General features: G+C 70.7%; 339 protein-coding genes, 2 tRNA genes, 2 pseudogenes and 2 riboswitches (1 of these 345 only partly in view). Of the genes and pseudogenes, 157 read left to right on the top strand and 186 right to left on the bottom strand.

Annotated elements, in window-relative coordinates; all coding sequences use genetic code 11:
• The 7 genes from thrC to ABC304_RS16135 all read right to left on the bottom strand — a co-directional run.
• A protein-coding gene (thrC, locus tag ABC304_RS16105; protein WP_412932267.1) for a threonine synthase crosses the window boundary here: on the bottom strand, nt 1-421 show its start. The gene continues 674 nt to the left of window position 1, outside the view; the window shows 421 of its 1,095 coding nt (coding positions 1-421); it begins with the start codon at nt 419-421; its stop codon lies off the left edge, out of view.
• Between the two features lies 1 nt (nt 422).
• Nucleotides 423-1,748: a homoserine dehydrogenase gene (locus ABC304_RS16110; protein WP_412932269.1), complete on the bottom strand. Its 1,326-nt coding sequence runs from the start codon at nt 1,746-1,748 to the stop codon at nt 423-425.
• Nucleotides 1,745-3,184, bottom strand: coding sequence for a diaminopimelate decarboxylase (lysA, locus tag ABC304_RS16115; protein WP_412932271.1), 1,440 nt, complete (start codon nt 3,182-3,184; stop codon nt 1,745-1,747). The genes ABC304_RS16110 and lysA overlap by 4 nt, the downstream gene beginning before the upstream one ends.
• 144 nt (nt 3,185-3,328) lie before the next feature.
• Nucleotides 3,329-4,159 carry an LmeA family phospholipid-binding protein gene (locus tag ABC304_RS16120; RefSeq protein ID WP_412932274.1) on the bottom strand — a complete coding sequence of 277 codons (831 nt, stop codon included), beginning with the start codon at nt 4,157-4,159 and terminating at the stop codon, nt 3,329-3,331.
• Nucleotides 4,160-4,201: 42 nt separating this feature from the next.
• On the bottom strand, nt 4,202-5,869 hold the full coding sequence (gene argS / locus ABC304_RS16125) for an arginine--tRNA ligase (RefSeq protein ID WP_412932276.1): 1,668 nt from the start codon (nt 5,867-5,869) through the stop codon (nt 4,202-4,204).
• A 64-nt stretch (nt 5,870-5,933) separates the two neighbouring features.
• Nucleotides 5,934-6,776 carry a transglutaminase-like domain-containing protein gene (locus tag ABC304_RS16130; RefSeq protein WP_412932278.1) on the bottom strand — a complete coding sequence of 281 codons (843 nt, stop codon included), beginning with the start codon at nt 6,774-6,776 and terminating at the stop codon, nt 5,934-5,936.
• A 101-nt stretch (nt 6,777-6,877) separates the two neighbouring features.
• Nucleotides 6,878-7,957: a DNA polymerase IV gene (locus tag ABC304_RS16135; protein ID WP_412932279.1), complete on the bottom strand. Its 1,080-nt coding sequence runs from the start codon at nt 7,955-7,957 to the stop codon at nt 6,878-6,880.
• Between the two features lie 205 nt (nt 7,958-8,162).
• Here ABC304_RS16135 and ABC304_RS16140 point away from each other — a divergent pair, with 205 nt between their 5' ends.
• Nucleotides 8,163-8,375: a hypothetical protein gene (locus ABC304_RS16140; protein ID WP_412932282.1), complete on the top strand. Its 213-nt coding sequence runs from the start codon at nt 8,163-8,165 to the stop codon at nt 8,373-8,375.
• Between the two features lie 29 nt (nt 8,376-8,404).
• On the opposite strand, the gene ABC304_RS16145 is transcribed toward ABC304_RS16140, so the two are convergent.
• On the bottom strand, nt 8,405-8,539 hold the full coding sequence (locus tag ABC304_RS16145) for a hypothetical protein (RefSeq protein ID WP_412932285.1): 135 nt from the start codon (nt 8,537-8,539) through the stop codon (nt 8,405-8,407).
• Nucleotides 8,540-8,767: 228 nt separating this feature from the next.
• Here ABC304_RS16145 and ABC304_RS16150 point away from each other — a divergent pair, with 228 nt between their 5' ends.
• The 8 genes from ABC304_RS16150 to ABC304_RS16185 all read left to right on the top strand — a co-directional run bounded on the left by ABC304_RS16150 (nt 8,768) and on the right by ABC304_RS16185 (nt 18,105).
• Nucleotides 8,768-9,223, top strand: a complete 456-nt coding sequence (locus ABC304_RS16150; RefSeq protein ID WP_412932287.1) for an SRPBCC family protein — start codon at nt 8,768-8,770, stop codon at nt 9,221-9,223.
• 211 nt (nt 9,224-9,434) lie between these two features.
• The gene (gene phoA, locus ABC304_RS16155; protein WP_412932290.1) at nt 9,435-11,333 is read left to right on the top strand and encodes an alkaline phosphatase; all 1,899 of its coding nucleotides are present in this window, start codon (nt 9,435-9,437) and stop codon (nt 11,331-11,333) included.
• 86 nt (nt 11,334-11,419) lie between these two features.
• The gene (locus ABC304_RS16160) at nt 11,420-12,121 is read left to right on the top strand and encodes a phosphotransferase family protein (protein WP_412932292.1); all 702 of its coding nucleotides are present in this window, start codon (nt 11,420-11,422) and stop codon (nt 12,119-12,121) included.
• A 175-nt stretch (nt 12,122-12,296) separates the two neighbouring features.
• Nucleotides 12,297-13,304: a carbohydrate ABC transporter permease gene (locus ABC304_RS16165; protein ID WP_412932295.1), complete on the top strand. Its 1,008-nt coding sequence runs from the start codon at nt 12,297-12,299 to the stop codon at nt 13,302-13,304.
• Between the two features lie 47 nt (nt 13,305-13,351).
• Nucleotides 13,352-14,248, top strand: a complete 897-nt coding sequence (locus tag ABC304_RS16170; protein ID WP_412932980.1) for a carbohydrate ABC transporter permease — start codon at nt 13,352-13,354, stop codon at nt 14,246-14,248.
• A 70-nt stretch (nt 14,249-14,318) separates the two neighbouring features.
• Nucleotides 14,319-15,683: an ABC transporter substrate-binding protein gene (locus tag ABC304_RS16175; RefSeq protein WP_412932298.1), complete on the top strand. Its 1,365-nt coding sequence runs from the start codon at nt 14,319-14,321 to the stop codon at nt 15,681-15,683.
• A gap of 68 nt (nt 15,684-15,751) precedes the next feature.
• The gene (locus tag ABC304_RS16180) at nt 15,752-17,488 is read left to right on the top strand and encodes an AMP-binding protein (RefSeq protein ID WP_412932300.1); all 1,737 of its coding nucleotides are present in this window, start codon (nt 15,752-15,754) and stop codon (nt 17,486-17,488) included.
• A 110-nt stretch (nt 17,489-17,598) separates the two neighbouring features.
• The gene (locus tag ABC304_RS16185; RefSeq protein ID WP_412932303.1) at nt 17,599-18,105 is read left to right on the top strand and encodes a hypothetical protein; all 507 of its coding nucleotides are present in this window, start codon (nt 17,599-17,601) and stop codon (nt 18,103-18,105) included.
• Here the strand turns inward: ABC304_RS16185 and ABC304_RS16190 are convergent.
• A complete protein-coding gene (locus ABC304_RS16190; protein ID WP_412932306.1) occupies nt 18,096-18,611 on the bottom strand; it encodes a CGNR zinc finger domain-containing protein in 516 nt (171 codons plus the stop codon). The two genes, ABC304_RS16185 and ABC304_RS16190, sit on opposite strands and share 10 nt — an antisense overlap.
• A gap of 25 nt (nt 18,612-18,636) precedes the next feature.
• Between ABC304_RS16190 and ABC304_RS16195 the strand changes: the two genes are divergently transcribed.
• Nucleotides 18,637-18,846 carry a hypothetical protein gene (locus ABC304_RS16195; protein ID WP_412932308.1) on the top strand — a complete coding sequence of 70 codons (210 nt, stop codon included), beginning with the start codon at nt 18,637-18,639 and terminating at the stop codon, nt 18,844-18,846.
• Here ABC304_RS16195 and ABC304_RS16200 read toward each other — a convergent pair.
• The 4 genes from ABC304_RS16200 to ABC304_RS16215 all read right to left on the bottom strand — a co-directional run bounded on the left by ABC304_RS16200 (nt 18,812) and on the right by ABC304_RS16215 (nt 22,748).
• Nucleotides 18,812-19,204: a VOC family protein gene (locus tag ABC304_RS16200; RefSeq protein ID WP_412932310.1), complete on the bottom strand. Its 393-nt coding sequence runs from the start codon at nt 19,202-19,204 to the stop codon at nt 18,812-18,814. The two genes, ABC304_RS16195 and ABC304_RS16200, sit on opposite strands and share 35 nt — an antisense overlap.
• A gap of 10 nt (nt 19,205-19,214) precedes the next feature.
• Entirely contained in the window at nt 19,215-20,870 is a 1,656-nt protein-coding gene (locus tag ABC304_RS16205; protein WP_412932312.1) for an endo-1,4-beta-xylanase, read from the bottom strand.
• A 133-nt stretch (nt 20,871-21,003) separates the two neighbouring features.
• The gene (locus ABC304_RS16210) at nt 21,004-22,176 is read right to left on the bottom strand and encodes a GDSL-type esterase/lipase family protein (protein WP_412932982.1); all 1,173 of its coding nucleotides are present in this window, start codon (nt 22,174-22,176) and stop codon (nt 21,004-21,006) included.
• A complete protein-coding gene (locus tag ABC304_RS16215; protein ID WP_412932314.1) occupies nt 22,176-22,748 on the bottom strand; it encodes a TetR/AcrR family transcriptional regulator in 573 nt (190 codons plus the stop codon). Before ABC304_RS16215 ends, ABC304_RS16210 begins: the two co-directional genes overlap by 1 nt.
• Nucleotides 22,749-22,862: 114 nt before the next feature.
• Between ABC304_RS16215 and ABC304_RS16220 the strand changes: the two genes are divergently transcribed.
• The 3 genes from ABC304_RS16220 to ABC304_RS16230 all read left to right on the top strand — a co-directional run bounded on the left by ABC304_RS16220 (nt 22,863) and on the right by ABC304_RS16230 (nt 25,112).
• Nucleotides 22,863-23,666, top strand: a complete 804-nt coding sequence (locus tag ABC304_RS16220; protein WP_412932317.1) for an MOSC domain-containing protein — start codon at nt 22,863-22,865, stop codon at nt 23,664-23,666.
• A 67-nt stretch (nt 23,667-23,733) separates the two neighbouring features.
• Nucleotides 23,734-24,219 (top strand): bleomycin resistance protein, encoded by a 486-nt coding sequence (locus ABC304_RS16225; RefSeq protein ID WP_412932319.1) that lies wholly within the window; start codon nt 23,734-23,736, stop codon nt 24,217-24,219.
• Nucleotides 24,220-24,338: 119 nt separating this feature from the next.
• The gene (locus ABC304_RS16230) at nt 24,339-25,112 is read left to right on the top strand and encodes a dienelactone hydrolase family protein (RefSeq protein ID WP_412932321.1); all 774 of its coding nucleotides are present in this window, start codon (nt 24,339-24,341) and stop codon (nt 25,110-25,112) included.
• A 7-nt stretch (nt 25,113-25,119) separates the two neighbouring features.
• Here ABC304_RS16230 and ABC304_RS16235 read toward each other — a convergent pair whose 3' ends face one another.
• From ABC304_RS16235 to ABC304_RS16260, 6 genes are all read right to left on the bottom strand, one after another.
• Nucleotides 25,120-25,701 carry a dienelactone hydrolase family protein gene (locus ABC304_RS16235; protein WP_412932324.1) on the bottom strand — a complete coding sequence of 194 codons (582 nt, stop codon included), beginning with the start codon at nt 25,699-25,701 and terminating at the stop codon, nt 25,120-25,122.
• Between the two features lie 89 nt (nt 25,702-25,790).
• Complete coding sequence (locus ABC304_RS16240) at nt 25,791-26,510, bottom strand: helix-turn-helix transcriptional regulator (protein WP_412932327.1); 720 nt, start codon at nt 26,508-26,510, stop codon at nt 25,791-25,793.
• A gap of 33 nt (nt 26,511-26,543) precedes the next feature.
• Nucleotides 26,544-26,945: a nuclear transport factor 2 family protein gene (locus tag ABC304_RS16245; RefSeq protein ID WP_412932329.1), complete on the bottom strand. Its 402-nt coding sequence runs from the start codon at nt 26,943-26,945 to the stop codon at nt 26,544-26,546.
• On the bottom strand, nt 26,942-27,616 hold the full coding sequence (locus ABC304_RS16250; RefSeq protein ID WP_412932332.1) for a hypothetical protein: 675 nt from the start codon (nt 27,614-27,616) through the stop codon (nt 26,942-26,944). Before ABC304_RS16250 ends, ABC304_RS16245 begins: the two co-directional genes overlap by 4 nt.
• 2 nt (nt 27,617-27,618) lie before the next feature.
• A complete protein-coding gene (locus tag ABC304_RS16255; RefSeq protein WP_412932334.1) occupies nt 27,619-27,969 on the bottom strand; it encodes a hypothetical protein in 351 nt (116 codons plus the stop codon).
• A gap of 121 nt (nt 27,970-28,090) precedes the next feature.
• Nucleotides 28,091-28,672: a dienelactone hydrolase family protein gene (locus ABC304_RS16260; protein WP_412932337.1), complete on the bottom strand. Its 582-nt coding sequence runs from the start codon at nt 28,670-28,672 to the stop codon at nt 28,091-28,093.
• Nucleotides 28,673-28,763: 91 nt separating this feature from the next.
• Between ABC304_RS16260 and ABC304_RS16265 the strand changes: the two genes are divergently transcribed.
• Together ABC304_RS16265 and ABC304_RS16270 are read left to right on the top strand one after the other, a co-directional pair.
• Nucleotides 28,764-29,942 (top strand): MFS transporter, encoded by a 1,179-nt coding sequence (locus tag ABC304_RS16265; RefSeq protein WP_412932340.1) that lies wholly within the window; start codon nt 28,764-28,766, stop codon nt 29,940-29,942.
• Between the two features lie 9 nt (nt 29,943-29,951).
• A complete protein-coding gene (locus ABC304_RS16270; RefSeq protein ID WP_412932343.1) occupies nt 29,952-30,743 on the top strand; it encodes an aspartyl protease family protein in 792 nt (263 codons plus the stop codon).
• A gap of 72 nt (nt 30,744-30,815) precedes the next feature.
• On the opposite strand, the gene ABC304_RS16275 is transcribed toward ABC304_RS16270, so the two are convergent.
• The 3 genes from ABC304_RS16275 to ABC304_RS16285 form a co-directional block, all read right to left on the bottom strand.
• A complete protein-coding gene (locus ABC304_RS16275) occupies nt 30,816-31,661 on the bottom strand; it encodes a hypothetical protein (RefSeq protein WP_412932346.1) in 846 nt (281 codons plus the stop codon).
• 218 nt (nt 31,662-31,879) lie between these two features.
• Entirely contained in the window at nt 31,880-32,662 is a 783-nt protein-coding gene (locus ABC304_RS16280; RefSeq protein WP_412932349.1) for a class I SAM-dependent methyltransferase, read from the bottom strand.
• A gap of 145 nt (nt 32,663-32,807) precedes the next feature.
• A complete protein-coding gene (locus tag ABC304_RS16285; RefSeq protein WP_412932352.1) occupies nt 32,808-33,656 on the bottom strand; it encodes a helix-turn-helix transcriptional regulator in 849 nt (282 codons plus the stop codon).
• A 160-nt stretch (nt 33,657-33,816) separates the two neighbouring features.
• On the opposite strand from ABC304_RS16285, the gene ABC304_RS16290 reads away from it, so the two are divergent.
• From ABC304_RS16290 to ABC304_RS16300, 3 genes are all read left to right on the top strand, one after another.
• Nucleotides 33,817-34,752, top strand: coding sequence for an SDR family oxidoreductase (locus ABC304_RS16290; RefSeq protein ID WP_412932355.1), 936 nt, complete (start codon nt 33,817-33,819; stop codon nt 34,750-34,752).
• Between the two features lie 73 nt (nt 34,753-34,825).
• The gene (locus ABC304_RS16295) at nt 34,826-35,350 is read left to right on the top strand and encodes a DUF1990 domain-containing protein (protein WP_412932357.1); all 525 of its coding nucleotides are present in this window, start codon (nt 34,826-34,828) and stop codon (nt 35,348-35,350) included.
• Between the two features lie 74 nt (nt 35,351-35,424).
• The gene (locus ABC304_RS16300; RefSeq protein ID WP_412932359.1) at nt 35,425-36,207 is read left to right on the top strand and encodes an alpha/beta fold hydrolase; all 783 of its coding nucleotides are present in this window, start codon (nt 35,425-35,427) and stop codon (nt 36,205-36,207) included.
• Nucleotides 36,208-36,251: 44 nt separating this feature from the next.
• Here the strand turns inward: ABC304_RS16300 and ABC304_RS16305 are convergent, their stop codons facing one another.
• Nucleotides 36,252-36,596 carry a DUF4190 domain-containing protein gene (locus tag ABC304_RS16305; RefSeq protein ID WP_412932361.1) on the bottom strand — a complete coding sequence of 115 codons (345 nt, stop codon included), beginning with the start codon at nt 36,594-36,596 and terminating at the stop codon, nt 36,252-36,254.
• Between the two features lie 210 nt (nt 36,597-36,806).
• On the opposite strand from ABC304_RS16305, the gene ABC304_RS16310 reads away from it, so the two are divergent.
• Nucleotides 36,807-36,974: a hypothetical protein gene (locus tag ABC304_RS16310; RefSeq protein WP_412932363.1), complete on the top strand. Its 168-nt coding sequence runs from the start codon at nt 36,807-36,809 to the stop codon at nt 36,972-36,974.
• A gap of 15 nt (nt 36,975-36,989) precedes the next feature.
• Nucleotides 36,990-37,454 carry a GNAT family N-acetyltransferase gene (locus tag ABC304_RS16315; RefSeq protein ID WP_412932365.1) on the top strand — a complete coding sequence of 155 codons (465 nt, stop codon included), beginning with the start codon at nt 36,990-36,992 and terminating at the stop codon, nt 37,452-37,454.
• Between the two features lie 48 nt (nt 37,455-37,502).
• On the opposite strand, the gene ABC304_RS16320 is transcribed toward ABC304_RS16315, so the two are convergent.
• From ABC304_RS16320 to ABC304_RS16335, 4 genes are all read right to left on the bottom strand, one after another.
• On the bottom strand, nt 37,503-38,807 hold the full coding sequence (locus ABC304_RS16320) for an MFS transporter (RefSeq protein WP_412932366.1): 1,305 nt from the start codon (nt 38,805-38,807) through the stop codon (nt 37,503-37,505).
• A 112-nt stretch (nt 38,808-38,919) separates the two neighbouring features.
• Nucleotides 38,920-40,053: an NAD(P)/FAD-dependent oxidoreductase gene (locus tag ABC304_RS16325; RefSeq protein WP_412932367.1), complete on the bottom strand. Its 1,134-nt coding sequence runs from the start codon at nt 40,051-40,053 to the stop codon at nt 38,920-38,922.
• Between the two features lie 183 nt (nt 40,054-40,236).
• The gene (locus ABC304_RS16330) at nt 40,237-40,518 is read right to left on the bottom strand and encodes a winged helix-turn-helix transcriptional regulator (protein ID WP_412932369.1); all 282 of its coding nucleotides are present in this window, start codon (nt 40,516-40,518) and stop codon (nt 40,237-40,239) included.
• The gene (locus ABC304_RS16335) at nt 40,515-40,919 is read right to left on the bottom strand and encodes a VOC family protein (protein WP_412932371.1); all 405 of its coding nucleotides are present in this window, start codon (nt 40,917-40,919) and stop codon (nt 40,515-40,517) included. Before ABC304_RS16335 ends, ABC304_RS16330 begins: the two co-directional genes overlap by 4 nt.
• Nucleotides 40,920-41,184: 265 nt before the next feature.
• Here ABC304_RS16335 and ABC304_RS16340 point away from each other — a divergent pair, with 265 nt between their 5' ends.
• Genes ABC304_RS16340 through ABC304_RS16360 form a run of 5 tightly spaced genes read left to right on the top strand, consistent with a single transcriptional unit; the run spans nt 41,185 to nt 46,265 of the window.
• Nucleotides 41,185-42,099 carry a phosphodiester glycosidase family protein gene (locus ABC304_RS16340; RefSeq protein ID WP_412932372.1) on the top strand — a complete coding sequence of 305 codons (915 nt, stop codon included), beginning with the start codon at nt 41,185-41,187 and terminating at the stop codon, nt 42,097-42,099.
• Between the two features lie 5 nt (nt 42,100-42,104).
• Nucleotides 42,105-43,256, top strand: a complete 1,152-nt coding sequence (locus tag ABC304_RS16345) for a GtrA family protein (RefSeq protein ID WP_412932374.1) — start codon at nt 42,105-42,107, stop codon at nt 43,254-43,256.
• Nucleotides 43,253-43,855: a DUF4956 domain-containing protein gene (locus ABC304_RS16350; RefSeq protein WP_412932376.1), complete on the top strand. Its 603-nt coding sequence runs from the start codon at nt 43,253-43,255 to the stop codon at nt 43,853-43,855. Before ABC304_RS16345 ends, ABC304_RS16350 begins: the two co-directional genes overlap by 4 nt.
• On the top strand, nt 43,852-44,688 hold the full coding sequence (locus tag ABC304_RS16355) for a polyphosphate polymerase domain-containing protein (RefSeq protein WP_412932378.1): 837 nt from the start codon (nt 43,852-43,854) through the stop codon (nt 44,686-44,688). The genes ABC304_RS16350 and ABC304_RS16355 overlap by 4 nt, the downstream gene beginning before the upstream one ends.
• Nucleotides 44,670-46,265 carry a carbohydrate-binding domain-containing protein gene (locus tag ABC304_RS16360; protein ID WP_412932380.1) on the top strand — a complete coding sequence of 532 codons (1,596 nt, stop codon included), beginning with the start codon at nt 44,670-44,672 and terminating at the stop codon, nt 46,263-46,265. The genes ABC304_RS16355 and ABC304_RS16360 overlap by 19 nt, the downstream gene beginning before the upstream one ends.
• Nucleotides 46,266-46,436: 171 nt before the next feature.
• On the opposite strand, the gene ABC304_RS16365 is transcribed toward ABC304_RS16360, so the two are convergent.
• Both ABC304_RS16365 and ABC304_RS16370 read right to left on the bottom strand, forming a co-directional pair.
• Entirely contained in the window at nt 46,437-47,936 is a 1,500-nt protein-coding gene (locus ABC304_RS16365; protein ID WP_412932382.1) for a sensor histidine kinase, read from the bottom strand.
• Complete coding sequence (locus tag ABC304_RS16370) at nt 47,933-48,667, bottom strand: response regulator transcription factor (protein ID WP_412932384.1); 735 nt, start codon at nt 48,665-48,667, stop codon at nt 47,933-47,935. Before ABC304_RS16370 ends, ABC304_RS16365 begins: the two co-directional genes overlap by 4 nt.
• Nucleotides 48,668-48,874: 207 nt before the next feature.
• Here ABC304_RS16370 and ABC304_RS16375 point away from each other — a divergent pair, with 207 nt between their 5' ends.
• Both ABC304_RS16375 and ABC304_RS16380 read left to right on the top strand, forming a co-directional pair.
• Nucleotides 48,875-49,312 (top strand): VOC family protein, encoded by a 438-nt coding sequence (locus tag ABC304_RS16375; protein ID WP_412932386.1) that lies wholly within the window; start codon nt 48,875-48,877, stop codon nt 49,310-49,312.
• Between the two features lie 162 nt (nt 49,313-49,474).
• Entirely contained in the window at nt 49,475-49,843 is a 369-nt protein-coding gene (locus tag ABC304_RS16380) for a RidA family protein (protein ID WP_412932984.1), read from the top strand.
• Between the two features lie 4 nt (nt 49,844-49,847).
• On the opposite strand, the gene ABC304_RS16385 is transcribed toward ABC304_RS16380, so the two are convergent.
• The 6 genes from ABC304_RS16385 to ABC304_RS16410 form a co-directional block, all read right to left on the bottom strand.
• Nucleotides 49,848-50,198: a VOC family protein gene (locus tag ABC304_RS16385; RefSeq protein ID WP_412932388.1), complete on the bottom strand. Its 351-nt coding sequence runs from the start codon at nt 50,196-50,198 to the stop codon at nt 49,848-49,850.
• A 73-nt stretch (nt 50,199-50,271) separates the two neighbouring features.
• Nucleotides 50,272-50,347 (bottom strand) — tRNA-Arg (locus tag ABC304_RS16390).
• 66 nt (nt 50,348-50,413) lie between these two features.
• Nucleotides 50,414-51,715 (bottom strand): hypothetical protein, encoded by a 1,302-nt coding sequence (locus ABC304_RS16395; RefSeq protein WP_412932390.1) that lies wholly within the window; start codon nt 51,713-51,715, stop codon nt 50,414-50,416.
• Nucleotides 51,716-51,842: 127 nt separating this feature from the next.
• The gene (locus tag ABC304_RS16400) at nt 51,843-52,730 is read right to left on the bottom strand and encodes a CPBP family glutamic-type intramembrane protease (RefSeq protein ID WP_412932391.1); all 888 of its coding nucleotides are present in this window, start codon (nt 52,728-52,730) and stop codon (nt 51,843-51,845) included.
• Nucleotides 52,731-52,752: 22 nt separating this feature from the next.
• A complete protein-coding gene (trmB, locus tag ABC304_RS16405; RefSeq protein WP_412932985.1) occupies nt 52,753-53,418 on the bottom strand; it encodes a tRNA (guanosine(46)-N7)-methyltransferase TrmB in 666 nt (221 codons plus the stop codon).
• A 149-nt stretch (nt 53,419-53,567) separates the two neighbouring features.
• Nucleotides 53,568-54,401 carry a DUF3097 domain-containing protein gene (locus tag ABC304_RS16410; protein WP_412932393.1) on the bottom strand — a complete coding sequence of 278 codons (834 nt, stop codon included), beginning with the start codon at nt 54,399-54,401 and terminating at the stop codon, nt 53,568-53,570.
• 183 nt (nt 54,402-54,584) lie between these two features.
• On the opposite strand from ABC304_RS16410, the gene ABC304_RS16415 reads away from it, so the two are divergent.
• From ABC304_RS16415 to ABC304_RS16430, 4 genes are all read left to right on the top strand, one after another.
• Nucleotides 54,585-56,636 (top strand): TPM domain-containing protein, encoded by a 2,052-nt coding sequence (locus ABC304_RS16415; protein WP_412932395.1) that lies wholly within the window; start codon nt 54,585-54,587, stop codon nt 56,634-56,636.
• 84 nt (nt 56,637-56,720) lie between these two features.
• On the top strand, nt 56,721-57,464 hold the full coding sequence (locus tag ABC304_RS16420) for a PspA/IM30 family protein (protein ID WP_412932397.1): 744 nt from the start codon (nt 56,721-56,723) through the stop codon (nt 57,462-57,464).
• 207 nt (nt 57,465-57,671) lie between these two features.
• A complete protein-coding gene (locus ABC304_RS16425) occupies nt 57,672-58,487 on the top strand; it encodes an arginase family protein (RefSeq protein ID WP_412932399.1) in 816 nt (271 codons plus the stop codon).
• Nucleotides 58,484-58,939, top strand: coding sequence for a Fe-S oxidoreductase (locus tag ABC304_RS16430; RefSeq protein WP_412932401.1), 456 nt, complete (start codon nt 58,484-58,486; stop codon nt 58,937-58,939). Before ABC304_RS16425 ends, ABC304_RS16430 begins: the two co-directional genes overlap by 4 nt.
• A gap of 99 nt (nt 58,940-59,038) precedes the next feature.
• Here the strand turns inward: ABC304_RS16430 and ABC304_RS16435 are convergent, their stop codons facing one another.
• From ABC304_RS16435 to ABC304_RS16445, 3 genes are all read right to left on the bottom strand, one after another.
• Nucleotides 59,039-59,500 carry an SIP domain-containing protein gene (locus ABC304_RS16435; RefSeq protein ID WP_412932403.1) on the bottom strand — a complete coding sequence of 154 codons (462 nt, stop codon included), beginning with the start codon at nt 59,498-59,500 and terminating at the stop codon, nt 59,039-59,041.
• A 70-nt stretch (nt 59,501-59,570) separates the two neighbouring features.
• Nucleotides 59,571-60,290 (bottom strand): tyrosine-protein phosphatase, encoded by a 720-nt coding sequence (locus tag ABC304_RS16440; RefSeq protein ID WP_412932405.1) that lies wholly within the window; start codon nt 60,288-60,290, stop codon nt 59,571-59,573.
• On the bottom strand, nt 60,290-60,766 hold the full coding sequence (locus ABC304_RS16445; RefSeq protein ID WP_412932407.1) for a carboxymuconolactone decarboxylase family protein: 477 nt from the start codon (nt 60,764-60,766) through the stop codon (nt 60,290-60,292). The genes ABC304_RS16440 and ABC304_RS16445 overlap by 1 nt, the downstream gene beginning before the upstream one ends.
• 263 nt (nt 60,767-61,029) lie before the next feature.
• On the opposite strand from ABC304_RS16445, the gene ABC304_RS16450 reads away from it, so the two are divergent.
• The 8 genes from ABC304_RS16450 (at nt 61,030) to ABC304_RS16485 (ending at nt 68,543) form a co-directional block, all read left to right on the top strand.
• Complete coding sequence (locus tag ABC304_RS16450) at nt 61,030-61,998, top strand: alpha/beta fold hydrolase (protein ID WP_412932409.1); 969 nt, start codon at nt 61,030-61,032, stop codon at nt 61,996-61,998.
• Nucleotides 61,999-62,136: 138 nt separating this feature from the next.
• Complete coding sequence (locus ABC304_RS16455) at nt 62,137-63,648, top strand: ABC transporter substrate-binding protein (RefSeq protein ID WP_412932411.1); 1,512 nt, start codon at nt 62,137-62,139, stop codon at nt 63,646-63,648.
• A 9-nt stretch (nt 63,649-63,657) separates the two neighbouring features.
• The gene (locus tag ABC304_RS16460) at nt 63,658-64,605 is read left to right on the top strand and encodes an ABC transporter permease (RefSeq protein ID WP_412932413.1); all 948 of its coding nucleotides are present in this window, start codon (nt 63,658-63,660) and stop codon (nt 64,603-64,605) included.
• Nucleotides 64,605-65,498 carry an ABC transporter permease gene (locus ABC304_RS16465; RefSeq protein WP_412932415.1) on the top strand — a complete coding sequence of 298 codons (894 nt, stop codon included), beginning with the start codon at nt 64,605-64,607 and terminating at the stop codon, nt 65,496-65,498. Before ABC304_RS16460 ends, ABC304_RS16465 begins: the two co-directional genes overlap by 1 nt.
• Nucleotides 65,495-66,283 carry an ABC transporter ATP-binding protein gene (locus ABC304_RS16470; RefSeq protein WP_412932417.1) on the top strand — a complete coding sequence of 263 codons (789 nt, stop codon included), beginning with the start codon at nt 65,495-65,497 and terminating at the stop codon, nt 66,281-66,283. Before ABC304_RS16465 ends, ABC304_RS16470 begins: the two co-directional genes overlap by 4 nt.
• Nucleotides 66,280-67,092, top strand: coding sequence for an ABC transporter ATP-binding protein (locus tag ABC304_RS16475; protein WP_412932419.1), 813 nt, complete (start codon nt 66,280-66,282; stop codon nt 67,090-67,092). The genes ABC304_RS16470 and ABC304_RS16475 overlap by 4 nt, the downstream gene beginning before the upstream one ends.
• Nucleotides 67,093-67,165: 73 nt before the next feature.
• On the top strand, nt 67,166-68,239 hold the full coding sequence (locus ABC304_RS16480; protein WP_412932421.1) for a M4 family metallopeptidase: 1,074 nt from the start codon (nt 67,166-67,168) through the stop codon (nt 68,237-68,239).
• The gene (locus ABC304_RS16485) at nt 68,220-68,543 is read left to right on the top strand and encodes a protealysin inhibitor emfourin (protein WP_412932423.1); all 324 of its coding nucleotides are present in this window, start codon (nt 68,220-68,222) and stop codon (nt 68,541-68,543) included. The genes ABC304_RS16480 and ABC304_RS16485 overlap by 20 nt, the downstream gene beginning before the upstream one ends.
• A gap of 63 nt (nt 68,544-68,606) precedes the next feature.
• Here the strand turns inward: ABC304_RS16485 and ABC304_RS16490 are convergent, their stop codons facing one another.
• From ABC304_RS16490 to ABC304_RS16500, 3 genes are read right to left on the bottom strand one after another with little or no spacing between them, the layout of a single operon-like run.
• Nucleotides 68,607-69,248: a GNAT family N-acetyltransferase gene (locus ABC304_RS16490; RefSeq protein WP_412932425.1), complete on the bottom strand. Its 642-nt coding sequence runs from the start codon at nt 69,246-69,248 to the stop codon at nt 68,607-68,609.
• Nucleotides 69,249-69,257: 9 nt separating this feature from the next.
• Nucleotides 69,258-69,971, bottom strand: a complete 714-nt coding sequence (locus tag ABC304_RS16495) for a uracil-DNA glycosylase (RefSeq protein ID WP_412932427.1) — start codon at nt 69,969-69,971, stop codon at nt 69,258-69,260.
• A 4-nt stretch (nt 69,972-69,975) separates the two neighbouring features.
• Nucleotides 69,976-70,467, bottom strand: coding sequence for a phosphoribosyltransferase (locus tag ABC304_RS16500; protein WP_412932429.1), 492 nt, complete (start codon nt 70,465-70,467; stop codon nt 69,976-69,978).
• Nucleotides 70,468-70,524: 57 nt separating this feature from the next.
• On the opposite strand from ABC304_RS16500, the gene ABC304_RS16505 reads away from it, so the two are divergent.
• Nucleotides 70,525-72,030 (top strand): MFS transporter, encoded by a 1,506-nt coding sequence (locus ABC304_RS16505; protein WP_412932431.1) that lies wholly within the window; start codon nt 70,525-70,527, stop codon nt 72,028-72,030.
• A gap of 28 nt (nt 72,031-72,058) precedes the next feature.
• On the opposite strand, the gene ABC304_RS16510 is transcribed toward ABC304_RS16505, so the two are convergent.
• Genes ABC304_RS16510 through ABC304_RS16520 form a run of 3 tightly spaced genes read right to left on the bottom strand, consistent with a single transcriptional unit; the run spans nt 72,059 to nt 73,973 of the window.
• The gene (locus ABC304_RS16510) at nt 72,059-72,310 is read right to left on the bottom strand and encodes a hypothetical protein (RefSeq protein WP_412932433.1); all 252 of its coding nucleotides are present in this window, start codon (nt 72,308-72,310) and stop codon (nt 72,059-72,061) included.
• Nucleotides 72,307-73,179 (bottom strand): hypothetical protein, encoded by an 873-nt coding sequence (locus ABC304_RS16515; RefSeq protein ID WP_412932435.1) that lies wholly within the window; start codon nt 73,177-73,179, stop codon nt 72,307-72,309. The genes ABC304_RS16510 and ABC304_RS16515 overlap by 4 nt, the downstream gene beginning before the upstream one ends.
• A gap of 8 nt (nt 73,180-73,187) precedes the next feature.
• Complete coding sequence (locus ABC304_RS16520; RefSeq protein WP_412932437.1) at nt 73,188-73,973, bottom strand: SDR family oxidoreductase; 786 nt, start codon at nt 73,971-73,973, stop codon at nt 73,188-73,190.
• Between the two features lie 140 nt (nt 73,974-74,113).
• Between ABC304_RS16520 and ABC304_RS16525 the strand changes: the two genes are divergently transcribed.
• Nucleotides 74,114-75,436, top strand: a complete 1,323-nt coding sequence (locus tag ABC304_RS16525) for a bifunctional o-acetylhomoserine/o-acetylserine sulfhydrylase (protein ID WP_412932439.1) — start codon at nt 74,114-74,116, stop codon at nt 75,434-75,436.
• Nucleotides 75,437-75,503: 67 nt separating this feature from the next.
• Here the strand turns inward: ABC304_RS16525 and ABC304_RS16530 are convergent, their stop codons facing one another.
• Nucleotides 75,504-76,202, bottom strand: a complete 699-nt coding sequence (locus ABC304_RS16530; protein WP_412932441.1) for an SDR family NAD(P)-dependent oxidoreductase — start codon at nt 76,200-76,202, stop codon at nt 75,504-75,506.
• A 90-nt stretch (nt 76,203-76,292) separates the two neighbouring features.
• Between ABC304_RS16530 and ABC304_RS16535 the strand changes: the two genes are divergently transcribed.
• Nucleotides 76,293-77,324: a DUF2332 domain-containing protein gene (locus ABC304_RS16535; protein ID WP_412932443.1), complete on the top strand. Its 1,032-nt coding sequence runs from the start codon at nt 76,293-76,295 to the stop codon at nt 77,322-77,324.
• Between the two features lie 41 nt (nt 77,325-77,365).
• The gene (gene metX, locus ABC304_RS16540) at nt 77,366-78,571 is read left to right on the top strand and encodes a homoserine O-acetyltransferase MetX (protein WP_412932445.1); all 1,206 of its coding nucleotides are present in this window, start codon (nt 77,366-77,368) and stop codon (nt 78,569-78,571) included.
• Here metX and ABC304_RS16545 read toward each other — a convergent pair.
• From ABC304_RS16545 to ABC304_RS16565, 5 genes are all read right to left on the bottom strand, one after another.
• On the bottom strand, nt 78,519-79,190 hold the full coding sequence (locus ABC304_RS16545) for a sigma-70 family RNA polymerase sigma factor (protein ID WP_412932446.1): 672 nt from the start codon (nt 79,188-79,190) through the stop codon (nt 78,519-78,521). The genes metX and ABC304_RS16545 overlap by 53 nt on opposite strands.
• Before the next feature lie 87 nt (nt 79,191-79,277).
• The gene (locus ABC304_RS16550) at nt 79,278-79,718 is read right to left on the bottom strand and encodes an arsenate reductase ArsC (protein WP_412932447.1); all 441 of its coding nucleotides are present in this window, start codon (nt 79,716-79,718) and stop codon (nt 79,278-79,280) included.
• Nucleotides 79,715-80,299, bottom strand: coding sequence for a GrpB family protein (locus tag ABC304_RS16555; RefSeq protein WP_412932449.1), 585 nt, complete (start codon nt 80,297-80,299; stop codon nt 79,715-79,717). The genes ABC304_RS16550 and ABC304_RS16555 overlap by 4 nt, the downstream gene beginning before the upstream one ends.
• Before the next feature lie 57 nt (nt 80,300-80,356).
• A complete protein-coding gene (locus ABC304_RS16560; RefSeq protein WP_412932451.1) occupies nt 80,357-80,497 on the bottom strand; it encodes a hypothetical protein in 141 nt (46 codons plus the stop codon).
• 82 nt (nt 80,498-80,579) lie between these two features.
• A complete protein-coding gene (locus ABC304_RS16565; protein ID WP_412932452.1) occupies nt 80,580-80,897 on the bottom strand; it encodes a histone-like nucleoid-structuring protein Lsr2 in 318 nt (105 codons plus the stop codon).
• A 57-nt stretch (nt 80,898-80,954) separates the two neighbouring features.
• Here ABC304_RS16565 and ABC304_RS16570 point away from each other — a divergent pair, with 57 nt between their 5' ends.
• The 3 genes from ABC304_RS16570 to ABC304_RS16580 are packed head-to-tail and all read left to right on the top strand — an operon-like array spanning nt 80,955 to nt 83,147.
• On the top strand, nt 80,955-81,776 hold the full coding sequence (locus ABC304_RS16570) for a sulfite exporter TauE/SafE family protein (RefSeq protein WP_412932454.1): 822 nt from the start codon (nt 80,955-80,957) through the stop codon (nt 81,774-81,776).
• Between the two features lie 38 nt (nt 81,777-81,814).
• Nucleotides 81,815-82,393 carry a GNAT family N-acetyltransferase gene (locus ABC304_RS16575; RefSeq protein ID WP_412932456.1) on the top strand — a complete coding sequence of 193 codons (579 nt, stop codon included), beginning with the start codon at nt 81,815-81,817 and terminating at the stop codon, nt 82,391-82,393.
• Nucleotides 82,394-82,397: 4 nt separating this feature from the next.
• On the top strand, nt 82,398-83,147 hold the full coding sequence (locus tag ABC304_RS16580; RefSeq protein ID WP_412932458.1) for a DUF429 domain-containing protein: 750 nt from the start codon (nt 82,398-82,400) through the stop codon (nt 83,145-83,147).
• Nucleotides 83,148-83,165: 18 nt separating this feature from the next.
• On the opposite strand, the gene ABC304_RS16585 is transcribed toward ABC304_RS16580, so the two are convergent.
• The 4 genes from ABC304_RS16585 to ABC304_RS16600 form a co-directional block, all read right to left on the bottom strand.
• Nucleotides 83,166-83,894, bottom strand: a complete 729-nt coding sequence (locus ABC304_RS16585; RefSeq protein WP_412932459.1) for an NUDIX hydrolase — start codon at nt 83,892-83,894, stop codon at nt 83,166-83,168.
• A 29-nt stretch (nt 83,895-83,923) separates the two neighbouring features.
• Nucleotides 83,924-84,250 (bottom strand): thiamine-binding protein, encoded by a 327-nt coding sequence (locus ABC304_RS16590; RefSeq protein WP_412932460.1) that lies wholly within the window; start codon nt 84,248-84,250, stop codon nt 83,924-83,926.
• A 19-nt stretch (nt 84,251-84,269) separates the two neighbouring features.
• Nucleotides 84,270-85,592, bottom strand: coding sequence for a glycosyltransferase 87 family protein (locus ABC304_RS16595; RefSeq protein ID WP_412932461.1), 1,323 nt, complete (start codon nt 85,590-85,592; stop codon nt 84,270-84,272).
• A 113-nt stretch (nt 85,593-85,705) separates the two neighbouring features.
• Nucleotides 85,706-86,557 carry an ADP-dependent NAD(P)H-hydrate dehydratase gene (locus ABC304_RS16600; RefSeq protein WP_412932463.1) on the bottom strand — a complete coding sequence of 284 codons (852 nt, stop codon included), beginning with the start codon at nt 86,555-86,557 and terminating at the stop codon, nt 85,706-85,708.
• A gap of 51 nt (nt 86,558-86,608) precedes the next feature.
• On the opposite strand from ABC304_RS16600, the gene ABC304_RS16605 reads away from it, so the two are divergent.
• Nucleotides 86,609-87,673 carry an NADH:flavin oxidoreductase/NADH oxidase gene (locus ABC304_RS16605; RefSeq protein WP_412932464.1) on the top strand — a complete coding sequence of 355 codons (1,065 nt, stop codon included), beginning with the start codon at nt 86,609-86,611 and terminating at the stop codon, nt 87,671-87,673.
• 177 nt (nt 87,674-87,850) lie between these two features.
• On the opposite strand, the gene ABC304_RS16610 is transcribed toward ABC304_RS16605, so the two are convergent.
• A complete protein-coding gene (locus ABC304_RS16610) occupies nt 87,851-88,906 on the bottom strand; it encodes a hemolysin family protein (protein ID WP_412932466.1) in 1,056 nt (351 codons plus the stop codon).
• Nucleotides 88,903-90,243 (bottom strand): hemolysin family protein, encoded by a 1,341-nt coding sequence (locus tag ABC304_RS16615; protein WP_412932987.1) that lies wholly within the window; start codon nt 90,241-90,243, stop codon nt 88,903-88,905. Before ABC304_RS16615 ends, ABC304_RS16610 begins: the two co-directional genes overlap by 4 nt.
• A gap of 148 nt (nt 90,244-90,391) precedes the next feature.
• On the opposite strand from ABC304_RS16615, the gene ABC304_RS16620 reads away from it, so the two are divergent.
• Complete coding sequence (locus tag ABC304_RS16620) at nt 90,392-91,483, top strand: glycoside hydrolase family 76 protein (RefSeq protein ID WP_412932467.1); 1,092 nt, start codon at nt 90,392-90,394, stop codon at nt 91,481-91,483.
• Between the two features lie 12 nt (nt 91,484-91,495).
• Here ABC304_RS16620 and guaB1 read toward each other — a convergent pair whose 3' ends face one another.
• On the bottom strand, nt 91,496-92,953 hold the full coding sequence (guaB1, locus tag ABC304_RS16625) for a GMP reductase (RefSeq protein WP_412932468.1): 1,458 nt from the start codon (nt 92,951-92,953) through the stop codon (nt 91,496-91,498).
• Between the two features lie 156 nt (nt 92,954-93,109).
• Here guaB1 and ABC304_RS16630 point away from each other — a divergent pair, with 156 nt between their 5' ends.
• Entirely contained in the window at nt 93,110-96,880 is a 3,771-nt protein-coding gene (locus ABC304_RS16630) for a multifunctional oxoglutarate decarboxylase/oxoglutarate dehydrogenase thiamine pyrophosphate-binding subunit/dihydrolipoyllysine-residue succinyltransferase subunit (protein WP_412932989.1), read from the top strand.
• An 87-nt stretch (nt 96,881-96,967) separates the two neighbouring features.
• On the opposite strand, the gene ABC304_RS16635 is transcribed toward ABC304_RS16630, so the two are convergent.
• Complete coding sequence (locus ABC304_RS16635) at nt 96,968-98,272, bottom strand: GNAT family N-acetyltransferase (RefSeq protein ID WP_412932470.1); 1,305 nt, start codon at nt 98,270-98,272, stop codon at nt 96,968-96,970.
• 132 nt (nt 98,273-98,404) lie between these two features.
• On the opposite strand from ABC304_RS16635, the gene ABC304_RS16640 reads away from it, so the two are divergent.
• Complete coding sequence (locus ABC304_RS16640) at nt 98,405-99,310, top strand: YegS/Rv2252/BmrU family lipid kinase (protein WP_412932472.1); 906 nt, start codon at nt 98,405-98,407, stop codon at nt 99,308-99,310.
• 32 nt (nt 99,311-99,342) lie between these two features.
• Here the strand turns inward: ABC304_RS16640 and ABC304_RS16645 are convergent, their stop codons facing one another.
• The 4 genes from ABC304_RS16645 to ABC304_RS16660 form a co-directional block, all read right to left on the bottom strand.
• Nucleotides 99,343-100,632: an alpha/beta hydrolase gene (locus tag ABC304_RS16645; protein ID WP_412932474.1), complete on the bottom strand. Its 1,290-nt coding sequence runs from the start codon at nt 100,630-100,632 to the stop codon at nt 99,343-99,345.
• The gene (locus ABC304_RS16650) at nt 100,629-103,184 is read right to left on the bottom strand and encodes a bifunctional lysylphosphatidylglycerol flippase/synthetase MprF (RefSeq protein ID WP_412932475.1); all 2,556 of its coding nucleotides are present in this window, start codon (nt 103,182-103,184) and stop codon (nt 100,629-100,631) included. The genes ABC304_RS16645 and ABC304_RS16650 overlap by 4 nt, the downstream gene beginning before the upstream one ends.
• 105 nt (nt 103,185-103,289) lie before the next feature.
• On the bottom strand, nt 103,290-103,532 hold the full coding sequence (locus ABC304_RS16655; protein WP_412932477.1) for a zf-HC2 domain-containing protein: 243 nt from the start codon (nt 103,530-103,532) through the stop codon (nt 103,290-103,292).
• Nucleotides 103,529-104,143, bottom strand: coding sequence for a sigma-70 family RNA polymerase sigma factor (locus tag ABC304_RS16660; protein ID WP_412932478.1), 615 nt, complete (start codon nt 104,141-104,143; stop codon nt 103,529-103,531). Before ABC304_RS16660 ends, ABC304_RS16655 begins: the two co-directional genes overlap by 4 nt.
• Nucleotides 104,144-104,254: 111 nt before the next feature.
• On the opposite strand from ABC304_RS16660, the gene aroA reads away from it, so the two are divergent.
• Genes aroA through bcp form a run of 3 tightly spaced genes read left to right on the top strand, consistent with a single transcriptional unit; the run spans nt 104,255 to nt 107,220 of the window.
• Nucleotides 104,255-105,661, top strand: a complete 1,407-nt coding sequence (gene aroA, locus ABC304_RS16665; RefSeq protein ID WP_412932480.1) for a 3-phosphoshikimate 1-carboxyvinyltransferase — start codon at nt 104,255-104,257, stop codon at nt 105,659-105,661.
• Nucleotides 105,658-106,740 carry a ribosome small subunit-dependent GTPase A gene (gene rsgA / locus ABC304_RS16670; RefSeq protein ID WP_412932481.1) on the top strand — a complete coding sequence of 361 codons (1,083 nt, stop codon included), beginning with the start codon at nt 105,658-105,660 and terminating at the stop codon, nt 106,738-106,740. The genes aroA and rsgA overlap by 4 nt, the downstream gene beginning before the upstream one ends.
• A gap of 9 nt (nt 106,741-106,749) precedes the next feature.
• Nucleotides 106,750-107,220, top strand: coding sequence for a thioredoxin-dependent thiol peroxidase (gene bcp, locus ABC304_RS16675; RefSeq protein ID WP_412932483.1), 471 nt, complete (start codon nt 106,750-106,752; stop codon nt 107,218-107,220).
• A gap of 55 nt (nt 107,221-107,275) precedes the next feature.
• Here the strand turns inward: bcp and ABC304_RS16680 are convergent, their stop codons facing one another.
• Nucleotides 107,276-107,656 carry a histidine kinase gene (locus tag ABC304_RS16680; RefSeq protein ID WP_412932484.1) on the bottom strand — a complete coding sequence of 127 codons (381 nt, stop codon included), beginning with the start codon at nt 107,654-107,656 and terminating at the stop codon, nt 107,276-107,278.
• 243 nt (nt 107,657-107,899) lie between these two features.
• Between ABC304_RS16680 and ABC304_RS16685 the strand changes: the two genes are divergently transcribed.
• Nucleotides 107,900-108,148, top strand: coding sequence for a WhiB family transcriptional regulator (locus ABC304_RS16685; protein ID WP_127094923.1), 249 nt, complete (start codon nt 107,900-107,902; stop codon nt 108,146-108,148).
• A gap of 81 nt (nt 108,149-108,229) precedes the next feature.
• Here the strand turns inward: ABC304_RS16685 and ABC304_RS16690 are convergent, their stop codons facing one another.
• Genes ABC304_RS16690 through ABC304_RS16700 form a run of 3 tightly spaced genes read right to left on the bottom strand, consistent with a single transcriptional unit; the run spans nt 108,230 to nt 111,691 of the window.
• Nucleotides 108,230-109,720: a sensor histidine kinase gene (locus tag ABC304_RS16690; RefSeq protein ID WP_412932486.1), complete on the bottom strand. Its 1,491-nt coding sequence runs from the start codon at nt 109,718-109,720 to the stop codon at nt 108,230-108,232.
• A 37-nt stretch (nt 109,721-109,757) separates the two neighbouring features.
• Nucleotides 109,758-111,065: a CpaE/TadZ family protein gene (locus tag ABC304_RS16695; protein ID WP_412932488.1), complete on the bottom strand. Its 1,308-nt coding sequence runs from the start codon at nt 111,063-111,065 to the stop codon at nt 109,758-109,760.
• Nucleotides 111,062-111,691 carry an SAF domain-containing protein gene (locus ABC304_RS16700; protein WP_412932490.1) on the bottom strand — a complete coding sequence of 210 codons (630 nt, stop codon included), beginning with the start codon at nt 111,689-111,691 and terminating at the stop codon, nt 111,062-111,064. Before ABC304_RS16700 ends, ABC304_RS16695 begins: the two co-directional genes overlap by 4 nt.
• Before the next feature lie 98 nt (nt 111,692-111,789).
• On the opposite strand from ABC304_RS16700, the gene ABC304_RS16705 reads away from it, so the two are divergent.
• On the top strand, nt 111,790-112,071 hold the full coding sequence (locus ABC304_RS16705; protein WP_412932492.1) for a helix-turn-helix domain-containing protein: 282 nt from the start codon (nt 111,790-111,792) through the stop codon (nt 112,069-112,071).
• A 323-nt stretch (nt 112,072-112,394) separates the two neighbouring features.
• On the opposite strand, the gene ABC304_RS16710 is transcribed toward ABC304_RS16705, so the two are convergent.
• Nucleotides 112,395-113,000 carry a hypothetical protein gene (locus ABC304_RS16710; protein ID WP_412932494.1) on the bottom strand — a complete coding sequence of 202 codons (606 nt, stop codon included), beginning with the start codon at nt 112,998-113,000 and terminating at the stop codon, nt 112,395-112,397.
• Nucleotides 113,001-113,164: 164 nt separating this feature from the next.
• On the opposite strand from ABC304_RS16710, the gene ABC304_RS16715 reads away from it, so the two are divergent.
• Nucleotides 113,165-113,605, top strand: coding sequence for an Rv3235 family protein (locus ABC304_RS16715; RefSeq protein WP_127094918.1), 441 nt, complete (start codon nt 113,165-113,167; stop codon nt 113,603-113,605).
• 75 nt (nt 113,606-113,680) lie between these two features.
• On the opposite strand, the gene ABC304_RS16720 is transcribed toward ABC304_RS16715, so the two are convergent.
• On the bottom strand, nt 113,681-114,907 hold the full coding sequence (locus ABC304_RS16720; protein WP_412932497.1) for a pyridoxal phosphate-dependent aminotransferase: 1,227 nt from the start codon (nt 114,905-114,907) through the stop codon (nt 113,681-113,683).
• Between the two features lie 81 nt (nt 114,908-114,988).
• A complete protein-coding gene (secA, locus tag ABC304_RS16725; RefSeq protein WP_412932499.1) occupies nt 114,989-117,802 on the bottom strand; it encodes a preprotein translocase subunit SecA in 2,814 nt (937 codons plus the stop codon).
• Between the two features lie 244 nt (nt 117,803-118,046).
• On the opposite strand from secA, the gene ABC304_RS16730 reads away from it, so the two are divergent.
• The 3 genes from ABC304_RS16730 to ABC304_RS16740 all read left to right on the top strand — a co-directional run bounded on the left by ABC304_RS16730 (nt 118,047) and on the right by ABC304_RS16740 (nt 121,966).
• Nucleotides 118,047-118,637 (top strand): PadR family transcriptional regulator, encoded by a 591-nt coding sequence (locus tag ABC304_RS16730; protein WP_412932501.1) that lies wholly within the window; start codon nt 118,047-118,049, stop codon nt 118,635-118,637.
• Nucleotides 118,638-118,691: 54 nt separating this feature from the next.
• Nucleotides 118,692-120,488 (top strand): DEAD/DEAH box helicase, encoded by a 1,797-nt coding sequence (locus tag ABC304_RS16735; protein WP_412932503.1) that lies wholly within the window; start codon nt 118,692-118,694, stop codon nt 120,486-120,488.
• Between the two features lie 152 nt (nt 120,489-120,640).
• Nucleotides 120,641-121,966: a hypothetical protein gene (locus ABC304_RS16740; protein ID WP_412932505.1), complete on the top strand. Its 1,326-nt coding sequence runs from the start codon at nt 120,641-120,643 to the stop codon at nt 121,964-121,966.
• 57 nt (nt 121,967-122,023) lie between these two features.
• Here ABC304_RS16740 and hpf read toward each other — a convergent pair whose 3' ends face one another.
• The 5 genes from hpf to mtrA form a co-directional block, all read right to left on the bottom strand.
• On the bottom strand, nt 122,024-122,689 hold the full coding sequence (hpf, locus tag ABC304_RS16745) for a ribosome hibernation-promoting factor, HPF/YfiA family (RefSeq protein ID WP_412932506.1): 666 nt from the start codon (nt 122,687-122,689) through the stop codon (nt 122,024-122,026).
• A 92-nt stretch (nt 122,690-122,781) separates the two neighbouring features.
• A complete protein-coding gene (locus tag ABC304_RS16750) occupies nt 122,782-123,441 on the bottom strand; it encodes a ComF family protein (protein WP_412932508.1) in 660 nt (219 codons plus the stop codon).
• 97 nt (nt 123,442-123,538) lie between these two features.
• Nucleotides 123,539-125,191: an LpqB family beta-propeller domain-containing protein gene (locus ABC304_RS16755; RefSeq protein ID WP_412932510.1), complete on the bottom strand. Its 1,653-nt coding sequence runs from the start codon at nt 125,189-125,191 to the stop codon at nt 123,539-123,541.
• Nucleotides 125,192-125,205: 14 nt separating this feature from the next.
• Nucleotides 125,206-126,915: an MtrAB system histidine kinase MtrB gene (gene mtrB / locus ABC304_RS16760; protein ID WP_412932512.1), complete on the bottom strand. Its 1,710-nt coding sequence runs from the start codon at nt 126,913-126,915 to the stop codon at nt 125,206-125,208.
• 5 nt (nt 126,916-126,920) lie between these two features.
• Nucleotides 126,921-127,601, bottom strand: coding sequence for an MtrAB system response regulator MtrA (gene mtrA / locus ABC304_RS16765; protein WP_127094908.1), 681 nt, complete (start codon nt 127,599-127,601; stop codon nt 126,921-126,923).
• A gap of 163 nt (nt 127,602-127,764) precedes the next feature.
• On the opposite strand from mtrA, the gene ABC304_RS16770 reads away from it, so the two are divergent.
• The 6 genes from ABC304_RS16770 (at nt 127,765) to ABC304_RS16795 (ending at nt 134,189) form a co-directional block, all read left to right on the top strand.
• Complete coding sequence (locus tag ABC304_RS16770) at nt 127,765-129,135, top strand: hypothetical protein (RefSeq protein ID WP_412932514.1); 1,371 nt, start codon at nt 127,765-127,767, stop codon at nt 129,133-129,135.
• On the top strand, nt 129,132-129,815 hold the full coding sequence (locus ABC304_RS16775) for a DUF4129 domain-containing protein (protein WP_412932516.1): 684 nt from the start codon (nt 129,132-129,134) through the stop codon (nt 129,813-129,815). The genes ABC304_RS16770 and ABC304_RS16775 overlap by 4 nt, the downstream gene beginning before the upstream one ends.
• Nucleotides 129,812-130,966: a DUF4350 domain-containing protein gene (locus ABC304_RS16780; RefSeq protein WP_412932518.1), complete on the top strand. Its 1,155-nt coding sequence runs from the start codon at nt 129,812-129,814 to the stop codon at nt 130,964-130,966. The genes ABC304_RS16775 and ABC304_RS16780 overlap by 4 nt, the downstream gene beginning before the upstream one ends.
• Nucleotides 130,963-131,934 carry an AAA family ATPase gene (locus ABC304_RS16785; RefSeq protein WP_412932520.1) on the top strand — a complete coding sequence of 324 codons (972 nt, stop codon included), beginning with the start codon at nt 130,963-130,965 and terminating at the stop codon, nt 131,932-131,934. Before ABC304_RS16780 ends, ABC304_RS16785 begins: the two co-directional genes overlap by 4 nt.
• A 6-nt stretch (nt 131,935-131,940) precedes the next feature.
• Nucleotides 131,941-133,248, top strand: coding sequence for a DUF58 domain-containing protein (locus ABC304_RS16790; protein ID WP_412932522.1), 1,308 nt, complete (start codon nt 131,941-131,943; stop codon nt 133,246-133,248).
• Nucleotides 133,249-133,400: 152 nt separating this feature from the next.
• A complete protein-coding gene (locus ABC304_RS16795) occupies nt 133,401-134,189 on the top strand; it encodes an MIP family channel protein (RefSeq protein WP_412932524.1) in 789 nt (262 codons plus the stop codon).
• A 64-nt stretch (nt 134,190-134,253) separates the two neighbouring features.
• Here the strand turns inward: ABC304_RS16795 and katG are convergent, their stop codons facing one another.
• From katG to ABC304_RS16810, 3 genes are all read right to left on the bottom strand, one after another.
• Nucleotides 134,254-136,566 carry a catalase/peroxidase HPI gene (gene katG / locus ABC304_RS16800; RefSeq protein WP_412932525.1) on the bottom strand — a complete coding sequence of 771 codons (2,313 nt, stop codon included), beginning with the start codon at nt 136,564-136,566 and terminating at the stop codon, nt 134,254-134,256.
• Between the two features lie 31 nt (nt 136,567-136,597).
• Entirely contained in the window at nt 136,598-137,098 is a 501-nt protein-coding gene (locus ABC304_RS16805; protein WP_412932527.1) for a Fur family transcriptional regulator, read from the bottom strand.
• Between the two features lie 94 nt (nt 137,099-137,192).
• A complete protein-coding gene (locus ABC304_RS16810) occupies nt 137,193-138,188 on the bottom strand; it encodes a stage II sporulation protein M (RefSeq protein ID WP_412932529.1) in 996 nt (331 codons plus the stop codon).
• A 16-nt stretch (nt 138,189-138,204) separates the two neighbouring features.
• Here ABC304_RS16810 and ABC304_RS16815 point away from each other — a divergent pair, with 16 nt between their 5' ends.
• Complete coding sequence (locus tag ABC304_RS16815; RefSeq protein ID WP_412932531.1) at nt 138,205-139,065, top strand: RDD family protein; 861 nt, start codon at nt 138,205-138,207, stop codon at nt 139,063-139,065.
• 10 nt (nt 139,066-139,075) lie between these two features.
• Here the strand turns inward: ABC304_RS16815 and ahcY are convergent, their stop codons facing one another.
• Nucleotides 139,076-140,560, bottom strand: a complete 1,485-nt coding sequence (gene ahcY, locus ABC304_RS16820; RefSeq protein WP_412932532.1) for an adenosylhomocysteinase — start codon at nt 140,558-140,560, stop codon at nt 139,076-139,078.
• A 94-nt stretch (nt 140,561-140,654) separates the two neighbouring features.
• Nucleotides 140,655-140,858 carry a DUF3499 family protein gene (locus tag ABC304_RS16825; protein WP_127094896.1) on the bottom strand — a complete coding sequence of 68 codons (204 nt, stop codon included), beginning with the start codon at nt 140,856-140,858 and terminating at the stop codon, nt 140,655-140,657.
• Between the two features lie 344 nt (nt 140,859-141,202).
• Here ABC304_RS16825 and ABC304_RS16830 point away from each other — a divergent pair, with 344 nt between their 5' ends.
• Nucleotides 141,203-141,646, top strand: a complete 444-nt coding sequence (locus ABC304_RS16830; protein ID WP_412932534.1) for a metallopeptidase family protein — start codon at nt 141,203-141,205, stop codon at nt 141,644-141,646.
• A 16-nt stretch (nt 141,647-141,662) separates the two neighbouring features.
• Here the strand turns inward: ABC304_RS16830 and ABC304_RS16835 are convergent, their stop codons facing one another.
• The 4 genes from ABC304_RS16835 to manA all read right to left on the bottom strand — a co-directional run bounded on the left by ABC304_RS16835 (nt 141,663) and on the right by manA (nt 147,679).
• A complete protein-coding gene (locus tag ABC304_RS16835; RefSeq protein ID WP_412932536.1) occupies nt 141,663-143,075 on the bottom strand; it encodes a DUF5719 family protein in 1,413 nt (470 codons plus the stop codon).
• On the bottom strand, nt 143,072-145,942 hold the full coding sequence (locus ABC304_RS16840) for a glycosyltransferase (protein ID WP_412932537.1): 2,871 nt from the start codon (nt 145,940-145,942) through the stop codon (nt 143,072-143,074). Before ABC304_RS16840 ends, ABC304_RS16835 begins: the two co-directional genes overlap by 4 nt.
• Nucleotides 145,943-146,045: 103 nt before the next feature.
• A complete protein-coding gene (locus tag ABC304_RS16845; protein ID WP_127094892.1) occupies nt 146,046-146,363 on the bottom strand; it encodes a WhiB family transcriptional regulator in 318 nt (105 codons plus the stop codon).
• 143 nt (nt 146,364-146,506) lie between these two features.
• On the bottom strand, nt 146,507-147,679 hold the full coding sequence (gene manA, locus ABC304_RS16850; RefSeq protein WP_412932538.1) for a mannose-6-phosphate isomerase, class I: 1,173 nt from the start codon (nt 147,677-147,679) through the stop codon (nt 146,507-146,509).
• A gap of 42 nt (nt 147,680-147,721) precedes the next feature.
• Here manA and ABC304_RS16855 point away from each other — a divergent pair, with 42 nt between their 5' ends.
• The 4 genes from ABC304_RS16855 to ABC304_RS16870 all read left to right on the top strand — a co-directional run bounded on the left by ABC304_RS16855 (nt 147,722) and on the right by ABC304_RS16870 (nt 152,267).
• Nucleotides 147,722-149,131 (top strand): O-antigen ligase family protein, encoded by a 1,410-nt coding sequence (locus tag ABC304_RS16855; RefSeq protein WP_412932540.1) that lies wholly within the window; start codon nt 147,722-147,724, stop codon nt 149,129-149,131.
• Nucleotides 149,132-149,171: 40 nt separating this feature from the next.
• Entirely contained in the window at nt 149,172-150,158 is a 987-nt protein-coding gene (locus ABC304_RS16860; RefSeq protein WP_412932541.1) for a glycosyltransferase, read from the top strand.
• 100 nt (nt 150,159-150,258) lie between these two features.
• Nucleotides 150,259-151,884 (top strand): cell wall-binding repeat-containing protein, encoded by a 1,626-nt coding sequence (locus ABC304_RS16865; protein ID WP_412932543.1) that lies wholly within the window; start codon nt 150,259-150,261, stop codon nt 151,882-151,884.
• On the top strand, nt 151,767-152,267 hold the full coding sequence (locus ABC304_RS16870) for a cell wall-binding repeat-containing protein (protein WP_412932545.1): 501 nt from the start codon (nt 151,767-151,769) through the stop codon (nt 152,265-152,267). The genes ABC304_RS16865 and ABC304_RS16870 overlap by 118 nt, the downstream gene beginning before the upstream one ends.
• Nucleotides 152,268-152,315: 48 nt before the next feature.
• On the opposite strand, the gene ABC304_RS16875 is transcribed toward ABC304_RS16870, so the two are convergent.
• The 7 genes from ABC304_RS16875 to rfbA form a co-directional block, all read right to left on the bottom strand.
• A complete protein-coding gene (locus ABC304_RS16875; RefSeq protein ID WP_412932547.1) occupies nt 152,316-154,340 on the bottom strand; it encodes an acyltransferase family protein in 2,025 nt (674 codons plus the stop codon).
• A gap of 43 nt (nt 154,341-154,383) precedes the next feature.
• On the bottom strand, nt 154,384-155,091 hold the full coding sequence (locus tag ABC304_RS16880; protein ID WP_412932549.1) for an SGNH/GDSL hydrolase family protein: 708 nt from the start codon (nt 155,089-155,091) through the stop codon (nt 154,384-154,386).
• Nucleotides 155,088-156,224, bottom strand: a complete 1,137-nt coding sequence (glf, locus tag ABC304_RS16885) for a UDP-galactopyranose mutase (protein ID WP_412932551.1) — start codon at nt 156,222-156,224, stop codon at nt 155,088-155,090. Before glf ends, ABC304_RS16880 begins: the two co-directional genes overlap by 4 nt.
• A gap of 54 nt (nt 156,225-156,278) precedes the next feature.
• Nucleotides 156,279-158,402 (bottom strand): acyltransferase family protein, encoded by a 2,124-nt coding sequence (locus tag ABC304_RS16890; protein ID WP_412932552.1) that lies wholly within the window; start codon nt 158,400-158,402, stop codon nt 156,279-156,281.
• Between the two features lie 203 nt (nt 158,403-158,605).
• Nucleotides 158,606-160,015: a sugar nucleotide-binding protein gene (locus ABC304_RS16895; RefSeq protein WP_412932554.1), complete on the bottom strand. Its 1,410-nt coding sequence runs from the start codon at nt 160,013-160,015 to the stop codon at nt 158,606-158,608.
• Nucleotides 160,015-161,013: a dTDP-glucose 4,6-dehydratase gene (rfbB, locus tag ABC304_RS16900; protein ID WP_412932556.1), complete on the bottom strand. Its 999-nt coding sequence runs from the start codon at nt 161,011-161,013 to the stop codon at nt 160,015-160,017. Before rfbB ends, ABC304_RS16895 begins: the two co-directional genes overlap by 1 nt.
• Nucleotides 161,013-161,882 (bottom strand): glucose-1-phosphate thymidylyltransferase RfbA, encoded by an 870-nt coding sequence (rfbA, locus tag ABC304_RS16905; RefSeq protein ID WP_412932558.1) that lies wholly within the window; start codon nt 161,880-161,882, stop codon nt 161,013-161,015. Before rfbA ends, rfbB begins: the two co-directional genes overlap by 1 nt.
• A 134-nt stretch (nt 161,883-162,016) precedes the next feature.
• On the opposite strand from rfbA, the gene ABC304_RS16910 reads away from it, so the two are divergent.
• From ABC304_RS16910 to ABC304_RS16925, 4 genes are read left to right on the top strand one after another with little or no spacing between them, the layout of a single operon-like run.
• Entirely contained in the window at nt 162,017-164,737 is a 2,721-nt protein-coding gene (locus tag ABC304_RS16910) for an LGFP repeat-containing protein (protein WP_412932560.1), read from the top strand.
• A 40-nt stretch (nt 164,738-164,777) separates the two neighbouring features.
• Entirely contained in the window at nt 164,778-165,509 is a 732-nt protein-coding gene (locus ABC304_RS16915) for a glycosyltransferase family 2 protein (RefSeq protein WP_412932562.1), read from the top strand.
• Nucleotides 165,506-165,937, top strand: coding sequence for a DUF2304 domain-containing protein (locus ABC304_RS16920; RefSeq protein ID WP_412932564.1), 432 nt, complete (start codon nt 165,506-165,508; stop codon nt 165,935-165,937). Before ABC304_RS16915 ends, ABC304_RS16920 begins: the two co-directional genes overlap by 4 nt.
• Nucleotides 165,930-167,174: a polysaccharide biosynthesis protein gene (locus tag ABC304_RS16925; RefSeq protein ID WP_412932566.1), complete on the top strand. Its 1,245-nt coding sequence runs from the start codon at nt 165,930-165,932 to the stop codon at nt 167,172-167,174. Before ABC304_RS16920 ends, ABC304_RS16925 begins: the two co-directional genes overlap by 8 nt.
• Here ABC304_RS16925 and ABC304_RS16930 read toward each other — a convergent pair.
• Genes ABC304_RS16930 through ABC304_RS16950 form a run of 5 tightly spaced genes read right to left on the bottom strand, consistent with a single transcriptional unit; the run spans nt 167,164 to nt 173,416 of the window.
• Complete coding sequence (locus ABC304_RS16930; RefSeq protein WP_412932568.1) at nt 167,164-168,264, bottom strand: glycosyltransferase family 4 protein; 1,101 nt, start codon at nt 168,262-168,264, stop codon at nt 167,164-167,166. The two genes, ABC304_RS16925 and ABC304_RS16930, sit on opposite strands and share 11 nt — an antisense overlap.
• Before the next feature lie 16 nt (nt 168,265-168,280).
• Nucleotides 168,281-169,381, bottom strand: a complete 1,101-nt coding sequence (locus ABC304_RS16935; RefSeq protein ID WP_412932570.1) for an acyltransferase family protein — start codon at nt 169,379-169,381, stop codon at nt 168,281-168,283.
• The gene (locus ABC304_RS16940) at nt 169,378-170,514 is read right to left on the bottom strand and encodes an NAD-dependent epimerase/dehydratase family protein (protein WP_412932571.1); all 1,137 of its coding nucleotides are present in this window, start codon (nt 170,512-170,514) and stop codon (nt 169,378-169,380) included. The genes ABC304_RS16935 and ABC304_RS16940 overlap by 4 nt, the downstream gene beginning before the upstream one ends.
• Nucleotides 170,515-170,552: 38 nt before the next feature.
• Nucleotides 170,553-171,446: a glycosyltransferase gene (locus ABC304_RS16945; protein WP_412932573.1), complete on the bottom strand. Its 894-nt coding sequence runs from the start codon at nt 171,444-171,446 to the stop codon at nt 170,553-170,555.
• Complete coding sequence (locus ABC304_RS16950) at nt 171,443-173,416, bottom strand: DUF6541 family protein (protein ID WP_412932575.1); 1,974 nt, start codon at nt 173,414-173,416, stop codon at nt 171,443-171,445. The genes ABC304_RS16945 and ABC304_RS16950 overlap by 4 nt, the downstream gene beginning before the upstream one ends.
• A gap of 214 nt (nt 173,417-173,630) precedes the next feature.
• Here ABC304_RS16950 and ABC304_RS16955 point away from each other — a divergent pair, with 214 nt between their 5' ends.
• From ABC304_RS16955 to ABC304_RS16980, 6 genes are all read left to right on the top strand, one after another.
• Nucleotides 173,631-174,497: a glycosyltransferase gene (locus ABC304_RS16955; RefSeq protein ID WP_412932576.1), complete on the top strand. Its 867-nt coding sequence runs from the start codon at nt 173,631-173,633 to the stop codon at nt 174,495-174,497.
• 49 nt (nt 174,498-174,546) lie between these two features.
• Entirely contained in the window at nt 174,547-175,458 is a 912-nt protein-coding gene (locus tag ABC304_RS16960) for a glycosyltransferase (protein WP_412932578.1), read from the top strand.
• 87 nt (nt 175,459-175,545) lie between these two features.
• The gene (locus ABC304_RS16965; protein ID WP_412932580.1) at nt 175,546-176,412 is read left to right on the top strand and encodes an ABC transporter permease; all 867 of its coding nucleotides are present in this window, start codon (nt 175,546-175,548) and stop codon (nt 176,410-176,412) included.
• On the top strand, nt 176,396-177,142 hold the full coding sequence (locus ABC304_RS16970) for an ABC transporter ATP-binding protein (protein WP_412932582.1): 747 nt from the start codon (nt 176,396-176,398) through the stop codon (nt 177,140-177,142). Before ABC304_RS16965 ends, ABC304_RS16970 begins: the two co-directional genes overlap by 17 nt.
• Entirely contained in the window at nt 177,135-178,214 is a 1,080-nt protein-coding gene (locus ABC304_RS16975; RefSeq protein WP_412932584.1) for a glycosyltransferase family 2 protein, read from the top strand. Before ABC304_RS16970 ends, ABC304_RS16975 begins: the two co-directional genes overlap by 8 nt.
• On the top strand, nt 178,201-179,184 hold the full coding sequence (locus tag ABC304_RS16980; protein ID WP_412932585.1) for a hypothetical protein: 984 nt from the start codon (nt 178,201-178,203) through the stop codon (nt 179,182-179,184). Before ABC304_RS16975 ends, ABC304_RS16980 begins: the two co-directional genes overlap by 14 nt.
• Nucleotides 179,185-179,218: 34 nt before the next feature.
• Here ABC304_RS16980 and ABC304_RS16985 read toward each other — a convergent pair whose 3' ends face one another.
• The 7 genes from ABC304_RS16985 to ABC304_RS17015 form a co-directional block, all read right to left on the bottom strand.
• Complete coding sequence (locus ABC304_RS16985) at nt 179,219-181,168, bottom strand: cell wall-binding repeat-containing protein (protein WP_412932587.1); 1,950 nt, start codon at nt 181,166-181,168, stop codon at nt 179,219-179,221.
• Between the two features lie 133 nt (nt 181,169-181,301).
• A complete protein-coding gene (locus ABC304_RS16990) occupies nt 181,302-182,426 on the bottom strand; it encodes a glycosyltransferase (RefSeq protein WP_412932589.1) in 1,125 nt (374 codons plus the stop codon).
• A 3-nt stretch (nt 182,427-182,429) separates the two neighbouring features.
• Nucleotides 182,430-183,914, bottom strand: coding sequence for an LCP family protein (locus ABC304_RS16995; protein ID WP_412932591.1), 1,485 nt, complete (start codon nt 183,912-183,914; stop codon nt 182,430-182,432).
• Nucleotides 183,911-184,378 (bottom strand): 5-(carboxyamino)imidazole ribonucleotide mutase, encoded by a 468-nt coding sequence (gene purE, locus ABC304_RS17000; protein WP_412932991.1) that lies wholly within the window; start codon nt 184,376-184,378, stop codon nt 183,911-183,913. The genes ABC304_RS16995 and purE overlap by 4 nt, the downstream gene beginning before the upstream one ends.
• A gap of 156 nt (nt 184,379-184,534) precedes the next feature.
• A complete protein-coding gene (locus tag ABC304_RS17005; protein WP_412932593.1) occupies nt 184,535-185,671 on the bottom strand; it encodes a 5-(carboxyamino)imidazole ribonucleotide synthase in 1,137 nt (378 codons plus the stop codon).
• 100 nt (nt 185,672-185,771) lie between these two features.
• Complete coding sequence (locus ABC304_RS17010; RefSeq protein ID WP_412932595.1) at nt 185,772-186,332, bottom strand: PH domain-containing protein; 561 nt, start codon at nt 186,330-186,332, stop codon at nt 185,772-185,774.
• A gap of 91 nt (nt 186,333-186,423) precedes the next feature.
• The gene (locus tag ABC304_RS17015) at nt 186,424-187,218 is read right to left on the bottom strand and encodes a biotin--[acetyl-CoA-carboxylase] ligase (protein ID WP_412932597.1); all 795 of its coding nucleotides are present in this window, start codon (nt 187,216-187,218) and stop codon (nt 186,424-186,426) included.
• Between the two features lie 123 nt (nt 187,219-187,341).
• Here ABC304_RS17015 and ABC304_RS17020 point away from each other — a divergent pair, with 123 nt between their 5' ends.
• Together ABC304_RS17020 and ABC304_RS17025 are read left to right on the top strand one after the other, a co-directional pair.
• Nucleotides 187,342-188,931 carry an acyl-CoA carboxylase subunit beta gene (locus ABC304_RS17020; RefSeq protein ID WP_412932598.1) on the top strand — a complete coding sequence of 530 codons (1,590 nt, stop codon included), beginning with the start codon at nt 187,342-187,344 and terminating at the stop codon, nt 188,929-188,931.
• Complete coding sequence (locus ABC304_RS17025) at nt 188,928-189,182, top strand: acyl-CoA carboxylase subunit epsilon (RefSeq protein ID WP_412932599.1); 255 nt, start codon at nt 188,928-188,930, stop codon at nt 189,180-189,182. Before ABC304_RS17020 ends, ABC304_RS17025 begins: the two co-directional genes overlap by 4 nt.
• 365 nt (nt 189,183-189,547) lie before the next feature.
• Here ABC304_RS17025 and ABC304_RS17030 read toward each other — a convergent pair whose 3' ends face one another.
• From ABC304_RS17030 to ABC304_RS17050, 5 genes are all read right to left on the bottom strand, one after another.
• Complete coding sequence (locus ABC304_RS17030; protein ID WP_412932601.1) at nt 189,548-189,751, bottom strand: hypothetical protein; 204 nt, start codon at nt 189,749-189,751, stop codon at nt 189,548-189,550.
• Between the two features lie 97 nt (nt 189,752-189,848).
• On the bottom strand, nt 189,849-190,898 hold the full coding sequence (locus tag ABC304_RS17035; RefSeq protein WP_412932603.1) for a hypothetical protein: 1,050 nt from the start codon (nt 190,896-190,898) through the stop codon (nt 189,849-189,851).
• Nucleotides 190,895-192,148 (bottom strand): sensor histidine kinase, encoded by a 1,254-nt coding sequence (locus ABC304_RS17040; protein WP_412932605.1) that lies wholly within the window; start codon nt 192,146-192,148, stop codon nt 190,895-190,897. The genes ABC304_RS17035 and ABC304_RS17040 overlap by 4 nt, the downstream gene beginning before the upstream one ends.
• Complete coding sequence (locus ABC304_RS17045) at nt 192,138-192,794, bottom strand: response regulator (RefSeq protein WP_412932607.1); 657 nt, start codon at nt 192,792-192,794, stop codon at nt 192,138-192,140. The genes ABC304_RS17040 and ABC304_RS17045 overlap by 11 nt, the downstream gene beginning before the upstream one ends.
• Nucleotides 192,791-194,137 (bottom strand): class I SAM-dependent RNA methyltransferase, encoded by a 1,347-nt coding sequence (locus ABC304_RS17050; RefSeq protein ID WP_412932609.1) that lies wholly within the window; start codon nt 194,135-194,137, stop codon nt 192,791-192,793. The genes ABC304_RS17045 and ABC304_RS17050 overlap by 4 nt, the downstream gene beginning before the upstream one ends.
• 62 nt (nt 194,138-194,199) lie before the next feature.
• Between ABC304_RS17050 and ABC304_RS17055 the strand changes: the two genes are divergently transcribed.
• Together ABC304_RS17055 and ABC304_RS17060 are read left to right on the top strand one after the other, a co-directional pair.
• Nucleotides 194,200-194,844, top strand: a complete 645-nt coding sequence (locus tag ABC304_RS17055) for a Maf family protein (RefSeq protein WP_412932611.1) — start codon at nt 194,200-194,202, stop codon at nt 194,842-194,844.
• 98 nt (nt 194,845-194,942) lie between these two features.
• Complete coding sequence (locus tag ABC304_RS17060; RefSeq protein ID WP_412932613.1) at nt 194,943-196,709, top strand: acetyl/propionyl/methylcrotonyl-CoA carboxylase subunit alpha; 1,767 nt, start codon at nt 194,943-194,945, stop codon at nt 196,707-196,709.
• Between the two features lie 78 nt (nt 196,710-196,787).
• On the opposite strand, the gene ABC304_RS17065 is transcribed toward ABC304_RS17060, so the two are convergent.
• A complete protein-coding gene (locus ABC304_RS17065) occupies nt 196,788-198,239 on the bottom strand; it encodes an NAD(P)H-quinone dehydrogenase (protein ID WP_412932615.1) in 1,452 nt (483 codons plus the stop codon).
• A 134-nt stretch (nt 198,240-198,373) separates the two neighbouring features.
• Here ABC304_RS17065 and ABC304_RS17070 point away from each other — a divergent pair, with 134 nt between their 5' ends.
• From ABC304_RS17070 to ABC304_RS17080, 3 genes are all read left to right on the top strand, one after another.
• A complete protein-coding gene (locus ABC304_RS17070; RefSeq protein WP_412932617.1) occupies nt 198,374-199,204 on the top strand; it encodes a purine-nucleoside phosphorylase in 831 nt (276 codons plus the stop codon).
• Between the two features lie 62 nt (nt 199,205-199,266).
• On the top strand, nt 199,267-200,940 hold the full coding sequence (locus ABC304_RS17075; RefSeq protein ID WP_412932993.1) for a phospho-sugar mutase: 1,674 nt from the start codon (nt 199,267-199,269) through the stop codon (nt 200,938-200,940).
• A 55-nt stretch (nt 200,941-200,995) separates the two neighbouring features.
• Nucleotides 200,996-201,580 (top strand): GNAT family N-acetyltransferase, encoded by a 585-nt coding sequence (locus ABC304_RS17080; RefSeq protein ID WP_412932618.1) that lies wholly within the window; start codon nt 200,996-200,998, stop codon nt 201,578-201,580.
• Between the two features lie 9 nt (nt 201,581-201,589).
• Here ABC304_RS17080 and ABC304_RS17085 read toward each other — a convergent pair whose 3' ends face one another.
• Nucleotides 201,590-203,536 carry a BglG family transcription antiterminator gene (locus ABC304_RS17085; RefSeq protein WP_412932620.1) on the bottom strand — a complete coding sequence of 649 codons (1,947 nt, stop codon included), beginning with the start codon at nt 203,534-203,536 and terminating at the stop codon, nt 201,590-201,592.
• Between the two features lie 133 nt (nt 203,537-203,669).
• Here ABC304_RS17085 and ABC304_RS17090 point away from each other — a divergent pair, with 133 nt between their 5' ends.
• The 7 genes from ABC304_RS17090 (at nt 203,670) to ABC304_RS17120 (ending at nt 210,168) form a co-directional block, all read left to right on the top strand.
• Nucleotides 203,670-203,996: a PTS sugar transporter subunit IIB gene (locus tag ABC304_RS17090; protein WP_412932622.1), complete on the top strand. Its 327-nt coding sequence runs from the start codon at nt 203,670-203,672 to the stop codon at nt 203,994-203,996.
• Nucleotides 203,997-204,025: 29 nt separating this feature from the next.
• Nucleotides 204,026-204,301 carry an HPr family phosphocarrier protein gene (locus tag ABC304_RS17095; RefSeq protein WP_412932624.1) on the top strand — a complete coding sequence of 92 codons (276 nt, stop codon included), beginning with the start codon at nt 204,026-204,028 and terminating at the stop codon, nt 204,299-204,301.
• 25 nt (nt 204,302-204,326) lie between these two features.
• Nucleotides 204,327-206,033 carry a phosphoenolpyruvate--protein phosphotransferase gene (gene ptsP, locus ABC304_RS17100; RefSeq protein WP_412932626.1) on the top strand — a complete coding sequence of 569 codons (1,707 nt, stop codon included), beginning with the start codon at nt 204,327-204,329 and terminating at the stop codon, nt 206,031-206,033.
• Complete coding sequence (locus ABC304_RS17105) at nt 206,030-207,700, top strand: PTS mannitol transporter subunit IIBC (protein ID WP_412932628.1); 1,671 nt, start codon at nt 206,030-206,032, stop codon at nt 207,698-207,700. The genes ptsP and ABC304_RS17105 overlap by 4 nt, the downstream gene beginning before the upstream one ends.
• Before the next feature lie 103 nt (nt 207,701-207,803).
• Nucleotides 207,804-208,241, top strand: coding sequence for a PTS mannitol transporter subunit IIA (locus ABC304_RS17110; RefSeq protein WP_412932630.1), 438 nt, complete (start codon nt 207,804-207,806; stop codon nt 208,239-208,241).
• A complete protein-coding gene (locus tag ABC304_RS17115) occupies nt 208,241-209,392 on the top strand; it encodes a mannitol-1-phosphate 5-dehydrogenase (protein ID WP_412932632.1) in 1,152 nt (383 codons plus the stop codon). The genes ABC304_RS17110 and ABC304_RS17115 overlap by 1 nt, the downstream gene beginning before the upstream one ends.
• A 44-nt stretch (nt 209,393-209,436) precedes the next feature.
• Nucleotides 209,437-210,168 carry an alpha/beta hydrolase gene (locus ABC304_RS17120; RefSeq protein WP_412932634.1) on the top strand — a complete coding sequence of 244 codons (732 nt, stop codon included), beginning with the start codon at nt 209,437-209,439 and terminating at the stop codon, nt 210,166-210,168.
• 192 nt (nt 210,169-210,360) lie between these two features.
• On the opposite strand, the gene ABC304_RS17125 is transcribed toward ABC304_RS17120, so the two are convergent.
• The 9 genes from ABC304_RS17125 to ABC304_RS17165 form a co-directional block, all read right to left on the bottom strand.
• Complete coding sequence (locus tag ABC304_RS17125) at nt 210,361-210,648, bottom strand: GIY-YIG nuclease family protein (RefSeq protein WP_412932636.1); 288 nt, start codon at nt 210,646-210,648, stop codon at nt 210,361-210,363.
• A 423-nt stretch (nt 210,649-211,071) separates the two neighbouring features.
• Complete coding sequence (locus ABC304_RS17130) at nt 211,072-212,187, bottom strand: adenosine deaminase (protein WP_412932637.1); 1,116 nt, start codon at nt 212,185-212,187, stop codon at nt 211,072-211,074.
• A 31-nt stretch (nt 212,188-212,218) separates the two neighbouring features.
• A complete protein-coding gene (locus tag ABC304_RS17135) occupies nt 212,219-213,550 on the bottom strand; it encodes a thymidine phosphorylase (RefSeq protein WP_412932639.1) in 1,332 nt (443 codons plus the stop codon).
• Nucleotides 213,547-213,948, bottom strand: a complete 402-nt coding sequence (locus ABC304_RS17140) for a cytidine deaminase (RefSeq protein ID WP_127094841.1) — start codon at nt 213,946-213,948, stop codon at nt 213,547-213,549. Before ABC304_RS17140 ends, ABC304_RS17135 begins: the two co-directional genes overlap by 4 nt.
• Nucleotides 213,949-213,950: 2 nt before the next feature.
• Nucleotides 213,951-215,231, bottom strand: coding sequence for an ABC transporter permease (locus tag ABC304_RS17145; RefSeq protein WP_412932995.1), 1,281 nt, complete (start codon nt 215,229-215,231; stop codon nt 213,951-213,953).
• Nucleotides 215,231-216,526, bottom strand: a complete 1,296-nt coding sequence (locus ABC304_RS17150) for an ABC transporter permease (protein ID WP_412932641.1) — start codon at nt 216,524-216,526, stop codon at nt 215,231-215,233. The genes ABC304_RS17145 and ABC304_RS17150 overlap by 1 nt, the downstream gene beginning before the upstream one ends.
• Complete coding sequence (locus tag ABC304_RS17155; protein WP_412932643.1) at nt 216,523-218,040, bottom strand: ABC transporter ATP-binding protein; 1,518 nt, start codon at nt 218,038-218,040, stop codon at nt 216,523-216,525. The genes ABC304_RS17150 and ABC304_RS17155 overlap by 4 nt, the downstream gene beginning before the upstream one ends.
• A gap of 92 nt (nt 218,041-218,132) precedes the next feature.
• Complete coding sequence (locus ABC304_RS17160; RefSeq protein WP_412932645.1) at nt 218,133-219,239, bottom strand: BMP family lipoprotein; 1,107 nt, start codon at nt 219,237-219,239, stop codon at nt 218,133-218,135.
• Nucleotides 219,240-219,392: 153 nt separating this feature from the next.
• The gene (locus ABC304_RS17165; RefSeq protein WP_412932647.1) at nt 219,393-220,508 is read right to left on the bottom strand and encodes a mannose-1-phosphate guanylyltransferase; all 1,116 of its coding nucleotides are present in this window, start codon (nt 220,506-220,508) and stop codon (nt 219,393-219,395) included.
• Nucleotides 220,509-220,703: 195 nt separating this feature from the next.
• Here ABC304_RS17165 and sdhC point away from each other — a divergent pair, with 195 nt between their 5' ends.
• The 11 genes from sdhC to ABC304_RS17220 all read left to right on the top strand — a co-directional run bounded on the left by sdhC (nt 220,704) and on the right by ABC304_RS17220 (nt 232,331).
• Nucleotides 220,704-221,126 carry a succinate dehydrogenase, cytochrome b556 subunit gene (gene sdhC, locus ABC304_RS17170; RefSeq protein WP_412932648.1) on the top strand — a complete coding sequence of 141 codons (423 nt, stop codon included), beginning with the start codon at nt 220,704-220,706 and terminating at the stop codon, nt 221,124-221,126.
• Entirely contained in the window at nt 221,126-221,569 is a 444-nt protein-coding gene (locus ABC304_RS17175; protein ID WP_412932650.1) for a succinate dehydrogenase hydrophobic membrane anchor subunit, read from the top strand. The genes sdhC and ABC304_RS17175 overlap by 1 nt, the downstream gene beginning before the upstream one ends.
• A gap of 43 nt (nt 221,570-221,612) precedes the next feature.
• On the top strand, nt 221,613-223,418 hold the full coding sequence (gene sdhA, locus ABC304_RS17180) for a succinate dehydrogenase flavoprotein subunit (protein ID WP_412932652.1): 1,806 nt from the start codon (nt 221,613-221,615) through the stop codon (nt 223,416-223,418).
• The gene (locus tag ABC304_RS17185) at nt 223,418-224,185 is read left to right on the top strand and encodes a succinate dehydrogenase iron-sulfur subunit (protein WP_412932653.1); all 768 of its coding nucleotides are present in this window, start codon (nt 223,418-223,420) and stop codon (nt 224,183-224,185) included. The genes sdhA and ABC304_RS17185 overlap by 1 nt, the downstream gene beginning before the upstream one ends.
• A 109-nt stretch (nt 224,186-224,294) precedes the next feature.
• Nucleotides 224,295-225,470, top strand: coding sequence for a YihY/virulence factor BrkB family protein (locus ABC304_RS17190; protein ID WP_412932655.1), 1,176 nt, complete (start codon nt 224,295-224,297; stop codon nt 225,468-225,470).
• A gap of 108 nt (nt 225,471-225,578) precedes the next feature.
• Entirely contained in the window at nt 225,579-226,445 is an 867-nt protein-coding gene (locus ABC304_RS17195) for an exodeoxyribonuclease III (protein WP_412932657.1), read from the top strand.
• 81 nt (nt 226,446-226,526) lie between these two features.
• On the top strand, nt 226,527-228,422 hold the full coding sequence (locus ABC304_RS17200; RefSeq protein WP_412932659.1) for an NHL repeat-containing protein: 1,896 nt from the start codon (nt 226,527-226,529) through the stop codon (nt 228,420-228,422).
• 38 nt (nt 228,423-228,460) lie between these two features.
• Complete coding sequence (gene trpS, locus ABC304_RS17205) at nt 228,461-229,465, top strand: tryptophan--tRNA ligase (RefSeq protein ID WP_412932660.1); 1,005 nt, start codon at nt 228,461-228,463, stop codon at nt 229,463-229,465.
• 83 nt (nt 229,466-229,548) lie between these two features.
• The gene (locus ABC304_RS17210) at nt 229,549-229,977 is read left to right on the top strand and encodes a hypothetical protein (protein WP_412932662.1); all 429 of its coding nucleotides are present in this window, start codon (nt 229,549-229,551) and stop codon (nt 229,975-229,977) included.
• A gap of 827 nt (nt 229,978-230,804) precedes the next feature.
• Nucleotides 230,805-231,368 (top strand): GNAT family N-acetyltransferase, encoded by a 564-nt coding sequence (locus ABC304_RS17215; RefSeq protein WP_412932663.1) that lies wholly within the window; start codon nt 230,805-230,807, stop codon nt 231,366-231,368.
• A gap of 75 nt (nt 231,369-231,443) precedes the next feature.
• Nucleotides 231,444-232,331: an Fpg/Nei family DNA glycosylase gene (locus ABC304_RS17220; protein ID WP_412932665.1), complete on the top strand. Its 888-nt coding sequence runs from the start codon at nt 231,444-231,446 to the stop codon at nt 232,329-232,331.
• 295 nt (nt 232,332-232,626) lie between these two features.
• On the opposite strand, the gene ABC304_RS17225 is transcribed toward ABC304_RS17220, so the two are convergent.
• The gene (locus ABC304_RS17225) at nt 232,627-233,454 is read right to left on the bottom strand and encodes an alpha/beta fold hydrolase (RefSeq protein ID WP_412932667.1); all 828 of its coding nucleotides are present in this window, start codon (nt 233,452-233,454) and stop codon (nt 232,627-232,629) included.
• 103 nt (nt 233,455-233,557) lie between these two features.
• Here ABC304_RS17225 and ABC304_RS17230 point away from each other — a divergent pair, with 103 nt between their 5' ends.
• The 11 genes from ABC304_RS17230 to ABC304_RS17280 all read left to right on the top strand — a co-directional run bounded on the left by ABC304_RS17230 (nt 233,558) and on the right by ABC304_RS17280 (nt 244,071).
• The gene (locus tag ABC304_RS17230) at nt 233,558-234,136 is read left to right on the top strand and encodes a TetR/AcrR family transcriptional regulator (protein WP_412932669.1); all 579 of its coding nucleotides are present in this window, start codon (nt 233,558-233,560) and stop codon (nt 234,134-234,136) included.
• Between the two features lie 37 nt (nt 234,137-234,173).
• A riboswitch (FMN riboswitch) is annotated at nt 234,174-234,335 on the top strand.
• A 61-nt stretch (nt 234,336-234,396) separates the two neighbouring features.
• A complete protein-coding gene (gene ribD / locus ABC304_RS17235) occupies nt 234,397-235,431 on the top strand; it encodes a bifunctional diaminohydroxyphosphoribosylaminopyrimidine deaminase/5-amino-6-(5-phosphoribosylamino)uracil reductase RibD (RefSeq protein ID WP_412932671.1) in 1,035 nt (344 codons plus the stop codon).
• A complete protein-coding gene (locus ABC304_RS17240; protein WP_412932672.1) occupies nt 235,431-236,075 on the top strand; it encodes a riboflavin synthase in 645 nt (214 codons plus the stop codon). The genes ribD and ABC304_RS17240 overlap by 1 nt, the downstream gene beginning before the upstream one ends.
• On the top strand, nt 236,072-237,349 hold the full coding sequence (gene ribA / locus ABC304_RS17245; protein ID WP_412932674.1) for a GTP cyclohydrolase II: 1,278 nt from the start codon (nt 236,072-236,074) through the stop codon (nt 237,347-237,349). The genes ABC304_RS17240 and ribA overlap by 4 nt, the downstream gene beginning before the upstream one ends.
• Complete coding sequence (gene ribH, locus ABC304_RS17250) at nt 237,346-237,819, top strand: 6,7-dimethyl-8-ribityllumazine synthase (RefSeq protein WP_412932675.1); 474 nt, start codon at nt 237,346-237,348, stop codon at nt 237,817-237,819. Before ribA ends, ribH begins: the two co-directional genes overlap by 4 nt.
• 40 nt (nt 237,820-237,859) lie before the next feature.
• A complete protein-coding gene (locus tag ABC304_RS17255) occupies nt 237,860-238,210 on the top strand; it encodes a Fe-S protein (protein WP_412932677.1) in 351 nt (116 codons plus the stop codon).
• 55 nt (nt 238,211-238,265) lie between these two features.
• Nucleotides 238,266-239,738, top strand: coding sequence for an MFS transporter (locus ABC304_RS17260; protein ID WP_412932679.1), 1,473 nt, complete (start codon nt 238,266-238,268; stop codon nt 239,736-239,738).
• Between the two features lie 147 nt (nt 239,739-239,885).
• Nucleotides 239,886-240,392: a DUF2231 domain-containing protein gene (locus ABC304_RS17265; RefSeq protein ID WP_412932681.1), complete on the top strand. Its 507-nt coding sequence runs from the start codon at nt 239,886-239,888 to the stop codon at nt 240,390-240,392.
• 34 nt (nt 240,393-240,426) lie between these two features.
• The gene (locus tag ABC304_RS17270; protein WP_412932682.1) at nt 240,427-240,939 is read left to right on the top strand and encodes a DUF2231 domain-containing protein; all 513 of its coding nucleotides are present in this window, start codon (nt 240,427-240,429) and stop codon (nt 240,937-240,939) included.
• A gap of 132 nt (nt 240,940-241,071) precedes the next feature.
• Nucleotides 241,072-242,058, top strand: coding sequence for an NADP-dependent oxidoreductase (locus tag ABC304_RS17275; protein ID WP_412932684.1), 987 nt, complete (start codon nt 241,072-241,074; stop codon nt 242,056-242,058).
• 93 nt (nt 242,059-242,151) lie between these two features.
• Nucleotides 242,152-244,071: an ABC transporter ATP-binding protein gene (locus ABC304_RS17280; protein WP_412932685.1), complete on the top strand. Its 1,920-nt coding sequence runs from the start codon at nt 242,152-242,154 to the stop codon at nt 244,069-244,071.
• A 119-nt stretch (nt 244,072-244,190) separates the two neighbouring features.
• Here ABC304_RS17280 and ABC304_RS17285 read toward each other — a convergent pair whose 3' ends face one another.
• On the bottom strand, nt 244,191-246,077 hold the full coding sequence (locus ABC304_RS17285; RefSeq protein WP_412932686.1) for a phosphoenolpyruvate carboxykinase (GTP): 1,887 nt from the start codon (nt 246,075-246,077) through the stop codon (nt 244,191-244,193).
• 120 nt (nt 246,078-246,197) lie between these two features.
• Here ABC304_RS17285 and ABC304_RS17290 point away from each other — a divergent pair, with 120 nt between their 5' ends.
• Nucleotides 246,198-247,640, top strand: coding sequence for a helix-turn-helix domain-containing protein (locus ABC304_RS17290; protein ID WP_412932687.1), 1,443 nt, complete (start codon nt 246,198-246,200; stop codon nt 247,638-247,640).
• Between the two features lie 19 nt (nt 247,641-247,659).
• Here ABC304_RS17290 and ABC304_RS17295 read toward each other — a convergent pair whose 3' ends face one another.
• The 6 genes from ABC304_RS17295 to ABC304_RS17320 all read right to left on the bottom strand — a co-directional run bounded on the left by ABC304_RS17295 (nt 247,660) and on the right by ABC304_RS17320 (nt 254,407).
• Complete coding sequence (locus ABC304_RS17295; protein WP_412932688.1) at nt 247,660-248,640, bottom strand: DUF4436 family protein; 981 nt, start codon at nt 248,638-248,640, stop codon at nt 247,660-247,662.
• A 22-nt stretch (nt 248,641-248,662) separates the two neighbouring features.
• A complete protein-coding gene (locus tag ABC304_RS17300) occupies nt 248,663-249,736 on the bottom strand; it encodes a winged helix DNA-binding domain-containing protein (protein WP_412932689.1) in 1,074 nt (357 codons plus the stop codon).
• 35 nt (nt 249,737-249,771) lie between these two features.
• Nucleotides 249,772-250,611 (bottom strand): carbohydrate ABC transporter permease, encoded by an 840-nt coding sequence (locus ABC304_RS17305; protein WP_412932690.1) that lies wholly within the window; start codon nt 250,609-250,611, stop codon nt 249,772-249,774.
• Nucleotides 250,608-251,498, bottom strand: a complete 891-nt coding sequence (locus ABC304_RS17310; protein WP_412932692.1) for a carbohydrate ABC transporter permease — start codon at nt 251,496-251,498, stop codon at nt 250,608-250,610. The genes ABC304_RS17305 and ABC304_RS17310 overlap by 4 nt, the downstream gene beginning before the upstream one ends.
• A gap of 1 nt (nt 251,499) precedes the next feature.
• On the bottom strand, nt 251,500-252,795 hold the full coding sequence (locus ABC304_RS17315; protein ID WP_412932694.1) for an ABC transporter substrate-binding protein: 1,296 nt from the start codon (nt 252,793-252,795) through the stop codon (nt 251,500-251,502).
• 139 nt (nt 252,796-252,934) lie between these two features.
• Nucleotides 252,935-254,407, bottom strand: coding sequence for an NAD-dependent succinate-semialdehyde dehydrogenase (locus ABC304_RS17320; protein WP_412932696.1), 1,473 nt, complete (start codon nt 254,405-254,407; stop codon nt 252,935-252,937).
• 437 nt (nt 254,408-254,844) lie between these two features.
• On the opposite strand from ABC304_RS17320, the gene ABC304_RS17325 reads away from it, so the two are divergent.
• On the top strand, nt 254,845-256,497 hold the full coding sequence (locus ABC304_RS17325) for a thiamine pyrophosphate-binding protein (protein WP_412932698.1): 1,653 nt from the start codon (nt 254,845-254,847) through the stop codon (nt 256,495-256,497).
• Here ABC304_RS17325 and ABC304_RS17330 read toward each other — a convergent pair.
• The 3 genes from ABC304_RS17330 to ABC304_RS17340 all read right to left on the bottom strand — a co-directional run bounded on the left by ABC304_RS17330 (nt 256,478) and on the right by ABC304_RS17340 (nt 260,324).
• Nucleotides 256,478-256,837: a hypothetical protein gene (locus ABC304_RS17330; protein ID WP_412932700.1), complete on the bottom strand. Its 360-nt coding sequence runs from the start codon at nt 256,835-256,837 to the stop codon at nt 256,478-256,480. The two genes, ABC304_RS17325 and ABC304_RS17330, sit on opposite strands and share 20 nt — an antisense overlap.
• 119 nt (nt 256,838-256,956) lie before the next feature.
• Nucleotides 256,957-258,852 carry an FAD-dependent monooxygenase gene (locus ABC304_RS17335; RefSeq protein WP_412932701.1) on the bottom strand — a complete coding sequence of 632 codons (1,896 nt, stop codon included), beginning with the start codon at nt 258,850-258,852 and terminating at the stop codon, nt 256,957-256,959.
• Between the two features lie 92 nt (nt 258,853-258,944).
• Nucleotides 258,945-260,324, bottom strand: a complete 1,380-nt coding sequence (locus ABC304_RS17340; protein WP_412932702.1) for an MFS transporter — start codon at nt 260,322-260,324, stop codon at nt 258,945-258,947.
• Nucleotides 260,325-260,432: 108 nt separating this feature from the next.
• Here ABC304_RS17340 and ABC304_RS17345 point away from each other — a divergent pair, with 108 nt between their 5' ends.
• The 10 genes from ABC304_RS17345 to ABC304_RS17390 all read left to right on the top strand — a co-directional run bounded on the left by ABC304_RS17345 (nt 260,433) and on the right by ABC304_RS17390 (nt 270,496).
• Nucleotides 260,433-261,959 carry a fumarylacetoacetate hydrolase family protein gene (locus ABC304_RS17345; protein ID WP_412932704.1) on the top strand — a complete coding sequence of 509 codons (1,527 nt, stop codon included), beginning with the start codon at nt 260,433-260,435 and terminating at the stop codon, nt 261,957-261,959.
• A gap of 5 nt (nt 261,960-261,964) precedes the next feature.
• Nucleotides 261,965-262,660 (top strand): GntR family transcriptional regulator, encoded by a 696-nt coding sequence (locus ABC304_RS17350; protein WP_412932997.1) that lies wholly within the window; start codon nt 261,965-261,967, stop codon nt 262,658-262,660.
• A gap of 65 nt (nt 262,661-262,725) precedes the next feature.
• A complete protein-coding gene (gene hpaE, locus ABC304_RS17355) occupies nt 262,726-264,240 on the top strand; it encodes a 5-carboxymethyl-2-hydroxymuconate semialdehyde dehydrogenase (protein WP_412932705.1) in 1,515 nt (504 codons plus the stop codon).
• A gap of 1 nt (nt 264,241) precedes the next feature.
• Nucleotides 264,242-265,375: a 3,4-dihydroxyphenylacetate 2,3-dioxygenase gene (gene hpaD, locus ABC304_RS17360; protein ID WP_412932707.1), complete on the top strand. Its 1,134-nt coding sequence runs from the start codon at nt 264,242-264,244 to the stop codon at nt 265,373-265,375.
• A 115-nt stretch (nt 265,376-265,490) separates the two neighbouring features.
• Nucleotides 265,491-266,276, top strand: coding sequence for a 2-keto-4-pentenoate hydratase (locus tag ABC304_RS17365; RefSeq protein WP_412932709.1), 786 nt, complete (start codon nt 265,491-265,493; stop codon nt 266,274-266,276).
• The gene (locus ABC304_RS17370; RefSeq protein ID WP_412932711.1) at nt 266,261-267,061 is read left to right on the top strand and encodes an HpcH/HpaI aldolase family protein; all 801 of its coding nucleotides are present in this window, start codon (nt 266,261-266,263) and stop codon (nt 267,059-267,061) included. Before ABC304_RS17365 ends, ABC304_RS17370 begins: the two co-directional genes overlap by 16 nt.
• A gap of 61 nt (nt 267,062-267,122) precedes the next feature.
• On the top strand, nt 267,123-267,917 hold the full coding sequence (locus ABC304_RS17375; RefSeq protein WP_412932713.1) for a transglutaminase-like domain-containing protein: 795 nt from the start codon (nt 267,123-267,125) through the stop codon (nt 267,915-267,917).
• A 127-nt stretch (nt 267,918-268,044) separates the two neighbouring features.
• Nucleotides 268,045-268,899, top strand: a complete 855-nt coding sequence (locus ABC304_RS17380) for an ABC transporter substrate-binding protein (protein WP_412932715.1) — start codon at nt 268,045-268,047, stop codon at nt 268,897-268,899.
• A gap of 20 nt (nt 268,900-268,919) precedes the next feature.
• Nucleotides 268,920-269,765: an amino acid ABC transporter permease gene (locus tag ABC304_RS17385; RefSeq protein ID WP_412932716.1), complete on the top strand. Its 846-nt coding sequence runs from the start codon at nt 268,920-268,922 to the stop codon at nt 269,763-269,765.
• Nucleotides 269,762-270,496, top strand: coding sequence for an amino acid ABC transporter ATP-binding protein (locus tag ABC304_RS17390; RefSeq protein WP_412932718.1), 735 nt, complete (start codon nt 269,762-269,764; stop codon nt 270,494-270,496). Before ABC304_RS17385 ends, ABC304_RS17390 begins: the two co-directional genes overlap by 4 nt.
• A 297-nt stretch (nt 270,497-270,793) precedes the next feature.
• On the opposite strand, the gene ABC304_RS17395 is transcribed toward ABC304_RS17390, so the two are convergent.
• On the bottom strand, nt 270,794-271,681 hold the full coding sequence (locus ABC304_RS17395) for a bifunctional methylenetetrahydrofolate dehydrogenase/methenyltetrahydrofolate cyclohydrolase (RefSeq protein WP_412932719.1): 888 nt from the start codon (nt 271,679-271,681) through the stop codon (nt 270,794-270,796).
• A gap of 199 nt (nt 271,682-271,880) precedes the next feature.
• The gene (gene glyA / locus ABC304_RS17400; protein WP_412932720.1) at nt 271,881-273,155 is read right to left on the bottom strand and encodes a serine hydroxymethyltransferase; all 1,275 of its coding nucleotides are present in this window, start codon (nt 273,153-273,155) and stop codon (nt 271,881-271,883) included.
• A gap of 37 nt (nt 273,156-273,192) precedes the next feature.
• Nucleotides 273,193-273,277: riboswitch (ZMP/ZTP riboswitch) on the bottom strand.
• A 77-nt stretch (nt 273,278-273,354) separates the two neighbouring features.
• On the opposite strand from glyA, the gene ABC304_RS17405 reads away from it, so the two are divergent.
• The 5 genes from ABC304_RS17405 (at nt 273,355) to ABC304_RS17425 (ending at nt 278,246) form a co-directional block, all read left to right on the top strand.
• Nucleotides 273,355-274,887, top strand: coding sequence for a family 20 glycosylhydrolase (locus ABC304_RS17405; protein WP_412932721.1), 1,533 nt, complete (start codon nt 273,355-273,357; stop codon nt 274,885-274,887).
• The gene (locus tag ABC304_RS17410; RefSeq protein ID WP_412932722.1) at nt 274,884-276,032 is read left to right on the top strand and encodes an N-acetylglucosamine-6-phosphate deacetylase; all 1,149 of its coding nucleotides are present in this window, start codon (nt 274,884-274,886) and stop codon (nt 276,030-276,032) included. Before ABC304_RS17405 ends, ABC304_RS17410 begins: the two co-directional genes overlap by 4 nt.
• 62 nt (nt 276,033-276,094) lie before the next feature.
• A complete protein-coding gene (locus ABC304_RS17415; protein WP_315266398.1) occupies nt 276,095-276,490 on the top strand; it encodes a YrdB family protein in 396 nt (131 codons plus the stop codon).
• Complete coding sequence (locus tag ABC304_RS17420) at nt 276,487-277,851, top strand: FAD-binding oxidoreductase (protein WP_412932723.1); 1,365 nt, start codon at nt 276,487-276,489, stop codon at nt 277,849-277,851. Before ABC304_RS17415 ends, ABC304_RS17420 begins: the two co-directional genes overlap by 4 nt.
• Nucleotides 277,848-278,246, top strand: a complete 399-nt coding sequence (locus ABC304_RS17425) for an NUDIX hydrolase (protein ID WP_412932725.1) — start codon at nt 277,848-277,850, stop codon at nt 278,244-278,246. The genes ABC304_RS17420 and ABC304_RS17425 overlap by 4 nt, the downstream gene beginning before the upstream one ends.
• Nucleotides 278,247-278,535: 289 nt before the next feature.
• Here ABC304_RS17425 and ABC304_RS17430 read toward each other — a convergent pair whose 3' ends face one another.
• From ABC304_RS17430 to ABC304_RS17460, 7 genes are all read right to left on the bottom strand, one after another.
• Nucleotides 278,536-278,931 carry a PPOX class F420-dependent oxidoreductase gene (locus tag ABC304_RS17430; RefSeq protein ID WP_412932726.1) on the bottom strand — a complete coding sequence of 132 codons (396 nt, stop codon included), beginning with the start codon at nt 278,929-278,931 and terminating at the stop codon, nt 278,536-278,538.
• 30 nt (nt 278,932-278,961) lie between these two features.
• Nucleotides 278,962-279,741: a glucosamine-6-phosphate deaminase gene (locus ABC304_RS17435; protein WP_412932727.1), complete on the bottom strand. Its 780-nt coding sequence runs from the start codon at nt 279,739-279,741 to the stop codon at nt 278,962-278,964.
• Nucleotides 279,734-280,660 (bottom strand): ROK family protein, encoded by a 927-nt coding sequence (locus ABC304_RS17440; RefSeq protein WP_412932729.1) that lies wholly within the window; start codon nt 280,658-280,660, stop codon nt 279,734-279,736. The genes ABC304_RS17435 and ABC304_RS17440 overlap by 8 nt, the downstream gene beginning before the upstream one ends.
• A gap of 43 nt (nt 280,661-280,703) precedes the next feature.
• A complete protein-coding gene (locus ABC304_RS17445) occupies nt 280,704-281,669 on the bottom strand; it encodes a carbohydrate ABC transporter permease (protein WP_412932731.1) in 966 nt (321 codons plus the stop codon).
• The gene (locus tag ABC304_RS17450; RefSeq protein ID WP_412932732.1) at nt 281,666-282,637 is read right to left on the bottom strand and encodes a carbohydrate ABC transporter permease; all 972 of its coding nucleotides are present in this window, start codon (nt 282,635-282,637) and stop codon (nt 281,666-281,668) included. The genes ABC304_RS17445 and ABC304_RS17450 overlap by 4 nt, the downstream gene beginning before the upstream one ends.
• A gap of 75 nt (nt 282,638-282,712) precedes the next feature.
• Nucleotides 282,713-283,978 (bottom strand): extracellular solute-binding protein, encoded by a 1,266-nt coding sequence (locus ABC304_RS17455; protein WP_412932734.1) that lies wholly within the window; start codon nt 283,976-283,978, stop codon nt 282,713-282,715.
• A gap of 76 nt (nt 283,979-284,054) precedes the next feature.
• Nucleotides 284,055-285,140, bottom strand: a complete 1,086-nt coding sequence (locus ABC304_RS17460) for an ROK family transcriptional regulator (protein WP_412932999.1) — start codon at nt 285,138-285,140, stop codon at nt 284,055-284,057.
• A 238-nt stretch (nt 285,141-285,378) separates the two neighbouring features.
• On the opposite strand from ABC304_RS17460, the gene ABC304_RS17465 reads away from it, so the two are divergent.
• From ABC304_RS17465 to ABC304_RS17475, 3 genes are all read left to right on the top strand, one after another.
• Nucleotides 285,379-285,876, top strand: a complete 498-nt coding sequence (locus ABC304_RS17465) for a hypothetical protein (protein ID WP_412932736.1) — start codon at nt 285,379-285,381, stop codon at nt 285,874-285,876.
• Nucleotides 285,877-285,999: 123 nt separating this feature from the next.
• Complete coding sequence (locus ABC304_RS17470; RefSeq protein ID WP_412932737.1) at nt 286,000-287,481, top strand: L,D-transpeptidase family protein; 1,482 nt, start codon at nt 286,000-286,002, stop codon at nt 287,479-287,481.
• Between the two features lie 28 nt (nt 287,482-287,509).
• Entirely contained in the window at nt 287,510-288,466 is a 957-nt protein-coding gene (locus ABC304_RS17475) for a BadF/BadG/BcrA/BcrD ATPase family protein (protein WP_412932739.1), read from the top strand.
• Between the two features lie 59 nt (nt 288,467-288,525).
• Here ABC304_RS17475 and ABC304_RS17480 read toward each other — a convergent pair whose 3' ends face one another.
• Entirely contained in the window at nt 288,526-290,745 is a 2,220-nt protein-coding gene (locus ABC304_RS17480; protein WP_412932741.1) for an NADP-dependent isocitrate dehydrogenase, read from the bottom strand.
• Nucleotides 290,746-290,889: 144 nt separating this feature from the next.
• Here ABC304_RS17480 and ABC304_RS17485 point away from each other — a divergent pair, with 144 nt between their 5' ends.
• Nucleotides 290,890-291,345, top strand: a complete 456-nt coding sequence (locus tag ABC304_RS17485; protein WP_412932742.1) for a GNAT family N-acetyltransferase — start codon at nt 290,890-290,892, stop codon at nt 291,343-291,345.
• A gap of 58 nt (nt 291,346-291,403) precedes the next feature.
• Here the strand turns inward: ABC304_RS17485 and ABC304_RS17490 are convergent, their stop codons facing one another.
• The 4 genes from ABC304_RS17490 to ABC304_RS17505 form a co-directional block, all read right to left on the bottom strand.
• Nucleotides 291,404-293,221 (bottom strand): ABC transporter ATP-binding protein, encoded by a 1,818-nt coding sequence (locus ABC304_RS17490; protein ID WP_412932744.1) that lies wholly within the window; start codon nt 293,219-293,221, stop codon nt 291,404-291,406.
• Nucleotides 293,218-295,038, bottom strand: coding sequence for an ABC transporter ATP-binding protein (locus ABC304_RS17495; protein WP_412932746.1), 1,821 nt, complete (start codon nt 295,036-295,038; stop codon nt 293,218-293,220). Before ABC304_RS17495 ends, ABC304_RS17490 begins: the two co-directional genes overlap by 4 nt.
• A 292-nt stretch (nt 295,039-295,330) precedes the next feature.
• Nucleotides 295,331-295,846: a methylated-DNA--[protein]-cysteine S-methyltransferase gene (locus ABC304_RS17500; RefSeq protein ID WP_412932748.1), complete on the bottom strand. Its 516-nt coding sequence runs from the start codon at nt 295,844-295,846 to the stop codon at nt 295,331-295,333.
• Nucleotides 295,843-297,333 carry a DNA-3-methyladenine glycosylase 2 family protein gene (locus ABC304_RS17505; RefSeq protein WP_412933001.1) on the bottom strand — a complete coding sequence of 497 codons (1,491 nt, stop codon included), beginning with the start codon at nt 297,331-297,333 and terminating at the stop codon, nt 295,843-295,845. The genes ABC304_RS17500 and ABC304_RS17505 overlap by 4 nt, the downstream gene beginning before the upstream one ends.
• A gap of 161 nt (nt 297,334-297,494) precedes the next feature.
• On the opposite strand from ABC304_RS17505, the gene ABC304_RS17510 reads away from it, so the two are divergent.
• The 5 genes from ABC304_RS17510 (at nt 297,495) to mmsB (ending at nt 304,454) form a co-directional block, all read left to right on the top strand.
• Nucleotides 297,495-298,919: a dihydrolipoyl dehydrogenase family protein gene (locus tag ABC304_RS17510; RefSeq protein ID WP_412932749.1), complete on the top strand. Its 1,425-nt coding sequence runs from the start codon at nt 297,495-297,497 to the stop codon at nt 298,917-298,919.
• 189 nt (nt 298,920-299,108) lie between these two features.
• A complete protein-coding gene (locus ABC304_RS17515) occupies nt 299,109-300,143 on the top strand; it encodes a LacI family DNA-binding transcriptional regulator (protein WP_412932750.1) in 1,035 nt (344 codons plus the stop codon).
• 331 nt (nt 300,144-300,474) lie between these two features.
• Nucleotides 300,475-301,572 (top strand): multiple monosaccharide ABC transporter substrate-binding protein, encoded by a 1,098-nt coding sequence (chvE, locus tag ABC304_RS17520; RefSeq protein WP_412933003.1) that lies wholly within the window; start codon nt 300,475-300,477, stop codon nt 301,570-301,572.
• 103 nt (nt 301,573-301,675) lie between these two features.
• The gene (gene mmsA, locus ABC304_RS17525) at nt 301,676-303,202 is read left to right on the top strand and encodes a multiple monosaccharide ABC transporter ATP-binding protein (protein ID WP_412933005.1); all 1,527 of its coding nucleotides are present in this window, start codon (nt 301,676-301,678) and stop codon (nt 303,200-303,202) included.
• Entirely contained in the window at nt 303,189-304,454 is a 1,266-nt protein-coding gene (gene mmsB, locus ABC304_RS17530; protein WP_412932751.1) for a multiple monosaccharide ABC transporter permease, read from the top strand. Before mmsA ends, mmsB begins: the two co-directional genes overlap by 14 nt.
• Before the next feature lie 180 nt (nt 304,455-304,634).
• Here the strand turns inward: mmsB and purH are convergent, their stop codons facing one another.
• Genes purH through ABC304_RS17545 form a run of 3 tightly spaced genes read right to left on the bottom strand, consistent with a single transcriptional unit; the run spans nt 304,635 to nt 308,662 of the window.
• The gene (gene purH, locus ABC304_RS17535) at nt 304,635-306,242 is read right to left on the bottom strand and encodes a bifunctional phosphoribosylaminoimidazolecarboxamide formyltransferase/IMP cyclohydrolase (protein ID WP_412932752.1); all 1,608 of its coding nucleotides are present in this window, start codon (nt 306,240-306,242) and stop codon (nt 304,635-304,637) included.
• A 28-nt stretch (nt 306,243-306,270) separates the two neighbouring features.
• The gene (gene purN / locus ABC304_RS17540; RefSeq protein ID WP_412932754.1) at nt 306,271-306,870 is read right to left on the bottom strand and encodes a phosphoribosylglycinamide formyltransferase; all 600 of its coding nucleotides are present in this window, start codon (nt 306,868-306,870) and stop codon (nt 306,271-306,273) included.
• 4 nt (nt 306,871-306,874) lie between these two features.
• The gene (locus ABC304_RS17545; RefSeq protein ID WP_412932756.1) at nt 306,875-308,662 is read right to left on the bottom strand and encodes a cell division protein PerM; all 1,788 of its coding nucleotides are present in this window, start codon (nt 308,660-308,662) and stop codon (nt 306,875-306,877) included.
• A 136-nt stretch (nt 308,663-308,798) separates the two neighbouring features.
• Between ABC304_RS17545 and ABC304_RS17550 the strand changes: the two genes are divergently transcribed.
• Nucleotides 308,799-310,259: an NCS2 family permease gene (locus ABC304_RS17550; protein WP_412932757.1), complete on the top strand. Its 1,461-nt coding sequence runs from the start codon at nt 308,799-308,801 to the stop codon at nt 310,257-310,259.
• A gap of 6 nt (nt 310,260-310,265) precedes the next feature.
• On the opposite strand, the gene ABC304_RS17555 is transcribed toward ABC304_RS17550, so the two are convergent.
• From ABC304_RS17555 to ABC304_RS17575, 5 genes are all read right to left on the bottom strand, one after another.
• Complete coding sequence (locus ABC304_RS17555) at nt 310,266-310,706, bottom strand: nitroreductase family deazaflavin-dependent oxidoreductase (RefSeq protein WP_412932758.1); 441 nt, start codon at nt 310,704-310,706, stop codon at nt 310,266-310,268.
• 165 nt (nt 310,707-310,871) lie between these two features.
• Nucleotides 310,872-311,774, bottom strand: a complete 903-nt coding sequence (gene sucD, locus ABC304_RS17560; protein WP_127094770.1) for a succinate--CoA ligase subunit alpha — start codon at nt 311,772-311,774, stop codon at nt 310,872-310,874.
• A 31-nt stretch (nt 311,775-311,805) separates the two neighbouring features.
• A complete protein-coding gene (gene sucC, locus ABC304_RS17565) occupies nt 311,806-312,969 on the bottom strand; it encodes an ADP-forming succinate--CoA ligase subunit beta (protein WP_412932759.1) in 1,164 nt (387 codons plus the stop codon).
• A 134-nt stretch (nt 312,970-313,103) separates the two neighbouring features.
• Nucleotides 313,104-313,706, bottom strand: coding sequence for a response regulator (locus tag ABC304_RS17570; RefSeq protein WP_412932761.1), 603 nt, complete (start codon nt 313,704-313,706; stop codon nt 313,104-313,106).
• Nucleotides 313,703-314,920 carry a sensor histidine kinase gene (locus tag ABC304_RS17575; protein WP_412932763.1) on the bottom strand — a complete coding sequence of 406 codons (1,218 nt, stop codon included), beginning with the start codon at nt 314,918-314,920 and terminating at the stop codon, nt 313,703-313,705. Before ABC304_RS17575 ends, ABC304_RS17570 begins: the two co-directional genes overlap by 4 nt.
• Nucleotides 314,921-315,054: 134 nt before the next feature.
• Here ABC304_RS17575 and ABC304_RS17580 point away from each other — a divergent pair, with 134 nt between their 5' ends.
• Nucleotides 315,055-315,555, top strand: coding sequence for a small multidrug efflux protein (locus ABC304_RS17580; RefSeq protein ID WP_412932765.1), 501 nt, complete (start codon nt 315,055-315,057; stop codon nt 315,553-315,555).
• An 87-nt stretch (nt 315,556-315,642) separates the two neighbouring features.
• On the opposite strand, the gene ABC304_RS17585 is transcribed toward ABC304_RS17580, so the two are convergent.
• On the bottom strand, nt 315,643-317,145 hold the full coding sequence (locus ABC304_RS17585; protein WP_412932767.1) for an FAD-dependent oxidoreductase: 1,503 nt from the start codon (nt 317,143-317,145) through the stop codon (nt 315,643-315,645).
• A 92-nt stretch (nt 317,146-317,237) separates the two neighbouring features.
• On the opposite strand from ABC304_RS17585, the gene ABC304_RS17590 reads away from it, so the two are divergent.
• The 4 genes from ABC304_RS17590 to ABC304_RS17605 all read left to right on the top strand — a co-directional run bounded on the left by ABC304_RS17590 (nt 317,238) and on the right by ABC304_RS17605 (nt 321,631).
• Entirely contained in the window at nt 317,238-317,900 is a 663-nt protein-coding gene (locus ABC304_RS17590) for a TetR family transcriptional regulator (protein WP_412932769.1), read from the top strand.
• Nucleotides 317,901-318,049: 149 nt separating this feature from the next.
• A complete protein-coding gene (locus tag ABC304_RS17595) occupies nt 318,050-319,282 on the top strand; it encodes an acyl-CoA dehydrogenase family protein (RefSeq protein ID WP_412932770.1) in 1,233 nt (410 codons plus the stop codon).
• A 114-nt stretch (nt 319,283-319,396) separates the two neighbouring features.
• Nucleotides 319,397-320,557 carry an AI-2E family transporter gene (locus ABC304_RS17600; protein ID WP_412932771.1) on the top strand — a complete coding sequence of 387 codons (1,161 nt, stop codon included), beginning with the start codon at nt 319,397-319,399 and terminating at the stop codon, nt 320,555-320,557.
• Nucleotides 320,558-320,584: 27 nt separating this feature from the next.
• Entirely contained in the window at nt 320,585-321,631 is a 1,047-nt protein-coding gene (locus ABC304_RS17605) for an ATP-dependent DNA ligase (RefSeq protein ID WP_412932772.1), read from the top strand.
• Nucleotides 321,632-321,668: 37 nt separating this feature from the next.
• Here ABC304_RS17605 and ligD read toward each other — a convergent pair.
• Together ligD and ABC304_RS17615 are read right to left on the bottom strand one after the other, a co-directional pair.
• Nucleotides 321,669-322,688 (bottom strand): annotated as a pseudogene (gene ligD, locus ABC304_RS17610) (non-homologous end-joining DNA ligase); the annotation flags it as partial.
• Nucleotides 322,689-322,698: 10 nt separating this feature from the next.
• Nucleotides 322,699-322,962 (bottom strand): hypothetical protein, encoded by a 264-nt coding sequence (locus tag ABC304_RS17615; protein WP_412932773.1) that lies wholly within the window; start codon nt 322,960-322,962, stop codon nt 322,699-322,701.
• Here ABC304_RS17615 and ABC304_RS17620 point away from each other — a divergent pair.
• Nucleotides 322,961-323,191 (top strand): hypothetical protein, encoded by a 231-nt coding sequence (locus tag ABC304_RS17620; protein ID WP_412932775.1) that lies wholly within the window; start codon nt 322,961-322,963, stop codon nt 323,189-323,191. The genes ABC304_RS17615 and ABC304_RS17620 overlap by 2 nt on opposite strands.
• A gap of 15 nt (nt 323,192-323,206) precedes the next feature.
• On the opposite strand, the gene ABC304_RS17625 is transcribed toward ABC304_RS17620, so the two are convergent.
• The 3 genes from ABC304_RS17625 to ABC304_RS17635 all read right to left on the bottom strand — a co-directional run bounded on the left by ABC304_RS17625 (nt 323,207) and on the right by ABC304_RS17635 (nt 327,722).
• Complete coding sequence (locus ABC304_RS17625) at nt 323,207-324,409, bottom strand: SseB family protein (RefSeq protein ID WP_412932776.1); 1,203 nt, start codon at nt 324,407-324,409, stop codon at nt 323,207-323,209.
• A gap of 48 nt (nt 324,410-324,457) precedes the next feature.
• A complete protein-coding gene (locus ABC304_RS17630) occupies nt 324,458-326,917 on the bottom strand; it encodes an ATP-dependent helicase (protein ID WP_412932778.1) in 2,460 nt (819 codons plus the stop codon).
• A gap of 91 nt (nt 326,918-327,008) precedes the next feature.
• The gene (locus tag ABC304_RS17635; RefSeq protein WP_412932780.1) at nt 327,009-327,722 is read right to left on the bottom strand and encodes a hypothetical protein; all 714 of its coding nucleotides are present in this window, start codon (nt 327,720-327,722) and stop codon (nt 327,009-327,011) included.
• 191 nt (nt 327,723-327,913) lie between these two features.
• On the opposite strand from ABC304_RS17635, the gene ABC304_RS17640 reads away from it, so the two are divergent.
• Nucleotides 327,914-327,989, top strand: a tRNA-Met gene (locus tag ABC304_RS17640).
• A 166-nt stretch (nt 327,990-328,155) separates the two neighbouring features.
• Here the strand turns inward: ABC304_RS17640 and ABC304_RS17645 are convergent.
• The 22 genes and pseudogenes from ABC304_RS17645 to ABC304_RS17750 form a co-directional block, all read right to left on the bottom strand.
• Complete coding sequence (locus tag ABC304_RS17645) at nt 328,156-329,307, bottom strand: tyrosine-type recombinase/integrase (RefSeq protein ID WP_412932782.1); 1,152 nt, start codon at nt 329,305-329,307, stop codon at nt 328,156-328,158.
• Between the two features lie 583 nt (nt 329,308-329,890).
• On the bottom strand, nt 329,891-330,286 hold the full coding sequence (locus tag ABC304_RS17650) for a DUF4307 domain-containing protein (RefSeq protein ID WP_412932784.1): 396 nt from the start codon (nt 330,284-330,286) through the stop codon (nt 329,891-329,893).
• Nucleotides 330,287-330,332: 46 nt separating this feature from the next.
• The gene (locus tag ABC304_RS17655; RefSeq protein ID WP_412932785.1) at nt 330,333-332,327 is read right to left on the bottom strand and encodes a bifunctional copper resistance protein CopD/cytochrome c oxidase assembly protein; all 1,995 of its coding nucleotides are present in this window, start codon (nt 332,325-332,327) and stop codon (nt 330,333-330,335) included.
• Nucleotides 332,328-332,472: 145 nt separating this feature from the next.
• A complete protein-coding gene (locus tag ABC304_RS17660; RefSeq protein ID WP_412932787.1) occupies nt 332,473-333,084 on the bottom strand; it encodes a DUF305 domain-containing protein in 612 nt (203 codons plus the stop codon).
• 68 nt (nt 333,085-333,152) lie between these two features.
• Nucleotides 333,153-333,845, bottom strand: a complete 693-nt coding sequence (locus ABC304_RS17665; protein ID WP_412932789.1) for a thioredoxin-like domain-containing protein — start codon at nt 333,843-333,845, stop codon at nt 333,153-333,155.
• Between the two features lie 46 nt (nt 333,846-333,891).
• Complete coding sequence (gene ccsB / locus ABC304_RS17670) at nt 333,892-334,908, bottom strand: c-type cytochrome biogenesis protein CcsB (RefSeq protein ID WP_412932791.1); 1,017 nt, start codon at nt 334,906-334,908, stop codon at nt 333,892-333,894.
• A 67-nt stretch (nt 334,909-334,975) separates the two neighbouring features.
• Complete coding sequence (locus ABC304_RS17675) at nt 334,976-335,854, bottom strand: M23 family metallopeptidase (protein ID WP_412932793.1); 879 nt, start codon at nt 335,852-335,854, stop codon at nt 334,976-334,978.
• Nucleotides 335,855-335,875: 21 nt separating this feature from the next.
• Entirely contained in the window at nt 335,876-337,084 is a 1,209-nt protein-coding gene (locus ABC304_RS17680) for a peptidoglycan DD-metalloendopeptidase family protein (RefSeq protein WP_412932795.1), read from the bottom strand.
• A 194-nt stretch (nt 337,085-337,278) separates the two neighbouring features.
• The gene (gene lnt, locus ABC304_RS17685) at nt 337,279-338,817 is read right to left on the bottom strand and encodes an apolipoprotein N-acyltransferase (protein WP_412933007.1); all 1,539 of its coding nucleotides are present in this window, start codon (nt 338,815-338,817) and stop codon (nt 337,279-337,281) included.
• A gap of 81 nt (nt 338,818-338,898) precedes the next feature.
• Nucleotides 338,899-339,837 (bottom strand): cytochrome c oxidase assembly protein, encoded by a 939-nt coding sequence (locus tag ABC304_RS17690; protein ID WP_412932796.1) that lies wholly within the window; start codon nt 339,835-339,837, stop codon nt 338,899-338,901.
• Between the two features lie 21 nt (nt 339,838-339,858).
• Complete coding sequence (locus ABC304_RS17695) at nt 339,859-340,140, bottom strand: TFIIB-type zinc ribbon-containing protein (RefSeq protein WP_412932798.1); 282 nt, start codon at nt 340,138-340,140, stop codon at nt 339,859-339,861.
• Nucleotides 340,137-341,843: a cytochrome c biogenesis protein ResB gene (gene resB / locus ABC304_RS17700; protein ID WP_412932800.1), complete on the bottom strand. Its 1,707-nt coding sequence runs from the start codon at nt 341,841-341,843 to the stop codon at nt 340,137-340,139. Before resB ends, ABC304_RS17695 begins: the two co-directional genes overlap by 4 nt.
• The gene (locus ABC304_RS17705) at nt 341,824-342,558 is read right to left on the bottom strand and encodes a cytochrome c biogenesis CcdA family protein (RefSeq protein WP_459564424.1); all 735 of its coding nucleotides are present in this window, start codon (nt 342,556-342,558) and stop codon (nt 341,824-341,826) included. Before ABC304_RS17705 ends, resB begins: the two co-directional genes overlap by 20 nt.
• A gap of 29 nt (nt 342,559-342,587) precedes the next feature.
• Nucleotides 342,588-343,196, bottom strand: coding sequence for a TlpA family protein disulfide reductase (locus tag ABC304_RS17710; protein WP_412932802.1), 609 nt, complete (start codon nt 343,194-343,196; stop codon nt 342,588-342,590).
• Complete coding sequence (locus ABC304_RS17715; protein ID WP_412932804.1) at nt 343,193-343,528, bottom strand: DUF6804 family protein; 336 nt, start codon at nt 343,526-343,528, stop codon at nt 343,193-343,195. Before ABC304_RS17715 ends, ABC304_RS17710 begins: the two co-directional genes overlap by 4 nt.
• Nucleotides 343,525-344,061: a signal peptidase II gene (locus ABC304_RS17720; protein ID WP_412932805.1), complete on the bottom strand. Its 537-nt coding sequence runs from the start codon at nt 344,059-344,061 to the stop codon at nt 343,525-343,527. The genes ABC304_RS17715 and ABC304_RS17720 overlap by 4 nt, the downstream gene beginning before the upstream one ends.
• On the bottom strand, nt 344,051-344,728 hold the full coding sequence (locus tag ABC304_RS17725) for a copper resistance CopC family protein (RefSeq protein ID WP_412932807.1): 678 nt from the start codon (nt 344,726-344,728) through the stop codon (nt 344,051-344,053). Before ABC304_RS17725 ends, ABC304_RS17720 begins: the two co-directional genes overlap by 11 nt.
• Nucleotides 344,721-345,632, bottom strand: coding sequence for a cation diffusion facilitator family transporter (locus tag ABC304_RS17730; protein ID WP_412932809.1), 912 nt, complete (start codon nt 345,630-345,632; stop codon nt 344,721-344,723). The genes ABC304_RS17725 and ABC304_RS17730 overlap by 8 nt, the downstream gene beginning before the upstream one ends.
• A 13-nt stretch (nt 345,633-345,645) precedes the next feature.
• Nucleotides 345,646-346,665 (bottom strand): NAD(P)-binding domain-containing protein, encoded by a 1,020-nt coding sequence (locus ABC304_RS17735; RefSeq protein ID WP_412933009.1) that lies wholly within the window; start codon nt 346,663-346,665, stop codon nt 345,646-345,648.
• Entirely contained in the window at nt 346,665-347,327 is a 663-nt protein-coding gene (locus ABC304_RS17740) for a DsbA family protein (RefSeq protein WP_412932810.1), read from the bottom strand. Before ABC304_RS17740 ends, ABC304_RS17735 begins: the two co-directional genes overlap by 1 nt.
• Nucleotides 347,328-347,427: 100 nt before the next feature.
• Nucleotides 347,428-347,865: a hypothetical protein gene (locus ABC304_RS17745; RefSeq protein WP_412932811.1), complete on the bottom strand. Its 438-nt coding sequence runs from the start codon at nt 347,863-347,865 to the stop codon at nt 347,428-347,430.
• Nucleotides 347,866-347,882: 17 nt separating this feature from the next.
• Nucleotides 347,883-348,584 (bottom strand): annotated as a pseudogene (locus ABC304_RS17750) (HAD-IC family P-type ATPase); the annotation flags it as partial.
• A 358-nt stretch (nt 348,585-348,942) separates the two neighbouring features.
• On the opposite strand from ABC304_RS17750, the gene ABC304_RS17755 reads away from it, so the two are divergent.
• Nucleotides 348,943-349,272, top strand: a complete 330-nt coding sequence (locus tag ABC304_RS17755; RefSeq protein ID WP_026095586.1) for a hypothetical protein — start codon at nt 348,943-348,945, stop codon at nt 349,270-349,272.
• Here the strand turns inward: ABC304_RS17755 and ABC304_RS17760 are convergent.
• Nucleotides 349,253-350,099 (bottom strand): IS5 family transposase gene (locus tag ABC304_RS17760; protein ID WP_233449959.1). Its coding sequence is split into 2 segments (ribosomal slippage): nt 349,253-349,792 and nt 349,794-350,099, totalling 846 coding nucleotides; the frame shifts between segments, so codons are not numbered across the junction. The genes ABC304_RS17755 and ABC304_RS17760 overlap by 20 nt on opposite strands.
• Before the next feature lie 317 nt (nt 350,100-350,416).
• A complete protein-coding gene (locus ABC304_RS17765; RefSeq protein ID WP_412932812.1) occupies nt 350,417-350,833 on the bottom strand; it encodes a MerR family transcriptional regulator in 417 nt (138 codons plus the stop codon).
• 97 nt (nt 350,834-350,930) lie between these two features.
• On the opposite strand from ABC304_RS17765, the gene ABC304_RS17770 reads away from it, so the two are divergent.
• Nucleotides 350,931-351,932: an arsenic resistance protein gene (locus ABC304_RS17770; RefSeq protein WP_412932813.1), complete on the top strand. Its 1,002-nt coding sequence runs from the start codon at nt 350,931-350,933 to the stop codon at nt 351,930-351,932.
• A 1,035-nt stretch (nt 351,933-352,967) separates the two neighbouring features.
• Here the strand turns inward: ABC304_RS17770 and ABC304_RS17775 are convergent.
• The 5 genes from ABC304_RS17775 to ABC304_RS17795 all read right to left on the bottom strand — a co-directional run bounded on the left by ABC304_RS17775 (nt 352,968) and on the right by ABC304_RS17795 (nt 359,166).
• Nucleotides 352,968-353,492 (bottom strand): signal peptidase II, encoded by a 525-nt coding sequence (locus ABC304_RS17775; protein ID WP_412932815.1) that lies wholly within the window; start codon nt 353,490-353,492, stop codon nt 352,968-352,970.
• A complete protein-coding gene (locus tag ABC304_RS17780; RefSeq protein ID WP_412932817.1) occupies nt 353,489-354,100 on the bottom strand; it encodes a cadmium resistance transporter in 612 nt (203 codons plus the stop codon). The genes ABC304_RS17775 and ABC304_RS17780 overlap by 4 nt, the downstream gene beginning before the upstream one ends.
• A complete protein-coding gene (locus ABC304_RS17785) occupies nt 354,100-356,022 on the bottom strand; it encodes a heavy metal translocating P-type ATPase (protein WP_412932819.1) in 1,923 nt (640 codons plus the stop codon). Before ABC304_RS17785 ends, ABC304_RS17780 begins: the two co-directional genes overlap by 1 nt.
• A complete protein-coding gene (gene cmtR, locus ABC304_RS17790) occupies nt 356,019-356,378 on the bottom strand; it encodes a Cd(II)/Pb(II)-sensing metalloregulatory transcriptional regulator CmtR (RefSeq protein ID WP_412932821.1) in 360 nt (119 codons plus the stop codon). Before cmtR ends, ABC304_RS17785 begins: the two co-directional genes overlap by 4 nt.
• Nucleotides 356,379-356,622: 244 nt before the next feature.
• Complete coding sequence (locus tag ABC304_RS17795) at nt 356,623-359,166, bottom strand: AAA family ATPase (protein WP_412932822.1); 2,544 nt, start codon at nt 359,164-359,166, stop codon at nt 356,623-356,625.
• Between the two features lie 682 nt (nt 359,167-359,848).
• On the opposite strand from ABC304_RS17795, the gene ABC304_RS17800 reads away from it, so the two are divergent.
• From ABC304_RS17800 to ABC304_RS17815, 4 genes are all read left to right on the top strand, one after another.
• Nucleotides 359,849-360,847, top strand: coding sequence for a hypothetical protein (locus tag ABC304_RS17800; RefSeq protein ID WP_412932824.1), 999 nt, complete (start codon nt 359,849-359,851; stop codon nt 360,845-360,847).
• The gene (locus ABC304_RS17805; protein ID WP_412932825.1) at nt 360,844-361,482 is read left to right on the top strand and encodes an ABC-three component system middle component 2; all 639 of its coding nucleotides are present in this window, start codon (nt 360,844-360,846) and stop codon (nt 361,480-361,482) included. The genes ABC304_RS17800 and ABC304_RS17805 overlap by 4 nt, the downstream gene beginning before the upstream one ends.
• Nucleotides 361,469-362,881, top strand: coding sequence for a hypothetical protein (locus ABC304_RS17810; protein ID WP_412932826.1), 1,413 nt, complete (start codon nt 361,469-361,471; stop codon nt 362,879-362,881). The genes ABC304_RS17805 and ABC304_RS17810 overlap by 14 nt, the downstream gene beginning before the upstream one ends.
• A gap of 58 nt (nt 362,882-362,939) precedes the next feature.
• Nucleotides 362,940-364,186 (top strand): IS3 family transposase gene (locus tag ABC304_RS17815; protein WP_143003672.1). Its coding sequence is split into 2 segments (ribosomal slippage): nt 362,940-363,252 and nt 363,252-364,186, totalling 1,248 coding nucleotides; the frame shifts between segments, so codons are not numbered across the junction.
• Nucleotides 364,187-364,223 lie beyond the last annotated feature (37 nt).

Raw genomic sequence — 364,223 nt, forward strand, 5'->3', positions numbered from 1 at the left:
TCTCGAGGCAGTCGTCGAAGTTGCCGCGGATCTGGATGAGGCGGCCGTTGTGCGCGACGGCCTGGCTGAGCTTGCCCATGGCGATCTTGCCCTCGGGCACGAGCACCGCGGCGGTGATGCCGGCGTGCGCGGCGTAGGCGGCTGCCGACGCCGAGGTGTTGCCGGTGGAGGCGCAGATCACGGCCTTCGCACCGTGCTCGACCGCGCGGGACAGCGCGACGGTCATGCCGCGGTCCTTGAACGACCCGGTCGGGTTCATGCCCTCGAATTTCACCCACACGTCGGCGCCCGTGCGCTGCGACAGCGCGGGGGCGGGCAGGAGCGGCGTGCCGCCCTCGCCGAGCGTCACCACCGTCGAGTCGTCGGTGACGCCGAGCCGGTCGGCGTACTCGCGGAGGACTCCGCGCCAGAGGTGTGCCATGTCAGTCTCCTTCTACTCGCAGGACGGACGCGACGCGCTCGACGACGCCGCTGGCGGCCAGCCGCGCAACGGTCTCGCTGAGGTCCTGCTCCCGGGCCTTGTGGGTTCCGATGACGAGCCGGGCGACGCCCGGTCCGTCTGCGGACTCGCTGATGACGGTCTGCTCGACCGTGGCGATGGACACGCGTCCCTCGCTGAGGGTGCCCGCGACGGTCGCCAGCACGCCGGGCTGGTCGTCGACCTCGAGCGTGATCTGGTAGCGCGTGGTGACGCGGCCGATCGGCACGACGGGCAGGTTCGCACGCGTCGACTCCCCCACGCCCACACCGCCGGCGATGTGGCGGCGGGCGGCGGAGACGACGTCGCCCAGAACCGCGGACGCGGTCTGCACGCCGCCGGCGCCGGCGCCGTAGAACATGAGCGAACCGGCGGCCTCGGCCTGCACGAAGACCGCGTTGTTGGCGCCGTGGACGCTCGCGAGCGGGTGGGAGCGCGGCACGAGCGCGGGGTAGACGCGCACGGAGATCGACTCGCCCTCCTCGCCCTCGTCCTCGGCGGCGAGGCGCTCGCACACGGCGAGGAGCTTGATCGCGTAGCCGGCGTGCCGGGCGGCGTCGATCATCGCCTTGTCCAGGCCCATGATGCCCTCGCGGTGCACCGCCGACAGGGGGACGGTCGTGTGGAACGCGAGGCTCGCGAGGATGGCGGCCTTCTGCGCGGCGTCGTAGCCGTCGACGTCGGCCGACGGGTCGGCCTCGGCGTAGCCGAGCGCCTGCGCCTCGGAGAGCACGTCGACGAGGTCGGCGCCCTCGGTGTCCATGCGGTCGAGGATGTAGTTCGTCGTGCCGTTGACGATGCCCATGATCCGCTGCACGCGGTCACCCGCGAGCGAGTCGCGCAGCGGCCGGATGATCGGGATCGCGCCGGCGGCGGCGGCCTCGTAGTAGACCTGCGCTCCGACCTGGTCGGCCGCCTCGAAGATCTCCGAGCCGTAGGTGGCCAGGAGCGCCTTGTTGGCGGTCACCACGTCGGCACCGGAGTTGATCGCCTGCATCAGGTACGTGCGGGCGGGCTCGATGCCGCCCATCAGCTCGATGACGATGTCGGCGCCGAGGATGAGCTCTTCGGCATCCGTCGTGAACAGGTCGCGCGGGAGGTCGGCGTCCCGGGGAGCGTCGAGGTCGCGCACGGCGATGCCGACGAGCTCGAGCGATGCGCCCGCCCGGTCGGCGAGCTCGTCGCCGTGCTTCAGCAGCAGCGCGGCGACCTGCGAACCCACGGCGCCGGCACCCAGCAGCGCCACCCGCAGTCGGCGATAGTCGCTCACGTGTCGTTCCGCTCGTTCATGTGGTTCTCCTCCGTGCTCGACGGGTCCACGCCGGCATCGCGCGCCAGCAGGTCGTCGATCGTCTCCCCGCGCACGATCACGCGGGCGCGCCCCTGCCCGACCGCCACGACGGGCGGTCTCGGGACGAAGTTGTAGTTGCTCGACAGGGCCGCGCAGTACGCGCCGGTCGCGGGGACGGCCAGCAGATCGCCGGGCGCCACATCGGCGGGCAGGTACTCCGCGTCGACGACGATGTCGCCCGACTCGCAGTGCAGTCCGACGACCCGGGACAGTGCCGGCGGAGCGGTGCTGACGCGGGAGGCGACGCGCGCCGAGTACTGCGCGCCGTAGAGGGCGGGCCGGGCGTTGTCGCTCATGCCGCCGTCGACGCTCACGTAGAGCCGCTCGAGGTCGTCGGACACGCGGACGGTTTTGATCGTGCCGACCTCGTAGAGCGTGACGCCGGCCTGCCCGACGATGGAGCGCCCCGGCTCGAAGGCGAGATCCGGAACCGGGATGCCGCGGCTCGCGCATTCGCGGGCGACGGCGTCGACGATCCCCGCCGCGAGCTTCTCGATGGGCGTCGGGTCGTCGGTGGAGGTATAGGCGATGCCGAAGCCGCCGCCGAGGTTGAGGACGGGCACCTCACCGCCCTCGAGCAGGTCCGCGTGCACCGCGACGAGCCGCGACGCGGACTCCTCGAAGCCCGCGGTGCCGAAGATCTGAGACCCGATGTGGCAGTGCAGCCCCACGAACGCTAGGCCGGGCGTCTCGCGGATACGGGCGACGACGGACGCTGCATCCGTCAGCGGGAAGCCGAACTTCTGGTCTTCGTGGGCCGTCGCCAGGAAGTCGTGCGTCTCGGCGTGCACGCCGCTGTTGACCCGCACGAGCACCGGCTGCTCCCGGCCGAGTCGCCGTGCGACGGCGGCGAGGCGATCGAGCTCGATCCAGCTGTCGAGGACGATCGAGCCCACGCCCACCTCGACGGCGCGCTCGAGATCGCGGACGGACTTGTTGTTGCCGTGATAGCCCAGTCGTGCGGGATCGGCGCCGGCGGCGAGCGCCACCGCCAGTTCGCCGCCGCTGCAGACGTCGACCGCGAGGCCCTCGTCCATCACCCAGCGCACCACGTCGGTCGACAGGAACGCCTTGCCCGCGTAGTAGATGCGCGCCCGCGACCCGTGCGCCGCGGTCGCGTCGGCGAACGCGGCCAGGGTGCGACGCGCGTGCGCGCGCACCTCGTCCTCGTCCAGCACGTACAGCGGCGTCCCGAAGCGCTCCACCAGCTGGTCGGCGGCGATCCCGGCGAGCGTGAGGATGCCGCGCTCGTCCCGTTCGGCGGATGACGGCCAGACGTTCGCCGTGAGGGCGTTGACGTCGTCCGGGCGGACGAGCCGTGCGGGCGCCGGGTGCGGGGAGGTCGGGGCGGACACGGGTGAGCCAATCGGTGGTGTCGGAAGCACGGGCGCCCGGATCACGGGCGGTGCGCCACGGCCGGTCGGATCACGCGCCGGGCACCCGTGAAGTCTAGGGCAACCGCGCCCGCGGACCCGGCAGACGGCCCGCCCGCCTCGGGCTCAGGCGCAGGTGCCGTTCGCCTGGAGCGCAGGGTCGGTGACGATCGCGCCGTCGATGTCGAGGTCGGCGATCACCCGATCGCCCGAGACCCGGATGCCGGTGAGCGTGACCCCCGCCGGGACGTACTGGCGGATGCACACGTCGTAGTCGCGCACGACGACGCCGGCGAGGTCTCCGAAGCGCTCGGTGAGGTCGCTCGCCGTCAGCTGCGCACCCGCCACCTCGAGCGAGACCGGGGACAGGGTGATGTCGCCGTCGGCGACTCCCGGCGTCAGCGAGATGCCGATTGGTATCGCCGCGCCGAACAGGTTCAGCTCGGTCGACGCGGTCACGTTCGGCTCGACGAGACCGACGGTCGCCGCCGGGAAGTCGGGGATCTGCTCGAGCAGCGCCTGCAGCTCAGGCGTGTCGAGCTGGATGGTCGCCGAGGCGCTGCGGGCCGCAGCATCCCCTCGCACGGGCACGCCCTGCGCGTGGACGACGACGTCGCCGGACAGCGCGCCGAAGGCGACGTCATCGGAGGCCACGGTCACATCGTCGAGCGTGCCCGAGATCAGCTGCGGCAGCACGGCGCCCGCGATGTCGACGTCGATCTGCTGGTCGGCGGGAAGCGAGAGCTGGGTGATCGCGCCCTGGCGGATCGTCTTGGTGACGATGTCGCGCGCGATCCACTCACCCACGAACCAGGCGCCGACCGCGAGCGCGGCCACGAGCAGCAGTCCGACGAGCCACGGCCAGGCGCGGCGGCGCGGTCGGGGCGCGCCCGACGAGGACAGCACCCACTGCGCGCGCGGATCCGGGAGAGGCTGCGTCTGCTGCGCGTCACTCATCAGGTCTCGATCCGTTCGCTCAGCACAGCCGTCCCCGGAGTGTCACATGCGCTCGGGCGCGCTCACGCCGAGCAGGTCGAGTCCGTTTCGCAGCACCTGTCCGGTGGCGTCGTTCAGCCAGAGGCGCGTGCGGTGCACGGCCTCGACGGGAGCGTCTCCGAGCGGGATCACGCGGCAGCTGTCGTACCAGCGGTGATACAGACCGGCGAGCTCCTCGAGGTAGCGCGCGACGCGGTGCGGCTCGCGCACCTCCGCGGCGAAGGCCACGATGCGCGGGAACTCCTGCAGCGCGCCGAGCAGCGCCGACTCCGTCTCATGGGTCAGCAGCTCGGGCGCGAACTCCGAGCGGTCGACCCCGGATGCCGCGGCGTTGCGTCCCACGTTGTGGGTGCGGGCGTGCGCGTACTGCACGTAGAAGACCGGGTTGTCGTTCGTGCGCTTGCGCAGGAGCTCGGGATCGAGCGTGAGGGGCGAGTCGGCGGGGTACCGGCCCAGCGAGTACCGCAGCGCGTCGGTGCCGAGCCACTCCCGCAGGTCGTCCATCTCGATGATGTTGCCGGCACGCTTGCTCAGCCGCGCGCCGTTGACCGACACCAGCTGCCCGATGAGCACCTCGATGTCGGCGTCGGGGTCGTCGCCCGCGGCGCCCGCGAGCGCCTTCAGCCGGTGCACGTAGCCGTGGTGATCGGCTCCGAGCAGATAGATCTTGTGCGCGAAGCCGCGGTCGCCCTTGTTCAGGTAGTACGCGGCGTCGGCGGCGAAGTAGGTGTACTCCCCGTTGGAGCGGCGGATGACCCGATCCTTGTCGTCGCCGAAGTCGGTGGTGCGCACCCACACCGCGCCCTCGTCCTCGAACACGTGCCCCTGAGCGACGAGACGGTCGACGGCCTCGTCGACGAGGCTCGGTCCGCCGTTGTCGCCCTTCGCGTGCAGCACCCGCTCGGAGAACCACACGTCGAAGTCGACGTTGAAGGCGGCGAGGGATGCCTGGAGCTCGCCGAGCTGCAGGGCGTATGCCGCGTCGCGCGCCGCCGCGACCTGCTCCTCATCGGGGAGGTCGAGGAGGTCGGGACGCTCGACGAGCACCCGCCGGCCGAGCTCGTCGATGTAGCCGCCGGCGTAGCCGCCCTCGGGGGTGGGCTCGCCCTTGGCCGCGGCGAGCACCGAGCGTCCGAAGCGCTCCATCTGCACGCCGGCGTCGTTGATGTAGAACTCGCGCGCGACGGTGGCGCCGCTGGCCTGGAGCAGGCGGCCGATCGAGTCGCCGAGAGCGGCCCAGCGGGTGTGGCCGATGTGGAGCGGGCCGGTGGGGTTCGCCGAGACGAACTCGAGGTTGATCGTGTTGCCGCGCTGCGACTCGTTGGATCCGAACGCCGCGCCCGCCTCGACGATGGTCTTCGCGAGCGCGCCGGCGGCCGCGGCATCCAGTGTGATGTTGATGAAGCCGGGTCCGGCGACGTCGACGGAGGCGATGCCGTCGACCTGCGCGAGGCCGGCCGCGATCTCGGCGGCGAACTCGCGCGGGTTGGCGCCCACGTTCTTGGCGAGCTTCAGCGCGGCATTGGACGCCCAGTCTCCGTGGTCACGGTTCTTCGGGCGGTCCAGGACCAGGTCGGCGGCGGTGAGCCCGGCGCTGGAACCCTGGCGTCGAGCCTCGGCCAGCGGCGTCACGACGGCGAGCAGGGCGGCGGAGAGGGCTTCGGGGTCCATAACCGGTCCAGTCTAGTTCGGCCGCCTCCGGCTCCCCTGAACGGGCGCCAGGGCCACCGGCAGGTCAGGCGATCTGCACCAGCGACGTGAAGTCGTCGGCGACGGTCTCGTCGGCCTCGGCTTCGGAGTCGCGCGCGGGGTCGTCGGCGTCGTCGGGCACGGTCCACGCGTCGACGCGCATGTGCGGCATCGCGACGTGACCACCGTGATAGCTGAGGAAGGCGCAGTCGGCGGCATCCCGTCCCGTGGCGATGCGCACGAGGCTCCGGCGGTCGGCCAGGCGGGTCGCATCGAGCACGTACCAGGCGCCGTCGTGGTACGCCTCGGCGACGGCGTGGAAGTCCATCGGACGCAGGCCCGGCGCGTAGCACGCGGCGTAACGGGCGGGCATGTCCATGGCCCGCAGCAGGGCGATCACGACGTGCGCGTAGTCGCGGCAGACGCCTTGCCCGGTCATGAGGGTGGTCACCGCGCTGTCGGTGCCCATGCTGAGCCCCGGCGTGTAGGTGACGCTCGCGGACACGAAGTCCGAGACCGCGGCGATGAGCTCGTGACCGCCGAGGCCGCGGAACTGCCGGCGGGCCTGCGAGAACACCTCGTCGGACTGGCAGTAGCGGCTGGGACGCAGATAGGTGATGGCTTCGAGATCGCTCGTGCGGATGCTGGCAGCAGGCCCGTCGACCACCGCCTCGTAGCGCACCTCGAGGCGGCCGGCCTCCCCGGTGAGGCGGTGGAGGCGGCTGCCGGACTGGTCGACGATCTCGGTCGGGGTGTACTCGCGATCGCCCTGCGTGAAGGTCAGGATCTCGCGCGACAGCGGCACGGGCTGGGCCGTCGCGATCGAGAAGATGAGGTCGACCGACGCGCCCAGCTCGAGGTCCAGTTCAGCGGTCACGACGCGTTGCACCGGAGTATCCTCGCACGCCGCGAGCCGCCCCCGGACCGCGATCCCGGCACCGTGCCGCGACGCGCCCCGGGCCCCTCACTCCGCCGGTCGTCGCAGGGATGTCACCAGCCTCCGCGGGTGGGCGTGTGACCCTCCCGCGCGTCCTCCGGCATGGTCATCTCGGCACGCACGCCGAGCAGCCGCACGGGCCGCTCCGGCTCCATCCGATCGACGAGTTCGCGCACGCGCGCGGCCACCTCCGCTCGATCGGAGGTGACCGGGATCTTCTTCGTGAAGACCTTCGTGGTGAAGGGCGCGTAGCGCACCTTCAGCGTCAGTCCGACGACGGGCCGCCCCTCGGCGGTCACGTCCGCCCACACGGCGTCGAAGAGGTCATCGACGGCGGCGAGGACCTCGGCGCGCTCGGCGAGGTCGACCGGGTAGGTCGTCTCGCGCGAATGCCCCCGGGCGACCCAGGGCGTGTCGTCGACGACCGCCGTGCCTCCGCCCTGGCCGAGCAGGCGGTACCACGGCCCCATCTTCGGGCCGAACTCGGCCACCAGAGCGGCGTCGTCGGCCTCCGCCAATTGCGCCACCGTCTCCACGCCGAGACCCGCGAGCCGCGCCGACACCTTCTTGCCGACGCCCCACAGATCGATCGTCGGCCGCGCGCCCATGACGCCGAGCCACGTGTCGGCCGTGAGCCGGAACACGCCGGCCGGCTTCCCGAAGCCGGTGGCGACCTTCGCCCGCACGAGCGTGTCGCCGATGCCGACCGAGCAGTGCAGACGCGTGCGCTCGAACACCTCGGCCTGCAGCGCCCGGGCCGACGCCTCGGGGTCGGCAACGGTCAGCCCCACGAACGCCTCGTCCCAGCCCAGCACCTGCACGACCGCTCCGGGGTGCGCGCGCAGCGTCGCCATCACCTCGTCGGAGGCCGCCTCGTAGGCCTCGCGGTCGACGGGGAGGATGACGGCGTCCGGCACCTTCCGGGCGGCGAGCCGCAGCGGCATCCCCGATCCGACGCCGAACGCGCGCGCCTCGTAGGACGCCGTGGACACCACGGCACGCTCCCCGGGCTCTCCTCGTCCGCCCACGATCAGGGGCCGGCCGGCGAGCTCGGGTCGCCGCTGCACCTCGACGGCGGCGATGAACTGGTCGAGGTCGACATGCAGCACCCACGGGCGCGTCGCGTCGCTCATGGGGTCAGTCTGCCCGCAGCCTCCGACGCCCTCCACCCCCGCTCGGTCACGCGACACGCCGTCAGCGCGCTCCATCCCGCGACACACCTCGCGACGGACCGCGCGCCGCGGCACGTCGCAACCGGTCCCCGGCGGCGCGGTGCGGCATCCTGAGTCCGACGGGACGTCTCGAGACGATGCCCGTCGTCAGGGGGAAGGGGATCCGATGGGTGAGCGCAGGCGATCGAATCGCAGCAGCGGACGGGTTGCGCGCCACGGGTACGCCCTCGTGACGATCACGGCGCGCGATGCCAACGGGTTCGTCCACCAGTACGACGAGGTCGAGACGTCGGTCGGCGCCCTGCACGAGGCCGTGGCGATCATGCAACTGAAGTCGACGGCCATGGAGGCCTCGCACGAGGAGCTGCGTCAGGCCTGACCGACGGCTCTGACGGCGGCGCTCTGAGGTCAGGCCGACGCGCGCGCCCGACCGGCGTCGAACGCCGGGACCCAGGTCGAACGCCGTCGCGGCTGACGACGCACCAGCTGCGCGCACGCATCCAGCAGTGACCGGATCGCCGCCGCCGTGATGTCGTCCCGCATGTCGTCTCCTGCTGCTCCTGTGCCGCAGTGTGCGGCCGCGGCTTCATTCAACCCGAGGCGACGCGCGCCGATCGGCCCTTGACGATCGCGGGAACGTATGCATGCGCATACGAAGTTCGCCCCGTGTCCGAGGCGGCGAATGACAGCACACCGCCGCGCCTCTGGCAAGGCCCGGTCATCGAGGCGTCGCGCGTTGTTGAGTGGAACTCACCGATCCAAGGAGAAGCCATGACGCAGATCATCGAGACCATCGACGTCGACGTGCCGGTCACGACGGCGTACAACCAGTGGACCCAGTTCGAGTCCTTTCCGCACTTCCTCGACGAGGTCGAGTCGATCACCCAGACGAGCGACACGCAGACCCACTGGGTCGTGAAGATTGCCGGTCAGGTGCGCGAGTTCGACGCCGAGATCACCGAGCAGCACCCCGACGAGCGCGTCGCCTGGAACTCCACCGGCGGCGACACCGACCACGCGGGCGTCGTCACGTTCCACAAGCTCAGCGACACCACCAGCCGCGTGACCGTTCAGCTCGACTGGAAGCCCGAGGGCTTCCTCGAGACGCTCGGGTCGGTCGTCGGCGTCGGCCAGCACGCCGTCAAGAAGGACCTCGAGAACTTCAAGGAGTTCATCGAGAAGAAGGGCACGGCGACCGGCGCCTGGCGCGGAGACGTCGAGGCCTGATCCTCCTCACGAAGCGCCCGGCACCTCGCGTGCCGGGCGCTTCGTCGTTGCCGGTGGTCGTGAGGACGATCGGATGCCGCGGCCACCGGATGGCCACCGTCGCGTCACCTCCCAGTCACCCTTTCGGCGCGCTGCCGTCGACCTGATGCCTGTTACCTGGGGAAGCCCTCTGCAGCCGTCCCCACGGCTTCCCCCAGCGACAGGACTCCCCATGAACAACCGGACCATGCGGCGCGTGCGCGCCGCCCTGGCCCTCACCGCCACCTCGGCCGCGCTCGTCGGCCTTGTCGGCCTCGCCGCCCTCCCGGCGTCGGCGGCCAGCCCCGACGACGCGACCGAGCACGGCGGCGCCGCCCGCCACGACGCCGACATGACCCGGATGCTGAGCGACTCGATCAAGGGCGGCCCCGCCAAGAACGTCATCCTCCTCATCGGCGACGGCATGGGCGACTCCGAGATCACCGTCGCGCGCAACTACGCCGAGGGCGCCGGCGGCACCTTCGCGGGAATCGACGCCCTCCCGATCACCGGCTCGTACGTGCACTGGGCCGTCGATGCGGCGGGGAAGCCCAACTACGCGTCGGAGTCGGCATCCACGGCCTCCGCCTGGTCGACGGGCACGAAGACGATCAACGGGCGCCTCAGCGTCGACTACTCGGGCGAGCTGGGCGTGCCGCAGGCCACGCTGCTCGAGATCGCGAAGGCGAACGGTCTCAAGACCGGCAACGTCTCGACGGCCGAGATCCAGGACGCCACGCCCGGCGCCGAGGTCGCCCACATCTCCAAGCGCGGCTGCTTCGGACCCGTCGACACCACGGCGAACTGCCCGGCCGAGTCGGTCGAGGCCGGCGGCCTCGGCTCGATCAGCGAGCAGCTCCTCAACGTGCGCCCCGATGTGACCCTCGGCGGCGGCGCCGAGACCTTCGGGGAGACCGCCGTCGCCGGCCCGTGGGCCGGCAGGACGCTCTTCGAGCAGGCGGACGCGCGCGGCTACCAGCTCGTCGATGACGCGGCAGGACTAGCGGCCGTCACCACGGCCGACGCCGACCAGCCGGTGCTCGGCCTGTTCGCACCGAACAACTTCCCGACCCGCTGGGTCGGACCCGAGGCGACCGATCTCACCAACGGCGGCGACCTTCCGGCTCCCGTCGCGTGCACCGAGAACCCGGAGCGGCTCGACACCGGCGTCTCCCTGGCCGCGCTGACCGACAAGGCGATCGACCTGCTCGACAACGAGAAGGGCTTCTTCCTCCAGGTCGAGGGCGCGAGCATCGACAAGCAGGACCACGCGGCCAACGCCTGTGGTCAGATCGGCGAGACGGTCGACCTCGACGAGGCCGTCCAGGTCGCGCTCGACTTCGCCAAGACCGACGGCGACACGCTCGTCGTCGTCACGGCCGATCACGCGCACACGAGCCAGATCGTCGGCTCCGCCATCCCCGGACTGAACACCCACCTGCTCACCGCCGAAGGCCAGCCGATGATCGTCGCCTACGGCACGTCGGCCGCGGGTGGCTCGCAGCAGCACACGGGCGCCCAGGTGCGCATCGCCGGCTACGGACCGGGCGCGGCGAACGTCGCCGGCCTCAGCGACCAGACCGACCTGTTCTTCACCTCGGCGAACACGCTGGGCCTGAACCAGGACCTCGCCTCCCTCAGCGCGGCCGCCACCCTCGCCGCGCCGGCCGAGGTGCTGCCCGGTGCGACCTACACGGTCACCGCGTCCGGGCTGAACGCCGACTGGCAGGTGCGGGGAGCCGATGACCTCGGACAGCAGGACGTGCTGCGGGGCACCGCCTCGTTCCAGGTCACCGCTCCCGCCGAGCCGGGTACGCAGACCGTCACGCTGACCGGTGTGCAGACCGGTGTGGTGCTCACCGCCGACGTCACCGTCTCGGCCGCGGCGCCGGTCGACCCGGCGCCCACCGCGAGCGCCACTCCGCCGGCAGCCGCCGCGGGCACCGGCTCGGGCAGCAGCACCGGCAGCCTGGCCACCACCGGCACGTCCGTGCCGTTCGCACTGGGCGGCATCGCTCTGGCCCTCGTGGCCGGCGGCGCCTACCTGGTGATCCGTCGCCACCGTCGCGGCCCCGCCCTGTCGCACAATTGAATCCCCGGAAGGCGGTGCGTGCCGGTGACGGCGCGCACCGCCTTCCGCGTGCCCGCGGGTGCCGGGCGTGAGAGAGGATGGCGCCTGTGCAGCAGGGAGCCGTGGGCGCGGTACGCGCGGTCGACATCGACGGGGTCGCGCTCGTCGAGAAGCGCCTGAGCGACCCCGTCCGCCACCATACGGAGGTCCGCGCGCTCCGGGCGGCCGCCGCCCGCGGACTCCCCGTTCCACGCATCGTGTCGGAGTCGCCGGGCATCATCCTCATGACGCGGATGCCGGGCGAGCGCCTCGACGCGTCGACCGCCGACCTGCGCAACGAGCGCCTGGCGGCCTCGATGCCGCTGCTGCGGCTCCTGCACACCTCTTCCCCTCCCGCCGGTCTCGCACCCGCGCCGGATGACGAACTCCTCGTGGCGCGCTACCGCGACGCCGGCGGACCGCCCCTGCCGCTGGAGATCCTCGCCCCGCAGGCTCCCGCGTTCTGCCACGGCGACTGGACGGACGGCAACGCGCTCGCGATCGGTGCAACGATCACCGCCGTGCTCGACTGGGAGGCCGCGCACGTCGGCGATCCGCTGCGAGAGCTCGCGCGCGCGGCCTGGGGTGCCTCGCGGAAGGACCCGCGCTCCTTCGACATCATGGTCGACGCCTACGGCGCCGACCGCGCCGACGTGCGCGCCTGGACGCCCATCGTCGCTGCGGAGCTCTGGCTCTGGTTCGCCGAGGCCGGTCCGCCCGAGTACCACGCGGCGCTCACACGACAGCTCGAGTTCGGACGAGTCGACTGAGGCGGTTACACCTTCGCCCGGAGAGAAGCAAGGGTCTCGGAGAAGCAGGAGAAGTGGACTGACACTCGCGACAAGAGGTGTCCCCAGAAGTGCAGAGCCGCACGGCCGGGGCCCGCCGCGACCGAAAGGGCGACCACATGTACGGCAGCCACTCCCCTCGCCGGATGCCGGGACGATGAGCGCCACGCTCCGGCCCTCCCCGACCACCGTCGAGGAGGGCGAGGCCTCCGCACGCGCGCTTCTCCCCGGCGGACGCCGCGGCAGGTTCCGCCGCCCGCGTGTGAAGCAGCACTACAACAAGCGCGAAGCCCTCGCCGGCTACCTGTTCATCTCACCCTGGATCATCGGCTTCCTCGTCTTCACCGCCGGGGCGATGATCTACAGCCTCTACATCTCGTTCAGCAGCTACAACCTCGCCACGAACCGCGCGCGCCCCGTCGGGCTGGCGAACTACGCCGAGCTGTTCCAGGACCCGCGCGTGGGGGTCTCCCTCGCGAACACGCTGTTCTACGCCGTGATGGCCGTGCCGCTCGAGATCGCGTTCGCCCTCGCTCTGGCCCTGCTGCTCAACCGCGTCGGCCGCGGCGCGGGCGTCTTCCGCACGCTGTTCTACCTGCCGAAGATGACCCCGGCCGTCGCGACGGCGGCGATCTTCTTCCTCCTGCTCAACGGCAACACGGGGGCCATCAACCAGTTCCTGCGCCTCTTCGGCATCGCCGGGCCGCAGTGGCTCGTCGACCCCGCGTGGGTGAAGCCGAGCATCGTGATCATGGCGCTGTGGACCGTCAGCGGAACGATGGTCATCTTCCTGGCGGCGCTGAAGAGCGTGCCGACAGAGCTCTACGAGGTCGCCTCGCTCGACGGCGCCGGCGCCGTGCGGAAGTTCTTCTCGATCACCCTGCCGATGATCTCGGGGGCGATGTTCTTCAACGTCATCGTGCTGACCATCGCCGCGTTCCAGGTCTTCGACCAGGCCTACCTGCTCTTCTGGCGGGATCAGAGCAACGCCTCGCCCGAAGCATCCCTCTTCTATGCCATCTACCTCTTCCAGCAGGCCTTCCGCGAGTTCAACTTCGGCTTCGCGGCGGCGATGGCCTGGCTGCTGTTCGTCATCATCATGGCGATCACGGTCATCCAGGTGCGGTTCGGCAATCGGTTCGTCTACTACGAGGGAGACCGCTGATGGCTCTGACACGTGAGACGCCGGGTGTCAGCGAGCCGATGCCCGAGATGGCGCTGGCTGCATCGCCCGCGCCGACGCGAGCGCGCAGGCGACCCCGCGCGCCGCAGACGTTCATCGGCCGCTTCGTGCTCACCGTGATCCTGCTCGGGTTCTCGCTGCTGTTCCTTTATCCCTTCGCGTGGCTGCTCGCGGCGAGCTTCAAGCCCCGGGGCGAGGTGTTCGACAACTCGCTGATCCCCCGCACCTTCACCCCCGAGAACTACGTCGAGGTCTGGAATCAGCTGCCGCTGCTGTCGTGGATGTTCAACAGCGTGGCCATCGCGCTGCTGGCCGCCATCGCGGTGTCGATCTCGAGCTCGATCGTCGCGTTCGGCTTCGCGTACTTCCGCTTCCCCGGGCGCAAGCTCCTGTTCGGCCTCGTCCTGGCCACGATGATGCTCCCCGGCGCGGTGACCATGGTGCCGATCTACCTGATCTGGAAGGAGACGGGGATGCTGGGCACCTGGGTGCCGCTGTGGGGCATGAACCTCTTCGGATCGGCGTTCTACATCTTCCTTCAGCGCCAGTTCTTCCTCGGTCTCCCGCGCGAGCTCTTCGAGGCCGCCCGGATCGACGGCGCGAACTACTGGACGATGTTCTGGCGGATCGCGATGCCGCTGTCCATCCCGTCGTTCATCATCGTGTTCCTCTTCGAGTTCCAGGCGAGCTGGAACAACCTTCAGGCGTCCCTGATCTACCTGAACGCCGGTTCGGTCGACGGCTTCACGGCGCCGCTCGGCATCGCCTACGCCATGACCAAGTACAGCCCGACCGCGGGCGGTCAGGGCGACTACCAGTACGTGATGGTCGCATCGCTGATCATCACGGTCCCCATGCTCATCCTGTTCGCCTTCGGCCAGCGCTACTTCATCGAAGGAGTCGCGACCCAGGGGCGGAAGGGATGACCCGGCGCCCGTCCCGGCGCCGCGCCCGCGGAGCACGACTCCTGCGGGCACGACACGAGAGGAACAGCACATGAACAAGCGAGTGACCGGGGTGGTGCTGATCGCAGCATCCGCCGTCGTCCTTTCCGGATGCGCGGGAGGCGGAGGAAGCGACGTCGCAGCCGACGTCGACTTCGCCGCCGAGCCCAGCGGCACCGTCTCCGCCTGGGGATTTGAGAACGCGGACGACGTGGGCACGGCCCGCCTCGACTACGCCGCCGCGCAGCTGTCCGGCGTGCAGGTCGACCTCGACGCCACCGCCTTCGACGCGCAGAAGTTCACCACGCGACTGGCCAGCGGCGACGTGCCCGACGTCGTGCAGATGGACCGCCGCTACGTCACCCAGTACGCCGCGCAGGACCTCATCATGCCGTTGGATGCCTGCTTCACCGCGCACGACGTCACCCCCGACGATCACTGGTACCCGTCGGTCGTCGACGACGTGCGCTACAAGGACGCCGTCTGGGCGGTGCCGCAGTTCTACCAGCCGCCGGCCATCCTGCTGAACAAGACCGTGATGGCCGAGGCCGGGGTCACCAGCGACGAGATCGACACCTCGCAGCCCGACAAGCTCCTGGGCGCCATCGCGAAGATGTACCAGGCCTCCGGCGGCGTCCCGACGCGGCTCGGCTTCGACCCGGTCGCGACCGGTCAGGCGAGCCTGTGGGTGCTCGGACTCGGCGGACAGCTCAGCGACGCCGACGGCGCGCCCACGCTCGACGCCCCGGGGAACGCGGCAGGCATCGATCTGCTGAAGCAGATCACCGATGCCCAGGGCGGCTTCGCCTCGGTGAAGAGCTTCACCGATTCGTTCGACACGTTCGGCGACAACAACCAGTTCGTCGCCAACCAGGTCGGCGCGCAGGTGAACGCCCAGTGGTACCCGAACGTGCTGTCGCCGTACGTCGGCCAGATCGACATCGAGGCGGTGCCCTTCAAGGACGCCGACGGCAAGCCGTTCTCGGTCGCCGGCGGCTCGGCGTTCGTGATCCCGGTCGGCGCGGAGAACCCGGCCGCGGCCTGCGCGTGGATGGTGGACGTCACCAGCGACGACGCGTGGGCGGCAGCCGGCGAGGCGCGAGGCGCCACGCGCGCAGAGGACGGCGGGATCAACACGGGGCTGTTCACCGGCTCCCCGTCCGCCGACCAGGCGATCCGGGAGAAGTGGGTCACCGACTCCGGTGACGCCGGCTTCGACCAGGTCATCTCGACGTACTACGACGTCGTGGACTACGGAACGACGTTCGGCTCCTCCCCCGCCGGACAGGCGATCCAGAGCGAGCTGAACAACGCCGTGACCGCGGCGCTACTCGGAGACAAGACGACCGAGCAGGCGCTGGCCGACGCGCAGAGCGCCGCGATGCGCGCCTACGAGAACGCCACCGCGGGCGGCTGAGGGGCAAGATGAGAGGGCCGGGCGGATGCTGCCGCCCGGCCCGCAGCATCCGTCCCCCAGGAGAGCACGTGACCGCGCACGCATCATCCGAACCGACGCAGGCCACCGAGGCCTTCCTCCGGACCCGCGACCAGGTACTCGGCTTCGGCGGTGACGTCGACCGGGCCGTCCGGGAATTCCGCTGGCCGCAGTTCGACGGGGCGTTCAACTGGGCCTCGGACTGGTTCGACGCGATGGCCGACGGCAACGAGCGACCGGCGCTCGTCATCGTCGAGGACGACGGCCGCGTCGCGCGGTACTCCTTCGACGACATGTTCCGGCGGTCCCACCAGGTCGCCGCGTGGCTCGCGCAGCAGGGCGTCGGACGCGGCGACGCGGTGCTGCTCATGCTCGGCAACCAGGTGGAGCTGTGGGAGTCGATGCTCGCCGTCATGCGACTGGGGGCCGTGCTGATGCCGACGGCGACCGCGATCGGCCCGTCCGACCTCGTCGACCGCGTGGAGCGCGCCTCGGTGCGCCACGTCATCTGCAACCCCGAGGATGCCGCGAAGTTCGCCGACGTGCCGGGCGACTACACGCGGATCAGCGTCGGCGACGTCGACGGCTGGCTGCAATTCGCGGACGCCTACGACGGCCCCGACGACGTACGTCTCCCCCACCCGGGCACCGCTCCGCATGACCGGCTGCTGCTCTACTTCACGTCGGGCACGACGTCGCGCCCGAAGCTGGTCGAGCACTCACAGGTGTCGTACCCGGTTGGGCACTTCAGCACGCTCTATCTGCTCGGCATCCGTCCGGGCGACGTGCACCTCAACATCTCCTCCCCCGGCTGGGCGAAGCACGCGTGGTCGTGCTTCTTCGCGCCGTGGATGGCAGAGGCGACAATCCTCATCTACAACTACGGGCGATTCGACGCCGCGGCGCTCATCGAGAAGATCCGCGAGCACCGCGTCACGACGTTCTGCGCGCCGCCCACCGTCTGGCGGATGCTCATCAACGCCGACCTCTCCGGCGGCGGCGGCGACCTGCGCGAGGTGATCGGAGCGGGCGAGCCGCTCAACCCGGAGGTCATCGAGCAGGTTCGCTCGCACTGGGGCCTCGACATCCGCGACGGCTACGGCCAGACCGAGACCACCGCGCAGATCGGCAACCCACCCGGCATGCCTCTCAAGGTCGGATCAATGGGCCGACCGCTCCCCGGCGTGCCCGTGGTGCTCGTCGACCCGGTCAGCGGCGAGCGCATCGAGGGTGCGGGCGAGGGTGAGATCTGCCTCGACCTGTCGCAGCATCCGGTCAATCTCATGCCGGGCTACCTCGACGATGCGGAACGCAACGCGCAGGCCATGGCCGGTGGTTTCTACCACACCGGTGACGTGGCGACCCGGGACGCGGACGGCTACATCACCTTCATCGGCCGGACCGACGACGTGTTCAAGTCGTCCGACCACAAGATCAGCCCGTTCGAACTGGAGTCGGCCCTCATCGAGCACCCCGGCGTGGTGGAGGCCGCCGTCGTCGCCGCCCCCGACGCGGTGCGCCTCAACGTGCCGAAGGCGTACGTCACGCTCGCCTCGGGTTGGCAGCCGGATGCGGCGACGGCCGAGGACATCCTCCGCCATGCCCGCCGGCACCTCGGCGCGCACCAGCGTGTGCGCCGCATCGAATTCGCCGAGCTCCCCAAGACGATCTCGGGCAAGATCCGCCGCGTCGAGCTGCGTCAGCGCGAGGAGGAGCTCGCCGAGACACCGCGCGACCAGCGCGGTGAGTGGCGCGACAGCGACTTCCCGGAGCTGACCGGGCGCTGATCGAGTGGGCGCGCCCGACGCCGACTCCCGTCACGCGCCTTTCGCTCTGCAAAGGGAATGGGCGTAGCGTTGCTTGACCCTACGAGTGTGGGCGGATGAAGGGCTCCCCTATGTCAGGCAGCAAGGCACGCGCGTCGAAGAAGACCTCCAAGAAGCAGAAGTCGTCGAAAAAACACGAGAAGGATGCGGAGAAGGCTCTCGCCGCCGCGGGTGATGCGGTGGCGACCGCGCGGAAAGCCGTCAAGAAGTCCCGAGGGAAGCTTCGGAAGCGAGCCGCGAAGCTGACACGGCGAGCGGAGCAGCTGGCGAAGAAGCATGCGGCCGCACAGCGGAAGGCAGAGGAGGCCGAGGAAGCTCTGTCCACCGTCATCGCATCGCCCACGGGAGAGACCTCTGACACCACCTCTTCGGCACCCGACGCGGTCACCGAAAACGGTGCCGGCGCCCCTGCGCCCGATCACGAGGTGGACGACCTCACGCCACCCCTTCCCACACCCGAGCCGGCGCCCGCGACGTTGATCGAGCTGCGGCGCCAGGCGAAGGAGAAGAAGATCCCCAAGTACTACCGGCTGGCGAAGGCGGATCTGATCGCCGCGCTGGACGCCGCTCAGACCTGAGCGCGGTGGCGCCGCACGGCGGCGCGGTTGGCGCAGCGCACCGAGCAGTAACGCTGACGGCCGTTGCGCGTGACATCCACGACGACCGCGCGGCACGGCTCGGCCGCGCACCGTCCGAGCCGATGCATCCCGCGCGTCACCAGGTGCAGCGACGTCCCGACCGAGATGACCGCCGCGAGCACGCGAGGCAACGCGTCATCGCTGTCGCGGTAGTGCAGGTGCCACCCCTCGCCGTCGTGGTTCGTCAGGCGCGGATACGCGGCCGCGGCGGCCATCTGCGTGTTGAGCAATCCGGCCCTGGCGTCGGGGTCGGGCTCGTCGACGATGCGCAGCCAGTCGTCGATGACGGCGCGGGTGCGGGTGTGATCGTCAGACGCCACCGGGAACCGCATCGTCATGCCCTTCTCGATCGTGCGCTCCTCGATTCCCGCGCGATCGCTCGGCCAGTCGTTTGCGAGCGAGGCGGCGAGCAGCACGGCGTACTCCCCGTAAGGGTTGAGATGCATAAGGGCATTACATCACGCTGGGTGCATGACCGCCCCCAGCACCCTCTCGTCGCCCGTCGCAGCATCCCTCCACGAACACGCGTGGGTCACCGAGTCGACGCACGCGACGAGCGCAGGCCGCGTCCGCTACGTGCGCTGCATCGCGTGCCCGGCGCGGCGCATCGACCTCGACCCGGTCGCCTCTTCCCCTCCTGCGGCGATCACGCAGATCGTGGGTGAGGCTGGACGACGGTGACGGCATTGCCGTCGGGGTCTTCGAAGGTGCCGACCGTCACGGAGCTCACGTCGACCGCGTCGATGGGGAAATCCTGCGTGGCGAAGGTCATGCCCATGCGCTCCAGCGACTGAGCGAAGGCGGCGATGTCCTCGACGTTGATCGTCACCAATCCGCCGCCGGCGCGTGCGGCGTCCTCGCGGAGCTGCAGCGTGCCGTGCTCCGGCACGCGGTCGCGCGTCAGGTAGTAGTCGGCGATGGCGGGCGCGGGACGCGCATCGGGTTCCCGTCCGAGCACCCGCCCGTACCAGTCGATCGCGTCCGCCAGCCGGCGAACGGGGAGGCCTGCGAACACCGTGAGAGCCGAAATCTCCGCCATGACCCGCAATCTAGCGCGCCGGGTCCCTTCGCGCCTCCCCTTCACCGCTCGCGCGGAGGACCCTCTGCAGCGCGTCATAGGCGGGCGTCGGCCTTCCGTCGTCGAAAAGGAGGTCGTGACCCTGCTGGGGGGCGCCGTCGCCGTCGATAGACCAGTCGTACCTGTCGTCGACGCCCCATGTCGTGTACGACACGCAGACCGGTGACCGCAGACAGGTCTCGAGGACCGCGGCGTACTGCTCCGCCTGCACGTCCTGACCCTCGGCGTCGGGGACGTCGTTCTCGGAGATGCGAGCGATGAGACCGGCGTCCTCGACGTGGCGGAACGTCGCCGCGAGGTCTTCGACGGAGATCGCATCCGTGTCGAGGTCGTAGACGTGGGCCTGCAGGCCGACGCCGTCGATGTGACCGCCCCGTTCATTCGTGTCGAGGGCGAGCTCCAGCAGTGCGTCCTGACGGGGGCCCGGCACGTCGGCACCGTTCTCGTTGATGAACTGCCTGATGCTCGGGTCGGCTGCGTGCACAGCCCGGGAGACGGCCACCGGGTATTCCGCTCCGAAGACGCGGTACCAGATGTTCTCCTGCAGGCTCGTCCCCTGATCCACGTCGAAAGGTTCGTTCACGACGTCGAGCGACGTCAGCCGCCCGGCGAAGTGGGTGACGACGGTGGTGATGTAGTCGAGCAGGATGTCGGCGCTGCCCCGGCGCTCCTCCACCGTGCCGGCCGGGAGTTCCCGCATCCACGCAGGCATCGCCTCGCTGAACGCGATGGTGTGACCGTGCACGGCGATCCCCTTGCTGCGCGCGAGGTCGACGATGGCGTCGGCCTCCTGGAAGGTGTACTCACCGCGCCGCGGCGACAGTGCCTGCGGCTTCATCGCGTTCTCGATGGTGAGCGCACCGAAGTCACCCACGACGTGGCCGGCGTAGTCCGGATCCGATGCGAGCGGCCCGAGGGCGACGGCGGCGCCGATCAGGAAGCCGGGGCGAGACCGTTCCGCGAGAGTCTGCAGACCATTCGGGCGCGGTTCGGCGTCGACCACGACCGGACCGGCGGCGGACAGCGCGTCGCCGTCCAGGCCGGCGGCGGTGAGCGAACGGACGGCGAAAGAGCCTTCTTCGCTCGACAGACCCAGCCAGATCTCGCCCGAGCGGAAGACGTCGCCGAGCGGCAGAGAGGACAGCGTCTCATCACCGACGGCCACGTCGATCCGGCCCGCGATGCGGCTCAGGGAGAACTCCGTCTCCGCGTCGGGAACCGTCACGTGCTCGACCTCGGCCGGCTGCGGATCCGTCGCGTCCTCAGAGGGCGAGCCGTCGAAGACGTCGATGCGGAGATCATCGCCACGGAGCGTGAGCCGCACTCCCGCAGGCTCGATGCGGAACTCGTCAGCGATCACCGGCGGGGTGTCGTAGACAGCGATCGCGGCGTCGCCCTCCACGTCCGACAGCGACGCCCGCAGGAGGAAATCCCCTGCCGTCGTCAGATGCGTCCCCGCGAGGTTGACGGGCGGATCGGGCTGACCTCCCCCGCCGTCCTGCTCGACGATGCTGAGACCGGTCGCCGCCACCCGCAGACGATCACCGTCCTGCGCGACCCCGGCCGCGTGGCTCCAGTCCTGCTCCAACAGGTCGATGACGGCAGCCTGCTGACGTGAAGGGCTCACGGCCGTACAGCCCGTGAAGAGGAGCAGGAAGCCCACGGTCGCCGAGCTCGCGACCCGCCGCGAAGCAGAGGAAGACGACGCCATCAGCACCCGTCGATCACGCGCACGCGGACGTGGACGAAGACGGGCGGGCTCATGAAGAGGAGTATGCAGCAGCGAAGGGCGGAACTCCGCCGCCGACGCGGAGCAGCGTGTCCGCGAAGCGGCGCCCGATGAGCTGGTGGGCCTCTCCGTCGGGATGCAGTCCGTCCTTCGGCGGCAGCCTGGATGCGTCGTCGGAGCCGAACAGGTGGAGTCCGTTCAGGTAGTGCAGGTGAGGGTCTGCGGACCGTCGCTCGACGACCGACGCCAGCTCCCGGCGGATGACCTGGAGAGTCAGGGCGCCGGCCGCGACGTCTCCTGGGTCACCGGTCGCGATGAATCCCACCTGATCGGTGCCGATCGTCGCCGGATCGAATGCGCCCGGTCCGGGTGTCGTCTCGTGGATTCCGGTGAAGACCGGCGAGACGAGCACGAGCGGTGTGTGCGGATGGCCGTCGCGGATCGTGTCGAGGAACCCGTGGACGGCGGGCACGAACGCTCGCAGCCGCATGGCGTCGGCGTTCACGACGTTGATGCCCAGGGCCACGCTGATGATGTCCGCGGGACTGTCCCTGATGACCCGGGCCATGAAGGGCTCCGCCATCGCGCTTCCGCCGAAGCCGAGATTGCGCAGGTCGACGCGCGCGAACCGGGCGGCGACGGCGGGCCAGGTGTCACTGGGCGCGGCGGCATTCGATCCCTGACTGATGGAGGAGCCGTGGTGCATCCAGACGGGCAGTGCCTCGTGCACGGGGACGAGCGGGGCGTCGGATCGGAGGGCGACGAGGTCGACCGTCTCGTTGTGCGGCAGCCAGATCTCGATGCGCTTGTCGGGCGCCGGGAGCCCTGTGAAGACGCTCACGTGCGAGGTGCCGGGGACGAATCCCGTGGTGCCGTCGCTGAGATCGACGGTGACCGCGTCACCGCCGCAGAGCGTGTCGCGCGCCTGGAACTCGCCGTCGACGAAGAGGTCGACGCAGCCGCGGGCGCGGTCAGCGCCCCGATACACGACCCGCGTGGGATGGACCGTCAGCTCGATCCGCTGTGCTGTGGAGCGGAACGACAACCGGATGCCGGACGGCTGCGATTCCACCATCAACAGCTGGGGATCCGGGAACTGCTCGCGCACCCAGGAGGGAAGGCGGTGCGGACGGAGTCCGTGTGCCGCCGGTTCGAGGATCGCCCCGCCGCGGAACAGCGCCGGTTCGATGGGGGTGCTGATCATCACGCTGCGGCTCCCCACGACGCGAACGCACCGTCGAGCATGTCGATGGTGCGTCGCCACGACTCGTCGACGTCGTGATCGCGATGGTCGAAGGCCCCCGTCCGCTCCAGACCGATGAACCCCCCGATGGCCGCACCGGCCACCCGCACGGCGTGCACGGCATCCTCATCGGCGAGTCGGTAGCCCCGGAGGACGGCAAGGGCGAGCGTCGCGACCCTCGACGACTCCTCGGACTGCGGCACGCCCGTCTCCGCGCGGCGCTGCAGCGACTCCCAGCAGCCGGGACGCTCGCGCGCGTAACGGCGCTGCGCCTCCCCCATCGCGAAGAGCGCGTCGGCGCGCGATCGTCCGGCGATCGCCGCTCCGATCGTGTCAGCCAGTTCGGTCATGGCGAGCTTCTGCACCCCCGCGAGGATCGCCTGGCGATCGCGCACGTGTCCGTACAGGCTGGCGCTGCGCACGCCGAGCTTCTCGGCCAGCGCGGACACGGCGATCGCGTCGAAGCCGTCGCGATCGGCGAGCTGTGCAGCGGCCTCGATCACGATGGCGGGAGTCAGGGTTCGACGGGTCATGTCGACATCCTAATACAGTTAGGTTTTCGGCTACTTCTGTTAGTTTCACTGTCTGCCGTGTGCGACGTCTCCCGCATTTCGCCGCGCCGTGGGCGGGCGGGTAGCGTGGCACGGATGCAGGTGACCCGGCTCCGCATCTACCCGATCAAGTCGTTCGCCGGCGCTGACGTCCGCTCGGCGCGCGTAGAGCCGTGGGGGCTCGAGGGCGACCGCCGCTGGGCTGTCGTCGATCCGTCCGGCGAACCCGTGACCGCGCGCGAAGCCAACGGTCTGCTCGCACTCACGGCAGAGGTCCTGGCCGACGGCGGGCTTCTGCTGGGCGACGGGCGGTCCGATCCTCTCCGGGTGGATCTGCCGACGGATGCCGCGCCCGTCCCGGTCGGCCACTCGCGTCAGGGCACCGCACTGCCGGCAGGCGACGAGGCCGCCGAGTGGCTCACCGCCCGACTCGGGCGCGACGTGCGTCTGGTGTGGCAGCCCGACCCCGCTGCACGCACCGTCAACCCGGCGCACGGCGGGCTGCCCGGCGACCATGTCTCGCTCGCCGACGTCGGCCCGCTCCTGCTCACCAGCGAGGCATCCCTCGCACAGCTGGACCGGTGGACCGAGGACGACAGCGCGCCCCTTGACATGGTGCGGTTCCGCCCGAACGTCGTCGTCGACGGCGGGAAGCCGTTCGCCGAGGACGACTGGTCGTCCGTCCGCCTCGGCGGCACCTCGTTCCGCGTCGCCGGCAGGTGCGACCGCTGCGTCATGACGACCATCGATCCCGTATCGCTCGCGCGCGGCAAGGAGCCGATCCGAACCCTCGCAAAGCACCGCAAGAAGGACGGCAAGACCTACTTCGGGGTCTGGCTCGTGCCTGTGCTCGACGACAGGCCCGACGTCGTCGCCGTCGGCGACGACGTCACCGTCTGAGCCCGGCCCGCGGCATCCGTCGCCCCTGTCGTCCGTGTGGACGATCAGTCGGTGCGACGATGTCGGGGTGACCGACCCCGTGGAACCCGCCCTCGTGCCCGAGCTGCTCGTCGCCGACCTCGATCGGAGCCTCGAGTTCTGGTGCGGGCCGTGCGGGTTCACGATCCGCTACTCACGGATGGACGAACGGTTCGCCTACGTCACGCGCGGATCGGCGCACCTCATGCTCGAACAGGCGGGCGTCGGCCGGAACTGGGTCACCGGGTCCCTCGATCGCCCCCTGGGCCGGGGAGTGAACCTGCAGATCACGGTCGCCGACAGCGAAAGCCTGTCCGCGGCGTTCGCGGATGCCGGCGTCGACCTGTTCATGCCGCTGGAGACGACCTGGTACCGGGTCGGTGGTGAGGAGGCCGGCGTCCGGCAGTTCCTCGTGCAGGATCCTGACGGGTACCTCATCCGATTCCAGTCCTCAGCCGGGCGGCGGCGGATCGAGGAGACCAGCTCGGTAGGGGTGCAGGCCGTTCCCGCCGACGCGGACGGCATTCGCTCCTGATCCGGAACTCATTGCGACCGCTCGGCGCCGTCCGCCGCTGCGGGCACCACGATGGAGGAGGCCACGACCACGGGCGCTCCGCACGGGTGCCCGACCTGATCGCCGTATGGGAGCACCTCGTGAACACCTACACCCCACCTCTCACCGAGATCCTCGAGCGGGAATCGCTTCCGGCGGGCGGCATCGTCTCCGGCGACGTCGACTACGAGGCTGACGGCGTGCTCTACCGCGGCTACACCGCACGGCCGGCCGGTGACGGCAGGCATCCGGGCGTTCTCGTGGTGCACGACTGGCTCGGCGTGACGGACTACGTCCGCATGCGCTGCGACATGCTCGCACGTCTCGGCTACAGCGCCTTCGCCGCAGACATCTACGGCGCTGACATCCGTCCCGCACCGGAGGAGGCCCCCGCCGTGGCCGGCGGCTTCTACCAGGACCGCGCACGGTGGCGGAAGCGGCTCGGTGACGCCTTCGAAAGGCTGCTGGCAGAGCCCTCCGTCGACCCGAGCCGCACCGCTGCGATCGGCTACTGCTTCGGCGGATCAGCTGTGCTGGAGCTCGCGCGCACCGGCGCCCAGGTGGGCGCGGTGGTCAGCTTCCACGGCGGCCTGCTGACCGGGCCCGCCGGGGAGGCGGCTCAGATCGCTGCGAAGGTGCTGGTGCTGCACGGAGCCGCTGATCCGGTCGCGCCGGACGACGCGATGCTCGCCTTCGTGGACGACCTCCGAACCTCACCCGCCGTGGATTGGGAGCTCATCGTGTACGCCGGTGCCATGCACGCCTTCACCCTCCCCGACGCGAACGACCCCGACCACGGAGCGCAGTTCCACGCCGTCGCCGAGCGCCGCAGCTGGACCGCGATGAAGAACTTCCTGGTCGAGACCTTCGGGTGAACCGACGTCAGGTGTTCGCCGCGATGAAGCGTTCGACGTGCGCCCACAGCTGATCTGAGGCGCGACCGTCGAATTCGTCGGTCATGGATGGGTCGGTGAAGAGATGGCCGAACCCTGGGTACTGGTGATACTCGGCGGCCGCTCCCGCGACGTTGACCGACGCCATCACCGAATCGACGGAGCCCGGAGTCTTGAACGGATCGCCTGCTGTGTAATGCAGCTGGACCGGTACGCCGGTCGGCCACCGTTCCGCCCCGATCCTCCCCAGAGGGAGCGCGCCGGAGCAGAGGATCGCGCAGCTGAGCAACCGCTGCGTCGCGACGTAGGTTGCCATGCCTCCCCCATTGGAGAAGCCCATCGCGACGAATCCGTCATCCAGCGCCCCGACGCCGTCGAGCGCGCGCCGCATCAGCTCGGGGAAGCCGATCTCGGCGGCGAAGGCGCCGGCGGCCTCGTAGTCGTCGAACGACCGCCCGTCGTATTGATCGACGACCGTCACGACGTGGCCCGACTGTCGCAGGCGATCAGCAGCGTCGGTCATGCCCGGGCGCACTCCGAGGACCGAGTGGAACAGAGCGATCCGTGACATGTGTCTCCCTCAGCTCGTGCCTTCTGCCCATCTTCGATCCGATCGGATGCTGCGGCCAGCCTCCCGACCGAGAGCACGGCGGCCGGCGCTCATCCCAGGCGCCTCGTCTGCCACCTCGAGAGGTCGTCGTCCCAGACCGTGGAGTCGCGAGGCGGAGGCACCTCATCGAGGATCTCGAAGGCGGTGATCCTCTCGATCCGGAAGCCGCGCATCGCGTTGGGCAGCCGGCACAAGCCCGCGAGCACCCACGCGTCGCCGGCGCGCAGGAGCCCCATCGTCTCGACGTCTCGGACCGTGCTCGTGCGGGTCGCGGAATCCACGTCCGTCTCCTCGCTCAGGTAGGTCAGGCGCACGACGCGCCGGGCGGCGATGGCGTCGGAGAGCAGGGCGAGGGGCACCGCCGACGTGCCCGTCTCCGCGACGGCGTCGATCACGCGGATCATCCGAAGCGACTGCATCACGGCGTCGCGGTGTTCGTCGGGCATGACGGCGGCGATCTTGGCGGCGGCTCGCAGCGCGGCGGAGTGATACGGCGATGACTCGAGGAGTCCCAGCCCGGCGAGCACGGCGAGCGACTCGGACGCGGACAGATTCAACGGCGGAAGCGAGTATTCGCGGAGGATCGAATAGCCGCCCGACGCGCCGTGATCGGCGTAGATCGGAACGCCGGAGAGCTGCAGCGATGCCACATCGCGCTCGATGGTGCGCGCCGACACCTCGAAATGGTGGGCGAGCCGAGCGGCGGACCAGGGAGTCCGGGCTCCTCGGAGCAGATCGACCAGGGCGTACTGCCGCTCGGCTCGTTTCACTCGTCGATCTCCACCGTGTCGTGCGCCTGACCGTCAGCCGCGCATGCTCCGCTGACCGCCGGCCGACCACACGCGGGAGACGCGACCGCTGTCGTCGAAGTCGAACACGTCCACACCTCCCACGTGCACCTCTCCCGCCGTCATGTCCCAGATCAGCCGACCGTGCCGCCCGTCGACAGCGTCGGCGAGGCTCACGAACTCCGCATCGGGATGCTGCCCGTGCCACCACTCCAGGTAGCGGGCGAAGTCCTCGCTCGTCCTGATGTCATCGGCGGGTGTCGAGCCGTCGGGCTCGGTCACCGCGAATCGGATACGGAAGTCGTCCGAGCAGATGCGGCGTGCCAAATCACTGTCGCCGTTCCACATGACGAGCCACTGGTCGAGCGAGGAGCGGGCGTCGGTGTCAGGGGTCGCGGGTGCGAGGGAATCACTCATGAGTCCACTCTTCCGGCCGCCCGCGACAACGGTATGTCGGTGTTCTTCTTGAGAAGCGCGGAGAACAGCAGGCCGACGCCGGCCGCAGCGGTCGCTGCCGCTCCGATCGATTCCGTCCACGGCGTGGTGTCGTACGACTGGTAGCCGGCGACGACGGGCGCGATGACGAAGGCCGCGACGACGTAGCCCGGCCATGTCAGTCCGAGAAGCAGGATGAAGGCGACGGCGGTCGCCGACGATCGTCGCCCCACGGCGGCGGCGAGCACCACGAGGCCGGCCACAGCCAGCGTGCCGAGACCGACGGCGACGGCGGGGTTGAACAGCGCGGACGGCACGCCGAGGATGCCGGACAGGAGAGCGTGCCCGCCCACGTACAGGAACCATCCGATCACCGGAACAGCCGCCAGAGAGCCGATCGGGCAACGCCGGCCGCCGGCGAAGACCACGAATCCGACACCGCACGCCAGGAGGAGGTAGGCGACGCCGGCCAACTCGGCCGCAGCCCCGACCGGCACCCAGGGATCGGCGGGGAACACGTAGTCGAAGAGATGATCTTCGATGGAACGTTCACCCTCCGCGGGAGCAGCCGACGTCCACCGTTGGACAGCGGCGATCTGCTGCAGGACGGCCGAGCCCAAGACGAGTAGGGGCGCGATGATCGTGCGGAGCACCCTCACACCGATCCGGTGCCCCACACAGGGGCTAGGAAACCGGCCGCGACGATGAGGACCGTCGTCACGACGAGGGCGATGCCGCCGCCGAGCGAGCGACCGCGGACGACGATCTGAATGACGACCAGGCAGAGAAGGACGACCGCCGTGGCACCCGCACAGAGGACGAGCGACCAGCCGAGGAGCCAGGCGAGGGTCGCAACACCCTCGTTCGCGTCGAGGGCGACCGGGTCTCCCGCGCGGTCGATCCAGAGTGAGCGATGCAGGAGGAGGCAGGCGACCCCGGCGGCTGCGAGTGCTGCGGCGGTGACACCGACCGCGGTCGAGCCGTTCCCGGATTTCACGTTGTCCACAGCGGCACCATAAGGGAGCCGGCTCCGCCGTGTCAGCAACCTGCGTGCGACGGACAGGCACCCGACTGTTGACGTTCACTCTCCGGTGCCTGCCCAGCCTCCAGCCGCCGGCAGTGCTGGATCAGGCTCCCACCCGCTCGAGGAAGGCCGTCACCCGCGCGATCACCGTCTCGGTCGCCTCGGCGTCGTAGCCGGGCAGCGAGCTGTCGGAGAAGAGGTGTCCGTCGCCCGGGTAGAGGTAGAGCTCGGACCCGGGCACGGTCGCGACGATCTCGCGCGCCGAATCGACGTCGCCGTCGCCGATGAAGAACTCGTCGGCGTCCATCCCGTGGATCTGCGCGGGAACGCTCGACGGCCACGGCCCGAACCCGTCGTCGCCGACCGGCGCGCATCCCTCCAGCAGCACCACTCCGCGAGCGCCGGCGCGCGTCTGAGCGAGGCGCTGCGCGGGCATCGCGCCGAGGGAGAAGCCGCCGTAGACGATGTCGGACGGGAGAGCGGCGGCCGCAGCATCCGCTCGCTCGTCGGTGTCGATGCCGCTCTCGCGGCGGTACGCGAAACCCTCGTCGATCGTCGCGAAGGTGCGCCCGTCGAACAGATCGGGGGTGATCACCTCGTGGCCCGTCGCACGCAGGCGGTCGGCGAAGGCATGGATGCCGGGGGTCAGCCCGAGCACGTGATGGAAGAGCAGGACGGTGGTCATGGCGTTCCCTTCGACGGACGACGGATGATCCATCAATCTAGGACGCGCCACCGACACGGGGCGTCGACGAGGCAGCCGTACGCTGGGTTCTGTGACGACTCGGCTCCGCGGCCTGAGCCCCCTCTACCTCGCGGGGTTCACGACAGCCTTCGGCGCCCACGGGGTGGCCGCAGCCGTCGGCACCGAAACCGACGACCTCGGCCTTTCGTTCGCGGCGCTGGGCCTGATCCTCGCCGTCTACGACATCGCCGAAGTGGTGCTCAAACCCCTCTTCGGGGCGCTGAGCGACCGCATCGGCGTCAAGCCGGTCATCGTCGGGGGTCTTCTCGCCTTCGCCGTCGCTTCGCTGCTGGGGGTGTTCGCGAGCTCGTTCGTGCTGCTCGCCATCGCGCGCCTGGGCCAGGGGGCGGCCGCCGCCGCTTTCTCGCCGGCCTCCTCGTCGGCGGTCGCCCGCATGGTCGGACCCTCGCTCGCCGGACGCTACTTCGGCAGATACGGGTCGTGGAAGAGCCTCGGGTACGGCGGTGGTCCCCTCATCGGCGCCGTCCTGATCATGTGGGCCGGCCTTCCCGCGCTCTTCCTCGCGCTCGCCGTGCTGGCCGTCGGCGCGGCCATCTGGGTGCAGGTCGCCATGCCCGCCATGCCGGTGCTGCCGAAGCAGCGGGTCACTCTGATCGAGCTCGTCCGTCAATCGACGGCTCCCGTGTTCCTCGGCCCCGTCCTCCTCCTCGCCGTCGCCACCGCGACGCTCGGCATCGCCGTGGGGTTCCTGCCGCTGATCGCCACGCGGCTGGGTCTCGATCCGATCATCGCGATGGGAGTCGTCAGCGCGCTCGCGATCGTCTCGGCGCTGGTGCAGCCCCGTTTCGGGCGCGTCCACGACGACGCCCCCACGCGTGTCGTGCCCGTCATGCTCGTCGCCGCTGCTCTCCTCGTCGCCGCGCTGGCACTCGTCGCGTTCCTCCCCGCGACGCCGACGATCGTCATCGCGGCCGTCGCCATCGGCCTCGGTGTCGGTGCGATCACACCGCTCGGCTTCGCGCGCCTCGCATCGACGACACCGGCGGAGCGCATGGGACGCACGATGGGCAGCGCCGAGCTCGGCCGAGAAGTCGGTGACGCCGGAGGACCGATCCTCGTCGGCCTCGTCGCCGCCGCCGCCACGCTGCCGGTTGCGCTCGCGGCGTCCGCGATCGTCGTCGCCGTGACGGCGGCATCGGGCGCGGGGATGATGTCCACGACCGCGGAACACGCACGCCCACCGGCCTAGGGTGACCACGTGACCATCGCCGTGGATCTCGACCTCGACCCGGACCCGGACGTTCCCGAGGCGCTCGTCGTCTCGCTCGTCGCGGAGATCGACGGTGTTCGGCAACGACTCATCGTCGACACGGGCGGAGCGCACAGCGCCCTCGCCGAGGGAGATCTGAGCCGGATGCTGGTGCCCGCGGCATCCGGCTCCGATCCCGGTCGCGGGGTCTTCGGACGGGGTGATCGCGGCGACCGAGTGGAAGCGGTCGAGATGATGATCGGCGGCGTGCGGGTCGCCCGGCCGCAGTTCGATGTCGAACGTCTTCCCGCGGCGCCGTCGCTGCTCGGCCTCGACGTGCTCGGCTCTCACCGCCTCGACTTCCTGTTCTCCGAGTCGATCCTCGAGTTCGGCGGGGAGGGCCGCGTGGACGAGCGGAGAAAGCTGGTCCGGTCGTCGCGGCGGCATCCGTACGTGCAGGTCCACTGGGGTGGCGTGGTGGCCGACGCGATCTGGGACTCCGGCGCGAGCATCAGCATCATCGACCGCGGTTTCGTCCGCCGCCACCGCGGACTGTTCCGCACGGAGGGCTCCTCGCACGGAATCGACGCCGGCGGGTCCGAGTCGGCGGTGGACATGGTGCGGATGGACGCCGTGACGATCGGCGGGAGGACGTTCAGCCCGACGATCGCCGGGGTCGCCGACATCGCCGGGATCGAACGGCCCGGCGACCCGCCGTTCGATCTGATCCTCGGCATGCCGGTGCTCCGGCAGGCCGACTGGGCGCTGCACATCGCCGAAGGCTGGTGGGGCTACCGGTGAGTCGCCTTCTGCGACCCCGGACGGATCAGGCCCGGTCGTCGATCACCGCGCGGCCAGCAGCGACACCCCGCGTCAGCCGGCGATGGTGTGCTGCTCGAAACCGAGCTGGGCGGTCCAGTCCCTGATCGTCTGCCGCTGGCTCTCATCGCAGGTGTAGCCGTAGCCGACGCTGATCTCCCAGTACTCGTACTCGTTGATCGGCACGTTGTGGTCGAGCGACCAGCCGGGGAGCACGGTGAGCGCGTAGCAGTCGGCCATGGTCTCCCAGTCGCCCCCGAAGGCGACCTCTGCCGCGGCCGTCGCGTCGGGATTGAGGAACTGCAGCACGTGCGCGAACTCGTGGTACGCCACGCCCGTGCGGATCCAATCGGTCATCGCCTCGTCGGACGCGCTGGCCGCATCGATATGGACGACATAGGGGTCGGACCCGTTCACGCACGCGAGGACGTCGCCCTCGCACGACACGGAGACGTCGTCGATGGATGTCGCCACCCAGCCACCGCCGAGCTGATCCAGCGTCGCCTCCCACGCCGATCCGCTCGCGTTATCCGCTGCCTGCGCGCGAGCCGCCTCCTGCATGTCCGCGAGCTCCGCCGTCGCGCCTTCGACGTCCGAGATGATCCGGTCCATCGCCGCTATGTCCCGACGCTGAGACCACGCGCGCGCGGCGAGCAGATCGTAGTCCGACCAGGGAACGAGCTGCGCGAACGGGAGGCCGGCAAGCGGCGCGATCGTGCTCTGGAGCCCGGCCATGGCGGCGCCGAACTCCTCCTTCTTGTCGAGCTGCTCCTGCTGCTCTTCGATCTGATCGTCCTGCTCGTCGATCCGGTCGTTCCGGTCGTCGATCTGCTGGCGCGCCTCGGTCAGCTGCAGGAAGAGCCAGGTCCCGGCGGCGGTCGCACCGAGGAGGAGGACCACCAGGACGGCCAGGACGATGAGCAGACCGCGCCGACGATCGCGGTTCGGTACGGGCGGAGCGGTGTCGTCCGGTGGTGACGGCGCGTCAGTAACGAGAGGCCCCGGATTCCCCGTAGAAGAAACATCGGACTCAGGCGCGTCGGCGGGGCCCGGAAACGAGGTCACGGCCGAAGTCAATGGTCAACCCGCTGACCGTCCGGACGCCAGAGCGGGGAAGATCACGCGCCTACGGCTCGGGTGAGCGAACGACGTCCCCGCGCGGCCCACGCCGAACCGGTCACCTCGAACGGCGCCGCCGGCATCGCGGCGCGCACCGCCGACTCCAGCTCAGCACGACCGTCGTCGTCGAGCGCGTCGATGTATGAGCCCACCGGTCCGGCCCCGCGGAGGTACGGCGTCCACCAGTCCTCGAACGTCGGATGCACCACCCGCACGGTGAGCACGGTCTCGACGACGTCGTCGAGACCCGCAGCGACGAGGAACCCGCTCAGCTGGCCTTCGCTCGTTCCGGGAAGCGCGGCCTCCCTGGGCGCGGACGGATCGAGACGGCTCAGCACATCCCAGAACCGGCTCAGCGGGCTCATGCCTCCCGCGTGGTCCCAGACACATGCGGCGACCACGCCACCCGGTCGCGTGACCCGAGCCATCTCGCGGAGATCTCGCACGGGGTCGGTCATGAAGTGGACGACGAGCTGAGCGAGCGTCGCATCGAACTCGTCGTCCGCGAACGGGAGGGCGCCCGCCGACGCCACCTCGATGCGCGTCGCCGGGAAGCGCTCCCGCGCGGAGGCCGCGTAGGACTCCGATGGGTCGACTCCCGCGACGGACTGTGCGCCGACGCGGGCGATCAGCTCGGCGGTCAGTGCCCCGGGACCGCAGCCCACGTCGAGAACCCGTTGCCCCTCCCGCACACCGGCGAAGTCCGCGAAAGGCGCACTCAATCCCGTCGAATAGCGCCCCATGAAGCGGTCGTAGTCGACCGCGGCACCGTCGAAGCCCATGCGGACACGGTATGACCGCGCTGCGCCCAGTGGAAGAGGTTCCGTCGCCCGAAGGACCGCCGATGCCGTGCTCCCGCAGAGATGACCGCGCTCCAGAGGCAGCAGGAGGTCGGGTGCACGTGCCGTGGAACCGACCGCCTCGACGCTATTCGCTCAAGTGCTGGCTCCCGATCACCCCGAGCAGCCGCAGCTTCTCATGGCTCTCCGAGCCCGGCGTGGCCGTGTAGACGAGCAGATGGTGCGACTGGTCGGGGTCGACGAGGGTCTGGCAGGAGAGCTCGAGTCTTCCGAGTTCCGGATGCTGGAACCTCTTGTATGCGGCAGGACGGAGCCCCACCTCGTGCGCGGACCACAGATCGCGGAACTCTGCGCTGCTGGATGTGAGGAGCTCGACGTAGTGGGCGGCGCGGGATCCCGGTCCGCGTCGGGCCGCGATCTCGCGGAGGCCCGAGACCCACAGCCGACCGAGGAAGGCGTGATCCTCCGGCGCATAGAGACTCCGGCTGGCAGGGACCGTGAACCAGCGGTAGCCGATGCTGCGCTCGGGACCGGAGAGGTGCGCCGTGTCGCCCGTGAGCGCGACGCCGAGCGGCGTCTGCACGAGCGTCTCGCCGAGCTCGGTGACGACCTCCGCGGGAGTGTCCTCGAGCCGGTCCAGTATGCGCCGCAGGCCCGGCGAGACATGGTCGCTCAAGCCTCCGCGCGCCGGCGGCTGATGTCCGGCGAGGAGGAGGAGGTGGTCGCGCTCGTCGAGGCTGAGGTGCAGGCCCTGCGCGATGGCGGCCAGCATCTGCTCCGACGGCTGCGGGCTGTTCCCGCGCTCGATCCGCGCGTAGTAGTCCGTCGACATGCTCGACAGCGCCGCCACCTCCTCGCGGCGGAGTCCGGTCGTACGACGGCGCGCCGTGCGCGGAAGGCCGACGTCCTCGGGCTGGAGCGCCTCACGGCGGCCCCGGAGGAACTCGGCGAGACCCGCGGCATCCATCTGACGCATTCGTCCTCCTGGTGTCGTGACCCATTCTCCCGGTCGACTGCGAACGCAGCCAGGACCCGCCGATCCACGGCTCCACGCGCCGTGGATGCGCACGGGCGCGTGCCGGAGGCTGTGTGCACGGGGACGGACCGTCCGCATCCCCGACCGTCAGGAGGCACCCATGCCCCGCCGCATCGACATCCCCGTTCCCGACCTCTCCGGCCGCCGCGCCCTCATCACCGGCGGCAGCGACGGCATCGGCCTGGTGCTCGCCACCCGGCTGGCCGGCGCCGGCGCCGAGGTCCTCCTGCCGGTGCGCGACCGCGCGAAGGGTGAGGCGGCCGTCGCGCGCATCCGCGAGCGACACCCCGCCGCCCGGGTGATCCTTCACGACCTCGACCTCGCGGACCTGTCGTCCGTGGCGGCGCTCGCGGCTCAGCTGACCGCCGACGGCGCTCCCCTGCACATGCTCGTCGCGAATGCCGGAGTGATGACGCCTCCCGCCCGGCGCGTCACCGCCGACGGCTTCGAGCTGCAGTTCGGCACCAACCACCTCGGTCACTTCGCGCTGATCGGCCGCCTCCTGCCGTTGCTGCGAGCAGGATCCGCGCGCGTCGTCTCGCAGGTGAGCATCGCGGCGGATCAGGGTGCCGTCAACTGGGACGACCTCAAGTGGGAGCGCCGCTACAACGCGATGCGCGCGTACAGCTCGTCGAAGATCGCGCTCGGCCTCTTCGGACTCGAGCTCGACCGGCGAAGCATCGCGGGCGGCTGGGGCATCGCGAGCGACCTCGCGCACCCCGGTGTCGCTCCGACCAGCCTCCTCGCCGCGCGCACGGCGACCGGTCGGTCACGCGACGGCTTCGACGTGCGGCTGATCCGGCTCCTCTCCCGGCTCGGCATCCTCGTCGGAACGATCGAGACCGCCTCCCTTCCGGCGCTTCTCGCCGCGACCTCCGACGCTCCCGGCGGACGGCTCTACGGACCGAGCGGACCCGGCCGTCTCGGCGGCCCGCCCGCCGTGCAGCAGCCGAACGCGAGGATCAGCGACCCCGAGGACGCCGCGCGGATGTGGGCGGTCTCTGAGGACCTGACGGGGGTCCGCTTCCCCGCATGACGACCCGGCGCCCCATGTCCGCGTCTCCCGGCGCCTCCGCCGGGCACGCGGGCGTCAGGCGTACGGTGGACGGATGCCGGAGCTCACGTACCCGGAGGTGGGCGCCACGGCCGGCGCCCTGCCCGATGGTTACCGGCATGTGCGCATCCGTCGGACCATCGGCCGCGGCCGGGACGCCTTCGAGCGGGCGGGCGACGACCTTTTGCGCGGTGAAGCGCAGAAGCGGGCCGGAGTCGACATCTCGCTCTCGCAGGTCCCGCTGCGCGTCGGCACGACCGTGAGGATGCGGCTCCCTCTCGGATTCCTCGCCTTCTCCGCGCCGTGCCGCGTGGTCTGGGCTGAGCGCACGGCGGAGCGCGCGGGTTTCGCGTACGGCACCCTCCCGCGTCATCCTCTGCGCGGTGAGGAGAGGTTCGAGCTGCGCCTTCTGCCCACCGGCGACGTCTGCTTCTCCATCACGGCCTTCTCCGCCCCCGGACGGTGGTTCACGCGGCTCGGCGCTCCCCTGGTCCGAGTGGTGCAGACCAGGATGATCCGCCGATACCTCGACGCGCTCGTCGAGCACTCGCCCGAGGAGCGCTCGCGCGACGAGCGCTGATCCGCCCATCACCCGAGGTCGCCGCGTTGTCAATCCTCCGGGGTGCCCGGGATCGACTGACCTAGCGTTGCCGGATGACGCTGAACCATATCCGACGCGGGAGTGGCAGCCCGCTGCTGCTGGTCCATGGCCTGGGCGCAGGCTGGCGATCCTGGACGCCGATCCTGGATCGATTGGCCGAGCACCGTGAGGTCATCGCGGTCGACCTGCCGGGGTTCGCGGAGACACCGCCCCTCACTGGCGAGGTCTCGATCGCCACCCTGACCGACGCGGTCGCGGACTTCATCCGCGAGCAGGGGCTGGACGGGATCTCGACCGCCGGTCAGTCGATGGGCGGGCGGATCGTGCTGGAGCTCGCGCGACGGGGCATCGGCGGAGACGCGGTTGCCCTGGACCCGGGCGGGTTCTGGAGCCGCCGCGAACTCGCCGTCTTCGCGGCCACGCTGCGGCCGTCGATCGTTCTGGTCCGGGCGCTGCGAGGCGCGCTGCCGGCCCTGCTCGGCAATCCGGTCGGCAGGACTCTGCTGCTGGCTCAGCTGTCGGCACGGCCCTGGGCGCTGTCTCGCGAGATCGTCCTGCCGGACGTGCGCGGACTGGCCGATTCCCCGGCGACGGGCGCAGCCATGGACGCCCTCACGAAGGGCCCGGCGCAGCAGGGCGCTCTCGCCGGCTCCGTGCCCGGTCGGGTCACGATCGGGTGGGGGCGGCGGGACCTGGTCACCGTGCCCAGACAGGCCGCGCGCGCCTCCGAGCTGTTCCCCGATGCCGAACTGCACTGGTTCGAGCGCTGCGGTCACTTCCCGCAGTGGGACGCGCCGCAGGAGGTGATCCGACTCATCCTCGAGAACACCGACTGAGATCAACGCACGACGACGACCGGCGAAACCGGTCGATCGCCTTTTCAGCGCATCGAATCCCTGCAGGTGACGTCCTGACCCCAGACCGTCACTGTGCCGGTGAAGCCGTTGTCTGAACAGGCCTGCAGCACGCTCTGTGCGGCCAGGGTGGTCAGCGCGACGATCACGACGACCGCGACGATCATCAGCACGACGGAGACGATGATGGCCGCGACGGCGAAGCCGTTCTTCTCACCTGCTCTGCGACTCTGCACGAGAGCGACGATGCCGAGGACCAGCGCGATCGGTTGGACGAAGAATGACAGGACGAAAGCGACGATGCCCAGCGTCCTGCCCGGACGTGGAGCCGCCGTCGGAGGTGACGCGGCCTCGCTCATGGGAGGGGTCATGCCTGTCATCGGAGCTCCATTCCTTCCGGTATGTCTCGCCGGCTGCTCCGAGCGTACGAAGACCGAGGAGCGCAGGCACTGGGCCTGGGTCGCCTGCGAGGAGGGGACAGCCCCCGGATTCATCGGATGCCGCACACGTCCCGTCGCCACGACCGAAGCCGCGTCGAGACCGCGAGAGGTGATCGGGACAGTGGGCGGAAGAATGACCCCATGACGTCAGCCGAGAAGCCGTCGGCGCCCGGCCCCGCCGCATCGATCGACACGGCATACCGATCGAAGTACGGTGTCGGCGCAGCATCCATGGTCACTGGAGAATCGCGGGCGTCCACCCTCCGCCTCGCGAGACTCGACACCGCCACGTCGTCGGATGAGGACTGAACGAGAATCGATCGCGTGCCCCTCACCCTGCTCACGCCCGCCGAAGTCGGATCGCTCCGCGACTTCCTCGCCGAAGCGGATCTGACGCTCGCCGGACTCGACGCCCCGAACGTCCGTCTCTGGGTCGAGCGCGACGCCGACGGAACCATCACCGGCAGCACGGGCTACGAGCTGAGCCACGACGGCCGGCACGCCCTCATCCGGTCGGTCGCCGTGAGCCCCGGTCGACGCCACGGCGGTGCCGGCACGCGACTGGCGACACACGCACTGGCCCGGGCAGCGGCCGACGGCGCCCATCACGCCTGGCTGTTCTCGCGTCGTTCCGGGCCGTTCTGGCAGAGCCTCGGCTTCTCGCCGGCGGATCGCGGTGACCTCGTGAGGGTGCTCGCGGATGCTCACCAGGTGCGACTCTTCCAGGAGACCGGCCAGCTGGATCGGGAGGTCGCGTGGTCACGACCTCTCGCCCGATCGTCCGGCTGATCGCCCGGCACGGTCACCCGTCACCCAGCGCTCCACGGGCGGAGCATTTCAACTGGGGGTGTTATCGACAGTGTGAAAGTCGCCATGTCGCGCGCCGCGGAGCGGCGAGAGGGCGATGACGAGAGCTGCGATGGCGAAGACCGCCGCCGCGATGCCGATGGTGACCCGGTAGCCCAGGAGGGTCGCGAGCAGGCCGGCCAGCAGGGCTCCGAAGAAGAAGACGACCCGGTTGGCGGTGCGGATGGTCGCATTCATTCGGCCCTGCATGGCGTCGGGTGCCACGGCCTGGCGGTATCCCATCTCGTTGGCATCCTCGATCCCCTGCGACATCGCGTAGAGGAACTGCGCGGCAGCGAGGACGGGCACGAGGAGCGCCAGTGAGGTGGCGGCGGTGAGAGGGAGCAGGGCGAGCGCCAGCCAGGGCGCGACGGTGACGACCCGCCCGAGGAGGATCGCTCGCCCTGCTCCGATCCGTGAGCCGACGCGGGTCGCGAGGAGGGCACCTAAGAAACCGCCGATGCCGCCGACAGCGAGGATGAGGCCGAAGGCCCACTCCGGGACATCCAGCTCCCGTAGGACGAAGACGCCGAACAACGTCGCCACGATGCTGTTCGCGAGGAACCAGAGGTGGACCGAGAGGGCCAGAGGACGCAGCATCCGATGCCGGTAGGTGTACCGCATCCCGTCAGCGATCTCGTGGCCGATGTGACGTCCGGGCGCGCGCGCATCCGCCCGCACTTCACGCACCCGGATGCGGGACTGGAGAAGAGCCGCCCCCGTGAGGATCACCGCCTCGAAGACGAAGAGCAGCGGCGCGCCGACGAGGTTGACCAGCGCGCCGCCGACTGCGGGTCCGACGGTGCCCGCTACCGTCGCGCTCTGACCGAGACGTGCGTTCGCCGCGACGAGCGACTGCCGTGGAACGAGGTGGGGCAGGAACGGCTGAGCGGCCGAGTCGGCGAAGAGGGTGAGGACGCCGAGGGTTAGGACGACGGCTGCGAGGGACCAGAAGTTCAGCGCGTTCGTGAGGAGGAGCACGGGGATGGAGGCGAGCGCGAGGGCGCGACCGATGCTCGTGATGACGAGGGTGGGCTGGCGTCGCCACCGGTCCATCAGGGCGCCGATGATGAGTCCGAGGAAGAGGTAGGGCACGACGCCCAGGGCGCTGAGGATGCTGATCTGCACGGGCGTCGCATCGATGACGGTGACGATCAGCACCTGGAATGCCACGCCCCCGACGGCGCTGCCGAAGGCGCGCATCGTCGTCGCACTCCAGAAGAGCGCGAAGGCGGGAACGCGGAGCACCTCTCCCGGCCGACTGGCGCCGGAGGCTCCTCCCGCCCCCTCACTCACCTTCGCCAGCCTCAGCGGCGCGGTGTGGCTGCTGCGGCTGTCGCTCGCCTGCTGCCGCGGATGACACGGCCGCGTCCTGCCGGGACGACCCCTCTTCTCGAACGATGTCCTTTCACCGCCCCATGGCGGTGGGATGGCGCTCGGCGAAGCCGATTCCTGAGAAACGCTCCATGCCCCACAAGCGGCTGCGCTCGGGGCGCTCCCGTTCCTCCACCAGGTCCGCGAGATGCTCTCCGATGAGCGCGGCGTACTTGAAGCCCTCCCCCGAGTCGCCGCAGGCGACTGTGACGCGATCGTCGACTCGGTCGATCACGAATTCTCCGTCCGGCGAGTCCGTCCAGCAGCACACCGCAGCATCGAGTGTGCGCAACTCGACTTCGGGGAAGAGAGCTGCGGCTGCACGCTCGATGTGTGCGGTCCGGGAGGGATCGACGGACCGGTCCGGGTCGTCGCCGTCCGTTTCGCGCAGCGGCGCATCCCACCCCAGCTTGTAGCCGCCGGCCGGGTCCGGCATCGCGTAGAGGCCGGCGCGATCGCCGATCGGGCCGTCGAAGAGGCACGGAGCGGCATCCAACGCGCCGCCGTGGTCGAAACGCACCGTCTGCTCGAGGTAGGTCCGGAGTGGCAGGTCGACGCCCAGGCCGGCGAGGATCGCGCGCGAGCCCGGCCCGGCGGCGATCACGACGTGATCGGCGACCAGGGTGCCCTTGTCGGTCTGCACGCTTGCGCGGCCACCCTCTGTGGACACGCCGAGCAGCGTCGTCCGCATCTTCAGCTTCACGCCCCGCTGCTCGAGGGCTGCCACTGTCCGCTGCAGGAGCACTCCGGCCAGCACGACGCCGGCGTCTCCGACGAGGAGGGCGTCACGCGTGTCGGGCGCCAGGTGCGGGAACGACTGCGCCACGTGACGCGCAGCGATGCGGTGGAAGGGGACACGCAGGTCGCGCATCACGGCCGCCGTCGCATCCAGCGAGCCTCCGTCGCGCCACATCAACGTGTTGCGGGTGTAGAGGGCGGCCCCCACCAGCTCGCCGAGCCGGTCCATCGCCTCGACGGCAGCACGCATCACGGGCATGCGTCGCGGCGAGGGATCCGCCAGCCGCCACAGACGGCTGGCGCCTCGCGAGGATGACGTCGGCCCACCGGGCACGTCGCGGTCGATCAGCGTCACGTCGTGTCCGCGGATGGAGAGGTGAAGTGCGGCAGGAAGTCCCCATGCGCCCGCCCCGATGACGATGACCTTCATCGGAGGCGGACACCACCGCGCCTGGTCTGCCCCTCGCGGGTCGCGGCAGTCTTGGTGTGGCCTCGGTGTGCGGAGGTGTGGGTCGTCGTGCTCATGAATCTCTCATCATGCCGTGAGAACGCGGGATGACGAAGACAACCATGCGGCACTCGACGGCCGCTCGCGCGCTATCGCGGCGCCTCGTCATCCGATCGCGGCTCCCCAGCGGGCGAGTGCGTCGATGGCCGCGTGCAGCTCCCGCCCCCGGTCGGTCAGCGCGTAAGCGCGGGTGTTGTGCCGCAGCGGAAGTCTCGTCAGGACGCCCGCCGCTTCCAGTTCCCGCAGACGGGTGGCGAGCATGTTGGTCGGCACCCCGAGGTCGCGCTGGAGGTCACCGTAACGCTGCGCCCCCTCCATCAGCCGATCGATGATGAGGAGCGCCCATCGAGGCCCGACGACGGCGAGTGCCGCGGAGAGGTCGCTCACGTGACGGCGTCGGAGTCCGGCTTCATCCAGAACGGCGAGTAGTGGTAGCCGTCGAGATCGTCGAACTGGCGCTGATACATGAACGGGTAGTCGTCCGTGCCGCCCACGCGCCCACCCGCCGCGGCAGCCCGTTCGACCAGAGCATCGACCGCTTCCCTGCTGCTGAGGTCGAACGAGACCGTGACCTTGGACGGCGTCTCCGGTCCGCCGATGAGATCCTCCGTGCCGCCGACGCTTGCGTACATCTCCCGGCTGCCGAGCATGACGTACTGCTCGGGTGCGATCGCGAAGCACGACACGTTGTGGTCGGACATCTCGGTGTTCAGCGTCCACCCGAGGGCGGTGTAGAAGGCGGTGGCGCGTTCGACGTCTGCGACCGGACAGGTGATGAAAAGGCTCATGTGCAGACACTTGCAAAATAGAAGTGCCGCGTCAAGAGGGCAGGGAGAGCGCATGCGATGAGTGCGGCTCTTCCGAAAACCACAGGGACGGTCAACGTCCGGTGAAGGGCGCGTCCGTATCCCTGGAGGCATGGACACCCCGCCTCCCCCGCATCGCGCATCTCAGAATGACGACGAAACGCCTGCCGCACCGATCCGAACGACCGGCGTGCGGCGCACGAGACGACGGCGCATTCGGAACGCCACAATCGCCGGAGGGCTCGCCGTGCTCCTGGCCGCGGGGGGAACGGCCGCCTGGGCCGCGGACCGCTTCCTCATCGAGCACGTGGAGATCTCCGACGTCTCGGCCTACGAGGCGGAGCACTCCCCCACCGCGACGGACGCGGGCACCACCGCCACGGCGTCCGCGTCAGCCGACGCGGTCGCGGCTGTCGTCACCGACTCCTCGTACTCCGACGGCGACACCACGATCACCGTGACGCAGGTCACCGCGGGGTCGGGCGACGACACCGTGACGTATTACGTCGCCGACGTCGTGGTCTCCGAAGCCACCCAGCTGCGGTCCGCATTCGCGAAGGACCAGTTCGGCGAGAACATCACCGAGACCACGAGCACCATCGCGGCGCAGAACGACGCGGTCTTCGCCGTCAACGGCGACTACTACGGCTTCCGCACGACGGGCATCGAAATCCGCAACGGCGTCGTCTACCGCGACGAAGGCGTCCGGGAGGGGCTCGCGTTCTACACCGACGGGCACGTCGAGGTCTACGACGAGACCGCGACCACCGCGGACGAGCTCGTCGCCGCAGGCGTCTGGAACACCATCTCCTTCGGCCCGGCCATCGTCGAGGACGGCGCGGTCGTCGACGGCATCGAGGATGTCGAGGTCGACACCAACGTCGGCAACCACTCCATCCAGGGCCAGCAGCCGCGGACGGCTGTGGGCGTCATCGGCGAGAATCACTACGTGTTCGTCGTCGTCGACGGACGCTCCGAGGGGTACAGCAAGGGCGTCACCCTGACGGGTCTCGCCGAGATCATGACCGGGCTCGGTGCGACCACCGCGTACAACCTCGACGGCGGCGGCTCGTCCACCATGTACCTCAACGGGGTCGTGGTGAACCAGCCGTCCAACGGCGGCGAGCGCGGTACGAGTGACATCCTCTACGTGGCCGGCTGACAGCGGTGATCGTCCTCATCCCCGCCTACGAACCGGGCGAGCACCTCGTCCCCCTCGTCCGCGACCTCCTCGACCAGGACCCCGATGCGGAGGTGCTGATCGTGGACGACGGCAGCGGCTCGGCCTTCGCCGAGCGCTTCGCGGCCGCGCAGCGCGCCGGTGCCCGTCTGCTCGCGCACCCCGTGAACCGCGGCAAGGGCGCGGCCCTCAAGACCGGGCTCCGCGACGTCGAAGAGCGGCGACCCGGCGACGACGTCGTCACCGCCGATGCCGACGGGCAGCACACCGCCCGCGACATCCTCCGGGTGGCCGACGCGCTCCGGGTGGATTCCGCGCGAGGTGCCTCGGAGCTGGTGCTCGGCGCGCGCGGCTTCCGCGGTGAGGTCCCGTTTCGCAGCCGCATCGGCAATGCGATCTCGCGCGCGCTCTTCCGGGTGGCGGCCGGCTGGGGCGCCTCCGACACGCAGACCGGACTCCGCGGCATCCCCGTCGGCATGCTGCCCTGGCTGCGGGAAGTGCCCGGGGACCGCTTCGAGTACGAGATCGAGATGCTGCTGCGTCTCGGGAAGGCGGGATTCACCGCCCGCGAGATCCCGATCGAGACCGTCTATCTCGCGCAGAACGCGTCCAGCCACTTTCGACCCCTCATGGATTCGCTGCGCGTCACACTCCCGCTCCTGCTGTTCGCCGCGTCGTCCCTGCTCGCCTTCCTCGTCGACACGGTCGCGCTGCTGGTGCTCCAGGCGCTGACGGGCTCGCTGGTCGCCTCCATCGTCGGCGCTCGGCTCGTCAGCGCGAGCGTCAACTTCGCCGTCAATCGACGGGTCGTCTTCCGCAGCCCCCGCACCGCCCGCACATTCACGCAGGCGCTGCGATACACCGGCCTGGCTGCGCTCCTCCTCGCATCGAACGTCGTGTGGATGCAGGCCCTCACCGGGGCAGGCCTTCCCCTGCTCGTCGCGAAAGCGGCCACCGAGGCCGTGCTGTTCGTCACGAGCTACCAGGTGCAGCGGCGCTTCGTCTTCGGCAGAGGTGCGGCCGCACGGCGATCGGCCGACGTCTCCGGCCGCTTGGCTCCGTCACAGGAACGGTTTAGCAGTGCGCCAGACGGTCCGGCTCAGATGGACATCACGCCCCGCTTCGAGAGGACCTCATGAACACCACGCTCCTGCTCATCACCGCCGACTTCGTCGCCGCCGGCATCCTGAGCTTCGCCCTCTACTACCGCCGTCACCGCCGCCGCGACCTCGTCGTCGCCTTCCTCGGAGTGAACATCGGCGTCCTGGCAGTCACGACCGTGCTCGGCTCGTCGGAGGTCGCCGTCGGGCTCGGCCTCGGGCTGTTCGGGGTGCTGTCCATCATCCGGCTGCGCTCCTCGGAGGTCTCGCAGCGCGAGGTCGCCTACTACTTCTCGGCGCTCGCGCTCGGTCTCGTTTCCGGCCTCCCGACGGCGCAGCCGTGGATCCCCCTCTCGCTCATGGCGCTCGTCCTGGCCGTCATGTGGGCCGCGGACCATCCCGCGCTGCTGAGCCGCTCCCGGCACCAGAGCGTGCACGTGGACCGGGCGATCGCCGACGAGGACGACCTTCGCGCCGAACTGGAGCGTCGTCTCGGCGCGACCGTGACCTCGCTCACCGTGCAGCACCTCGACCTCGTCGACGACACGACCCTCGTCGACGTCCGCTACCGACTGCCACGCATCGCAGCCGCCACGGCCGTCTCGCACGAGACCCTCGTCGAGGAGCGCGCACGATGACCACGACATTCGACCTCGGCCGCTTCGAGGGAATCGATCTCGAGCGGCTCATCGCCGACGCCGCGCTGCAGACCCGCGTCGACCGCAAGTACGTGCTGTCACAGGATGCCGCGGCTCGCGTCGTCGCATCGCTGGACGCGCGCACGCTGATCCTCGACACCGGCGGCACGCGCTCGTTCCGGTATGAGTCCGTCTACTTCGACACCCCCGACCTCCTGAGCTTCCACATGGCGGCGCAGCCGCGACGACGGCGTTTCAAGCTCCGCACCCGCACCTACGTGGACTCGCAGACCGCGTTCCTCGAACTCAAGACGCGCGGCGCACGCAGCACGACGGTCAAGGACCGCGTGGAGTACGCGCCGTCCGCTCGCCGCCGGCTCACCGACACGGCGCGCGATTACGCCGCCGAAGGTCTGGATGCCATCGGCGTCGGCGGTCGGCGCGCCGACGATCTCGGAGTGCGGCTGACGACCCGGTACCGCCGCGCGACGTTCGTCTCGGCCGACCGCGCGGCCCGCGCCACCCTCGACGTCGACCTGGAATGGGACGACGTCGCCGGCCCGGTGCTGACGACGCCGCACCTCGTCATCCTCGAGACCAAGTCGCCCGCGGCCGCATCCGACGTCGACCGGGTGCTGTGGCGGGCCGGTCATCGGCCGGTGAGCATCAGCAAGTACGCCACCGGCATGGCCGCGCTGCATCCCCACCTTCCCCGCAACAAGTGGTCGCGGCTGCTGCGCGGACCCTTCGCCGGCGCCCTTCTCCATTCCCCTCCCACCGCCCGCCCATCCATGATCCGAACAGAGGAGACATCATGCGCAGACGCCGCCTGATCCTGTCCGCCATCCCCCTCGGCATCGCCGCGCTCGTCCTCGCGGGCTGCGCGACGACGACCGTGCAGCCGGCCTCGACCGCGGCATCCGACGTCGCCGCGGTGACGGAGACCACCGTCGTGCAGACGGCGGACGCGACCGCCGACGCCCTGATCGACGCGAACGAGAACGCCACCGTCGTCCGCGACGACGAGTGGTCCGCGGCCGACGCCGCAGACATCTCCCTGAGCGGCTCCACCGCGACGACGACCTCTGCGGGGGTGTCCGTCGACGGCGCGACGGTGACCATCACCGCCGCCGGCGTCTACCGCCTCTCCGGCACGCTCGACGGCTCCGTCGTCGTCTCCGCCCCCGACGACGCGCACGTCGTCCTCATCCTCGACGACGCGTCGATCTCGAACGCCGACGGCCCGGCGATCGAGGTCGTGACCGCCGACGACGTCGCCGTCTCCCTCGCCGACGGGACGACGAACACCCTGTCGGATGCCGCGGCCTACGCCGACGACGCGGACGCGAACGCCGCGCTCTACAGCTCCGCCGACCTGACCATCACCGGCACGGGCTCCCTCGTGGTCGACGGCAACGGCGACGACGGCATCACGAGCACCGACGACCTCGCGATCCTGTCCGGCACGATCAGCGTCACCGCCGCCGACGACCCCCTTCGCGGAAAGGATTCCGTGACCATCGAGGGTGGGACGCTCTCGCTCACGGCCGGCGGAGACGCTCTCAAGAGCGACAACGCGGAAGAGGCCGCGCGCGGCTACGTGCTCATCGAAGGAGGCACGATCGATGCGACGGCCACCGACGACGGAGTGGACGCGCTCACCGACGTCATCGTCACGGGAGGCGACCTGAGCGTCGCCGCCGAGGGCGACGGCCTCCACGGCGACGTCGCACTCGCGATCGCCGGCGGCAGCGTCACGGTGTCGCAGTCGTACGAGGCGCTCGAGGCCGCGGCCATCACCCTCTCGGGCGGCGACATCGACATCACGGCGTCCGACGACGGCGTGAACGCATCGGGCGGGTCGGGATCGACCGCAGGCGGCGGCATGCAGGACACCGGCGAGACGCTCACGATCTCCGGCGGCACCATCGTGGTTGACGCCGGCGGAGACGGGCTGGACTCGAACGGCTCCATGACCATCTCCGGCGGCACCGTCACCGTGTTCGGTCCGACGAGCGACGGCAACGGCGCGCTCGACACGAACGGCGCCTTCGTCGTGACCGGCGGCACCCTGCTCGCCGTCGGCAGCGCTGGGATGGCGGAATCGCCCGGCGACGGGTCGACGCAGTCCTGGATCTCCGCCGGCGCGTCGGGGAGTGCCGGCGACACGGTCGAGCTCACGGATGCCGACGGCACCGTCGTGGCGACCTTCACCGCCCAAAAGACGTTCCAGTCCGTGGTCTTCTCCTCGGCCGACCTGCAGGCCGGCGCGACCTACACCGTCCTGGTGAACGGCACCTCGGCGGCGACGGTGACCGAGGGCACCGCGACCGCCGGCGTCATGGGTGGTGGAGGCGGCATGGGCGGCGGCCCCGGATCCGGCGGCCCCGGAGGCGACCAGCGCCCCTGACGAGACGATCGGAACGAAGAGGTGGGCCTCCGCGACACGCGGGGGCCCACCTCTTCTGTCGCCGCAACCTGACGAATGGGAGCGCCCGCGCGGAGCGGCGCATCGGCGCGCCCGGGCGAGACCTCCGCGCGCGACATTCGTCGGCAGGCGCGCCCGCGACGACAGAGGCGGCTAAGGCCGAAGGAGCGGCAGGCGCACGGTGAAGACGGTGGAGCCGGGTTCGCTCCGCACGGAGATGACGCCGTCGTGCGCGGAGACGATGGCCTCCGCGATGGAGAGCCCCAGGCCGGTGCTGCCCGCGTCCCTGTTGCGCGAGTGGTCCCCGCGCGCGAAGCGCTCGAACAGCCGGTTCCGCACGGCCGCGTCGATGCCGGGCCCGTCGTCCGACACCTCGAGCACGGCATCCGCGTCGTCCGTCTTCACGGAAGTGATCACCTTCGTGCCCGCCGGGGTGTGGGTCCGCGCATTGCGCAGCAGATTCGCGATGACCTGGCGGATGCGATTCTCGTCGCCCAGCACCTCGATCGCGTCCTCGCCGATCTCCAGACGCCAGTCGTGACCCGACTCGGTGGCGTGGGCGTCGCTCACGGCGTCGATGGCCAGCATCGCAAGGCTCACCGGCTCGCGGCGAAGAGGCTGTCCGGCATCCAGCCTCGCAAGAAGGAGCAGGTCATCGACGAGCGAGCTCATCCGCTCCGATTCCGCCGCGATCCGGTCGAACGACCTCTGCTGCGTCGGGGTCATGGGGGCCGCCTCACCCATCGACAGCTGGGCGTAGCCGCGGATCGACGCCAGGGGCGTGCGCAGCTCGTGGCTCGCGTCGGCGATGAAGCGCCGCAGCTGCTGCTCGCTGTGCTGCCGTGCGGTCAACGCAGCCTCGATGTGCCCGAGGAGGGTGTTGAGCGAGCTTCCGACCCGCCCGACCTCTGTATGGGGGTCGGTGTCCTGGTCGGCCACTCGCTCCCGGATCTCGACATCGCCCTGGGCGAGCGGCTGCTCGGCGACGTGCTCCGCGACGGCGGCCACGCGCTCGAGCGGCCGCAGGTTGCGGCGGATGACGAGCGACAGAACGACGACGACGATGATGAGCGTCAGCGCGCTCACGCTTAGGAGGATCCAGGAGAGCGCATCCGTGGTGGCGGTGACGTCATCGAGCGAGTTGCCCGCGATCACCGTCGCACCGCCGGCGGATTCCGATGCGACCCGGAACGCGCCCAGGTCTCCTCCCAGATCGATGGTGGTGGGCGTTCGCGGAGCCGGATCGGCCGCAGCCAGCGTCTGGACCTGCGCATCGGAGAGCGCGACCTTCGTTCCGTCGGAAGCGATGTACGCCGAGGCGATGACGGCCCCGTCGGCGTCGAGGATCACCTGGAGCGACCCGACGCGCTGGCCGGGCCCGGTGCCGTCGGACCCTCCGCTCGCGTCTGGGCCGTCGCTCGCGCCTGAGCCGTCCGCGTCACCGGACGGTCCGCGCCGGTCGTACAGATCGCCCGCCCCACCGGGCCCGGAGATGAAGTTCAGCGATTCGAGCACCTGCGCGTCCAGACGCTCGTACACGAACGATCGCAGCGCGAGGCTCGTCGCGAACCCGGAGGCGATGAGGCCCGCTGCGAGCAGGGCGGCGACGCTGACGACGAGCGTCCGGCGCAGCGTCCACCTCCTGCGGGTCATCGCGCGGGTTTGATCGTGTAGCCCACGCCTCGGACGGTGTGGATCAGCGGCTCGCCGATCGTGTCGATCTTCTTTCGCAGGTACGAGATGTAGATCTCGACGACGCTGGCGTTGCCGCCGAAGTCGTAGCTCCACACCTGGTCGAGGATCTGCGCTTTGCTCAGCACCCGGCGGGGATTCTGCATCAGATAGCGAAGCAGTTCGAACTCCTTTGCCGTCAGCCTGATCGGCGTGCCGTCTCGTTCGACCTCATAGGTCTCCTCATCGAGGGTCAGGTCGCCGACCTGGAGGAGCGGATCGGCCGCGGCCGTTGCGGCGACGTGCCGGCGCGCCATCCCCCGCAGCCGCACCACGACCTCCTCGAGGTTGAACGGCTTCGAGAGGTAGTCGTCGCCGCCGGCGGAGATGCCGGCGATACGGTCCTCGACCGCGTCCTTCGCGGTGAGGAAGAGCACCGGCACGTCGTTGCCCGTCGCCCGCACGCGCGCCAGCACCTCCATGCCGTCGAGCCCGGGCATCATGATGTCGAGCACGACGATGTCGGGGGCGAACTCCCGGATGACGCCCAGCGCCTCCTGGCCGTTGGCGGCTGTGCGCGCCTCCCACCCCTCGTGAGCGAGCGCCATCCGCAGCAGCTCGCTGAGGTTGCGCTCGTCGTCCACGATCAGCGCACGGACGGGCGATCCGTCGGGGCGCGTCAACGGCGCAGGTCGCGACGTCGAAGCGTGCATGTCGATCCTGTTCCCGGCTCAGCCGTGGCAGTCGTCGTGGGAGGTCGACGACGGTTGCTCTCACCGTGGCGCGCCGACCTTGGAGGTTCCTATGAGCCATCCTGATCGACGCCAAGACATGGATGGCTCGACAGCTCGAGCGCGTGGCCGTGATCTGCCGGGAACAGCGTTCGAGTCACGGCCGCCGCGTGATGGCAGACTGCCGCCATGTCCATGCCCGCTCGCTTGTCCGTCGTCACGCTCGGCGCCCGTGATGTCCCGATGCTGCGCGCCTGCTACCGGTCGCTGGGATGGAGCGAGGTGAACGGCAGCGACGACGACTGGGCCGCCTATCTCGTCGGCGGCGTGCTCTTCACGCTCCACCCCCTCGCCGACCTCGCGGCGGAAGCGGGCGCCGACATCGCGCGGGCCGGTACGTGGTCGGGGGTGACCTTCGCGTGCAACGTCGACTCAGCAGCGGAGGTCGATGCCGCCTACGGTGCCGCGATCTACGCCGGCGCCACCGCCCTGGCCGCCCCCCAGCAGCGGGAGTGGGGCGGTCGTTCCGGCTACGTCGCCGATCCCGAGGGCAATCGATGGGAGATCGCATGGGCCGCCTCCGCCCGATTCGATGAGAGGGGCGCTCTGACGAGCTTCGGCGGGTGACCTCCCGCGGGTAGGCGCGGACGTCAGTCATCAGCGCCGGCATCCACTCACGTGCCCATCTCCCCGTGCGAAAGATCGCCTCGCACCGGCATGCCCTCGACGCCGAGGCCATTCCCGTTGAACCTCCGCGGGCATATGCTCCGGTCCATGACGAGGTAGATCATCCACACGACAGACGCCCCGACGTCGCCTCTCTGGAGCCAGGCAGTCCGGGCGGGAACGACCGTCTACGTGTCGGGCATGGTCGGCGTAGAGGCGTCGACAGGTGAGCTCGCGGGCTCGACGATCCAGGAACAGACCCGGCAGGCCGTACGCAACTGCGCGGCCATCCTTCAGGCGGCCGGCAGCTCGTTGGCGGATGTGGTCTTCGTCACCGTTCTGCTCTCGAAACCCGAGGATTTCGCAGGCATGAACGAGGCTTATTCGGAGGCGTTCGGCCCGGAACCGCCCGCGCGCGCCGTCACCCGACTTGGCCCTGATCTACCCGGCATCCTCGTGTCGGTGACGATGACCGCAGACACGGCAGGCTGACGCGTCAGCCCGGCAGCTCCCACAGCTCCAGCGGGAGGCCTTCTGGATCATGGATGCGCACGAAGCGCCCATGATCCGTCTCCCACTCCGAGCGACGCTCCACCGGTATTCCTGCCGAGACCAACCGCGCGACGAGTTCGTCGAGCCCCGTGACCCGAAGGTTCAGCATGAACGGCTGTTCGGAGGCGAAGTAGTCGCTGTCCACCGCGAACGGTGCGAAGACCGTCATGCCCGCTTCCTGCTGCCACACCTCATCCGCGCCGGCGCCGATTCCGAGGTGCTCCCGGTACCACGCCGTTCGGGCCTCCGGATCCCGGCTCCGGAAGAACAGCCCGCCGATGCCCGTGACACTCATGAGGGCATCGTATTCGCGTCCGCAGAAGAAAAAGGACCGCGAGGTCTGATGACCCGCGATCCCTTGTCTCTACTGGTGCCCCCGACTGGAATCGAACCAGCGACCTTTGGTACCGGAAACCAACGCTCTATCCCCTGAGCTACGGAGGCGCAACCACACGATGCTATCACCGGGCGGCGGGGGCGTCCGGACGGGGCGGGGCCGCAGCATCCGGTCTACGGCCAGCCGATGGTCCAGAGCAGCAGCACCGCGACGACCTGCAGGACGATGCAGACGACCACGCCGAGGCGGCGCCGTGTGGCCGTGGCAGACAGGCGCGAGTCGGCGAGCAGCGGCGCCATCGGCATCAACAGGCGGAACAGGCTCTGCTGGGGCAGGAACACCGCGAACAGGTAGAGCCCGTAGCCGGCCACGAACGACCACGTCTCGACGCCGAGGGCGCGGATCGGCTTGGAGCGCATCCAGACGATGAAGCCGCCCGCGATCGTGAGCACCATGAGCACGCCCAGGATGCCGAGATACGTGCCCCAGAAGCGGAACCACGGTGTGAGCGGCACGAAGTGTCCGTCGCCGACGAAGGGGATCCACCACGCGATCTCCGTGCGCACGTAGGCGTCGCGGGTGCCGGTGACGGCCTGGGCGATGTACGACCACGACAGTCCCGCGACGGAGATGAGTGCGGCCGAGACGATCATGCCCCAGCGCTGCGCGGCCGGGAACGGGTCTTCCGCGCGACGCGCCCAGCGCACCAGGAAGACGACGCCGAGCGTCAGCGCGATGGCCAGGCCGCCGGGCCGCACGTAGGCGGCGAGCACGCCGACCGGCGCGATCCAGGCGTAGCGCCGGTTCACCGCCAGCAGCAGGCAGGCGAACAGCAGCATGAGGATGAGCGACTCGGCGTAGGCGAGGACGAAGACGAAGGAGAGCGGGCTCAGCGTGAAGAGCACGACGCCCCACCAGGCCGAGGCCGGCGTGGTGACGCGGTGCAGCAGCAGATAGAGCATGACCGTCGCGCCGGCGCTCGCGATCACGCTGAGGCCGACACCGGCCGCCTGCCACGGAATGCCCAGGGCATCGGAGATGATCCGCTCGAGCCAGGGGAAGACGGGGAGGAACGCCCAGTCGTTCGGCTGGACGACACCGCTCGGCGCCAGCGGCAGCCACGTGGGATAGCCGACCTGCGAGATGCGGCCGTAACGGGCGCCGTCCCAGTCGCTCAGGAAGTTCAGGAAGGTGGTGACGAGCTCGCCCTCGGGCCCGAAGCCCCATCTGCCGGCCTTGGAGATCTGGTACCAACTGAAGAGGATCAGCAGGTTGATCGCCCGTCCGACGCCCCACAGCAGCAGCACCCGGCTGATGACACCCGCGGGAAGCGGATCACGATTGATCGTCGTCGTAGGCGCCGATCGGAGGAGACGCATCGAACCGTCCCAGACACGGGCGACGAGCGAGGTCCGGTCGGACGCCCCCGGGGGCGGCACGGTCGTCGCCGCGCGCTCCTGTTCCTGAGCGGTCACGCATCCTCCTCGCGCAGCAGGGAGGTTCCGCCGACCGCGTCACCGGATTTTCCCATACCAGGCTGGGCGAGTGGTACAAGCGACCGCAAGCGCAGGCGAATCGTGACGATCGACCGCGGTCGGATGATCACGGCGAGGGGACGAGGAAGAAGCCGTCGAGCACGCCGGGGTTGTGGGCGTGCACGAGCACGAGGAACACGACCGCGTCGAAGAGCAGGTGCACGGTCACGACGTAGGCCAGTGATCGCGTGCGCAGGAAGATGAACCCTTGCAGCAGCGCGAACGGGATGGTCAGGAGCGGTCCCCACGCGCGGTAGCCGAGCTCCCACAGGAACGACACGAACACGATCGTCTGCAGCACGTTCGCCTGCCACACCGGGAAGTGACGGCGCAGCAGCGCGAAGACGGTGCAGACGAAGAACAGCTCATCCCAGATGCCGACCGCGCCGACGCCCACGAACAGCCGCGCGATGAGCTCCGGCGTGTCCACGACAGGCCAGTTGAGGTAGACCCCCGAGGTGATGAAGTAGAACGGCATGATGAGCCAGCCCAGCACGAGCACGCTCGCGAGCCAGGCCCACTGGAAGGTGGTCCACCGGCCGCCGCCGCGCCACGGGAAGCCGATCGTGCGATCGCGGTAGACGAACCGCGAGATCACGTACGGCACCACGACGGCACCGCCGAGGCCCAGGGTGAAGCGCACGAATGCCACGTTGTCGAGTTCCGCCTTCAGCGGGATCACACTGACCACGAGCAGCCCGGCGGCGATCAGCGACAGGTCGCGCAGGAGGCTCGGCGCACGCGTCTGACCCGGCAGGACCTCGAGGGGAGCGGAGGCGCGACGCTCCAGCATCCACGCCGATGCCATCGCGGCCGCGAGCAGCACCCATCCGAGCCACGGCAGCAGCAGCACGAAGAAGGCCGGCGCCGCGAGGCACGCGAGCAGAGCGGGCAGGAGTCCCCACGACCACGCCGGCAGGGCGACGGCGGGAGACGACGACGGATGCTGCGGCATCAGCGCTCCAGCGGACAGGCGTTCACGAGCGAGGCGTGCGGCGGTAGGCGAGGTCGCGGATGTCGCGCCCCACGCGGGCGCCCTTGCGCTCGAACGCGGTCTCGACGCGACCCTCGAAGCGATCTGCCCAGTCGCCGTCGAAGGCGCGCTCGAGGGTGGGGATGCCGTCGAGCACGTCGCGCATCCAGCGTGCGTACTCCTCCCAGTCGGTCGCCAGGCGCAGCATCCCGCCGTCCGTCAGCACGCGCGCGGCGAGGTCGCCGAACTCCGCCGTGACCAGGCGGCGCTTGAAGTGCTTGTGCTTGTGCCACGGGTCGGGGAAGAACACCCAGAGCTCGTCGAGCGATCCCTCCGGCAGCAGGTGCGCGAGCACCTCGGGCGCGTTCGCCTCGACCATGCGCAGGTTGCGGGCGCCGGCACGATCGGCTTCGTACATCGTGCGCGCCAGCCCGGCGCGGAAGACCTCGATGGCGAGGAAGTCGTCGTCGGGACGCGAGGAGGCGGCTGCGACGATCGCGTGCCCCTGCCCCGAGCCGATCTCGGCGATCAGCGCGGCCTCGCGGCCGTACACCTCGCGCGGGTCGATGGCGGTGCCGGGGAGGATGCTGGTGGCCGGGGCATCCCGCGTGACCGTCAGCAGGTACTCCGGCGAGAGGCGCTCCCACGCGCGGTCCTGCCCGTCGGACATCCGTCCGCTGCGGCGGACGAAGGACACGGGGCGGTCGCGGTGGCGGCGCGGGTCGGCGGGGGTGTCGGACACCCCTCCAGGGTATCGACCGGCGTGGAGCGGACCCGCCGCGCTCTCGAACCAGACGGTCCGACGCGGCTCGGCGAGGGTCAGGCCGTGACGAAGTCGATGAGCTCCTCGACGCGGCCGAGCAGGCTCGGCTCGAGATCGCGGTAGGAGTTCACGCTGCCGAGGATGCGCTTCCACGCCCGGGCGATGTCCGCCTGGTCGCGCGCCGGCCAGCCCAAAGCGCGGCAGACGCCGACCTTGAACTCGATGCCGCGCGGCACCTCCGGCCACCGCTCGATGCCGACGGCGCGGGGCAGCACGCACTGCCAGACGTCGATGTAGGGGTGGCCGACGACGCGCAGGTGGCGGCCGTGCGGGCCGCGCAGGGTGGCCTCGACGAGACGCGTCTCCTTCGAGCCGGGCACGAGATGGTCCACGAGCACGCCGTAGCGCCGCTCGGCGGACGGCGGATCGTCGGCGAGCGCCTGGTCGAGCAGATCGACACCCTGCAAGTATTCGACGACCACTCCCTCGGCGCGCAGGTCGTCGCCCCAGACCTTCTCGACGAGCTCGGCGTCGTGGCGCCCCTCGACCCAAATGCGGCTGGCACGGGCGACTCGGGCCCGCGAGTCGGGCGTCGCGAACGACCCCGACGCCGTCCGGGCGGGGCCTGCCGGAGCCTTCGGCGCGGGGGGCACGAGGATCACATCCGCACCGTCGATCAGGAAGCCGGCGCCGAGCGGGAACTGCCGCCGCCGGCCGTGGCGGTCCTCGAGCTCGACCAGGCCGGAGCCGATGCGTACGACGGCGCCGCAGTAGCCGTCAGCCGCCACCTCCACCACGAGGTCGCGCTCCGCCGGGACGCGCGCGAGCACCTTCGCGGCCTTCTCCCGCCAGCCCTTGGCCAGCACATCCGAGCCGTACCGATCGTCCATGCGCCCCTCCCGACCGGGCGAGCGTAGCCGCCGCGCACCCGCGCGGACGCCGGACCCGCCGGTCAGCCGCCTACCCGGGGCCGTCCGCCCCGTCAAGCCGCCGCCGTCGCTTCCCGCGGGAAGCGGTCCGTCAATAGACTCGATCGGAGGGACGGCTGTGGAGTCCCCGCGGAGGAGGAGTCGATGCGTGCTCGCTGGGCGGTGTCGCTCGCCGCGGCGCTCGCGATCGTCTTCACCGGGGCGGCGACGGCGGCCTCCGCCACTCCCCCGCCTCCGCTGGCCGACTCGTACATCACCGATGAGGTGGGCGTCCTCACCGATCAGGAGGCGATCGACCTCAGCACGCGGATGACCGAGACCTACCGCAAGACCGGTGTCGACATCTTCGTGGTCTACGTCGACACCTTCACGTCTCCGGACGACAGCGAGGCCTGGGCCAATCAGCTCGCGAACGACAACGGCCTCGGCCCCAAGCAGTATCTGCTGGCCATCGCCGTCGACTCCCGCCAGTACTACCTCTCCGCCGACAGCAGCGGGCCGCTGAGCGTCCCGCAGGTCAGCCAGGTCGAGGATGCCGTGAAGCCGCAGCTGACCGCCGGCGACTGGATCGGCGCCGCCACCACGGCGGCCGGCACCGTCGACCAGCTGCTCGGCACGTCCGGCGGCGGCGCGAGCCCGACCGGTGCCGACGGGGGCGGCGTCATCACCGGCATCCTCGTGGTGGTCGTCATCGCGCTCGTGATCCTCGGCATCGTCTGGCTCGTCCGGAGGCGCCGACGTCCCTCGGTCACCGCTCCCGCCGGTCCTCCGCAGGTCTCCACCGCGGACCTGGCCCGCGAGGCGTCGTCCGCGCTCATCGCCACCGACGACGCCATCAAGACGAGCGAGCAGGAGCTCGGCTTCGCCAAGGCGCAGTTCGGGGATGCTGCGACCACCGAATTCGAGCAGGCTCTGGCCCGCGCATCGCAGAACCTCACCCAGGCCTTCACGCTGAAGCAGCAGCTCGACGACGAGGTGCCTGACACCGAGGAGCAGACGCGCGCCTGGAACGAGCAGATCATCCAGCTGTGCCGCGAGGCGAACGACGGACTGGACGAGAAGGCCGAGGCGTTCGACGAGCTGCGCAAGCTCGAGCAGAATGCACCGGAGGCGCTCGCGCGCGTGCGGGAGGCGCGGGAGACCGCGGCCGCCGGCATCGACGGGGCCGCAGCATCCCTCGCCGCCCTCACCGCGCGATACTCCTCCGACGCCCTCGCGACGATCGCCGACAACCCCGATCAGGCGCGCGAGCGCATCGCGTTCGCCGACGCCCAGCTGGCGGAGGCCGAGACCGACATCGGCGCCGGACGCGGCGGCGAGGCGGCCGTCGGCATCCGTGCCGCGGAGGAGGCGGTCGCCCAGGCCGTGCTGCTGGAGCAGGCCGTCGACAAGCTCGGCGCCGATCTCGCGGCCGCCGACGCGGGCATCGCGCCACTCCTCGCCGAGCTCGAGGCCGACATGGCGACCGCCGCGACGCTCCCCGACGCCGACGGGCGCGTCGCCGCGGCGATCGCTTCGACGCGCCAGCGGGTGGACGCCGCCCGGACGGCGAGCGCCGGCACCGACAAGCGCCCGCTGCAGACTCTCGAGTCGCTGCAGGCGGCGAACACCGAGATCGACGCGGTCATGCAGGGCGTGCGGGATGCCGCGGCCCAGGCCGAGCGCGCCCGCCAGCAGGTCGGTCAGACCATCCTGCAAGCACAGGCGCAGGTGTCGGCGGCCGAGGACTACATCACGGCACGCCGCGGCGCCGTCGGCGCCGAGGCGCGCACCCGGCTGGCCGAAGCCGGCGCCTCGCTCGTGCAGGCGCAGCAGCTGCAGGCGGTCGACCCGGCGCAGGCGCTGCAGCAGGCGCAGCGCTCGGCGCAGCTGTCGGCCGAGGCGATCCAGCGCGCGCAGGACGACGTCGGCGCCTTCGGCGGCGGAGGCGGACTCGGCGGGATGCTGGGCGGCGGCCAGGGCGGCGGCAACTCTGGCGGCGGCATGCTGGGCGCCGTGCTGGGCGGCATCGTCATCAACTCCATGCTCGGCGGCGGACGCTCCGGCGTATCAGGCGGCCTCGGCGGTCTGGGCGGCTCGGGCGGACTCGGCGGCATGTTCGGCGGGGGCGGCGGAGGCCGGTCGTCCGGCGGCATGCGCCCCGGCAGCTTCGGCGGAGGCGGCACCCGCGCCCGCCGAGGAGGTGGCCGCTTCTGAGCCGCACTCCCGTCGCCGCGCCGGTGCGGCATCCCTCGTCCTGATCCACTTCTCGACCTCTCCCATGAATAGGAAGGAAACCCGATGGCAAAGCAGTCCATCTTCGGTCGCATCTCGACCCTCCTGAAGGCGAACATCAACTCGATGCTCGACTCCGCCGAGGACCCCCAGAAGATGCTCGATCAGCTCGTGCGCGACTTCTCGAACAACATCGCCGACGCAGAGTCGGCCATCGCCGAGACGATCGGCAACCTGCGTCTGCTCGAGCGCGACCACGCCGAAGACGTGCAGGCGGCGACCGAGTGGGGCAACAAGGCCCTCGCCGCCAGCCGCAAGGCCGACGAGCTGCGCCGCGCGGGCAACACCGCCGACGCCGACAAGTTCGACAACCTGGCCAAGATCGCCCTGCAGCGTCAGATCAGCGAGGAGAACGAGGCGCGCGCCACGGCTCCGCAGATCGCGACGCAGACGCAGGTCGTCGACCAGCTCAAGGATGGCCTCAACGGCATGAAGCAGAAGCTGGAGCAGCTGAAGTCGAAGCGCTCCGAGCTGCTGGCGCGCGCCAAGACCGCCGAGGCGCAGAACAAGGTCGTCGACGCCGTCAAGTCGATCGACGTCATGGACCCCACCAGCGAGCTGGGCCGGTTCGAGGACAAGATCCGCCGCCAGGAGGCCCTCGCCGCCGGCAAGCAGGAGCTCGCCGCGTCGAGCCTCGACGCGCAGTTCAACCAGCTCGAGGACATCGGCGAGCTGACCGAGGTCGAGGCACGCCTCGCCGCACTCAAGGGCGGACAGGCTCCGGCCGCGATCGAGAGCGCCCAGAGCTGACGCTCTGACCCGTTCGACGGGCGTCGCTCCTCCGGGGGGCGGCGCCCGTCGTTGTGTGGGGGTGTGGTGGTTCGCGGGTCGGACGGCGACGGGTCCGGCTGGGCCGGGTCGGCCGCCAGACCCGCGGAAACGTCCGCCTTCGGGCGCCGCTGTTCGCCCTCCGCGGAGCGGCCTCGGTGCCCGCGCGTGGTGGGGCAGGATGAGCCCATGACCCGATTCATCGTGGCGCCGCAGTGGCAGGGCTCGTCATCCTCCCGCGCGATGCAGCTCATCGACGGCGCCCTCGCCATCGCGGGCGACCTGCCCCGTGCCACGACGACCGTCATCGACGTGCCGGCCGAGGCCGGAGAGAGCCTGGAGTCGGGGGTGCGGCGCCTGAGCTCGCTCACTCGCGTCCGCACGGCGATCGAGGAGGCCGTCGCCGCTGCGGATGAGCCCGTGGTCATCGTCGGCGGCGACTGCGGCGTCACGCTCGCCGGAGTCGGTGCCGTGGCCGGTCCCGACCTGGCGGTGGTGTGGCTCGACGCGCACGCCGACCTGAACTCCCCAGAGACGTCCGACTCCGGTGCGTTCCACGGCATGGTGCTGCGTGCGATCCTCGGCGAGGGCGCCGATGTGCTGAGCCTGCCGGCCGAAGTCATCACCCCCGACCGCGTGGTGCTGGCGGGCACCCGCCAGTTCGACCTCGGCGAGGAGCTCTACGTCTCGGCTACTGGGATGACGGCGCTCACCGTCGACGACCTCGCCGACCCCACCGCGCTGGCAGACGCCGTCGCCGCGACGGGCGCCGCGCGCGTGTACATCCACGTCGACCTCGACGTCCTCGACCCCGGGGAGATGGGTGCCCTCACCCATCCGGTGCCGTTCGGAGCGACAGTGGCTCAGGTGGTCGCGGCGATCAGAGCGGTGCGTGAGCGGATGCCGCTGGCCGGAGCATCCCTCACCGAATTCTCCCCCTCCTCGCCCGAGGCCGCCGTCGACGACCTCGGCGCGATCCTGCGCCTGGTCGGGGCGCTCGCGTGAGCCCGATCCCTCCTCCCCCGCGCTTGTGGCGCGCCGACGCCGACCGCGCCGTCGCCCGCGGGAAGCGCATCGAGCGGATGATCCCGACCGTCCTGCTCGACTCCCCCGTCAGCCGCGTCGGCCTCTGGTACGGCCGCACCGTCGGCTGGATCTGGGGGACGCTCTGGAGCACCGGGCGCATCGAGCGCCGCGGCGGTCTCTGGGTCTTCCGCGGACTCCCGTCGTGGGCGTTTCCGCGCGGTGGCGTGTGCGTCGGAGACTGCTTCCTGACCGGCGACGAGCCCGTGACCGACGCGATCATCGCGCACGAAGCCGTGCACGCCCGGCAGTGGCGCCGCTACGGCTTCCTCATGCCGGTGCTGTACTCGCTCTCCGGGCGCGATCCGCTGCGCAATCGCTTCGAGATCGAGGCGGGCCTGGAGAACGGCAACTACGTGCCGCGCGGGTCCTGAGCGGAACCGCGGGAGTTGCCGCGCGGGTTCTGACTCGAACCACGGGCGTCAGTCCGCGAACGGCGCCCGAGCCCGGGATCAGCGCGCGGTCGGCCGAGGTCAGCGCGCGGTCGTGAGGCCGAAGCGCTCCGGCGTGTGGATCGCGTCGGCGGCCATGCCGAGGCGGCCGGTGAGGTGGTCGACGATGTCAGCCGTGCCGAGGTAGCCGCCCAGCAGGGTGACGCGGGTCGCGTCGTCCTCGGCGCAGAGCATCTCATCGGCCCATGCGGCGACGGCGCGGGATAGCGCCTCGCCGGTCGCGCACGCGCGGCCGGTCCCGGGTGCGCCGCTGCGGGCCGAGCGATCGAGCCACGTCACGACCATGCGCGCGGGAGCGCTCACCTCACCGATCCATGACGCGTCGGGAACCTCGATGAACACCCGACCGGTCGAGCAGATCGGCAGCGTCGCGAGGACGGCCTGCAGCTCGGACAGCGCGTTCTCGTCAGCGGTGATGAGCTGCTGCACGCGCGCGTGGCGCACGGTGCGGCAGAGGCTGGCGTTGTGTTCGGCGGAGGACATGGCGTGCTCCAGTGTACCCGCCGCAGAGAAGGGTTGCCTAACCTCACTCGAATCCGTCGGCGGTGCCGGATCAGGACTCGATGAGCACTCGGCGCAGCTCGGCGATCTCGTCGTCGCGGAGCCCCTTGGCTCGGAGGTACTCCACCGGTCCGCCGTAACGCGTCGTCAGATCGTCGAGCAGGCCGCGCATGACGTGGGCGGGCGAGCGCGTCGCCAGCTCCACGAGGTTCTCGGAGTCGGGGAACGCCGCCCGCAGTCGCTCGATGATCATCTCGTTGCGCTCGGCGGGAAGCATCGACTCGGTGCGCGCGTAGTCGGCGATGACCGCCTCCCGGTCGACGCCCGCGGCGAGCAGCGTCAGGGCCACGGTGACACCCGTGCGGTCCTTCCCGACCGTACAGTGCACGAGCACCGGCTGATCGGCGAGCACGCTGCGGACGACCTCGACCACCTGGTCGGCGGAGTCCTCGACGATCTCGCGGTAGAACTGCGCCAGCGACGCATCCTGCTGGAAGAACGACGAGATCGATCCGAGATACAGCGGCACGCGCTGCATCTGCAGGTCCATGCCGTCCACCCGGCTCGGCGAGCGCTCGACCTCCTCGTCGTCGCGCAGGTCGATGATGCGGCGCACCCCGAGCCCGCGGAAGGCCTCGGTTCCGGGCTCCTCGAGTGCGGCCAGATTGCCCGAGCGGTAGAGCACGCCGAACCGGGTGCGGCCGTCGCCGGCGGGCAGACCGCCGACGTCGCGGAAGTTCATCGCCCCCGGGACGAGTGTCTGGTCGGTCATCAGGTGGTGGCCTTCGGCCGGGGCGGCACCGGGTAGCGCCCGGCGATGGTGACGCGGTTGAAGGCGTTGATGGAGACCAGGATCCAGCTCAGCCCGACGTACTCCTGCTCCGAGAGGATGCCGCCGACGTGGTCGTAGACGGCGTCGGGGATGCCCTCCTCGGAGATGAAGGTGAACGCCTCCGCCAGCTCGAGCGCCGCCCGCTCGCGCTCGTCGAAGACGCCCGACTCGCGCCACGTGGCCAGCTGCGCGATCTCGTCGGCGGTCAGCCCGGCGACCAGCGCCCGGTCGACGTGCACCCGTACGCAGTAGGCGCACCCGTTCAGCTGCGACGCGTGCAGTTGGACGATCTCCTTCAGGCGATCGTCGATGCCGTTCGCCGTGGCGATGGCGCCGACCGCCTTCGAGAACGCCTCGAGCGCCTTGTAGGCCTCCGGCGCCGATCGGGACAGGTGCACACGGCGTTCATCCGACATGGTGCCAGCCTAGCCAGCCCCCGCCGGGCCGGCCGGTGAGCTGATCAGCACCGCACTCATCTTTGTGTCCCACTTTCTGCAGACGTCACCGGCGTGTTGTGCAGCGAGTGGGACACAGTCACGCCGTGCGCGCGAGGGAAGTACACCGTGTCCCACTTTCTGCGGAAGTCACCGGTGTGTTGCGCAGGGAGTGGGACATCATCGAGCCGTGCGCGCGCGGGGGACAATGGAGGGCCCTGACCCGTCACCACCGAGGATGCCGCGTGACCGACTTCGACGAATTCTCCTTCCTGCCCGCCCAGGCCGCCGACATCGGCCACGACGGCGAGCTCCCCCACCGCGAGCGCGTCGACTTGACTCTGCCGGACGGTCGCCGGCTGAGCGCCATCCGCACCACCCCGGCCGACGCGCCCGGCGCGTCCCCCGTCGTGACGCTGCTGCACGGCGCGGGGCTGAACGCCCACACCTGGGACACCACGATCCTGGCGATGGGACTTCCCGCCCTGGCGATCGACCTCCCCGGGCACGGCGACTCCTCATGGCGCGACGACGCGGCGTACGTCGCCCGGGTGCTCGCCGCCGATGTCGCCGCCGGAATGGATGCCTGGACCGACACCCCCCAGCTGCTCGTCGGGCAGTCGCTGGGCGGCCTGACGGCGGCGGCGGTCGCAGCATCCCGGCCCGATCTCGTGAGCGAGCTGGTCGTCATCGACATCACCCCGGGCCTCGACCCCGACGCGGGCGCCTCCCAGATCCGACAGTTCTTCGCCGGACCCACCGACTGGGCCAGCCGCGACGAGCTCGTCGAGCGCGCCCTGGCCTTCGGTCTCGGCGGCTCGCGCACGGCCGCCGAGCGCGGCGTCTTCCTCAATTCCCGCGTGCGCGCCGACGGACGCGTGGAATGGAAGCACCACTTCGCCCATCTCGCCGCCGCAGCCGCCGCAGCCGCGTCGGGAGAATCGAAGACGGATGCTGCAGCCGCCGGCTCCGCGCCGCACGACGCCGTCTCGGCGGTCCTGGGAGAAGCCGGCTGGGACGACCTCGCCGCCGTCTCCGCGCCCGTCACGCTTCTCCGAGGCGACCACGGCTACGTCACGGAGGAGGATGCCGCGGTGTTCGCCGCGCGCGTCCCGGCGGCCTCGATCGAGACCGTCGCGTCGGGGCACAACGTGCAGGAGGAGCTGCCCGTCGAGCTCGGCCGTCGCCTGCGGAGCCTCGTCCGGAAGGATTGAGGCCTGTGTTGCGTTCCATGTAGCGCGTTGCACGCCGTCTCGCACGGAACCGTAGGCTTGCCCCAACCCCCGAGTCGCCGACTTCCCCGGCATCCGCACACCCCTTTGGATGCCGCGGCCCCGCGAAAGGACCCCCACATGCGTCGCCGCATCACCCTGGCCGCCGCCGCCCTCGTCACCACGAGCGCACTGCTGCTGACCGCCTGCTCCGGAAGCCCTGCCGGCGAGACCACGACGTCGACGGGTCCCGCGGACTCCAGCGCCACCCTCCGGGTCGGCCTCGTGCTCGAGCCGTCGAACCTCGACATCCGCCACACCAGTGGCGCCGCCCTCGAGCAGGTGCTCATCGGCAACGTCTACGAGGGGCTCGTCAGCCGGTCGCAGGACAACGAGGTCGAGAACGCGCTCGCGACGGACCACACCGTCTCCGACGACGGACTGACCTACACCTTCACCCTCGCGCAGGGAGTCGCTTTCCACAGCGGCGACCCCCTCACGGTCGACGATGTGGTCTCCTCCTTCACACAGGTCAAGGACGACGAGACGATCATCGGTCACGCCGACTTCGCGAACGTCGCGAGCATCGCCGCCGACGGCGCGGACAAGGTCGTCGTGACCCTGACGACGCCCGACCAGAACTTCCTGTTCAATCTCACCGGCCCGGCCGGCCTCGTCGTCAAGGCGGGCGACACCACCGACCTCAAGACGGCCGAGAACGGCACGGGCCCGTTCACCCTCACGCGTTGGAACCAGGGCGACAGCCTCGAGCTCGCCCGCAATGACGCGTACTGGGGAGAGCCGGCGGGCGTGGCATCCGTCGTCCTGCAGTACATCCCCGACTTCACCGCCGGTGTGAACGCAGCGCTGGACGGCAGCCTCGACGTGCTGACCGCGGTCGACCCCACGCTCGCCCCGCAGCTCGACGGCGCGCAAGGCTTCAGCCTCACGACGGGCAAGACCACCGACAAGGCGACCCTGGCGTTCAACAACAAGAAGGCCCCGCTCGACGACAAGCGCGTGCGCGAAGCGCTGCGCCTGGCGATCAACCACGACGACCTCGTCACCGCGGTCGGCGCCGGCCAGACCATGTACGGCCCGATCCCCGAGCTCGACCCCGGGTACGAGGACCTCTCGAGCACGATCTCGTATGACCCCGAGCGGGCCAAGGAGCTCCTCAAGGAGGCCGGCGCCGAGAACCTCGAGCTGACCCTGACGATCCCGTCCTTCTACGGCACCACCGTGCCGCAGGTGCTCGTGTCGGACTTCGAGGCCGTGGGCGTCGACCTGACCGTCGACGCGGTCGAGTTCTCGACGTGGCTGCAGGACGTCTACACGAACCGCGACTACGACCTGAGCTTCGTGCTGCACGTCGAGCCCCGCGACTTCGGCAACTTCGCCAACCCCGACTACTACTTCGGCTACGACAACCCCGACGTGCAGAAGCTGTATCAGGAGGCGCTCGCCACGGTCGACCCCGACGAGTCGGCCGACCTGCTGAAGCAGGCCGCGAAGATCGTGTCGGAGGACAGCGCGGCCGACTGGCTGTACAACGGCGCGACGATCACGGCGGTGCAGTCCACCGTCAGCGGCTTCCCCGTCGACTCGATCAACTCGCGCATCGACCTCGCCGGCGTGACCGTCTCGAAGTAGCCTCCCGGAGTGATCCGCTACGCGCTGACCCGGGCAGCCCTCCTCCTGGTGGGGCTGTTCGTGGCCAGCGTGCTGATCTTCCTGTCGCTGCGCGTGCTGCCCGGCGACGTCGCCCAGCTGATCGCGGGCAGCGAGGGCACCCCCGCGCAGGTGGCCGCCATCCGCGAGAGCCTCGGGCTCAACGAACCGGCGATCACGCAGTACTTCGGCTGGATCGGCGGCGTGCTGACCGGCGACCTCGGCAGCTCGCTGCTGACCGGCTCGTCGGTCGCGACGGAGCTCGCCCAGAAGGCTCAGGTGACGGTGCCGCTGGGCATCCTCGCGCTCACGATCGCCCTCATCATCAGCGTGCCGCTCGGCGTGCTGTCAGCGCTGCGCCGCGGCCGTCCCGGCGGCACGGCGCTCAGCGTCGCGTCGCAGGCACTGGCTGCGGTGCCGGTCGTCTGGGCCGGCATGATGCTCGTCGTGGTCTTCGCCGTCTGGCTCGGCTGGCTCCCGGCACAGGGCTTCCCCCGCGACGGATGGGCCGAGCCGGGCGCCGCCCTCCGCGCCCTCATCCTCCCCGCCCTCACCATCGGCGTGGTGGAGGGCGCGATGCTGCTGCGCTTCGTGCGGAGCGCGACGCTCCAGGCGATCGGGCAGGACTACGTGCGCACCGCGGCCGCGAAGGGCCTCACCCGCACCACGGCGCTGCTGCGCCACGGCCTGCCGAACGTGGGGCTGTCGGTGATCACGGTGCTCGGTCTGCAGGTCGCCGGCATCGTGGTCGGCGCCGTCGTGATCGAGCAGCTCTTCACGCTGCCGGGCATCGGACGGATGCTGGTGACCGACGTCGGCAACCGCGACCTCCCCAAGGTGCAGGGAGAGCTGCTCGTGCTCACCGGCTTCGTGCTGCTCGTCGGGTTCCTCGTCGACCTGCTGCACCGCTTGATCGACCCGCGCCAGAGGGAGTCGTGATGTCCGCCGCCGAGGCTCTTCGCGACGGCTGGCTCCGTCGCCTGCTGTCGCTGTCGACCGGACGCTTCGGCGTCGCCGTCGTACTGCTCATCGCGCTGACCGCGCTCGTCGCCCTGTTCTGGACGCCCTTCTCCCCCACGACGACCGACATCTCGGCCCGGTGGACGGGGCCGAGCTGGCCGCACCTGCTCGGCACCGACGGATCGGGCCGCGACATCCTGAGTCTTCTCATGGCCGGCGCGCGCACCACGGTGTTCGTCGCGGTCGGCGCGGGCGTGATCGCGACGGTCATCGGCATCGCCCTGGCGGCCCTCGGCGCGCTGACGGTGCGATGGGTGCGCGAGTCGGTCGCGGTGCTCGTCGACATCCTCATCGCCTTCCCCGTGCTCATCATCGCCACGATGATCGCCGCGGTGTGGGGCCGGTCGCTGTGGGTGGTCATCTGGGCCGTCGGCATCGGCTTCGGCGTCAACATCGCCCGCGTCACGCGGCCGGAGCTGCGACGGGTGCTCCACACCGACTTCGTGCTGGCGGGACGCGCCGTCGGGCTCACCCCGTTCCAGAACCTCGTGCGTCACCTGCTGCCCAACGTCGCACCGGTCTTCATCGTGCAGCTCTCGTGGGCGATGGCCGTGGCGGTGCTCGCCGAGGCGGGCCTGTCGTACCTCGGCTTCGGCGCCTCGCTCACCGACCCGTCGTGGGGTCTGCTGCTGTCCGACCTGCAGCGCTACATCGGCGTGTACCCGCTGTCGGTCGTCTGGCCCGGGCTCGCGATCACGCTGACGGTGCTGGGCTTCAACCTGCTCGGCGACGGGCTGCGCGAGGCGACCGATCCGACACTGTCGCGCCGCAGGGCGAGCGCCCGCACGCACGTGCCGGGAGTCGTCGCATGAGCCTACGCGTAGAGGGTCTCACCATCGACATCGACGGCCGGCGGGTCGTCGACGGGGTGTCCTTCGCCGTGCCCGACGGCGCCCGTCTGGGCCTCATCGGAGAGTCGGGATCGGGGAAGTCGCTCACGGCGCTGGCGATCCTGGGCCTGCTCCCCGCGGGTGCAGAGGTCGGCGGCAGCATCCGCTGGAACGACCGCGAACTCATCGGCATGCCCGACCGCGAGCTCGCGCAGTTGCGCGGCGACGACATCGGCATCGTGTTCCAGGAGCCGCGCACCGCCCTCAACCCGATCCGCACGGTGGGCCGCCAGATCGCCGAGTCGATCCGCATCCACGAGAAGGCGAGCCGCGCCGAAGCGAAGGCGCGCGCGATCGCCGAGGCCGAGCGCGTCGCCCTTCCCGACCCGGCGCGTATCGTCGACCGCTACCCGCACCAGCTGTCCGGCGGTCAGCGTCAGCGGGTCGCCATCGCGATGGCCCTCGCGTGCCGGCCGCACCTCCTGATCGCCGACGAGCCCACCACCGCGCTGGACGTCACCATCCAGGACGAGATCCTGCGGCTCCTGCTCGGTCTCGTCGAGGACGCCGGCATGTCGCTCGTGTTCATCACCCACGACCTCGCGGTGCTCTCGCGCATCGCCACGCACGGGGTCGTGCTGTCAGACGGACGCGTCGTGGAGGACGCACCGATCCGACGCCTTCTGACAGCGCCGCAGTCCCCGATCACGCAGGGGCTGCTGCGGGACGCCACGGCGACGGTGTGGCGGCCGGAGGGCACCTCGTGAGCGACGACGTGCTCCTGCGCGGGCGCGGGCTCGGGCGCACCCACCGACTCCCCCGCACGTCCCTCTTCGAGCGCCCCCGAACGACGGTCGCCCTCGAAGACGCCGACATCGACGTGCGCACGGGGTCGGCGGTCGGCGTCATCGGCGAGTCCGGCTCGGGCAAGTCCACCCTCATCCGCCTGCTGCTGGGCCTGGACGCCCCGACGGCGGGCACCGTCCACTTCGAGGGCAGAGAAGTGGATGCTGCGGCCTCCGCCCGCTCGCTGCACTGGCTGCGACGGGCCACCGGTGTCGTGTTCCAGGACCCGTACGCCTCGCTCGACCCCCGCATGTCGGTCGGGCGCATCGTCGGCGAGCCGCTGTGGGCGCTGGGGATCGAGGGCGACCGGCGGGCGCGGGTGCGCGAGACGCTCGAGGACGTCGGACTCGAGGCCGACATGGCCGATCGCTTCCCCCACGAGTTCTCCGGCGGGCAACGACAGCGCGTCGCGCTCGCCCGGGCCATCGTGCACCGCCCCACGCTGCTGGTCGGCGACGAGCCGCTGTCGGCCCTCGACGTGACCGTCCGTGCACAGATCCTGGCGCTGCTGGGGCGGCTGCGCGAGCGCGACGGCATGACGCTCCTGCTGGTCTCGCACGACATCGGCGTGGTGCAGAACCTCTGCGACGACGTGCTCGTGCTCAAGGACGGTCGCATCGTCGAAGAGGGGCCGACCGAGAAGGTGCTGCTGCAGCCCCAGGCCGCCTACACGCGGCGCCTGCTGGCATCCGTCCCCGTCATCGACCCGGGCTCCGCGGGCGCCTCCTGACGCGGGCGGCGACGTGTGTCGCGATGTCTCCGAGCGGCGGACGGATGTCGCCGGCCGGGGTTAGCCTCTGACCATGACGAGCGCGCTGCATGGGATCATCCCCCCGTACCTCCTGGCCCGCCTGGCCGCCACGGACGAGCCCGCGCTGGCACGCGCCTCGGCCGCCGCGAAGGCGACTCTCCTGGCCGATCGCGTCGTTCGCCCGCAGCGCTCCCGCGTGCGCCTGTCGATCGAAGGCGACGGCACGCTCGTCGTCGAGAACGCCCCTGCCGCCGACCGCACGATCTACGACGCGAAGAACACGGAAGACCTCCCGGGCACACGCGTGCGCGGCGAAGACGACGCCGCCTCGGGCGACTCCGCCGTCGACCAGGCGTTCGACGGCCTGGGCGCGACGTTCGACTTCTACTGGGAGGCCTACCAGCGCAGCGGCATCGACGGCGCCGGTGCCCCGCTCATCGCGACCGTCCACTACGGCGAGGACTACGACAACGCCTTCTGGAACGGCGAGCAGATGGTGTTCGGCGACGGCGACGGCGACGTGTTCACCGGGTTCACCTCCTCGCTCACGGTCATCGCCCACGAGCTCACGCACGGGGTGACCGAGCACGAGGGCGGGCTCGAGTACCAGGGTCAGTCGGGGGCGCTCAACGAGTCGCTGTCCGACGTCTTCGGCGCACTGACCGAGCAGTACACGAAGGGCCAGACGGCCGACGCCGCCGACTGGCTGATCGGTGCGGGCATCTTCACGCCGGCCGTGCAGGGCGAAGCCCTGCGCTCGCTGAAGGCTCCCGGCACGGCCTATGACGACGACGTCCTCGGCCGCGACCCGCAGCCCGCCCACATGGACGACTACGTCGAGACGACCGACGACAACGGCGGCGTGCACATCAACTCCGGCATCCCGAACCACGCCTTCTACCTGACGGCCACCGCGCTGGGCGGCAACGCGTGGGAGCGCGCCGGACTCGTCTGGTACCGCACGATCACCGGCGACCTGTCGCCCACCGCCGACTTCGCGGCGTTCGCGGCGGCCACCCTGGCCGCGGCCGCCCAGGAGTACGGTGAGGACTCGGAGGTCGTCGACGCCGTCCGCGCGGGGTGGACAGGAGTCGGCGTGCTGGAGGATGAGTCAACCGACCGCTGATGATGCGGATGCCGCGGCATCCGCTCTCGTCGTCGTCACCGTCGTGCGCACCGGCGGCATCGCGGGCATGCGCAAGACCTGGAGTGCTGAACCCGCCCCCGACGAGCAGGAGCACTGGGTCACGCTGATCGAGAGCTGTCCGTGGGACGAGTCGGTCGGCGAGACCCGCGGCGCCGATCGCTACGTCTGGAGCATCAGCGCCCGCTGCGGAGAGCAGCACCGCGAGGCCGACCTGCCCGACCAGGCCGTGGCGGGGCCGTGGCGGACGCTGGTGGACGAGGTGCGGCAGGTCGCGAAGCGCTGACCGGTCGGGTGCGGCAGGTCGCGAAGCGCTGACCGGTCGGGTGCCGCAGGTCGCGAAGGGCTCTCAGCCCGCGTCCCCGTCCTCGCCGCGCTCTCGGCGGCCGAAGAGCGATCGTGACTGCTTCTTCGGCTTCAGATGCTTCTGCAGGTAGATCGTGCCGAGCCAGCGCCCGAACTTGAAGCCGACGCGGCCCATGCGGCCGACCTCGACGAAGCCCAGGCGCTCGTGCAGCGCGACGGAGGCCTCCGCGCCCTTGTCGCTGATGATCGCGACGATCTCGCGGATGCCGGCGTTCTCGCACGCCTCGATGAGCGCCTCGAGGAGGGCGCGCCCGAGACCCTTGCCCGCCGCGGCGTGGCCGAGGTAGATCGAGTTCTCGACGCTGAACCGGTACGCCGACTTGGTCGACATGGGCTGCACCAGCGCGTAGCCGAGGATCTGCCCCGACGGCGATTCGGCAACCAGGAAGGGCAGCTTCAGCTTGTGGAGGTGCGCGAACTTCTCGCGCCATTGCGCGATGGTCCAGCGCTTTTCGTCGAAGGTCACCACGGAGTTGGTGACGTAATAGTTGTAGATCTCGCGGATGTCGGGGATGTCGCTCTCGCGGGCGGGGCGGATCTCGTAGGCGAACGGCGCCTCCTCGACCGGCGGCTTGCGCAGGTGACGCGGGAGCACGCGCCGCTTCTGGTATTCCTCCTCGAGCATGCTGCGAGCCTACGCGGCGGAGGCGACGGGCTCGGCAGGCAGCCGCCAGTCGACCGGCTCGGCGCCCTGCTCGCCCAGCAGCGCGTTGGTGCGGGAGAACGGCGACGAGCCGAAGAACCCGCGACGGGCTGAGAGCGGCGACGGATGGGCGGATTCCACGATCGGCGTCGAGCCCAGCAGCGGACGGAGGTTCGCAGCATCCTTGCCCCACAGGATCGCGACGAGCGGCCGGTCGCGCGCCACCAGCGTGCGGATCGCGTGCTCGGTCACCTTCTCCCAGCCCCACCCGCGGTGGGACGCCGGCTGGCCCGGCGCGACGGTCAGCACGCGGTTGAGCAGCATGACGCCCTGATCGCTCCACGCCGACAGATCGCCGTGCCGCGCGGGCGCGATGCCCAGGTCGGATTCGAGCTCCTGGTAGATGTTCGCGAGACTCCGGGGCAGCGGACGCACATGCCCGTCGACGGCGAAGGAGAGGCCGATCGGATGCCCCGGCGTCGGGTACGGGTCCTGTCCGACGATGAGCACCCGCACGTCCTCCAGGGGCCGCTGGAACACCCGCAGCACGTTCTCGCCCGCGGGCAGGTAGTGCCTGCCCTCCGCGACCTCCGCCCGCAGGCGCTCGCCGAGGGCGGCGATGTCGGGCCCGACCGGGGCGAGCGCGTCGGCCCAGCCCTGGTCCATCCGGCCCGACGCGGCGAGCTCGGTCAGCGATAGCGCCACCGGCTCAGGCGCCGTTCGCCGACTCGTCCTGCACCGGACCGCGCGCCGACCAGGGGAAGTCGATCCACAGCGTCGTCTCGCGCCACGCGTAGTCGGGAGTGGCCACGGTGCCGGGCTTCGTGTAGATCGTCACCGAGCGCACGTCGGCGCCGGCATCGGCCAGCAGCTGCACCGCCAGCGCCAGCGTGCGGCCGCTGTCGGCGACGTCGTCCACCAGCAGCACGCGCCGCCCGTCGAGGTAGTCGAGGTCGAGGGTCGGGGGCAGCACCTCCGGCGCGTCCAGCACCTCGCCGATGCCGGTGTAGAACTCGACGTTCAAGGCGCCGCAGTTCTTCGCACCCAGCGCGTAGGCGATGGCCCCGCCGGGCAGCAGGCCGCCGCGCGCGATCGCCACCACCACCTCAGGCTCGAATCCGTCGGCCACGATCGAGCGGGCCAGATCACGGGCCGCCTCCCCGAAGCCGTCCCACGACAGCCGCTCTCGTTCCTCGGTCACGTAGACCCCTCTCTCCGTCCGACCAGCGTAGAGCCGCCCCGGTGTAGTCTCGCCGTCGTGTCCCGCGCCTCCGCCGCCGCCGACCGCCTCCGCGGGTCCGCCCTCGGCATCACGGCGGGGCTGATCGGCTGGTTCATCCTCGTCGAGCTGACCAGCGGCATCCTGCAGGGCTTCTACGTGCCGCTGTTCAGCGACATCGTCGCGCACCTGGGCGTGACCGACGCCGACGTCAACTGGTTCGAAGCCGCGCAGCTGCTGCTGTCGGCGCTCGTCGTGCCCGTGCTGGCGAAGCTCGGCGACATGTACGGCCACAAGAGGATCCTGCTGATCGCCGCGATCCTGACGGCAGGGGCGAGCTGGTGGCTCGTGTTCGCCGGATCGTTCTGGACCTTCCTCATCGCCTGGGCGCTGCAGGGGTTCTACGTGGTCTGGCTGCCCCTCGAGATCGCCCTCATCTTCGAGCGTGGCCGCGTGCAGGATCGCGGCGTCTCGCTGACCCGCCGTGCAGCCGGTCTCCTCGTCGTCGGCCTGCAGGCCGGCGCGATCATCGGCGCCCTGGCCGCGGGCCGCATCTTCGCCGCCACGGGCGACCTGACCGTCACGCTGATGATCCCGGCGATCGCCGTCACCCTGATCGCGGTGGTCATCTGGCTGGGTGTCCCGGAGTCCGAGCCGCTGCCCGGCCGGCGCCTCGACACGGGCGGCTTCGTGATCCTCGCGATGGGACTGCTGCTGATCACCAGCGCGCTGACGTTCCTCCGGCTGAACGGCCCGGGCTTCGTCTGGACCTGGGTGCTGCTTGCCGCCGGGCTGGCCGCTTTCGTCGTCTTCGTGCGCTACGAGCTGCGGCAGGACGATCCGGCCGTCGACGTGCGCGTGCTCGCGCGCCCCGAGATGTGGCCCGTGCAGGCCACGGCTTTCCTCGTCGGCATCAGCCTGCTGGGCGCGCAGGGGCCGCTGTCGACGTACGCGGGCACCGACTCCTCCCTGGGCTACGGACTGGGGCTGGATGCCACGGACCGCTCCAACGTCATCGGCGTCTACCTCGTCTCGCTCATCGTGGGCGCTGTGCTGTTCGCTGTCACCTCGCGCACGGGTAACCCACGCCTCATCCTCATCGGCGCGTCGGTCCTCGTCGGCGTCGGCTACCTCTTGTTCGTGCCGTTCCACCTGCAGCTGTGGCAGGTGCTGCTGAACCTCTCGATCGCCGGCCTCGGATCGGGCGCCCTCGTGGCGGCCCTGCCGTCCGCGGCGGCGGCCGCCGCACCGCGCGGTCAGACGGGCATCTCGTCGGCGCTGACGAACACCACCAAGACGATCGGCGGCACGTTCGCCTCGGCGATCTTCGGCGTCGTCCTGGCGGTGGGCGCGGGAACGGTCGCCAGCCAGACCGCGGCCTCGCTCGGCGGCTACATCACCGTGTGGGCCGTCTGCGCCGCCGGAGGATTCCTCGCCGCCGTGCTGCTGCTCTTCGTGCCGAAGGTCGCCTTCGGCGATGAAGCTCCGGATGCCGCGGCCACCGCCGATCCGGAGGGCACCGCCGGGCGGGCGCAGGTCCTCTGACCGCGGGCCGATGCAGCTCGAGCCGGCGTCAGAGGAGGTCGGCGACGAGCAGGGCCGCGAACACGAACACGGCGATGCCGAGCCACACCCAGGTCGCCGGGCTGAGCACGGTGCGGAGGCGACGACCCGCCGCCGCGACGCCGGCCACCTCGATGCCGGTCCCGACCTCACCGCCGGGATCGACGCGCTCGTCGCGCCAGCGCTCCCACTGCTGCACCTTCCCCGCGAAGGCGTTGGCGGCGGTGACCACCTCGACCCAGGAGCGGGCATCGGTGGTCACGACATCGCGGGAGCGCACCATGAGCAGCCGGTCGTCCACGATCTCGATGTCCAGCCGCCGGCGGCATCGATGGCGCGCGCCATCACGTCGGGCGTGAAGAGATACAGCGCATCGCGCTCGTAGCCGCGAGGGCAGTAGAGGGTGAAGTGCCGATCGAAGTCGCCCTCGAGCGACAGCCGCTGCGTGGCGTCCGGGACGGCGGCCGTCGACAGCGCACGGCTGCCGCGCGCGGTCGAGCGCAGCACGATGTGCGGCAGCGGGCGCCGCAGCGCCACCGCGATCCACCCTCCGAACTGGGTGCTGCTCGACGTCTCGTTGCCGTAGCGCAGCTCGTAGTCGGCCCACTCGATCGGACGACCGTCGGGGGTCCGTGCGCGCATGGCCCGGGCGATCGTGAGCAGCCCGCGCTCACGCCAGGCCCTCAGCTCGCCGGGGATCGGACCGGGGATGTAGGTCAGCCCGTTCTCCGCGGCGAAGCGCGCCAGGCGCCAGTGGCGCAGGGGCGTCTCCTTGCGGCGGGCCGTGCGGACCGAGGCCCACACGAGCACGACCAGCCCGATGAGCATCAGCAGCCCGAACGCGGCGATGCCCGTGGCCTGACCCACGACGTCGTCGCCGCCCTCCGCCACCGTCTCGCTGAAGCCGAAGGCGAGCGTGAGCACCCCGATGACGCTCGCCGCCGCGCCGACGCCGAGGATCACCCGTCGGACGGCGGGGACGGGCGTCGCGATCCACGGATGCGAGGCCGCGAACGCCACCCGGAAGCGCTTCAGCTCGGCGTGCCGCGGCCGGGCGGAGAGAGCCCCGACCTCGAGCACGCGTCCGCGCGACGGAGCGCCGAGCGGCTCGGCGGACGGTCCGCCCGGCACCGGCGGTCTCAGTCCTGTCCGCCGCGCACGCGGAGGGGTCCGCGAGCGAGCAGGTGCTGCGCCGACTGGGCGACGGGCCGCATGAGCACGAGATCGAGGTTGACGTGCCCCGGGGCGTTCACGGCGTAGGCGACGACGTCGGCGACGTCTTCGGCCAGCAGCGGGTTCTCGACGCCCTGATACACCCGCTCGGCCGCCTCCGCGTCGCCGCCGAGACGGTTGAGGGTGAACTCCTCGGTCTGCACCATTCCGGGGGCGATCTCGATGACGCGGATCGGCTCGCCGTTGAGCTCCTGGCGCAGCACCTGCGGGACCATCGACTCCGCGGCCTTGGCGGCGTTGTAGCCACCTCCGCCCGGATACGGGGTGGTGGCGGCCGTCGAGGTGAGGAAGACCGCGTCGGCGTGCCCGTTGACGGCTGCCGCGGCCCGCAGCTGAGGCATCAGCGCGGCGACGAGGCGCTGTGCGGCGAGCACGTTCACGTCGAACATCCACTGCCAATCCGCGACGGCACCGTCCTCGATGCGATCCGTGCCGCGTGCGCCACCCGCGACGTGGATGAGCGCATCGACGGAGCCGCTCTGCGCGAGCCATTCCGTCAGCGCATCGACGTCGGCCTGCTGGGTCAGGTCGGCGGCGAACACCTCGGCTCCGGTCTCGCCGGCGAGCTCCTCGAGGCGCGCGGCGCGACGGGCGACGCCCACGACGTCCCACCCGCTCGCGCGCAGCGCCCGCACGGTCGCCGCGCCGATCCCTGAACTCGCTCCGGTCACCACTGCGCGTCTGCTGGCCATGCGATCCACACTACCCAGGCGGGAGAAGGGCTCCAGGTTACGCAGCGTGTCCGTTCGCTTGTCGGCCGCACCGCGGCATCCGTACTCTCGCAGAAGCCGCGCGGCACCCGCTGCGCCTTCCGCACCCGTAGGAGGATGCCGTGACCGCTGCCGAGAACTGGCGCTTCGAGACCAAGCAGATCCACTCGGGCGCCGCGCCCGACCCGGTGACCAAGGCTCGCGCCACGCCGATCTACCAGACCACGTCGTACGTGTTCGACAACGCCGACCACGCCGCGAACCTGTTCGCGCTGGCGGAGTTCGGCAACATCTACACCCGCATCCAGAACCCGACCCAGGCGGTCGTGGAAGAGCGTGTCGCGGCGCTCGAGGGCGGGACCGGGGCGCTGCTGGTGGCGAGCGGCCAGGCGGCCGAGACCTTCGCGGTGCTCAACATCGCGGAGGCCGGCGATCACATCGTCTCGTCGAGCTCGATCTACGGCGGCACGTACAACCTCTTCAAGTACACGCTGAAGAAGCTCGGCATCGACGTCACCTTCGTCGAGAACCAGGACGACGCCGAGGAGTGGCGCGCGGCGGTCCGCCCGAACACCAAGCTCTTCTTCGCCGAGACCATCGGCAACCCGAAGATCAACATCCTCGACATCGGGCTCGTCGCCGACGTCGCGCACGAGTCGGGCGTCCCCCTGATCGTCGACAACACGATCGCGACCCCGTACCTGATCCGTCCGTTCGAGCACGGCGCCGATATCGTCGTGCACTCGGCCACCAAGTTCCTCGGCGGGCACGGCACCGTGATCGGCGGAGTGATCGTCGACGGCGGAACGTTCAAGTGGTCGGAGAACGTCGACCGTTTCCCCGGACTGACCGAGCCCGACCCCAGCTACCACGGCGCCTCGTACACGACCGCGGTCGGCGACGGTCTCGCCTACGTCATCAAGGCCCGCGTGCAGCTGCTGCGCGACCTGGGCGCCGCGATCTCGCCGCAGAGCGCCTGGCTGCTCATCCAGGGGATCGAGACCCTGTCGCTGCGCATCGAGCGGCACGTGCAGAACGCGCAGGAGATCGCCGAGTGGCTCGAGAACCGTGATGACGTCGCGTCGGTGAACTACTCGGGTCTGCCCACGTCCCCCTGGTACGCGGCGGCGAACAAGTACGCCCCGAAGGGCGTCGGCGCAGTGCTGTCGTTCGAGCTCAAGGGCGGGGTGCAGGCGGGCCGTGAGTTCGTCAACAGCCTGACGCTGTTCAGCCACCTCGCCAACATCGGCGACGTGCGCTCGCTCGTCATCCACCCCGCCTCGACCACGCACTCGCAGCTGACGCCCGAGCAGCAGCTCACCAGCGGCGTGACGCCCGGACTCGTGCGCCTGTCGCTCGGACTGGAGAACATCGACGACCTGAAGGCCGACCTCGAGCAGGCTCTGGCCGCCGCGCACCGCGTGACCGAGGCCGCGCGCGCCTGACCTGTCGACACACGGATGCCGCCGCCCCGACCGGGCGGCGGCATCCGTCGTTCTGCGGGCCGACGCCTCAGGCGCGCACCTTCGGACGCACATGTCCGAGGCCGCCGTCGACGCCGAGCACCTGACCGGTGATCCAGTCGTTGGCGGGATCGAGGAGGAAGACGACCGCGCGCGCCACGTCGTCCGGTTCGCCGAGCCGGCCCAGGGCGTGCATGTTCTCCGACACCCTGCGCGAGCCCTCGGTGGCCGTGAGGGCCGCCGTCAGGGGCGTCTGCGTGAGCCCGGGCGCGACGGCGTTGATCCGCAGGTTCTGCGAGGCGTAGCTCGCCGCGGACGACAGCGTCAGGCCGATCACACCGGCCTTTGCTGCAGCGATCGCGTCATGGTTCGGCAGCCCGGCCAGGGCGGCCGCCGACGAGACGAGCACGAGGGATCCACCCCCGCGCAGATGACGGCCGGCGGCCCGCACCGTGGCGAAGGCCGGAGTCAGCGACGCCGCGATCGTCTCGTCGTACTGCTCACGGGAGGTCAGGTGCGCGGGCTTGAGGATCATCGAGCCCGCGAAGGTGGCGATCCCGTCCAGCTCGCCGGCGTTCGAGACGGCGGCGTCGACGGCGTCGAAGTCGCTCGCGTCGAGGATCACGTCGGGGGTGATCGTCGAGGTGTCGCGGGCGGTCGTCACGACCTCGTGGCCGGCCTCGCGCAGCAGCGCACAGGTGGCCTGTCCGATCCCGCTGGACGCGGCGATGATGAGATAGCGGGCCATGGATCCTCCGTGTCGTGGGACTCCATTGTCATGCTCCCCGACCCGCCGGGGGCGGCAGCCGGCCTCTTCCGGCGGGCGTAGGGTGTGGCCATGTCGAACGTCGACTCGGCCGCCACTGAGCGTGTCTCCGCCGTGTACGACGACTTCGGGCGGCGCTGGGCGCACGGCACGTCGCCGCTGTACGAGGACTGGGCGTGCGGCATCGCGCGGCATCCGGACCTCTGCGCCCGGATCGCCGCGCTCCCGCGGCGTCTGCAGCAGCCGAACCTGCTGTTCGCGGCCTCGCGCTGGGCGGGGTGCGCGCTGGAGCCGTCGGAGTCGTGGATCCGCTGGCTGCGCTCCGCGTGGGACGACGTCATCGCGATCGCCACCGAGCGCAGCGTGCAGACCAACGAGCCCAACCGCTGCGCCACCCTGCTGCCGGTGCTGTCGCGCCTCGACGGACCCGTGGCCCTGCTCGAGACCGGCACCGCCGCGGGCCTCTGCCTCTTCCCCGATCACTACAGCGTCGACTACGCCGCCCCCTCCGGACCTCGCCGGGTCGACCCTCACGGCGGCGCCACGTCGTTCGCACTCGCCTGCGAGGTCGATGCCGACGCCTCCGTTCCCGAGCGGATGCCGGACGTCGTCTGGCGACGAGGCATCGACCTCGACCCGATCGACGCGACCGACGACGACGCCATCGCCTGGCTGGCGAACCTGGTCTGGCCGGGACCCGACCACGACGCCCGGGTCGAGCGCCTGCGCGGTGCGGCGGCGATCGTCGGTGCCGCGCCGCCCCGCATCGAGCCAGGCGACATCATCGACCTCGTCACTCCCGTCGCCGCGGAGGCGCCGCGCGAGGCCACACTGGTCATCTTCCACAGCGCCGTGCTGCTGTACCTCGACGCCGAGGCGCGCCGCCGTTTCGCCGACACGGTCATGGGCCTGAGCGCCCGGCTCGACCGTCCCGTGCTCTGGCTCTCGAACGAGACGGCCGGCACGCTGCCGGAGATCGACGCGCGCGTTCCGGCCGGCCTCGCCGTCGACCACCGCTTCGTGCAGACGGTCGACGCCGTGCCGGTCGCGCTGGCGGGCCAGCACGGAGCCGTCTACGAGACGTCGGCCTTCCGCGGCGCGTAACAGTCCGCCCGCCCTCCGCGCCGACCGGGAGAATGGCAGGCATGGACTGGCAGACCTCCGAAGAACCCGTGCCCTCGGCGCCGGTCACCGAGGCCGACGCGCGCCTGCTCCTCGGACGCCCCCCGGTGACGGGCGCGTGGCGCGACGGCGACCCGGTCGGCGAGCGCCGGTTCGCCGCATTCGGCGCCTTCGCGACGGAGGGCGGCGGCCGCCTCCCCGGCTTCCGCCTCGCCTACGAGACGTGGGGCGAGCTGAACGCCGCACGCGACAACGCCGTGCTCGTCCTGCACGCGCTGACCGGTGACAGCCATCTCCGCGGTCCGGCCGGGCCGGGGCATCCGACCGCCGGCTGGTGGGACGACATCGTCGGTCCCGGCGGTGCGATCGACACCGATCGGTGGTTCGTCGTGGCGCCGAACATGCTGGGCGGATGCCAGGGGTCGACCGGTCCGGCGAGCATTGCGCCCGACGGCTACGAGTGGGCCGCGCGGTTCCCCTACGTGACGATCCGCGACCAGGTCGCCGCCCAGGCCCTGCTGGCCGACGCTCTCGGCATCGGCACATGGGCCGCGGTCATCGGCGGCTCCATGGGCGGGATGCACGCCCTGGAGTGGGCGGTCGGGCACGCCGAACGCGTGCAGCGCGTCGGCATCCTGTCGGCCCCGCCGGTGAACACGGCCGATCAGATCGCACTCAACTCGGTGCAGCTGGCGGCGATCCAGGTCGACCCGCGCTTCCAGAACGGGCAGTACTACGACAGCGGCGACGGCGACGGGCCGCACCGGGGCCTCGCCCTCGCCCGGCGCATGGCCCTGCTCAACTACCGCAGCCCGACGGAGCTTAACCAGCGCTTCCAGCGCTCATGGCAGTCGGGCGTGAGTCCGCTCGGCCACGGCGGGCGCTTCGCGGTCGAGTCCTACCTCGACTTCCACGGCAACAAGTTCACCCGTCGGTTCGACGCGAACTCCTACATCCGCCTGGTGGAGGCGATGAACTCGCACGACGTCGGTCGCGACCGCGGCGGGGTGGAAGAGGCGCTGCGATCGGTGACCGCGACGGCGCTCGTGGTCGGCATCGACACCGACCGGCTCTTCCCGATCGACGGTCAGCACCGCATCGCGCGCTCGATCCCCGCCACCCTCGACGGGGAGCGGGCGGTGGTCCTGACGAGCGACTTCGGTCACGACGGCTTCCTCATCGAGACGGCAGCGGTCGGCGCTCACCTGCGGCGGCTGCTGGACGCCTGACCGGCGCGTCACTGCAGGGGTCCGCGGTGGCGAGGGTCGCCCGCAGGCGGCTGAGAGCAGTCCGGGTGACGGTCTTGACCGTTCCCAGCGGCGTGCCGGTGAGCGCGGCGATCTCGCTCTGGCTGCGGCCCTCGCTGTAGGCCAGGTGCAGGAACAGCCGCTCGCGCTCGGGGAGGATCTCGAGCGCCTGGCGCAGCCGTCGTGCGTCCTCGCGGTGCATGACAGACTCGCTGACGTCCTCGACCGGGCCGGCGAGATCGCGGACGCCGACGCGATGCTCGCGCTCGTGAAGGACGTGCCGGGCGCGCACCCCGTCGATGGCGCGCCGGTGGGCGATCGTCAGCGCCCAGGTGCTCGCCGAGCCGCGGGTCCGGTCGAAGGCGCCCGCCTTATTCCACACCTCCAGGAAGACGTCCTGGTGGATCTCCTCTGCGAGGGCGCGGTTGTTGATCACCCGCACGATGAGACCGAAGACCCGGGGCGCCAGCGCGTCGTAGACCTCGGTGAAGGCCGGGACGTCCCTGCGAGCCGTCCGCTCGATGAGGTCGGCGAGCTCCGCAGGGGGCACCTGCGCACGAGGGGTCCCCGGATGGAGGGCTGCCGCGGGGGTTCGGGTCACAGGGTCATCGTCGGGCCCGATCCACGCCGTCGCCGGGAGGCGGACTGCATCCCCCGGAAGGTTGTCGCAAAACGGTCCGCGTGGCGCCTATTCCGCGACCGATGTCGCAGAATCCCCGCTCGCGCCAGGACCGATCAGCTCGCCGATGAGCGTCTCGACGCGGGCGCGGATGTCGTCGCGGATGCGCCGGACGGTCTCGTGGTCCTGACCCGCGGGATCGTCGAGAGCCCAGTCCTCGTAGCGCTTGCCCGGGAAGATGGGGCAGGCGTCGCCGCAGCCCATCGTGATGACCACATCCGACTCCCGGACAGCGTCGACGGTGAGGAGCTTCGGAGTGCTGCCTGCGATGTCGATGCCCTCCTCGGCCATCACGGCGACAGCGACGGGGTTCAGCCGGTCCTTCGGCTCGGACCCGGCCGACAGCACGTCGATGCGATCCCCGGCGAGAGCCTCGAGATAGCCGGCGGCCATCTGGGAGCGTCCGGCGTTGTGCACGCAGACGAAGAGGACGGCGGGCCTGTCCGTCATGGCGCATCCTCTCCGGGCTCGGAACCGCGCGAGGTTCGCGCGCGGTCCAGGATCCCATGGATGACGGCGGTCTTGGCATCCGCGTAGGCGTTCATGTCGTCCCATTCCCGTTCGAGCAGGTCACGTTTCGTGCGCTCGTACAGCGCCCGGTCGTCCGCGTGCGCGCGAAGGCGATCGCGGAGGAGCAGGTACGCCTCCACGGCCGGGTCATCGGCTTCGTACACGTGCACATGGACGTCGCGCCCGGGTGTGCGTACGAGTCGGTGACCCGGCTCCCGCGCCCGCAGCACGTACCCCGCGGCGAGGAGCGCGGGAAGGTAGTCCTCCTCGGCGGTGATGTCCGCGACGCCGACCACGATGTCGACGATCGGCTTGGCCGCGAGACCGGGAACCGACGTCGAGCCGATGTGCTCGATCAGCACCGCCCGTTCGCCGAGCGCCTCCCGCAGGCGACGACGATGCTCGTCGAAGACGTCGCGCCACGCCGCGTCGGCGTCGTGCAGCGACACCGTCAGCTTCTCCACGCCGCCGACGAGTTCGAGGTCGCGGACGTCGGGGCGGCGAGGTGTGGAATGAGGCACGATCCATTCTCACCGCTTCCCCGGAGCGCGATGCTCGCCGGCACCACTGTGCTGAGATCAGCTGTGCGGCGCGGGCGGCTTCTCGCTGCGAGGGTCCGCCGCCTGCGGCACGTCGGGCGGCGTCGTCGACGGGGTGCGGCGCCGTTCGATCACCGGTGCTGCCACCGTGCGGGGCCGTCCATCCTTGCGTCGCGACATGCCTCCATTCTCCCGGTCGGAGGAAGGGAGGAGGGTCACGACCGGCGGATCCCGGACGCGGTCAGCGCGTCGTCGCGTCGGCTCAGCGGGTCGACAGGTACTCGTCGACGATGCCCTGCGGCACCCGTCCACGATCGCCCACCCGGTAGCCGCGGGCCTTGGCCCACTCCTGCAGGTCTTCGCGACGCCACGTTCCGACGGACGACGCACGCCGGCCGTCGGCAGCACCTTCACGGACGGCGTTCTCGATGAACGGTGCGAGCGCCTCCCGCAGACGGGCGAGGTTCACCTCCGACAGGTCGATCGAATACGACGCGCCCTCGAGGGCGAAGGTGACGGATCGGGCGCCGGGCGTCCCGTCGAGGTCGTCGGTGATCTGAGTGACCGTCCGCTGCACCATGCCCCCAGCCTATGGCGCCGGTTTGGCGGGCTCCCGCCGACAGGCCAGAATCGACCGGTGCTCGATGGTCCGCTGCTCGCCGATTGGCTCCCCGTGTCGGCGGGGGCGCTGATCTTCCTCCTCGTCGCCGCCGGCGTCGCGGGCTGGGTCGATGCGGTGGTCGGCGGCGGTGGACTGATCCAGCTGCCCGCCCTGGTCATCGCCGTCCCGCAGAACGTCTCGACGCCGTTCATCCTCGGCACGAACAAGATGTCGTCCTTCTTCGGCACGCTGTCGGCGAGTTGGGTGTATCTGCGGCGCATCCGCGTGCACCTCGCGCTGCTGGTGCCTCTCGTCATCGGCGCCTTCGCCGGGTCGGCCGTGGGAGCGGCGCTCTCGCGCTTCGTGCCGCGGGAGGTGCTCACGCCGATCGTGCTCGCAGCCGTCGTGGTGGTCGCCGTCTACACGCTCCTCAAGCCGCAGATGGGCCTGCACCATCAGCCGCGGCACACGCGCAACGCCTCGGTCGCCTGGCGCTCGGCGCTCATCGGCATCCTGGTCGGCTTCTACGACGGCATCCTCGGACCGGGCACCGGCTCGTTCTTCGTCATCCTCCTCGTCGGCGTGCTGGGATTCGGGTTCCTCCAGGCCAGCGTCAACGCGAAGATCGCCAATCTCACCACCAACCTCGCCGCGCTCGCGGTCTACGGCGTGCACGGCGAGATCATCCTGGTGCTCGGCATCGCCATGGCCGCGCTGAACATGACCGGGGGCTTCATCGGGGCACGCATGGCGACGCGCAACGGCAACCGCTTCGTGCGCATCGTGTTCCTCGTCGTACTCTCGCTGCTGATCGTCAAGCTCGCGTGGGACACGATCGCGCAGTTCACCGGCGCCTGAGCCTTCCGGCGCGCGGAACGCACCCCTACGCTCGACCCATGGACGGTCGGATCAGGCCGCTGACGCCGGAGACGTTCCCGGCGTGGCTGGCACTCGCGGAGAAGCACAACGGGGTGTGGGGCGGCTGCTACTGCTCCTACTTCCACGGCGACACCGAGCACACGGTCAAGGCGGACTACGACCGCAAGACGTTCAAACGGCGCCTCGTCGAGGAGGGGGTGGCCCATGCCGCGCTCGTCTTCGAGGGCGATACCGCGATCGCGTGGTGCGAGTACGGCAGCCCGGCCGAGCTGCCGGGCATCTACCACCGGAAGCAGTACGACGCCGGCGAGACCCGACCGGCTCTGTGGCGCATCACCTGCTTCTTCGTCGACCGCGACCACCGGCGCTCCGGCGTGGCGCGGGAGGCGCTGGACGGCGCGCTCGGCCTGATCGCCGAGGCCGGCGGCGGGGAGGTCGTGTCGTTCCCGAACGAGCCGAAGCCCGGCAAGCGCACCTCGTCGTCGTTCCTCCACAACGGTACGCGGACCATGTTCGAGAAAGCGGGCTTCACATTCGAGCGTCACATCGGCACGAGCAAGACGGTGATGCGCATCACCGTCCCACGCGCCGGCTGAACGCGTGACGGAGACTCCACAGCGGACCGGCGGTGTCGACCTCGCCGCCGGAGCGCCGGGCACCGCGCTGGCGGTCGTCGCGTGGTCGCCGGGGCGGGCGCGGCTGGAGAGTCTCGAGCTGAACGCCGACGACGAGCGGGTCGTCACGGCCACCGCTGATCTCGACCTGCTCGGCATCGACTGCGCGTTCGGCTGGCCCGACGAGTTCGTCGACTTCGTCGCCGCGCACGCCGCCGGCGACGCGACCCCCGACGGCGGCATCGACTGGCGCCGCACCCTGGCCTACCGCGAGACGGATCGTGCCGTGCACGCCGCGATCGGGCGCTGGCCGCTGAGCGTCTCCGCCGACCGGCTGGGTCTCACCGCTATGCGGTGCGCGGGACTGCTGGCCCGTCTCGCCGCGGGCGGCGTGCGGGTCGACGGGTCGGCGGAGGAGGGCCGGGTCGCGGAGGTGTACCCCGGCGCCACACTTCGGCTCTGGGGCTGGGACGTCCGCGGCTACCGGGTCGACGTCGACGTGCGGCGCCGCCTGCTCGCCCGGCTCGCCGCCGAGGCGCCGTGGCTCGAGCTCGGCGACCACCCGGAACTGATGACCAGGTCGTGCGACGCATTCGACGCCGTCATCGCCGCGCTGTCGGCTCGGGCAGCCCTCCTCCGCCACTACGCGCGCCCGAGCGCCGCGCAGGTCGACCGCGCCCGACGCGAGGGCTGGGTGGTCCTCCCGACCGGCCCGCTCGCCGATCTCGTCTCCTGAAGAGGTCGGATGCCGCGGCTACGCCGTGTGCTCGTAGGTCCAGGGCAGCGCGTCGACACGCAGACGGTGGCGCGCGGTGGTGGCCGCGGCATCCGCTCGCCTCGCCCCGTCCTCTGCATCGCCCGGCCAGACCAGCAGTGCACCGCCCTCGCGCACCTGGGTCGCGAAGTCCCGCACTCCGGCGACGCGCGCCTCCGAGAGAACGGCCTCGACGCTCGGCTGCGCGCTCAGACGCGCCAGAGTGACGAAGGTCGGCGGGAAGAGGGTCAGCTCGCCGTGACCGTGCCGTCGGAGCACATCGACCGGGCGCGCCCAGGCGGCCCCGACCGCCTCGTCCGGCTGCAGCCGCAGCTCGCCCCGCGGCGCGCAGCCGACGAAGAACCACGTGCGGAAGCGCACGGCGATGCCGGGCGGCGGATCCCACCGCGAGAGCGTGATCAGCTCGCCCACGTCGACCACGAGCCCGGTCTCCTCGGCGGTCTCGCGCACCGCCGCAACGCGCGCGACGGCCTCCTCCCCCGCGTCCTCCGCCTGCCCGGCGTCGGCCGGCTCTACCGCGCCGCCGGGGAACACCCAGGCGCCGGCGAACGTCCCGCGGCCGGGCCGCTGGATCAGCAGCACTTCCGGGCCTTCATCGGCGTCCCGCAGCAGCACCACGGTCGCGGCGACGCGGGCGGACGGATCTGCGACATCGTCTGCGGTACGCGCACGGGCTCCCGACAGTGCCCGCGCCAGGACGCCGCTCACGGCTGCGTCACCGTCGGGCGCGGACGCGCTCACGCGGGGGCGGAGGTGCCGTCGGCTTCGGTGATGGCGTCTTCGAGACGCTCGAGCTTCGCGTCGATCTCGCCGGTGTAGCCGGGTCGGATGTCGGCCTTCAGGACGAGCGAGACCCGCGAGCCGAACGCCTGCACGGCCTCGGTGGCGCGCTTCACGACGTCGAAGACCTCGTCCCACTCGCCCTCGAGCTCGGTGAACATCGAGGTCGTGCGATGCGGGAGTCCCGAGTCGCGCACGACACGGACCGCCGCCGCGACGGCGTCGTGCACCGACCCGTCGGCACTGCCGGTGCCGCTGGGAGCGACGGAGAAGGCGACGAGCATGGTGACCTCCGGGGGTGGATCAGGCGTTCTCGACGAGCTCGGGGACGGGAGCGGATGCCGCGCGCACCCGGGACGGACGCGCGAGCGTCGGCCACTCCAGCGGCGCGCGCACCGGCACGCGGACGAGGATGACCATCGTCCAGGCGAAGAGCGCCACGACGGCGAGGTTGCGCAGCGTCAGCGCCAGCGTCGGCAAGGCGTACGGGTAGGTCAGCATGAGGCCGTCGTACAGCAGCGGATAGACGATGAACGTCAGCAGCGCGGCGACGAGGCCCAGCACCGCGGGACGCGCCCAGCGCCGGCGGTCGATGACGAGGCCCATGACGAGCGGCGCGATCATCCACACCATGTACTGCGGCGAGCCGACCTTGTTGAAGACGATGAAGGCCAGCGCCAGCGCCAGCGAGAGCGCGGGGAAGAGCGCCGCGAACGACGCCTTGCGCAGCATCTTGTAGGCGCCGAGTCCGGCCACCGACAGCACCGCGAGCGCCAGCAGCGGCGTCATGATCGCGATGACCTCGTTCAGGAACGGACCGCTCACCTGGAACGTGAGCATGTCGGGGTCGTAGAAGACCGCGCTGTCGGGGAGCATGAAGACCGAGCGCCACAGGTAGGGCGTGCTGATGGGCGCCTCGATCTGCAGCCCGCGACCGGCCTGGTCGCCGACGAAGCCGAGCATGTTCGACGCCCCGCCGAGCACGGCCACGACGCCCGCGGTCACGGCGGAGACGGCGAGCGCGGCGCCGATGAGCGCGAAGCGACGGCGCACGGCGATGACCGCACCGGCGAGGATGGCCGCCGGCCACACCTTCATCCAGACGGCGATCGAGAGCAGGGTCGAGCCGAGCCAGGGGCGGCCCACCAGCCACAGGCAGCCCGCGAGCACCAGCGGCACCGTGAAGCCGTCCAGCCGGTAGAGGCCGACGGGGCCGAGCAGCAGGATGAACGCGAGCCAGAACCATGCGGCGGTCACACGCCCGCGCGAGCGGCCGCGGCCGACGAGGAGGGCGAAGGCCGCGGCATCCGCTAGCGTCACGAGGATCGCCCACGCCGGCGTGTAGCTCACGAGCCACGCGAGAGCGTGGGTCACGAGCATCGGGATGATCGCGAGCTGCGGGTAGACCCACGGCTCGTTGATGCCGACGAAGCCGACGTACTCGCGCACGGTGGTGAGGCCGTAGATGGTGGGATCGACGTAGCCGCCGTTCAGCCATGCCGCCGACCAGCGTTCGTAGACGAGGTAGACGTCGCCCATCGCCGCGTTGGGCAGCACCCAGCCGAGCCACGCGACGACCGCGTGCACGACCACGAACGCGATCCACAGAACAGCACGCCTCGACACAGGGGCAGTCTACGGGGGGCGTCCTCTCGACTCCCTGTGAGCGGACGCCGCCGTTCGAGCCTCACGCGACGGGATCGGAACGGTCGACCGAGGCCGCGCAGAGCCGCGTGCGACTACGCCGCGGCGAGCGCCGCGGCCACGGCGGCGGGGAGGTGCTCGGCGACGTCCAGGGCGGTGATCGGCCCGGAGCCGCTCGTCCCGGCCGCCGCGACGGCGGCCAGCGACGCGGCGTGCCCGTGGAGCCAGGCCCCCGTCGCGGCGACCCGGCCCAGCTCGTCCGGGCCGGCGTCCTCCCCCGCGGCCGCCGCAAGAGCTCCCACGACGCCGCCCAGCACATCGCCCGTGCCAGCCGTCGACAGCCACGGCGTGCCCGCCTGCACCCGCGTCGACCATCCGTCCGGGGTCGCGACGATCGTCACCGCACCCTTGAGGAGCACGACGGCGCCCAGCGCCGCCGCGGTCTCGGCCGCGGCATCCGCCCGCTCCTCCTCGACGGGTTGCGCGCTGAGGGCGGCGAGCCCGAGCGCCTCCCGCAGCCGCGCGTGCTCGCGGCCGTGCGGCGTCACGATGCGGGGCGCAGTGCCCGACGGCGCGAGGTCGAGCGCACCGGCGTCGACCACCACCGTGAGGTCGCCCGACAGGATGCCGCGGAGGGCCGCCGTCTCGTCGACGGCGCGGGACGCGGCATCCGTTCCCGACCCGATCAGCCACGCCTGCACCCGCCCGTCGGCAGTCACCGTCTCGGGGCGGCGCTGCAGGATGAGCGTGCTCGGGCGCTCCGGACCGAGGTAGCGCACCATGCCCGCACCCGTCCGCCAGGCAGCCTCGACGCCGAGGACGGCTGCCCCCGGATACTGCTCCGAGCCGGTGCGGACGCCCAGCACCCCTCGGGAATACTTGTCGTCGTCGTCGGTTGGCATCCGCAGGACGCGTCCGGCGTCCTGCGCGGTCCATCGCTCGGGCATGCCCCACGATAACCCCGCCGAAAGCCCCCGAATCCGATCGGACCCCTTCCCGTGAGCGCTCTCTTCACCCCCCTCGATCTGCGCGGCCTGACCGCGCGCAACCGCCTCTGGGTGGCTCCGATGTGCCAGTACAGCGCCGTCGACGGCGTGCCGCAGGAGTGGCACCACACGCACCTCGCGCAGTTCGCCTCCGGCGGGGCCGGCCTGGTCATCGCCGAGGCCACGGCGGTCTCACCCGAGGGACGCATCTCCCCCGAGGACGTCGGCATCTGGAACGACGAGCAGGTGGAGGCGTGGAAGCCGATCGTCGCGGCGATCCGCAGCCGCGGAGCCCTCGCCGGCGTGCAGCTGGCCCACGCGGGACGCAAGGCCTCGACGTGGTCGCCGTTCTCCGGTCGGCACGGCTCCGTGTCAGCGGACGACGGCGGCTGGGAGACCGTCGCTCCGTCGGCGGTCGCGTTCGAGGGCTACGCGGAACCCGTCGCCCTCGACATCGCCGGCATCGACGAGGTCGTGTCCGACTTCGTCGCCGCGGCGCTGCGGGCGCTCGAGGCGGGCTTCGAGGTGCTCGAGATCCATGCCGCGCACGGCTACCTCGTGCACCAGTTCCTCTCGCCGCTGTCCAATCAGCGCGACGACGAGTACGGCGGGTCGCTCGAGAACCGCGCGCGCCTGGTGCTGCGGATCGTCCGGGAGATCCGGGATGCCGCACCCGACGTCCCGCTCCTGGTGCGGTTCTCCGCCACCGACTGGGCCGAGGGCGGCCTCGACGTCGACGAGACGGCGATCGTCGCCGGCTGGTCGCGCGACGCGGGAGCCGACCTGTTCGACATCTCCAGCGGCGGCCTCGTCCGGCACCAGCGGATCGAGGTGTTCCCGGGCTACCAGGTGGGGCTGGCGACCGAGGTGCGCGAGACGTCCGACGTGCCCGCCGCCGCCGTCGGCCTCATAACCGAGGCCGCGCAGGCCGAGCAGATCGTGGCCAGCGGCCAGGCCGACGCGGTGCTGGCCGGGCGCGAGTGGCTGCGCGACCCGCACTTCGCCCTCCGCGCCGCGACCGAGCTGGGCGTCGAGATCGACTACTGGCCCGCGCAGTACCTCCGCGCGCGCCCCTGAGCGGCGCCAGGTCCCGGCCCGCGCAGTACCTCCGCGCGCGCCCCTGAGCGGCGGCAGGCCCCCGGCCCGCGCCCTTACCTGACCCGCGCCTTCACCTGACGCGCGCCCCCACCTGACGCAAAGTGCTGCTGCCGCGCGCCCGCGGCCGCAACACGCGTCAGGTGAAGGACGCAGCCCTCACCGCCCGCGGCGGGTGGCGTCCTGCACCTCGCCGACGAGCTCCTCGATGATGTCCTCGAGGAACAGCACACCGGTCACCCGGCCGTCGAGGTCGCGCACCTGCGCGAGGTGACGCCCGGCGCGCCGCATGAGGGCGAGCGCGTCCTCGAGGTCGGTGGTCTCCACCACCGGCACCATATGGTGGATCCGCTTGGCCGGCAACGGGCGGGCGACGTCGGTCGCGGCATCCGGTCCCTCCGCGGCCCGCAGGATGTCCTTCAGGTGCACGTAGCCGACGGGAAGGCCCTCGGCGTCGACGATCACGTACCGCGAGAAGCCGTGCTTGGCGACGGCGCGCTCGATCTCCTCGGGCGTCGTGCGCTCGGGGAGGGTGACGAGGCCCGCGAGCGGCACCGCGACATCCATCGCCTTCTTGTCGGTGAACTCCAGCGCGGCCGAGAGGGCGCCCGAGGAGTCGTCCAGCACGCCCTCGATGCGCGACTGGTTCACGATCGTGGCGACCTCGTCGAGCGTGAAGGTCGAGGCGGCCTCGTCTTTCGGCTCGACGCGGAACAGGCGCACGACGTGGTTGGCGATCCAGTTCAGCGTGACGATCACGGGGTGGAAGACCTTCGACACCCACACCAGCGGCGTCGCGAGCATGAGCACGGCGCGGTCGGGCAGCGAGAACGCGAGGTTCTTCGGCACCATCTCGCCGAACACAACGTGCAGGTACGACACGAGCAGCAGGGTGATGACGAACCCGGCGACGCTCACGGCCTCCTCCGAGATGCCGGTGAGACCCAGCGGCACCTCGAGCAGGTGATGGATCGCCGGCTCGGAGACGTTCAGGATCAGCAGCGAGCAGATCGTGATGCCCAGCTGGCTGGTGGCCAGCATGAGCGTCGCGTGCTCCATGGCGTAGAGCGCGGTCTTCGCCGATCGCGACCCGCGCTCGGCGAGCGGCTCGATCTGCGACCGCCGCGCGGAGATGACGGCGAACTCGGCGCCGACGAAGAAGGCGTTGAACGCCAGCAGCACGAACAGCCACGCGATTCCGGCCCAGTCGTTCATCGACGCTCACCTCCGCCCGCGGCCTCGGCGTTCTCCGTGTCGTCCGGCACGACGGCGGGCACGAACTTCACCCGGTCCACGCGTCGTCCGTCCATGCGCTGCACTTCGATGGTCCCGTCGTCGGTGACGAGCGTGTCGCCGGGCACGGGGATCCGCTCCAGCACGCTCATGATGTAGCCGCCCACGGTGTCGTAGACGTCGCCCTCCGGGATGCGGATGCCGGTGCGGTCCCTCAGTTCATCGGGTCGCAGTTCGCCCGGGAACAGCACGCCGTCCTTGACGCGGGCGATGCCGGCCTTGCGGCGGTCGTGCTCGTCGAGCACTTCGCCGACGATCTCCTCGACGAGGTCCTCGAGCGTCACGACGCCGGCCGTGCCGCCGTACTCGTCGACGACGATCGCCATCTGGTAGCCGCGGGCGCGGAGCTCCGCCATCAGCGTGTCCAGGTGCACGGCCTCCGGCACGCGCAGGGGCTCGCTGGCCAGGGCGGCGGCGGGCACGTCGGCGCGGCGGTCGCGCGGCACGCCGACGGCGGCCTTCAGGTGCACGATGCCGGTGATGTCGTCCATCGACTCCTCGTACACGGGGAACCGGCTGTGACCGGTGCGCCGGGCGAGCTGGATGACGTCCTCGGCGCTGTCGTCCGCCGACAGGGCGTGGATGCTGGGCCTCGGCGTCATCACGTCGGCCGAGGTGAGGCGGGCGAAGGTCAGGGTGCGGTCCAGGAGCGAGGCGGTGTCCTCCTCGAGGACGCCGGCGCTGGCGGAGCGACGGACGAGGCTCGACAGCTCCTCCGCCGTGCGGGCGCCCGACAGCTCCTCCTTGGGCTCGACGCCCATGAGGCGCAGGACGCCGTTGGCGCTGCCGTTGAGCAGGGCGATCGCCGGCCGGAAGACCGTGGTGAACGCGACCTGGAACGGCATGACGAGCTTGCCCGTCTGGCGGGGGATCGCGAGCGCGAAGTTCTTCGGCACCAGCTCGCCCAGGATCATCGACAGCACGGTCGCGACGCCGACGCCGAGCACCACGGCGAAAGGCGACGCGAAGCCCTCGGGCAGACCCCACGCCGCGAAGACCGGTCGCAGCAGGTTCGAGATCGCCGGCTCCATCGTGTAACCGGTGAGGAGCGTCGTCAGCGTGATGCCCAGCTGCGCGCTGGAGAGGTGCGTCGAGGTGATGCGCAGGGCGCTGATCGTCAGCGCGAGCCGGGACTCCCCCGCCGCCTGGCGGGCCTCGAGGTCGGCACGGTCGAGGTTGACCAGCGCGAACTCGCTCGCGACGAACAGGCCGGTCCCGACCGTGAGCAGAAGCCCCACGCCCAGCATGACGTAATCCATCACGCGTCACCTTCCGCTGTCGGAGGTGCGGGAACGCGGGGCGCGGGTCTACTGGGAGGGTCGTCCATCGTCCCGCCAGTCTACGGCCTGCGCGCCGCCCGCCTCCGGTGGCCGCGGGCGGCGGCGGCTGAGGGGGGAAGATGGGCGCATGCCCGATCGAGAGCAGTGGAACGACCGCGCCGCCGCCGCCGAGCACGCCGTGCTGGAACGCTTCGGCAGGCATGCGGCAGGCGTCGCGTGGGCGCGGCCGCGCTGGCCTGCCCGCGGCGGACTGCGCGGACCCCTCGACGAGCTCGCCGTGTGGCACTACTGGTGGCACGCGCACCTCATCGACTGCGCCGGCGACGCCGCCCTGCACCGGCCCTCCCCCGCCCGCGATCGGCGGCTGCGCATGCTCGCCCGCACGGTTCGCCTGCGCACCGCCGGCCGGTGGGTGAACCGCTTCTACGACGACATCGCCTGGATGGGCCTCGCCCTCCAGCGCACTGCGCCCGAGCGACGCCGCCGCCCCGTGCGCCGCATCTCGCGTCGCCTCGCGCACGGCGTGGACCCGGCGGTCGGCGCACTCCCCTGGCACGTCGGCAGCTCGCTCTACAACGCGCCGGCCAACGGTCCGGCCGCCATCCTCCTCGCGCGCACGGGCGACGCGACCCAGGCGGCGCAGCTCGAGGACTGGATGCTGCGGCAGCTGACCGACGAGACGTCCGGGCTCGTGCGCGACGGCGTGGAGGGCGGCGTCGTGCGCGACACGCTCTACACCTACAACCAGGGCGTCGCGCTCGGCGCGCAGCTCGCGCTGGCGTCCGACTCCGACCCGTCGCGGGCCGACGCGGCGGCCGCGCTCGTCCGCGCGATCACCGCCTGGTGCGAGCCGGACGGGCTGCTCCCCACCGCGGGCGGCGGGGACGGAGGCCTGTTCGCCGGCATCCTGTGCCGCTATCTGGCAGAGGCGGCGGTGCGGCTCGCGGACCGTGCGGAGACGGCGGATGCCGCGGCATCCGCCCGTCGCCTCGTGCTGGCCGAAGCGCGCGCCCTGTGGGACGGACGCCTGGTGATCGACGGACGGCCGCTGTTCTCCGCCGACCCGCGTCGCGGCGCCGTCGCGCCCTCCGGTCGGGACGCCGCGCCGCGCGCCGCGGTGGGCGGCGCCACCGACGGCGGCAGCGAGCCCGACGGCGATCTGTCGGTGCAGCTCGGCGCGTGGATGACGCTGGAGGCCGCGGTCACCGTGACGAGCTGACGGCCCCGCGCATCACCAGCTGACCGGGAGCGCCTTGCCCTCCTCGTAGCCGGCAGCCGACTGACGGCCGACGCGCGCCCGTTCGTGGAACTCCGGCACGCTCGACGCGCCCGCGTACGTGAAGGAGGAGCGCACTCCCGACGTGATCATGTCGAGGAGGTCCTCCAGCCCGGGCCGCAGCGGGTCGAGGTAGATCTTCGACGACGAGATCCCCTCGGCGAAGAGCTCCTTGCGGGCGAGGTCGTAGGGGTCGAGGCGGCCGAAGCGCTCGTGCACGGCCTTCGAGGAGGCCATGCCCCACGACTCCTTGTAGGGGCGGCCCGCCTCGTCGACCCGGAGTTCGCCCGGCGACTCGATGGTGCCGGCGAACCAGGAGCCGATCATGACCGATGCCGCGCCTGCCGCCAGGGCGAGCGCGACGTCGCGCGGGTAGCGCACGCCGCCGTCCGCCCAGACGTGGGCGCCCATGATGCGGGCGGCCTCGGCCGTCTCGAGCACGGCGGAGAACTGCGGGCGGCCGACGGCCGTCATCATGCGCGTGGTGCACATGGCGCCCGGGCCGACGCCGACTTTCAGGATGTCGGCGCCCGCGCGCACCAGATCGTGCACCCCTTCGGCGGTGACGATGTTGCCTGCGGCGATCGGGATGCCGAGGTCGAGGGCGGCGACCTCGGCGAGCGCCCGCAGCATTCCCTCCTGGTGCCCGTGCGCCGTGTCGACGACGAGCACGTCGACGCCGGCCGCGGCCAGCGCCTTCGCCTTGCCCTGCACGTCGCCGTTGATGCCGACCGCCGCGGCCACGACCAGACGGCCCGACGCGTCGACGGCGGGGGTGTACAGGGTCGAGCGCAGGGCGCTCCGGCGCGAGAGGGTGCCGACGACGAAGCCGTGGTGCAGCACGCACACGGTCTCGGCGTCGGCGGCGACGAGCAGGTCGAAGGCGTGGCGGGGGCTGCCGACGTCCTCGGCGTCGATCGACGGCGTCGCGCCGCGGACGAGGTCGCCGAGCCGCGCGTCAGGGAGGGCCGTGCCGAGCCGGGATGCCGGGACCACGCCCTGCACGTCGCCGATCGAGAGGCGGCCGCCGGTGGACGCCGCGACGACGATGCCGTGGCCCTCGGTGGCGGGGAGGAGGCGTCCGGCGTCGGCGACGGTGGCGTCGGGTGCGAGCACGAGCGGCGTGTCCCACGGCACGGGCTGCTCCTTCACCCACCGGATCGCGGCATCCAGCTCCTGCAGCGGCATGTCCTGCGGCAGCACGCCCAGGCCGCCCCGGCGGGCGAGGGTCGCGGCCAGCCGCGGACCCGTGACGGAGTTCATGTTCGACGAGACGAGCGGCAGCGTCGCCGTCGTGCCGTCGCGCGGGGCGAGGTCGACGTCGAGCCTGCTGGTGACGGCCGATCGTCGCGGCACCAGGAAGACATCCGAGTAGGTCAGGTCGACGTCGGGCCGGTCTCCGTAGAACTCCACCCCTCCAAGGTAACCATTCGGGATCAGCCGCGCCCCTGGGTTGGCTGACGACCGCTGTCGGCACAGGGATCTGGGATAGGCTTGTCCACCGTGTGCGGGCGTCTCTGACCGGCCCGCGCTTCTCAGACTTCACTGATGAAAGCAGGCGATCTAGCCGTGTCGAGCCAGGTGACAGGCGTCGGGACTTCGAGCGAGGGAGAGTTCGGGGCCAACGAGTGGCTCGTCGAAGAGCTCTACGAGCAGTTCACGAACGACAGGAATTCCGTCGACAAGGCCTGGTGGCCGGTCCTGGAGGCCTACAAGCCGTCCGGATCGTCCGGCTCCGGCGCCGCGGCCGCCCCGGTAGCGCCGGCGCCGGCCGCCGCACCGGCACCCGCGGCTGAGAGCAACGGCGCCGCCCCGGCTCCTGCCGCCGCGACCCCGGCGCGCACCCAGCCCGCCGCGTCCGAGCCGCGTCCCGTCACGGCGCCGATCCCCGTCGTGGGCGCGCAGCCCGTGGCGCGCACGACCGCCAAGCCGGCGGCGAAGCAGCCGATCCCGGCGCAGGCGCCCAAGTCCGCGCCGTCGTCGTCCGAGGACGCGAGCGAGCAGGACACCGTCACGCCCCTCCGCGGCATGACGAAGACCCTCGCGGCGAACATGGACGAGTCGCTGACGGTCCCGACCGCCACGAGCGTGCGCACGGTCCCGGCCAAGCTGATGATCGACAACCGCATCGTCATCAACAACCACATGTCCCGCACCCGCGGCGGCAAGGTGAGCTTCACCCACCTCATCGGCTGGGCGATCATCCAGGCGCTCAAGGAGTTCCCGAGCCAGAACGTCTTCTACGCCGAGGTCGACGGCAAGCCGTCGGTCGTGGCCCCCGCGCACGTCGGACTCGGCATCGCGATCGACCTTCCCAAGCCCGACGGCACCCGAGCCCTCATGGTGCCGAGCATCAAGCGCGCCGACACCCTGACGTTCGGCGAGTTCCTCGCCTCCTACGAAGACCTCGTCACCCGCGCGCGCAACAACAAGCTGACCGCGGCCGACTTCCAGGGCACGTCGATCTCGCTCACCAACCCGGGCGGCATCGGCACGGTCCACTCGGTCCCCCGTCTCATGAAGGGCCAGGGCTGCATCGTCGGCGCCGGTGCCCTCGAGTACCCCGCCGAGTTCCAGGGCTCCAGCGAGAAGACGCTCGTCGAGCTGGGCATCGGCAAGACCATCACCCTCACCAGCACCTACGACCACCGCGTCATCCAGGGCGCCGGCTCGGGCGAGTTCCTCAAGAAGGTGCACGAGCTCCTCATCGGGCAGCGCGGCTTCTACGAGTCGATCTTCGCCGCCCTCCGCATCCCCTACGCCCCCATCCACTGGGCCTCCGACATCAACGTCGACCTCGCCGAGCGCGTCGACAAGACCGCCCGCGTGCAGGAGCTCATCAACTCCTTCCGCGTGCGCGGCCACCTGATGGCCGACATCGACCCGCTGGAGTACGTGCAGCGCACGCACCCCGACCTCGAGATCGAGGAGCACGGGCTCACCTTCTGGGATCTCGACCGCGAGTTCGTCACGAACGGCTTCGGCGGCAAGCGCCAGATGAAGCTGCGCGACATCCTCGGCGTCCTGCGCGACTCCTACTGCCGCACGATCGGCCTGGAGTACATGCACATCCAGGACCCCGAGCAGCGGAAGTGGTTCCAGGACAACGTCGAGGTGAAGTACCAGAAGCCCGGCCACGACGAGCAGCTGCGCATCCTCTCCAAGCTCAACGAGGGCGAGGCGTTCGAGACCTTCCTGCAGACGAAGTACGTCGGGCAGAAGCGCTTCAGCCTCGAGGGCGGCGAGTCGCTCATCCCCCTCCTCGACGAGATCCTCCAGGGCGCGGCGCAGGCCGGCATGGACGGCGCGGCCATCGGCATGGCGCACCGCGGCCGCCTGAACGTGCTCACGAATATCGCCGGCAAGACCTACGGCCAGGTGTTCCGCGAGTTCGAGGGCTCCGTCGCCGTCGGCTCGAAGAGCGGATCGGGCGACGTGAAGTACCACCTCGGCACCGAGGGCACCTTCGTCGACGACCGCGGCGACGAGCTGCCGATCCTGCTGGCCGCCAACCCGTCGCACCTCGAGACGGTCGACGGCGTGCTCGAGGGCATCGTCCGCGCCAAGCAGGACCGCAAGCCGATCGGCACGTTCGCCTGGCTGCCGATCCTCGTGCACGGCGACGCGGCCTTCGCCGGCCAGGGCGTCGTCGTCGAGACGCTGCAGATGTCGCAGCTGCGGGGCTACCGCACCGGCGGCACCATCCACGTCGTGGTCAACAACCAGGTCGGCTTCACCACCGTCCCGGGTGACGCGCGCACCTCGGTGTACGCCACCGACGTCGCCAAGACGATCCAGGCGCCGATCTTCCACGTCAACGGCGATGACCCCGAGGCCGTCGTCCGCGTCTCGCAGCTGGCGTTCGCCTACCGTGAGCGCTTCCACCGCGACGTCGTCGTCGACCTCGTCTGCTACCGCCGCCGCGGTCACAACGAGGGTGACGACCCCTCGATGACGCAGCCGCTCATGACGAACCTCATCGAGGCCAAGCGCTCCGTGCGCCGCCTGTACACCGAGTCGCTCGTCGGCCGCGGTGACATCACCGAGGAGGAGTACGAGCAGGCCAAGCGCGACTTCCAGGACCGCCTGGAGATCGCCTTCGCCGAGACGCACGAGGCCGAGACGGGCACGTCGAACGTCGTGGACGAGAACGGACCGGTCGAGCCGGCCTCCGGCGCGCCCGAGACGACGGGCGTCGGCGTCGACGTCGTGCAGCTCATCGGCGACGCGTTCGTCAACCGCCCCGACGGGTTCACCGTGCACGCCAAGCTGCAGCAGCTGCTGGAGAAGCGCCTCGACATGAGCCGCAACGGCAACGTCGACTGGGCCTTCGGCGAGCTGCTGGCCTTCGGCTCGCTCCTGCTCGAGGGCACCAACGTGCGCCTCGCCGGCCAGGACAGCCGTCGCGGAACCTTCGTCCAGCGTCACTCCGTGCTCCACGACCGGGCGAACGGCCAGGAGTGGATCCCGCTGACCAACCTCAGCGAGAACCAGGGCCGCTTCTGGGTGTACGACTCGCTGCTGTCGGAGTACGCGGCCATGGCGTTCGAGTACGGCTACTCGGTCGAGCGTCCCGACGCGCTGGTGCTGTGGGAGGCGCAGTTCGGCGACTTCGCCAACGGCGCCCAATCGGTCATCGACGAGTACATCTCCGCCGCCGACCAGAAGTGGGGCCAGCAGTCGAGCGTCGTGCTGCTTCTCCCGCACGGCTACGAGGGTCAGGGACCCGACCACTCGTCGGCCCGCATCGAGCGCTACCTCTCGATGTGCGCGCAGGACAACATGACGGTCGCGCGCCCCTCGACGCCCGCCTCGTACTTCCACCTGCTGCGTCGCCAGGCCTACATGCGCCCGCGCCGCCCGCTCGTGGTCTTCACCCCGAAGGCCATGCTGCGCCTGCGCGGCGCGACCAGCCCCGTCGAGGACTTCACGACCGGCAAGTTCGAGCCCGTGCTCGACGACACCCGCGGCATCGACCGCTCGGCCGTCACCCGCGTGCTCCTGCACGCCGGGAAGATCCACTGGGACCTCAAGGCCGAGCTCGAGAAGAACCCCAACCCGCAGATCGCGCTCGTGCGCCTGGAGCAGTACTACCCGGCGCCGATCGACGAGCTGAACGCGGTGCTGGAGTCCTACCCGAACGCCGAGCTGGTCTGGGTGCAGGACGAGCCCGAGAACCAGGGGGCCTGGCCCTTCATCGCGCTGGAGGTCGCCTCGCGACTCGGCGGCCGCACGATCCGCCGCGTGTCCCGCGCGAGCGCCGCGTCGCCCGCCACCGGGTCGCCGAAGGTGCACGCGCGCGAGCACGCCGAGATCATGCAGCAGGCGCTCACGACCTGAGACCTCGGTCTCCGCTGACAGGGCGGACGGGCTTCGGCCCGTCCGCCCTGTCGCATCCGCCCGAGAGGACGGAGGCGCCGGCCCCGGTCAGTACCAGAAGCCGAGGTGCGGGACGCGGTCCGAGGCGAACATCCGATCCAGGGCGAGCGCGGCATCCTCGTCCCCTTCGATTCGCCCCGCGGCACGCAGCGTCGACGGCCGCACCCCGCCGAGCAGGATCGCCGCGAGTTCGGTGACGGGCAGGGTGAGGTCGGCCGCCGCCTCGACGCGGTCGACGGTCGCTGCGCCGTCGTCGTCGACCGTGAGCCGCCACGTCCCCTCCGCATAGCCGAGCGGGTCGGTGACCGACATCACGGTCGACCCGGGCCCGGAGTGGCGACGAGCGGTGAGCACGCGCGGCACGTCGAGGATGCGCAGCCACTCGTGGTCCACCCGCGTCTCGCGGATGCCTCTCGGATCCGCGACCATCCACCGCAGCGGCTCGTCGACCGACAGCAGCGAGGCCCGCACCACCGAGACGAGGTCGTGTTCGAGCAGGAAGCGCCACAGCGCCGCAGCGGCGTCGGGGGTCTCGGCCATGAGGTGCTGGACCTCGAGGGTGTTGCGCGAGAAGTCGTCGTGGTTCTCCACGATCCGGTAGGAGACGATGCCGCGAGTGGTGCCCGCGGCATCCGTCCACCGGACCCCTCGGATGGCCGTCGCCTTCTCCTGGCCGGGGGTGGCTCCCGCGAGTCGTTCCCAGAGCCCGGGCCACGCGTCGATCGTGCCGACGCGGTCGAGGCGCACGCGCGCGTGCAGCTCGGCGAACTCACGCGCGAGCGCCTGCCGGTCCAGATAATCCAGGCGTCCGGCGGGCCGCGGCCCGATCCAGGCCGTGCGGGAGGTGGTGATCTCCGCGGTGGTGGCGAACGCGGCCGGAGCGAAGCCGAAGCGGGAGTAGATGGTCGCCTCCGAGACCGTCAGCCCGGCGAGGGGAAGTCCGGCGTCCGCCGCCGTGCGCAGCTCTCCCTCGAGGAGGATGCGCGCGAGCCCGCGACGGCGATGCGTCGCCGCGACCGTCACGTCGCTGATGGCCCACATCGGGAGCGTCGCGCGTCCCGGGACGGTGAGCTCCGCGACCCATGACGCGACCGTGGCGATCGGCGTCGCCGGGGTCGGCGAGCCACTGTCGTACACCCCGGTGAAACGGCGGAAGCGGATGTCGTCGAGCCCCGCCTGCAGCTGCTCCGCCGTGCCCTCGTCGTCGAGGAACCCACGCCGGATCGCAGCCATCGCGGCGCCGTAGGCCTCCTCGTCGGACGTGTCCACGAGGCGGTAGTCGAAGCCGGCAGCGGATGCCGCGGCCACCGCCGTCGCGTCGAGGGGCAGGTTCTTCCAGTCGAGGTGGGGCATCCCTCCAGGCTAGCGACTGCCCGTCACCGGGCAGACGGGAGCCGTCGGCTCAGGCGGGGCCCCGGCGCTATCGTGAACCCCGGGCGCGGGTCGAGACGGAGGCGCCGTGGGCGGGGCGGACGGGACGACGCGATGGATGTGACGTTGCTCGTGAACCCTGCCGCGCGGGCGGGTGCGCACGGCCGGGCGGTGCCCGAGGCGGCCGAGCGCCTGCGAGCCCGCGGCATCCGCACCACCGTGCTCAGCGGCGGCAGCGCGGCCGAATCGAGCCGCCTGCTGCGCACCGCGCTCTCCCTCGGCACCGGGGCGGTCGTCGTCGCCGGCGGCGACGGCACGGTGCACCTCGCGATCCAGCAGCTGGCGGGCACCTCGGTGCCGCTCGGCATCATCCCGATCGGCACGGGGAACGACATGGCGGCCGCCGTCGGGCTCCGCGACCTGGACATCGCCGGGGCCGTGGAGCTGATCGCCCGGGGCCGCACCCGGCGCGTCGACCTCGCCCGGGTGACGCGGGCCCACGGCACCGGCGAGCTCTTCGGCAGCGTGCTCGCCAGCGGCTTCGACTCGCGCGTGAACGACCGCGCCAACGCGATGCGGCGGCCGCGGGGACGGTCGCGCTACACCCTCGCGATCCTGCGCGAGTTCCTGACCCTGCGCGGCATCCCGTACACGATCGACCTCATCCGGGCCGACGGCATGCGGGAGCGCCTCTCCGGCGACCTGCTCATGGCCACCGTCGGCAACGGACGCACGTACGGCGGTCGCATCCCGATCTGCCCCGACGCCGACATCGCCGACGGGGTGCTCGACCTCACCCTCGTGCGCCCGGTCGGGCGCCTCCGCCTGCTGCGCCTGCTCCCCCGCGTCTACCGGGGGACCCACACCGGTGCCGCGGAGGTCTCCACGCACCGCGTCACCCGCGTCCGGATGGATGCCGCGACGGTGACCGCCTACGCGGACGGGGAGCCGGTCGGTGCCCTGCCGTTGGAGATCGAGGTCGTTCCCGCTGCGCTCTCTCTGTTCGCGCCGGACAGCTGACCAGGCTCCGGACGGCTGCGCGGGCGCCGGTCTCAGTCAGAGAGACCGAGCGGCACGGCGAGCGCCGCGACGCCCTCGGCCAGACCGGTGTCGAGGGCCGGTCCGACGTGGCCCGCGGCAGGGATCTCGATCACCCGCACCGTGAAGCCGGCAGCCTCCGCGGCGGCGGCGTTGGACCGCTGCCCCGGACCGAACACGTCGTCGTCGGCGCCGAGCGTGAAGACGGCGGTGTGTCCCTCGTACGAGCCGGCGTTGCGGGCCAACACGTTGGCGGGCTTCGCCGCCTCGAACGCGTCGCTGTCGCCGCCGAAGACACGCGCGGTGGTGGCCTGAACTGTCTCGGACCCGGGGAACTCGTTGCCCGACACGTCGAGGATGCTGCCCCAGACGTCCGGGTGCGAGGCGCCCCACAGGGCGGCGCACGACCCGCCGTTGGAGTAGCCGCCGATGACGCGGTAGGCGGCGTCGTCGGGCACGTTCAGATGCGTCCGGATCCACTCCGGGATGTGGGTGGTGAAGTACGTCTCGACGGCGCCATAGGTCTCGGAGTCATGGCAGGCGGGATCGACGGTCGGACCGGTGAGCTGGTCGGCGATGATGGCGATCGGCGCGAGACCGTCATGCTGCGCGGCGAACGCATCGAGCGCGCGCGACAGCGACGTCGGATCAGGCGCTCCGGGCTGACCCATCATGAAGACGATGACGGGCAGCGCGGGCGGATCGGCCACGAGCGCCGCGGGCGGCAGGTAGATCGCGGCGTCGCGCGCGGCGAAGCCCGGCGACGGGATGCGGTCGTCCCCCGTCAGGGCTCCGACGAGCCCCTTCTCGGGCATGCCGGCCGGTGCCGTCCACGTCTCCGACAGCGGCTGCGCGGGGACGGCGGTGTCGGTCTGCGGCGGGAGGTCGATCGCTCCGACCGCCTGCACGCCGATCAGTGCGGCGAGGTTGTGCGTGATGTCGAAGGCCCGATTGACCCCGAGTGCGCACAGCACGAGCGAGGTGAGGATCAGCAGCACCGCCGGGATGAGGCGCCGCTTCGGTCGGCCGAGCGCGCCGGCGACCCCGAGCCCCGCACCGCCGAGCCCGATCGCGGCCCAGACGCCGGCTTCGGGCGGGATCACGATCCCGAAGGTGCGCTGCTCGTCGAACACCACGACCGTCCCGACCGCCACGGCCGCCCCGATCAGGGTTCCGATGAGCAGACGCCACGGATGCCGCGACCGCACGAGCGCCACCAGCACCGTGCACAGCGCCGTAAGGATCCCCCAGGCGGGGAGCACCGGTCCGTCGATGAGCTCGAGGCCGAGGATCCAGTAGGTCACCGCGGGGCGCCCGCGGGGGCGCGCCCGGGGGGAGCCAGCAGCGTGCGCACGACCGCGACGTACTCGCGCGGCGAGGCGTCGGGCAGGTACGCCCGCCCGACGGCAGCGCCGATGGAGCCGAGCTCGACCGGGTCGGCGTAGGCCATGTACATGGTGCGGTACTCCGGGAGGAACTTGCTCTTGAACCGGAACAGGGATGCGAAGCCGTAGACCGGCTCGAGCACGCCGGCGAGCCAGCCGAGGAACGCCGACAGCGCGGTCGGCTCCGCGACGCTCTCGCCCTCCGCGCGGGGACGGGTGGCGAGGGGCGCGCCGGACAGGCTCAGCACCTGCACGCCGTCGTCCTTCATGAGCAGCGCCGCCTTCGCGATCAGGAACTCCATGACCCCGTTGGGCGCATCGTCGCGCCGGCGCATGAAGTCGAGGGTCCACCCCACGATGCGGCCATCCTGCCACGACGGCATCCAGCTCGTCACGGCCTGCACGCGTCCGGTGGCGTCCACGGCCAGCAGGAGTGCGACGTCGGGATCGTCGAGCTCCTCGAGTCCGCCGAGGGTGAAGCCCATCTCAGGCAGAGACTTGTCGGTCACCCACTGCTCACTGATGTCGATGATCTGCGAGCTGACGCCCGCCGGGAGATCGCGCCATCGCGTCCACTGCGCCGTCATCCCCTCGCGCTCGGCGCGGTTGAGCGGCGAGCGCACCTTCTGCCACTGCTTGCCGGCCATCTGCAGGTCGGGGAGGTGCATGACCGTCTCCTGCCCGACCTCGACGGTGTGCCAGCCCATCGCCTCGAAGGCGGGGAGGAAGTCGTCGTGGATGCTGTAGAACACCGGCGTCCAGCCGCGGGAGATGGCGAAGTCGGCGAATCCGCGCAGGGTGCTGCCCTCCCGACCACGGGGGCAGAGCGGGTCGGCGACGGCGAGGGCGACTCCCCCGACCACGCGATAGGCGACCGCGGACTGCAGGTCGTCGCTGAACCAGTGCGCGTTGCCGCGCCAGGTGCCGAGGAACGAGAGGGTCCCGCCGCCGCGCCGCAGGAGCGAGCGGTACAGGGTCAGCGAGGAGCTGTCCGAGCCCTCGGGCAGGGCGGTGCTCCGGAAGAGGCGGAGCGTCGCGACGATGAACACGACCCAGAACACGACGCCCACCCACTGGTAGACCACGAGGGCGGCACCGCCTCGTGGGAAGGGCGGCTGACCGATGCCCTGCAGGAACGCGGGCGGGATGAACCGCCGCACCATCTCGGTGAGGAGGTCGGCGAGCGTGGGGGTGACGTCGAACGATCTGGTGAGCACGCTCGAGACGAGCAGGAACGCACCGGCGCAGGCGACGAAGGCCACGCCGACGACGATGCCCCAGGTGCGCCGGGCGCGGGCGGAGGCCCGCACGCGGAACCGCCGCTGATTGAGCGCGAGCACCACGATCACGCCGATGGGGAGTATCGCGGAGGAGATGAACCACAGCGCCCATTCGAACGTCGCGCCGTCGACCGGGTCGGGGAAGGAGATGTCGCCCAGCGCGAGGGTGATGATCGCCAGGGCGGCGAGCGAGGCGTTGACGGCGACGGCGAGGATCCACGCGCTCCGACGTCCGTTGCGCAGCCCCCAGGCGGCCAGCACCAGGAGCGCGAGGGGGATGATCGCGAGGATCGCGGGGCCGGCGCCGCGCGTCACGAGGAGCGCGAACTCGTGGTCGCACGCCGGCACGTACTGCCGTTCGCAGCGCTGCGAGAGCCAGTTGTCGGACTGCGTGAACGCGTCCGCGACGAGGGACAGCGGGCCGCGTCCGCCGCCGGCCACGAGGGCGGCGATCGGACCGAGACCGGTGACGGCCACGATCACGGCGAGGAGCGAGCGGATCTCCCTGCTGGAGCTGCGGTGCCACGACCGGCGGGCGGCGCCGCGGGCGAGCCCGAATCCGAGGAGGAGTCCGAGCAGCGCGGCGATCAGCCGGAACCACGAATCGACGTCGCCGGCGTAGAGGGCGAACATGCCGAGCGCCGCGAAGGTCACGATGCGCAGGCGCCGTCGCCATAGCACGCCGGCGAGGGCGGAGGATGCGGCGACCGCACCCGCGATCGGGATCGTCGGGTCGAGCACCATCGTCTGGGCCGCGGCGTCACTGACCTCGGGGAGTCCGGCGACGGCGGCCTGCGCACCGGCGCCGACGAAGAGTGCCACGAATCCCGTCGCAGCCATTGCGACGATCGTCCGTCGCACACCGAGCAGTCGCTCGGCGATGGCGAGCGCGGACAGCGCGAGGAGCATCGACAGCACGGCGTCCACCGTCGAGTCGGGGATGATCAGCGCCGTCACGGTGGTCCACCACGTGGCGGGCGCGCCCAGCGAGGCCGCGCCCCAGCCGAGGAGCACCGCGTCCTCGCTCCCCCACAGCGACCCGCTGGCGATGCCGGTGAGGAGGATGAGCAGGGCGAACGAGACCGCGACCGGGTTGCGCCGCAGATACGACCGCAGCACGACCACGCCGCCGCTGAGCCGGCGTCGCGCCGCCACCGGCGCACTGGCGCCGTCCACCTGCGCGATCTCCATGCGCTGACCCCGTTTCTCCGGGATCGATCCTAGAGCCGTGGCGCTGGGCGGCCACCGCGGGACGGCTGTGCGCCCGCTATGTCGTCAGGCCGCGGCATCCCGCCGTCAGTGCGTGGTCTGGGCGGCGCGGAGGCGCGAGAGCACCTGCTCGCGGAGTTCCTCGGGCGCGCTCTCCTTGCAGGCGCGCGCGACCACGTCGGTCAGCGTGCGGGCGACAAGGGCCTCGTCGCGGCAGGTGGGGCAGTTCTCCAGATGCGCCGAGATGTCCTGGTGGCTCGTCTTGCAGACCTCGTTGCGGAGGTACTCCTCCAGGTCGCGCTTGGCCTTGTCGCAGCCGCAGTCGCTCATCTCTCTGCTCCCGTCGTTGTCTGTCCCGCGGAGGCGGCACTGATGCCGCGCTCACGCGCGTAGTCGGCGAGAAGGTCGCGAAGCAGACGCCTGCCACGGTGCAGGCGGCTCATGACCGTGCCGATGGGGGTTTTCATGATGTCGGCGATCTCCTGGTAGGCGAAGCCCTCGACGTCCGCGAGGTACACCGCCAGCCGGAAGTCCTCCGGGATGGCCTGCAGCGCGTCTTTCACGACGGATGCCGGCATGTGATCGATCGCCTCGGCCTCCGCCGACCGCGAGCTGGTCGCGGTCGTGGACTCGGCCCCGCCGAGCTGCCAGTCCTCGAGCTCGTCGATCGTGCCCTGATAGGGCTCGCGCTGCTTCTTGCGATACGTGTTGATGTAGGTGTTAGTGAGGATGCGGTACAGCCACGCCTTGAGGTTCGTCCCCTGCGTGAAGGTCTTCCACGAGGCGAACGCCTTGACGAAGGTCTCCTGCACGAGGTCGGCGGCGTCCGCCGGGTTGCGGGTCATCCGCATCGCGGCGGCGTAGAGCTGATCCATGAAGGGCAGCGCCTGCTCTTCGAACTGCGCGCTGGGATCCGCCGTGGTCTGTGCGTCCTCGTCCATCAGGCGCCAGTCTACGTCGGAGCCCCGCCCGGCCAGGGTGGGTCGTTCGAGCACGGTGTGCACTGCTCCCCCTCCTGGGTGTTCCGATGCGGTTCAGTAGGGTAGAACCCGATGAACGCGGATCGGTATTCCCACGACGGCGGACCTCGTCCGCGAGGCCGCTGGTCGGCCCCCGTCGCCGACGGTCCGCTGCGGGCCGCTCTGGCCGTTCCGGGGTCGAAATCGCTCACCAATCGCGAGCTGATCCTCGCCGCGCTGGCGGAAGGTCCCAGCATCCTGTCGGCCCCCCTGCACTCCGATGACTCCGCGCGCATGATCGAGGCGCTGCAGGCGCTCGGCGTGGGCATCGAGCGGCTCGAGGGCAGCGGGCACTTCGGCGACGACCTCGAAGTCACGCCCGCGTGGCCGCTCCGCGGCGGCACCGAGATCGACTGCGGGCAGGCGGGCACCGTGATGCGCTTCGTCGCCGGACTCGCGGGCTTCGCCCGGGGCGACGTCACCCTGACCGCGCACGAGAGCGCGCTGCACCGCCCGATGGGCGCGATGATCAAGGCCCTGCGCGACGTCGGCGTCGACATCGACGACGGCGGCCACTGGTCGCTCCCCTTCACCGTCCGCGGCCGCGGGCACACGCGCGGCGGCGAGGTGACGATCGACGCGAGCGCGTCGAGCCAGTTCGTCTCCGGGCTGCTGCTGGCTGCGCCGCGCTTCGACGTGGGACTCCACCTGATCCACTCCGGCGCCCGCCTGCCCAGCCAGCCGCATATCGACATGACCATCGAGTCGCTCGGCCACCGCGGCGTGCACGTCGAGCGCCCCGCGCCCGGCGAATGGGTCGTGCCGGCCGGGCCGTTGCGCGCGAAGGACATCGCGATCGAACCCGATCTCTCCAACGCCGCGCCGTTCCTGGCGGCCGCGATGATCGCCGGCGGCACCGTGTCCATCACCGGCTGGCCCGTGCACTCGACACAGCCGGGCGCCATGCTCGGCGACATCCTGTCCCTGATGGGCGCCCGGGTCTCGCGTCGCGGCGGCGCCCTGATCGTCACGGGCGGCACCGGCATCGGCGGCGTCGACCTCGACCTGTCCGCCGCGGGCGAGCTCACCCCGACGATCTTCGCCCTCGCCGCCTTCGCCGACGCGCCGACCACGCTCTACGGCATCGGGCACATCCGCGGTCACGAGACCGATCGCATCGCCGCACTCATCGGCGAGCTGCGCGGACTCGGCGGCGAGGCGCATGAGCTCGAGGACGGCATCCGCATCGTTCCGCGTCCGCTGCACGGCGGCACCTGGCACGCGCACGGCGATCACCGCATGGCGACGACCGGCGCGCTCCTCGGCCTCGCGGTCCCGGGCGTCGAGATCGACGACATCGGCACGACCGCCAAGACCCTCCCCGAGTTCCCCGAGCTGTGGCAGGGGCTCGTCGAGGGCGCGCACGACAACGGACACGCGGATGCCGCGGGCACCGCGTCGCGGTCGGCCGCGCCTCATGCGGAGGATGCCCCCGCGTGAGCTGGCTCGATGACGTCGACGACGACGAGGACGACTCCGCGTACGACGAGAGCAGCATCCGGGTGCGTCCGAACCCGAAGGCGAACCGGCCGCGCACGAAGCGACGCCCCGCCCACGCCGACGCCCGCATCGCCCGCGTGCTCGGCGTGGACCGCGGCCGCTACACCGTCCTGGTCGACGAGGGCGGTCCGGAGGAGCACCAGGTGCTCGCCTCCCGCGCGCGGGAGCTCCGCAAGATCGCGATCGTGACCGGCGACCGGGCGCGCATCGTCGGAGACACGACGGGCGACGACGGCACGCTGGCGCGGATCGTGGGCATCGAGGAGCGCTCCTCGCTGCTGCGCCGCAGCGCCGACGACACCGATCAGGTCGAGCGCATCATCGTCGCGAACGCCGACCAGATGCTCGTGGTGGTCGCCGCCGCAGACCCCGAGCCGCGCGAGCGCCTCGTCGACCGCTACCTGATCGCAGCCCTCGACGCGGGCGTGCGGCCCCTCATGGTGGTGACGAAGACCGACCTCGCCGATCCGACCGAGTTCCTGAGCCACTTCGCCGGACTCGAAGACCTCCAGGTGTTCACCAGCGCCCGCCGCGACGGCGGCGACGAGGAGATGCCGATCGAGGAGATCGGCGCCGCCCTCGTCGGGCACTCGACCGTCTTCGTCGGACACTCCGGCGTCGGCAAGTCGACCCTGGTGAACGCGCTGGTGCCGTCGGCCTCCCGCGCGACCGGGCACGTCAACACCGTCACGGGCCGCGGGCGCCACACCTCCTCGTCGACGGTGTCGCTGCGTTACGACGACGGGCACGGCGGCAGCGGGTGGGTCATCGACACTCCCGGTGTGCGCTCCTTCGGCCTCGGGCACGTCGACACCGACAACATCCTCCGGGCTTTCACCGACCTCGCCGAGATCGCCGAGGACTGCCCGCGTGGATGCACCCACCTGCCGGACGCCCCCGACTGCGCCATCGTGGAAGCCGTCGAGGAGGGCCGCGCCGGCCCGCACGGGGCGGCGCGCCTCGACTCGCTCCAGCGGCTGCTGGCCACCTTCGCGACCGACAACGGCCGGCACTCCTAGGCTGGAGCCATGACGAACACGCGGCTCGCCCCCGGCGGCGAGGCACCCGATTTCACGCTGAAGAACCAGGACGGCGACGACGTCTCGCTGCACGACCTGCGCGGCGGCCGCGTCATCCTCTACTTCTACCCCGCGGCCATGACGCCCGGCTGCACCACCCAGGCCTGTGACTTCCGCGACAACCTGTCGAGCCTGCAGTCGGCCGGGTACACCGTGCTCGGCGTTTCGCCCGACTCCCCTGCGAAGCTCAGCGAGTTCCGCGACCGCGACGGCCTCACCTTCGACCTCCTCAGCGACGAGGACCACGCCGTGCTCGAGGCGTACGCCGCGTGGGGCGAGAAGAAGAACTACGGGAAGACCTACGAGGGAGTCATCCGCTCCACGGTCATCATCGACGAGGACGGGCGCGTCGAGCACGCGCTCTACAACGTCAAGGCCACCGGGCACGTCGAGCGCATCCGCAGCCTCATCGGCGCCTGAGCCCCCTCGCCGCAGTCACGCGGGCTCGCTCGACGGGTCGCCGCCGAGTCGCGCTCTAGCGGCGGTCGGCGCCCGCGCGCCGCGCCGCGAGCACGAGCATCACGAAGGTGACGATCGCGGGCGCCGCGAGGGCGAGCCCGATCACGGGGTGGGCGAACGCCCCCGTCGCCGCGCCGAGCGCGACGGCCGCGATCAGCGCCTGCGTGACGATGCCGCCCGAGCGTCCCCATGACTGACCGCGCCATGTCGCGACGGCGAAGGCGGCGACCGCCGCTGCGCCGACCGCGGTCAGGACGGTCAGGGCGATCGCGCTCTCGGCCGACTCCACGTCGCCGGCGAGCAGGGCGAGCACCTGCTGCACGAGGAGCACGATGATCGCCCCCGCTTCGAGCGCGAGAAGGCCGGCGGCGATGCGCGCGAAGGGGTTTGTCGTCATCGCGGTCGATCTCCTTCTTCGCGGCGTCGGCCGCGGAATCACGCCGCTCGACGGCCGTCGGAGCGTGCACCTACACGAAACCTGCGAGACATCTCTTGATTCCGCCCATATGGTATGGGAGGCTTGAACAAGCCGTGTGCTCCCACAGCGAAGTGGGGCGAGCGTTCGCTCGCACACCCACAGGGTACCGGACCGTTACCGGACCCTGAACTTCGACCCCGACTCGTTCCGAGGAGCATCACCATGGATTGGCGCGACAAAGCGGCCTGCCTGACCGTAGACCCCGAGCTGTTCTTCCCCGTAGGGAACACCGGCCCGGCGGTCGACCAGATCGACAAGGCGAAGTCCGTCTGCGCCCGGTGCACCGTCACCGAGGTCTGCCTGCAGTATGCCCTCGAGAGCGGCCAGGACTCCGGTGTGTGGGGCGGACTCTCCGAAGACGAGCGTCGCGCGCTCAAGCGTCGCGCCGCTCGCGCCCGCCGCGCCAGCTGACGACGGGTTCCTCCGTCCGGCTGCCGGCGCAGTCAGGATTCGCCTGAGAGGAGAGGGGATGCCGCGGCATCCCCTCTCCTCTCAGTTCGACGACCGTGCGATGTAGCGCATCGGGATGTCGATGGTCACCTCGGTGCCGCTGCCCATGATGGTGTGCCAGTCGATGGTGCCGCTGAGCTCGCCCTGGATCAGGGTGCGCACGATCTGCGTGCCCAGACCGCGGCCGACCTGACCCTCGGGGAGACCGACGCCCGTGTCTCGCACACGCACCTCGAGGCGGTCGTCGGTGCGGTCGGCGATGATCTCGACGTCGCCCTCCTGGCCGGCGAGCCCGTGCTCGACGGCGTTGGTGACGAGCTCGGTGAGGGCGAGCGCCAGGGGCGTGGCGTACTCGCTGGGCAGCGTGCCGAACTTCCCCGTCGAGCGCGTGCGCGCGTGGGTCGTCGGCGAGGCGGCGACCTCGGCCACGAGCTTCATGACCCGCGCGAAGACCTCGTCGAAGTTCACGTTCTGCGCGAGGCCCTCCGAGAGCGTGTCGTGCACGACGGCGATCGCCGAGACGCGGCGCATGGCCTGCGTGAGCGCCTCGCGCGCCTCGTCGGAGTGCGAGCGGCGCGCCTGAATGCGCAGCAGCGAGGCCACCGTCTGCAGGTTGTTCTTGACGCGGTGGTGGATCTCGCGGATCGTCGCGTCCTTGGTGATGAGCTCCTGCTCCTGATGGCGGATCTCGGTGACGTCGCGGCAGAGCACGATCGCCCCGATGCGCTGGCCCCGGTGCTTGAGCGGAATGGTGCGCAGCGACACCGCGACACCACGGGCCTCGATGTCGGCACGCCAGGGCGCCCGGCCCGTGACCACCAGCGGCAGCGATTCGTCGAACTGCCGCTTCTCGGGGATGATGCGCGTGGTGACCTCCACGAGCGCCTCCCCCTCGAGCTCGTCGTCGAAGCCCATGCGGTTGAAGGCCGACAGCGCGTTCGGGCTGGCGAACGTGGTGATGCCGTCCACGTCGAGGCGGATGAGCCCATCAGAGGCGCGGGGCGCTCCGCGGCGCGGAGCCGTCGGCGCCGCGAGATCGGGGAAGTCGGCGGACGCGATCATGCCGAACAGCTCGTCCGCGCAGTCGTTGAAGGTGATCTGCTGCCGGGACGGTGTGCGCGTCTCGCCGAGGTTGGTGTGCCGCGTCATTACCCCGATCGGGATCGGCGAGCCGCCGTGCGGGAACTGGCGGACGATCGGCACGGCGCGCACGCGCGTGGGGGTCTCCTCGAACCAGTCGGGCGAGGCGGAGTCGACGATCGTGCCGGATTGGAAGGCCTCGTGCACCTGCGTGCGCCACTGCGGCCGCACGCGGTCGCCGACGATGTCGCGGTAGAAGAGCGTCGCGGCGCCGCTCGGGCGCGCGTGGGCCACGGCGATGTAGGAGTCGTCCGCCGTCGGCACCCACAGCACGATGTCGGCGAAGGCGAGGTCGGCGAGCAGCTGGCCGTCACCGGCGAGGCGGTGCAGCCACTCCACATCGGCGTCGCGGGAGCGCCCCTGGGCGTAGACGAGGTCGCTGAGGGTCGACATGCTCCCAGCCTAGGCGGGCGGTGATCGCCGCGCCCGCTCATGCCGCGCGGCGGCTCCGGCGGGTCCGCGACGCGGTGATGCTCGGCTCCCGTGAGCCTCGCCGCTCCCGGGTCTCCCCCGCCGTGCGCGGCGGCACCACCGCCTCGCCGACGAACCGCCGGACGGCGGCGGAGAGCGGCGACCGCGGAGAGACGTCGGCGATCGGGCGGGCGGCCAGGGTCGCGGCATCCACCGATCGCGGGTCCATCGGGAGGAACCACACGTCCTCGATGCCGCCGAAGCGGTCGAGCGCGCGCCGCACCTGCCCGCGCGCGTCGATGCCGAGCACGCCGGGCCGCAGCTTGTTCGCCACCACCGCGACCCGCGTCGTGCCGACGGTGGCTCGCAGCTCGGTGTAGCCGCGGAGGAAGCGGGCGATGCCGACCGGGTCGGCGGATGCGACCGCGACGACGAGATCGGCGGAGCGCAGAGCGGCGAGCGTGGCCGCATTGCGGCGCGGTCCGTCGAGGTCGCTCACGATCTCCTCGTCGCGCTCCAGCGACGACGACACGTCGACGACGGTGTGCTCCGCCCAGGTGCGGCACACCGCGAGCGCTCCGGCGACGCGCGACTCGCTGAGCTCGGGCCAGCGGGACGGGCGGTTGATGCCCGCGAGGACGTCGACGCCGCCGGAGGAGAGCGGGATGCTGATCCGGGTCAGCTCGCGGGCGTCGAGTCCGCCCAGCTCGCTCTGCCGGCACGCCGCGGCGAAGCCCGGGCCCTCATCGGCCAGCCCCAGCGAGAGGGCGAGGGAGGGTGCGTGGGTGTCCGCGTCGACGAGGGCGACGTGCCGGCCGCCGCGTGCCAGCTCCACGGCGAGCTCCACCGCGATCGTCGAGCGTCCGGGCGCGCCCGCGGGGCCCCACACCGCGATCACCCCGGGGAGCGCGGCGCGCGGCGTCACGTCGATCGGATGCGGCACCCGGGCCGCCGCCTCGAGCACCTGCCACGCCGCCGCGTCCGGCGGCAGCATGGGGCCGAGGCCGAAGGCTGCGCCGAGACGTTCGTCGGACTCCGTCGCGCAGAGCGGCACGATGCGCACGCCCAGACGATCGCAGAGCGCGACGGTGTCGGCGGTCAAGGTGGTGCGATCGGCCTGCAGCACGAGGATGTCGGCGTCGCGCACGGCGGCGGTGAGCGCGTCGACGTCGACCACGGCGTCGCCTCGGCCGCCGACGAGCGTGTCGGCCGCCAGTGCCGCGAGCGTGGCGGCGTCCGATCCGCCGGTCACCTCGGCTCCCTCGCGCACCAGATCGTCCTCCAGCGCCCGGCCGCGCGGCGGATCGACCGCGACGAAGACCCTCATCGCGCGCCGCCCGCCGAGGGCACCACCGACAGTGCCGACTCGTCGGACATGGCCGTCAGCGTCGCCGGCACGTCGGAGCGCGGGATGACGACCTCGAGCGTCGCCGCTCCGCCGCCGATCATCGAGTCGTCACGGGTGACCGACACGACGGTCGCGTCGGCGACCAGGATGCGCGGCGTGTCGTAGACGCCGCGCTCCTTGAGCGGAGCCGACCACACCTCGACCACCGTCCCCGCCTCGACGGCGGCCGGCACGTCGACGGCGCTGCGCAGGACGACGGTGGTGAGCGTCGACGCGCCGGCGTCGCCGACCGCGCTCCGCGCGACGAGCTCACCCGTGGGGATGGTGCGCGTCGCCACCAGTCCGTCGGAGAGCGCCTCCGCGGGCAGGTAGGCATCGCCGAGCGTGCCGAGCGCGACGTCCACCGCGCGCAGGTCGTCGGCGCCGACCGCCTCGCCCGGCACGATGGTGCGCGTGGCCGCGTAGACCGGCGAGGTCTGGCGCGCGGCCGAGACGACGAACCACACGCCCGCCACCGAGGCGATGACCAGCACGACGCCGAGGAAGAAGCGGGTGTCGCTCCAGAAGCCGCGCGGGCGGCGGCGGCCGGGTTCGGTTGCGCTCATGCGACCATCGTCGCTCAGACGGTCAGGGGGCATCCGGCGTTATCCACAACGGGTGTCGCAGCGGGCCGGGGCCGTGCGGGTCCGGCGATAATGAGGACATGCCTGACGCGCCGACCTCCGACGTGCGCCTGCTCGCCCCGGCCCAGGTGGCAGAGGTGCTGGGGGTGACGGTCGACGAGGTCGTGGATCTCATCACCGAGGGGCGTCTGCGCGGCATGCGCGTCGGATCGCCGGCGCAGTGGCGTGTCGAAGAGGCCAGCGTCGGCGAGTACGTCGACGACCAGGCCGAGGAGGCACGTCGCATGGCGCTGTGGCGCCAGTCGAATGCGGCGAGCTTCCCCGAGCTGTGGGGCACCGGCGTCATCCGCAACGCGGACTGAGCCGTCGTCGGTTTTCGCGACGCGTCATCGCCCGCGTCTCGCCTCGCTTGCGCGACGACTCATGCGCGCGTCTCGTCATGCCTCGCCTGAACGATCCCGCGTGTTCGATTGACGCTCCCTGCGGGAATGAGCCGCGGCACATAGCCACACGCGTCACCTGAGCGGATCGGATGCTGCGCCGCCGGGCCCGCGCTGCCGTCCGGATGACGCTTCCCGCAGGAATGAAACACCGAATGCCGCGGTGAGCGTCAGGTGAGCGAGGACGAAGCTGCGCGCCGGTCGTCTGCGCGGGCGTCTCCCCCGATCCCGGACCGCGCCGGGCGTCAGAGGATCGCGGCCGCGCTCTCGATGCGCAGCCAGGCCAGCGCGGTGAACGGCACCAGCCGATGACCGCTGACCGATTCGGCGCGCCGAGCGGCGCCCGCCTCGTGGAGCGCGATGTCGAAGTGATCCGCGGCCGCGCGGTCGATCGTGCCCGTGAGCGCCCGGCCGCCGACGAGGTGCGCCGTCACCGGCAGCCGGCGGCGCGCCACGTCGCGCAGCACGAAGCCGAGGGTCATCCGCTCCGCCAGCGAGGAGCCGCGCGCCGACGCCGGGCGCGCGGAGCGGAGCAGGTCGGCGTGCGGCATGCCGATCGAGAGGAGGGATGCCATCGGTGCGAGGATCGCGCCGGTGCGGGTTCCGGGATCCAGCGCCACCCAGTCGGCGCCGACGCCGGTGATGGCGGCGTTCACCGTCGTGCCGTCGGCGAACTCGACAGACGGCGATGCGCCCCCGGGTTCCCGGTCGGCCGCCGCGACGAGTCGTTCGCGGAGACCGACGCGCGCGAGGCGCAGCCGTTCCGCCTCGGTGTCGAGGGCGGCGCGCTCCGCTTCCCACTCCGAGGCGAGCTGATCCTCGAGGTCTTCGAAGAAGCGATCCCAGCGCACCCTCGGAGGCTAGGGCAGAAGGTCACGGGTCGGTCACGAGTTATCCACAGACGGCTCGCACCTGTTTCCTGAGAGTTCGCCCTGTGGTTCACTTTCACGACACGAGAGGTGTCATTCCGCGACACCCCGTGACGAGAACCGAGACACCGCGGGGAGACGATCCGATGGCACCGACGCCGGCGAGCACCGCGAGGACGGCCCCGCGACACCTGGGGGCGATGGAGCTCTCGGAGTTCTTCGCCCCGCAGCGCACGTCCACCGAGTCGCTGCCGGATCCCGAGCCGTTCCTGACCAATCTGACCCGGGGCGTGCTCGAGGTGCTGGCCGGAGTGCGCGAGGTCGACCAGCTCGCCCGCTGGATGACCGAGGACTCCTATCGCGCGCTCCTCACGCGCGCCAACCTCGCGGCCCGCGCGCGGAGTGCCCGGGGCGTGCCAGCGACCCGGCCGGTGCACACGATCCTCTCGGTGCACCACTCGTCCCCCGCCGACGGTGTCGTGGAGGCCGTCATCATCGTCAGCGGGCCCGCCCGCACCCGCGCCGTGGCGCTCCGGGCGGAGGGCATGGACCGCCGCTGGCGGGCCACCTCGCTCGCCCTGCTCTGACGAAGACGTGCGAACGGGTCGGCCCCAGCGTCGTGACCGACCCGTTCGCCACCATCCAGCTGCCCGCCGGCAGCGCTACTGCTTGTACGAGGACAGGAAGTTGCCCAGCCGCTCGACCGCCTGCGTCAGCACGCGTGCCTCGGGCAGCGTGACGATCCGCAGGTGGTCGGGATCGGGCCAGTTGAAGCCCGTCCCCTGCACGAGCAGCACATGCTCCGCCACCAGGAAGTCGTAGACCAGCTTCGCGTCGTCATGGATCTCGTAGATCTCGGGGTCGAGGCGGGGGAAGGCGTAGAGCGCCCCCTCCGGCCGTACGCACGAGACACCGGGGATCTTCTCCAGACCCTCCCACGCGGCATCCCGCTGCTCGTGGAGACGGCCCATCGGGGCGATGAGGGAGTCGATCGACTGCACGCCCGACAGCGCCGCCTGGACCGCGTGCTGCGCGGGGACGTTCGGGCACAGGCGCGTCGAGGCGAGCAGGTTGATGCCCTCGAGGAATCCCGCGGCGTGCGCCTTCGGTCCCGTGATCACCATCCATCCGGAGCGGTAGCCGGCCACCCGGTAGGTCTTGGAGAGCCCGTTGAAGGTGAGGCACAGCAGGTCGGGGGCCAGGGTCGCCAGCGGGATGTGCTCGGCGCCGTCGAACAGGATGCGGTCGTAGATCTCGTCGGCCAGGAGGAGGAGCGAGTGCTCGCGCGCCACCTCGACGATCTGCTCCAGGACCTCCCGCGAGTACACCGCGCCCGTCGGGTTGTTGGGGTTGATGACGACGATCGCCTTCGTGCGCGGCGTGATCCGCGAGCGGATGTCCTCGATGTCGGGCTGCCAGCCGTTGCGCTCATCGCAGACGTAGTGCAGGGGCGTCCCACCGCCGAGGCTGGTCATCGCCGTCCACAGCGGGTAGTCCGGCGCGGGGATGAGCACCTCGTCGCCCTCATCGAGCAGCGCCTGCATGGTCATGGTGATGAGCTCGGAGACCCCGTTGCCGAGGAACACGTCGTCGGGATCGACCTTCGGGAAGCCCGGGGTCTGCTCGTAGCGGTACACCACCGCGCGACGGGCCGACATGATGCCGCGGCTCTCGCTGTACCCGTGCGCCTGCGGGATCGCCTCGATCATGTCGCGCACGATCTGGAACGGCGCCTCGAACCCGAACGCGGCCGGATTGCCCGTGTTCAGCTTGAGGATGGTGTGGCCCTCGGCCTCGAGGCGCCCGGCCTCGACGAGGGCCTGACCGCGGATCTCGTAGAGGACGTCCTTCAGCTTCGACGACTGGTCGAGAGTGCGCAGCGGGCTCATCGGTTCAGAATACGCCCGGCCCGGCGCGGCCAATGGTCCACTTCTGGCCTGCGGCGCACGCGGCCGGGACCGCGGCCGGGACTACTTCTTCTTGTCGGCGGCGCGACGGTCCGCGCGGTTCGCGCCGGCCGGCGCACCGCCGTCGGTGCGCTGACCGAAGGCACCCCGGGGAGCCTCGGCGACGGCGGCGGGCGCCGCAGGAGCAGAGGCGGCGGATGCCGCGGCCGCGGCGTTGCGCACGCGGTTGGTCGCCGCCTGCTGCACCTGACCACGATCGTTGCGCACCTCGACCTCGCCGGCGTCGTTGGGCGCCGAATACTCGAGCTTCTGACCCTCGACGGGCGCGGCGCCCAGACCCTTGGCCTCGACCTGGGCGACGGCGTCCGCGTCGCCGCGGCGCACCTCGACCTCGAGGTTGTAGAGGTAGCCGACCGACTCCTCCTTGATCTGGCCCATCATGGCCTGGAACATGGTGAAGCCCTCGCGCTGGTACTCGATCAGCGGGTCGCGCTGCGCCATGGCACGCAGGCCGATGCCGTCCTTGAGGTAGTCCATCTCGTAGAGGTGGTCGCGCCAGCGGCGGTCGAGCACCTGGAGCACGACGCGACGCTCGAGCTCGCGCGTCGCCGACTCGCCGAGGGACTCCTCGCGCGTCGCGTACGCGATCTTCGCGTCGGAGAGGATCTCGCGCTTGAGCACGGCGGGCGTGATGCGCCCCTTATTGCCGGCCTCCGCGACGACCTCGTCGATCGTGACGCTCACGGGGTAGAGCGTCTTGAGCTCGGTCCACAGCGCGTCGAAGTCCCAGCTCTCGGTGTGACCGGAGCCGGTGTGGTCGTCGATGACGGCGTTGATCGCGTCCTCGATGAAGTGCTGCACCCGGTCGGCGATGTCATCGCCCTCGAGGATGTGGCGTCGGTCGGAGTAGATCGCCTCGCGCTGACGGTTGAGCACGTCGTCGTACTTGAGGACGTTCTTGCGGATCTCGGCGTTGCGGCCCTCGACCTGCGACTGCGCGCTCTTGATCGCGCGCGAGACCATGCTGGATTCGATGGCGACGTCGTCGGGGAAGTTCGTGCGGGAGAGGATCGCCTCGGCCGCGCCCGACTGGAAGAGCCGCATCAGGTCGTCGGTGAGCGACAGGTAGAACCGGCTCTCACCCGGGTCGCCCTGACGGCCCGAGCGTCCGCGCAGCTGGTTGTCGATGCGGCGCGACTCGTGGCGCTCGGTGCCGAGCACGTAGAGACCGCCGGCTTCGACGACCTTGGACGCCTCCTCGGCCACCGTGTCGCGGGTGCCCTGATAGACGGCATCCCACTCGTTCTCGTACTCCTCGGGCGTCTCGACCGGATCGAGGCCCTTCGCCTTCATCTCCTGCACGGCGAGGAACTCGGCGTTGCCGCCGAGCATGATGTCGGTACCGCGGCCGGCCATGTTGGTCGCGACGGTGACGGCGCCCAGACGGCCCGCGCGGGCGACGATCTCAGCCTCGCGGGCGTGGTTCTTGGCGTTGAGCACCTCGTGCTTGATGCCCTTCTTGGCGAGCATGCGGGAGAGCAGCTCGCTCTTCTCGACGCTCACCGTGCCCACGAGCACCGGCTGGCCCTCGGCGTGCCGGGCGGCGATATCCTCGACGACCTGTGTGAATTTCGCCTGCTCGTTCTTGTAGACGAGGTCGGACTGGTCCTTGCGGATCATGGGCTTGTTCGTCGGGATCGGCACAACGCCCAGCTGGTAGGTGGACATGAACTCCGCGGCCTCGGTCTCGGCCGTACCGGTCATGCCGGCGAGCTTCTCGTAGAGGCGGAAGTAGTTCTGCAGCGTGACGGTGGCGAGGGTCTGGTTCTCGGCCTTGACCGGCACGGCCTCCTTCGCCTCGATCGCCTGGTGGATGCCCTCGTTGTAGCGGCGCCCGACGAGGATGCGGCCGGTGTGCTCGTCGACGATCATGACCTCGTCGTTCATCACGACGTAGTCGGTGTCGCGCTTGAACAGGGCGAGGGCCTTGATCGAGTTGTTGAGGAACGAGATGAGCGGCGTGTTCGCGGACTCGTACAGGTTGTCGATGCCGAGATAGTCCTCGACCTTCTCGATGCCGGGCTCCAGCACGCCGATGGTGCGCTTCTTCTCGTCGACCTCATAGTCGACGCCGGGCTCGAGCGTCTTCGCGATCTTCGCGAACTCGGCGAACCAGCGGTTCGCCTCTCCCGACGAGGGACCCGAGATGATCAGCGGGGTGCGGGCCTCGTCGATGAGGATCGAGTCGACCTCGTCGACGATCGCGAAGAAGTGACCGCGCTGCACGAGGTCCTCCTTGCGCCACGCCATGTTGTCGCGGAGGTAGTCGAAGCCGAACTCGTTGTTCGTGCCGTAGGTGATGTCCGCCTCGTACTGCTGGCGGCGCACCTCGGGGGTCTGACCCGACACGATCGTGCCGTTGATCATGCCGAGGGCGCGGTAGATGCGACCCATGAGCTCGGACTGGTACGACGCGAGGAAGTCGTTGACCGTGATGACGTGGACGCCCTTGCCGGCGATGGCGTTGAGGTACACGGGGAAGGCACCGGTGAGCGTCTTGCCCTCACCGGTCTTCATCTCGGCGATGTTGCCCAGGTGCAGGGCGGCACCGCCCATGATCTGCACGTCGTAGGGGCGCTGGCCGAGGGTGCGCTTGGCGGCCTCGCGGACGGCGGCGAAGGCCTCCGGCATCAGCTGATCGAGTGTCGCTCCGGCCTCGTAGCGGGCGCGCAGCTCGGCGGTCTCGCTGCGCAGCTCCTCGTCGGTGAGCTGGGTGTAGTCCTCTTCGAGCGCGTTGACGGCCTTGACGACCTGCTGCAGGCGGCGCAGGATCCTGCCCTCACCGGCGCGAAGCAGTTTCTCGAGCGGATTTGCCACGGACGATCTCCATCTGTCGGGTGCGGCGCTCCGGTTCGCGGACCGCCCGCCGTGCCCGGCCCCGGAGGACCGCAGACACATCCCTTCATGTTATCGGGCCGTGACCTTGGAGCGCGCTGGGCGGCGTGCTCGGGAGCACCGCCGTCGCGGCGCGCTTCCCTGCCCCATCGGCTGATGCGCCGAGCGGGGGCGCGCGGGGCGCGGAATCGATACCGCGTATGTACATACCCGGTATGGTGTGCCCGTGTCCGTCCGCCAGAGCCTGCTCGCCATCCTCGACCAGGGGCCGTGCTACGGCTATCAGCTGCGAGCGGAGTTCGACCGGCGCACCGGGTCGACCTGGCCGCTGAACGTCGGGCAGATCTACAACACGCTCGACCGGCTGGAGCGCGACGGGCTGGTGGAGAAGGGCGAGGTCGACGAGCAGGGGCACGTCTTCTGGGAGATCACGGATGCCGGATCCGCCGCCGTCCGCGAGTGGCTCGCCGCGCCGGTGGTGCGCGTGGGCGCCACCCGCGACGAGCTCGCCGTGAAGCTCGCCGTCGCCTCCACTCTCCCCGGGGTCGACGTGTCGACGATCATCGACATCCAGCGTGAGTCCTCCGCGACGCATCTCCGCGCCCTGAGGGCGGCCGCCGGTCTCCCCGCGAACGGACCCGAGGAGCTCGCCCGGTCGCTCGTGGTCGACTCGATGATCTTCGCGGCCGAGGCTGAGGTGCGCTGGCTGGACCACACCGAGCGGCGGCTGGCGCAGCATCCCGGACAGGCTCTGTCTCTGGCGCTGTCCACCGAGCGTCCCCGGCGAGGTCGGCCGGCGCGTCCGGCGGTGGCCTGAGCAGGACGCCGCGGCATCCTGTGGTCTCACAGCCGCCACCCACTACCCTTAACTGTGTCTGAAACCGAGTACCCCGCAGCAGCCGAGACGTCCACCGAGCCCGCATCCCTGACCTTCGCAGATCTGGGGCTGGGTGAAGCCGTCCTCAAGTCGCTGCGCGATGTCGGCTACGAGACGCCCTCCGCGATCCAGGCGGCCACCATTCCGACGCTGCTGTCCGGCCGCGACGTCGTGGGTCTCGCGCAGACCGGCACGGGCAAGACCGCGGCCTTCGCCCTTCCGATCCTCGACCGGCTCGACCTGACGCAGAAGACGCCGCAGGCCCTGGTGCTCGCTCCCACGCGCGAGCTCGCGCTGCAGGTCTGCGAGGCGTTCGAGAAGTACGCGTCGCACACCCGCGGCGTCCACGTGCTCCCCGTCTACGGCGGTCAGGGCTACGGCGTGCAGCTGTCGGCGCTCCGCCGCGGCGTCCACGTGGTGGTCGGCACGCCCGGTCGCATCATGGATCACCTCGACAAGGGCACGCTCGACCTGTCGGAGCTGAAGTACCTCGTGCTCGACGAGGCCGACGAGATGCTGAAGATGGGCTTCGCCGAGGACGTCGAGACGATCCTCGCCGACACCCCCGACACCAAGCAGGTCGCGCTGTTCTCGGCGACCATGCCCGCCTCGATCCGCCGGATGTCGCAGCAGTACCTGCGCGACCCGGAGGAGATCACGGTCAAGACCAAGACCACGACCTCCGCGAGCATCACCCAGCGTTACCTCATCGTCGCCTGGCAGCAGAAGATGGACGCGCTCACCCGCATCCTCGAGGTCGAGAACTTCGAGGGCATGATCATCTTCGGCCGCACGAAGAGCGTCACCGAGGAGATCGCCGAGAAGCTCCGCGCCCGCGGCTACTCCGCTGCCGCCATCAACGGCGACGTGGCGCAGGCGCAGCGCGAGCGCACCGTCAATCAGCTGAAGTCGGGCAAGCTCGACATCCTGGTGGCGACGGATGTCGCGGCCAGAGGCCTCGACGTCGACCGCATCTCCCACGTCGTCAACTTCGACATCCCGACCGACACCGAGTCGTACGTGCACCGCGTGGGACGCACCGGCCGCGCCGGCCGCTCGGGCGACGCCATCAGCTTCGTCACTCCGCGCGAGCGCGGTCTGGTGAAGGCGATCGAGCGCGCCACGCGCCAGGAGCTCACCGAGATGAAGCTGCCCAGCGTCGACGAGGTCAACGTCACGCGGCTCTCGCGCTTCGACGACGGCATCACTGCAGCCCTGGCGCAGAGCGCCCGCATCGATCGCTTCCGCGACATCATCGCCCACTACGTCCGCAACCACGACGTGCCCGAGGTGGATGTCGCGGCCGCCCTGGCCGTCGTCGCCCAGGGCGACTCGCCGCTGCTGCTCGAGGCCGACCCGGAGCCCGCTCCCCGCGAGGAGCGCCCGCGCCGCACCGACGGCGACACCCGCGGCGAGCGCCCCGAGCGCCGCCCGCGCGGCAACGGCGGACCCATGGCTACCTACCGCATCGCGGTCGGCAAGCGTCAGCGGGTCGAGCCGCGCCAGATCGTGGGCGCGCTCGCGAACGAGGGCGGCCTCGGCCGCGGCGACTTCGGCGCCATCCAGATCCGGCCCGACTTCTCGCTCGTCGAGCTGCCCGCCGACCTGCCCGCCGCGACCCTCGACAAGCTGTCGGGAACCCGCATCTCCGGTCAGCTCATCCAGCTCCGCCTCGACACCGGCGGCCCCGGTCGCTCGCGCACCGACGGCGGAAGCCGAGGCGGGTACGACCGCGACGCGCGCTCCGACCGCGACGACCGCGCGCCGCGCAAGCCCCGTCACCGCGACTGAGCGGTCGGGCGGTCGCCGCGGCCGCCCCACGCCTCGGCGCCGCCGCTGCGAAGCGACCACCCCGCGCCTCGGTGCGGCGGCCGCGAGGCGACCGGCCTGCGCTCAGGGCGAACCGGTCGAGCCGGTGTCGCAGCGGAATCTAGGATCGAGCTATGGCCGGTTTCTGGGGCAGACGACGACGTGAAGAGCAGGCGCAGCAGGACGCGCAGGATGCCGACCTCGACCGTCGCGCGCAGAGCGCGCTCGTCGAGGCCGACGAGCGCATCCGGCTGACCACCGACGAGCTGTCCTTCGCCGAGGCGGAGCTGGGCGTCGCCGCCACGGCCGAGCTCCGCGAGGCGCTCACCGCGGTGCGCACCCACATGGCCGAGGCCTTCCACCTGCATCAGCTGAACCACGACGAGATCCCCGACACGCGCGAGGAGCTCGTCACCCGCAACGCGCGGATCGTGCAGCTCTGCGAGTGGGCGAACGACCTGCTCGAGCAGAAGACCGAGGCGCTCGAGGCGCGCATCGCCACCGTGCGTCGCGCTCCGGAGATCCTCGCCGGCGTCCGCGCCGATGCCGAGCGTCTGCGCGAGCGCCTTCCCGACGTCCGCGCGGTCATCGCCCGCGTCCGGGAGCGGTACAGCGAGAACGCGGTGAACACCGTGGCGGCCAACGCCGACGAGGCAGAGCAGCTGCTGGACTTCGCCGAGCACGGCGCCGCCGTCTCCGAGCGCCGTCGCGAGGCCGGCCAGCGCGACCAGGCGCTGATCGCCCTGGAGACCGCCACCGAGGCCGTGCGCCGCGCGGCATCGCTCTTCGACGCGGTCGACGACTTCGAGGTCGAAGCGCTGCGCGCGCAGTCCACGCTCGCCGACGTGGTGGCCGATTCGCGCGGAGACCTCGTCGCCGCGCGCGACGCCCCGCGCACCCCCGCCGTGCAGGAGGCGACCGCCGCGCTGGAGAAGGCGCTGGCAGCCCTCTCCCCCGCGAGCGCGAAGGCGGATCCCTTCCACGAGCTGACGCAGCTGCGCGAAGCCAACACCGCCCTCGACGTGGCGATCGCGAAGGCGCGCGAGCGCGCGGCCCGGCCGCTCCCGACCGTCGAGCAGATCCGGCACGCCGTCGACGACGCCGACCGGCAGATCGCGGTGGCCCGCAGCGTCATCGCGGGACACCGCGGCTGGATCGGCGCCGACGCCCGCACCCGGCTGGCCGAAGCCGAGCGCGTGCGCCTCGACATGGAGGGCCTGTCGGGCGACGAGGATTCGATGGAGCCCGCCCTCCAGATGGCCCGCCGTGCCGGCATGCTCGCGAGCGAGGCCCTGCAGCTCGCCCAGCGCGACATCGACTCCTCGCGTCCGCAGCAGGGTCCCGGTGGCTGGGGAGGCCCGCAGGGCGGCGGCATGGGGGGCGGCATGGGCGGCGGCGGGATGGGCGGCATCCTCGGCGGCGTCGTGATCGGCAGCCTCCTCGGCGGGCTCTTCGACTGACGACCTGAACGAGAAGAGGGAGGGATGCCGCGGCATCCCTCCCTCTTGCGTTGCGCGTCAGGACGCGAGCTGCTCCTCGACCGGCGGCGCCTGCGCCGTCAGCGAGATGACGCCGTAGTCCCAGCCCTTGCGCCGATAGACGACGCTCGGGTGATCGCTGCGAGCGTCGATGAACAGGAAGAAGTCGTGGCCGACCAGCTCCATCCGGTCGACGGCCTCCTCGACGGTCATCCATTCGGCGTCGAAGTTCTTGGTGCGGATGACGACCGGCGTGTAGTCGGCCTCCTCTTCGCCCGCGGTGACCACCGGCACCGAGCCGGTGGCGACGGCGCGCAGCACCTCGACGGAGGCCGGTTCGACGTCGATGCCCTCCAGCTGCCCGGTGCCCTTCTCGAAGTGGGCGCCGCGCGGGTGGTTGCGGGCGTCGACGCGCTTGTCCTTCGCCCGGCGCAGCTGCTCCGCCATCTTGTCGACGGCGAGGTCGAGGGCGCAGAACTTGTCGCCGTCGACGGCCTCCGCCCGGACGATCGGGCCCTTGCCGGTCAACGTGAGCTCGACGGTCTCATCGTCGATGCGGTTATTGCGATACGAGCGGTGCGTGACCTTGATCTCCAGGGTCTGCGCCCGTGGCGCGAGGTGCTCTATGCGGACGGCCTTCTCTTCGACGACAGTGCGGAATCGATCGGTGATCCCTACGCCTACGCCGACGATGCTGGTTTCCATCATGACCTCCTTGGTCCGGTCCGCCGGGTCAAGGGCGGACCGTCAGTCGCCTTGTGTCCCCCCACGCTAGTCGCGGGGGCACCGGGTGTCATCTATGGATTGACCCTGCGACGTCGACCGCGGGCGTTGTGGCGCGCGGTGGCGGCGATCGTGGCGCATCCGGCGATCTCGGCCCCGGCGTGTCGGAGTGCGCGGACGGCTTCGGCCAGCGTCGCCCCCGTGGTGACGACGTCGTCGAGCACGATCACCCGTGCTCCGGCTCCGCCTCGCGCCCGGAGACTGCCCGCGACGTTGCGCGCCCGCTCGTCGACGCCCAGGCCGCGTTGATCGGCCGTCGCGCGCGCCGGCGAGAGCAGACGGGTGAGCCGGAGGCCGCCGCGGAGAGCGACGAGGTCGACGACCCGGTAGCCGCGCCGGCGCATCGAGGCGCGTGACGTGGGCAGCGGCACCAGCAGCGCATCGTCGTCGAGCGCGCGGACGGCGGCTGCCAGCGCCGGCGCTAGCGCGGGGGCGAGACCCGTCCGCCCCTCCTCCTTCAGCGCCCGCAGCACGCGGGCCGGCACCCCCTCGAAGGGCAGCCCGCTCCAGACGGGTACGCCGTCGTGCATCCGCAGCGTCGGCGCGGGAGCCAGCGCCCCGCGGCAGTCGTCGCAGAGAGCCGTGTCGGGCCCGTCGCACCCCGCGCACTCGACGGGCAGCAGGAGGGCGAGCGCATCCTCCAGTGCGAGACGGACGACCGGCGGGAAGGGCATCCGGCCAGCATCCCCCGCCCGCGAGCCGTCGGCGTGGTCGGTGAGCGGATCGGTGACCGGTGCGCCGAAGGAGGTCGCTGTGGAGGACCGCCTCGGCTCAGCGGCCGGCGCCCTGCTGCGTCGCGAGGACGAGGACGCCCGACGCCGTCTGGTTCCAGTTCGTGCCGCGACGCACGTAGAGCGCTCCGTCGTCGCCGCGCAGGCGGACCGTCGTGGTCTGGTTGGAGCCGGAGATGGAGCTGACGCCGATCGGGGCGGCCACGGTCGAGCCGGGTCCACCGACCGGCTGCTCGAGGGTCGCCGGTCCGTCGGCGCCGAGGACGAGGGCGCCCACGGTCGCGTCGTCGAGCCACGTGAGACCTGTGCCCTGGCCGGCCGGCGATGCCAGCTCGAGCTCCACGCCCAGAGCGGCGGGTGTGCCGTCCGACTGCCGGATGATGCCCTTGACCCAGACGAAGGTGCGACCGCCGCTCTCCACGAGCGCCGCGATCCGCGTGCCGTCTCGCGACGCGACCATCGCGGTCACCGCCGTCGCCCCGCCCCAGCCGTTGGTGATGCTCACCTGCTCGCCGTCGGGCGAGGTCGCCAGGATCGACGTCGGACTGTCGCGGGGAACCGTCCAGATCCAGCCGTACCGATCGATAGTCGGATCGATCATCCCGGGCCGCCGGTCGATGTCGGAGACGGGGCCGTCGGCCGGCACGCGCACGACGGTGCCGTCGTCGAGTCGCACGGCCGCGGCATCCTGTGTCGGCGAGACCTGGATCGCCAGCGGCGTGGACGACAGACCGGTGATGGCGTCGGACAGGCCGGCGATGGGCTCCAGCGCGCCACTCGTGAGGAAGCCGAAGCCCGCGTCGGTGAGCGCGAGCGCCCGCGCGTCGACGCCGGTCGCGGTCTTCTGCAGGCGCTCGGCCTCGAGGGGCGTGCCCCCCACGGTCATCTGCACCTCCGTGACCCCCGCCAGCGCGAGACTCGTCTCGAACTGGGTCTGCATGCGGTCGAGGGTGTCCTGGTCGAGCGACACGACGTCGGGGCCGAGCTCGACCTGCGCCACCCCGGAGACCGCCGGCACGGAGCCCGGCGGCGTCACGTTGTCGGGGATCGCGGTGCGCACCGAGGCGGCGAGCCACGGACTGGGACCGTCCACGAGGGCGTCTGTCACGCGGGCCGCCGCGTTCGTCGTCGGGAACCAGCGCAGGTCGGGCACGAGCGTCGACCAGGAGTCGTCGAAGAACATCAGCTGATAGCGCTTGTAGACGTTGGCGAACACGTTCTGGTTGAGCACGACGCCGTCGGGCGCCTGGCTGATGCGCCATTCCCCGTCGCGCTGCTCGAGCCGGAAGTCGAGCAGCGCCGACCCGAGGTCGGCCACCGAGTACGCCCCGCTCGCGTCGACGCCGGCGATCTGCGTCAGCGCGAGGGTGACGCCGCCGAGGCCGGCGTCGGTGTACGCGCGCTCGCCCTCGTCGATGGTGACGCCGCCGAGCGGATTCCAGGATGCCTCGGGCGTGAGGTATTCGCGGGCGACCGCCCAGCCCCCGGCGGGCCCGGAGCCCGCCCGGATGAACCCCTCCACGATCTCCTGCGGCGTCGCCCCGCGCTGGGGGCTGTCCGGACGCAGGACGAAATCGGGGACCTCCTGCGCCGAGCCCGGCGCACGACCCGGCATCACGGGGCTGGTCATCGGCAGCCCGGAGCAGGCGGCGAGCGCGAGGGCGATCGTCAGGGCCACCGTTGCCCCCAGCATCCGTCTGAGTCTCATCACTGCCGCCCTCCGGTCGCCGGGGCGTCGATCACCGGCAGCACGATCGGCTGCGTGAGGCCGAGGGCGTCGATCGCGGCGGGACTGTCGTGGCCCTCGTCCGCCGACAGCGGCGACGGGTCTGGTGCGCGCCCGGCGGTGCGGGGCAGCGCGAGCAGGAAGTTCGTGCCGCGCCCGAGCTCGGACCACACGGTGAGCTCGCCGTTGTGCAGCTTGGCGTCGCCGAGCGCGATCGACAGGCCGAGACCCGTGCCGCCGATCGTGCGCTTGCGCGAGGGGTCCGCCCGCCAGAAGCGGTCGAAGACGCGCTCGACGTCGACCGCGGTCATGCCGAGGCCGAAGTCGCGCACGGAGAGCGCGACGGCGGCCTGATTGCTGTCGACGGTGACGACGATGGGGCGCCCCTCGCCGTGCTCGATGGCGTTGCCGAGGAGGTTGCGCACGATGCGACGTACGCGCCGGGGGTCCATGTCGACCGGGGAGTATCCGCCGGGGGCGACGAGCCGCACATCGCTGCCGTGCTGCTCGGCGAGGGTGCTCATCGATGCGATGACGTCCTCGGCGAGGTGCGCGAGGCTCGTGGGCTCGAGCTCGAGCTGCACCGAGCCTGCGTCGTAGCGGCTGATCTCGAGCAGATCGGTCAGCAGCGTCTCGAAGCGCTGCACCTGGGCGTTGAGCAGCTCGGCCGCACGGGCGGTGGCGGGGTCGAACTCGTCGCGACGGTCGTTGATCATGTCGGCGGCGAGGCGGATGGTCGTCAGCGGCGTGCGCAGCTCGTGCGAGACGTCGGAGACGAACCTCTGCTGCACGAGCGAGAGCTCTGCCAGCTCCTTGATCTGCGACTCGATGCTGTCGGCCATGGCGTTGAACGATCGGCCGAGGGTGGCCAGCTCGTCCTCCCCGCGCACGGGCAGGCGCACGCCGAGTTCGCCGGCGGCCAGTTTGGCGCTGGTGTCGGCCGCCTCCCCGATCGGGGTCGTCACAGACCGCAGCACGAACCAGGAGATGGCGCCCACGAGGAGGATGAGCGCCACCCCGACGACCCAGAGCGTGCCCTGGATGAATCCGAGGGTCTGCGGGGCGCTGCCGAGGTCGTACGCGAGGTACAGCTCGTAGGCGCCGACCTCGGGCACCTGCAGCTGCTGACCGACGACGATGCCGGGGACGGCGGTGCCGTCGGCCGTCGGGAGGGAGACCGACTGCCACCACTGGGCATCGGACTTGCCGCGCACGGCCGTGCGCAGACCGTCGGAGACGAGGTCGTTCTCCTCCACCGACAGGGCGCCGGAGAAGATGTCGGGTGGAGCGATCGGGGAGGGTCCGTCCGCGATGCGCGTCACCGCGAACGAATCGCTCGAGGACTGCTGGCTGAGCTGACGCGCGACGGTGTTCAGGAGCGTCTCCAGCTGCACCGGGTCGCCCTCCACCACGGCGTTGTCGAGCGTGAGCTGGGCGGCCTCCGTCGCGCGTGCGGCGTAGGTGAGCACCTGGTCCTTGCGCGAGGTGAAGAGGTCGTTCTGCACGGCCAGGCCCATCCACACGCACGCCACGAGGATCGTCAGCGCCGTGAGGGCGAGGGTGACCAGGATGGTGCGGAAGCGGAGCGAGCGGCGCCACAGCGAGCTCAGGCTCTCGGGCCACGATCGCCAGTCGCGCCACGCCGAGAGCGACGCGCGGGATGCCGCGCCCGCCCCTCGCGCGCCGGTCACGGCGCTCAGACCACAGCGCCGGCGCGGTAGCCCACGCCGCGCACCGTCGTGACGATGCGGGGGTTGTCGGGGTCCTGCTCGACCTTGGCGCGGAGACGCTGCACGTGCACGTTCACCAGGCGGGTGTCGGCCTTGTAGTGGTAGCCCCACACCTGCTCGAGCAGCATCTCGCGGGAGAAGACCTGCTGGGGCTTCGCGGCGAGGGCGACGAGGAGCTCGAACTCGAGCGGCGTCAGGGCGATGACCTCGTCGCCGCGACGCACCTCGTGCGCGGCGACGTCGACGGAGAGGTCTCCGATGCGCAGCGTCTCGGCGGCCGCCTGGGCGGCGGGCCGGAGGCGGGTGCGGATGCGGGCGACGAGCTCCTTCGGGTTGAAGGGCTTGACGATGTAGTCGTCCGCGCCGACCTCGAGACCGCGCACGACGTCAGCTGTGTCGGTGCGGGCGGTGAGCATGATGATCGGGATGCCGGATTCGGCGCGCACGCGCGTGCAGATCTCGATGCCGTCCATGCCGGGCAGCATCAGGTCGAGGAGGATGAGGTCGGGCCGCTCCGTGCGCCACGCGTCGACGGCGGCGGCTCCGTCCGCGCAGAACACCGTGTCGAATCCCTCGGTGCGCAGCACGATGCCGATCATCTCGGCCAGAGCTGTGTCGTCGTCGACAACCAGGATCCGTGAGGTCATGCGTGCGTGCGTCCTTCGAGTTCCATGGGGACGGCACGACGTGCCGCGCGATCCCCCGTGCGCTCTCACACCCTAGTGGACGCTCCTGGAGAGCGGCCGTGGGAGGCCGGGGCGGCGGGACGCCTGTGACACGATGGACGCAGGCACGGCAGGAGGAGGATTCGTGAGCGCGTACCCGGCCTGGACACCGGCGACCCGTCCGGGGATCATCCCCCTCCACCCGCTGGGCTTCGGCACGATCCTCGGCAGGTCCTTCTCGGTCCTGCGACACAACCCGAAGGTGCTCCTGGGCTTCGCCCTGCCCGTACAGGTGGTGAGCTACCTCGTCGTGCTGCTCGGCGTCGTCGGGGTCGGGTTCCTGACCTTCTCCCGCCTGGAGACCCTCCGCTGGGGCACGGATGAATTCGAGGCGGTCACCGCCGGCTCCATCGCCCTCACCGCGGTGACCGGCATCGTGCTCGGTCTCGCCGCCGGGGCCATGAGCGTGCTCGTGCAGGGCGTCGTCGTGAGCGAGGTCGCCGCGGCGGTGCTGGCCGAGAAGCTCCCGCTCCGGGCGCTGTGGCGCCGGGTGCGGCCGGTGGCCTGGCGGCTCGTAGGCTTCACGGCGCTCGTCAGCGTCGCCGTCTTCCTGCTGCTGGGGATCCTGGCAGGGCTGCTCTTCCTCATCGCTCAGGCCTCCCTGCCGGTCGCTGTGGGACTCATCGTCCTGTCGGCCATCGGCCTCATCCCGCTGTCCCTCTGGCTCTCGACGAAGCTGTCGCTGGTGGCCTCGGCGATCATCCTCGAGGACGCCCGCATCGGGCAGGCGATCGGCCGCTCCTGGCTGCTCATCCGCGGTCGCTTCTGGCCGGCCCTGGGCATCATCGTCATCATCAGCATGGTCTTCGGTGCCATCGGCCAGGTCATCAGCATCCCCTTCTCCTTCCTCTCCAGCGGGCTCGGCACGATCATTGCGCCCACCGGTGAGCCCGACGCGACCTCGATCATCGCCGTGCTCGCCACGAGCGTGCTGGTGCAGGTGCTCACCCTCGCCATCCAGGCCGTCGCGGTCGTGGTGCAGTCGACCGCCGTCGCACTCATCTACATCGACTGCCGGATGCGCCGCGAGGGCCTCGACGCCGATCTGCTGTCGTACGTGGACCAGCGGGATGCCGGGGCCACGGGCCTGCCCGACCCGTATCGCGCGCACATCGGTCGCGAGATCCCGCGCCCACCGGCATACGGCGGCTACGGCGTGCAGCCCGCGTCGTACGCCCCGCCCGCAGGGTATGCGGCGGCACCGGCACCCTATGGGTACGCCGCTCCCGCGCCGGGCTCTCCGCAGAACAGCGGGTACCCGCAGGGCGGGTCGTACCCTCAGAGCGGTTCGTACCCACAGGGCGGCTCGCACCCGCAGGGTGGCGTGTCCCCCCAGGACGGCCCGTACCCGCCGCCTCAGCCCGCGCCTCCGGCGAGCGCCGCCGCGCCTGACGAGCAGCCCTCCGCCACCCGCTGGGCCGCCCCCGGATCCTCCGAGGACCGCGACGCCCGGTGATCGCGACGCTCCTGCCGCCCCTCGGCCTCGACGCGCCGCCTCTGACCCCCGACGGGGATGAGGCGCGACGCTGGGCGGAGCAGGAGCTGACCGACCCGTCGTACGCCGTGTCGGAGCCCACGGCGATCGACCGGCTCGCCCGCGCGATCGGCGACTTCTTCGGGAACCTCTTCAACGGACAGGTCGAGGGCGGATGGGGCTCGCTCCTGGCCGTGATCGTCGTCGTGGTGCTCATCGCGCTCGTGGTCGCCGCTCTCCTCATCTGGGGTCGCCCGCGCGCGCTCGTGCGCTCCCGCACTGTGCCCGCCGGCGAGCTGTTCGGCGAGGCCGAGGAGCGCACGGCCGCGCAGCTGCGCGCGGACGCGCAGGCGAGCGCCGCCGCCGGCGACTGGGTGGACGCGGTGGTGCTGCGCTTCCGCGCCCTCGCCCGCGGCCTCGACGAGCGCGGTGTCGTGGATGCGCCGCCCGGCACGACGGTGCACGGCTTCGCCCGCGCCGCCGCCCGCGCCTTCCCGGACGCGGCCGGCGAGCTCGACTCCGCGGCCGCCGCGTTCGACGACGTGCGCTACCTCCGCCGCCCGGGCACGGCCGAGCTGTACCAGCGCATCGTCGCCGTCGACGACGACGTGCAGCGTCGGACGCCCCTCAGCCCCGCGACCCCGACGGGGTCGCCGTCGTGACCGACGTTCGACCCACGTCGCGCCGTCGCGCCGTCGTCGCCTGGACCGTGATCGGTCTCGTGGTCGTGCTCGTCGGCATCCTCGGCTCGGTGATCTCCGGCGCCGGACAGTGGGCCCAGCGCGATGCGCTCGACCCCGACTCCGCCGCACCGCAGGGCGGTCGGGCCCTCGCCCGCATCCTCGCCGAGCGCGGCGTCGACGTCGTCGTCGCCCGCGACCGGGCGACGGCCTCGCGCGCGCTGTCGGACGGTTCCGCGACGCTGGCGATCGCCGATGCGCGCTACCTCGCCAACGAGACCCTCACGACGATGGCGGATGCCGCACCCTCCGTCGTGCTGATCGATCCGAGCTCGCGCGACCTGCGGCTGCTGCTCTCCGGGTCGCGGTCCGACGGCGTGGCGCCCGAGGGAACCGTCGAGCCGCGGTGCGGGAACGACGCCGCCGACCGCGCGGGCGCGATCGAACCCGGCGACGTCTTCTCCCCCGGTGCCGGCGTGGACGGCTGCTACCCGGTCGACGGCGGCGCCTTCGCCCTGCTGACCGCCGGCGACGTCACGGCCGTCGACGGACGGACGCTGCTGTCCAACGAGCATCTGGCGACGGCCGGCAACGCCGCCCTCGCCGTGAACCTCCTCGGCGCGACGCCGCGACTGGTCTGGTTCGTCCCCGGCATCGCCGACGCCGACGCGGGGGCCTCCGGTGCATCACTCGGCGAGCTGACCCCCCGATGGGTCACCCCCGCCATCGTGCTCCTGCTCGGCGCCGGCCTCGCTGCCGCCGTCTGGCGCGGTAGACGCTTCGGCCCACTCGTCGCCGAGCGCCTCCCGGTGACGGTGCGGGCATCGGAGACCACGGAAGGCCGCGCCCGTCTCTACGGCAGGTCGCGGGACGCCGTGCACGCCGCCGACCAGCTCCGCATCGGCGCCCTGGCCCGCCTGGGCCGTGCGCTGGCCCTCGGCCCCGCGGCCTCGGCACCGGAGATCGCCGACGCGGCCGCCGACCGCCTCGGCGTCGACCGGAGCCGCCTGCGCGGCATCCTCCTCGACGACCTCCCCACCGACGATCGGCAGCTCCTCGCCCTGAGCGACAGCCTTCGCGACCTGGAGACCGCCGTCCAGGCGGCCGTGCGACCCGAAAGGAACCGCCCATGACCCTCCCCGAGACCACCCTCGACGACGCCGCCCTCCGCGATGCGATGAACCGCGTCCGACTGGAGGTCGGCAAGGCCGTCGTCGGCCAGGACGGCGCCGTCACGGGGCTGCTCATCGCGCTGCTCTCACGCGGTCACGTGCTGCTGGAGGGTGTTCCCGGCGTCGCGAAGACGCTGCTGGTGCGGTCGTTCAGCCGCGCACTGGGGCTCGACACCAAGCGCGTCCAGTTCACGCCCGACCTCATGCCCGGCGACGTCTCCGGCTCGCTCGTCTATGACGCGCGTTCGGGCGAGTTCGACTTCCGCGAGGGACCGATCTTCACGCACGTCGTGCTGGCCGACGAGATCAACCGCACGCCGCCGAAGACGCAGTCCGCGCTCCTCGAGGCCATGGAGGAGCGCCAGGTGTCCACCGACGGGGTGACGCGGGCTCTCCCCGACCCGTTCCTCGTCGCCGCGACGCAGAACCCGGTCGAGCACGAAGGCACGTACTCGCTCCCCGAGGCCCAGCTCGACCGCTTCCTGCTCAAGCTCGTGATCGACGTGCCGGGGCGGGATGCCGAGATCGCCGTGCTGCGGCGTCACGCGGCCGGCTTCGATCCGCGTGCCCTGGAGGACCTCAGTCCGGTCGTCGGGGCCGCCGAGATCCGCGCGGCGCAGCGGGCCGCAGCATCCGTCGCCGTCTCGGACGACGTGCTCGCCTACGTGGTCGACCTCGCACGGGCGACGCGCCAGAGCCCGTCGGTTCAGCTGGGCGTCAGCCCCCGCGCGTCGACCGCGCTGCTGGCCGCGGCCAAGGCGTGGGCGTGGCTCGGCGGCTACCCCGCCATCACCCCCGACCACGTGCAGACGATGGTGATCCCCGCCTGGCGCCACCGCATCCGCCTGCGCACCGAGGCCGAGCTGGAGGGCGTGTCCGTGGACGCGGTCCTGACCGGCGTGCTGCAGCAGACGCGCGTCCCGATCTGATCCGCCGTGTACGTCACCGGTCGTCTCCCCCTGCTCGTCGCCGCCGGCGTCGTGCCGGTCGTCGTGCTGTCGGGAGTGGGCGTCGACCCCTGGCTGACGGCCGTCCTGTGGCTGGTCGCGTGCACGGTCGTCGCAGGAGCGGATGCCGCGGCCGCCGCCGATCCGCGCCGCGCGCGCATCGAGCGCTCGGCACCCGCGCGGGTGCGACTCGGCGAGCCAGTCGAGACGGTCCTCACCGTCGCGAACACCGGGCCGCGCCGCCTGCGGGGACAGGTGCGCGATGCCTGGCAGCCGACGGCGGGAGCGCCCGCCGAGCGGATGCGGCTGGACGTGCCGCCCGGCGAGCGCCGGCGCCTGCGGGTGCCGCTGGTGCCGCGGCGCCGCGGCGAGCTGTCCAGCGGGTTCGTCGTGATCCGCGCGCAGGGCCCCCTGGGCCTGGCCGGGCGCCAGGGGCGCGTCGAGTCGCGGGGCGTGGTGCGGGTGCTGCCGCCCTTCGCCTCGCGCCGGCACCTCCCGTCGCGGCTGGCGCGCCTGCGTGAGCTCGACGGCAGCACGAGCGTGCAGGTGCGCGGGCAGGGCACCGAGTTCGACTCGCTGCGGGAGTACGTGCGCGGCGACGACGTGCGCTCCATCGACTGGCGCGCGACCGCGCGGGCCGGTACCACCATGCTGCGGACGTGGCGCCCCGAGCGCGACCGCCATGTCGTCATCCTCATCGACACCGGCCGCACCAGCGCCGCCCGTGTCGGCGACGGCGTGCGGCTGGATGCCGCGATGGAGGCGGCGCTGCTCCTGTCCGCTCTCGCCGCCCGCGCCGGCGACCACGTGCACCTCGTCATGTTCGACCGCATCGTGCGGGCACGCGTCACCGGGGTGGACGGCACCGCGCTGCTGCCCGCTCTCGTGGACGCGATGGCCCCGGTCGAGCCGCAGCTCATCGACACCGACTGGGATGCCGCCTTCGCCCAGGTGCGCTCACTCGTCTCGCGACCCGCCCTCGTCGTCATCCTGACCGCACAGGACGCGCCCGAGTCGGCTCGCGGCCTCCTCGGCTCGCTCGCCGGCCTCGGCCGCGCGGGGCACGTCGTCGTGGGCACCGCCACCGACACCCGGCTGCACGACATCGCCGCTCAGCGCGCCACGAGCGACGAGGTCTACTGCGCGGCATCCGCGGAACGAAGCCTCCGCGACGCCCGCCGGGTGTCCGACGCGCTCGCCCGCGGCGGAGCGGACGCGATCGCCGACACTCCGGAGGCGCTGCCCCCGCGGATCGCCGACCGATACCTGGCGCTCAAGGCCGCCGGCCGCCTGTGACGGCGACCCGCCGTCATTCTCGCTGAGGACATCGCGCGACGTCCGCGCCGCGGGGCGTGGCCTCCTCACTCACATCCGGGCGTCGTCGTCAAATCGGCGGAACGGCTCTCGTCCCGCGCGATACCGTCTCAGCACACCCGGAAAGGACGCTCATGTCGGACACCCTCGCCACCCCGCCCACCACGGTCACCAAGCTCGCCGCCGAAGCCCTCGGCACGTTCCTCCTCGTCTTCGGCTCCATCGGAACCGCGCTGTTCGCCGCCACCTTCGGACTCGCCGACAACGGCACCCCGCTGGGCGTCGGCTTCGTCGGGGTCGCGCTGGCCTTCGGCCTCACCCTCATGGCGGGCATCTACGCCTGGGGCAACATCTCCGGAGGGCACTTTAACCCCGCCGTGACCCTGGGCCTCGCCGCGGCCGGTCGCTTCAGCTGGAAGGACGCGCCCGCCTACATCGTCGCGCAGTTCGTCGGCGGTGCCGTCGGCACCACCCTCCTCGTGCTGATCGGCCTGTTCGGGCCCGACGACTGGCTCGCCACCGCGCAGGACGGCGGCTTCGCCAGCAACGGCTACGGCGCCTCCTCCCCCGGCGGCTTCGGCCTCGGCGCGGCGATCATCGCGGAGGTGCTCTTCACCGCGATCTTCGTGCTGGTGATCCTCGGCGTCACCCACACGAAGCGCGGCAACGGCAACGTGGCGGGACTGTCGATCGGCCTCACGCTCGTCGCGATCCACCTGGCCTCGATCCCGATCGACAACACCTCGGTCAACCCCGCCCGCAGCCTCGCGACCGCGCTGTACGGCGGCATCGATGCGCTGTCGCAGCTCTGGGTCTTCCTGGTCTTCCCTGTCGTGGGCGGCCTGCTGGCCGGCTGGCTGCACCGCGCCCTCTTCGAGAGGGTCGACCTGCCCCCGCTGCAGTCCGAGGCGCGCGTCAACTGACGCCGCATCGAACGACGAAGCCCGCCCCGGCGCACCGGGGCGGGCTTCGTCGTTCAGGCGGAGATCAGATGAGGTCGAAGCGGTCGAGCTCCGTGACCTTGCCCCAGGCGGAGACGAAGTCGTGCACGAACTTCTCCGTCGCGTCGTCGGAGGCGTAGACCTCCGCCAGCGCGCGCAGCTCCGAGTTCGACCCGAACAGCAGGTCGACGCGCGTGCCGCGGCCGAGCACCTCGCCGGAGCCGTCGCGACGTCCCTCGAAGGCGTGCGAGCCCGGGTCGAGCGGCTTCCACGTGGTGCCGAGGTCCAGCAGGTTCACGAAGAAGTCGTTCGTGAGCACGCCCGGGCGGTCGGTGAAGACGCCGTAGGCCGAGTCGTCCCAGTTGGCACCGAGCACGCGGAGTCCGCCCACCAGCACCGTCATCTCCGGCGCGGTCAGCGTCAGCAGGTTGGCCCGGTCGAGCAGGTGGTACTCGGCGGGCAGCCCGGCGAGCGGTCCCTGGTAGTTGCGGAAGCCGTCCGCAGCGGGCTCGAGGTGGCCGAACGAGTGCTCGTCGGTCTGCTCCTGAGTGGCGTCGGTGCGACCGGGCCGGAACGGCACGGTGACCTCGACACCGGCATCCCGCGCCGCCTTCTCCACGCCGGCGTTGCCCGCCAGCACGATGAGGTCGGCGAGCGACACCTTCCGGCCGTCGCCGCGCTCGGCGTCGAAGGTCGCCTTCACGCCCTCCAGCACCCCGAGCACGCGCGCGAGCTGAGCGGGCTTGTTGACCTCCCAGTCCTTCTGCGGGGCCAGTCGGATACGGGCGCCGTTGGCGCCGCCGCGCTTGTCGCTGCCGCGGAAGGTGGATGCCGCAGCCCACGTCGTGGCGACGAGCTCGGCCACGCTCAGCCCCGCGTCGAGGATGCGGCGCTTCAGCTCGGCGGCATCCGCGTCATCGATCAGCTCGTGGTCGACGGCGGGCACCGGGTCCTGCCAGATGAGCTGCTCGGTGGGCACCTCGGGACCGAGGTAGCGGGCGATCGGCCCCATGTCGCGGTGCGTGAGCTTGAACCACGCGCGGGCGAACGCGTCGCCGAAGGCCTCGGGGTCCGCTGCGAAGCGGCGGGAGACCTCGTCGTAGGCGGGATCGACGCGCAGCGCGATGTCGCTGGTGAGCATGCGGGGCTCGCGACGGCCGTCGGAGTGCGCCAGCGGCACCATGTCGGCGCCGCCGCCGTTCACCGGCCGCCACTGGTGTCCGCCGCCGGGGCTGCGCATGAGCTCCCAGTCGTAGGCGTAGAGGATGTGGAAGTACTCGTTGTCCCACCGGGTGGGGTGGTAGGTCCACGTGACCTCGAGACCCGAGGTGATGGTGTCATCCCCCTTGCCGGTGCCGTGGCTGTTCGCCCAGCCCAGGCCCTGGCTCTCGATGCCGGCGGCCTCGGGGTTGTCCCCGACGTTCGTGTCGGGCGCCGCGCCGTGCGTCTTGCCGAAGGTGTGACCACCGGCGATGAGGGCGACGGTCTCCTCGTCGTTCATGCCCATGCGACCGAAGGTCTCGCGGATGTCGCGGGCCGACGCCAGCGGGTCGGGGTTGCCGTTGGGCCCCTCCGGGTTGACGTAGATGAGACCCATCTGCACCGCCGCGAGCGGCTTCTCCAGCTCGCGGTCGCCGGAGTAGCGCTCGTCGCCGAGCCAGGTGGTCTCGGGACCCCAGTACACGTCGTCGTCCGGCTCCCAGACGTCGGGGCGGCCTCCGCCGAAGCCGAAGGTCGAGAAGCCCATGGTCTCCAGCGCGACGTTGCCCGTGAGGATCATCAGGTCGCCCCACGACAGGCTCTGTCCGTACTTCTTCTTGACGGGCCACAGCAGGCGCCGCGCCTTGTCGAGGCTGACGTTGTCGGGCCAGCTGTTGAGAGGCGCGAAGCGCTGCTGGCCGGTGCCGCCGCCGCCGCGTCCGTCGGTCACCCGGTAGGTGCCCGCGCTGTGCCAGGCCATGCGGATCATGAGCGGGCCGTAGTTGCCGAAGTCCGCCGGCCACCAGTCCTGGCTGTCGGTCAGGGTGCGCGCGATGTCCGCCTTGACGGCCGCGAGATCCAGCGACTCGAAGGCCGCGCGGTAGTCGAAGCCCTCGCCCAGCGGGTTCCGCGCCGGGGGGTTCTTGGCGAGGATCTTGATGTTCAGCTGCTCGGGCCACCACTTGCGGTTCGCCGAACCGTTGACCGGGAGCGGCTGGCGGTCGTGGATGACCGGGCACGTCGCGTCGTCCGGGTTCGGGCTGGGGCGGGTCTCGCCGTCCTCGCGCTCGTCGACGGGCGTGTCGATGTCGGTGACGGACTGGTCCGTATCGGTCGGCTCGCTGCCGATGCCGGTCGCGATGTCGTCGTTCTCACTCATGTGTTCCCTTTCGAGAGGCGGTCAGAGGCGGTCAGGGGTGGTCGGAGAAGTGGGCGGTGTCGGCGACGGCCGTACTGGCAGCGGATCCATTCGCGCGGGCGGCGCACGCGGAGCAGAGGCCCCAGTAGGTGACCTCCGCCGTCCGGATGACGAAGCCGGCGGTGTCGGCGGGCACGAGGCACGGCGCGACCCCGGTCGCGCACTCGATGTCGGCGACGGCGCCGCACGATGTGCAGACCGCATGATGGTGGTTGTCGCCGACGCGCAGCTCGTACAGCCGCGGACGGCCGGCGGGCTCGATGCGACGCACGAGACCGGCATCCACGAAGTCTCCCAGCGCGTTGTAGACCGACTGCAGGCTCGTCTCGGGACGGTGGCGCGCGACGTGCGCGTACAGCTCCTCGGCGCTGGCGTGCGACCCCTCCCGCAGCGCCTCGACGACGGCGTGACGGGGCGAGGTGACCCGCAGCCCCGCGCCGCGGAGCAGCGCGGCCGAGGCCGTGTCGCCGTGCTCCGAAGCTCCGATCTCCATGACTTCAGCGTATCCGCTGGTTTTGAACAGTTCAAAACAACGGCCCGTGAGAGCCCGATGAACATCCGATGATCGAAATCGGTGCCGGCAGGTGTCAGCCGGCGACGAGGCGCGGTGTGCCGGCTTCGTATTCGGTCAGGTCTCCCGATTCGCCGCGGCGGTGCGCGCGGCGGCCTATCACGAGCATGTAGATGAGGAAGACGCCGAGGGCGAGCGCTCCCAGCCCGATCTTGACCGGCCACGGCCAGGGCTGGGGGGTCACGAAGCCCTCGACGACGCCCGAGAGCGCGAGAGCGAGCACGAGGCCGATCGCCACCGTTGCGAGGGATCGACCCTCCTGCGCGAGCGCCTCGCCCCGGGAGCGCGCCCCCGGCGCGACCCACGCCCAGAAGATGTGGAGGCCCGCCGCACCGGCGACGAAGATGCAGGTCAGCTCCAGCAGCCCGTGCGGAGCGATGTAGAGCAGGAAGACGTCGCCGCGGTCGAACGCCGTCATCACGGCCGCCGTGGTGCCGATGCCGATGGCGTTCTGCACGAGCACCATCAGCGGCCAGAGGCCGGTGATGCCGAAGAGCACGCACTGCGCCGCGATCCAGGCGTTGTTGGTCCACACCGTTCCGGCGAAGACCGCGGCGGGGTTCTCGCTGTAGTACTGCGTGAAGCGGTTGTCCACGTAGTCCTGCAGCTGCGCCTCGGTGCCGAGCGATGCGACCAGTTGCGGGTCCTGCGAGATCCAGACGGCGACGAGGGATGCCACGGCCGCGAAGCCCGCCGCGATGATCAGCGTCGTCCACCGCACGCGGTAGAGCGCCGCGGGCAGCTGAAGCAGGAAGAACCGCGAGAGCCGTCGCAGGCCGTCGTCGCCCGCGCCGGTCAGTCGCAGGCGGGCCTGCGCGAGCAGTGTGGAGACGTGATCGCCCTGAGGTGTGCGACCGGCGGACGTCTTGATGTCGGCCAGATCGGCGGATGCGGACCGGTAGCGGGCCACCAGCTCGTCGACCTCGCGGCCGGTCAGGCGCCGGCGCCGGCCCAGCTCGTCGAGGCGGGCCCACTCCTCGCGCCGGGCGGCGGTGAGGGCGTCGAGGTCCATTTGGTTAACTGTACGCATGCCGTCCGACGCCACCACGCCCGCCGGCGCGATCCGGGTGGAGCTGGCGCAGGACGAGATCCTCACCGGCGAGGCCGTCGCGCTCGACGTGCAGCCCGTCGGCTTCTTCCTCCGTGCGCTCGGCGTTCTCATCGACATGGCGGTGGGCGCCGGCGCCTTCCTCCTGTTCGCGCTCGTCGCCACCTGGCTCGCCGCGCAGGGCGCCGTCGACCCCGCGGTGTTCCCGATCCTGTCGATTACGATGCTGGTGATCGTGGCGGTGGTCGTGCCCACCACGGTCGAGACCGCCACACGGGGCCGCAGCCTCGGCCGGCTCGCCGTGGGCGCGCGCGTCGTCCGTTCGGACGGCGGCGCCTCCGGCTTCCGTCAGGCGTTCATCCGGTCGCTCGTCGGCGTGTTCGAGCTGTGGTTCACCCTCGGCGCCGTGGCCGGCGTCGTCGGCGCGCTGACGCCGCGGGCGCAGCGCCTGGGCGACCTCCTGGCCGGCACCTACTCCGAGCGCACGCGTGCACCGAAGCTCCCGCCGCCCGCCCCGGGCGCCCCGCCCGCGCTGGCGGCTTGGGCCGAGGTCGCGGACGTCGCGCGCCTGCCCGACCGCCTGGCCCGCCGCATCGCGCAGTTCGTGCGCCAGGCGGAGAACATGGAGCCCTCGGCGCGTGCCCGGGTCGCGGCATCCCTCGCCTCGGAGGTGCGCGACCTGGTCTCCCCCGTGCCCGCCGTCGACCCGGAACTGCTGCTCCGTGGCGTGGCCGCCGTGCGCCACGACCGCGAGCTGCGCGCCCTCGAGCTCGAAGAACGCCGCGTCGAGCGGCTCGTCGCCGGCGCGCCCGACGGCCCTCGGGGCTACCCCGAGCGCTGAACCGCCGCCGTCAGTAGCGGTAGTGGTCGAGCTTGAACGGACCGTCCACCGGCACGCCGATGTAGGCCGCCTGAGCCGGCGTCAGCGTCGTGAGCTTCACCCCGAGCGCGTCGAGGTGGAGGCGCGCGACCTTCTCGTCGAGCGCCTTGGGCAGCACGTGCACCCCGACGGGGTATGCGGCGAGATTCGCGTGCAGCTCGATCTGCGCGAGCACCTGGTTGGTGAACGAGGCGCTCATGACGAACGACGGGTGTCCGGTCGCGTTGCCCAGGTTCATGAGCCGACCCTCGCTCAGGACCAGGATGCTGCGGCCCGACGGCAGGCGCCACTCGTGCACCTGCGGCTTGATCTCCACCGCCTCGACGCCGGGGATCGCGGCCAGCCCCGCCATGTCGATCTCGTCGTCGAAGTGGCCGACGTTGGCGACGATGGCGAGGTGCTTGAGGCCCTGGAGGTGCTCGACGGTCACGACGTCCTTGTTGCCCGTGCCCGTCACGACGATGTCGACCTCGCCGATCACGTCGTCCAGCGGGACGACCTGGTAGCCGTCCATCGCGGCCTGCAGCGCGCAGATGGGGTCGACCTCGCCCACGATGACGCGGGCGCCCTGACCGCGGAGCGCCTCGGCGGCGCCCTTGCCGACATCGCCGTAGCCGCAGACGAACACGACCTTGCCGCCGATCAGCACGTCGGTGGCGCGGTTGAGACCGTCGGGCAGGGAGTGGCGGATGCCGTACTTGTTGTCGAACTTCGACTTGGTGACGGAATCGTTGACGTTGATCGCGGGGAAGAGCAGCTCGCCCGCGGCGGCCAGCTCGTACAGGCGGTGCACGCCGGTGGTCGTCTCCTCCGTCACGCCGACGAGCCCGGCGGCCACGCGCGTCCAGCGCTGCGCGTCGGCCGCGAGGCTGCGTCGCAGGGTGTCGAGGATGACTCCGTACTCCCGCGAATCGCCGGGCGCGGCATCCGGGACGCTCCCCGACTTCTCGAACTCGACGCCCTTGTGCACGAGCAGGGTGGCATCGCCGCCGTCGTCGAGGATCAGCGTCGGGCCGTCGAAGCCCTCGGCCGACCAGTCGAAGATGCGCTCGGTGCAGCGCCAGTACTCCTCGAGGGTCTCGCCCTTCCAGGCGAACACCGGCACGCCGCGGGGGTCGTCGGGCGTGCCGGCACCCACCACCACGGCCGCGGCGGCCTCGTCCTGGGTGCTGAAGATGTTGCAGCTCGCCCAGCGCACCTGCGCGCCGAGGGCCACGAGCGTCTCGATGAGCACCGCGGTCTGCACGGTCATGTGCAGCGACCCCGCGATGCGCGCGCCCGCGAGCGGCTGTGTCGCGGCCAACTCCCGGCGGAGGGCCATGAGCCCCGGCATCTCGTTCTCCGCGAGGCGGAGCTGGTGGCGTCCGGCCTCGGCGAGACGGAGATCGGCGACGTCGAAGTCGATCCTGGTGGAGACGGAGGTGGTCGTCATGCCGCCATCTTCCCACCGCGGCATGACGGCCGGCTCCGGATGACGCCGCGAAACGTCCGTCGGCGTGCGGGTCATGGCGCCGGTTCCGAGGGTGCGGGTCGCCTTTGGGTGGGTGTGCTCAGCGCACCGTCTCGTGGCGGACGACCATCCAGCCGCGCGGAACGGAGAGCCGATCGGTGTGGATCGCGCACAGGTCATGGGCGTGCGGATCGTCGCCCGCACCGAGCGGACCGAGCGCGGCCATCTGGTCTTCGTAGTCGAAGGTGAGCGTCGTGACGGCCTCGCGGGCGCACGCCACCTTGGAACAGAGTCTCTCGCGCATCGTCGTCATGCTAGTCGCGGCGGAGGAGCCCTCCGGGAGGCCGCGCCGGTTGTCGCCCGCGCCGAGTGCGCAGGATCACGGAGATGTGCACGATGACGGATGCTGCGGGCACAGATGGTCCGGCATCCTGCACATCTCCGTCCTTCCGCCCGCAGGCCATCCGCGTCGCACGAGTCACCGCCGGCCCGTCCCCCAAGTGCGCAAAATCACGGAGATGTGCACGAACACGGATGCTGCGGGCACACGCGGTCCGGCATGCTGCACATCTCCGTCTTCCCGCACACCGCAAGAGCTGCCGCCGGAGGAGCCTCACGGCGGTGCCGCGCCGGATCTAGGATGAACGCATGGCGTGGCGACGATCGGCGGCGAGCACCCCGGTGCCCCGCAGGCGGCCGTCCCGTCACGGCCGTCACGGCCGTGAGGACCGCAGCCCGGTGGTGCGCCCGCCGCTTCCCCCGCTCGATACGCGCGCCGAGCGCTTCGACCTGGCCGTCGGCACCGCCGCGGAGTTTCTGCGCTCCGCCTGGTCGGAGCTGGAGGACGTGAGCTTCGAGGTGGCGGACATGCCCCCGGCGAGCGATGCCGACGGCATCCCGCGCTGGCAGACGCTCCGTGATGAGAAGCGCATCGTCATCTTCCGGCTGCCCGTCGAGCGCCTGGGGCACCCGCACCGCGACGACGAGCTGCACCGTCGCATGATGGTCGAGGGCAGCGTCTTCCGCGCGGCGGCCGAGTACCTCGACCGCGACCCGTGGGACCTCGGGCCGGAGCGCTTCCGCTACTTCTGACCGGGAGCGGTCGCCGTCACGGGTAGACGGTGATTGTAGGCACCGCCGCCGCGGAGGGCCACACGGGGTAGCCGGCCAGGGCCCCGTCTCCCGACATCGACAGCGCGGCGTCGATCGTGCCGCCCGACGGGTCGAGCGTGTACACGGTGCGCGCGTCCAGCGTGAGCGACGCGGAGGAACCCGCCGCGACCGTGACGGTCTGATCGTCCGAGCCGTCGGCTGCGACGACGCGCACAGCGGCGTCCGCCGCGCCGGGGTTCACGAGGCTCAACACCGGCGCGGGGCCGGCGACCGTCGCGAAGACGCTCGCTGCCGTGACGGGCGGGGCGGGGGTGTACCAGGCGAAGTCCGATCCCTCCGTCATCCCGGTCGTGTGCCAGAGCGCGGCCACGAGAGGGGCCTCCGCGGTCACCCGCACGACGTAGCGTCCGACCGCCAGGCCGGTCAGGTCGACCTGCGTCGGCACACCCGCCGCGATCGCCACGCTCGCCGGCTGCGTCACGGGCTCGGCACTGCCGACCCGGGTGATCGTGACCGTGGCGGTGGTGTCGGCGGTCGGCGACAGCACGCGCAGCAGGGTGGTCGGTTCGGTGGCGCCCGAGACCGGGGCGACCGTGACGTCGACGCCGGGGATCACGACGTCCGTCGACGCCGCCGCCGAGGGCCCGGCCTGATCGACGCCGACCGGGGCGAGCGTCCGCGTGAGGGAGGACTGCATGGCGGCCTGCACGGGCGCCCCCGTGGCCGTCACGCGGATGACCGGCGCGGTCTCGCCGAGCGCGATGCCGGCGAGCGGAACGGCGATCTGCGTGGCCGCGGGGACGACGAGATCCGATCCGCCCGGCGGCACGGCCGGGCCGGACTGTCCGTAGACCGTCAGCTCGACCGACGCCGGGACCGGACCGGGGTTGGACAGCAGCACGATGTCCGCGGAGCCGGTCGCGGTGCTCCCCGCCACGAGCCACGACTCCATGAGCGGCTGTCGGCACGCGGACGCGGCGAAGCCCCGGAGGTCGTCGTCGGTGGCGACCGCGGAGGCGGCGGCCGCGACATCCACACGCGCACCGTTCTCGGGCGGTGCCGTGTAGGCGGTCCCGCCGGAGCTCAGCGCACCCGATCCCGACAGCGTCGTCTCCGGCGGCGCCGCCGCGCCGTTCGGCGTGCCGACCGTGACCGACGGCGCCGCGGCGACCGTGAGTCGTGCCGGATCCCGAGCGTCGCGGCCCAGCGCGAGCAGGCCGCCGGTGCACGAGACCACGGTGTCGGCCGGCGCGGGCGCGGCCTGCACCGAGACGGGCTCGCGCGCCGTCGTCGGCCACGGAGCGGCCACGGCGGTCACGACGAGCACGACGAAGCCCGCGGCGGCGACCGTGCCGCCGACGAGGCGGGCACCGGTGGTGGCCCAGCGGAAACCGCGGCGGTCGCTCATCGACCCTCCTGCCAGAACGGGCCGACGACGCGCGAGGAGCGGCGTGCGGTGCGTCGGGAGACGCGGGTGGGAAGCGCCAGGAGCAGCGCGATGGCGACGATCGCGAGCTGCAGGACGGCGATCCACGCGGCGATGGTCGAGACGGATGCTGCGGCCTCGGGTCGCGGGTCGGCGGGCGTCGTCAAGCGCCACAGCTCGCCCTTCGAGGTCGTGCCGACGGCGTCGAGGCCGTCGCGCTGATCGATCGCGGTGGCGGCACTCAGCCGGAACGCGCGGGCGACGTCGGACTCCGGCGCCGCCGCGGGGGCGAGCAGGATGAAGTCGACGCCCGCCCGGGTCAGCCGCTCCACGACGTCGCCGGCCCCGGTGGAGACGAGGTCGGCGGTGAGGTCGGCGACCTCGACGTCCGCGGGCGAGGCCGTGCGCCGGGTCGCCGACACGGTCGACTGACCGCCGAGCGTATCGCTGCCGCCCCAGACGATCCGGCCGGCGGCCCCGCCGGCGTTCTGCGGGGTGATGGTGATCGTGCCGACCGACGCGTCCTCGCGACCGGCGGCGGCGACGTAGGCGGGGAGGGTGCTCTCCGGGCCGTTGGTCAGGGCGGAGGCTCCGGGGCGACCGAGCGAGGTCAGCGCGGGGACGGCGAGCACGCACACGGCGACCACGACCAGCGCCCCGACGGCCGTCCGCACGGCGACGAGACGCGGCGCGAGTCCGGTGTCGAGGGCGACGAGCGCCCCGCCCATGACGCCGAGCCACGCGAGGCTGAGGCCCGCCCCCGGCCACACGCCGACCGGCGCGGACTCTGCGAAGGACACGGTGACGCCCACCGCCGCGAATGCCGTCGCGAGTCCGGCCGCGGTGATGGCGAGCAGCGCGGCTCCGGCTGCCCAGCGCTGGGTGAGCGGGGCGACGAGCGCCAGCACCGCGAGCGGCGCGGCCAGAAGCGGCACCCACCAGACGGGCATGTCGACGCCGGCGCCGCTGAGGAACGCGCCCCACCCCGCGGGGTCGGACGTCGGCAGGCCGGCGGCGAGGAGCGCGCGCCCGGTCGCGTCGGCCGAAACGACGGGACCCGCCCAGACCACGCCGGGGTCGGCCAGCAGGGCGAGAGCATTGCCCGCGCGCACCTGCACCCAGACGAGCGGTGCGAACACGACCGCCGACGGGACGATCAGCCACACCAGGCGGGCCGTGCCGCGCGCGCCGCGGATCGCCACGTTGACGATGATGGCCGCGATCGTCAGCACCAGCAGAGCCGGTGCCAGCGAGGGCGCGCAGGAGAGGACCGCGAGGAACAGAAGGGATGCCGCGCCCGACGCCGCCCACGAGCGATGCGCCACGCTCCCGGCGTAGAACAGCCAGGGCAGCAGCAGGTGCACCAGCACGCCGGTGGGGCGTCCGTCGACCAGGGCCGTCAGGAACGCGGGGGCCAGCATCCACACCACTCCGCCGACGATGCGCAGGAACGACCGCGAGGTCACCCGCGTCGCGGCGAACCAGCCGCCGAGCGCGGCCAGCGGAAGCGCCGCGAGCCACAGCAGCACGAGCGCGCGGGAGGGCTCGGCCGGCCACAGGGTGCCCAGGAGCGCGACGACCGCGGCGAACGGGTCGGCGGGGGCCACCGTGGCGAGCCCGGTCGCTCGCAGTCCATAGCCGGCGTCGGCCCACAGCTGCGCCACGGTGGCGCGGAGGGGCTCGAGGGCTCCCCCGCCCATGACGGGCCACGCGAGCAGCGCGGGGAAGGCCGCGACGCTGAGGATGAGCGCGGCCAGAACCAGCCACGCACCGCCGCCGATGAAGAAGCGCAGCTCCTCCCGGGGCCGTGCAGCGCCCAGGGGGACGGGCTCGGCCTCGTCGTCGAGGCGCTCCCGCAGCTGGGTGCGGGTGGCGTGGAGGGCGGAGAGCTGGCTCCAGGGCGCCTGGCGGGCCGCCCGGATGCGCCCGCGCGACCGGGCGATGGCGCCGAGGCGCGCCATGACCGTCGCCGTGGCGCCCCACTCGATGCCGACCATCACCGGGTGCTTCGCGACCAGGTGCACCAGCGTGCGCCAGACGGCCAGGGGCAATAGCGAGAGCCAGACGAACGGCACGGCGGCCGCGGGCGCATACGCCAGTCGGCGATGCAGCTGAGCGGTGCGCTCGATGAACGCGCGGTGCTGCACCCGCTGCGGACTGAGCGGGGCGGGCACGCCGGCGACGCCGTCTCCCGCGGTGGCCGCCAGTGCGGTCGGCACGAGCGAGACGCGGGCGCCGGCGAGTCTCGCCCGTACCCCGAGGTCGAGTCCCTCGTCGGCGCCGCGGAGGGCCCCGTCCAGACCACCGAGTCGTCGCCAGGCATCCGTCCGCACGAGCAGTCCGCGCACATCCGCGCCGAGCACGTCCTCGGCCGCGTCGTGCTGCCCCTGGTCGAGCTGGCCGTCGGCGAGGCCCACGGCCGTGCCGAGCGACGTCATGGTGACACCGAGGGAGACGATCTGCGTGCGGTCGTCCCAGCGCACCAGCTTGGGGGCGACGAAGGCGACCGAGGGGGCGAGCTCCAGCGCGCCGGCGAGGCGGGCGAGCGCATCCGACTCGGGCGCCGTGTCCTGGGCGAGGAGCCAGACCGCGTCGCCGGTGAGCCGGGGAGTCGCGAGGGCGGCTGCCGCGGCGAAGCGCGTACCGGCTCCCGTCGTGATGACCGACTCCGCCCCGGACGCCGCGGCCATCTCGCGCAGCGTGTCGTCGGAGCCGCAGAGGACGATCGTCAGCGCGTCGACCCGACGCTGCTGGTCATCGAGGGCGGACAGGGTCCGCGCGAGGTGCAGCGCCGCCGGTGCGCGGCCGTCGGGGCGCACAACGAGGATGGCGTGGACTCTGGCGGGCATGGCGCAGTCAGCCTAAGCGCCTCCCCCGGTGCCATCGGGGCGCACGCGCCGCGGGCGCGAGATCAGCGCCTCGGGCGCGGGCGCACCCGCCGTCACCGCGGAATCAGGCGCGGCGCTTGAGCTTGCGGCGCTCGCGCTCGCTGAGACCGCCCCAGATGCCGAAGCGCTCGTCGTTCTGCAGCGCGTACTCCAGGCATTCGCCCTTCACATCGCACGTCGTGCAGATCCGCTTCGCGTCGCGGGTCGATCCGCCCTTCTCAGGGAAGAACGCCTCGGGGTCGGTCTGCGCGCACAGCGCGTCGGTCTGCCAGGACAGCGGGTTGTCGTCGACTCCCTCGACGGGACGACGCACCCCCGGCACGCCCAGCTGGACCGGATCGACGAACCAATTATCGGGAACGCCGGAACGGTAACCCGTCATATCGTTCTCCTGCCTGTATCCCCCCACGCTGGTCCGCGTGTTCGAACCAATTACACCGGTGTAATTCGCTCCGGTCAAGTCGCGGATCATAAAGCCTCACCCACCCCTTGAACCTTCACGACGCGCCGATGGCGTGTCGCCTGTCAGGGAGCGGAAACGGCGTCGCCAGGAGCGCGGTCGGGTGTCGCTCCGGGTTCCGCGAGGAACAGGTCGCCTCCGCCGGAGACCTGCAGCGGAGACTCCTCGACCGAGGCGAACGCGGCCTGTCCCGGCTCGAGCGAGATCTCCGCTCCGCCCGCGCCGCGGACCGTGACGCGTCCTGCCGTGCAGAGGGCGATGGCCGGTCCGTCCAGCGGCACGGCGCCGGCGGAGGACGCGTCGATGCGCAGCAGAGCGAAGTCGGAGACCGGCGGCGCGAAGCGCAGGATGCCCGCGCCCTCGGCGACCGGAGCCAGGATTCCCGCGGGACCCGTCGTGGTGTCGAGCACCGCGAGCAGCTCGGTCACGTCGACGTGCTTGGGCGTGAGGCCGCCGCGCAGCACGTTGTCGCTGGCCGACATGATCTCCACCCCGAGGCCGCCGAGGTAGGCGTGCAGCGCCCCGGCGCGGACGAACACCGCCTCCCCCGCGGCGAGGGTGACGAGGTTCATCAGCAGCGCCACCACGATGCCGGGGTCGCCGGGCGCCGCGTCCGCCAGACGTCGCGCGACAGCCAGCTCCGCCGTGAACCCGGGCACCGCGGCCGTCGTCGCGGCGGCGATGACGGCGTCGACCTCGTCCTGCGCCTCGCCGGAGAGCAGCCATCCGATCGCCGCGCGGAGCGAGGCGTCCGGGCTCGCGACGTCCAGCCGGTCGCGCAGCGGTGACGCGGCCTCGCCGAGCCCCTCGAGGAGCCGCAGCGTGGCCGGGAGGTCGCGCAGACCCGCGAGCGCCTCGAAGCCGTCGCGCAGCGCGACGATGACCTCGGGCTTGTGATTGTCGTCGCGGTAGTTGCGGTGGCCGGCGTCGCGGGGCACACCCGCGGCATCCTCCCTCGCGAAGCCCTCGCGCGCCTGCGCGATCGACGGGTGAGCCTGAATCGAGAGAGGGGATGCCGCGGCCAGCAGCTTCAGCAGGAACGGCAGCTTCTCGGCGCCGAGCACGTCGTCGAGCGTGCGGCCCGTGCCGTCCTCCACGCGCGCCGGCGCCCCGGGGTGGTCGCCGAACCAGACCTCGGCCTCCGGCCTGCCGCTGGGCTCGCGGCCCTCGAGCTCGGCGATCATCGTCGTCGAGCCCCAGGCGTAGTCGCGGGGGGTGTTCGACAGACGGATCAGCACCCCTCCAGCCTAAACGCGCGGCCGCGGTACCCTGAGGGCACGATGGCGGTCCACACGAAGCATCCGGTGTCCCCCCTTCCGGCCGCGCCGGTGCGCGAGAAGACGCGGCACCTCCTCCTGCGCGGCTGGTGCATCTTCCTGCTCTTCCAGGCCGTGGCCGGCCCGGCGATGGTCCACGCGCTGGGTGCAGCGGGGGCCGCCGCCCTCCTCGCCGCAGGCGGGATCGTCTCCGCCGTGCTGTGGCTCAACATCCGCCCGACGGTGCAGTGGCGCCGGCTGCCCTGGTACGCCATGGGCTACATCCTGTTCGCGGGACTGTCGATCCTCTGGTCGGCGTGGCCCATGACCTCGGCCCTCACCTGGGCCCTGCTGGTCATCACCAGCATGCAGGCCTTCTTCGTCGCGGCGGTGCTGACGTGGCGCGAGGTCATCCGCGCCATCGCGTCCGCGTTCAAGTGGGCGATCGGGCTCTCCCTGGTCTTCGAGGTCGCCGTCGCCCTCATCGTCCGCGGACCGCTCCTCCCGGGTTTCGTCCTGCCGACCGAGCCCGTCGATCCCGCCCTGCACTGGTCGAGCGGCGCTCTCTTCGGCGGCGGCCGGCTGCAGGGCATCTGGGGCAGCTCGAACCTCCTCGCCGCCGCGGCGCTCATGGCGGTCATCGTCTTCGCGATCCGGTACTCCAACGGTGCCCCGCGTCGCGTGCTGCTGATCGGGTGGATGCTGCTCTCGGCCTTCCTCTTCGTGCGGGCCTCCTCCGCCACCGCCGCCCTCGCCGCGGTCGGCGTCGTGATCGTGCTCACGACGGTCCTCCTCATGCGCACCGCCTCACGCCCCGGGCAGCGCACGAAGTACTACGTCGGCTACGCGGTGATCGGCGTCGGCGGACTGATCGCGCTGTGGCTCTGGAGGGGTCCGGTGTTCGGCGCACTCGACCGCGCGGAGGACCTGGACGCGCGCGAGGGCATCTGGCAGACGGTGCTCGCGCGTGCCGGTGAGCGCCCGGCCGCCGGCTGGGGCTTCGCGACGCCCTGGCTGCCGTGGGATCCCGCCTTCGACGGCTGGATCGTCACCCACGGCCGGACGGTGATCCAGGCCCACGACATGTGGATCGACGTCTACTTCCAGCTCGGCGTGATCGGCATCGTGCTGATGGGCCTGACCTATCTCGCGTTCGTCTGGCGCTCGTGGTTCTTCGCCGTCGACCGCCCCCGGTGGGATCTGCGCGCCGACCGCCCGTACTCGCCGCTCACCCTTCTGCCGACGCTGCTAGGAGCCGTCCTCATCGTGCAGGGGCTCTCCGAGTCCGCTCCCCTCATGGTGTGGGGATGGATGCTGCTCCTCCTGTTCGCCTTCAAGATCAAGCAGTCCCCGCTGATCGGCGTCGGGCCCGCAGAGCAGACGCTCGCGATGGAACTGGGCGATCCGGTCGAGCCGGTCGTCAAGCCCGGGTGAGCACGGGCGTCGCGGGCGCCCACGGTAGGATGCTGAGGTTATGCCTCAGCCAGCCGGAAGCCCCGAGATGACGTCTGCGACCGCTTTCGACCCCGCCACGGCGACCATCGCCATCGTGACCTACAACCGGTCCGGACTTCTGACGAGGCTCCTGGAGAGCATCATCGAGATGGACCCGAAGCCGGGTCACGTCGTGATCGTCGACAACGCCTCCACCGACGACACGACGCAGGTGGTCGAGTCCTTCCGCGAGCGCCTCGGCACCGAGCTGGTCTATCGCCGCCTCGACTCCAACACCGGCGGCTCCGGCGGATTCAGCGAGGGCATGCGCGTCGCGTACGAGCTGGGTTCGCAGTGGATGTGGCTCATGGACGACGACGTCGAGGTGATCCCGGACGGACTCGCGAAGATGGGCCGCTGGGCACCGAAGTTCAGGAGCATCCAGGGCCGCCGCTACGACTACGACGGCAGCGAGTTCTACTGGCAGTACCGCATCGCCGAGCCGCTCGCGATCCCGATCCCGTTCGCCCCCGCCGGGTTCAATGCGTCGGGGTACAAGCCGATGAACTCCGGATGCTTCGAGGGCATGTTCATCCACCGCGACATCGTCACGCAGATCGGCCTTCCCGACCCGCGCTTCTTCATCTACTGGGATGACCAGATGTACGGGTGGCTGGCCTCCCGCAAAACCGCATCGGTGATCGTCGATGAGTTCGTGCTCCGTCGCACCCGCGAGATCAAGCAGCACGACTTCGGCGTGCGCCACATGAACGCCTCGAGCAACGCCTACCGGTACTACATCATGCGCAACCGCGCGCATCTGAAGAACTACTACCGGGCGTTCGGGGTGTATCGCCCTGTGCCCTTCGCCCTTGGCACGGCGCTCACCTTCGGCAAGGAGCTCATCCGCCTCCTCCTGGTGGAGCGCACCGTGCGCGGCACGTCCAACCTCTTCCGCGGTCTCCGCGACGGCCGCAAGATCGCACGCGACCGCTCCTGGCGGCCGATGCCCGCGCTGACCGCCTGACGAGACACGCAGGCGGATCGCGCCGTCGCCCGACTGATATGTTGGGCGCGTCGCATCGAGCGGGACCGCGATGCTGCGCTCCCCGAACCAGGGGGTCGTCTTGTCGTTGTTCACCCATGCCCGCAGCCGCATCCGTCGATCGACGGCACTGGCCGCCGCCGTGCTGGTCGTCGCCGGAGCGATGACGGCGGGTTCCGCCGTTGCTCCCTCGAGCCCCGCCTCGGCCGCGGGGACGGCCAGCATTTCTGGCACGGTGTCGGCGCCGGATGACGTCCCCGCTTCCTGGCTGGAGGGCACGAACGTGTACGCCTACCGCATCGGTGGCGGGAGCTTTGTCGCTACCACGCAGGTCGATTCGACGGGCGCCTACACGCTCGCCGGCGTGCCGTCCGGCAAGGTCGCAGTGGAATTCCGCCCATCTTATGGAACCGACTTGATCGCCGAGTACTGGGACGGCGGTGCGCGCATCGAGGACGCCACACCGATCCTCGTCTCCGATGGCGCCCAGATCGATGAGATCGACGCCCACCTCGAGCATGGCGCTTGGTTCAGTGGGACGCTCGACATGGCAGCCCTGCGGAGCGCGCACCCTGGCAATGACAGATACACACTGTGGCTCACCAGCGCGGACGGACGCGAGGTCATCTCTAGTTACAGCGATCGCCTGTGGTACGACACGATGGACTTCTCGTTTCCCGGTCTTCGTCCGGGAACGTATCGGCTGGCTGTCGGCACTCACGTCCTCGACGGGATTTCGACGATGACCTCGCCGCTGTCGTCGGTGCAATTCGTTCGCGTCGGTTCCGGCTCGGCCGTCACATTGGCCGAGCGGGAGCAGCTGAGGTCACTCGCCCTCGCAGCGCTGCCCTTGCCCTCGCGCATATCAGGCACCATCGGCGCCGCGGGTCTCACACTGAGTGGAGTCACCGATGTGGGTGCTGTTCGCCTCTACGAGCGCGACGGCGAGGACTGGGTCCTGCTGCCCGGCTACGCGCAAGACATCCTTTATCAGAAGAGCGTCGCGTACTCGGTCGCCCTCACTCCGGGCGAGTACGCCGTCGGTTTTGAGAGCATCAACCGCGCCATCCCGGCGGCCACCGAGTGGTGGACGGGTGCTTCGACGATCACCGAGGCGACTTGGATCGACCTCGCGTCCGGTGAACACCGCTCCGGCATCGACGGTGGCATAGTCCCCGTCGGCTCTCCGCCCGCAACACGACAGTCCGGGCCGAATCGTTTCGCGACGTCCGCCGCGGTGTCGGCGGCGTCCTTCGCGCCCGGGGTTCCGGTGGCATACGTCGCGAACGGGTGGAAGTTCCCGGATGCCCTGTCGGGCGCTGCCGCCGCCGGAGTGCTGGGCGGGCCCGTTCTTCTGACGGATGAGGAGAGCCTCCCCGGAGTGATCCACGACGAGCTCGCCCGGCTCAAGCCGAAGAAGATCGTCATCCTCGGCTCCGAGGCCTCCGTCCGAAAAGGCGTCGCGACGTCTCTGTCGCTGTACTCGGCCGACGTGCAGCGGGTGGCCGGCGAGGACCGGTTCGCGACATCGGCAGCGGTGTCGGCAGCGACCTTCTCACCCGGTGTTCCCGTGGCCTACCTCGCGAACGGGTGGAAGTTTCCGACGCGCTCTCCGGAGCCGCCGCGGCCGGGACGCTCGGCGGACCGGTCCTGCTCACCGACGGCGAGAGCCTCCCCGGCGCCATCGCCGCCGAACTCGCCCGGCTGAAGCCGGAGAAGATCGTACTCCTCGGATCGGCCGGCTCCGTCAGCGAGAGCGTCCGCACCGCGGCACGGAAGTACACCGCCACGGTCGAACGCCTCGCGGGCGCCGACCGCTTCGAGACATCGGCGGCTGTGTCCCGAGCATCCTTCGCTCCCGGCGTGCCGGTGGTCTACCTCACCAACGGGTGGAAGTTCCCCGACGCGCTCTCCGGAGCCGCAGCTGCGGGAACTCTCGGCGGCCCCGTCCTCCTCACCAACGCCGACGCCTTGCCCGTCTCCATCGCCACCGAACTCGCGCGCCTCAAACCGCAGCGCATCGTCGTCCTCGGAGACGAGTCCTCCGTGGCGGATCTCGTGCGCCTCGCCGCACGCGCGACGGCCCGCTGAGACTGAATGGGCGGCCTCGGCGGCCGCCCCTGCCGACAACCGGGTCGATCAGAGCGCGCGGTCGAGCGCGTCCGCGAGGGTCCGGGCGTACGTGCCGGTCAGGTGATTGTCGTCGAGGTACACCGATACGCCGCCAATGATCGGGAGGCATACGCCGTCGGGGCAGAGGTAGTCGGTGAGGTCGATCACGCGCACCCCGTCGCCGGCGAGGGACGCCGCGGGGTTGGCATCGGCCAGCACGTCGGAGACAGGGAGCGCGCACTCGTCCGCCGGGTCAGCCGCCTCCTGAGCGCAGTCGAACATGTTGAACGAGAACCGGGGGTTGTCGCGCAGCACGACCACCTCCGCTCCGGTCCCGCGCACGTCGGCGATGGTCCGCTCGAGGCCGCGGGGCACGTACTCGTCCGCCCCGTCCGCGCGTGAGCGGGTCCCCATCACGGCGACGACGTCGGGCTGAAGGCGCGCGATGTGCGCCATCGCCTCGGTGCGCCACTCGTCGCACCCCTCGATATTCGCGCCGTACGGCTCATCGGCGGCGAAGGAGCAGCCGCCCTTGAGGAGCGCGACGACGTCGAAGCCGCGATCGCGGGCCAGCGGGAGCATGGCGCCCGACCACTGCTGCGCGTGCGAGTCGCCCACCACGACGAGGGTGCCGCGCCGGTCGCCGTCCGCGCGCTGCTCCAGGCAGGACTCGCGCGCGGCCTCGGTCGTTGGGGCGCGTTCGCCCGTGCACGCACCGTCGAGCGCGACCCACTCGTCGCCCAGGGTGGTCGGAAGGGGCAGCGTCGTCTCGTAGTCGCCGCTGATACCCGATCCGCCCGGGAGCAGGACGACGGCGCCCGGGTTGGCGGACGAGCTCTCCAGCGCGGCCGCGCGCACCGTCTCGGACGTCTGCCAGACCGCGAGCGGCGCGGCCACAACGGTTGCGGAGACGGCGAGAGCCAGCATCCGTCGTCCCGTCCGCGCGCCGATCCACGCGGACCGCTGGATCGGCCTCTCGACGAGTGCGGTCAGCAGTATGGCGGCGAGCAACGACACCGCGATGACCCCCGCGCCCGAGAGGATGCCCGCGCGGGGCTCGCCGCTGACCACGAGCCAGGTGATGAGGATCGGCCAGTGCACGAGGTACAGCGCGTACGCGACGCCGCCGAGGCGCAGCAGCGGTCGGCTCGCGAGGAACGAGGCGGGAGCCGCACGCGAAGCGGTCTGGCCCGCGATGATGACCGCGGCGGCGCTCAGAGTGGGCCACAGGGCGAGGTATCCGGGGAAGCCGCCCTGGACGTCCACGAGCACGCCGCAGAGCACCAGCCCGGCGATGCCGAGCCAGCCGACGATCACGGCGGCCCACGCGCGCAGCTGGATGCGCGGGGCGACGAGAGCCAGCAGGGAGCCGAGGGCGAACTCCCACAGCCGCGCGGCCGTGTCGAAGTACGCGGACTCCTGCGCTACGCGGGTGTGCACCACCGAGTAGACGAACGACAGGGTGAAGATGCCCGCGAACAGCACCAGCAGGGTGCGGCGCACGTCCCATCCGCGACGACGTGCGAGACCGCCCGCCAGCAGCATGGCGACGGGCCACAGCACGAAGACCTGCCCCTGGACCGACAGCGACCAGAAGTGCTGGAGCGGACTCAGGGACGCCGCATCCCGCGCGTAATAGTCGACCGCGGATGCTGCGAGCTCGGCGTTCTGCAGATAGAACAGCGACGACCACGTCTGGGACCAGACGTCGGTCCAGGCCGACGCGGGATACCAGAGCCAGACCGCCGCGAGCACGGCCACCAGCACGACCGCCGCAGCCGGAAGGAGCCGCACGAACCGGCGCGACCAGTAGCGCCCCAGTTCGAGCGGTGTGCCCGCGACGAGTCGGCGCGTCAGCGATCCGGTGAGGAAGTACGCGGAGATCATCAGGAAGACGTCGACCCCGCCCGAGACGCGGTCGAACCAGACGTGGTAGCTCACGACAAGCAGGATGGCCAGCGCCCGCAGCCCGTCGATGTCGGCGCGATGCGACGCGACGCGAGGCTCGGGGAGGGCCGACGCCCGCCGCGAGCCGGTGGTGACCGCCGTCATGCGGCGATCACGCTCCGGTGTGAGGGTGGATGGATCGCGTGCATCACTGCACCCCGCCTTCGAGATGGGCGAGGATTGCCTGTCCGGCGCGGGCGTAGCCCTCCGGGGTGGTGTGGACGCCGTCGGTGAGGTAGTCCTCCGACCAGCGTCCGTCGGCCGCGCGGACATCGGCCCACGGGTCGATGAAGTTCCAGCCCTCGCCGGCGGCGAGCGCCTCCAGCTCGGCGTTGAGCTCGTCGGTCGCGCCCGGGCGCCCCTCGGACGGCGCGATCGCCAGCACGGTCGCCGCCGGAGCACCGCTCGCGACGACGATCGCCCGGACGTTGTCGAGGATGGTCTCGGTGTCGACGCCGCGCGAGAGGTCGTTCGTGCCGCCCATGACCAGCACCCGGTCACCGCTGCTGACGGAGGCGGCGGTGATGCCGTCGAGCATGGCCGCGGTGGTCGCGCCGTCCACCGCCCAGCCGCCGGCGATGGGGAAGCGCTCCGGCGGCAGCTGCGCCGCCCATGCCGTGCCCGCATCGAGACCGGCGTCGAGCGTTCCGGAGAATCCGGTGGTGTTCGAGTCGCCCACGATCACCAGCGAGGTGACGGCCCCGGCGGTCTCGGCAGGGACGGCCGTGGCCGTCGGCGCGGCCGGGCTCGTGGCTGCCGTCGATGTGTCTCGAGGCCCCGTCGCCGGCGCGCAGGCGGTGACGGCCGCCGCCACGACGGCGGCGAGCAGGAGGTGGACGGAACGGCGGGCTCTCACGCCAGCTGGTTGTTCCACATCGACAGCGCCGCCCCGATCGCCATGTGCATGTCGAGGTACTGGTAGGTGCCCAGACGTCCTCCGAAGTGGACGTCCTTCTCCCCCGCGGCCAGTTCGCGGTAGGCGAGCAGCCCCGCGCGGTCCTCCGGGGTGTTGACCGGGTAGTAGGGCTCGTCGTCGCGCGTGGCGAAGCGGGAGTACTCCCGCATGATGACCGTCTTGTCGGAGGGGTGGCGGCCGGCGCGCTCCGGGTGGAAGTGCTTGAACTCGTGGATGCGGGTGTACGGCACGTCGGCGTCGGCGTAGTTCATCACCGGCGTCCCCTGGAAGTCGGCGATGTCGAGCACCTCCTCCTCGAAGTCGAGGGTGCGCCACGACAGCTCCCCCTCGGCGAAGTCGAAGTAGCGGTCCACGGGGCCGGTGTAGACGATGGGCACCTGGCCGACGGTCGCCTTCTTGTTCAGAGGCTGGCCCTCGTCGAAGAAGTCGGTCGAGAGGCGCACCTCGATGTTCGGGTGGTCCGCCATCCGCTCGATCCACGCGGTGTAGCCGTCGGTGGGCAGACCCTCCCACGTGTCGTTGAAGTAGCGGTTGTCGTAGGTGTAGCGCACCGGGAGCCGGCTGATGATCTCGGCGGGCAGCTCGGTGGGATCGGTCTGCCACTGCTTCGCGGTGTAGTCGCGGATGAACGCCTCGTAGAGGGGGCGCCCGATGAGGGCGATCCCCTTCTCCTCCAGATTCGCGGCCTCCTTGACGTCGAACTCGCCGGCCTGCTCCAGCACGAGCGCGCGCGCCTCCGCGGGCGAGTACGCCGACTGGAAGAACTGGTTGATCGTGCCGAGGTTGATCGGCAGCGGGAACACGACGCCGCGGTGGTTCGTGTACACGCGGTGCACGTAGTCGGTGAAGGTCGTGAACCGGTTCACGTACTCCCACACCGTCGCGTTCGAGGTGTGGAACAGGTGCGCGCCGTAGCGGTGCACCTCGATGCCGGTCTGAGGCTCGTTCTCGCTGTACGCGTTGCCGCCGATGTGGTGGCGGCGGTCGATGACGGTGACCTTCCGACCGGATGCCGCGGCCCGCTCTGCGATCGTGAGGCCGAAGAAGCCGGAGCCGACGATGAGGAGATCCATGATGTTCCGCTTCGGGGAGGGGGCGATGTGCGCCGCTCGCGCGACCCTGAAAGCCTACCCGGCCGCCTGCGCGGGCCCTGCGTCGAGGGTGGAGCCGATGATCGGGGCGAGCAGGCGGACGTACTGCAGGTTCAGGTGATCCGCGTCGTAGTACACGGGCAGACCGCCCACGGCGGCGTAGCAGAGGGAGGTGTCGCAGAACCGGTCGGTGAGGTCGATGAGCCGCACCTCGGGTCGGTCCATCGCCTGGGCTGCGGCGACGAGCGGGTCGGCCGGCTGCGCTTCTGCGCGCGGTCGCGCGCACGAGACCGGATCGTCTCCCGCCAGGAGCAGGCAGTCGGGGCTGCGCACGACCCCGTTGAGGGGCGGGTCGGCCAGCGCCACGACCTGCGAGCCGGCGTCTGCCCATCGGGTCCAGTCGCGCTCCAGTCCGGCGGCGAACTGGTCGATCTCGGGAGACCCCGAGCCGTCGTCGACGATCTGCTCGCGGGCCGCCATCGAGGTGAAGACCATCTGCGGCCGTTCGGCGGCGATCTCGTCGGCGACCTCGCGCGACCACCGCACGCACTGATCGATGTCGGGCTGACCCCACTCGTCGCGGAAGCCGCGGAACGCCACGTCGGCCGCCGGGCATCCGCCGTAGTAGCTCGTCGTGACGCGCCAGCCGCGCTCGCGCGCGAGGTCGAACACCGCGCCCTGCCACTGCTGGGCGTGGGAGTCTCCCACCAGCCACACGTCGGCGGTGGGCTGGCCTCCGCCGAAGTCGCACCGCTTGGTGGTCTGCTTGTCGCCGTAGCTGAGGATGTCGAGGAAGTCGCCGCACTCCGGCGGGGTGTAGAAGTACTCGTTCTTGGCCGTCATCTCGACCGATGCCGGGGCACCGAATGCATCCGGGCAGTCCGCGCCCGGCGCCAGCGCATCGGGGCCGACGCACGACCCGGTGGGCAGGGCCGCCGTCGGCACGTCGTCCGCGCCGCGCAGCTGCGATCCGACGAGGAGCGCGCCCGCGCAGAGGAGGACCACGAGGATGCCGGCGACCATGCCTCCGACGGCACGACGCACCGATCCCGACCACCAGCGCCAGCGCTGACCCGGATCCTCGACGAGGTTCTTCGTCACCCAGGCGAGCAGCAGCGCGACGGCCAGGATGCCGACCTTCACCGGCGTGCGCAGCTCCATCGAGAGCGCGAACGGCGTCACGACGATGAGCGGCCAGTGCCACAGGTACAGCGAGTACGAGACACCGCCCAGCCACTGCACCGGAGCGGCGGCGCTGACCCGGGTGTGCCAGAGCGGGCGAGTGACGGTCCCCGCGATGATGATCGCCGCCGTGCCCAGCGCGGGCAGCGCGGCCGCCACCCCGGGGAACGGCGTCTCGTGGTCGTAGAGGAAGACCGACGCGACGACGGCCACGGCACCGGCGAGGCTGAGCGTCTGCGCCCACGGCTTAGACACGCGCACGAGCGTCGCGCCGAGCGCGATGAGCCCACCGATCGCGAACTCCCACGCGCGCGTGAAGGTGACGAAGTAGGCCTGCGCGGGAGCGGTCGCCGTGAAGACCACACTGGCGGCGAAGGACAGAACGCCGACGACGGCGAGTGCCGTGAAGGCCCGGCGGCGGCGCGGTGATGCGTCCGACAGCCGGCGGCCGCCCCACAGCACCGCTGCCGCGAGGAGCAGGGGCCAGATGAGGTAGAACTGCTCCTCCACGGAGAGCGACCAGTAGTGCTGCGCCACGCTCGCGGAGTCGTTGAGGGCGGAGTAGTTCACCGACATCGCCGAGAGGAACCAGTTCTCGACATAGCCGGCGCTGGCCGCGATCTCGCCGGCGTTGCGCGCCCAGCGGGTGTAGGGCAGGAACAGGGCGACCAGCACTGCCGAGACCGTCAGCACCAGGAGGGCGGCCGGCAGCAGTCGTCGGATGCGCCGGGCGTAGAACGTGCCGAGCCGGACCCGACCCGTGCGCTCCAGCTCCCCCCAGAGGTGCCCGGTGATGAGGAAGCCGGAGATGACGAAGAAGACATCGACGCCGACGTAGCCGCCGGTGAAGACGGTCGGCCACAGGTGGTTGAGCACGACCGCGCCGATGGCGACGGCGCGCAGCGCCTGGATGTCGGTCCGGAAGGGCGCGCGAGGCCGTGTCGCCGACGGAGCGGCGGCCCGAGCGGGGGCGGTCATCGGACCGTCCGCGCGGGGACGCCGCACCAAGGGCGAGGCGGGGTCGTGCACATGGCGGATCTCCGTGAAGCGTGGGGGAAGCCCGGGCGGGATGGGGGCGGGAGTGCAGAAGGCGCACCCGTGACCTGCGCCTCGGCGCGGATCAGTCTACGACCGCCCCCTGTGCGCATCCGAGGACGCGCACGGGTGATCGGACGAAGCGCTCAGCCCTGCAGGTACGACTCCAGCGACGCGGCCGCGTCGGCCGGCACGAACCCGGTGTCCTCGATCCTGCCGAGGTCGAGCACGCTGTTCGCCGGTCGGGGCGCGACGGGTCCCGCCGCTCCGGAGAAGTACTCGTCGGTGGAGACCCCGGTGACGCGTTCGGGGTCGTGTCCGCTGAGCTCGTAGACGCGGCGGGCGATGTCCGCCCAGGTCGCCGGCTCCCCCGCGCCCGTCAGGTTGTAGGTGCCGTAGGGGGCGTCGACGTCGAGGAGGTGCCGGATGCCACGGGCGATGTCCTCGGTGAAGGTGAGCCGCCCGGTCTGGTCGTCCACGACCCTCGGATCGACGCCGCGCTCGGCGAGCGAGGCCATCGTGCGGACGAAGTTCTTGCCCTCGCCGATGACCCAGGAGGTGCGCACGATGTAGTGGCGCGGCACGGTTGCGACGATCGCGTCGCCGGCAGCCTTCGTCTGCCCGTAGACGCCCAGCGGGCACAGGGCGTCGTCCTCGCGGTAGGGGCGGTCGAGCGAGCCGTCGAAGACGTAGTCGCTCGAGACGTGGACGAGCGTGATGCCGTTGGCGGCGGCGATGCCGGCGAGGGTCGCGACGCCCGACACGTTGGACGCCCAGGCGGCGCGGCGGCCGTCCGCGGTCTCGGCGGTGTCCACGGCCGTGTAGGCGGCGGCGTTGACGATGGTGCCGTAGTCGCGCCAGCGGCGGGAGGCCGCGGCATCCTGGTCCGTCAGATCGAGGTCCGCGCGGGTGGCGAACTCCACGGTGGGGTCGCCGTCGTACTCGGCGCGCAGGGCCGAACCCAGCTGGCCGCCCGCCCCGATGACGAGGGTCTTGCGGCGCGGGATCGGCGTGACGTCCGCGAGCCGCGGGTGCGCGAGGTCCTTCGGCGAGATCTCGACGTCGGCGAGCGGGATCGGCCAGGCGATGGCGGCCGTCTCATCGGCGAGGTTCAGGAAGGAGTACGCCGCGTCGGGTGACCAGTGGTCGTTGACGAGGTAGGTGTAGGCGGTGTCGGGGGCCAGCGTCTGGTACGAGTTGCCCACGCCGCGCGGCACGAAGATCGCGCGCGACGGGTCGAGCTCGGTGGTGAACACCGCGCCGAAGCTCGGTCCCTCGCGCAGGTCCACCCACGCGCCGAAGATGCGGCCGGTGGCCACGGAGACCCACTTGTCCCACGGTTCGGCGTGAATGCCGCGCGTCGTGCCCGCCGCATCGTTGAACGAGATGTTGTTCTGCACCGGACCGAAGTCGGGCAGCCCCAGCGCGGTCATCTTCTCGCGCTGCCAGTTCTCCTTGAACCAGCCGCGGGAGTCGCCGTGGACGGGGAGCTCGAAGACCACCAGGCCCGGGATGGTCGTCTCGACGACCGACAGCTGCTTGCCGAACTCGGCCATCACTGGCCCTTGCTGGCGTAGAAGGCCTCGACGCCGTCCTTGGCGGGCGCCCACCAGGCCTCGTTGTCGCGGTACCACTGGATCGTGGCGGCCAGGCCCGACTCGAAGTCGCCGAAGGAGGGCGTCCAGCCGAGCTCGGTGCGCAGCTTCGTCGAGTCGATCGCGTAGCGCAGGTCGTGGCCCGCGCGGTCGGTGACGTGGTCGTAGGCGTCGCGCGGCTCGCCCATGATCTCGAGGATCATCTCGACGACGTCCTTGTTGTTCTTCTCGCCGTCGGCGCCGATGAGGTAGGTCTCGCCGGTCTCGCCGCGGTCGAGGATGGTCAGCACGGCCGACGAGTGGTCGTCGGCGTGGATCCAGTCGCGCACGTTCTCGCCCTTGCCGTAGAGCTTGGGACGGATGCCGCGGATGACGTTCGTGATCTGACGCGGGATGAACTTCTCGACATGCTGGTACGGCCCGTAGTTGTTCGAGCAGTTCGAGATCGTCGCCCGCACGCCGAACGAGCGCACCCAGGCGCGCACCAGCAGATCGCTGCCGGCCTTGGTCGACGAGTACGGCGAGGACGGGTTGTACGGGGTGTCCTCGGTGAACCGCTGCGGGTCGTCGAGCTCGAGGTCGCCGTACACCTCGTCGGTGGAGATGTGGTGCAACCGGCGGTCGTGGCGGCGCGCGGCCTCCAGCAGCGTGTACGTGCCGATGATGTTCGTGTCGAGGAACGGCCGGGGGTCGTGCAGCGAGTTGTCGTTGTGCGACTCCGCCGCGTAGTGCACGACCGCGTCGACCTCGGCGAAGAGGCCGTCGACGAGCTCGGCGTCGGCGATGTCTCCCTCGACGAGCCGCACGCGATCGTCCGGAAGCCCCGCCAGCGACGCGCGGTTGCCGGCGTAGGTGAGCTTGTCGAGCACCGTCACGCGGTGGTCGGTGTGCGCCACGACGTGGTGTACGAAGTTGGAGCCGATGAATCCGGCTCCGCCGGTCACGAGCAGATCGGCCATCAGCGTCCTCTTTCCAGGATCTCGAGCAGGTAGGTGCCGTAGCCCGACTTGACCAGGGTGTTCGCGCGCTCGCGCAGCGACTCGTCGTCGAGGAAGCCCTGCCGCCAGGCCACTTCTTCGGGAACCCCGATGCGCAGGCCCGTCCGGCGCTCCATGGTGCGCACGTAGTCGCCGGCATCCGTCATCTGGTCGAAGGTCCCCGTGTCGAGCCACGCCGTTCCGCGCGGCAGCACCTCGACCTGGAGCTTGCCCCGCTCGAGGTACGCGCGGTTGACGTCGGTGATCTCGTACTCGCCGCGGGGCGAGGGCTCGAGGTCGCGCGCGATCTGCACCACGTCGTTGTCGTAGAAGTAGAGACCGGGGACGGCGTAGTTGCTCTTCGGCGCGGCCGGCTTCTCCTCGAGCGACACGGCGCGCCCGTCGGGGTCGAACTCCACGACGCCGTAGGCGGAGGGCTCGCTGACCCAGTAGGCGAAGACGGCTCCCCCGTCGACGTCGGCGTAGCGCTTGAGCTGCGTGCCGAGGCCCGGGCCGTAGAGGAGGTTGTCGCCGAGCACGAGGGCGACCTTGTCATCGCCGATGAAGTCGGCGCCGATGGTGAAGGCCTGCGCGAGCCCGTCCGGCGAGGGCTGCTGCGCGAAGGTGAGGGAGACGCCGAACTGCGACCCGTCGCCCAGGAGGCGTTCGAAGAACGGCGCGTCGTGGGGCGTGGTGATGATGAGGATGTCCCGGATGCCGGCGAGCATCAGCGTCGACAGCGGGTAGTACACCATCGGCTTGTCGTACACGGGAATGAGCTGCTTCGAGACGCCGAGCGTGATCGGATGCAGACGCGTGCCGGAACCGCCGGCCAGGATGATGCCCTTCACCTGTCAATCGTGGCATAGACGGGGCACTCCGCCCGTCGCGGAGGGGTGCGAAGAAACGCCGACACGCGGCGTGTCTGACGCCATTACTCGAGTAACAGTGGTATCCACGAACAACTTCAGTCACACTGGTCCGCGTGACTCGACGCCATCCTGCGCCTCCGCGCGCCCTCCTCGCGCTGCTGACCAGCCTCGCTCTGGCCGTGGGCCTGCTCGCCGCGGGGCCGGTGTCGACGGCCACCGCGTCGGTCGCCCCGACCGGTGCCGTCGCGGCGGTCGCCGCGCCGACGGGCATCGTCAAGGCCGCTGATCTGTCGAAGTTCCGGCCGGGCATGATCATCTCCGACTCGGTGTTCTTCAACTCCTCCACGATGGACGAGGGCCAGATCGACTCGTTCCTGCGGCAGAAGGTGTCGCGCTGCCAGTCGGGCTACACGTGCCTCAAGGACTTCCGCCAGGCCACCTCCAGCCGAGGCGCCGACAGCTACTGCAACGCCTACTCGGGTGAGGGCTCCGAGTCGGCCGCGCGCATCATCGCGAAGGTGGCCCGGGCGTGCGGCATCAATCCGCAGGTGCTGCTGGTCATGCTCGAGAAGGAACAGGGCCTCGTCACCCACACGTGGCCGTCGGACTGGCGGTACACGATCGCGATGGGCCAGGGATGCCCTGACACGGCCGCCTGCGACACCCGCTACTACGGGTTCTACAACCAGATGTACGGCGCCGCCCGGCAGATGAAGATCTACACCGAGAACCGGTACTTCACCTATTACGCACCCGGTCGCACGTGGAACATCCGCTGGAGCCCGAACGCGGCCTGCGGCTCCTCGCCCGTGTACATCGAGAACCAGGCCACCTCGAATCTCTACTACTACACGCCGTATCAGCCGAACGCGGCGGCGCTGCGCGCCGGCTACGGCGAGGGCGACGGCTGCTCCGCCTACGGCAACCGCAACTTCTTCCAGAACTTCACCGACTGGTTCGGCAGCACGTCGGTGCAGCTCGGAGCGGGACTGACCCGCTTCTGGCAGGACTCGGGCGGCGCGAACAGCTGGATCGGCGCCTCCACCGGCTCCATGCGCGAATGGCCGGGTCGCGGCTGGTCGCAGCGGTTCGCCAACGCCGACCTCTACCTGCAGAACGGCACCACCGTCGTGCAGGGAACGGTCGGCGGCACCCGCGACGAGTACCGCGCGGTCGGCGAGGTCGACAGCGGGCTCGGATGGCCCACGAGCTTCGTCGCCCAGGCGGGCGGCGGCTGGTACCAGAACTTCGAGGGGGGACGCATCTACGTCCGCCCGTCGGACGGCCGCGGTTTCGCGGTCGCCCAGCCCATCAACGACGCGTACGAGAAGTCCGGCAACATCACCGGCCCGCTCGGCTGGCCTGCGAGCCGCGCGTACCGGTTCGAGGGCGGATCTCGTCAGGACTTCGCCACCGGCAGCGTCTTCCAGGGCCCGACGGCCACCGTCGCGCTCGACGCCACCTTCACGTCCGCGTTCCTCAAGGGCGGCGGGCCGTCGAAGCTGGGGTGGCCCGTGACCGCGGGCCGCACCGATGCCGGGCCGTACGTCCAGTTCGGATCGGCCCTCATGGCGCGCACGTCCGGCGGCCAGCAGTACCTCGTCCGCGGCGAGACGTTCCGCGGCTACATCGCGGCCGGCGGCATCGGCGGCCCGCTGGGTGCGCCGCTGGAGAACGAGCAGTCCAAGAACGGCGCCTACTCCCAGAAGTTCCAGGGCGGCACGGTCTACGTCTCCACGGCCGGCACATTCGCCGTCACCGCACTGTCGAAGGCGCTGGCCAACGCCGGCGGCGTGGCGGCTCTGGGCTGGCCGACCGGCCCGCAGGTCGGATCCGACTCCACGTTCTCGCAGGACTTCGGCGCCACGACGCTCACCACCTCATCGGCGGGCGCCTTCTCCGTCGGCGGCGTCATCGGCCGCAGCTACCGCGCGTCGGGTGGCGTGACGAGCTTCCTCGGCGCCGCCACCGGACCGGAGCGCGTCGTCGGCGACGGCGTCGTCCAGGACTTCCAGGGTGGCCGGATCTACTGCAGCCCCGCAGCGACGACGGCCGTGCCCACCGCGGTGGGCAAGGCGCTCGAAGCCGCCGGCGGCGTGAAGGGCCGCCTGGGGTGGCCGACCGGTCCGGTGGTCAAAGGCGAGAAGGGACAGAAGCAGGTCTTCCAGGGCGGAGAGATCTGGATGAGCGCCGACGGTCGCAGCGGAGCCGCTGTCGTGGGGGGCATCCTCCAGGCGGCCCTCGTGGCAGGTGGCAACGACGCGCTGGGCGCGCCGACCGGGGTCGAGAAGGAGACCGCGTCGGGCTGGTACCAGGAGTTCGGATCGGGGGTCGTCTTCGTCCCCCGTGCCGCCGCGGCGTCCGCGGTCGTCGGGGCCTTCTACGACGGCTATCGCAAGAACGGCGGACTGGACTCGTTCGGCTTCGCGACCGGCCCGGCGTCCGCGCTGGGGTCGGGACGCAGCATCCACGCCTTCGAGAAGGCGACGCTCTACGCAACGCCGAGCGGCACCTTCGTCACCCGCGGCTACATCCGCACCTTCCACGCCCAGCAGGGCGGCGCGGGCGGGGTGCTCGGGGTGCCGACGCAGAACGAGTACGCGACGGCCGGCGGCTACCGTCAGGACTTCACCGGCGGCAGCATCCTGGTCTCGGCCGACGGAGCCTTCGTGACCCGCGGCGCGCTGCGGGCGGAGTACCTGCGGCGCGGCGGCGAGAGCGGCACGCTCGGCTTCCCCCTCGCCAACGAGCGAGCCGGTGACGGGCGGTGGTCGCAGCGGTTCCAGGGAGGCACCCTGGTGCTGCTCGCCGACGGCACCTACCGCCTCGAGTGAGACGGGGGCGGCACCCCTCGGTTGATACGCTGTGAGCACCATGACCCGTCCCGCCGACTCCGTGCTCGTCATCGTCCCCGCATGGAACGAGGAGCAGAACGTCGGCACCACGGTGCGCGAGATCCTGGGCACCGGACGGGGCTATGACGTCGCGGTGGTCGATGACGGATCGATGGATGCCACGGCCACCGTGGCCCGCGAGGCCGGGGCCATCGTGCTCTCCCTGCCGTTCAATCTCGGTGTCGGCGGCGCGATGCGCACCGGGTTCACCTACGCGCAGCGCATGGGCTACGGCCGCGCCATCCAGGTGGACGCCGACGGCCAGCACAATCCGGCCGACATCGATCGCGTCCTCGCCGGGCTCGAGACCGCGGACATCTCCATCGGCGCGCGCTTCAGCGACGTCGGCGACTACCAGGTGCGCGGCCCGCGGAAGTGGGCGATGAAGCTCCTCGCCGCGATCGTCTCGCGGGTGGCCAAGACCAAGCTCACCGACGTCACGAGCGGCTTCCGCGCCGCCGGACCCCGTGCCATCGACCAGTACGTGCGCTACTACCCCGCCGAGTACCTCGGCGACACCCTGGACTCCCTCGTCGCGGCCTGCCACACGGGCCTGACGGTCACCCAGGTGCCAGTCGCGATGCGTCCGCGCGCGTTCGGGCGCCCGAGCCAGGGCGCGTGGGGCTCGACGGTCTATCTGCTGCGATCGGCGTTCGCCCTCAGCCTCGCCATCATGCGACGGCCCACCGGCCGGGAACGGGGACCGGCATGATCGTCTTCCTGGGCATCGCCCTCTCCCTCGTCCTCATCGTCGTCGTCATCGCGATGCTGCTCACCCGGCGCCTGCGCGAGAAGTACGCCGCCCTCTGGCTCGTCATCGGCGTCGGCGTGCTCGTGCTCGGCATCTTCCCCCAGCTCCTGCAGGGACTCACACGAGTCGTGGGCGTCGAGCTGCCGGCCAACCTCCTGTTCGCCATCGCGATCGTCCTGCTCCTCGGCGTCGCGCTGCACCTGTCGTGGGAGCTGTCGCAGGCGGAGGAGGAGATCCGTCGCACCGCGGAAGAGGTGACGATCCTCCGCACGCAGCTGGAGCATCTGACCGCCCGCGTGGACGGACTGGACTCCCCCGCCGTCAGCCGCACCACCGAGGGCGTCGCCGACCCGGCTCCGGTCGGCCGCATCGAGCCGCCCGTTGTCTGAGGACTCCGCCGCGGCGCCCGAGCGCTCCGGCGGGGGCCTGGCGTACATCCTCGGGGCGACCGCGGTCGCCGGCGCGATCGGCTACGTCATCCAGGCCGCCGTCCCGGCCTTCGTCGACCAGGCGCAGTACGTCGTGTTCAGCGTCTTCTGGTCGATCGTCTACCTCGTCGTGTCCGGGCTGTCGGGCATCCAGCAGGAGGCGACGCGCGCCTCCCGCTCCTCCGCGCAGGGCGGCGGGTGGAGGGTGCTCGCCCGCTTCGCCGTGGTCTACGCGGCGATCGCGGCCGTGATCGTGGCGGCGACGGCCGTGCTGTGGGCGCCCGGCGTCTTCGGCGCCGACACCGTCCCGCTCGTCGCGGCGCTGGCGGTCGCCGCGGTCGGCTACGCGTTCGTCGCGGCGATCAGCGGCGCGCTCTACGGCGTCAAGGACTGGCGCGGGGTGGCCGGGATGACGGTGGCCGACGCCGGCGTGCGCCTCCTCACCGTCGGCGCCGCCGTGCTCCTGGGCGCGGGGCTCGTCGCCATCGGCTGGGCCGTCGCGGTGCCGTTCACGCTGGCGGCGCTCATCATCTGGCTGATCGCCGGGCGCGGCATCCGCTCCCGGCTCGCGCTCGACGCCGACCTGCCGACGCTGCTGCGGCACAGCCTCCACACCGTGGGTGCCGCCATCGCGACCGGGGTCATGATCTCTGGGCTGCCCTTCCTGCTCGGCGTCACCTCGGCGCGTGACGACGCGGCGCTCCTGGCCTCACTCATCCTCGTGATCACCCTCACGCGCGCCCCGCTGGTCATCCCCCTGCTCGCGCTGCAGAGCTACCTGGTGGTGACGTTCCGCGACGCCGCCGAGCACGTGCGACGACGGGTCCTCGTGTGGGGCACCGGTCTGCTCGGCGCGACCGTCGTGCTCTCGGCCCTCGCCGTCGTGGTGGGGCCGTGGGTGGTGTCGCTCCTGTACGGCGACCGGTACGAGCTGCCGGCCCCGGCGTACGCGGCGATCGTCGCCAGCGCCGGACTCACCGGCCTGCTCTGCATCACCGGCCCGGCCGCCCTGGCAGGCGGTCGCCACCGGCTCTACCTCGCGGGCTGGATCGCGGCGTCGGCCGTCACCGTCGCGAGCCTGTTCCTGCCCGTGCCGGAGCTCCCGCGCGTGCTCACGGCGCTGCTCGCCGGACCCGTCGTCGGAGTCGCCGTGCACGCGACGGGCCTGCTGCAGCGTCGCGCGAGCGTCAGCGCCTGAGCCCGAGGGCCGCGTCGAAGGAGGCGCGGGTCTCGCGTGCCGTGCGCTCCCACGTGAACTCGGTCGCGCGCAGCCGGCCCTCGGCGCTCAAGCGGTCGCGGAGCGCGGCATCGGTCGTCACGGCGGCGATCGCGTCGGCCACCGACCGGTCGTCGCGCGGGTCGAAGTAGCGCGCGGCCGAGCCGCCCACGTAGCGGTGCACGTCGATGTCGCTGAGGAGGACGGGCACGCCGGCGCCCATGGCCTCGAGCGTCGGCAGCGAGAACCCCTCCGCCAGCGAGGGGATCGCCAGCGCCGAGGCGGTCGAGTAGAGCTCGCGCACCTCGTCGTCGTCGACCCACCCGCGCAGCTCGACCCAGGCCTGCATGCCGGTGCTCTCGACATCCGCCTGCAGCGGGTCCTCGCCGCGGCCTCCGGTGATCACGACGCGCGGGCGGTCGTCCGCGGGGAGAAGGGCGATCGCGCGGATGAGCGCAGCCCAGTTCTTGTGCGGCCGGCGGTTGCCCATCGCGAGGATCATCGGCCCGCGCTCCCCCGCGCGCGACCGGTCGACGTCCAGCGGCGCACTGCCGGCGAGCGGCACCACGTCGAGCCGGTCGCGCTCGACGCCGAGGAAGCGCACGATCTCGTCGGCGGACGTCGGGCTGATCGTGACGATGCGGGCGGCGTTCCGGGCCGCGACCTTCTCCATCCACTTCACCGGGGCGGTGTAGAGCGGCGTGGACATGTACTCGGGGTGCGACCAGTAGAGCATGTCGTGCATGGTCACGACCGTCGGCATGGCGGTCTTCCGCGGCCCCAGGGTGGCGGGCGCGTGGACGAGGTCGACGTTCTCCGCGGCCGCCGCCTTCGCGACCTGCGTCAGCTCGCCCCACGCCCACTGGAACCGGTTCTCGCCGCTGATGCCGGATTCGATGATGCGGCCGGGGAACCAGGAGCGATCGAGCTGCGCCCCCTCCTTGCTGAGGTAGCCGATGTACTCGTAGTCGTCGTCGAGGGCGCCGAGGGAGCGGTAGAGCTCCCGGGTGTAGGTCTCCATCCCCCCCTTGGTTCCGGAGTAGGACAGGAGGTCGACGAGCACGCGGGGCACGGTCAGCCAGCCTACGTCAGGCGCGCTGGATGTCGCCGGGCACGCTCTCGGGCGAGGCGGTGGATGCCGCGGGCCTGACCCACCGCATCGCGCGGCGCTCGATGCCGACCCAGCTGAGCCAGGCCAGCGCGAAGGTCACGACGATCGTGAGCACGATGTAGAGGGGGAATCCGAGTGCGAGTCCCCCGATGAGTACCACCAGCTGCTGCACCGGCCACGCGTAGATGTAGAAGCCGTACGACACGTCGTTGCGCGCGATCCACGCGGGCTGCCGGATGACGGCCGAGAGCCACAGCAGCCCGTAGGCCAAGAACGGCGCGGACGCCTGTCCGCCCCAGCGCGGCACGAGGAAGATGAGCGCGAGCGCGACCACGAGGCATCCGATCGCCACCCAGCGGTTGATGCCCGCCCGCTCGACGATGAAGTAGACGAACGCGCCTCCGAGGAAGAACGGGGCGAGTTTCGCCAGCAGGAAGAAGCTCTCGTCGAGGCCCCAGCGCTGGGCGAGGTTGATGCCGATCCACACGGCGAGGCCGAGCAGGAACGCGACGGCCGCGAGCCAGGGCGAGCGCCGGTAGACGGCGAGGCCGCCCAGGAGCCAGACGATGATGTAGCAGCAGAACTCGTAGAACAGCGTCCACAGCGAGCCGTTCCACGCGCCCGGGTACGGCACGGACTGCAGCGTCGTGCCGATGTCGTAGTGGTCGATGTAGAGCGTGATGTTGCCCCACACGTACTGCAGCGGGGTGACCGGCGTGCTGAGGAAGCCCGCGAGCGTGCCGTGCTCGATGAGCGCGGCGACCGGCGCGAAGACGAAGGCGATGACCAGCAGGCAGACCACGAAGCCCGGGAAGATGCGGGCGATGCGGTGCAGCAGGTAGTCGCCGGGCTTCGTCCGCAGGCGGCTCCGCGTGATGAGGAAGCCGGAGAGCACGAAGAAGCCCGCGACGGCCCAGCCGCCCAGGTTCTCGCCGTGCAGGTGCGGGCCGTCGCCCGCGCCGGCGATGTAGAACGCGTGCGCGAACAGCACCAGCGCCGCGAGGATCAGCCGGAAGAGGTTGAGGCTGTTGCGCCGATACGGATACGGCGTTCCGCGCAGCGCGGTGGCCGCGCTCACTTCAGCAGGTTCCGCGACGCCATCTCGTCGAGGGAGCGCTGGTAGCTGTCGCCCTCGACCGGCTCGGTGCGCACCCAGTCCACGAACGCCGAGACGCCCTCGGAGAACGACACGGCCGGCGTGAAGCCGAGCTTCTCGCGCAGCGCCGTCGTGTCGGCGATGTTGTGACGGATGTCGCCCAGCCGGTAGTTACCCGACACCCGAGTGGGGACCGTGGTGCCGAACGCCGCGAACAGAGCGGCCACGACGTCGTGCACGGTGGTCGCGACCCCGGAGCCGACGTTGAACACCCCGCCCGCGGCCGCGGGCTCGGTCGCGGCGAGGAAGGTCGCCTCCACGACGTCGTCGATGTAGACGAAATCGCGGCTCTCGAGCCCGTCCTCGAAGATGTTGATCTCCTTGCCCTGGCGGATGAGGGTCGAGAAGATCGAGAGGATGCCGGTGTAGGGGTTCTTGAGCGACTGCCCGGGTCCGTAGACGTTCTGGTAGCGCAGCGCCACCGGCTCGACCCCGATGGTGGGGCCGACGGTCATGATGAGCGATTCCTGCATCTGCTTGGTGATGCCGTACACCGAGGACGGATGCAGCGTCGCGCGCTCGTCGGTGGGGATGACCTCGATGGCGCCCTCGCCCGCGAGGTGCACGTCGAAGTCGCCCGCCGCCATGTCGGCGTCGGCGCGGTGGGGCGGGTAGACGACGCGGCCGTCGGCCGTGCGGTAGGCGCCCTCGCCGTAGATGGAGCGCGAGGACGCGATGACCATGCGGGAGACGGTGTGCTCGCCGTTGGCGAGGATGTCCAGGAGCTTGGCGGTGCCGCCGACGTTGGCCTCGACGTAGCGGTCGATCTCGTACATGGACTGTCCGGTGCCGGTCTCGGCGGCGAGGTGGACGACGATCGTGGCCCGGTCGAGCGCTCTGCGCAGGTCGTCGGAGGACGTGACGGTGCCGTGGATGACCTCGGCCACGCCGTCGAGGGACCGCAGCAGCGGCGACGTCGTCGCCGGGTCGTCGCCGTGCACCTGCGGGATCAGCGCGTCCAGCACCGTCACGGTGCGGCCCGACTCGACGAACCGCTTCGCGAGACGGGTTCCGATGAAGCCGGCGCCGCCGGTGATGAGGACGTGATCGGGCATGGCTCTCCTGACGGTGGTGCGGCGGCGCTCCCCGCGGCTCAGAGGGCGAGGATGTGCGCGACGGTCGATTGTATCCCGGCGCCCGTGCCGTGCCGGAGGACGCCCGGGAGCTCGGCTACGCCGTGCAGGCGCGACATGAGGCGGACGCGGGCGGTGCGGGAGGTCGCCGACCACCCCTGGGCCTCGGCCAGGCCGCGTGCCTGACGGTAGTAGGTGCGCTCGTCGCGGAAGCGCCGCCCGTCAAGCAGGGTCTTCTGCGACGCGCTGCCGCCGTGGCGCCGGTAGGAGAAGGCGAGCGTCGGGTTGTACGCGAGCGTGCCGCCCTCGAAGGCGATGTCCATCAGCAGCGCGAGGTCCTGGATGATCGGGAGGCCCTCGCGGAAATCGATGCGGCGGAGCGTCTCGACCCGGAACGTCAGCGACGGCCAGTACAGCCAGTCGCCGCGGATGAGGCTCGTGGCCATCGCCTGACCGCGGAGGACGGCGATGCCGCTTCCGCCGCGCGGCGCGAGGAGCCCCTGCTTCACGCGGTCGACGAGGGGCCGGATCACCGTGCCGTGCTCGTCGATCACCTGGACGCCGGGCTGGATGACGTCCGCATCGGGCACCGCGGCGATGGTGCGGCGGATCACGTCGAGATACCCGGGATGCAGCAGGTCGTCGCATCCGAGGATCGTCATGAACTCCGAACGCGCCAGACGGATCGCCTCGCGGTAGTTCTCGGTGATGCCCAGGTTCACCTCGTTGCGGACGTAGGTGATGCGCGGGTCGTCCAGCGCCGCGAAGAAGGCCGGGACGGAGTCGTCGGGGTAGCAGTCGTCGATGACGACGAGGCGCCAGTCGGTGTCGCGCTGGGCCTGCACGGAGGCGACGGTCTCGAACAGGAGGCCGGGGTCGCCCCAGAAGGGCACGACGATGTCGATGGTGCTCATCGGTCCAATCCGCACGCGATCACTTTGTAGAGGACGGCGTCGCCCTCGCGGTCGATGGCTTCTACGGCGCTGGAGGTCGCCAGGTCGTCGAGACCGGGGAACGGATGCACGGCCCCGTGCACCTCGCGGTCGCCGAAGTCCAGCACGTACTCCACGTTCTTGTCGAGGATCGCGGTGCAGACGTCGGGTCGGGTGGACGCGTCGTCGAGCTCGTCGTTGATGAGCTCGGTCTCGTCGTCGATGTCCATGAGGGTGTGGGGCATGAGGACCTTGCGCCCGCTGATCGCGTAGGCGACGCCGGCCCCCGTCCACGGGCTGCCGGCGATGACCGCGTCCTGCGGCACCTCGTCGGGGAGACGACGCAGGAGCGCCATCTCGTCGGTGGACACGAGCGGCGAGTCGGGTGTCAGCGCGTAGCCGCTCGCCGCCTGGCGGACGGCCTGCTGCATGGCGCCCAGCTGCGTGGCGACCACGAGCGCGAGCACGGCGCCGACCGCGACGGCGACCGTGAAGCCGGAGCCCGACGACGCGTGCTCGCGCGCCCCGGAGCGACGACGCCACGCGTTCCAGACGGCCGCGGCACCGAGGGCGGCCAGCGGCACGATGAGGATGGGGACGATGGACGCCAGGCGCGGCGCGTTATTGTACCAGGCCGCCGTGAGCAGGTCGCGCAGCTGCAGCCAGGGCAGGGAGATCGCGGCGATGTAGAGGACGGATGTCGCGGCGAGCGCCACCAGCATCCACACGTCGATGCGGGTGCGCCGGCGGGCGGCGACGACGACACCGACGACGAGGGCGGCGACCACGACGATCGGGATGGCGCCCGACCAGTAGGAGAGCGTCACGGCCTCGCCGATGCCCTGGCCGAGGGTGACGGTCGGGAGCCACGTGCGCGCGTCGAGCGGGGGTCGCAGCACCCGCCAGGCCACGAAGGCGACGAGGACGTAGAGGGCGAAGCCGGCCGATGCCCCCACGACGCGTCGGCGGCCCGGACGCGTGCGGAGGAACAGGACGAAGGTCACGAGCACCGCGAGCGAGGCGATGACGAGCCACGCCATGAACGCTCCGGGGTGCGCGATGGTCAGGCCCGGCAGGGCGCCGACGACGGCCACGACCCAGACCCACGCGGGCCGGCTGTCGCGGACGGCCGGCAGCCGCAGCAGCACGAGCGTGGCCGCGATCGTCGCGGGAGCCAGCGACAGCCCGAAGGCGTACGGGTACAGCACCCCGTAGTCCATGGGCAGCAGGGGAAGGGCGGGCAGGGCCGCCGAGAACACGCCCGCGGCCACGAGGACGGCGGTGTTGGACCCGACGACGGTGCGGGTGAGGAGCACGGCTCCGGCCGGCCACAGCACGAGCGCCACCACGAAGGCGAGGGCGTTGCTGGCAATCGGGATGCCGACGCCGGTCAGCTGCACCACGAGGGACGCGACGGCGTGCCAGGCGGAGGGGTAGAACCAGACGCCCCCGTTCTCGGAGGTCATGCTGCCGAGATGCAGCGGCGAGGCGTTCGCGGTCTCCAGCGCATAGCGGATCGCGTTGAGATGGAAGATGTTGTCGAAGGTCTGCGAGATGTTGCCCGGATCCTGCACCACCCGCGCGAGCTGCACGCCCAGCACGACGGCGGCGATCGCGAGGGCGACCGGCACCGCCCACCACCGCGCGCCGCGGGAGCCGCCGGGCGCAGGCTCGTCGGCGCCACGACGCCGGAAGCCTCCTGTGGCGGCACGCGCGACGACGAGACCGACGGCGATGGCCGCGAAGACGATGCCCACGGGCACGAGCCCCCACGCGAGGCCGGCGAACGGAGCGACGAGCGAGGCGAGCACCACGACGGTGACCCCGAACGGACCGGCCATCGCCCATGCCCAGAGCCCGCGCAGTCCGAGGATCAGCGCCAGCACCAGACCGGGCAGGAGGATGACCGCGGCAGTGGCCGCGGCCGCTCCGACGAGGGGCAGCCAGGTCATGGGTGAGTGCTCTCCTGAAAGGGGGGACCGCATCGACGGCGGCCGACGGGAGAGTCTACCGGCGGCGGCGCGGCGGCCCCGGTGAGGACACTCAGGTTCAGCGAGGGCGAGCGGATAGACTGAGCCGTCATGCCCGCCCACCGGCGACGGCTGTGAGTTCCCACCCCTGAGGTTGCGTCGAGTGTCTGAACCCCGCGAACGAGTGAGCATCGTCATGCGAACGAAGGACCGTCCGCAGCTGCTGCGACGGGCCCTCGATGACGTGCTGGCGCAGTCCCTCACCGACTGGCGACTGATCATCGTCAACGACGGCGGCCGCGTCGCCCCCGTCGACGAGCTGGTCTCCGCGCGCCGCGCCGCCATGGCGGGCCGCGTCGAGGTCATCCACGTCGAGGGCGGCTCCGGCTCGATGGAGGCCGCGGCCAACATCGGCGCGCAGCAGGCCCACGGCGAGTTCGTCGTCGTGCACGACGACGACGACACGTGGGACCGCGACTTCCTCGCGGTGATGACCCGCGCGCTCGACGAGGACCCGGAGGCGGTCGGTGCCGCCGGCCGCACGGAGATCGTGTTCGAGAAGATCGTCGGCGACACGCAGGTCGAGATCGGCCGCGCCCCCTTCGTGCCGCCGGGCGAGATGGTCTCGATGTACGACCTCCTTCAGACCAATCGCGTCGTGCCGATCGCCCTCCTCGTCCGTCGGCGCGTGTACGACGAGATCGGGTTCTACGACCCCGCACTGAAGGCCGTCGGCGACTGGGAGTTCAACCTCCGTCTCGTCCGTCACGGACGGGTGATCTTCGTCGGCGACGAGCCGCTGGCCTACTGGCATCAGCGCCCGCACGCCACCGGCGCGAGCTCGAACAGCGTCTTCGGGGAGAGCCTCGACCACATGCAGTTCGACCGCATGGTCCGCGACCGGCTCCTCCAGGAGTACATCGACAAGAACGGCATCGGCGGCCTCCTGTACCTTTCCAAGTACATCGAGGAGACGGCGCGCCACTACTCCCTGCAGCAGACCGTGCGCCGGGCCGTCCACCGCGTCACCAGCCGCCTCCGGATCGGTCGACGTCGTTCCTGAGGAACCGTCGCCCTTCGTCAGCTCCCCCGCCCCGAAAGAGGTCCGTCTCGTGTCACAGCGCGTCGCCGCGGTCGTCGTCACCTTCAATCGTCTCGAAAAGCTGAAGACGGTCCTGTCCCGTCTGCGCGCGCAGACGACACCGCCCGAGTGGATCGTCGTGGTCGACAACGCCTCGACGGACGGCACCAAGGAGTTCCTGGCCGCCGAGATCGACCCGACCCTCGACGTCACGCGCCTCGAGGACAACACCGGCGGCGCGGGCGGCTTCGCCACCGGCATGAAGCGCGCCTACGACCTCGGCGCCGACCTGTTCTGGCTGATGGACGATGACTGCTACCCCGAGCCGGCGGCGCTCGACGAACTGGTCCGCGGTCACGCGGCCGCGAACGCGGCGATGCCCGGCGGAGTGCCCTTCGCGTGCTCGCTGGTCTACTTCGATCACGACGAGCTCGCCGAGATGAACATCGCCGCTCCCGACTGGAAGTGGGCCCGGCTGTGGGCGCTCGGCCAGCGGGCCGTGCTCGTGCAGACCTGCTCCTTCGTCTCCGCGCTCTACACCCGCGAGACCGTCGAGCGCATCGGTCTGCCGCTGCGGGAGTACTTCATCTGGTTCGATGACGCCGCCTACGCCCGCATGGCCGGCAACGGCATCGGTCCGGGCGTCTGCATCCTCGACAGCAAGGTGATGCACGACACCCCGAACAACCTCTCGGGCGACTTCTCCAAGATCGACGACCAGAACATCTGGAAGTTCGCGTACGGCGCCCGCAACGAGGGCTCGTACCACCTGCATCACGAGTCGGTGCTGTCCTACGTGCGGTTCTTCGTGCGCGCGCAGATCCTGATGCACCGCGGCCGCGTGGCGTGGCGTCTGCGCCGGCGCATCACCGGCCGCCTGTTCGCCGCCATCCGATTCGACCCGAAGCCCGAATCCGTCACGAGGACCGCCGTCACCGCCTAGTGCGCCGTGACCCGGATACCCGCACCGAGAGACCTACAGTAGTTCTGCCCTGATCGGGGCGGACAGGACAGCGCCCGAAGGGGTTCCATGCGCACTGCGTCGAGCGAAGCCGATGTGCTTCACGAGCCCGGCCACAGCCGAGGGCTCTTCGACGTCTTCGGCCGTCGGTACCTCCTGTCGCTGATCGTCCGCAAGGAGGTGCAGATCCGCTACCGCGGATCGGTCCTCGGCTGGATGTGGTCCTACGTCAAGCCGCTCGTGCAGTTCGTGGTGTTCTACGTCGCGATCGGCTACTTCCTGGGCATGAACCAGCGGGTCGAGTTCTTCCCGATCTACCTCCTGGCCGGCATCACGATCATCACGTTCTTCAACGAGGCCTTCTCCAACGGCACCCGCTCGTTGGTGGACAACGCGGCCCTCATCAAGAAGATCTACCTGCCGCGCGAGATGTTCCCCGTCTCGAGCATGTTCATCGCGGCGGTGAACGCCGTCCCTCAGATCCTCGTGGTGATCGTCATCGCCCTGTTCTTCGGGTGGACGCCGTCGGTGCTCAGCATCGCCGCGATCCTGCTGTCGCTGCTCATCATCGCGGTGCTCGCCACCGGGCTCGGGCTCCTCTTCGGCGCGATCAACGTCACCTTCCGCGACGCGCAGTCGTTCGTCGAGATCATCACGATGTGCGCGGTGTGGGCCTCCCCCGTCATGTACCAGTGGGAGATGGTGGCCGAGAAGGTGCCGGGCTTCCTCTTCACGCTCTACCGACTCAACCCGCTGACCGCCGCCGTGGAGCTCTTCCACTACGGTCTGTGGATGCCGCTGAACCCCACGGGTGGCCAGACCATCCCGAACCTCTGGGCGTTCGCCGGCATCGGTCTCGTCGTCTCGCTGGTCATCCTCTTCATCGGCCAGGCCGTCTTCCGTCGCTTGGAGGGGCGCTTTGCCCAGGACCTCTGACCGTGACACGCTGCCGCGCATCCTCGCGGACGACGTCCACAAGGACTTCAAGCTACGTCACACGCACTCCATCAAGGAGACCGCGCTCGCCGCTGTCCGCCGCAAGCCGCTGACCACCGACTTCCACGCGCTCGACGGGGTCTCGTTCACCATCGGCGAGGGCGAGGCGGTCGCCCTGCTCGGGCTCAACGGCTCCGGCAAGTCCACGATGCTCAAGATGATCTCCGGCGTCCTGACCGCCGACCGCGGCAAGGTGCTGACCCGCGGCCGTGTCGCGGGCCTCATCGAGGTCGGAGCCGGCTTCCATCCCGACCTCTCCGGCCGCGAGAACATCTACCTGAACGCGGCGATCCTCGGCATGAGCCGCAAGGAGAGCGCCGACCGCTTCGACGACATCGTCGCCTTCAGCGAGATCGAGCAGTTCATCGACACCGAGGTGAAGCACTACTCCTCGGGTATGTTCCTGCGGCTCGCCTTCTCGGTCGCGATCCACACCGAGGTCGACATCCTCCTCATCGACGAGATCCTCTCCGTCGGCGACGAGCCGTTCCAGAAGAAGTGCCTCGCACGCATCCGCGAGCTTCACGCGCAGAACAAGACGCTCGTCGTGGTGAGCCACGACCTCGACATGGTGTCCAACCTCTGCGACCGGGCGATCGTGCTGCGCCAGGGCAAGGTCGTCTTCGACGGCCCGAGCGCCGACGGCGTCGAGGTGCTGCGCCGTGGGTGACGATGCGGCGACCTCCGCGCCCCTCGTCGCCGTCGTCGTCCGGACCAAGGACCGCCCGCTCTTCCTGTCGCGGGCCCTCGGCAGCATCTCCGCGCAGACCTTCGGCGACTACGAGGTGGTCATCGTCAACGACGGCGGCGACCCGGAGGCCGTCGAACGGGTCCTCGCCGCGCAGCCGGCCGCTTTCCGCGACCGTACGTCCGTCATCCACAATCCGTCGGCCACCGGCCGGTGGCCTGCCGCGAACGCCGGGGTCACGGCCAGCACAGCACCGCTGCTGACCCTGCACGATGACGACGACTCCTGGCATCCGGATTTCCTCTCCGAGACCGTCGCCTACCTGCAGGCGCACCCCGATGACCACGCCGCGCTCGTGCGCACCGAGGTCGTGCATGAGCGGTGGGAGGGCGAGACGGCCGTCCGCACGGGCGGCTACCTGCTGGAGGAGCACAATCCCGAGGTGCTCCTGTCGGACCTCCTCGACTTCAACCGCTTCGTGCCCATCTCCTTCCTCTACCGCCGATCCCTGCACGATCGGCTCGGGCTGTACGACGCGAGCCTCCCCGCGGCGGCCGACTGGGCGTTCAACCTGCAGATCCTCCAGCTCGGCCCGGTGCCGTATGCCAGCGACCGGGTCCTGGCGTACTGGAACCAGCGGCTGGAGGAGCGCGGGGTGCTCGGCAACAGCGTGTTCGCCGCCCCGCGCGACCACTGGATCGCCGACGGCCGCCACCGCGACGAGGCGCTCCGCGCCTTCGTCGACCAGTACGGCACCGGACTCCCCCTCTACCTGTCCCGGGTGACCGAGAAGCGGCATCGCAAGATCCGCGGCGAGATCTCCGACGCCGTGCAGTCCATCCACCGCACCGTGCGCGAGGGACTCGACAGCGTCGCCGAGGAGCAGCGCATCAGCCGGGAGCAGGCGGACGCCCGCATCGACGCGCTCGAGGCCACGATCGGCGAGCTCCGCTACCACCTCGACCGCACCATGGATGCGCGCATCCGCGGCTTCGTGTGGCGCCGCAAGCAGTGGGTGCGCGGACTGCGCCGTCGGAAGGATGGAGACCGATGACGACGGATGCCGCGGCCTCCCGCACCGCTCCGGTCGCTCGCACCACTCCGACCCCGTTCGCGTGATGGGCGTCCGTCGCATCGTCGGCCGTGGACGGGATCGCGTGCGCGGGGCGTACCGGAAAGCCCGAACCGCAGCATCCCGCGTCGATCTCCCCGGTCCGCTGCGTCTGACGGTCCTGAACCGGGTGCTGCTCTCACGCGTCGGCGGCGGCACAGGACCGGTGGTGTCGCTGACGACCTACGGCATGCGCACCGCCTGGAGCCATCTCGCCATCGAGTCGATCGCGCGCGGCAGCCTTCGGCCGTCGCGCCTGATCCTCTGGCTCGACGAGCCCGAGACCTTCGCCCGGCCGCCGGCCGCCCTGCGGCGCCTGCGCCGACGGGGCCTCGAGATCCGTCTCGCGGAGAACTTCGGCCCGCACACCAAGTACTACCCGTATCTGGAGAGCACCGACGCGATCGCGCATCCGCTGGTGACCGCCGACGACGACACGATCTACCCCCGGTGGTGGCTGGAGCGGCTCGTGTCGGAGCACGAGCGCACGCCCGACCAGGTCGTCTGCTATCGGGCCCGAGAGATCGAGGTGACCGGCGAGGAGCTCGCGCCCTACGCGACGTGGGAGTTCAGCGAACGCGCGGAGCCGTCGTTCCTCACCTTCCCCACCGCGGTCTCCGGCATCATCCACTCCCCCGCCTTCCTGAGGATCCTGCAGAAGCGTGGGCGCGACTTCCGTGAGACGGCGGCGGCGGCCGACGACGTGTGGATCCACCACACCGCCGTCCGTCACGGAGTGCCCATCCGGCTGGTCGACGGCGTGAGCCGCACCTTCCCGCTGATCGACGAGACGCAGGAGGTGGCGCTCTGGTACGACAACCTCACCGGCGGCGGCAACGATCAGCAGATCGCCGCCACCTATTCCGCTGAGGACATCGCGAAGATCGTCGCGCAGGCGGCTTCCGCGCGCTGAGCGCGGTGAAGACCGAGGCGCGGTTGCACCGGGCTCAGCCGCGCAGGAAGCTCAGTCCGCTCAGGATGTTGACGTCCCACGTCACGCCGTCCGAGGGCGCGTAGACCTGGGTGTCGATCGTTCCGGCGTCGACGTCGATGTCCGAGAGTCGTACCGGGTTGTCCGTGTTGGAGTGGATGGCCTGCAGGACGAAGGCGACCTTGTTGCCCGCGGCGGTCGTGATGACCTTCGACGTGGCCGTGCCGATGTGTCCGCTCGTGACCATCTTGACGTTGCCGTACGGCGCGACCAGCTTGTCGTACATGTACTGCGGCGAGGTGTTGCCGTACTGCCAGAACGTCTGAGACTGTCCGGCACCGGAGATGTTGCCCACGGCGTCGAAGAAGGAGTGCGTCTGAATGATCACGTTGCTCGTCGGGTTCGCCGCGATGATCTTCGCCGCCCAGTTCACGACCTCGACCCTGGGCCAGAGCTCGAGATTCATGACGAGCCACTTCGAGTTCTCCGCTGTGAAAGTCGAGTAGGTGTTGTCGACCTTTCCCGCTTCGAACTGCCCCGCGAGAGCGCTGTAGTCATCCGCCTGGAAGTAGGCGTTGAACGTCCGGGTGTCCCGCTGGAGCTTCGCGGTATTGGACTCGTCGCGGGCGGCTCCCCCGGGGCCGGTGGCCTGGGTGTCGTGATTGCCGATGCTGAGCTGATAGGGAATGCCTGCGTCGTTGAGCGGCTGCATCGCGTCGCGGGCGATCTGGTACTGCTCGTGCGCGGCGGTGTCCCAGTTCACGACGTCGCCGGTGTGGATGACGAATCTGAGATCGAGTGCGCTGCGGTGCGACACGAGCCAGCGCGACCGTTGGGCGAACAGGTCTCCCTTGCCCGGGAGCACCTCCTGCTGCGTGTCCGGGTACGTGGCAATCGTGAAGTGACCGTCGCCGTCGTCGGCTGCGGGAGCGGCGCCGTACACCGCGAGCTGAATACGGATGCTGTCGGAGACCGCGTCGGCCTGACCGAGCACCACGATCTTGCCCGGCTTCAACCGCGTCAACTCGGCACGCACCGACCCCGGAAGAGAACCCGGCGCCGTCAACAGCACCGGCCCCCCCTGCTTCCCCGCCGCCGCCGCAGCAGACAACGCATCCGGGAAGTTGTAACCGGTCGCGACATACGCCACCGGCACACCCGGCGCGAACGCCGCCGCACTCACCTTCGCCGACGTCTCGAACCGATCCGCACCCGCCACCCGCGACACCGACCCCGAGGTCAGCGACGCCAACTGCGACCGAACACCCTCCGACACCGCATCAGCCTGACCGAGCACCACGATCTTGCCCGGCTTCAACCGCGTCAACTCGGCACGCACCGACCCCGGAAGAGAACCCGGCGCCGTCAACAGCACCGGCCCCCCCTGCTTCTCCGCCGCCGCCGCAGCAGACAACGCATCCGGGAAGTTGTAACCGGTCGCGACATACGCCACCGGCACACCCGGCGCGAACGCCGCCGCACTCACCTTCGCCGACGTCTCGAACCGATCCGCACCCGCCACCCGCGACACCGACCCCGAGGTCAGCGACGCCAACTGCGACCGAACACCCTCCGACACCGCATCAGCCTGACCGAGCACCACGATCTTGCCCGGCTTCAACCGCGTCAACTCGGCACGCACCGACCCCGGAAGAGAACCCGGCGCCGTCAACAGCACCGGCCCCCCCTGCTTCCCCGCCGCCGCCGCAGCAGACAACGCATCCGGGAAGTTGTAACCGGTCGCGACATACGCCACCGGCACACCCGGCGCGAACGCCGCCGCACTCACCTTCGCCGACGTCTCGAACCGATCCGCACCCGCCACCCGCGACACGTTGGCTGAAACGGCCGCCGAGACCGTCAACGCGGCGGGCGTCATCGTGGCGGACGCAGGTCCGGAGATGAGCACGAGCCCCGCTGCGGTCAGCATCGAGACGGCGACGGTGAAGCGACGGGACGCGCGCATGGTAATCTCCCCAGTTTTCGCCGTGCGGTTCGACCGAGGGGGTACGACGATGACGCCGTGAGAGGAGCCGCTGACTGATCGAAGATTACCAGCGGGGACGGACGGCACCCGCCACGCCGGCGCCCCCGTGCGCTCAGAGGTCGGCGTGCAGCTGCCAGACCCGGTCGGCGGCTTCCCGCCACGAGAAGGCGCGTCCCCGGTCCGCGGCCAGCACGCACTGCTTCTCGACACTCGCCGCTGAGCCGAGGGTGTCCGCCAGCGCCGCGCCGAGTGCGTCGGCGTCGTCGTCTCCGCCGCCCGCGAGCACGCCGCCGTCGACGACGATCTCCCGGAGTACTGGGGAATCGGCCGCGATGACCGGCACCCCGACGGCGAACGCCTCGAGCACCCGCCACGGGAACGCGGTGCGCCGCGACGGCGCCAGAAGCGCCAGCGCTCCGCCGAACACGGCCCCGCGGTCCGCCGGTTCGAGCGCGCCGCGCACGTGCACCTGACGCTCCGGGACACCGGCCGCCGAGGCGAGCTCGCGCAGAGCCGGTTCCTCGCCGTCCCGAGCGTCGATCACGACGACGGGCAGGTCCATTCCCGCGCGGGCGACCGCGCGGAACGCCACGTCGAGGGCATCGGATGCCGCGGCTCCGCCCGACACGAGGACGTAGCCGTCGGGCAGGCCGAGGTGCCGCCGGCGGCCCACCTCGTCGGTCGGCACCGCGAAGCCCGACGGCGCGGCCCCCGCGATGACCCGGATGCGGTCGCCGAGCGGCGCCGCCTCCGCCAGCCTGTGCGCGGCCGCGTGCGTCGGGACCACGACGGCGTCCGCGTGCTTGACGGCGCGCTTCAGCATCCCGCGGTGCCAGGCGACCAGCCCGCGCGGGAGCTCCGACGGCGCCTCCCAGGCACGCAGATCCCACAGCGTCACGACGGTCTGGTCGTTGTCGTGCACGCGGTCGTGCTTGACCAGCGGCGCGAGGAGCGACGGCGAGTGGATCATGCCCCCGCCGACGCCGGAGGCCACCCCGAGCTGCCAGGCGCCGACCAGCTCGCGGCGCGGGAGTGACAGCGTGCGGACGGAGGCGAGTCCGGGCACGGCGGTGGCCGCGGCATCCCGATCGGGACTCGACGGCACGATGCCCGCGACCTCGCAGCCTGCGGGCGCAGCCGATACGAGGGCTCGCGTGAGCTCGCGGGAGGCCTCGGCGAGCGTCGGCTCGGTGGGCGCGGCGACCTGGTCGAGCACCACGCGCAGTGTCGCCACCACGCGTCAGCCCCCCGGAGCGGGCGTCGGTGTCGGGGGGTGCAGCGTCTGCTGCATGTACTGCTGGATGAACGCGAAGTCCGGCTCGTACTCGTCCACCAGCGGCGGGCTCAGCTCGACCGTCGTGACGGGCTGCGACTTCGCCTTGAGAGCGAGGTCGACGAGCGTCGGCGCGATCAGCCCCTGGGGCAGGTCGGTCTCGACGATGGCGGTGCCGGCGGCCGCGACATCCTGGAAGCGCGCGAGGACGTTCTGCGGCGTGAACTGCGCAAGGATCGCCTGCTGCAGCTGACGCTGGCGCTTCATGCGGTCGAAGTCGTCGGTCGTGTAGCGCGATCGCGCGTACCACTGGGCGGTGTCGCCGTCCATGTGCTGCGCCCCGGGCTCGATCCACCCCGACGCCCACTCCTCGGCCGACTGGCCGGGGTAGGCGGGACCACCGCCTTCGGGAAGACGCTGCTCGACGGTGACGTCGACGCCGCCGAGCGCATCGACGAGCGCCGCGAAGCCGTGCATGTCGATGAAGACGTAATACGGGATCTGGATGCCGAGGATGCCTTCTGCGGCGTCCTTGGTCGCCTCGACCGCGGGCGTCGAGCCGTTGGCCACCGCGTCGGGGTAGAGCTTGGTGCCGTCCTGGCAGACCTCGACCTCGGTGCGCAGCTGGTTGATTCCGCTGCCCCACCCGCAGCGGGCGTCCGCGTGACCCTTGTGTCCGTCGGGGTACTGGTCCTGCATCGGACCGGGGGCGAAGGGGAAGCCCGGCATGTCGCGCGGGATGCCCGTGATGGTCACCGCGCCCGTGTCCGCGTTGATGGAGACGACGGAGATGCTGTCGTAGCGCATCGAGTCGCGGCCCTCGCCGCTGTCGGCGCCCAGCATGAGGATGTTGTAGTAGCCGTCCGACGGCGGCACCACGGGGGCGGATGCGCCGAAGAGGTCGGCGAACGAGTCGCGCACGGCGCCGGCCACACTCGCGGCGTATGCCGCTCCGCTGGAGGCGCCGACGAGCAGCAGCACCGAGACGACGGCGATGCCGAAGCGGGCGAGCGATCCCGTGCGGACGAGACGGACGAGGCGGAGGGTGTCGATCGTGAGGAAGCCCCACAGCACCGCGTAGCCGATCAGCGCCGCCTGCACGATCGTGAGCGGCAGCCAGCGGAACCAGGCGAGCCAGTCGGGGATCCACGCGCCGACCGCGACGCTGACGCCGACCGCCGGCCAGAGCATCATCGTGACGCCGCCGAGGATGAGGATGACCCACATCGCGAGCGTCGCGCCGAGACCGAAGCGGCCGAGCCGCCGATTGCCGGCGAGCACCTGGGCCGAACCCGGGAGCAGGAAGTTGAGGAGGATCAGCCACCACCCGCGGCGCGTCATGACGGCGCGCGAGGACGCGTCGGGATAGCGCAGGGGACGCTCTTCGAGGAACGAGGAGGACGTGGCGGCCACGCGCGGCGCGGACGTCAGCGGCGGGTGGGTGACGCTCACAGGGACTCCTTGAGGCGGGCGTTCTTCTGCTCGACCTGCGCCTCGAGGTCGGCGGCGTACGCCTCCACCCGGTCGGCGAGGGCGGGGTCGGAGGCTGCGAGGATCCGCACGGCGAGGAGGCCGGCGTTCTTCGCGCCGTTGATGGAGACGGTCGCGACCGGGATGCCGGCGGGCATCTGCACGATACTGAGCAGCGAATCCAGACCGTCGAGCGTCGCGAGCTGCACGGGCACGCCGATGACGGGGAGGGCCGTGACGGACGCGAGCATCCCGGGGAGGTGAGCGGCCCCGCCGGCGCCGGCGATGACGGTGCGGATGCCGCGGCCCCGGGCCTCGCGACCGTACCGGATCAGCTTGTCGGGCGTGCGATGCGCGGAGACGACCTCCACCTCGTGCGGGATGCCGAAGTCCGTGAGCACCTGCGAGGCATCGCTCATGACGCGCCAGTCGGAATCGGAGCCCATCACCACGCCGACCGAAGGCGAGTCGGAGGCGTGCAGCGGCTGATCGTTCTCGGGCGCAGTCACCCGGCAAGGCTAAGCCGGGTCGCTGGAAGAACCCCGCAACGGCACGCACCCGCTCAGCCGTTCCGGGCCGCCGGCGGCGTTTCGCGCGCCGGCTCAGTCCTGGAAGAACGACGCGGCGGCGCGGGCGCGGTAGACGACGTCGTCGAGGTCATCGCCCGTCGCGTTGACGTGCCCCACCTTGCGACCCGGGCGCGGCGCCTTGCCGTAGGTGTGGATCTTCACCTCGGGGCAGTCGTCCATCGCGGCGGCGAAGCGGTCCTCCAGAGATCCGGACGTCGGTCCGCCGAGGATGTTCACCATCGCCGACCACGGCGCCCGCGGCGTCGTGTCGCCCAGCGGCAGGTCGAGGACCGCGCGCAGGTGCTGCTCGAACTGGCCGGTGACCGCGCCGTCCTGCGACCAGTGGCCGCTGTTGTGCGGACGCATCGCCAGCTCGTTCACCAGCACGCGGTCGTCGGTCGTCTCGAAGAGCTCGACCGCCAGCATCCCCTCGACTCCCAGGCCTTCGGCGATCGCGACACCGAGCGCGGCGGTCACCTCGGTCAGCCGCTCCCCGGCGCGAGGGGCGGGTGCGATGACCTCGGCGCACACGCCGTCGCGCTGCACCGTCTCGACGACCGGGTACGTGCGCACCTGACCGGACGGCCGCCGGGCGACCTGCTGCGCCAGCTCGCGGCGGAAGTCGACGAGCTCCTCCACGAGCAGCTCCCCGCCGTGCGCATCCTCGGCGAGCGCCGCGAACCAGTCGTCGGCCTCGGTCGCCGCCGACACGACGCGGACGCCCTTGCCGTCGTAGCCGCCGCGCGGCGTCTTGACGACCGCGCGACCGCCGTGATCGTCGAGGAACCGCTGCAGCTGAGCGGTGCCGGACACGGCCGCCCAGTCCGGCTGCGGCATCCCGAGCTCCGCCAGGCGGGTGCGCATGACGATCTTGTCCTGCGCGTGGCGCAGCGCCGACGGGCCGGGACGCACCGCGACCCCGGCGTCGACGAGCGCGGTCAGCACGTCCTGCGGCACGTGCTCGTGGTCGAACGTGATCACGTCGACGTCGCGCGCGAAGGCGAGCACGACGCCCGCGTCGCGATAGTCACCGACGGCCGTGGCCGCCAGAGCGGCCGACATCCCCTCGTCCTCGGCGAGCACGCGCAGGTCGACGCCGAGCTCGACGGCGGGGGCGATCATCATGCGGGCGAGCTGCCCGCCTCCGACGACTCCGATACGCAGGGTCATGGTGAGGTTCCTTCCGACTCCCCCATCCTCCCGCAACGCCCGCTCTGCGCGCGACGCACCGGCGACGGCGCGGAGCCGGTGCGGATCGGAGGCCGACGACTCAGGAGGGCAGCGGGGGCGGCGGACCGGGATACGCCTGCGAATCGCGGTGCGCCAGGATCTGGTTGACCTCGACCTGGTCGGCCAGCACCTCGTGCACCAGCTGCACGCTGGGGATGTCGGTGAGGCGCATCGGCACGTCGACGCCGTTCGAAAGGGTGAGGGTGCCCGCGCCCCACAGACGCTGGCCGAGACCGCGGCGCTCCTGGATGCTGTAGCCCCGCACATGGGACAGCTCGCGCGAATGGCGCCCGAAGATCCCCGAGCGCTCGATGACCCTGCGGGTCGTCACGGTGAAGGTGTGCCCTGCCCAGGACAGGAACGGCAGCACGACCAGCAGCAGCACGACGAGGCCCGCCGCAGCCAGCAGCATCCAGTCCTCGAACGGGGCGGGGAGGTTGCCGAGGAAGTAGCCGACCGCGCCCGCCACGGCGATCAGGACGATCGCGCACCAGACCAGTCGCCGGGCATGACGGCGGAAGCGCGCGATGCGCAGCTCCGGGGTCGGCGCTCCCGGCGCGGGCATCTGTGGACGCCCCGCATACGGCGTCGGCTGAGTCACCCCTCCATCATGGGCCCGGGCGTCGAGCAGACCCGTCCCCCACGCCACGGAACGCCACGGAACGATGCGAACCGTCGTGAAGCGGCCGGTGTCAGCGAACGTGGACGACGTCGCCCGCGGCGACCGCCGTCTCGTCTCCGTCCACGTCGACCACGAGGCGCCCGTCGCCGTCGATGCGCACGGCGCGTCCCTCCAGCGACGAGCCGTCCGGCAGAGCGACCCGCACATCGGACCCGACGGTGGTACAGAGCGTCGAGATCTCCGCATGGACTCCGGATGCCGCGGCATCCCCTCCCGCGGAGGCGAGAGCCGAGAGCTGCTCGTCGAGGGCGCGGAGGTAGTCCGCCAGCAGGCGGTCCTCGTCGACGTCCAGCCCGACGGCGGCGAAGGAGGTCGCCGTCTCGACCGGCAGGTCGACGGCCGTCATCGTCGTGTTCACGCCGGAGCCGATGACGACGATGTCGGGGTGCGCGTTGACGGCCTCGGCCAGGATGCCGCTGACCTTCGCGCCGTCCAGCAGCACGTCGTTCGGCCATTTCAGGCCGGCGGAGTGGCTGGTGCCGCGCAGCTGGGCGGCGACCGCGCGCGTCATCGCCGCACCGGCGATCAGCGGGATCCACCCCCGGGCGGCGACCGGCAGCGCATCAACCCGCACCGCGACCGAGACGGCGAGCGCGGTCTCGGGCGGAGCGGTCCAGCTGCGGTCCAGGCGCCCCCGGCCGGCACGCTGGTCCCGGGTCAGCAGCAGCGAGAGGTGCGGCCACGCGTCGGCGTCGGCGGTGACGGCTGCGACCACGTCGGCGTTGGTGGAGTCGGTGCGCTCGGTGACCTGGACGCGGGGGCTGACGGCGGCTGCGAGGGGGTACCCCTCGGAGGGGATCGGCATGCCCACACCCTATGGCGAGACCGTTGGACGCGGCATCCGATGAACACATTCCACAGTGGATGTCGCGGCCCCTTGTACGCACTCTCCAACCGGCCCGCGGGCCTGCTCGCTAGGGTGGAATCCGTGACCGATCAGCCCGACCTCTTCACCACCGCCGGAAAGATCGCCGACCTCAGGGAGCGCTACGCCGACGCCGTCGTGCGCGCCGAGGAGAGCGCTCAGGCCAAGCAGCACGCGAAGGGCAAGGGAACGGCGCGCGAGCGCATCGTCCAGCTCGTCGACCCCGGCAGCTTCGTCGAGCTCGACGAGTACGTGCGCCACCGCACCACCGCCTTCGGCATGGACCGCTCCCGCCCCTACGGCGACTCGGTGGTCACGGGCGTCGGCACCATCCACGGGCGCACGGTGGCGGTCTACTCGCAGGACTTCTCGACCTTCGGCGGCTCGCTCGGCGAGGTCGCCGGCGACAAGATCATCAAGGTCATGGAGTTCGCCCTCCGCGGCGGGATGCCCTGCATCGGCATCCTCGACTCCGGCGGAGCCCGCATCCAGGAGGGTGTGGTCGCGCTCGGCAAGTACGGCGAGATCTTCCGCCTGAACACGCAGGCGTCCGGCGTCATCCCGCAGATCTCGATCATCATGGGACCCGCCGCCGGTGGGGCCGTCTACTCCCCCGCCCTCACCGACTTCGTGATCATGGTCGACAAGACCAGCCAGATGTTCGTCACCGGCCCCGACGTCATCAAGACGGTCACCGGCGAGGACGTCGGCATGGAGGAGCTGGGCGGCGCCTACACGCACAACACCCGCTCCGGCGTCGCGCACTACCTCGCGGAGGACGAGGAGGACGCGCTCGACTACGCACGCACCCTCGTCGGCTTCCTCCCCGACAACAACATGGCCGAGCTCCCGGTCTACGAGTCGGCATTCGAGTTCGAGACGACCGACGCCGACCGCACGCTGAACACGCTGATCCCGGATTCGCCGAACCAGCCGTACGACATCCACACGGTCATCTCGCACATCGTCGACCAGGGCGACTTCCTCGAGGTGCAGCCTCTCTTCGCGCCGAACATCGTCATCGGCTTCGGCCGCGTCGAGGGCCGCACGGTCGGCATCATCGCGAATCAGCCGTCGCAGATGGCCGGCACGCTCAACATCCAGGCGGGCGAGAAGGCCAGCCGCTTCGTGCGGTTCTGCGACGCGTTCTCGGTGCCGATCCTCACCCTCGTCGACGTGCCGGGCTACCTGCCGGGCACCGACCAGGAGTGGGAGGGCGTCATCCGTCGCGGCGCCAAGCTGCTCTACGCCTACGCCGAGGCGACGGTGCCCCTGGTCACGGTCATCCTGCGCAAGGCGTACGGCGGCGCGTACATCGTGATGGGCTCCAAGCAGCTCGGCGCCGACATCAACCTCGCGTGGCCGACTGCCGAGATCGCCGTCATGGGCGGTCAGGGCGCGGTGAACATCCTCTACCGCGGCGAGATCCGGAAGGCCGAGGAGGCCGGCGAGGACGTCGCGGCCGTCCGCACGCGCCTGGCGAACCAGTACACCTACGACGTCGCCTCGCCGTTCCTCGCGGCCGAGCGCGGCGAGCTGGACGGCATCATCGAGCCCGCGCAGACGCGCGTCTCAATCGCCAAGGCCCTGCGCGCCCTCCGCGGCAAGCGTGCGAGCCTGCCGCCGAAGAAGCACGGGAACATCCCGCTGTGATCGAGGACGAGGGATCGGATGCTGCGGCCACAGCGGACGCGATCGTGCCGCTGTCGATCGACGTCCGGCGCGGCAGTCCGTCGCCGGAGGAGCTCGCCGCACTCGTGGCGGTCGTGAGCGAGGCCTACGCGATGGAGGCTGCCGCGGCGACGGCGTCGGACGCCGCATCGGGAGACGCTTGGAGGGCCTCACAGCGCGGGCTCCGCGCCCCGCTGCGACGCGACGTCGGATGGGCTCGCAGCGGCTGGTGACGCGTCGCCGTCGTTGGCGGCGGTGTCCCCCAAAATACCTACAGACGCACCCTCAGGCGTCGACACATACTTATGGAGCTGGAACGCCTCTGGCGTTCGGCCGGTCCGCTCGACTGCAGGGTAGTCGGGCCCGGGCTCGGCCAGTGCGAACGGTTTTCGGGTAACCGTTCGCTAGGCGAGGGGCGGGCGGCTTCGCCGCCCCTCGCCTCCTCCCACTCCGCTGACGTCTCGCGGACGAGATCGGTCAGCGCGCGCGTCTTCACGGAGCGCGCGCCGCGGTCGTCATCGCGGAGTGCGCCGCCGTCGTGACGTGCGGGTGCGCATCGCGGCCCTCCTGTACGAGAGGCCGTGCGGCGCCGCCCCTGTCAGCGGGCGCGGGCGTGACGCAGCTGCACGATCGACAGCGCCGTGATGGCGATGCCGGCCACGAGCATGACCCAGCCCAGCACGGGCTCATTGCTCCAGCCGACGCCCCAGACCCCGACCCCCACCATGACCACGGACAGCACCAGCCCGTACGTGAGGTAGACGAGGTAGCGGCCCTGGCTCATCTGCGGTCGTGTCTCCATGACGGAAACCTAGCGATCCTCGGTCGAGGGCGACGCAGAGCGGGCGCCCTTCGTCGCCATGCCGTCGCTCGACGACCGCCGCACGCGCTGGCGGTCGTCAGGCCCCCGGGACGGGGTGCATGATCTCCTGCCACAGCTCGACGTCCTCGGACCCGCCGTCGGCGGAGCGGCCCACGACCGTGACCGCGATGCTCTCGTGCGGCGAGGTCCGGATGATGACGCGATCCGACCTCGATGTGCGCAGCGTCTCGGCGAGCTCGCGGCGGATGAGCTCGAGGGACGCCTCCGGAGCATCGTCCAGTCCGCCTTCGTCGAGCACCGTGACCGTCGCGCCCCGTCGGCGTGCCGCGTCGATGCCGTCGCGCACCGCGTCGTCGAGCAGGCGGGGGCCGCGCAGCTCGTCACGGAGGCGTCCCTCGGCGATGCGCGCCTCCAGCCGCTCCTCCTCGCTGAGGTGACCGCCCGACGCGACCGCCTCGGTCAGCACGGGACCGGCGACGGCGAGCGCCCGCTGCACCTGCACCCGTCGCTCGCGCTGTCGCACGGTCTGGGAGGCCTGCCATCCGGAGGTGGCGCGCTGCAGCGTCGTCAGGCGACGGGTGTCACGCGCGGCGCGGTCGAGGGAGAGGACCATGAGCTGCGCGACGACCACCCAGATGTACGACCCGATCAGCCCCTTCAACCACGGCTGAACGGGCCCCATCCACGCCATGACTCCCACAGTCAGGATGATCATGCCGGTCCAGGCGACCCAGGGGCGACGCCGCGACATCACGATGGTCATGATGGCGCCGACGCCACCAAGGATCCACGTGTAGTACGACGCGAGGCGCTCGTCCGGTCCGACGGCGAAGGCCATCGCCGTCGGCAGGATGGCCGCCGTCGCGAGCGCCAGCGCGCACGCCCACGGATGTAGAGCGTCGCCGCCGCTCCCGGCCTCCGTCTCCGTCTCCGTCTCCTCGGCCATTGTGGCCGTCGGAGCCCTCCACAGCAGGCAGAGAAGCGCGGTGGCGAGGAAGAGAGTCAGGGCGGCGAGGGCGAGCGAGTTCGGCGGCGTGGGGGCGCCCACCCACCACAGGGCGCGCAGGGCGAAGTAGGCGATGAAGGCGACACCCAGGCCGACGAGGACGGAACGGACGCTTCTCATTGCTCCGGATGTCCCCACTCGAGCGTGATGGTGGTGCCGGATGCGTCGGAGACGATGTCCGTCGACCCGCCGATCGCGGCTACGCGGGCGATGATGGACGCGCGGATGCCGAGGCGGTCGTCGGGCACCTTTGCGAAGTCGAAACCGGCGCCGGTGTCGCGGACGGCGATGCGCACCACCGCGGGCGTGTCCGTCGCCGACACCGAGACGGAGAGTCCGCGCCCCCCCGCGTGCTGGACGGCGTTGGCGACGCCCTGGGTGGCCGCGAGCGCGAGGGCGCGCGCCACGCGTCCCGGGATGGGCGGCGCCGCCGGGGCGATGGAGCGTGCGACCGCGAGGCGCACGCCGAGCTCGCTTGCCTCCCGCTCGATGTCGTCCGCGACCGAGTCGATCGGACGCGGAGCATCGCTGCCCTCGCCGGAGTCCTGCTCGGCGTTGGCGAGGCGGGTGAGCGCCTCGCGCGACATCGCCGCGGCCAGCGTCCGCTCTCGCGGCGTCGTCGCGCGCTCGACGGCGATGAGCGCCGCCAGCACGCTGTCGTGCATGAGCGCGGCGACCGCGAACCGCTCCTGCTCGGAGGCGGCGGAGGCCGCGGCATCCGCGTAGGCGTCGACCGCGCGAGCCCGCGTGCCGTCGACGTTCGACGCGAGTGAGCGGAACACCCACCCGAGCGCCATCAGCACGCCACCGAGCATCAGCGTGAAGGAGACATCGAGCGCCAGGTCCACCGTGAAGGCGCTGTCGAAGTCGACCTGGATCAGGCGGACGAGGCCCCAGAGCAGCGGGATCGCGATGGTCCATGCGAGCTGGAGGGCCAGCGGGAATGCGAGGACCGCGGCGAGCGTCGAGATGTTGACGAAGAGGTAGATCCAGGGAACCGTGCCCGGCGTCGGCATGGAGCCGGCGGCCGCCAGCGGCCAGAGAACCAGGGCGATGACGTAGGCGACAGCGAAGACTCCTGCCGCCGTGCGCACGAACCGGCCGAAGAGGCAGGCGGCGATCATCGCAGCCAAGGGCAGGAACGTCAGCAGGAGGAGGGGAAGCTTCCACTCAGGCTGCTCTTCCGCACTGCTGAAGACTCCGGCGACGGCTTGCCCGCCCAGGATCGTGGAGCCGAGCGCGGCGGCGTAGCCGATGATGCGCTCGATGCGCTGCCGGGTGAACGACCCGAGCCCCACGGTGGTGTCGCGGGTCTGGGAGATGTGCCCCCAGGCCTCGTCGAGGACGGCGCGGTCGGTGTCAGCCGCCACTGCTGTCCTCCGGCGACACGATGCCGTCCTCCATGGCGCGGCGCAGCAGGTCGACCTTCGTCGGAGCCGGGCGGCCGACCTCGACGTACTTCAGCCGGACGCGGGTGATGTTCTCCTTGGCGGTGGAGTACGCGACGCCGAGCCGATCGGCGACCACCTTCAGCGGAAGCCCGGCGGCGTACAGCCGGAGCACCTCCCGTTCGCGTGCCGACAGCTGGGCGTCCGCGAACTCCCGGTCGCCCTCGACGGCGCTGGCCCACTCGACGTTGTCGAGCAGCTCGCCCTGCGCCACCGTGCGGATGGCCGCGGCGACATCGCCGATGGGCGAGGACTTGCTCACCACGCCCGCCGCCCCCGCGGCGATCGCTTCGCGCACCGCGGCGGGGCGGTCGGCGATGGAGTGGATGATGACGCTCGATCCCTCGGCCACAAGGCGGCTGACGTTCTCGGTGACGGTGGAGCCGTCGCCGAGGGTGAGGTCCAGCACCACGACGTCGGCGGGGCGGGACCGCGTGGACTCGCGCCACTCGACGTACTCCGCCACACCGGCGCCGGAGAAGACGACGTCGTTGCCCGATCGTGCGCATGCGGCCTCGAGCCCGAGCCGCACGGACTCGTGGTCGTCGATCAGCGCCACCCGTGTCATCGGGCCAGCCTAGAGGGCGTGAGGGCGGCGACCGCCTCGACATGGTGCGAGTGCGGGAAGAGGTCGATGGCGCGCACGGCTCCGTCCACGACGTACCCCCGGTCGGCGAACGTCGCGAGGTCGCGGGCCAGCGCGACCGGGTCGCAGGCGACGTAGACGATGCGGGCCGGGTCGAGCTCGGCGATCGCCTCGACGACATCCGCTCCCGCACCCGCCCGCGGCGGGTCGAGCACGACCACTCCGCGCGTCAGACGCGAGCGCTCCGCCGCCGACGCGTCCGCGAGGAGTCGCTGGAGGTAGCGGTCCACGCGGGCGGTCTCGGCGCGGGCGCCGACCCAGTCGGCCAGGTTCTCGCCGGCGTGCTCCGTGGCCCGGGCGTCGGACTCGACCGATGTGACCCGGGTTCCCGGGCCGCCGGCATCCCCGATCGCGGCGGCGAGCATGCCGACGCCGCCGTAGAGGTCCAGGTGTGCGGCATCGCCGTCGACGGTGCCGGCGAGCGCGTCCGTCACGGCGCGGGTGAGGGAGGACGCCGACAGGCGGTGCACCTGCCAGAAGCCGGCCGCGTCGACGCGGAACTCGCGGTCGCCCACCCGCTCGATGACGACCTCGCGCGCTGAGCGCTCGTCCGCGGGACGCGCGGTGGGACGCCGACGTCCGCGCACCGGACGGTCGGAGTCGGGGCGGGCGACGGTGCGCACCCTGCCGTCGGCGGGCTGCACGAAGTCGATGCGACCCCGGGTGCCGGAGATGTGCCGCGCGGCCTCCTCGATGGCCGCGGTGGCCAGCGGCTGGTCCTCGACGGGCACCACCCGGTGGCTGCGGGCGGCGTACGGTCCGATGCGCCCGTCGGCGTCGACGTGCAGGCTGACGCGGGTCCGCCACCGCGTGGCATCTGGAGACTCCTGAGCCACGACGGCACCCTCGGCGTCGACGACCGGCAGGGCCCCCTCCATCGTCGCGGGCACGTCCACCCGGCCGATGCGGGTGAGTGCGTCCTGCAGCACCTCGAGCTTCAGCGTCCGCTGGTGATCGAGCGCGATGTGTCCGAAGTCCGCACCCCCCGGGCGATCCTCCGGCGGAACGCCGATGTCGGCCTGACGCCACACGTGCGCGCGACGGTGGGGCGAGGCATCCAGGACCTCGAGGGCCTCGGCGCGCCAGAATGACGCCTTGCCCACGTCCGTCAGGCGTGCACGGATGCGCTCCCCCGGGATCGCGTCCGGCACGAACACGACGCGGCCGCGCCCCTGGTCGGCGTCCCCTACCGGCAGCCGGGCGATGAAGACGCCGCCGTGGGCGACATCGGTGATGTCGAGGTCAAGAACGTCTCCGCTGTCCACGGGTCCGAGCATCCCACACCCCGCCCACCGGTCGACCCGGTGGGCGACGGTAGCGTGGCCGCATGCGCGTCTGCCTGGCCTCCACCTCCCCCGCCCGACTGATGCTGCTGAGGCAGGCCGGCATCGAGCCGGAGACGATGTCGCCGCTCGTCGACGAGGAGGCGGTCATCGCCGAGGTCGAGGCCGCCTCGGGCCGGCTCGACCCCGACGCGCACGTGCTGCTGCTCGCGGAGCGGAAGGCGGAGGATGTCGCGGCCCGCCTCGCCGCGGACGATCCGGGCTTCGACGGCATCGTCATCGGGGGCGACTCGATGTTCGCGCTCGGCGACGAGATCCTCGGCAAGCCGCTCCTGCCGGACGTCGCCGTCGCGCGGTGGACGGACATGCGCGGACGCACCGGCGTGCTGCATTCCGGACACAGCGTGATCCGGCTCACTCCGGGGGCGGCTCCCACGCGCGCACATGCGGTGGCCGCGGCATCCGTCTCCTTCGCCGCCGACGTCACCGACGACGAGATCGCCGCGTACGTCGCCACCGGCGAGCCGCTGCAGGTCGCCGGAGCCTTCACGGTCGACAGCCTCGGCGGCGCGTTCATCGAGCGCGTCGAGGGCGATCCGTCCACGGTCGTCGGGATGTCGCTGTCCACGCTCCGGCGCCTGGTGCGCGAGCTCGGCGTGGACTGGCCGGCCCTGTGGAACCGGATCTGAGAGGCGCGCCGACGTTGTCGTAGGAATCCCACGTTTCTCGTCGGTTCTTGTAGGAACCGCTCAAAAACGTTCCGGACGGGGTCGATAGGCTGACATCCATGCCTGAGATCGCCAAGGTGCTCATCGCGAACCGCGGCGAGATCGCCGTTCGTGTCATCCGCGCCGCGAGGGACTCCGGACGCGCGTCCGTGGCCGTCTACGCCGACCAGGACCGCGACGCGATGCACACACGGCTCGCGGACGAGTCGTACGCCCTCGAGGGGTCGACCAGCGCAGAGACCTACCTCTCGATCGACAAGATCCTCTCCGTCGCCCGGCGCTCCGGCGCCGACGCGGTGCACCCGGGCTACGGCTTCCTCGCTGAGAACGCCGACTTCGCTCGCGCGGTCATCGCCGCCGGCCTGACTTGGATCGGGCCCTCGCCCGAGGCCATCGAGGCGCTCGGCGACAAGGTCACCGCCCGTCACGTCGCCGAGAAGGTGGGCGCGCCGCTCGCCCCGGGCACCCCTGGTCCCGTCGACGGCGCCGACGAGGTCGTGGCCTTCGCCGAGGAGTTCGGCCTGCCGATCGCCATCAAGGCCGCCTACGGCGGCGGCGGACGCGGTCTCAAGGTGGCGCGCACCATCGAGGAGATCCCCGAGCTGTTCGAGTCGGCGACCCGCGAGGCGATCGCCGCCTTCGGCCGCGGCGAGTGCTTCGTCGAGAAGTACCTCGACAAGCCGCGTCACGTCGAGACCCAGTGCCTGGCGGATGCCGCGGGCACGGTCGTCGTCGTGTCCACCCGCGACTGCTCGCTGCAGCGCCGCCACCAGAAGCTCGTCGAGGAGGCGCCCGCCCCGTTCCTCACCGAGGAGCAGAACCGACTCCTCTACGAGTCGTCGAAGGCCATCCTGAAGGAGGTCGGCTACGTCGGCGCGGGAACGTGCGAATTCCTCATCGGCGCCGACGGCACCGTGTCGTTCCTCGAGGTCAACACGCGCCTGCAGGTCGAGCACCCCGTCTCCGAGGAGGTGACGGGCATCGACCTCGTGCGCGAGCAGTTCCGCATCGCCGAGGGCGGCACGCTCGACTACGACGACCCCGAGCCGGTCGGACACTCCATCGAGTTCCGCATCAACGGCGAGGACCCGGGGCGCGGCTTCCTTCCGCAGCCCGGCACCATCAACGTGTTCAAGACCTTCGGCGGCCCCGGCGTGCGTCTGGACTCGGGCGTCACCGCCGGCGACAGCGTCAGCGGTGCCTTTGACTCCCTGCTCGGCAAGATCATCGTCAGCGGCCGTGACCGCGCGGAGGCGCTGGAGCGCTCCCGCCGTGCACTCGACGAGTTCGAGGTCTCGGGCATGCCCACCGTGCTGCCCTTCCACCGCAAGGTCGTCAGCGACCCCGCCTTCACGGCCGAGGACGGCCGGTTCGGGGTGTTCACCCGCTGGATCGAGACCGAGTTCGTCAACGACATCCCGCCGTGGGACGGTGAGGCCGGAGTCCCGAAGGCCGACGAGACACGTCACACCGTCGTCGTGGAGGTCTCGGGCAAGCGTCTCGAGGTCAGCCTTCCCGACCGCATTGTGGCCGCGCCCTCGGCCGTCGGCCGCCCCGCGGCGGTCCCGCCGTCGCGCCGCTCGCACGCGACGACCGTCATGGCCGGCGCCTCGGGAGACGCCGTCGCGTCGCCGATGCAGGCCACCGTCGTGAAGCTCGCCGTCGAGGAGGGCCAGCAGGTCGTCAAGGGCGACCTCGTCGTCGTGCTCGAGGCCATGAAGATGGAGCAGCCGATCCAGGCCCACAAGGACGGCGTCGTCGGCGCCGTCAACGCGACGCCCGGCGCCACCGTGTCCGCAGGGCACGCGCTCCTGACGATCTCCTAGCCGTCCGCCGGCGGGCGATCCGCCGCGACCGACCGCGTCGGCGACCCCGCGGCCGCAGGCTCACGGACGCCGACCGGTTCAGCCGCGGGCGGCGTCCGAGTGGTCGACGGAGTGCATCGAGCGCATCGCGTCGGTGATGCTGCCGGTGAGGGACGGGTACACCGCGAACACGCGCGACACTTGATCCACCGTCATCCGTCGCTCCACGGCGATGCCGAGCGGGTAGATGAGCTCCGAGGCGCGGGGGGCGACGATGACACCGCCGATGACGGTGCCGCTGCCCTTGCGCGCGATCACCTTCACGAAGCCGTCGCGGATGCCCATCATCTTCGCGCGCGGGTTGGCCGCGAGCGGCAGCTTCTTCACGACACCGTCGATGAGGCCGTCCTCGATGTCCTTCTCCTGCCAGCCCACGGTGGCGATCTCGGGGGCGGTGAAGATGTTCGACGCGATCCGGCGGCGCTCCAGCGGGATGACCACGTCGCCGAGCGCGTGGAACACCGCCGTGCGACCCTGCATCGAGGCGACCGAAGCGAGCGGGACGAATGTGGTGCAGTCGCCGGCGGCGTACACGTTGGGCACGGAGGTGCGCGCGACGCGGTTGACCTGGATGTGACCGGAGTCGGTCATCTGCACGCCCGCCTCCTCGAGTCCCAGGCCGGCGGTGTTGGGGATGGAGCCGACCGCGAGCAGGCAGTGGCTGCCCTCGACGACCTGGCCGCCGGACAACGTCACGGTCACTCCGTCGCCGGTGTTGACGACCGACTCGGCGCGGGACTTCGACAGGACGGTCATGCCGCCGCGCTTGAAGACCTTCTCGAGCACCGCCGCGGCGTCCTTGTCCTCGCCCGGGAGCACCTGGTCACGGCTGGAGATCAGCGTGACCTTCGCGCCGAGGTTCATGTACGCCGAGGCGAACTCGGCACCCGTCACGCCCGAGCCCACGACGATGAGGTGCGCCGGCAGCGCCTTCATGTCGTACAGCTGGGTCCACGTGAAGATGCGCTGGCCGTCGGGGCGGGCCGAGGGCAGCTCGCGGGGCGACGATCCCGTCGCGATGACCAGGGTGTCCGCCTCGACGCGGTCGAAGTCGGTGCCGTCGGGGCCGGTCGAGACGATGACGCCGCGATCGCTGTCCAGTCGGCCATGACCGGAGATGATGCGCACCCCCGCCTCGACGAGCGAGGCGCGCATGTCGTCGGACTGCTGGCGCGCCAGCGAGAGCAGGCGCTTGTTGACGGCGGCGAGGTTGATGGCGATCTCGGGGCGCAGCGGGCGCCCGTCATCGCCCTTCGCGAAGAACTGCACGCCGAGGTCGGTCGCCTCGGAAACGGCGACGGCGGCATCCGCGGTGGCGATGAGCGACTTCGACGGGACCACGTCGGTGATGACCGCGGATCCGCCGATGCCGACCCGCTCGATCAGGGTCACGTCGGCCCCGAGCTGCGCCCCCGCGATCGCCGCCTCGTATCCCCCCGGTCCGCCGCCGATGATGGCGACGCTCTGGCTGCTCTCGAAGCTCAACGACATGTCTCCCATTCTCCCCTGCCGGGGCGGACCACCGCACATCGCGGGGCCGGACGAGGCGCAGGATGCTGCGGGCCGGGCGGGCTGCGGCATCCGTCTCCTGGCCTCGCCGACGCCGTGTTCCTAGAGTGGGGTCCATGTCACACGACCCCCACCCCCTTGACGACCCCGCCGCCGACCCGTTCGCCGTCGCCGCCGACGCCGCCGCGGACATCGCCCGCCTGACCGGCGTGGAGCGCCATGACATCGCCCTCACGCTCGGCAGCGGCTGGGGACGCGCCGCAGAGCTCATCGGCGAGACGGTCGCCACCATCCCGGCCACCGAGGTCGCCGGCTTCAGCGCGCCGGCGCTGGCCGGACACGTGGGCTCGCTCCGCAGCATCCTGACGCCGTCCGGCCGCCGCGTGCTGGTCATCGGCGCGCGCACGCACTACTACGAGGGACACGGCGTGCGCCGGGTCGTCCATAGCGTGCGGACCGCCGCGGCCACCGGCGCCACGATCATGGTGCTCACCAACGGCGCGGGCGGCATCCGGGAGACGTGGACCCCCGGGCAGCCGGTGCTCATCAGCGACCACATCAACCTGACCGCCGACTCCCCGCTCGAAGGCGCCACCTTCATCGACCTGACCGACCTCTACTCGTCGCGCCTGCGCGCGATCGCCCGCGAGGTCGACCCGACGCTCGACGAGGGCGTCTACACGCAGTTCCGCGGCCCGCACTACGAGACGCCGGCCGAGGTGCAGATGGCCAAGGCGATCGGAGGCCACATCGTCGGCATGTCCACGGCTCTCGAGGCGATCGCCGCGCGACAGGCCGGCATGGAGGTCCTCGGCTTCTCGCTCATCACAAATCTCGCCGCCGGCATCCAGAAGACGCCGCTGAGCCACGAGGAGGTGCTCGAGGCCGGACGCACCGCCGAGCCCGTCATCTCCGACCTGCTGGCCCGCGTGATCGGCCGCCTGTGAGCGAGGACGCAGTCGCCGCCGCCGATGCCGATCGGCAGGATCCCGCGCCCGAGCACGTGGAGGTGCCGGGCGACGGCTCGGTCCTGGATCGCGCACGGGCCTGGCTCGCGCAGGACCCCGATCCCGACACCCGCGACGAGCTGACCGACCTGCTCGAGCGCACCGGGAACGGGGATGCCGCGGCATCCGCCGATCTGGACGACCGCTTCTCCGCGCGCCTGGCGTTCGGCACGGCCGGCCTTCGCGGGAAGCTGGGCGCCGGCAGCAATCGCATGAACCGGGTGCTCGTCGCCCAGGCCGCCGCCGGACTCGCGGCGTACGTCCGCGGCCGGTCGGACGCGGAGACCCCGAGCGTCGTCATCGGCTACGACGGGCGGCGCAACTCCGACGTCTTCGCCCGCGATTCGGCGGAGATCTTCGCCGGCGCGGGTCTGCGCGCGATCCTCCTCCCGCGCCTGCTCCCCACCCCCGTCCTCGCCTTCGCCGTCCGGCACCTCGGCGCCGACGCCGGCGTGATGGTCACCGCCAGCCACAATCCGCCGAACGACAACGGCTACAAGGTCTACCTCGGCGGCCCCGACGACGGCTCGCAGATCGTCGCCCCCGCCGACGCGGAGATCGCCGCGCGCATCCAGGAGGTCGCCGACAGCGGCACCGTGGGCGAGCTGCCCCGCTCGCTCGGCTTCGAGATCGCGCCCGAGTCGGTCGTCGACGCGTACGTCGAGGCCACCGCCGCGGTCGCTCCGGCGCCCGAGGGCGCCGCGGGCCTGACGTGGGTCTACACGGCCATGCACGGCGTGGGGTGGGAGACGTTCGCGCGGATCCTGGACGCCGCGGGCTACCCGCACCCGACGGTGGTCGACGCCCAGATCTCGCCCGACGGCAGATTCCCGACGGTCTCGTTCCCCAATCCGGAAGAGCCGGGTGCGATGGACCTCTCCTTCGAGACGGCCCGTGCGGCGGGCGCCGAGCTCGTCATCGCGAACGACCCCGACGCCGACCGCCTCGCCGTCGCGATCCCGGACGACACCTCGGATGGCGGCTGGCGGCGGCTCACCGGCAACGAGGTCGGCCTGCTCCTCGGCGCCCGCGCCGCGCGGCGGGCCGAGGGCACGCACGCATCGCTCGCCTCGTCGCTCGTGTCCTCCCCCGGCCTGCAGACCGTCGCCGAGCATCACGGCCTCGACTTCCACGCGACCCTGACGGGCTTCAAGTGGATCTCGCGTGCGCCGGGCATGGTCTACGGCTTCGAGGAGGCCCTCGGGTACCTCGTGAACCCCGAGACCGTGCGCGACAAGGACGGGATCTCCGCCGCGGTGGCGCTCCTCGGTCTGGCCGCGGAGGCCCGCGGACGCGGCGCCGGCGTCGGCGACCTGCTGCGGGAGTTCGCCGAGACCTACGGCTTCTTCGACAGCGACCAGATCTCGGTGCGCGTCGAGGACGTCTCGGTGATCGCCCGGATCATGGCCGCGCTGCGAGATCGGCACCCCGAGCGCATCGGCGAGGTCGATGTCGACCGCGTCGACGACCTGCTCGACGGCTTCGCGGACCTTCCCCCCGGCGACGTGCTGCGCCTGTGGCTCTCCGACGGCTCGCGCGTGATCGTCCGTCCGAGCGGCACGGAGCCCAAGCTCAAGCTCTACCTCGACGTGCGCGGCGACTCGGTCGACGACGCCCGCGCACGCATCACCGCGCTGGCCGCCGGCGCGCGGGCGCTGCTGGCCGACCTGAGCTGACGCCGGGCCGCGGCAGCCGTCCGGAGCGACGGATGCCGCGGCCTAGGCTCGACGCGTGGAACTCATCACGCCGGTCACCCTCGAGAACGCCCACGTCCGGCTGGAGCCGCTGAGCATGGAGCACGCCGACGATCTCGCTGCGGCCTGCGAGGGCCTGGAGTACGCCTGGTACACCTCCGTCCCCCGGCCCGACGGGGTCGCCGAGGAGATCGCGATGCGCCTCGAACTGCGCGACCAGGGCACCATGAACCCGTGGGCCGTGCGCCGGGTCGCGACGGGGAAGGTGGTCGGGATGACGACGTTCTGCGGCATCGATCAGCCGAACCGCCACGTCGAGGTCGGCTACACCTGGCTCGGCCGCGACGTGCAGGGCACCGAGGTGAATCCGGCGATGAAGCTCCTGTCCCTCGGGCACGCCTTCGAGGCGTGCGAGGCCATCGCGGTCGAGCTTCGCACGCACTGGCACAACCGGCAGTCGCGCGCGGCGATCGCGCGTCTCGGCGCGAAGCAGGACGGCGTGCTGCGCAGCCATCGCCTCGGGCCGGACGGCACTCTGCGCGACACGGTGGTCTTCTCGATCATCGCGGCGGAGTGGCCGGCCGTGCGCCTGGGGCTGTCGGAGCGGCTGCGCGGTCGCTGAGCCGGCGGCTCAGCCGTCGATGACGGCGACGAGCTCGTCCAGGAAGCCGGCGAAGTCCGTCGCGCGCCGCACGATCCGCTGCACGCTCTCGCGCTCGGAGAAGACCTCGACGAACTGCTCGAAGACCGTCTGGAAGGCTTCGCGGTCGGTCTCGGAGAACGCGACCAGCGCGACGACCTGCACCCTGCCTTCGCCCCAGGGGATCGACGGATCCGCGATGCCGATTGCGATCTCCGTGCGCGTGGCCGTCATCCCCATGGCATGCGGGACGGCGAGCGCCTCGGTGAAGGCCGTCGAGGAGAGCTGCTCGCGCTGGAGGGTGCGTTCGACGTAGTCGTCGTCGATCACCCCGCGGGCGACCAGCAGCGAGCCGAGACGCCGGATCGCGGCATCCTCCCCCGGCTCCAGACCGTGCACGAACGCGTGCGGGTCGAAGTAGCGCTCGAGCTCCGTCCGGAGCCTCGCGAGCCTCCGCGCCCGGCGGATGCGGCCGGCGGCGGCCTGCACCCGTTCGACGTCCGACTCGGTGAGGAACGGCTGGATGCGCACGATGCGGTCGCCGGTGACGGCGGGGTCGATCGTCGTGAGCACGAGGTCGGTGTCGATCGAGTCCCAATCCGGGTCCACCCGCGTCTCGACGCCGGTGACCTCGATCGCCTGGCCCAGCGAGCGGTCGACCGACGAGCGGAGGAGCTCGTGCAGCTCGTAGTAGCCCGGGCACACGATCGTCGCGGTGAGGAGCTGATCCGCCTGCCTGCTGCGCTCCAGCCGGCCGCCGACGTGCATGGCGATGTAGGCGATCTCGTCGTCCAGCAGCGGAATGCCGAGGCTCTCGTTCAGACCGCTGGCGATGTAGACCGCCACCTCGAAGATCATCGGGTACGTCGACTTCAGCGAGCGCGTCAGCGGGTTGCGCGACCACGCCTGCTCGCGGGAGCGGTGCAGGAGGTTCTGCACGTGCAGGGCGAGGCGAAGGATGAAGTCCTCGTGGGCGATGTCGACGAGGAACTGTCCCGCAGCGCGCTCGACGACCTCGCGGACTGCCTTCTCCACGTCGGGCTCAAGCCGGGCGCGGGCGTCGTCGACGGGGTCGCCGGCGCCGGGAGCGACCACGCGCGTGAGCACCAGCGTCGCGAGGTGCTGGCGGTCGCCGGGGCCGAGCTCGACGCCGAGGTGGCGGACGGCGAGGCGGGCGATGATCTCCCCCACCTCGCTCTGCGCGGGGCGCTCGGCCGACGCGCCGCCCTCGAGACCGCGGTCGCGGGCCACCCGGTCGGCGGCGATGGCGATGTGCATGACGACGTCGGCGATGCCGATCTCGTTGACGAAGTAGCCCAGCGCGCCGAGCTCGGCCACGAGATCGGTCTTGAACGGCCCGAAGGCCTGCGCTCCGACGGACCCCTCGCCGAGCGTCCGGCGCAGCGCGCCGAGGTCGAACGATCCGGCATCCATCTCGTCGTGGGCCAGCCTGCTCAGCAGCCGCCGCTGCGCCATCTCGGTGCCGCGCAGGCGCGCGCGGTCGGCGGAGCGCTCCAGGGCGAGCTCGGTGCCGCCCAGCAGGGCGCGCACGCGGGCGAGGTCGGCGTCGACGGTCGCCGTGCTGACGTGGAGCTGCTCCGCCGTCTCGTGCACGTCGACGCCGTCGGGGGCGTCGAGCAGCGACCGCACGACCCGGTGCAGGCGATCGCGCGGCGTGCCGCTCTCGCCACCGGCGCCGGCACGCAGCGCCGCACCCGCCTCGGCGCCTGCGCGATAGCCCTGAGGCCCCGATTCGACGGCCGAACCCCCCGGCACGCGCGCGTTGACGGCGGTCACATAGGAGCGGATGCTGCGGGGTGTCACCCCGAGCGCATCCGCCAGGGTGGCGGCGGTGGCCCAGGATCCGTCGCGGGCGAGGATGCCGAGCAGGCGATCCTGCCGCGCTCTGGTCACGTCGTCCTCCGCTGGGGCGCGCATCGCGCCGTCCCCAGTCAATCACGGGAGCCGCGCGTGACGGCCGCACCCACGCCCCGTCGTTCCGCAGGGGCGGAAATCACCCTGGTTGTCCCCTCTCAGCCGATTCACAACAATGGACGCAGGAGGCGGGTCGATGAGGATCCTTGTGGTCTGTGGAGCGGGAGCGTCCAGTACGTTCGTCGCTCAGCGTGTGCGGCGTGCCGCACACGAGCGGGGTCTGGCGTACAGCGCCTCCGCCGGCACCGAGCTCTCGCTTCCCATCGACCTCGATTCCGCGGACGTGGTCCTCGTCGGACCTCACCTGTCGCATGCGCTCGCACGCATCGAACGGGATGCCGCGGCCCGGGGCACGGTGGTGGTGCTCCTGCCGCCCGACATCTTCACAGATCTGGACGGGTCGAGGACGCTGAGCCTGGTCCGAGACGCGGTCGCGGGCGGACAGCTCGCCGCCGGAGCCTGAACCCACTGCAACGACGAGAGGACACGGACATGCCACAGCTCACCCGCACCGTGCGGATCGGCTCCGCGCACGGGCTGCACGCCCGCCCGGCGAAGATGTTCGCGCAGGCCGCGAAGGATTCCGGCATTCCCGTCACCGTCGCGAAGGATGCGGGTGCGCCGGTCAACGCCGCCAGCATCCTCGGGGTCATCGCCCTCGGCATCGAGCAGGGCGACTACGTCACCCTCACCGCCGACGGAGACGACGCCGAGACGGTGCTCGACAGGCTTGCCGAGCTCCTCACCACCGACCACGACGCAGCGTGAGATCACGCGAGAAGGAGGACGGACGATGGCAGAGCTGAGAGGCGTGGGCATCGGACTGGGCGTGGCCCAGGGACCGGTCGCCCGGATGGCGGAGCCGTTGCCGGCTCCCAACGACGCTCCGAGCACGGCGACGCCCGATGAGGAGACGGCCCGCGTGACGGAGGCCGTCGCCGCCGTCGCGCGTGAGCTCGAAGCCCGCGGAGCCCAGGCGGGCGGCGCGGCGCAGGACGTCCTGGAGGCGCAGGCGATGATGGCGGAGGATCCCAGCCTCGCCGACGAGATCGCCGCGCGCATCGCGCAGGGCCGCACCGCCGAATGGGCGGTGTTCGACGCATTCGCCACGTTCCGCGACACCCTGACGGCCATGGGCGGCTACCTGGGCGAGCGCGCCGCCGACCTCGACGACGTGGCGCAGCGCGTGATCGCGCGGCTGCGGGGCGTCGCCGCTCCCGGCGTGCCCGACCCGGGGCATCCGTTCATCCTGGTCGCGAAGGACCTCGCTCCGGCCGACACCGCCCTCCTCGACCTCGACAAGGTGCTGGCCCTCATCACCACCGAGGGCGGACCGACCTCGCACACGGCGATCCTCGCCCGCGAGAAGTCGATCGTCGCCGTCGTCGGTGCCGTCGAGGCCAAGGGCCTCGTCGACGGGCAGCCCGTGATCGTGGATGCCGCGAAGGGCGTCGTCACGGTCGAGCCGTCCGCCGACGAGCTGAGCCAGGCGGCGAACCGCGCCGCCGACCGCGCATCCGCGGCGAGCGCCCCGATCACCGACGGCGCGCTGGCGGACGGCACGGCGGTGCCGCTGCTGGCCAACCTGGGCAAGCCCGAGGGGGCCGCCGAGGCCGTGGCGCTGGGAGCGGAGGGCGTCGGTCTGTTCCGCACCGAGTTCCTGTTCCTGAGCGCCAACCAGGCGCCCACGGTCGAGCAGCAGCGGGAGTCGTACACGCAGCTGCTCGCAGCCTTCCCCGGCAAGAAGGTCGTCGTGCGGGTGCTGGACGCCGGCGCCGACAAGCCGCTCGCTTTCCTCAACGACGCGCACGAGGAGAACCCCGCGCTGGGGCTCCGCGGCATCCGCGCCCTGCGCGCCAGCGAGGACATCCTCCGCGAACAGCTCACCGCATTGGCACAGGCGGATGCCGCAACCGAGGCCGATCTGTGGGTGATGGCGCCCATGGTGGCCACGGTGGAGGAGACGACGTACTTCACCGCGCTCGCCCGCGACTACGGCATCAAGACCGCCGGCGTGATGGTCGAGGTCCCGTCCTCCGCCCTGCTCGCCGATCGCGTCCTGAAGCACGCGGACTTCGCCTCGATCGGGACGAACGACCTCACCCAGTACACCCTGGCCGCCGACCGCCTCCTGGGCTCCGTCGCCGGCTTCCAGGACCCGTGGCATCCCGCCGTCCTCCGCCTCATCCGTGAGGTGGGCGACGCGGGACGTGCGCTCGGCAAGCCGGTCGGGATCTGCGGCGAGGCCGCCGCAGATCCGCTGCTGGCCGTCGTGCTCGTCGGCCTCGGTGCGACATCCCTGTCCATGGCGCCCACCGCTCTCGCCGACGTGCGGGCCACTCTTCTGCAGCACACCCTCGACGATGCCCGAGTCATCGCCGAGGCAGCCCTCTCCGCGGACGACGCGGCGGGGGCACGGTCGGCGGCGCAAGCCGCCGCCGCCAACAAGAACCCTCCCGCTGAGGGAGACACCCTGGAATCGAAGGAGACACAGCAATGACGACGGCGTCAGCCACGAAGAAGCCCGGGGGCGCGCGCGTCGCGGTCCAGCGCTTCGGCACATTCCTCTCGGGCATGATCATGCCCAACATCGCGGCGTTCATCGCCTGGGGCTTCATCACGATGCTCTTCATCCCGGCCGGCTTCTTCGGCGCCAACAGCCCCTTCGGCTGGCACTGGGCGCCGGTGGCCGAGATCATCGGCGGCGGCGGCGACCCGGCCGTCATCGGCTGGAACGGCGCCATGACGCAGCTGGCAGCCGGCGACGTCAGCGCCTACGTGGGCCTCGTCGGCCCGATGGTCTCCTACCTCCTCCCGCTCCTCATCGCCAACACCGCGGGCCGCATGGTCTACGGCGAGCGCGGTGGAGTCGTCGCGACCATCGCCGTGATGGGCGTGATCGTCGGAACCGACATCCCGATGTTCCTCGGCGCGATGATCATGGGCCCGATCGCGGCCTACGCCACCAAGCAGATGGACCGCATCTGGGACGGCAAGATCAAGCCCGGCTTCGAGATGCTGGTGAACAACTTCTCCGCCGGCATCCTGGGCATGATCCTGGCCATCATCGGCTTCTTCGTGTTCGGACCGATCATGCTCGGCATCTCCACGGTGCTCGGCGCCGCGGTGGCCTGGCTCGTCTCGCTCGGCCTGCTCCCGCTGCTGTCGATCATCGTCGAGCCCGCGAAGGTGCTGTTCCTGAACAACGCCATCAACCACGGTGTCTTCACCCCGCTCGGCATCGAGCAGGCCGCCGACACCGGCAAGTCGATCCTGTTCCTCATCGAGGCCAACCCCGGCCCCGGCCTGGGGCTGCTGCTGGCGTTCACGTTCTTCGGCGTCGGCGCCGCGAAGGCGTCGGCCCCTGGCGCGATCGTGATCCAGTTCTTCGGCGGCATCCACGAGATCTACTTCCCGTATGCGCTGGCGAAGCCCATGACCATCCTCGCGCTCATCGCGGGCGGTGCGACCGGTGTCGCCACCAACGCGCTGCTCGGTGGCGGGCTCGCCTTCCCCGCGGCTCCCGGCAGCATCATCGCCGTGACCGCCGCCGGCATCGGACCCGGCGTGGGCAACCTGGTCGTCGTCTACCTGTCGGTCGTGCTCGCCGCAGCGGTCAGCTTCCTGGTGGCCGCCATCATCCTGCGGGCCTCGCGCAAGCGCGACCTGCTGGCCGACGGCGACACGTTCGGCGCCGCGATCGCCCAGACCGAGGCGAACAAGGGCAAGGCGTCCGCTGCCATGGCCGCTCTGCGCAACTCCGACAGCCGCGACCGTGCCGCCGAGCGCGACGCGGACTCGGCCCTCGACAAGCTCGAGACCCAGGCCGCCACCGGCGGCCGCGAGGACGGCGGTCTGCTGACCACCAAGCAGGTGCGCAGCATCGTCTTCGCGTGCGACGCGGGCATGGGCTCGTCGGCGATGGGCGCGAGCGTCCTGCGCAACAAGATCAAGAAGGCCGGCATCGAGGGCGTCACGGTCGTCAACAAGGCGATCGCGAACCTCGACGGCAGCGCCGACCTGATCATCACGCAGAACCAGCTCACCGATCGTGCGCGTCAGAAGTCCCCTGAGGCGATCCACGTCTCGGTGGACAACTTCATGAATTCCCCGAAGTACGAAGAGGTCGTGGACCTGGTCCGCGACCAGCACCAGGATGGTGCATAGAAGATGACATCGCTGCGGGGCCGGGCGGCGAGATGCCCCCGGCCCCGCAGTCATCTCCGAGAGAAGCGGATGCCGCGGCATCCACCCAATGAAAGGCGACACCATGGCACGTGATGTCCTGAGCCTCGGCCAGGTCCGGATCCACTCGGGCGGAGCGTCCCGCGAAGACGCGATGAAGGAGGCCGCCGACATCCTCGAGTCCGCCGGCGCCGTCACCAGCGCGTACTTCGACGCGATGCAGCAGCGCGAGGTGACCGTCTCGACCTACATGGGCAACGAGCTCGCCATCCCCCACGGCACGAACGAGACGAAGGCCGCGATCCTCGAGTCCGCTCTGTCGGTCGTCCGCTACGACGGCGGCGTGGACTGGGGCGGCGAGCCCGTCACCTTCGTCGTCGGCATCGCGGGCAAGGGCGACGAGCACCTCGAGATCCTGTCGCAGATCGCGATCCTGTTCTCCGACGAGGACGAGGTCGCCAAGCTCAAGCAGGCGCAGACGCCCGAGGAGCTGTTCGCGCTGGTGTCGGCCGCGGGCGTCTGATGAAGGCGGTCCACTTCGGCGCCGGCAACATCGGCCGGGGCTTCGTCGGCCTTCTGCTGCACGAGGGCGGCTACGAGCTGGTCTTCTCCGACGTCGCCGCACCCCTCGTCGACGCGATCAACGCAGCCTCCGAGTACACCGTCCACGCGGTCGGCGACGGCGGTGGCGACACGGTCGTGACCGGCTTCCGTGCCGTCAACAGCGCGGAGGATCCCGGGAAGGTCGTCGACGAGATCGCGACGGCCGACATCGTCACGACCGCCGTCGGCCCGACGATCCTCAAGTTCGTCGCCCCGCACATCGTGGCTGCCCTCGCGCTGCGCGATCCGCAGTCGCCGCCGCTGCAGGTGATGGCGTGCGAGAACGCCATCAACGCCACCGACATCCTGCGCGACGCGATCGTCGAGCTCGCCGGCGACGACTGGTCCGAGCTGTCCGGCCGGGCGGTGTTCGCCAACACGGCCGTCGACCGCATCGTCCCGGGCCAGCCCGAGGGCGGCGGCGTCGACGTGACGGTCGAGCCGTTCTACGAGTGGGCGATCGAGCGCCCCCCGTTCGGCGACGACCCGCCGTCGATTCCGGGCGCGCACTTCGTCGACGACCTCGAGCCCTACATCGAGCGGAAGCTCTTCACCGTCAACACCGGGCACGCCACGACCGCGTACTTCGGCGCGCTCGCGGGTGTCGAGAAGATCTCGGACGCCCTCGCCGAACCGTCCATCGCCGCTCAGGTCGAGGCGGTGCTCGAGGAGACCTCCGCTCTCCTGGTCGCCAAGCACGAGCTCGACCCGCAGACGCAGGCCGAGTACCGCGCGACCATCCTGCGCCGCTTCGCCAACCCGCTGCTGCCCGACACCGTGTGGCGGGTGGGACGCCAGCCGCTGCGCAAGCTGTCGCGGCACGAGCGCTTCGTCGGTCCCGCCGCCGAAGCGGCCGAGCGCGGACTGGAGACGACGGCCCTCGTCAGCGCGATGGGCGCCGCCCTCGCCTTCGACGACGACGAGGACGCGCAGTCGGTCGACCTGCAGCGTCAGATCCGCGAACAGGATGCCGCGACCTTCACCGCCGCCGTCACGGGGCTGGAGCCGCAGCATCCGCTCTTCTCCCAGGTCGAGGCCGTGGTCGCGGCGCGACAGGCCGAACTGGCGTGACGACGGAGGGGGCGGCGCCGCGGCCCCGGCGGCGTGGTCGCCGGGTGCTGATCTGGATCGGATCGGTGCTCGTCGGGCTGATCGTCGTGGTGATCGCCGCCCTCCTCCTCTACGCCAACATCGGCGTCATGGCCGCCGAGCCCGGTCCGCTCCAGGCGGTGCGCGACGACCCCGCGATCGTGCTGGACGAGTCGGGCGACTCGATCGTCATGCGGCCGGCGTCGGGCGGCGGTGGGGAAGGGCTGGTGTTCATCCCCGGCGCGAAGGTCGACCCGCTCGCCTACGCCGCGAAGCTCTCGGGACTCGTCGCCGACGACGGCCTCACCGTCGTGATCACGCGCCCGACGCTGAATCTCGCCTTCTTCGACCTGCGTCCGCTGTCGGCCTTCACCGACGCCGCGCCCGGTGTCGAGCGCTGGATGGTCGGCGGCCACTCGCTCGGGGGCGTCCGCGCGTGCCAGCTGGCCGGCGACGCCGATGGGCTGGTGCTGTTCGGCAGCTACTGCGCGAACGACCTGTCCGGCACCGACCTGCCGGTGCTGAGCATCGGCGGCTCGGACGATGGGCTGTCGACGCCGGAGAAGATCGCGGATGCGCGCGGCGAGCTGCCCGCCGACGCCCAGCTGGTTCAGATCGTCGGCGCCTCGCACGCGTCGTTCGGCGACTACGGCCCGCAGGCGGGCGACGGCACCCCCACGATCGACGACGCCGCCATGACCGCGCGGCTGACGGAGCTGGTCGGCCCGTTCGCCGCCTCCCTCTCCCCCGCCGGCTGATCCCGCCCGCGGGTGCAAAAGCTCCCGCTCGTTGAGCGAGCGAAGCGAGTCGAAACGTCTCCGCTCGTTGAGCGAGCGAAGCGAGTCGAAACGTCTCCGCTCGTTGAGCGAGCGAAGCGAGTCGAAACGCGCGGGCCTACCGCTCGTTGAGCGAGCGAAGCGAGCCGAAACGCTCCCTGCGAACCGGCTCCGTCACTGCGATCGACGGTGCGCCCTGCTCCACCCGCGAACGGCGTCGAGCCCTCCGTCGATGAAGGCCAGCCGTTTGGCGTGACTCCAGCCCTGCAGACGCTTCTCCCACCGGAACGCGTCTTCCACCCGCTCATAGGACGCCGACCACACCAGCTTCACCGGAAGCCGGCGGCGGGTGTACTGGGCGCCGAAACCGCTCGCGTGCTGCGCGAATCGCCGATCAAGGTCGACGGTGCTGCCGACGTACAGCGTGCCGTCCGCGCACTCGAGAATGTAGACGTGGGCCATCGGTGAAGGCTAGAGATGGACGACGGTCGCCGACCGAAGGTGACCGGCTGTCAGTGTTCGATGGCCCTCGGGCCGGTGGGGAGGAGCGGTGCGTTTCGACTCGCTTCGCTCGCTCACCGTGCGGGTATCAGCGTTTCGACTCGCTTCGCTCGCTCAACGAACGAAGGGCTGCAGCGTTTCGACTCGCTTCGCTCGCTCAACGTGCGGGTGTCAGCGTTTCGACTCGCTTCGGTCGCTCAACGAACGAAGGGCTGGTGCGTTTCGACTCGCTTCGCTCGCTCAACGTGCGGGTGTCAGCGTTTCGACTCGCTTCGGTCGCTCAACGAACGAAGGGGTGGGGCGTTTCGACTCGCTTCGCCCACTCAACGAGCCAGGCGTTGCGGCGTTTCGACTCGTTTCGCTTGCTCAACGAGCGGGACGGGGTCAGCGGTCGAAGCCGTCGGCGATCAGCTCGATGAGCTCCTCGCGCTCCTCCACAGGCAGGAAGGCGCCCGCGGCGGCGTTCAGCTGGAACGCCTCGAGGTCGGCCAGGTCGTACTCGAAGGTCTCGACCAGCAGCGCGAGCTCGCGCGTCAGCGACGTGCGGCTCATCGTGCGGTTGTCGACGTTCACGGTGACCGCGAAGCCCAGCTGGTAGAGCAGGTCGAAGGGGTGATCGCCCAATTCGGTGCCCCAGCGCTCGATGGCCCCCGTCTGCAGGTTCGACGACGGCGACAGCTCGAGCGGGATCTCCCGGTCACGCACCCAGCGGGCGAGATCGCCGAACTGCACCAGCACCTCTTCACCGGCGCGGGAGACGACCTCGAGGTCCTCGGCGATCCGTACGCCGTGGCCGAGGCGCAGCGCGCGTCCGTCCACGAGCGCGGAGCGGATGGAGTCGAGGCCCGCGGCCTCGCCGGCGTGCACGGTCGTCGGGAAGAACTCCGACGCGAGGTACTCGAACGCGTCACGCAGGCGCGACGGCGGGAAGCCGTCCTCGGGGCCGGCGATGTCGAAGCCGACGGCCCCGCGCCCGCGGAAGGCGACAGCGAGCTTGGCGATCTCGAGCGACCGGTCGGTGTGGCGCATCGCGGTGATCAGCTGGCCGACGCGGATGTCGCGGCCTGCCCGCTCCGCAGCATCCTCCCCCTCCTCGATCCCGTCCTGGACGGCCTCGACCGCCTCCTCCAGAGACAGTCCGCCGCCGAGGTGCTGCTCGGGCGCCCAGCGCACCTCGCCGTAGATCACGCCGTCCTCGGCGAGGTCCTCGACGAACTCGCGCGCGACGCGCGTGAGGCCCTCGCGGGTCTGCATGACGGCCGTGGTCAGATCGAACGTCTTCAGGTACTCGACGAGCGAGCCCGAGTCGCTCTGCTCGCCGATCCACGTGCCGAGCCCGTCGGCGTCGGCCACGGGCAGGTCGAGGCCGATAGCATCGCCGAGCTCGACGATGGTCGCGGGGCGCAGCGCGCCGTCGAGGTGGTCGTGCAGCGAGATCTTGGGCAGGCGGCGGATCGACACGCCCTCGACGAGGGCGTCGCCGTTCTGGTCGATGGGCATCGTGGTGCTCCCGGGGTAGTGGTGGGGTGAGTCAGGCGGTGATGCGCTCGAGGACGAGCGGTGCGGCGGCAGGCGGGGCGTCGCCGATCTCCCACGCGCCCTCCAGGGCGTCGAGGGCGCGCTCGAAGCGCGTGTCGTCGTGCCCGAGGAGGGTGAACAGCGGCTGGCCGGCACGCACGGCGTCGCCCGGCTTGACCATCAGGTCGATGCCGGCGGCGTGCAGCACGGCGTCTTCCGCGCGCGCACGTCCGGCGCCCAGGCGCCACGCGGCGATGCCGAAGGGCAGGGCCTCCATGCGCGTGACGAAGCCGTCGGCGGATGCTGCGACCACATGCGTCTCGCGGGGCTGCGGCAGCACGGCATCCGGATCGCCGTCCTGCGCGCGGATCATGCGACGCCACGCGTCCATCGCCCGCCCGTCGGCCAGAGCAGCCTCGACGTCGGCGTCCGGCAGGCCGGCGAGCGCGAGCATCTCGCGCGCGAGCGCGAGGGTGAGCTCGACCACGTCGGCGGGACCGCCGCCGGCGAGCACCTCGACGGACTCGCGGACCTCGTTCGCGTTGCCGATCGCCAGGCCCAGCGGCGTGTTCATGTCCGTGAGCAGGGCGGTGGTGGCCACGCCCGAGTCGGTGCCGAGCGCGACCATGGTGCGGGCGAGCTCGCGCGCTCGGTCGACGTCGCGCATGAAGGCACCGGAGCCGAACTTCACGTCGAGGACGAGCGCGTCGGTGCCCTCCGCGATCTTCTTCGACATGATGCTCGACGCGATCAGCGGAATCGCCTCGACGGTTCCCGTCACATCGCGCAGCGCGTACAGCTTCTTGTCGGCGGGCGCGAGCCCGGAGCCCGCGGCGCAGATCACGGCACCGACGTCGCGCAGCTGCGCGGTCATCTCGTCGTTGGACAGCGCCGCACGCCACCCGGGAATCGCCTCGAGCTTGTCGAGCGTGCCTCCGGTGTGGCCGAGCCCGCGGCCCGACAGCTGGGGAACCGCGACGCCGAAGCATGCCACGAGCGGAGCGAGCGGGAGGGTGATCTTGTCGCCCACCCCGCCGGTCGAGTGCTTGTCCACCGTCCGCTTGCCGAGGCCCGCGAAGCTCATGCGCTCCCCGGAGGCGATCATCGCGTCGGTCATCACGCGGATCTCGTCGCGCTCCATGCCGTTGAGGAGCACAGCCATGGCGAACGAGGCCATCTGGGAGTCCGCGACGTAGCCGCGCGTGTACGCGTCGACCATCCACCGGAGTGCGTCCTCCGGCACCGCACCGCCGTCGCGCTTCGCGCGGATGACGTCGACGGCGTCGAACGCTTCGACTCGCTGGCGCTCGCTCAGCGCAGGCGGCTCCACCGTCTCGGTGCTCACCGCGCGGCGTCCTCGAGGTCGCGCGGGCCGAAGGCGTCGGGCAGCACCTCGTCGATGGTGCGGATACCCGACACGGTCTCGAGCAGCATCCCGGGCAGAGCGAACTCGTTGAGCAGCTGCCGGCAGCGTCCGCACGGCATGATCGTCTGCCCGTCGTTGTTGACGCAGACGAAGGCGACGAGCTGCCCGCCGCCCGACATGTGCAGGTCGCCCACGAGGGCACACTCGGCGCACAGGCCGACGCCGTACGAGGCGTTCTCGACGTTGCACCCGGAGACGATGCGTCCGTCGCTCACGAGGGCTGCGGCTCCGACGCGGTAGCGGGAGTACGGCGCGTACGCCCGCTCCATCGCGTCGGTGGCCACGGCACGGAGTTCGTCCCAGTCGATGTCGGTCACTGTCATCCCTTTATGTACGGCTGGCCGTCGGCGGCAGGAGCGCGGGAGCGCCCGACGACGCCGGCGACGACGAAGATGGTCACGAGATACGGGAGCATGAGCATGAACTCGCTCGGCACCGGCGAGCCGATGACGCTGAGCGTGTTCTGCAGGCTCGAGGCGAAGCCGAACAGCAGCGCCGCGAGGGTCGCGCGGATCGGGTCCCACTGGCCGAAGATCACGGCCGCGAGGGCGATGAAACCCGCCCCGGCGGTCATCTCCTTGTTGAAGGCGATGCCGTTGCCGATGGTGAAGACCGTGCCGCCGAGACCGGCGATGGCGCCCGCGAGCAGCACGTTCCAGAACCGCGTCGCGTTGACGTTGATGCCGACCGTGTCTGCGGCCTGCGGGTGCTCGCCGACGGCGCGGAGGCGGAGTCCCCAGCGCGTGCGGAACATGGCGAACCACACCACAGCGACGGCGATGTACATCAGGTACACGATGATCGTCTGGCGGAACAGCACCGGACCGAGGATCGGGATCTCGCTGAGCAGCGGGATCGGCAGTCGGTCGAACCGGGGCGGCGTGTTCAGCGTCGCCTGGTTGGGCTGCAGCACCTGCGAGTACAGGAAGCTCGTGAGCCCGGCGACGAGGACGTTCAGCACGACGCCCACGATCACCTGGTCGACGAGGTACTTGATCGCGAAGGCGGCCAGCACGGCCGCCACCAGCACGCCGGCGACCATGGCCGCGACCATGCCCAGGAGCGGCTGGCCGGTGATGGTCGAGACGACGGCGGCGCTGAAGGCCCCCGCCAGCAGCTGCCCCTCGATGGCGATGTTGACCACGCCGGCACGTTCGCCGATGACGCCGGCCAGGGCGCCGTAGATGAGCGGGATGGCGAGGCCCACCGCGCCCGCGAGCAGACCGGCGACGGGGATGGCCGCCCCGGCCACGGCCCAGGTGAGGAAACCGAAGATCGCCACGAGGATGTAGACGATGATCAGCCACAGCGGTGTGCGGTAAGCGCGCTGCACGATGGCGAACGCCGCTCCCGTGAGCACGATCAGGATGACGCCCGCGACCCACGCGCTGGGGCCCACAGGCACCGACAGCGACGGGAGCTGGATGAGATCGGCGTCGGTGGACAGCCGGAACGTGGAGATGCCGTCGCGGGCGGCCGCGCTGATGAGCAGCACGTAGAGCACCGTGAACACGACGAGCGCGATCGGCGCCTTAAAGCTGCGGATGGCGGCCTTCTCGGGCGCGCGGTTCAGCAGTCCTGCGGTGGCGGCTGTCGTCATCACTTCACCACCGTTCCGGCCTCGGCCTGCAGCTGCTTCTCACGGGCCTTGCGCTGACGACGCTGGTCGCGCTCGGGCGACGGCAGACCGAAGATCGTGCGGACGAGGGGCGGCGCCGCGATGAACAGCACGATCAGCGCCTGCACGACGGCGACGATCTCGATCGGGATCTGCTCGGCCGCCTGCATCGCGAACCCGCCGGCCTTGAAGGCTCCGAAGAGGATGCCGGCGGCGAAGGTGCCCCAGGGCGTTGAGCGCCCGAGGAGCGCGACGGTGATCGCGTCGAAGCCGATGCCGGCGTCGATGTCGGAGGAGAACCCGGTGGTGATGGTGCCGAGCACCTGGTTCACGCCCGCCAGTCCGAGGAGCGCACCGGCGATGAGCATGCCGTAGATGTACATGTTCTTCACGTTGATGCCGGCGACCCGCGCGGCGTTGGGGTTCTCCCCCACCGCCCGGAACTTGAAGCCGAGGCTCGACCGGCTGAGGATCCACCACACCACGACGGTGGCGATGATGACGAGGATGAAGCCGAAGTGCAGGTTGTACTGCGGCCCGAGGAGATCGGGCAGCACGGCCGTCTCCTTCATCGCGGGCGTCTTCGGGTTGCTCGAGCCGGGTGCCTGCAGGAGTCCGGGGGTGCGCAGCATGAACGACAGCAGGTAGAACGCGACGTAGTTCAGCATGATCGTCACGATCACCTCGTGCGCGCCCGTCCACGCCTTCAGCGCTCCGGCGATGCCCGCCCACAGGGCACCGGCGATCAGACCGGCCAGCAGCGCGACCAGCAGGTGGATGCCGAAGGGCAGGTCGAGCGAGAACGCCACGTACCCCGCCGCGGCGGACGCCATGAGCATCTGACCGCGGCCGCCGATGTTGAACATGCCGATGCGGAACGCGAGCGAGACGCCGAGACCAGCGGCGATGAGCGGCGTGGCGAAGGTCAGGGTCTCGGTGAGGGGACGGATGCCGCGCTCGAAGCTCGCCGCGCCGAAGTTGTAGATCGAGCCCTGGAAGAGGGCGATGTACGCACCGGACACCGCGTTCCACACGGCGGCGATCGTGTCGCCGGGCCGGGCGAAGAAGTACCCGGACGCCGCCTGCACGTCTTCGTCGGTGAAGGCGATCATGATGCCGCCGACGATGAGGGCGAGCACGACGGCCAGCACCGAGATGATGGCGTTCCCCTGGGTGATCCTGAGGAACGTGTCGTGCCACTTCGAGGGCGGCGGCGGCTCGGCCGGCAGCTGCGCCGACGGCCCGATCAGGGCTCCGCCCGTGAGGTTCTCGCTCATGCCGCGACTCCTTCGGCGGGCATGTCGCCGGCCATCATCAGGCCCAGGATGCCGCGGGGCGTGTCGCCGGGCACGATGCCCACGATGCGGCCCCGGTACATCACGATGATGCGGTCGGCGAGCGAGCTGACCTCGTCGAGCTCGGTCGAGACCACGATGACCGGGATGCCGGCATCCCGCGTCTCCACGATGCGCTTGTAGATGAACTCGTTGGCGCCGACGTCGACGCCGCGGGTGGGCTGGGCGGCGACCAGCAGCGACAGGTCGCGGCTGAGCTCGCGGGCCAGGACCACTTTCTGCTGGTTGCCGCCGGAGAGCGTGCCGACGGGTGTCTCGATGCCGCGCCCGCGCACGTCGAACTCGCGGAACTTCTCCTTCGCGAACTCGGCGATGTAGCCCAGGCGCAGGCCGCCCGCGCGGACGAACGGCGGACCGTCCGTGCGGTCGAGCACGAGGTTCTCGGCGATCGTCATGCCGCCGACGAGGCCGTCCTCCTTGCGGTCCTCGGGCACGAAGCCGACGCCCGCGTCGAGGATCCTGCGCACGCTCTGCCCGACGAGCTGCGTGCCGTTGAGGACGATGGACCCGGTGACGCGGCGCTCGAGGCCGACCAGCGCCTGCGTGAGCTCGGTCTGGCCGTTGCCCTGCACGCCGGCGATCGCGACGATCTCACCGGCACGCACATCGAAGCTGACGCCGCTGACGACGATCTGGTCTTTGGCGTCGATGACGGTGAGGTCGTCGACGACGAGCGAGCGGTCACCGAGACGCGGCGCGTCCTTCTGCACGGTCAGATCGACGGCGCGGCCCACCATGAGCTCGGCCAGCTCGGCGTTCGTGGCCTCCGGCGAGGCCTCGCCGATGACCTTGCCGAGCCGGATGACGGTGATGCGGTCGGCGACCTCGCGCACCTCCCGAAGCTTGTGCGTGATGAAGACGATGGAGGTGCCGGCCTCCTTCAGCTGACGCATGATCTCCATCAGCTCGTCGGTCTCCTGCGGCGTCAGCACGGCGGTCGGCTCGTCGAACACGAGGACCCGCGCATCGCGCGACAGCGCCTTGATGATCTCGACGCGCTGCTGGACGCCGACGGGCAGATCCTCGACGAGCGCGTCGGGGTCCACGTCGAACCCGAAGCGCGCGGAGATCTCGCGGACGCGTGCGCGTGCGGCGTCCAGATCCAGGACTCCGCCCGCCTTGGTGGACTCGTGGCCGAGCATGACGTTCTCGGCGACGGTGAAGACGGGGATGAGCATGAAGTGCTGGTGCACCATGCCGATGCGGGCGCGCATGGCGTCGCCGGGGCCTTGGAAGTTCTGCACCTCGTCGTCGAGGAGGATGAAGCCCTCGTCTGCACGGTAGAGCCCGTACAGCACGTTCATCAGCGTCGACTTGCCTGCGCCGTTCTCACCGAGAAGGCAGTGGATCTCGCCCGGCTGGACCACGAGATCGATGTGGTCGTTGGCCACGAGGGTGCCGAACCGCTTCGTGATGCCGCGGAGTTCGAGCTTCATAGTCCTCGATCCTAGTGAGAGGTGCCGCTCGGGAGTGCGGAGGCAGAGAGATGGGGAGGCCGGTTTCCCGACCTCCCCATCGCTGTGCTGTGTTACTTGTTCAGGTAGGACGCGACGGGGATGGAGCCGTCGATGATGCCCGTGGTGATCGTGTCGAGCTCGCCCTGCAGGTCGGGAGAGACCTTCGACTCGAAGTCGTGGAACGGCGCGAGGCCGACGCCGTCGTTCTCCAGCGTGCCGACGAACGGCGCGTTGTCGAACTGACCCTGGCCCGCGGCGTTGACCGCGTCCTCGACGCCGACGTCGATGCCCTTGCGGATCGAGGTCAGCAGCAGGTCGGCGACGCTCGGGTCGGTCTCGTACACGTCGGCGTCCACGCCCACGAGCGCGATCTCGCGACCGGAGGCGCGGATGACGGAGGCTGCGCTCTGGTAGATCGGCCCGCCGACGGGGAGGAGCACGTCGACGCCCTGGTCCACGAGGCCCTGCGCGGCGTTGATCGCGTCCTGGTTGGCGTCGAAGCCACCGGTGAAGACACCGTCGGTGCCGTCCCAGCCGAGCACGGCGACGGAGTCGCCCTTCTGCGCGTTCCAGTACTCGACGCCCTGCTTGAAGCCGTCCATGAAGATCGAGACTGTCGGGAAGTTCATGCCGCCGAACGTGCCGACCTTCTTGGCGGTCGAGTACGACGCCGCGGCGTAGCCGGCGAGGAACGCGGCCTGCGAGGTGTCGAAGACGATGGGCTTGATGTTGTCGGCGTCGGTCTTGCCGTCGAAGTCGTTGTCGACCACGTCGTCGATCGAGACGAACTCGACGTCGGGGTTGGCCTTGGCCGCCTCGCCGGCGGCGGACGCGAGCGCGAAGCCGACCGTCACGATGAGCTTGCAGTTCTGGTCGAGCAGGCTCGTGATGTTCGGGGCGAAGTCCGACTCGGAGTTCGACTGCACCGTCACGGGCTTCACACCGAGCGCGTCGGCCGCGGCGGTCAGGCCCTCGAAGCCGAGCTGGTTGAACGACTTGTCGTCGAAGCCACCGGCGTCGGAGACCATGCAGGGCTTGAAGTCGCTCTCGGCGGCTCCACCGGCTGCGCCGGACGAGGTCGGGCTGGTGGCGGGCGCGGAACCGCAGCCTGCGAGGGCGACGACGACGCTGACGGCGGCCAGGCCGGCGAACACGCTCTTTCGGGTCGAAATGGTCACTGTGCCTCCACGTGCAGATGCCCGCGGACCTCGCGGGCGAATGGTGCCGAGATTACCCACTGTGACCTCGCCCTTGCATGCCCGATCCGGGTGTGCAGACGAATGGTTACAAAGACGCAACAGAGCCGCCATACGGCGGGGCCGCGGCATCCGTCAGAGCACGTCTCCCCGGCCCGTGAGCTTGAGGGCGTCCACGACGCCCTTCACCCGCTGCGCGTGCTCGCTGGAGGTGACCAGCAGCGCGTCGTCGGTGTCGACGATGACGATGTCCTTCACGCCGATGACGCTGATGACGCGCTTCGTGTGCGTGACGACGATGCCGCTGGCCGCGTCCGACAGGATGCGCGCGTTCTCGCCCAGGATGGCGAGGTCGTTCTTGCGGCCCCCGGAGTTGAGCTTGGCCAGGCTGGCGAAGTCGCCCACGTCGTCCCAGTCGAAGTGGCCGGGGACGACCGCGAGCTTGCCCTTCTGGGCGGCGGGCTCGGCCACGACGTAGTCGATCGCGATCTTCGGCAGCGTCGGCCAGATCCGGTCGACGGCAGGACCGCGGAGGGCGCGGTCGTCCCACGCCTCGGCGAGCTCCAGGAGCCCGGCGTGCAGCTTCGGGTTGTTCGCCGCGATCTCCGCGAGCAGCACGTCGGCACGGGTGATGAACATGCCCGCGTTCCACAGGTAGTCGCGATCGGACACGTACTTCTTCGCCGTCTCGAGGTCGGGCTTCTCGACGAAGCTCTCGACGAGCGACGCGTCGCGGGCGCCCTCGACGATCAGCTCCGCACCTCTCTTGATGTAGCCGAAGCCGACCGCCGGCTCCGACGGGGTGATGCCGATCGTGCAGATGTAGCCCTCGCGGGCCACCTCCACCGCGTCGCGGACCGCGAACTCGAACACGCGCGAGCTGCGGATGACGTGGTCGGCGGCGAAGGAGCCGATGACGACGTCGGGCTCGCGGCGGTGGAGGATCGCAGCGGCCAGGCCGATCGCCGCTGCCGAGTCGCGGGGCTCGGACTCGAGGAAGACGTTGTGGTCGGCGATGCCGGGGAGCTGCGCCTCGACGGCGGCGCGGTGGGCGCGGCCGGTGACGACCGCGATCCGCTCCGGACCCGACAGGGGCGCCAGGCGGTCCCACGTGTCGCGCAGCAGGGAGTGGCCGGAGCCGGTCAGGTCGTGCAGGAACTTGGGCGCGTCCGCGCGCGAGAGCGGCCACAGCCGGCTGCCGACCCCTCCGGCGGGGATCACGGCGTAGAAGTCGTCCAGGGATGCGGCCATGCGCACCACAGTATCGGTGCGGATGCCGCGGCCCCATCTCCGCCCTGCGGGGCGGCCGTCGGGCCGGATGTATCTCGACGTCGAGATACCCGGGCACCCCGAACCCCGTCCACATCTACCCGGCAATACACTGAGAAGGCTCTATGCGACCCTCGGGTCGCGGCATCCGGGCATCATCGATCAGAGAGGACGACCGTGTCTGCAAGCGCACGCGTGACACCGTCGATATCGCGGACCACCTCGAAGGTCCCTCGCGGGACGCTCTATCGGGGCAACGAGGGAATGTGGTCGTGGGTGCTGCACCGCATCACCGGTGTGGCCATCTTCTTCTTCCTCCTGGTCCACGTCCTGGACACCGCGCTCATCCGCGTGTCCCCCGAGGCCTACAACGCGGTCATCGGCACCTACAAGAACCCGGTCATGGCGCTCGGCGAGGTCGTGCTGGTCGCGGCCATCGCCTATCACGCCTACAACGGTCTGCGCATCATCGCGGTGGACTCGTGGAGCTGGGCGACCCGGCACCAGCGCCAGCTGTGGTGGGGCGTCCTGGGCCTGTGGGCCGTGACCATGGCCGGCTTCGCGCCGCGCCACCTGATGCTCGCCTTCGGAGGTGAATGATGACCACGATCGAAGCGCCCCGCACCCCGGTCGTCCGCAAGAAGGGCTCCAACCTCGAGAAGTGGGGCTGGATCTACATGCGCGTCTCCGGGCTCATCCTGGTCGTGCTGATCTTCGGGCACCTCTTCGTCAACCTCATGGTCGGCGAGGGCATCTCCGGCATCGACTTCGCCTTCGTCGCCGGCAAGTACGCGTCCCCCTTCTGGCAGGTCTGGGACGGCCTCATGCTGTGGCTGGCGCTGATCCACGGCGCCAACGGCATGCGCACGATCATCAACGACTACGTGACGCACCCGCGCACCCGCAAGGTGCTCGTCGGCGCCGTCGTCGTGGCCGCGGCATTCCTCATCGTCCTCGGCACCCTGGTCATCACGACCTTCGACCCCTGCCTCGGCTTCGATCCCGCCACCGCCTCCGACACCATCTCGTCGATCTGCGCCTGAGCGCCGGTCGGTGTCCCCTCCCCAGGACGGAAAGCACCCCCACGTGAGCACCCAGACCTCCGAGTCCGTCATCAAGGACGGCGTGCACTACCACCAGTTCGACATCGTCATCGTGGGCGCCGGCGGCGCCGGCATGCGTGCGGCGATCGAGGCGGGACCGGGCGCCAAGACGGCCGTCATCTCCAAGCTGTACCCGACCCGCTCCCACACGGGCGCGGCGCAGGGCGGCATGGCCGCAGCGCTCGCGAACGTCGAAGAGGACTCGTGGGAGTGGCACACCTTCGACACCGTCAAGGGCGGCGACTACCTCGTCGATCAGGATGCCGCGGAGATTCTCGCCAAGGAGGCCATCGACGCGGTCATCGACCTCGAGAACATGGGCCTGCCGTTCAACCGCACGCCCGACGGCAAGATCGACCAGCGCCGCTTCGGTGGCCACACGGCTGACCACGGCAAGTCGCCCGTGCGCCGCTCCTGCTACGCCGCCGACCGCACCGGCCACATGATCCTGCAGACGCTGTTCCAGAACTGCGTGAAGCTCGGCATCAACTTCTTCAACGAGTACTACGTGCTCGACCTGGTGACGGTGAAGGCGCCCGACGGCTCCACGCTCGTCGCCGGCGTCGTCGCGTACGACCTCGCCACCGGAGACCTGCACGTCTTCCAGTCGAAGGCCGTCATCTTCGCCACGGGCGGGTTCGGGAAGATCTACAAGACGACCTCGAACGCCCACACCCTCACGGGCGACGGCGTCGGCATCGTCTGGCGCAAGGGCCTCCCGCTGGAGGACATGGAGTTCTTCCAGTTCCACCCGACCGGTCTGGCCGGGCTCGGCATCCTCCTCACCGAGGGTGCCCGCGGTGAAGGCGCGATCCTGCGCAACGCCAGCGGCGAGCGGTTCATGGAGCGCTACGCCCCGACCATCAAGGACCTCGCGCCGCGTGACATCGTCGCGCGCTGCATGGTGCAGGAGGTCGCGGAGGGCCGTGGCGCCGGGCCGCACAAGGACTACGTGCTGCTGGACTGCACGCACCTGGGCGCCGAGGTGCTGGAGACGAAGCTCCCCGACATCACCGAGTTCGCCCGCACCTACCTCGGCGTCGACCCGGTCACCGAGCCTGTGCCGGTCATGCCCACCGCGCACTACGCGATGGGTGGCATCCCGACGAACAACAACGCCGAGGTGCTCAGCGACAACACCACCGTGGTGCCCGGCCTGTACGCCGCGGGCGAGTGCGCCTGCGTCTCGGTGCACGGCTCGAACCGACTCGGCACCAACTCGCTGCTCGACATCAACGTCTTCGGCAAGCGCGCCGGCCGCAATGCGGTCGAGTACGTCAAGACGGCCGACTTCGTGCCCCTCCCCGAAGACCCCGCCGGTGCCGTCCGCGACATGATCGAGACGCTCCGCGCGAACCCGGGCGAGGAGCGCATCGCCGTGCTGCGCAAGACGCTCCAGGACGAGATGGATAAGGGCGCGCAGGTGTTCCGCACCCACGACTCCCTCGCCCACGTCCTCGACGTCATCGCCGACCTGCGCGAGCGGTACATGAATATCCATGTCGACGACAAGGGCAAGCGGTACAACACCGACCTGCTCGAAGCCGTCGAGCTGGGACTCCTGCTCGACCTCGCCGAGGTCGTCGTCTACTCCGCGCAGAACCGCGAGGAGAGCCGCGGCGGTCACATGCGCGATGACTTCCCGACGCGCGACGACGAGAACTACATGCAGCACACGATGGCCTACCTGACGGGCGATGCCCACTCGTCGCACCCGGCCGATCACATCGAGCTCGGCTGGAAGCCCGTGGTCATCACGCGCTACCAGCCCATGGAGAGGAAGTACTGATGACTCTCGTCGCAGACGCCGGCACCCAGGAGACCACCGAGGACACCGGCATCCAGTCGTTCCTCGTGACCTTCATCGTCCGTCGGTTCAACCCGGAGGTGGACGAGGAGCCGCGCTGGATCGACTACGACGTGGAGCTCTACTCCACCGACCGCGTGCTCGACGCCCTGCACAAGATCAAGTGGGAGGTCGATGGCTCGCTGTCGTTCCGCCGCTCCTGCGCGCACGGCATCTGCGGGTCCGACGCCATGCGCATCAACGGGCGCAACCGACTCGCCTGCAAGACGCTGATCAAGGACCTCGACATCTCGAAGCCGATCTACGTCGAGGCGATCAAGGGTCTCCCGCTCGAGAAGGACCTCATCGTCGACATGGAGCCGTTCTTCGCCTCCTACCGCGACGTGCAGCCCTTCCTGATCGCGAACTCCACCCCCGAGAAGGGCAAGGAGCGCGTGCAGTCGATCGCGGACCGCGAGATCTTCGACGACACCACGAAGTGCATCCTCTGCGCCGCGTGCACCTCGTCGTGCCCCGTGTTCTGGACCGACGGGCAGTACTTCGGCCCGGCCGCGATCGTCAACGCGCACCGGTTCATCTTTGACTCCCGCGATGACGCCGCCGACGTTCGCCTCGACATCCTCAACGACAAGGAGGGCGTGTGGCGCTGCCGCACCACCTTCAACTGCACCGAGGCCTGCCCCCGCGGCATCGAGGTCACCAAGGCGATCGCCGAGGTCAAGCAGGCCGTCATGCGCGGCCGCCGCTGAGCATCCTCGGACACAGCCGACACGGAACGCCCGCCCTCCCGGCGGGCGTTCCGTCGTTGAGTGGACGGATGCCGCGGGCCCGCCGCAGGCGGATCGTTATCCTGTCACGGTGACTTCGAACAGCGGCCGGCCGCGCTGGGACGACGCGCAGGAGGCCCTGCGCGAGCGTTTCGACGAGCCGCTGGCCCGTGCGACGGAGCTCACCCGGGCAACGCTCGCCTGGTTCCCCGTGCGGGTCTGGCGTCACTTCCTGCAGCGGAACGGATTCCTCCTGGCCGCAGGAGTCAGCTACCAGGCGCTCTTCGCGATCTTCGCGGCGATCTACGTGGCCTTCGCCAGCGTCGGCCTGTGGTTGGGTGCGAGCTCCGCCGCGATCACGGCGATGATCGGCGTCGTCAACACCTACATCCCGGGGCTGATCCGGAGGGAGGGCGGTCTCTTCACGCCCGACCAGGTGACCGCCATCGCCACCAGCACGACGGGCGTACTCAGCGTGACCGGCGCGATCGCCATCGTCACGGTCATCTGGACCGCCATCGGCTGGGTCACCTTCTCGCGCCGGGCCGTGCGCGACATCTTCGGCCTGCCGTTCGACCCCCGCAGCTACTTCCTGCTCAAGGCGCGCGATCTCCTCGCCGCCCTGCTGTTCGGCGTCGCCCTTCTGGTCGGCTCCGGCCTCAGCACCGTGAGCACCCTGACCCTGGATTGGCTGCTGTCCCTGGTGGGATGGCACATCGGATCCGCCGGGGTGAATTCCAGCATCCGGATCGTGACCGTGGTCGTCTCGTTCGCGATCAACACCGCCGCGCTCGGGGCGATGGTGCGCTTCCTGACCGGCACCGCGCTCCCCTGGCGCACGATCCGTCCCGGCGCCATGATCGGCGGCGGCGCGCTGACAGTGCTGCAGCTCGGCGCGGGTCTGCTGCTCTACTACACCCCGACGAATCTGCTGCTGGCCACCTTCGCGGTCTTCATCGGCCTGCTGCTGTGGTTCCGGCTCAACGGGATCGTGATGCTGGTCGCGGCGTCCTGGATCGCCGTGGCCGCGACGGACCGTGAGATCCCGCTCGGAGCGCACAGTGAGGAGGAGCGCCTCCGCATCGAGCACGCCGCGCTGGTGCTCGCCGCGCAGGTGCGACTGCGGTCCGCCCGGCTGGAGCGCGCGCACGCGCCGTGGTACCGGAGGTGGGCCGCCGATCGCACACTGCGTGCCGCGGAAGACGACCTCGACGAGCTCGAGCGGACGGCGCCCGCGCCCGCGTCGCGGGGCGTGCTGCTGGATTGACCGTCCCGGCGGCTGCGCGGGCTGCGTCGGCTGTCGCGGGCTGCGGCGGGCCTGCTGTGGGTCGTCGCGGCAGGTCCGCTGTCGGCGGCTGCGCCTAGGCTGGCGGACGTGTCACGCCCCCTTCGCATCGCCTCCGTCAACGTCAATGGCATCCGGGCGGCGGTGCGCAAAGGCATGCTCGACTGGCTGGCCGAGGCCGAGGTCGACGTGATGGCGCTGCAGGAGGTGCGGGCGAGCGCCGATGAGCTCGCCGCGGCCCTCCCGGGCTGGGAGCTGGTCAACGACGAGGCGCTCGCGAAGGGTCGCGCCGGAGTGGCGATCGCCACCCGCACGCCCGTCGTCGCGGTGCGCCGCGGGCTCGGCCGCGACGCCGACGGCGCGGACGTCGACATCGACAGCGCAGGCCGCTGGATCGAGGCCGATCTCGACGTCGACGGCGAACTCGTGACCGTCGTCAGCGCCTACGTGCACACGGGCGAGGCCGACTCCCCCAAGCAGGACGCCAAATGGGCCTTCCTCGACGCGATGGAGGAGCGGATGCCGCGGCTCCGGGCCGCGACGCCGCTCGCGCTGATCATGGGCGACCTGAACGTCGGCCACCGCGAGCTCGACATCCGCAACTGGAAGGGCAACGTGAAGAAGGCCGGGTTCCTGCCGCGGGAGCGTGCGTACTTCGACCGGTTCCTCGGCGAGGAGGGCTCCGCCGTGACCGGTGTCGACGGCTCCTCGGGCACCGGTCTGGGGTGGGTCGACGTGGGGCGGCAGGCCGCCGGCGACGTCGACGGCCCGTACACGTGGTGGTCGATGCGCGGACGCGCATTCGACACCGACACCGGCTGGCGCATCGACTACCACCTCGCCACGCCCGAGCTGGCCGCACGGGCGAGCGGCTACCGCGTCGTGCGCGCGCCGTCGTGGGACACGCGGTGGAGCGACCACGCGCCGGTCATCGCGGACTACACCATCGGGCAGTGAACCTCCCGGGCATCGGGCGGCGGTCCGGCCGAACCCGTTGGGTAGAATCGCGGTGATGGGCGAGCGCGCGGGAACAGGTCGATGACGGGCCGCAGATGGACGCGGGCAGCCGCCGCGACACTGGTCGCCGCCGTGCTGGTGCTGTCGGGTTGCACCGCTCCGACCGAGGTGATCCCGACGCCCACCCCCGACCCGCCGCGAGCACTGTCGGGCACGCTCGATCCCCTCGCCTCCGGCGTCTCACGCTCGGCATGGACGGTGACCGCGTGGAACACCGGCCCCGACGGCTCCCGCGCGATCGGCACGGGCACGACCGACGCCACCGGCGGATTCGACCTGGAGATCGATGAGACCGACGTCGAGGGCGTCGTCTACGTCGACGCCCGGCCGAAGGACGCCGAGCGCGCCCTCCTCGGGGTGATCGTCGATCCTGCCGCGACCTCGGTGACCCTGAACGAGCGCACGACGGTCGCCGCCGGCTACGGTCTGGCGCCCTTCTTCGGTCAGGCCGTTCCGACCGGGCGCGAGAGCGCGGTGACGAACGCGGCGAGCATGGCAGCCAACCTCGCCGACCCGGCGACCGGGGCGCTGGGCACGGTGCTGTCGACCTCGCCGAACGGCGCCGAGACGCCCACGCTGGCGACCTTCACCTCCCTCACCCGGATGCTCTCGGCCTGCCTGCAGACGGCGAAGTCCTGCGACACGCTGTTCGCCGCCGCCGGCAACGACCGCGACCGGCTCGCCTCGGCATCCGCAGCCTTCGCCGGCATCGCCCGCGATCCGTCCGGCTCCTCCGACCAGCTCTTCGCCCTCTCGCTGACCGCGCGCAACCTCGACCCCGGTCTCGCCGAGCCTCCGACCGCGTGGACGCTCGCCCTGCGCTTCACGGGTGCGGAGAACGGCGAGGACGCGCTCATCGGTCCCGGCACGTTCGCGATCGATCCCGACGGGCACATCTTCGTGACCGACAGCTATCCGGTCGACGACAGCGGCGGCGCGCTCTGCGGTGCACGCGTGGTCGAGTTCGCCCCCGACGGCAGCCGGGTCTCGACCATCCCGGGCGGGCAGACCGGACTCGGAATCGATTTCGATCGCACCGGCCGCCTCTGGGTGAGCGATGCGAGCGCCTGCGCCGACACCGCGGACAGCACCGACGGCGCCGTCGCGCTCTTCGACGGGTCCACCCGGGTCTCCCCGGAGACCGGCTACACCCGCGGGCGGCTCAGCTCGCCGCAGGGCCTCGAAGTCGACCGCGACGGCAATCTCTGGATCGCCAACTGCGGCAATGACACCATCAGCCGCTACACGGTGGCCGACCCGGGCGAGGCGAAGAACCTCGGCAGCGTCGGACTGCGTACGCCTTTCGACATCGTCGACAACGGGCAGAGCATCTTCGTGACCGGCTCCGGCGACGACAGCGTCGCCGTGCTCGGCCGCGACGGCGAGCCGCTCGACTCCTCACCGCTCACCGAGGGCTTCGACCAGCCGATGGGCATCGCGAGCGACCGCGCCGGCAATGTCTGGGTGGCCAACGCGGCCGGTGGCGTGCAGGCCTGCGCCGACAGCACGCCCGGAGCCCGCGGCCTCCCGTCGGTCATGCTCATCTCCCCGAACGGCACCACCGTGTCCGTGCCCTTCACGGGCGGCGGCATCACGGTCCCCCGGGCCATCGCGACCGACGGCGACGGCAACGTGTGGGTCGCCAACGCCAGCGGTCAGCGCGTCAGCGAGTTCTGCGGCGCCGACGCCGCCACGTGCCCCCGCGATCTGGTGACCGGCGAGCCGATCTCCCCCGACGGCACCGGCTACTCCTTCGAGGGGTTCACCGGTTCCACCGGCATCGCGATCGACCCGTCGGGCAACGTGTGGGTCACCGACAACGCCCCCGCCGATCCCGCGCAGCCCGGATCCGGCGGCCGGCACATCGTCGCCTTCGTCGGTGCGGCCGCGCCGGTGACGGTCGACGAGTTCCAGTGACGCGCGGGCGCAGCATCCCGCGCCCGTAAAATAGGGCGGTGACCACCCCGCGCCTCTATTCCGGAATGCAGCCCTCGGCCGACTCCCTCCAGATCGGCAACTACATCGGGGCGCTCATGCAGTGGCGCGAGCTGCAGGACTCGTACGAGGCGTTCTTCTCCGTCGTCGACCTGCACGCGCTGACGCAGCCGAACGACCCCGCGGAGCTGCGCGAGAAGACGCGGCGAACGGCGGCGCAGTACATCGCCGCCGGCATCGAGCCGTCGCGCTCGACGCTCTACGTGCAGTCGCACGTGCGCGCGCACGCGGAGCTGGCCTGGATCCTGTCGACCATCACCGGCTTCGGCGAGGCCGGACGCATGACGCAGTTCAAGGACAAGTCGCAGCGCTACGGCACCGATGCGACCTCGGTCGGCCTGTTCACGTACCCGGTGCTGATGGCGGCCGACATTCTGCTCTACCAGACCGACATCGTCCCCGTCGGCGACGACCAGAAGCAGCACGTCGAGCTCACGCGCGACCTCGCCGAGCGCTTCAACGCGCGGTACGGGCAGACCTTCCGGGTGCCGATGCCGGTCATCCAGCAGGAGACCGCGCGCATCTACGACCTCCAGAACCCGACGGCGAAGATGTCGAAGTCGGCGGAGTCGGATGCCGGTGTGCTCTGGCTGCTGGACGACCCGGCGGTCTCGGCCAAGAAGATCATGCGCGCGGTGACCGATTCAGAGGGCACGGTGCGCTACGACCGCGAGGCCAAGCCCGGGGTGTCGAACCTGCTCGTCATCTACGCCGCGCTGACCGGCCGCCAGATCCCGTCGATCGAGGACGAGTACGCCGGACGCGGCTACGGCGATTTCAAGAAGGGCCTCGCCGAGGTCGTGGTGTCGGAGTTCGGTCCGGTGCGCGAGCGTGCGCTGGCGCTGCTCGATGACCCCGCCGAGCTCGACCGGGTGCTCAGCGGCAACGCCGCGCGCGCCGAGGAGACCGCGAACCGCACCCTCTCCGACGTCTACGACAAGATCGGGCTGCTCCGCCGGGTCTGACGCGTGGCCGCTGGGGGGCGCTAACGCTGTCACCGCCGGTTGCCGGAACATCGCGTGCACAACCCAGGCAGAGTCCCTGCCGGGTGGCGTTCTCACGCGCGGCGCGCCGTTCAATCGCGAGCTCTGCCTGTGTTGTGCACGGAGGTCAGGGCATCGTGCGCGGCGAGAAGTCCGCGGACAGCCGCCATCACCTCATCGGGGTGATGCAGGAGGTCCTCGGCGATCGGCCGCAGCGTGACGAAGCCGAGCGCAGCGGCGGCCAGATCCCGTCGTCGATCGCGCTTCTGCATCACCCACCCGGCATGGTGCGCTTCGCTGTCGCACTCGATGATCAGCCATCCGTCCACGACCACGTCGACCCGCCCCACGCCGACGATCGGGACCTGGAGTTCGACGCGGCATCCGATAGCCCGCAGCATCAGGCGCAGGAACGTTTCAGGCCCCGACTCACTCTTCGGGTTCAGCAGAGGCCGGAGAACCTGGTACCGATTCGGCAGCGCCTCGAGATCTGATCCAGATGCGTCTCGCTGATGAGACCGAGATGCCAGGCGCTGTCCAGAGTCGCGACCGCGGCCCGTGGCGGCTGACAACGACAGGCCTGAACGAGCGCTTCGATGGCGCCCGTCCCGAGGTCGCCGGGTGCCGCGGTGCTGGCGCGCCAGTGGCGAATGACCTCGTCGGTCGGCGGAGGGAGGCGCCCAGACCAGGGGTTCAACTGCACGTGCAAGACGGAATGGTCGAGGACGAAGACTCCGAGGTGGCGGAGAAGTGAAAGGCAGTCGGTCCGCCCACCGAGTTCTCCGGCGCGACGGAAAGCCGACGGGATGTCGGAGGGGACGTAGAAGCCCTTCCGAAGTCGGTGAAGTCGGCCGGTCGCGAGGAGATGGTCGATCTTCCGGCGGGTGAAGCCGACGCGACGGAGCTCCTGGTAGGTGAAGGACCGAGGTACGTCGGTGTTTGCGGGGCGGGCGGCGGCGGAAGCGGACATGACGACAACCGTCGGGCGCACAGCCGCAGCGGTCGTCGGCCCGCTGCAGGTTGTGCACAACAGCCGCAGCTCGTCGCCTAGGGAGGACCGTGCCGACGGCTCGCGGGACCGGAACAAGAGGGTCTCGAGGAATCACCGGCCTTCCGAGCACCTGCGCCTCGCGAACACCCGCGCCCCGCGAGCACAACCCAGGCAGATGCAAGCCCGTACCCCCACACCACAACTCCGACGCGCTTTTTTGGTGCGTTCTGCCTGGGTTGTGCACACGGGCGAGGCGACGCCGCGACGGTTGACCGAGCGCGGCGGTGGCAGCAGGGAGAGAGGGCGGGGCACGGCCGCTAGCGTGGCGGGGTGGAGATCACTGTGCTGCGCACCGATCGGCTCGTGCTGTCGCCTCCGACGCCCGACGATGCGGAGGCCATCTTCGCGGCGTGCCAGGATCCCGTCCTGCAGCAGTACACGACGGTGCCGGCGCCGTATGAGCGCCATCACGCCGACGACTTCGTCGCCAACACGCGGACCTGGTGGGACGAGGGCACCGAGGCGACCTGGGCCATCCGCGCCGATGGCGTTCTCGCCGGCATGATCGGCGTGCACGCCCTGAAGGACGAGGAGGGCGAGATCGGGTACTGGATGGCCGACGCCGCGCGCGGCCGCGGGTATCTCGCCGAAGCCGGCCGCGCCGTCGTCGACTTCGCGCTCGACCCGCACGGGCTCGCTCTCGTGCGGCTGGGCTGGCGCGCCATCGCCGGCAACATCGCCTCCGCCCGCGCGGCGCGCGCCCTGGGCTTCCGCTACGAGGGCCTGCTCCGCCAGGGACTGCACGGGCCCCGCGGTCACCACGACGGGTGGATCGCCGCGATCCTTCCCACGGACGATCGGATGCCGCAGCCCTGGCCCGTGCTCGACGACTGACGGCGGCGGAGCACAGGCTCGATCGGCCGGCGCAAGCCCGGCCCGGCGCCTTGCGCCGCGTGCCAGGATGGGCGCATGCCCGAGATGCCCGAGGTGCAGGGGCTCGCCGACTTCCTGCGCGGCCGCGTGCGCGGCCTCCAGATCACCCGCGTGACGGTCACCTCCATCGCCGCCCTGAAGACGTACGACCCTCCCGTCCAGTCGCTGCAGGGCCTCCGCGTCGCCGGCGTCGAGCGCCACGGCAAATTCCTCGACCTGGCGACGGAGCCGGCGGACGACGCTGCCGCGGGCGACGCCCCTCACCTCGTGTTCCACCTCGCCAAGGCGGGGTGGCTGCGGTGGTACGAGCAGGTGCCCGCGACCGTGCTCCGTCCGGGCAAGACGCCGATCGCGCTGCGCCTGGTGTTCGAAGACGGCTCGGGCTTCGACCTCACCGAGGCGGGAACGAAGAAGTCGCTCGCGGTCTACGTCGTACGCGACCCCGCCGAGGTCGCCGGCATCGCGCGGCTCGGGCCGGACCCGCTCGACCCCGCCTTCACCCGCGACGAGCTCGCCGCGCTGCTGGCCGGCCGGCGCACCCAGATCAAGGGGGTGCTCCGCGACCAGTCGATCATCGCGGGGGTGGGCAACGCCTACTCCGACGAGATCCTCCACGCGGCGAAGATGTCGCCCTACGCCCTGGCGTCCAGCCTCGGAGACGCCGACGTCGACCACCTCTTCGCCGCCATGACCACGACGCTGACGGATGCTGTGACCGCCGCATCCGGCAAGCCTCCGGCGGATCTGAAGGACGCCAAGCGCGGCGGGATGCGGGTGCACGGCCGCCGCGGGCAGGCGTGTCCGGTCTGCGGCGACGAGGTGCGCAGCGTGTTCTTCGCCGACAACTCCCTCGAGTACTGCCCGACCTGTCAGACGGGCGGGAAGCTGCTGGCCGACCGGCGCCTGTCGCGACTGCTGAAGTAGCGGGAGCGGGAGCGGGAGCGGGAGGGTACGGTGTTTCGACTCGCTGCGCTCGCTCAACGAGCGAGGGCGCGGACCACGTTTCGACTCGCTGCGCTCGCTCAACGAACGGGAGCGGGAACGGCGTTTCGACTCGCTGCGCTCGCTCAACGAGCGAGAGCGGGAACGGCGTTTCGACTCGCTGCGCTCGCTCAACGAGCGAGAGCGGGAACGGCGTTTCGACTCGCTGCGCTCGCTCAACGAGCGGGAACGCCGCAGGCCCGGCCCGCTCAGCGGAACCGGGCCTGCGGACGGGCGGTCAGCGGGTGACGAAGGGCACCAGCACCGCGTTGATCTCGTCGGCGTGCGTCCACAGCATGCCGTGCGGAGCGCCCTCGATCTCGTGGTACTCGGCATCCGGCACCGCCTGGGAGAACGGGCGGCCGGTGAGGTCGATGGGCAGGATGTTGTCGGACGTGCCGTGCGCGATGAGCACCGGCTTGCCGCTCGCGGCGACGGCCGCGACATCCGCGGTGAAGTCCTCGATCCAGGTCGGGACGACGGCGTAGGCGGCGATCGGGGCGCTGCCGGTCGCGGTGTTCCAGCTCGCCGTCACGGCCTCCTGGGAGATGCGCGAGCCGAGGTTCTCGTCGAGGTTGTAGAAGTTCTTGTAGAACTCCGTGAACCACGCGAAGCGGTCGGCCTTGGCAGCGGCCGCGATCCCGTCGAACTGCTCCTGCGGCGCGCCCTGCCCCAGCATCCCGGGCTCGAGCGAGGCGAGGAAGGCGAACTTGGCGACGCGGTCGGTGCCGTGGTTCTTCGCATAGCGGGCGAGCTCGCCGGTGCCCATGGAGAAACCGACGAGGGTCACGTCGGTGAGGTCGAGGTGCGTGAGCACGGCGTCGAGGTCGGCGGCGAAGGTGTCGTAGTCGTACCCCGTCTCCACCTTCGACGACCGGCCGAAGCCGCGGCGGTCGTACGTGATGACGCGACGGCCGGCCTCGCGCAGCTCGCGCGCCTGACGCTCCCACGACGATCCGTCGAGGGGATAGCCGTGGATGAGCACGACCGGGGCGCCGGAGCCGTGGTCTTCGTAGTACAGCTCGATCGGAGTCGAATTCTCCTGGCCGACGGTGATGTAACCCATAGGGTCCTCCTCGTGTGACGGATGAGAACGGTCGTTCTCACCTCGATAGGGCTACAGTAGAGAACGATCGTTCTCAACGCAACCCCTCGGAGGTGAGCAGGTCATGACAGAGCTCCACACGGACCGTGAACGCATCGTCGAGGCCGCCGACCGCCTCTTCTACGGTCGCGGCATCCGGTCGGTCGGGATGGATGCGGTCCGCGCGGCCGCGCACGTGCCCCTCAAGCGCCTCTACGCCGAGTTCCCCTCCAAGGACGCTCTCCTCGTCGAAGTGCTCGACCACCGCACCGACATCTGGAACGCCGGCATCGCGCAGGCGAGCGCGTCGGCCGTCACCCCTCGCGAGAAGCTGCTGGCGGTCTACGACTTCCTCGACGGCTGGTTCCGCACCGACGACTTCCGCGGCTGCGGATTCATCAACGCCTTCGGAGAACTCGGTGCCGTCTCGGCGCCCGTCGCCGCGGCCGCCCGCTCGCAGAAGGCGGCGTTCGGGCGCTACGTCGCCGGCCTCGTCGCCGACCTCGGCGTCGACCCGGTGCTCGGCGACCAGCTCGCCCTGCTCGCGGAGGGCGCGCAGACCACGGCGGCGATCAGCGGACGACCGGATGCCGCGGCGCACGCGCGTGCGGCCGCGGAGACCCTCATCGACGCAGCCCTGGACCGCGCACACGTCACGGAATGAAACCGGCCATCGCGCGTTGATTAGACTGATGAGCAGCAAGTGCTCCGGGGTCGGTGGGAATCCGAACCGGCGGTGACAGTCCGCGAACCCTCGTCCTCCATCCGATTCCGGATGCGGCGGGGGCCGATCCGGTGGAATTCCGGAACCGACGGTGATGCGACGGAGGTTTCGTCGCTAGTCCGGATGGGAGGCAGCACGGGCGTCGCGCGCGCGACGCCTCTTCCCAGCACCCCCGGGCTCCGGACGAGGGCGGGAAGCGGATGACGGTGAGCGAAGCCGAGAACGCGGCGATGAGCCGCGCCTTCGAGCTCGCCGCGCGCGGTCCGCACGGCATCAACCCGCAGGTCGGGGCCGTGCTGCTCGCCTCCGACGGCCGCATCGTGGCCGAGGGATGGCACCGCGGCGCCGGCACCCCGCATGCCGAGGTCGACGCGCTCTCGCACCTCGACGGGGGCGACGCGACCGGCCTGACCGCCGTCGTGACCCTCGAGCCCTGCAACCACCGCGGGCGCACCGGGCCCTGCGCTGTCGCCCTCCTCGAAGCCGGCGTCTCGCGGGTCCTCTACGCCGTCGACGACCCCAACCCCGTCGCCGGCGGCGGCGCCGAGCGCCTCGCGGCGGGCGGGGTCGAGGTGGAGGCCGGCGTGCGTCGCGCCGACGGCGAGACGCTCCTGGACGGGTGGCTCTCGGCGACCCGGCTCGGACGCCCGCGCGTCACGGTCAAGTGGGCGCAGAGCCTCGACGGCCGCGCCGCCGCCGACGACGGCACCAGCCGGTGGATCACCGGCGAAGCAGCGCGGGCGGACGTGCACCGCCGCCGCGCCCAGGCCGACGCGATCGTCGTCGGCACCGGCACGGTGCTCGCGGACGACCCGTCGCTGACCGCCCGCACCCCCGACGGGTCGCTGTATCCGACGCAGCCGGTGCCCGTCGTCGTCGGGCGACGTGAGGCGCCGGCGGATGCCGCACTGTTCCGCCACCCGAAGACCCCGGTGCTCGCGGGTGGTCGCGACCTGCCCGAGGTGCTCCGCGATCTGCACGGCCGCGGCATCCAGAGCGTCTTCGTGGAAGGCGGGCCCACCCTTGCCAGCGCGTTCGTCGCCGCCGGACTCGCCGACGAAGTGCTGGTCTACCTCGCGCCGGTGCTGCTGGGCGGCGGTCGCCTCGCGCTCACCGACCTCGGGGTCACCACGATCGCGGAGGCGCGCCGCCTGACCGTGACCGACGTCCAGCACCTCGGCGACGACCTCCTGGTCATCGCCCACCCCTCCCTCCTCGTTGAAGGAGCATCCTGATGTTCACCGGAATCGTCGAAGAGATCGGCGCCGTGACGGCTGTGGCCGCATCGGGTGACGGCGTGCGCGTGACCGTGCGCGCTCCCAAGGCGGTGTCGGACGCCGGACACGGCGATTCGATCTCCGTCAGCGGCGTCTGCCTCACCGTGGTCGACCGTGGCGAGGACTGGTTCACCGCCGACGTCATGCGTCAGACCCTGGACATGTCCACCCTCGCCGGCATCGACGAGGGCCGCGCCGTCAACCTCGAGCGGGCGACCGTCGCGCACGGCCGCCTCGGCGGCCACATCGTCCAGGGGCACATCGACGGCACCGGCGAGATCCTCGACATCCGCCCCGGCGATCAGTGGAGCGTGCTGCGCATCTCGCTGCCGGCGGAGCTCGCGCCGCTCGTGGTCGACAAGGGGTCGATCGCCGTGGACGGCGTCTCGCTCACCGTGAGCGCCGCCAGCCCGGCATCCGAGCCGTACGCGTGGTTCGAGGTGTCGCTCATCCCCGAGACCCTCGCCGCCACGACCCTTGGCAGCCGCTCGCCGGGCGACCGCGTGAACCTCGAGACCGACATCCTGGCCCGCCACGTGCAGCGCCTGCTCGCATTCTCCCCGACGGCTGCCGCCGTCCCGACAGAAGGAGGCTCCCGATGAGCCTTTCCACCATCGAAGAGGCGCTGGAGTCGCTCCGCGCGGGCCGCCCGGTCATCGTCGCCGACGACGAGAGCCGCGAGAACGAGGGCGACATCATCCTCTCCGCGGAGAAGGCGACGGCCGAATGGCTCGCGTGGACGATCCGCTGGTCCAGCGGCTTCATCTGCGCCCCGATGCCCGCCGACTGGGCGGACCGCCTCGATCTGCCGCCCATGGTGGCGCAGAACGAGGACGCCCGCGGCACCGCCTACACGGTGAGCGTCGACGCGGCCGACCGCGTGTCCACCGGCATCAGCGCGGCCGACCGGTCGCACACGCTGAACGTGCTGGCGAACCCCGAGTCCACGCCGACGAGCGTCATCCGTCCCGGGCACGTGCTCCCCCTCCGCGCCGTCGACGGTGGCGTGCGCGAGCGCGCGGGCCACACCGAGGCCGCCGTGGAGCTGATGAAGCTCGCCGGCCTCTCCCCCGTGGGCGCGATCGGCGAGGTCGTCGCCGAGGACGGCAGCATGATGCGACTGCCCGGCCTCCTCGAGCTCGGCGCCCGCGAGAACCTGCCGGTCATCACGATCGAGCAGCTGATCGCGCACCTCGTGGAGACGGATCCGGCCGACGCGACCGTCCCCGCCATCGCCCGCCGCCGCGTGAGCCTGCGGGCCGAATCGACCGTGCCGACCACGCACGGCGTGTTCCGCTTCCGCGCCTACAAGGACCGCACGACCGGCACGGATCACCTGGCGGTCATCTCCGGCGACCTCGATGACGACGCCCCTCTCGTCCGCGTGCACTCGGAGTGCCTGACGGGCGAGGCCTTCGGCTCGCTGAAGTGCGAGTGCGGCCCGCAGCTCGACGCCGCGCTCGACGCCATCGAGCAGGACGGCGGCGTCGTGGTCTACATGCGCGGCCACGAGGGCCGCGGCATCGGGCTCATCAACAAGCTGCGCGCCTACAGCCTGCAGGAGCGCGGGCTCGACACCGTCGACGCCAACCTCGCCCTCGGTCTCCCGGCCGACGCACGCGACTACGCCGCCGCGGCGGGCATCCTCGCCGACCTCGGCATCGAGAAGGTGCGTCTGCTCACCAACAACACCGACAAGGTGGCTCAGCTGCGGGAGCTCGGACTCGAGATCGTCGAGCAGGTGCCCCTGCTGGTCGGCGTCGGACCCAACAACCACCAGTACCTCCAGACCAAGCGCGACCGCATGGGCCACATCATCGCCGAGCAGGACCTCGCCGATGCGATCGCACAGATGCACGAAGGAGCCGGCTCATGAGCGGCAAGGGAGCACCCATCACGGGCGGGACGGACGCCTCCGGACTGGACATCGTCGTCGTGGCCGGCACCTGGCATGACGCGATCAGCGACGGGCTGATCGCCGGCGCGGAGCGCGCCCTGGACGCAGCGGGGGCCTCCTGGCGCCTCGTGCGCGTGCCCGGCTCGTTCGAGCTCCCGGTGGCGGCGAAGGCCGCACTCGAGGCCGGAGCCGACGCGGTGGTGGCCCTCGGGGTCATCATCCGGGGCGGCACGCCGCACTTCGAATACGTGTCGTCGGCGGCCACGGACGGCCTCACGCGCGTGGCCCTCGACACCGGCAAGCCCGTCGGGTTCGGGGTGCTCACCCTCGACGACGAGCAGCAGGGGCTCGACCGCGCGGGCCTCGAGGGCTCCAAGGAGGACAAGGGCGCGGAGGCGGCGGATGCTGCGATCCGCACCGCCCTGGTGCTGCAGGCGCTCCGCGCCTGACGCGTTGCACCTTCAGCCAGACTCAAGGTAGCCTGGCGACATGGAGTTCCTTCGCCACGCCGTCGTCCTCGTCCACCTCATCGGCTTCGCCGTGCTCTTCGGCTCGTGGGTGGTCGCGGCCACCGGCGCGCGGAAGTTCACGCGCATCATGGACTGGGGGCTGGCCATCGCCGCCGTCGCAGGGCTCGCCCTGGCCGCTCCGTGGGGCACCGACGGCGACCTCAACTACGTGAAGATCGCCGTCAAGCTCGTCGTGCTGCTGATCATCGGCGCGATCCTGGGCATCGGGTCGGCGCGCCAGCGCCGCGGCGCCGCCGTCGCGCCCGTGCTCTTCTGGTCGGTCGGCGTGCTGACGCTCTTCAACGCCGGCATCGCGGTGCTCTGGCGCTGACGCCGACGCGTCGCCTTCCGCGACGCGGCCGCCCGCGGGTCTAGGCTTGTCACCCGTGTCCGCCACCTCCGCCGCAGCCCGGCCCGCCAACTCCCGCTCGCGCGTCATCACCGCGAGTCTGGTGGGAACCACCATCGAGTTCTACGACTTCTACGCGTACGCCACCGCGGCCGTGCTCGTCTTCCCCGTCCTCTTCTTCCCGACGGGCAACGACACGACATCGCTGCTGCTGTCGTTCAGCGTCTTCGGCGCCGCCATGATCGCGCGGCCGCTCGGCGCCATCGTCTTCGGCCACTTCGGCGACCGGTTCGGCCGCAAGGCCACGCTCGTGGCATCCCTCCTCACGATGGGAATCGCGACCTTCCTCATCGGCTGCCTGCCCACCTTCGCCGACATCGGCGTGTGGGCCGCTCTCCTCCTGCTGCTGATGCGGCTCGTGCAGGGCTTCGCGCTCGGCGGCGAGTGGTCGGGCGCCGCGCTCGTGGCCACGGAGAACGCCCCCCAGGGCAAGCGCGCCTGGTACGGCACATTCCCCCAGCTCGGCGCACCGCTGGGCTTCATCATCGCCAACGCGGTCTTCCTCATCATCAACTTCGCCCTCCCCCACCCCGACGGCGGCGCACAGCGCTCCGCGGAGTTCCTCGCCTGGGGCTGGCGCGTGCCGTTCCTCTTCTCGGCCGTCATGGTCATCGTCGGCCTGTACGTGCGCCTGCGGCTGGTGGAGTCCCAGACGTTCTCCGCGGCGGAGAAGACCGGCGCCATCCGCCGGTTCCCGCTCGGTGCGGCGCTGCGCAACAACTGGCGCCAGCTCATCCTCGGCACGTTCATCATGCTCGCGACCTACGTGCTCTTCTATCTGATGACGCAGTTCACGCTCTCGTACGGCACCAAGCCCGCCGACCTCGCCACCGCGGCGGCCGCCGCGCAGGCGGCCGCCGAGCGCGGCGGCCCGGCGTACGACGCGACCGCGTTCGCTGCGCAGTTCTACCCGGGCCTCGGCTTCGGCTTCACCGACTTCGTCATCATGCAGATCGTCGGCGTCGTCTTCTTCGGCATCTTCACGCTGCTGTCCGGCCCGATCGCCGACGCGATCGGCCGCCGGAAGCTGCTCATGTGGGTGACCGGACTCATCATCGTGTTCGGCCTGACGTTCTCGGTCTTCCTCCTGCCGCACGCCGACCCGAAGCTCACCGGCGCGCTGGTGCAGGCCTTCCTCGTCTTCGGCTTCGTGCTGATGGGGGCGACGTTCGGGCCGATGGGCGCCGTGCTGCCGGAGCTGTTCCCGACGAACGTGCGCTACACCGGTTCGGCGATCTCCTACAACGTCGCCTCTATCCTGGGGGCGGCCCTCGCGCCGATCGTCGCGCTGTGGCTGTGGTCGCTCAGCGGCGACGGCAACCCCTTCCTCGTCGGCCTGTACCTGTCGGCGATGGGCGTGCTCACGATGATCGCCCTCATCCTCGCCCCGGAGACGAAGGACGTCGACTTCGAGGAGAACATCGGCGTGGGCGCGACCGCGTCGCTCTGAGCCGCTGGAGGACGGATGCCGCGGGCCGCTGTGCCCGCGGCATCCGTCGTCTGCGCAGGACCGTCCCGATGACCGGGGCGGATGTCAACCGCATCACGACACCGATCCGTCTCGGCATACGTTCGCCTGACTCACCGAGGGAGAGTCATGGCCCATCCGCCGCCCGCACGTTCCAAGTACCCGCGCAGTCCGATCGCGGGGCCCTACGGGCACCCGTTCCACCCGATCGCGATCATCATCCCGATCGGGGCCTGGGTCGCCGCCGTCATCTTCGACATCCTCGCCCTCACGGGGGATGACGCGTCCGCCTTCGCGGTCGGCGCCCGCATCCTCATCATCATCGGCCTCATCGGGTCGGTCGTCGCCGCCCTGCTCGGCGTCATCGACTGGTTCGGCCTGCCCGCGGGCACGACCGCGCGTGCGACGGGGACGACGCACATGGTGCTCAATCTCGCCGTGATGGGCCTCTTCCTCGTCAGCCTCCTGCTGCGCGACCGCGACGACGTGGTGCCGATGATGGCGTTCCTGGCGAGCATCGCCGGCATCGTGCTGCTCGGAGCCTCCGGGTGGCTGGGCGGCAAGCTCGCGCACACGTTCGGGGTGCGCGTCGCCGACGAGCGCACGCAGGCCGAGGGCTACGAGCCGCTGCCGTGACCGATCGCCGACGCATCCACCCCGAGGAGACAGCATGAGCACGCAGGAGCAGAACCCCGCGAAGCGGCCGGCGACGATCCTGGCCGGACCCTACGGCCACCCCTTCCACGCCATCGCCATCACCATCCCGATCGGGGCGTGGGTGGCCAGCCTCGTGTTCGACATCATCGGGCTGGCCGCAGCCGACCCGACACCGTACGCCACCGGATCCCGCGTGCTCATCGCGATCGGGCTGCTCGGCAGCATCCCGGCGATCATCTTCGGGATCCACGACTACCTGCGCATCCCCGACCGCACGCGTGCCTCGAGCGCGGCGACCATCCACATGGGCATCAACTTCCTGGTCTGCGGCGCGTATCTCTTCCAGTTCTTCCTCCGGACGACGACCGACGAGATCCCGCTGGCCGCCTTCGTCTTCAGCATCGTCAGCCTGCTGTTCCTGAGCTTCTCGGGCTGGCTCGGCGGCAAGCTCGCCTACCGGTGGGGCATCCGCGTCGCCGCGGAGTCGACGCAGGGCGAGGCCTTCCGGGTGCCCGAGCGCCCCTGACACGGGCCACCTGTCGCTCCCGCCGGGGCGGTCTCCTTGACCACGTCGAGCGGGCCCGTCAAGGCCTGGTCCGGCTGATCGGCGCGCTCTATTTTCGGGTCAATGCATCTCGCCATGTCAGGAGGATCCGTAATGAAGAAGGTCGCGAACGCCTCAGTGGTGGAGTACGACGAGCCGGGCGGAGTCGAGGTCCTGCACCTCGTCGAGCGTCCTCTGCCGGAGCCGGGACCCGGGGAGGTGAGCGTCGAGGTCATCACCACGTCGCTCAACCACATCGAGGGCTTCGTGCGCTCGGGCGCGGAGGAGGACTGGGACGACGCGTACCCCCGCCGGTCGGGCAGCTGCTTCGCGGGCATCGTCATCGCGGTCGGCCCCGGCGTCAGCGAATTCCCGGTCGGATCGGACGTGGTCGGACACGTGCGGGCCGGTGCGCACGCGACGCACCTCACGGTCGGGGTCGATCACCTCGTCCGCAAGCCCAAGGGCGTCACGTTCGAAGCCGCGGGCGGCCTCTACCTCGCCGGCGTCACCGCGCTGGACATCCTCGACGAGCTGAAGATCGGCCCCTCCGACACCGTGGTGATCTCGGCCGCGGCCGGCGCGGTCGGCAGCATCGAGGCGCAGGTGGCCAAGCACCTGGGCGCGCGCGTGATCGGCACCTGCGGCGACCGCAACTTCGACTACCTGCGGCAGATGGGCATCACCCCCGTGCGCTACGGCGAGGGGATCGCCGACCGCATCCGCGCCAAGGCGCCCGACGGAGTCACGGCGTTCATCGACAACTTCGGGCAGGACGGCCACGAGCTCGCGGCCGAGCTGGGCGTGCCGGAGGCGCGCTTCCGCTCCAGCGGCGACCGGCGCGACCGCGAGATCTCGCTGCTGTCGGAGGACCCCGCGGCCGTCGCCCACGGCACGTCGCAGCTCGAGCGGCTCGTCGCCCTCGCGGAGCGCCGCGTGGTCAACGTGCTGGTGTCGGGCTTCTACCCGCTGGGGGATGTCGTCGAGGCCTACGACGACCTGCAGAAGCTCCACTCCCGGGGCAAGATCGTGCTGGCGACGCATCCGGTCAACACGCGCCGGGTGATCAAGGCGCGGGAGGTCATGGAGGCCCGCGACTAGTCGCCGCGCGCGCCCGGCGCACAGGGACACGAAGTACGGTCGAGGGTGACGGATCCGCACCGCACGGATCCCGCAGATCCTCGAGGAACACGCTTGTCTGTCGACGCCCGCCCCACGTCCGAGTCCCCCGCACCCCGGCCACGGGGGCGGCGGCGCAAGACACCGGAGGGGCCGCGCGCCACCTTCCGCCAGCTGCTGCCCTTCATCTTCGAGCACAAGCCCGTGCTGGTGGTCATCGCGGTGCTCAGCATCCTCGGCGCCGGCGCCACGCTGGCCCAGCCGCTCCTCGTGGGCCAGGTCATCGACCGCGTCCAGACCCAGGCGCCGCTGGGCGTGCTGGTGTGGGTGCTCATCGCGCTGGTGGTGATCTCCTCGATCATCTCCGGCTACCAGCACTACCTCCTGCAGCGCACGGGCACGGCCGTCGTGTTCTCGAGCCGCCGCAAGCTCATCGCGCGCATCCTGCGTCTGCCGATCAGCGAGTTCGACGCCCGCCGCACGGGCGACCTCGTCTCGCGGGTGGGCACCGACACCACCCTGCTGTACGCCGTGCTCACGCAGGGCCTCGCGGATGCCGTGGGCAACGCGCTCATCTTCGTCGGGGCGCTCGTGGCTATGGCCGTCATCGACCCGGTGCTGCTGGTGCTCATCCTCGTGGTGATCGGCGTCTCCGTCGTCGTGGTGGTCCTGCTGAGCGGACGCATCCGCACCGCATCGGCCGAGCAGCAGGTCAAGGTCGGCGAGCTGGCGTCGGGCGTGGAGCGCGCGGTCGGCTCGATCCGGACGGTCCGCGCCGCAGGCGCGACCGAGCGGGAGATCGCCTCGGTGTCGGGCCTGGCGACCCAGGCGTACGACGTCGGCGTCCGGATCGCGAAGGTCTCGGCGCTGGTCGTCCCCGTCGCCGGCATCGCCCTCCAGGTGTCGCTGCTCGTCGTCCTCGGCGTCGGCGGATTCCGCGTGGCGTCCGGGGCGATCGGCATCGCGAGCCTCGTGACGTTCATCCTCTTCCTCTTCATGCTCATCGCGCCCCTCGGCTCGACCTTCGGAGCCATCACGTCCGTCAACCAGGCGCTCGGCGCGCTGGGCCGCATCCAGGAGGTGCTCGACCTCCCGACGGAGTCCCAGGACGACGAGGCCGCGGCGGCGCGCGCCGCTCAGCCGCAGCTCGCGGCGGACGCTCCGGCCATCGCCTTCCGCGACGTGCGGTTCCGCTACCCGGAGAACGTGGTGGCGGCTCGCGCGAAGGCGGCGGAGGAGGCCCGCTCCGTCCTGCAGGAGGCGCGACTCGACCGCACCGCCGAGGAGGTCGCCGACGAGCCGGAGGCCCGCGACCTCGACGTGCTCCGCGGCGTGTCCTTCGCCGTCCCCCGCGGGGCCCGCGTGGCCCTCGTCGGCCCGAGCGGCGCGGGCAAGAGCACCGTGCTCTCCCTCATCGAGCGGTTCTACGATCCGACCTCGGGTGCGATCGAGCTCGACGGTCGCGACATCCGCTCACTCGACCGCGATGCCCTCCGCGCGCAGTTCGGCTACGTCGAGCAGGACGCGCCGACGCTCGCGGGCACGATCGCCGACAACCTGCGGCTCGCCTCGCCCGATGCCACCGACGCCGAGTGCGAGCAGGTGCTGCGCGCCGTCAACCTGACCGAGGTGCTCGAGCGCAGCGACCTCGGCATCGACGCCCCGGTCGGCGAGAGCGGCGTGATGCTCTCGGGCGGCGAGCGTCAGCGGCTGGCCATCGCGCGCGCGCTGCTGGCCGCGCCGCCGATCCTGCTGCTCGACGAGTCGACGTCGTCGCTGGACGGATTGAACGAGCAGCGGATGAGGGACGCGCTGGATGCCGTCGCCACCGGCCGCACCCTGGTCGTCATCGCGCATCGCCTGTCGACCGTGGTCGACAGCGACCTGATCGTCGTGCTCGACCATGGCCAGGTCGTGGGTCAGGGCACGCACTCGGAGCTGGTCGCGTCGACCCCGCTGTACCGCGACCTGGCCCGCCACCAGCTGCTCGTCTGACCCACCCCACGCCCCGCGCCCCGACCGCGAGACTGCAGCGGAGACGCGACACCGAGGGTGATCCCCTACGTCTCGCGCTCCCACTGCAGTCTCGCGGACGGCGCGCCGGTGGATCGGCGTCAGGCCTGCTGGGCCTGCCGCAGGCGGTAGCGCAGGGCCGAGAGCTCCGACTCGAGCGCCGCCGGCACGCGGCCGTCGAAGGTCGCGTAGAACTCCTCGGTGAGGTCGGCCTCGCGCTGCCACGAGATCGGGTCGATGGCGAACAGCTCGTCGAGGTCGGCCTGCGGCACGTCGATGCCGTCGAGGTTGAGGTCCGACGTCTTGGGCAGGCGTCCGATCGGGCTGTCGACCGCGTCGACTTCGCCGTCGATACGACGGATGATCCAATCGATGACGCGGGAGTTGTCACCGAACCCGGGCCACAGGAAGCGCCCGTCCGAGCCCTTGCGGAACCAGTTCACCTGGAAGATCCGCGGCGCGCGGTCAAAGCGCAGCTTCTGGCCGATCTTCAGCCAGTGGCCGAAGTAGTCGCCCATGTTGTAGCCGCAGAAGGGGAGCATGGCGAACGGGTCGCGGCGCAGTTCGCCGACCGTGCCCTCGGCAGCGGCCGTGCGCTCGGACGAGACGTTCGAGCCCATGAAGACGCCGTGCGTCCAGTCGGTCGCCTCGACCACGAGCGGAACGTTGGTCGCCCGCCGTCCACCGAAGAGGATGACGTCGAGGGGCACGCCCTGGGGCGCGTTCCAGTCGGACGCGATCTGCGGGCACTGGGCCGCCGCCACCGTGAAGCGCGAGTTCGGGTGCGCGGCCGGACGGCCGAGTCCGGGCGTCCAGGCGTTGCCCTCCCAGTCGGTCAGGTGCGGCGGGGCCTCGTCGGTCAGGCCCTCCCACCACACGTCGCCATCGGGGCGGAGCGCGACGTTCGTGAAGATCGTGTTGCCCCACAGCGTCTCGACCGCGGTGACGTTGGTGGACTCGCCCGTGCCGGGCGCGACGCCGAAGAAGCCGGCCTCCGGGTTGATCGCCCACAGGCGGCCGTCGTCGCCGGGGCGCAGCCATGCGATGTCGTCGCCGAGCGTCTCGACGCGCCAGCCGGGGATGGTCGGGCGGAGCATCGCGAGGTTCGTCTTGCCGCATGCCGAGGGGAACGCCGCGGCGACGTGGTACGCCTTGCCGGACGGGTCGATGACGCGGATGAGCAGCATGTGCTCGGCCAGCCAGCCCTCGTCACGGCCGATGACCGACGCGATGCGCAGGGCGAAGCACTTCTTGGCGAGGATCGCGTTGCCGCCGTAGCCGGAGCCGAACGACCACACCTCGAGCGTCTCGGGGAAGTGGGCGATGTACTTCTCGTCGTTGCAGGGCCACGCGGCATCCTTCTCCCCCGGCGCGAGCGGCGCTCCGACGGAGTGGACGGTCTTGACCCAGTCGGCGCCGTCGGCGATCTGCTCGAGCACCGCGGTGCCGACGTGGGTCATGATGCCGATGGAGGTGACCGCGTAGGCGCTGTCGGTCACCTGCACGCCGATGTGCGAGAGCGGTCCGCCGACGGCGCCCATCGAGAAGGGGACGACGTACATCGTGCGACCGCGCATCGATCCCTCGAACAGACCGGTCAGGAGGCCGCGCATCTCGGTCGGATCGGCCCAGTTGTTCGTCGGGCCGGCGTCCTCCTCGCGCTCGGAGGCGATGAAGGTGCGACCCTCGGTGCGGGCGACGTCGCTCGGGTGGGAGCGGGCGAGGTAGGAGCCCGGGCGCCACTCGGGGTTGAGCTTGATGAGCTTGCCCTCGTCGACCTGCTGACGCAGCAGCGCGTCGTTCTCGGCCCGCGAGCCGTCGACCCAGTGGATGGCGGCGGGCTGCGTCAGCGCGGCGATCTCCTCGACCCAGGCGTACAGCGCGTCCATGCCTGCTCCGGTCACGTGCGGGCGCCGGCCGAAGCTGCGCGCCTCGACGGCTGCGGCGGGGGTGGACGTGGGGCGGGTGAAGATGTCGGCCAATGCCATGCTCGTTTCCTCCTCGATCGACACGTCATCTGCGGTCTTCCCCTACTGTGACGCGATTACATGGACCTTTTCGCAACCTCTTGACTGCAAGAAACGCGAATCTTTCCGTATGCTCAAGGAATGGCATCCACGTCGCTCGAGCTCACGACCCTCGGTCACCGCATTCGCCACCAGCGCGTCGCGGCCGGGATGACACTGGACGAACTCGGCGAGAAGGTCGGCGTCGCCGGCAGCCAGCTGAGTCTGATCGAGAACGGCAAGCGCGAGCCGAAGCTGTCGCTGCTGCAGGCGATCGCCGCCACGACGGGCATCGAGGTGACGGAGCTGCTGTCGGCGGAGCCGCCCAATCGCCGCGCCGCGCTCGAGATCGACCTGGCCCGGCTGCAGGCCGGCACGGTGTTCCGTCGGCTCGGCATCCCCCCGGTCAAGGTCACGAAGGGCACCAGCGACGAGACCCTCGAATCGATCATCGGGCTGCATCGCGAGCTCGAGCGCCGCGAGCGCGAGACGATCGCGACGCCCGAGGAGGCGCGCCGCGCCAACACCGAGCTCCGGCTGCGCATGCGCGAGAAGGGCAATTACCTCGCCGAGATCGAGAAACTCGCCGAGCGCCAGCTGAAGGCGGCCGGTCACTCCACGGGTGCGCTCACGCACCGCACCGTGAGCATCATGGCCCAGCAGCTCGGCTTCGAGCTGCTGTACGTCAGCGACCTCCCGCACTCCGCGCGCTCCGTCACCGACATCGAGAACGGCCGCATCTACCTGCCGCCCGCGTCGATCCCCGGCGGCCACGGCCTGCGGTCGATGGCCCTGCAGGCGATGGCCCACCGCCTGCTGGGGCACGAGCGGCCGGTCGACTATGCCGATTTCCTCCAGCAGCGCCTCGAGATCAACTACTACGCCGCCTGCTGCCTCATGCCAGAGACGGCCTCGCTCGCGTTCCTGCAGCAGGCCAAACGCGACCGCAACCTCGCCGTCGAAGACTTCCGCGACGCCTTCGGCGTCACCCATGAGGCGGCCGCCATGCGGCTGACCAACCTGCTGACCCAGCACTTCGAGATCCCGCTGCACTTCCTCCGCGTGGACGGCTCAGGGGCGATCACCCGCGTCTACGAGAACGACGACCTGCCGGTGCCCATGGACGTCACGGGATCTGTGGAGGGACAGATCGTCTGCCGCCGCTTCCTCGCGCGCTCCGCCTTCGAGGAGCACAACCGCACCACGGAGCACTACCAGTACACCGACACCCCGTCGGGCACGTTCTGGTGCTCGACGCAGACGGGGACGACGGATGCCGGCGAGTTCTCCATCACGGTGGGGGTGCCGTTCGACGACGCACGGTGGTTCCGCGGCCGGGAGACGACGAAGCGCGCCAGCTCGCACTGCCCCGACCTGTCGTGCTGCCGGCGCCCGCCCGCCGACGTCGCCGCACGCTGGAGCGGCAAGGCGTGGCCGAGCGCGCGCGTGCACATGCACATGTTCTCGCCACTGCCCTCGGGGGACTTCCCCGGCGTCGACGACACCGAGGTCTACAGCTTCCTCGAACGGCACGCCGAGGGCTGAGCCCGCGTCTGCGCCGGGCTCAGTCGGCCGCGCCGCCGCCGGAGCCGCCGTCGCCGCCGTGCGCAGCGGCGGCCACGGGGACCGTCACCGCACCGGGTGCGCCCCGGGGTCGCTCGCCGTCGGGGCCCCACTTCAGCCAGGCGACGACATAGATGACCAGCGCGCTCACGAGGCCGGTGAGCACCCAGATCACGACGAGGAAGTCCACCCACGAGCCGACCGGAGGGCTGCCGGGCAGGAAGCCGCGCAGCGGGATCGTGGCGAACAGCATGGCCGCCATCCAGCTCATCAGCGTCGCCTCCGCCTTGCGTCGCCCCCGCAGCACGCGGAGCGCGATCGTGAGGCACAGGACGGGCATCGCGATCATCAGCACGAGGATGACGACGCCGAAGGTCACCGGAGCGACCGACCGCTGCGCGATGATGACCACCTCGTCGGCCGGTATGCCGTTGACGGTGAACAGCTGGCTGGTCGCCTCGCTCGTCTCGGAGCGGAACGTCCAGCCCGGCACGTGCGGCGTACCGCAGACCTCGAGCGGCACCACGGACTCCTCGGCGGTGTCGGCGTTCTGGACGGCGATGATGGCCACCGGCGAGCGGTAGACGTCCACCGGCCAGCGCTCGATCTCGCCCTCGGCGATGAGCCGCACGGTCTGCGCGGACGGGATCGTCCCGGGCTCATAGGTGAGCGTGCGCGAGGTCTCGACGTTGGAGAGGTAGATCGTCAGCGGCCCCCGCAGCCGTTCGTCCGCGTCGGCCGCGGGACCGAAGGAGAGCACGTCGAGACTGCCGCTGATGCGCTCACCCGCGGCATCCACCGACTGCGGGGTGAAGGACAGGGTGATGCGGTCCGTCGGGAGGTCGTCGGCCGGGAGGCAGCTCGACCCCGTGGACTGCGTCTCGGTCAGGGCGTACGTGGCGACGACGCCGACATACAGGCCGAGGAAGGCCAGCACGACCAGCGCGACCACCCAGCCGCGTCTCCTCGTCCCTGCCCGCACGGTCACAGTGTGGCAGAACGCATCAGCCGAGGAGGAACCGCCGGTACCGCTGCAGCGCGGCGTCCACCTGCTCCGCCGAAGCCGCGCCCTCGGTGAAGAGCTCCGGCAGCGGGTCGCCCTCGTGCCGGCCGACGGCGTGGGAGTGCGACCACGCGCCGACCACCTCGCCGCGCGCGACGAGGACCGGCCGCACCATGCCGTTGGCGCCCGGTCCGACACGGCCGAGCAGAGCGGGTGCGCAGGCACCTGTGCGGTCGGCGTACGACAGGTAGTACTCGTCGAACGGAGGGAGTGCCAGCACCTCGGGCATCCGCGGAGCCCGCCGGGGAGCGGGGCCCGCCGCCACGTAGACCGGCTCCCCCTCACCCGGGACGACGGACACGCGATCGGATGCCGCGGCCGCCGCCTCCCGCGCGACGCCGAGCGGCAGCCCCGACCACCAGGAGAAGTCCCGGATGCCGGCGGGTCCGTGGGATCCGATGTACCGCGTGAACAGCTCGGCGAGCGGTTCGACCGGGGCCGCGGCATCCGTGATCCACTCGTCCGTCCGCACGATGTACTGCTCCCGCGTCGGACCGCCCGCTCTCGGCACCACCGGGCCCTGGCAGACGACACCGCGCCACGAGAGACCGCACAGGAGGTGGTAGCCGCGCTGCCCCGACGTCGGGACGCCCGCGCCCTCGAGGACGGCGAACAGCTCGGCGCGGGTGAGCCGCCCGCCACCGGCCAGGGCGGTGAGCGCGGCCCGCTCCGCGCGGTCGAGCTCGGCCGCGTCGATGCCCTCCCGCCGGTGCGTCGCCGCCAGGCCCTGTCGCTGCCGCTCGCCCGTGAGAGCCAGCAGCCAGCCCAGGTCGCGCGCGGGCACGATGTGGATGGTTCCGCGCATCGTCCACGATCGGACGATCTCGGCGCGGTCGAAGGCGGCGTCGACGTCGCGCAGCGTCGGCTCGCCTCGGGTGCGCAGCGCCAGCGCCCAGCGGCCGCCCCAGAACTCCTGCGCCTGGGTGGCCGTCATGTGACCGGCGGCGTCGGCGATCGACGCCGCCGGCGCCGTCAGGAGGTGCGACCTCAGCCGGCGATCGGGAAGTGCGCGCACGACGACATCCTGCCGTGCCGCACCGACACGAGCGCCTACTTGATGCCGCTGCGGGCGAAGCCGGCGATGAAGTACCGCTGGAAGAAGAGGAACACGAGCGCGATCGGCACCACGTTGATGAGCGCGAACGCCATCGTCGCCCCGTAGTCGCTGTTCGCCTGGCCCTGCAGGAACAGCAGCCCGATGGGGAGGGTGAACAGCTGATTGTCGCGGAGCGCGATGAGGGGCCACGCGAAGTCGTTCCACGACTGCAGGAGGCCCATGAACACCAGCACCGCGATGAGCGACTTCGACATCGGCAGCACGACGCGCAGGAAGGTCTGGATGTGGGACGCCCCGTCGAGCCGCGCCGCCTCGATGAGCTCCCTCGGGATGCCGAGCATGAACTGCCGGGCGAGGAAAAGTCCGAACGCGGACGCCGCGCTGGGCAGGATGACGCCCCAGTAGGTGCCGTAAATGCCGAGGCCGGTGATGAGGCGGAAGAGCGACACGATGATGACCTGAACCGGGAGCACCAGCGTCGCCAGCGCGATGAAGAACAGCACCGTCGAGCCGCGGAAGCGCAGCTGGGCGAACGCGTAGCCGGCGAGCAGGCTCGTGATGACCGACAGCGCCGTGACGACGACCGCGATCGCCACGGAGTTGCCGAACCACGTCGCCACGGGGAACGACCCGAACACGCGCGTGAAGTTCTCGAGTGTGAACTCCCGCGGCCACAGGCGGAACTCGCCCCCGCCGAGCAGCTCGGACCGCGTGGAGAAGGCGACCACCACCATCCAGTACAGGGGTGAGATCGTGATCAGCCCGATGACTAGCACGATCACCGTGCGGGCGGCGGTGCTCCAGCGGGCGGTGCGCTGCACGCGGGTGCTCATTCGACGAGATCCCTCGTTCGGCTCGCTCGCCATTGTCCGGCGGCGAAGAGGAGGGCGAACACGAACAGCACCATGCCGATCGCCGCGGCGTACCCCTGGTCGCGCGTCACGAAGCCCGTCTCGTACGCGTAGGTCACCAGCACGGAGGTCGCCCCGCCCGGCCCGCCGCCGGTGAGGACGAAGACGATGTCGAAGACCTGGAAGGAGTAGATCACGTTGAGGATGACGAGGAAGAACGTCGTCGGTCCGAGGAGCGGGAGGGTGACGTTGCGGAAGCGCTGCCACGCCCCCGCGCCGTCCAGCCGCGCCGCCTCGTAGAGGTCGGGCCCGAGCCCCTGCAGACCGGCCAGGTAGATGAGCATGTTGAAGCCCGTGCGCCACCAGACCGTGGCGATGACGATCGACGCGAACGCCGGGCCCGCCTGCGACTGCCAGTCGATCGAGGGCAGCCCGAACAGCTGTGCGATCTTGTTGAGCGCGCCCGAGTTCTGGTCGAAGATCAGCACGCCGATGAGGGCGGTCGCGACGCCCGAGACCGCCATCGGCAGGATGAGCAGCGAGCGGAGCACCGGCCGGGCGGGGAGGGCGGAGTTGAGCATCACCGCGGCGAACAGCCCGAAGGCCATCGACAGCGGCGTGACGATCGCCGTGAAGAGCAGCGTGTTGCCCAGCGACCGCCAGAACAGCGGGTCGGATGCCAGCCGGGCGTAGTTGTCCAGCCCCGTGAACGTGCCGTCGCCGAAGCCGTCGGTGCGCTGCAGGCTGACGAGGAATGCGCCGACCAGCGGGATGAGCACGAAGATCAGCAGCAGCAGGTAATTCGGGGCGATGAAGGCGTACGCCGCGAGCGCCTCCCGGCGCGCCCCCGCCCGGCGCGGGCGCGCCACGCTAGGCACCGGTCGCCGTGGCGATGCCGCTCTGCAGGTTCTGCACCGTCGTGGCGGCATCCTGCGCACCCGTGAAGGCGAGGTCGAGCTGCTCCTTGAGCACCGGGATGATCGCCGACATCGACGGCGACGCCACCTGCGCGACGTCCTGCGGCTGCACGCCGCCGGCCTGGGCGGCGAAGATCGGCGCGAGCTCCGGGCGCACGTCGAACTTCAGGTCGCCGTTGAGGAGGTCGCCGCGGGTGGGCAGCAGTGACGCGGCCGCGCAGAAATCGCGCATCTGCTCGGCGTCGGTCATGAACTCCAGGAAGGACGCGGCGAGCTCGGGCTGCGCGGTGTTCGCCGTCGCGACCAGTGCGTTGCCGCCGAAGTCCCCACCGGTGCGCACGTCGCGCGGGGCGAAGGTGGCGGTCCAGTCGAAGGAGGCGGTGGAGTCGGCATCCGGGATCTGGAAGGCACCCGACCACACCATCGCGACCGACTGCGAGAACCACGACTCGCTGGCGTAGCTCGACGAGTTGATCGTGTTGTTCGCCGGCACGTAGCCCTTCGAGAAGAAGGAGCTGGAGAACTCGACCGCCTTGCGCGCCGCGTCGGAGTCGATGGCGGGCGTCTTCTGGTCGGACTGCAGGAAGGCGCCGTCCGCCTGGAAGAGCAGGCTGAGCCAGCGCGTCACGCCGTTGCCCTGCCAGTTGTACGCCCACGGGTAGGTGCCCGACGGGAGTCCGGCGCGGAGCTTGTCGCCGATGGCGGCCAGCTCCTCCCAGGTCCAGGCGTCCTCGATGCTCGTGGGGACCTCGGTGATGCCCGCCGCGGCCAGCAGCTCGGTGTTGACCAGGATCGCGGACGTGTCGGTGTGGTGCGGCAGGCCGAAGACGCCGCCCTGGTTCTGCACGGCCGCCCAGGCGGGCTCGGTGAACTGCGCCTGCCGGTCGGAGGAGAGCAGGGGCTTGAGGTCGAGGAGCTGCCCGCGACCCGCGTACGCGCCGAACGTGTAGTACGGCACGCGGAAGATGTCGGGCGGGTTGCCGGCCTGCAGCTGCGCGTCGATGTTGGAGAACATCTGCTCGTAGGGCACGGCGTTGAGCGTCACGGTCTGGCCGGGGTTCGCGCTCTCGAAGGCGGCGATGGCGGTGCGGAAGCCCGCGAGCTCGGCATCGGTGCCCCACGTGGTGAAGGTGAGGGTGCCCGTGCGCTGCGTGGGCGTGCTCTGCGGCACGAAGCCGCACCCGGCGAGCAGGACCGGCAGCGAGACGGCGCCGGCGCCGATCAGGAAACCGCGGCGGGAAAGCGTCATGAGTCACTCCAGGATGTGTGCGGCGACGAGGAGCGGGCGGCACGAGCGCCCGCTTCCCGGGAACGCTAGCGCCGCCGGACGCCCCGAAGGGTCGTACGAGAAAGATCCCCGCCTGGAGTGCGTTTGTGGTAGAAGCGGCTCAGCCGAAGGGGTTCGGGGTGAGCGTGTACTTGGTCTGCAGGTACTCGTGGATGCCCTCGGCACCGCCCTCGCGACCCAGACCCGACATCTTCCACCCGCCGAACGGCGCCGCGGCATTGGAGACGACGCCCACGTTGAGTCCCATCATCCCGGTCTCGAGCCGCTCGATCATGCGCTGACCGCGCGCGAGGCTCTCGGTGTAGACGTAGGAGACCAGACCGTATTCGGTGTCGTTCGCGAGACGCACGGCCTCGTCTTCGTCGTCGAACGGGACGATCGCCAGCACCGGTCCGAAGATCTCCTCGCGGAGGATATCGCTGCCCACCGCGACGTCGGAGACGACGGTCGCCTCGTAGAAGGTGCCCGCGCCCTCGCCGCGACGGCCGCCGGTGCGCAGGGTCGCGCCTCGGTCGACCGCGTCCTTGACGAGCGCCTCGGCCTTCGCCACGGCGCGGTCGTCGATGAGCGGTCCGATGGTCACGCCGTCCTCGGTGCCGCGGCCCATGCGGAACCCCTGCACGCGCTCGGTGACCCGGCGCGCGAACTCGTCCGCGACGGAGCGGTGGACGATGAAGCGGTTCGCCGCGGTGCACGCCTGGCCGATGTTGCGGAACTTCGCCGCCATCGCGCCCTCCACGGCCTTGTCGAGGTCGGCGTCGTCGAAGATGACGAACGGCGCGTTGCCGCCGAGCTCCATCGACGTGCGCAGCACGCCGCCGGCCGCCTGCTCGAGCAGCTTCACGCCGACCGGCGTCGAGCCGGTGAACGAGAGCTTGCGCAGGCGCGGGTCGCGGATGATCGGCTCCGACACGGCGCCCGACGTGGACGTCGTGAAGACGTTGACGACGCCCGCCGGAAGGCCGGCTTCCTGCAGGAGCTTGACGAAGTAGAGGGTCGTGAGCGGAGTGAGCTCGGCGGGCTTGATGACCACCGTGCAGCCCGCGGCGAGCGCCGGCGCGACCTTGCGGGTCGCCATCGCCAGCGGGAAGTTCCAGGGGGTGATGAGGAAGCACGGTCCGACCGGGTGCTGCGACACGATCATGCGGCCGGTGCCCTCGGGGTTGGCGCCGTAGCGGCCGGTGGCGCGCACCGCCTCCTCGCTGAACCAGCGCAGGAACTCGCCGCCGTAGACGACCTCGCCGCGCGCTTCGGCCAGCGGCTTGCCCATCTCGATCGTCATGAGCAGCGCGAAGTCCTCCTTGCGCTCCTGCAGCAGGTCGAACGCACGGCGCAGGATCTCGCCGCGCTGACGGGCGGGGGTCGCGGCCCAGTCCGCCGCAGCATCCACCGCGGCATCCAGCGCCGCCTTGCCGTCCTCCGCGCGCGCGTCGGCGATCTCCTTGACGACCTCGCCGGTCGACGGGTCGATGACCCGGAGCGTCGCTCCCCCGGCGGCGGGGCGCCACTCGCCCCCGATGAACAGTCCGTCCGGCACGTCCGCCAGGAGCTGGGTCTCACGGTTCTCGGTCACGGGGGTTCCCTTCGTCGGGCGGCGTCGGCGCGGACGGATGCTGCAGACCAGCGTCCGTCGGCGGTGTCCCCATTCTTCCAAGCCGACGCGGGCAAGGCGCTGTACATCGTGTCCATCCGGGGCGGAGTTCGTGTCCCGGGCGGCGAGCCTTCCCCCGGCATCCCTTCTCAGCCCCGCGCGCCCTCCGGACCGTGTCCCACTTTCCGCACAACGCGCCGCGGCGTTGTGCAGAAAGTGGGACACGGTAGGGCTGGGCCGCGGCCGGAGAACGGGGGCGGGTCGGCGCCGATCTGCTGCCGACTTGCCGCTCGCTTGTACAATCGAGTGGTCCGGCCGTCACGACGCCCGGTGCTCGAAAAAAGGGCACGCCGCCCCTCCACCGCCGGAGGGACGAGACACATACGGATCCGACTCCGTTCCCGTCTCGAAAGGCCCTCATGTCCTCTGTCTCCGCGCACGTCGCCGTCACCCTCGCCCGCCACGTCGACCACGTCTTCGGCGTGATGGGCAACGGCAACGCGCACTTCCTCGACGCGATCGAGCGCCGCACCGACGCGGTCTTCACCGCGGTGCGCCACGAGGCCGGCGGAGTCGTCGCCGCCGATGCGTTCCACCGCGCGGGAGGCGGACTCGCCGCCGCCACCGCCACCTACGGCGCCGGCTTCACCAACACCCTCACCGCCCTCGCCGAATCGGTGCAGGCGCACGTGCCGCTGCTCCTCGTGGTGGGCGACGAGCCCACGTCCGGACGCCGACCGTGGGACGTCGACCAGATCGCGATGGCCTCCGCCGTCGGCGCCCGCACGTACACCGCAGGACGGACGGATGCCGCGGCCACGACCGTCATCGCGATCGAGCACGCGCTCGCCTACCGTGTGCCCGTCGTGCTCGCGATCCCGTACGACGTCGCCGCGCGGGAGGCCGGGGAAGTCTCCGACGCACCGCTCCCCGCCACCCCCGCCCCCCTGCAGCCGGCGAGCGCGTACGCCCGCTCGGCCGTGCATGAGATGGCGGCGGCACTGGCCGTCGCCGAGCGGCCGCTGCTGCTGGCCGGCCGCGGAGCCTGGCTCTCGGGGGCCTCTGACGTGCTCGGCGAGCTCGCGGCCGCCACGGGCGCGCTCACCGCCACCAGCGCACTCGGGCGTGGCGTGTTCCCCGACGACCGCTACGACCTCGGCGTCACCGGCGGCTTCGGCGCGGAGCGGGCGATGGAGCTCGTGCGTCAGGCCGACGTCGCCGTCGTGTTCGGCGCCTCGCTCAATCAGTTCACGATGCGCTTCGGCGAGCTGTTCGCGCCCGGCACCCGGGTGTACCAGGTCGACACCGCGCCCACCGCGACCCATCCGAACGTGGGCGGCTTCGTGCGCGCCGACGTCGCGGCGGCGGCGCGGCTGCTGGTGGACGACCTCCGCGCGACGGGTGCGGCACCGTCGGGCTGGCGCGAGTCGGTGGACGTGCCGGCGGCCCGCGAACAGAAACCCGGCGACGATCTCGCCCCCGATGGGCGCCTCGACCCCCGCTCGGCGGCGCGGCGCATCGCAGAGCTGCTGCCCGAGGACCGCGTCGTGGTCTCCGACGGCGGCCACTTCATCGGCTGGGCGAACATGTACTGGCCGGTGGCCTCCCCCGACCGCATGATCATGGTCGGCACGGCCTTCCAGTCCATCGGCTTCGGCTTCGCCTCCGTTCCGGGCGCCGCGCTGGCCAAACCCGGGTCGACGGTCGTGCTCACCACGGGCGACGGCGGCGGACTGATGGCCCTCGCCGACCTCGAGAGCGCGGTGCGGGTCGCCGGCGGCCGGGGTCTCGCCGTCGTCTGGAACGACGCCGCCTACGGCGCCGAGGTGAACCTCTACGGCCTGAAGGGTCTCGCCGAGGCTCCGATGCGCATCCCCGAGGTGGATTTCGCCGGGCTCGCCGCCGCGGTCGGGGCGGAGGGAGTCGCCGTGCGCACCCTGGCCGATCTCGATCGCCTCGCCGAGTGGGCCGCGAGGCCGGCTGAGGAGCGGCCGTTCCTCCTGCTGGATCTGCGGATCTCCGGCGCGGTCATCGCGCCGTACCAGCAGGAGATCATCCGCGTGAATTCGTGACGCCGGCGCCGGCGCCGTCGCCGTCCTCCTCGTCGATGTGGCGCCACTCGGCCACGAACTCCCGCACGGTCTTCGTGGCGAGGTCCTGACGCACGACGTGCAGGAGCCGGTCGGCCTCCTCCATGCTCCCCGCCTTGACGCGCAGCACCTCGGCCCCGGAGGCGCGACGCGTCACCACGAGGTCGATCGCCGCACCCACCGGGTCGGGGTCTCCCGACAGCGCCGTCGTCACCACGGACGCGATGATCCGCAGCGAGCGGCGCATCGGCGACAGCGGCCGCCCGACCAGGTCCGCCTCGAGATGGTCGGCAGCCGCGTCTGCGGTGGGCTCGGTGCTCATGCCCCGATTCTGACCCACCGCGAGCGCAGCTCAGCGCGCGGGGCCCGCCCCCGTCGTGTCCCACTTTCTGCACAACGCGCCGAACCGTTGTGCAGAAAGTGGGACCCGGGCGGGAGAGCTCAGCGCGCGGGCAGCATGGTGCCCGCGAAGAACTCCGCGAGCTCGTCGGTCGCGTCCAGCGGCAGGATGTGCGCGACGTACTGATCGGGGCGCACCACCACCACGACACCGTCGCGCGACAGCCCACGCTCCTCGAAGATGTCGGTGCTCGTCCACGCGCTGGGCGCGGCGGCGAACACCTTCTCCCAGTCGGTGAGACCGAGCGGGCCGGTCCGGGGGCGGAAGGCATCGGGCACGCGGGTGACGTCGACTTCCTCATGCGGCTGCTGATAGACCACCTTCACGTCGAACACCGCGTCGACGTCGGCCCCCGCGGGGGTGAACGTCGCGAGGGGGGATGCCGCGGCATCCGTCCACCACTGCGCCCAGGCGGACACGGGCGAGTCCTCGCCGGGCACCGCCCGGTCGGCGAACACGTAGATGCGCCAGCGGCCGTCGGCGCGGGCGTGGTGACCGAGATGCACGCGGTTCCCGTCGGCGACGAGCACCACTTCGGAGGAGGCGAAGCGCTTTCCGAGGGGAAATCCCTCGGCCAGCTCCTGACGGGCGGCGCCCGCGATGATCGAGGACGGCGCATAGCGCGTCATGAAGCCCGACGGGAACTCCGCCGTGGCGAGGTAGTACGTGGCGAGGTCCTGCGGGTCGGAGATCTCCTCCGGCTTGCGCGCCATCAGCGACGACCACTCCCGGTCGAAGTCGATGAGCTCCTGCGCGACGGGCTGGCGCTCGGCGGAGTAGGTCGTCAGCAGCGACGCGGGGCTGCGGCCGGTGAGCACCGAGCCGAGCTTCCAGCCGAGGTTGAAGCCGTCCTGCATCGACACGTTCATGCCCTGGCCGGCCTTCGCGCTGTGGGTGTGGCACGCGTCGCCGGTGAGGAACACGTGCGGCTCGCGGCCGGGCTCGTCGGCGGCGTCGTCGAAGTGGTCGGTCACGCGGTGCCCGACCTCGTAGACGCTGCTCCACGCGACCTGCTTCACGTCGATCGCGTAGGGGTGCAGGATCGCGTTCGCCCGGTCGATGACCGCTTCGACGGGCGTGGAGCGCACCTGGCGGTTGTCGCCGGGCGGCACCTCGCCGAGGTCGACGTAGACGCGGCAGAGGTAACCGCCCTCGCGGGGGATGAGGAGGATGTTGCCGGCCTCCGCGTTGATCGCGCACTTGGTGCGCCAGTCGGGGAAGTCTGTGTTGACCAGCACGTCCATGACACCCCACGCGTGCGCGGCCGAGGCGCCGATGTGCGTGCGGCCGATCGCCTCGCGCACCCCGCTGCGGGCGCCGTCGCTGCCGACGACGTACGTCGCGCGCACGGTCAGCTCCTCGCCTGCCCGGTCGCCCTCCGTGCGGCGCAGGCGCACCTCGACCGGGTGCTTCCCCTCCGCGTGCACGGTGAGCCCGGCGAACTCGATGCCGTAGTCGGGCACGATGCGTCCGGGCGCGAGCGCGGCGGCCTCGGCGAAGTAGTCGAGCACGCGCGCCTGGTTCACGATCAGGTGCGGGAACTCGCTGATCTTGAACGCGTAGTCCTCGGTGCGGGCGGTGCGGATGATGCGGCTCGGGTCGTCGGGGTCCGGTCCCCAGAAGTTCATCCACGCGATGTTGTACGCCTCCGCGATGATCCGCTCCGCGAACCCGAACGCCTGGAACGTCTCCACGCTGCGGGGCTGGATGCCGTCGGCCTGGCCCAGCTCCAGGCGTCCGCTCCGGCGCTCCACGATGCGGGTGGAGACATCGGGGTACTGCGCGAGCTGCGCCGCCAGCAGCGTGCCCGCCGGCCCCGACCCGACGATCAGCACGTCGACCTCCTCGGGGAGGTCGACGGGTCGATCCCGGCCGATGCCGGCTGCGGGCTGCACGCGCGGGTCACCGGAGACGTAGCCGTGGTGGTGGAACTGCATGGGATCCCCTCGGAAGGTGGCGGGTCGCGGACGGCGGGGCCGGCGGCTTGTCGGCGGCCCCGGGGCTGCGGTGGCGGTGGCGGTGGCTCGGGTCAGACCTTGGCGAGCCCGCGGATCGGGCTGACCGCCTGCTCCTCCTCCGCCTCGAGGCCGAGACGGATGCCGCTGCGATCGCGCAGCAGGAGGGTCGCGATGAGCCCGATCACCGTCATGCCGGCGAGGTACCAGGTGACCGACATCGTGGTGCCCGTCGCCCTCACCAGCGCCGTCGCGATGGTCGGCGCGAACGCCCCTCCCAGGATCGCGCCGATCGCGTAGGAGATCGAGACGCCCGAGAAGCGGATGGATGCCGGGAAGAGCTCGGTGTAGAGCGCCGCCTGCGGTCCGTAGGTGAATCCCAGGCCGATCGTGAGGATCGCGAGTCCGAGGAACAGGAGTCCGATGCTGCCGGTGTTCACCAGCGGGAACAGCGTGAAGACGCCGACGAGCTGCAGCAGCCAGCCGATGACGTAGGTCGTGCGGCGGCCGATGCGGTCGGAGACGAAGCCGGCCACGAGGGTGGAGATCAGCCAGGTGACGGCGGAGCCTGCGACGGCCCACAGGACCGGGCCGCGCTCGAGGCCGAGCGGGCCGTCCGGGTTGGTCGCGTAGCCCTGGATGTAGCCGCCGGTCGTCATGTACCCGACGGCGTTGTTGCCGGCGAACACGAGGGCGGCGATGAGGACGAGGAGCGCGTGCTTGCGGAAGAGCTGCACGATCGGCATCCGCGCCTTCTCCTTGCGCTCGGCCAGCTCCGCGAAGACGGGGCTCTCCTCGACGCGGCGGCGGACGTACCACCCGATGAGGATCAGCACGACGCTGAGCAGGAACGGCACGCGCCAGCCCCACTGCAGGAACGCGTCGCCGGGCGCGATGACGGTCATGAGCGCCATGACGCCCGAGGCCAGCAGCAGACCGAGGGGGACGCCGATCTGGGGCGACGCACCGAAGGCACCGCGGCGGTTGCGCGGGGCGTGCTCGACGGCCATCAGCACCGCGCCGCCCCACTCGCCGCCGGCCGAGAGACCCTGCAGGATGCGCAGCAGCACGAGGAGGATCGGCGCGGCGACCCCGATCGACTCGAAGGTCGGCAGCACGCCGATCAGCGCGGTGGCGATGCCCATGAGGATCAGCGTCCACATCAGCACGACCTTGCGGCCGAACTTGTCGCCGAAGTGCCCGGCGAGGAAGGCGCCGAGCGGGCGGAACAGGAAGCTCACGCCGACGGTGGCGAAGGCGAGTATCGCACTGTCGGCGCCCAGGCTGCCGAAGAACAGCTGGCCGAAGACCAGGCCGACGGCGGTGGCGTAGATGAAGAAGTCGTACCACTCGACGGTGGTGCCGACCACGGTGGCGAAGACCACGCGGCGGCGATCGGCGGGCGCGGCGATCGTGCCCGTCGGGGTGAAGGCGGACGGGGAAGGATTGCTCATCGTGACTCCTGTGTCGATGCGATGCTGCTGTCGGGGTGGGCGGCGATGCTTGCCGGACGTGATCAGATCATATACGATTTCAGATACGACGCAAGAGCGAGGGAGCTCATGACTCAGCAGACGGATGCCGCAAACTCGCGTTTCTCGGCGCTGCCGGCCCGCCCCGGCAAGATCATCGCGGTGCACCTCAGCTACGCCTCGCGCGCCGATCAGCGGGGTCGCCGCCCGGCGGATCCCTCCTACTTCTTCAAGCCGTCGAGCTCCGTCGCCGCCTCGGGCGCGACCGTCGAGCGCCCGTACGGCACGGAGCTCCTCGCCTTCGAGGCGGAGATCGCGCTCGTGATCGGCCGCCCGGCGCGCCGCGTGACCGTGGAAGAGGCGTGGGACCACGTGGCCTGGGTCACCGCGGCGAACGACCTCGGACTCTACGACCTGCGCGCGAACGACAAGGGATCCAACGTCCGCTCGAAGGGCGGCGACGGCTTCACCCCGCTCGGCCCGGAGTTGATCGACGCACGTGCGGTCGATCCCGGCGCCCTGCGCGTGCGCGCCTGGGTGAACGGCGAGCCGGCTCAGGACGACACCACCGCCGGCCTGATCTTCCCGCTCGCGCAGATCGTCGCCGACCTGTCGCAGCACGTCACGCTCGAGGAGGGCGACGTCATCCTCACCGGCACGCCTGCGGGATCGACGGTGATCGTGCCGGGCGACGTCGTCGAGATCGAGGTGGATGCCCCGACCGCACCCGGTGCGCCGACGTCGGGCCGCCTGCGGACCACCGTCGTGCAAGGACAGGCGCCCTTCGACCCGGCGCTCGGCTCCCTGCCCGCGGTGGACGACACCCAGCGCGCCGAGGCGTGGGGATCGGCGGAGGCGGCGGCCGGTGCGTCGGCGGCGACGGCGGCGGCGGCTCCTGCGACCGCCGGGACCCTGACGAGCGCGCTCTCCCCCGAGCTGCGCGCCGTGCTCGACGTCACGCCGGTGGCGGCGCTGTCGGCGCAGCTGCGCAAGCGCGGCCTCGACAACGCCACGATCGACGGTGTGCGCCCCACGCACCCCGAGATGAAGCTCATCGGGGTCGCCCGCACGCTGCGCTTCGTGCCCAATCGCGAAGACCTCTTCGCCTCGCACGGCGGCGGCTACAACGCCCAGAAGCGGGCGTTCGACGCCGTCGAGGAGGGCGAGGTCATCGTCATCGAGGCGCGCGGCGAGAGCGGCTCCGGAACCCTCGGCGACATCCTGGCCCTGCGCGCCCGTGCCCGCGGGGCGGCCGGCATCGTCACCGACGGCGGCGTGCGCGACATGGACGCCGTCGCCGCGATCGGCCTGCCGGTCTACTCGCGCGGCGCCCACCCCGCCGTCCTCGGCCGCAGGCACGTCCCCTGGGACGTCGATCTCACGATCGCCTGCGGCGGCACCACCGTGCAGCCGGGCGACGTGATCGTCGGCGACGCCGACGGCGTCATCGTCCTCCCCCGCGCGATGGCCGAGGAGGTGGCGCGCGCCGCCCTCGCCCAGGAGGAGGAGGACGCGTGGATCGCGGAGCAGGTCGCCGCCGGGCACCCCGTCGACGGGCTGTTCCCGATGAACGCCGCCTGGCGCGCGATCTACGACGCCCGGGAGTCGGCCTCGTGAACGCGATCCCGGAGACGCACGCGCCCGACGCCACGCTGAGCAAGTCGCAGCAGGCCTACCGCTGGATCAAGGACCGCATCGCGCGCCAGGAGTTCGTGCCCGGGTACCGGCTCGTGCTCGGATCGATCGCCGGCGAGCTCGACATGAGCGTCGTGCCGGTGCGCGAGGCGATCCGGCAGCTGGAGGCCGAGGGCCTCGTCATGTTCGAGCGCAACGTCGGCGCGCGCGTCTCGATGGTCGACGACTCCGCCTACCGCCACAGCATGCAGGCGCTGTCGATCCTCGAGGGCACGGCCACGGCCCTGGCCGCCCGCAGCCTCACGGTCGACGACGTGCGCCGCGCCCGCGACATCAACGCGCTCATGGTGGAGACCCTCGACCACTTCGACCCCCGCGCCTTCACCGGGCTGAACCAGGAGTTCCACGCGACCCTGTTCGAGAAGTGCGCGAATCCGCGCCTGCTCGAGCTCGTGCGGGGCGAGTGGGCGCGGCTGGGCCACCTGCGCGACTCGACGTTCAGCTTCGTGCCCGGGCGCGCGCAGGAGTCGGTCGCCGAGCACGAGAACATCCTGCGGCTCATCGAGACGTCGGCGCCGCTCGGCGAGATCGAGAAGGCGGCACGGCGCCACCGCTCCGCGACGCTCGACGCCTACATGATCCACGAGCACCCCGACGAGGCCCTCGGCCTCCCCGCCTTCTGACCTTTCGCCCCATCCGACCTTTCGACCTTTCGACCTTTCGACGACCAGTCGACGACGGAGGAACCATGACAGACACCGCCCTGGCGAGCCGGCCCGTGCCCGCCGATCTGCCCACACGCATTCAGCACTACATCGACGGCGCGTTCACCGACTCCGTCGACGGCGACACCTTCGACGTCCTCGATCCGGTGACCAACGAGACCTATGCGCAGGCCGCCGCCGGCAAGAAGGCCGACATCGACCGCGCCGTCGCGGCCGCGCGTCGCGCGTTCACCGACGGCCCGTGGCCGCGCATGGTGCCCCGCGAGCGCTCGCGCGTGCTGCATCGCATCGCCGACCTCGTCGAGTCGCGGGACGCCCGCCTGGCCGAGCTCGAGTCCTTCGACTCCGGCCTGCCGATCACCCAGGCTCTCGGCCAGGCCCGCCGCGCCGCCGAGAACTTCCGCTTCTTCGCCGACCTGATCGTCGCCCAGACCGATGACGCCTTCAAGGTGCCCGGCCGGCAGCTCAACTACGTCAACCGCAAGCCGATCGGCGTCGCCGGGCTCATCACGCCCTGGAACACCCCGTTCATGCTGGAGTCCTGGAAGCTCGGCCCGGCCCTCGCGACCGGCAACACCGTCGTGCTCAAGCCGGCCGAGTTCACGCCGCTCTCCGCGTCGCTCTGGGCGGGAATCTTCGAGGAGGCCGGACTCCCGCAGGGCGTCTTCAACCTGGTGAACGGACTGGGAGAGGATGCCGGAGACGCGCTGGTGAAGCATCCCGACGTCCCCCTCATCTCGTTCACCGGCGAGAGCTCCACGGGGAAGCTCATCTTCGCCAACGCCGCGCCCTTCCTCAAAGGACTCTCGATGGAGCTGGGCGGCAAGTCGCCGGCCATCGTCTTCGAAGACGCCGATCTGGATGCCGCGATCGACGCGACGATCTTCGGCGTGTTCTCCCTCAACGGCGAGCGCTGCACCGCGGGCAGCCGCATACTCGTGCAGCGCTCGGTCTACGACGCGTTCGTCGAGCGGTACGCCGCGCAGGCGAGCCGGGTGCGGGTCGGATATCCCCACGACCCCGCCACCGAGGTGGGGGCGCTCGTGCACCCCGAGCATTTCGAGAAGGTCATGTCGTACGTCGAGCTCGGCAAGGGCGAGGGCCGGCTGGTCGCCGGCGGCGGACGCCCCGAGGGCTTGCCGACGGGCAACTTCGTGCAGCCGACCGTGTTCGCCGACGTCACGCCGGACGCCCGCATCTTCCAGGAGGAGATCTTCGGTCCGGTCGTGGCGATCACGCCGTTCGACACCGAGGAGGAGGCCCTCGCGCTCGCGAACGACACGAAGTACGGCCTCGCCGCCTACGTGTGGACCAACGACCTCCGGCGCGCGCACACGTTCGCGCAGAACGTCGAGGCGGGGATGGTGTGGCTCAACTCCAACAACGTCCGCGACCTGCGCACGCCGTTCGGAGGCGTGAAGGCCTCCGGGCTCGGGCACGAGGGCGGCTACCGCTCGATCGACTTCTACACCGACCAGCAGGCCGTGCACATCACGCTCGGACCGGCCCACAACCCCACCTTCGGCAAAGGAGCCTGACGTGACCGACCGCTCGCAGATGACCCTGACGTCGTCCGGCTTCTACGTCTCGCAGGAGGCGCTGATCCGCTCGGACGACCCGATCGCGGTGCCGCGCGTCTCGCCGCCCGACATCTTGCGGTGCGCGTACATGGAGCTCGTCGTCACCGACCTCGCCGCGTCGCGGGTGTTCTACGTCGACGTGCTCGGGCTGCACGTCACCGAGGAGGACGACGAGGTGATCTACCTCCGTTCGACGGAGGAGTTCATCCACCACAACCTCGTCCTGCGGAAGGGACCGGTCGCCGCCGTCGCCGCCTTCTCGTACCGCGTCCGGACGCCCGAGGACCTCGACGCCGCGGTCGCCTTCTACACCGAGCTCGGCTGCGACGTGCGGCGCGAGCCCGGCGGCTACACGAAGGGCATCGGCGACTCGGTGCGGGTCGTGGACCCCCTGGGTTTCCCATACGAGTTCTTCCACGCGACCGAGCACGTCGAGCGCCTGTCGTGGCGGTACGACCTGCACACTCCGGGCGAGCTCGTGCGCCTCGACCACTTCAACCAGATCACGCCCGACGTGCCGCGGGCGGTCGGCTTCATGCAGTCGCTCGGCTTCCGCGTGACGGAGGACATCCAGGACGACGAGGGCACCGTCTACGCCGCGTGGATGCGCCGCAAGCCCACCGTGCACGACACCGCCATGACCGGCGGCGACGGCCCGCGGATGCACCACGTGTGCTTCGCGACACACGAGAAGCACAACATCCTCGCGATCTGCGACAAGCTCGGCGCGCTGCGCCGGTCCGACGCGATCGAGCGCGGGCCCGGACGCCACGGCGTGAGCAACGCCTTCTACCTGTACCTGCGCGACCCCGACGGTCACCGCGTGGAGATCTACACGCAGGACTACTACACCGGCGACCCCGACAACCCGGTCATCACGTGGGACGTGCACGACAACCAGCGCCGCGACTGGTGGGGCAACCCCGTCGTACCGTCCTGGTACACGGAGGGATCGCTCGTCCTCGACCTCGACGGCACCCCGCAGCCGGTGCGCGCACGCACCGACTCGAGCGAGATGGCCGTGACGATCGGCGCCGACGGGTTCAGCTACACCCGGGCCGACGGCGAGGGCAAACTGGGGCACCAGCTGTGACCCCCACCCCCTCGCTCATGCCTTTCGTGTCCCACTTTCTGCACAACACGCCGGCGCGTTGTGCAGAAAGTGGGACACCAAGAGGGGCGGAAGCGACATGCCGGAAGGACGACGGATGCTGACGGCCGAGCAGATCGCCACGATCGCCGAAGAGCTGGCCGAGGCCGACAGGACGCACGGCGTCATCCCCCGCATCACCGCGCGCTACCCGCACGCGACGATCGAGGACTCCTACGCCATCCAGGGCGTCTGGCGCGACCGCAACATCGCCGCGGGCCGGCGTCTCGTCGGACGCAAGATCGGTCTCACCTCCAAGGCCATGCAGGAGGCCACCGGCATCACCGAGCCCGACTACGGCGTCATGTTCGACGACACCGTGCACGGCTCGGGCGCCGACATCCCGGTCGAGCACTTCTCCAACGTCCGCGTCGAGGTCGAGCTCGCCTTCGTGCTGAAGAGCCCGCTGGAGGGCCCCGACTGCACCCTCGACGACGCGCTCGCCGCGATCGACTACGCCGTCCCCGCTCTCGAGGTGCTCAACTCGCACATCGAGATGGAGGGCCGGACCATCGTCGACACCATCTCCGACAACGCCGCCTACGGGGCGATGGTGCTCGGCGACGTGCACAGGCGCCCCGACGAGATCGACCTCCGCTGGGTGCCGGGGGTGCTCTCGCGCAACGGCGAGATCATCGAGACCGGCGTCGCCGCCGGCGTGCTCGGACACCCGGCGACCGGCGTCGCCTGGCTCGCGAACAAGATCGCGCAGCACGGCGCCCGCCTCGAAGCCGGCGAGATCATCCTGGCCGGATCCTTCACCCGCCCGATGTGGGTGTCGCGCGGCGACGGCGTCCGGTGCGATTATCGCGAGATGGGGGTCATCGAATGCCGCTTCGTCTGACGCCGACGTTCCGCGATCGGCTGAGCGCAGCATCCCGTCCCCTCGCGGGCATGTGGGTGTCGTCGGGCAGTCCGCTCGTCGCGGAGATCTGCGCGGGAGCCGGCCTGGACTGGCTGCTGATCGACATGGAGCACTCCCCCAACGGCCTCGAGTCGACGCTCGCGCAGCTGCAGGCCGTCGCCGCGTATCCGTCCACGCCCGTCGTGCGGGTGCCGTCGGCCGATCCGGTGACGATCAAGCGGGTGCTCGATCTCGGCGCCCAGAACATCCTCGTGCCGATGGTGTCGTCGGCTCGCGAGGCCGAGGCGGTCGTGCAGGCCGCCCACTATCCGCCTCGGGGCATCCGCGGTGTCGGCAGCGCCCTCGCGCGCTCGGCGCGCTGGAACCGGGTCGACGACTATCTGACGGATGCTGCCGCGCACGTCTCGGTGTTCGTGCAGGTCGAGACGGCCCGCGGTGTCGAGGCCGCCGCGGAGATCGCCGCCGTCGAGGGGGTCGACGGCGTCTTCGTCGGACCCTCCGACCTCGCCGCGTCGATGGGCGTGCTGGGCAGCCAGACCCATCCCGACGTCGTCGATGCGGTCCGTCGCACCTTCGACGCCGTCCGGGCGGCGGGCAAGCCGGTGGGCGTCAACGCGTTCGACCCGGCCGTCGCCGAGGACTACCTGCGCGCGGGAGCGGCCTTCGTGCTGGTCGGCGCCGACGTCGCGCTGCTCGCCCGCGGCTCCGAGGCGCTGGGCGCCCGCTGGTCCGCCGCCGGTGAGACCGACCGCGCGGGGTACTGACCCGCGACGCCGGACACACCGGGGGTTCACTTCGCACGACGCGGGATGCCACGCTGTACGCATGGAACGCGACATCGCCAGCACGATCGTCCTCGACATCACCTCGCCCGCGCAGCTCGTGTTCGCCGTCGCGGCGTCCGGGCACTACACGCCGGTCACCGAGCACTTCACCGCGACGCTCGACGGCCGTCCCCTCGAGTCGATCCCGCACTCCGACCTCCACGGCACGCGACTGCACACGGTCGAGGCCGACACCGGGCGTCTCATCGTCGACTACGACGCGAGCATCCGCGGACCCGGCTCCTCGCCGGTCGCCAACCGCACCGACCGCCTCGTCTACCTGCGGCCGAGCCGGTACGCGGAGTCCGACGTCCTCGGACCCACCGCCGTCCAGGAGTTCTCCGGACTCTCGCACCGCGAGCTCCTCCCCGCGGTGTCGTCCTGGGTGGGCACGCGCCTCTTCTACGTGCCCGGCTCGAGCCTTCCGACCGACGGCGCGACGCGCACGCTGCTCGCCCGCCAGGGCGTGTGCCGCGACTACGCCCACCTCTGCGTGGCGCTGCTGCGCGCGCTGGGCGTGCCCGCGCGCGTGGTCGCCGTCTACGCCCCGGGTCTGCAGCCGATGGACTTCCACGCGGTCGCCGAGGCCTGGATCGAGGACGCGTGGAGAGTGGTGGATGCCACGACGTTGGCGCCCCGGCAGACGCTCGCGCGCATCGCCACCGGTCGTGACGCCGCCGACACCGCGTTCCTGACGACGATCTCGGGACGGGCCGACCTCGTGTCCGTCGAGGTGTCGGCTGTGGCCGACACCCTGCCCGCGGACGACATCGACGAGTTCGTCACCATCAGCTGACCCGGTGACTTCATGAAGAGCGTGTAACAAAGCGACCCGCAACCGCTCGCGTCCGCCCGCCGGACGGGAAGATGGGGATCCCGCGCACCACAGCACCCGCGCCCGATCGCATCGACCTGGAGTCGCCATGTCCCGCCCCCGCTCCGTCCGCCTCGCCGCCCTCGGCCTGCTGGCCGCGCTGGTCCTCGCCGGCTGCGCCGCCACCGGTCCGTCCGACACCTCCGGCACCGCGACCGACGGACCCGCCGACGCCGGCTACCTGACGCCGGGCAAACTGACGATCGCGACGGGCGAGCCGGCGTACTTCCCCTATGTGATCGACGACGACCCGACCTCCGGCGAGGGCTTCGAGGCGGCCGTCGCCTACGCCGTGGCCGACAAGCTCGGATTCGCGAAGGACGACGTCGAATGGGTGCGCACGAGCTTCGAGTCGGCGGTGGCACCCGGGCCGAAGAGCTTCGACTTCAACCTGCAGCAGTACACGATCACCGACGAGCGCAAGCAGGCGGTCGACTTCTCGTCCCCGTACTACCAGGCCAGCCAGGCGGTCGTGGCCATCACCGGCGGTGCCGCGGACGGTGTGACCGACATCGCGGGCCTGAAGGACCTCACCCTCGGCGCCCTCGCGGGCTCGACCAGCGCCACCACCATCGACGAGGCGGTCGCGCCGAACGTCGCCCCGCAGCTCTACAACACCAACGAGGACGCCGTCGCAGCCCTCAAGGCCGGACAGATCGACGCCATCGTGCTCGACCTGCCGACGGCGTACTACGCCACCGGCGTCTACATCGAGAACTCCTTCATCGTCGGCGAGCTGCCCATCGCCGGGGTTCCCGACGAGTGGGGCCTGCTGCTCCCCAAGGACTCGCCGCTCACCGCCGATGTCACCGCGGCCGTCGACGCGCTCCGCGAGGACGGCACCCTGGCGGAGATCACCGACACCTGGCTCGGGTCGGGTCAGGGCGTGACGAAGCTCCAGTGACGGCGCGCTAGCGTCGAGTCGTGACCTCCACACCCCCGAGCGCGCTCGAACTCGAGCGCCGCGCCTACCGTCGCGGGCGGGAGCGCCGGTCCGTCCTGACGGCGGTCGCCTCGACTCTCGCATTCGCGGTCGTGGTGTGGGCGGTCGTCCTGAACACCCCGGGCTGGGCCGCGGTCCAGCAGTCGTTCTTCGACCCGCGGATCGCGTGGGAGTCGCTCCCCGACGTCTGGGCCGGCTTCCTGCTGAACCTGCAGGTGCTCGGACTCTCGGTGCTGACGGTCGGCGCGGGGGCGCTGCTCCTCGCCCTGCTCCGGACGCTCCGCGGTCCGGTGTTCTTCCCCCTGCGCGCACTGGCCGCCGCCTACACCGACCTCTTCCGCGGCATCCCGTTCATCATCGTGCTCTTCCTGATCGGGTTCGGCCTGCCCACCATCACCGGCCAGCGCATCCCGCCGGTGATCCTGGGCGTCATCGCCGTGACCCTGACGTACTCCGCCTATGTCGCCGAGGTGATCCGCGCCGGCATCGAGGCGGTGCACCCGTCGCAGCGCCTCGCGGCCCGCGCCCTGGGCCTCGGATACGTCCAGACGCTGCGGCGCGTCGTGCTCCCGCAGGCCCTGCGCAAGGTCACGCCGCCGCTCATGAACGACTTCATCTCCATGCAGAAGGACGTCGGACTGATCTCCATCCTCGGAGCCGTCGACGCCGTGCGCGCGGCCCAGATCGCGACCGCGCAGACCTACAACTTCACCCCCTACGTGGTGGCCGGCATCCTGTTCGTCCTGCTGGCGATCCCGACGATCCGGCTCACGGACTGGTACGCCGCCCGCCTGCGGGCGCGCGAGCAGACGGGATCGCTGCTGTGAGCGCCCTGCTGCGGGCCGAGGGGCTGCGCAAGTCGTTCGGCGAGCGCGACGTGCTGAACGGCATCGATCTCGAACTGGCGCAGCACGAGGTCGTCGCGCTCATCGGGGCGAGCGGCTCAGGCAAGTCCACTCTGCTGCGGTGCCTGAACCTGCTGGAGCCGATCGACGACGGGATCATCCTGCTCGGCGACGAGGACATCTCCGACCCGCGCATCGACGCCAACGCCGTGCGTGCCCGCTTCGGCGCGGTCTTCCAGGCCTACAACCTGTTCCCGCACTTGTCGGTGCTCGACAACGTGACGCTCGCCTCGCGCGTGGTGCGCAGAGAACCGCGCCGCGCGGCGGAGGAGCGCGGCATCCGTCTCCTCGAACGCGTCGGCCTCGCCGACAAGGCGCGCGAGCACCCCGACCGGCTGTCGGGCGGTCAGCAGCAGCGGGCGGCGATCGTGCGGGCGATCGCGACGGATCCGGAAGTGCTGTTCCTCGACGAGATCACCTCGGCCCTCGACCCGGAGCTCGTCGGCGAGGTGCTGGCGCTCGTGCGCAGCCTGGCGGAGGACGGCGCGACGATCCTCATGGCGACCCATGAGATGGCGTTCGCCCGCGACGTGGCGCACCGCGTGGTGTTCCTCGACGGCGGCCGGATCGTCGAGCAGGGCCCGCCCGCGGACGTGTTCGGCGCCCCGCGCGAGGACCGCACCAGGGCGTTCCTGTCCCGCTTCACCGGGTAGGCCGAGCGGACGTTCTCGCTGGTGCGCAGCGCGACGCGCCGGGTTCGGGATGCCGCGGCTCGGCGTGTCCGGGAGACTCTCCGCGATCCTGTCCCCGCTCGTTGAGCGAGGAGCGCAGCGACGAGACGAAACGCGGTGACCGGCGTTTCGACTCGCTTCGCTCGCTCAACGGGCGGGCACAGACGAGCGTTTCGACTCGCTGCGCTCGCTCAACAGGCGGGCGCGGACGAGCATTTCGACTCGCTTCGCTCGCTCAACGAGCGGGCGGGCGCGCGGGCGCGCGCGAGCCTGCGTGGGTCAGGCGATGCCGGCGGCGCGCTCTGCGGCCTCGACGACGTTCGTCATCAGCAGGGCGACCGTCATCGGCCCCACACCGCCCGGGTTGGGCGAGAGGAAGCCGGCGACCTCCGCGACGTCGGGGTGCACGTCGCCGTAGATGCGGCTCTTGCCGGTCTCGGGGTCGGTCTCGCGCGTGACGCCGACGTCGAGCACCGCGGCGCCCGGCTTCACGTTCTCGGCCGTGACGATGTGCCGCACGCCGGCGGCCGCGACGATGACGTCGGCCTGGCGGAGGTGCTTGCCGAGGTCGACCGTGCCGGTGTGGGTCAGGGTCACGGTGGCGTTGATCACGCGGCGGGTCAGCAGCAGGCCGATCGAGCGTCCGATGGTGACGCCGCGACCGACGACGACGACCTCCTTGCCGGTGAGGTCGTAGTCGTTGCGCAGGAGGAGCTCGATGACACCGCGGGGCGTGCACGGCAGCGGGGTGGTGATGGGCGCGTTGACGTTGAGCACGAGGCGGCCCAGGTTGGTCGGGTGCAGGCCGTCGGCGTCCTTGGCGGGGTCGATACGCTCGAGGAGGGCGTCGGTGTCGAGGTGCTTCGGCAGAGGCAGCTGCACGATGTAGCCGTGGCAGTCGGGGTCGGCGTTCAGCGCGTCCAGCGCCGCCTCGACCTCCTCCTGCGTAGCCGTCGCGGGCAGCTCGACCTGGATCGAGTTCATCCCGATCGCCTCGGACTGCCGGTGCTTCATGCCGACGTAGAGCTGCGACGCGGGATCGGCTCCGACGAGCACCGTGGCGATGCCGGGCACGACGCCGCGCTCGCGCAGCACCGCCACACGCTCAGCGAGCTCGGCCTTGATCTGTGCGGCGGCGGCCTTGCCGTCCAGGGTCTGCGCGGTCATCGTGCATCCTCACTCCGTGGGACCCGTGCGAATCGGGTCGCGTTTAACTATGCCCGTAGGTATTCACGCTGACAACCCCGAGCCGCGAGACGGCAACGGCACGGCGAGACCTAGGGTGAACCCCTCAGTCCCGTCGGCCGGGTGCAGTCTCGCGGCAAAACGGCGGTGAGACCCGGGACAGACAGCCCGGCGAGCGGCTCTACTGCTGCAGGTCGGGGTACAGCGGGAAGCGCGCGGTCAGCGCGGCGACGCGCGCGCGGAGCGCCTCGACGTCGGCGCCGGGCAGGAGGGCGAGGGCGATGATGTCCGACACCTCCGTGAACTCCTCGTCGCCGAAGCCGCGGGTCGCGAGCGCCGGTGTGCCGATGCGCAGACCGGAGGTCACCATCGGCGGCCGCGGGTCGTTCGGCACCGCGTTGCGGTTGACCGTGATGTGGATGTCGTGGAGGAGATCCTCGGCCTGCTTGCCGTCGATCTCGGCCTCGCGCAGGTCGACCAGCACCAGGTGCACGTCGGTGCCTCCGGAGCGGACGGCGATGCCGGCATCCTTCACGTCCTGCTGCACGAGACGCTCGGCGAGGATCGCGGCGCCGCGCACCGTGCGCTCCTGGCGGTCGCGGAACTCGGGGGTCGCGGCGAGCTTGAACGCCGTGGCCTTCGCCGCGATGACGTGCATGAGCGGGCCGCCCTGCTGACCGGGGAAGACGGCGGTGTTCAGCTTCTTCGCGAGGTCGGCGTCGTTGGTCAGGATGAAGCCCGACCGCGGACCGCCGATCGTCTTGTGCACGGTGGAGGAGACGACGTGCGCGTGCGGCACCGGGTTCGGGTGGACGCCCGCGGCGACGAGACCGGCGAAGTGCGCCATGTCGACCCAGAGGTAGGCGCCGACCTCGTCGGCGATCGCGCGGAACGCGGCGAAGTCGAGCTGGCGCGGGTAGGCCGACCAGCCGGCGATGATGACCTTCGGCTTGTGCTCGAGGGCCAGGCGGCGCACCTCGTCCATGTCGATGAGCGAGGTCTCGGGGTCGACGCCGTAGGCGACGATGTCGTACAGCCGGCCCGAGAAGTTGATCTTCATGCCGTGCGTGAGGTGGCCGCCCTGGTCGAGCGCGAGACCCAGGAGGGTGTCGCCGGGGCGGGCGATCGCGTGCAGGACGGCGGCATTGGCCGTGGCGCCGGAGTGGGGCTGGACGTTGGCGAACTCGGCGCCGAACAGCGATTTCGCGCGCTCGATGGCGAGCTCCTCCGCGACGTCGACCTCCTCGCAGCCGCCGTAGTAGCGGCGGCCGGGGTAGCCCTCGGCGTACTTGTTCGTGAGCACGGAGCCCTGCGACTGCAGCACCGAGACGGGCACGAAGTTCTCGGAGGCGATCATCTCGAGGAAGCCGCGCTGGCGGTCGAGCTCGCGCTGCAGCACCTCGGCGATCTCGGGGTCGACCTCGGAGAGGGGGGCGTTGAAGTAGGGATCGGTCATGACGAACTCCTTGACGGCGGCAGGGGGATATGAGGTCCGCATCGGCCCAGGCGTACGGTCGAATGCCGTTGTCCGTCGCTCCCCGGTGGATGCCCACCTCAACGCCAGTCGCGACACCACGAGCATAACGGATAAGCTCGGCACCACGTTTGTTAGGACGCCTTACTTGCGACCGCGTCGTCGCCCGGACGGAGATGCCGTGACCCCCCTCCCGCTCGTCCCGCTCCCCGCGTCCGTCGCGCTCGATCCGGGTGCCGCGCCGTTCCGGTTCGTGCCCGGTGAGCCCGTCGCCGGAGAAGCGGATGCCGCGGCCACCTGGGCGCGCCTCGTCACGGAGGTCACGGGTCATAGTGCTCCGGAGACCGCCCAGACCGGTCACCCCGCTCCGCGGCTGACGTTCCGCCTCGCCCACGGCGGACCGCCGGAGTCGTCGCGCATCGTGGTGGACGCGGCATCCGTCGACGTCTCCGCTCCCGATGCCGCCGGACTCTTCTACGCCACCCAGACGCTCGGCCGGCTGCTGCAGCGGGACGCCGACCGCCAGGGTCACGCAGACGCCAACGCCACCGGCTGGACTATCCCGGCCGGTGTGGTTCAAGACGCCCCGCGCTTCGCCTACCGCGGCGTCATGCTCGACGTCGCCCGCCACTTCGCGCCGGTCGAGACCGTGCGGGCCTACGTCGACCGCGCGGCGGCGCTCAAGTTCAACGCGCTGCACCTGCACCTCACCGACGACCAGGGCTGGCGACTGCAGCTGCGCTCACGACCGCTGCTCACCGAGCGCGCCTCGGGCACGGCCGTCGGCGGCGACGCGGGCGGCTTCTACTCCACCGCGGACTTCGGCGACATCGTCGCCTACGCCGCCTCGCGGCACATGACCGTCGTACCCGAGATCGACGTCCCCGGGCACACGCACGCGGTCGGCCTCGCCTACCCCGAGCTCGTCGAGGACCCCGTGCTCACCGACGAGATCCGCGCCCAGGGCGGCGCGATGCCCGAGCGCGGCGTCCCCTACGAGGGCATTGGAGTGGGCTTCTCGTCGCTGCGCATCGGCGACGAGAAGGTGTACGACTTCCTCGCGGACGTGTTCGGCGAGATCGCCGGGCTCACGCCGGGTCCGTACCTGCACGTCGGCGGCGACGAGTGCCACGGCACCGATCCCGACGACTTCGCCGTCTTCATGGCCCGGGCCACGCGCATCGTCGCCGACCTCGGGCGCACCCCGATCGCGTGGCACGAGGCCGGCTCCGCCACCGTCGACGACAGCACCGTCGGGCAGTACTGGGGCTTCACGGACCCGATCGACGGAGCGGATGCCGCGGCCCGCGCCTTCATCGCGAACGGCTCGCAGGTGATCCTCTCCCCCGCCGACGCCGCCTACCTCGACATGAAGTACGACGAGGGGACCGCGCTCGGGCTCACCTGGGCCGACGGCCCGACCAGCGTCGAGCGTGCGTACTCGTGGGAGCCGGCGGACGTGGTCGACGGCATCGGCGAGGCCGACATCCTCGGCGTCGAGGCGCCGCTGTGGACCGAGACGGTCCGCTCCCTGCACGACATCGACACGCTCGCGTTCCCCCGCATCGCCGCGATCGCCGAGATCGCCTGGTCGCCGGCGGCGGGCCGCGATTGGCTCTCGTTCCGGGCCCGCGTCGCCGGCCTGGGGCCGCTCTGGGACGCCCGGGGCATCGCGTTCCACCGCTCGCCCGAGATCGACTGGCCGTCGCGGTGACCGTCGTCCACTCCGCGCGGCTGGTCTCCGGCGGCACGGAGACCGCGGACGCGTGGGTGCGCTTCGCCGACGGCCGGGTGAGCGCTGTCGGGACCGGTGGAGGCTGGCGCGGCTTCGACGATGAGGACGTGGTGGATGCCGCGGCCCTCGCCGGCCCGGACGCCGTGCTCGCCCCCGGCTTCATCGACATCCACGGGCACGGCGGTGCGGGGGTGTCGTACGACGACGGGACCGAGGCGATCCGCCGGGCCCGCGCGCTGCACCGCGCGCACGGCACGACGCGCGCCGTCGTCTCGCTCGTCACAGCCCCGCTCCCCGACCTGGAGAGACGGGTGGCGATCGTGGCCGACCTCGTCGAGACCGACGCCGACATCCTCGGCTCGCACCTCGAAGGCCCGTTCCTCGACGCCGCGCACCGCGGAGCGCACGACCCCGCCCTGCTGCAGCCGCCGACGGGGGCCGCCCTGCGGCGGCTCCTCGACGCCGGACGGGGAACGGTGCGGCAGATCACGCTCGCACCGGAGATCGCCGGCGGCATGGACGCGATCCGGATGATCGCGGCCGCCGGCGCCGTCCCGGCCGTCGGCCACACATCCGCCGACGCCGCGACCACCCGCGCGGCCGTGGACGCCGGCGCCCGCATCCTGACCCATGCCTTCAACGGCATGCCCGGACTCGGTCACCGCGCTCCGGGGCCCGTCGGGGCCGCGGCATCCGATCCCCGCGTGATCCTCGAGGTGATCGCGGACGGGGTGCACCTCGATCCCGCCGTGGTGCGCATCCTCTTCGCTGCGGCCCCCGGGCGCATCGCCCTCATCACCGATGCGATGGCGGCGGCGGGCGCACCCGGCGGCCGCTACCTGCTGGGCGGCCTGGCGGTCGACGTGGAGGGCGACACCGCGCGGCTCGTGGAGGGCGGGTCGATCGCCGGGTCGACGCTCACCCACGACCGCGCCCTGCGCCTCGCCGTTCAGGCCGGCGTGCCGCTCGCCGAAGCGGTCCGGGCTCTGACCGAGACACCGGCACGGGCCGTCGGACGCGACGGCGACCTCGGCCGGCTGGAGGCCGGGATGTCGGCGGACGCCGTGCTGCTGTCGGGAGACCTTCATGTGCGCCGGGTGTGGACGGCGGGTTCGGCCGGCTGAACGCGCGCCTCGCGTCGCCGCCGGACGGAGGTCGCCTGCCCCCGCGCGCGTAGGATCGAGGCATGTCCGAGACATCCCGCATGAGCCCGCAGGCCCCCGCCGAGCCGTACCCGGCCGGCACCCGGCGCCCGCTCTCCGCGGTCGAGGTGGTCTCGTTCGTGTGCGAGCTGTTCGCCTTCGGCACGCTCGCGTTCTGGGGCTTCGCCGCGTGGGAGTTCCCCTGGAACATCGTCGCCGGCATCGGCGCACCCGTCGTCGCCATCCTGCTGTGGGCGCTCTTCGTCTCCCCACGGGCCGTGCTGGCCGTGCACCCGTTCATCCGCGCCGTCGTGGAGCTGCTCGTCTACGCCTCCGCGACCATCGCCTGGTGGAGCATCGGAGCGACCTGGGTCGGCCTCATCTTCGCCGTCGTCGCCGTGACGGCCGGCGTCATCGCGGGACGCCGCCGCTTCACGTGAGCGCCGACGTCCTCGCCCTGCTGCGAGACGCCCTCGGCGAGCGCGTCGACACGCGACCCGCGTCGCTGCACGACGCCCGCGCCGACAAGTCGGGGCACGCGGCGGCCGGCACGCCGCTCGCGGTCGTGCACGCGGCATCCGTCGACGACGTCCGGGCCACGCTGCGGATCGCGACCGCGACGCGCACCCCGGTCGTCACGCGCGGCGCCGGCACCGGCCTCGCCGGCGGTGCGAACGCGGGCGGCGGCGAGATCGCGCTCTCGGTGCGCGACATGACGCGCATCCTCGAGGTGCGCGCCGACGACCTCATCGCGGTCGTCGAGCCGGGCATCCTGAACGGCGACCTCAACGCGGCCCTCGCCCCGCAGGGGCTGTGGTGGGCGCCGGATCCGGCCAGCCGCGCGATCTCGACCGTGGGCGGCAACATCGCCACGGGCGCCGGCGGGCTCCTCTGCGCGAAGTACGGGGTCGTGCGCGACGCGGTGCTGGGCGTCGACCTCGTGCTGGCCGACGGGCGGCTCCTCCACCTCGGCCATCGCAGCGTCAAAGGCGTCACGGGCCTCGACCTGACCTCCCTCGTGATCGGCTCGGAGGGGACCCTGGGCGTCGTCGTCGGCGCGACCCTCAAGCTCCGCCGCGCCGTGCCCGGCGAGGTGCGCACGCTCGCCGCGACGTTCCCCGACGTCCGCGCCGCCGCCGTCGCCTCGGCCGCCGTCACCGCGTCCGGCGTGCAGCCGGCGATCATGGAGCTGATGGATGCCGCGTCCCTGGCCGCCGTCCACCGGCTTCTGCAGCTGCCTGCCCCGACCCCGGGCGCCGCGCAGCTGACCATCCAGACCGACGGCCCGGCCGCGGCGGCGGAGGCCGAGGCGATCGCGGACGTGCTGCGGGGCGTCGGGGGCACCGTCGCGGTGGCGGCCGACGCGGAGGAGGGCGAGCGGCTGCTGACCGTGCGCCGGTCGATGCACCCCGCGATGGAGACGCTCGGCACCACGCTCATCGAGGACGTGTCGGTGCCACGCAGCGCCCTGCCCGCGATGTTCGACGAGATCGCGCGCGTCGAGCGCGAGCACGGCCTCGCCATCCCCACCGTGGCCCACGCGGGCGACGGCAACCTGCACCCGAACTTCGTGTTCGACGGGCCCGACGTGCCGCCGGAGGTCTGGGCGGCGGCCGACGACCTGTTCCGGGCAGCGCTCCGGCTCGGAGGCACGCTCACGGGCGAGCACGGCGTCGGCGTGCTCAAGCGCCGCTGGCTCGTGGACGAGCTGGGCGAGGATCAGTGGGAGCTGCAGCGCGGGATCCAGCGCGTGTTCGACCCGCTCGGGATCATGAACCCCGGCAAGGTCTTCGCACCGTGAGCGGCCGGATCCACGTCTCCGCGGCGATCATCGTCGACGCCGATCGGCGCGTGCTGTTCGTGCGGAAGGCGGGGACGAGCGTCTTCATGCAGCCCGGCGGGAAGCCCGAGCCCGGGGAGGATGCCGCGGCCTGCCTGGTGCGGGAGCTCGCCGAGGAGCTGAGTCTCGATGTGCCCCTGACCGCGCTCCGCTCCGCCGGCAGCTTCACCGCGGACGCGGCGAACGAGCCGGGTCACACCGTCGTCGCGGACGTGTTCCATCTCGACGGGGTCGGCCTGGAGCCGGTCGTCGGAGCCGAGATCGCCGAACTCCGCTGGGTGGGCCGGGCCGAGGCATCCGACCTCCCGATGGCGCCGCTCAGTCGCGATCACCTCCTCCCCCTCGTCTGGGGCTGAGGGGCCCGGGGTGACGGCGCGGCGCCGCGCCGTCACCCCGGGGAATGGGCTCGCAGCGGCTCCGGCGGCCCAGCGGTCGGCGTGTTGTGCAAGGAGTGGGACATCACCACTCGCCCCCCATCTCGATGTCCCACTTTCTGCAGAAGTCTTCGGCGTGTTGTGCAGGGAGTGGGACATCACCACTCGCCCCCCATCTCGGTGTCCCACTTTCTGCAGAAGTCTTCGGCGTGTCGTGCAGGGAGTGGGACATCCCCATTCGCCCCGGGGCCTGGATAGCGGCGGTGGGTCATCAGATGCCGGTGCCGCTGATCTTCTCGGCCTCGATGGTGAGGATGACGCGCACCTGGTCGCGGCCGCCGTACCAGGGGTAGGGGCGGCCGGTGTACTTGTGGGAGAGCTCGTCGATGTGCTCGGCGCCGCCCTCCTCGGTGATGTCGATGACGCGACCGCGCACCTGCATGAAGCCGCTGGGATGCGCCGGGTCGCTCACGGTCAGCGCGACGCGGGGATCGCGCCGCGCGTTCCGCACCTTGAGATGCGTGGAGACGCTGTTGATCACGACGTGCTCCCCGTCGGTGTCGACCCAGACCTGGGTGAGCTGCGGCGAGCCGTCGGACATCACGGTGGCCAGGTAGCAGGTGCTGGGGGCGCGCAGCAGCGCGAGGAGCCCGTCGGGGAGAGTCACGCTCCCGAGACTAGGCGCGGCGCGGGCGGTTCAGATCACCTGCCAGGCGGGCTTGTGCGCGTAGGTGTAGCGGTAGTAGTCGGCGAACGCGAGCCGCGCAGCGGCCGCCTCGTCGACCACGACCGTCACGCGCGGATGGAGCTGAATCGCCGAGCCGGGCAGCGACGCCGTGAGCGGCCCCTCGACGGCTGCGGCGAGCGCCTGGGCCTTGCCCGCGCCGAACGCCAGCAGCACGAGGTGGCGGGCACGCAGGATCGTGCCGAGACCCTGCGTGATGCAGTGCCGGGGCACGTCGTCCACGCTGTCGAAGAAGCGGGCGTTGTCGGCGCGGGTCTGCTCGGTCAGCGTCTTGACACGCGTCTCCGACGCGAACGACGAGCCCGGTTCGTTGAAGCCGATATGGCCGTCGCCGCCGATGCCGAGCAGCTGCAGGTCGACGCCGCCGGCCTCGCGGATGGCCCGCTCGTACTCCTCGCCGGCGTGCTCGATGCCGTCGAGCGAGCCGTCCGGCACGCGGATGCGGTCGGGGTCCAGCCCGAGCGGCCCGACGACCTCGCGGGAGATGACGGAGCGGTAGCTCTCGGGATGCGCCGGATCGATGCCGACGTACTCGTCGAGCGCGAAGCCGCGCACGCGCGAGAGGTCGACCTCGCCGACGCGGGCCCGCAGTGCCTCGTACACCGGCAGCGGGGTCGAGCCCGTTGCCAGACCGAGCACCGCGTCGGGCCGGGCGCGCACCAGCCGGAGGACGGCCTCGGCCACCAGCGTCCCCGCGGCAGCCGGCGATTCCACGATGACGACCTCAGCCACGGGCCAGCGCTCCTTCCGCGTCGTGCGTCGCGCCGATCAGCGCGGCGCCGAGGGCGGCGGCGGGCGATCCGGGCGCGAGGAGGCGCACCCGCTCATCCAGCCGCAGCGAGCGCATGAACGGGGATGCCGCGGCGCTGCGTGTGAGCTCGGCCGCGACGTCCGCGCGCAGACGCTGACCCAGCCCGGTGAGGCCCCCGCCGAGGACCACCGCATCGGCGTCGGCGGTCAGCACGAGGACCCGGACGGCCGCGGCGACGCCGCGCGCCAGAGCGGACCGGAGCGCGGTGGCCAGCGGGTCGCCGGTCTCCGCCGCGTCGAAGATGTCGCGCACGGGCAGCACGCCCGGCCGGCCCCAGCGCTCGGCGAGCGCTCGCCCGCCGGCGACTGCCTCGATGCATCCGCGCTGGCCGCAGCGGCACGCCGGTCCCGAGGGGTCGACGGAGATGTGACCCACCTCGCCGGCCGTGCCCCGGCCCCCGCGCCACAGCGTGCCCTCGGTCACGATGCCGGCGGCGATGCCGGTGCCGAGGTTGAGGTACGCCATCGACCCGCCGCCGCCGTCGAGCGCATGGGCGCCCAGCGCTGCGGCCTTCACGTCGTTCTCCACCCGCACCGGCACGCCGAGCAGCGGCGCGACGGCGGCGGCGAGGTCGAGCTCGTCGACGCCGAGGTTGACGGCGTGGACCACCCGCGACGTTCCGGGACGCACCTGTCCCGGCATCCCGACGCCGACGGTGGTGATCGCCTCCGCGGAGGGTCCCGTCTCTTCGGCGAGGCGGTCGACGGCGGCGAGGACCGTCTGCACCACTCCGGCCGGACCCCATGCGGTGGGCAGGCGGACGCGCGCCCGCACCTCGCCGGCGTCGCCCAGCGCGACGGCGTCGGTCTTCGTGCCGCCGACGTCGAGGCCGACCCTCATCGGCCGGCCCCCCTGCGGGAGGCGGCGTCATCCGTGCGATGCATCAGCCCTTGACCGCCCCGGCGACGAGCCCGCCGGTCATCCGTCCCTGCACGATGAGGAAGAAGATGACGACGGGGATGGAGATGAGCGTGGCTCCCGCCATGACGGCGCCCCAGTTCGTGGCCTCGGTCGCCGACTGGAAGGAGTTGAGCCAGGTCGGAAGGGTGAGGTTGTAGCCCTTCATGAGCAGGAGAGCCATCGTGAACTCGTTCCACGACTGGATGAAGGCGAAGATGCCGGTGGAGACGAGGCCCGGGGCGAGCAGGGGGAACGTGACGCGCCAGAACGCCTGGCTCTTGGTGCAGCCGTCGATCATGGCCGCCTCCTCGAGATCGGCGGGCACACCGGCGACGAAGCCGCGCAGCGTCCAGATCGTGAACGGGATGACCGAGGCGAGGTAGACGATCCCCAGCCCGAGGAGCGTGTTCATCAGACGCCAGTCGTCGATCATCCCGTAGATCGTGAACATCATCGCCTCGCCGGGGATCATCTGGATGATCAGCACCGACACGATGAAGCCCCGGCGTCCGCGGAAGTGGAAGCGGGCGACGGCGATCGAGGCGAGGAAGGCGAAGAGCAGCGTCACCACGAGCACGCCCACCGTCACGATCGAGGAGGTCATGAGCGCGTGCGGGAAGTCGGTCTGGCCGGGCGCCGCCTCGCGGGTCCACGCGGTGACGTAGTTCTGCACGGTGAACTCGAGCGGCAGGAAGTCGGGACTGCGGCTGATGATCTGGCGGCCCTGGGTGAACGACATGTTCACCATCCAGTACACCGGGAAGACCGAGCACACGAACACCACCAGGGCGGCGAGGTTCAGCAGCGTGCGGCTCAGCCGACGCCGGGACGAGGGGCGCCGCGCCTCGAGCGATCGCCGCATCGGCGTTCTGGGGCGGCCGCCCTCGGCGAGCACCTCGTCGACGCCGACCGTGGCGACCTGGGTGGCCGCGCTCACCTGCGTGCTCACAGCTCCTCCTCCTTGAGGGTGGTGCGGACGTATCCCCACGACATGGCCAGGAGCAGCACCACCATGATGACGCCGATGGCGCTGGTGACCCCGAACTCCCCGACGCCCTGCCGGAAGAGATAGGTGCCGAGCACATTCGTCTCCGACACGAGACCACCCCGGCTCTGCAGCGCATAGACCTGCGTGAAGATGCGCAGGTTCCAGATCACCTGCAGCACGAGAACGACCGTCAGCACGCTGCGGAGATACGGGAAGACGACGAGACGGAAACGGGCGAAGCCGGTGGCGCCGTCGAGCGAGGAGGCCTCGAGCACCTCCCCCGGTACCTGGCCGAGGGCGGCGAACGTGGTGAACGCCACGAACGGGACGCCCTGCCACACGACGATGATCGTGAGCACCATGTAGAACGACCAGGGATTCAGCAGCCACGAGTGGTTGGTCCAGTCGGAGGTGCCGGTGACGGTGTTCAGCGCCCAGTTCACGACGCCGTACTGCGTGTCGAAGATCCAGCCCCACACCGTCGTCGCGGCCAGCGGCGGCATCGCCCACGCCAGCAGCAGGCCGACCGACACCGTGATGCGCCACCCCCGCCCGAGGCGGGTCATCAGCACCGCGACCAGGACGCCGAGCAGCACGATCAGCACGGTCATGGCCACCATCAGCCCGAGGCTGCGCATCAGGACGACGGGGAAGTCGGACTGCGTGAAGACCTCGAGGTAGTTGGCGAAGCCGACGAAGTCCGCGAACGTGCCCTGCACCTTGTTCTTGATCGAGTAGTCGGTGAATGACTGCACGACCATGAGCACGGCGGGGTACCCGACCATCACGGCCAGGATCACCACAGACGGCGCCAGCAGGGTCCACGCCCCGCGGGCGTCGCGGCGGCCGCGGGCGCGCTCGCGCGCCGTCGGGCGCGGCCGCCGTCCCGCGGGCTTCGCGGTCGGCGCGGTGAGCAGGGCCTCGGCCACGGCGTCTCCTTCGTGAGGTCGGATGTCGGGGCGAGGGGCCCCGCGGACGGGACCCCTCGCGACGGGCAGGCCCGCCTACTTGTTGAGGATCGCCTCGATCTGCGAGTCCAGGCCCTCGGCGATGGTCGTGACGTCCTCGCCCTGGGCGATCTTGACCAGGGCGTCCTTGATGACGCCGGCGGACTCGACCTCCGACCAGTTGGCGCTGGCCGGAACGGCCTTCGACGCCGACGCGGCCTTGGCGGCCTGCGCGGTGATCTCGTCGGAGGGGAGGTATTCGGCGAAGGAGCTCAGCGCGGGGATCAGCCCGTTCTCGGCCATGATCTTCTGGTAGCCCTCGGAGAGCATGATCTCCAGGGCGGAGGTCGCCATGTCCTTGGCGTCGCTCTTGGCCGCGACGGCGATGTTCGAGCCGCCCGCGAACACCGGGGCTACCTCTCCGGCGGTCATGCCGGGCAGGGCGAAGGCGGCGAGGTCCTTGCCGTACGTGTCGGGGCAGCCCGGCGCCTTGGCGTCGGCGGCGGCGAGCACGGAGCCCTTCATCCACGCCGGGGCGGAGAGGAAGCCCACCTCGCCGGCGCAGAACGGCACCTGCGGATCGGTCTCGTCGGCGTCCGCCGGCGCGTTGTTGGCCTTCTGGTACACCTCCTGGAGCTGCGTCAGCCCGGCGATGCTCTTCGGGCTGGAGAACTGCGCGTCCCAGGTGTCGCCGTCCTTCACCGCGATCTCACCGCCGTGCGCCCAGATGTACGGAAGCGCGTTGTACCAGTCCTTGCCGGGGGCGTAGATGCCCGAGACGGTGTCGGTCTTCATCGCCATGCCGTCGGCGACGTACTCGTCGAGCGTGGTGGGCACGGTGCCGGTGAACATCGACGGCGAGTAGAAGACGACGCGCGAGCCGGCGTAGTACGGCGCCGCGTAGAGCGTCCCGTCCTCGGAGCCCAGCTCGACGAAGCTCTGCAGCAGGTCGTCGCCGCCGAGGGTGCTCTGCACCGCGGAGAGGTCGGCGAACAGGCCCTGCGAGATGAACCCCGGTGCCTGGGTGTTGCCCACCTCGACCACGTCGGGGGCGTCGTTGGAGGACAGCGCGGCGATGTAGTTGTCGCTCGTGTCCGCCCAGGTCTTCTCCTCGATGGTGAGCGTCCATCCCTGGTGCTCGTCCTCGAAGGTCTTCTTCAGATAGTCGCGGGCTTCCTGCGGCGTGTCCGTGCCGACGAGCCAGACCGTGAGGTCACCGGTGGCCGCCGCGCTGGACGCGCCGCCGCCTCCTCCTCCCGAGCATCCCGCCAGCGCCACCGCGGACGCACCCAGGAGAGCCAGGGCTCCGAGCTTCTTGTTCATGTGACTTCCTTGTTCTCATGGAGTGCGGCGGACCGGTCGGTCCGCCCGGGGATGCGGGGCCCGAAGGGCCCCGTCCTCACGAGACGCCCAGCTGTCCCGAGAGGACCATGACGGCAGCACCGCGCAGGACGATGTCCTGCCCCTGCTGCGTCATCCGCACGCTCACGCCGTCGTGGAAACGCGCGAGCGTCCGCGTGCGGAGGGTCTGGACGGCCTGGTCCGCGAGGGGACCGTCCAGCAGATCGAGGGGTCCGGAGAGCACGATCTCCGTCACGTCGAGGGCGCCCACGACGGGCGCGAGCGCGATGCCCAGGCGCTCGCCGGCATCGCGCAGGATGCCCTCCCGCTCGGCGTCGCCCGCGTCGGCGAGCCGCTGGGTCAGCGACGGCACGGAGAGCCAGGCCTCGAGGCATCCGATCTTGCCGCAGACGCACACCGGGCCGCCGTCCGTGCCGACGGTGACGTGGCCGATCTCCCCCGCGGCGAAGCGCGCGCCGCGCATCGGCTGCCCCGAGGCCAGCAGCCCGGAGCCGACGCCGCGGCCGACCTTCACCAGCAGCACGTCATCGGCCGCTCCGCCGAAGGTGTACTCGGCGAGCACGGCGGCGTTGGCGTCGTTGGCGACGAGCACCGGCAGACCGAGGGCCGCGCGCAGCGCGCCCTCGAGGTCGAAGCCCGCCCACCCGAGATTCGGGGCCGTGAGGATGACTCCGCGGTCGTCCACCACACCGGGGGTTCCGACCCCGACGCCGAGCACCGGAGCATCGGCCTGATCGACGAGCCCGCGGGCCAGGGCGACGACGGTCGCCACCACCTCGTCGCTGCCGTCGGGCACGGGAGCCTCCGCGCGGTGGACGATGCCGCCGTCGAGACCGAGGACGGCCCCGATGAACACGTCGGCGCCGGACAGGTCGAGTCCGACGATGCGGTGGCCGTCGCGGTCGAGATCGACGAGCATCGCGGGCTTTCCGGGGCCGGATGCCTCGCGCATGCCCTTCTCGGCGACGAAGCCGTCCGCGATCAGCTCCGACACGAGATCGGAGATCGTCACCCGGGTCAGCCCGGTCTCCCTCGACAGGTCGGCGCGGCTCATCGCGCCCTCGTGGAACAGGGTCTGCAGCACGAGCGACCGGTTGTGCCCGCGGGCGTGCTCGGGCAGCACCTTGCCGCCCTGACGCAGCGCGCGGCCGGAGCCGAAGGAGCGCGCCCGCGCGGCGGGCGCGGCGGGCTCGAGCGTCGCGGTCGGCAGGCTCTGATCGGCGGGGGTCACGTTTGTTAGTAGACCTTACGAATAATGTGTGCACAAGGTCTCCGACGAATTTGCTCGGACTCTTTACGAATCCGTTATTCAGCCGACTTACGACGCGCGACGTAGGCTGGGCGCGACGAAAGGGGCCATCATGCGCCGCACCCGCACCGCCCATCTCTGCGCCGCCCTCGCGCTCACGGCCACCGCCGTCTTCGGAATGACGGCCTGCACGGCCTCCCCCACCGCCGCACCCGCCGTGTCCGGCAGCGCCGGCGCATCGGCCCCCGCGTCGTCCGGCGACGACGCCGGTGACGGCGGTCAGTCGACCGCCGACGCCTGCGCGCTCGTGCAGCAGACGATCAGCGCTGCGACCGACGACTTCCAGTCGGCGAGTGCCGAAGACCCCGGCGCGGTCGCCGACAGCATGACCGCCGCTGCGGAGCAGCTGAGCTCGATCTCGGCCCAGGTGACCAACGACCAGGTCGCCGCCGTCGTGCCGGAGCTGAAGGATATGTTCACGCAGGCCTCGGGCATCATGCGCTCCGTCGCCGACGGCGACATGTCGAAGGTCGGCGACCTCACCGACCTCGGCACGCAGTTCCAGGAGACCGGTCAGCGCTTCGCCGACATCTGCGCCGACAACGGCTGAGGCGGATGACCGGATGCCGCGACATCCGGGCGCGCTGCGCACGGTCGTGATGCGACCGTTGTACGCCCCACTCCCCGCGTCCCTTACCATAGAGGTTCGGGTTCACAGCACGGGGGTGATGGCGTGACCGATCTGGCGACCAAGCCGAATGCCGACGAGGCGCCTTCCGGCGTTCCCTCCGACGCTCCTACGACGCCGATTCAGGGCGGCGGTGACGGCGCGGCATCCACCTACGAGTGGGCTCCTGCCGAGCCCGCGCCGAAGAAGCGCCACCTCGGTCTGTGGATCGGCATCCCCGCGGCGGCCGCCGTCGTCGGGCTCGTCGCCGCGTCGCTGGTGCTGATCGCGCCCGGGTCCGCCATCGCGGGCGTGCCCGTGGGCGGTATGACCCCCGGGTCCGCCGCGGAAGCGGTGCAGAACAGGCTCGCCGAGACCACCGTCGTGCTCACCGGAGCCGGCGGCGACGTGGCCGTCAGCGGCGCCGACCTCGGTGCGACCGTCGACGCGCAGGCCCTCGCCGACGCCGCGTTCGCGCAGAACCCGATGTGGAACCCCACCGCGTGGTTCGCCGCGCCCATCGACGCGCCGGTCACCGTCGACCCCGCCACGGCGACCGAGGCGCTTCGCGAGGCCGTCCCCGGGCTCTACAGCGAGCCCGTCGGCGCACAGGTGGCCTTCGACGCGAACACCGCGTCCTTCGCCGTCACCGCCGCGCAGCCCGGCGAGGGTGTCGACGTCTCCGCCGTGCAGGGCGCCCTGCAGGACGCGTTCGAGAGCGGCGCCACGAGCATCGACCTCGCACCCGCCCTGGTGCCCATCGACTCGTCGACCACCACCGAGCTCGCCCAGGCGACCGCCGACAAGCTCAACGGCATGCTCGACACCGTCGGGTTCTACATCGGAGACGAGCGCACCGTGCCCGTCGACCGCGCCGTCGCGGCCTCCTGGCTCACCATCACCCCGGCCGAGAACGGCGACTTCGCCGTCACCGCCGACGCCGCGGCCGTCCAGCCGACCGTCGACGGTCTCGCCGCCGCCGTCAACCGCGACGTCGTCAACGCCACCGTCATCACCGACTCGTCGGGCAACGCCCTGAGCGACCTCACCGCCGGGGTCGTCGGCCGTGCGCTCGACTCGACCGACGGCGTCGCGGACGCGTTCGCCGCCCAGCTCGCCGACGGCAACGGCATCTACCCGCTGGCCGTGTCCGAGGTGCCGTTCACGACGACCACCCTCGCCCGCCGCATCGAGGTCAATCTGAGCGAGCAGCGCACCTACCTGTTCGAGAACAACGCCGTGGTGCAGTCCTGGGCGATCTCGTCCGGCCTCACGCCGAACGACACCCCGACCGGCGACTTCCGCATGCAGGCGCACGTGCGCATCCAGGGCATGGGCAACCGCGACCTGACCAAGGAGCCGCACTACTACACGCCCGACGTGCCGTACGTGAGCTACTTCAACGGCGACATCGCCTTCCACGGCACGTACTGGCACAACAACTTCGGCAATCCGATGAGTCACGGCTGCATCAACATGACCATCGACGCCGCGCAGTACGTGTACAACTGGGCGCCTCTCGGCACAGAGGTCTCCGTCTACTACTGAGCCTCCGGCCACCGGCTATCGTGACCGTGTGACACCTGATCCGCTCGCTGCGCCGACCGACGGCGCGAGCGCGGATCGCGTGCCCGCGATCGCCCTCGACGCCGGGCAGACGGGCATCAAGGCGCGCACCACCGGCACGCCCCGCGACGCCGTGCACCCCGGCATCCGCACCGACGCCCCGCTTCTCCCGCAGCTCGCCGCGGTCGTCCGGGCCGAGCTGGAGCGCACCGACGTCGCGATCGAAGTCGTCGCCGCCGGCGTCTCCGGACTGACCGACGCCGAGGCCGATGCCGACGCGCTGCGGCAGCTCCTCGCGGACACGGGAATCGCCCGTGTGGTGATGGCGCACGATTCGACGACCTCCTTCCTGGGCGCCCTCGGAGACGGGCAGGGCGTCGTCGTGGCGGCGGGCACCGGCGTCGTGACGCTGGCCGTCGGACCCACCGACGTCGCCCGCGTCGACGGCTGGGGCTACCTCATGGGCGACGCCGGCAGCGGCTACTGGATCGGCCGAGAGGCCCTCGACGCCGTCATGCGCGCCTACGACGGCCGCGGTGCCCCGACCGCGCTGACAGACGCCGTGCGGGCCCAGTGGCCGCACCTGCCCGACGCCTACATCGACCTGCAGTCCGATCCGGGCAAGGTCGGCGTGGTCGCCGCCTTCGCCGAACCCGTCGCCCGCGCGGCGCTCGAGGGCGACGGCGTCGCGATCTCCATCTCCCGGCGCGCCGCCGCCGAGCTCGCCGCCAGTGCGGCGGCCGCGCTCCGGCGAACGGGCCAGGCGGATGCCTCGGCCGAGGTATGCGCGATCGGCGGCGTCTTCGGCTCCCCCGTGCTGCGCGAGGCGTTCGAGACCGCCGCCACTGCGGCCGGCTTTCGCCTCGTGCCGCCGCGCGGTCACGGGATCGACGGCGTCGAACGGCTGGTGCACCTCTCGCCGCAGCATCCGCTCGCCGCCTCCGTCCGGCGCTCGACCACGGCCTGACGGCGGGAACGGAAGAGGGGCGGATGCCGCAGCATCCACCCCTCCGTCGTGTCGTCGTGTCAGCTGATGCCGTCGATGACCGCGTTCAGCGTCTGCGACGGGCGCATGACGCCCTCGACCAGCTCGGGGTCGGGACGGTAGTACCCGCCGATGTCGACCGAGTGCCCCTGAACGGCCAGCAGCTCGCCGACGATCGCCTCTTCGTCAGCCGCCAGCTTCTCGGCGATCGGCCCGAAGATCGCGGCCAGCTCGGCGTCCGCCGTCTGCCCGGCCAGCTCCTGCGCCCAGTACAGGGCGAGGTAGAAGTGGCTTCCGCGGTTGTCGATCGTGCCGAGCGCGCGGCCGGGCGACTTGTCGTTCTCGAGGAACGTGCCGGTCGCGGCATCCAGCGTGTCGGCCAGCACCTGGGCACGCGCGTTGCCGTTGTAGGTCGCGAGGTGCTCCAGCGAGGCGGCCAGGGCGAAGAACTCGCCGAGGGAGTCCCAGCGCAGGTAGTCCTCGGCCACGAGCTGCTGCACGTGCTTTGGGGCGGAGCCGCCCGCACCGGTCTCGAACAGTCCGCCGCCCGCGAGCAGCGGGACGATCGAGAGCATCTTGGCGCTGGTGCCGACCTCGAGGATCGGGAACAGGTCGGTGAGGTAGTCGCGCAGCACGTTTCCCGTGACCGAGATCGTGTCCTCCCCCGCACGCAGACGGTCCAGCGAGTACTGGGTCGCCTCCGCGGGCGGGAGGATCGTGATCGTCAGGCCCTCGGTGTCGTGCTCGGCGAGGTAGGTGTTCACCTTCTCGATCAGCTTCGCGTCATGCGCGCGGTCGGCGTCGAGCCAGAACACGGCCGGCGCACCGGTCGCGCGGGCACGGCCGACGGCCAGCTTCACCCAGTCGCGGACGGGGATGTCCTTCGTCTGCGTCGCACGCCAGATGTCGCCGCGGTGCACCTCGTGCTCGATGAGCACGGAGCCCGCGCCGTCGACGATCTGCACGACGCCGTCGTCCGCGATCTCGAACGTCTTGTCGTGACTGCCGTACTCCTCGGCCGCCTGGGCCATGAGTCCGACGTTCGGCACGGTGCCGATGGTCGCCGGGTCGAGCGGACCGTGCGCGATGACGTCGTCGATCGTCGTCTGGTAGACGCTCGCGTAGGACGAGTCGGGGATGACGGCGAGGGTGTCGTCCTCGGCTCCGTCGACGCCCCACAGCTTGCCGCCGTTGCGCACCAGCGCGGGCATGGAGGCGTCCACGATCACGTCCGAGGGCACGTGCAGGTTGGTGATGCCCTTGTCGGAGTTGACGTACGACAGACGGGGTCCGCGTGCGAGGTCGGCCTCGATGGCGGCGGCGATCTCCGCTCCGCCCTCGATGGAGCCCAGACCGGCGAGCACGGCGCCGAGGCCGTCGTTCGCCGTGAGGCCCGCCGCGGCGATCGCGTCGCCGTATCGCTCGAACACGTCGGCGAAGTGGGCCCGCACCACGTGGCCGAAGATGATCGGGTCGCTGACCTTCATCATCGTGGCCTTGAGGTGCACGGAGTAGAGGACGTCCTCGGATGCCGCGGTCGCGAGCGTCTCGGCGAGGAACGCGTCGAGCGCCGCAGCCGAGAGGAAGGTCGCGTCGACGATCTCGCCGGGAAGCACCTTGAGGCCGGACTTGAGGGGGGTGACGGTGCCGTCGGCGGCGACGTGCTGGATGCTCAGCACGTCGTCGGAGTCGATGACGACGGACTTCTCGTTGGAGCGGAAGTCGTCGTGGCCCATCGTGGCCACTCTGGTCTTCGAGCCGGCGGGGAAGGCCTTGTTGCGGTGGGGGTGCTTGCGGGCGTACTGCTTCACCGACAGCGGTGCGCGGCGGTCGCTGTTGCCCTCGCGCAGCACCGGGTTCACGGCGGAGCCCTTGATGCGGTCGTACCGGGCGCGGACGTCCTTGTCCTCGACGGACTGCGGCTCGTCCGGGTAGTCGGGGATGTCGTAGCCGGCGGCCTGCAGCTCCGCGATGGCGGCCTTCAGCTGCGGGATCGACGCCGAGATGTTCGGCAGCTTGATGATGTTCGCCTCGGGCAGGGTGGCGAGGCCCCCGAGCTCGGCGAGCGCGTCACCCACCTGCTGCTCGGGCGTGAGGTTCTGCGGGAAGGCGGCCAGCACGCGTCCGGCGAGGGAGATGTCGCGGGTCTCGATGTCGATGCCCGCGGGGCGCGCGAACGCCTGCACGATCGGCAGGAACGAGGCCGTCGCCAGTGCGGGCGCCTCGTCGGTGTAGGTGTAGATGATGGTCGATTCGGTCACCAGGTTGTCTCCGTTCGAGTTCTCGGCCAGCCTATCGCAAAGAGGCAAAGTATCTTGATATCGAGATACTTTTCCTGATGAACGTCCTATGACGAATGGTGTCGGGATTGTCTGCGGCGGGGGCCGGGGCGCTAGCCTGTCCGCATGGGTGAACTGCGCCTGGTCGAACTGTCCGCCGCCACGATCGTGGCGGTGAACAACATGTCGCTGAAACCCGGCCAGGAGGAGTACCTCTCCCCCGTCAGCTACGGGGTGGCGGCCACCGTCGTCAATCCGACCACCACGTGGCAGCGCGTCGTCATCGATGAGGACGGCAGCGTCCTGGGCTTCGTCAGTGCGAACTTCGACGCCGACCACCCCGAGGAGCACTTCCGCTCCGTGCTGTGGCGCATCAACGTCGACGCCGACGAGCAGGGCCGCGGCGTCGGCCGGTTCGCCGTCGACGGCCTCCTCTCGGAGGCGCGGGCGCGCGGCTTCGACCATGTCGACGTCGTCTACGAGTCGGGCGAGGACGGCCCCGAGGCGTTCTTCCGGCGCGTGGGCTTCACCCCGGTGGGCGAGACGCCCTACGGCGAGGTCGTCGCCGAGATCCGCATCTGACGCCGGCGCGCAGAACGCCCCGACCCGCGCGCGAGCGCGAGCCGGGGCATCCGCTCTCCTAGACCAGCGACTCGCGCCAGGCGGCGTGCAGCTGAGCGAACTTGCCGTCGCCCGCGATGAGCTCGGCGGGGGTGTCGTCCTCGATGATGCGGCCGTGCTCCATCACCAGCACCCGGTCGGCGATGGCGACGGTCGACAGGCGGTGCGCGATGATGATGGCCGTCCGGTCGGCGAGCAGCGTCTGCAGCGCCTCCTGGATCATCCGCTCGCTCGGCATGTCGAGCGAGGCGGTGGCCTCGTCGAGGATGAGCACCGCCGGATCGGCGAGGAACGCCCGCGCGAACGAGATCAGCTGGCGCTGACCCGCCGAGACGCGTCCGCCGCGCTTGTTCACGTCGGTGTCGTAGCCGTCCGGGAGGGCCTCGATGAAGGTGTCGGCGCCCACCGCCCGCGCCGCCGCGCGGATCTCGTCCATCGTGGCGTCGGGCTTGCCGAGCGCGATGTTGTCGGCGACCGTGCCGCTGAACAGATAGGCCTCCTGCGTGACCATGACGATCGCGCGGCGCAAGTCCTTCGGGTGCAGCTGACGCAGGTCGATGTCGTCGAGCGTCACGCGGCCCTCGGTGGGGTCGTAGAAGCGCGAGACGAGCTTGGCGAGCGTCGACTTGCCGGCGCCGGTGGTGCCCACGAGGGCGATGGTCTGTCCCGCCGGGATGTCGAGCGTGAAGTCCGGCAGGATCGTCGTCGCCGCGTTGTAGCCGAAGCGCACGCCGTCGAAGCGGACGTGTCCGCGGGAGGTCCACAGGTCGACCGGCTTGACCGGATCGGGCACCGTGGGCTCCTCCTCGAGCACGCCCGAGACCTTCTCGAGCGCCGCTGTGGCCGACTGGTAGGAGTTCAGGAAGAACGCGACCTCCTGCAGCGGCGCGAAGAAGTTCCGCACGTAGAGCACGGCGGCCAGGAGGGTTCCGATGAGGAACGAGGAGTCCACCACGCGCAGACCGCCCCACAGCAGCACGAGGGCGACCGAGACGGCCGCCACGGCCATGAGGCCCGGCTCGAAGGTTCCGAAGAGCCGGATCGAGCGCATGTTGACCTCGCGGTAGTCCGCGGCGAGCGCACCGAACTCGTCGTCGTTGCGCCGCTCCTTGCGGAACGCCTTGACCGCGCGGATGCCGGTCATCGTCTCGACGAACTTGACGATCACCTGGGCGCTGATGACGCGCGACTCCCGGTAGACGCGCTGCGAGCGCGTGTAGAACCACCGCATGAGCAGGTACAGCGGCAGGCCCATCACCAGCAGGATGACCCCGGACTGCCAGTCGAGCAGCAGCAGGGCGATGAGCGTGAAGACGCCGTAGAGGATGCCGGAGACGAGCTCGTTGAGTCCGCCGTCGAGCAGCTCCTTGATGGTGTCGAGGTCGCTCGTCTGCCGGGAGATGATGCGGCCCGACGTGTAGGACTCGTGGAACTCGAGGCTCAGCCGCTGGGTGTGCAGGAAGATCCGCTTGCGCAGGTCGAGCATCACCGCCTGGGTGAGGCGTGCCGCGACGACGACGTACCACCCGATGAGGGCGGCGCCGCCGATGCCCGCGGACAGGAACACCGCCACGACGCCGATGGTCGGCATCCAGTCGGTGCGCTCCACCACCGCCGGGAGGGCGTTGTTGATGCCGTAGGCGATCAGCGCCGGGCCCGCCACGCGCAGCGCGGTGGAGACGATCAGCACGGCGCCCGCGAGCACGAGCTGCCACTTCAGCGGCGACACCAGCGAGCCGAGCAGTCGCAGCGAGCGACGGCGGATGGCGCGGCTCTCGTCGCGCGTGTAGTCGGAGCGGTCTTCACCGGACGTGCCGGTCACGGTCGTGGTGCTCATCGCGTCACCTCCGTCTCCCGCGGGCGGGCCTCATCGGTCTCGAGGCTCGAGATCACATGCCGGTAGTGCTCGCTCTCGCGGAGCAGGTCGGAGTGCCGGCCGACGGCCGTGACCCGGCCGTCCTCCAGGAGGGCGACTCGGTCGGCGAGCATGACGGTCGACGGCCGGTGGGCGACGACGAGCGCGGTCGTGGCCGACAGCACCTCGCGGAGGGCGTCCTCCACGAGCGCCTCGGTGTCGACGTCGAGCGCCGAGAGCGGGTCGTCGAGCACGAGCACGGCCGGACGGGCCGCGACCGCGCGCGCGAGCGCGAGACGCTGGCGCTGTCCGCCCGAAAGGCTCAGTCCCTCTTCGCCGATGACGGTGTCGACGCCCTGGGGGAGGTCTTCGACGAAGCCCGCCTGTGCGACGGCGAGCGCTTCGCGCATGACCGCCTCGGCCTCGGGGCTGCCGGGTTCGAGGTCCTCGCGCCCGAGCAGCACGTTCTCGCGCACGGTCTGCGAGAAGAGCGTGGCGTCTTCGAAGGCCATGCCGATGTGGCGGCGCAGCTCGTCGAGCGTCAGGTCGCGCACGTCGACGCCGTCGAGGGTCACCCGGCCGCCGGTCACGTCGTAGAGCCGTGTCGGGAGGGTGGTGAGGGTGGTCTTGCCCGAGCCGGTCAGACCCACCAGGGCCATGGTCTCCCCCGGCTCCAGCACGAGGTCGACGCCGTCGATGAGATCGCGCTCGGTGTCGGCGGCGTCCTGGTAGCGGAAGTGCACGCCCTCGAACGTGAGCGCGCCGCGCGGCTCGGCGATCGTGCGCGGGTTCTCCGGGTCGACGATCGTGTTCTCCTCGTCGAAGACCTCGAAGATGCGGTCGGTGGCCGTCCGTGCGTCGAGCGCGAAGGAGAAGAGGAACCCGATCGACTCCATCGGCCAGCGCAGCACGGTCGCCATCGCGAAGAACGCGACGAGCTCGGCGACGCTGAGCTGGTTCAGCTGCACCAGGTAGATGCCCGCGCCCAGGCACAGCGCGAAGGCGATGTCGGGCAGCAGCACGAGCCAGAACCAGATCAGGCCGATCGCCCGGGCCTTGCGCAGCTCGGTCTGGCGCAGCGTCTCGGCCTGACGCGTGAACTTCTTCAGCGCGTGGGCGCCGCGGCCGAACGCCTTCAGCACCCGGATGCCGTGGACGCTCTCCTCCACGGAGGTGGCGAGGTCGCCGGCCTGATCCTGGCTCTGGCGCGCGAGCGCACCGTAGGTCTTCTCGAAGACGTAGCCGCTGAACCACAGCGGCAAGGAGCAGACGAGGAACAGGGTGCCGAGCAGCCAGTGCCAGCGGAACAGCAGCACGGTGCCGACGAGGATGGTGAGGACGTTGACGACCAGGAGCACGAGTCCGAAGGCGAGCCAGCGGCGCAGCATGCTGAGGTCCTGCATCATGCGGCTCAGCAGCTGACCCGACTGCCAGCGGTCGTGGAACGACACCGGCAGCCGCTGCAGGCGCGAGTAGAAGCTCTGCCGGATGTCGTACTCGACACCTGTGGCGGGGGCCAGCACGAACCAGCGGCGGAGCCAGATCAGACCGGCCTCGGCCAAGCCCAGCAGGAGGATCGCCACCGCTCCCCAGACGATCTGGCCGATGTCGCCGGAGGCGATCGGACCCTGCACGATCACCTCGAGCACGAGCGGGATGGACAGGGCGAGCAGCGAGGCCACGAGCGCGCTGAGCGCACCCATGCTCAGACGGCCGACGACCGGTTTGGCGAAGGGGAGGAGCCGCGCGAGAGCGCGCGGCGTGGACAGGCGCGGAGGCGGCGATGCAGTGGAGGTCATGATCCTTGTGGGATGTGTGAGGCGGGTGGAGCGAGCGGAGGATCGGCGGGCACGCGCAGGCGGGCGGCCTTCCTGCCTGGGGCGACAACGCCGGGCGGACCGGCGATATGCCGGCCGCGGGTTCAGTGGCGCGAGGCGCGAGCGGCGAGCTGGAGGATGCGGCGGACCGGCGTGATGGTGATCAGGGTCATGTCATCCTCCTTCGCGCAGCGACCGCGGGGCGCGGACGACAGCCCTCCAGGATATTCCCAGGGTGGAAGGGGCACAAGACCTGGGCCGGGATCGGGGCCGCTCAGCGTGCGGCGGCGGACTCGCGCGCGAGAAGACTCTCTTTCACTTCGACACCCCAGGCGAAGCCGCCGAGCGAGCCGTCGGTGCGCAGCACCCGGTGGCAGGGCACGAAGAGCGCCGGCGCATTTCGAGCGCAGATGGATGCCGCGGCCCGCACCGCGCTCGGCTGTCCGAGTGCGGCGGCGAAGCCGGTGTAGCTGAGCGGTCCGCCCGCCGGGATCCCGCGCAGCGCGTCCCATCCCGCGGCCTGCAGCACCGTGCCGAACTGCCGCACGGGCACCGTGTCGATCGCCGTCAGGTCGCCCGCGTAGTACGCGGTGACGGCTGCTGCGGCATCCGTCGTCCCTGTCTTGACCTCGGCTGGACGATGCGCGGGGCGCAGGCGCGCGAGCACGGCGTCGGCCTCCGCCGTCCAGCCGGACGCGAGCACCCGGCCTTCCTCGTCGACGAGAAGCGTGAACGGGCCGTCGGGCGTGGCGACGGTCTGCAGGGTGCCGGTGGCGATGGTCGCGGTCATGAATCCTCCGTCGGGGTCGGGTCGGGGGTCGCCCGCCACGCGCGCGTGACGGGCGCGGCGTACCAGAGGTGCGCCATCAGGTAGCTGCGCCACGGGGCCGTGCGGACGGCCCAGCGGGTGAGTCCGGCCGCATCCGCGGGGATGCCGGCGGCGAGCGCGCCCGCGCGCGCCGCGACGTCGCCCGGCAGGAGCACGTCGGGGTCCTGCAGCACGCGCATGCGCACGTAGTCCGCGGTCCAGGGACCGATGCCCGGCATCGCCAGCAGCGCCGCGCGCTGCTCCGCGCCGTCGTCGCCGGGGCCGACGTCCAGCCGCCCCTCGGCCAGGGCGGCGGCGGCGCCGATCACCGACCGGACGCGCGCGGCCGGTCCGCGCAGCACCTCGTGGCCCCGCTCGGCGATCGCCGTCGTCGTCGGGAAGAGGATGCCCTCCCCGTCGGGGGTCTGCATGCGCTCGCCCAGCGCGTCGGCCAGCCGCGTCTGCGCCGTGCGGGCGGCGGCCACGGAGATCTGCTGGCCGATCATCGCCCGGATGAGCATCTCGTGCGGGTCGACCGCCCCCGGGACGCGCACGCCGGGGATCGCGGCGACGAGGGGGGCGAGCTCGGGATGCTGCGACAGCGCGTCGTCCACGGCCAGCGGATCCGCGTCGAGATCGAACAGCCGGCGCGCGCGGGTGACCATCGCGGGGAGGTCGGAGAGGGCCGTCAGCCGGGTGCGCAGGCGTACGCGGCCGCTCGCGTCGACGCGCAGCTCGAACCACGCCGGACCGCCCGGGAGCCGCAGCGTGCGGGCGAATCGGTGCGCGCTGCCGGACTCCACCCCGCCGACGGCGTGGGCGGCCATCCAGCCGAGGAGACCGGCCGCGTCGAGCTCGCCGCGGTGGGGCAGCACGAGGTCGAGCTGGCCGCCGGGCGCGCCCGTCGTCGCGGCGGAACGGCGCGCGCGCAGCTCGAGCGGCGGCATCCCGAAGACCTCGCGGACGGTCTCGTTGAATTGACGGATGCTGGCGAACCCCGCCGAGAACGCCACCTGCGACGCGGGGAGGTCGGTGCCCACGAGCAGCATGCGCGCGGTGTGCGCCCGATGCGCCCGGCTGAGGGCGAGGGGGCCCGCGCCGAGCTCGGCGGCCATCAGGCGGGTCAGGTGGCGCGGCGAGTAGCCGAGCCGCGCGGCCAGGCCCGGCACGCCCTCGCGCTCCACGACGCCGTCGGCGATGAGGCGCATCGCGCGGGCGACGACGTCGCCGCGGAGGTTCCACTGCGGTGAGCCGGGGGCGGCCTCGGGAAGGCACCGCTTGCACGCGCGATAGCCGGCCTCGTGGGCGGCGGCCGACGTGGCGTAGAACGTGACGTTGGCGGCCTTCGGCGTGCGCGCGGGACAGCTGGGGCGGCAGTAGATGCCGGTGGAGCGCACCGCCGTGACGAACTGCCCGTCGAAGCGGGTGTCGCGCGAATCGATCGCGCGGTACCGCTCGTCGAAGGTCATGGTGAGGCTCACGGTGTCCAGCCTGACACGCGCCCCCGACCTGGGCTCGCGGAAAACGGACACGGGTGTGCCGCGCACGGACGCGCCCGACACACGACGCACACCGACGGCATCGGTCGCAAGCCTGGGCCGCACGCGGATGTCGGGGATAACGTGAGGCCATGACTGAACTCGAGTACGACGTCATCGTCATCGGAGCCGGGGCCGTGGGCGAGAACGTCGCCGATCGCGCCGTGCAGGGCGGGATGCGCACCGCCCTCATCGAGTCCGAACTGGTCGGCGGCGAGTGCTCCTACTGGGCGTGCATGCCGAGCAAGGCGCTGCTGCGCAGTGCCGCCGCCGTACGGGCGGCGCAGGCCGTCGACGGGGCGAAGCAGGCCGTCACCGGAAGTGTCGACGTCGAAGGGGTGCTGCGGCGCCGCAACTCGATCACGCACGACTGGGACGACTCCTCGCAGGTGAAGTGGGTGTCGAAGGCGGGCATCGACCTCATCCGCGGCCACGCGGAGTTCACCGGCGTCAAGGCGCTCACCGTGACCGCAGCCGACGGGACCATCACCCGCCTGACCGCCAGGCACGCGGTCGTCGCCGCGACCGGCTCCGCCGCGCTGCTGCCCGACATCCCCGGGCTCGCCGACGTCGAGCCGTGGACGAGCCGCGAAGCCACCAGTGCCCAGGAGATCCCGGCGTCGCTCGCCATCATCGGCGGCGGCGTCGTCGGCGTCGAGATGGCGACGGCGTATGCCGGGTTCGGCACCGACGTCACCCTGATCGTCCGCTCCGGACTGCTGACGAACATGGAGCCGTTCGCCGGAGAGCTCGTCGGCGACTCCCTGCGCGCGCTCGGGGTCACGATCCGCAACGGCGTGGACGTCACCGAGGTGACGCGCGAGGTCGACAAGGCCGTCCTCACGCTGTCGGAGGGCGAGCCCGTGACGGCCGAGAAGGTGCTGGTTGCGATCGGCCGCACCCCGCGCACGCAGGACCTCGGGCTCGAGACCATCGGCCTGGAGCCCGGCGCCTGGCTGGACGTCGACGACACGCTGCTCGTGAAGGGGACCGACTGGCTCTACGGGGTCGGCGACGTCAACCACCGCGCGCTGCTGACGCACCAGGGCAAGTACCAGGCGCGTGCCGCCGGCGACGTCATCGCCGCCCGGGCCAAGGGCGAGAGGGTGGATGCCGCACCCTGGGGGGTCCACGTCGCCACCGCCGACCACGACGCGGTGCCGCAGGTCACCTTCTCCGATCCGCCCGTCGCGTCGGTCGGGTTCACCGAGGCGTCCGCACGGAAGGCGGGGCGCAGCATCCGGGTCCTGGACTACGACCTCAGCTGGGTCGCGGGCTCCAGCACGGTGTCGGACGACTACGTCGGGCAGGCGAGGGCGATCGTGGACGAGGACCGCGGCGTGATCATCGGCGCGACCTTCGTGGGGCCTGACGTCGCCGAGCTGCTGCACTCCGCCACGATCGCCGTCGTCGGCGAGGTGCCGCTTACGCGGCTCTGGCACGCGGTGCCGTCGTACCCGACCGTGAGCGAGGTCTGGCTGCGCTTCCTCGAGGCCTACGGACGTCCAACCACCTGATTCCGCCGGCGGTTTTCGGATGCATGCCGCGCCGGACATGAATTGCATGCGCTGACGCTCCCGCGGCCAGCTCCGTGCATTCGGGCCGGACCGGGGCACCCATCTCGGACGGTTCGCGTGCCGGCGCGGGGGTTATCCTCTGTGTGACCGGTCACGCGATGTGCGCGACCCACGCAGCGAGGCGGACCGATGAGTGCGAGCGACACCCCCGGCGCCGCCGGTCGCGCGCCCAGCATCCGCGACGTCGCCCGTCTCGCCGGAGTCTCGTACCAGACCGTCTCCCGGGTGATCAACAACAGTCCGCAGCTGCGCCCCGAGACGGCCGAGCGGGTGCGCTCCGTCATCGCCGAGCTCCGGTTCGTGCCGAGCCAAGCCGCCCGGGCTCTCGCCACGAGCCGCACGAGGCTCCTCGGCGTGCTGGGCCCTCGCACCACGACGTACGGCCTGGCGACCATGGTGCAGGGCGTCGAATCGGCGGCGCGCGCGGCGGGCTACCGGCTCACCGTCACCAACCTCGCCTCCAGCGCTCCCGACGACGTGCGCGCCTCGATCGACCACCTCGTCCGGCAGTCCGTCGAGGGCCTGATCGCCGTCGCCCCGCAGTCGCGGGTCGTGCCCATCCTCGACGAGCTGCAGCTGCCCGTGCCGGTGAAGATCGTCTCGTCGACCGCGCCGACCGGGCTGGGTGGCACGCACAACGACCAGATCGCCGGCGCCCGCGCGGCGGTGCGGCACCTGATCGACCTGGGGCACTCCCGCATCCTGCACATCGCCGGGCCGCGGGACTGGGTGGAGGCGGACCACCGGATGCAGGGCTACCTGGCCGAGATGGACGCGCACGACCTCTCTCCGCGCCCGCCGGTGCTCGGCGACTGGACGGCGAAGTTCGGCTTCGAGGCCGGCATGGAGCTGCTGCGCATGGAGGACGCCACCGCCGTCTTCGCCGGCAACGACCACATGGCGCTGGGTTTCATGCACGCCGTCCGCGCCATCGGGCGATCGGTGCCCGAGGACATCTCGATCGTCGGCTTCGACGACGTTCCCGAGTCGGCGCACCTCTGGCCGCCGCTGACCACGGTCCGTCAGGACTTCGAGGGGATCGGCCGCCGCGCGGTGGGCGATCTCCTCGCCGACCTCGGCGTTCAGCCGGACGAGGACGTAGTGGCGCAGCCCGATCACCTGCGCCTGATCGTGCGCTCGTCGACCGCTCCCCCGACCCGATGAATTGGTCACGTTTCCGCAACGCTCGGGGTCGCAGCATCCGCCCACTTGACAGCACGGCACAACCGCGGGGTAGCATCACTCACACAATGTGAACGGTCACATGACCGCCACGCCACCCCGACGGAGTCCGCTACGAAGCGGACGAGTCGAGACGACGTCGTTCCGACATGCGCGCATCGCCCGCCATGCACACGGGGGACGGTCGAGCTCGCGCAGCCGGTGGTCCAGCGTGCCCGGCCGTGCGTCCGTCTGCGATCACGAGGCGGCCTCCAACCCCGGACAGCCGCGAATCAAGAACCCAACGAAGGGAACCAGCGTGAAGAAGCACAGCATGCTCACCATGGTCGCGGGGGCGGCAGTCCTCGCCCTCAGCCTGGCCGGCTGCGCGGGCGACCGCAGCGGCGGCAGCGCCGACGCCACCCAGGAGGCCGGCGGAATCATCGGCGTCGCGATGCCGACCCAGCAGTCGGAGCGCTGGATCGCCGACGGCGACAACGTCAAGTCGCAGCTGGAGGAGCTGGGCTACCAGGTCGACCTGCAGTACGCGAACGACGACATCCCCACCCAGGTCTCGCAGATCGAGAACATGATCACCTCGGGCGCCAAGGCCCTGGTCATCGCCTCCATCGACGGCACGACCCTCACCGACGTCCTGCAGCAGGCCGCCGACGCCGACATCCCGGTGATCGCGTACGACCGCCTGATCAACGGCACCGAGAACGTCGACTACTACACGACGTTCGACAACTACCAGGTCGGCGTGCAGCAGGCCACGTCGCTCCTGACCGGCCTGGGCGTCCTGGACGCCTCGGGCAAGGAGACCGGCGCCGCCGGTCCCTTCAACGTGGAGCTCTTCGCCGGCAGCCCCGACGACAACAACGCCACGTTCTTCTGGAACGGCGCCATGGACACCCTCAAGCCCTACATGGACTCGGGTGTACTGACTGTCCCCAGCGGCCAGACGGAGTTCGGCCAGGCCGCGATCCTGCGCTGGCTGCCCGAGACCGCGCAGGAGCGGATGGAGAACATCCTCACCGTCATCGGCGACACCCGCCTCGACGGCGTGCTGTCCCCCTACGACGGCCTGTCGATCGGCATCATCTCCGCGCTGACCTCCGGCGGCTACGCCGCTGACGCCCTGCCGGTCATCACCGGTCAGGACGCCGAGGTCGGCTCGATCAAGTCCATCATCGCCGGCGAGCAGTACTCGACGATCTTCAAGGACACCCGTGAGCTGGCCAAGCAGGCCGTCTCCATGATCGACGCGATCCGCAAGGGCACCGAGCCCGAGGTCAACGACACCGAGACCTACGACAACGGCGAGAAGATCGTCCCGTCGTTCCTCCTCAAGTCGACGATCGTGACGAAGGACAACTACCAGGACGTCCTCGTCGACAGCGGCTACTACACCGAGTCCGACCTCAAGTGACTCATCGGCGGGAGGGCCTCGTGCCCTCCCGCCGTCTCCCTTCCCCCATCCCGCCGACCATCGTCGGCACTGCAAGGAGGACCTCGTGAGCACCATCCTCGAGATGCGCTCGATCACCAAGGAGTTCCCCGGCGTCATCGCGCTGGCCGACGTGTCGCTGACCGTCGAGCGGGGCACCGTCCACGCCATCTGCGGCGAGAACGGCGCGGGCAAGTCCACCCTCATGAAGGTGCTCAGCGGGGTCTACCCCGCGGGCGACTACCGCGGCGAGATCGAGTTCGACGGCCAGATCGTCCAGTTCAAGGACATCCGCGACAGCGAAGCCGCCGGCATCGTCATCATCCACCAGGAGCTGGCTCTCAGTCCCTACCTCTCCATCGCCGAGAACATCTTCCTCGGCAACGAGATCACCCACCGCGGCCTCATCGACTGGGACGCCACGAACCGCGAGGCGGCCAAGCTCCTCGCCCGCGTCGGTCTCGGCGACAGCCCCGACGTGCCCGTGAACGAGATCGGCGTCGGCAAGCAGCAGCTCGTGGAGATCGCCAAGGCTCTCTCGAAGGACGTGAAGCTCCTCATCCTCGACGAGCCGACCGCCGCACTGAACGACGACGACTCGGCCCACCTGCTCGATCTCATCCGCCACCTCCGCGGCCAGGGGATCACCTGCATCATCATCAGCCACAAGCTCAACGAGATCCGCGCCATCGCCGACGAGGTCACCATCATCCGCGACGGCCGCACGATCGAGACGCTCGACGTCGCCACCGGCGGCACCAGCGAAGACCGCATCATCCGCGGCATGGTCGGCCGCGAGCTCGAGAACCGCTATCCCGACCGCGACGCCGAGATCGGCGAGGAAGTGCTGCGTGTGGAGGACTGGACCGTCCACCACCCGACGGACGCCAACCGCGTGGTCATCCACAGCGCGAACATCACCGTGCGCGCGGGCGAGGTCGTCGGCATCGCCGGCCTCATGGGCGCCGGTCGCACCGAACTCGCCATGAGCGTCTTCGGCCGCAGCTTCGGCTCGCGCATCACCGGCAGCGTCTACGTCCGCGGGCAGAAGGTCGACACCTCCACGGTGCCCAAGGCCATCCGCGCCGGCCTCGCGTATGTGACCGAGGACCGCAAGGGCGCCGGGCTGAACCTCATCGACACCATCAAGCGCAACATCTCCCTGGCGGGCATGCGCAAGCTCACCCGCCGGGGCTGGGTCGACGGCCAGGAGGAGTACCTCGTCGCCAACCGCTACCGGCAGTCGATGAACATCAAGGCGCCGACGGTCGACGTCGTGGTGGGCAAGCTCTCGGGCGGCAACCAGCAGAAGGTCGTGCTGTCGCAGTGGCTGTACTCGGATCCCGAGGTCCTCATCCTCGACGAGCCCACCCGCGGCATCGACGTGGGAGCCAAGTACGAGATCTACACGATCATCAACACGCTCGCGGCGCAGGGCAAGGGGGTGCTGGTCATCTCGTCCGAGCTGCCCGAGCTCCTCGGCATCTGCGATCGCATCTACACACTCAGCGAGGGCCACATCACCGGCCAGCTGCCCATCGAGGAGGCCACACCCGAGGCCCTCATGGTGCTCATGACGAAGGAGAAGGAAGCCGACCATGTCAGTGCCTGACAACACCCTCATCGGGAAGGGTCTGAACGACACCCCCCGCGGCCCCATCGGTGGGTCCGCCGGCGACAACGGCGGGATCGTGCAGTTCTTCACCTCCCGCCTGCGCGAGATCGGCATCTTCATCGCGCTGATCGTGATCGTGCTGCTGTTCCAGGCGCTGACCGGCGGGCGTCTGCTCACCCCGGGCAACGTCTCGAACATCATCGTCCAGAACAGCTACATCCTGATCCTCGCGATCGGCATGGTGATGATCATCATCGCCGGCCACATCGACCTGTCGGTCGGATCGGTCGCGGCCTTCGTCGGCGCCGTCTCGGGCGTGCTCATCGTGCAGATGGGCCTCCCCTGGTGGCTGGGCATCGTGCTCTCGCTCATCCTGGGCGCCGTGGTCGGCATGTGGCAGGGCTTCTGGGTCGCGTACGTCGGCATACCCGCCTTCATCGTGACGCTGGCCGGCATGCTCCTCTTCCGCGGTCTCACGCAGATCACCCTCGGCAACACGCAGATCACGCCGTTCCCGTCGGAGTACCGCGCGCTCGGCGGCGGCTACCTCTTCCCCGATCTGTTCCCCGCCTCCTCCTACCCCGCGGAGTGGATCACCGTCGGCCTGGGCGTGCTCACGCTCGTGCTGTTCGTCTTCAGCCAGGTGCGCCAGCGCACCAAGCGCGCCGCGCTGGAGCTTCAGAACGAGCCCCGTGTGTGGTTCCTGTTCAAGGTCCTCGGCGGAGGCGCTCTCATCGCGTACCTGACCTACCTGCTCGGCGTCGCGCCCAACTCGCGCGGCACGCCGATCGTGCTCGTGGTGCTGGCCGTGCTCATCATCGGGTACTCGGTCGTCATGAATCGCAGCGTGTTCGGCCGTCACATCTACGCGATCGGCGGCAACCGCAACGCGGCCAAGCTGTCGGGCATCAACACCCGCCGAGTGGACTTCCTGCTGTTCGTGAACATGGGCGTGCTGGCCGCGCTGGCCGGCATCGTCTTCACCGGACGCCTGAACTCCGCCGGTCCCGGCGCGGGCAACCTGTTCGAGCTGGATGCCATCGCCGCCGCCTTCATCGGAGGCGCAGCCGTCCAGGGTGGCGTCGGCCGCGTCGTCGGTGCGATCGCGGGTGGTCTCGTGATGGGTGTGCTCAACAACGGCATGTCGCTCATGGGCATCTCGACCGACGTGCAGCAGTTCATCAAGGGCCTCGTGCTCCTGCTGGCGGTCGCCTTCGACGTGTGGAACAAGAACCGCACGCGTCGCTGAGCCGATCCGCACAACGAGAGACGCCCCGTCGCTTCGGCGACGGGGCGTCTCTCGTTCGCGTGCTGCGCGCCCTGGCCCGCCTCCGCCTTTTCCGCGAGACTGCATCGGCGCGGCGAGACGTAGGCGAGAACCCGCTGTCTCGCCGTTCGCGTGCAGTCTCGCGGGTCCGGGACGCGCGGGTCAGTGGAAGAAGTGCCGCTCGCCCGTGAAGAACATCGTCACGCCGGCCGCCTGAGCCGCCGCGATGACCTCGTCATCGCGCACCGAGCCGCCCGGCTGCACGATCGCCGAGACCCCGGCCTCCAGCAGCACCTGCGGGCCGTCGGCGAAGGGGAAGAACGCATCGGATGCCGCGACCGACCCGCGCGCGCGATCTCCCGCCCGCTCCACGGCGAGACGGCAGGAGTCGACGCGGTTGACCTGGCCCATGCCGATCCCGACCGTCGCCGATCCCTTGGCCAGCACGATCGCGTTGGACTTGACGGCGCGGCCGGCCTTCCACGCGAAGATGAAGTTCTGCATCTCGTCGTGGTCGGGGCGCTCCCCCGACACCAGCTCCCAGTCCTTGGCAACGGAGTCGATGTCGCCGGGGAAGCGGTCGGCGTCCTGCAGCAGCAGACCGCCGGAGACGAGCCGCACGTCCATGCGCTCCTGCTGCCAGTCGGCGGGCAGCTGCAGCAGCCGCAGGTTCTTCTTGGTGCGGAACACCTCGAGCGCGGCATCCTCGAACGACGGCGCGACGATGACCTCGGTGAAGATGTCCTTGAGGTTCTCGGCCATCTTGAGGGTGACCGTGCCGTTGGCGGCGATCACGCCGCCGTACGCCGACACCGGATCGCACTCGTGGGCGCGCAGGTGGGCGCTGGCAATCGGGTCCAGCGCGTTGGGCGCCGCCACGGCGATGCCGCAGGGGTTGGCGTGCTTGATGATCGCGACGGCGGGCTTCACCATGTCGAACGCGGCCCGCAGTGCGGCATCCGCGTCGACGTAGTTGTTGTACGACATCTCCTTGCCCTGCAGCTGCGTCGCCTGGGCGATCCCGTGGCCGCCGGCGCGCGTGTAGATCGCGGCGCGCTGGTGCGAGTTCTCGCCGTAGCGCAGCGTGCTGAGCCGCTCCGCGCTGATCGTGAGATGGGCGGGCAGGTCCTCCTCCGCGGCGAGCGTGCCCTCGGCGAACCACGTGGCGACGGCCGTGTCGTAGGCCGCCGTGTGGGCGAAGGCACGGGCGGCGAGCTCGCGGCGCTGCACGAGCGACGTGCCGCCGGCGGCGACCGCCTCGATGATCGCCGGGTACGACTCGGGCGAGACCACGATGGCGACGTTGGCGTGGTTCTTCGCCGAGGCGCGCACCATCGCCGGTCCGCCGATGTCGATCTGCTCCACGACGTCGTCGCCCTGCGCGCCCGAGGCGACGGTCTCGACGAACGGGTAGAGGTTCACCACGACCAGCTCGAACGGCTGCACGTCGAGCTCGGCCAGCTGACGCTCGTGATCCTCCAGGCGGAGGTCGGCCAGCAGCCCGGCGTGCACCTTCGGGTGCAGGGTCTTGACCCGGCCGTCGAGCGACTCCGGGAAGCCGGTGATCGCCGCGACGTCGGTGACGTCATAGCCCGCGTCGCGCAGCATGGTGGCCGAGCCGCCGGTGGAGATCATCTGCACGCCGGCGGCGGCGAGCGCCTCGGCGAGCTGCAGGAGCCCGGTCTTGTCGCTGACCGAGATCAGCGCGCGGCGGACGGGAACGACATCGCGGTCGCGGTAGAGGGCGGGGTCATGACGGGGTCCGGCCATGCGGGGCTCCTGACGGGTCGGAGGGTGGCTAACGGGAGGAAGCGGATGCCGCGGCGAGATCGAGCTCGCCGGTCGCGATGCGGCGCACGACGTCGATCAGCAGTCGGCGCTCGACGGGCTTGATGCGGTCGTGGAGGGTGTGCTCGTCGTCGCCGTCGCGGATCGGCACCCGCTCCTGAGCGAGGATGGGCCCGCTGTCGACCCCGGCGTCGACGACGATGACGCTCGCGCCGGTGCGGTCGACACCCGCGGCCAGGGCGTCGCGCACGCCGTGCGCGCCCGGGAACTCGGGGAGGAACGCCGGGTGCGTGTTGATGATGCGGGGCGACCACTCCGCGACGAGGTCGGCGGGCAGGAGCCGCATGAGGCCGCTCAGCACCACGAGGTCGGGCGACCAGGTGCGCAGCTGGGCGGCCAGTTCGCGGCCCCAGTCCTCCCGGTCGGCGAAGTTGCGGAACGGCACGAGGAAGGTGGGGATGCCGTGGGCCTCTGCGTGCGCGAAGCCGTCGGCCTCGCGGTCGGCGCCGACGACCACGATGCGGGCGGGGTAGTCCTCGTGCGCGGCGGCGTCGAGCAGGGCACGGAGATTCGACCCGGTGCCGGAGATGAGGACGGCGACCGTGAGCACGCGGTCAGTCTACCGGGGGCAGCGGCGACGGCCTGCGGGGGGCGGGCTCCCCCTCGCCGCGCTCCCGCGGCACGAACGGCGGGAGGGGCGCCGTGTCCTCTCGGGCGCGGGCCGGGGTGGTCGCCGGGTCGCCGGCGGCGGCATCCTCGGCGGTGGCGTCCTCGACGGCGGCGTCCCCGACGGCGAAGGAGCGGCCGCTCCCCTCCGCCCGACCGGCGGCGGGATCGAAACCCACCGAGGCGCTGTCGCGGAAGTCCGTCGAGTCGATGTCGCCGAAACGCGTCGAGGCGGTGTCGCCGCCCACGCGACCGTCCCACACGGACGCACGCGTCGCCGCGGCCGCCCGGTCGTCGGCGTCGACAGTCGTGGGCGCGGCATCCGTCCGCTCGTCCTCACCGCGGTCTCGGCGCCACCAGGTGCGCCCGCCGTCAGAGGCCGCACGATCGTCGTGCGAGGTCGAGCGCCCGCCGTGAGAGGTCGAGTCGCGGGAGCGCCGACGGGGCGAGAGCAGCAGGATGGCCGCGCCCACGAAGACCTCGAGCCCCACGGCGAGCGCGACCGGCCCGGGGGCGGCCCCCACCTCGGCGAGACGCCCGGGACCGAGGGAGCCCGAGGTGAGCCGCGCGAGGAGGCCGGCTGCGGCGCCGGAGAGCACCGCGATCAGCGCGGTGAGGGCGAAGCGCACGCCGAACCGGTCGTCGGGCTCGTCCGACGCCGCCGCACGAGCCTCGGGCGGTGCGCCGATGAGCCCTTCCAGCGAGGGCGTGGCCCAGGGTGCGACGGCGGCAGGTGCCGGTGACGCCTCGTCGTGCGCGACGAGGCGCGAGCGGACCGCCCATCCCGCGAGCGCCCCGAGGGCGACGGGCAGGAGGGCCGTCAGCAGGAACCACGGGGAATCGAGCTGGGGCACCGCGCCGAGCACGGGGATGCCGGGGATCACGCCGAGCTGCGTGCCGACCGGCGAGACGGAGGTCGACGTGCCGAGCGCGAACCCGGGCCCGGCCAGGAAGGCCGCGGCCCAGACGATCAGCGTGGGGAGGAAGGCGAGCTGGCCCAGCGCGGTGACCGTGACGCCCGCCACGTCCATGTGCCCGGCCTCGAACAGCGAGACGACCTGCGCGCCGCCGGCGACGACGGCCACGGCGACGGCCAGGGCGCCGACCCCGACGAAGCCGGCGACCACGATCGCGGTGCCGCGCGCGGCGAGGGCCGGAAGCTCCCCCCACCCGCCGGCGGCGGCCTCGACGCGATCGCGCAGACGGGCGACCGCGCCCGCGCCCGCCTCGCGCCACTCGACGACGATGGCGCCGACCAGCGCGGGGATCGCGAAGAAGAGGGTTGGGAAGAGGATCGCCTGCCACAGCTCCGTCGCGGCCACGGCGTTCCCCCCGGTGACGGCGACGAGGGCCGCGAGAGCGGCGAACACGACGGTCGACGACGCCACGCCGGTGCCCCACGCGTCGGCGCGCGACGCGCGGGCGCCCGACCGCGCGGCGAAGACCGCGGTGAACAGCGCGAAGACGGTCGGCGCGAGCGACAGGACGAACGAGCCCGCGGACGGGTCGATGCCCGTCGCGGCGAGGTACGCGTCGGGGAGGGTGACGGCGACGGGGACGAGGTGCCCCAGCTGCCAGATCGTGGCCGACGCCGGCCAGAGCGTCCCCCAGTCGGCGGAGCCGCCGAGACCGAAGGCCCAGAGGGCCGTCAGCGGAGCGAGCGCGATCGCAAGACCGATCGCCGCCGCGAGAGCGGCGTCGATGAGGGAGAGGAGGGCGACGAGAAGGCGATTCATGCCCCATCGACCCTACCCACGGCGTCGCATCCGCCCCGTCGCCCACGCCCGTTCCCCGACGACCGTCGGCGGGAGATCCCGCGAGTGGATCATGGGGCACCGTCGGTGGGGCTAGCCTTCAACGCGGAGGTCACCCATGAGCACCATTCCCCCCGAGACCGACCACGCGCCGCAGACGCGCGAGCCCGGCGGCATCCTCGACCGCTTCTTCGAGATCTCGCGCCGCGGATCCACCGTCGGCACCGAGGTGCGCGGGGGCGTCGTCACCTTCGTGACGATGGCCTACATCGTCATCCTGAACCCGATCATCCTGTCGGGCGGCACCGACGTCGTGGGGAATCAGCTGGGCTTCAGCGCGGTGGCGGCCGTCACCGCGCTCACCGCCGGTGCGATGACGATCCTGTTCGGACTCGTCACCCGCCTGCCCTTCGCCTTCGCCGCGGGCCTGGGCATCAACTCGTTCCTCGCCGTCAGTGTCGTGGGCCAGGTGACGTGGCCCGAGGCGATGGGCCTCATCGTCATCAACGGCCTCATCATCGTGCTGCTGGCAGCGACCGGCCTCCGGCGCATGATCTTCGACGCCGTTCCGCTGGCACTCAAGACCGCCATCACCGTGGGCATCGGCCTGTTCATCGCCTTCATCGGCTTCGTGGACAGCGGCCTGGTCACCTCGACCGGGCTGTCCTCGCCGCCGGTCGGACTCGGCGTGCAGGGATCGATCACGACGATCCCGACCCTGCTGTTCGTCTTCACCCTCGTGCTCACGTCGATCCTCATCGCCCGCAAGGTGAAGGCCGGCCTGCTCATCGGTCTGCTCTCCGGCACGGTGGTCGCCGTCATCGTCGAGGCGATCTGGCACCTCGGCGGCCGCACCGCCGAGAACCCGGGCGGCTGGGGGCTCAGTGTGCCGACCCTCCCCGCGCAGTGGATCGGCCTCCCCGATCTCAGCCTCGTGGGTCAGGTCGACCTCGTCGGCTCCTTCGGGCGCATCGGCGTCCTGGCCGCCCTGACGCTCGTGTTCACCCTGGTGTTCACGAACTTCTTCGACGCGATGGGCACGATGACCGGGCTCTCCCGCGAGGCGGGCCTCGCCGACGAGAAGGGCAACTTCCCGCGCCTGCGCTCGGCGCTCATCGTCGAGGGCGTCGGCGCCGTCGCCGGCGGCGTGACCTCGTCGTCGTCGAACACGGTCTTCATCGAGTCGGGCTCGGGCATCGGCGAGGGCGCCCGCACGGGTCTCGCCAACGTCGTCACCGGCGTGCTGTTCCTGCTCGCCATGTTCCTCACGCCGCTCACCTCGATCGTGCCGACCGAGATCGCCGCCGCGGCGCTCGTCATCGTCGGCGCGCTGATGATGGCGCAGATCCGTCACATCGACCTCAGCGACGTGTCGGCCCTCATCCCGGTCTTCCTGACGGTGACCGTGATGCCGCTGACCTACTCGATCGCCAACGGCATCGGCGCGGGCTTCATCTCCTGGGTGCTGGTGCGCGCGTTCTCCGGCAAGGCACGCGGCATCAGCCCGCTGCTGTGGATTGTCGCCGCCGGCTTCGTCGTCTTCTTCGCCCGGGGGCCGATCGAGCAGCTGCTGGGCTGACGCCCGTCAGGACGCCATCGGCTCCAGCACGAAGATCGCGATCTGGCGGTCGGTCTTCTTCTGATACTCGTCGTAGTCCGGCCACACGGCCACGGCGCGCGCCCACCACTCCGCGCGTTCCTCGCCTTCCAGCTCGCGGGCCAGGTAGTCGCGCTTGACCGCGCCGTCCTGCAGCTCCACGTGCGGGTGGCGGCGCATGTTCTCGCCCCAGCGGGGCTCGTCGGGCGCGCCGCCCTTGGAGGCCACGACGAGGTAGCGGCCGTCGTGCTCGACGCGCATGAGCGCGGTCTTGCGCAGCGCCCCGCTCTGGAACCCCACGGTCGTCAGCACGATGATCGGCACGCCCCGGAGCTCGTTGGCCTCGGTGCCGCCCGACGCCTCGTAGCGCTCGGCCTGCGTACGGGCCCACTCGGCTGTGCTCGGCTTGTACTCTCCGGTCAATGGCATGCCCCCACCCTACGTCGGGGCGGGTTCGGACGGGCGTGGATCCTCCACCCTCCGACCCCCGCGGATCGGCCGCCCTCCGACCCCCTCGCATCGACCGCTCCGGTGAACGACGAGGGGCGGATGCTGCGGCCTGTGGCCGCGGCATCCGCCCCTCGGAATCGCGGGTCAGAGACCGGCGATGATCTCCCGCATGAGGTCGGCGGTCTCGCTCGGCGTCTTGCCGACCTTGACCCCGGCGGCCTCGAGGGCCTCCTTCTTCGCCTGCGCGGTGCCGGCCGAGCCGGAGACGATGGCACCGGCGTGGCCCATGGTCTTGCCCTCGGGGGCCGTGAAGCCCGCGACGTAGCCGACGACCGGCTTGGTGACGTTGGCCTTGATGAAGTCGGCCGCGCGCTCCTCGGCGTCGCCGCCGATCTCGCCGATCATCACGATCGCCTTCGTCTCGGGATCGGCCTCGAAGGCGGCGAGCGCGTCGATGTGCGTGGTGCCGATGATCGGGTCGCCGCCGATGCCGATGGCGGTCGAGAAGCCGATCTCGCGCAGCTCGTACATCATCTGGTAGGTCAGCGTGCCCGACTTCGACACGAGGCCGATCGGTCCCTTGCCGGCGATGTTGGCCGGCGTGATGCCCACCAGCGACTCGCCCGGCGTGATGATGCCGGGGCAGTTCGGTCCGATGATGCGGGTGGTGTCGCCCTTGGACTGGGCGTAGGCCCACGCCTCGGCGGTGTCGCCGACCGGCACGCCCTCGGTGATGACCACCAGGAGCGGGATCTCGGCGTCGATGGCCTCGATCATCGCGTCCTTGGTGAACGCGGGCGGCACGAACGCGATGGAGACGTCGGCGCCGGTCTTCTCGATCGCCTCGGCGACCGAGGCGAAGACCGGAAGCTCGACGGCCGAGCCGTCGGCCGCGGTGTGGGAGACGGTGGTGCCGGCCTTGCGGGCGTTGACGCCGCCGACGACCTGGGTGCCGGCCTTGAGCATCAGCGCGGTGTGCTTGGTGCCCTCGCCGCCGGTGATGCCCTGGACGATGACCTTGGAGTCCTTGTTGAGGAAGATCGACATGTTCTGTGTGGTCCTTTGGGTCTGCGTCGGATCAGGCGTTGGCGAGCTCGGCGGCCTTGTCGGCGCCCTCATCCATCGTCTCGGCCAGGGTCACGAGCGGGTGGTTGGCGGCGCGGAGGATCTCGCGGCCCTCCTCCACCTTGTTGCCGTCGAGGCGGACGACCAGCGGCTTGGAGGCGCTGTCGCCCAGGGTCTCGAGGGCGCCGACGATGCCGTTGGCGACCGCGTCGCACGCGGTGATGCCGCCGAAGACGTTGACGAAGACGCTCTTGACCTGCTCGTCGCCGAGGATGACGTCCAGGCCCGCGGCCATGACGGCCGCGGAGGCGCCGCCGCCGATGTCGAGGAAGTTGGCGGGCTTCACGCCGCCGTGCTTCTCACCGGCGTAGGCGACGACGTCGAGCGTCGACATGACGAGGCCTGCGCCGTTGCCGATGACGCCGACCTGGCCGTCGAGCTTGACGTAGTTGAGGTCGTTGGCCTTGGCCTTCGCCTCGAGCGGGTCGGCGGCGTCCTTGTCCTCGAGCTCCGCGTGGTCGGGGTGACGGAAGTCGGCGTTCTCATCGAGCGAGACCTTGCCGTCGAGGGCGATGATGTCGCCCTCCTCGGTGAGCACGAGCGGGTTGACCTCCACGAGCGTGGCGTCCTCGCCCTTGTAGACCTGGAAGAGCTTGACGAAGACGTCGGCGACCTTGGGTGCCAGCTCGTCGTCGAAGCGCGCGGCCTTCGCGATCTCCAGGGCCTTGGCCTGGTCGATGCCGGTCAGCGGGTCGACCTCGATGCGCGCGAGCGCGTCGGGACGCTCGACCGCGAGCTCCTCGATCTCCATGCCGCCCTCGACGCTGGCCAGCGACAGGTAGGAGCGGTTCGCGCGGTCCAGCAGCACCGAGAAGTAGTACTCCTTGTCGATGCGCGCACCCTGCGCGACCATGACGCGCTTGACGACGTGGCCCTTGATGTCGAGGCCGAAGATCGCCTTCGCCGCCTCGAACGCCTCATCGGGCGTCTTGGCGACCTTGACGCCACCGGCCTTGCCGCGGCCTCCGGCCTTCACCTGGGCCTTGACGACCACGACGCCGCCGATCTTCTCGGCTGCTGCACGCACCTCCTCGGGGGTGTCCGCGACGATGCCGGCGAGAACCGGCACCTCGTACTTCTCGAAAAGGTCACGTGCCTGGTACTCGTACAGATCCACAGTGCAATCCTTCGGTGGCGAACGGTGGGGAGGGGCGCATCGAGCGCGGAAATCTCTCGATATCGAGATATCGGGACGGTCATGAAGTCTACTACTCGCGGCTGTGGCCGCCCGACGCTCCGCCTGCTCTAGGGTCAGATCCAGCCGCGTTCGCGGGCCATGATCGTGGCCTGCTGGCGGGTCTGCACGCCCAGCTTGCCCAGCACCGACGACACGTGATTGCGCACCGTGCCGGGAGACAGATGGAGGGATGCTGCGATCTGCGCGATCGTGGCCCCCTGCTCCCCCGTGCGCAGCACGTCGAGCTCCCGCTCCGTCAGCGGACTGCGCTCGTCGCTCAGCGCGTCGGCGGCGATCTCCGGATCGACGTAGCGGCGCCCCGCGGCCACCTCGCGGATGACCGCGGCCACGTCGTCGGCGCGACGGGACTTCGGCAGGAAGCCGTCGACGCCGGCGCTGAGCGCACGCCGCAGCACCCCGGGGCGTGCGTGCCGGGTGACGACGACGCAGCGGGCGGGGATCTGCCGACGGATGCGCGCAGCCGCCTCGACGCCGTCGAGTCCGGGCATCTCCAGGTCGAGCAGGCACACGTCGGGCCGAAGACGCAGGGCCTCGGCGACGGCCTCCTCGCCGTCCCGGCATTCCGCGATCACCTCGAGGTCGTCCTCCAGCCGCAGCAGGGCCGCGAGCGCCGAGCGGATCATGTCCTCGTCGTCGGCGATGAGCACGCGGATCACGCCGGCACCCCCGCGGCCTGGGGCACGGAGGCCACGAGCTCGAACACGTCCCCCGTCACCTGGTGACGCAGGTCGCCGCCGGCCGCACGGACCCGCTCCGCCATGCCCGGCAGGCCGGAGCCCGCCCCGGAGGCGGGCGTCGAGGCGACGTCGTTGGACACGCGCAGCTCCCAGCCCGTGCCGGCGCGCGCGAGCGCGAGGCGCGCCCACCGGCCGCCGCCGTGCTTGAGCACGTTCGTCGTGCACTCGCGCACGACCGGTCCGAGCACGTCGGCCGGAGCCGCCTCCGCCCCGGCCGCCACGTCGAGGTCGACGCGGAGCCCGGCCGCCCGCAGCAGGTCGGCGGCGTTCGCCAGCTCGTCGGGGAGCGGAACGCCGCGGAACCGGCCGGCGAGCTCACGGGTGCCGCGGCGCGCGTCGTCGACCGAGGCGCGCGCGAGCCGCACCTGCTCCGCGGCGGCGGCGGGGTCCCGCTCGATCATGCGGTCGGCGAGTTCGAGCTGCAGCGCGATCACCTGCAGGTGGTGTCCCTGGAGGTCGTGCAGGTCGCCGGCCAGGCGCAGGCGCTCCTGCACCGCGGCGAGCCTGCTCTCCACGCCCCGCGCGCGATCGAGTTCGCCCACGACGTCCCACCACCACAGCGACAGCACCGTGGCGAGCGGGAGCAGCACGGAGAAGAAGGGGTGGAAGAGCGTCACGCCCGCCGCGGCCGCCGCGGTGTCGCGCGTGCCCTCCACGACCCAGACCACGACGAGCACGATCGTCACCGCCGAGGTCAGACGCAGGCGCACACCCGGCATCCGGGGAACCATGCACAGTGCGAAGGCCACGGTCGAGACAGCGAGCAGGGGGGACGCCGCCGCCACGGCCATGGTCACCGCACCCGCGCCGGAGGCGACGAGCGCCCACACCAGCACCGCGGCCGACGGGGCGGGCGCGGCATCCGTCACCTCCGACATCGCCCGACGGCGGTAGGTCAGGAGCAGCACCGTGCCGCCGGCCAGCCACAGGAGCGCGCCGGCGCCGAAGACGACCGACGTCACCGGGCGGGAGAAGACGGGCGGGTAGAGGATCGTCGGCACGGCCCAGACGAAGGCGGTGACGACCGCGAAGAGGAGCACCGAGCCCGCGGTGTACCACCAGGTCGCGCTGACGCTGCGGGCGAGCCACGGCGCAGCAGGCGTCGAGGACGGGGAGGCCGGGGATCTGCTCACCCGGCCAGGGTACGACCATGACTTCTGTCATGCCGCGGGCCGCTCATCCTCACGGCAGGAGGTGACGTCGCGACACTGCCGCGGCGCGCGCGGGGCGGCTGGGATGGACTGACACCCCACGGAAGGACTTCCCCATGTCGAACCCGATCTCCGACCTCGTCCTCGGCTTCCAGGACCTCGTCGCGCAGGTGCCCGTGCTCGTGCAGCCGTTGATCGTCGCCGTCGCCGGGGCCGTGCCCTTCGTCGAGGGAGAGGGTGCCGCCGCCATCGGCATCGTCGGCGGCCTGAACCCCGTCGTCGCGGCGATCGCCGGCGCCGTCGGCAACTTCCTCTGCGTGCTGGTCGTGGTGCTGCTCGGTGCGAGGGTGCGGACCGCGGTCGTCACCCGCGGCGGGAGAACGGAGGAGCCGCCGTCGGCTCGGCGCCGCAAGGTCATGCGCGCGTACGAGCGCTACGGGACACCCGGCGTGAGCCTGCTGGGACCGCTGCTCGTGCCGACGCAGATCACCTCCGCCGCGCTCGTGTCGACGGGCGTCCCCGTGAAGACGGTGCTCGTCTGGCAGGCCGCCGCGATCGTTCTGTGGACGACCGCCGTCACGCTCCTCATCACCGGCGTCTTCGCCTTCGCGGGCTGACGCCCGTACGCGGTGGCGGGCTGAGGCTCACGGCGGTGCGCGGGTCGCGGGCTTTCGGCCGGTGTGCCGCGCGCGGTCGGGCCTTGGCTAGCGCGCCTCGAGATCGCGCACGGCCGGACCCTCGAGGCGCGTGCCGTCCGCCGCGAAGCGCGACGCGTGGAGGGGGCAGTCCCAGGTGCACTCGGCGTCGTTCCACGAGAGGATGCCGCCCAGGTGCGGGCAGACGGCGCTCACCGCCCGCGTCTCGCCGCCGACGGTGGAGATCGCGACGGGCTCGACCCCGCGCGCGGCCACGACACCCTCGCCCTCGGCGGGCTTCGGCACGGGCGTCCGCGTCGTCAGAGCGCCGGCCCAGCCCGCGGCGGCGGCCGCGCCCACGCGGGCGTTCTCGACCGCACCCTGGGCGATGTCGGCGGGCACGGTGAGCCGCGTGCCGATCCCGGTCATCCACGCGGGGCGGTCGCGCCACGGCACGCCGAGGATCTCCGAGCTCAGCCGGATCGCCGCCCACGGCGCATTGGAGAGACCCCACTTGCCGTAGCCGGTCGCGAAGCGGATGCGTCCGAGGCCGCGGGGCAGCGCGCCCACGAAGGGGATGAGGTCGTGCGACTGGTAATCCTGCGCCGACCACCGGTGCGTCTCGACGGCCTCCGGGAAGTACCGGCGGGTCCAGTCGACGAGGTCGTCGACGGCCGCCCGCTCGCTCTCGGAGCGGCCGACGGGGTGCCCGTTGCCGCCGACGATGAGGCCGGCAGCCGGTCCGTCGCCGGTCGTCACCGAGCGGATGGACCGGGTCGGACCGTCCACCGAGAGCAGCATGCCGTCCGGCACCGGGCGATCCGTGGTGAACGAGACGCAGTACGAGCGCAGGCCGCTCGTCTTGGCGAAGGAGAGGCCGCGGTCGGCGATGGGGGCGCCGGTGGCGAGCACGATGTGATCGGCGAACGCGACACCCTCGGCGGTGTCGACGCGCGGGTCGGGCAGCGTGTGCACCTTGGTCACCCGCAGGCCGGTGTGCAGCGTGCCGCCGGCGGCGACGAACTGCTCCGCGAGCGCCTCCGCGATCCGTGCCGGATCGAGTGCCACCTGATCGGTGAGGGCGATGGCCGAGGCGACGGGAAACGGCACGTCGAGCGCGTCGGGATCGACCCGCCGAACGTCCAGGCCCGCCTCGCGCGCCGTGTCGAACTCGTCGTCGACGGTGGATGCCGCGGCATCCGTCTGCGCGTACGAGTAGGCGGTGCGACGGGTGAACGGCACGCCCGCCTCTTCGGCGAACCCCGTGAGCCACTCCATGCCCGCGCGGTTCGCGTCGACGTAGGCCTTCACGAGCGCGGCGTAGTGGTGGCGTCGCAGCGTCGACAGCACCGACCCCTGCAGCAGGGAGAGCTTGCCGGTGTTGCTGCCGGTGGCGAGCTGCGCGACCTCGCCCGCCTCGATGACGGTGACCGCGCGACCGGCCCGCTGGAGCATGAGCGCCGTCGCGAGCCCGGTGAGACCGGCGCCCACCACGACCACGTCGGAGCGCGAGCCGGGCGCGAACGGGGTGCCGGTGATGCGGGACGTGCCGGTCCTCCACAGGGATTCCATGCTCACAGCCAAGCCGCGCCGCTCGCCTGCGCCAAGGGCTTGACACCTCTCCGGGGCCGCGGCGGGCGGGCACGGCGGATTAGGCTTCGGCCATGACCGAGAGCCCGCCCCCCTCCGCGGTGGTGGCCGCGGCGATCGACCTCTTCGCCGCGCAGGGCTTCGACCAGACCTCGGTGGAGCAGATCGCCCGCGCCGCCGGCGTCTCGCGCTCCACCTTCTTCCGGCAGTTCGGCGGCAAGGACGACGTCGTCTTCGCCGACCACGAGCTGCTTCTCGACCAGCTGCGCGACTACCTGGGCGAAGCGCACGACGACCCCTGGGCGGCGGTCTGCGAGGCGTGCGTGCAGGTCTACCGGCACTTCGCCGCCGACCCCGAGCTGGCCCGCCGGCGCTACACGGTCGTGCGACAGGTGCCCGCGCTGCGCGACCGCGAGATCGTCACGGTCTTCCGCTACGAGCGCCTGTTCGACGAATACCTGCGCGGCGCCCTGCCCGGCCTCGACCCGCTCGACGCGGTCGGCTTCGCCGCGCTCGTGACGGCCGTGCACAATCACGTGCTGCGTCAGCTCATCCGCGGACCCAAGCGCGTGCCGGTCACCGTGCTGCGCCGCGCCCTCGACGACGCGATGCGCCGGTTCGGTGTGCACCCGGCCGGATCCCCCGGCGGAGCGGACGACGTCGCCGTCGCCGTCTTCCCGCGCGGGATGCCGGCCGCCGAGGTCGCCCGCCGCCTCGGCGCCGCCCTCGGCACCTGACGCGCGGGTCGGGCCGCTGGGCGGTCGGTGCTGAACGGCGTGCCGGTCGTTGGGCGTCGGACGGCCTACTTGCCTCACCGTGACACCGCGTACCGCTGACCGTGGCACTGAGTGCCGCGGTACGCTGGGTGGGTCACCCTGGAGGCCTCATGTCTTTCACCCCCGTCCCCGGCCGTCAGACCGAGCGCTACGAGATCGCGGCGCCGCTCGACACCGACTACTACGGCGTCTTCGACGACCTCAGCCCCGAGGAGCGCGACGCGTGGGTGCGCGCGCGCACCTTCTCGGCGGAGATCGCGCCGCACATCGCGGAGTGGTGGGACCGCGGCGAGTACGACCTGAGCGTGGTGCGGCGCATGGGTGAGCTCGACCTCTTCACCGACGGCATCGAGCACGAGGGCCTGACGCATCTCACGCCCCTCGGCGCCGGCCTCGTCAACATGGAGATCTCGCGCGGCGACGGCTCGATGGGCACCGTGCTGGCCGTGCAGGGCGGACTCGCGCTGCGTACCCTCGCGCTCTTCGGCAGCGACGAGCAGAAGGCCGCCTGGCTCCTCCCCCTCGCCCGGGGCGAGGTGCTCGGGTCGTTCGCACTGACCGAGCCCGACCACGGCTCCGACTCCGTGTCGCTCGAGACGCGCGCGCGACGCGAGCCCGACGGCGGCTTCGTCCTGGACGGCGCGAAGAAGTGGATCGGCAACGGCGCATCCGGCGGCGTGACATTCGTCTGGGCACGGGTGGAGTCGCCCGGCGCCGACGACGACGGGACGGTCCGCTGCTTCCTCGTCCCGCAGGACACCCCCGGCTACGTCGGCGAGCCGATGCGCGGCAAGGCCTCGCTGCGGGCGATCCACCAGGCGCTCATCACACTCACCGACGTGCGCGTCCCCGCCGATGCGGTCCTCCCCGGCACCCGGTCGTTCAAGGACGCCTCGACGGTCCTCTACGCCACGCGCTCGGGCGTGGCGTGGTCGGCGCTCGGTCACGCGACGGCCTGCTACGAAGCGGCACTGCAGTACGCGCAGCAGCGCATCCAGTTCGGCAAGCCGCTCGCGAAGTTCCAGATGGTGCAGGAGCGTCTCGCGCAGATGCTCGAGGAGCTCACCGGCATGCAGCTGTACTGCCGGCACCTCGCCGACCTCGAGGCGGGCGGACGGCTGCGTCCCACCCAGGCGTCGCTCGCGAAGTACCACAACACGCGGACGGCGCGGAGGATCGCAGCATCCGCTCGTGATCTCCTCGGGGGCAACGGGATCCTGCTCGAGTACGGCGTCATGCAGCACATGGCCGACATCGAGGCCATCCACACGTACGAGGGCACGGAGTCGGTGCAGGCGCTGCTGATCGGCCGCGACATCACCGGCCTCAGCGCCTTCGCCTGAGCACGCTCGGCTGAGCGGCACCGACCGACCGCGGGGCGTCGTCGCGCCCTACGGTGTGCGACACGCGCCCGCAACCCCGCCGCTCCGGGGCCTCCGCTCCCCTACCGTCGGATCATGCACCTGTTCCCCCGGAACTCAGCCCCCGCGCCTGTTCCCGCCGATCCCATCCGCAAGGTGGCGACGCCCTGGAGCGACGTGTTCGGCCGCCTCGCCATCCGCGCCGTCCAGATCATCGTCGTGGTGGTGCTCCTCGCGGGCCTCATCTGGGGCATCCGGCAGGTGTCGGTCGTCGTCATCCCGCTGATCCTGGCGCTCATCTTCGCGTCGGCGTTCGCGCCCGTGGTGATGTGGATGCGGCGCCGAGGCCTCCCCGCGCTGCTGGCGACCGTGATCACGCTGCTGGCCGTCGTCGTCGTGCTCGGCGGGCTGGCATGGGTCATCGTGCTCGCGGTGCGCGACCAGTGGGACGACCTCTCGGCACGCACGACGTCGGGCTTCCAGCAGGCCGTGGACTGGGCGCAGCAGCTGCCGTTCGCCCCGTCGCAGGATCAGATCGATGAGTGGATCAGCTCGCTCCAGGACTTCCTCACCAGCTCGCAGTTCGGCTCCGGCGCCGTCGCCGCCGGCAGCGCGATCGCGACCTTCCTCACCGGCTTCGTGCTGCTCGTCGTGATCCTGTTCTTCTTCCTCAAAGACGGCCCGCGCATGTGGGAGTTCGTGCTCCGTCCCTTCAAGGGCGACAAGTACGACCGCGCACAGCGCGTCGGGCACAAGACGATCTCGGTGCTCGGCTCCTACGTGCGTGGCACGGCGTCCGTCGCCGCCGTCGACGCGATCGGCATCCTCATCGGACTGCTCATCCTGCAGGTGCCGCTGGCGATCCCCCTCGCCGTGCTCGTCTTCCTGCTCGCGTTCATCCCCATCGTCGGCGCCGTGACCGCCGGCATCCTGGCCGCCCTCGTGGCGCTCGTCGCCCAGGGGCCGGTCGTCGCCCTGATCGTCGTGGCGATCGTCGTGGCGGTGAACCAGCTGGAGGGCAACTTCCTGCAGCCGGTGCTGATGGGCCGGTCGCTCAAGCTGCACTCGTTCGTCGTCCTCGTCGCCCTCGCCGCGGGCACCGCGATCGGCGGCATCCTCGGCACCCTGCTGGCCGTTCCGCTCACCGCGGTGGTGTGGGGCATCATCCAGGTCTGGGACGGCGACGACCTTCCCGCGAGCTGGGCCCGCCCGAAGAAGAAGGAGCTCATCGAGGCGTCGAAGCCCACCGTGGGCTGAGTCGGACCCCCACGACAGGATGTGACCATGCCCTACGACATCCCCTCACCGATGCTGGCGAAGTCCATCCCCGACATCCCGGACCCGTCCAAGACCCCCGGCGGTCTGAGCTTCGAGCCGAAGTGGGACGGATTCCGCGGGCTCGTGTCATGGGACGGCGAGAACGTCGAGATCGGCAGCCGCGGCGCCAAGCCTCTGACCCGGTACTTCCCCGAGCTGGTCGAGGCGTTCGCGCGACTCCTGCCCGAGCCGTGCCTGATCGACGGCGAGGTGGCGGTGCTGAAGGGCGAGCCCGGTTCGCAGCGACTGGACTGGGACTCGCTGACGCAGCGCATCCACCCCGCCGCCTCCCGCGTGACCATGCTGTCGGAGAAGACGCCCGCGATGTTCATCGCCTTCGACCTGCTCGCCCGCGGCGACCGCGACCTGCAGTCCGAGCCGTTCGAGGTGCGCCGGGCGGAGCTGGTGGACCTGCTCGGCGACGTGCCGCACCCTGTGCACGTCACCCGCACGACGACCGACCCCGACCTCGCGCGCGAGTGGCTGACCACGTTCGAAGGCGCGGGGCTCGACGGAATCGTGGCCAAGCCGCTGACACAGCCGTACGCCCCGAACAAGCGCACGATGTTCAAGATCAAGCACGCGCGCACGGCGGACGTCGTGGCGTGGGCGTACCGCGTGCACAAGTCGGGCCAGGGCCTCGGCTCGCTGCTCGTCGGCCTGTACGGCGACGACGGCACGCTGCTGCCGATCGGCGCGGTCTCGGCCTTCAGCAACGCCCGGCGACTCGAGCTTATCGACGAGCTGGCGCCGCTGGTCGAGCGCGACGACGACGGCGAAGCCGTCACCGGCGCCGGCGAGAAGTCGCGGTTCACCGGGGCCGACAAGGACATGTCGTTCGTCAAGCTGCGACCCGAGAAGGTGCTCGAGGTGCGGTACGACCAGCTCGAGGGCTGGCGCTTCCGCCACACCGCGCAGTTCGAGCGGTGGCGTCCCGACCGCGACCCGCGCTCGTGCACCTACGACCAGCTGGAGTCGGTCTCCGCCTATGACGTCGGCGACGTTCTGGAGTAGCGGCGCAGCGGGATCGGCTACACGTCCTGGGCCAGTTGTCCGGGTTGATGCGACTGGGCTGCACGCGCGGGGGCTCACCGGGCATCTTCGGGAAGTCGGGCGGGAAGTTCAGCTCGCCGAGCCCGTCGGCGAGGTCCCGCTCCCACCACTCCAGGAGCGTGTCGATCCGTCCCGGGCGGTCGGCGAAGCCGGCCCACGCGTCGCCGACCGTGGCGAGCCGCTCGGGCACCGACCGGACCGTGAAGGCCGCGGGATCGGCATCCGCCACCTCGTCCCAAGTGATCGGCGTCGACACCGTCGCGGCGGGAAGCGCCCGCGGGCTGTAGGCGCCGGCCATCGTCCGGTCGCGATTCGCCTGGTTGAAGTCGAGGAAGATGCGCTCACCGCGCTCCTCCTTCCACCAGCTCGTCGTCACCCGGTCGGGCATGCGCCGCTCGAGCTCGCGCGACGCGGCGATGACGGCGTGACGCACGTCGAGGAACTCGTGCGTCGGCTCGATCGGGCAGAAGACGTGGAGACCGCGGTTGCCGCTGGTCTTGATCCAGGCCTCGAGTCCCGCCTCGGCCAGCACGTCGCGCAGCGCCGGGGCGACGGCCGCCGCCTCGCGGAAGCCGGTGCCCGGCTGAGGGTCGAGGTCGATCCGCAGCTCCACGGGGTTGTCGGTGTCCGCGCGCAGCGAGGCCCACGGGTGGAACACGACCGTGTTCATCTGCGCGGCCCACACGACGGCGGCGGGCTCGGTGAGGACGAGCTGCGGATGCCGGCGCCCGCTGTTGTAGGTGACGGTGACGGCCTCGACGTAGTCGGGCGCCCCCTTGGGCGGGTTCTTGGAGAAGAAGCTCTCGCCGTCGACGCCGTCGGGGAAGCGCTCCAGCGACACGGGCCGATCGCCGTTGGCGGCGAGGAACGGGCCGGACACCGCGATTAGGTACTCGGCGAGCTCCCGCTTGGTGATCCCGGACTCCGCCCACAGCACACGGTCGGGGCTGGACACCCGCACCTCGCGGTCGCCGGAGGATCCTCCGGGCACGGTCAGCATGATGTGCGGGCTCGCCATGCCTCCGACACTAGGGGCGGCCGGCGACGCCCGTCACCCCGTTGCGCTGGTCGCCCGCTGCGGCCTGCGTGCACATCGCAGGCGGAATCGGTCCGGCGCGGGTCAACAGAGCTTTCGCGGGGCGTGCGAGCGCGATACTGCCTGTGCTGTGCACGCACCAGGCGATGAAGCCGGTGCACAGCACGCCGGAAACGGAGGCGAGGGCACCCAACGCGCAGCCGAGACGATCGCCCGTTCCTAGACTGACCATCTCTCTCGAGAAGGGCTGCTCCATGGGCGATTCGGACACGATGGTCAAACGCGTCATCCTCGGCGTCTGGGGTCTCGCCGTCATCATCTGCGGCGGGATCGCGGTGACGGCCTGCGTGCGTGCAGCGTTCGTCCACGACGACCCGCCCCTGATGATCGCCGGTGTGGTGGGAGGCCTGATGGGCATCGTCGCGGGTTTCTGGTTCGTCCGCCTCAGCCTGCGGGGCGAACCGGCATCGACCCGCTCGAAGTGATCAGGCCTGCCCGGCTCACTCCTGGCCGGCGAGGATCGGTGCCAGCTCCGCGCGCGACAGCTGGATCCACGGACCCGCAGGGTCGAGCAGCACGCCGCTGATGCCCTCATCGCTGCGCAGTGCGGCGGCGAGCTGGGCCGTCTTCACCGGCACCGGCTGATCGTTCGGACGCAGCGCGAAGACCTCGAGCGGGTGCGAGAACAGCTCGAGGAAGCGCGTGCCGTCCGCGCTGCGGGCCTCGGCGATGCCGGGCGTCTGACCCTCGGCGGGGCGACTCGCGGCGACCCAGACGGGTCCGGCCGCGATCGCCTCGACGACCTGGGCGGCCGTCTCAGCGGTGCGGGGAGCGGCCAGCAGCGACTTGATCCGCAGCTCAGGGGTCGTGTCCTTGACGGCGCGCTCCAGCAGATCGCGCGGCAGCATCAGCCGCGCGGTGCCCGACGCGTGGTCGAGCACGAGACCGGCGTACGGCCCCTGCAGCACGTGCTGGATCACCGCGGTCACCGGCTGCGCCAGCGCCGAGGTGCCCGTCGCGCCGTCGGCCTGCACGCTGGCACGCAGGGCGTCGCCGCCGCTGTAGGCGAGGGCCCACTGCGCATCGCCCTGCGTCGCCACCTGCAGCGGGAGGTTCTGTCCCGCCTCGATGAGCGCCCGTGCGTCGCCTTCCACGCGCAGGAACACGTGGCCCTGCAGGAACTGCCGCGCCGCGTTCAGCATCTGCTGCGACGTGGGCTCGGCGGGGAGCTCCGCGAGCGCGGCCTGCAGCAGTCCGTTGTCGCGCATGCCCGGAGCGCGTTCGGCACCCTGGGGCGCCTCTGCCGGCGGACGAGCGGATGCTGCGGCTCCCGCAGCTGCGGAGCCGCCGCCCTGCGCGCCACCCGCGAGCCCGAACGCCGCGCCCGCCGAGGCGCCCACGGGCGAGCCCGCCGGCGCAGCGCTCGGCGCGGGCTCGGCAGCGACGGGCGCGCCCGCCGGCGCTCCCACACCGCGGTACGTGGACAGCGAGATCCCGACGGTCGCGGTCGGTGCGCTCTCGGCCCCGTCCGTCACCGTCTCGGACGAGCCGGAGGCCACACCGCCCGACCCGTCGGCAAGCGCACCGGCACGCGTCGATCCGGCACGATCGGCGTCCGCGGCACCGGAGGCCGCAGCATCCGCGCCCTTCTGCTCGTCGTCGGGAGTCGGGTCAGTGCGCTTGGAGCGCGAGAAGATGCCCATCTCTCGACCCTAACCGGCTCTCCGGAGCGGATGCCGGGAGCCGACGCGTCAGAGCTTCTCGATCGGCGCGATCTTGACGAGCAGCTTCTTGGCGCCGACCTTCTCGAAGCGCACATGCGCGACGCGCTTGGCGCCCTCGCCCGTGACCGCGTCGACGCGGCCCTCGCCGAAGTCCTCGTGCCGGATGCGGTCGCCCGCGGCCAGCTCCATCGCGCCGTTGTCGCGCACGCGGGCCGGCACCCGGTTCGGGAAGCGGTCGAGCGATGTGCCCTTGGGTACGAGGTCGTCGCCGAATCGGCGCGGCGAGGTGGATCCCCCACCGAAGCCGGAGCCGGAGCCGCCGGGCCGCCGCGCGTTGAGCGCCCGCGACTGCGTGCCGCCGCGTGAGTTCACGTCGCCGGGCGACTGCCGCCAGTCGATGATGTCGGCGGGGATCTCCTGGAGGAACCGGCTGGGCATCGCCACGGTCACCTCGCCGAACTGGGCGCGGGTCATCGCGAGCGACATGAACAGCCGCTGGCGTGCCCGCGTGATGCCGACGTAGAACAGCCGGCGCTCCTCCTGCGGACCGCCCGGCTCGCCCGCCGAGATGCGGTGCGGGATGAGGTCCTCCTCGACGCCCGTCAGGAACACCGAGTCGTACTCGAGGCCCTTCGCGGTGTGCAGCGTCATGAGCGAGACGGAGCCCGACGCGTCCTCGAGGTCGTCCGCGTCGGCGACGAGCGCCACCTCGGTGAGAAAGTCGATGACCGTTCCCTCGGGGTTGCTGCGGGCGAACTCGCGTGTCACGGCGACGAGCTCGTCGAGGTTCTCGAGCCGCGCTTCGTCCTGCGGGTCCTTGCTGGCCCGCAGCGCATCGAGGTAGCCGCTCTTCTGCAGCAGCAGGGTGACGCCCTCGGCGACGGAGGTCGGCGGCGGCAGCTCGCCAGACGACGGGATCATGATCTCCGCCGCCTCGGCCAGCACCGCGTCGAGCTGCGTGATGGCGGCCTGGATCTTGGGCCCGACGCCGAGCGCCGAGGCGTTGGCGAGTCCGTCGCGGAAGGTGATGCCCTCGTCGGCGGCGTAGCGGGCGATCGAAGTCTCGGTCACGTCGCCGATGCCGCGGCGGGGCTTGTTCAGAATGCGGCGGACGGCCATCTCGTCGGCGGGGTTCACCACGGCGGTGACGTACGCCATCGCGTCCTTGATCTCGGCGCGATCGTAGAACTTCGTGCCGCCCATGATCTTGTACGGCACCGCCGAGCGGATGAAGATCTCCTCCAGCGCGCGGGACTGCGAGTTGGTGCGGTAGAACACCGCGATCGCGGAGTAGTCGAGACCCCCCTTGTGCAGCGACTCGATCTCATCGGCGACGAACTGCGCCTCGTCGTGCTGCGAGTAGCCGGTGAAGCCGATGATCTTCGCGCCGGCGCCCACGTCAGTCCAGAGCTTCTTGTCTTTACGGTCGAAGTTGTTGCTGATGACCGCGTTGGCCGCGCTCAGGATGTTCTGCGTCGAGCGGTAGTTCTGCTCGAGCAGCACGACCTTCGCGCCGGGGTAGTCGCGCTCGAACTCGGTGATGTTGCGGATGTCGGCCCCGCGGAAGGCGTAGATCGACTGGTCGGAGTCTCCGACGACGGTGAGGGATGCGGCATCCTCGCCCGTCGGCTCGGGTTCGAAGATCATCATCCCGCCCGAGGCGGCGAACGGCTCGGCGTCGGAGCCCGGAGGCCGCGTGAGCTCGTGGATCAGCGCGTACTGCGCGTGGTTGGTGTCCTGGTACTCGTCGACGAGGATGTGGCGGAATCGCTTGCGGTAGACGTCGGCGACCTTCGGAAAGGCACGGAACAGGTAGACAACCTGGGCGATCAGGTCGTCGAAGTCGAAGGCGTTCGCCCGCTGCAGCGACCGCTGGTAGTCGGCGAAGATCTCGACGAAGACGCGCTCGGCGGGGTCTTCCATGTTGGCCTGCCGCGCATACGACTCCGCGTCGGCCAGCTCGTTCTTGTGCTTCGAGATCTTGCCCTGCACGGCCGCGGGCGTGAGCCCGTAGGCGTCGCCCTGGTGCTCCTTGACGAGCCGCTTGATCAGCGCACGCGAATCGCCGGAGTCGTAGATGGTGAACGAGCGCGTGAACCCGAACTGCTCGGCCTCGCGCCGCAGGATGCGCACGCACGCCGAGTGGAACGTCGAGATCCACATTCCCTGCGCGCGCTCGCCGATGAGCTGCTGCACGCGCTCGCGCATCTCGCCGGCGGCCTTGTTCGTGAAGGTGATCGCAAGGATCTGGCTGGGCCAGGCGTCCCTCGTGCGGAGCAGGCTCGCGATGCGGTGGGTGAGCACCCGCGTCTTGCCCGACCCCGCGCCCGCCACGATGAGCAGCGCCGGGCCACGGTAGACGACGGCGTCGCGCTGCGGCTGGTTGAGGCCCTCGAGGAGGTCTTCGTCGGGACGGGCGCCGCTCGGCGCGCCGGCCTGCGGGCCGCGATCACCGGCCACGATGAGGGGCACAGGTGCATCGGTCATGTCGGCACCATTCTACGCGGCACCCCCGACACGAGCCCGGGACACCGGATGCCGCGGCTGCGCGGACCGGCACCCGCTGTCGGCCAGGCGCTCAGCCGATGTCGACGCGGCGACGCCGCGGACTGCTCGTGAACGCCCAGACGGCGGCGACCAGCATCCACACGTAGAGGGCCACGGCGAGTGCGATGTACAGCCCGCGGAGCACCGGGTCCGACCAGAACGCGCCCTCCGACCCGCCCGGCCCCGCGAACGAGAGCACGAGCAGGGTCAGCGCGCAGCGCAGCACCACCACACCGGCGACGGCCGCGAGCACCGGCCACGGGGAGCGACTGCCCAGCACGATCCGCAGCACGACGGCGAAGGCGATCCATCCCACCAGCACGACGAGCAGGTGCAGCGGCGCGGAGAACGAGGTCTGCACGGCACGGGTGGCCACGAGCAGGGCCCCCGGGATGAGGAGCAGCAGCCACCGGTCGAGCGGCAGCATCCCGAGCGTCGACTCCCTCGCCCGCCATGGCCGGGTCGCGCCGATCCACGACGCGCGCGCCGCCGCCGCACCGGGCCGGCGGACGAGGCTGGTGCGGGCGGCGAACATGCCGATGACGATCCACGCCAGGGTCAGCGCGAGCAGCGCGCGGGCGAGCCAGGCGAGCGGGACGTCGCGGTCGTGGGTGCCGTCGGGTCGGGCGGGGAACGGCGTGATGTCGAGCGCCTCGCCGAGCACGAGCGCGACGATGGCGCCGGCGATCAGCACTCCGATGCCGAGGGCCACAGCGAGGATGCCACGCCGTGTCACCGTTGCCATGGGACAACGTTAGTCGAGCGTTCGGCCGTCGTTCACCCGGTTCCTCCGGCTGGTGGCGCGGCAGCGGGAACAGCCACCGAACGCTCCGGGTCGCGTGGCGGATGGCCGGCTGTCGCAGAACGCAACGGGAGGACTTGCGGCGTCATCCAGCACGGCCCGACGACGGTCGGCGGTTAGCGTGAGGGTGCCATCGCGGCGATCCGGGCGGTCCCGGGCTCCGGTTCATACCCGGCAGCGTGGCGGGTTCGACTCCCGCCGTCGCGTCCACTTTCATGGTCTGTTTTGCCGCGTGTTTCCGCGGAAGTGCGATGTGCCTGGTGCTCGGAATGGCGGATTTGCCCACATTTTGCCCACACTTTCTGGCGCGGGTACGTCTCGGAGCCTTGAGCCAACAGACTTTCTAGCGTCGGCGTACGCCACCGGAGGGCTCGGCTCAGCGGTGCGCGACGGCTGCATCGCGCGCAACGTTGAGCGATGCGGCGACCATGTCGAGGTCGTCGTCGAAGAGGTCGGCGTAGACATCGAGGGTCATCGCCGCTGACGCGTGGCCGAGCATGCGCTGGACGGCCTTGACGTTGGCGCCGGAGCTGATGGCAAGGGACGCGGCGGTATGGCGGAGATCGTGGATCGTCATCCGCTCCAGCCCTGCGTCCGTCAGCGCCCGCGCGAACCACGATCGCGAGTTCTCACTGACGCGCGGCCGGGAGAAGTGGGTGACGCCGTCGCCGAAGACGAGCTCGGTCTTGGATCGGCCCGCGCAGAGCGCGGCGAGGGGCTCCGAGAGGAAGTCGGGGTAGGGGACAGAGCGAACTTCGTGCGTCTTCGGTGTACCGACGTGAATGGTGGCGCCGACCTTCACGGCGTTCTCCTCGACCGCGAGACGGCGCCTCACCAGATTGACATCGCGGACACGCAGCGCCGTCAATTCACCCCACCGCAGCCCGGTGTACGCCGCGACGAGCACGACCGTGCCATGTTCCTGTGCCGCGCGGGCGAGGGCGTCTACCTGCACGTGGGTGAGGTAGATCCGCGGCTTGGGTTTCTTCCGCGGGAGGTTGTCCACGCCGCGCGCGGCGTTGAAGGGGATGCGGCGGTCACGCATCGCGACGTCGAGGATGCCGGCGAGGACGCCGTGGGCGCGAATGACCACGGTGGCGCTCTTAGGGCGTGCGCCCAGGCGTGTGTTGCGTACGTGCGCGATGCGGTTCGTGACGGCGGTGCCTTCAGACAGTTGACCGACCCACTCGCGGACAGCGCTGTGGCTGACGGCGGAGACGAGCGTGCTTCCCCACCGCGGTTCGACGTAGACCCGCCAGGCGTCCGCCAGTGCCCGGTACGACGACGGCTTGAGCGAGGCTCGTTTCGCGTTCAGCCATTCCTCCCCGAGCGAAGCGATGCGTATGCGACTGGTGGCAGGGTCGATGTAATCGCCGCGTGCTTTGGATATCTCGACGGAGGCGAGGAAGAGGTCCGCATCACGTTTCGTTTTGAACCCGCGTTTGTCGGTTTGACGGTTGGCAGGCGTCCGGTAGCGGACTCGGTATCGGCGTCCCGCAGACGTTTCGTATGGGGTGACTGTTCCCATCTCGCGGCCTCCGGGGTTGGATCGACCCTAGAAGCGTCTCACTGGATAGTCATCAGATCTAGAGCCACGGGAGCCCGCCGCCGCGTACCGCCGACCGGGATCGACTCAGACGGGTCTTTGTGATCGAGGACGATCGGACGGGGGCAATTCGCCCTGGTCATATTCGTGTGGGAGGTCTCAAGAAGTCGTCCGCGTGGACGCGGACTGTCCAAGCGATCTACCGAGGATCTGCACACCTGCTCTTGACGGGCTGAACACACATCCGACGTCGGGGCGCACTGATTCGGTAGCAACGGCCGTCCGAGGCGGCGCCACCTGTCCACTCGCGGGTGCGCTCGTTGGAGGATCCACCTACGGGATAAGTTGGTCGCGGCAGGAGTCGATATTGCTGCGCAGAGAAGCTAATTGGCTCGGCCGTGCCGGGACCTGGCCGTGGATGCAGGAACGCTGGAGTTTTGCCGCCTGTTGAGGGAGAACCCGTCCCGATGCACGAGTCGGAGGAGTTCACCGAACTCCCTGGGTAGAGCGTCGACGGTGGCGCGGTCAGCCGGGGTGATCCGTCTGACCGTACATCTCGCGGTGGTCACTGTGCCCAGCAGGAGTGGACTGTACCGGTCGTGGCCGGGGCGACAGTCGGAATGGTTTCGAGGAACGCTCGTGTCACCGTCTTCGATGCGGGGTATTCCACGACTCGCCAGCCCACGACGCCGAAGTCTACGTCGAGGGCTTTGATGGCGCAGGCGAAGGCTGTGTTCGTTGGCGGGGTGACTTGGAACGACACGGTCACAGTGCGTGCGTCGACCAGCTCGAAACCGGTCTCGTCGTATCCGACATCGTCAGCGGAGTTCGAGACGGTCAACCATGAGAGCGCCACCACTGCCGCGGCGGCTGCAATCGTGAGGATGATCCACCGCGCTCGGCGGCGGGCGGGGTGCGAGGCGCGGCCGTAGCGTTCGTCGAGCTGTTCCCTTGTTGTCATGCGGCGCCTCCTGCGCGGATCTCGATAGGTCCTTCCGATGAGGCGATCATTTGCGGTCGCGGGTGTCGCGCATGGCGAGCTCGCGCAGGCGTGCGTTGTACGCATCCAGTTCGGCTTCGCCGGTGCGGTCAGCGTGCCGGTCGCGGCGCTTCGTCTCGCGTTCGTCGCTACGGCTCCATTGAACCGCGACGGTGATCGCGAGGATGAGGGTCGGGATCTCGCCGATCGACCAGGCGATGCCGCCGCCGATGTACTGGTCTTCCAGCGGTGTGGATCCCCAGGTGCGGCCCATCGCTCCGAACCACTCGGAGACCATCAGCCCCGATTGCATCATGATGGCGATGCCGAAGAAGGCGTGCATCGCCATGATTCCGATGAGCAGCAGTAGCCGGCCGGGGTATGGCAGCCGCCACGGCACCGGGTCTATGCCGATCAATGATTGGACGAACAGGTAGCCGGTGATGAGGAAGTGGGCGATCATCCATTGGTGGCCGAGGTGGTCGTACAGCGACCATCGGAAGAGATCGGTGTAATAGAAGATCCACAGTGACCCGATGAACAGGCCGGCCGCGACAAATGGGTTCGTCAGCACGCGCGCGCCTGGGGAGTGCACGGCCCACAGGATCCACTCACGGCCGCCGCGGGTGCCGTCGTCACGCTTGCGGATCGCTCGGGCGGCGAGTGTCACCGGTGCTCCAGCGACTAGTAGCACCGGGATCGCCATCGTGAGGAGCATGTGCCCAACCATGTGCATGCTGAACAGGTAGTCCTGGTAGACGTTGATCACACCACCGGTGACCCACACCAGCAGCAGCATCCCCGCGACCCACATGATCGTGCGGTAGACCGGCCACGCGTCGCCCCGGTGGCGTAACCGCCACACCCCGGCGAGGTAGAAGAAGACCGCGAAGCCGGCGACCACCGCCCACAGCAGATCAACGTTCCATGCGGTGACCCACCGTTCGATCGTGAGCTCCGGGGGCAAGGGTGCACCGGTGAGGCGTTCTGCCGGTGACGGGATCTCGGGAAGTGGGGCTGGGTTGGGGGGCGGGGTGCGTGCCAGCGCCGCCGCGGCGCCGCTGGCCAGGCCCATCAGCGCCAGCTCGAAAGCGATCAGTATCCAGAAGGCGCGGGATGCCGCGCCAGAGTCGCGCATCCTGCCTATCAGGCGAGCGCGGTACCACACGCCGAAGAGTCCGAGCCCGATGAGTGCGATGACCTTGACGCCCAGGATCGCGCCATAGGGAGAGAGCAACGCAGACCATTCCTGCAGTCCGATAGCTGCACGAACGGTGCCGGACACGGCGACGAGCACGAACGCGGCAAGGGCGATGCTCGAGTATCGGGCGACGACATCGGGGATGCGGCGCCGATCGAGGACGGGACGGACGGCGATGAGCAGGAGCAGCCCGCCGAGCCACACCGCGGCGGCGATGATGTGCAGAATGAGCGCCATCATCGCCTCGTGGTGGAAGGCGTCATCACCGGAGTGTCCCTGTGTGCCCATCGGCACGAGCGATGCCACCGCGAGCAGCGTGACGAGGAACGTCGCGACCCAGGATCGTACGGCGAAGGTGAGCACGGTGAGTGCTGCGCCTGCAACCGTCGTGATCAGCCAGGTGCGGCCCACCTCGAGATCGACGAGGAACCGACCGAGCTGGGCGCCGAACTGCGGTCCTGCGTCGAGCGCGGGGTTGAACACGCTGAGAAACGTGAGGAATCCGGTTGCGCCGGCGGCGATGGTGAACACGGCGGCCGAGATCGAGGCGGTATCGAGGGCGACGTCGAACTCGCGCTCACCGGCGCGGAGCGTGAAAAGCGCGGTCACGAGCACACCGACCATGCCCGCGGCGGCGAGGTTCACGATCAGCTTTGCGGCCGGAAGTCCCCAGCGGACGATCGGGCCGGCGTCGTCTAATGATAGTTCGGCGGCGCCGCCACCGAACGCCAGCGCCCCGACCAGGGCAGCGACTGCCACCACAACGAGGATCGCCGGCCCAACGACCCGCAGTCTTCGGTCCCTCACATTTCTGGTGGACATCAGTTGTACCCCGCGTGCACAGGAGTGCAGCGCGCTCGCCTGCACGACTCTTCGGGCTTTGAGGTCACGGTTATTCTTTCGGTTCGGTTTATGCGCAACCGGGCGAAGTGGTCGCTTCACCAGCCGGGCGTGGCGTTATCGTGTGCTATTCGCAGCCCATTCGCGCCTGCATGGAGGTCATAGCGCTGATCTCGGCGGCCTGTCCGTTTTTGATGTTCTCCGCAACGGTCAGAGCACGCGGATCTGAGCCGAGTTCGATGAGCGCTTCGGCCATAGGAATGGCGCCTTCGTGGTGGCGGATGAGCAGCCCGAGGAAGAGGCAATCAGCCTGCTGCCCTGTCGTGGCCTGCAGAGCGATGATCTCGTCAGCTGAAGCCATCCCCATTTCAATGCGTGCCTCTTCCTCCGTCATGGCCGCGCCGTCAGACATGGCGTGGCCGCTCCCGACCGGAGAGGCATCCATCCACTTCATCATCGGGCCACCGGACTGCGACAGGCCCCACTGCACGAGCCAGTCGTACAGTTCGCCGCGCTGGCCCGCCTGCCCGGTGGCGATGTCGTAGGCGAAGATCCTCAGTTCATCGTCGGCAGTCTTTCGGTAGATCTCCATGGCCATCTGGATGGCCTGGGCGTGGTGCACCTGCATGTCACGGGAGAAGCCGGCTTCAGGAGAGTCAGTACCAGGAGTGCCGGCGCCCTGCGACGCGAAAGTCGAGAAGCGTCCCATGGCGAAGGCCAGCGCGCCGATCGCCAGCATTAAAAGGATGACGTTCCGCCACCGACGCCATCCTCGGGCCGGGGCTGCGTATACGTTTTCGCTGCGGTTCATTGCTTTCCGGGGGCGTCGTACGCGCCAGTGCAGGCGGCGTTCGGCTCGGGGGCGTTCTGGCTGCGCCAGTACTCCTCGAGGAACTCACTTATGCGCTCGTCGTCGGCCGAGTCAACCTTCAGCTGCTGGTTCCAGTTGGACATCACGATCGGCGTTTCCAGACCCTCAAGGGGGGAAAGAACGACATAAGTCGAGGGCAAGCGGCTTTTGAGTGCTGCGAGTTCATCACCCGCGACCTGGGCCGGGTCATATGTCACCCACACGGCGCTGTGCTCCATGGAGTGGACCGCGTTCTCATTCGGCACAGGTTGGTCATAGACGCCGCAGTTCAGCCAGACAGCATTGTGCGGCCCGCCTGCCGGGGGGCTTTGCTCATACTCCACATCACCCTCGACGTGCTCAGCCGTATTCTCGAATGTCTCTACACCGTTGATGATGGCCCCCTCACTACCGGCCTCGTACTGTCGTGGCGGTGACGGGGCGAGCACTACTGATGCGACAACGAGGCCAACGATCACCACGGCGGCCGTCGAACCGACGACCCACCAGACCAGTTTGCTGCGACGGCGTTTGGCGAGTTGCTTCTGGTACTCGACCAATTTCTCCTGGCGCTTCTGCTCGCGCTGTTGCTTGACGGTCACCTGACCGTGTTGAGATCGGTTGGCTGGATTCGGGCGATCCGGAGTCATATGCGCACTTTCGGTTCTAGGGTCGGGCGGCTTTGCGAAGGAGGGCTCAGCTCAACCCGGAGTAGGCGTGGAGTCCTTTGAAGAACATGTTGACAATCGTGAAGTTGAACAGCACCGCGACGAACCCGATGATGGACAGCCACGCGGAGCGGTTGCCACGCCATCCCCTTGTCGCGCGGGCATGGATGTAGCCGGCGTAGAGCACCCAGATCACGAATGTCCACACTTCCTTGGTGTCAAAGCCCCAGTAGCGGCCCCAGGAGTCGTTCGCCCAGATCGAGCCGGCGATGAGAGTGAATGTCCAGAACATGAATCCCACGATCGCGAACCGGTAGGCGAGTGATTCGAGCGCGTCGGCGGGGGGCAGCGTGCGCAGGAACCCGGGGCCGGAGCGGCGGGCGGTTTCCGGGGATGCCTGGGCGCGGCGTTCACGGCGTGCTTGCATGAGCTGGGTGATGGAGAGGCCGCACGCGATCGCGAACAGGGCGGTGGCGAGCGAGGCGACGAAGACGTGGATGACCAGCCACACGCTCTTGAGCGGATCCATCAGCGGGACGACGTCGACATAGAACGTGATCGTCGCGCCGCCAAGGAGCAGCACCACCATGCCGATCAGGAACGCGCCCAAGAACCGGAGGTCGAAGCGGCGGAGCACCAGCAGGTACACCGTGACAATCAGGACAGTGCCGGTCAGCGCAAACTCGTACATGTTCGCCCACGGCACCCGTTGCGCGGCGATCCCGCGCAGGATGGTGCCGGCCAGATGGAACAGGAACGCGAGGACCGTCACCGACGTCCCTATCCGCGCCCAGAGCAATCGTCGCCGCTGGGCGGGCGGCGTGCGAATACCGTCGACCGGGCCAGCTTGAGTGGTCTTCGTCTGCGAGCTGTTGGCCGTGCCGGCGCCGACCAGGAGCGGCTCCCGCTGCGGGATGTTGGCGGGGACGGAGCGTTGGGCGAGGTCCACGGTGTACGCGATGAATGCGAGCAGGTAGGTGGCGATCGCCGTCCATACCAGCAGCAGTGAGATGCCGTCGAGGGAGAGCGCATCGGTTCCGGTCATGGCAGGGTCGTCCTCTTCATCGTTGTGATCACGGGCGCGGTGGCGTGGCGAATGCGTGACGGCACGGTCAGCCTGCGTTCGCTTCCAGCCAGGTCAGCGAATCGACGGCGATTCCGTCGAGATACACCTCGAAATGCAGGTGGTTCGCGGTGGAACGGCCAGTGCTACCAACGAGACCGACTAACTGACCGGCGGTGACCGTTTCGCCGACGGCGACCTGTCGGCTTCCGGTCTGCATGTGCGGGTACACCGTGCTGATCTGCTGCCCGTTCAGGACGGATTCCAGCACGACGGTGACGCCGTAGGCGTTGTAGCTGTCTTGCGAGATCCGCACGACGCCGTCGACGGATGCGTAGACGGGGGTCCCGCCGGCGGCGACCATGTCGGTACCCATGTGCGCGCCGCCTCGATCCCCGAACCTGTCGGTCACGGTGAAGGGACCACCCACCGGCCAACGCACGGTCCCGCTGCCGGGTGGCACCAAGTTGTAGTCGAACGGCACCGAGGCAACACGGGCCAACTCACGTGCGCGGGCCGCGGCCGCTTCCGCCGCCTTCTTCTGGTCGATCTCCGCCTGGGTGGTCGCGGCGTAGCTTTCTCGGGAGAGCTGTCCTGCGGCTGAGTCGGAGGCCACGACGAGGGATTGTGCGTCGTCCGAGGCAATTTGCTGCAGTGTCGAGATCTCTGCGTCTGCCGGCTGCCAGGCAGCGTATGCGGGTAGCGCGACGGTGGCGACCAGGCCGCTCACCATCGTGAGGACCGCCAGGGACCGCATCGGGCGGAGCGCATTGGACCGGTGGCGAGCGGGCTTACCTGCGGTCGTGCGCCGTCGGGGTGGCGGCGGCAGGATGCCGGCGTGCGGCAGGGGTGCGGTGTGGCGCAGGCTGCGCCTGGTGGGGGCACTCTGGGGGTGATCGCCGGCTGGTGAGGTGGGCTGGTCAGTCACGATGTCCTCCTTCGTTTCGGATCAGATGGAGACGCCGCGGGCGGCGAGAAAGTTGATGGGGTTGACGGGTGACCCGTTGACGTAGGCCTCGAAGTGCAGGTTGCAGCCGAACGCGTTTCCGGTGTTGCCTTCGCTGCCGATCAGGTCGCCGGCGTTCACACGCTGGCCGTATCCCACGTTGAACCCGCCGTTGCGGATGTGGGCGTATCCGGTGCCGATCCCGCCGCCGTGGTCGATTTTGATGTAGTTGCCGTAGCCGCCGTTGTATCCGGCGTAGACGACGGTGCCGGCCGCGGCGGCGTAGATTCCGGCGCTGCAGCCACCGCTCAGGTCGACGCCGTAGTGGTAGCTGGTCGAGCAGTACCCGTTGCCGCATTGCGAGCTGCGCGGCCCGAAGTCCGATGTGCGACGCCCGGATGTGGGCCGTGCCCACCCGGAACTGACCACTCCCCCTCCGTCGCCTGCAGCGGCGAGACGTTCAACCTCTGCTCGTTCCGCCGCTCGGCGTTGCTCCTCGGCGATGCGGGCAGCTTCGACCCCGGCCTGATAATCGGCGATGGTCTTCGCCGTGGTGTCTTGGAGAGCGGCGAGTTGGGCTTGCAGTTGACCAAGATTGAGCGTCTGGGCGTCGAGGGCTGCCTGCGCGGCATCGGCGGCCTGCTGCGATTCGGACATCTTCTGCTCCGCTAACGTCTGCAGCCGGTCGCGCTCATCTCGGGCCACGACCGCCTGATCGGTCAAACTCTGCGCAGCATCGCGCGCGGTGATCGCGGTGGCATACACCCTCTGGTTGCGTTCCAGCAGTTTGTCCATCACGCCCAGCCGGGTGAGCAGGTCGTCCGCGGTGGCGGCGGAGCCCGAGAAGAACAGTTCGAGAGAGGTCGTGTCGCCGCCGTCTCGATACAGCTGGGCGGCAACACGGCCGGCTTTGTTCGCCGCTTCGGTCGCGTTCGCTGCTTCCGCGTCGGCCTGGGACTGCAACGTGTCCGCTCGGACGGCCGCCTCGAAGTACTCCTGCTGGGCGGTGTAGAACGCCCCCGCGGCCTGCTCAGCGGCGGTGCGGGTGCGCGCCACCTCGCCGGTGAGGCTTTGGATGAAACCCTGGATCCGTTGCACCTCGGCGACCTTGGTCGCTTCGTTCGCTTTGGCTGCCTGCACGTCGTCCCAGGATGGATAGGTGGCCGCGAACGCTGCCGGCAGCAGTGGGCCACCCGCGATCGCGGCGACCATGCCAGCGGTCCCCGCGCCCAGCAGGGTGCGGCGGCTGACACCTGCCCGCAGCGCTCGGCTCTCCGCGGGAGTAGGTGCGCACCCGCATTCCTCTTCCCTCCGCGGATCTTCCCGCCCGGCCTTGGTGGGGATCACCTGCAGCGTTCGGCGCGCATGGTCGTGTTGGTATCCGGCATGTCCCGTCCGTGCCGCGTTCATCGAAGACTCCTTCGGCCGGTCGGATGATCCGTGGCGCCCGCCCGCGTGCGGACACGGTATGAGATGCCGGCGGCCGTGAAAGCAATACCGGAGGCGAGGACGATGAACCCGGTGAGCCAGGGACCGAGCACGGTCGATGGGGTGAGCCCGGTGCGCAGCGGGACGGTGCTGACCGCGGCGCCAGCGGTGTCGACGCCGACACTGTCGAGGGTGGTGCCGTCTGGGGCGATCACCTGACTGGTGCCCACCGTTGAGACGTTGACGACGGCGCGACCCGTTTCGACGGCGCGCATGCGGGCAAACGCGAGTTGCTGGAGGTTCTCGTCGGTGCCACGGAAGTCGGCGTTGTTGGTCTGAAAGACGAACATTTCCGCACCCTGCTGGGCGCCGTCCCAGATGACGGTGTCGTAGATCACGTCGAAGCAGATCGCCAACCCTACACCGACGTCTCCGACCTGCACGAGCGGGGGGTTGGTGCCGGGGGTGTATTCGCGTTGGATCAGACCGACCATGTCAGGCACGATCAGTTCGTAGAACCACCGGTCGGGCACGTATTCCCCGAACGGGACCGGGTTGACCTTGTCATGCCACTGCCGGTCCGCGGGATCTGCGGTCCACAGCAGCGACGTGTTGAAGACATCGTCGCCGCGGTTCGTGGCCGCGTTCATCAACAACGGTGCTCCCGCCGCCTCCACAACCTGGTCCAGAGCACCAGCGGCGGCGGGGTCGCTGAGCGGGTCGGCGTCGACGCCGCCTTCCGGCCAGGCCAGCAGGTCCATCGGCTGCCCGTGCAAGGGGCGCGTCGCGGTGATCTGCGCGGCGAGGACGTCGCCGGACGCCTTTACGTCGAAGTATCCGGTCGGACCGTTGCCCTGCACCCATCCGACCCGGAACGTCCCGGCCTCCGTGGTGGGGAACTGCGGCGTCACAGCCAGGAGAGCCGCGACGATTCCGACGAGGAGCAGGCCGCGGACCAATCGGGACCTGCCCGCACGCAGCCGCTGCACCACCGCGGCGCAGACCGTCACGATTAGGAACGACAACCCGGTCACGCCCGTCCACGACGCGACCTCGACGAACGGACCGCCGACCTGCATCATGCCCACCCGCGCCCACGGGAACCCGGAATACGGCCACGATCCCATCACCACCTCGCGAACCGCCCACAGCCCCCCAACCAGCAGCGGCACCGCGAGCAACTGCACGACGCCACGCGCCCGGTGATGTGCGGTCCACCGGTAGGCCAGGGCAATCGGCACGGCACCCACCCCGAACAAGAGCGCTTCCAGACCAGCAAGGGCAAGCCACGGCACCGGGCCGAGGAACTCCCCCACCCACACCAGGTGGGTGGCGTAGAACATGGCGCCGAAGACGGTCCCGACCAGGAGTGAACCGCCGAGAGTGCGCCCGATTAGGGTCAGCAGGGCGACCGTGACGCTCACGAAGGTCAGCGGCCACCACGCGACCGGTGCGGACGCGAGATTCAAGAGGAACCCGGCTGCGGCGGTGGCCGCCACCGCTGCCCAGAGCGGCATCGTCCATGACGGCGCACGCTGTGGCGTCCCGTGCACCGGCACGATGGCCGGGGCGAGTGAGGGCACGGTAGTGGGCATCGGTCAGGTGTCTTTCTGGTGCAGTCGGGTCAGGTAGTCGTTGTATGCGTCGAGTTCGGGGTCACCGTGAGCGTCGGCGCGGCGGTCGGCGGCGATGGCTTGGGTGGTGTCCTCGCGGAACCAGCGGTGCATCACGTAGATGAGCATCAGCAGGGTGGGAGCTTCGCCGTAGGACCAGGCCAACCCGCCGGCGAGGCGCTGGTCTTCGATCGCGTCTATTCCGAGCGCGCCCGTCGGCCCGGCGAACCCTTGCACGAGGATGCTGGTGGCCATCATCAGGAACACGCCGAAGAACGCGTGCAGGGCGGCTTCCGCGAAAACGTCCAGAGCGCGTCCGGCGTGGCTCATCCGTACCGGGAGCGGGTCTGAGGACAGAATCGGGATGGTGAACAGCATCCCGGCAACCAGGAACCCGACCTCGAGGAGAGTGTGGCCGGTGACGGTGGCGAGGATGGGTTCGGCGAAGTTCGCCAGGTAGAGGCCGTAGAACGCGGCCAGGTACAAAGGGACCGCCAGCCACGGGCTGAGTAGCCACCGGGCGGTCCGGCTGCGCAGCCCGCCATGTGCCGCACGCAGGATGAGGAGGCCGGCGCCGTGGTGGGGGGTGGTGCGCAGCAACAGCGTGCCGGGAGAGCCGAGGACCAGCAGCGGAGGGATTGTCATCATCAAGGTGAGCTGCTGGAACATGAACACCGAAAACAACGCGTACCCGTACCCCTCGACTCCGAGCCCGGTGACCGCGGCAAGGGCGACGCAGCCGAGCAGGAAGCTGACCGTGCGCCACACCGGCCACCGACGCCCCAGCGACCACAGCCGCACCGCGCCGGCCAGGTAGGCGACGGCGAGCAGGCCTGCCACTACTGGCAGCAGTGGCAGCGGCAACGGCCCAAGGCTGAGGAAGCCGAGCAGTGTCGGCGGTGCCCCGGGGATCCAGTCGTTCACGGTCTCATCTCAGTTAGGTGATCAGAAGTCGAAGAGGTCTCTGAGGAAACCCTCCCGACGGCGCTTCCCTCCTCGGACGTCCCTGGAATCGTCTCTGCCTCGGGAGGAGTCACCACGTCCGTGGCGGGAGTCGCGTGATGGTGGTGCGGGGTATTCCGGTGGGCGCGAGTCGGAGGTGCGGTCGATGATCTTGTCCAGTTCGCCGCGGTCCAGCCAGACGCCGCGGCATTGCGGGCAGTAGTCAATTTCGACACCGGAACGCTCGGTCACCGCGAGCAGGGCATCGTCAATGGGACATTTCATCGGGTTTCTCCTTCGGGAGGGGTGTGGCTCGTGGTGCCGGTCAGCGCGGCGGCATGGGTGTCCGCGATGTCGCGGACGGCTTTGTGGAGGGTCGGGTCCTCGCCGCGCGCGAGGCCGGCGTATTCGACGCGGACGCCCCCCGGGGTGGTGTGGGCTTTGATCCACACGCGGCGGCGGGGTACGAACATCCCGGCAATCAGTCCCAGGGTGGCGAGGGTGGCGAAGGCGAGCACCCAGGTACCGGAGGGGTCGTTTCGGATCTGCAGCGACGCGAACCGTTTCACCGGTTCACCGACCACCGGGGTGTCGTTTTCCCAAGTGATCGTGCCCCACCCGTTGGGGAGGTCAGCGGTCGCGCCGGGGGTGAGCTCGAGCGACTCGGCGCCGGTGTCGGCGCCGGTGTGCTGGGTGAGCCCGTCGACGTCGAGGGTGTAGACGGACCGGGGGGTGCCGTCATCGATCCCGAGGTCACCGCTGAACACGTTGAGAGTGAGCACCGGGTTGATCGCATCCGGATACACCGAGGTATACGCGCCGGACGGCAGCACACCCTGGGTGGGGTAGAAAAATCCGACCAGACCGAGCTGCTCAGGCAACCCGTCCGGGATCTTGATGACCCCCAAGGAGGTCATGAATGAGTCCTGCGGCAGGAACGGCTGCGATTCGCTGTACACAACTTTCCCTTCCGGGTTCCGGATGGTGAGGGTGGGCGCGTACCCGTTTCCGAGCAGGTAGATCCGGTCGCCTTCGACGGTGATCGGATAGTTGACGATGACGCTCTCGCTGCGGTCGTCCTGCGCGGGTTGGCGGATGGTCACGTTGGCGGAGAAGTCCCCTGCTTGCCCCGCGCCGGGGGTACCGGGTAGCTGATAGGTGACCTCGAACTCGTCGAGGGTCATCGAGTACGGGGCGAGGCCGGTTCCGTCGATGAATCGGCCGGGGTTGAAGGAGGAGTAGTCGCTGAGGGCGTTGACGAATGTGGTGCCCTCCACCACGACCCGCTGTCCGGTGTAGGCGAACCCGCCGCCGATGCCGACGGAGACCAGAACCCCGATCAGAGCGATGTGGAAGACGAGATTCCCGGTTTCTCGCAGGTAGCCGCGCTCCGCCGAGACGGATGCCCATCCGCGGCCGTCGTACCTGTGCACCCGGTAGCCGGCGCGGCGCAGTTGCCGCTCCGCGAGCTCAACGGCCTCTTCCGCCGCGTTCTGGGCCGCTGCCCCTGCGGGGACGGTGACCTCCCGGTAGTCGGGGAGGCGGGAGAGGCGGGCGGGGGTGCGGGGCGGCTGGGACCGGAGGGCTTTGTAGTGGTGCTTTGCGCGGGGTATCACACAGCCGATGAGGGAGGTGAACAGCAGCAGGTAGATCGCGGAGAACCAGGGCGACTGGTACACGTCGAACAACCCGATCGCGTCGGCGAGAGGGAACACGTCCGGGTTGCCGCGTTCCCATTGGATGACGCCGTTGGGGTCGGCGGTGCGTTGAGGGAACAGCGACCCCGGTACGGCGGCGATGGCGAGGAACAGCAGCAGCACCAGGGCGGTACGCATACTGGTCAGTTGCCGCCACGCCCACCTCGCCCAGCCCATGATGCCGAGCGCCGGGGAGGTCACATCCGCAGCGCTGTCACTATCGGCGTGGTCGCGGGGACGAAGTGGATCGACCGCCTCGTGCGTGTCAGTCTCAAAGCGGGAGGGGGACATTGATCACCACCTGTTGCAGTGCCGACATCAGCGCCGTCCATAGTCCGGTGACCATCAGCAGCCCGAGGAGGATGAGCATCACTCCGCCGATGATGTTCAGTGCGCGGATGTGGCGGCGTAGGAATGTCACGGACCGCGATGCCCATCCCCACCCGGCTGCGAGGATCAGGAACGGGATCCCCAGGCCGAGAGAGTATGCCAGGCCGAGCAGGCCCGCGCGAGCCGGGTCGCCCAGGTTCCAGGACATCGAGATGATCGCCGCGAGGGTGGGGCCGATGCAGGGCGTCCAGCCGACACCGAGCGCGAAGCCGAGCAATGGCGCGCCGATCAAGCCGGCCGGGCCTCGGGTGCGGGGGCGGAGGGTGCGTTGGGCGAGCCCGAACAGACCGAGGAACACCAGCCCGAGCATGATGATGATGACCCCGAAGACCCGGGTGAGGATGTTCGCGTACTGCAGCAACAGGAATCCGAAGGTGCCGCCGAGGATGGTGACTGCCACGAACACCACCGTGAACCCGGCAATGAACAGGGCCACCCCCAGCAGTAGCCGTGCACGCTCCGCCCGCACCGCTACCCCTGGCCTGCTTCCGGTGTTACGCGTGTCGGTGGTGGTGCTGCCGAGGTAGCCGAGGTAGCCGGGCACGAGCGGCAGCACGCACGGCGAGAGGAAGGACACCAGCCCGGCGAGCACCGCGACCGGGACCGCCACCCACAGGGCACCGTCGACGATCACGTCCCCCGGGTTCACGGGGCATTCTCCGTGAGAGTATCGGCGACGAGTGTGGAGAGGATGGACGCGGAACCCAGCTGTCCGATGATCCGGGCGGCGACCTTCCCGTCACGGTCGATGACGAGGGTAGTGGGGGTGGCTTGGATGGGGGTGAGTTGTGCGAAGGCGAGTTTGACCCGCCCGTCGTTCACATCGATGACGCTGGGGTAGGTGATGCTGTTGTCGCGGGCGAAGGAGAGCGCGGTGGCGGGCTGGTCGTAGGTGTTCACTCCGAGGAACGCGACACCCTGATTCTGGTACTCCTGCCATACCTCTTCTAGCAGTGGCGCTTCTACGATGCACGGCCCGCACGCGGCGTACCAGAAGTTCACCACCAGAACCTCACCCCGATAGTCGTCGCTGGTCACCGTGTCACCGGTCTCGGTGACACCTTCGAACACGACCGTGTCACCCCGTTCCGGCTTCGGGATCTCCACGACCTGGAAATCGCCGGAGATGTAACCCTTCTCGGTGCCGTCGCGGTACTGCTGCGCCAGGGAGTCATCCGCCGCGCATCCGGTCAGCAACGCGCCCGCGAGGAGAAGGGCGACAGCAGTCCGGGTCCGACCCGTGTGAGTGGTCATGGGCGGCGCACTTTGATCAGCGCACCGGCGACGAGGAACACCACGGCTGCGGCCGGTTGCGCGGCCGTCCACACGGGCCCTGCGAACGGGAACGGGAAGACCGGATTCCAGATCACCACGATCACCGCGAACACGGGCACCCACCACCACTGCCACGCCTGCACCGCAAACCACGCCACGATCACGCCCAGGATGGCGGTGAGGAACAGCACCGCCAGGAACCAGTCGTTACCCATGAGCGCGGGGGCAACGAACAAGGCGGCCGCGGCGAGCAGGCTCGGCGCGAACGCGTTGCGCTGATACGTCGAGGGGATTCGCTGTTTCGCCGTCATCGTTCCGCCTCCATCGCGGCAGCCGGGGCCGTGGGATCATCCTTTTCCGCGGTGCGGGAGCGGCGGTAACGGATCCAGAAACTTCCGGCCAGGACCACCACGCCAACGCCGAGAGCGATGTCAGCGAGGTTGCCGATGAACCAGTTGCCGTAGGCGAGGAAGTCGGTGACATGGCCGCGGCCGAACGCGGGCGGGGCGAACAGTCGGTCTATCAGGTTGCCGATCGCGCCGCCCAGGATCAGCCCGATCCCGACCGCCCAGCCAGTGGTGCGGGCGCGCGTGGCGGCGATGACGAGTACGGCGGTCATGCCCACCCCCAGCAGCGTGAGCAGCCACGTCGCCCCGGACCCGAGGGACAGGAGCGCTCCCGGATTGAAAGCCAGTTGCAGACCGAGCAGATCACCCAGCAGCGGAATCCGATCCTCCTCACTCAGGGAGGACAACGCGGCCGCCTTGCTGCCCTGATCAATCAGCACCACTCCTGCTGCCGCGATGCAGGCGAGAGCGAACCTGCGTGCCTGGTCACGACTCATCAGTCGAGTCCTTCCCGGCGGTCGTGTCCCGGGCAGCTCGCGCGGCGTCGGCACGGTCACGGCGTCGACGTTCCCTGCCAACCATCAAAACGATGACGAGGGCACCCCCGAGGACAACCACTCCCCCGACCACAGCGAGGATCGCGAAGGTATCCCCGCCTCCGGAGGTCTCGCCCCCGTATCCGCTGTCAGCGGGCGCTTCGGTCGCGGTCGCGGTCGGTGCGGGGGTTTGCGGAGCCGTGCTCGGTGTGGCGGCGGGGCTACTCGCGACGGCGTCGGTGGGTGCGACGGTGTAGGTGTATTCGCCGCTGATCGGATGGCCATCACTGGAGACGACCTTCCACCGGACCGTGAACATGCCTGCCGGCGGGTCCGAGGTGAGGTGCTGAGTGATGAAGGTGCCATCCTCTGACGGTGCATCGGTGGCAATGTTTTGCCCATCTGAGGCGATCACCTCGACGGCAGCGGATTGCATTCCCGCGATGAGTTCACCGCTGAAGGACAGGGTGATTTCTGCCGGTGATCCGGTGATTGTGGAGCCCGCTTCGGGGTAGGAGGAGACCAGTTCGTCGTGTGCTTGGGCGGGGGTTGCCACAGCCAGGGTTAGTCCCGTTCCGAGGAGGAGGGTGGCCAGGGTGGTGATGAGTGAGCGGCGGGGGTTACGCATGGGTGGTGTGTTCTCCGGGGTGGGATTGCGGTTCGATCTGGAACGTGGCGTGCTCGATGCTCACTGGGAAGTGTTCGGCGACACATTCCTGGAGCTTTTGCAGCAGCCGGGCGGACTGTTCCGGGGTGAGGGTGTCGTCGACGACGACGTGCGCGCTCAGAGTGGGGAGGTCCGTGGAGACTTGGGAGGCGTGCAGGTCGTGCACGGCGACCACCTGCGGGAGTTCGAGGATGTGTCGGCGTACCTCCGCCAGGTCAAGGCCGGGAGGGGTGGATTCGAGGAGGACGCTGCCGGATGCCCGGAGCAGGATGAAGGTGCGCGGAATGATCAGCAGAGCTATCAGGATGCCGGCGACCGCGTCTGCCTGGTACCAGTCGAGGGTGGCGATCAGGATGGCGCTGACGATGACGCCGACGGAGCCGAGTGCGTCATTGAACACCTCGAGGAACGCGGCGCGCATGTTCAGGTTGCGTGTGCGACCGCTCATCAGTACCAGCAGGGAGGCGATGTTCGCGACCAGGCCGACGATCCCGAAGAACAACAGGCTGCCCGACGCGATCTCGGGCGGCTCAAACAGTCGCCGTACGCCCTCAACCAGCGCGAAGATCCCCACACCGAGGAGCAGGGCGGCCTGGGCGAGAGCGGCGAGCACTTCCGCACGCCGCAGCCCGAACGTGTACCGGTCAGACGGGGGCCGGTTCATCAGATGCGCGGCGGTGACCGCCATCGCGAGGCCGATCACGTCGGTCAGCATGTGCGCGGCGTCCACAAGCAGCGCGAGGCTGCCAGTGATGACGGCGCCGATGACTTCGATCACGAACACCGATGCGGTGATCGAAAACGCGATCAGCAATCTGTTCCGGGGTGTGGCCTCGCCCGTGTCGTGGCTGTGTCCAGCGCCCATGTTGGTCCCTCTCTTACGGCCGGTTGATGATGTGGTGTGCGATCGCTGTCGCGTCCGCGGAGACCCCGGCGATGGTGTCGACACCGCGGCGGCTGTATTTCGGGAATCCCGCGACGAACAGGCCAGGTACGGGGGTCGTTGTGCGCCGCGGCCCCCGGATGCGTGCCTCATCGGGGAGCCAGTCGTCTCCGGGGAGGTAGCCGGTCGCGAAGATCACCGAACCCGGTGATGCCGTCGTCCCGTCCGCAAAGGTCACCGCACCGCCCCGCGCGTCGGTTACCGCGGGGACGACTCGCACCCCGGCCTGCTGCAGCCGTTCGTAACTGTCACCGAACACCGGCTCGGGACGAAGATCCCCGCCGAACAACGACCGACGCCCGCCGGCGGCCAACGGGTAGCTCGCTAACGGCCGGTGCGCGCGGCGGGTACGCACCGCCACGGTCACCGTGTGGGAAGCGGCAAGTTCCCGTGCGATCTGCAAACCGCTGTTGCCGCCGCCGACGATCAGCACATCCCGGGTGGGAATCTGGCGAGGATACTGGTAACTGCTGCTGTGCATCGCGACGCCGGGGACGCTCAAGGCGGTGGCCCATCCGGGAAGTCGGGGGTGGGCGGCAGCGCTCGTGGCGCAGACGATGTTGCGGGTCTGCACCTCACCCACGGTGGTGGACAGGTGCAGGGTGGTTCCGTCGCCACGTCGCTCGACTCCGGTGACGCGGATACCCCAGGCTGTTTCGACACCGATCCCGGCCTCGACCACCTTGAGGTAGTCGACCATCTCATCCACCCTCGGGTGCAGCCGTTGATCTCCCGGATGCCGCCGAGTCGGGAGAGCACTGTGTCGGGCGTCGCTGAGCAGCACCATCGAGTGCCACCTTGACGACCAGCTGCGCTGACCCGGAGCTGCCGCATCGATTACGACGAAATCCTGTTGCGGCCGCAGCCCTTCCGCGCTCAGCGCCGCAGCGACCGCAAGGCCCGACTGGCCGGCACCAACGATGATCGCCCGACGGCGCGCAAGACTGGCAAGCATCACGGGGCCGTGCTCAGCGCTTGAGTGATGGCGTCCTCGAGGTCGTTCCACTGCCGCAGCTCCAGTGGTTCCCCGTCCAGGAAGAACGTCGGAGTGCTGGAAACACCCAGCGCCTGACCCTCGTTGAGGTCCATCTCCACCCGGGCCAGCGTTTCTGGGTCCGCGACGGCCGCATCGTAGGCGGCCATGTCCAGCCCGAGCTCTTCCGCGAATCCGCGGAAGAAGCCAGCGCGGGATTCTTGTGACTCGCCCCACTCCGCCTGCGTATCGAACAGTCGGCGATACATGTCCTCGAACCGGTCCTGCCTGGCTGCGGCCTCCGCAGCAAGGGCCGCGTTGGTGGAGTTGGTGTGACCGGGGAGTGGGAAGTAGCGGACGACATAGGTGATCTGCCCCGCAAATTTCTCCCGAATGTCTTCGACGATCGGGTAGAACGCGCCGCACGCTTCACATTCGAAGTCGAGAAATTCCACCACCGTGACTGCATCCTCACCCCCGTCGTCCAAGACATGCGAGTTTGGTCGCACCACCGATGCGGGCTCCCCCTCCCCTCCCGGTGAAGGCGTCGAGCGTTGATTGACAAGGACATAGATGGCCGCCGCAAGGATCATGGCGACGACGACAGCGCCAGTGATCAAAGTCACTTTCACAGGGGTTTTCATGGGGGCACTCCGAACAGTCACGACACGTGGGCATAAGAGAAATCTCTCCGGCAGGCGCGCCGGAGAAGGTCGCCTCCACAGACGGGTGGCGTGCCAGGTGTCAGGTTCGGGAAATGCTCAGCTGTGTCAGCGTGAACGCGATGGCGCGGGGCGGTGCCGGCGTGGGCAACAGTGCTCTCAGAAGCGGCAGAAGTCCTCGTTTAGGCTGTGGCCGCCGGGTGCGATGCAACCACCGGGTCACCACGACGAGCAGCAGCCCACACAACACCCCAAGCACACATACCGCAACGCCTAGCAGTGCGGGACTCGTCGTGCCCTGATCGATCACCGGAGTACCAGCAGCGATGGGCGCAATGTGCGCGTCCACATGCTCCGTGACGGACGACGCAGTCGGTGCGGCTGCTTCGGGTTCGGTGTGGGTCGCCATCCACGCGCCGACGATCAGCAGCAGCGCGAGAGCCACGCTCGTAATGATCTTCGTTATCAGCAGGCGCTCGCTCAGAATCACAGCATCCTGTGTTCGAGCGGCCGAAGTCATCTCTAGAAGACTACCTTCTATGGAGCAGCGGGTTGCCGTGCCCAGATTCGGGCCGCCATCAGCGCGGACTGACGTGCGGCAAAAGCAGACATGCTACGAGCAAGGCGCGGGCGGCGGGCGGTGCGGACACCGTTGGCTATGACGATCAATTCTGCGATCTCGTGAACCAAGACCACCCCGGTCCGGCCCAGCACCCCGAACAAGGCGAGAGGGAACAGGACGACGATGATCGCCAAGGCGAGGGCGATGTTCGCGGTCATGATCCGTCGGCCGCGTTTGGCATGAGCGAGCGCGGCGGGGATGAGGCGGAGGTCGTGGCCGGTAGATGCGACGTCGGCGGATTCGATCGCCGCCGCGGACCCTTCACGCCCATCGCGATTCCGACCGTGGCCGCGGCCGAAGCTGAGGCGTCGTTGATGCCATCCCCGACCATTGCCGTGGGCCGGGTGGCGACTAGGGCGGCGATCACGTCGGCTTCGTCTTTCGGCAGCTGTTCGGCGGGCACGTCGGTGATTCCGGCCTCGTGGGCGATCGCGGGCGGTGCGGCCGTTGTCGCCGGTGAGCATGACCGTGTCAAGGCCCTGCGCGTGCAGCATTCGCACGGTCTCCGCTGATTCCGGCCGCAACTCGTCGCGTACTCCGACCGGGCGGGCGAACGTCCCGTCAACCTCCCCGCCGACGATCGTCATTCCATGCGCGGCCATGTCCTCCGCGATGTCGCTCGTGCCTTTCCACTGAGCTCGCTTTTATCGCTCTTTTAGCCGCGATCGCCTGGCTAGGAAGCCTGACAGCCCTCCAAGGAAGAGGCAAATGACAGCGACCGGCACCGCGGCCTTCCACCAGACATTGCCGGTGAGCAGATTCGCCAGGAGCACCAACAAACACACCGCGTTGAACGTGAAGGCGAGGAGGACGAATCGAGTGGATGACCAGCGTTCGCGCGCGGCCGGACGTTTGACAGCAGAAGGCACGACGATCCATTCACCGGAGAGGATGCTCCGAGAATACAGCTAGGGCGTGTTGATCAAGAAGGTGCGGGGTGGCCAGCCGCCGTGAGTTGCGCGGGAGAATGGGCGTGTGAAGATCCAGGTGCTGCATATCGAGGATTGCCCGAATTGGCAGGAGGCGGGCGATCGAGTACGGCTGGTGCTCGACTCGATCGGACGGGGCGATGTTCCGGTGGAGTTCGTGTTGATCCGCACCGAGGCTGAGGCGGTGAGCTCTGGTTTCGCGGGCTCGCCCACGATTCTTCTGGACGGTCAGGACTTGTTCCCGTCCCAGGGGAACACTGCCGACTTGGCGTGCAGGGTCTATCTGACCGAGCGCGGCTTTGCGGGTGCGCCGACGGTGGGACAGCTTGAGCGCACGCTGCAGGAGCGCGAAGCGCTCAGCGGAGATCGGTCTTGATCCAGATCAGCGCCGCGGCGAGGCTGACGGCGGCTCGGTAGTTGCGGGCGAGTTTGTCCGAGCGCATCGCGATGCCGCGCCACTGCTTGAGACGGTTGAAGCAGCGTTCTACGACGTTGCGTCCCTTGTAGCGTTCCTTCTGCTTGTCGCCGAAAGCGATCGGCCGGCCCGGCTTCTTGCGGCGGTGCGCGATCTGGTCGTCCCGCTCGGGGATGGTCGCCGCGATCCTCCGGTCGCGGAGCCAGGCGCGGTTCGCCCTTGAGGGGTACCCCTTGTCGGCGAGCACCCGGTCGGGGCGGGTGCGGGGGCGGCCCTTCCCGTCGCGGGGAACGCGGATGTTCTCCAGCACCGCGCTCATCATCGTGGTGTCGTTGATGTTCCCGGCGGTGATCATCATGCTCAGCGGCCGGCCGCGGCCGTCGCAGACCAGGTGCAGTTTGGTCGTCAGCCCGCCGCGGGAGCGTCCGATCCCGTGATCAGGCGGCTCGGACCACGGATTCTTGTGATTCGGCACAGCCCCCTGTGTCCCGGGCGAGGGTCGCGCCGTGCTGATGCACGCGCGCGATCGTGGAGTCGATCGAGACGACCCAGTCGATTTCCCCAGCGGCGTCGGCCTGCTTCTGCACCTCGGTGAGCAGCTTCTGCCAGGTGCCGTCCCCGGCCCACCGGTTGAACCGCTTGTAGATCGAGTTCCACTTCCCGAACCGTTCCGGAACGTCACGCCACGGCGCACCGGTCCGGTACTTCCACGCCATCCCCTCGATAGCGAGCCGGTGATCCGTCCACGGCCGCGACCGACCGGTCACCGTCGGCATCAACGGCTCCATCACGGCCCACACCTCGTCAGAGATCTCCTGTCGCGTCACCGTTCAAGACTCACCCACCGAGGAGCGGAACCTCTTGATCAACACGCCCTAGCGAACCCGTGCCACTTGAAGGATGATCAGTTCGGATTCCTCCTGCGACAGGTGCCATCATCGCGCTATTCCTCGTCGTGTGAGTTGGCGCCTCCTACCGCCCACCTGGCGGCCTGTCTCAGGAAAGCAAAGTCGCCGCGCGCATCCTCCAGGCCGGAGAGAACGCGGGGCCCGACGAATTTGCAGCAGCTGCACCTCGATTTACCGGATGCTTCCGGAAGCCTTGGTCAGGCAGCACCGTCCCGATCACGTGGTTGGAAGGCGCACTCGGTGGCGCAAAGGTCGGCGCGGTCCGGGCACGCGGCGAGGTCGTGGTCGGCGCGCTCGAGGCGAGAGCGCAGCTCGTCCAATCGCGCTCGCTTCTCATCCAGTTGCCGCACCCGTTCCGCAAGAAGCGGCCTGAGCGCGTCTCGGACATCTGTGCAGGAGGTGGTCTCGAGGACGCGCAGGTGCCGGCCGATGTCTTCGAGCGGGAGGCCAAGTTCCTTGCTCGACTCGATGAGGTCCAGGCGTGCGAGCACGTCGGCGTCGTAGTCGCGATAGCCATTGCTGCTGCGCCCCGGGGCGATGAGTCCAACGGACTCGTAGTAGCGCAGCGTCGTCGCGGGAACTCTGCTGCGCTTGCTGACGTCCGAGATCCGCACAGGCCGACCCTACGGTATGAGAACTGGGCTTGACCTTCGAGTGGCTTGAACGTTTAGCGTTGCAGTCCGTGCCCCTCTTTTTTCTTGCTCTGCAGTCGTGAGCCCGGTTGTTGCCTGGCTCGAACGCCGCCAGATCCCGCTGTACCTCGCCGCGATCGCTGCCGGCGTCGCGCTCGGGCTGCTGCTTCCGGCGGCACGCCATCTGGAGAATGCGATCGAGCCGGTGCTCGCGCTGCTCCTGTTCGCCACCTTTCTCGGCGTCCCCTTCGCCGCTATCGGTCGGTCGCTGCGCGATGGTCGGTTCCTCGCGGCCGTCGGTGTGCTGAACTTCGTCGTCGTGCCCGTCGTGGCCTACGGCCTGTCGAGATTCGTAGCGGATAATCCGGCGGTGCTGTTTGGCGTGCTGTTGGTGTTGCTGACGCCCTGCATCGACTACGTGATCGTATTCGCCGGCCTTGCGGGAGGCGCGTCCGACAGACTGCTCGCCACGGCGCCGTTGCTGATGCTCGCCCAGATCCTCCTGCTGCCGCTGTATCTGCTGCTCTTCCTCGGACCGGAAGGAGTTGCAGTCGTTGAGATCGACCCATTCGCGCGCGCATTCCTGCTGCTGATCGTCGTGCCGCTCACGGCGGCGACCCTCGTCCAGGCTCTCGGACGTCGACAGCGTGCAGGTCGTGTCATCGAGTCCACGATGCTGGGCCTCATGGTGCCCCTGATGATCGCGACCCTCGTCGTCGTCGTCGCCTCGCAGGCCGGTGCCGTCGGCGCGGCCGCCGGACAACTACTCCCCCTCGTTGCAATCTACGCGGGCTTCCTCGTCGTCATGGCCGCTGCAGGCCTCGGCGTCGCCCGCCTCTTCCGCCTCGAGTACTCTGCGGCGCGCGCACTTGTCTTCAGCGGAGCGACCCGCAACTCTCTCGTCGTGCTCCCGCTCGCGCTTGCGCTGCCCGCATCGCTCGCGCTCGCGCCCGTCGTCGTTGTTACGCAGACCCTCGTCGAGCTCACGGGCATGGTTATCTTCGTCCGACTGATCCCGCGACTCATCCGTCAGCGCATCGCCGCGGGGCCGTCCAACCAGGCGAGCACGACCGCCGGATAAGAGAGCCAACTTCCGGCTTCCAGAGACAACGGGCTGCACTGAGGTATTGCACCGCGTTCCTTCGAGAGACCCGGTCACGCCACGAGACGCTGGCGACGTTCCCGCAGCGCCGGCTTGACGCGTAGCTGACCGATTCACCCAGCCAACGCGACGCGCTGGCACCGTTCACTCGCTGGCTGCGAAAGCACCGACTGAGCACCCTTCGGGTCGAGCTTCGAGCCCATCGTCTCGAAGGGCGGGACTACGCCTCCAACCGCCGATGGCAGATGGCCCGCAGATTCCTATCCAATGCCGACATGGACCTGGAGATCCGGGCCGCGGGTCTTCTCATGCTGCTTTACGGCATCCAGCTGATCCGCATCGTCACGATCACCCGGGCACAGGTCGATCCGAGCTCGCGGCCCGTGACACTCACCGTCGGGGGCCGCGCCGATGAACTTACCGCAGGGCGCCATCCTGAAAGGCGGTTGTTCCCCGGAGGACCCCGGGCCGTCACCTCACCCCGGTGCGGCTCAGCAGTCGCCTTCGCATCGAATGCCTGGTTGCTGGGAGCGCCCGCACGACAGCGCTCATCGAGCTCACCCGGCAACTGCATCCCCGGATCGTCTCGGATCTCCTTGGCATGACAGCGGCGTCAGCTGCTTCGTGGTCGCGTCTCGGCGGCGGCGAATGGTCCGATTCCCCGGCGGTGCGCTCCACCCACGCCTGATCGAGCATCAGCCGTCCGGACCCGGACGGAAATCGCTTCGCGCAGCTGCTCAACAGTGAAGACCCCGTCAGCCTGGCGGGGGTACGGAACAGCCGGCAGGCGAGCCCGACGGAGGCGTGCTCGTCGGCAAGGGCTCGACGCCGTCGCTGAGGACGGTCGGTGACCCGTGGAACCCGAGGCGCTCGGTGTCATCAGCGGTCTCGACCAACCGCCGCGTGACGCGGATATCTGATCGGCCATCGAGCAGCTCAGCAAGCCTGTCGTCGAGTGTCTCCCAATCTGGTCAGCCGTCGAAGTACTGCAGGGTGATATACAGGTTGCTCCTCTCAGTTCTGGGTGCCGCGGATCATCAGAAGCGCTCCGGCGATCGCCGCGATGACGATCACGATGTCGGCGACGTTCCCGATGAACCAGTTGCCGTAAACGAGGAAGTCGACGACGTGCCCGTGGGCGAATCCCGGTTGGCGGAAGAGCCGGTCACCGGCGTGGGAAGCCGCAGCCCCGCCGAGTGCTCCGATCACGATCGCCCACCCAGGGCGTCGGACACGGAAGGCAAACACGATTGCGGTGACCGTTGCGGCGACGGCGATGAGAGCGAACACCCAGGTGGAGCCCGCACCGAAGGAGAACGTCGCTCCGGGGTTGTACGCGAGCTGCAGGCCCAGCAGGTCGCCGATCAGGGGGATGCGCTCGTGCTCCGACAGGGTGGCCTCGGCCCATGCCTTCGTTCCCTGATCGATCAGGACGACGACCACGGCGATCAGGAGCGCCCCGGCAGTGAGCCGCCAGCGCTCTCTCTGTGGCTGCGCTCCCGCCTCCTGCTCGACGTCGGCATTCGACTCCAGGGTCATGCGACGACCTCGAAGAGGCGGATGATGACGCCGGATTCGATCAGGATGAACAAGCCTAAGCCGATGAACACGACGGGGACGAGCCAGTGCTCGACGCGCTCCAGTCCTTCGGTGAGGGCCTTGTTGGTGCCGATCAGCCGGCCGGCTGCACACCAGACCGCGACGAGGATGAGGAATACGACGATCATGACCGCTACGTCGCCGGGCGCGCTGGTGCGGAAGATTGGCGTGTACAGGGAGATATTGTCCGCCCCGTTGGCGATAGTGATCCCCGCCACACCCCATAGTCCGACCGCGGTGATCTTGGCGTCATCGTCATCGTCATCGTCGCCCTTGCGTCGGAGTCCCCGCACGAGCGTCCAGATGCCGATGCCGAGCGGGATCAGGCCGAGGAAGCCGACCCATTCGTCCGGGACGATCGCGAGACCGAGCGCGGCGATCACGCTGATGACGACGAGGGTGATGAATCCGAGGTACTGGCCTGCGACGATCTGCCACGGTCGGGGCTTTCCTCGGCTGGAGGCGAGGAACAGCACAGTGAGCACGACGATGTCGTCAATGTTGGTCGCAGCGAACAGCCCGATCGCTGATCCGATGGTTGCGAGCATCAGCTGTCCACTCGCGGTGTGCGGCTACGGGTGCGGGCGGCGCGCAGACCGTTGAGGATCACGATGACCTCGGCAACCTCGTGGACCAGGACGACGGCCGCGAGCCCCAGCACGCCGAAGAGAGCCAATGGGAGCAGTGCGGTGATGATCAGCAGTGACAGAATGATGTTCTGGTTGATGATCCGCCGGCCCCGGCGCGCGTGATCGAACGCCCGCGGGATCAGGCGCAGGTCGTGACCGGTGAAGGCTACGTCGGCGGATTCGATCGCGGCGTCGGAGCCGGTTGCGCCCATCGCGATGCCGATGTCCGCGCCAGCGAGGGCCGGGGCGTCGTTGATGCCGTCGCCGATCATCGCGACCGGCCCCACCTTCGACAACTCGGCGATGGCGGCGGCCTTGTCCTCGGGACGCAGCTCCGGGCGCACGTCGCTGATACCGGCTTGCGCGGCCAGTGCACGAGCGGTGCGGGCGTTGTCTCCGGTGAGCATCGTCACACCGACGCCTTGGTCGGTGAGCGTGCGGACGACCTCTGGGACTTCAGGGCGCAGCTCGTCCCGGACGCCGATCGCGGCGACCGGTGACCCGTCGCGGTGGACGACCACGACGGTCATGCCCTGCTTTTCCAACTCCGTGACCCGCTCCGCGAGGTCGCGAGCGTCCAGCCAGCGGGGACTGCCGACGGTGATTCTCGATCCCTCGACGGTGCCGTCAATGCCGTGCCCGGCCTGCTCGGTCACATCTGCAGCTGCCGGAGTCCCCGGGGCCGCGGCAGTGATCGCTGAGGCGAGCGGATGCGTGCTGTGCTGCTCCAACGCGGCCGCCCACGCCAGCGCCTGAGCCTCGGTGACGCCGTTCACAGTGAGCACGGCGGTGACCGCTGGTTCGTTGCGGGTGAGGGTGCCGGTCTTGTCTACGGCAACGTGGCGGACCGTGCCGAAGCGCTCGAAAACGGCACCGGACTTGATGATCACGCCGAATTTGCTGGCCGCGCCGATCGCGGCGACGACCGTCAGCGGCACCGAAATCGCCAGCGCACATGGAGACGCGGCGACCAGCACGACGAGCGCGCGGGTGATCCATACTTCCGGGTCTCCCAGCACCGACCCGATGATCGCGACGAGCGCAGCGAGGATCAGAACGCCGGGTACGAGAGGGCGGGCGATCCTGTCCGCCAGACGAGCACGCTCGCCCTTCTCGGTCTGCGCTTTCTCAACCAGCTCTACGATCGTCGTAAGCGAGTTATCGGTGCCCGCAGCGGTCGCCTCGACCTCCAGGACACCGGCACTGTTGATCGCACCGGCCGACACCGCATCACCGGGCTCTACCTCGACGGGGATCGACTCCCCGGTGATCGCCGCAGTGTCCAGGCTGGAGCGGCCAGAACGCACAACCCCATCAGTCGCGATCCGCTCACCCGGGCGGACCACCATGACCTGACCGACCGTCAGCTCTCTCGCCGGCACCTGCGCGGAGACGCCGCCCTGCAGCACGGTCGCTGTTTCCGGCACGAGCTTCAGCAGTGCGCGCAGCCCGCCGCGGGCGCGGTCCATCGCCTTGTCCTCGAGCGCCTCAGCGATCGAATACAAAAAGGCCAGAGCTGCGGCCTCCTCCACGTAGCCGAGGATGACTGCACCGATCGCGCTGATCGTCATCAGCAGCCCGATGCCGAGCTTGCCCCTGAACAGTTTCCGGATCGCGCCGGGCGTGAACGTCGACGCACCGGCCAGCAGTCCGGCCCAGAACAGCACCAGCGACGGGATCTCCAGGCCGGACCATTCGAGGACCAGACCGGTCAGGAACGCGACACCAGAGAAGACCGGCAGCAGGATCTCGCGGTCTTCCCACCAGGGCCGCTCCATCTCTTCGGTCTCATCGTCCGCCGCAGTGGCAGGCTCGTGCTCGCAGCCACATGCCGCGCTCACGCGTCCGCTCCTGTACCGCAGCAGCCCGGCACCGTGCACGACGAGTCCACACACGGCGCGTGCTCATCGACAGCCAGCGTCACATCCACCAGCGCGACGAGCGCAGCAGCAAGATGCGGGTCAGCGATCTCGTAGCGAGTCTGTCGGCCCTCAGGCTCAGCGACCACGATCCCGCAGTCCCGCAGGCAGGTCAGGTGGTTCGATACGTTCGAGCGCGTCAGCTCCAGCTCGCGCGAGAGCACAGCCGGGTAGCTCGGACCGCCGAGCAGGGCCATCAAGATTCGGGAACGCGTCGGATCCGCCATGGCCCGCCCGAGCCGATTCATGACGTCGAGGCGGGAAGCAATAGTCAGCATGTGCTGAACTATACAGCTTCGGCTGATCAGTCAGTGCTCCCCCGCCAAGCGACGCAGCGACCGACATCTGCTGAATACGCGAACAAGCAACAATCGGCGCTATCAGTAGGCCATCACCCATGGTTCGGCGTCGTCGCGAGGGCAGATTCCCATGCGACCCGTCCGGTGAAGAATCCCGCAGAGGTACCTCAAACGGCCAGGCGAGGTGTCGGAGGTCCCCCTGCCATGTCCACCGTCGACAAAGTCATCGAGCGAGGCTGGTCTCGTGTGCGGCTGGCGCTGGAGTTTGCGGCGCGTGACGTGCGGAGCGTCTGAGCTCGTCGCGGACCGCGTTGACGGAGTGGGTGATGCTGGTTTCGTCGTGGCCGCGGAGCATGGTGGTGGCGAGCTGGTTTATCGCGTCTTGATCGGTGTGGGCGATGGTGATGGCGGTGTTGTGGTGGCGGCCGCGGGTGAGGCCGACGTAGAGGCCGGCGGCGTTGACGTCGGGTCCGACGATGGCGGTGTGGGTGGTGTCACCTTGGATGCCGTGCACGGTGGACGCGTAGGCAAGCTGGACATGGTCTGCCGCGTAGTCGTGGGTGATCCATCGGTGTTCGCCGGCGTCGGTGGGTGAGATGAGGTCGATGCGGTCGGGGTGGATGCGGTGAATGACCCAGGTGGCCCGGTTCTCCACACCCGAGACCCTGTCGTTACGTCGGGTTTGGACGGTGTCACCTTCAAGCAGCCGCTGCTCGCCTCTCCCCCACGCCACAGTTCGCGGATCGAGCTGCCCGGACGCGACGTGTTGGTCTTGAATGAGGGTGTTGACGGCGTCGACTTCGCTGTTGGTGCCGCATACCAGCGCGACCGTGTGCCCGCGGCTTCGAGCGTTGAAGTAGGCCTCGACCATCGCCTCACGGGCGGCGTCCGTGCTGTCGACACGGCTGACGTGGCCGGTCTCAGTGAGGGTTCGGGCGATCTGGACTGCGTGCGCGTGGTCACGAGGATTGCGGAGTTGAAGCGTGACCGATGCGTAAGCAGGGTCACGGAACCGGTGCACGGTGTCGAGCTCAATCGCGGCCGACGTGGCACGGATCGCGATCGCCATCGCACCGGTGTGGCCGACAGGCGCGGCCTGGTGTGGATCGCCCACCAGAGCGAGTCCCACCCGCGATTCGCGGGTCATAGCAGTGAGGGCTTGGGCAGTTTGCAGGTCCATCATCCCGGCCTCATCCACCACGATTCGGTCCCCCTTGTGCAGGGGATACTTCGTGACACCGATGTAAGCGGCGCCGGTGGTCGGGTCGGTGTCTCCGGGTGCGAAGCGGGTCCACACCTGAGCACCGGCGGCGTTCTTAGCCCATCGGAACCCGTGGTCGTAGAGAAGGGCGTGCAGACTCGTGGCCGCCGCACCTATCTCCTCGGCAGCGATGGACGCGGCCTTCCGTGTGGGGGCAACGACCAGCATGCGCCGCCGCTGACTCCGGAGGGCGTGGTGAGCGAGGCGGAGCATCGTGGTCTTGCCCGCACCGGCCGGGCCTGTGACCGTGACCAGCCCGGCCTGCCCAGCGATGGCCGAGGCCGCGTCGAGCTGAGAGGCGTCAAGACGGTCAGCGTCGAGTACCCGTGTTGCCGCGGTTCGAAGGTCGGCGCGTGGGAGGGAGGGGCCTGGGGTGGCGATCAGGTCGTAATCACGAGCCAGCCGCACCTTCGAGCGGAGCGTGTTTGTGGCCATGTATTGCTTTACATGCCCGGGCACATCCTGCTCATTCGTCAACCGAACCACCGAGGACATCGCTGTCGCGATGATGCGGTGCTGCACTTCGTCCAGCTCGGCACGGTCAACAACGAGGCCAGTGCGGGAGAGCGCCCGAAGTGCACCGGCATGGAGGTCGTACAGGCTGAACCGGCCGCTCGAGCTCCGTGACCGGTCATCCGCATCGACCACCGCCATGGCCGCCAACAGGTCGACGTCCAGGTCGCCGAGCGGCGTCGCGACCAACGGGGCGGGCGTGCGGGGGTGACCGATCGACGGATCGAAGCCCTGGATTTCGTCACGGACGGCGCGCTCCCACGACTCTTCGTCCAGCAGCGCCGGCTTGTCCGGTCGAGCGACCGCCCAAGCCCGCCGGTCTATCTGCTGCAGGATCGCCACGCCCGGCGACGCACCCTCATGCGCTACCTGCCACTCCATGATCAGACGGGCGCGGTTCGCTTCGATCTGCGCCGACCGCCGCGATAGCGGCGCCACTAGCGCAGCCAACTCCGCGATCTCCCCGTCCGCGTCGATCGTGTACCCGTACCGGGCCAGGGCGGTCACCCATTGCGGGTCGGTGCGGGCAGCGAGTTCCCCTTCGGCGTTGATGACGGTGTGGAATTTCATCGCCACCCGCGAGTCCACATTCGTCCACTGCCCATCCCGGCCGCGGACCTTGACGTTCAGCCACAGGTGCCGGTGAATGTGGGGGTCCAACGCGCGGGAGCGGCGGTGTTGCAGCTCGACGACCTCTAGCCGGGAGATGTCTTCCCGGCTGAGGCCGCCGTGGCCGCGACGAGCGTTCAGCTCCTGCTGCCACAGGACGATGGTGCGGTCGCGGATGCGGTCCTGCAACGCCCCGAACTCCCCCGCCAACTCCGGATGGAGGAGGGCGGCGATGCTGTACGACTTCGGATGATTCAGTGTCGCGTCCAACAGCAGATCCGACTCTGGACGCAGGTGCGGTCTCCCCCGCTCCTGCCCCGTCACCGGGTCGTGGCCGGACAGCCACACCCGCAACGCCCCCGCGGTCAGCGCATCCGTCGACACCACACCGTCCTCAACGATGAACCGCGTGACCGCTGTATCCGAGACCCCGCTATACCCCTCCAGCGCCGCACCACCTGACGACTCCTGAACGTGCGCGTCACAGACGCCGTCGAGGGCGTACGCGAGTGCGTGCCGGAGCCCGCGCGAGTCCGTCCCTCGTTTCCACCGCTCCAAGCCTCCGCGCATACGAACAAGCTACGCCCGCTCTTGCGGAACCGCTAGGCTATTTCACATTGGTGCCTGCGTGCATTGCGGTTCATTGCGGTTCAGTCGTGAGGAACGGATCGGTGGCACTCGCTCCTCGCTCGCTCGGATTTGGGCCCTCGGGCTTGCTCGCGAGCGGCGAGCCGTCTCGTCTCAGCCGGAGGTCGTGGCGCCAGATCGAGCGTGTGTGCATTCAACACAAGCTCGGACTCAGCCGTTGTCGCGGATGGGCGCGCCTCATCGCGCCTCGCAGCGGCCACCTCATATGACCCACACTGCACTGCACGATTCCAGGCGCCGCCATCAGGCACCCGCAGTCGCGTCAAGCGATCCCCATCTGAGACGCCTCGACCACTGACCCACTCCGCGTTGCACGACGAAGGCAATCGCTTGCGTCCATATAGGCTGAGCCAAATTCCGACAAAGTCCGTGCCGACGAGGCTGAGCGGGCACATAGAGACTCCGGCACTGAGGGCCAATGACGAAGCCATCGAAGATCGACTTTCGGATTCATGCGATCGATGCCGGCAGCGACGACGGCGGAAGAGTCGTCTTTCATCGGATGCTTTCGGCGCTGGTGGGAGTCGAGTATCCGACCGCGACCGACATTCGTGCCGACCCCGGCGACTGGGGCATGGATGTGATGGCCGGAAGTCTTGTCGATTCGATCCTGATCTGGCAGTCGAAGTACTTCTACGACAAGATCGGCGACTCTCAGAAGCGACAGATCCGCGAATCATTCGCATCCGCAATGGCTCACGCCGTCAAGCACGGCTACAGAGTGGACGCCTGGACACTTTGCGTCGCCTGCGAGGTCAGCGCACCGGAAAAGAAGTGGTGGGACACCAAGGTGCGGGAGTGGTCCAAAGAACACCCCCACGTTCAGTTCGATCTGTGGGACGCACCGCGACTGAGGCGAAAGCTCATCTCTCCCGACGCAGACCCGGTTTGGGCTGAGTTCTACGGTCCCGACAAGGACCATGCGCACGCGCGCCAAGGTGTACCTACCTTGCTGCCGCCTGCTTTGTCGCAGGAGGAGACACCTTCCTATGAGAGCGCCCTCTTCGTGAAGCAGATGCTGGCCGCCGGCATAACTGCCATGGACTCTCAGAGACACGCCCACTTCAACGCTGACCTACTCGTGCGAGACATAACCGCACGATCGGTGCCAGACCAGCTGGCAGCCGTCGCAGAAATGGACGCTGCGCTTCTTGGCACCTGGGAGGACGCAGTAGCGGATCCGGCGACGTCGCCATCGGCAGACGACTATGAGCCGTCCGCCCGGAGGCTCTTTGCGTCGGTGATGAAGGACATCAGGACTGTCGCGCCGCCCGCTGAGCTGCCTCTCCGCGCAGCTCACACGCGAGGTCTGATGCATCGCATTGTCGAAGAAGCCAGAGCAGGATGGGTTCACGACTGGCAGGATGTGGCCACCAACGCCAGGTCAGGCACCACATCCTCGGAGGCGGGTCTGTGACGCGCTCGCACTTGCCGCATCCATCTGACCTCGAGTCAGAGATGCTGGAGGCGGCCGTCGCCCCAGAAGATCACACAACCTTCCGGCTCGTGCAGCTGGCCCTACTTCTGGATGAAATATCGCCCGTAGATTCAAAGGGGTTGGGGCTGGAGCGCCTCGGCTATTACGACTTCTTCGCTGCCAGCCCGTTCGCGATTCTGACCGAACAGGATTTGAGCGAGCGCGCCAGGCTTCATCGCGCCGCGTTCGACGAGCATCAGCTTTCATATGCATCTACGGGTTCCCGCTTCGCCAACCGGCGCCGCCGGCTGCAGCACGATGTCGCGTTGCTGGTGGCATACGGGCTGGTTTCGCCCAGGGGAGGTGGCTATGGAATCACCGAAGCTGGTGAGCGATTCGTTGGCTCGCTGACTGCCCTCTATGCCGACCAATACCGCGAATCTGTTCGCGTTGTCCACACGAGGTTCAAGCGCTTGTCAGATACGCAATTAGCCAACGCAGCGCGACATTGGTTGCAGACTCCATCGCTACTCCTGGATCTATACGGCACCACCGAGGATTCCGTCCGACAGCCGTCGGCGTCTCAGTCTCCTGTTGCGTCCACCCCAACGGAGCCTCACAATGACGACGTTTGAAGAGGTACCGCAAGACATCAATGAGCCCGAGGGTGGATCGGCAATGGTGGCGGCTGCAGTTCCTTCGAACATCAATAGGGGAATCAGGATCCGCCGCCTGCGGCTGCTGGGAGTCTCAAAGCCGTTTGAGGTCGACTTTCGCGATGAAACCGCTGCGTTCCACCGCCCGTTGAGCATCATCGCTGGACGAACGAACACCGGAAAGACGAGCGTTTTCCGCTTTGTCGAGTACGCGTTGGGGGGCACCAGCTTTCCTAACCACACGGAAGTGCAGCGACAAGTAAGGTCGGTGGCCGTCGAGCTTGAGACAACGGACGGCATATTCACACTGGAGAGGGCCCTCGGCGCAAAGAACGCCATGCTCTACCCTGCACCGATTGGCAGCCTCGACATCCTCACGGCGCGGTCACTCCCGGTCGAACCGATCAGCGACCCTGACAGTGTGTCGCAATGGCTCCTCACCACTGTCGGACTTCAGGATGTGAAGCTAAAAGAAGCTCCGACGAAAGACGATTCCGGCACCGATACGTTGGGCTTCCGCGATCTTCTATGGCTGTGCCTGTACTACAACGAGCGAGTCGGAAGCCAGCAACGCTTGCACGTCGGGCACACCATGAAGGAGATCAAGTTCCGTCAGGTCGTCGATGCCGTCTTCGGAGTTCACGACAACGACCAAGCGGAACTTGCGCGCCGGATCAAGGATGCGCAGATAGCGCTGGATTACCAGCGCCGTTCCGTTGAGTCTCTGCAAGAGTTTGTCGAGCAGCAACAGCCGAAGGCTCTAGAGCAATTAGAGATTGAAGCCGAGCAACTCGACGCGGAGCTCGTCAAGATCAACTCTGACATCCGCGCCCTAACGCAGCGCGAGTCAGCCGCCTCGAACTTTGCCGCAGCCCTTCGCTCACGCCACTCGGGCCTTGTAGAGAATGCGGCCGAAGCCCATTCGCGTGTGCGCGATCGCACGTCATTGATTGACCGCTTCGCAAGTCTGCGCGCTCAGTACGCCGACGACGTGCGCAAATTGACACTCCTTGCTGAAGCTGAGGATGTGTTCGATCAGCTGTCGGTAACGACCTGCCCAGTCTGTTTCAATGCTCTCCCCTCGCCACCGTCCGCCAATGATGGAATATGCAGCCTTTGCAACCACCCCACTCACCCTGACGATCCTGAAAAAGGCGCAGTTCCCACTACGCAGGTAGATCGAGCGGCCCTTGCACGCCAAGAACTACGTGCCGCAGCCCGCCGCTATCGAGAGCTGGACGACTATTGGCAACGACTCAATGGGGATTTGCCGCTGCTGCGCGAACGAGCTGCGGGAGCAACTGCCGCTGAAACAGCTGCCGCAAAGGAACTGGACGACGCGACGCACAGCGCGGTAACTCCTTTCCTTGGGGCTTGACCCCTGATCTTGGACACGCTGATTCCAGCACGATGCTGGGGAAGCGAGAATCTGAGGGATGGCAAGGAAGAACTACACGGACGAGTTCCGGCAGCGTGCGGTGGATTTGTACGAGTCCACGCCGGGCGCGACGCTGAAAGCGATCGCGGCCGATTTGGGGATCTCCCGTGGTGCGTTGAAGGAATGGGTCGACAAGCTCGGATCCGGGACCGCTGCGGCCGGTTCGGTGTCGCCGCCGGTGTCGGTGCGGTCGGAGTCGCAGGCGGCGAGGATCATCCGGTTGGAAGCCGAGTTAGCGGTCTCGAGAGCGGAGCAGGTCAAGCTCGAGACGGAGCGGGACATCCTCCGTCAGGCGGCGAAGTATTTCGCTGCGGAGACGAACTGGTGAACCGCTTCCAGTTCGTCGAGGACCACAAGGACGCCTACGGCGTGAAGCGGTTGTGTGAGGTCATCGAGATCGCGAGGTCGTCGTTCTACGCGTGGCTGGCCGCAGCCCCGGGACGGGCCGCGCGAGCCGCGGACGACGCCCGGTTGGCGGCACGGATCCGGGTGCTGCAGGACCCCGCGCAGGGTGGTGACCGCGCCTACGGGGCACCGAGGATCACTGCCGACCTCAACGACGGCGTCCCCGCCGCCGGGCGGGTGAATCATAAGCGGGTCGCTCGGGTGATGCGGGAACACGCGCTCGCGGGGATCCGACTGCGCCGCCGGGTGAAGACCACGATCCCGGACCAGTCCGGACGGAAGTTCCTCGACCTGATCGGGCGGGACTTCAGCACCGGGGAGCCGAACCGCAGGTATGTCGGCGATATCACCTACCTCCCCATCGCGGACGGCAGCAACCTGTATCTGGCGACCTGCATCGACCTCGGGTCGCGCAAGCTCGCCGGCTGGCAGGTCGCCGACCACATGCGCACCGAACTCGTCGAAGGCGCTCTCCGCGGCGCGCAGCGCGACCGCGGATCGCTGGCCGGCGCAGTGTTCCACAGCGACCACGGCTCGGTCTACGCGTCGAAAGCCTACGCAGCACTCTGCGAGCAGCTCAAGGTGACCCAGTCCATGGGCGCGGTGGGCACGAGCGCCGACAACTCGCTGGCCGAGAGCTTCAACGCCGCGCTCAAACGCGAGCTCCTCCAAGGCGCGTCGGCGTTCCCCGATCAAGCCACCGCCTACCGGGCCGTGTTCCGGTGGACGAACCGATACAACACGCGCCGACGCCACTCCGCGATCGGCCAGATCACCCCGAACAGCTACGAGAACACCTACGCGGCCGCGAGATCAGCTACCCTCACGGAAGCGGCATAACCGAAATGACACCGTGTCCACGATCCGGGGTCAAGGC

It is taken from the genome of Microbacterium jepli, assembly GCF_047237905.1.
Taxonomy (GTDB): Bacteria; Actinomycetota; Actinomycetes; order Actinomycetales; family Microbacteriaceae; genus Microbacterium.

Coding starts and splice junctions, on each gene's coding strand:
- ABC304_RS16120 (WP_412932274.1), bottom strand. CDS start 4,159: ATGAGTGACGCGCAGCAGACGCAGCCTCTCCCGGATCCGCGCGCGCAG.
- argS (WP_412932276.1), bottom strand. CDS start 5,869: ATGGACCCCGAAGCCCTCTCCGCCGCCCTGCTCGCCGTCGTGACGCCG.
- ABC304_RS16135 (WP_412932279.1), bottom strand. CDS start 7,957: ATGAGCGACGCGACGCGCCCGTGGGTGCTGCATGTCGACCTCGACCAG.
- ABC304_RS16140 (WP_412932282.1), top strand. CDS start 8,163: ATGGGTGAGCGCAGGCGATCGAATCGCAGCAGCGGACGGGTTGCGCGC.
- ABC304_RS16145 (WP_412932285.1), bottom strand. CDS start 8,539: ATGCGGGACGACATCACGGCGGCGGCGATCCGGTCACTGCTGGATGCG.
- ABC304_RS16150 (WP_412932287.1), top strand. CDS start 8,768: ATGACGCAGATCATCGAGACCATCGACGTCGACGTGCCGGTCACGACG.
- phoA (WP_412932290.1), top strand. CDS start 9,435: ATGAACAACCGGACCATGCGGCGCGTGCGCGCCGCCCTGGCCCTCACC.
- ABC304_RS16165 (WP_412932295.1), top strand. CDS start 12,297: ATGAGCGCCACGCTCCGGCCCTCCCCGACCACCGTCGAGGAGGGCGAG.
- ABC304_RS16170 (WP_412932980.1), top strand. CDS start 13,352: ATGGCGCTGGCTGCATCGCCCGCGCCGACGCGAGCGCGCAGGCGACCC.
- ABC304_RS16175 (WP_412932298.1), top strand. CDS start 14,319: ATGAACAAGCGAGTGACCGGGGTGGTGCTGATCGCAGCATCCGCCGTC.
- ABC304_RS16185 (WP_412932303.1), top strand. CDS start 17,599: ATGTCAGGCAGCAAGGCACGCGCGTCGAAGAAGACCTCCAAGAAGCAG.
- ABC304_RS16190 (WP_412932306.1), bottom strand. CDS start 18,611: ATGCATCTCAACCCTTACGGGGAGTACGCCGTGCTGCTCGCCGCCTCG.
- ABC304_RS16195 (WP_412932308.1), top strand. CDS start 18,637: ATGACCGCCCCCAGCACCCTCTCGTCGCCCGTCGCAGCATCCCTCCAC.
- ABC304_RS16200 (WP_412932310.1), bottom strand. CDS start 19,204: ATGGCGGAGATTTCGGCTCTCACGGTGTTCGCAGGCCTCCCCGTTCGC.
- ABC304_RS16210 (WP_412932982.1), bottom strand. CDS start 22,176: ATGATCAGCACCCCCATCGAACCGGCGCTGTTCCGCGGCGGGGCGATC.
- ABC304_RS16215 (WP_412932314.1), bottom strand. CDS start 22,748: ATGACCCGTCGAACCCTGACTCCCGCCATCGTGATCGAGGCCGCTGCA.
- ABC304_RS16220 (WP_412932317.1), top strand. CDS start 22,863: ATGCAGGTGACCCGGCTCCGCATCTACCCGATCAAGTCGTTCGCCGGC.
- ABC304_RS16235 (WP_412932324.1), bottom strand. CDS start 25,701: ATGTCACGGATCGCTCTGTTCCACTCGGTCCTCGGAGTGCGCCCGGGC.
- ABC304_RS16245 (WP_412932329.1), bottom strand. CDS start 26,945: ATGAGTGATTCCCTCGCACCCGCGACCCCTGACACCGACGCCCGCTCC.
- ABC304_RS16260 (WP_412932337.1), bottom strand. CDS start 28,672: ATGACCACCGTCCTGCTCTTCCATCACGTGCTCGGGCTGACCCCCGGC.
- ABC304_RS16280 (WP_412932349.1), bottom strand. CDS start 32,662: ATGGGCTTCGACGGTGCCGCGGTCGACTACGACCGCTTCATGGGGCGC.
- ABC304_RS16285 (WP_412932352.1), bottom strand. CDS start 33,656: ATGCGTCAGATGGATGCCGCGGGTCTCGCCGAGTTCCTCCGGGGCCGC.
- ABC304_RS16290 (WP_412932355.1), top strand. CDS start 33,817: ATGCCCCGCCGCATCGACATCCCCGTTCCCGACCTCTCCGGCCGCCGC.
- ABC304_RS16295 (WP_412932357.1), top strand. CDS start 34,826: ATGCCGGAGCTCACGTACCCGGAGGTGGGCGCCACGGCCGGCGCCCTG.
- ABC304_RS16300 (WP_412932359.1), top strand. CDS start 35,425: ATGACGCTGAACCATATCCGACGCGGGAGTGGCAGCCCGCTGCTGCTG.
- ABC304_RS16305 (WP_412932361.1), bottom strand. CDS start 36,596: ATGACCCCTCCCATGAGCGAGGCCGCGTCACCTCCGACGGCGGCTCCA.
- ABC304_RS16310 (WP_412932363.1), top strand. CDS start 36,807: ATGACGTCAGCCGAGAAGCCGTCGGCGCCCGGCCCCGCCGCATCGATC.
- ABC304_RS16325 (WP_412932367.1), bottom strand. CDS start 40,053: ATGAAGGTCATCGTCATCGGGGCGGGCGCATGGGGACTTCCTGCCGCA.
- ABC304_RS16335 (WP_412932371.1), bottom strand. CDS start 40,919: ATGAGCCTTTTCATCACCTGTCCGGTCGCAGACGTCGAACGCGCCACC.
- ABC304_RS16350 (WP_412932376.1), top strand. CDS start 43,253: ATGAACACCACGCTCCTGCTCATCACCGCCGACTTCGTCGCCGCCGGC.
- ABC304_RS16355 (WP_412932378.1), top strand. CDS start 43,852: ATGACCACGACATTCGACCTCGGCCGCTTCGAGGGAATCGATCTCGAG.
- ABC304_RS16360 (WP_412932380.1), top strand. CDS start 44,670: ATGCGCAGACGCCGCCTGATCCTGTCCGCCATCCCCCTCGGCATCGCC.
- ABC304_RS16365 (WP_412932382.1), bottom strand. CDS start 47,936: ATGACCCGCAGGAGGTGGACGCTGCGCCGGACGCTCGTCGTCAGCGTC.
- ABC304_RS16370 (WP_412932384.1), bottom strand. CDS start 48,667: ATGCACGCTTCGACGTCGCGACCTGCGCCGTTGACGCGCCCCGACGGA.
- ABC304_RS16375 (WP_412932386.1), top strand. CDS start 48,875: ATGTCCATGCCCGCTCGCTTGTCCGTCGTCACGCTCGGCGCCCGTGAT.
- ABC304_RS16385 (WP_412932388.1), bottom strand. CDS start 50,198: ATGAGTGTCACGGGCATCGGCGGGCTGTTCTTCCGGAGCCGGGATCCG.
- ABC304_RS16400 (WP_412932391.1), bottom strand. CDS start 52,730: ATGCCGCAGCATCCGTCGTCGTCTCCCGCCGTCGCCCTGCCGGCGTGG.
- trmB (WP_412932985.1), bottom strand. CDS start 53,418: ATGTCCGACGGGCAGGACCGCGCGTGGGAGCGCCTCTCGCCGGAGTAC.
- ABC304_RS16410 (WP_412932393.1), bottom strand. CDS start 54,401: ATGGACGATCGGTACGGCTCGGATGTGCTGGCCAAGGGCTGGCGGGAG.
- ABC304_RS16415 (WP_412932395.1), top strand. CDS start 54,585: ATGCGTGCTCGCTGGGCGGTGTCGCTCGCCGCGGCGCTCGCGATCGTC.
- ABC304_RS16420 (WP_412932397.1), top strand. CDS start 56,721: ATGGCAAAGCAGTCCATCTTCGGTCGCATCTCGACCCTCCTGAAGGCG.
- ABC304_RS16425 (WP_412932399.1), top strand. CDS start 57,672: ATGACCCGATTCATCGTGGCGCCGCAGTGGCAGGGCTCGTCATCCTCC.
- ABC304_RS16435 (WP_412932403.1), bottom strand. CDS start 59,500: ATGTCCTCCGCCGAACACAACGCCAGCCTCTGCCGCACCGTGCGCCAC.
- ABC304_RS16440 (WP_412932405.1), bottom strand. CDS start 60,290: ATGACCGACCAGACACTCGTCCCGGGGGCGATGAACTTCCGCGACGTC.
- ABC304_RS16445 (WP_412932407.1), bottom strand. CDS start 60,766: ATGTCGGATGAACGCCGTGTGCACCTGTCCCGATCGGCGCCGGAGGCC.
- ABC304_RS16455 (WP_412932411.1), top strand. CDS start 62,137: ATGCGTCGCCGCATCACCCTGGCCGCCGCCGCCCTCGTCACCACGAGC.
- ABC304_RS16465 (WP_412932415.1), top strand. CDS start 64,605: ATGTCCGCCGCCGAGGCTCTTCGCGACGGCTGGCTCCGTCGCCTGCTG.
- ABC304_RS16470 (WP_412932417.1), top strand. CDS start 65,495: ATGAGCCTACGCGTAGAGGGTCTCACCATCGACATCGACGGCCGGCGG.
- ABC304_RS16480 (WP_412932421.1), top strand. CDS start 67,166: ATGACGAGCGCGCTGCATGGGATCATCCCCCCGTACCTCCTGGCCCGC.
- ABC304_RS16485 (WP_412932423.1), top strand. CDS start 68,220: ATGAGTCAACCGACCGCTGATGATGCGGATGCCGCGGCATCCGCTCTC.
- ABC304_RS16490 (WP_412932425.1), bottom strand. CDS start 69,248: ATGCTCGAGGAGGAATACCAGAAGCGGCGCGTGCTCCCGCGTCACCTG.
- ABC304_RS16520 (WP_412932437.1), bottom strand. CDS start 73,973: ATGGCCAGCAGACGCGCAGTGGTGACCGGAGCGAGTTCAGGGATCGGC.
- ABC304_RS16530 (WP_412932441.1), bottom strand. CDS start 76,202: ATGGCCCGCTATCTCATCATCGCCGCGTCCAGCGGGATCGGACAGGCC.
- ABC304_RS16535 (WP_412932443.1), top strand. CDS start 76,293: ATGTCGAACGTCGACTCGGCCGCCACTGAGCGTGTCTCCGCCGTGTAC.
- metX (WP_412932445.1), top strand. CDS start 77,366: ATGGACTGGCAGACCTCCGAAGAACCCGTGCCCTCGGCGCCGGTCACC.
- ABC304_RS16550 (WP_412932447.1), bottom strand. CDS start 79,718: ATGACGGACAGGCCCGCCGTCCTCTTCGTCTGCGTGCACAACGCCGGA.
- ABC304_RS16560 (WP_412932451.1), bottom strand. CDS start 80,497: ATGTCGCGACGCAAGGATGGACGGCCCCGCACGGTGGCAGCACCGGTG.
- ABC304_RS16565 (WP_412932452.1), bottom strand. CDS start 80,897: ATGGTGCAGCGGACGGTCACTCAGATCACCGACGACCTCGACGGGACG.
- ABC304_RS16575 (WP_412932456.1), top strand. CDS start 81,815: ATGGACGGTCGGATCAGGCCGCTGACGCCGGAGACGTTCCCGGCGTGG.
- ABC304_RS16590 (WP_412932460.1), bottom strand. CDS start 84,250: ATGCTCGTCGCCTTCTCCGTCGCTCCCAGCGGCACCGGCAGTGCCGAC.
- ABC304_RS16600 (WP_412932463.1), bottom strand. CDS start 86,557: ATGCCCGAGCGATGGACCGCGCAGGACGCCGGACGCGTCCTGCGGATG.
- ABC304_RS16610 (WP_412932466.1), bottom strand. CDS start 88,906: ATGAACGACTGGGCCGGAATCGCGTGGCTGTTCGTGCTGCTGGCGTTC.
- ABC304_RS16615 (WP_412932987.1), bottom strand. CDS start 90,243: ATGGATTACGTCATGCTGGGCGTGGGGCTTCTGCTCACGGTCGGGACC.
- ABC304_RS16620 (WP_412932467.1), top strand. CDS start 90,392: ATGCCCGATCGAGAGCAGTGGAACGACCGCGCCGCCGCCGCCGAGCAC.
- ABC304_RS16635 (WP_412932470.1), bottom strand. CDS start 98,272: ATGCCCCACCTCGACTGGAAGAACCTGCCCCTCGACGCGACGGCGGTG.
- ABC304_RS16640 (WP_412932472.1), top strand. CDS start 98,405: ATGGATGTGACGTTGCTCGTGAACCCTGCCGCGCGGGCGGGTGCGCAC.
- ABC304_RS16650 (WP_412932475.1), bottom strand. CDS start 103,184: ATGGAGATCGCGCAGGTGGACGGCGCCAGTGCGCCGGTGGCGGCGCGA.
- ABC304_RS16655 (WP_412932477.1), bottom strand. CDS start 103,532: ATGAGCGACTGCGGCTGCGACAAGGCCAAGCGCGACCTGGAGGAGTAC.
- ABC304_RS16660 (WP_412932478.1), bottom strand. CDS start 104,143: ATGGACGAGGACGCACAGACCACGGCGGATCCCAGCGCGCAGTTCGAA.
- aroA (WP_412932480.1), top strand. CDS start 104,255: ATGAACGCGGATCGGTATTCCCACGACGGCGGACCTCGTCCGCGAGGC.
- bcp (WP_412932483.1), top strand. CDS start 106,750: ATGACGAACACGCGGCTCGCCCCCGGCGGCGAGGCACCCGATTTCACG.
- ABC304_RS16680 (WP_412932484.1), bottom strand. CDS start 107,656: ATGACGACAAACCCCTTCGCGCGCATCGCCGCCGGCCTTCTCGCGCTC.
- ABC304_RS16685 (WP_127094923.1), top strand. CDS start 107,900: ATGGATTGGCGCGACAAAGCGGCCTGCCTGACCGTAGACCCCGAGCTG.
- ABC304_RS16690 (WP_412932486.1), bottom strand. CDS start 109,720: ATGTCGACCCTCAGCGACCTCGTCTACGCCCAGGGGCGCTCCCGCGAC.
- ABC304_RS16695 (WP_412932488.1), bottom strand. CDS start 111,065: ATGAGGGTCTTCGTCGCGGTCGATCCGCCGCGCGGCCGGGCGCTGGAG.
- ABC304_RS16700 (WP_412932490.1), bottom strand. CDS start 111,691: ATGAGCGCAACCGAACCCGGCCGCCGCCGCCCGCGCGGCTTCTGGAGC.
- ABC304_RS16705 (WP_412932492.1), top strand. CDS start 111,790: ATGCCTGACGCGCCGACCTCCGACGTGCGCCTGCTCGCCCCGGCCCAG.
- ABC304_RS16715 (WP_127094918.1), top strand. CDS start 113,165: ATGGCACCGACGCCGGCGAGCACCGCGAGGACGGCCCCGCGACACCTG.
- ABC304_RS16720 (WP_412932497.1), bottom strand. CDS start 114,907: ATGAGCCCGCTGCGCACTCTCGACCAGTCGTCGAAGCTGAAGGACGTC.
- ABC304_RS16740 (WP_412932505.1), top strand. CDS start 120,641: ATGGCCGGTTTCTGGGGCAGACGACGACGTGAAGAGCAGGCGCAGCAG.
- hpf (WP_412932506.1), bottom strand. CDS start 122,689: ATGGAAACCAGCATCGTCGGCGTAGGCGTAGGGATCACCGATCGATTC.
- ABC304_RS16750 (WP_412932508.1), bottom strand. CDS start 123,441: ATGCCCTTCCCGCCGGTCGTCCGTCTCGCACTGGAGGATGCGCTCGCC.
- ABC304_RS16755 (WP_412932510.1), bottom strand. CDS start 125,191: ATGCTGGGGGCAACGGTGGCCCTGACGATCGCCCTCGCGCTCGCCGCC.
- mtrA (WP_127094908.1), bottom strand. CDS start 127,601: ATGACCTCACGGATCCTGGTTGTCGACGACGACACAGCTCTGGCCGAG.
- ABC304_RS16785 (WP_412932520.1), top strand. CDS start 130,963: ATGACCCTCCCCGAGACCACCCTCGACGACGCCGCCCTCCGCGATGCG.
- ABC304_RS16795 (WP_412932524.1), top strand. CDS start 133,401: ATGTCGGACACCCTCGCCACCCCGCCCACCACGGTCACCAAGCTCGCC.
- katG (WP_412932525.1), bottom strand. CDS start 136,566: ATGAGTGAGAACGACGACATCGCGACCGGCATCGGCAGCGAGCCGACC.
- ABC304_RS16805 (WP_412932527.1), bottom strand. CDS start 137,098: ATGGAGATCGGAGCTTCGGAGCACGGCGACACGGCCTCGGCCGCGCTG.
- ABC304_RS16810 (WP_412932529.1), bottom strand. CDS start 138,188: ATGGACCTCGACGCCCTCACCGCCGCCCGGCGCGAGGAGTGGGCCCGC.
- ABC304_RS16815 (WP_412932531.1), top strand. CDS start 138,205: ATGCCGTCCGACGCCACCACGCCCGCCGGCGCGATCCGGGTGGAGCTG.
- ahcY (WP_412932532.1), bottom strand. CDS start 140,560: ATGCCGCGGTGGGAAGATGGCGGCATGACGACCACCTCCGTCTCCACC.
- ABC304_RS16825 (WP_127094896.1), bottom strand. CDS start 140,858: ATGCGCGAGAGACTCTGTTCCAAGGTGGCGTGCGCCCGCGAGGCCGTC.
- ABC304_RS16830 (WP_412932534.1), top strand. CDS start 141,203: ATGGCGTGGCGACGATCGGCGGCGAGCACCCCGGTGCCCCGCAGGCGG.
- ABC304_RS16835 (WP_412932536.1), bottom strand. CDS start 143,075: ATGAGCGACCGCCGCGGTTTCCGCTGGGCCACCACCGGTGCCCGCCTC.
- ABC304_RS16840 (WP_412932537.1), bottom strand. CDS start 145,942: ATGCCCGCCAGAGTCCACGCCATCCTCGTTGTGCGCCCCGACGGCCGC.
- ABC304_RS16845 (WP_127094892.1), bottom strand. CDS start 146,363: ATGACGGGTTACCGTTCCGGCGTTCCCGATAATTGGTTCGTCGATCCG.
- ABC304_RS16855 (WP_412932540.1), top strand. CDS start 147,722: ATGGCGGTCCACACGAAGCATCCGGTGTCCCCCCTTCCGGCCGCGCCG.
- ABC304_RS16860 (WP_412932541.1), top strand. CDS start 149,172: ATGCCTCAGCCAGCCGGAAGCCCCGAGATGACGTCTGCGACCGCTTTC.
- ABC304_RS16875 (WP_412932547.1), bottom strand. CDS start 154,340: ATGACGGCGGTCACCACCGGCTCGCGGCGGGCGTCGGCCCTCCCCGAG.
- glf (WP_412932551.1), bottom strand. CDS start 156,224: ATGGATCTCCTCATCGTCGGCTCCGGCTTCTTCGGCCTCACGATCGCA.
- ABC304_RS16890 (WP_412932552.1), bottom strand. CDS start 158,402: ATGACCGCCCCCGCTCGGGCCGCCGCTCCGTCGGCGACACGGCCTCGC.
- ABC304_RS16895 (WP_412932554.1), bottom strand. CDS start 160,015: ATGGCCGAGTTCGGCAAGCAGCTGTCGGTCGTCGAGACGACCATCCCG.
- rfbB (WP_412932556.1), bottom strand. CDS start 161,013: ATGGCCGATCTGCTCGTGACCGGCGGAGCCGGATTCATCGGCTCCAAC.
- ABC304_RS16915 (WP_412932562.1), top strand. CDS start 164,778: ATGACCCGTCCCGCCGACTCCGTGCTCGTCATCGTCCCCGCATGGAAC.
- ABC304_RS16920 (WP_412932564.1), top strand. CDS start 165,506: ATGATCGTCTTCCTGGGCATCGCCCTCTCCCTCGTCCTCATCGTCGTC.
- ABC304_RS16940 (WP_412932571.1), bottom strand. CDS start 170,514: ATGCCCGATCACGTCCTCATCACCGGCGGCGCCGGCTTCATCGGAACC.
- ABC304_RS16945 (WP_412932573.1), bottom strand. CDS start 171,446: ATGAGCACCATCGACATCGTCGTGCCCTTCTGGGGCGACCCCGGCCTC.
- ABC304_RS16950 (WP_412932575.1), bottom strand. CDS start 173,416: ATGACCTGGCTGCCCCTCGTCGGAGCGGCCGCGGCCACTGCCGCGGTC.
- ABC304_RS16955 (WP_412932576.1), top strand. CDS start 173,631: ATGCGAACGAAGGACCGTCCGCAGCTGCTGCGACGGGCCCTCGATGAC.
- ABC304_RS16965 (WP_412932580.1), top strand. CDS start 175,546: ATGCGCACTGCGTCGAGCGAAGCCGATGTGCTTCACGAGCCCGGCCAC.
- ABC304_RS16980 (WP_412932585.1), top strand. CDS start 178,201: ATGGAGACCGATGACGACGGATGCCGCGGCCTCCCGCACCGCTCCGGT.
- ABC304_RS16985 (WP_412932587.1), bottom strand. CDS start 181,168: ATGCGCGCGTCCCGTCGCTTCACCGTCGCCGTCTCGATGCTGACCGCA.
- purE (WP_412932991.1), bottom strand. CDS start 184,378: ATGGGCTCCGATTCCGACTGGCGCGTCATGAGCGATGCCTCGCAGGTG.
- ABC304_RS17005 (WP_412932593.1), bottom strand. CDS start 185,671: ATGACCCTGCGTATCGGAGTCGTCGGAGGCGGGCAGCTCGCCCGCATG.
- ABC304_RS17015 (WP_412932597.1), bottom strand. CDS start 187,218: ATGCCGATCCCCTCCGAGGGGTACCCCCTCGCAGCCGCCGTCAGCCCC.
- ABC304_RS17030 (WP_412932601.1), bottom strand. CDS start 189,751: ATGGAGACACGACCGCAGATGAGCCAGGGCCGCTACCTCGTCTACCTC.
- ABC304_RS17035 (WP_412932603.1), bottom strand. CDS start 190,898: ATGAGAAGCGTCCGTTCCGTCCTCGTCGGCCTGGGTGTCGCCTTCATC.
- ABC304_RS17045 (WP_412932607.1), bottom strand. CDS start 192,794: ATGACACGGGTGGCGCTGATCGACGACCACGAGTCCGTGCGGCTCGGG.
- ABC304_RS17055 (WP_412932611.1), top strand. CDS start 194,200: ATGCGCGTCTGCCTGGCCTCCACCTCCCCCGCCCGACTGATGCTGCTG.
- ABC304_RS17060 (WP_412932613.1), top strand. CDS start 194,943: ATGCCTGAGATCGCCAAGGTGCTCATCGCGAACCGCGGCGAGATCGCC.
- ABC304_RS17065 (WP_412932615.1), bottom strand. CDS start 198,239: ATGTCGTTGAGCTTCGAGAGCAGCCAGAGCGTCGCCATCATCGGCGGC.
- ABC304_RS17070 (WP_412932617.1), top strand. CDS start 198,374: ATGTCACACGACCCCCACCCCCTTGACGACCCCGCCGCCGACCCGTTC.
- ABC304_RS17085 (WP_412932620.1), bottom strand. CDS start 203,536: ATGCGCGCCCCAGCGGAGGACGACGTGACCAGAGCGCGGCAGGATCGC.
- ABC304_RS17090 (WP_412932622.1), top strand. CDS start 203,670: ATGAGGATCCTTGTGGTCTGTGGAGCGGGAGCGTCCAGTACGTTCGTC.
- ABC304_RS17095 (WP_412932624.1), top strand. CDS start 204,026: ATGCCACAGCTCACCCGCACCGTGCGGATCGGCTCCGCGCACGGGCTG.
- ptsP (WP_412932626.1), top strand. CDS start 204,327: ATGGCAGAGCTGAGAGGCGTGGGCATCGGACTGGGCGTGGCCCAGGGA.
- ABC304_RS17105 (WP_412932628.1), top strand. CDS start 206,030: ATGACGACGGCGTCAGCCACGAAGAAGCCCGGGGGCGCGCGCGTCGCG.
- ABC304_RS17110 (WP_412932630.1), top strand. CDS start 207,804: ATGGCACGTGATGTCCTGAGCCTCGGCCAGGTCCGGATCCACTCGGGC.
- ABC304_RS17115 (WP_412932632.1), top strand. CDS start 208,241: ATGAAGGCGGTCCACTTCGGCGCCGGCAACATCGGCCGGGGCTTCGTC.
- ABC304_RS17125 (WP_412932636.1), bottom strand. CDS start 210,648: ATGGCCCACGTCTACATTCTCGAGTGCGCGGACGGCACGCTGTACGTC.
- ABC304_RS17130 (WP_412932637.1), bottom strand. CDS start 212,187: ATGCCCATCGACCAGAACGGCGACGCCCTCGTCGAGGGCGTGTCGATC.
- ABC304_RS17145 (WP_412932995.1), bottom strand. CDS start 215,231: ATGACGACAGCCGCCACCGCAGGACTGCTGAACCGCGCGCCCGAGAAG.
- ABC304_RS17150 (WP_412932641.1), bottom strand. CDS start 216,526: ATGAGCGAGAACCTCACGGGCGGAGCCCTGATCGGGCCGTCGGCGCAG.
- ABC304_RS17155 (WP_412932643.1), bottom strand. CDS start 218,040: ATGAAGCTCGAACTCCGCGGCATCACGAAGCGGTTCGGCACCCTCGTG.
- ABC304_RS17165 (WP_412932647.1), bottom strand. CDS start 220,508: ATGGCCGCATCCCTGGACGACTTCTACGCCGTGATCCCCGCCGGAGGG.
- ABC304_RS17175 (WP_412932650.1), top strand. CDS start 221,126: ATGACCACGATCGAAGCGCCCCGCACCCCGGTCGTCCGCAAGAAGGGC.
- ABC304_RS17185 (WP_412932653.1), top strand. CDS start 223,418: ATGACTCTCGTCGCAGACGCCGGCACCCAGGAGACCACCGAGGACACC.
- ABC304_RS17200 (WP_412932659.1), top strand. CDS start 226,527: ATGACGGGCCGCAGATGGACGCGGGCAGCCGCCGCGACACTGGTCGCC.
- ABC304_RS17220 (WP_412932665.1), top strand. CDS start 231,444: ATGCCCGAGATGCCCGAGGTGCAGGGGCTCGCCGACTTCCTGCGCGGC.
- ABC304_RS17225 (WP_412932667.1), bottom strand. CDS start 233,454: ATGGGTTACATCACCGTCGGCCAGGAGAATTCGACTCCGATCGAGCTG.
- ABC304_RS17230 (WP_412932669.1), top strand. CDS start 233,558: ATGACAGAGCTCCACACGGACCGTGAACGCATCGTCGAGGCCGCCGAC.
- ribD (WP_412932671.1), top strand. CDS start 234,397: ATGACGGTGAGCGAAGCCGAGAACGCGGCGATGAGCCGCGCCTTCGAG.
- ABC304_RS17240 (WP_412932672.1), top strand. CDS start 235,431: ATGTTCACCGGAATCGTCGAAGAGATCGGCGCCGTGACGGCTGTGGCC.
- ribA (WP_412932674.1), top strand. CDS start 236,072: ATGAGCCTTTCCACCATCGAAGAGGCGCTGGAGTCGCTCCGCGCGGGC.
- ribH (WP_412932675.1), top strand. CDS start 237,346: ATGAGCGGCAAGGGAGCACCCATCACGGGCGGGACGGACGCCTCCGGA.
- ABC304_RS17255 (WP_412932677.1), top strand. CDS start 237,860: ATGGAGTTCCTTCGCCACGCCGTCGTCCTCGTCCACCTCATCGGCTTC.
- ABC304_RS17265 (WP_412932681.1), top strand. CDS start 239,886: ATGGCCCATCCGCCGCCCGCACGTTCCAAGTACCCGCGCAGTCCGATC.
- ABC304_RS17270 (WP_412932682.1), top strand. CDS start 240,427: ATGAGCACGCAGGAGCAGAACCCCGCGAAGCGGCCGGCGACGATCCTG.
- ABC304_RS17275 (WP_412932684.1), top strand. CDS start 241,072: ATGAAGAAGGTCGCGAACGCCTCAGTGGTGGAGTACGACGAGCCGGGC.
- ABC304_RS17285 (WP_412932686.1), bottom strand. CDS start 246,077: ATGGCATTGGCCGACATCTTCACCCGCCCCACGTCCACCCCCGCCGCA.
- ABC304_RS17290 (WP_412932687.1), top strand. CDS start 246,198: ATGGCATCCACGTCGCTCGAGCTCACGACCCTCGGTCACCGCATTCGC.
- ABC304_RS17305 (WP_412932690.1), bottom strand. CDS start 250,611: ATGAGCACCCGCGTGCAGCGCACCGCCCGCTGGAGCACCGCCGCCCGC.
- ABC304_RS17315 (WP_412932694.1), bottom strand. CDS start 252,795: ATGACGCTTTCCCGCCGCGGTTTCCTGATCGGCGCCGGCGCCGTCTCG.
- ABC304_RS17325 (WP_412932698.1), top strand. CDS start 254,845: ATGTCCTCTGTCTCCGCGCACGTCGCCGTCACCCTCGCCCGCCACGTC.
- ABC304_RS17330 (WP_412932700.1), bottom strand. CDS start 256,837: ATGAGCACCGAGCCCACCGCAGACGCGGCTGCCGACCATCTCGAGGCG.
- ABC304_RS17335 (WP_412932701.1), bottom strand. CDS start 258,852: ATGCAGTTCCACCACCACGGCTACGTCTCCGGTGACCCGCGCGTGCAG.
- ABC304_RS17340 (WP_412932702.1), bottom strand. CDS start 260,324: ATGAGCAATCCTTCCCCGTCCGCCTTCACCCCGACGGGCACGATCGCC.
- ABC304_RS17345 (WP_412932704.1), top strand. CDS start 260,433: ATGACTCAGCAGACGGATGCCGCAAACTCGCGTTTCTCGGCGCTGCCG.
- hpaE (WP_412932705.1), top strand. CDS start 262,726: ATGACAGACACCGCCCTGGCGAGCCGGCCCGTGCCCGCCGATCTGCCC.
- ABC304_RS17365 (WP_412932709.1), top strand. CDS start 265,491: ATGCTGACGGCCGAGCAGATCGCCACGATCGCCGAAGAGCTGGCCGAG.
- ABC304_RS17370 (WP_412932711.1), top strand. CDS start 266,261: ATGCCGCTTCGTCTGACGCCGACGTTCCGCGATCGGCTGAGCGCAGCA.
- ABC304_RS17375 (WP_412932713.1), top strand. CDS start 267,123: ATGGAACGCGACATCGCCAGCACGATCGTCCTCGACATCACCTCGCCC.
- ABC304_RS17380 (WP_412932715.1), top strand. CDS start 268,045: ATGTCCCGCCCCCGCTCCGTCCGCCTCGCCGCCCTCGGCCTGCTGGCC.
- ABC304_RS17395 (WP_412932719.1), bottom strand. CDS start 271,681: ATGACCGCGCAGACCCTGGACGGCAAGGCCGCCGCCGCACAGATCAAG.
- glyA (WP_412932720.1), bottom strand. CDS start 273,155: ATGACCGATCCCTACTTCAACGCCCCCCTCTCCGAGGTCGACCCCGAG.
- ABC304_RS17415 (WP_315266398.1), top strand. CDS start 276,095: ATGTCCGAGACATCCCGCATGAGCCCGCAGGCCCCCGCCGAGCCGTAC.
- ABC304_RS17440 (WP_412932729.1), bottom strand. CDS start 280,660: ATGAGGGTCGGCCTCGACGTCGGCGGCACGAAGACCGACGCCGTCGCG.
- ABC304_RS17455 (WP_412932734.1), bottom strand. CDS start 283,978: ATGAACAAGAAGCTCGGAGCCCTGGCTCTCCTGGGTGCGTCCGCGGTG.
- ABC304_RS17465 (WP_412932736.1), top strand. CDS start 285,379: ATGCGCCGCACCCGCACCGCCCATCTCTGCGCCGCCCTCGCGCTCACG.
- ABC304_RS17485 (WP_412932742.1), top strand. CDS start 290,890: ATGGGTGAACTGCGCCTGGTCGAACTGTCCGCCGCCACGATCGTGGCG.
- ABC304_RS17490 (WP_412932744.1), bottom strand. CDS start 293,221: ATGAGCACCACGACCGTGACCGGCACGTCCGGTGAAGACCGCTCCGAC.
- ABC304_RS17495 (WP_412932746.1), bottom strand. CDS start 295,038: ATGACCTCCACTGCATCGCCGCCTCCGCGCCTGTCCACGCCGCGCGCT.
- ABC304_RS17500 (WP_412932748.1), bottom strand. CDS start 295,846: ATGACCGCGACCATCGCCACCGGCACCCTGCAGACCGTCGCCACGCCC.
- ABC304_RS17505 (WP_412933001.1), bottom strand. CDS start 297,333: ATGACCTTCGACGAGCGGTACCGCGCGATCGATTCGCGCGACACCCGC.
- ABC304_RS17510 (WP_412932749.1), top strand. CDS start 297,495: ATGACTGAACTCGAGTACGACGTCATCGTCATCGGAGCCGGGGCCGTG.
- ABC304_RS17515 (WP_412932750.1), top strand. CDS start 299,109: ATGAGTGCGAGCGACACCCCCGGCGCCGCCGGTCGCGCGCCCAGCATC.
- chvE (WP_412933003.1), top strand. CDS start 300,475: ATGCTCACCATGGTCGCGGGGGCGGCAGTCCTCGCCCTCAGCCTGGCC.
- mmsA (WP_412933005.1), top strand. CDS start 301,676: ATGCGCTCGATCACCAAGGAGTTCCCCGGCGTCATCGCGCTGGCCGAC.
- mmsB (WP_412932751.1), top strand. CDS start 303,189: ATGTCAGTGCCTGACAACACCCTCATCGGGAAGGGTCTGAACGACACC.
- purH (WP_412932752.1), bottom strand. CDS start 306,242: ATGGCCGGACCCCGTCATGACCCCGCCCTCTACCGCGACCGCGATGTC.
- ABC304_RS17545 (WP_412932756.1), bottom strand. CDS start 308,662: ATGAATCGCCTTCTCGTCGCCCTCCTCTCCCTCATCGACGCCGCTCTC.
- ABC304_RS17550 (WP_412932757.1), top strand. CDS start 308,799: ATGAGCACCATTCCCCCCGAGACCGACCACGCGCCGCAGACGCGCGAG.
- ABC304_RS17555 (WP_412932758.1), bottom strand. CDS start 310,706: ATGCCATTGACCGGAGAGTACAAGCCGAGCACAGCCGAGTGGGCCCGT.
- sucD (WP_127094770.1), bottom strand. CDS start 311,774: ATGTCGATCTTCCTCAACAAGGACTCCAAGGTCATCGTCCAGGGCATC.
- ABC304_RS17580 (WP_412932765.1), top strand. CDS start 315,055: ATGTCGAACCCGATCTCCGACCTCGTCCTCGGCTTCCAGGACCTCGTC.
- ABC304_RS17585 (WP_412932767.1), bottom strand. CDS start 317,145: ATGGAATCCCTGTGGAGGACCGGCACGTCCCGCATCACCGGCACCCCG.
- ABC304_RS17590 (WP_412932769.1), top strand. CDS start 317,238: ATGACCGAGAGCCCGCCCCCCTCCGCGGTGGTGGCCGCGGCGATCGAC.
- ABC304_RS17595 (WP_412932770.1), top strand. CDS start 318,050: ATGTCTTTCACCCCCGTCCCCGGCCGTCAGACCGAGCGCTACGAGATC.
- ABC304_RS17600 (WP_412932771.1), top strand. CDS start 319,397: ATGCACCTGTTCCCCCGGAACTCAGCCCCCGCGCCTGTTCCCGCCGAT.
- ABC304_RS17605 (WP_412932772.1), top strand. CDS start 320,585: ATGCCCTACGACATCCCCTCACCGATGCTGGCGAAGTCCATCCCCGAC.
- ABC304_RS17620 (WP_412932775.1), top strand. CDS start 322,961: ATGGGCGATTCGGACACGATGGTCAAACGCGTCATCCTCGGCGTCTGG.
- ABC304_RS17615 (WP_412932773.1), bottom strand. CDS start 322,962: ATGGAGCAGCCCTTCTCGAGAGAGATGGTCAGTCTAGGAACGGGCGAT.
- ABC304_RS17625 (WP_412932776.1), bottom strand. CDS start 324,409: ATGGGCATCTTCTCGCGCTCCAAGCGCACTGACCCGACTCCCGACGAC.
- ABC304_RS17630 (WP_412932778.1), bottom strand. CDS start 326,917: ATGACCGATGCACCTGTGCCCCTCATCGTGGCCGGTGATCGCGGCCCG.
- ABC304_RS17635 (WP_412932780.1), bottom strand. CDS start 327,722: ATGGCAACGGTGACACGGCGTGGCATCCTCGCTGTGGCCCTCGGCATC.
- ABC304_RS17645 (WP_412932782.1), bottom strand. CDS start 329,307: ATGGGAACAGTCACCCCATACGAAACGTCTGCGGGACGCCGATACCGA.
- ABC304_RS17650 (WP_412932784.1), bottom strand. CDS start 330,286: ATGACAACAAGGGAACAGCTCGACGAACGCTACGGCCGCGCCTCGCAC.
- ABC304_RS17655 (WP_412932785.1), bottom strand. CDS start 332,327: ATGTCCACCAGAAATGTGAGGGACCGAAGACTGCGGGTCGTTGGGCCG.
- ABC304_RS17660 (WP_412932787.1), bottom strand. CDS start 333,084: ATGCTGGCGATCGGCGCGCTGGCCTTCGCCATGGGACGCTTCTCGACT.
- ABC304_RS17665 (WP_412932789.1), bottom strand. CDS start 333,845: ATGACTCCGGATCGCCCGAATCCAGCCAACCGATCTCAACACGGTCAG.
- ccsB (WP_412932791.1), bottom strand. CDS start 334,908: ATGACCGGAACCGATGCGCTCTCCCTCGACGGCATCTCACTGCTGCTG.
- ABC304_RS17680 (WP_412932795.1), bottom strand. CDS start 337,084: ATGGTCGCCGCGATCGCGGGTGGCCCACTGCTGCCGGCAGCGTTCGCG.
- lnt (WP_412933007.1), bottom strand. CDS start 338,817: ATGCCGCTCTGGGCAGCGGTGGCGGCCACCGCCGCAGCCGGGTTCCTC.
- ABC304_RS17695 (WP_412932798.1), bottom strand. CDS start 340,140: ATGAAATGTCCCATTGACGATGCCCTGCTCGCGGTGACCGAGCGTTCC.
- resB (WP_412932800.1), bottom strand. CDS start 341,843: ATGTCCCCCTCCCGCTTTGAGACTGACACGCACGAGGCGGTCGATCCA.
- ABC304_RS17710 (WP_412932802.1), bottom strand. CDS start 343,196: ATGACCACTCACACGGGTCGGACCCGGACTGCTGTCGCCCTTCTCCTC.
- ABC304_RS17715 (WP_412932804.1), bottom strand. CDS start 343,528: ATGACGGCGAAACAGCGAATCCCCTCGACGTATCAGCGCAACGCGTTC.
- ABC304_RS17720 (WP_412932805.1), bottom strand. CDS start 344,061: ATGAGTCGTGACCAGGCACGCAGGTTCGCTCTCGCCTGCATCGCGGCA.
- ABC304_RS17725 (WP_412932807.1), bottom strand. CDS start 344,728: ATGCGTAACCCCCGCCGCTCACTCATCACCACCCTGGCCACCCTCCTC.
- ABC304_RS17730 (WP_412932809.1), bottom strand. CDS start 345,632: ATGGGCGCTGGACACAGCCACGACACGGGCGAGGCCACACCCCGGAAC.
- ABC304_RS17735 (WP_412933009.1), bottom strand. CDS start 346,665: ATGCTTGCCAGTCTTGCGCGCCGTCGGGCGATCATCGTTGGTGCCGGC.
- ABC304_RS17740 (WP_412932810.1), bottom strand. CDS start 347,327: ATGAAAACCCCTGTGAAAGTGACTTTGATCACTGGCGCTGTCGTCGTC.
- ABC304_RS17745 (WP_412932811.1), bottom strand. CDS start 347,865: ATGACTTCGGCCGCTCGAACACAGGATGCTGTGATTCTGAGCGAGCGC.
- ABC304_RS17775 (WP_412932815.1), bottom strand. CDS start 353,492: ATGACCCTGGAGTCGAATGCCGACGTCGAGCAGGAGGCGGGAGCGCAG.
- ABC304_RS17780 (WP_412932817.1), bottom strand. CDS start 354,100: ATGCTCGCAACCATCGGATCAGCGATCGGGCTGTTCGCTGCGACCAAC.
- cmtR (WP_412932821.1), bottom strand. CDS start 356,378: ATGCTGACTATTGCTTCCCGCCTCGACGTCATGAATCGGCTCGGGCGG.
- ABC304_RS17800 (WP_412932824.1), top strand. CDS start 359,849: ATGACGAAGCCATCGAAGATCGACTTTCGGATTCATGCGATCGATGCC.
- ABC304_RS17810 (WP_412932826.1), top strand. CDS start 361,469: ATGACGACGTTTGAAGAGGTACCGCAAGACATCAATGAGCCCGAGGGT.